The sequence below is a fragment of the Desulfosporosinus youngiae DSM 17734 genome (genome assembly GCF_000244895.1).
Classification (GTDB): domain Bacteria; phylum Bacillota; class Desulfitobacteriia; order Desulfitobacteriales; family Desulfitobacteriaceae; genus Desulfosporosinus; species Desulfosporosinus youngiae.
This window is the reverse complement of record NZ_CM001441.1, coordinates 1,978,105-2,439,477: the sequence shown is the minus strand read 5'-3', so window position 1 is coordinate 2,439,477 and position 461,373 is coordinate 1,978,105. Positions and strand designations below refer to the sequence as shown.

General features: G+C 43.2%; 424 protein-coding genes, 2 tRNA genes, 3 rRNA genes, 8 pseudogenes and 5 riboswitches (2 of these 442 cut by a window edge). Of the genes and pseudogenes, 79 read left to right on the top strand and 358 right to left on the bottom strand.

All coding sequences use genetic code 11. The annotated features are described in order from the left end of the window. The 16 genes from DESYODRAFT_RS11345 to DESYODRAFT_RS29540 form a co-directional block, all read right to left on the bottom strand. On the bottom strand, positions 1–204 hold the beginning of the coding sequence (locus tag DESYODRAFT_RS11345; protein ID WP_007783112.1) for an acyl-CoA dehydrogenase family protein. The gene continues 927 nt to the left of window position 1, outside the view; the window shows 204 of its 1,131 coding nt (coding positions 1–204); it begins with the start codon at positions 202–204; its stop codon lies beyond the left edge, outside the window. Positions 205–248: 44 nt separating this feature from the next. Further along, positions 249–1,556: a thiolase family protein gene (locus DESYODRAFT_RS11340; RefSeq protein ID WP_007783110.1), complete on the bottom strand. Its 1,308-nt coding sequence runs from the start codon at positions 1,554–1,556 to the stop codon at positions 249–251. A 43-nt stretch (positions 1,557–1,599) separates the two neighbouring features. Next, entirely contained in the window at positions 1,600–2,340 is a 741-nt protein-coding gene (gene fabG / locus DESYODRAFT_RS11335; protein ID WP_007783108.1) for a 3-oxoacyl-ACP reductase FabG, read from the bottom strand. A gap of 28 nt (positions 2,341–2,368) precedes the next feature. After that, a complete protein-coding gene (locus DESYODRAFT_RS11330; RefSeq protein ID WP_345788223.1) occupies positions 2,369–3,238 on the bottom strand; it encodes a 3-hydroxyacyl-CoA dehydrogenase family protein in 870 nt (289 codons plus the stop codon). Positions 3,239–3,309: 71 nt separating this feature from the next. Then, the gene (locus DESYODRAFT_RS11325) at positions 3,310–4,101 is read right to left on the bottom strand and encodes an enoyl-CoA hydratase/isomerase family protein (protein ID WP_007783104.1); all 792 of its coding nucleotides are present in this window, start codon (positions 4,099–4,101) and stop codon (positions 3,310–3,312) included. Between the two features lie 64 nt (positions 4,102–4,165). Next, complete coding sequence (locus tag DESYODRAFT_RS11320; RefSeq protein ID WP_007783102.1) at positions 4,166–5,221, bottom strand: alcohol dehydrogenase; 1,056 nt, start codon at positions 5,219–5,221, stop codon at positions 4,166–4,168. 71 nt (positions 5,222–5,292) lie between these two features. Continuing rightward, complete coding sequence (locus DESYODRAFT_RS11315; RefSeq protein WP_007783100.1) at positions 5,293–7,131, bottom strand: acyl-CoA dehydrogenase family protein; 1,839 nt, start codon at positions 7,129–7,131, stop codon at positions 5,293–5,295. 31 nt (positions 7,132–7,162) lie between these two features. Continuing rightward, positions 7,163–7,315 carry a hypothetical protein gene (locus tag DESYODRAFT_RS28160; RefSeq protein WP_169315920.1) on the bottom strand — a complete coding sequence of 51 codons (153 nt, stop codon included), beginning with the start codon at positions 7,313–7,315 and terminating at the stop codon, positions 7,163–7,165. 708 nt (positions 7,316–8,023) lie between these two features. Beyond that, the gene (locus tag DESYODRAFT_RS11310) at positions 8,024–9,220 is read right to left on the bottom strand and encodes a thiolase family protein (RefSeq protein ID WP_007783098.1); all 1,197 of its coding nucleotides are present in this window, start codon (positions 9,218–9,220) and stop codon (positions 8,024–8,026) included. Positions 9,221–9,306: 86 nt separating this feature from the next. Further along, positions 9,307–10,653: an acetyl-CoA hydrolase/transferase family protein gene (locus DESYODRAFT_RS11305; protein WP_042339629.1), complete on the bottom strand. Its 1,347-nt coding sequence runs from the start codon at positions 10,651–10,653 to the stop codon at positions 9,307–9,309. A 28-nt stretch (positions 10,654–10,681) separates the two neighbouring features. Further along, complete coding sequence (locus tag DESYODRAFT_RS11300; RefSeq protein WP_007783094.1) at positions 10,682–11,464, bottom strand: enoyl-CoA hydratase/isomerase family protein; 783 nt, start codon at positions 11,462–11,464, stop codon at positions 10,682–10,684. A gap of 12 nt (positions 11,465–11,476) precedes the next feature. Continuing rightward, a complete protein-coding gene (locus DESYODRAFT_RS11295; protein WP_007783092.1) occupies positions 11,477–12,331 on the bottom strand; it encodes a 3-hydroxyacyl-CoA dehydrogenase family protein in 855 nt (284 codons plus the stop codon). A gap of 136 nt (positions 12,332–12,467) precedes the next feature. Next, a complete protein-coding gene (locus DESYODRAFT_RS11290; protein ID WP_007783090.1) occupies positions 12,468–13,727 on the bottom strand; it encodes an MFS transporter in 1,260 nt (419 codons plus the stop codon). Positions 13,728–14,056: 329 nt separating this feature from the next. Next, positions 14,057–14,818, bottom strand: a complete 762-nt coding sequence (locus DESYODRAFT_RS11285; RefSeq protein WP_007783088.1) for an SDR family NAD(P)-dependent oxidoreductase — start codon at positions 14,816–14,818, stop codon at positions 14,057–14,059. A 19-nt stretch (positions 14,819–14,837) separates the two neighbouring features. After that, positions 14,838–15,617: an SDR family oxidoreductase gene (locus DESYODRAFT_RS11280; RefSeq protein ID WP_007783086.1), complete on the bottom strand. Its 780-nt coding sequence runs from the start codon at positions 15,615–15,617 to the stop codon at positions 14,838–14,840. A 411-nt stretch (positions 15,618–16,028) separates the two neighbouring features. Next, positions 16,029–16,856 (bottom strand): methyl-accepting chemotaxis protein, encoded by an 828-nt coding sequence (locus tag DESYODRAFT_RS29540; protein ID WP_007783084.1) that lies wholly within the window; start codon positions 16,854–16,856, stop codon positions 16,029–16,031. Positions 16,857–17,139: 283 nt separating this feature from the next. Between DESYODRAFT_RS29540 and DESYODRAFT_RS11270 the strand changes: the two genes are divergently transcribed. After that, the gene (locus tag DESYODRAFT_RS11270; protein ID WP_007783083.1) at positions 17,140–19,173 is read left to right on the top strand and encodes a sigma-54-dependent Fis family transcriptional regulator; all 2,034 of its coding nucleotides are present in this window, start codon (positions 17,140–17,142) and stop codon (positions 19,171–19,173) included. A gap of 206 nt (positions 19,174–19,379) precedes the next feature. Here the strand turns inward: DESYODRAFT_RS11270 and DESYODRAFT_RS11265 are convergent, their stop codons facing one another. From DESYODRAFT_RS11265 to DESYODRAFT_RS11250, 3 genes are all read right to left on the bottom strand, one after another. Next, a complete protein-coding gene (locus DESYODRAFT_RS11265) occupies positions 19,380–20,126 on the bottom strand; it encodes an SDR family NAD(P)-dependent oxidoreductase (RefSeq protein WP_007783082.1) in 747 nt (248 codons plus the stop codon). Between the two features lie 586 nt (positions 20,127–20,712). Beyond that, positions 20,713–21,474, bottom strand: coding sequence for an SDR family NAD(P)-dependent oxidoreductase (locus DESYODRAFT_RS11255; protein ID WP_007783078.1), 762 nt, complete (start codon positions 21,472–21,474; stop codon positions 20,713–20,715). Between the two features lie 28 nt (positions 21,475–21,502). Beyond that, complete coding sequence (locus tag DESYODRAFT_RS11250) at positions 21,503–22,807, bottom strand: MFS transporter (protein WP_007783077.1); 1,305 nt, start codon at positions 22,805–22,807, stop codon at positions 21,503–21,505. Between the two features lie 451 nt (positions 22,808–23,258). Between DESYODRAFT_RS11250 and DESYODRAFT_RS28155 the strand changes: the two genes are divergently transcribed. Then, on the top strand, positions 23,259–23,432 hold the full coding sequence (locus DESYODRAFT_RS28155) for a hypothetical protein (RefSeq protein WP_157137163.1): 174 nt from the start codon (positions 23,259–23,261) through the stop codon (positions 23,430–23,432). A gap of 234 nt (positions 23,433–23,666) precedes the next feature. Here DESYODRAFT_RS28155 and DESYODRAFT_RS26630 read toward each other — a convergent pair whose 3' ends face one another. From DESYODRAFT_RS26630 to DESYODRAFT_RS11205, 10 genes are all read right to left on the bottom strand, one after another. Then, on the bottom strand, positions 23,667–23,993 hold the full coding sequence (locus DESYODRAFT_RS26630) for an AAA-type ATPase lid domain-containing protein (RefSeq protein WP_157137162.1): 327 nt from the start codon (positions 23,991–23,993) through the stop codon (positions 23,667–23,669). Further along, positions 23,959–25,719, bottom strand: coding sequence for a sigma 54-interacting transcriptional regulator (locus tag DESYODRAFT_RS11245; protein ID WP_007783076.1), 1,761 nt, complete (start codon positions 25,717–25,719; stop codon positions 23,959–23,961). Before DESYODRAFT_RS11245 ends, DESYODRAFT_RS26630 begins: the two co-directional genes overlap by 35 nt. A 258-nt stretch (positions 25,720–25,977) precedes the next feature. Further along, entirely contained in the window at positions 25,978–26,520 is a 543-nt protein-coding gene (locus tag DESYODRAFT_RS11240; protein ID WP_007783075.1) for a hypothetical protein, read from the bottom strand. A gap of 441 nt (positions 26,521–26,961) precedes the next feature. Then, a complete protein-coding gene (locus tag DESYODRAFT_RS11235) occupies positions 26,962–28,251 on the bottom strand; it encodes an MFS transporter (protein WP_007783074.1) in 1,290 nt (429 codons plus the stop codon). A gap of 347 nt (positions 28,252–28,598) precedes the next feature. Then, on the bottom strand, positions 28,599–29,825 hold the full coding sequence (locus DESYODRAFT_RS11230) for a CaiB/BaiF CoA transferase family protein (protein ID WP_007783073.1): 1,227 nt from the start codon (positions 29,823–29,825) through the stop codon (positions 28,599–28,601). A gap of 144 nt (positions 29,826–29,969) precedes the next feature. Then, entirely contained in the window at positions 29,970–30,749 is a 780-nt protein-coding gene (locus DESYODRAFT_RS11225) for an SDR family oxidoreductase (RefSeq protein ID WP_007783072.1), read from the bottom strand. Positions 30,750–30,800: 51 nt separating this feature from the next. Then, positions 30,801–31,091 (bottom strand): putative quinol monooxygenase, encoded by a 291-nt coding sequence (locus tag DESYODRAFT_RS11220; RefSeq protein ID WP_007783071.1) that lies wholly within the window; start codon positions 31,089–31,091, stop codon positions 30,801–30,803. 753 nt (positions 31,092–31,844) lie between these two features. Beyond that, positions 31,845–32,483 (bottom strand): 3-oxoacid CoA-transferase subunit B, encoded by a 639-nt coding sequence (locus DESYODRAFT_RS11215; RefSeq protein WP_007783070.1) that lies wholly within the window; start codon positions 32,481–32,483, stop codon positions 31,845–31,847. Beyond that, the gene (locus DESYODRAFT_RS11210) at positions 32,476–33,150 is read right to left on the bottom strand and encodes a 3-oxoacid CoA-transferase subunit A (RefSeq protein WP_007783069.1); all 675 of its coding nucleotides are present in this window, start codon (positions 33,148–33,150) and stop codon (positions 32,476–32,478) included. The genes DESYODRAFT_RS11215 and DESYODRAFT_RS11210 overlap by 8 nt, the downstream gene beginning before the upstream one ends. Before the next feature lie 233 nt (positions 33,151–33,383). Beyond that, positions 33,384–34,799 (bottom strand): sigma-54 interaction domain-containing protein, encoded by a 1,416-nt coding sequence (locus DESYODRAFT_RS11205; RefSeq protein WP_007783068.1) that lies wholly within the window; start codon positions 34,797–34,799, stop codon positions 33,384–33,386. A gap of 318 nt (positions 34,800–35,117) precedes the next feature. Here DESYODRAFT_RS11205 and DESYODRAFT_RS11200 point away from each other — a divergent pair, with 318 nt between their 5' ends. The 7 genes from DESYODRAFT_RS11200 to DESYODRAFT_RS11165 all read left to right on the top strand — a co-directional run bounded on the left by DESYODRAFT_RS11200 (position 35,118) and on the right by DESYODRAFT_RS11165 (position 42,908). Beyond that, on the top strand, positions 35,118–35,960 hold the full coding sequence (locus tag DESYODRAFT_RS11200; protein WP_007783067.1) for a beta-keto acid cleavage family enzyme: 843 nt from the start codon (positions 35,118–35,120) through the stop codon (positions 35,958–35,960). Positions 35,961–35,982: 22 nt separating this feature from the next. Further along, entirely contained in the window at positions 35,983–37,002 is a 1,020-nt protein-coding gene (locus tag DESYODRAFT_RS11195) for a ketopantoate reductase family protein (RefSeq protein WP_242833623.1), read from the top strand. Positions 37,003–37,256: 254 nt separating this feature from the next. Further along, positions 37,257–38,486 carry an ABC transporter substrate-binding protein gene (locus DESYODRAFT_RS11190; protein ID WP_007783065.1) on the top strand — a complete coding sequence of 410 codons (1,230 nt, stop codon included), beginning with the start codon at positions 37,257–37,259 and terminating at the stop codon, positions 38,484–38,486. Positions 38,487–38,745: 259 nt separating this feature from the next. Further along, positions 38,746–39,630: a branched-chain amino acid ABC transporter permease gene (locus DESYODRAFT_RS11180; protein ID WP_007783063.1), complete on the top strand. Its 885-nt coding sequence runs from the start codon at positions 38,746–38,748 to the stop codon at positions 39,628–39,630. After that, positions 39,587–41,413, top strand: coding sequence for a branched-chain amino acid ABC transporter ATP-binding protein/permease (locus tag DESYODRAFT_RS29770; protein ID WP_007783062.1), 1,827 nt, complete (start codon positions 39,587–39,589; stop codon positions 41,411–41,413). The genes DESYODRAFT_RS11180 and DESYODRAFT_RS29770 overlap by 44 nt, the downstream gene beginning before the upstream one ends. Further along, positions 41,406–42,107, top strand: coding sequence for an ABC transporter ATP-binding protein (locus DESYODRAFT_RS11170; protein ID WP_007783060.1), 702 nt, complete (start codon positions 41,406–41,408; stop codon positions 42,105–42,107). Before DESYODRAFT_RS29770 ends, DESYODRAFT_RS11170 begins: the two co-directional genes overlap by 8 nt. 273 nt (positions 42,108–42,380) lie before the next feature. Continuing rightward, on the top strand, positions 42,381–42,908 hold the full coding sequence (locus DESYODRAFT_RS11165; RefSeq protein WP_427854325.1) for a Uma2 family endonuclease: 528 nt from the start codon (positions 42,381–42,383) through the stop codon (positions 42,906–42,908). A gap of 297 nt (positions 42,909–43,205) precedes the next feature. On the opposite strand, the gene DESYODRAFT_RS11160 is transcribed toward DESYODRAFT_RS11165, so the two are convergent. Beyond that, positions 43,206–44,102, bottom strand: coding sequence for a DUF3102 domain-containing protein (locus DESYODRAFT_RS11160; RefSeq protein WP_042338448.1), 897 nt, complete (start codon positions 44,100–44,102; stop codon positions 43,206–43,208). A 184-nt stretch (positions 44,103–44,286) separates the two neighbouring features. Between DESYODRAFT_RS11160 and DESYODRAFT_RS11155 the strand changes: the two genes are divergently transcribed. From DESYODRAFT_RS11155 to DESYODRAFT_RS11145, 3 genes are all read left to right on the top strand, one after another. Continuing rightward, complete coding sequence (locus DESYODRAFT_RS11155; protein WP_007783054.1) at positions 44,287–44,511, top strand: DUF1659 domain-containing protein; 225 nt, start codon at positions 44,287–44,289, stop codon at positions 44,509–44,511. Between the two features lie 35 nt (positions 44,512–44,546). Then, positions 44,547–44,786, top strand: a complete 240-nt coding sequence (locus tag DESYODRAFT_RS11150; protein ID WP_007783052.1) for a DUF2922 domain-containing protein — start codon at positions 44,547–44,549, stop codon at positions 44,784–44,786. A gap of 230 nt (positions 44,787–45,016) precedes the next feature. After that, on the top strand, positions 45,017–45,994 hold the full coding sequence (locus tag DESYODRAFT_RS11145; protein ID WP_007783051.1) for a hypothetical protein: 978 nt from the start codon (positions 45,017–45,019) through the stop codon (positions 45,992–45,994). A 165-nt stretch (positions 45,995–46,159) separates the two neighbouring features. Here the strand turns inward: DESYODRAFT_RS11145 and DESYODRAFT_RS11140 are convergent, their stop codons facing one another. Next, a complete protein-coding gene (locus DESYODRAFT_RS11140) occupies positions 46,160–46,963 on the bottom strand; it encodes a hypothetical protein (protein ID WP_007783049.1) in 804 nt (267 codons plus the stop codon). A gap of 77 nt (positions 46,964–47,040) precedes the next feature. Here DESYODRAFT_RS11140 and DESYODRAFT_RS11135 point away from each other — a divergent pair, with 77 nt between their 5' ends. Next, positions 47,041–48,282 (top strand): hypothetical protein, encoded by a 1,242-nt coding sequence (locus DESYODRAFT_RS11135; RefSeq protein ID WP_007783048.1) that lies wholly within the window; start codon positions 47,041–47,043, stop codon positions 48,280–48,282. Positions 48,283–48,372: 90 nt separating this feature from the next. Here the strand turns inward: DESYODRAFT_RS11135 and DESYODRAFT_RS11130 are convergent, their stop codons facing one another. The 5 genes from DESYODRAFT_RS11130 to DESYODRAFT_RS11110 form a co-directional block, all read right to left on the bottom strand. Further along, on the bottom strand, positions 48,373–49,065 hold the full coding sequence (locus tag DESYODRAFT_RS11130) for an LrgB family protein (RefSeq protein ID WP_007783046.1): 693 nt from the start codon (positions 49,063–49,065) through the stop codon (positions 48,373–48,375). After that, positions 49,066–49,440, bottom strand: coding sequence for a CidA/LrgA family protein (locus tag DESYODRAFT_RS11125; RefSeq protein ID WP_007783045.1), 375 nt, complete (start codon positions 49,438–49,440; stop codon positions 49,066–49,068). A gap of 206 nt (positions 49,441–49,646) precedes the next feature. Then, on the bottom strand, positions 49,647–50,534 hold the full coding sequence (locus DESYODRAFT_RS11120; RefSeq protein ID WP_007783042.1) for a LysR family transcriptional regulator: 888 nt from the start codon (positions 50,532–50,534) through the stop codon (positions 49,647–49,649). A gap of 398 nt (positions 50,535–50,932) precedes the next feature. After that, positions 50,933–51,814 (bottom strand): UTP--glucose-1-phosphate uridylyltransferase GalU, encoded by an 882-nt coding sequence (gene galU / locus DESYODRAFT_RS11115; protein WP_007783041.1) that lies wholly within the window; start codon positions 51,812–51,814, stop codon positions 50,933–50,935. Between the two features lie 90 nt (positions 51,815–51,904). Next, positions 51,905–52,264 (bottom strand): hypothetical protein, encoded by a 360-nt coding sequence (locus DESYODRAFT_RS11110; RefSeq protein WP_007783039.1) that lies wholly within the window; start codon positions 52,262–52,264, stop codon positions 51,905–51,907. Between the two features lie 419 nt (positions 52,265–52,683). Between DESYODRAFT_RS11110 and DESYODRAFT_RS11105 the strand changes: the two genes are divergently transcribed. After that, positions 52,684–54,384, top strand: coding sequence for an ABC transporter ATP-binding protein (locus DESYODRAFT_RS11105; protein WP_042338444.1), 1,701 nt, complete (start codon positions 52,684–52,686; stop codon positions 54,382–54,384). A 49-nt stretch (positions 54,385–54,433) separates the two neighbouring features. On the opposite strand, the gene DESYODRAFT_RS28150 is transcribed toward DESYODRAFT_RS11105, so the two are convergent. From DESYODRAFT_RS28150 to DESYODRAFT_RS10985, 25 genes are all read right to left on the bottom strand, one after another. Continuing rightward, positions 54,434–54,592 (bottom strand): hypothetical protein, encoded by a 159-nt coding sequence (locus DESYODRAFT_RS28150; protein ID WP_157137161.1) that lies wholly within the window; start codon positions 54,590–54,592, stop codon positions 54,434–54,436. Between the two features lie 14 nt (positions 54,593–54,606). Further along, a complete protein-coding gene (locus DESYODRAFT_RS11100; protein ID WP_007783034.1) occupies positions 54,607–56,556 on the bottom strand; it encodes an asparagine synthase-related protein in 1,950 nt (649 codons plus the stop codon). Then, complete coding sequence (locus DESYODRAFT_RS11095; protein WP_007783032.1) at positions 56,553–56,873, bottom strand: lasso peptide biosynthesis PqqD family chaperone; 321 nt, start codon at positions 56,871–56,873, stop codon at positions 56,553–56,555. The genes DESYODRAFT_RS11100 and DESYODRAFT_RS11095 overlap by 4 nt, the downstream gene beginning before the upstream one ends. Positions 56,874–56,912: 39 nt before the next feature. After that, positions 56,913–57,851, bottom strand: a complete 939-nt coding sequence (locus tag DESYODRAFT_RS11090) for a phosphoenolpyruvate carboxykinase (ATP) (protein ID WP_157137160.1) — start codon at positions 57,849–57,851, stop codon at positions 56,913–56,915. Then, positions 57,848–58,327, bottom strand: coding sequence for a lasso peptide biosynthesis B2 protein (locus tag DESYODRAFT_RS11085; protein WP_427854315.1), 480 nt, complete (start codon positions 58,325–58,327; stop codon positions 57,848–57,850). The genes DESYODRAFT_RS11090 and DESYODRAFT_RS11085 overlap by 4 nt, the downstream gene beginning before the upstream one ends. A gap of 40 nt (positions 58,328–58,367) precedes the next feature. Then, the gene (locus tag DESYODRAFT_RS11080; RefSeq protein ID WP_007783026.1) at positions 58,368–59,114 is read right to left on the bottom strand and encodes a CpsD/CapB family tyrosine-protein kinase; all 747 of its coding nucleotides are present in this window, start codon (positions 59,112–59,114) and stop codon (positions 58,368–58,370) included. Between the two features lie 15 nt (positions 59,115–59,129). Continuing rightward, complete coding sequence (locus DESYODRAFT_RS11075) at positions 59,130–59,795, bottom strand: YveK family protein (protein WP_007783024.1); 666 nt, start codon at positions 59,793–59,795, stop codon at positions 59,130–59,132. A 100-nt stretch (positions 59,796–59,895) separates the two neighbouring features. After that, on the bottom strand, positions 59,896–61,107 hold the full coding sequence (locus DESYODRAFT_RS11070; protein ID WP_007783022.1) for a nucleotidyltransferase domain-containing protein: 1,212 nt from the start codon (positions 61,105–61,107) through the stop codon (positions 59,896–59,898). A gap of 97 nt (positions 61,108–61,204) precedes the next feature. Continuing rightward, positions 61,205–62,251 (bottom strand): SDR family NAD(P)-dependent oxidoreductase, encoded by a 1,047-nt coding sequence (locus DESYODRAFT_RS11065; protein ID WP_007783020.1) that lies wholly within the window; start codon positions 62,249–62,251, stop codon positions 61,205–61,207. A gap of 52 nt (positions 62,252–62,303) precedes the next feature. Then, entirely contained in the window at positions 62,304–63,743 is a 1,440-nt protein-coding gene (locus tag DESYODRAFT_RS11060) for a UDP-glucose dehydrogenase family protein (protein WP_007783018.1), read from the bottom strand. Positions 63,744–63,756: 13 nt separating this feature from the next. Further along, positions 63,757–65,208 carry a lipopolysaccharide biosynthesis protein gene (locus DESYODRAFT_RS11055; protein WP_007783016.1) on the bottom strand — a complete coding sequence of 484 codons (1,452 nt, stop codon included), beginning with the start codon at positions 65,206–65,208 and terminating at the stop codon, positions 63,757–63,759. Positions 65,209–65,270: 62 nt separating this feature from the next. Beyond that, entirely contained in the window at positions 65,271–66,509 is a 1,239-nt protein-coding gene (locus DESYODRAFT_RS11050; RefSeq protein WP_007783015.1) for an O-antigen ligase family protein, read from the bottom strand. Next, a complete protein-coding gene (locus tag DESYODRAFT_RS11045; RefSeq protein WP_007783014.1) occupies positions 66,490–67,695 on the bottom strand; it encodes a glycosyltransferase in 1,206 nt (401 codons plus the stop codon). The genes DESYODRAFT_RS11050 and DESYODRAFT_RS11045 overlap by 20 nt, the downstream gene beginning before the upstream one ends. A 17-nt stretch (positions 67,696–67,712) precedes the next feature. Beyond that, on the bottom strand, positions 67,713–68,762 hold the full coding sequence (locus DESYODRAFT_RS11040) for a glycosyltransferase family 4 protein (protein WP_007783013.1): 1,050 nt from the start codon (positions 68,760–68,762) through the stop codon (positions 67,713–67,715). A 54-nt stretch (positions 68,763–68,816) separates the two neighbouring features. After that, the gene (locus DESYODRAFT_RS11035) at positions 68,817–70,172 is read right to left on the bottom strand and encodes a phenylacetate--CoA ligase family protein (RefSeq protein ID WP_007783011.1); all 1,356 of its coding nucleotides are present in this window, start codon (positions 70,170–70,172) and stop codon (positions 68,817–68,819) included. A 111-nt stretch (positions 70,173–70,283) separates the two neighbouring features. Continuing rightward, the gene (locus DESYODRAFT_RS11030) at positions 70,284–71,450 is read right to left on the bottom strand and encodes a glycosyltransferase family 2 protein (RefSeq protein ID WP_007783010.1); all 1,167 of its coding nucleotides are present in this window, start codon (positions 71,448–71,450) and stop codon (positions 70,284–70,286) included. A 526-nt stretch (positions 71,451–71,976) separates the two neighbouring features. Then, the gene (locus DESYODRAFT_RS11025) at positions 71,977–72,624 is read right to left on the bottom strand and encodes an acetyltransferase (protein ID WP_007783008.1); all 648 of its coding nucleotides are present in this window, start codon (positions 72,622–72,624) and stop codon (positions 71,977–71,979) included. A gap of 10 nt (positions 72,625–72,634) precedes the next feature. After that, positions 72,635–73,255, bottom strand: a complete 621-nt coding sequence (locus DESYODRAFT_RS11020) for a sugar transferase (protein ID WP_007783006.1) — start codon at positions 73,253–73,255, stop codon at positions 72,635–72,637. A 15-nt stretch (positions 73,256–73,270) separates the two neighbouring features. Next, entirely contained in the window at positions 73,271–74,428 is a 1,158-nt protein-coding gene (locus DESYODRAFT_RS11015) for a DegT/DnrJ/EryC1/StrS family aminotransferase (protein ID WP_007783005.1), read from the bottom strand. Positions 74,429–74,461: 33 nt separating this feature from the next. Beyond that, positions 74,462–76,333 carry a nucleoside-diphosphate sugar epimerase/dehydratase gene (locus DESYODRAFT_RS11010; protein WP_007783004.1) on the bottom strand — a complete coding sequence of 624 codons (1,872 nt, stop codon included), beginning with the start codon at positions 76,331–76,333 and terminating at the stop codon, positions 74,462–74,464. A gap of 39 nt (positions 76,334–76,372) precedes the next feature. After that, complete coding sequence (locus tag DESYODRAFT_RS11005) at positions 76,373–76,978, bottom strand: response regulator (RefSeq protein WP_007783003.1); 606 nt, start codon at positions 76,976–76,978, stop codon at positions 76,373–76,375. Between the two features lie 357 nt (positions 76,979–77,335). Then, positions 77,336–77,947 carry a response regulator gene (locus DESYODRAFT_RS11000; RefSeq protein ID WP_007783001.1) on the bottom strand — a complete coding sequence of 204 codons (612 nt, stop codon included), beginning with the start codon at positions 77,945–77,947 and terminating at the stop codon, positions 77,336–77,338. A gap of 321 nt (positions 77,948–78,268) precedes the next feature. Beyond that, complete coding sequence (locus DESYODRAFT_RS10995; RefSeq protein WP_007782999.1) at positions 78,269–78,898, bottom strand: response regulator; 630 nt, start codon at positions 78,896–78,898, stop codon at positions 78,269–78,271. 194 nt (positions 78,899–79,092) lie between these two features. Next, positions 79,093–80,013, bottom strand: a complete 921-nt coding sequence (locus DESYODRAFT_RS10990) for an AraC family transcriptional regulator (RefSeq protein ID WP_007782996.1) — start codon at positions 80,011–80,013, stop codon at positions 79,093–79,095. Positions 80,014–80,026: 13 nt separating this feature from the next. Continuing rightward, positions 80,027–81,355: a sensor histidine kinase gene (locus DESYODRAFT_RS10985; RefSeq protein WP_007782994.1), complete on the bottom strand. Its 1,329-nt coding sequence runs from the start codon at positions 81,353–81,355 to the stop codon at positions 80,027–80,029. A 50-nt stretch (positions 81,356–81,405) separates the two neighbouring features. Next, a riboswitch (cyclic di-GMP riboswitch) is annotated at positions 81,406–81,490 on the bottom strand. Between the two features lie 463 nt (positions 81,491–81,953). Between DESYODRAFT_RS10985 and DESYODRAFT_RS10980 the strand changes: the two genes are divergently transcribed. Continuing rightward, complete coding sequence (locus DESYODRAFT_RS10980; RefSeq protein ID WP_007782992.1) at positions 81,954–82,268, top strand: DUF5658 family protein; 315 nt, start codon at positions 81,954–81,956, stop codon at positions 82,266–82,268. A 70-nt stretch (positions 82,269–82,338) separates the two neighbouring features. On the opposite strand, the gene DESYODRAFT_RS10975 is transcribed toward DESYODRAFT_RS10980, so the two are convergent. Together DESYODRAFT_RS10975 and DESYODRAFT_RS28145 are read right to left on the bottom strand one after the other, a co-directional pair. Next, positions 82,339–82,968, bottom strand: a complete 630-nt coding sequence (locus tag DESYODRAFT_RS10975) for a response regulator (protein ID WP_007782990.1) — start codon at positions 82,966–82,968, stop codon at positions 82,339–82,341. Between the two features lie 391 nt (positions 82,969–83,359). Continuing rightward, positions 83,360–83,500 (bottom strand): hypothetical protein, encoded by a 141-nt coding sequence (locus tag DESYODRAFT_RS28145; protein WP_007782988.1) that lies wholly within the window; start codon positions 83,498–83,500, stop codon positions 83,360–83,362. Positions 83,501–84,395: 895 nt separating this feature from the next. On the opposite strand from DESYODRAFT_RS28145, the gene DESYODRAFT_RS10970 reads away from it, so the two are divergent. Beyond that, positions 84,396–86,999: a winged helix-turn-helix domain-containing protein gene (locus DESYODRAFT_RS10970; protein ID WP_007782987.1), complete on the top strand. Its 2,604-nt coding sequence runs from the start codon at positions 84,396–84,398 to the stop codon at positions 86,997–86,999. 111 nt (positions 87,000–87,110) lie between these two features. Here DESYODRAFT_RS10970 and DESYODRAFT_RS10965 read toward each other — a convergent pair whose 3' ends face one another. Both DESYODRAFT_RS10965 and DESYODRAFT_RS29950 read right to left on the bottom strand, forming a co-directional pair. After that, complete coding sequence (locus DESYODRAFT_RS10965; protein WP_007782985.1) at positions 87,111–87,989, bottom strand: radical SAM protein; 879 nt, start codon at positions 87,987–87,989, stop codon at positions 87,111–87,113. Positions 87,990–88,312: 323 nt separating this feature from the next. Beyond that, positions 88,313–90,111, bottom strand: a pseudogene (locus DESYODRAFT_RS29950) (IS1634 family transposase). A 328-nt stretch (positions 90,112–90,439) separates the two neighbouring features. On the opposite strand from DESYODRAFT_RS29950, the gene DESYODRAFT_RS10955 reads away from it, so the two are divergent. Then, complete coding sequence (locus tag DESYODRAFT_RS10955) at positions 90,440–91,030, top strand: Uma2 family endonuclease (RefSeq protein ID WP_007782984.1); 591 nt, start codon at positions 90,440–90,442, stop codon at positions 91,028–91,030. A 124-nt stretch (positions 91,031–91,154) separates the two neighbouring features. Here the strand turns inward: DESYODRAFT_RS10955 and DESYODRAFT_RS10950 are convergent, their stop codons facing one another. From DESYODRAFT_RS10950 to DESYODRAFT_RS10930, 5 genes are read right to left on the bottom strand one after another with little or no spacing between them, the layout of a single operon-like run. Next, positions 91,155–91,793 carry an ABC transporter ATP-binding protein gene (locus DESYODRAFT_RS10950; protein WP_007782983.1) on the bottom strand — a complete coding sequence of 213 codons (639 nt, stop codon included), beginning with the start codon at positions 91,791–91,793 and terminating at the stop codon, positions 91,155–91,157. Further along, positions 91,777–92,652, bottom strand: coding sequence for an ATP-binding cassette domain-containing protein (locus DESYODRAFT_RS10945; RefSeq protein ID WP_007782981.1), 876 nt, complete (start codon positions 92,650–92,652; stop codon positions 91,777–91,779). The genes DESYODRAFT_RS10950 and DESYODRAFT_RS10945 overlap by 17 nt, the downstream gene beginning before the upstream one ends. Before the next feature lie 12 nt (positions 92,653–92,664). Further along, on the bottom strand, positions 92,665–93,525 hold the full coding sequence (locus tag DESYODRAFT_RS10940; RefSeq protein ID WP_007782979.1) for an ABC transporter permease: 861 nt from the start codon (positions 93,523–93,525) through the stop codon (positions 92,665–92,667). Then, positions 93,522–94,517: an ABC transporter permease gene (locus DESYODRAFT_RS10935; protein ID WP_042339612.1), complete on the bottom strand. Its 996-nt coding sequence runs from the start codon at positions 94,515–94,517 to the stop codon at positions 93,522–93,524. Before DESYODRAFT_RS10935 ends, DESYODRAFT_RS10940 begins: the two co-directional genes overlap by 4 nt. A gap of 4 nt (positions 94,518–94,521) precedes the next feature. Beyond that, a complete protein-coding gene (locus DESYODRAFT_RS10930) occupies positions 94,522–96,093 on the bottom strand; it encodes an ABC transporter substrate-binding protein (protein WP_007782977.1) in 1,572 nt (523 codons plus the stop codon). A 151-nt stretch (positions 96,094–96,244) separates the two neighbouring features. Then, a riboswitch (cobalamin riboswitch) is annotated at positions 96,245–96,438 on the bottom strand. 399 nt (positions 96,439–96,837) lie between these two features. On the opposite strand from DESYODRAFT_RS10930, the gene DESYODRAFT_RS10925 reads away from it, so the two are divergent. Beyond that, on the top strand, positions 96,838–99,489 hold the full coding sequence (locus tag DESYODRAFT_RS10925) for a heavy metal translocating P-type ATPase (RefSeq protein ID WP_007782975.1): 2,652 nt from the start codon (positions 96,838–96,840) through the stop codon (positions 99,487–99,489). Positions 99,490–99,522: 33 nt separating this feature from the next. Here DESYODRAFT_RS10925 and DESYODRAFT_RS10920 read toward each other — a convergent pair whose 3' ends face one another. Further along, complete coding sequence (locus tag DESYODRAFT_RS10920) at positions 99,523–99,825, bottom strand: ArsR/SmtB family transcription factor (RefSeq protein ID WP_083842250.1); 303 nt, start codon at positions 99,823–99,825, stop codon at positions 99,523–99,525. A 385-nt stretch (positions 99,826–100,210) separates the two neighbouring features. On the opposite strand from DESYODRAFT_RS10920, the gene DESYODRAFT_RS29945 reads away from it, so the two are divergent. Then, positions 100,211–100,462 (top strand): ABC transporter permease, encoded by a 252-nt coding sequence (locus DESYODRAFT_RS29945; RefSeq protein ID WP_042338443.1) that lies wholly within the window; start codon positions 100,211–100,213, stop codon positions 100,460–100,462. Positions 100,463–100,491: 29 nt separating this feature from the next. Here the strand turns inward: DESYODRAFT_RS29945 and DESYODRAFT_RS10910 are convergent, their stop codons facing one another. The 5 genes from DESYODRAFT_RS10910 to DESYODRAFT_RS10890 form a co-directional block, all read right to left on the bottom strand. Further along, on the bottom strand, positions 100,492–101,067 hold the full coding sequence (locus DESYODRAFT_RS10910; protein WP_042339608.1) for a Uma2 family endonuclease: 576 nt from the start codon (positions 101,065–101,067) through the stop codon (positions 100,492–100,494). Positions 101,068–101,446: 379 nt separating this feature from the next. After that, complete coding sequence (locus DESYODRAFT_RS10905; RefSeq protein WP_007782968.1) at positions 101,447–102,811, bottom strand: VWA domain-containing protein; 1,365 nt, start codon at positions 102,809–102,811, stop codon at positions 101,447–101,449. Next, on the bottom strand, positions 102,792–103,670 hold the full coding sequence (locus tag DESYODRAFT_RS10900; protein ID WP_007782967.1) for an AAA family ATPase: 879 nt from the start codon (positions 103,668–103,670) through the stop codon (positions 102,792–102,794). The genes DESYODRAFT_RS10905 and DESYODRAFT_RS10900 overlap by 20 nt, the downstream gene beginning before the upstream one ends. A 140-nt stretch (positions 103,671–103,810) precedes the next feature. Beyond that, complete coding sequence (locus DESYODRAFT_RS10895) at positions 103,811–104,728, bottom strand: ketopantoate reductase family protein (RefSeq protein WP_007782965.1); 918 nt, start codon at positions 104,726–104,728, stop codon at positions 103,811–103,813. Between the two features lie 253 nt (positions 104,729–104,981). Next, positions 104,982–105,335, bottom strand: coding sequence for a cupin domain-containing protein (locus DESYODRAFT_RS10890; protein ID WP_007782962.1), 354 nt, complete (start codon positions 105,333–105,335; stop codon positions 104,982–104,984). A 195-nt stretch (positions 105,336–105,530) separates the two neighbouring features. Between DESYODRAFT_RS10890 and DESYODRAFT_RS10885 the strand changes: the two genes are divergently transcribed. The 3 genes from DESYODRAFT_RS10885 to DESYODRAFT_RS10870 all read left to right on the top strand — a co-directional run bounded on the left by DESYODRAFT_RS10885 (position 105,531) and on the right by DESYODRAFT_RS10870 (position 108,183). Then, positions 105,531–106,757, top strand: coding sequence for an aminopeptidase (locus tag DESYODRAFT_RS10885; protein ID WP_007782961.1), 1,227 nt, complete (start codon positions 105,531–105,533; stop codon positions 106,755–106,757). A gap of 384 nt (positions 106,758–107,141) precedes the next feature. Continuing rightward, positions 107,142–107,795, top strand: coding sequence for a YidC/Oxa1 family membrane protein insertase (locus tag DESYODRAFT_RS10875; protein WP_007782958.1), 654 nt, complete (start codon positions 107,142–107,144; stop codon positions 107,793–107,795). A 178-nt stretch (positions 107,796–107,973) separates the two neighbouring features. Then, positions 107,974–108,183 carry a hypothetical protein gene (locus DESYODRAFT_RS10870; protein ID WP_007782956.1) on the top strand — a complete coding sequence of 70 codons (210 nt, stop codon included), beginning with the start codon at positions 107,974–107,976 and terminating at the stop codon, positions 108,181–108,183. A gap of 486 nt (positions 108,184–108,669) precedes the next feature. On the opposite strand, the gene DESYODRAFT_RS10865 is transcribed toward DESYODRAFT_RS10870, so the two are convergent. The 5 genes from DESYODRAFT_RS10865 to DESYODRAFT_RS10845 form a co-directional block, all read right to left on the bottom strand. Next, entirely contained in the window at positions 108,670–109,479 is an 810-nt protein-coding gene (locus DESYODRAFT_RS10865; RefSeq protein WP_007782955.1) for an energy-coupling factor transporter transmembrane component T family protein, read from the bottom strand. Further along, complete coding sequence (locus DESYODRAFT_RS10860; RefSeq protein ID WP_007782954.1) at positions 109,473–111,278, bottom strand: ABC transporter ATP-binding protein; 1,806 nt, start codon at positions 111,276–111,278, stop codon at positions 109,473–109,475. The genes DESYODRAFT_RS10865 and DESYODRAFT_RS10860 overlap by 7 nt, the downstream gene beginning before the upstream one ends. An 18-nt stretch (positions 111,279–111,296) precedes the next feature. After that, entirely contained in the window at positions 111,297–111,812 is a 516-nt protein-coding gene (locus tag DESYODRAFT_RS10855; protein WP_007782952.1) for an ECF transporter S component, read from the bottom strand. A 52-nt stretch (positions 111,813–111,864) separates the two neighbouring features. Continuing rightward, the gene (locus tag DESYODRAFT_RS10850) at positions 111,865–112,617 is read right to left on the bottom strand and encodes a hypothetical protein (RefSeq protein ID WP_007782950.1); all 753 of its coding nucleotides are present in this window, start codon (positions 112,615–112,617) and stop codon (positions 111,865–111,867) included. 101 nt (positions 112,618–112,718) lie between these two features. Continuing rightward, positions 112,719–112,893: riboswitch (cobalamin riboswitch) on the bottom strand. A 77-nt stretch (positions 112,894–112,970) separates the two neighbouring features. Further along, positions 112,971–113,402, bottom strand: a complete 432-nt coding sequence (locus DESYODRAFT_RS10845; protein WP_007782949.1) for a YkvA family protein — start codon at positions 113,400–113,402, stop codon at positions 112,971–112,973. 158 nt (positions 113,403–113,560) lie between these two features. Here DESYODRAFT_RS10845 and DESYODRAFT_RS27300 point away from each other — a divergent pair, with 158 nt between their 5' ends. Further along, positions 113,561–113,734, top strand: coding sequence for a DUF1540 domain-containing protein (locus DESYODRAFT_RS27300; protein WP_007782947.1), 174 nt, complete (start codon positions 113,561–113,563; stop codon positions 113,732–113,734). A gap of 140 nt (positions 113,735–113,874) precedes the next feature. Here the strand turns inward: DESYODRAFT_RS27300 and DESYODRAFT_RS10840 are convergent, their stop codons facing one another. The 8 genes from DESYODRAFT_RS10840 to glgB all read right to left on the bottom strand — a co-directional run bounded on the left by DESYODRAFT_RS10840 (position 113,875) and on the right by glgB (position 126,876). Beyond that, the gene (locus DESYODRAFT_RS10840) at positions 113,875–114,447 is read right to left on the bottom strand and encodes a DUF502 domain-containing protein (protein WP_007782946.1); all 573 of its coding nucleotides are present in this window, start codon (positions 114,445–114,447) and stop codon (positions 113,875–113,877) included. 181 nt (positions 114,448–114,628) lie between these two features. After that, positions 114,629–114,928 (bottom strand): hypothetical protein, encoded by a 300-nt coding sequence (locus tag DESYODRAFT_RS10835; RefSeq protein ID WP_007782945.1) that lies wholly within the window; start codon positions 114,926–114,928, stop codon positions 114,629–114,631. A 173-nt stretch (positions 114,929–115,101) separates the two neighbouring features. Then, entirely contained in the window at positions 115,102–118,638 is a 3,537-nt protein-coding gene (locus tag DESYODRAFT_RS10830) for a bifunctional glycogen debranching protein GlgX/4-alpha-glucanotransferase (RefSeq protein ID WP_007782944.1), read from the bottom strand. A 43-nt stretch (positions 118,639–118,681) separates the two neighbouring features. Next, on the bottom strand, positions 118,682–120,121 hold the full coding sequence (glgA, locus tag DESYODRAFT_RS10825) for a glycogen synthase GlgA (protein ID WP_007782942.1): 1,440 nt from the start codon (positions 120,119–120,121) through the stop codon (positions 118,682–118,684). Positions 120,122–120,134: 13 nt separating this feature from the next. Further along, on the bottom strand, positions 120,135–121,259 hold the full coding sequence (gene glgD, locus DESYODRAFT_RS10820) for a glucose-1-phosphate adenylyltransferase subunit GlgD (protein WP_007782940.1): 1,125 nt from the start codon (positions 121,257–121,259) through the stop codon (positions 120,135–120,137). 15 nt (positions 121,260–121,274) lie between these two features. Then, on the bottom strand, positions 121,275–122,474 hold the full coding sequence (locus DESYODRAFT_RS10815; protein ID WP_007782939.1) for a glucose-1-phosphate adenylyltransferase: 1,200 nt from the start codon (positions 122,472–122,474) through the stop codon (positions 121,275–121,277). 47 nt (positions 122,475–122,521) lie between these two features. Continuing rightward, positions 122,522–124,969, bottom strand: coding sequence for a glycogen/starch/alpha-glucan phosphorylase (locus DESYODRAFT_RS10810; protein ID WP_007782938.1), 2,448 nt, complete (start codon positions 124,967–124,969; stop codon positions 122,522–122,524). Further along, the gene (glgB, locus tag DESYODRAFT_RS10805) at positions 124,930–126,876 is read right to left on the bottom strand and encodes a 1,4-alpha-glucan branching protein GlgB (protein ID WP_007782936.1); all 1,947 of its coding nucleotides are present in this window, start codon (positions 126,874–126,876) and stop codon (positions 124,930–124,932) included. The genes DESYODRAFT_RS10810 and glgB overlap by 40 nt, the downstream gene beginning before the upstream one ends. A 338-nt stretch (positions 126,877–127,214) precedes the next feature. On the opposite strand from glgB, the gene DESYODRAFT_RS10800 reads away from it, so the two are divergent. Beyond that, a complete protein-coding gene (locus tag DESYODRAFT_RS10800; RefSeq protein WP_007782934.1) occupies positions 127,215–127,553 on the top strand; it encodes a DsrE family protein in 339 nt (112 codons plus the stop codon). A 279-nt stretch (positions 127,554–127,832) separates the two neighbouring features. Here the strand turns inward: DESYODRAFT_RS10800 and DESYODRAFT_RS10795 are convergent, their stop codons facing one another. From DESYODRAFT_RS10795 to DESYODRAFT_RS10735, 13 genes are all read right to left on the bottom strand, one after another. Next, on the bottom strand, positions 127,833–128,792 hold the full coding sequence (locus tag DESYODRAFT_RS10795) for an EamA family transporter (RefSeq protein ID WP_007782933.1): 960 nt from the start codon (positions 128,790–128,792) through the stop codon (positions 127,833–127,835). Positions 128,793–128,940: 148 nt separating this feature from the next. After that, a complete protein-coding gene (gene ytxJ, locus DESYODRAFT_RS10790; RefSeq protein WP_007782932.1) occupies positions 128,941–129,300 on the bottom strand; it encodes a bacillithiol system redox-active protein YtxJ in 360 nt (119 codons plus the stop codon). 67 nt (positions 129,301–129,367) lie between these two features. Beyond that, on the bottom strand, positions 129,368–130,138 hold the full coding sequence (locus DESYODRAFT_RS10785; RefSeq protein ID WP_007782930.1) for an ABC transporter permease: 771 nt from the start codon (positions 130,136–130,138) through the stop codon (positions 129,368–129,370). Continuing rightward, complete coding sequence (locus DESYODRAFT_RS10780; RefSeq protein ID WP_007782928.1) at positions 130,122–130,889, bottom strand: ABC transporter ATP-binding protein; 768 nt, start codon at positions 130,887–130,889, stop codon at positions 130,122–130,124. The genes DESYODRAFT_RS10785 and DESYODRAFT_RS10780 overlap by 17 nt, the downstream gene beginning before the upstream one ends. A gap of 100 nt (positions 130,890–130,989) precedes the next feature. Further along, positions 130,990–131,976, bottom strand: a complete 987-nt coding sequence (locus DESYODRAFT_RS10775) for an ABC transporter substrate-binding protein (RefSeq protein WP_007782924.1) — start codon at positions 131,974–131,976, stop codon at positions 130,990–130,992. Between the two features lie 108 nt (positions 131,977–132,084). Further along, entirely contained in the window at positions 132,085–134,214 is a 2,130-nt protein-coding gene (locus tag DESYODRAFT_RS10770) for a transglycosylase domain-containing protein (RefSeq protein ID WP_007782921.1), read from the bottom strand. Between the two features lie 237 nt (positions 134,215–134,451). Then, positions 134,452–135,360, bottom strand: a complete 909-nt coding sequence (locus DESYODRAFT_RS10765; RefSeq protein WP_042339602.1) for an EamA family transporter — start codon at positions 135,358–135,360, stop codon at positions 134,452–134,454. A gap of 270 nt (positions 135,361–135,630) precedes the next feature. Beyond that, complete coding sequence (locus tag DESYODRAFT_RS10760) at positions 135,631–136,638, bottom strand: ABC transporter substrate-binding protein (protein WP_007782915.1); 1,008 nt, start codon at positions 136,636–136,638, stop codon at positions 135,631–135,633. Positions 136,639–136,699: 61 nt separating this feature from the next. After that, positions 136,700–137,542, bottom strand: a complete 843-nt coding sequence (locus DESYODRAFT_RS10755) for an ABC transporter permease (RefSeq protein ID WP_007782913.1) — start codon at positions 137,540–137,542, stop codon at positions 136,700–136,702. Further along, complete coding sequence (locus DESYODRAFT_RS10750) at positions 137,535–138,302, bottom strand: ABC transporter ATP-binding protein (protein WP_007782910.1); 768 nt, start codon at positions 138,300–138,302, stop codon at positions 137,535–137,537. The genes DESYODRAFT_RS10755 and DESYODRAFT_RS10750 overlap by 8 nt, the downstream gene beginning before the upstream one ends. 185 nt (positions 138,303–138,487) lie before the next feature. Next, positions 138,488–139,663 carry a MalY/PatB family protein gene (locus tag DESYODRAFT_RS10745; RefSeq protein ID WP_007782908.1) on the bottom strand — a complete coding sequence of 392 codons (1,176 nt, stop codon included), beginning with the start codon at positions 139,661–139,663 and terminating at the stop codon, positions 138,488–138,490. 57 nt (positions 139,664–139,720) lie between these two features. Then, complete coding sequence (locus tag DESYODRAFT_RS10740; RefSeq protein WP_007782906.1) at positions 139,721–140,179, bottom strand: (2Fe-2S)-binding protein; 459 nt, start codon at positions 140,177–140,179, stop codon at positions 139,721–139,723. Positions 140,180–140,271: 92 nt separating this feature from the next. Continuing rightward, on the bottom strand, positions 140,272–142,545 hold the full coding sequence (locus DESYODRAFT_RS10735) for a xanthine dehydrogenase family protein molybdopterin-binding subunit (RefSeq protein WP_242833616.1): 2,274 nt from the start codon (positions 142,543–142,545) through the stop codon (positions 140,272–140,274). A 201-nt stretch (positions 142,546–142,746) separates the two neighbouring features. On the opposite strand from DESYODRAFT_RS10735, the gene DESYODRAFT_RS10730 reads away from it, so the two are divergent. Beyond that, positions 142,747–143,427 (top strand): AIM24 family protein, encoded by a 681-nt coding sequence (locus tag DESYODRAFT_RS10730; protein ID WP_007782901.1) that lies wholly within the window; start codon positions 142,747–142,749, stop codon positions 143,425–143,427. 255 nt (positions 143,428–143,682) lie between these two features. Here DESYODRAFT_RS10730 and DESYODRAFT_RS10725 read toward each other — a convergent pair whose 3' ends face one another. From DESYODRAFT_RS10725 to DESYODRAFT_RS10690, 6 genes are all read right to left on the bottom strand, one after another. After that, on the bottom strand, positions 143,683–144,324 hold the full coding sequence (locus tag DESYODRAFT_RS10725; RefSeq protein WP_007782897.1) for a lactate utilization protein: 642 nt from the start codon (positions 144,322–144,324) through the stop codon (positions 143,683–143,685). Positions 144,325–144,581: 257 nt separating this feature from the next. Then, positions 144,582–146,021 carry a glycine/sarcosine/betaine reductase complex component C subunit beta gene (gene grdC / locus DESYODRAFT_RS10720; protein ID WP_007782894.1) on the bottom strand — a complete coding sequence of 480 codons (1,440 nt, stop codon included), beginning with the start codon at positions 146,019–146,021 and terminating at the stop codon, positions 144,582–144,584. Between the two features lie 8 nt (positions 146,022–146,029). Beyond that, complete coding sequence (gene grdA / locus DESYODRAFT_RS10715; RefSeq protein WP_083842158.1) at positions 146,030–146,491, bottom strand: glycine/sarcosine/betaine reductase complex selenoprotein A; 462 nt, start codon at positions 146,489–146,491, stop codon at positions 146,030–146,032. 14 nt (positions 146,492–146,505) lie between these two features. Further along, positions 146,506–147,801: a glycine/sarcosine/betaine reductase component B subunit gene (locus tag DESYODRAFT_RS10705; protein WP_007782888.1), complete on the bottom strand. Its 1,296-nt coding sequence runs from the start codon at positions 147,799–147,801 to the stop codon at positions 146,506–146,508. A 29-nt stretch (positions 147,802–147,830) separates the two neighbouring features. Continuing rightward, positions 147,831–149,144 (bottom strand): glycine/betaine/sarcosine/D-proline family reductase selenoprotein B, encoded by a 1,314-nt coding sequence (locus DESYODRAFT_RS10695; protein WP_242833615.1) that lies wholly within the window; start codon positions 149,142–149,144, stop codon positions 147,831–147,833. 24 nt (positions 149,145–149,168) lie between these two features. Then, positions 149,169–150,611 (bottom strand): sodium:solute symporter family transporter, encoded by a 1,443-nt coding sequence (locus tag DESYODRAFT_RS10690; RefSeq protein ID WP_007782882.1) that lies wholly within the window; start codon positions 150,609–150,611, stop codon positions 149,169–149,171. Positions 150,612–150,832: 221 nt separating this feature from the next. Next, positions 150,833–151,028, bottom strand: a riboswitch (cobalamin riboswitch). A gap of 229 nt (positions 151,029–151,257) precedes the next feature. Here DESYODRAFT_RS10690 and fliB point away from each other — a divergent pair. Then, complete coding sequence (fliB, locus tag DESYODRAFT_RS10685) at positions 151,258–152,499, top strand: flagellin lysine-N-methylase (RefSeq protein WP_007782880.1); 1,242 nt, start codon at positions 151,258–151,260, stop codon at positions 152,497–152,499. A gap of 34 nt (positions 152,500–152,533) precedes the next feature. Here the strand turns inward: fliB and DESYODRAFT_RS28130 are convergent. The 14 genes and pseudogenes from DESYODRAFT_RS28130 to DESYODRAFT_RS10625 all read right to left on the bottom strand — a co-directional run. Continuing rightward, a pseudogene (locus tag DESYODRAFT_RS28130) lies at positions 152,534–152,659 on the bottom strand (DUF3102 domain-containing protein); the annotation flags it as partial. Positions 152,660–152,727: 68 nt separating this feature from the next. Beyond that, entirely contained in the window at positions 152,728–154,953 is a 2,226-nt protein-coding gene (locus tag DESYODRAFT_RS10680; protein WP_007782877.1) for an S-layer homology domain-containing protein, read from the bottom strand. A 312-nt stretch (positions 154,954–155,265) separates the two neighbouring features. Beyond that, positions 155,266–156,432, bottom strand: a complete 1,167-nt coding sequence (gene dinB, locus DESYODRAFT_RS10675) for a DNA polymerase IV (RefSeq protein ID WP_007782874.1) — start codon at positions 156,430–156,432, stop codon at positions 155,266–155,268. 30 nt (positions 156,433–156,462) lie between these two features. Beyond that, positions 156,463–156,780, bottom strand: a complete 318-nt coding sequence (locus tag DESYODRAFT_RS10670; RefSeq protein WP_427854314.1) for a hypothetical protein — start codon at positions 156,778–156,780, stop codon at positions 156,463–156,465. A 100-nt stretch (positions 156,781–156,880) separates the two neighbouring features. Beyond that, on the bottom strand, positions 156,881–160,708 hold the full coding sequence (locus DESYODRAFT_RS10665) for a phosphoribosylformylglycinamidine synthase (RefSeq protein ID WP_007782870.1): 3,828 nt from the start codon (positions 160,706–160,708) through the stop codon (positions 156,881–156,883). Between the two features lie 218 nt (positions 160,709–160,926). After that, positions 160,927–162,333: a S26 family signal peptidase gene (locus DESYODRAFT_RS10660; protein WP_007782868.1), complete on the bottom strand. Its 1,407-nt coding sequence runs from the start codon at positions 162,331–162,333 to the stop codon at positions 160,927–160,929. Beyond that, a complete protein-coding gene (locus DESYODRAFT_RS10655; protein ID WP_007782865.1) occupies positions 162,323–163,288 on the bottom strand; it encodes a P-loop NTPase family protein in 966 nt (321 codons plus the stop codon). Before DESYODRAFT_RS10655 ends, DESYODRAFT_RS10660 begins: the two co-directional genes overlap by 11 nt. Positions 163,289–163,339: 51 nt before the next feature. Then, complete coding sequence (locus DESYODRAFT_RS10650) at positions 163,340–163,879, bottom strand: signal peptidase I (RefSeq protein WP_007782861.1); 540 nt, start codon at positions 163,877–163,879, stop codon at positions 163,340–163,342. Between the two features lie 169 nt (positions 163,880–164,048). Further along, a complete protein-coding gene (locus DESYODRAFT_RS10645) occupies positions 164,049–164,579 on the bottom strand; it encodes a hypothetical protein (protein ID WP_007782857.1) in 531 nt (176 codons plus the stop codon). Positions 164,580–164,600: 21 nt separating this feature from the next. After that, the gene (locus DESYODRAFT_RS28705; protein WP_007782856.1) at positions 164,601–164,741 is read right to left on the bottom strand and encodes a hypothetical protein; all 141 of its coding nucleotides are present in this window, start codon (positions 164,739–164,741) and stop codon (positions 164,601–164,603) included. A gap of 43 nt (positions 164,742–164,784) precedes the next feature. After that, positions 164,785–165,747 (bottom strand): cellulose binding domain-containing protein, encoded by a 963-nt coding sequence (locus DESYODRAFT_RS10640; RefSeq protein WP_007782853.1) that lies wholly within the window; start codon positions 165,745–165,747, stop codon positions 164,785–164,787. 291 nt (positions 165,748–166,038) lie between these two features. Then, positions 166,039–166,797: an amino acid ABC transporter ATP-binding protein gene (locus DESYODRAFT_RS10635; RefSeq protein WP_007782852.1), complete on the bottom strand. Its 759-nt coding sequence runs from the start codon at positions 166,795–166,797 to the stop codon at positions 166,039–166,041. A 17-nt stretch (positions 166,798–166,814) separates the two neighbouring features. Then, the gene (locus tag DESYODRAFT_RS10630; RefSeq protein WP_007782850.1) at positions 166,815–167,465 is read right to left on the bottom strand and encodes an amino acid ABC transporter permease; all 651 of its coding nucleotides are present in this window, start codon (positions 167,463–167,465) and stop codon (positions 166,815–166,817) included. A 78-nt stretch (positions 167,466–167,543) separates the two neighbouring features. Further along, the gene (locus tag DESYODRAFT_RS10625) at positions 167,544–168,185 is read right to left on the bottom strand and encodes an amino acid ABC transporter permease (RefSeq protein WP_007782846.1); all 642 of its coding nucleotides are present in this window, start codon (positions 168,183–168,185) and stop codon (positions 167,544–167,546) included. A 199-nt stretch (positions 168,186–168,384) separates the two neighbouring features. On the opposite strand from DESYODRAFT_RS10625, the gene DESYODRAFT_RS27295 reads away from it, so the two are divergent. Further along, positions 168,385–168,591, top strand: a complete 207-nt coding sequence (locus DESYODRAFT_RS27295) for a hypothetical protein (RefSeq protein ID WP_083842157.1) — start codon at positions 168,385–168,387, stop codon at positions 168,589–168,591. 10 nt (positions 168,592–168,601) lie between these two features. Here DESYODRAFT_RS27295 and DESYODRAFT_RS10620 read toward each other — a convergent pair whose 3' ends face one another. The 7 genes from DESYODRAFT_RS10620 to DESYODRAFT_RS10590 all read right to left on the bottom strand — a co-directional run bounded on the left by DESYODRAFT_RS10620 (position 168,602) and on the right by DESYODRAFT_RS10590 (position 178,880). Further along, positions 168,602–169,429 (bottom strand): amino acid ABC transporter substrate-binding protein, encoded by an 828-nt coding sequence (locus DESYODRAFT_RS10620; RefSeq protein WP_007782844.1) that lies wholly within the window; start codon positions 169,427–169,429, stop codon positions 168,602–168,604. A 187-nt stretch (positions 169,430–169,616) separates the two neighbouring features. Next, positions 169,617–170,726 (bottom strand): HD domain-containing phosphohydrolase, encoded by a 1,110-nt coding sequence (locus DESYODRAFT_RS10615; RefSeq protein ID WP_007782841.1) that lies wholly within the window; start codon positions 170,724–170,726, stop codon positions 169,617–169,619. Further along, positions 170,723–173,089: a hybrid sensor histidine kinase/response regulator gene (locus DESYODRAFT_RS10610; protein ID WP_007782837.1), complete on the bottom strand. Its 2,367-nt coding sequence runs from the start codon at positions 173,087–173,089 to the stop codon at positions 170,723–170,725. The genes DESYODRAFT_RS10615 and DESYODRAFT_RS10610 overlap by 4 nt, the downstream gene beginning before the upstream one ends. Positions 173,090–173,150: 61 nt before the next feature. Then, a complete protein-coding gene (locus DESYODRAFT_RS26625; protein WP_007782835.1) occupies positions 173,151–176,033 on the bottom strand; it encodes a GAF domain-containing protein in 2,883 nt (960 codons plus the stop codon). Between the two features lie 422 nt (positions 176,034–176,455). After that, positions 176,456–177,241, bottom strand: coding sequence for a lysophospholipid acyltransferase family protein (locus DESYODRAFT_RS10600; protein WP_007782829.1), 786 nt, complete (start codon positions 177,239–177,241; stop codon positions 176,456–176,458). Positions 177,242–177,875: 634 nt separating this feature from the next. Next, complete coding sequence (locus DESYODRAFT_RS10595) at positions 177,876–178,247, bottom strand: DUF4180 domain-containing protein (RefSeq protein ID WP_007782826.1); 372 nt, start codon at positions 178,245–178,247, stop codon at positions 177,876–177,878. Between the two features lie 195 nt (positions 178,248–178,442). Then, positions 178,443–178,880 carry a DUF1285 domain-containing protein gene (locus DESYODRAFT_RS10590; RefSeq protein ID WP_007782825.1) on the bottom strand — a complete coding sequence of 146 codons (438 nt, stop codon included), beginning with the start codon at positions 178,878–178,880 and terminating at the stop codon, positions 178,443–178,445. Positions 178,881–179,250: 370 nt separating this feature from the next. Here DESYODRAFT_RS10590 and DESYODRAFT_RS10585 point away from each other — a divergent pair, with 370 nt between their 5' ends. Continuing rightward, positions 179,251–179,727 (top strand): hypothetical protein, encoded by a 477-nt coding sequence (locus tag DESYODRAFT_RS10585; protein WP_007782823.1) that lies wholly within the window; start codon positions 179,251–179,253, stop codon positions 179,725–179,727. Here DESYODRAFT_RS10585 and DESYODRAFT_RS10580 read toward each other — a convergent pair. The 14 genes from DESYODRAFT_RS10580 to DESYODRAFT_RS10515 form a co-directional block, all read right to left on the bottom strand. After that, positions 179,719–180,468: an N-acetylmuramoyl-L-alanine amidase gene (locus DESYODRAFT_RS10580; protein ID WP_007782820.1), complete on the bottom strand. Its 750-nt coding sequence runs from the start codon at positions 180,466–180,468 to the stop codon at positions 179,719–179,721. The two genes, DESYODRAFT_RS10585 and DESYODRAFT_RS10580, sit on opposite strands and share 9 nt — an antisense overlap. Before the next feature lie 46 nt (positions 180,469–180,514). Continuing rightward, on the bottom strand, positions 180,515–181,807 hold the full coding sequence (locus DESYODRAFT_RS10575; RefSeq protein WP_007782817.1) for a radical SAM/SPASM domain-containing protein: 1,293 nt from the start codon (positions 181,805–181,807) through the stop codon (positions 180,515–180,517). 37 nt (positions 181,808–181,844) lie between these two features. Beyond that, positions 181,845–182,882, bottom strand: coding sequence for an NAD-dependent epimerase/dehydratase family protein (locus DESYODRAFT_RS10570; RefSeq protein WP_007782814.1), 1,038 nt, complete (start codon positions 182,880–182,882; stop codon positions 181,845–181,847). Further along, positions 182,875–184,143, bottom strand: coding sequence for a beta-ketoacyl-[acyl-carrier-protein] synthase family protein (locus DESYODRAFT_RS10565; protein WP_007782811.1), 1,269 nt, complete (start codon positions 184,141–184,143; stop codon positions 182,875–182,877). Before DESYODRAFT_RS10565 ends, DESYODRAFT_RS10570 begins: the two co-directional genes overlap by 8 nt. Before the next feature lie 449 nt (positions 184,144–184,592). Next, positions 184,593–185,600, bottom strand: coding sequence for a thiamine-phosphate kinase (locus DESYODRAFT_RS10560; protein WP_007782809.1), 1,008 nt, complete (start codon positions 185,598–185,600; stop codon positions 184,593–184,595). Between the two features lie 8 nt (positions 185,601–185,608). Continuing rightward, on the bottom strand, positions 185,609–186,607 hold the full coding sequence (locus tag DESYODRAFT_RS10555) for a diacylglycerol/lipid kinase family protein (protein WP_007782806.1): 999 nt from the start codon (positions 186,605–186,607) through the stop codon (positions 185,609–185,611). Next, positions 186,604–187,779: an aminotransferase class I/II-fold pyridoxal phosphate-dependent enzyme gene (locus DESYODRAFT_RS10550; RefSeq protein ID WP_007782803.1), complete on the bottom strand. Its 1,176-nt coding sequence runs from the start codon at positions 187,777–187,779 to the stop codon at positions 186,604–186,606. Before DESYODRAFT_RS10550 ends, DESYODRAFT_RS10555 begins: the two co-directional genes overlap by 4 nt. Before the next feature lie 8 nt (positions 187,780–187,787). Next, positions 187,788–188,024, bottom strand: a complete 237-nt coding sequence (locus DESYODRAFT_RS10545; protein ID WP_007782800.1) for a phosphopantetheine-binding protein — start codon at positions 188,022–188,024, stop codon at positions 187,788–187,790. A 57-nt stretch (positions 188,025–188,081) separates the two neighbouring features. Further along, entirely contained in the window at positions 188,082–189,287 is a 1,206-nt protein-coding gene (locus DESYODRAFT_RS10540) for an NADH:flavin oxidoreductase (protein WP_007782797.1), read from the bottom strand. Between the two features lie 51 nt (positions 189,288–189,338). Further along, positions 189,339–190,319, bottom strand: coding sequence for a UbiA family prenyltransferase (locus DESYODRAFT_RS10535; protein WP_007782795.1), 981 nt, complete (start codon positions 190,317–190,319; stop codon positions 189,339–189,341). A gap of 3 nt (positions 190,320–190,322) precedes the next feature. Further along, on the bottom strand, positions 190,323–190,781 hold the full coding sequence (locus DESYODRAFT_RS10530; protein WP_007782793.1) for a helix-turn-helix transcriptional regulator: 459 nt from the start codon (positions 190,779–190,781) through the stop codon (positions 190,323–190,325). A 179-nt stretch (positions 190,782–190,960) separates the two neighbouring features. Next, entirely contained in the window at positions 190,961–191,377 is a 417-nt protein-coding gene (gene rnk / locus DESYODRAFT_RS10525; RefSeq protein ID WP_042339588.1) for a nucleoside diphosphate kinase regulator, read from the bottom strand. A gap of 238 nt (positions 191,378–191,615) precedes the next feature. Then, on the bottom strand, positions 191,616–192,257 hold the full coding sequence (locus DESYODRAFT_RS10520; RefSeq protein ID WP_007782790.1) for a DedA family protein: 642 nt from the start codon (positions 192,255–192,257) through the stop codon (positions 191,616–191,618). A gap of 264 nt (positions 192,258–192,521) precedes the next feature. Next, the gene (locus DESYODRAFT_RS10515; RefSeq protein ID WP_007782788.1) at positions 192,522–193,301 is read right to left on the bottom strand and encodes a carbonic anhydrase; all 780 of its coding nucleotides are present in this window, start codon (positions 193,299–193,301) and stop codon (positions 192,522–192,524) included. A gap of 220 nt (positions 193,302–193,521) precedes the next feature. Between DESYODRAFT_RS10515 and DESYODRAFT_RS10510 the strand changes: the two genes are divergently transcribed. Then, complete coding sequence (locus DESYODRAFT_RS10510; protein WP_007782787.1) at positions 193,522–194,001, top strand: NapC/NirT family cytochrome c; 480 nt, start codon at positions 193,522–193,524, stop codon at positions 193,999–194,001. A gap of 8 nt (positions 194,002–194,009) precedes the next feature. Here DESYODRAFT_RS10510 and DESYODRAFT_RS10505 read toward each other — a convergent pair whose 3' ends face one another. Together DESYODRAFT_RS10505 and DESYODRAFT_RS29535 are read right to left on the bottom strand one after the other, a co-directional pair. After that, the gene (locus DESYODRAFT_RS10505; protein WP_242833613.1) at positions 194,010–194,741 is read right to left on the bottom strand and encodes a nickel/cobalt transporter; all 732 of its coding nucleotides are present in this window, start codon (positions 194,739–194,741) and stop codon (positions 194,010–194,012) included. A 195-nt stretch (positions 194,742–194,936) separates the two neighbouring features. Continuing rightward, complete coding sequence (locus tag DESYODRAFT_RS29535; protein ID WP_282433054.1) at positions 194,937–195,068, bottom strand: hypothetical protein; 132 nt, start codon at positions 195,066–195,068, stop codon at positions 194,937–194,939. 250 nt (positions 195,069–195,318) lie between these two features. On the opposite strand from DESYODRAFT_RS29535, the gene DESYODRAFT_RS10495 reads away from it, so the two are divergent. Beyond that, complete coding sequence (locus tag DESYODRAFT_RS10495; RefSeq protein ID WP_007782781.1) at positions 195,319–195,792, top strand: NfeD family protein; 474 nt, start codon at positions 195,319–195,321, stop codon at positions 195,790–195,792. A gap of 172 nt (positions 195,793–195,964) precedes the next feature. Here DESYODRAFT_RS10495 and DESYODRAFT_RS10490 read toward each other — a convergent pair whose 3' ends face one another. The 4 genes from DESYODRAFT_RS10490 to DESYODRAFT_RS10475 all read right to left on the bottom strand — a co-directional run bounded on the left by DESYODRAFT_RS10490 (position 195,965) and on the right by DESYODRAFT_RS10475 (position 201,076). Beyond that, positions 195,965–196,435, bottom strand: coding sequence for a C-GCAxxG-C-C family (seleno)protein (locus DESYODRAFT_RS10490; RefSeq protein WP_007782778.1), 471 nt, complete (start codon positions 196,433–196,435; stop codon positions 195,965–195,967). A gap of 339 nt (positions 196,436–196,774) precedes the next feature. Beyond that, complete coding sequence (locus DESYODRAFT_RS10485; RefSeq protein WP_242833611.1) at positions 196,775–199,288, bottom strand: FtsX-like permease family protein; 2,514 nt, start codon at positions 199,286–199,288, stop codon at positions 196,775–196,777. Positions 199,289–199,325: 37 nt separating this feature from the next. Further along, positions 199,326–200,402: an HlyD family secretion protein gene (locus tag DESYODRAFT_RS10480; RefSeq protein ID WP_007782773.1), complete on the bottom strand. Its 1,077-nt coding sequence runs from the start codon at positions 200,400–200,402 to the stop codon at positions 199,326–199,328. Next, positions 200,399–201,076 carry an ABC transporter ATP-binding protein gene (locus DESYODRAFT_RS10475; protein WP_007782770.1) on the bottom strand — a complete coding sequence of 226 codons (678 nt, stop codon included), beginning with the start codon at positions 201,074–201,076 and terminating at the stop codon, positions 200,399–200,401. Before DESYODRAFT_RS10475 ends, DESYODRAFT_RS10480 begins: the two co-directional genes overlap by 4 nt. 635 nt (positions 201,077–201,711) lie before the next feature. Between DESYODRAFT_RS10475 and DESYODRAFT_RS10470 the strand changes: the two genes are divergently transcribed. Beyond that, a complete protein-coding gene (locus DESYODRAFT_RS10470) occupies positions 201,712–202,248 on the top strand; it encodes a flavodoxin family protein (protein ID WP_007782767.1) in 537 nt (178 codons plus the stop codon). 152 nt (positions 202,249–202,400) lie between these two features. Here DESYODRAFT_RS10470 and DESYODRAFT_RS10465 read toward each other — a convergent pair whose 3' ends face one another. Beyond that, positions 202,401–202,739, bottom strand: a complete 339-nt coding sequence (locus DESYODRAFT_RS10465) for a toprim domain-containing protein (protein WP_007782764.1) — start codon at positions 202,737–202,739, stop codon at positions 202,401–202,403. 281 nt (positions 202,740–203,020) lie between these two features. Between DESYODRAFT_RS10465 and DESYODRAFT_RS10460 the strand changes: the two genes are divergently transcribed. Then, positions 203,021–203,803 (top strand): enoyl-CoA hydratase/isomerase family protein, encoded by a 783-nt coding sequence (locus DESYODRAFT_RS10460; protein ID WP_007782761.1) that lies wholly within the window; start codon positions 203,021–203,023, stop codon positions 203,801–203,803. 166 nt (positions 203,804–203,969) lie between these two features. Here the strand turns inward: DESYODRAFT_RS10460 and DESYODRAFT_RS10455 are convergent, their stop codons facing one another. The 10 genes from DESYODRAFT_RS10455 to DESYODRAFT_RS10410 all read right to left on the bottom strand — a co-directional run bounded on the left by DESYODRAFT_RS10455 (position 203,970) and on the right by DESYODRAFT_RS10410 (position 216,804). Then, positions 203,970–204,713 (bottom strand): cytochrome b/b6 domain-containing protein, encoded by a 744-nt coding sequence (locus DESYODRAFT_RS10455; protein WP_007782759.1) that lies wholly within the window; start codon positions 204,711–204,713, stop codon positions 203,970–203,972. Further along, entirely contained in the window at positions 204,703–205,764 is a 1,062-nt protein-coding gene (locus DESYODRAFT_RS10450; protein WP_007782756.1) for a 4Fe-4S dicluster domain-containing protein, read from the bottom strand. The genes DESYODRAFT_RS10455 and DESYODRAFT_RS10450 overlap by 11 nt, the downstream gene beginning before the upstream one ends. A gap of 298 nt (positions 205,765–206,062) precedes the next feature. Further along, positions 206,063–206,860, bottom strand: a complete 798-nt coding sequence (gene ehuA, locus DESYODRAFT_RS10445; RefSeq protein ID WP_427854324.1) for an ectoine/hydroxyectoine ABC transporter ATP-binding protein EhuA — start codon at positions 206,858–206,860, stop codon at positions 206,063–206,065. 77 nt (positions 206,861–206,937) lie between these two features. Further along, positions 206,938–207,594, bottom strand: a complete 657-nt coding sequence (ehuD, locus tag DESYODRAFT_RS10440) for an ectoine/hydroxyectoine ABC transporter permease subunit EhuD (RefSeq protein ID WP_007782750.1) — start codon at positions 207,592–207,594, stop codon at positions 206,938–206,940. A 1-nt stretch (position 207,595) separates the two neighbouring features. After that, positions 207,596–208,237, bottom strand: a complete 642-nt coding sequence (ehuC, locus tag DESYODRAFT_RS10435) for an ectoine/hydroxyectoine ABC transporter permease subunit EhuC (protein WP_007782748.1) — start codon at positions 208,235–208,237, stop codon at positions 207,596–207,598. 78 nt (positions 208,238–208,315) lie between these two features. Beyond that, on the bottom strand, positions 208,316–209,191 hold the full coding sequence (gene ehuB, locus DESYODRAFT_RS10430; protein ID WP_007782745.1) for an ectoine/hydroxyectoine ABC transporter substrate-binding protein EhuB: 876 nt from the start codon (positions 209,189–209,191) through the stop codon (positions 208,316–208,318). Between the two features lie 1,336 nt (positions 209,192–210,527). Beyond that, positions 210,528–211,955, bottom strand: a complete 1,428-nt coding sequence (locus tag DESYODRAFT_RS10425) for a peptidoglycan DD-metalloendopeptidase family protein (protein ID WP_007782743.1) — start codon at positions 211,953–211,955, stop codon at positions 210,528–210,530. A gap of 173 nt (positions 211,956–212,128) precedes the next feature. Then, positions 212,129–214,570 (bottom strand): ATP-binding protein, encoded by a 2,442-nt coding sequence (locus DESYODRAFT_RS10420; RefSeq protein ID WP_007782739.1) that lies wholly within the window; start codon positions 214,568–214,570, stop codon positions 212,129–212,131. Then, the gene (locus DESYODRAFT_RS10415; protein WP_007782736.1) at positions 214,560–215,684 is read right to left on the bottom strand and encodes a metallophosphoesterase family protein; all 1,125 of its coding nucleotides are present in this window, start codon (positions 215,682–215,684) and stop codon (positions 214,560–214,562) included. Before DESYODRAFT_RS10415 ends, DESYODRAFT_RS10420 begins: the two co-directional genes overlap by 11 nt. 64 nt (positions 215,685–215,748) lie before the next feature. Next, positions 215,749–216,804, bottom strand: a complete 1,056-nt coding sequence (locus DESYODRAFT_RS10410; RefSeq protein WP_007782735.1) for a GerMN domain-containing protein — start codon at positions 216,802–216,804, stop codon at positions 215,749–215,751. 187 nt (positions 216,805–216,991) lie between these two features. Here DESYODRAFT_RS10410 and DESYODRAFT_RS10405 point away from each other — a divergent pair, with 187 nt between their 5' ends. Next, entirely contained in the window at positions 216,992–217,279 is a 288-nt protein-coding gene (locus DESYODRAFT_RS10405) for a LapA family protein (protein ID WP_007782733.1), read from the top strand. A 138-nt stretch (positions 217,280–217,417) separates the two neighbouring features. Here DESYODRAFT_RS10405 and DESYODRAFT_RS10400 read toward each other — a convergent pair whose 3' ends face one another. The 11 genes from DESYODRAFT_RS10400 to DESYODRAFT_RS10350 form a co-directional block, all read right to left on the bottom strand. Then, on the bottom strand, positions 217,418–218,329 hold the full coding sequence (locus tag DESYODRAFT_RS10400; protein ID WP_007782730.1) for an Fpg/Nei family DNA glycosylase: 912 nt from the start codon (positions 218,327–218,329) through the stop codon (positions 217,418–217,420). Between the two features lie 74 nt (positions 218,330–218,403). Beyond that, positions 218,404–218,979 carry a GDSL-type esterase/lipase family protein gene (locus DESYODRAFT_RS10395; protein ID WP_007782728.1) on the bottom strand — a complete coding sequence of 192 codons (576 nt, stop codon included), beginning with the start codon at positions 218,977–218,979 and terminating at the stop codon, positions 218,404–218,406. A 27-nt stretch (positions 218,980–219,006) separates the two neighbouring features. Then, positions 219,007–219,966: a metallophosphoesterase family protein gene (locus DESYODRAFT_RS10390; protein WP_007782725.1), complete on the bottom strand. Its 960-nt coding sequence runs from the start codon at positions 219,964–219,966 to the stop codon at positions 219,007–219,009. Positions 219,967–220,176: 210 nt separating this feature from the next. Further along, a complete protein-coding gene (locus DESYODRAFT_RS10385; protein ID WP_007782723.1) occupies positions 220,177–220,497 on the bottom strand; it encodes a heavy metal-binding domain-containing protein in 321 nt (106 codons plus the stop codon). A gap of 348 nt (positions 220,498–220,845) precedes the next feature. Beyond that, a complete protein-coding gene (locus DESYODRAFT_RS10380) occupies positions 220,846–221,025 on the bottom strand; it encodes a hypothetical protein (protein ID WP_007782720.1) in 180 nt (59 codons plus the stop codon). An 86-nt stretch (positions 221,026–221,111) separates the two neighbouring features. Further along, positions 221,112–221,768 (bottom strand): superoxide dismutase, encoded by a 657-nt coding sequence (locus DESYODRAFT_RS10375; protein WP_007782717.1) that lies wholly within the window; start codon positions 221,766–221,768, stop codon positions 221,112–221,114. Positions 221,769–221,873: 105 nt separating this feature from the next. After that, positions 221,874–223,127, bottom strand: a complete 1,254-nt coding sequence (gene nrfD / locus DESYODRAFT_RS10370) for an NrfD/PsrC family molybdoenzyme membrane anchor subunit (RefSeq protein ID WP_007782715.1) — start codon at positions 223,125–223,127, stop codon at positions 221,874–221,876. Between the two features lie 13 nt (positions 223,128–223,140). Then, on the bottom strand, positions 223,141–223,827 hold the full coding sequence (locus DESYODRAFT_RS10365; RefSeq protein WP_007782711.1) for a 4Fe-4S dicluster domain-containing protein: 687 nt from the start codon (positions 223,825–223,827) through the stop codon (positions 223,141–223,143). Beyond that, positions 223,824–226,394, bottom strand: coding sequence for a molybdopterin-dependent oxidoreductase (locus DESYODRAFT_RS10360; RefSeq protein WP_007782709.1), 2,571 nt, complete (start codon positions 226,392–226,394; stop codon positions 223,824–223,826). The genes DESYODRAFT_RS10365 and DESYODRAFT_RS10360 overlap by 4 nt, the downstream gene beginning before the upstream one ends. Positions 226,395–226,545: 151 nt before the next feature. Next, positions 226,546–228,189, bottom strand: coding sequence for a hydroxylamine reductase (gene hcp / locus DESYODRAFT_RS10355; protein WP_007782707.1), 1,644 nt, complete (start codon positions 228,187–228,189; stop codon positions 226,546–226,548). Positions 228,190–228,637: 448 nt separating this feature from the next. Continuing rightward, a complete protein-coding gene (locus DESYODRAFT_RS10350) occupies positions 228,638–229,849 on the bottom strand; it encodes an IS110 family RNA-guided transposase (protein WP_007782704.1) in 1,212 nt (403 codons plus the stop codon). Positions 229,850–230,176: 327 nt separating this feature from the next. Between DESYODRAFT_RS10350 and DESYODRAFT_RS29530 the strand changes: the two genes are divergently transcribed. Next, on the top strand, positions 230,177–230,308 hold the full coding sequence (locus DESYODRAFT_RS29530; RefSeq protein WP_282433053.1) for a hypothetical protein: 132 nt from the start codon (positions 230,177–230,179) through the stop codon (positions 230,306–230,308). A gap of 130 nt (positions 230,309–230,438) precedes the next feature. Here the strand turns inward: DESYODRAFT_RS29530 and DESYODRAFT_RS10345 are convergent, their stop codons facing one another. The 3 genes from DESYODRAFT_RS10345 to DESYODRAFT_RS10335 form a co-directional block, all read right to left on the bottom strand. After that, positions 230,439–231,566: an acyltransferase family protein gene (locus DESYODRAFT_RS10345; RefSeq protein ID WP_007782702.1), complete on the bottom strand. Its 1,128-nt coding sequence runs from the start codon at positions 231,564–231,566 to the stop codon at positions 230,439–230,441. A 195-nt stretch (positions 231,567–231,761) separates the two neighbouring features. Next, positions 231,762–232,280, bottom strand: coding sequence for a hypothetical protein (locus DESYODRAFT_RS10340; protein ID WP_157137153.1), 519 nt, complete (start codon positions 232,278–232,280; stop codon positions 231,762–231,764). 45 nt (positions 232,281–232,325) lie between these two features. Further along, positions 232,326–233,138, bottom strand: a complete 813-nt coding sequence (locus tag DESYODRAFT_RS10335; RefSeq protein WP_007782698.1) for a hypothetical protein — start codon at positions 233,136–233,138, stop codon at positions 232,326–232,328. Positions 233,139–234,042: 904 nt separating this feature from the next. Between DESYODRAFT_RS10335 and DESYODRAFT_RS10330 the strand changes: the two genes are divergently transcribed. Further along, positions 234,043–234,585, top strand: coding sequence for a hypothetical protein (locus tag DESYODRAFT_RS10330; RefSeq protein WP_042338432.1), 543 nt, complete (start codon positions 234,043–234,045; stop codon positions 234,583–234,585). A 56-nt stretch (positions 234,586–234,641) separates the two neighbouring features. Beyond that, positions 234,642–234,806: pseudogene (locus DESYODRAFT_RS10325) on the top strand (DUF3102 domain-containing protein); the annotation flags it as partial. A gap of 611 nt (positions 234,807–235,417) precedes the next feature. Here DESYODRAFT_RS10325 and DESYODRAFT_RS10320 read toward each other — a convergent pair. From DESYODRAFT_RS10320 to DESYODRAFT_RS10280, 9 genes are all read right to left on the bottom strand, one after another. Next, positions 235,418–235,786: a hypothetical protein gene (locus tag DESYODRAFT_RS10320; protein ID WP_007782696.1), complete on the bottom strand. Its 369-nt coding sequence runs from the start codon at positions 235,784–235,786 to the stop codon at positions 235,418–235,420. A 107-nt stretch (positions 235,787–235,893) separates the two neighbouring features. Beyond that, on the bottom strand, positions 235,894–237,264 hold the full coding sequence (locus DESYODRAFT_RS10315) for a hypothetical protein (RefSeq protein WP_007782694.1): 1,371 nt from the start codon (positions 237,262–237,264) through the stop codon (positions 235,894–235,896). Between the two features lie 62 nt (positions 237,265–237,326). Next, complete coding sequence (locus DESYODRAFT_RS10310) at positions 237,327–238,373, bottom strand: threonine aldolase family protein (RefSeq protein ID WP_007782691.1); 1,047 nt, start codon at positions 238,371–238,373, stop codon at positions 237,327–237,329. Positions 238,374–238,420: 47 nt separating this feature from the next. Beyond that, entirely contained in the window at positions 238,421–239,476 is a 1,056-nt protein-coding gene (rlmN, locus tag DESYODRAFT_RS10305) for a dual-specificity RNA methyltransferase RlmN (protein WP_007782687.1), read from the bottom strand. 325 nt (positions 239,477–239,801) lie between these two features. Further along, on the bottom strand, positions 239,802–241,538 hold the full coding sequence (gene pyk, locus DESYODRAFT_RS10300) for a pyruvate kinase (RefSeq protein ID WP_007782685.1): 1,737 nt from the start codon (positions 241,536–241,538) through the stop codon (positions 239,802–239,804). A gap of 19 nt (positions 241,539–241,557) precedes the next feature. Beyond that, positions 241,558–242,565 carry a type I glyceraldehyde-3-phosphate dehydrogenase gene (gap, locus tag DESYODRAFT_RS10295; RefSeq protein ID WP_007782683.1) on the bottom strand — a complete coding sequence of 336 codons (1,008 nt, stop codon included), beginning with the start codon at positions 242,563–242,565 and terminating at the stop codon, positions 241,558–241,560. A 344-nt stretch (positions 242,566–242,909) separates the two neighbouring features. Further along, positions 242,910–244,043 carry a carboxynorspermidine decarboxylase gene (gene nspC, locus DESYODRAFT_RS10290; RefSeq protein ID WP_486599015.1) on the bottom strand — a complete coding sequence of 378 codons (1,134 nt, stop codon included), beginning with the start codon at positions 244,041–244,043 and terminating at the stop codon, positions 242,910–242,912. A 16-nt stretch (positions 244,044–244,059) separates the two neighbouring features. After that, positions 244,060–245,259, bottom strand: coding sequence for a saccharopine dehydrogenase family protein (locus DESYODRAFT_RS10285; RefSeq protein ID WP_007782679.1), 1,200 nt, complete (start codon positions 245,257–245,259; stop codon positions 244,060–244,062). 224 nt (positions 245,260–245,483) lie between these two features. Further along, positions 245,484–246,326 carry an MBL fold metallo-hydrolase gene (locus tag DESYODRAFT_RS10280; protein ID WP_007782676.1) on the bottom strand — a complete coding sequence of 281 codons (843 nt, stop codon included), beginning with the start codon at positions 246,324–246,326 and terminating at the stop codon, positions 245,484–245,486. A 285-nt stretch (positions 246,327–246,611) separates the two neighbouring features. Here DESYODRAFT_RS10280 and DESYODRAFT_RS28700 point away from each other — a divergent pair, with 285 nt between their 5' ends. Both DESYODRAFT_RS28700 and DESYODRAFT_RS10275 read left to right on the top strand, forming a co-directional pair. After that, a complete protein-coding gene (locus tag DESYODRAFT_RS28700; RefSeq protein WP_007782675.1) occupies positions 246,612–246,785 on the top strand; it encodes a hypothetical protein in 174 nt (57 codons plus the stop codon). Between the two features lie 114 nt (positions 246,786–246,899). After that, positions 246,900–248,531, top strand: coding sequence for an N-acyl-D-amino-acid deacylase family protein (locus DESYODRAFT_RS10275; protein WP_007782673.1), 1,632 nt, complete (start codon positions 246,900–246,902; stop codon positions 248,529–248,531). Here DESYODRAFT_RS10275 and DESYODRAFT_RS10270 read toward each other — a convergent pair. Beyond that, the gene (locus DESYODRAFT_RS10270) at positions 248,528–248,719 is read right to left on the bottom strand and encodes a hypothetical protein (RefSeq protein ID WP_042338429.1); all 192 of its coding nucleotides are present in this window, start codon (positions 248,717–248,719) and stop codon (positions 248,528–248,530) included. The genes DESYODRAFT_RS10275 and DESYODRAFT_RS10270 overlap by 4 nt on opposite strands. 181 nt (positions 248,720–248,900) lie before the next feature. Here DESYODRAFT_RS10270 and DESYODRAFT_RS10265 point away from each other — a divergent pair, with 181 nt between their 5' ends. Further along, positions 248,901–249,245, top strand: coding sequence for a hypothetical protein (locus tag DESYODRAFT_RS10265; RefSeq protein WP_007782671.1), 345 nt, complete (start codon positions 248,901–248,903; stop codon positions 249,243–249,245). A gap of 103 nt (positions 249,246–249,348) precedes the next feature. On the opposite strand, the gene DESYODRAFT_RS10260 is transcribed toward DESYODRAFT_RS10265, so the two are convergent. The 4 genes from DESYODRAFT_RS10260 to DESYODRAFT_RS10245 all read right to left on the bottom strand — a co-directional run bounded on the left by DESYODRAFT_RS10260 (position 249,349) and on the right by DESYODRAFT_RS10245 (position 254,413). Next, positions 249,349–250,362, bottom strand: coding sequence for an AI-2E family transporter (locus DESYODRAFT_RS10260; protein WP_007782669.1), 1,014 nt, complete (start codon positions 250,360–250,362; stop codon positions 249,349–249,351). Between the two features lie 166 nt (positions 250,363–250,528). Beyond that, positions 250,529–251,266: an SDR family NAD(P)-dependent oxidoreductase gene (locus DESYODRAFT_RS10255; protein WP_007782667.1), complete on the bottom strand. Its 738-nt coding sequence runs from the start codon at positions 251,264–251,266 to the stop codon at positions 250,529–250,531. A gap of 162 nt (positions 251,267–251,428) precedes the next feature. Next, positions 251,429–251,629 carry an aspartyl-phosphate phosphatase Spo0E family protein gene (locus tag DESYODRAFT_RS10250; RefSeq protein ID WP_007782664.1) on the bottom strand — a complete coding sequence of 67 codons (201 nt, stop codon included), beginning with the start codon at positions 251,627–251,629 and terminating at the stop codon, positions 251,429–251,431. A gap of 135 nt (positions 251,630–251,764) precedes the next feature. Further along, positions 251,765–254,413, bottom strand: coding sequence for an HD domain-containing phosphohydrolase (locus tag DESYODRAFT_RS10245; RefSeq protein ID WP_007782660.1), 2,649 nt, complete (start codon positions 254,411–254,413; stop codon positions 251,765–251,767). A gap of 168 nt (positions 254,414–254,581) precedes the next feature. On the opposite strand from DESYODRAFT_RS10245, the gene DESYODRAFT_RS10240 reads away from it, so the two are divergent. After that, the gene (locus DESYODRAFT_RS10240) at positions 254,582–255,913 is read left to right on the top strand and encodes a DNA recombination protein RmuC (RefSeq protein ID WP_007782656.1); all 1,332 of its coding nucleotides are present in this window, start codon (positions 254,582–254,584) and stop codon (positions 255,911–255,913) included. Positions 255,914–256,006: 93 nt separating this feature from the next. On the opposite strand, the gene cydC is transcribed toward DESYODRAFT_RS10240, so the two are convergent. From cydC to DESYODRAFT_RS10165, 16 genes are all read right to left on the bottom strand, one after another. After that, complete coding sequence (gene cydC, locus DESYODRAFT_RS10235; RefSeq protein WP_007782654.1) at positions 256,007–257,749, bottom strand: thiol reductant ABC exporter subunit CydC; 1,743 nt, start codon at positions 257,747–257,749, stop codon at positions 256,007–256,009. Further along, positions 257,746–259,479, bottom strand: coding sequence for a thiol reductant ABC exporter subunit CydD (gene cydD, locus DESYODRAFT_RS10230; RefSeq protein ID WP_007782651.1), 1,734 nt, complete (start codon positions 259,477–259,479; stop codon positions 257,746–257,748). Before cydD ends, cydC begins: the two co-directional genes overlap by 4 nt. Before the next feature lie 107 nt (positions 259,480–259,586). Further along, entirely contained in the window at positions 259,587–259,748 is a 162-nt protein-coding gene (locus DESYODRAFT_RS28695; protein ID WP_169315919.1) for a hypothetical protein, read from the bottom strand. Between the two features lie 579 nt (positions 259,749–260,327). Further along, positions 260,328–261,332, bottom strand: coding sequence for a cytochrome d ubiquinol oxidase subunit II (gene cydB / locus DESYODRAFT_RS10225; protein WP_007782649.1), 1,005 nt, complete (start codon positions 261,330–261,332; stop codon positions 260,328–260,330). Further along, complete coding sequence (locus tag DESYODRAFT_RS10220; protein ID WP_007782647.1) at positions 261,323–262,711, bottom strand: cytochrome ubiquinol oxidase subunit I; 1,389 nt, start codon at positions 262,709–262,711, stop codon at positions 261,323–261,325. Before DESYODRAFT_RS10220 ends, cydB begins: the two co-directional genes overlap by 10 nt. A gap of 511 nt (positions 262,712–263,222) precedes the next feature. Beyond that, a complete protein-coding gene (locus tag DESYODRAFT_RS10215; protein ID WP_242833608.1) occupies positions 263,223–264,668 on the bottom strand; it encodes an LTA synthase family protein in 1,446 nt (481 codons plus the stop codon). A gap of 1,010 nt (positions 264,669–265,678) precedes the next feature. After that, positions 265,679–265,794, bottom strand: a 5S ribosomal RNA gene (gene rrf / locus DESYODRAFT_RS10210). Positions 265,795–265,970: 176 nt separating this feature from the next. After that, positions 265,971–268,879, bottom strand: a 23S ribosomal RNA gene (locus tag DESYODRAFT_RS10205). Between the two features lie 167 nt (positions 268,880–269,046). Beyond that, positions 269,047–269,122, bottom strand: a tRNA-Ala gene (locus DESYODRAFT_RS10200). Positions 269,123–269,124: 2 nt separating this feature from the next. Next, positions 269,125–269,201: transfer RNA gene (locus tag DESYODRAFT_RS10195), tRNA-Ile, on the bottom strand. Between the two features lie 358 nt (positions 269,202–269,559). After that, a 16S ribosomal RNA gene (locus DESYODRAFT_RS10190) occupies positions 269,560–271,127 on the bottom strand. Together the 16S, 23S and 5S rRNA genes with 2 tRNA genes alongside form the textbook arrangement of a ribosomal RNA operon. 435 nt (positions 271,128–271,562) lie before the next feature. Then, positions 271,563–273,983, bottom strand: coding sequence for a DNA gyrase subunit A (gene gyrA, locus DESYODRAFT_RS10185; RefSeq protein WP_007782641.1), 2,421 nt, complete (start codon positions 273,981–273,983; stop codon positions 271,563–271,565). A gap of 21 nt (positions 273,984–274,004) precedes the next feature. Next, positions 274,005–275,918, bottom strand: coding sequence for a DNA gyrase/topoisomerase IV subunit B (locus tag DESYODRAFT_RS10180; protein WP_007782638.1), 1,914 nt, complete (start codon positions 275,916–275,918; stop codon positions 274,005–274,007). 191 nt (positions 275,919–276,109) lie between these two features. After that, a complete protein-coding gene (locus DESYODRAFT_RS10175; RefSeq protein WP_007782637.1) occupies positions 276,110–276,535 on the bottom strand; it encodes a universal stress protein in 426 nt (141 codons plus the stop codon). Between the two features lie 121 nt (positions 276,536–276,656). Beyond that, a complete protein-coding gene (locus DESYODRAFT_RS10170; RefSeq protein WP_007782634.1) occupies positions 276,657–277,253 on the bottom strand; it encodes an HPP family protein in 597 nt (198 codons plus the stop codon). A 326-nt stretch (positions 277,254–277,579) separates the two neighbouring features. Then, positions 277,580–278,035, bottom strand: a complete 456-nt coding sequence (locus DESYODRAFT_RS10165) for a PaaI family thioesterase (protein WP_007782631.1) — start codon at positions 278,033–278,035, stop codon at positions 277,580–277,582. A gap of 248 nt (positions 278,036–278,283) precedes the next feature. On the opposite strand from DESYODRAFT_RS10165, the gene DESYODRAFT_RS10160 reads away from it, so the two are divergent. The 3 genes from DESYODRAFT_RS10160 to DESYODRAFT_RS27270 all read left to right on the top strand — a co-directional run bounded on the left by DESYODRAFT_RS10160 (position 278,284) and on the right by DESYODRAFT_RS27270 (position 280,046). After that, a complete protein-coding gene (locus tag DESYODRAFT_RS10160; RefSeq protein WP_007782628.1) occupies positions 278,284–278,880 on the top strand; it encodes a LysE family translocator in 597 nt (198 codons plus the stop codon). 6 nt (positions 278,881–278,886) lie between these two features. Continuing rightward, a complete protein-coding gene (locus DESYODRAFT_RS10155; RefSeq protein ID WP_007782624.1) occupies positions 278,887–279,696 on the top strand; it encodes a helix-turn-helix transcriptional regulator in 810 nt (269 codons plus the stop codon). Between the two features lie 161 nt (positions 279,697–279,857). Further along, on the top strand, positions 279,858–280,046 hold the full coding sequence (locus DESYODRAFT_RS27270) for a hypothetical protein (RefSeq protein ID WP_007782621.1): 189 nt from the start codon (positions 279,858–279,860) through the stop codon (positions 280,044–280,046). Positions 280,047–280,191: 145 nt separating this feature from the next. Here the strand turns inward: DESYODRAFT_RS27270 and DESYODRAFT_RS10150 are convergent, their stop codons facing one another. Beyond that, positions 280,192–282,420 (bottom strand): HelD family protein, encoded by a 2,229-nt coding sequence (locus DESYODRAFT_RS10150; protein WP_007782619.1) that lies wholly within the window; start codon positions 282,418–282,420, stop codon positions 280,192–280,194. A gap of 356 nt (positions 282,421–282,776) precedes the next feature. Beyond that, positions 282,777–283,748 (bottom strand): hypothetical protein, encoded by a 972-nt coding sequence (locus DESYODRAFT_RS10145; protein WP_007782617.1) that lies wholly within the window; start codon positions 283,746–283,748, stop codon positions 282,777–282,779. 411 nt (positions 283,749–284,159) lie between these two features. Between DESYODRAFT_RS10145 and DESYODRAFT_RS10135 the strand changes: the two genes are divergently transcribed. Continuing rightward, positions 284,160–284,498 (top strand): cupin domain-containing protein, encoded by a 339-nt coding sequence (locus DESYODRAFT_RS10135; RefSeq protein ID WP_007782615.1) that lies wholly within the window; start codon positions 284,160–284,162, stop codon positions 284,496–284,498. Positions 284,499–284,693: 195 nt separating this feature from the next. Here the strand turns inward: DESYODRAFT_RS10135 and DESYODRAFT_RS10130 are convergent, their stop codons facing one another. Both DESYODRAFT_RS10130 and DESYODRAFT_RS10125 read right to left on the bottom strand, forming a co-directional pair. Beyond that, entirely contained in the window at positions 284,694–285,188 is a 495-nt protein-coding gene (locus tag DESYODRAFT_RS10130; protein ID WP_085938774.1) for a YwgA family protein, read from the bottom strand. Then, entirely contained in the window at positions 285,188–286,516 is a 1,329-nt protein-coding gene (locus DESYODRAFT_RS10125; RefSeq protein WP_007782611.1) for an HD domain-containing protein, read from the bottom strand. The genes DESYODRAFT_RS10130 and DESYODRAFT_RS10125 overlap by 1 nt, the downstream gene beginning before the upstream one ends. A 482-nt stretch (positions 286,517–286,998) precedes the next feature. Here DESYODRAFT_RS10125 and DESYODRAFT_RS10120 point away from each other — a divergent pair, with 482 nt between their 5' ends. Continuing rightward, the gene (locus DESYODRAFT_RS10120) at positions 286,999–287,466 is read left to right on the top strand and encodes a hypothetical protein (RefSeq protein WP_007782609.1); all 468 of its coding nucleotides are present in this window, start codon (positions 286,999–287,001) and stop codon (positions 287,464–287,466) included. 125 nt (positions 287,467–287,591) lie between these two features. Here DESYODRAFT_RS10120 and corA read toward each other — a convergent pair whose 3' ends face one another. From corA to DESYODRAFT_RS10055, 14 genes are all read right to left on the bottom strand, one after another. Beyond that, positions 287,592–288,545, bottom strand: a complete 954-nt coding sequence (gene corA, locus DESYODRAFT_RS10115; protein ID WP_007782607.1) for a magnesium/cobalt transporter CorA — start codon at positions 288,543–288,545, stop codon at positions 287,592–287,594. 573 nt (positions 288,546–289,118) lie between these two features. Beyond that, positions 289,119–289,973 carry an ABC transporter permease gene (locus DESYODRAFT_RS10110; RefSeq protein ID WP_007782602.1) on the bottom strand — a complete coding sequence of 285 codons (855 nt, stop codon included), beginning with the start codon at positions 289,971–289,973 and terminating at the stop codon, positions 289,119–289,121. Beyond that, on the bottom strand, positions 289,970–290,896 hold the full coding sequence (locus DESYODRAFT_RS10105; protein ID WP_007782600.1) for an ABC transporter ATP-binding protein: 927 nt from the start codon (positions 290,894–290,896) through the stop codon (positions 289,970–289,972). Before DESYODRAFT_RS10105 ends, DESYODRAFT_RS10110 begins: the two co-directional genes overlap by 4 nt. A gap of 4 nt (positions 290,897–290,900) precedes the next feature. Continuing rightward, entirely contained in the window at positions 290,901–291,995 is a 1,095-nt protein-coding gene (locus DESYODRAFT_RS10100; protein ID WP_007782598.1) for a DUF4367 domain-containing protein, read from the bottom strand. Beyond that, complete coding sequence (locus DESYODRAFT_RS10095; RefSeq protein WP_282433065.1) at positions 291,992–292,522, bottom strand: RNA polymerase sigma factor SigX; 531 nt, start codon at positions 292,520–292,522, stop codon at positions 291,992–291,994. Before DESYODRAFT_RS10095 ends, DESYODRAFT_RS10100 begins: the two co-directional genes overlap by 4 nt. Positions 292,523–292,779: 257 nt before the next feature. Further along, positions 292,780–293,310: a hypothetical protein gene (locus tag DESYODRAFT_RS10090; protein WP_007782595.1), complete on the bottom strand. Its 531-nt coding sequence runs from the start codon at positions 293,308–293,310 to the stop codon at positions 292,780–292,782. A gap of 84 nt (positions 293,311–293,394) precedes the next feature. Beyond that, entirely contained in the window at positions 293,395–293,568 is a 174-nt protein-coding gene (locus tag DESYODRAFT_RS10085) for a hypothetical protein (RefSeq protein ID WP_169315918.1), read from the bottom strand. 19 nt (positions 293,569–293,587) lie between these two features. Beyond that, the gene (locus DESYODRAFT_RS10080; RefSeq protein ID WP_007782593.1) at positions 293,588–294,619 is read right to left on the bottom strand and encodes a peptidase U32 family protein; all 1,032 of its coding nucleotides are present in this window, start codon (positions 294,617–294,619) and stop codon (positions 293,588–293,590) included. A gap of 41 nt (positions 294,620–294,660) precedes the next feature. Beyond that, positions 294,661–295,569, bottom strand: coding sequence for a hypothetical protein (locus tag DESYODRAFT_RS10075; protein ID WP_007782590.1), 909 nt, complete (start codon positions 295,567–295,569; stop codon positions 294,661–294,663). A gap of 108 nt (positions 295,570–295,677) precedes the next feature. Continuing rightward, entirely contained in the window at positions 295,678–296,589 is a 912-nt protein-coding gene (locus DESYODRAFT_RS10070) for a DUF3102 domain-containing protein (RefSeq protein ID WP_007782588.1), read from the bottom strand. Then, positions 296,579–296,719, bottom strand: a complete 141-nt coding sequence (locus DESYODRAFT_RS28125) for a hypothetical protein (RefSeq protein ID WP_157137151.1) — start codon at positions 296,717–296,719, stop codon at positions 296,579–296,581. Before DESYODRAFT_RS28125 ends, DESYODRAFT_RS10070 begins: the two co-directional genes overlap by 11 nt. 62 nt (positions 296,720–296,781) lie before the next feature. After that, the gene (locus DESYODRAFT_RS10065) at positions 296,782–297,207 is read right to left on the bottom strand and encodes a hypothetical protein (protein ID WP_007782585.1); all 426 of its coding nucleotides are present in this window, start codon (positions 297,205–297,207) and stop codon (positions 296,782–296,784) included. A 108-nt stretch (positions 297,208–297,315) separates the two neighbouring features. Further along, positions 297,316–298,200, bottom strand: a complete 885-nt coding sequence (locus tag DESYODRAFT_RS10060; protein ID WP_007782582.1) for a nucleotidyltransferase domain-containing protein — start codon at positions 298,198–298,200, stop codon at positions 297,316–297,318. Between the two features lie 437 nt (positions 298,201–298,637). Continuing rightward, a complete protein-coding gene (locus DESYODRAFT_RS10055) occupies positions 298,638–299,429 on the bottom strand; it encodes a lipid II flippase Amj family protein (protein ID WP_007782578.1) in 792 nt (263 codons plus the stop codon). A 638-nt stretch (positions 299,430–300,067) separates the two neighbouring features. On the opposite strand from DESYODRAFT_RS10055, the gene DESYODRAFT_RS10045 reads away from it, so the two are divergent. Both DESYODRAFT_RS10045 and DESYODRAFT_RS10040 read left to right on the top strand, forming a co-directional pair. Further along, entirely contained in the window at positions 300,068–300,409 is a 342-nt protein-coding gene (locus DESYODRAFT_RS10045) for a PadR family transcriptional regulator (protein WP_007782572.1), read from the top strand. Beyond that, positions 300,399–301,214 carry a permease prefix domain 1-containing protein gene (locus DESYODRAFT_RS10040; RefSeq protein WP_007782569.1) on the top strand — a complete coding sequence of 272 codons (816 nt, stop codon included), beginning with the start codon at positions 300,399–300,401 and terminating at the stop codon, positions 301,212–301,214. The genes DESYODRAFT_RS10045 and DESYODRAFT_RS10040 overlap by 11 nt, the downstream gene beginning before the upstream one ends. Positions 301,215–301,495: 281 nt before the next feature. On the opposite strand, the gene DESYODRAFT_RS10035 is transcribed toward DESYODRAFT_RS10040, so the two are convergent. Beyond that, positions 301,496–302,485 carry a Fic family protein gene (locus DESYODRAFT_RS10035; protein WP_242833605.1) on the bottom strand — a complete coding sequence of 330 codons (990 nt, stop codon included), beginning with the start codon at positions 302,483–302,485 and terminating at the stop codon, positions 301,496–301,498. A gap of 216 nt (positions 302,486–302,701) precedes the next feature. On the opposite strand from DESYODRAFT_RS10035, the gene DESYODRAFT_RS10030 reads away from it, so the two are divergent. Then, positions 302,702–302,932: an HDOD domain-containing protein gene (locus DESYODRAFT_RS10030; RefSeq protein ID WP_007782564.1), complete on the top strand. Its 231-nt coding sequence runs from the start codon at positions 302,702–302,704 to the stop codon at positions 302,930–302,932. Between the two features lie 265 nt (positions 302,933–303,197). Here the strand turns inward: DESYODRAFT_RS10030 and DESYODRAFT_RS10025 are convergent, their stop codons facing one another. The 7 genes from DESYODRAFT_RS10025 to DESYODRAFT_RS09995 all read right to left on the bottom strand — a co-directional run bounded on the left by DESYODRAFT_RS10025 (position 303,198) and on the right by DESYODRAFT_RS09995 (position 309,401). Beyond that, a complete protein-coding gene (locus DESYODRAFT_RS10025) occupies positions 303,198–303,638 on the bottom strand; it encodes a hypothetical protein (RefSeq protein ID WP_007782562.1) in 441 nt (146 codons plus the stop codon). Positions 303,639–303,864: 226 nt separating this feature from the next. Beyond that, positions 303,865–304,851 carry a DUF3658 domain-containing protein gene (locus tag DESYODRAFT_RS10020; RefSeq protein ID WP_007782560.1) on the bottom strand — a complete coding sequence of 329 codons (987 nt, stop codon included), beginning with the start codon at positions 304,849–304,851 and terminating at the stop codon, positions 303,865–303,867. 28 nt (positions 304,852–304,879) lie between these two features. Continuing rightward, a complete protein-coding gene (locus DESYODRAFT_RS10015) occupies positions 304,880–305,758 on the bottom strand; it encodes a hypothetical protein (RefSeq protein WP_007782558.1) in 879 nt (292 codons plus the stop codon). A gap of 472 nt (positions 305,759–306,230) precedes the next feature. After that, a complete protein-coding gene (locus DESYODRAFT_RS29525; protein WP_007782555.1) occupies positions 306,231–306,353 on the bottom strand; it encodes a hypothetical protein in 123 nt (40 codons plus the stop codon). Between the two features lie 822 nt (positions 306,354–307,175). Next, the gene (locus DESYODRAFT_RS10005) at positions 307,176–307,514 is read right to left on the bottom strand and encodes a hypothetical protein (protein ID WP_007782552.1); all 339 of its coding nucleotides are present in this window, start codon (positions 307,512–307,514) and stop codon (positions 307,176–307,178) included. A 30-nt stretch (positions 307,515–307,544) separates the two neighbouring features. Next, entirely contained in the window at positions 307,545–308,849 is a 1,305-nt protein-coding gene (locus tag DESYODRAFT_RS10000) for a hypothetical protein (RefSeq protein WP_007782550.1), read from the bottom strand. A gap of 102 nt (positions 308,850–308,951) precedes the next feature. Next, on the bottom strand, positions 308,952–309,401 hold the full coding sequence (locus DESYODRAFT_RS09995) for a DMP19 family protein (protein ID WP_007782548.1): 450 nt from the start codon (positions 309,399–309,401) through the stop codon (positions 308,952–308,954). A gap of 389 nt (positions 309,402–309,790) precedes the next feature. Between DESYODRAFT_RS09995 and mntA the strand changes: the two genes are divergently transcribed. From mntA to DESYODRAFT_RS09980, 3 genes are read left to right on the top strand one after another with little or no spacing between them, the layout of a single operon-like run. Then, positions 309,791–310,240, top strand: coding sequence for a type VII toxin-antitoxin system MntA family adenylyltransferase antitoxin (gene mntA, locus DESYODRAFT_RS09990; protein WP_007782546.1), 450 nt, complete (start codon positions 309,791–309,793; stop codon positions 310,238–310,240). A gap of 9 nt (positions 310,241–310,249) precedes the next feature. Beyond that, positions 310,250–310,681, top strand: a complete 432-nt coding sequence (hepT, locus tag DESYODRAFT_RS09985; RefSeq protein ID WP_007782544.1) for a type VII toxin-antitoxin system HepT family RNase toxin — start codon at positions 310,250–310,252, stop codon at positions 310,679–310,681. Positions 310,682–310,705: 24 nt separating this feature from the next. Continuing rightward, the gene (locus DESYODRAFT_RS09980) at positions 310,706–310,897 is read left to right on the top strand and encodes a hypothetical protein (protein WP_042338418.1); all 192 of its coding nucleotides are present in this window, start codon (positions 310,706–310,708) and stop codon (positions 310,895–310,897) included. A 170-nt stretch (positions 310,898–311,067) separates the two neighbouring features. On the opposite strand, the gene DESYODRAFT_RS09975 is transcribed toward DESYODRAFT_RS09980, so the two are convergent. Then, entirely contained in the window at positions 311,068–311,268 is a 201-nt protein-coding gene (locus DESYODRAFT_RS09975; RefSeq protein ID WP_007782541.1) for a hypothetical protein, read from the bottom strand. A gap of 759 nt (positions 311,269–312,027) precedes the next feature. On the opposite strand from DESYODRAFT_RS09975, the gene DESYODRAFT_RS29140 reads away from it, so the two are divergent. Both DESYODRAFT_RS29140 and DESYODRAFT_RS29135 read left to right on the top strand, forming a co-directional pair. After that, entirely contained in the window at positions 312,028–312,195 is a 168-nt protein-coding gene (locus tag DESYODRAFT_RS29140; RefSeq protein ID WP_242833603.1) for a hypothetical protein, read from the top strand. A 38-nt stretch (positions 312,196–312,233) separates the two neighbouring features. Next, on the top strand, positions 312,234–312,488 hold the full coding sequence (locus DESYODRAFT_RS29135) for a hypothetical protein (protein ID WP_242833602.1): 255 nt from the start codon (positions 312,234–312,236) through the stop codon (positions 312,486–312,488). A 405-nt stretch (positions 312,489–312,893) separates the two neighbouring features. Here DESYODRAFT_RS29135 and DESYODRAFT_RS28690 read toward each other — a convergent pair whose 3' ends face one another. From DESYODRAFT_RS28690 to DESYODRAFT_RS09955, 4 genes are all read right to left on the bottom strand, one after another. After that, entirely contained in the window at positions 312,894–313,061 is a 168-nt protein-coding gene (locus tag DESYODRAFT_RS28690; protein WP_007782535.1) for a hypothetical protein, read from the bottom strand. A gap of 709 nt (positions 313,062–313,770) precedes the next feature. Next, positions 313,771–314,784, bottom strand: a complete 1,014-nt coding sequence (locus DESYODRAFT_RS09965) for a hypothetical protein (RefSeq protein ID WP_207636369.1) — start codon at positions 314,782–314,784, stop codon at positions 313,771–313,773. 343 nt (positions 314,785–315,127) lie between these two features. After that, positions 315,128–316,906: a group II intron reverse transcriptase/maturase gene (gene ltrA / locus DESYODRAFT_RS09960; RefSeq protein ID WP_007782531.1), complete on the bottom strand. Its 1,779-nt coding sequence runs from the start codon at positions 316,904–316,906 to the stop codon at positions 315,128–315,130. An 802-nt stretch (positions 316,907–317,708) separates the two neighbouring features. Next, complete coding sequence (locus DESYODRAFT_RS09955) at positions 317,709–318,227, bottom strand: DNA/RNA helicase domain-containing protein (protein WP_242833600.1); 519 nt, start codon at positions 318,225–318,227, stop codon at positions 317,709–317,711. 164 nt (positions 318,228–318,391) lie between these two features. On the opposite strand from DESYODRAFT_RS09955, the gene DESYODRAFT_RS09950 reads away from it, so the two are divergent. Then, positions 318,392–320,074, top strand: a complete 1,683-nt coding sequence (locus DESYODRAFT_RS09950) for an IS1634 family transposase (protein WP_007782527.1) — start codon at positions 318,392–318,394, stop codon at positions 320,072–320,074. Positions 320,075–320,112: 38 nt separating this feature from the next. Here DESYODRAFT_RS09950 and DESYODRAFT_RS09945 read toward each other — a convergent pair whose 3' ends face one another. From DESYODRAFT_RS09945 to DESYODRAFT_RS29130, 14 genes and pseudogenes are all read right to left on the bottom strand, one after another. Continuing rightward, on the bottom strand, positions 320,113–321,378 hold the full coding sequence (locus DESYODRAFT_RS09945; RefSeq protein ID WP_207636368.1) for a DUF2075 domain-containing protein: 1,266 nt from the start codon (positions 321,376–321,378) through the stop codon (positions 320,113–320,115). 3 nt (positions 321,379–321,381) lie between these two features. Next, positions 321,382–321,717: a nucleotide pyrophosphohydrolase gene (locus DESYODRAFT_RS09940; protein WP_007782524.1), complete on the bottom strand. Its 336-nt coding sequence runs from the start codon at positions 321,715–321,717 to the stop codon at positions 321,382–321,384. 631 nt (positions 321,718–322,348) lie between these two features. Further along, positions 322,349–322,483, bottom strand: coding sequence for a hypothetical protein (locus tag DESYODRAFT_RS29520; RefSeq protein ID WP_282433051.1), 135 nt, complete (start codon positions 322,481–322,483; stop codon positions 322,349–322,351). A 52-nt stretch (positions 322,484–322,535) separates the two neighbouring features. Beyond that, entirely contained in the window at positions 322,536–322,736 is a 201-nt protein-coding gene (locus DESYODRAFT_RS09935) for a YwbE family protein (protein WP_007782522.1), read from the bottom strand. Positions 322,737–322,901: 165 nt separating this feature from the next. Then, positions 322,902–323,489: a TlpA family protein disulfide reductase gene (locus DESYODRAFT_RS09930; protein ID WP_007782521.1), complete on the bottom strand. Its 588-nt coding sequence runs from the start codon at positions 323,487–323,489 to the stop codon at positions 322,902–322,904. 11 nt (positions 323,490–323,500) lie between these two features. Beyond that, the gene (locus DESYODRAFT_RS09925) at positions 323,501–324,166 is read right to left on the bottom strand and encodes a cytochrome c biogenesis CcdA family protein (RefSeq protein WP_007782519.1); all 666 of its coding nucleotides are present in this window, start codon (positions 324,164–324,166) and stop codon (positions 323,501–323,503) included. 1 nt (position 324,167) lies between these two features. After that, positions 324,168–324,704: a class I SAM-dependent methyltransferase gene (locus tag DESYODRAFT_RS09920; protein ID WP_042338415.1), complete on the bottom strand. Its 537-nt coding sequence runs from the start codon at positions 324,702–324,704 to the stop codon at positions 324,168–324,170. Beyond that, positions 324,694–325,002, bottom strand: coding sequence for an ArsR/SmtB family transcription factor (locus tag DESYODRAFT_RS09915; protein WP_007782515.1), 309 nt, complete (start codon positions 325,000–325,002; stop codon positions 324,694–324,696). Before DESYODRAFT_RS09915 ends, DESYODRAFT_RS09920 begins: the two co-directional genes overlap by 11 nt. 321 nt (positions 325,003–325,323) lie before the next feature. Further along, positions 325,324–326,274, bottom strand: a complete 951-nt coding sequence (locus DESYODRAFT_RS09910) for a hypothetical protein (protein ID WP_007782513.1) — start codon at positions 326,272–326,274, stop codon at positions 325,324–325,326. Positions 326,275–326,383: 109 nt separating this feature from the next. Beyond that, the gene (locus DESYODRAFT_RS09905; RefSeq protein ID WP_007782511.1) at positions 326,384–326,662 is read right to left on the bottom strand and encodes a hypothetical protein; all 279 of its coding nucleotides are present in this window, start codon (positions 326,660–326,662) and stop codon (positions 326,384–326,386) included. A 135-nt stretch (positions 326,663–326,797) separates the two neighbouring features. Then, a complete protein-coding gene (gene lepB, locus DESYODRAFT_RS09900) occupies positions 326,798–327,052 on the bottom strand; it encodes a signal peptidase I (RefSeq protein ID WP_282433064.1) in 255 nt (84 codons plus the stop codon). Positions 327,053–327,113: 61 nt separating this feature from the next. Next, positions 327,114–327,908: an aminoglycoside nucleotidyltransferase ANT(9) gene (gene ant(9) / locus DESYODRAFT_RS09895; RefSeq protein WP_007782509.1), complete on the bottom strand. Its 795-nt coding sequence runs from the start codon at positions 327,906–327,908 to the stop codon at positions 327,114–327,116. After that, positions 327,905–328,420 carry a nucleotidyltransferase domain-containing protein gene (locus DESYODRAFT_RS09890; protein WP_007782506.1) on the bottom strand — a complete coding sequence of 172 codons (516 nt, stop codon included), beginning with the start codon at positions 328,418–328,420 and terminating at the stop codon, positions 327,905–327,907. Before DESYODRAFT_RS09890 ends, ant(9) begins: the two co-directional genes overlap by 4 nt. A 76-nt stretch (positions 328,421–328,496) precedes the next feature. Continuing rightward, a pseudogene (locus tag DESYODRAFT_RS29130) lies at positions 328,497–328,625 on the bottom strand (type II toxin-antitoxin system RelE/ParE family toxin); the annotation flags it as partial. 58 nt (positions 328,626–328,683) lie between these two features. Here DESYODRAFT_RS29130 and DESYODRAFT_RS28685 point away from each other — a divergent pair. Continuing rightward, positions 328,684–328,824, top strand: a complete 141-nt coding sequence (locus DESYODRAFT_RS28685; RefSeq protein WP_169315917.1) for a hypothetical protein — start codon at positions 328,684–328,686, stop codon at positions 328,822–328,824. 143 nt (positions 328,825–328,967) lie between these two features. On the opposite strand, the gene DESYODRAFT_RS09885 is transcribed toward DESYODRAFT_RS28685, so the two are convergent. The 3 genes from DESYODRAFT_RS09885 to DESYODRAFT_RS09875 all read right to left on the bottom strand — a co-directional run bounded on the left by DESYODRAFT_RS09885 (position 328,968) and on the right by DESYODRAFT_RS09875 (position 334,162). Next, positions 328,968–332,036, bottom strand: a complete 3,069-nt coding sequence (locus tag DESYODRAFT_RS09885) for an efflux RND transporter permease subunit (RefSeq protein ID WP_007782503.1) — start codon at positions 332,034–332,036, stop codon at positions 328,968–328,970. 12 nt (positions 332,037–332,048) lie between these two features. Then, a complete protein-coding gene (locus tag DESYODRAFT_RS09880) occupies positions 332,049–333,263 on the bottom strand; it encodes an efflux RND transporter periplasmic adaptor subunit (RefSeq protein WP_007782501.1) in 1,215 nt (404 codons plus the stop codon). A gap of 296 nt (positions 333,264–333,559) precedes the next feature. Next, a complete protein-coding gene (locus DESYODRAFT_RS09875) occupies positions 333,560–334,162 on the bottom strand; it encodes a TetR/AcrR family transcriptional regulator (RefSeq protein ID WP_007782498.1) in 603 nt (200 codons plus the stop codon). Positions 334,163–334,545: 383 nt separating this feature from the next. On the opposite strand from DESYODRAFT_RS09875, the gene DESYODRAFT_RS09870 reads away from it, so the two are divergent. From DESYODRAFT_RS09870 to DESYODRAFT_RS09865, 3 genes are all read left to right on the top strand, one after another. Then, entirely contained in the window at positions 334,546–335,802 is a 1,257-nt protein-coding gene (locus tag DESYODRAFT_RS09870) for an IS110 family RNA-guided transposase (protein ID WP_007782496.1), read from the top strand. 416 nt (positions 335,803–336,218) lie between these two features. Further along, positions 336,219–336,365, top strand: coding sequence for a type II toxin-antitoxin system HicA family toxin (locus DESYODRAFT_RS29765; protein ID WP_345788212.1), 147 nt, complete (start codon positions 336,219–336,221; stop codon positions 336,363–336,365). 101 nt (positions 336,366–336,466) lie between these two features. Next, positions 336,467–336,871 carry a type II toxin-antitoxin system HicB family antitoxin gene (locus DESYODRAFT_RS09865; RefSeq protein ID WP_007782487.1) on the top strand — a complete coding sequence of 135 codons (405 nt, stop codon included), beginning with the start codon at positions 336,467–336,469 and terminating at the stop codon, positions 336,869–336,871. Positions 336,872–337,107: 236 nt separating this feature from the next. Here the strand turns inward: DESYODRAFT_RS09865 and DESYODRAFT_RS09860 are convergent, their stop codons facing one another. Genes DESYODRAFT_RS09860 through DESYODRAFT_RS09840 form a run of 6 tightly spaced genes read right to left on the bottom strand, consistent with a single transcriptional unit; the run spans position 337,108 to position 343,643 of the window. Next, the gene (locus DESYODRAFT_RS09860; protein ID WP_007782484.1) at positions 337,108–338,184 is read right to left on the bottom strand and encodes an ABC transporter ATP-binding protein; all 1,077 of its coding nucleotides are present in this window, start codon (positions 338,182–338,184) and stop codon (positions 337,108–337,110) included. After that, positions 338,144–339,166 carry an ABC transporter permease gene (locus DESYODRAFT_RS27250; RefSeq protein WP_007782482.1) on the bottom strand — a complete coding sequence of 341 codons (1,023 nt, stop codon included), beginning with the start codon at positions 339,164–339,166 and terminating at the stop codon, positions 338,144–338,146. Before DESYODRAFT_RS27250 ends, DESYODRAFT_RS09860 begins: the two co-directional genes overlap by 41 nt. After that, on the bottom strand, positions 339,153–340,400 hold the full coding sequence (locus tag DESYODRAFT_RS09855; protein WP_007782481.1) for an efflux RND transporter periplasmic adaptor subunit: 1,248 nt from the start codon (positions 340,398–340,400) through the stop codon (positions 339,153–339,155). The genes DESYODRAFT_RS27250 and DESYODRAFT_RS09855 overlap by 14 nt, the downstream gene beginning before the upstream one ends. Beyond that, positions 340,401–341,252, bottom strand: a complete 852-nt coding sequence (locus DESYODRAFT_RS09850) for a carbohydrate ABC transporter permease (RefSeq protein ID WP_007782478.1) — start codon at positions 341,250–341,252, stop codon at positions 340,401–340,403. Further along, positions 341,249–342,094: a carbohydrate ABC transporter permease gene (locus DESYODRAFT_RS09845; protein ID WP_007782477.1), complete on the bottom strand. Its 846-nt coding sequence runs from the start codon at positions 342,092–342,094 to the stop codon at positions 341,249–341,251. Before DESYODRAFT_RS09845 ends, DESYODRAFT_RS09850 begins: the two co-directional genes overlap by 4 nt. Before the next feature lie 16 nt (positions 342,095–342,110). Further along, the gene (locus tag DESYODRAFT_RS09840) at positions 342,111–343,643 is read right to left on the bottom strand and encodes an ABC transporter substrate-binding protein (RefSeq protein WP_007782476.1); all 1,533 of its coding nucleotides are present in this window, start codon (positions 343,641–343,643) and stop codon (positions 342,111–342,113) included. Positions 343,644–344,160: 517 nt separating this feature from the next. Here DESYODRAFT_RS09840 and DESYODRAFT_RS09835 point away from each other — a divergent pair. Both DESYODRAFT_RS09835 and DESYODRAFT_RS09830 read left to right on the top strand, forming a co-directional pair. Beyond that, positions 344,161–344,832, top strand: a complete 672-nt coding sequence (locus DESYODRAFT_RS09835; RefSeq protein ID WP_007782473.1) for a response regulator transcription factor — start codon at positions 344,161–344,163, stop codon at positions 344,830–344,832. Next, positions 344,822–346,273: a sensor histidine kinase gene (locus DESYODRAFT_RS09830; protein WP_007782470.1), complete on the top strand. Its 1,452-nt coding sequence runs from the start codon at positions 344,822–344,824 to the stop codon at positions 346,271–346,273. The genes DESYODRAFT_RS09835 and DESYODRAFT_RS09830 overlap by 11 nt, the downstream gene beginning before the upstream one ends. A 198-nt stretch (positions 346,274–346,471) precedes the next feature. Here DESYODRAFT_RS09830 and DESYODRAFT_RS09825 read toward each other — a convergent pair whose 3' ends face one another. From DESYODRAFT_RS09825 to DESYODRAFT_RS09745, 15 genes are all read right to left on the bottom strand, one after another. Continuing rightward, positions 346,472–346,702, bottom strand: a complete 231-nt coding sequence (locus DESYODRAFT_RS09825) for a hypothetical protein (RefSeq protein WP_007782467.1) — start codon at positions 346,700–346,702, stop codon at positions 346,472–346,474. Positions 346,703–346,788: 86 nt separating this feature from the next. Beyond that, the gene (locus DESYODRAFT_RS09820; RefSeq protein ID WP_007782464.1) at positions 346,789–347,220 is read right to left on the bottom strand and encodes a VOC family protein; all 432 of its coding nucleotides are present in this window, start codon (positions 347,218–347,220) and stop codon (positions 346,789–346,791) included. Positions 347,221–347,552: 332 nt separating this feature from the next. Continuing rightward, complete coding sequence (locus tag DESYODRAFT_RS09810; protein WP_007782461.1) at positions 347,553–347,744, bottom strand: hypothetical protein; 192 nt, start codon at positions 347,742–347,744, stop codon at positions 347,553–347,555. 597 nt (positions 347,745–348,341) lie between these two features. Beyond that, positions 348,342–349,433, bottom strand: a complete 1,092-nt coding sequence (locus DESYODRAFT_RS09800; protein ID WP_007782456.1) for an EFR1 family ferrodoxin — start codon at positions 349,431–349,433, stop codon at positions 348,342–348,344. A gap of 27 nt (positions 349,434–349,460) precedes the next feature. After that, positions 349,461–350,318, bottom strand: a complete 858-nt coding sequence (locus tag DESYODRAFT_RS09795) for an AAA family ATPase (RefSeq protein ID WP_007782454.1) — start codon at positions 350,316–350,318, stop codon at positions 349,461–349,463. Between the two features lie 284 nt (positions 350,319–350,602). Continuing rightward, positions 350,603–350,911 carry a hypothetical protein gene (locus DESYODRAFT_RS09790; protein ID WP_007782451.1) on the bottom strand — a complete coding sequence of 103 codons (309 nt, stop codon included), beginning with the start codon at positions 350,909–350,911 and terminating at the stop codon, positions 350,603–350,605. Between the two features lie 44 nt (positions 350,912–350,955). Then, entirely contained in the window at positions 350,956–351,363 is a 408-nt protein-coding gene (locus tag DESYODRAFT_RS09785) for a DUF2500 domain-containing protein (RefSeq protein ID WP_007782448.1), read from the bottom strand. Between the two features lie 433 nt (positions 351,364–351,796). Further along, the gene (locus tag DESYODRAFT_RS09780) at positions 351,797–353,173 is read right to left on the bottom strand and encodes an ABC transporter substrate-binding protein (protein ID WP_007782446.1); all 1,377 of its coding nucleotides are present in this window, start codon (positions 353,171–353,173) and stop codon (positions 351,797–351,799) included. Between the two features lie 395 nt (positions 353,174–353,568). Next, positions 353,569–354,684: an ABC transporter ATP-binding protein gene (locus tag DESYODRAFT_RS09775; protein WP_007782443.1), complete on the bottom strand. Its 1,116-nt coding sequence runs from the start codon at positions 354,682–354,684 to the stop codon at positions 353,569–353,571. 134 nt (positions 354,685–354,818) lie between these two features. After that, a complete protein-coding gene (locus DESYODRAFT_RS09770) occupies positions 354,819–356,231 on the bottom strand; it encodes an ABC transporter permease (protein ID WP_007782440.1) in 1,413 nt (470 codons plus the stop codon). Continuing rightward, entirely contained in the window at positions 356,228–357,478 is a 1,251-nt protein-coding gene (locus DESYODRAFT_RS09765) for an HlyD family secretion protein (protein WP_007782439.1), read from the bottom strand. Before DESYODRAFT_RS09765 ends, DESYODRAFT_RS09770 begins: the two co-directional genes overlap by 4 nt. A gap of 90 nt (positions 357,479–357,568) precedes the next feature. Then, positions 357,569–358,462, bottom strand: a complete 894-nt coding sequence (locus tag DESYODRAFT_RS09760; RefSeq protein WP_207636367.1) for a carbohydrate ABC transporter permease — start codon at positions 358,460–358,462, stop codon at positions 357,569–357,571. Positions 358,463–358,618: 156 nt separating this feature from the next. After that, positions 358,619–359,491 (bottom strand): carbohydrate ABC transporter permease, encoded by an 873-nt coding sequence (locus DESYODRAFT_RS09755; protein ID WP_007782435.1) that lies wholly within the window; start codon positions 359,489–359,491, stop codon positions 358,619–358,621. 234 nt (positions 359,492–359,725) lie between these two features. Next, a complete protein-coding gene (locus DESYODRAFT_RS09750) occupies positions 359,726–360,175 on the bottom strand; it encodes a zf-HC2 domain-containing protein (RefSeq protein WP_242833669.1) in 450 nt (149 codons plus the stop codon). 2 nt (positions 360,176–360,177) lie between these two features. Beyond that, on the bottom strand, positions 360,178–360,666 hold the full coding sequence (locus tag DESYODRAFT_RS09745) for an RNA polymerase sigma factor (RefSeq protein WP_007782430.1): 489 nt from the start codon (positions 360,664–360,666) through the stop codon (positions 360,178–360,180). 171 nt (positions 360,667–360,837) lie between these two features. Here DESYODRAFT_RS09745 and DESYODRAFT_RS09740 point away from each other — a divergent pair, with 171 nt between their 5' ends. After that, complete coding sequence (locus tag DESYODRAFT_RS09740; protein ID WP_007782427.1) at positions 360,838–361,383, top strand: MerR family transcriptional regulator; 546 nt, start codon at positions 360,838–360,840, stop codon at positions 361,381–361,383. Between the two features lie 54 nt (positions 361,384–361,437). Here the strand turns inward: DESYODRAFT_RS09740 and DESYODRAFT_RS09735 are convergent, their stop codons facing one another. The 8 genes from DESYODRAFT_RS09735 to pdxR all read right to left on the bottom strand — a co-directional run bounded on the left by DESYODRAFT_RS09735 (position 361,438) and on the right by pdxR (position 369,897). Beyond that, the gene (locus DESYODRAFT_RS09735) at positions 361,438–362,499 is read right to left on the bottom strand and encodes a D-alanyl-D-alanine carboxypeptidase family protein (protein ID WP_007782424.1); all 1,062 of its coding nucleotides are present in this window, start codon (positions 362,497–362,499) and stop codon (positions 361,438–361,440) included. Positions 362,500–362,592: 93 nt separating this feature from the next. Further along, on the bottom strand, positions 362,593–363,723 hold the full coding sequence (gene vanS / locus DESYODRAFT_RS09730) for a vancomycin resistance histidine kinase VanS (protein WP_427854313.1): 1,131 nt from the start codon (positions 363,721–363,723) through the stop codon (positions 362,593–362,595). After that, entirely contained in the window at positions 363,701–364,408 is a 708-nt protein-coding gene (gene vanR / locus DESYODRAFT_RS09725; RefSeq protein ID WP_007782421.1) for a VanR-ABDEGLN family response regulator transcription factor, read from the bottom strand. The genes vanS and vanR overlap by 23 nt, the downstream gene beginning before the upstream one ends. Positions 364,409–364,658: 250 nt before the next feature. Continuing rightward, on the bottom strand, positions 364,659–365,693 hold the full coding sequence (vanI, locus tag DESYODRAFT_RS09720; RefSeq protein WP_007782418.1) for a D-alanine--(R)-lactate ligase VanI: 1,035 nt from the start codon (positions 365,691–365,693) through the stop codon (positions 364,659–364,661). Between the two features lie 14 nt (positions 365,694–365,707). Beyond that, a complete protein-coding gene (gene vanW, locus DESYODRAFT_RS09715) occupies positions 365,708–366,547 on the bottom strand; it encodes a glycopeptide resistance accessory protein VanW (protein ID WP_007782414.1) in 840 nt (279 codons plus the stop codon). A gap of 95 nt (positions 366,548–366,642) precedes the next feature. Further along, positions 366,643–367,251 carry a D-Ala-D-Ala dipeptidase VanX gene (gene vanX / locus DESYODRAFT_RS09710; protein WP_007782412.1) on the bottom strand — a complete coding sequence of 203 codons (609 nt, stop codon included), beginning with the start codon at positions 367,249–367,251 and terminating at the stop codon, positions 366,643–366,645. A gap of 225 nt (positions 367,252–367,476) precedes the next feature. Continuing rightward, positions 367,477–368,412: a DUF1848 domain-containing protein gene (locus DESYODRAFT_RS09705; RefSeq protein ID WP_007782410.1), complete on the bottom strand. Its 936-nt coding sequence runs from the start codon at positions 368,410–368,412 to the stop codon at positions 367,477–367,479. A 63-nt stretch (positions 368,413–368,475) separates the two neighbouring features. Next, positions 368,476–369,897 (bottom strand): MocR-like pyridoxine biosynthesis transcription factor PdxR, encoded by a 1,422-nt coding sequence (gene pdxR, locus DESYODRAFT_RS09700; protein ID WP_007782407.1) that lies wholly within the window; start codon positions 369,895–369,897, stop codon positions 368,476–368,478. A 145-nt stretch (positions 369,898–370,042) separates the two neighbouring features. Here pdxR and DESYODRAFT_RS09695 point away from each other — a divergent pair, with 145 nt between their 5' ends. Continuing rightward, positions 370,043–370,513 (top strand): pyridoxamine 5'-phosphate oxidase family protein, encoded by a 471-nt coding sequence (locus DESYODRAFT_RS09695; protein ID WP_007782405.1) that lies wholly within the window; start codon positions 370,043–370,045, stop codon positions 370,511–370,513. Positions 370,514–370,584: 71 nt separating this feature from the next. On the opposite strand, the gene DESYODRAFT_RS09690 is transcribed toward DESYODRAFT_RS09695, so the two are convergent. Continuing rightward, complete coding sequence (locus tag DESYODRAFT_RS09690) at positions 370,585–371,973, bottom strand: DUF2812 domain-containing protein (RefSeq protein ID WP_007782402.1); 1,389 nt, start codon at positions 371,971–371,973, stop codon at positions 370,585–370,587. Next, positions 371,973–372,293, bottom strand: a complete 321-nt coding sequence (locus tag DESYODRAFT_RS09685; RefSeq protein ID WP_007782399.1) for a PadR family transcriptional regulator — start codon at positions 372,291–372,293, stop codon at positions 371,973–371,975. Before DESYODRAFT_RS09685 ends, DESYODRAFT_RS09690 begins: the two co-directional genes overlap by 1 nt. A 177-nt stretch (positions 372,294–372,470) precedes the next feature. Here DESYODRAFT_RS09685 and DESYODRAFT_RS29940 point away from each other — a divergent pair. Next, a pseudogene (locus DESYODRAFT_RS29940) lies at positions 372,471–372,590 on the top strand (AraC family transcriptional regulator); the annotation flags it as partial. 18 nt (positions 372,591–372,608) lie between these two features. Here DESYODRAFT_RS29940 and DESYODRAFT_RS09680 read toward each other — a convergent pair. The 5 genes from DESYODRAFT_RS09680 to DESYODRAFT_RS09660 all read right to left on the bottom strand — a co-directional run bounded on the left by DESYODRAFT_RS09680 (position 372,609) and on the right by DESYODRAFT_RS09660 (position 377,338). Further along, positions 372,609–373,151 carry a DUF4256 domain-containing protein gene (locus tag DESYODRAFT_RS09680; protein ID WP_007782396.1) on the bottom strand — a complete coding sequence of 181 codons (543 nt, stop codon included), beginning with the start codon at positions 373,149–373,151 and terminating at the stop codon, positions 372,609–372,611. A 203-nt stretch (positions 373,152–373,354) separates the two neighbouring features. Then, positions 373,355–374,224 (bottom strand): hypothetical protein, encoded by an 870-nt coding sequence (locus tag DESYODRAFT_RS09675; protein WP_007782395.1) that lies wholly within the window; start codon positions 374,222–374,224, stop codon positions 373,355–373,357. A 188-nt stretch (positions 374,225–374,412) separates the two neighbouring features. Beyond that, entirely contained in the window at positions 374,413–374,655 is a 243-nt protein-coding gene (locus tag DESYODRAFT_RS09670; protein WP_007782393.1) for a hypothetical protein, read from the bottom strand. 171 nt (positions 374,656–374,826) lie between these two features. Further along, complete coding sequence (locus DESYODRAFT_RS09665) at positions 374,827–376,434, bottom strand: ABC transporter permease (protein ID WP_007782390.1); 1,608 nt, start codon at positions 376,432–376,434, stop codon at positions 374,827–374,829. Beyond that, entirely contained in the window at positions 376,421–377,338 is a 918-nt protein-coding gene (locus DESYODRAFT_RS09660; RefSeq protein WP_007782386.1) for an ABC transporter ATP-binding protein, read from the bottom strand. The genes DESYODRAFT_RS09665 and DESYODRAFT_RS09660 overlap by 14 nt, the downstream gene beginning before the upstream one ends. A gap of 146 nt (positions 377,339–377,484) precedes the next feature. Between DESYODRAFT_RS09660 and DESYODRAFT_RS09655 the strand changes: the two genes are divergently transcribed. Further along, positions 377,485–378,087, top strand: coding sequence for a TetR/AcrR family transcriptional regulator (locus DESYODRAFT_RS09655; protein WP_007782383.1), 603 nt, complete (start codon positions 377,485–377,487; stop codon positions 378,085–378,087). 450 nt (positions 378,088–378,537) lie between these two features. Here the strand turns inward: DESYODRAFT_RS09655 and DESYODRAFT_RS09650 are convergent, their stop codons facing one another. The 5 genes from DESYODRAFT_RS09650 to DESYODRAFT_RS09630 form a co-directional block, all read right to left on the bottom strand. After that, positions 378,538–379,035 carry a GNAT family N-acetyltransferase gene (locus DESYODRAFT_RS09650; RefSeq protein ID WP_007782380.1) on the bottom strand — a complete coding sequence of 166 codons (498 nt, stop codon included), beginning with the start codon at positions 379,033–379,035 and terminating at the stop codon, positions 378,538–378,540. A 59-nt stretch (positions 379,036–379,094) separates the two neighbouring features. Further along, entirely contained in the window at positions 379,095–379,571 is a 477-nt protein-coding gene (locus DESYODRAFT_RS09645; RefSeq protein ID WP_007782377.1) for a VanZ family protein, read from the bottom strand. 47 nt (positions 379,572–379,618) lie between these two features. Continuing rightward, entirely contained in the window at positions 379,619–380,416 is a 798-nt protein-coding gene (locus tag DESYODRAFT_RS09640) for a class I SAM-dependent methyltransferase (RefSeq protein ID WP_083842150.1), read from the bottom strand. 103 nt (positions 380,417–380,519) lie between these two features. Beyond that, complete coding sequence (locus DESYODRAFT_RS09635) at positions 380,520–380,972, bottom strand: Hsp20/alpha crystallin family protein (RefSeq protein ID WP_007782371.1); 453 nt, start codon at positions 380,970–380,972, stop codon at positions 380,520–380,522. A gap of 318 nt (positions 380,973–381,290) precedes the next feature. Next, the gene (locus tag DESYODRAFT_RS09630) at positions 381,291–381,479 is read right to left on the bottom strand and encodes a hypothetical protein (protein WP_007782368.1); all 189 of its coding nucleotides are present in this window, start codon (positions 381,477–381,479) and stop codon (positions 381,291–381,293) included. Positions 381,480–381,629: 150 nt separating this feature from the next. Here DESYODRAFT_RS09630 and DESYODRAFT_RS09625 point away from each other — a divergent pair, with 150 nt between their 5' ends. Both DESYODRAFT_RS09625 and DESYODRAFT_RS09620 read left to right on the top strand, forming a co-directional pair. Beyond that, positions 381,630–381,872 carry a helix-turn-helix transcriptional regulator gene (locus tag DESYODRAFT_RS09625; RefSeq protein WP_007782367.1) on the top strand — a complete coding sequence of 81 codons (243 nt, stop codon included), beginning with the start codon at positions 381,630–381,632 and terminating at the stop codon, positions 381,870–381,872. 302 nt (positions 381,873–382,174) lie between these two features. Continuing rightward, complete coding sequence (locus DESYODRAFT_RS09620; RefSeq protein WP_007782365.1) at positions 382,175–383,584, top strand: PQQ-dependent sugar dehydrogenase; 1,410 nt, start codon at positions 382,175–382,177, stop codon at positions 383,582–383,584. Between the two features lie 378 nt (positions 383,585–383,962). Here the strand turns inward: DESYODRAFT_RS09620 and DESYODRAFT_RS09615 are convergent, their stop codons facing one another. The 17 genes from DESYODRAFT_RS09615 to DESYODRAFT_RS09535 form a co-directional block, all read right to left on the bottom strand. After that, complete coding sequence (locus DESYODRAFT_RS09615) at positions 383,963–384,208, bottom strand: hypothetical protein (protein ID WP_007782362.1); 246 nt, start codon at positions 384,206–384,208, stop codon at positions 383,963–383,965. 130 nt (positions 384,209–384,338) lie between these two features. Continuing rightward, positions 384,339–385,991 (bottom strand): hypothetical protein, encoded by a 1,653-nt coding sequence (locus tag DESYODRAFT_RS09610; protein WP_007782360.1) that lies wholly within the window; start codon positions 385,989–385,991, stop codon positions 384,339–384,341. Positions 385,992–385,994: 3 nt separating this feature from the next. Then, the gene (locus DESYODRAFT_RS09605; protein WP_007782359.1) at positions 385,995–386,777 is read right to left on the bottom strand and encodes an ABC transporter ATP-binding protein; all 783 of its coding nucleotides are present in this window, start codon (positions 386,775–386,777) and stop codon (positions 385,995–385,997) included. A gap of 261 nt (positions 386,778–387,038) precedes the next feature. Further along, positions 387,039–389,135 carry a sigma-54-dependent Fis family transcriptional regulator gene (locus DESYODRAFT_RS09600; protein ID WP_007782357.1) on the bottom strand — a complete coding sequence of 699 codons (2,097 nt, stop codon included), beginning with the start codon at positions 389,133–389,135 and terminating at the stop codon, positions 387,039–387,041. 297 nt (positions 389,136–389,432) lie between these two features. Next, the gene (locus tag DESYODRAFT_RS09595; RefSeq protein WP_007782354.1) at positions 389,433–389,630 is read right to left on the bottom strand and encodes a hypothetical protein; all 198 of its coding nucleotides are present in this window, start codon (positions 389,628–389,630) and stop codon (positions 389,433–389,435) included. Continuing rightward, on the bottom strand, positions 389,627–390,052 hold the full coding sequence (locus DESYODRAFT_RS09590; RefSeq protein ID WP_007782352.1) for a cobalamin-dependent protein: 426 nt from the start codon (positions 390,050–390,052) through the stop codon (positions 389,627–389,629). Before DESYODRAFT_RS09590 ends, DESYODRAFT_RS09595 begins: the two co-directional genes overlap by 4 nt. A 73-nt stretch (positions 390,053–390,125) precedes the next feature. Next, complete coding sequence (meaB, locus tag DESYODRAFT_RS09585; protein WP_007782350.1) at positions 390,126–391,088, bottom strand: methylmalonyl Co-A mutase-associated GTPase MeaB; 963 nt, start codon at positions 391,086–391,088, stop codon at positions 390,126–390,128. 5 nt (positions 391,089–391,093) lie between these two features. Next, positions 391,094–391,498 (bottom strand): cobalamin B12-binding domain-containing protein, encoded by a 405-nt coding sequence (locus DESYODRAFT_RS09580; RefSeq protein WP_007782348.1) that lies wholly within the window; start codon positions 391,496–391,498, stop codon positions 391,094–391,096. 32 nt (positions 391,499–391,530) lie between these two features. Next, positions 391,531–393,213 carry a methylmalonyl-CoA mutase family protein gene (locus tag DESYODRAFT_RS09575; RefSeq protein ID WP_007782346.1) on the bottom strand — a complete coding sequence of 561 codons (1,683 nt, stop codon included), beginning with the start codon at positions 393,211–393,213 and terminating at the stop codon, positions 391,531–391,533. 27 nt (positions 393,214–393,240) lie between these two features. Then, the gene (locus DESYODRAFT_RS09570) at positions 393,241–393,792 is read right to left on the bottom strand and encodes a cob(I)yrinic acid a,c-diamide adenosyltransferase (protein WP_007782343.1); all 552 of its coding nucleotides are present in this window, start codon (positions 393,790–393,792) and stop codon (positions 393,241–393,243) included. A 680-nt stretch (positions 393,793–394,472) separates the two neighbouring features. Beyond that, entirely contained in the window at positions 394,473–394,694 is a 222-nt protein-coding gene (locus DESYODRAFT_RS09565) for an AbrB/MazE/SpoVT family DNA-binding domain-containing protein (protein WP_007782340.1), read from the bottom strand. Between the two features lie 416 nt (positions 394,695–395,110). After that, positions 395,111–395,464 (bottom strand): DUF2200 domain-containing protein, encoded by a 354-nt coding sequence (locus DESYODRAFT_RS09560; RefSeq protein ID WP_007782337.1) that lies wholly within the window; start codon positions 395,462–395,464, stop codon positions 395,111–395,113. Positions 395,465–395,467: 3 nt separating this feature from the next. Beyond that, positions 395,468–395,893 (bottom strand): VOC family protein, encoded by a 426-nt coding sequence (locus DESYODRAFT_RS09555; protein WP_007782335.1) that lies wholly within the window; start codon positions 395,891–395,893, stop codon positions 395,468–395,470. A 164-nt stretch (positions 395,894–396,057) separates the two neighbouring features. Continuing rightward, on the bottom strand, positions 396,058–396,471 hold the full coding sequence (locus tag DESYODRAFT_RS09550) for a hypothetical protein (protein WP_007782333.1): 414 nt from the start codon (positions 396,469–396,471) through the stop codon (positions 396,058–396,060). Then, the gene (locus tag DESYODRAFT_RS09545) at positions 396,468–397,991 is read right to left on the bottom strand and encodes a Y-family DNA polymerase (protein WP_007782331.1); all 1,524 of its coding nucleotides are present in this window, start codon (positions 397,989–397,991) and stop codon (positions 396,468–396,470) included. Before DESYODRAFT_RS09545 ends, DESYODRAFT_RS09550 begins: the two co-directional genes overlap by 4 nt. Positions 397,992–398,187: 196 nt before the next feature. Continuing rightward, complete coding sequence (locus DESYODRAFT_RS30065; protein ID WP_007782329.1) at positions 398,188–398,571, bottom strand: 4Fe-4S binding protein; 384 nt, start codon at positions 398,569–398,571, stop codon at positions 398,188–398,190. A gap of 503 nt (positions 398,572–399,074) precedes the next feature. Beyond that, positions 399,075–400,202, bottom strand: coding sequence for an alpha/beta hydrolase (locus DESYODRAFT_RS09535; RefSeq protein WP_007782326.1), 1,128 nt, complete (start codon positions 400,200–400,202; stop codon positions 399,075–399,077). A 341-nt stretch (positions 400,203–400,543) separates the two neighbouring features. Between DESYODRAFT_RS09535 and DESYODRAFT_RS09530 the strand changes: the two genes are divergently transcribed. After that, a complete protein-coding gene (locus tag DESYODRAFT_RS09530; RefSeq protein WP_007782321.1) occupies positions 400,544–400,969 on the top strand; it encodes an EamA family transporter in 426 nt (141 codons plus the stop codon). A gap of 470 nt (positions 400,970–401,439) precedes the next feature. Here DESYODRAFT_RS09530 and DESYODRAFT_RS09525 read toward each other — a convergent pair whose 3' ends face one another. The 10 genes from DESYODRAFT_RS09525 to DESYODRAFT_RS09475 all read right to left on the bottom strand — a co-directional run bounded on the left by DESYODRAFT_RS09525 (position 401,440) and on the right by DESYODRAFT_RS09475 (position 414,212). Further along, entirely contained in the window at positions 401,440–403,437 is a 1,998-nt protein-coding gene (locus DESYODRAFT_RS09525) for an ABC transporter permease (protein WP_007782318.1), read from the bottom strand. Beyond that, positions 403,430–404,197, bottom strand: a complete 768-nt coding sequence (locus DESYODRAFT_RS09520) for an ABC transporter ATP-binding protein (protein WP_007782316.1) — start codon at positions 404,195–404,197, stop codon at positions 403,430–403,432. The genes DESYODRAFT_RS09525 and DESYODRAFT_RS09520 overlap by 8 nt, the downstream gene beginning before the upstream one ends. Before the next feature lie 307 nt (positions 404,198–404,504). After that, a complete protein-coding gene (locus DESYODRAFT_RS09515; protein WP_007782314.1) occupies positions 404,505–405,008 on the bottom strand; it encodes a hypothetical protein in 504 nt (167 codons plus the stop codon). A gap of 395 nt (positions 405,009–405,403) precedes the next feature. Then, a complete protein-coding gene (locus DESYODRAFT_RS29115) occupies positions 405,404–406,063 on the bottom strand; it encodes a TIGR03915 family putative DNA repair protein (RefSeq protein WP_242833594.1) in 660 nt (219 codons plus the stop codon). Positions 406,064–406,840: 777 nt separating this feature from the next. Further along, entirely contained in the window at positions 406,841–407,263 is a 423-nt protein-coding gene (locus DESYODRAFT_RS09500; RefSeq protein ID WP_007782308.1) for a cobalamin B12-binding domain-containing protein, read from the bottom strand. A gap of 9 nt (positions 407,264–407,272) precedes the next feature. Continuing rightward, positions 407,273–409,033 carry an acyl-CoA mutase large subunit family protein gene (locus DESYODRAFT_RS09495; RefSeq protein WP_007782306.1) on the bottom strand — a complete coding sequence of 587 codons (1,761 nt, stop codon included), beginning with the start codon at positions 409,031–409,033 and terminating at the stop codon, positions 407,273–407,275. Between the two features lie 6 nt (positions 409,034–409,039). Beyond that, the gene (gene meaB / locus DESYODRAFT_RS09490; RefSeq protein ID WP_007782303.1) at positions 409,040–409,996 is read right to left on the bottom strand and encodes a methylmalonyl Co-A mutase-associated GTPase MeaB; all 957 of its coding nucleotides are present in this window, start codon (positions 409,994–409,996) and stop codon (positions 409,040–409,042) included. A gap of 49 nt (positions 409,997–410,045) precedes the next feature. Next, entirely contained in the window at positions 410,046–410,792 is a 747-nt protein-coding gene (gene fabG / locus DESYODRAFT_RS09485; protein WP_007782301.1) for a 3-oxoacyl-ACP reductase FabG, read from the bottom strand. A 272-nt stretch (positions 410,793–411,064) separates the two neighbouring features. After that, entirely contained in the window at positions 411,065–412,828 is a 1,764-nt protein-coding gene (locus tag DESYODRAFT_RS09480) for a sigma-54 interaction domain-containing protein (protein WP_007782298.1), read from the bottom strand. Positions 412,829–413,306: 478 nt separating this feature from the next. Further along, positions 413,307–414,212 carry a helix-turn-helix domain-containing protein gene (locus tag DESYODRAFT_RS09475; RefSeq protein WP_007782295.1) on the bottom strand — a complete coding sequence of 302 codons (906 nt, stop codon included), beginning with the start codon at positions 414,210–414,212 and terminating at the stop codon, positions 413,307–413,309. Between the two features lie 427 nt (positions 414,213–414,639). Here DESYODRAFT_RS09475 and DESYODRAFT_RS09470 point away from each other — a divergent pair, with 427 nt between their 5' ends. Then, positions 414,640–414,819, top strand: a complete 180-nt coding sequence (locus DESYODRAFT_RS09470; RefSeq protein ID WP_242833593.1) for a DMT family transporter — start codon at positions 414,640–414,642, stop codon at positions 414,817–414,819. Between the two features lie 138 nt (positions 414,820–414,957). Here DESYODRAFT_RS09470 and DESYODRAFT_RS09465 read toward each other — a convergent pair whose 3' ends face one another. The 5 genes and pseudogenes from DESYODRAFT_RS09465 to DESYODRAFT_RS09450 all read right to left on the bottom strand — a co-directional run bounded on the left by DESYODRAFT_RS09465 (position 414,958) and on the right by DESYODRAFT_RS09450 (position 419,933). Further along, the gene (locus DESYODRAFT_RS09465) at positions 414,958–415,797 is read right to left on the bottom strand and encodes a pirin family protein (RefSeq protein ID WP_007782292.1); all 840 of its coding nucleotides are present in this window, start codon (positions 415,795–415,797) and stop codon (positions 414,958–414,960) included. 61 nt (positions 415,798–415,858) lie between these two features. Further along, positions 415,859–416,902 carry a sensor histidine kinase gene (locus DESYODRAFT_RS09460; RefSeq protein ID WP_007782290.1) on the bottom strand — a complete coding sequence of 348 codons (1,044 nt, stop codon included), beginning with the start codon at positions 416,900–416,902 and terminating at the stop codon, positions 415,859–415,861. 1 nt (position 416,903) lies between these two features. Continuing rightward, complete coding sequence (locus DESYODRAFT_RS09455; RefSeq protein WP_007782287.1) at positions 416,904–417,575, bottom strand: response regulator transcription factor; 672 nt, start codon at positions 417,573–417,575, stop codon at positions 416,904–416,906. Between the two features lie 312 nt (positions 417,576–417,887). Further along, a pseudogene (locus DESYODRAFT_RS29930) lies at positions 417,888–417,962 on the bottom strand (DUF3102 domain-containing protein); the annotation flags it as partial. 156 nt (positions 417,963–418,118) lie between these two features. Continuing rightward, a complete protein-coding gene (locus DESYODRAFT_RS09450) occupies positions 418,119–419,933 on the bottom strand; it encodes an ASKHA domain-containing protein (RefSeq protein ID WP_007782284.1) in 1,815 nt (604 codons plus the stop codon). Between the two features lie 250 nt (positions 419,934–420,183). Here DESYODRAFT_RS09450 and DESYODRAFT_RS09445 point away from each other — a divergent pair, with 250 nt between their 5' ends. From DESYODRAFT_RS09445 to DESYODRAFT_RS09430, 5 genes are read left to right on the top strand one after another with little or no spacing between them, the layout of a single operon-like run. Continuing rightward, positions 420,184–421,359 (top strand): uroporphyrinogen decarboxylase family protein, encoded by a 1,176-nt coding sequence (locus DESYODRAFT_RS09445; RefSeq protein WP_007782282.1) that lies wholly within the window; start codon positions 420,184–420,186, stop codon positions 421,357–421,359. A 17-nt stretch (positions 421,360–421,376) separates the two neighbouring features. Beyond that, positions 421,377–421,553: a hypothetical protein gene (locus tag DESYODRAFT_RS28675; RefSeq protein ID WP_007782279.1), complete on the top strand. Its 177-nt coding sequence runs from the start codon at positions 421,377–421,379 to the stop codon at positions 421,551–421,553. Positions 421,554–421,596: 43 nt separating this feature from the next. Beyond that, positions 421,597–422,226: a cobalamin B12-binding domain-containing protein gene (locus DESYODRAFT_RS09440; RefSeq protein WP_007782275.1), complete on the top strand. Its 630-nt coding sequence runs from the start codon at positions 421,597–421,599 to the stop codon at positions 422,224–422,226. 45 nt (positions 422,227–422,271) lie between these two features. After that, a complete protein-coding gene (locus tag DESYODRAFT_RS09435; protein WP_083842149.1) occupies positions 422,272–423,477 on the top strand; it encodes an MFS transporter in 1,206 nt (401 codons plus the stop codon). Between the two features lie 46 nt (positions 423,478–423,523). Continuing rightward, a complete protein-coding gene (locus DESYODRAFT_RS09430) occupies positions 423,524–424,318 on the top strand; it encodes a methyltetrahydrofolate--corrinoid methyltransferase (protein ID WP_007782269.1) in 795 nt (264 codons plus the stop codon). Positions 424,319–424,565: 247 nt separating this feature from the next. Here the strand turns inward: DESYODRAFT_RS09430 and DESYODRAFT_RS09425 are convergent, their stop codons facing one another. After that, on the bottom strand, positions 424,566–424,760 hold the full coding sequence (locus DESYODRAFT_RS09425; protein ID WP_007782267.1) for a DUF4177 domain-containing protein: 195 nt from the start codon (positions 424,758–424,760) through the stop codon (positions 424,566–424,568). Positions 424,761–425,053: 293 nt separating this feature from the next. Here DESYODRAFT_RS09425 and DESYODRAFT_RS09420 point away from each other — a divergent pair, with 293 nt between their 5' ends. Next, positions 425,054–425,620, top strand: a complete 567-nt coding sequence (locus DESYODRAFT_RS09420; protein WP_007782265.1) for a hypothetical protein — start codon at positions 425,054–425,056, stop codon at positions 425,618–425,620. A 34-nt stretch (positions 425,621–425,654) separates the two neighbouring features. Here DESYODRAFT_RS09420 and DESYODRAFT_RS09415 read toward each other — a convergent pair whose 3' ends face one another. The 4 genes from DESYODRAFT_RS09415 to DESYODRAFT_RS09400 all read right to left on the bottom strand — a co-directional run bounded on the left by DESYODRAFT_RS09415 (position 425,655) and on the right by DESYODRAFT_RS09400 (position 428,305). Then, the gene (locus DESYODRAFT_RS09415; protein ID WP_007782262.1) at positions 425,655–426,065 is read right to left on the bottom strand and encodes an iron chaperone; all 411 of its coding nucleotides are present in this window, start codon (positions 426,063–426,065) and stop codon (positions 425,655–425,657) included. A 119-nt stretch (positions 426,066–426,184) separates the two neighbouring features. Beyond that, entirely contained in the window at positions 426,185–427,453 is a 1,269-nt protein-coding gene (locus tag DESYODRAFT_RS09410) for an MFS transporter (RefSeq protein WP_242833591.1), read from the bottom strand. 7 nt (positions 427,454–427,460) lie between these two features. Beyond that, positions 427,461–427,781 carry a secondary thiamine-phosphate synthase enzyme YjbQ gene (locus tag DESYODRAFT_RS29110; protein ID WP_007782257.1) on the bottom strand — a complete coding sequence of 107 codons (321 nt, stop codon included), beginning with the start codon at positions 427,779–427,781 and terminating at the stop codon, positions 427,461–427,463. 116 nt (positions 427,782–427,897) lie between these two features. Next, a complete protein-coding gene (locus DESYODRAFT_RS09400; RefSeq protein WP_007782254.1) occupies positions 427,898–428,305 on the bottom strand; it encodes a GNAT family N-acetyltransferase in 408 nt (135 codons plus the stop codon). Positions 428,306–428,502: 197 nt separating this feature from the next. On the opposite strand from DESYODRAFT_RS09400, the gene DESYODRAFT_RS09395 reads away from it, so the two are divergent. Further along, the gene (locus tag DESYODRAFT_RS09395) at positions 428,503–428,862 is read left to right on the top strand and encodes a BlaI/MecI/CopY family transcriptional regulator (protein WP_007782253.1); all 360 of its coding nucleotides are present in this window, start codon (positions 428,503–428,505) and stop codon (positions 428,860–428,862) included. Next, entirely contained in the window at positions 428,859–431,363 is a 2,505-nt protein-coding gene (locus DESYODRAFT_RS09390) for a M56 family metallopeptidase (protein ID WP_007782251.1), read from the top strand. Before DESYODRAFT_RS09395 ends, DESYODRAFT_RS09390 begins: the two co-directional genes overlap by 4 nt. Positions 431,364–431,733: 370 nt before the next feature. On the opposite strand, the gene DESYODRAFT_RS09385 is transcribed toward DESYODRAFT_RS09390, so the two are convergent. From DESYODRAFT_RS09385 to DESYODRAFT_RS09355, 6 genes are all read right to left on the bottom strand, one after another. Next, positions 431,734–432,645, bottom strand: coding sequence for a sigma factor regulator N-terminal domain-containing protein (locus DESYODRAFT_RS09385; protein WP_007782249.1), 912 nt, complete (start codon positions 432,643–432,645; stop codon positions 431,734–431,736). After that, positions 432,608–433,138 carry an RNA polymerase sigma factor gene (locus DESYODRAFT_RS09380; protein ID WP_207636366.1) on the bottom strand — a complete coding sequence of 177 codons (531 nt, stop codon included), beginning with the start codon at positions 433,136–433,138 and terminating at the stop codon, positions 432,608–432,610. Before DESYODRAFT_RS09380 ends, DESYODRAFT_RS09385 begins: the two co-directional genes overlap by 38 nt. Before the next feature lie 642 nt (positions 433,139–433,780). Next, complete coding sequence (locus DESYODRAFT_RS09370) at positions 433,781–434,575, bottom strand: immunoglobulin-like domain-containing protein (RefSeq protein ID WP_007782244.1); 795 nt, start codon at positions 434,573–434,575, stop codon at positions 433,781–433,783. Positions 434,576–434,820: 245 nt separating this feature from the next. Continuing rightward, on the bottom strand, positions 434,821–435,639 hold the full coding sequence (gene nudC / locus DESYODRAFT_RS09365; RefSeq protein ID WP_007782242.1) for an NAD(+) diphosphatase: 819 nt from the start codon (positions 435,637–435,639) through the stop codon (positions 434,821–434,823). A gap of 147 nt (positions 435,640–435,786) precedes the next feature. Next, entirely contained in the window at positions 435,787–436,320 is a 534-nt protein-coding gene (rbr, locus tag DESYODRAFT_RS09360; protein ID WP_007782240.1) for a rubrerythrin, read from the bottom strand. A gap of 217 nt (positions 436,321–436,537) precedes the next feature. Then, positions 436,538–436,945 (bottom strand): nuclear transport factor 2 family protein, encoded by a 408-nt coding sequence (locus tag DESYODRAFT_RS09355; RefSeq protein ID WP_242833589.1) that lies wholly within the window; start codon positions 436,943–436,945, stop codon positions 436,538–436,540. Between the two features lie 148 nt (positions 436,946–437,093). Here DESYODRAFT_RS09355 and DESYODRAFT_RS09350 point away from each other — a divergent pair, with 148 nt between their 5' ends. Beyond that, positions 437,094–437,801: a VanZ family protein gene (locus DESYODRAFT_RS09350; protein WP_042339545.1), complete on the top strand. Its 708-nt coding sequence runs from the start codon at positions 437,094–437,096 to the stop codon at positions 437,799–437,801. A 26-nt stretch (positions 437,802–437,827) separates the two neighbouring features. Here the strand turns inward: DESYODRAFT_RS09350 and DESYODRAFT_RS09345 are convergent, their stop codons facing one another. The 12 genes and pseudogenes from DESYODRAFT_RS09345 to DESYODRAFT_RS09295 form a co-directional block, all read right to left on the bottom strand. Next, positions 437,828–439,702, bottom strand: a complete 1,875-nt coding sequence (locus DESYODRAFT_RS09345) for an MDR family MFS transporter (protein ID WP_007782230.1) — start codon at positions 439,700–439,702, stop codon at positions 437,828–437,830. Positions 439,703–439,758: 56 nt separating this feature from the next. Next, complete coding sequence (locus DESYODRAFT_RS09340) at positions 439,759–440,196, bottom strand: MarR family winged helix-turn-helix transcriptional regulator (RefSeq protein WP_007782228.1); 438 nt, start codon at positions 440,194–440,196, stop codon at positions 439,759–439,761. Positions 440,197–440,386: 190 nt separating this feature from the next. Then, positions 440,387–440,605, bottom strand: a pseudogene (locus DESYODRAFT_RS29755) (effector binding domain-containing protein); the annotation flags it as partial. Between the two features lie 21 nt (positions 440,606–440,626). Continuing rightward, the gene (locus DESYODRAFT_RS29750) at positions 440,627–440,827 is read right to left on the bottom strand and encodes a GyrI-like domain-containing protein (protein ID WP_345788211.1); all 201 of its coding nucleotides are present in this window, start codon (positions 440,825–440,827) and stop codon (positions 440,627–440,629) included. 67 nt (positions 440,828–440,894) lie between these two features. Beyond that, a complete protein-coding gene (locus DESYODRAFT_RS09330) occupies positions 440,895–441,791 on the bottom strand; it encodes a helix-turn-helix transcriptional regulator (protein WP_007782226.1) in 897 nt (298 codons plus the stop codon). Between the two features lie 637 nt (positions 441,792–442,428). Continuing rightward, positions 442,429–443,487: an ABC transporter substrate-binding protein gene (locus tag DESYODRAFT_RS09325; RefSeq protein ID WP_007782224.1), complete on the bottom strand. Its 1,059-nt coding sequence runs from the start codon at positions 443,485–443,487 to the stop codon at positions 442,429–442,431. A 36-nt stretch (positions 443,488–443,523) separates the two neighbouring features. Then, positions 443,524–444,309: an ABC transporter ATP-binding protein gene (locus DESYODRAFT_RS09320; RefSeq protein ID WP_042339542.1), complete on the bottom strand. Its 786-nt coding sequence runs from the start codon at positions 444,307–444,309 to the stop codon at positions 443,524–443,526. Further along, positions 444,306–445,343 (bottom strand): FecCD family ABC transporter permease, encoded by a 1,038-nt coding sequence (locus tag DESYODRAFT_RS09315; protein ID WP_007782216.1) that lies wholly within the window; start codon positions 445,341–445,343, stop codon positions 444,306–444,308. Before DESYODRAFT_RS09315 ends, DESYODRAFT_RS09320 begins: the two co-directional genes overlap by 4 nt. Before the next feature lie 124 nt (positions 445,344–445,467). Continuing rightward, a complete protein-coding gene (locus DESYODRAFT_RS09310) occupies positions 445,468–446,763 on the bottom strand; it encodes a molybdopterin molybdotransferase MoeA (protein WP_007782213.1) in 1,296 nt (431 codons plus the stop codon). 90 nt (positions 446,764–446,853) lie between these two features. Continuing rightward, positions 446,854–446,990, bottom strand: a riboswitch (molybdenum cofactor riboswitch). A gap of 266 nt (positions 446,991–447,256) precedes the next feature. Further along, positions 447,257–448,648: a dihydropyrimidinase gene (gene hydA / locus DESYODRAFT_RS09305; protein WP_007782210.1), complete on the bottom strand. Its 1,392-nt coding sequence runs from the start codon at positions 448,646–448,648 to the stop codon at positions 447,257–447,259. A 260-nt stretch (positions 448,649–448,908) separates the two neighbouring features. After that, a complete protein-coding gene (locus tag DESYODRAFT_RS09300) occupies positions 448,909–449,118 on the bottom strand; it encodes a hypothetical protein (RefSeq protein ID WP_042338395.1) in 210 nt (69 codons plus the stop codon). Between the two features lie 5 nt (positions 449,119–449,123). Beyond that, positions 449,124–449,339, bottom strand: coding sequence for a sporulation initiation factor Spo0A C-terminal domain-containing protein (locus DESYODRAFT_RS09295; RefSeq protein WP_007782207.1), 216 nt, complete (start codon positions 449,337–449,339; stop codon positions 449,124–449,126). Positions 449,340–449,490: 151 nt separating this feature from the next. Between DESYODRAFT_RS09295 and DESYODRAFT_RS09290 the strand changes: the two genes are divergently transcribed. Continuing rightward, positions 449,491–449,799, top strand: a complete 309-nt coding sequence (locus tag DESYODRAFT_RS09290) for a helix-turn-helix domain-containing protein (RefSeq protein ID WP_007782204.1) — start codon at positions 449,491–449,493, stop codon at positions 449,797–449,799. Between the two features lie 680 nt (positions 449,800–450,479). Here DESYODRAFT_RS09290 and DESYODRAFT_RS09285 read toward each other — a convergent pair. From DESYODRAFT_RS09285 to DESYODRAFT_RS09250, 9 genes are all read right to left on the bottom strand, one after another. After that, positions 450,480–451,073: a hypothetical protein gene (locus DESYODRAFT_RS09285; RefSeq protein ID WP_007782202.1), complete on the bottom strand. Its 594-nt coding sequence runs from the start codon at positions 451,071–451,073 to the stop codon at positions 450,480–450,482. A 206-nt stretch (positions 451,074–451,279) separates the two neighbouring features. Further along, a complete protein-coding gene (locus DESYODRAFT_RS28100) occupies positions 451,280–451,573 on the bottom strand; it encodes a hypothetical protein (RefSeq protein ID WP_157137146.1) in 294 nt (97 codons plus the stop codon). After that, the gene (locus tag DESYODRAFT_RS09280; protein WP_042338393.1) at positions 451,551–451,904 is read right to left on the bottom strand and encodes a hypothetical protein; all 354 of its coding nucleotides are present in this window, start codon (positions 451,902–451,904) and stop codon (positions 451,551–451,553) included. Before DESYODRAFT_RS09280 ends, DESYODRAFT_RS28100 begins: the two co-directional genes overlap by 23 nt. A 290-nt stretch (positions 451,905–452,194) precedes the next feature. After that, a complete protein-coding gene (locus tag DESYODRAFT_RS09275; RefSeq protein ID WP_007782200.1) occupies positions 452,195–453,694 on the bottom strand; it encodes an IS5 family transposase in 1,500 nt (499 codons plus the stop codon). Positions 453,695–453,828: 134 nt separating this feature from the next. Continuing rightward, positions 453,829–456,000, bottom strand: coding sequence for a S8 family peptidase (locus tag DESYODRAFT_RS09270; RefSeq protein WP_242833588.1), 2,172 nt, complete (start codon positions 455,998–456,000; stop codon positions 453,829–453,831). Positions 456,001–456,417: 417 nt separating this feature from the next. Further along, positions 456,418–457,428 (bottom strand): AAA family ATPase, encoded by a 1,011-nt coding sequence (locus tag DESYODRAFT_RS09265; protein ID WP_007782195.1) that lies wholly within the window; start codon positions 457,426–457,428, stop codon positions 456,418–456,420. A 91-nt stretch (positions 457,429–457,519) separates the two neighbouring features. Then, positions 457,520–458,293 carry a radical SAM protein gene (locus tag DESYODRAFT_RS09260; protein ID WP_007782194.1) on the bottom strand — a complete coding sequence of 258 codons (774 nt, stop codon included), beginning with the start codon at positions 458,291–458,293 and terminating at the stop codon, positions 457,520–457,522. Further along, positions 458,290–459,537 (bottom strand): three-Cys-motif partner protein TcmP, encoded by a 1,248-nt coding sequence (gene tcmP / locus DESYODRAFT_RS09255; RefSeq protein ID WP_007782193.1) that lies wholly within the window; start codon positions 459,535–459,537, stop codon positions 458,290–458,292. The genes DESYODRAFT_RS09260 and tcmP overlap by 4 nt, the downstream gene beginning before the upstream one ends. Before the next feature lie 410 nt (positions 459,538–459,947). Then, positions 459,948–460,160, bottom strand: coding sequence for a helix-turn-helix domain-containing protein (locus tag DESYODRAFT_RS09250; RefSeq protein WP_207636364.1), 213 nt, complete (start codon positions 460,158–460,160; stop codon positions 459,948–459,950). Positions 460,161–460,263: 103 nt separating this feature from the next. Here DESYODRAFT_RS09250 and DESYODRAFT_RS27230 point away from each other — a divergent pair. After that, positions 460,264–460,581, top strand: a pseudogene (locus DESYODRAFT_RS27230) (LytR/AlgR family response regulator transcription factor); the annotation flags it as partial. An 8-nt stretch (positions 460,582–460,589) separates the two neighbouring features. Here DESYODRAFT_RS27230 and DESYODRAFT_RS09245 read toward each other — a convergent pair. Next, positions 460,590–461,373, bottom strand: partial view of a DUF3102 domain-containing protein gene (locus DESYODRAFT_RS09245; RefSeq protein ID WP_007782186.1) — the 3' portion only. The gene runs 38 nt beyond the window's last position; 784 of the gene's 822 nt are visible here — the last part of the coding sequence; its start codon lies beyond the right edge, outside the window; the stop codon is at positions 460,590–460,592.

Below are 461,373 nucleotides of genomic sequence, written 5' to 3'. Positions count from 1 at the left end.
TACATGGTCCAGTTCCAAGCCATTGTATTTTTGGGGCAGATTAAAATTCCACAAGCCAATCTCAAACCCTTTTTGAATAATGGGCCACGGCATTTCATTTTTTTGGTCGTATTCTGCTGCAACAGGAATAATCTCATTTTTAGTAAATTTTCGAACCATAGCCTGCAACTCTTTTTGTTCGTCGGTAAGTTCAAAGCTTATCATAAATACACCTCCAAAAACTAGCCATAATCCTGCTCAGGGGGGCTTTATTCAACCCAGATTATTGCTCCCGCACCCTGGGTTAAACCGCCGCAGATAGCACAGGCCGCAAAACCTCCGCCATTCTCTCTTAAATTGTAGGCTGCCGTCATCATGATTCGAGCTCCGGTTGCAGTGTTGGGATGACCGGTAGCAATGGCACTGCCGTTAACATTTAGCTTATTCTTTAAATCCTGATATTTCCGGGCGTCATTATCCAAAATCGGTTTTTCAGATGCCTCTTTAACCATATCCTTATAATCACCGCTTAAGAATCTGCCGTTGGATAGAAGTTTGCAGGAAACCAGCGGCACACAGGCAAAAGCTTCATTAATCTCCAGATATTTCAGATCATCCATTGTCAGCTTTGCTTCATCTAAGCATTTCTTAATGGCGAAGGCGGGGGAGACAGGCATGATTCTTGGCTGCAAAGCAATGGCCGCAACAGATACTAAGGTATAAATTATTTCCAGCCCCAGTTCCTCGGCGTATTCTCTGGTGGTGAAAATTTGGGCGGCAGCACCGTCGTTCATTCCCGGGGCGTTACCCGCAGTACAGGTGGGATTGCCAAAAATCGGCTTTAACCTGGCCAGGGCTTCCGGAGTAATATCTGAGCGATATTGTTCGTCTTTATCCAGCATTAAATTAGAAATAACCTTGCCCTTTTTATCTGTTTTGATTATTTCCAGAGGGGTCATTTCCTTTTGAAAGAAACCCCGCTCCCAAGCCGCACCATAGTTCTTGTGGCTTTTATAGGCTAATTCATCCTGCTCTTCCCGTGATACTCCATATTCGATGGCCACGTTGCCGGAGTCAACGGCGACGGGGGCATAGTCTTTGTATCCCAAGGGAATGATGGGGTCTTCAGCCATAAAGGAGCTGTGCTTCTTCCCCTCCCAGCGAAGATCCCGCAGTAAAAAGGGCACGGTGCTGAAACTAGTGGAGCCGCCCGTCATGACCACTTTAGCCTCACCTAATTTAATGCTTCTGGCTCCGTATTTCACCGTGGTCAAGGCTGAAGTGCAAGCCTGGTCGAAAGTTATGGACGGTGTTTCCGGGGAAATTCCGGCCTTGAGCATGGTTTGCCGGGCCACCACGGGCGTAAAGGGGTCTTTACAGTTGGTAGTGTCCCCGTTCCCCCACCAGACCTCATCAATTAAGTTGGGATCCAACTTGATTTTCTCCATGGCATTCTTCATGGCAATGGCGCCCAAATCGTAAATATCCAGATCTTTCATGCTCCCGCCGAAACGACCGAAGGGCGTCCGGACGGCGCTTACGCAAACAATGTCGTCGTTACTTTTCTTAAAACTCATCTTCTTCACTCCCCTGGTTTTGTTTTAAAGCTCATCCGCCGCGTCAGACTACCAGTCCGCCGTCAACCCCCAGCACCTGACCTGTTATATAGGAAGCGTAATCCGAGGCCAGGAACAGGTAGGTATGAGCTATGTCCTGCACTTCACCCAGCCGGTTCAGCGCTGTTTTTTCCTTCATGACTCCCAGTAACTTCTCCGGAACCTTGGCGGTCATGTCGGAGATAATAAAGCCCGGGGCCACAGCATTAACCCGTATACCCTTTCTGCCCAGTTCTTTGGCCCAGGACTTGGTCATCCCGATAACTCCCGATTTGGTCGCGGCATAGTTGGTCTGTCCGATATTGCCATACAGGCCAACCACAGAAGAGGCGTTAAGAATAACTCCCCCTCCCTGTTCAACCATGGCCGGAACGACAAGCTGGGTACAATTAAAGACACCCTTTAAGTTAACTCCGATAACCCTATCCCATTGAGCCTCCGTCATTTTAAGCAGCATGGCATCGGCGGTAATTCCCGCATTGTTGACCAAAATATCGATTTGACCGAAGCGCTCCTTGGTTTCATCGACCATGGCCTGAACATTATCCCTGTCCGTCACGTCCACTTGCCTAAAAATGGCTTGGCCGCCCGATGTGTTAATGTCGCCGGCGGTTTTTTCTCCCGCTTCCTTATCGAAATCGGCCACCACCACTTTGGCCCCTGCGCGGGCAAAGACCAGAGCAGTTTCCCTGCCGATTCCTCTTGCCCCACCGGTAACAATGGCTACCTTGTCTTTTAAGAGCATACGATTTTCCTCCTTGATTTTCTCAATTTTAATACTTATAGAAACCTCTGCCCGTTTTTCGGCCTAAGTCACCGCCTCTGACCATCTGTTGGAGCAGCGGCGCGGGAGTGTATTTATCCCCGAAGTCTCCTTTCATGGTTTCCAGGCCCTTAAGGACTATATCCGCACCTACCAGATCAATTAAGGCCAGCGGTCCGATGGGGAAATTGCAGCAGAGCTTCATGGCCTTATCAATTTCCTCAGGATCGTTGCCATCCATCACGCACTTCACCGCCTCATTAAGCATGGCGTCCAGAATCCGACTGACGATAAACCCAGCGTAGTCCGCGGCTACAGCCGTTTCTTTGCCTAAAGACTTAACATAATCCAAGCTGATCTGCAGAGTTTCGTCGGAAGTATGACGGCCGCGAATCAACTCCACTCCCTTCATCAAGGGAACCGGATTCATAAAGTGGATTCCCACGAATTTGTCCAGCCGTCCTGTGCCGCCGGCTATGGCCGCGATGGGAAGGGTGGATGTGTTGGAGCCAAAAATAGCATGCGGAGGAGCTATTTGATCGATCCTCTTGAAAATATCCTGTTTCAGGGCAAGGTTTTCAAAAACTGCCTCAACTACCAGGTCGGCATCCCGGACAGCTCCGGCCAAATCAGTGGTGGTTTTGATCCGGCCCAGAATCTCATCTCTGGACTCAGCCGTCAGCTTACCCTTTTCCACGCTCTTATCCAGCGACTTGGTAATGGCTTTCATGGCCTTTTCCAAGCTATTCTCGGATATATCATTTAAACTGACCTGATAACCCGCCTGAGCCGACACTTGGGCAATCCCTAGGCCCATGGCACCGGCACCGATAACTGCCACATTTTTAATTTCCATGTTGCTTAACACCCCTTTTTCAATCGTCTTTTTTCCGGAGTCTTTTAGTCTCAATCATTGTTTAGAAGTTATTAAAGGTCTATCGGACATAACGTTTATCTGCCCATAAATTTCGGTTTCCTTTTTTCCGCAAAGGCAGCCATGCCTTCTTTTTGATCATAGGTTGAGAAGCAAGCCGCGAAACACTCGATTTCATAATCCAACCCGCTTTCAAGATCCAAACTGACACTCTGGTTCAGGGCCACTTTAGCCATATTCAAGGCAAAGCCGCTCTTCTCAGCGAGACTATAAGCCAGTTTTTTAGCTTCACTGATCAGTAACTCCGCCGCTACGACCTTGTTGACCAAGCCTATGTTCAGGGCTTCCTGGGCATCAATGATTCTTCCGGTTAAGACCAGATCTTTAGCTCTGGCCAAACCCACCAGATTAGTCAGACGCTGAGTTCCTCCGCCGCCGGGTATGATACCCAGGTTGATTTCCGGTTGACCGAACCTGGCATTCTCAGCGGCAATCCGGAAGTCACAGCACATAGCCACCTCGCAGCCGCCACCCAGAGCAAATCCGTTAACCGCCGCTATCACCGGTTTGCTCAGAGAGGCTATCTTATCCTGGGCTGCTTTGACAGCCAGGGCCAGTTTACGCCCTTCAAGAGTGGTCATCTTCTGCATTTGGCTGATGTCTGCCCCGGCAGCAAAGGCTTTTTTACCGCTGCCGGTTAAAATCACCGCCTGAACTGTATCGTCTGCCTCCAGTTCGGCAAAGATTCTGCCAAGTTCATTAAAAACTTGGCCGTTAAGGGCATTCATAACCTCAGCCCGGTTAATTACTACAATGGCCACGCCTTCCTCCTGCTCACAGAGAAGGGACGTGTATTCCTGATTTTCCATGACATCACCACCTGCTCCTTTATAGTCTTGGCGAGCTGGACCAGCTCCTTGAACCGGACGGGTATTAACCCTTTAAAACGACTTTCAGAGCGTTATCCACCCGGTTTTCAAAAAGTTCATATCCTTTCATGATTTCAGTGAAGGGTAAAACATGAGATATGAGAAAGTTAGTGTTTATTTGGCCATCTTTAATCAGCTCAATGAGTAAATTCATATGGGTAACCTCTACCAGTCCCATCTTCACCGACAGGTTCCTGCGCCAGTGTTGATTAATGGGGAAATCCACCCCCATGGTATATACCCCCAGAAGGGAGACTGTTCCTCCCGGCCGTATATAGCGGAAAGCAGCTTCAAAGCTTGTTTTGCTGCCCACTGCTTCGATGACCACATCAGCCCCCCGGTTATCCGTCAGATCTTTGATGACTTTAAGGGGCTCTTCTGATTGAGGGTTAATGGCCTTATCAGCTATTCCCTGGTTTAAAGCAATACCTAAGCGGTGATTGTCCAAATCAACAGCAATGATCTGCTCAGCTCCAAACAAACGGGCAGAGATCATGGCACACATACCCACCGGTCCGGAGCCAATCACCACAACTGTGTCGCCGGCTTTTATTTCACCGCGCTCGGCCCCGTAATAACCGGTGGACAGTATATCTCCCACGAAGAGAACATCCTCATCAGACAAAGTATCCGGTATTTTATGCATGACCCTGGAGGCGAAAGGAACTCTCACATACTCCGCATGGGCTCCTCTGTTATCGAGTTTTCCCGAGCCGCCGAAGACACTGCCCTGGGGGCATTGGGAGTGAATGCCTTTTTGACAATAAAAGCACTCCCCGCAGCTGAAGACACAGGCCACCGCAACCCTATCCCCGGTCTTGAAGTTGCTGACCTGCCCGCCAACCTGCTCAACGATACCCACAAATTCATGCCCGATGATATTGCCGGGTTTAACTCCCATGGTTTCGCCGTGATGCTTGATATGGATATCCGAACCACAGATTGTGGAGGTCGTTACCCGCACCAGGGCATCACCGGGGTTAATGATCTGTGGGCGGGGAACCGACTCAAACCTGAGATCATCATTGCCGTGAAAGACGACGGCCTTCATATAATCCATCTTTGTTCACCCCTTTTACCTTTAGCAACTCAATTAAACGGTCATTTTCCGATTATGGTTTTTCCATATTATTAATAATCAAAGGCTTCAACGGGAATGTCGATTGCCGAAGTATCACCATTCTTAATAATGTTGGCCATGGTCATCACATTGGGAACCACATTACCCAAATAGTACTTGGCCGCTGCTACTTTACCGGCATAGAAAGCATAGTCATAATGATCCCGACCCAATTCTTTAATCCTTTTTTCGGCCAGGAGAGCCTGGTCGAGAATCAGACTGCCGGCATATAACTGGGCCGTAGCTGTCAGGATTCTGCGGGAGTAAAGGGGAATCATTTCCGGCCGGTTCTCACTCTTATATGCTTGCATGGCCGCTTGGATCTCTCCATAGGCCTCAAGGGCCTGACGGAGAATTTCAAACTCTCCCCGGAAGTCCTGATTGCTCTGGTTGCTGACGCAGAATTCTCTGATGCTTTGTAAAAACCGGGCAAAGACCTCCCCTTTCTCCAGTGACCATTTGCGTCCCACCAGATCCATAGACTGGATAAAGTTCGTTCCTTCCCAAATAGAATAGATCTTGACATCCCTGGCTATCTGGCTGATGGGATATTCGTTCATGTAACCATATCCGCCATAGGTCTGCAGGGCTTCCCCGATTAACCACCATGCTTCATCACTGGTATAGGCTTTACAAAGGGGAGTAGCCACCTCAATGAGCTCAGAGGCTTTTTTGCGGATTTCCGGATCCGGATCACGATGGCGTACATCAAACGCAAAAAATGTCTTGTACATCATGGCCCGGATGGCCTCCATATGCGCCTTGCCCATGAGAAGGGTTCTTTTGATATCCTCATGTCTGATAATCGCCACCCGGTCGCCCTTGGGATCCGCAGCCAGCCGGCCCTGAATTCTTTCCTGGCAATAGTCCCTGGCATTGTAAAAGGCATTACACAGACTGGAGAGGGCGGAGAGTCCTGTTTCCAAACGGGCTAAATTCATCATTTGGAACATTTGGGCCATGCCGTTTCCTTTGCCTTCATTCTCCAGAGGATTGACACCCAGCAGCCAGCCCCGGCAACCATTATTTTCACCGAAGGTCAGGGAAGCGGTAATAGAGCCCAGCAGGCCCATTTTATGTTCTATGCCGGTGGTCTGAACATCATTATCTTCGAGACTGCCATCCTCGTTAACCCAGTACTTGGGGACAATAAACAGAGAAATCCCAGCAGTTCCGGGTCTGGCTCCTTCCACCCTGCCCAGAAACAGATGAATTATATTCTCTGTGAAGTCATTGTCACCGCCGGTAATAAAAATCTTGCTGCCCTTAATTTTAAAGATTCCGGGGTCAGCGGTGGCATAAGCTTTGGAGGTGATATCCCCCACATCCGACCCGGCACCGGGCTCAGTCAGACACATGGTCCCGGACCAGCTGCCATCCATCATCTTCGCTAAAAACATCTTTTTAAGTTTCTCATCCCCAAAGGTCTGAATTAAATTGGCAGATCCATCCGTAAGCTCAATATAAGGTGTCAGGGACGGATTGGCCGCTCCGATCAGCTCCCAGATCATAGCGTACAAAATATGAGGCAGGACCATGGCGTCCTCGTCCTCACTGATGTTGCTGGTTCCCCAGCCTTCCTGCTGCAAACGTTTAAACAGCTCCCCCATCCCGGTCGGGGAAATGACCTTGCCATTCTCAAACTTAGCCGGATTTTTGATAACTTCTTCCGCTACCGGTTCCACCACTTGTTTGCATAATTTGAGGATGGGATCCAAAATTAACCCTATCTCTTCCTTGGCATAGTAGTCTTTGAATTGGTCATAATTAAAGATTTCTTCGCTGGGAAGCCATTCTTGCAAAATGAACTGCAGATCCCTGGTATTTTTATAAGCGAAATTTGCTCCCATTTTTCCTTACACCTTCTTATTATGTTAATATTTACACTAATACCTTTTTCCTGGCACTGATCTTGTATCCACCGCCCACACCGGCGATTGGGCAAGCCCCGGAATGCTGCGGTGACGAAGACACTGTCTTCGCACGAATTAGCTTTTCTTGCAGGATGTGGAGAATCTGCCCGACCCGGAGCACTCTCTTTTTCACCCTCTGCCGGTGCGCTTCAGCGGCATGAAGGGCTATCCTGAAAAAAGCCTCCTGGGGTTAGAAAGGAGGTCGTTCTACTGTCTGGCTCTGGGGCGGAGCGCTTATCTGCACGCGTCTGCGAGTTCTGCCGCTGGCTCGCTGGACGGTTCGCGAGCGCGTCCGAACCTCTGGGTATTTCTGCATGTGAACCTGCGGCGCGCTACGGGGACGCGAACCGTCTGCGCTCGCCTTAGCGCGGCTCCACTGACGCATCCGCTTAGCAGACAAGCGCTCCTTCAGCCAGTTTGTTGGGAATGTAAGCAGAACTTTAGGGGGAGGCTGGTAAGGCTTCGTGGAATCTTTTTCATCTTCTGATGGTGCTGCGTCAGCAGCATAGGCATCTATCCTGAAAAATTTTACAAACCCAAAAACATTACCCTAACAAGCCCAGAACCATGCAGCAAGCGAACCCCAGTCCCGAAAGCCAGGGCAGCTTCGTCCACAGAAGCGAACCCATCGCATGGAGAGGCGGTAAAGGCCCACAAGACAGTGCGGGGACACGGAGCCACGGGTTCACATCAGGTATTACCCTGAGGTTTGGCGGAGTCCCGCACCGGCGAGTGGGCGAGCCTCGGAGTGCTGGGCGAGCGGATGTGGGCGAAGCTGCCCGACCCGGATACGGCCCCTTATCCACTGGCGTCACGGCGGCGTGAGCCTCTAATCACATAACTCAACGATCACTGCTCCCGCCGGCCCCCCGCCGGAGCACAAAGAAGCACACCCATACTGAACCCCACGTCTTCTCATTTCATAAACCAGCGACACGACCAGTCTTACTCCCGTACACCCGGTGGGATGTCCCAGACCAATCCCGGAACCATTAGCGTTTACCATATCCATATCTATCTTCAGTTCGCGATTGCAGGCCAGCCACTGGGCCGCAAAAGCCTCATTGATTTCGTAATATCCAATTTGCTCTTGAGTTAAGCCGGCATATTTAAGCGCCCGGGGGATAGCATAAACCGGACCGATCCCCATAATGCTGGCATCAACCCCATAATTGGCAGTAGCTGCTACCTTGGCTAGAGGTTTCAAACCCAGCTCGGCTGCCTTTTCCTTGGTCATGATGATCAGGGCAGCGCCTCCGTCATTCAGACCTGAAGCATTTCCCGCCGTAACCGTGCCATCCTTTAAAAAAACAGGCGACATTCTAGCCAGTGATTCCTTACTTATGTCGGCGCGGGGATGCTCATCCGTATCAACTATTTTGGTTCCCTTTTTGGAGCTGATCTCAATAGGAATAATCTCTTCTTTAAACTTGCCTGCCTGAGTGGCCTGAACCGCACGAGTGTGGCTGATAAAGGCCAGTTCATCCTGTTCCTCACGGGAAATGTTATACTTTTTCTGGAGGTTTTCGGCAGTAATGCCCATATGATATCCCATGATGCCGCATTGCAGACCGTCGTAAATCATGGAATCCCAAGGGCCATCGTTGCCGTGAAACATCCGGTATCCCTCTCTGGCTTTGAATAGGTAGTAGGGAGCATTACTGAAACTCTCGATCCCCCCTACAAAAGCCGCCTCACTTTTACCCAGAAGGATATCGTGGTAGGCTATCTCCAGGGCGCGAATCCCTGAGGCGCACTGCTGGTTAACAGTTACGGCGTGGGCCCCTTGATCCATAGGGATGCCGCAATTATTCTGAACCTGACGAGCGGGGTTCCCTTTAGCGCCCCCCTGCAAAGTATGAGCTACAACCACTTCATCAATCACACCGGGATCAATCTTGAACTTCTCTAAGGCCCCTTTACCGCTGATTGTGCCTAACTCAACGGCTGTCAGCTTTTTTAAGCTTCCCTGGAAATCACCGATAGCAGTACGAGCTGCCGCGACAATGACTACTTCCCGATTCAAAATAACTCCCCCTCTAAATTCAATCAATCTTCTTTTTTGCCAACATTGCTGGGTCAAGGGAATTTGGATTATCATTTTAGTAATAGTTAAACGATTTTATTGGACCTTCTCCAGATCTTGTTTTTCTGGGCTTCTTTAATAAGTTCATCCCTAAAGTCTGGATGGGCTACCTTAATTAATTCTTCTGCTCTTTCCCAGGTACTGAGCCCTTTGAGTATTTTGGTTATGCCATACTCGGTGACTACATAGCTGATTAAACTTCTGGGAACTGTGGCTATTCCGCCCGGAGTTAAAATGGGTTTTATTCTGGATATCAGCTCGCCATTCTTATTGGTCGTAGTTGAACTCAGACAGATGAACCCTTTGCCGCCTTTTGATTTGTAGGCTCCGAAATGAAAATCCAATTGCCCCCCAGTACCTGATATCTGCCTGATTCCTGAGGATTCCGAACAGATTTGCCCGTAAAGATCGATCTCCAAGGAGTTGTTAATGGAGACTACTTTGTCATTTTGGGCAATGATATAGGGATTGTTGGTATAATCAGCGGGAAAACTGGCACAAGCAGGGTTGTCATCCATGAAATCATAAAGCCGCTGGGTGCCCATAGCGAAGGTATAGACTATTTTCCCCTGATCCAAGGTTTTTCTGGCCCCGGTGATTTTTCCTGCTTCATACATATCCACCATGGATTCCACCAGCATTTCCGTGTGGATCCCTATGTCCTTGAGATCGGATTCGGCGATCAGTTTGCCAATGGTATTGGGCATTCCGCCGATCCCTAACTGGAGGCAGGCGCCGTCTTCAATCTTTTCCATAATCAGGGCGGCAATTGCCTTGTCTGCTTCACTTACCCGGGCAGGAGGAATCTCAATCAGCGGCTTATTGTCCCCTTCCACGATGAAATCAACTTTGGAAATGTGGACAGCCTCTTTAACTCCCCCCAAACACCTGGGTATAGAGGTATTCACTTCCACAATGACCTTTTTCGCGACGGCTAAAACATTGGGAGTTACTGAATTGGACACACCCAGATTAAAGTAACCATGTTTATCCATAGGTGCTACCTTTAACAGAGCAACGTCCACGGGTATGGTGCCCAAGCCGTAGTAACTGCCGCATTCATGGTAGGTAATCGGCAGGTGGTAGCCCATATCCTGGTCATGTAATTTGCGGGTCGCCCCGCTCATAAAGGATTCATGCAGGATAAAGTGCTCTTTTTCTGGATCTGACAGCACCGTTTTCGGGGGAAATAAATTGGATACGGTTCTGATCACTACGTCATACAGTTCATCCTTTCTCTGGGCCAATGCTTCGTCTAAAACGTGAGAAGCCATGGCAAACTCACCATAGTGAACAGTGTCTCCCGACTTGACGACCTTTACCGCCTCTGCGGCTGATCTAAGTTTGCTCCGGTATTCCTGCAGATAGCTCATATTTACCTCACTCCAATCTAAAGAAACCTTATTTGCCTTTAAATTCCGGTTTTCTTTTTTCCAGGAAGGCATTCATTCCTTCCTTTTGATCCTCAGTAGCAAACAATAAAGCCCATACCTTTTGCTCATAGAGCAGGCCTGAGGATAAACTGCTGTTTGCTCCGTTATTGATACAGCTCTTGGCCAATCTCATCGCCACGGGGGATTTGGCGGCTAATTCCAAGGCTAATTCCCTGGCCCTGGTCATCAGTTGCCCGGCAGGAAGGATTTCTGTGACCAGACCGATCTTCAGGGCTAAATCCGCCTTGATAATCCTCCCGGTCATAATCAAATAGTTGGCCCACCCTGGGCCGACGACCCGGCTAAGCCTCTGAGTACCGCCTGCACCAGGGATGATACCCAGGTTAATTTCCGGTTGACCGAACTTGGCATTATCTGCGGCTATGCGGATATCGCAGGCCAAGGCCAGCTCACATCCCCCACCCAGAGCCATTCCGAATATGGCGGCAATGACTGGTTTGTTGAAATTAGCGATCCTGTCATAGACTTTGTGTCCCAGGGCAATAAACTTCTCCATTTCCAGGGGTGCTGCCTGAGACATGAACTGAATATCCCCACCGGCAACAAAAACTTTCTCTCCCCCGGTAAGAATTAGTGCTCTTACCTTATCATCTCCTGAAATCTCATCCAGCAGTTCCGCCAATTCCTTTAATAACTCGCTGTTTGTGGCATTTAAAACCTTAGGGCGATTCAAGGTTATTATCCCTATGTTATCCTCGTTTTGATAAATTAAGTTTTTAAATTCACGCATAACTTTCCCTCATTACTTCTTGTAATCATAGAACCCTTTGCCGGTTTTTACACCCAAATGCCCCGCTCGAACTTTCTGCTTGAGAACCAGGGCCGGGCGGTATTTTGATTCGCCAAATTCTTTAAACAAATATTCCGTGACCTTTAGGACCACATCTAAACCCACTAAGTCGGCCAGAGCCAGCGGTCCCATGGGCAGGCCCGCTCCCAGCTTCATCGCCTTGTCGATTTCTTCCGCACTGGCCATACCCTCCTGGTAAACCAGGGCCGCCTCATTCACTAAGGGATTTAGAATGCGGTTAACTAAAAACCCCGGTGCCTCTTTGGTAATCACAGGTTCTTTACCGATTCTCTTGACCAGTTCCACAACAGCCTCTGTGGTACTCATACTGGTTTCCAGGCCGGGAATAACCTCAACCAGTTTCATGACGGTCACCGGATTGAAAAAATGCATACCCAGGATGCGGTCAGCCCTTTGGGTTGCAGCGGCTATTTCCGTGATGCTGAGAGCCGAAGTATTGGTTGCCAAAATTGCCTGTTCCTGGCAAATATCGGCCATGGCCTGAAAGACCTTTTGTTTGACCCCGATTTCTTCGACGATGGCTTCGACGACCAGGTCACAGTCCTTAAACCCGGACATATCCCCGCTGCATTCAAGCAAGGCTTCCCTGGCAGCCTTGACAGCATCATCGATCTTGCCTTTTTCTACTGCTTTCTGCCAGGACTTCTTAATTTTCCCCAAAGCAGCCTGCAGCATATTGCTGTCAATGTCAACCAACATTACTTTCAGCCCTGCTTCAGCAAAAACCTGGGCAATACCGGCTCCCATAGTTCCGGCACCTAAGACGCCTACTTGCTTAATTTCCATATAGTCTACCTCCAAACGATTAAAGGAAAATCTTTAGTTTTTCAGATATCACACTGATGGGGCTAAGCCCAAAAGGAATGACCTTCCGGGCCAAGCCCTCAACCCATGTCATAATTAATTGCAGCACCGAACTGAGCTAGTCAACTATAATGATATCTTTCGTTTCTTTCATAAAGTATCCGAAGATTGCACCTGCCGCATAGATCACGGATACTAATCCCAAGGCAAAACCCAGGCTGTATTTGCTGGCAATGCCACCCATCAAAAAAGGAGCTAAGGCGGACATCATTCTGCCGCTGGCATAGGCAAAAGCTGTTCCGATCCCGCGCACATTGGTGGGAAATTGTTCAGAAACAAAGGCTGCCAGTGGTCCCCAATAGCCGTAGGTTATAAAACCAAATACCCCTGCCATCCACAAGATAGCTGTTGGGCTGCTGAGGTTGATCCAGATCAGCATAACTGCCGCCGAGGCCAGTGATCCAAAAATAAAGTTTGCCCGACGTCCGACTTTATCCGCAAAATATCCATAAACATAATAACCGATAAAGCCCCCCACATTTAAAATCATCAAATAACCGCTCATGTCTTTTACATTCAGGCCCCGTTCTGCCGAAAGGTAGGCCGGAATCCACGATCCCGCTCCCCAGTAAGAGACCAGACAGCTTGCGCAAAGTCCGAAAGCCAATAAGGTGGTTTTCAGGTTGGCTCCTTTGAGCAGATCAGTCCAGGTTGCCGCCTTAACCTCCGCTTTGGAGACAGATTCTTTGCCTTGACTTTTGTTGATTTGGGCTTTTAACCAGGCTGGTGACTCCGGAACAAATACAGCGATATAGACTGCTGCAATCAAAGAAAGAATTCCTGAAAAGAAAAGGATCTGCCAACCATAGGTTGGAACCAAATAGGCATTTACGCCAAGAGCCAGAGCATAGCCCAGGGGCCAGCCGCTCTGCACTGCCGAAGTAGCCCGAGCCCTTTGTTCAGGAGGGAAGAATTCACTGATTAAAGCCGCACCAATAACCCATTCTCCCCCCAGCCCTATACCGGCTATAAATCTTAATAAGATTAATTGCGTATAATTTGTCGCGAATCCACACAAGAAGGTGAAAATACCAAACCAGGCCAGACACAGGATCAGCATCTTCTTGCGTCCAAATTTATCGATCATTGGTCCCCAAAGATAGCCGCTTAAGGCCGCGCCAAAGATAGTCGCTGTACTTATTAACCCGGCACTGGCTAAACTAATGCCCCAGGTTTTTACCAGCAAAGGAATAACCAGGGCCAGAACCATAAAGTCTTGAGCATCGAACATATAACCCAATATGGCACCGGTTAAGGCCTTATACTTATACTTAAGAGGATCAGCTATTATTTTTTGGTTATAGGATAATTCCGCCATCTCATTTCCTCCCAAAAAGTTCTTTTTAAACTCTCTTGAATCGCCCCACCACAAATTTCTTCACAACGAAATAAAGCCCAAGGTATAAGGCGAGGATCAGTATCTGTTTCCATCCTTCCATAGATTCCCTTCATCCTCCTTAAAAATCATGACGAGAGTATCTCTTCTCTGAGAACATGATAAGGTAACTCTATTTACAGACCATAACCCCTAAGCTTTCCCCCGCCAAAGCCCGCTGCTGTCTCCGGCAGACAATACCGACTTTTCAGAAAATTAAACCCATTCCTCCTTATTTCTTTTTTTGAGTTCTTAATCTGCATAAAGACGCTTTACCAGGCATTCCATCCTCCATCAACCAGCATCGTGTGTCCTACCATGAAGTTGGCCAGATCAGAGGCTAAAAACACTACCGGACCAACAATTTCCTCTATAGTTCCTAACCGCTTTATGGGAGTCCTGGCCATTATGTCATTAAAGCGTTCCTTATCCTTTCTCATATTAGCGGTAAGTTCTGTGGCGATATAGGCCGGTGCTACAGCATTAACGTTAATGTTGTGTTCGATTAACTCCAAGGCGAGTGCCTTTGTCAATTGATTGACTCCGCCCTTGCTGGCGGCATAGGCAGACAATCCCGGCATAGCAGTAAAGCCAAACATGGAACACATATTGATGATCTTTCCTGATTTTTGTTGGATCATGACCGGAGCTACGGCTCTGCAGCCTAGCCAGGATCCGGTGAGATTGATGTCAATAATTCGTTTCCAGTCCGCTACCTGCATATCTATACAATGGCTTTTTGCTGCGACGCCCGCATTATTTACTAAAATATCAATCCGGTTAAATTGCTTAACTACCTGCTCAACAAAGTCTTGAAACTGCTCAGCGTTGGTTACATCAACTGCCCTAAACTGAACGTTGCCGCCGTCAGCCATAATTTCCTGCGCGGTTTGCTGACCGATTTGTTCATTTATATCAGCGATTACCACTCCGGCTCCCAGGGAAGCCAGTCCGGCGGCAATCCCTTTCCCCAGGCCCATGGCTCCACCGGTTACGATGGCTACCTTACCGTCCAACCTCAGATCAAACTTCATTTTCTCAAGGCCTCCTAGATTAAACAGCCAATAATCCCCCGTCAATACTTAGGGTAATTCCGGTGCAATAACTTGATCCCGGGGAAGCAAGGAATAAGACTCCGGTCTTCAATTCATCTTCACTGCCCAAACGGTGCATAGGAATTAAGTGTTGAGAAATTTCTTCATGGTGCTCTTTGTTTCCGTCGCTTAATTGCGAGGGGAACCAGCCCGGAGCTATGGCATTGACGGTGATGTTGTATTTAGCCCACTTAACCGCTAAATCTCTGGTTAAACCTATGAGAGCAGCCTTACTCACCGGATAAGGCACGGCATCCATAATTTCAGTGAAGGTTCCCACAAAGGCTAAGTAGGAAGCTATGTTGATAATCCGCCCGTAGTTCTGTTTGGCCATGATCTGGCCGGCTTTTTGGGCCATTAGCCAAGCACCGGTCAAATTAGTTTCAATAACCTTATTCCATCCTTTTAGCGGAAGTTCTAAAGTTGGAGCACCCCAGGTCGTTCCCGAGTTGTTAATAAGAATATCAACTCTGCCGAACTCCTTCATGACCAAATCATATAGATCATCGATCATTTGAGTCTTTCTTAAATCCAGGGCAACGGCCAGCACACGCACTCCCAGTTCCTCTGCCATCTGGCTGGCAGCCTCCTGGCAACGCTCTAAATTTCGAGCTGCAATAACTAAATTAGCACCCGCTTCTCCCAGTGCATAAGCCATTTGCCTGCCGATTCCTGTTGCTCCTCCAGTTACGATGGCCACCTGGCCGGTTAAGTCCAATAATTCCCTGATATGTCTCACGTAGCTTCTCCCTCTTTCTGTAATTTCAGTTAAGCTATGGACTTGTACAGACTTGAATCACGCTCCTTTCCGGATAATTTGATCGGAATATTCGTACACTTTTTACTTTTTGCAATTCTTATGCCAAATTTAATTTATACATAGGCACTTAAAGAGTTTTATCAGAAACTAGTGATTAAAATTTGAAGATAACAAAAGTGAAGCATCAAAAACTATAAATATTTCCATAAACTGTTTATTATAGAAAAATGTCAAAACACAATATACAATTGATTCATGAATAATTATGGTACAATGTTTAATAGTGTCCTATTATGCTACAACCATAGGTCAGACTATTGTAGCATCTTGGTACAATGATAGTGCTTCATCGCCGCTCCCGCTTCAGTTAAATACATCAGCCCAAAGATTTTAAGTTCTATTACGCTTACCCATAGTCACCAACTCTTCTGCCATAGTGGCGATATGGCTTAACGCTTTCGTCAATTCCAGTACCCCTTGGGACTGGTTCTCACTTACAAGAGCTAATTGATTGACAGATTCGATGAGTAATGAGACTGAATTATAAACTCTGTCAATGTCTGCTTCAATCCCTGTTGCAGAAGTTTTCGTAGTATCAGATAATTTTCGAACTTCCTCGGCAACCACGGCAAACCCACGTCCATGCTCCCCTACGCGGGCAGCTTCAATGGAGGCATTAATGCCCAGGATATTGCTTTGTTGGGAAATCCTTTTAATAGTTGTCGTAATTTCAGTTACATTGTTTAATTTCTCGTTGACATTCACCGTCTCAGTTTCCATGTATCTTGCCGTCGCAGCCAGTTCTTCACCTTGGGCCGACAGCTCTTCTGAAGAAGCGTAAAGTTCCTCGACAGCCGACATTATTTCTTCCCCAACTTCAACTAACGAATCAACTTGCTTGGTTGAACGCATAATCGTCATAGCACCTTGTAATATATCCCCGTCCATAATTGGACAGGATATGGCAACATAGGGCACTCCAAATTGTGATTGGTCTTTATTGACATAACCAATTTGGCGTTTTCGGGTTTGGATTGCCTTATAACTTACGGTGTTTTTATACATTTCCAAGGGATCCCCTGTCTTGATTCCAAAATCCAGGCTCGGATGCGGAAAGTAACCCCGACAAGCTGTGTCATCCATAACCGATATAGAAATATCTTCTTCAAACCAATTCTGTAACTCCGCTGCTATGTCAAGTACGCTTTTCAATTTCATCGATTACACTCCTCAAACGTGTTCTATAGTCCGCGCCACTAATTGACACTCTTTCAATTGCACTAAAAATCATTTGACAAATGGCGCTTCAAATGATATGCAATGATTAATTGCATATCATTTGAAACAAATCCACACAAAATCAATATCTTCTTGCGTCCATACTTATCCGTCATTGGAATATTCCGATACCTTTTATTTATTGCAATTTTTATGCCAAGGTTAATTAATACATTTAACTTAAAGAGGCCAATAAAAACGTTTATTGAAGGATTCTTGCCTTATGAAAAATTCAGATTTATTGTACAATAACAATAATCCACAGATTATTCAGAATTGTCGGATTGGAGGAAGTGTTTTGCAGAATAAAACAAACCGCTTCGAAATGTTACGGCTCTGGGAGAAATTGAATAAAGGCCAATTTGATCCCGCTATTTCTATTCATAAATACATTTATCAATCCTGGGAACGAAGTAAACAATACAAGGTGGACCCTTTTAAATCTACAAACACGGATATTCTCCATAAAGAAGCTTTTAACCAATTGCTTAGTTCCAATCATTTCTTATTAAATTTAGCTGCCCCTTCCATGGAAGACATCTACAATTACACAAAAGGATCAAGTTTTTGTGTCGCCTTAAGTGACAAAGATGGTACACTTCTCAAAGTAATTGGCGACACTGAAGAACTGGCCTTTACAAATTACAGTAATTTCAGCGAAGGTTCAAATTGGTCTGAAAAGGTAATGGGCACAAATTCAATAGGACTGGCCCTGGCTCTCGATCAGCCTGTTCAAGTTTATGGGTATGAGCATTATTGCAAATGTGCGGCTCTTTCAACTTGTTCGGCGGCTCCGATTCACAACGAGTACGGAGATATTATTGGTGTGCTGGATCTCACAGGTCCTTACAAGCATGTTAATATTCATACATTGGGAATAGTTGTTGCTGCCACAAGTGCTATTGAACGAAAAATTCTTCTTGAAAAAGCCTATAATGAAGTAAACCTTGCCAATTCATTAAAACAAACTGTTATGGAATCAATATCCGAAGGTATTATAGTCATCGATGAAAATAAACGAGTTATTCATATCAATAAACGTGCCGGTCATCTTTTAGGTATCGATACTAAAGAGAATTTAGGCCTGGACATAGAGCGTATGCTGCCAAATAATTCATATTTCATAAATCTAATTACTTCCTGCAAGCACATTTATGGAGAATCCGTACTTATCAAAACTCAAAAAGGCAAAAAGAAATTCATGATCAACTGTACCCCTCTTGTCAATGAAATAAATAATCAGAAAATAGGTTCCGTCTGTGTGTTCCACGAATTGCACAGCGTCGTCAGTAAAATCATGAGGCCCAGATCCACCATAACCTTTGATAGTCTGATTGGCAAAAGCAGCACCTTCCAATTAGCGTTAGAGCAAGCAAAAATGGCCTCTGAAACAGATTCAAATGTGCTTTTGCTCGGTGAAAGCGGTGTTGGCAAAGAATTATTTGCCCATGCCATTCACAATGCCAGTAAACGAACTAAGGAAACATTCATTACCGTTAATTGTGGGGCTATTCCCAGAGAACTGATTTCCAGTGAACTATTTGGCTATGAGGAAGGGGCTTTTACCGGAGCCCGCAAAGGAGGGCATCCGGGAAAATTCGAATTGGCTGATCAAGGTACTTTATTTCTGGATGAAATCGGAGAAATGCCTATCGATCTTCAAACGTCGCTTCTCAGAGTTTTAGAGGATAAAACTATAACACGAGTAGGCGGTCATCTGAGCATTCCGACTAATATACGCCTGATTAGTGCTACCAATAAAAATTTATTAGAGGAAATCAAACATCACAATTTTCGCAATGACTTATACTTCAGGCTTAATGTAATATCAATTACTATTCCATCCCTTCGAAACAGAAAAGGTGATATTCCCATTCTGGCAGACCATTTTATGAGAACCATTTCCGCCAGGGTTGGAAAGAAGATTGATAAAATTGAACCGAACTTAATTGATATTCTCTTAGAGTATGATTGGCCCGGAAATATCCGGGAATTGAGTAATGTCATTGAACGCGCAATCAACTTATCGCGCAATAATACGTTAACTATTGACTTACTGCCGCCTGAGATATACCAGAGATCATCAGGCAGCCATCTTTCCTTGTGGAGAAATACCCCTACCAAAGAAGATGTGGAAGAACAACTTATCAGAAACTACTTGTCAAAATTTGAAGATAACAAAAGTGAAGTGGCAAAGGCTTTAAACATTTCAAGAAGTTGTTTATATAGGAAAATGTCTAAATACAATATAAAATAACTTCACAAATAACCATGGGACAAATGTTTAATCGTGTCCTATTATGCTACAACCATTGGGCGAACAACTATAATCTTGCGAAAGTCAGACTTAAACCATCCCTCCCAGAGGATAAAACCCAAAGTAGTCCACTTGAGCGTTGATTACTTTGGGCTTTTGCTTTCTACTTCAATCCCTGTTGCAGAAGTTTTCGTAGTATCAGACATTTAGCGCAGATACATACCGCCGTTTATATCGAGAGTAAATCCGGTTATGAAATCCGCATATTCGGAACACAGGAACATAATTCCATTTGCAACATCTTTAGGTTGTCCAAAGCGTCCGAGTGGAATGGTTTTCAACCAAGCGTCACCGCGTTCTTGTAGAATTTCCGCACTGAATATGGGAGTCATTATTATTCCAGGTGCGATGCAATTAACGGTAATATTATAGGGTGCCAGTTCTAATGCTACACTACGGCTAAAGCCTTCAATTCCTCTTTTAGTTGTCGTATAGTGGCTGTTGGCAATTGATCCTCGTTCTCCGGCAATAGAGCCCATATTTATTATCTTTCCGTATTTTTTCTTCTTCATCTCACGTGCCACTGCTCTGGTGCAGTTAAATGATCCGTACAAATTAACCTTTATAGTTCTGTCCCAGAGTTCATCGCTCATTTCAGTTAACATTTCTTGCACATACAATCCTGCTGAATTGATAAGGATATCAATTTGGCCTGACCACTTCATGACCGCATCTACTGCCTCATCAACTTCTTGAGTATTCACAATGTTTGTGGGGATGGTTAGTAGTCTATCAACTTTGTCAACATTATCAGCGGCGAAGGCTGCGAGACCCGCCTGATTAATATCAATAGCAGCTACCTTAGCTCCTTTATCCATAAAGGACTGTGCTGTTCCTTTACCTATACCAGAAGCGGCACCAGTAATAAATACAGTTTTCCCTTCGAAGTTCATGTGTATCGCTCCTTGACAATTAATTTCCATGATGAGCAGAATTCGTTCGATTGGCTCTAATACTCTGCAATACAAATTGCATTTATTAGTATCTATAACTTCACTAAGGTGATGCGCTCAATTAATCCCTAGGTATAATCTCTTTGAGCAACTATTAGAAGAGGGTAATATCCCCAATAACCAAAGGATAAGATAGTATTTCCTTGGAGAGATTATTATTAAAATTTCTCCAAGGAAAATTGACTTTTTTTGAAATTCTGGAAATACCTGAGAACTAGAGAATTCATAGAGTAGTCGCCCATGCCGATGTCGCGGCACCATCAGAGGATGAAAAGGGAGTGCTCGGGTCGGGCAGCTTCGCCACATCCGCTCACCGCAGCATTCCGAGGCTCGCCCACTCGCCGGTGCGGGACTCCGCCAAACCTCAGGGTAATACCTGATGTGAACCCGTGGCTCCGTATCCCCGCACCGTCTTGTGGGCTTTTACCGCCTCTCCATGCAATGGGTTCGCTTCTGTGGACGAAGCTGCCCTGCTTGCGGGTCTGGGAATTCTTCGGCATGTCTTTAGGGTCTTTTTTCAGAGCAGCTACCAACACAACCAACCGCCATCCACAGGCATCGTATGCCCTGTCATATAGTTTGATAAATCTGAACACAAGAAGACAACTGGCCCCGCAACCTCCTCAAGTGTCCCAAATCTCTTCATCGGGGTTCTTCTGATCAGGTCTTCATATATTACTGCATTAGCTTTAAGCTTAAGCGTCATTTCTGTAGTTATATAAGCTGGCGCTACGGCATTTACCTGAATATTATGATCTACCAATTCTAAGGCTAGGTTCCTGGTTAATTGCAGTACCCCTCCCTTAGAAGCTGAATAGGCTGAGAGTTCAGGCAATGAAGCATAGCCCATAACCGAACAAGTGTTAACAATCTTACCACTTTTTTGAGCAATCATTGCTGGTGCTACAGCCTTACAACCTATCCAAACACCAGTTAGGTTGATATTAATAATCTTTTTGAAGTCTTCTTCGGGCATATTAATGCACAGATTCCGTTTGTTAATTCCCGCATTGTTTACGAGAATGTCTATCCTTCCGTATTGCTTCATTAAATATTCAACTAGGGTGTTAAATTGAGCGCTATCGGTTGTATCCAGTCGGTAACTTTCAGCCTTACCGCCCTTATCAACAATTTCGCCGGCAGTCTTCTGAGCAGCTTCTTCGGCGATATCAGCGATAATAACATGTGCTCCTACAGAAGCTAATCCTTGTGCTATTCCTTGGCCTACTCCCATTGCCGAGCCAGTTACTATAGCTATTTTTCCATCCAGCCTAATACTTAGATCCATATTGTACCTCCTCTTTTCCAAGCTCATCTTATGCCAATTTAGGCGATAAACGAGTATAGTCACTGATCATAAAGAGCACTGCTCCAATTACGGCTAATATACAACATACTGTAAATCCACCATTGTAACCATATTTGGATGCAATGAAAAAACCTGTCACCATTGGAGAAAATAATGCTCCGAAATTACCTACGAAGTTGTATACGCCCCCTACGCCGCCTGCTTGTCCGTAGGGTGCAATATCCCCAGGAATAGCCCAAACATTTGAAGCTCCGAATGCAAAGATTCCCATAAAGAGACTGAGGTACATGATAGCTCCTGTTGCTGTAGAAGCCAGCATCGTCAGCCAAATGAATACCGCGGAACCCAGCATTGCCAGACCCATACCTGTTCTTCTCAACTGGGTTACAGTAGCTCCTTTTGCTTTCCATTTGTCAAATACTACACCACCCAATAATTCGCAAACAACTGCTACAATATAAGGGACCATTGCTGCGAAACCCATTTGTTTCAGATTTAATCCCCTTGCTTGCATTAAATAAGCCGGCATCCAGGAATTAAAGGTAGTCCAAACGTATAAATACAGAGCATAAGCGATTGAAATCTTTAGAACCGTCGGATATAAGAATAACTTCAACATAGGAATGGGTTTACTTTCGACAGCGCCTTCTGAAGTAACGATCTCATCCTGCCTAATATAAGCTAGTTCCTCCTTGGTAATAGTTGGATGTGCATCCGGTTCATGATAGGTAAAATGCCAAAAAAATGCATACACTACCGCGATTGCGCCGGTAATTACAAATGATGCTCTCCAACCATAACTCAGGATTAACCAAGCAACCAAAGGAGGTGCAAACGCAGAGCCTACTCTGGCACAGCAATCAAAACATGCTGAGCAAAAAGTCCTTTCTTTTATCGGAGTCCATACTGAAACCACACGTGCACTAGCGGGAAAGCCGGGTGCTTCTGTTACTCCTAATAAGATACGAACCCAAAAAAAATGTGTAAAACTAGATGCCAAACCTGTAAGCATGGTCACTAAGCCCCACCCGGCTGCTGCCCCTGTTATCGCGTGTTTGGGACCGAATTTATTTAGAATACCACCGATGGGCAACATTGTGAGGGTATATGACCAAAAGAAAGCAGACATTAAAATTCCCATTTGCCCGGCATCCAGTCCAAATTCTTGCATAATTGTTGGAGTAGCGACACTAAAATTCACTCGATCCAAGTAGTTTATTCCAACCATCAAGGCAACCATAAATACTGCAAAATAACGTTTATTTCCAGCTGGTTTCATTATTTCAACGTTTAAATCCAATTTTGTACCCAAACTAATTCCTCCTTTAGATATTCAGATTTCACCGAAAGGTATTCCCGTTTGGCACCTTTCACCCCCTTAAATATTTAAATTTATTTAATGTTCTGAATATAGTAAAGTTATTGCAATAGTCATGCCATGTATTAGAAAATATCAACATTAATGGCCTCTGTCTTCAGACGCCAGCTCTGACAAGGTTCGTGATGTTGCAGACCCCACCAAGAATGATCATCTGATTGACGTTTCCTCCCCAAAGCAAAGCAAATTTGAAGCGTACGATTCAAATATGAAGCGTTGACTAAGAATAGAGTTGCACAAAAAAATTCCCCCCGATTTTCGACTATTGAAAATCGGGGGGAATTTCACATTAAAATTTGATGCTTTACTAATACGTCTTTTGGCATAAATTTTGCTGCTTGATTTAGAAAGGAGGGATCTTCGAGATTCAGGGGAGGTGGGACTATTGGATACTGAAACAGTTTATACATGTAGTAGTTGTGGAAAAGAAATATATGACTCTGGGCTTTGCCCTGAATGTCTTAAGCGTCATGATAGAGTCGTTAAATCAGGTGTGACAGTTATTTGGATATTAGCAGTTATTAGTTTCGGCTATTATTATGCTATATTTATTCACTAACCTTTCTTCAACACATTGCCGGAAGGCACTAGTCTTGGCATAGTACTTGAAGTTGCGGAACCTGCCAAGAACAATCATCTGATTGACGTTTTCATCCCCAAACATGGCACATTTGATGCCTTTGATGCTTTCGATTCAAATTTGAAGCGTAGGGGAATATCTGCGATCAGAAGCGTATCGTCACCGTAAATTTCCTGACCCTCAGATACAGCAAGCTCACTGACCAGTTTAGGATTATTCCTGATGATTTTTCTTGATTCTGCGCAAAACAGATGCTTGACTTATTCCTAATACTGAGGCAGCCTTTCGAGAAGTACCATATTGCTTCATAGCGTTTTCGACAATTTTGCTTTCGAATTCTCCCACCATTTGCTTCAGAGTTTTACAGTCATCCACGATAATTTCCTCAAATGTTTCTTGTCTATAAACAGATCCCAAAAACTCGGTTGGCAAATCGGTTAATCCAATTAAATCACCCTGTGAAGTAATCACCAATCTTTCTACAATATTGATAAGTTGTCTTACATTACCAGGCCACAAATACTTGCCAAACAGATCCATGACCGCTGGAGAAAAAATACTTAGCAGTCTTAAATTTTTTATTAAAAATATCCAGATAGTATAGTAAAAGTCCCGAAATATCCTCGGTCCTTTCTCTGAGAGGAGGTATCGTTATAGGAACAATATTGAGTCGGTAAAATAAGTCCTCACGAAAAAGATGCTGCTGAGTCATTTCATGTAGATCCCGATTTGTACAAGCAATAATTCGCAAGTCCAATTCTTTCTCATTTGTTCCTCCCAATCGCACTATCTTGCGTTCTTGAAGAACCCGCAAGAGTTTTACTTGCATATCCATAGGCAATTCTCCTATTTCATCAAGCAAGAGTGTCCCATTATGCGCTTGTTCCATTAGTCCCAGTTTGCCTTCTTTGATCGCGCCAGTGAAAGCACCTTTTTCGTAGCCAAATAATTCCGATTCAAGAAGAGTGCTAGGTATGGCTCCGCAATTAATGGAAACATATCTTCCATTTTTCGATCTGGGACTTAAATTATGTAATAGTTTGGCGATGACTTCTTTTCCAACTCCTGATTCACCATTAATCAACACTGTAGAGTCTAAGGGCGCAATTTTTTCCACCAAGTCAAGTATTTTTCTCATTTGTTTGCTTTTAGTTATTATCTCTTTCTCTTCATAACGTTTTAATTTTGTCTTTAAATTTTCAAGCTCTGCCTTTAAAATTTGAGATTTTTGGTAATTCTCCCTTAAAGCCGTCAATTCAGTAATGTCTCTGTTATTAACAACAACAAATGATATTTCATGATTCTCACTATAGATTGGAGTACCCGTCACGAGAGTTTTTTTCCCGGATGGAGTTGCTTGTAATATTGTAACGATATCCTTTTCCTTCATTACTTTCATAGCAACCGACTCGCTAAGAATCCCTTCCCTCTCAAGATCTTGCGAATATCTTCCGATGCATTCATTTTTTCTTAAGCCGGTAATGCGTTCAATAGCATCATTGATATAGATGGCTTTTCCATTATTATCTGTAATCCATATACCGTCGTAAGATGAATTAAGGGCAATTTCCATGACTTGATGAGATTTCTTAAGCACTTCATCGATTTCATCGATACTATTAAAGAATGCTATAGCGCCAATAACCTCATCATTTTCATAAAGCGGATGAAAATCAGCCAAAACTTGTGTACCATTGGGTAATTTCATAGTTATTGAGAACAACGAATTTCCGGATTTGATGATATTATGAAGCATCGTCTGAGGGTTAACTTCAGTGATCAATTTTCCTTTTATATTGTTTAACCCATACAATTTCTCTGCAGTACGATTTACAAACGTAATGCGGTTGCTCTGATCAATGGCGACAATCCCGGTGATGTCTTGATCTCTAATAGTTTTTAGCAGAATCTTCTGATAATTATGGATAAAGTTGGTTGCATCTTCTTCAACAACATACCCTTGATACATACCGTCAGCAGCTATAACAGGGAGATAGGTTTCTTTTTTCCAATCTATACTTTCAATTGAATCATTCAAATATATAGTAGAATACTTTGAATCCAGGTATTCCTTCGCCTTGCCGCCATTATTTAGTATTTTAAACAAAATATCTTTGTTGAGTCTAATTACACCGCAAAATTTTCTTGTATTATCTACAACAGGTATTCTTAGCAGCCCCATGTCCAAGTATAAACCCAAGACAGATTCAACCTTTGTTTCGAGTGTGACAGGTAATGGATCAGTTTTTATCAATTTATCGATCATCTTATCACCCCATTAAACTCATGTTTCCATCGTTTCTTTATGTATGGTTGAACCCCAACCGAACTTGCTTAAATTGTACCATATATTAAATGACGCACCTACTGAAGTTGGTGAATATTTTGGTAAGTAAATCTAAGATCTCAATCGTGTCAAATGGATGGCACTTTTAAGTCCAATAAACTATTTGGCTGCCTATTTCAGGCAGCCAAAATAGTTTATTAAAAAATATTATAACCTCAAATCCAATAATAAGAATATCTACCACGTTGCCCAAGCACCTATTCGCGGATTGGGTTCGTTTTTTGCTTTATTGTAATACCCATAAATCTTGTCATATAGATCTTTATGACCTTTGAGGTCACATTCAAATAGAATATTATTATTTTGATTATTGGAATCAAGATACTCAATAATAATGAAGTACCTTAACTTTACCTGTAAAAACAGCCCTACAAATGGTCCCCATAATACAATACTTTTACCCTTTAAATTCGGCCCTTTTCTTGTGGTAAGTTTATCAATCTTACGAAAACTTCTAAAATATATTTTCTCATTATCTCCCTTGTCATTGAATAACAGGATGTATTGGTTAGCTATGGCAATATTCAACTTCTGGGGTTTGGGTATCGCAGGTACACCGCCATGATATGATAAATAATAGATATCTTTAGCGTTAATGTTTCCTACCCTGGTGATTTCACATATAAGACTTTCCCGAGACTTGATCATATTATTTCCTCGGTACCATGTCCACCCTATAACAATTATTGCTATCCCACCGATTATCCACCAATTAACCATTTGAATACCTCATTTCACCATAACCTATGCTCTAATCCGATATCTGTTTTTTAGCATTTACGTAAATTACATATTGCAGAAATAAAGATATCATTAGGTATGTCAACCAATTTTATCGATAATATTAGTTTGCGAATCAATTGAAAGGAATTCTTTAATATACCATACGGTTACCCCTAAAAAAATAATAATCGAAGGAATTAAAAACGTAGCCGTTTTAATAACTATTTTTATCTTTCTCTTTCACATTGTGTTTCACTCCTAATCACTAATTCAGTACTATTCCTCAGACTTTTAATACGGGTAAGCATTGAGTTGTTTGTATAGTCTCATTATATCTTTATAATTGCTTTACTTAATACTAAAACTACAAATAAGCATGCGACAGCGCATATAAGCCTATCCTCTGCCGCATGTGTAGTAATAGTATTAATTGTTGTTTTACACGTCAATTGCAGTGCCAGTTCTGCTTACTGCCTTTTTAATGGTCTCAGGCAAGAATATGAGCGGTACAATCGCGCATAGATACAAGAATGCACTCGCCCCGATGGCAAAGGAAAAAGACGTTAATGCAGCAATCGCACCCAACATCGCGGGTCCCCAGAAACTCATCATTCGGGCGAGGTTGTATATTGTGTTTACGCCCGTACCCCTGATATCAGTAGGGAATAATTCAGCCATATATCCGCCAAATAATCCAAATATGGGATAAGTAATAAATGCATAAACAGGGGCAAACATTAGCAAAGTGTTATTATCCCCAATCCTTACAAAGATCAATACAGCAATAAAGGAAGCTGACAGTGCTACATACGCAGGCTTCTTTCTTCCCCAGCGATCAGCTATGAATGCAAATAATACATACCCTAGGACACCTCCAATGTTTAGAAACATCATATAATTCATAGATTTAACAATATCCATATGCTTATCAGTTGCTAACCAACTAGGAATCCAACTCATGGCACTCCAGTAAGCCAATAACGAAAAGACAACTAGAAAGAAAGCTCCAATGGTATTTCTTCTAATGGTTGTTCCAGTAAAATCGTATATTTCTGTGCTAAAGAGTCTCTTTAAACTACCCATCTTAAGCCCACTTGCTGTTGCATGTTCTTTTGAGCGCACCCATGCTTCAGGTTCAGCAATGAAGATTTTGGCCGCTATAGCTACAACTATTCCGATAGCGCCAAACCAAAATAGGGACCTCCATCCATAAGTAGGCATGACGGTTTTCGCTAGAAAAGCCGCCAGCATCGGTCCAAAGGCAAAACCAGTCTGTATTACAGCTGAACACATAATTCTCATTCTTGAAGGAAGGCATTCTGCAACCAGAGTATTCCCAACTCCCCACTGTGCTCCTAAACCAATACCAACTAAAAATCTAAGGGCCAACATCATTTCAATACTATTAGCATATGCAAATGCTATGGTAAATAACGAGTACCAGATCAGGCACCAGAACATAACACGTACTCTTCCTAACTTATCAGATAAAACTCCAGAGATAAGGCCACCCAGGCCTGCTCCTAGCAATGGCGCTCCCAAAACAAACCCCATCATTGATGCCGGTATGTTGAATTCAGTACTAATAGCCTTAGCCGAAACTGAAACTAACTGCCAATCCATTACATCCAACACTAAAGCAAGCCAAGCAAAAATCCATATTACGATCATTGACCCATTCAGTGGCGCATTCCTATCCGGTATGGGCGTGACACGTTGATTATTCATTTGATTCCCCCCCAAATTCTTTAATATTAACGTAAGAATCTTTCATACAGACGAACTTGTTTCTCATCCTTCCTTTGAACCTCCCTAAAGCACCTATAATATAATTTCAATGGTACCTTCCCTTATTACATTTGGAGAACCCTCCTTCCTGTTTTGTCTGTCTGCTATGCTTATCCATTAAATTTGCAATTTCTAAGCAAATATCGGTGGTAAGCAGCTAATATTCATAATATTCTGAACATAATTCTGATAATATGATAAGGTCTAGTTTGAAAATATCTCCATCAAGCCTCAGAATGGAGATTTCAAAAATGAAGCGTGAGCAACAGGCTCTGAGGTCTCTAAGATTACTTCTTTGCTCTTACAATATGCCCATTTCCAACAATACCGGACTCAATCATATCCTCAATTGTTTGGGAATCTAAGCCTAATCGAGTGAGTATTTCGATATTATGCTGGCCCTTAAAAGGTGGTGGCGACTCTGCTTTGGCATTATAAGCCCCAAATTTCATGGGATTTCCCGGAACTTTGATTGTTCCGGCTGTTGTATGGTCATATTCAATTAACATTTCCCGAAATTTAGTATTCTCACTTTCTACAATCTGAGGTATTTCCAAGATTGGAGCGACGGGTACACGACCCTCACGGAACGCTTTAATGACCTGCGCAACGGTATAATCTTTCATCCATTGATTTATGATATCAGTCATTTCTTCAATATTCGCAATACGCGCTTGATTGCTGTTAAACTTAGGGTCAGTAGCCAGTTCGGAACAACCCATGATTTTACACATATTTCCCCATAGCTTTTCATTAGAAGCTACAATGCAGACATATCCATCCTTACAAGTATATACATCATACGGGCCTCCATCTGGATGCCTGCTGCCACGTCTCTGAGGAAGCTGATTACATATGGTATACGCCGGTACAAAATTCTCCAGGCAAGTAAATATACAATCAACTAGAGCTATATCAATATGCTGCCCTTCGCCAGTTTTATTTCTATAGTTCAAAGCTCCGAGAATACTGATCACACCATAGAGTCCTGCAATTATGTCTCCCATAGAAGACCCCACCCTTATGGGTGTATCCGGAAGTCCTGTAATACTCAGTAATCCACCCATAGCCTGGGCTAACATATCATAACCTGGCAATTTGCTTAAGGGGCCCGTTTGTCCAAAGGATGATATAGAAAGATAAATAATATCGGACTTTAAGCTTTTAATGGTTTCATATCCAACACCTAATTTGCCCGCAACACCGGGGGCGAAGTTCTCAACAACTATATCTGCCTCAGCAACTAATTTATGAACGATTTCCTTAGCTTTCTGTTCTTTCAGATTTAACTCGATGCTTTTTTTGCCTCTATTAATTCCCAAAAAATAAGTGCTTTCCTCAGTCCCCGGAGCATAAGGCGGCCAACTTCTTTCATTGGCATTTGGCCCTATATCTTCTATCTTGTCGATTTGTGCTCCCATATCAGCAAGAACTTGAGTACAATATGGTCCCGTTAAAATTCTTGTTAGATCCACAACCTTCATACCTTCAAGAATTTTTATCTGCTTATTCAATCTTTTCTTCCCCCTATTTAACCCAGATGATCGCTCCTGTACCCTGTGTCGAAGCGGCCATAAGGTGTTCTAACTGCGCTAACGCAGACAATATCATCGTTTCTTTTCTTAAAGTTCATCTTCTTCATCCCAAATATATAATCCTTATTGAGCAACCCATCCACCATCGACACTTAAGATGACGCCAGTAACATAACTGGCACCAGGCGAAGCCAGAAATAAGGTAGCTGCTTTTAGTTCATCATCGGAGCCAAAACGTCGCACAGGGATATTCTTTAACATTAGTTCTCCACTCTTGTCTAACGTTCCATTAGTCATTCTACTTGGAAACCAACCTGGTGCTAAGGCATTTACTGTAATGTTATGCTCTGCCCACTTTACTGCCAAATCCTTGGTTAAACCAGCAATAGCTGCTTTACTCGCTTGGTAAGGTACTGCATCCATAATTTCAGCAGGTGCGCCAACGAACGCCGCCAGAGAAGCCAAGTTAATAACTCTTCCATACTTTTGTTTTGCCATTATTTGACCTGCCTTCTGAGCCATGAGCCACGAACCGGTAAGATTGGTGTTGATTACTTTTCTCCATCCATCAAGGGGAAATTCCAGAGAAGGTGCGCCCCATGAAGCTCCAGAATTATTGATTAGGATATCTACACGACCATATTCTTTCATTACTAAATCATATAAATCGTCAATTTCTTCAGGTATACTTACGTCTACTCTGGCTGGTAATACTTTCACCCCAAGATCGTCTTCCATTTTGACTGCAGCCTCCATACACCTTTCGATCTTTCTTGCTGCAATAACCAGATTTGCACCCGCTTCCCCCAGAGCATATGCCATTTGAACACCAATACCTGAAGCTCCGCCAGTTACAATAGCCACTTGTCCGGTTAAATCAAAGAGTTCTCGATTGCGCCTCACCTAACATCCCTCCATAAATAAGCATTTTTTCATAAAAAATAACATCAATAGTTACTCAAGTTCATTTAAGAATTTTAATTGGAGTGGAACAGCAAGTAGAGTTTGGAACTTAACCTTAGCTTCTTTTAAATAGGCTGTATTCCGGTGAATCTCTAAAGCCTGCTCGTCCTCATATTTCTCTACAAGAATAAATTCAGAGGGGTCAGCAGCAGCAACGTGAACTTTGTACATAAAGTTACCTTTTTCGTTAACCTTCACCTCATTTGCCAGTAGGGCACATACTTCAGCTAACTCGTTTTCCTTGCCAGGTAGAGCTTTCATAAAAGCTAAAATTGTTATCATAAAATATCCCCTCTCTTTTACAATCTAATAATCATAATCAAAGCACTTAATTCTCAAAATCCTTCATTCCCCTCCTTCCTTCTTGGCATCAGTCACAAACAAGTCTGTGTATGGTCGCCCGCGACCCGTAAAAAGAACACAGTTTCTAAAGTACCTGCCAAGGCCGAACTCAGCAAAAAGCAATGGATAAACTCACTGGAAACTATTTAGTCTGGTTCAAGTTCTTGGCAGGACCGCCTAAAGAACTTCATTATTATCTTAGGCAAAGTCTATACTAAAGCTTAATCAAACTTTAAATTGACTAAATGTTCGGAATAAACCGTCATATGCTATGATTGCAATAATCGTGCCATGAACAAAAAAAGTCAAACATAATTGGCCTTATGCCTTCAAACTGAGTCTTTATGCGGCATCTTGATAGTCTGGAATTCGCCAAAAAGAGATTTGGTTGAATCTTTCATCCACATAACGATTCAAATTTGAAGCTAACGATCCAAATTTGAATCGTTAGCTTTAAATTAAGCTTCTCCAATATCTAATTTATTGAACTAATCACACTAGTTGAAATAGAGTTGCTACAGGTCACCTTAAAATAAAAAACCCTAAGCAAAACAAGATGAAAGGAAAAAACTTCTTTCATCTTGTCTTATTTAGAGGAACTGGCTTTTCATTTCATTGTCCAAACTGTTGAATGGTGTTCTTTGGAAATTCATAGCTATTCATTTATTTTGTCACTATCCCTTTGTTTGTAAATCACCGAATGCTCAAAGAGGCTTCCGTACTGGCTTGAACTTCCTCGAAGGTTAAGCCAGGGGCCAGCTCTTTAAGGATCAAACCTATGGGAGTTACTTCGATAACTCCCATATCAGTAACGATCAGATTGACTTGTTTGACTGCTGTCAAAGGCAAGGTGCACTTTTTCAGGATTTTGAAACTGCCATTTTTGGCGGTATGCTCCATGGCAACGATAACCCGTTGTGCTCCAACCACTAAGTCCATTGCCCCACCCATTCCCGCAACTAATTTGCCCGGTATCATCCAATTGGCCAAATTCCCCTCTTCATCCACTTGCAGGGCCCCCAGCACTGTGACATCTACATGCCCGCCACGGATGATGGCAAAGGATGTGGCACTATCAAAGCTGCAGCCGCCTGGCAAGATCGTCGTATATTGCCCTCCGGCATTTACCGTATTGGGATCTTCTTTTCCCTTTTCCGGTGCCGGACCGCCTCCCAAATAACCGTTTTCAGATTGAAGGATTATCTTTATTCCTTCCGGTAATGCCCCGGCAACCTTCGTCGGAATTCCGATTCCTAAATTGACCACATCCCCGGTTTTGAATTCTTGGGCCACTCGTCTAACTAACCAATCCATTCTTGCTTCCTTATCCAACGTTAGGAACCTCCCTCGGTTGTTTCTGAACCAAATAATCGACAAAGATACCGGGAGTCATGACTTCATCCGGATCGATCTCTCCATCCTCAACGATATGATCCACTTGGGCAATAATAATATCCGCTGCCATGGCAATGATGGGATTAAAGTTACGGGCTGAACGGCGATAGACCAGGTTTCCGGTCTTATCTCCTTTATAGGCATTTAATAAGGCTATATCAGCACGGATGGGGAGTTCAAGTAGATATTCAGTGCTGTTTACAACAAGTTTTTGCTTACCTTTTTCGATAACCGTTCCGATCCCCGTTGGGGTTAAGATTCCTCCTAAACCTGATCCTGCCGCCCGAATTTGCTCGATTAACGTTCCTTGGGGCACGAGCTTTACCTCAAGTTCACCCGCGGTCATTTGCCTCCCGGTCTCTTTGTTGGTTCCTATATGGGTTGCGACAACTTTACTCGCACAGCGCTTGATTATGAGCTGGGACATTGCATCCCCGAGAATACCTGTGTCATTGGCTATGATAGTTAACTCCCTGGCTTCCTTATGACAAACAGCTTCCAGAAGTTGGTCCGGGACTCCACACCCGAGAAATCCTCCGACCATGATAGTCATTCCATTCCGAATCTTGCCAATTGCTTCTTCAAGTGTCACTAATTGTGCCATCCTCAATCAACCTTTCCTAAAAATATAGAAGTTCTTAGCTTGAAACTCCACTGCGCTGTTCATTGCAGAAATCCCGGTTTGCCAAATGCAAGTCCAGGGGCTCTTCCCCAGTCTTTTGCGTCACATGCTATTGCAATAAGTATGCCAAATAAAAACAACAGCCTCAGTCCCATGGAAATTCGAACTAAGGCTGCTAAAAGCATTTTATTTTATTGTCTGCCTGACACGGCAAATCAGATATTATACTTTTTCTTTTTTCGATAGACATTGGACAGGTCCAGTTTTAAGATTTCCGCCACTTTGGCGGGAGTTTTGAAGTGCGCGAAAGCATTGCGCAGCAACTGCTCCTCGCACTGGTTCATGTAGGACTGATAGGAAAATTGGCTCTCATCAATGCTTGAGGTCGTATTTTCAGCCACGGGAGACAGCAAGGGACGAACCGGATTCTGCTCCCTTTGCGTTGCTGTCTGCAAAAGGCCGGCGGGAATGCCTTCAACCAGCAAATCGCTTTCCGGTGAGGTGGCGATGAGACGTTCGATGAAATTGCGCAGTTCGCGGACATTACCGGGCCAATCATAAGAAAGCATGAAATCCATGACCTGTTCCGAGAGCACCTTCATACAAGAATACTTTTTACAGAAATGCTGAAGAAAGTACAGGGCCAGCGGGATGATGTCCTCCTTTCGCTCCAGAAGGGGCAGGATACGGACGGGTACAACGCTGATGCGATAGAACAAGTCTGAACGAAACCGCTTCTCCCTGATTAGCGCTTCCAGTTCCTCGTTGGATGCGGTCAGAAGGCGGAAATCAATGGCTTTGGACGCCAGAGAACCGACCCGTTTAACCTGCCGTGTTTCCAGAACGCGCAGCAATTTTGCCTGCAGGCTGAGAGGTATGGAGTTGATTTCGTCCAGAAACAGAGTTCCGCCGTCCGCCATCTCGATGAGGCCCCTTTTTCCCAGGGAGGAGGCACCGGTGAAGGAACCTTTTTCATAGCCGAAGAGCTCCGATTCCAAGAGATTTTCCGGTATGGCGGCGCAATTCACCACGATAAAGGGGCCGTTGCCGCGGGCACTCATCCGATGGATATATTCCGCCACCACCTCCTTGCCGGAACCGGTGGGACCGATGATCAGGACTGCGGCATCGGTTTTGGCCACGATGGAAAGCTGGCTCAAAAGCAGCTTCATGCCGGGGCTTTCGGCAATGATGTCAATACTTTTTGGGAGTTTGGGCATGGTGGAATTCGTGCCGAAGCACTTGTTCAATATGCCGGTCTGGATACGAATGTTCAGTTTTTCAACGGATTCCGCCAGACAAATGACATGATTGATGCTGCCGTCGCCGGTGAAAGAGGGCGTACCGGAGACAAATACTTGATAGGAATTGTCATTATCTTCATCTGTGACGGTGAGCTGTACCGTAGCCTGACGCTTTTCCCGCATGACTTTTTCCCAGGCCCCGCTTGTAATGATGCCAAGTTCTTTCATTTTAGGAACCGAAGTATTTTTATAAAATGACGGCGGTTTATAATTCATCTTACAATAGGCGTCGTTAAAATAGAGGTAGTTGCCTTCTGCATCCAGCACAAAGATGCCAATATTAATGTTATCCAGAATTTCAGCGTAAAATGAGCCCTCGTGTTCCATGCAATATTACCTCCTCTAGTACACGTCTGTAGACACTTTAAGTATAACAGAATTTTGCAACATTGCGAGAATATTCTGCAATGTTGCAAAATTCTGCAATATCGCAGAACTCTCGGAGGATAACCTGTCCAACTTGGAAAGAGCTCTTCCCTGTTCAATCAGATTGCCCCTCAGTCTGGAATAGGCAGAAACCGGCAGAGTTCACCTGTTTCAATCCTCCCCTGCATAGTATCAAGGTTTAAGATGCTTAAACCACAATTAAGTTGGCACCAATATTGCTTTTATTAATAACCAGGAAAATAGAAAGGAAGAGAACTCATGCCTGACAAGATTATCCTGACAGCGGCCCTAACCGGCGCAGTTACCCCCAAGGAGATTAATGAAAATATTCCCCTGACTCCGGAGCAAATCGCGGAAGACGCCTATAACTGCTGGAAGGCCGGTGCGGCTATAGTGCATTTGCATATGCGGGACGATAAGGGCAACGGTTCTATGGAAACGGCTCGTTTCCAAAAGACTGTGGAGTTGCTGCGTGCTCATGAGGACTGCGATGTGGTGATCTGCTGCACCTCCTCCGGGGCAATGAATCCAAAACCCGGGGAAAGAATGGCTCATTTCCAAACTATCCCGGCCATCGAGATGGGTTCCTACGATGCGGGATCCATGAACTGGGGCTGCTCTTTTGTCTTCGATAATAGCCCCGATTTCCTGGTAGAGCTGGGCAAGTGCTATCAAGACTATGATGTAAAACCCGAGGTGGAGATTTTTGATATGGGGATGCTGGGCAACGCCAAGCATTATGTCAAGCAGGGGGTCCTCAAAGCTCCGCTGTACTGCCAGCTGGTACTGGGCGTTCTGGGCGGTATGGAGGCCAGCGTCGAAAACCTGCAGCATTTGGTCCGCCATTTGCCGGAGGGCAGCAAGTGGTCTGCCTTTGGGATCGGAAAGGACCATATGCCCATCATGTATGCTGCCCTGGCCCTGGGCGCAAACGCTATCCGGGTCGGCCTGGAGGACAATGTGATGTACGCCAAGGGCGTCAAAGCTTCCAATGTTATGCTGGTGGAGCGGGCCGTAAGGGTGGTTAAGGAGTTTGGCAAAGACATTGCTGCTCCTGCCGAGGCCCGGGAAATTTTGGGCATCAAGCCTCTGGTGCGCTGAGACATTTGAAAGAGAGGAATAAATGATGAGAACTGCGATCCTGGGCTGCGGGGCAATGGGTATGATCCTGGGGGCCTATCTAACCAAAAGCGGGTTGGAAATTCATTTAATCGACGCCTACACGGATCACGTCAAAGCACTTAATGAAAAGGGTGCCAGACTAATCCGCTGTGCAAATTTTACCGTGCCGGTCAAGGCTATCACCCCCGACCAGATGGAAGGCTGCTATGATCTGGTGTTTCTGCTTACCAAGCAGACGGCTAATGAGGAAGTCCTGAATCATCTGCTGCCCTTTCTGAAGGCGGATAGTACAGTATGTACCCTGCAAAATGGAGTTCCTGAACCAAGCGTGGCCAGGATCATCGGCAAAGAGAGAACTGTGGGAGGAACACTTCTTTGGGGGGCAACCTTTATTGAGCCCGGTGTTTCTGAGTTAACTTCGGACGTTACCAAACTGGATACCTTATTTGAAATAGGTGAGCTGGATGGTGTTATCGGGAACCGTATCCGGATGGTAGCAGGCACCCTGGAAAAAATGGGGCCGGTCAGCATTACGAGCAATCTGATGGGGGCTCGCTGGCTGAAAGTAATGTTTAACAGCTGCTGGAGCGGAATGTCGGCAGCCCTGGGCTGTGTTTTTGGAGATCTTATTGATAATCCCAAGGCCAGTGCTTGTCTCAGCTATATCGCCCATGAGGGGGTTGCAGTCTGCCAAGCCTTGGGTTATGAGATGCCTCACTTAGGCGGTAAGGACATGACTCTTTTGGGAAGCATTGGTACAGAAGAAGAGTTCCAGAGGTCACAGCTGATGTTCTATGATATCCTGAATAATCTGCGGCCGGCCAAAGCCAGTATGCTGCAGGACCTGGAAAAGGGCAAATTGACAGAAATAGGCATGATAAACGGCTATATCAGTGCCGAAGGCAAGAAAGTAGGTATTCCTACGCCCTTCAATGATACAGTTGTAAAAGTCGTCAGAGGCATTGAGGCAGGGACGTTCCCGCTCAGTATGGATAATCTGCAATATTTTCACTTGAAGTGAAGTAATCTAACCTTACCTTTAGACCTGAATCACAAAGTTAAATGATTGAAAAGTCAGATTATTGGCACATTTCTTGCAGTAATATGGTTCTGTACAGAAACCCATCCCCGGAAAAATGGAGTTTTGTGTGGGAACTATTAACGAGAAACAACAGATCACATTTTAGTTGTAGGGAGGTGAATTGCTCTTTTTAGGTCAAAAGCTCAGAGAATTATTTTTATCCGACTAAAATGGAGATATTGGAGGATGATAACGTGAAAAAACGTAATTGGCTGGTTTGCTCTTTCATATTAACCGCTGGTTTGGCCCTGTTATTAACCGCATGCAACAAACCCGCTGCCCAGGAAAGTAAACAGGAAAGCAAAAAAGAAATTGTTATCGGCGCAGTAGGCGCTATGTCCGGGCCTTCAGCTACCTTGGGAAATGGTACAAAAAACGGCATGGAACTGGCCATTAAAGAAATCAACGCTAACGGCGGCATTATGGGCATGACCGTGCGGGCAGTATATAGGGACGACGAGGCTGATCCCACGAAAGCCAAGTCTTACATTGAAGAGGAACTATTAAAAGAACATGCAGACTTTATAATCGGTCCCTCTAATTCTACAAGTGTTGCCGCAACAGAGGCATTTATTAATCAAAATAAGAAAGTTCAAATCCTCAATATCGCAACCGCTTCGGCCCTTATTGACGCTAATCAATATCCCTATACTTTCCGGATAATGCTTCCTAATAATATGCAGGCTGAAGCCCTGGTAAAGCTTGCCCTGGCCAAAGGCTACCAAAAGATAGCATTGGTTCAGGATACCTCGGCCCTGGGTGCAGGAGGTCTGGCCGATATGAAAAAGTATTTGACGGAAGCAGGTAAACAAAGTGTAGCGGAGGTATCCTATACACCCAATGCTACGGATATGACCCCTGTCGCTCAAAAAATTAAAGATTCGGGCGCAGACTGCGCCTTGTTCTGGACACTGGGAGCAGATGGTGCCAAGATCGTGAAGGCCCTTGAACGTGTGAATTATATTGACAATTTGGAGATACTTGGTTATACCGGCATTTCATTGCCAAACTTCCAGGAACTTGCCGGACCCGGAGCAACCAAGTGCAGCACCATAGGAATCGCTGCCTGGGCACCCCCTCGTTCCGATGCCAAATTTGATGATACCCGTCAGAAGTTATACGAGAAAATTGTTGCCGAGTATGGGCCCTACGGACCGGGCAAGAGAGACATCAACCCTTCAACCATTGCCACCGGGTATGATGCTGTGATGCTCCTTAAAGCTGCCATAGAAAAAGCCCAGTCCGTGGATAGTGATAAGGTTAAGGAAGCTTTGGAGTCCGGAGATCAATTTAAAGGGTACTATGCCAATAATTACGCCTTTTCTAAAACGAACCACGATGGAGTGAATGTGGACGAAATTGTTCAGCTGGAAATCTCCACGGATAAATTCATGGGAGAGTTGGCCTATCGTTTGGATAAATAAGTAAGCAGAGGATGAAAATGGGGTCTCTCGGGTCAACTGCCCTGCTTGCGAGTCATTTTTCAGAGTCGTTAAATGTCATTGAGTACGTTCGGGTTCTCTGGTTGTCCCAAATTGGCCCGCGCGGGCCAATTTGGGAGGACAGGGGGATTCGGCTGAGTCTTTTCCCAAGGCAGCCGCTCATTCCCCTGGCGCAGCACCAGCAAGAAGACACCTGCGGTGCGCGTCACCTTGAGTATACTTTTTTGAAGGAGATAATTATATGCAGGATATATTATTTGGACTGACAACAGGGAGCATTTATGCTCTGATGGCTCTGGCGATCGGGATAGTATACTCAACAACCGGAATTATTAACTTCGCCAACGGATCTGTTGTTATGACAGGAGCCATCATCGGGTTTTGGCTTGTTAATATGATCGGACTTCCCCTTTGGTTGGCAATCTTGCTTTCTATTGTCATTACCGCAGCAGTGAACATCATTTTATATGAAACTTGTGTCAAAATTCTCGGTAATCTCCATGTCAATATTGGTTGGATAACCACCCTGCTGGGGGCAAGCATCATCCTTGACAATCTGGCACGGGTTATCTTCGGGTCGGAGCCTCAGCCTTTCCCCTATCTTTTTGGAGGAATTGAGATCACCTTGCTGGGCCATAGAATCCTGCTCCACGAGATTGCCATGGTTGTCATAACCTTAGTGATCGCTATTTCCTACCAGGCCATGATTAAAAAGACAACCTTGGGCAATGCCATCCGGGCAGTTTCATCCCTTCCCGACTCAGCTAAGATTATGGGCATTAAGAGTGAGGTTATTATCGTGCTCTGTTTTGGTTTTGCCGGCGGAGTCGCTGCTGTCTGCGGTATTCTCATGGCACCCATAACCTTTGTCAGTTATACCATGACCATGACTGTGGGACTGAAGGGATTTGCCGCAGCACTTATTGGAGGATTGGGCAATACCAAAGGAGCCTTTGTGGGCGGCTGGAGTTTAGGGATTTTAGAAGCACTCTTGTCAAGATATATTCCCTTAGGGTTAAAGGATGCAGTTTCCTTTGTCATCATGATCTTAATTATTCTGTTAATGCCGGGAGGTGTCTTAAGTGGAATTAAGCTCCGCAAAAAAGCCGCAGCCGTTAAATTATAAGAACCTCTCTTATCTCCTCTATGCCCTGATCCTGGTTCTGGCAGTTGCTTTCCCCATGTTTGCCGGCCAGTATTATGCCAGGTATGTGATTGTCATGTTTATTACCATCATTATAAGCATTGGTTACAATATCTCTTCCGGTTACTGCGGACTTGTTCATTTTGCTTCAGCCGCCATGTATGCCGCCGGCGCCTATGGCGCTGCTGTGATGATGACCAGGTTTGATATGCCCTTTATTGTCGGATTATTATTTGGAATACTTGTGGCATGTTTTGTAAGTTTATTCGTATCCATACCGGCTTTCCGGGTTTCCGGCCACTATCTGGCCCTGATCAGTCTTGGCCTGATCGTCATAGTTCAGGAAATTCTGGTGGAATGGAACACTGTGACAGGCGGTCCCGCCGGAATGTATAATCAAGGCATCTCCTTTTTTGGGGAGCCGTTAACTTGGCTGGGACAATATTACTTAATCTTAGCTTTGATGTTAATAGGTCTGATTGTCCAGTGGGGTATTTCCAAAAGCTACCTGGGACGTGCCTTCCGCTCCATTAAAAATGATGCCATAGCGGCTACCGGTGCCGGGGTCAATGTAAGATTATTTATGGTTATCGCTATTTTAATCAGCGGCATCTATGCAGGTACTGCCGGAGCTTTATATGCAGGCTACAGCGGCTATATAAGCCCTGATACCTTTGGTTTTAACTATACTGTCTATATTTTGCTGGTTGTGGTTATTGGGGGAGCCGGTACCTTGGCCGGACCCATCGTCGGGACTGTGATTATTACGGTGCTGCCTGAATTTTTTAGCGCCTCACCCGATATCAAGCTGTTTTTCTATGGTTTATTGCTGATCGTTATCACGATTACCATGCCTGATGGTATCATCGGCAAACTTAAAAAATTCGTTATGGCCTATGGCAATGAGAAAATTCCCGATGCTAATGAAGTTAAAAAGCATTTTGATTTGGATAACTACAATCTTGATGAAGATAACACCCCTGATAAATCTGAATATATCCTGGACCTTAAAAATTTAACGAAATATTTTGGTGGTCTTGCCGCCGTTTCAGACCTCAGTTTTCAAATTGAAAGAGGTGCCATTTATTCTTTAATAGGACCCAACGGGGCCGGCAAAAGTACTACCATTAATCTGATAACCGGGATGGACCGGGCCAGTACCGGCGAAGTAATTTTTCGCGACCGGAAATTGAATTCCATTGAGCCCTATATAATTTCCGGTATGGGGATATCCAGAACGTTTCAGCATGTTCGCTTATTCGGCAGGATGACGGTTCTGGAAAATGTGCTGGTTGGCAAGCACCTGGCTTTTCAATACGGCATATTCGGCACATTATTGCGCACGCCTAAGATGCGCAGGCAGGAAAGGTTAAACAAGGAAAGAGCCCTCGCATACCTGGATACCATAGGATTGTTGGACAAGGCCAACGAAGAGGCTGCCAGTCTTTCTTACGGGCAGCAGAAACTTCTGGACCTGGCCAGGGCCTTATCCATGGAACCCAAGCTCTTACTTCTGGACGAACCCTGCGCAGGGCTCAATGAAACGGAGATCAACTACTTTGCCAACTTGATCAAGCGTATCCGTAATTCGGGTATCACAATCCTTCTGATTGAACACCACATGAAGTTGGTCATGGATATATCGGACAGAATCATCGTTCTTGAATACGGCAAGAAAATCGCGGAGGGCAATCCTAAGGAAATTCAGGAAAATAGTGCTGTACGTGAAGCTTACCTGGGAACGGCGGTGGCGGAATATGCTTAATGTAGAGAATTTGAATGTATTTTATGGTAAGGTTCAAGCGATTCATGATGTGTCTTTTCAGGTGAATAAAGGGGAAATTGTTACAATTATCGGCAGCAACGGCGCCGGTAAAAGTACCATTCTTAAAACCATTGTTGGCCTGGTACGCAGCACATCAGGCAGGATCATCTTTGACGGTGAAGATATTACGAAAAAATCATCCGATGCTCTTGTCCGTTTGGGTGTGCGGCTTGTGCCGGAAGGCAGGCAGATCTTCCCCGAACATACCGTTTATGAAAACCTGCTGCTGGGCGGATATGCAGAGCGCGATAAAAAACTAGTCTATAAACGTATTCAAGAGATGTATGAGCTGTTTCCTATCTTAAGTGACAGGAAACATCAGTCAGGCGGAACCTTAAGCGGTGGTGAGCAGCAGATGCTCGCTATAGCCCGGGCCCTGATTACCACACCCAAGCTCTTGATTCTGGATGAGCCCTCCCTGGGTCTGGCTCCCATCATTGTCCAGGGTATTTTTGATCTGTTGAAAAAGCTCTGCGCCGAAGGCATCACGATTTTGCTTGTTGAACAAATGGCGGCTATGGCCCTGGAAATCTCCAACCGGGCTTATGTTCTGGAGATAGGTAAGATTATTATGGAGGGTACCGGAAAAGAGATCGGCTCCAGCGAAGAGATTCTCAAAGCCTATCTTGGTTAAATAAAGTTCAGCTCTCTCCCCCGCCGCCGGCAAACTCTTCGCGCACAAGGCCTAGGCGGAATTGGGACCGGCGGTGGTATAAGCTTTAAATTCGCTGACCGCCTCCAGCCAGCGGAGAAGATTTTCCGCAAAAAGCCTTGGGCGACATGATCACGCTGCGGAAATGGCCGGATTATGCATCACATTCCCATGGCTGAGCATATCCCCCTTGGGGATACTGGTGGACCCCGCCTTTTAAAACCTAATGAACCATGGTATAATTTTACAAGGGGGGTGCTTTATTTGGAAGAAAAACCATTGGAATTCGGATTTGAACGTTGGGAACGTATTGATAGTGTAATTTACGATATGACGCCGCCTCCTTCATCTCAACACCAAGCTATTGTCGGAAATTTATATGGTGAGTTTTATACTTATCTGAAGGGTAAACAGTGCAGGGCCTTTCCAGCACCTTTTGGTGTATGGTTGGATGATGAGAATGATAACTATGTTGAACCTGATATAACGGTGATATGCGATCATTCGAAGATACACCCGAAAGGCTGTGTCGGTGTTCCAGACCTTGTGGTTGAGGTCTTGAGTCCGTCAACAGCGTTAAAAGACAAACGAGTCAAATTAAGACGCTATCGGTTGTCAGGAGTTCGTGAATACTGGATAGTTGATCCATTGAATAAGATTGTGGAAGTTTATAAATTTTCCGAGAATGTATTTACTGAACCAGCAGTGTATGGGAAAGACGAAACAATAAACGATGGGATATTGAATGACTTGGCAATTGACTTACGCAACATATTTGACTAGAACGAAGACTGTCAAAAGGCTGGAAGCATATTTTTTGCTTCAGCCTTTTGCATTAAGCCCCTTTAGCCTGGTACGCCAAAGACCGCCTGACATTTATAAAATTAATCTTAGATCAGGAAAACCTGGATCACGGTGAAATACGCCTTGGCTCACGAGCTGACATCGGATATCTCTCCCAAGACAGTGCACCGCTCAAGTCCGACCAAACCGTCTTTCAATATTTCCGTATAGAACTGGATATTACATTCAAGTATATTGAGCAGATACATGAGGTCATGACAAGGTAGCTGCTGAATTTTAACCCCTCTCGGACTGAGTCGTATTAATCGACAAATTTGTCCTGATAACGGGGGGCCATACTTTTAGCCTCTTCGCCATGTTTTCAACAATCATACTCGCCGTCTCCCTGTATTTTTCCTTCGCCTCCGGATCCGTTCTGTCTAATGCAGTGAGCATTTTCAGCAGCTCATCGTAGGCTTTAATCATGTTATCGCGGTGAATGCTGAATTGTGCTTCGGCGGTCATAAGAGAGGATTTGGTTTCCACGGTTTTGAGCTTTTTCTCCAGTTCGGCAATTCTTCTGGCGGACGGGACCTCTTTTTTGGCCGCCTCCAGCTCCCTTTGCTTTAAGGTGACTTTTTCCTGCTCGGCGGAGTATTTCAACTTATAGTCGTTCACCTGTTGCTCCAGGCTTTGGGTCTGAGTGGCTAATTGGGCAAGTTTGCTGCTTTTTAAGATCAGGTCATTTTCGAGGTCTTTTTTCTCCTGAATAGCCTGGTCTCTGTCCTTGACAGCCTGTTGCAATTCCACTCTGGTCATGCTCTCAACATCGTGCTCGGCAATAAACTCTTCCCGCTCCTCTTCCGGGATTCCCAAGAGAATGAGTGCCTGGGTATAGGTCAGATTCGTCACCGGTGACGAATCTGACAAGCCATCACTGTCAGGGGAAGCAAGCAGTTTCGTCCCGTACTCTTCACAAACCTGCATTAGCCTATCGGCCGTTCGCTGAGAGTAACTGACCGATTCTTTCAACCACTTGCCCCATTCTCCATAGGGAATCAAATCCTTAGCCTCCTTCAGGCGACGGCCAATCTCAATGGCACCGGCAAGGAGGATCTTCCCGGTCTGGTGTCTAATCGTGTTTATTTCAGCCGCGATCACAAGCGGCGTGCGATCTGTCATCAAATCCTTCATAAGGTTATCTGCCCTTTCTGTTACTTTATTCACAGAATATGGGGCGAGGCTTATGCGTGTGACAAACCTTACTTTTTTATAGGTCGGCCGCAGACTGTAACCCTCGGACGGACAAGATCATAAAATGAACGGACAGGCTGATTTCAAAGCGGCCGGTCAATAGGTAGGAAAGGATGTGAGGACGATGGCAGTAAGTACAACGTCTTTAAATTCAACGCTGATTGTAAAATACCAGACCGGGACCACGCCCACAGGCAGCCCGGAACTCAAACAGAAAAGCGTGAATTACCTGAAGGCTGACGCCTCCGATCAGGATGTTTATGATGTGGCGGCAGCTTTACTCAGTCTGGGACAGCATCCGATAACGAACGTGATCCTGAGGAAAAATTTTGAGCTACTCGATGAGTAACCCTTCGAAAAATTTATAAAAAAAGGAGGTGCACTATGGCTGTAACAACAAATAAAGTGGTAAGGTTAACGTTTACAACTGCCGGCGGCAAAACGTTTGCCATCACCATCCCCGATCCGAAGGAAAACCTGGATAAGGCTGAAGCCGAAGCCGTTATGGACACGATCATTCAGAAGAATGTATTCCTTACGCCTAGCGGCGAACTGATTGGAAAGCGGGATATTAAGGTTGTTGGAACCACGATCAACGACTTATACGACCCGCCGCAAGCTTAGGTGGAGAAAAAAGGACTGACGTGCTGCAAGCACGCCAGCCCAGCCGATTGTCTAAACAAAGGGTTAGCCCGAATTAGACGTTATAAGAAATAACCGCAATCCTAGCCAGGGGCGGTTATTTCTGCTTATGATCAAAGGTGCCATTCCCGAAAAACACAATCATTTGTCGAAAAGAAGGAAGAAACTAATTCCTATTGAACATAACTTAAAAAGCTATTAAGGAGGTCCATATGAAAAAAATATTAATATTTGTCCTGACCATATTCATTGCATCATCTCTATTAGGGTGCTCTAAAACCAATTCTGCAGCTGGGCAACCTGAGGAGAAACAAGTCGTCGAAAAGGAACTGTTCGATGTAAAAGTGAATCTTCCCGCTTCGCTTTTTAAAGGAAAAGATTTCGAAACAATTAGGAAAGAAGCTCTTGATAAAGGCGTTCATGATGTCGTTCAAAACAGTGATGGAACTATTACCTATGTTATGAGCAAAACACAGCACCGCGAAATGATGGACGATCTGGCCAAATCCATAAATGATATTACAACAGAATTTTTAGCAGCTGAGGAAAATAAAACGATATTTAAGCAGATCGAATTCAATAAGGATTACACTGAAATAAATGTAAAAGTAGATCCAGCTCAGTTTACCGAGTGGAGCCAAATTGGCTTAATAGGTTTTACGTTCTCAGGCCTGATGTACCAAAGCTTTAACGGTGTTGAGCCAGGTAAAATCACGATCAAGACAAATATTATTGACAACTCAACCGGATCCGTTATTAAGACATCCACTTATCCAGACCCAGTTGCAGCCCAAGACGCCAAAGCCGACATACCTGCTGCTAGTCCAGCCCCTCAACCTGCAGCCGCCGAGACCACTCCTTCAACCCCAAAGCCTGCTCCCGCTAAGTCTCAGGCTTTTAATCCTAAGGCAAACGGATGGGCTCCATATAATCCTGGTGATTTATCTATATTACAAAACGCTATGGCTGCAGGAAATGTTGTTCAATATAATGGTCAATACTGGGCATCTCCAGCATATATCGAGAGTATTGCCAATCCCACCGTTCATGTTATTGAGATCCCCCATAATCAACCCTATTCGGGGGGGGCGACCGGCAACACAGCCCTGGATGCTGAATTAGCGGAAAGAGCGGCCATAGAAAAGTTCGTGCAGGAAAATAGCAACATTACAGTTGATAAAGGACCTTAAGAATTATATCTGATGGTTTAATGTAGTGCATAGCAATTAAGTTGAATTGAGACAGAGAGGGCGCTTTTGTTGGTCATACGCTCAACAAAACGCCCTCTTCACTGTCTTCAGCCGTCGAACTTCAGATAGTTTCTTTATAAATAATAGCATATAAACTGTTTTATGTTATTGAATGAAATTCTCACGTTGTTTTTCGGATATCTCCCGATAGATCTCCAGCACGGCTTTATTAATAACTGCTCCGAAATAAGCCGTGATAATTGCTCCCAGGACAATACCCTGAAAGCCCATGGCTGCTAAAGGGTAAATACCTATCCCCACAAGGGAAAAGGAAACACCAAAGGAAAAGGCCATCTTGATGGTTAAGCCTAGGTTATTAAATAAGAAGCTAATTCCAAGTTTAAAATTATCGATTAGACTTACTTCATCTACCACGATTGAGTACTTCACGTAAACCAAAGGCAGATATATTAAACTTAAATAAGCATAACCTAATTCCTTTTTGATTAAGACCAAGAGAATGGGGATAACCCCTAAGAGAGTAAGGCTAAAAAACTTAAACCATACTTTATTGCCATCTCTGAGAAAGTCTTTGAACGTTACCCTTTTATGCCCTGCTTGGCTGATAACGGATAAATAACCACTGCCCAAAAAACTTGTGACAAGAAGAACGGATAAAAGAAGTAACATGTTGGTCAGGTTGATTTGATTTATAACTCCGCGAAAAGCGCTTGAATTATATTGAAAGATCAGAGACGGAAAATCTTCCAGGATATACCTGATACTCGGCGGGGCTGAAATAAACCCTATCTTTAAGTTGAATAGTTTGGAGATCGGCTCGTATTCAGTCTTGAAAATTCTTTCAAAAAGACTAAGTTCACCAATATCTAAAATTATGGGCAGCAAAATGATCCATATAACCTTATGAATAGCTTTAAACTGTTCCATTAACCACTCAGTGATAGCCATGACCCTGCTCCTTCATACCTGATTTGTGATATAATTAATTATTATACCATATTATGGAGGGGGATATCGGCTAACGGATGAAGAAATACTTGATGTTCTTATTGACACTTGTCGTATTATTGGCGACTGTTATAACTCAAATTTCTGCCAACAAAGCGCTTCCTAAACCCAGCTTTCGGGAACCCTTTCTGGAATTGACATCTCCCAAGTTCGGCCAAATTAAAGCTATTGTTTGGCTGGATAATTTCATCTTAGCTGAAAACGCTGTCTTAGTTTTAGCGACCAATCTCAAGGGTAATCTTAACTACTCTTATTTAACCTATTTGGATGTTGTTACCGGTGAGAGTACACTCTTAGCAGAATTTCCGACTCACCAATACCTTGATAAGGTTATTTTATCCAATACCCCCTTCTCAGGTAACAGTATAATTACCGCTTATATTGAAGGGATTTTCAAAACAACGCTTACCAGGGATGCTGACCGGAATTTACATACCCAACAGGAATTCATACCTATCAATGGTTTTGACGAAGCTAATAGTCTGGATTTCAAAGGTAACCTCTATTACTCTAAAGCCAATGATAATTTACTATATGTAAAGAATCTTGAGCAACCGGCCTTTCCTTTTTTTGAAACAAATAACCCACCCAACCGGGATATGACCTTCTTACGAAAACCCTATCAAATAATCAATGCCAACAACCTGGACCATACCCTTACCTATACCTCACTTACCAGAGACGGGATTGACCTCTACTCCATGAATTTTGCCGGTCTGCCCTTAACCCCCAATAATAAACCGCTGATCAACCAGGTTGTTCAGGCACAAGCTATTGAGGATGGATACGGCTTTATAGGTATGAAGTTTAGTGATGACCCTTCTAAGTCTTCTGATAATCAAACCCTGGATATTTTTATGGTCAGAAGAAATAGATCTGATTATCATGACATACTTAAATTGAATACCATTCCGTTCAACACTGATCCTCTGGGTGCGGTGCCTGCTCTGTCCTCAACGACCTACAATGAAGATTATAGCTTAGTCCATACCAGTTATGATGAGGGTCATAGGGGTAAGTTAATTATCTGTAATTATGAACAAGAACCTAAAGTTATCCTCGAAGCAGAAAATCTCTTTGGGCCGGTTAGCATTGCCAGAAAAAGTATACCCGATCCCACAGGTCCTTTAGTTAATGGTGATCCCAGAAGCAAATATATTCTTTATTTCACGTTAGAAGAGGATATGGTCAGAGTAAAGATCTGTGACGACCAAGGGAAGTTAGTTAAAGATCTTACGAATATGCTCATGGGGATTTAAAGATAAGGGTCTTCCAGCCGCACCACAAGCCTCAGCTCCTCCTGGGCCATTTCGTTTCCCGGGACTTCCGGTCAGTCAGACCCCATCCTCTTATAGACTTAATAAATGATGAACTAAAAACGGAGCAGCGACGGACATATAAATTGCGGCAATTCCCATGGCCACCCCTGACATGGAGCCCTGAAGTGTTCCCTCAGCCAAGGCCGATGCCGTACCCTGGCCATGGGCAGTTGTTCCATAGGCTAATCCGCGCACCAGGGGATTGGTCACTTTGAACAGATTTAATAAGACGGGGGTCAGAAAGGACCCGATGATACCGGTAGCAATGACGAAAACAGAAGTGAGGGTTGGATCACCGTTTAAGATGCCGGAAACGCTGACAGCAATGGGCACAGTCACCGATTTAGGCACTAAGGAGGTCACTATGAGCTTATCCAACCCTAACCATTCAGCCACTAAAACCGTCGTGACGATATTAACCGTGGTTCCTACCACGATCCCACCCACCACCGGAAGGATATTTTTTCTTAATATCTCCCGGTTCCGGTAGAGCGGGACGGCCAAAGCCACTGTGGCCGGCCCCAGAAGGTAAGTCAAAATAGTCTTGGTCTCCTGGTACTGGCTCACCGTGACGCCGGAAATCCAAAAAACGGCGATGATTAAGGCGGTACTCAGGAAGACCACATTGACCCATGGACTCGGATAACGCTTATTTAAAAAACGGCTAAAGGCATAGGCGCCTACTGTAATTGCCATCATCATCAATACATATAACAGGTTCATTTAAACTCCTCCTTTAGGTGAACGAAACCGGACCAGCAAGGTGGTCACTGAGTTCATAACCATAACACATACTGCTGTGCCAAGAATAATTGACACTAAAAGCTGGACTCCGCTTAATTGGAATAGACCAATCCATTGCATTAATCCTACGGCAATGGGAATAAAGAAAAAAGCAAGATGTTTAAGCAGAAAATCTGCTCCTTTTTCAATCCATTCGATCCGAATAATTCCCGCCAGCAATAACAAAAATAGGATAATCATTCCCAGAACATTTCCCGGAATGGGAAGATGGCTTTTTTCCGCTACCCAATTTCCCAATTGATAGATTACCCAAAGCAAAGCAATCTGCACGATAAAACGCAACCCCTGAGTCATGAGCTCTCATCTCCTTCTCTTTCTATGCTCGATTATATAGCCATTCTTTTTATTAGTAAAATAGATAGTTGTCATCTTATCTATCGATTCAATAGATAGTTCCACTCCTAAGTTCGCACTATTATTCAGAACAAAATAAAAAAGACTTTTCCTTCCTAAAGATAGGTAAAAGCCTTTAAACTGTATTTATTTTCCCCCATGGCAGATCAATTTTTGGCAAAGAACCTGGCGGCAAACTGCAACCATAAATTAGCCGCATGGGACATTGAACGACCTCGTTTCCAGATGATGAACATCTGGTGAATAATCTGCGGGTTGGTCACCGGTATAACCGCAAAACGCCGCGGGTCCAGTTCCCGGCAAGCGGCCCCCGGCAGAAAAGCGATTCCTAAATCAGCGGCAACCATCTGGGTCATCAGCTCAAACTGGGACGTCTCAAAAATAATGTTGGGTGAAAAGCCTTCATTTTTACATTTGCCGATGATCTCGTCATGCAGGCTGAATTCGCTGGAGTATAAAACGAAAGGTTCATCTGCCAATGACTTGAGATCGATGGATGCTGATTTGCTGATTGGATTCTGGGCGGAAACGATAACATATAAGGGATCTTCGGCAAAAGCAAAAGAGTCAAAATACTGACTGTCCGGCACACTGCAGACTACTCCGGCATCTAAGGTTCCGTCTAAAATATCCATGATAACTTTTTTCGATCCGTGCTCAGAAAGGCTAATTTCTATTTGCGGGTACTTCTTTTTAAATTCTCCCAGCAATTCGGCAAAAAGGGTGGTTCCGGTAATGGGCAGCAAGCCAATGGAAATTTTTCCTTGTTCAAGCTTAATTCGGTTTTGAAATTCATTAATTAAATTTTCGAACATGGTTACGATCTCTAAAGCCTGATCAAGAAATATAGCCCCTGTATCCGTCAATTGCACGTATTTAGATGTCCGGTTAAACAGCGAAGTGCCCAGTTCCACTTCCAGATCTTTGATCAATTTACTGATGGTTGATTGAGTAACGTGACATTTTTCCGCAGCTTTACTGAAACTCTTCTGACGTGCCACTTCAACAAAATACTCCAAATGTCTGATTTCCATGTTCAAACCTCCGAAAACTACCTTCATGAACATAAATTTCTTCATCAACGGGATATTATACCACTTTCTAACTCTGTTATCATCCTTTTTGCTTGTAAACTTATAAGATTCAAGGTCATGAGATATGCCCGTCATCAATTCGTTGCTGGCAGCTTTTACCCGGCTGGCATATTAATCCGGAGCGGATATATCCCCCAAGTTAACCACGTGCGGCAGCCGGCTTCACACTACTAACAAGATTCATAGCACACTCTGACTGCAACACACGATCGCGTTTCTCAGTAACTACCTGAATGATCAGACCAAAAGACCGATCACGCGATCGGTCTTCGTACATACTGAACTCACAATAAGTTGATTAGTTGATGTCAGGTGGCATTGTGTGGGGGTCTGACCCTTTAAGTCTCTGCTTTCTGAACCAGCTTTCGCAAGAAAACCATAAGATCATCTGAAAGATCTCCCCGACGCAAGGAATATTCGATCGTAGCTTCCACAAAGCCTAACTTGTCCCCAACGTCATACCTGCGCCCTTCGAATTCATAAGCATGGATATCCTGATACCGTCCAAGCTCCTTAATCCCATCCGTGAGCTGAATCTCCCCACCCTTACCAACCGGAAGGTCGCTTAAAATATTAAAAATTTCCGGATTCAAAATATATCTTCCCATGATGGCTAAATGAGTTTCTGGGGCTTCTTCCGGACGAGGCTTCTCTACCATATTCTTAGACCGGTAAAGCCGATCTGCAAACTTCTCACCATCCACGATCCCATATTTGGACGTATCCTGTATTGGGACCTCTTGAACCCCTACTATGCTTGCACCATAGCGCTCATATTGTTCTATCATTTGACGTAATACAGGCACTTCAGAATAAATAACATCATCCCCTAAAAGGACTGCAAAGGGCTCATTACCAATAAACTTTCGAGCACTATAAATTGCATGTCCCAATCCTAACGCTTCTTTTTGCCGAACATAATAAATATCCGCCATTTGAGCGATACCTTGAACCAAATCTAACAGATCCTCTTTTGACTTCTTCTCTAAAAAGCCCTCAAGCTCCATAGAGCGATCAAAGTGATCTTCTATGGCTCGCTTATTCCGTCCTGTTACTATAATAATATCTTTAATTCCAGCTTCAATAGCCTCTTCCACAATATATTGTATCGTCGGCTTATCCACAATAGGCAACATCTCTTTTGGTTGGGCCTTTGTTGCTGGCAAAAAACGGGTCCCCAGTCCCGCTGCCGGAATTATTGCTTTTCGAATTTTACGCATCACTTTCGCTCCCCTTTAAAAATGACTAGACGACTTTAGCATTTATGTAAGCATGTATTAATTAGCAACTTCAATAATAGATTTTAGTTCTTATCCGCTAATATCAGTGTTCATCTTACAGTTTGGATCTGTGATAGCTGTGAAGATTACTTTTCCGGTTTTATCATACGTAAAATATCGTTGGTAAGATCTTTTTTCTGACTTTCTTGGAATCACGTTATAATTTCGATACCCTTGAATTAACATGGCAAGCTTTGTAAGCTCCACTATAATGTCGACTCTAACTTGCGGAGCAAGTACATAGTTATCAATGGTTTTTTGACTCTTCAACACTCTATACGCAGTTATATCAAGGATTTCCTCACGATATTCTTCACACATCGGATAGTCGTGAACGAAGTCCGAAAACACCTCATTAATTTGTAGGATGATTTGGGACTTAGTCAGCATTGCTATCATCTCCCCCGCTTAACATGAAATGAATTACTCATAACTAAGGGGTTATCTAAAGAACTATGACTAAAGACAGGATATTTTGTATCAACAATGTATCTATTGTTATTATCTTCTATTTTCCATGTCATTTCTTCACTCTAAGGTCTACCCTTTATACCCAATAGGAGTACTTCTTCTACTCCCGTAAGTGCTACTACGCACTATACAATAGCCAATATACCAATCCATGGACTTATGTAACTCATCTCACTACTAATGTTACTTAGAAAATCAGTTATCCTTCTCCTCAAAAAACAAATATAATAATTAAAAAATTAATGCTGATAGAATATGGCAATCTGTGTTATATTTGATATATATAAACAGGAAAGGCCTTTTACCTGAGGTAATTAAGATGTAGGGGAATCGAATATATGCTTAAACAAGGAAAATTAATTAATTTAAATGCATATTTTTGGCTTGCAAAATACATTAGACAATATAGGAACTCTCTTCTAATGATTATTTTATTGAATTCCTTTATTCCATTAGCTACCGTTGCCACAGCAATTAGTACAAAACACATAATTGATTTTTCGGTTCAGAAGGATATCCGACAAGCAGGCATCTACATCGTAGTTTTTGCCCTCTTGATACTTATGCAAGTACTTCTTTCTTCCTTAGTTAATATAAAGTCCACTTATCTAAGAGAGAAATTAAACAATGATATACAAAAAGAATTTCTTAGTTTATTATATAAGATTAAATGGAATAGCTTAAATAAATACCACAGCGGTGATGTATTAACCCGCTTAACTAGTGATGTCTCTATTATTGTTAATGGAATCGTGACTCTGCTTCCAAGTTTAATATCTCTCAGCGTTCAATTAATTGCGGCATTTTTAACACTTTTATATTATGATAAAACAATGGCAATTTTCGCTTTTATTTTAGGCCCAATTTCAGTTTGTCTTGGTTGGCTTGTTGGTCGGAGACTTAAAAAAATGCAACATGCTATTCAGTCCTCAGAAAGCCGTTATCGTTCATATATCCATGAATCGATTCAAAATTCCCTAATTATTAAGATTTTTGAGATTAGCAAGTGGAACTTACAGCGTATCAAGGAGTTACAGAAAACCAAATTAGATTTAACAATGAAGCGTGCAAAGTATGGAATTGCAACTAGCTTAGTTATAGGACTGGGATATCGGCTTGGATTCTTTATGGCATTCGTGTTAGGCGCAATCAATCTTTCTCGAGGTATTTCCAGCTTTGGCACTTTTACGGCCTTTTTGCAGCTTGTGGGTCAAGTACAAGGCCCATTTGAAGGTCTGGCTCGTAGTTTGCCTCAAGTTGTTTCTACAATTGCTTCAGCGGAACGTTTAATGGAATTTGAAGAATTACAGTTGGAAAAATCGAATGATTCTGTACTATCGACCATTAACGAACCTATGGGCCTATTCATAGACCACACTTCATTTGCCTATGATAATCGTAACATGATTCTTTCTGATATCTCATTAACCATTCATCCTGGTGAAATTGTTGCTTTAATTGGGCCCTCCGGTGAAGGAAAAACGACACTCGTTCGAATGCTGCTGGGGCTTCTCCCCCCACTGAATGGAGCCATCTATTTACTTCATAAGAACTACGGTAAAGTATTAGTATCCGATAATACAAAAAAACATTTCTCTTACGTTCCACAAGGAAATACATTATTCTCAAGTAGCATTGCTGAAAACTTACGTATTGGAAACCCTTCAGCATCAGACAATGAATTAATAGTTGCAGCAAAGACAGCCTGCGCCTGGCAGTTTATTAAAAATTTCCCTGATGGCATGAATACTTTAATAGGTGAGCATGGTGTAGGCCTATCTGAGGGCCAATCGCAACGTCTTTCCATTGCCCGGGCATTATTAAGACAATCATCAATTTTACTATTGGATGAGGCAACCTCATCCTTAGATATAGAAACAGAATGTACTATTTTTGAGAACATCCGAAGGCTAACCCCACCAAGGACTTGTATTGCTATTACGCATCGTCAATCTGTATTTGATAAATGCGATCGTATCATCCGCCTCTCGGAAGGTACCTTATATGAAGAAAAAAATACTACTAGTTATAAAAATTAAACCTAGTAGTAAAATGTCTCTTATTTTTTTTGATTACTTTCTCACAGGTTTAACTACCAAAAACATTAGGTGGTGGTGGACTAGGCGGATTTACTGCACTAATCCATAGACCGTCAACCCCTGAACCTTGCCAGACAAAGTTAGTCTTATCTAGATTTAGATCTAATAATTGAGGTTCATTCCACCGTTTTTTTACCTGATCATCCATTTTTTCACCTCCCTTCATGGGAAAGCCTCATTATTCATAAATACCCCGAAAATCAAGCAAACTAAAAGCATTCGAATATCTATGTCCCTTGTTTCATTGTCTATCAGGACTTTATTTTTATTTATTACCCTTTCAACTTCTGCCGTATCTATATAGGGCTGAATAGTTTCATTCTGTATAACATCTTCGATATCTTGTTTTATTACATCCCAATTAGGAGTGATTCTTTGAAGCCAGTCAGCACTCTGAAGCCCTCTAACTGTAGTATTCAATCTTACTTTATCGGGTAAAATACCTTCCATTGCCCTGCGTATTAAACGTCTTTCCTGTCCCTGTTTTACAAATTGTTCTCCTGGGATTCGACAACAGAAGTCTATTACTCTTTTATCCCTAGTCGGATCTCTTTTAACTATTCCATGAACAAGAGACATTTTAGTTTCTATAGTAGCAATATGAGTAAATGCAGTTGACTCCATAGCAAATTTTCGTAGTTCCGATAAAGTATAATTTCTCATATTATCTAAACTGTAACCTTTTTTTTCTATACGTTCACTTATATTATAATACGACGATAAGGCAGGGTTAATTAGAGAGAACTCCTTCTCTACATTATTACTGCTCGTCTTTAGAATATGCTTACGTAACATAGCCGGCAAAAAATTAATGAATAAAGACTTACAAAACTTTTTCCGACTAATTCTATGAAGTCTACAGTAATCCGTAATCTCTTTAACTAATGAAATAAGTCTCATTTGCCTTAATAACGAATATGCTTGGATATTGAAATTTCCATACGAAATTGTTCCGTTGCCAAACTGCCCGTCCAGTAGTACCTTGCAATTTTTTCGGGCAGCCATTTCGGTAATGCAATCCATCCAAAACAAGTTTTCGACAATTTTATAAGGCTGTTCTAATAATTCCAGGTATTTATCAATGTCTGTATACGAATTTCTTCCTTCTGAACGACAGTACGTCACCTTTATATTAGAATATTGATCTTTGATTGCCTCAATATAGGGACTTTCATCTGAAATTAAGTGGACAGGCAGCCATTCTTTATACCCCTTCATCGGCAGGGCACTGAAAGCCTGGAGATCCTTACCTTTTTCTTCAAGCTTTCTTGCCGCAACACATGCCACAGAGCCTGAGTCTAGCCCCCCGCTTAATGATACTCCAACTGATCCAATACTGCGTGTACGACAGTGTACTGCTTCAAAAAATACATCCTGAAAAGCATGATCATATTCTGCATCGGTTCTAAATTTGATTATTGGTGACTTAAGAGGGTCCCAATATTTTAGTTTTTTGGTTCCATCTCGGTTAACCGTCATTGAATGTGCCGGTGGCAACTGCTGAATATCCCGGTAAACTGTATGGTTAGAATCAATTTCGTGGACAACAGAATTCAACGCCAAAAAGTCGGCAATCCATAAATCATTTAGCTTCTTCTCAACTCCGGGAATCACAAATAGCGGCTTCATTAATGTGCAAAAAGCAAACATGTCAGAATTCATTGTAAAGTAAAACGTTCTTTTCCCTACGTGATCTCTGGCACAAAATAGCTCCTGCTTATTTTGATCAAATATCACAAAGGCATAATCTCCTATTAAATAACAAGGACATTTATTGCCCCATTTCTTATAAGCCAATAATACCAACTGGCTATCAGTTACCCTCGCCCTATCGGTGGAATGGATACCAAAAACATCCATAAGCTCTGAGCGGTTATCAATAATTGCATCCGCCGTAATAATCAACCCTGCCTCATAATCATGATAGGGCAGTTTTTCTAACTTTGATTCAGGGGTTATTACCTGAAATAAACAACCGAAGAAAAATTCTTTTCCATAGAAACCATCGGAGTAGTCAGCATGATATTTAGCCAGTTTTTCCATCATGGCCGAACCGATTTCACCGGAAACGGGTTTATCATTCATCTGGAAAAATCCACAAATAGCACTCATAATAATCTGCAGCCCTCATTTAGATCCGTGATAACGATTAACTCTTCATCCTTGAGCTTATTAATAAACTCAAGGACTTGTTGTTCACAAGTCATTGTATCCACGTCATATTCCTCAAGCAATGTCTTAACTATAGAACTTACTATTTGGGGATTTTCCATCAAACCCCATATACGGCTACCGACAGGATCTAAGCCGTAGTATTTACCCTTTTCAATATGCATCATGACGATTTCATCATCTATGACAGCAGAAGGGATATCATTAATTCTTTTGACGACAGCATTAAGTAAACAATTGTTATTATTGAATGGCATATATACTCATCCTTCCTTAACTTATAACTAGTACGAAGATTACTTCACGTTAGTTAATTCTTTTAGTTCTTGTAATATTAATTTGATCTGTTTCTCAAGGGTAAATGTATTTTTAGGTCTTATCACTCGATATACATATATTTTTCCTGCTATAGAAACATGCTTTCTGAAATTAGCAACTTCCATACTTAATAAGCTAAGAAAACTCCCACGAAAAGTATGATTAAATAAGACTGACAATTTCTGCATTCCATCAAGCCTTGTCATACTGACCTGATTACATGTTTCAGACCTCAGTTCCAAAAGCGCAAACAGCTGTACCGGCGCTTTCTGATAACCATATTTAACTCTCATTACACATTTATCTTGATTATTCAAATATATCTGAGAAATTGATTGCATATTAATTCCAATAGTTTCTACACTATCTCTACGAAGTTTATGAACAGGAAAGCCTGGACAAACCCAAATTGTATCGTCATCCGATAGTGACAAAAAAGCAACATCATCTGTTAAAAAGGGATAACCCATTTCTCTTAAAGCCAAAGCAAGAGTGGATTTACCGGCACCGGATACACCTGAGATAATGATACATTTACCATCAATAACCACTGCGCTCCCATGTAGAGCCAGCATGCCACGCTGTATAAGCAAAACTTCAAAACAGGTTCCATAAATATAACTATTCAGCTTTAAATTATCCGCTTCCGGACAAGGTTCAATAACAATACGTTTGCCCTCGGATACAAGGAATTTAGCGACACCGTCAATCTTCAATAAGAATTCTCTTTTAGATAGTTGAAAGAAGTCGTTTTTTTTCAATGGTTCCCTAATTTCATCAGGAACCTTTCCCCTGACTATTTCAATCTCTGCCGCTTCTTCACCTGGTAAAAAATCATCTAATACAAAATCAGAAATAACACTTAGCCCAAACGCCCTGTATTTTCTTCTCGCCTTTTCGTAAAGTTTGCTCATCAATACTTTACCTTTCCTTTATCATCCTCTTTACTAAATTTCGAAAATTTAGCAACAGCAACAAACCTGTCTTTTTCTCTAGCTCCTGTTAAGATTAATCCACCACATCTTAACCATGCATGAGCAACTAATTTATTCGACTCGTCTTTAGCTAACCCTAAATATAGAGTATAGGGTATTTTGATTAGTCTAAGTAAAATTTGGGCTGTAATTGATTGTACTAAACACTTACTCTCCCACGGCGTGAATTGACTTATCTTACTGACTGCCCAACCTACTTTTGCCGCTTTCATATAAGTAGAATAATTCACCTCTATAGGGGATTCCGCCATTCTTTCGCCAATACTTCGACTAATAAAACGAAATGGAATAATTAAAACTGCTAAACGTACAATCCCCATCAAAAAAAACGCAATAGTTAGCAAGAGGTTTATCTTAATCTTTTTTTTAAATTGACTAATATATATCTCCAAATGCACCAAACCTTTACTGTGAAATGCTTGATTTATTAAAACTTCGCTACATTTGAGATGTGTGCACATCCACGGGGAAATTAGTATTCTTAACTTTTTTATTATTGAAAAATCGTTTGGAAGCGAAGAAATAGTTGTAAGATCCAAAGTACCGTTTATAGTCACGCTTCTTGACTTTATTTAATACAACTCCTAAAATATTGGCATTTAACCCCTCAAGCTGTTCCTTAACGCGCTTTAGACTTGTCAGCGTAGTTAAACCCATCTTCACAGTCAATAGAGTCGCATCAACTTTTGAGGCAACAATGCCTCCATCCCCAACGCTAGCTAGCGCTGGGGTATCGAAAAGCACGATATCATAGTCATTTCTCACTTTACTCACTAGCTCTTCGAACCGGACAGAGCATAAAAGCCCTACTGGGTTATGATGGTCATTCCCGCAAGCACAATAGGTAAAGCGTGGAATATTAGTCTCACTTAGTGCCTGATCAAGTTCAATTTTTCCCTCCAGATAATCAGCCAGACCCAATTGTGATCCTTCATTCAACCTCTTTGCAGCAGTCTTACGCATATCGGCATCTATAAGGAGTACTTGCCAACCTAAGTGCGCCATAGTAATTGACAGGCTAATAGCAAGGGACGTTTTCCCCTCATTTGGATTGCAACTTGTCAGAGCAAAGGTCTTGAACATATTTTTATTATTGCCAACGTATATGTTCGCAGTAAGCATTGCATAGGCCTCTTGAACAACTTGATTTTCGTGATCATACAAATTAAATAATTTCATCTGCATTCCTATTGCCCTCCCTTATCGGATATCATGTTCGGGAATGATTCCAATCACGCGAAGATTCAGACCTTTTACGATGTCTTCTGCCGAACGTACTGTTGTGTCATAGTATTCAATACTATATATAATACCTAAAGCAACCGTTAACCCTAGCAATATTCCCAAAAGGACCTTTTGCCTTCCCATACTATTGACTGGATTACTTGGGACCAGCGCTGCATCCAGAATTCCAACATTATCGCTGTTGGAGAGTTGATTAAGCTGAGTTATAAATTCACGTCCCGTTGCATTTGCTACAGCAGCAACAATAGTTGGATCAGGCCCCCTGGCACTAATTGTGAAAATATTAGTATCTTCTTTGCTAGCTATATTGACCATAGATAAGATTTCATTTTCTGAAAGGTTATACTCCTTAACCGCCTGCGATACCGCTGAAGTCATCGATCTGCTATAAATAATGTCATAATACTGACGTACCAGTTCCTGCCGAAGTGCTATTTCCGAAGAATTCAATGCCTTTCCATTTGCTTCTGCCCTATTCGATATATATAATTTTGTTTCCGCCTGATATACTGGCTCCGTATAGTGCTCACTCAAATAGCTTATTCCACCGCCTAGTACCGCTAAAAGTACGATTAACCACCACTTACGAATTAGAGAATAAAACAATCGCCTAATTTCCACTTCATTCTTCCTTTCCTGCTGTATTTTAATCTTGTGTTCAATGTTGTAGTAGCTTTTTTCGTACACATATCGACGAAATATGTAACTGTATTCCATACTATCATTTTATAATAAAGAAACGTCTCCATACCCAATTAAATGGTCTTATTAAGTAATAGAACCAATTTAAATTACTTGGAAGCGGGAACAGTTGGAGATCCTTCTCTCCAGGATGAATCTTGGCAGAGATATAGGTAAATATATATAATAGTTTCCTTTTCCAACCCGTACGCAAACTTACATAATATTGAGGTTGCTTAAATACTAACTTTTTTAAATATGAAGATCTAGAATAAGATACTTCATCTGGGTTATCACGTAATTCATCTATTACGATCTGCGCCAGTTTCCATGCTTTTCGATCCTTAGCCACATCTTGAGACAAAGGACCAGGAATGGGTACAGCCAAAAGCTCATTTACTAAAATTAGAGTCAGGTGCACTATGACTTTTAATTCATTACTATCCGCTAATAACATTAATCTATCCCAATCAATAGTCATTTGCATAAATTTCTTTATATCAATCAACCATCGCAATCGAGACCACATATGATTACACCCATGTACCATTAGATACATTAACCACTCCTCATCAGCCATAGTACTTACAAAACATCCTCCAAAATCTATGGTTTGAGTCTTTAGACCGGATGCGGTAGGAATACCTTTCACGCCAAAATTGTAAGTTCTCCAGTGGAGTTCTACACAAATAGCCCGTTCAAAATGGAAATACGAGAAATGCTGAAATTTATTATAGTATTTTTCTTTCTGCCGTTGAGTCTGAATCATCGAGGAACCAGGCTTTAACCTTTTATACCCTAGCATATCCATGAGTTTCTCGGCCTTTGTGAAATCTAGAGGCTTAACCATAATATCTATATCTACTGACGGCCTTAAGGCAATGTCTTGATATAGTTTTAAAGCGAGCGGTGCACCTTTTAAAATCAGCGGCCGAATTCCGTTCTCTTCCATAATCCTAATAACTCTGATCATTTCACCAGCCATTCCAACAGCTCTCAGTGCGTTGTTTCTGCACTCCTGCTGCAATGCTTTCATTACATATTCAGGAACCTCCGGGCTATTAGGATTGCTCAATTTTTTGTATACCAAAGGCAATACTCTATGGTTCATCGCCAATTGTAAAAAAGAATCCCAATTCAGACTTTGATCCAACGTGTGCATCTGTTCTTCTTCCGCTTGTACGTATTTAAGACAATTGAGCATAAACAACAGTTCCGTAGATATTTTGGGGACTATATTACTATATGACATGCGAAAACTATCCTTCCTGTATTTGTATCCACTGTTGCTGAGTCTATTGTTTTCGCCTTGACTTACTCATGAACAGGGAGTCTATAACGATCTATATTCAACTTACTCTGTAGTAATCAACATACCAATCAGCGAACTTCTGTAACCCTTCTTCTATGCTCGTGCTAGGTTTGAAATCAAAATCTCTCTCTAAAGGCGAACTGTTGCTATAAGTGACCTTGACATCGCCCAGCTGCATGGGAAGGAACTCTTTCTTTGCAACAATCTCTCTCCCGACTGCCTTGCTTAAAGCTTTTTCTAATGCAGCGATATAATCCATCAACTTCTCAGGCTGATTGTTGCCGATATTATAGACTGCATACTGTATACCGTTTAAGATACTATCCTTTTCCACTCTCTTAACCGGTGGATTGCACAATATCCGCGCCACAGATTCTACAATATCGTCAATATAGGTAAAGTCTCTATAACAGTCCCCATAGTTAAACACGCTGATGGCCTCGCCGTTAAAAATCTTCTCAGCGAAACCAAAATAAGCCATATCCGGTCGCCCCATTGGGCCATAAACCGTGAAGAATCTTAAGCCCGTGCAAGGTATGTCGTACAACTGACTATAGGTATGGGCCATTAACTCATTTGATTTCTTAGTGGCCGCATAAAGAGAAACGGGATTGTCAACCTGGTCTTCCGTTGAGAACGGCACATTTATATTGGCACCGTAGACGGAACTGGAGGACGCATAGACTAAGTGATCTACTTGGTTATGCCGACAGGCCTCCAAAATATTATAAAATCCGATGATATTGCTCTGAATATAAGAATCAGGATTCTCAATACTGTAACGCACTCCAGCCTGAGCTGCCAGATTCACGATGATATTTGGCTTGTACTCCTTAAAGACCTGCTTAACATTGTCCTTGTCAGAAATGTCCCTTTTAATGAAGGTATAGCGGGCATATCCTTCCAACTTCTTCAGCCTGCTCTCCTTTAAATTCACATCATAGTAGTTGTTCATATTATCCAATCCAACGACTCTACATCCTTGCTCCAATAGTCTCTTAGACAGGAAAAATCCAATGAACCCTGCGCCCCCGGTAATTAAATAGGTTTTACTGAAGTCTAACTCTCGATATCCTTCAATCATATTAATTGGTCTCCTTTTACTTAAGAATGAAAATACTCTATGATTAATCTATCTATCGAGTGACAGATTGCTTCCTGCCAATAGAGTAATATTCCACGCCTACTTTCTTCATATCTTCCACACAATAAATATTCCTTCCATCGTAAACCAGTGGTGTGCGCATTAGTCTCACATATTCTTCCGGTTTCACATCTTTGACTTCACCCCATTCAGTAAAGATAAAGCATACGTTAGCGCCTTCTAGTGCTTCTTCAGGGCTCTCCACATATCTAATACTGCCTTTCCCATGCCTCCCTAAACTCTCTGTCATAGTCTCAGGAAATCTCTTTTTAAAATTATCTACCCCGACAGGATCATACGCATAGACATCTGCCCCCTGCTCTAACAACAAAGGTACATTTTCTAACGATGGAGCCTCTCTCAGATCATCGGTTCCCGGTTTAAATGCCAACCCAAGCACTGCTACTTTTAAGCCATTAAATGTAATGAGTCTCTTACGTGCCTTCTTATATAAAACTATTTTCTGGTCTTTATTCACATCAATCGCAGCCTTAACAGTCCTTAGTTCGTAACCATTTTGCTTTGCCAAATATTCCAGGGCTTTCGTATCCTTAGGAAAGCAGCTGCCACCATAACCAATACCAGCATTTAAGAACTTACTACCTATTCTGCTATCAAATCCCATACCCACAGACACGTCCTGAATATCTGCCCCCACTAATTCACAAAGGTTAGCGATATCGTTCATATAAGATATTTTTAAAGCCAGGAAGTCATTGGAAGCATACTTAACCATCTCTGCAGACCTTCTTGACACAGATACAATAGGCAGGCCAAACGGTTCATAAATCTTCTTCAAGGTTTCCTCGGCTGTTTTACTGTTTGTACCAATGATAATTCTCGGCGCCTCTAAAGTATCACGTACCGCTGTGCCTTGGGCTAAGAATTCCGGGTTACTTGCCACTTCGATTTTTATCTGCTTATGCTTACCAAGAATATCATTCTCACCGTCTCTGGGCAGAAAGTCCTTTATAAATTGCTCCACCTTGTCATTGGTACCTACAGGGACTGTGGATTTTACCACAACAAGGCAGTCCTTTTCCACTGTTTCAGCAATCTGTCTGGCGACTGTTGCTATGTAAGACAAGTCGGCAGAACCGTCGGGCTGTTCCGGGGTTCCAACGCCGATAAATATTGCCTCAGCATTCTTGTAGGCTGACTTGTAGTCGGTAGTGTAAGTTATTCTTTCTTTATTAAGATACATTAGTTCCTCTAAGTCCTGTTCGTAAATGGGAGAAATACCTTGTTGCATCATTGTAACTTTCTTCACATCAACATCAACACAGGTCACATGATGACCTCTATGTGCCATGCATACTCCTGAGACTAAACCAACATAGCCTGTCCCTGCTACTGCTATGTTGAGTGGATGGGGTATAGTTTTGGGGAGGCACGTTTGTAAGGATAGTGTTCTAAATGTTACATTGTTCATTGCTGTACTCCTTTCAGTGAGCTGTCCGTTTTATCCATTCAACTATCCCTTTTCTGGTATTTTGAAAACAAAGCGATAAACCGAAATATAGGATAATGCATATTATTATCGATATACCCCTCCATATCGCTCCTTCCGATACTTGTTGTAAATAATACCCACCTAATCCCATAGCAATTGCCGAAGCAGCTGCCGGATATACATTCTTTATAATTTTGAATGTCGAAATCCCAATAGCAAAATTCATAACCAGGAGATGAACTAGAGCAAATTCTATTACCGTTGCTGAACGTGCATATATAAATGGCTCAAAACCGTATTTGGAGCTAATTATACAAGTAGGTATCAGCACTAGCGCGTAAAGTACTTGAACTAAAAATGATAGCTTTGGCCTTCCCCTTGCTCTATAAACTTCGCTACAGTAGTAACAAAATACAACCCTTACAATTTGCGCTAATGCCCAAATACCTATAATACCGGTAGCTTCCTTCCATTGACTACCTAAAAAAAACTGTACTGCTAAATCACTATACAGAAATACGCCAACTCCTAGGGGAAAAATTATAATTGAGACGATTCGCTGTATCTTTAAAAAAGTGCGGTTAAATTCCCTGTCGTCATCTTGTAATCGGGATAGTGTAGAAAAGAGTACTGAAGTAGTAGCGGCAGTAATAATCCCCATCAGCGAATTTACCATATTTGTGGAAGTTCTATATAATCCTAAGTAATAAGAGCTAAATGCGCTTGCAATAATAATCGAATCTGCCCATGTCGTTAACCATATAGAAATCGCCTCTATGAGTGACCAAATGCAAAATGACAACATTTCTTTCAGGATCGTAAATCTATAAAAAAATGTTGGTTTCCAATTAGAATTAACTGTTAATATAATTGCATTGGATAGTTGCCCACATATTGATCCAATAATAAGTGCCCAATGGCTAAACCCTAAAATAGCAAGAGGAATTGTTACCGTAAATGGCAATCCAATCGATATTATCCGAACTAAAAACAAGGTTTTATAATTAAAATCTCTTTTGTACAGAGCAATTTGTATACTAGAAAATGAGGTTAGAGGCAATTGAATACAAGCTATTGTTATTACATTACCTAGTCCTGGATTGCCAACTATTGTTGCGATCGGCTCACAAAATAATGCGATGACACTCCAGAGAAATAATGATATACCAAGATTTGTCCAAAAGGCTACTGCAGCCTTTTGGTCTTTTTCTTCTTTGCTTTTAAATTCATGCTGTACCAAATATTTTTGAAAACCTGCATCAGCGAACATATCTGTAAAGCTGATAATCATAGTCACAATTGCTACTATACCAAATGCCTCCGGTGTCAGAAGTCTTGCTAGAATCATATTTGTAACCGGAATAACCAGTTTAGCAACTATTTCAGTTAAAGCCGACCATTTTGTGGCTTTAATCATCTTTTCCTTCAATTCAGCGTCTTTCAATCCATTCTACTCCTACTGCAGATTCGGTAGCATTCAATCTATTCTCTAGTCCTTTTATATTCTCAAGCTTTTCGCCTGGAATGTTTTGTTATTTCTTGGTTATTGCTTAGCCTTATATATGAGATGCAAATTCCTATTAGGACATACGTCATTTTACTTGTATAGTTCACTGCACCAATTTCTGAACAAATCCACATGATTAAAACAATAAATAATATAGTGGCTGTTGGATCTTTCCTCTTCATCAATTGATTTAGATGATAAAATATATATGCGTATACAGCATAATACAACGAAAATCCTATTATCCCCACACCAACTAACAACTCAATAAAGTTATTATGTGCATAGGTGTCCCAACCAATTTTATTTACTAGGAGTTCTCCATAATTTCCTACACCATAACCCCAGATGGGACTTTCCTTAAACCACTCTAGGCCCCATTTCACCATATTAATGCGCATATTTCCGTCACCCTCGCCAGTAGTAACTGCTGAGTATAGAGAAAAATATCTTAATTTTATTGAATCGAATATACTTAACTGCAATATAAAGTAGAGCAAAACGCCAACTATAGGTATTCTTACTAAAAGCTTATAACTCTTTTTAAATCCTATTTTTGCGATTATGGCAATAAGTATGCCTATTAGAGCTATCGCAGCTGAAGTTCTTGAGCCACTTGCTAACACCATCACAAAGGGCATAAGCCAAGCAGCAAAGTAAAGGTAGTTCTTTTTTTGTACTCCATAACAAAACCACACTATTGATGCAATACTTGCCAAACGACCCATTGTATTTTCTTGGCTTATTTCCTTTCCTAAACGCTCGCCAGTTAAAACCGCATAATATATATGCTCCAAACCGTATATAATAACGCCATAAATGAAAAGTGCTACTCCTGCAATAGCTATTCCAAAAACCACAATATCTATCTGTCTTTTCGAAGACAGAGCTTGGCAGATTAAAAACAATAAAATTAACATCTGTACTAGTAGAACCACTTTCCTTACTGCGTCGTCATAACTAAGTGCCCAAAAACATGATGCCAGACAGAACACAAAGAAACAGTAAAGATATATCATCGCTTTCTCTACATAAACTTCTTGGCGAGATATTATCACCAAAGTTGTAACTCCAGCGAAGAATAAAAATAATACTCTTGATACATTTACAAATTGTGGATTGTCTACAAAAATAAAGAGGGAAGTGATATATAGAATCAAAGCCGGAACGCACAATTTTTCTACATATATTTCACCTCTATAACAAGAACGCTTTAACTCAATATTTTGATCGAGCATTTTCTATCCCCTTTATATAGCGTTCCAAACATACTTGATAATTAAATAGTCTTGCACGTTTTTGTCCCTTTTTCCCTAACTCATTTCTTAGAGCCTCATTGTCTATCATCATTTTCATAGCCTTTGACAATAATCTATCACTATCATTCTCTAGTTCTTCGCTCCAATTATCTTCCATTGAAAGCTTCGGCACTAGGATCCCATAGTCAGCGCACTCTATCTGTTTTATCTCCTTATTTAAATCACCCCCCTCAAATAGAATTTCACGCGGTCCTGATTTACAATCTGCCGCGATAACTGGACATTGACACGCCATTGCTTCAACCATGGCATTAGGGAATCCTTCAAATAGTGATGTAAGCACATACGCGTAGCATTTTGAAATATACTGAAACGGATTCTTTTGATATCCTGCTAATAATACCTTCCCTTCTATATTAAGCGTCTTAATTAATCGCTCAATTTTTGATTGATTTTCACCAGTTCCAATAATCAGCAGTTTAGCCTGGCAATCATCCGGGAGCATCGAGAAAGCCTTTAATAAATGCCAATGCCCCTTTTGGTAGGTTAGCCTTCCTACGGTTATGAAAACTTTTCCAGTGTTTAAGAAATGTTTATGTTCAATACTCTCAATAGTAGTTTTTGACAGTGCATTTATTTCATCAATATCATATGGGTTATAAATTGTTTTGATTTTATGGCGAGGAATATTGTAATTCTCAATTAAGCTCTTTTCTAAAGCTAATGATACAGGTACCACACAATCTGCCCTTTGATAAAGTAATTTCATAATAATGTCTTTAACTTTGCTTAAATTCGATTGATTCTTCTCCAACTCAGAAAAATTTCGCACAGATAATATTGTTGATGTATTTTGTGTTATAGATAATACATTGACAATATTTGCATTGGTTAAAAAGCTTATTACGCTTTCCATTTTATGGGTTTGTTTAATTTTTTTTAACTTTTTTGCTCTGCGAAAAGGCAAGAAAACTTTTTTAAAAAGATTTGATTGAGCCGGTATATCGATATTGATTATCTTACAGAAGACATCGTAATTGACTACGTCTTCATTCAAAATAATAAATACCTCATAGTAATTACTAAGGATATAAGATAGGCGTGAAACTACTCTTTCAGCGCCGCCATTGCTAAGGTTAGGTACGTATAGCCCTATTTTTTTCACTTAAAATTCTCCATATCTTAAGATTTTCCATCTCTTAATTTATCTATAAACGGCTTCAAAGCCTGTTTTGGCGTGTACTTATATGCTTCTTCTATACAATGCTTTTTCATTTCCATAACTTCTGCCGGATGCTCAGCGTAATAAAATAGAATTTCACTTAATGCCGCTACATCTTTAACAGGAATTATCCGTCCTGTTTTGCCATCTTCTATAATCTCAGCATTACAATTCCATTCAGAGGCGATTACTGGCAACCCCGAAGCAAATGCATCAATCAATGTGCCTGGAAATCCCTCTCCATTGTGATAAGTTGGGAAAAGTAACAGGTAGTAATGTTTTAAGACTTCAGTACTTTTACGATAATCAACCAATCCCTTATAATGAATATATGGAGGAAACTGGGTCTTTAATTTGTCAAATCGTTCTATGTAAGCTTTATCCGGTATTCCGAATATATCCAACTCATATACCACTTTTCCAAGTTTCTTATTTAATAATTTGACTGCCTCAATTGCATTTTCGATACCTTTCTCTTTGCATATTCTAGAAAATGTACATAGTTTAAAAGGTTTTTCTAACCTATGATTTATTTCTTTATCTGAAGTTAAATTTAGTGTTTTAAAATTAGGTAAATAAACACAGTTTTCGATTTTTAAGGCTTTATATTCATTAACTAACCCATGCGATTCCAAATAAATCATCTTACATCGCTTTGAAAACAAACGCAAAATCCAACTTTTTTTTAGGTGGTTTTGCCTAAACCCTCCTATAACAAAATCGAAAATATCCCGATTATAAATTTGATTTAATAAAACAAGCATGGGCAACAGAACTTTATAACCCCTTGATGAAACAATTAATACTACTTTTTCACTATTTCTTAAGGTATTATTTATCATTCTTATAAGCTTAAAAATATTTCTTGTTATTTTAAAGGTATCTAAAACACAAAGATTTGATGTATATTCGCGGATAATAAAGTTGTACAATTCCTTTGTTTTTACAGTCTGTCCATCCGAAAAGTCCCTATCGCCACCAAAATGACCTATCATAGCAACCTTATGCATAATTCCTCCAAATTCTTAAAGTATAAGCATCAATTCAGGAAATAAATTTTAGTTTCAAATCCTCTTTATCAAGAACTTCAATTTTCCGCTAGGCATTCTTTCAAGTCTTTCTACAGTTTTCCAAGTTACTATCATATCCCCCACAAACTCTTTAGCCGTTTCTAGAACAAGCCTCATAGACTCTTCGACGAAGTTGAAATCCGGAACCACATTTATAACAATTTCATCTCTCGAAACTTGAATTATCTGGCTTTCTTTAATTCCGACAGCTGGTTTGACAATCATCGTCAACCTCGTGATTTTCCTACCATTCTTAGTAAGAATATAATCCTCCACTCTGCCAATAATCTTAGATAAGTACGGGGTTTTTATTCCACAACCACAATCATTATGATGCATAATGCCTAAATCCCCAGTAGCATATCTAATAAATGGATAATTAGCGCTATTAAGATCCGTAACAACAATCTCTCCATCTTCCCCGTCAATAACTTTTTCACCATTACTATTAATAATTTCCACATAATGGGTCGACAATATATGGAAATTACCTTTTTGGCACTGAACAGCACACATACCCACTTCGCCTAGTCCGTAGGTTTGATAGACTGGACAATTAAACGCTTTCATTATCGTTCTCTGCTGTTCCATAGATAGGCCCTCACTATCGGTCACAATAGCTTTAAATTTATCAAACGTTACCTTATGTTCTACCATCAATTCAGCTAATGCGAACCACCCCGATGGAAATCCTGTAGCAAAATCTGCATTTACTCTATTAAACGCTAGTAAATAATCCGTATAACTTTTTTCAGAGATATGGTAGGTGCTGCATTGAAGTTGCTTATATTTATCAATATACAACCAATATGGTGGCTTTTTTCGATCGAAGTGAGCTACTTTGACACCAGAAATTCGGACACGCTTTTTGTTTAAATCACATCCGCAATATTTATAGTAACTATCATAACTCAATCGTTCACTAGAAATGCTGTTTTTATCTCTGTAATACTTTAATGGGGTTCCGGTTGATCCACTTGATGAACCATTCCAAAGTTCTTTTTTATTTCTAATCTTTTTTGATATTAGCACTTCTCGATTTAATGAAATTATTCTCTTGGTTAATAAAGGTATTTTTTCAAAGTCTTCAACAGAGTTAACTTCATGCTCCTTTAGAAAGCTATAGTATTTAACATTACATGATGCCTGTTTAAGTAAAGTGTTGATTTTATTAATATCAAAATTGAATTTTTCATTGACCAAACTTTTACCATAATCAACTTCAGCTGAACCATTACTAGAATCCTCAAATCTACGATAGCGATCTCTTCTTACTGCTTCGATATTTGCAAAAACTCTTTTTAAAATGAAAGGAGAGTTAAGGTAGATCCTAAGCAAGGAGTTATTCAAAAAACCACCTCACCAAAATATTATTGTAATATTGTGTAAATCATTTTAATAATTCAGTATAGATTTCACGCAATATTCTTTTGCAATTCTACTGTTCACACTTTAGTTTATCTATCTAGTACTTTCTGCTTTTTCCCAGAATGGCTTAGTCCTTTCAGTCAAAGTGTTATACACACCTACCCATTGGGCTGCTATCGTCATACAGTAGTAGTAAATCATGGTCAGCTGTTTATTATTGGCTTTTGTAACCCCTCTAATAATCCCTAAAAGGTAGAACAGTACTTGTGCGGTAAAAGTTACAGCATATAACCAGGACTCTTTAATTAAGAATACATTCGTCACGAATACTATCAAGTGGGAAAGCCATAATAGATACCTACATGTTCTGTGGCCGAAGTAAAAATACGAAAACCATCTATACTTAAAAATATTAAGGATGTTTATATCCGGCAATATGTGTTTAAGTATGATTCGACTCATTCTGACCTTTCGGTTAAATTCATCCTTGATTACCTCACCGGCTTTTTCATAGGCTATAGCATCATGGTTACAAATCGCTCGTTTACCTTGTAACGCGTAAAACAACGGCATAGCACTGTCATGGCACTGAATTGGATTAAAGTCATAATAATCACTTGTCCTGCATGCATAGATTGCACCATTTCCTGCTGTGATGGTCTGTATTCTTCCTTCAATTTCCCGGGCTGCAAGATCGTTATCCCAATACCTCGACTCTGAAATGCTGACCTCATTTACATATTGATTAACAATTGATAATCTCCCTGTCACATAGGCGATATTATTTGAAGTGAATGCTGCCATTAATTCCTTAATTGAATTCTTGTCCATCATTGCGTTAGCGTCTGTCATAACCAGATACTCGGTAGTAACTGTCTTTTGGGCTTCATTCTGAGCATTTGTTTTACCTTTACGTAATATAACTTCAAATAATCTGATTCTCCTTTCGTTATGTTCTTTTATAAACTTCGTTACAATTTCATTTGTCCTATCAGTGCTATTATCGGAAGAAACCAAAAACTCAATTTTTTCCTGCGGGTAATCTAGTTCTAGAATGTTGTTCATCTTTTCCAGAATAACTTTCTCTTCATTATGGGCTACAACCATAACCGTTACGGTCGGCTGAATTGAATAATCTTTTTTCAGTTGCTCCCCTTTATATAATCTATCAATCAGCTTCAGTGATAATGGGTATCCTACCATTGCCCACACTATAATAAAGCCGCTTGAGTAAAAAAGAGTTTTTAATAGTAGACCCATTATCTTCTCTCCTAAACATCTTTGTCTTATCTTCTCCGTTGGGACCTATACAGCTCTGCATAGACATCTCAAATTATTTTTGCTGCTTTGCTACATTAGCTAAACCCTATGTTAAAATCCTAGGCTAACAACCACTGTGACATTCAACGATAATTCAAGTGAATATAAAGCTCTAACTCAATTATTCCCTCACAGGCATCCTCCCTACAAGCAAATTAGCGCTAGCATTTATAATCACGCTGCCTAGCTTGTCCCTCCTAACTACGCCCCCGATGACAAGTTATACATGCAAGAAAAAACCTCAGTAAACCGATGATCTACTCCTTAAACTTAGTCATTTTTTAATGCCTTTGCAGGAACCCTACAACAACCGTATTCTCATCAACACATATTATGGAACGCACCCCAATCTCAACATATTTTGACAGCCTTACAGTAGGGTGTATTATGCTAAAATATTTAACCCTTAAGATTGTTAACTGTCGGATAACTGTTGTATCCTCGTATTCCCAATTGTGCTGATCAACTATCTCTTTAGGTCGGTCTTTTTCAATTCCCTAGCAGGCACCTTCGCAACAAGCAAATTATCACCAACATCTCTAATCACAGTAGCCCCTGCTGCAGCAACGCTTCCTTTCCCTACATGAACATTATTCACAACATTAGCGCCCATACAAATCCAAGTATAGTCCCCAACAGTCACAGTCCCACCTAACCGCGCTCCAGGTGATAAGTGAACACCTACACCGAGCACGCAGTCGTGATCAACAGACGCACCCGTGTTAATGATTCCACCCACCCCAATATGTGCATCTGCATTAACAACAGCTCCCGCCATTATGACCGTCCCAATTTCAATATGAGCAGATTTGCTAACATACGCAGCAGGGTGAATTAAACAGGGTATCTTATAACCTATCTCCCTAAGATAGGTTATAAGCCTAACTCTTGACCGATTGTTCCCAAGAGCCACAAATGCTTCAGAAAACTTATGAACAAAACTACCAGCATCACTAAATGTTCCAATAACTGGACATGACCCTAGGATGGATTCCTCAATAACTTTTTCATCATCATCTAAAAATGCAATTGTCGTATATATTCCTAATGACAAGGCACACTCTGCAACTACCTTGCCATGTCCACCAGCACCCAAAATAAGAAGTTTGCCCAAGGTACACTCACTAGCCTTTCAGACTTTTTGTTGCCACGCCAAACTCTTCCATCGTCTGACTCTTAGATTGATTTACACCTCGTGTGCCCAGAATCACCGCCAATGTGCCTAGGAAAATCTTCAAATCAGTCAAAAACGAAATGTTTTTTACATACCACAAGTCATATTCAAACCGCGTTTCCCAATCTATTCCATTGCGCCCATTGATCTGGGCCCAACCAGATATTCCCGGTGTTACATCATGACGGCGCATTTGTTCCGGAGTATAACGCTCAAGATATTGAATTAACAAAGGTCGAGGACCAATGAAACTCATATTTCCTCTTAATATATTTAATAACTGAGGTAGTTCGTCGATACTGAGCTTTCTTAACATCATACCGACTCGAGTCATACGTTCCATATCGGATAGGGGGTGACCATCTTTCTCCGTTTCCAAACGCATAGTCCGAAACTTATAGATTGTAAAGATAACTCCATCTTTACCTGGACGCTCTTGCTTAAAGAGCACTGGACCTTGCCCCCCACATTTTATAGCAACAGCTGCACAGAGCATGATGGGAGATATTACAATCAACAAAATCAACGAAAAGATAAAGTCCATAACCCGCTTAATCTTAATGTATTTCATAGCGTCGCTACACTCCTAGATCACATCTTCCCACAATTTCTTCAGCCGCGTTTCACGATCCGCAATAGATGCATATCGAATAGCTCGCTTTACCTCATCCACGACGATATCGACTTGTTCCTCGGTAATACTATTAAAGAATGGAATAGCTAAAGTGCCGCTCGCAACGCGTTCTGTAATCGGAAAATCCCCCTCCTTATAGCCAAACATTTCCCGATAAAAAGGCTGAAGATGAATCTCCGTAAAATAAGGCCTGCATCCAATTCCCCGACCTAAGAGTGTTTCCATAACGACATTCCGATCAATCCATGATTCAAATCGTATTACGAACACAAACCAACTCATTTTTACTCTCTCGTCAACTGTCGGAAGAATAACCCCTTCAACCTCTTTAAATCTTTCCATATATGCGTCTGCAACGCGTTGACGAGCAGCGAGAATCTCATCAATACGCTCTAATTGTGCAATACCAAGTGCGCAACTAATATCATTCATTCGATAGTTGTAGCCTAACCGAACATGATTAAGCCACTGAGTATCAATTCCACGTCCTTGATTCCGTAGACTATAACATAACTTCGCAAGGTTTTTGTTGTTTGTAACAACGATTCCACCCTCACCTGTAGTCATTTGCTTATTCGGATAAAAGGCAAAGACACCGGCCTCAGACATTGTTCCAGCTTTCTTACCATTCCACTCAGCCCCAATCGCCTCACAGGAATCTTCGATAATATGCAAGCCATATTTTAGAGATATCTGTCTGATGTCAGTCATGTTCACAGGTTGTCCAAAAATATGGACCGGCAAAATCGCTTTTGTTTTCTCCGTGATCTTTGATTCGATTTGGGATGTATCCATGTTATAGGTATTTTCATCAATATCGATAAACACTGGTTTCGCACGTTCAAACAACATGCAATTACTTGAGGAAATAAAACTGAATGGTGTAGTAATAACTTCATCGCCATCTTTTATTCCTAACCCAGCTATAATCATATGTAAACCACTAGTCCCACTATTGCATGCTATGGCATACTCCGTTCCTGAATAAGCCGCCATTTTCTCCTCAAATTCTCTTAATTTAGGCCCTAAGCTCAAGAAATTTGAATCTAAGACAGCTAGTACTGCTTGCTTTTCTCTCTCTGTGATATCCGGTCTTGACAACGGAATCATCTAAAAATCCCTTCCTCCCTTTAAATTTGTTAATTAAACTATATTGAAAATTGAGTTTTGTTTATTGTGTTTTTTCCCTTGAAGCTGTTGAAACCCAGACACAACCCCACTCAACTCCTGCTCAATCTCCTCCCTCGTTAAAAACGAACCCCTCTCCCTAATCAACTGAACTAATAATTCAACTCCCGCAATATCTACCGCGCTCGGCTTTGCCACAAAAATCCTTTGATGCTTCGTACTTGTCCTCCCCTCCTCTGCTGTGAGTAACTCTTCGTACAACTTCTCTCCAGGACGTATCCCTGTGAATTCAATCCTAATATCCACATCCGCCTCAAGCCCTGACAACCTAATTAGATCCCTTGCCAAATCAATAATTCTAACTGGCTTTCCCATATCAAGAATGAAGATCTCCCCGCCTTCGGCCATTGCTCCAGCTTGAATAACGAGTTGAGCCGCCTCCGGAATCGTCATAAAGTAACGAACCATCTCTGGATGAGTCACTGTCACTGGGCCGCCTTTGGCAATCTGCTTCTTAAACGTAGGTATGACACTTCCTCGGCTTCCCAAGACATTACCAAATCGCACAGCAACAAAACGTGTCTGAGATTGCAGATCTAAGCTTTGAATAATCATCTCTGCCACTCGTTTTGTAGCCCCCATAACACTCGTTGGATTGATGGCTTTATCTGTAGAAATAAGTACAAACGTTTTTACTCTGGTCAAATCCGAGATTTCTGCAACATTATAGGTACCTAAAATATTGTTCTTCAAAGCTTCCTCTGGATTTCGTTCCATCAGCGGGACATGCTTATGGGCAGCCGCATGAAAGACTACGCCGGGTCTATATTTCCAGAAAACCAGTTCAACTTTTTCACGATCTTTAACATCTAAAATTTCCGTTATTACATTTATATCTGAAAATTCCGAACCCAATTCTTGTTCGATATCAAAAATACTATTCTCCCCTCGCCCAACAAGAATGAGTTTTTCAGGGTTAAACCTGCATATTTGCCGACATAGCTCTGATCCAATGGATCCGCCGGCCCCCGTAACCATGACTGTTTCTCCTGCCAGATAACCTGCTACTTCATCGATATCCAGGTTAAGTTGATCTCTTCCTAACAAATCTTCAATCTCCACCTGACGAATTTGCAAAGTATCGATCTGCCCGCTAAAAAAGTTATAAATACCAGGCACAATCTTGATAACGGCACCACTTTTTTCGCAAATCTTTGCAATATCTCTTATAACAGCACCTGGAGCTGAAGGCATTGCTATAATTACTTCTTCTACCTTATGTGATTTAACAACGTGTGGGATATCCTTCCTCGTTCCCAGAATAGGAATACCCATTAGTTTAAGTTTCTGTTTTTGCAGAGAATCATCGATGATCCCAATGGGATACCCTTCTCTATAATTGCTATTTTTAAGTTCCCGAATAGCCAATGCCCCCGCATCTCCTGCACCTATGATCAGAACTCTCTTAGGTATACCTGGAATCGGAATAGTTAAAACAGCATCATCTATTATCCTCAAGATTAAACGTGACCCACTTATCATAAAAGTGGTTGTCAGCCAAAATAATACTGCTACTGTATTTGGATACCGCATTGGCGCTAAGAAATATACCACCAGTACCACACTACTTGTTCCAACAAAAACCGCAAATATAACTGAAAGGAGTTCGCTTATACTTGCATACTGCCAAAGCCGATTATACAAGCCAAAGAATGAAAAGATTAATAGATATATAAGCGTACCTGCCCAAGCGGTATGATAATAAGTCCAGTAATATTCCCTCGGGATATTACCTTCAAAGCGTAGATAAAAACTACCTATTGCAGCCAGGTTAATAAGGGCCGCATCAAGTAAGATTAAAACTAAGGAACTCCGGCTAAATTTCATTGTGGGACCTTCCTTTATAATCTAAGTAACTATTCCGGTTTAATGGGTTTTTGCATAAAGAGCTGCTTGCGTACGCCGACTAAAACCGAGTTTAGCCAGCACCTGGCTAACATGTTTTTTGACTGTACTCTCAGAAATAAATAATTGCTGAGCGATGTCCTTATTCGTTAATCCAACTCCGAGTGCTCTAAGTACCTCTCGTTCTCTTGGCGTTAACATATTCGAATCATTCATTTTCGATTGATTCACAACGAGGTCCATTATCGCAGGATCGTAATACTTCCGACCTTTACTTACTAAGCGAAGAGCAGAAATAATTTCCTCGGGCATTGCATCCTTTAAAATATATCCGTCAATGCCCAGTTCACTAGCACGTCGAAAATCCTCCGGATCGAATGAAGCGGTTAACACTACACATTTACATCTTGAGCCTAGCCTTTTGATCTCTAACAAGATTTCTAAGCCGCATTCATCTTTAAGTTTTAAATCCAAAATGATGATATCCGGATCCGATCGTCTAATCAGATCTAAAGCTTCCTTCACAGAAGAAGCTTGACCTACGAATTCGAACCCTTCTTCCAGCCCCAAGATTGCCATTAATCCTTGTCTTGATAATGGAAAACCATCTATAGCTATAACCGTCAAAAAACTAACCCTCCCATGAAACAAGTATCCTCTAAGATAATCTAATCGACATAGTTACGGGTCCCTTTTATACGATACCTTTGTGTTAATTATTGTTTATTTTTTAACCTTTTTCCTCACTCAAACGAACTCCTTTTAACTACTCGAAAGCATAGATACGTCTTATACAAAAGGAGTATTCTTAACATCATAATGAGGTATATGGATTACACTTAAGTACCATTTATCACTTCAATATCATCCCAATCAAACAATAAGGGCCCCTATATACGGAACTACGCGTGCTAATTGAATTAATATCACTCATCAATTAGTACCCTTCATGGCACAAAGAATATTGTAACTTTGCAAATTAGCTTAACTATTCTTATGCGGCCTTGCATAAAGTGCAGCCTGAGTTCTACGATGGAGACCAAGTTTAGCTAAAATCCGGCTCACATGCTTCCTAACCGTATATTCCGTAATGAATAACCGTTCTGAAATATCTTTATTACTTAAACCTGCTCCGATTGCCGTTAGAACCTCCTGCTCTCTTGAGGTTAGTTGCTCAACATACTGATTTTGTATTTTAAGAACCCATTCAATAACTTCCGGGTCATAGTATTTTCTTCCTCGCGCCACTGAACGAACAGCGTTTAGAATTTCCTCTGGCATTGCATCTTTTAGAATATATCCATCTATGCCTAACTCATTAGCTCGTATAAAGTCCTCAGGCTCATGTGACGATGTCAAAACCATATACTTACAGCTAGTATTTAATTTCCTCATTTCCATTAAGATATCTAAACCGGATTCGTCCTTAAGCCTCAAATCGAAAATCACTATATCTGGACATAGCTTTACAATGACATCCCTTGCTTCGTTAACTGAAGCAGCCTCACCTACAAATTCTAATCCGTCTTCTGACTTCAAAATTCTTATAAGTCCCTGTCTCGATAATGGAAAGTTATCAACACATACAAACCTCACAATTCATCGTCCCTCCTAAGGACTATTTGCCTTTATTAACAATCTCGCACGTTCCACCTTAAATTACGAAAGCATAAGAATTGAAATTTGACTCTACGTCTATTATTAATTATTTCTGTCTTTTAATCGTCATACGTTTGCATAACTTCAAATGACCAATTAGGTACTGTTTTCGGTATACAGACGTAGATTATCTCCGCCAGTTATTAGAACAGAAACTATACTTTAGTAGTACCATTACAATGCCCAATGCCTTGAATAATTGGATAACACAAAAAAGCCAATGCTCAGGCAGTGGCTTTTTTACTCATCAATATCAGATTACACTAATAAACTTCCAAGTTTATGTTTATTTGCATAAAGCGCTGCCTGTGTACGACAGCTTAGTCCAAGTTTACCGAAAATTTGGCTAACGTGTTTTTTAACGGTATATTCGGAAATGAATAGCTGCTCAGCTATGTCTCTATTACTTAAACCTTTACCCAACGCTGCCAGAACCTCTAGTTCCCTAGACGTTAACTCTTCAATATTATGCTGCAGGTTTTCTTTCTTCATTACAATTTCCATAATAGACGGATCGTAATACTTTCTCCCCTTACTGACCAGCCGAACAGCATTAACTATTTCCTCTGGCATAGCGTCTTTTAGAATATACCCATCAACACCAAACTCAGACGCACGTTTAAAGTCATCCGGATCTAATGAAGAAGTTAATATAACAACTTTGCAATCACTATCTAACTCTTTGACTTCAGAGATAATATCAAAACCGCTCTCATCCTTTAGCTTTAGGTCTATAATAATAATCTCTGGTTTTAATCTGAAAATAACTTCACGTGCTTCCTTAACACTGGAAGCTTCCCCCGCAAACTCAAACTCACTTTCTAACCCAAGAACTGCCATAAGACCCTGTCTTGATAATGGATAATCATCAATTGACACTACGTTCATAATGCTTCCTCACCATACGTTTTTTACAATATACATTCCGATGAACAATCTACATTTGGACGCATAGTCTATCCACTGCCACAAAGTATTCCAAACGTCTAATTGTTCAGCCATTTTATAACACCTCTAGTTTGCATTTATTTTATTTCATTTTAAGAAATCACGTCATGACGAAATTAAGATGGAGAATATTTTTATTCTAAAATATTTCTCTGGCTCAATGCATGAGAGAGAGGATATTCGCGGTATTCCACCTGGGATGAAAGGGTCTGGATATCCGTCCGGTGCACTTTACGAAACGCCGAAGGATAGGTATGAAAGTATTGTCTAAAATATTTAACTAAATATTTTGTATCAGAAAATCCGCACGCCATAGCAATATCGATTATCCGTGCATCCGTACTTAACAGAAGCTTTGCGGCATATGCGCATCTACTGTAATATAATAATTCCAGAAAGGTTAATCCGAATTTATCCTTTATATCATGACTTAAATGCTGCAAGCTGACGCCTACCTCAACGGCCAGTTCTTTCAGCCTCAACTGTACATCAAGATCGCTGATTGCATATTTAGCTATTTGCTTGAGCCTATTTACAAGCTTTTCAGTAAAGGGTGTAGTTCCATAACCCCAGCGCAGAAAATCAAAATTATAGGTAAGATAGTCCAGCATGTCCACCAGAATACTTTCGATATTTTGTTTATGCTCTCCACGGGGATTATCCATTAACGCCGATGTCAGCAGGGCAGTATATCTCCTAAGTTTTTTATATTTTTGTGGTGCTTCCGTTTCATGGTAAGCGGAGCAGCAGTAAAAAAACAGATATTCGTCATCCGGCAGGACGCTGCTGCAGAAACATCCATCAATTTGTATAAACAGAATTTTATTATCCTCATGAGTTTTTGTGATACGGTGAAGCTCGCCCATGTTTACGATTGCAATATCATTTTCATGCAGCGTAAGGTTGTGATCGCCAACATCGATATTGATTGACCCCTTCAGCACCTGAATAATTTCCAGCGTATCATGCCAGTGGTAGGGATATTGACATCCTCTGACATATGCTTTGACTGATATTCCATTTTCAAATTCAATTTTTTCGGGACGCACAGCCATAACCACCTCAGTTTTATCCGCTTTTCAACATAGTGATCCCCGCACTTTCATTTGGCAAAACGATTCTTATCAGGGTACCTTGCCCCAAGTGAGTTTCAATAGATAAGATTGCATTAATGGAATGAGCTAAACTAGTCATATTGATTAACCCTAAACCCTGGTGCTCATCGGCGCTATTTATCGGTTCAAAACCTTTCCCATCATCTGTAATCGTTAAATGTAATTCCTCTCCTATATTCATGAATTCAACCGTTAAATTTTTACATCGGCCATGTTTCAAGGCATTATTTGCTGCTTCGTGAATAATCCGATACAACGCTCGAGCCTGTTGTCCTCCAAGGTCTACATCCATTTCACTAATTACTAAAGAGACGGAAACCCCATGAAGTCTTTCGACCTCATAGAGGTAGCGTTTTATCTGCTGGAGCCAATCTTTATCAGAAGTAACTTTGAGTGAGTAGATTATTGAACGAAGCTCGCTGAGCGCTTGATTAACTGTACTTGTGATAAGCTTAAGTTGTTCACGATCTTTTATATCTACTTTTTCGGACTTTGCTAAAGCAGACGTGGCACAAACAGCGCTAAAAAGACGTCCAGAACTAAGGTCGTGAATTTCCTCACCTATGCGTTTTCGTTCCGCTTCAATCATCGATTTTACTGCCCTGTTATCTGTGTCCACCCGCTCATAGATAATTGCACTCCATTCCGCAAGGAGTCTGACGTTTTGGTGGAGTCTTTCCTTGAACTTGGCACTAGTGGCCTCATCCCAAAATACTCCTATAAATCCATAAAAACATGTTGCCGTTTTAACTGGGGCTAAATAATACCATGTATCTCCGAATTGAACTAATGCAGCTTCTTCTTCATTTCGAAGATTATCCCAAACTTGTCCTGATTCATTTGCAATAACGACTTCTTGGCGTTTGTTTTCAGGTGTTAGCAGGATTGAGTTTTTATCTCCATTTTGTGAATAGAGCCATACAAAAGCCGAATCAACTCCCGATATTTTGATTATATACTCGCACAATTCACGTGTAATATCAGATGTACTATTCGAACTTTTCTGAAAATCAATTGAATGATAAAACTGTATAAGTTCATTAACTGCCGACTCGAATTTAACGTTTGATTGACGAAGAGCTAAGGTATGTTCACGCATGTTGTTAAGTTCAATCAACATACCAGTTATAATTTCTGCCAGCACATAAATGAGGATTATCTTAAGTATTTTGTTAGTTAAGGAAATCGATTCATCCACCCATAGGTAATTAACTGTAAGAACAAGCCAACAGAGATTACCTATCATACGGATCTCATTATTCGTTATCTTTCTCACCCCCATTCTACCTTCCCATTTCATTCATGGACCCGAATCGTAAACGGCACACTCAAATATGAGTGTGCCGGTTTCACGTTTGACTCCTTGCAATTCTTCGTGACCAATTATAAACTGCAATTCATTGTCTCACACGTACATGCCATTAAAATCCCATAACCCTTCTGAATGTGTAAAAATACACCCATCTTAAACACGACGTATTTCTCGCAATCTTCTAATAATACTATTATAATTTACGAAACTTCTTTGTCAACCATTTATTTCCACCAGCATTTTTCTCTATTCGCTTTTTTCGGAGGTTTTCTGCTTTCTCTTTCGCTTAAATCACAAATTTTGTTTTTGTTTTTGTTTCATTATTCTTATATCTACATTTTCCGACCCGGATATAGCTTCTGATTATACCTGGCTCTATGTATCAGGGCCTCACGCGGTATAGTACTGAAGTATACTTTTCTACCCAAAAGTAGACTCAATATTTCACCTCAATAATACCGCTAAAAGCGCCTATTTGGCTATCTCTAGTTAACCCTATGTAGGACGATTAATACGAAAAACTAACAGATAATAGACATAAAGTTAAATCTTTTTCTAGGAGCAATTTATGAAAGTGTATGAAAGAAGAATTATTTTTGCTTCGGGTATTCTTTTTATTTTGAATGCACTCGATGGACTATTAACTTTTTGGGGGCTGAATCTAAAGGTTATTGAAGAGGCTAATCCATTAATGCGGGGTCTTATCACTATGAACCCTAGTAGTGTCATTTGTGCTAAGTTATTACTCCCCCTATTTATGGGAGTTATTTGTTGGATAGCACGAGAACAATCGCAACGATTAGTTAAATATTCACTTAGTCTGGTCTTAGTGATTTATTTATTGACAAATCTGCTGCATCTTTATTGGTGGTTAAATTTGTAGCGAAAACCAGATCTGATAACACAAAAAAGCCAATGCTCAGGCAGTGGCTTTTTTACTCATCAATATTAGATTACACTAATAAACTTCCAAGTTTATGTTTATTTGCATAAAGCGCTGCCTGTGTACGACAGCTTAGTCCAAGTTTACCGAAAATTTGGCTAACATGTTTTTTAACGGTATACTCGGAAATGAATAGCTGCTCAGCTATATCTTTATTACTTAAACCTTTACCCAACGCTGCCAGAACCTCTAGTTCTCTAGACGTTAACTCTTCAACATTATGCTGCAGGTTTTCTTTCTTCATTACAATTTCCATAATAGACGGATCGTAATACTTTCTCCCCTTACTGACCAGCCGAACAGCATTAACTATTTCCTCTGGCATAGCGTCTTTTAGAATATACCCATCAACACCAAACTCAGACGCACGTTTAAAGTCATCCGGGTCTAATGAAGAAGTTAATATAACAACTTTACAATCACTATCTAACTCTTTGACTTCAGAGATAATATCAAAACCGCTTTCATCCTTTAGCTTTAGGTCTATAATAATAATCTCTGGTTTTAATCTGAAAATAACTTCACGTGCTTCCTTAACACTGGAAGCTTCCCCCGCAAACTCAAACTCACTTTCTAACCCAAGAACTGCCATAAGGCCCTGTCTTGATAATGGATAATCATCAATTGACACTACGTTCATGATGCTCCTCCCCCATACTTTTTTACTAGTGATCTTCGCGCTTTTATTTAACCCGACTTTCGCCAGACCTAGGTCTAAATCGCCTGGGTTTTCCTTTGTATTAATTAACTATGATTGTACGAGAATACGTTACAACCAACAAAAAAACTCAAACTAAATATGTGACGCATTGTCTAGTAGCGTCTTACCGAGTTACCGAAGTCTCTTGGTCTAAACTGGCAAAGGTTAAGAGACTTCATTAGCGGGTCAAGCTTCCCTATTCAAGCAAAATAGATTGGTTTCCCAGGCGACTTAGCAAGCTATGAAGCATTAAAGATTGATTAAACCTGAGCCCCGATAACAGAAAAAACAAACCGTACCATTAAACCAATAGAGGATAACATAGAAATCATTATTTCCGAAAGACAGTGGCTGACCAATCCAATTCCGTACAATATCTTTCACCGGCATCTAAAATCAAACTATCCCCACCAATTTCATTGAGGATTGCGCATAGCTCTTTTTTCAACAATCGTTTGAGGTTCACTAGCATTTACATCAATCCTTTAATCATTCAGTTTACCTTAAATTCTCTAAAGTAAGCTGTGACCCGGTATAACTGTACCAATTCTAATCTCTTTATTTTACGACCTTTTTGCGAAAGATACATCGGCCAAAGGTATGAGATACCGATCCCTACATTAAATAAAGCTTTGTCAACACGTTCACTTTGGTGAAACTCAAGGTCGGGGCAGAGTAAATTGATATTGTATACTATAAACGAGCAAAATTGCTTCCAATCTTTTACCAAAAATAAATAGAGACCAACGGCTTCCTTCTGTGGTATAAAATAAGTCTACCACAACAAATCCATCTCAAGGAGGAAGCAGATGTCTCTGGACCTTATCTTACCAAATAACGAAGCGATGTTCAATTTCTTTAAAAGCTAAACTATGTTTATCCTGAGAAACAAAGACTAAAATCTTTCATTAAGACACAGACCTATGAAGTCATGAGGAAAAAAGCTTTATATAACAATAAGAGTGTGAAATCAGGAATACTCCCTTAAGATTTCACGCTCTGGCTTATTTTTCCCCAAAGATTGAAAAGGGGCTACCTTTTCGTATAGAATCATACCAAAAATTCTTCCACAGCACATCATACCTAGGTACAGTAAAGGACGTTTTGTGCTAATCAGTTATCTTTGTTGTGTTTCGGCGTGCTCTTGGAAAGGGATAAGGCTTTCTAATTCCTAATTCCATAAAAGCTCTCCTGATGTTCTCGTGGACGCGTGCTCCAGAGAAAGGTTTCTTACTTTTACCGAATCTTTCGTTTATTTTTTGTAACTCTTGGAAGGAACTATAGGAGATACGGGGAATTTAGATCATAGACTAATAGCTTCTTTGTAGAAAGCTTACTCATATTTATGATGAGGTGATTAACCAATAATGGAAGAAGCAGCATACAGCCCCGTATTGATAAGAACGAAATACAGCAAGCCTGGGGGCGGCTCTTATCTGATTCCGCGTCGGCGCTTACATCGGAGATTGGGTAATTCACTTAACCATAAGGTTACCACAGTGACGGCACCTGCCGGCTATGGCAAAACCTCTGCCGTCCTCGAATGGCTGGCACAGGCTGGGCTGCCGGCAGCCTGGCTGTCGGTCGATGCTGAAGACAATAACCCCAGGGTATTCTGGCGTTATATCTGTGCAGCTCTCGATGAAATTGCCCTGGGGATAGGCAAAGAAACAGAATATGTCTTCTCATCCTATGAACTGCTCAAAGCCAATATTCATTTGAGTATCCTGATCAACAAACTCTTGGAGCAGGAATCCGACTTCCTGCTCGTGCTCGATGACGTTCATTGGCTGACAGATCCTGCAATTTTGCAGGGGTTATCCTATTTAATCAGCTATCTTCCGCCCAAAATGCATCTGATCCTCATCAGCAGGATCGAGCCCAAGCTGAATCTCACCAAGCAGGGGATAAAATCCCAACTGGTCAGAATCACTTCCGAAGATTTGCGCTTTCGGAACGAAGAGTTTTTTCAGTTCTATCAGACAAGAGGTTTTATGATGGATCAGGCGGCTCTGCAAAAGGTCGAAAGTTATACCGAAGGCTGGGCGGCAGCTTTGGTGGCTATCGCCATGTCCATGGAGAAGGATATGGTAAACCATAAAACCATGGAGGGGCTGACCCACTGCAGGCGGGATATCGGTCAATATCTCCAAACTGAAGTTATCGACTCCTGGCCGGAAGAAATGAAGTCCTTTGCTTTGCAAACCTCCATTTTGGACATACTCAGCGAATCCTTATGCAACGCTGTCACAGGGGACAATACGGGCAGCCGGATGCTGCGGGATATGTATGAGAAGAATGGCTTCCTGATTGCGCTGGATGATGAGAAACATGAGTATCGCTGGCATAAACTATTTAAAGACATCTTGTCTAAACAACTGATAAAGTCTGATCCGGGCATAGTTTCAGAGTTGCATATCAGGGCTGCAACCTGGTACAAAGAGTATGGTTTTAATGTCAAGGCCTTTGAACACTATCTGCAGGGTACTTCCTATGAAGAGGCCGTTAGCCTTTTTGAACAAAAAGTAAAGGTACCCTTCATAACTAACAATGAATTTGTCTGGGCATTCTCCTGGATAGAGAAACTGCCTGAAGCTTATAAGGATAAAAGCTTTAAGATTGCCGGCATGTATGTCATGTATTATGCGCAAATAGAACTTTTCGCCTTATCCAGACAATGGTTAGCCAAAATGGAAGGATTATTGGCTGCCCAACCTTACGCTTCTAATCAAGAACTGAGCAACTTTGCCAGGACATTATTCACGTTATGCGAAGCAAATCTTCTCATCAGAGAAGGTAAGATCGCAGAGCTTTTTGCGAAAGTGAAGTTGGCCGCTGAAGTCAACGCTGGGCAGACTTATAAAGTGCTTGACTACTTGGACTTAAATTTGATGGACATCTACTTTTGCCGCTGCCCGTTTCATTCATTGTCACAGTTGTTTAAGGAAAATCAGAATAGATTTCGGGAAATGATTGGAAATTACCGAACCATGATTGCCCGAAATCCCGGGTATGCTCACCTGTTAGTCGGGGAATACCTTTATGAAAGCAACCGGCTGGAAGAAGCCCTCCCCTATCTGGTGCAAGCACTGGACGAGGCGCAGTCTGCCAATTGCCCGGGTGCCCTTGTGCCAACCATGGTCTGTCTGGCCCGTATGAAAAAAGTCAAGGGGGATATGACAAGTGCCCATGAAGTCCTGGAGGCTTGTGAAAAAAAACTTGAGCACAGCGGTAAAGTACACTGGAATTATCTTCTTCAAGCCTTCCGAACTCGTCTGTATCTTGATTCCGGGGATATGGAAAAAGCGGAGGAGTGGTTTAACAGCGCCAGACTTGACAGCTACATGGAGATAAGCAAAACCCGGGAATTTGAACTGATTGTCTATGCCCGGGTATTAATGGCCATGGGTCGGATCTATGACGCCGAGCTGCTGCTGACAAGGCTTCTCGCCTTTACAAAACTTAAGGCAAGGCGGCACAGTATGGTAGAGATATTGAACCTGCTGGCGATGCTGTACTATCAAACTAATAAAATGCCCCAAGCCGTAAATTATCTGGAAAAATCCCTAAGCATAGGGAGGGAAGCCGGGTATGTCAGGAGTTATCTTGACGAGTCTGATCTCATGATGAACCTGTTGCGATACTGCATAATAAAATGGGGAGACGGGGAAAATTACGATACTCCTGAAGCACTGATCGTCTACGCCAAAGAGATTTTCCGGCAAACTCAGAAAAATTTGCCCATGAAGCCGGCTATCTCCAGTGAGGCAACGGCAAAAATGCTGTTAACGAATAAAGAGAAAACGGTGCTGAAACTTCTGCTGGAGGCCTATAGCAATAAAGAGATTGCCCACAAGATGGGAATTACCTTGCGGACTGTCAAATCTCACACCAGCAATATTTATTGCAAACTGGGTGTAACAAGCAGGGCCCAGTGTGTCAAGTTAGCCCGGGAATTGCGGCTTGAGTAAGGCGCGGATGATTATAACTATCCTCCGATAACTATATATAAGTGTTGCAAATCCATAAAAACGATCCTTTCTTGCCTTCAAGAAAGGATCGTTTTTAAACACTTGAGCTGCTTACAACTGTTTTAACTGCTCTCGATATTGCCTTAATTCGTTTTCATCAAAATCGTCAATAGTATCTTGCAATACTTTAAGCATCTTAGATCGATCTTCAGGAATTTTACCAATTACGGGAGTCGCTATTGATACATGATTAGCAAAAACTTTGGTGTTTGTTTCCAGATGTTCGATAAAGCATTTTAATTCTTGAACACGTTCGAATTCGTTGGCTTCAACAAATTCGCCCTTAAGTTTTTGTTCATATAACTCTGTACCCGGTATTAGAGTTAAAGAGGTTATCCCTATACTTCTTGGTTTGAGTTGATTAAAAAATTTGGCCGTTGCCAGAGCACTGATTTCCCCTTTAGTATGACCAGCTAATCCATTTAAATAGATTCCATGATACTCGATTCTGGCTTCCTCTAATCGTTTGCATTGTACCACAGCTTCTTCGGCGGTATTTCCTTTATGGATTCGAGTTAATATCTCATTATGACCGGTTTCAATTCCGATATACAGCTGATTAATTCCCAGAGAACTCAGTATCTTAAGTTCCTCGGTTGTTTTTGATTTGATATTGGTTATCCGAGCATACATGGAAATAGTTTTACAGTGCGGCAGGTATTCTTTAATTTTTCCGGCAATTAGTTTCAGCTGTTCAAAGCTTAAAACAAAGGGATCACCACCGACAAGGTATACCCTTTCAGCATTTGGCCGCAGGTCAAGAACCTCTTTTAAATCTTCCTCTATTTGCTCGATCGGTTCGATACGAAATGGGACATCCTTGTACATGCTGCAAAATGTGCAGCAGTCATGTGAACATCCGACTGTGACTTGCAATAGTATGGTTTTAGCCTCGGCAGGCGGTCTATAGATCGTACCTGTGTAATGCATTTTACCCCCCCCTTTTACCCTCAATGATCATCTTCAACTATATCAAACTTCATTTCACAGAGCAGCAAAAACCGGATTAAGATCAACTATTCGATTATTCAAGATTATTATTAATCTTTACCATATTATAACACATTATCGGTGGGGCCATAAAGTATAGGGATGTCGTTTTCTGCCACGTGTGCCTATCTGAACCTACTTTCCTTGCCGCTAGGCCGCCTCTATGTTATGATAAACCCGACTTTTACAGTTTGAAGAATGCAAAAAGCCCGTAGTTGTTGAAACTGTGGGCTTTTTCTTGATATGAGTGTATCTAAATTTTGTTATGCTAAGGCAATAGTTTTCAAAAACTTATTAAACGCCTCTTGCCGAAAATAGATGTTGTAGCAATCTGTACCATAGGTATCCTGAATTAACTTGTAATCTAGCGCGATTTCATCTTCGTCTGAAAAGGCCAGCGCATCCACAAGGTTGCCTTTCTTGTTACGGATCGTTTGAAACGCGATCGCACCGCCGACATCGTCAAGGTGAATGATGCCGCCCTTCAAAACCCGACATGTTGCGGCATCCAGCGCTCTTGCTATGCGCTCGGCTGACAATGCCTTTTCTCCCATACGGTGCTGAATGATTCGGAGGACGAGGAGTGCGACGAAACAGATCAGGAAATGGGCACGGATATGCTCATTCTTACGGACGAACACAGGTCTGGCATCAAAATCCGTTTTCATCATCCTAAACGACTGCTCTATCCGCCAAAGACCGCCATACACCTGACGCATTTTTCGCTCATCATAGTCAAGTTCGCTGGTAATGATACAAAAATAGCCGTCATATCTCGCATCGTTCTCCGCCTTTTCCAAATCCACGCCGCGCAGCTTTTTCGTAGTTTCCAGAACCTCACCGGTCTTCTTGTCAACGAGGGTTTCTTTGGTATATTCGTCGACGCCCTTTTAATGCCATAGGCATTGTTCTTGACGGAGCGCGCGGCCTTTTCAAGCTTTTCCTCCCGCTTGCGCCTCGCCCTGTCAGCTTCGGCCTTGCGCCAATACAGAAGCACGTTCCTCGTCCGGCGTTCTTTTTTCCGTCCTTGTCTTTTCCCTCATAGTCTTCCGTGAACAGCTTATATCGGTAGGTACCGCTCTCGTTCGACGTCCACCCGTTTTTATCAAACAGTTTTTCATTGTAGCGCTGTCCCTTTTTCCCTTTTAGTATCTGTGAGAAAACGAAACCGTCGCCCTGGTTTAGGATCACGTCAATATTCTTCGACGAATTGAGCCCTTTGTCGGCGACCACAACCAGCCTGCCAAGCCCGTAGGATTCCTTGACGTCCTTCATGGTCGGCTGAAGCGTGAGGGAATCGCTTGTGTTGCCAGGGAAAATCGACATGCTGACCGGAAGTCCGTTCGAATCCATGAAAAGACCCATCGCGACAATCGGGTCGGTGCGGTGCTCTTTCGATACACCCCTTTTCCGCAGGTCGTCCTCGCCATCGGGACAGTCTATTTCGAAGAAATAGTTGGTCACGTCATAGAATGCGTAGGAAAGGTCACGACCAATGGTTTCCTTGACACGCTTATTCAAATGTCGCTGCAACTCTACCCCGAACTCTTCGAAATAGTCAAGCGATCGGTAGACATCCGGCAGCGTGAAGTCCGTACGCATTCCATAGAAACCGTTCTTCATCTGGCAGGAGGCGCGCTTGGAATCCGGGCGGAGAATTCTTAACAACACCAGAAATTTAAAAATGTCGCTGGGCGAATACTCCCCTCGGAACTTGTGGGATGGCCTCATAGCCCTTGATAAATGACTTGATTTCAAGCAGATCATAGACGGCCTCCAGAAATTTATATCCGTAGTTCTGCCGTCGGTTTTCCTCGCAGTACATCCTTGCAGTTCCAGGTGCCTCTATTCGAAGCGGAACGTTTTCTGCTCTGTAATTGGCGTTAAATTCCTTGACTTTGGCCATGAAAACTTCGGGGTCACTTTGGTCTTCAAGGTAACCGAAGTCTCGGATCGTTCGTTGTTTGGTTGGCATTCCTGGGCCGGGACGATACCCCTCGACCACTCGCACCTGTGTCCGAGGTGTTCCATCCGCCGTCGTTCTTTTGTCTATTTTGACCATGTTACAATCACCCTACACATATAGTAGCACATCGTTAGCATAACATCAATTATGTCTGCAAAAAAACGCGGAAATCTGCGTCAATGGGGAACTTTTTTAGTTGTTCCTTACTAATTTACTATGTTAACTGTAAAAGTCGGGTTATAACACATTATCGGTGGGGCCATAAAGTATAGGGATGTCGTTTTCTGCCACGTGTGCCTATCTGAACCTACTTTCCTTGCCGCTAGGCCGCCTCTATGTTATGATAAATCAAGGAAAAATGTGGAACTTGATAAGAAAAGACATAGAAATCCTTAATCAGCTTTGCGTTAGGAGATGATCATTAATGAGCCAACCCGAACAGAATCCTGACCGTAAATTCACTTATCAAGACTATCTGACTTGGTCGGAAGAAGAACAATGGGAGCTCATTAACGGAATTCCTTATAACATGACTCCCGCTCCATCGACACAACACCAGAAAATTGTTACTGTGCTCATAGCCCAATTCTACAACGCCCTTAAAGACAGTCCATGCCAAGTTTTTGCCGCCCCTTTTGATGTAAGATTACCCGAACAACAAGGGAAAAGCAGTGACGATATCTTCACTGTTGTACAACCTGATCTAGCTATTATCTGCGATCGAAATAAGCTGGATAACCGCGGATGTGTTGGCAGCCCTGATCTCATTATTGAGGTAACATCCCCATCAAGTCTGCGTAAAGACATTAAGGATAAATTTTATCTATATGAAAAGGCTGGGGTGAATCAATATTGGATAATCTACCCTGAGCAAAAGACGGTCGTAGTTTTTGCATTAGACAAAAAAGAAGGGAGATTCGGCCGCCCCGACATCTATTGTGAAACTGATATCCTACGAACTGAGACAGATAAATCTATACATATAGATTTATCTGAAGTATTCCAAGAGTATTGACCTGCATTGACCATACCTCAAAGCCAGTAAGACTTAGGTGCATACAGTTGCCTCTCTGTCCATTCGAGCATTAAAAAACCGCATGTCGCAATGACAATGCGGTTTTTTCAATAAACGGCTTATTTTATAAATCATCAGTTCTCACGCTAATATTATTAATAGAAGGAACATCAATGATTCTAGTTGCCACCTGCTTCGCTAAATACATATTATGGGTAATCAAAATTATTCCCATCTTTTTTTTGTCTGCGTGACTAAGCAGGAACTGCCAGATATGAGCCTGGTTAACCGCATCCAACATTGTGGTCATTTCATCGGCTATTAAAATACGAGTCTGCTCCCCTAAAGCCCGTACCAAGCAAAACCGCTGCAGTTCACCGCCCGAAAGCTCATTGGGCCAACGCTCCAGCCACTTTTCCCGGATGCCCACCTCCCGAATAATCTCAGGGTCTTGTACGCCGGCCTCCGCCAGGGAATGCTTCATTTTCCAGCGGGAATTCAAGGCTTTTTCCGGATGCTGATAAACCAGTTGAACCGGGCGATACTCATCCTTGGGCAAAGCCTTCCCTCCCCAAAGAACAGTGCCTTTTACCGGCTTAAGATAACCTGCCATGATTTTGGCCAATGTACTTTTTCCATAGCCGCTAGGTCCAACTAAGGCTACCCTTTCCCCATCCTCAATAGTCAGGCTCACATTATTTAGAACCCAAGGCCCATTTGCGTAACGAAAACTCACGTCTTTCACTTCAAGCGTGGTAGCCACAAGCACACCTCAATTCATCGCCGTCAATTTCCCAAACCGCGCAGCTTAAACCACATTTTGGGCAGCGAGCTATTTGAAAGCCATTTTGCGGCAAAGCTCTGAAAAGGGCCCGGCTGTAAAGATGTTTTAAGCCTTCGCCATCTCCGGAAAAATCTTCCTTCCTTGCTGTCTCAACTACTGTACCGCTGTGGAAAATAGAAATGCGATCAGCCACATTTAAGGCTAAATCAATGTCGTGAGTAATCAGCAAAACTCCCTTACCCAGATCGGCAAATTCCCTTAAGTCCTTTAGCGCCTGAATCGCCAGGTTTAAATCCAAACCTGGCGTAGGTTCATCAGCAATAATCAGCTCCGCGTTCGCCACTACCGCGGTAGAAATCAATATCCTGCGGGCCATACCTCCCGAAAGTTGAAATGGATAAAGTTTTTCTGCTTTCTCATCTAAACGATATTTCTTAAAAGCCTTCCGTTGGGCCTCCCGCAGCCTTTCGCCTCCGGTGCCCCGCACCTGTTCGCCAACACGCATCAACGGGTCAAGATACGCCACGGATTGGGGAATAAACGCAATTTCTTTTCCTTGCAGTTTTTCCTGATATTCACGGGTCAACTCTTTGCCTTTATAGGTCATTTTCCCGCCAACTCTGGCATTGTACGGCAGAATACCCATTATGGCGTGAGCAAGCAAGCTTTTTCCTGAACCGCTGGAGCCGACTACCGCCAGAATTTCCCCGGTATGAATTTGAATACTCAAATCGGCAATCGTCAGATTTGTTGATTTTTTTAACGAGGCATCATAACTATCAAAGGCTACCGAAAGCCCCTGAACATCTAAGATAACTGTCCGCTTACTTTCAGCCACTCTCTCAACCTCCTACTCATGAGCGGTATTGGGATCAATTAAAATCTTTATATAGTCCCCTATTAAATCAAAGAGCATTACAACCAACAACAGGGCTAAGCCAGGGAAAAAGGCCAACCACCACATCCCGGTAGCCAGATGCTTCATTGATTCTGATAAAATGACCCCTACTGCCGGAACTTCTAAAGGTAACCCATAACCTAGAAAGGTAATTCCCGCCTCATGCAAAATAGCATGAGGAAAAAGTAAAATTAAGCCTACCACATATTGCGGGATAACATGAGGAATGATATGACTGCTCGCTACATACCAGGGACTTTTTCCCAAAGCACGGGCAACCTGAACATAGTGAGCTGATCTTACCTGCATGACCTCGGCCCGAATTACCCTTGTCAAACTTGGCCAATGTGTTACCGCAACCCCGGTAATAACACCAACCGCTCCGCCGCCAAGCGCAATGGAAATCAAAATCAGCAGAATCATGTGGGGAATCCCCATGCAAAGATCAACCAGCCAATTAACAAATGTGTCTACTTTGCCTCCAAAGACAGCAGATAACGTACCAAGAGTAAGGGCAATAACCGAGCTGACTGTCGCTGCAAGCAATCCTACGCGTATACTCAATGAAAGCCCGGCAACCGTCCGGAAAAACATATCACGCCCCAAATAATCCGTACCAAATGGATGCTCCCAGGAAGGCGCCTGACTTCTGAATTCATAATTCGGCGCATACAAAGCGGGGTCCATCAGAATCCCACCGATGGTGATGGCAGTCAGAATCAACAGACCACTCCCAATAATCAGCATAATTTTTTGACGGCGATTCAAACTCCATTTGTTTGAAGCTGCCACAACTACCGTATCAGGATTCATGACCGGCCTCCTTCCCGGATTTGAGGATCTACAATCCCATAGATCACATTTGCCATAAGATTTCCTGTAAATACAAAAAGAACACTAAACAGGGCGATACCCAGCAGTAAAGGGACATCGCCCTTCAAACCGGCATGGGTGGCCGCGTTTCCCAGGCCAGGATAAGAAAAAACCTTCTCCGCTAACACCGAGCCGCCAAACAGCTCGCTAACCGAAGCGAACTGCAAGGTTATGCCGGGCAAGGCGATATTGCGCAAGCCATGACGCCAAATAATCTCCCTGGTTTTTTCCCCGCGCGCTTTAGCAAAAAGGATATATTCACTCTTAAGCACGTCAATGAGTTTCTGACGGGTATGAAGCGCAACGCCGGCCACACCGGTAATGCTCAAAGTTACCGCAGGTAAAATCAGGTGATAAATTTTGTCACCTAAAGTAACCTCATGGGCCAATTTATCGATTGGCGCTGCCAGTCCTAAGGGAAACCACTGCAGATAGATAGCAAAAACCATCAAGAACAACAATCCCATCCAAAAAAGCGGCGTGGACGCCAATATCATGCAAAAGCTCTTAATAAATCGATCCAGCCATTTATCCTTATTTACAGCAGCGATAATACCCAAAATAAATCCCAACACCCCGGACAGCACCCAGGCAACTCCCATCAAGGCCAGAGACGCCCGAAAGCGCTCGCCGATAACCTTCGCTACAGGCTGACGATAAGTAATGGAATCGCCCATATCACCCTGAAGAACATGGCCTATCCAGATGCCATAACGCTCTACAGGGGATTTGTTAAGACCCCAATATTCAGCGATATTAACCCTTTGCTCTTCGGAAACGCTGGCGTCGCCCAAATAAGCGTCTATGGGATCAATCGGCGACAGAACAATAAGCGTAAAACTGATTAGACTGACAGCCACAAGAAGAGTCAGCATCCGCAATAAAGTACTGCTGAAATAGCGGGCAAATACTTTATACACTGAAGTCCCCATGCAACTACCACGACCAATCATTCATATTTTCTACAATAGATATCCCCTGCCCGCGTGTCGGCAATTTCTTCAAGGAGGGAATTTCAAGCCCTTCTCTGACAAGATAAGTAACTTCCGGTCGAACGATCCACAAATACGGAACATCCCTTTGAGCAAGAGCCTGTCCTTCCTGCCAATATTTATTGGCCTCGTCAGAGTTCGTTGCAGCAAGGGCTTTTTTGATAACGCCATCAACTTCCGGATTGGTATAGGAAGCCGGATTACCTATAACCGCTACTCCGATTTGCGAAGAATCATAATAACGATAGAATTCTATCGGATTAGGCTGACCAAAAACCCAGCAAGTCGGTAAGTTTCTTGCATCCCGGCATTCTGACCAAGGAGCAGATTTTGGGATAATCTGTATACCAAGCTTTTTCACATCTTCCGCCAGGGCAACTACCGTATTATAACGCGCCAGGTCATTGCTTCGGCCTGTAATCAGGATTTCCGCCTTGACATTATTTTTCTCCCGGATGCCGTCACCGTCAGTATCCTTCCAGCCTGCATCTTCCAATATCTTTTTGGCTTCTTCAACCCGGTTGTCTTCAAACTTGTCGCCATTGCTCCAAGGAAGTTCCGCTGCCGCTCCATAGGTAACTTGTCCAAATCCGTTCAAAGCATTTTGTGTAATGAGCTGCCGGTTTATCCCTATGTTTAAAGCTTGGCGAATCGCAAGATCACTTGTCACATTATTGCCTGCTTTTTTCCCTGAAGAGTCGATCGTTTCCGGAATCGTTGGCAAGTTAATTACAAAAGCGTCCATGGCAGACATCTTATAAAGTTTCATTCCTTCAACCTGCGTGTTGGCAAACTCAGATTCAACAAGTACCAAATCCAGCTGTCCTGATTTTGCCGCCGCCAGAGCTGCATCTTCATCCAGTTTTAAGATTGTTACTTTTTTAAACTTCGGCATTGCACCGTAATAATGTTCATTAGGTACAAGAATCAACTTCTGATCAATGGCAAATTCTGCGACTTGCCAGGCTCCGGAGCCCATGGGATGATCGCCATAGGTTTCATTATACGCATGCTTTGGTACAATTCCGACCTCGCTTAGATTAAATACAAAGGGGGACCATGGGTATTTTAACTGAAAAACAACCGTACTTGCGTCTAACGCTTCAACTGAATCCAGCATTGTCAGGTCCGCAGCAGAAGCTTTACTTTTCGTTGTTTCAAACGTAAAGACCACATCTTCCGAAGTTAAGGGATGACCATCAGCAAATTTTGCATCATCCCGTATCTTAAACGTGTATGTTAATCCATCTGTACTGATATCATAAGATGCGGCCAAATCATTTGCCAATTGATTATTTTCTTTTACTTGCAATAAATGGCTGTGAAATATATCCGGCGCCCATACGCCATAGCCTGCAGTCGGATCAAAACCGCCGGCCACCAAATTGACACCCGCGGAAATAACAATCTCATCTTTTACTACTGCTTCTTTTTCTGCATTTATTACATTTTTAGAAGGTGAACACCCCACAGCCAGAAACATCATGACTAACAAAAACGCTGCAATCTTTCTCATAATTTTCTCCTCCTTCACAACCTTCACTCGCCGTAAAGGCCTAAAAATAAAAAACCTTTTACCCTATCTAAGGTAAAAGGTTTAGCTGGTATTTGACGATAAACGTACTCTCAAATACACACAAACACCCCCCCTAATATTCCCGTAGGCAGCTCAGACTTGGAAATAAGCAGGTCTCCTGGCTAAAGTTCATCATCAACTCACGTCTTCCCGGGAGATAGTTTCCCCAGTGACAATATGTAAGTTGACTCCCTCTTACAGTGGCGGGCACCGCGTCAGCTTCAACTGACTTCCCTTTTCAATTCTTCCCCTCAGGGAAAAATCACTTATTCCTAACTATTCACTTACTTGAATAATACTAAGCAAATTACATTTTATCTCATTTTATTTAATTTACTTGCATTTTTTACAGGGTATCATAACCTTTTTCCTTTTTCAATAGCCATTCCCCAAATTTTTGCTCTTTTCATCAAACCTAAAAAGCTTATACTAACTTAAACTATCTTCCTCCAAGGCAATAGCAGCTATAATACTATAATACGGAGATTCATAAGACATTTTAATTATAATTTTTAATCCTTTGAAATTGGCTTCTCCCGTTTAAACTAAACTGAATCAGTTGTACTCTAAATAAATATTTATTTTTTTGCCGGATAAAACATTGACCTTTTCCAAGAAGTATGCTTATATTTACACATGAGCACCTGTTCACGTATCATCAAATAAGTTTTTGCGAGGTAGAAAATGAGTAATTTATTAAATTCATCAAACGAAGAACATAGTCATACTCATCACCAATGCGACAGCGATCATAACCATTCTCATCACGAATGCGGCTGTGGTCATGACCATTCTCATCAAAACGAACATCTACATAGTTCAGGACATCCTCAAGCCGGTCAAAATGAACTTTTTCACATTCATGTCAATCACGCTGATGTATGTGAAAAAACTCTCACAAGAGATCCTGGCGACCTGACTGATACCAAGTCGGAAAAACGGGTTTATCTATTAGAAAATCTAGGCTGCGCCAACTGTGCATCAAAAATGGAGCAGAAGATACTAGCTCTCCCGGAAATAGACTATGCATCCATTTCTTTTACCACAAAACAATTGCACGTAGCTGCCAATGATCCAGAAAAACTACTTCCGGTTTTTCAGGAAATCTGTTCCTCCATCGAGCCGGACGTTAAAGTTGTACCGAGAACGAAATCTCCTGGTATCGTTAAAACTAAAACGTTTATATTAGAAAATTTAGGCTGTGCCAACTGTGCTTCTAAAATGGAAAAACGTATTAATGAATTGACTGGAATAAATAATGCGACTATTACATTTGCAACAAAACAATTGAAAGTAAGTGGGCTTTCACCAGAAAGCATGCTCCCGGAAATACAAAAAATCTGTTCCTCCATCGAGTCGGACGTTAAAGTCGTGCCAAAAGAAACGACTGTTCATACGGCACCGGAAACAACCGGAAACAAGCATAAGTTATCGGATAACCTTAAGTCTGGTATTTTTATTGGAATCGGTTCTGCTGTTTTTATTGCCGGGGAGATTCTAAAGCATGTTCTCCCAGGCAGCTCTATGATTGTCAATATACTTTTTGTTCTGGCCTATATCATATTAGGTTACAGAATTGTGTGGACAGCCATTAACAATTTGTTTAAGGGCCGTATCTTTGACGAAAACTTTTTAATGAGTATCGCCACCTTGGGAGCTTTTTGCATCGGCGAGTTTGCCGAAGCTGTAGGTGTTATGCTCTTTTATCGTATCGGTGAATTATTTGAACACGTTGCAGTCGAAAAAAGCCGTGGTCAGATTATGAGTGCAGTGGATATGCGTCCAGAAGTTGTTAATCTGTTAGTCGGTGAAGATGTTCGCATCATTCCTTCAGGCGATGCCCAAGTTGACGATATCTTAGTGGTTCGTCCCGGGGATAGAATTCCTTTAGATGGGGTCGTCGTTGAAGGAGACAGCCGCCTTGATACTTCCCCTTTGACCGGCGAACCAGTACCTGTTAAGGTTGCATCAGGTGATAAGGTAACCTCCGGCTGCATTAATACTTCAGGTGTGATTAAGATTCGTGTGGAAAAGGTTCTGGAAGAATCTATGGTAACTCGTATTTTGGATTCCGTGGAAAATGCTGCTGCCAGCAAGCCCAAAATTGATCGTTTTATTACTAGATTTTCACGTGCCTATACACCCTTTGTGGTTATCTTAGCTCTATTTACCGCTATAGTTCCTTCTCTTATAACCGGCGATTGGACAAAATGGGTTTACACTGCCTTAACCTTCCTGGTTATCAGTTGTCCTTGTGCTCTGGTCTTAAGTGTACCTCTGGCATTTTTCTCAGGTATCGGAGCAGGTTCCAAACGAGGTATTCTGTTCAAGGGTGGAGCTGCTTTAGAGGCCATTAAAGATATCAAAGTTGTAGCCATGGATAAAACCGGGACTATTACTGAAGGAAACTTTGTTGTTCAAAACAGCGTTCCCACAGGTAATATTGAAGCAGATTATTTATTGGCTCTGGCCGCCGGCTGCGAACGAACGTCTACCCATCCTATTGCCAACAGCATCGTGAATGCTGCTTGCGCCAAGGGTTTATCTTTAGAAAGGCCAACGGCAGTAAACGAATTTTCAGGGAGAGGGGTTCAAGCTACCCTTTCGGACGGTGAAGTGCTTTGTGGAAATTTCGATTTTTTGGAATCATTTCAGATTGATCTTTCTGATTATAAAAATGAGCAGTATGGCACAGAAGTGCTGGTGGCTCTAAATCGTAGATTCATTGGTCATATTATTATCTCAGATACCATTAAAGAAGATGCCGCTGCCGCCATCTCCGCTATCAAAGGATTAGATATTTTAACAGTCATGCTAACAGGTGATGGCAAAAGCAGTGCTGAGGCAGTAGCTGCTCAAACGGGCATTGACGACATTCGTGCCAAATTGCTGCCCCATGAAAAATTAACAGAATTGCGCAAGATTCAAGATTCCTATGGGCAAGTCATGTTTGTAGGAGACGGCATCAATGATGCTCCTGTGTTGGCCGGTGCGGATGTAGGGGCTGCTATGGGAAGCGGTGCAGATGCCGCTATTGAAGCGGCGGACGTCGTCTTCATGACATCCGCTATGGAGGCGATTCCACAATCGATTTCTATCGCTCGTATCACAAATAAAATTGCGGTTCAAAATATTGTCTTTGCCTTAGCAATTAAAGCACTTGTTATGGTACTGGGTTTAGCCGGGTTTGCAAATATGTGGATGGCTGTATTTGCCGATACGGGAGTAGCTATAATTTGTGTCTTAAATTCTATCAGAATTCTATATAGAGGCAATTCCTCCTATACCGACCCTGCAAGACAGCATATCACCCCTAAAATTTCATATTCTGATTAAATTCACAAGCTAATTTACACAACTGTCATTATATTACCTGTGGTTAACATGAAGCAATCCGTAGTCAAATATTTGTTTCACATGTTCGTCATCCAGGGAATAGTAGACCACTTTACCCTCTTTTCTGAATTTAACTAACCGGGTTTGTTTTAATATCCTAAGTTGATGGGAAATGGCTGATTGGTTCATACCTAGAAGGGCCGAAATATCACAAACACACATTTCAGCCGTCAATAAAGCACAAATAATTTTTATTCGAGTATTATCGCCAAAAACTTTAAAAAGTTCAGCCATATCAAATAATTTTTCTTTCGAGGGCATTGTAGATTTTACCATGGCAATAACATCCTCATGGATAATATTACAGCTGCAGCTTTCAAACTTTATATCTTCAGCCAATTTATACCACTTCCCTCAAACTTAATGTCACTATATATAAGAAAAGAAGCCTTGAGACTATATCAAACTTTGATGTACCTCAAGGCTTTCGTTTGCCGGTTAAGTTTTAAGTATTTAAATCTGTTACGTACCGCTCCTGAGCGAACCCTATCAGTCCATACTAATGTGTTCAGTTGTCACTACCTCTTAGTCTACCTTAAAAAATGATAGATAGCAAACATTCGGGTTCAACTAACTTGTCTCCGTTAAAAGTTTTAGAAATGGGAATTTTTAAGACAAATTCAATGGCTTTGGTAAAATAAATCGCCTTAATCGTCCCTCCATGCAGCTCAAGGATTCTTTTGCAATAGCAAGTCCCAGTCCTGAGCTATTTTCCTCGGTTCTTGAAGGGACCCCTTTTAAAAATCTCTCAAACAGTTTTTTGCAAATCAAACTGTACCTGCTTTTCCCCATCTTATTTGGTGCTCTGACCGCCTATGTTTTTGTTCAGGAATATCAAGATCGAACCATCATCCATCTGTTTACCCTCCCGGAAAGCCGAACCAAGATCCTGCTGACCAAAATAACTCCTTAACGAATTAGGGGTAAGTGCCGGTAAACCCATTAAAATGCAAAAACTTTACTCAAATCTATGATTAAGTCTGGAAATATTGATACCATTATTTCATCATCCTCAGTATATAACTCAGTTCTGCCGTATCTTTGATTACCTTGCAAAACGAAGACACTAACGAGTTTTTGATCAGGTTCTACAATCCAATACTCCTGAACACCGGCTTTTTCATATTTATTGAACTTTATTACCCTGTCCATTTTTACGGATGAAGGAGAAATGATTTCTATAATCATTTCTGGTGCTCCATTGCAACCGTTATTATCTAGTTTCGATTTATCACACACAATGGATATATCAGGTTCGACAATGTTCTTAACTTCCTTCTCATTCTTTTCATTTCCTAATGGTAATCTAACGCAAAAAGGCGCAGGATAAACTTTGCAGAGTTTGTCTGATAAATAGTTAGCGATTTGTCTTACTAATTCTGTCAGTGCTTCCTGGTGTGCAGGTGCTGGAGCTGCTTGCATATACGGTACTCCGTCAATAATTTCCCATCGTTCATCGTCTGGATACTTCAAATAGTCTGCATATGTATATTCGTTTTTATCATGCAATAATGGAATAGTAAACACTCTCCTTTACTAAGATTTATCCAATTAATGGTATTATTATCATAGCACGCTAGCTTATCATTCTCAATCGTATATCTTAGCCAACGTAATATTTAGTTCAAAATACTAAAAACCGGCGATAATACGCCAATAAACCTCTATATTCAACATAAAAACCTTATAATTAGATAGAGTAGGAGGAGTTCTCCCCCCCAAATCCAACTCTAACGAAAACTAAAATTCAGGACAAGAATACCACGGAATCTAGATTTTTTCAATTGTTAGAACCCATTTTATCTTATTCCTTTATTTCTCGTGATTTCTCTATAATAAAAGCCCCGGCATCTTTTGCATTAAGACGCCGGGGTCTCTGATTTCCCATTGACTAGTTCTAAAAAACATCCGCAATGAACCGTTCTAATTGTTCCAAATTTGAACAGTGATAGACCGCGCTGCAGCCTTTGATATAGTTCTCCATAACACAATCATCACTATACCATAAATCCTCACTTATTGGATTAAGCCAATATAAAGCCGCAGCACTTTCTTTGATTTGAGACAAAACGTCGCTCCCATCAATTCGGTTCCGGTTGTTTTTAGCATCACCCAAAATCAAAACGGTTGTTTTGCGGTTAAGGCAAGTGCGGTAAGTGTCGTTAAATTGGTGCAATACATTTCCGTAATGGGAGTACCCGGTAAGATTAAATCCTTTGAGAGTGCTAAGAGAGTTCAGAGCCTTATCCCATTCCTGCTCCTTAAAAAAATCGGTCACTTCCAGCAACATGTCAACAAATATGAAGGTACGAATATTAGTAAAACGCTTTTGTATGGTGTAAATAAACATTAACATGAAATAACTGAACCTTTTTACAGAATTGGACATATCACATACAAGCCAAAGATCAGGTTTAGAGGGTTTGGTCTGCATTTTAACCAGCTCCATCAGAATTCCGCCGGTCTGGATTGCTTTCTTAAGGCTCCTGTTCAGACTAATTGTCCCATTTTTGCCGGGCTTCCGGCGCCTGCCTTTTTTCACAGCAAGCTTTCTCCCCAGCTTTTCAACTTCTCGGGAGATCTGAGCTTGCTGCCTGCTGTCCGCCTCCGTGAATTTAAGGTATTTGGGATTGTTTTTTTTCATAATTTCCGTCAAATGCTCACGGCTCATATTTTTGACCAGTTGGGCTTCGATCGTTTCCTGCAGTAATATACTCCATTCGTTGAGAGATTCCTGAGCGGAAGCGTACTCCTCCTCAGAAATCCGCCCCTCTCTAAAGGAATTCTCAACCATCTGGTTTACTTCCAGCCATCCGCTTCTCTGCTTAAAATCATTGAGGGCTTCCTGCCGGTTTTCCAGAAGAAGGCTAAGCTCCAAATTCAGGCTTTTGACCATGGCATAAATCAGAGCCAGATCATTTTTCAGCACGGCATTAATCATTAAATCTACCGGAAGACCCTGGCCGGAACTTCCCAGGCCCTCTCCGCTAACTGAAGAAACCCGCCGGGAAAGCTCTAATAAACGGTTGCCGGTTATTTCTTCATCGGGTTCAAAGTAAAGCTCCACTAGCCATTGAATATAGTTCGTACCCCACTCTGTTTTAATCATGGTGGCATTAACAATGTTGTAAAAATGATAGTTATCAAGGTCCTTTTTATCTATCAGGTTAAGGAGGTGCAGACAGTCGGAAACTTCCTGCGTGCCGACACTTATTCCCGAATCCCTCAGAATTCTGGCTAGATTAAGGATTAAATATTCCACTAAACCAGTCCTTTTGGTTTAATTGATCCATAATTTTTTCACAATCATCTTTGAATTTTAAAAGAATATTGAGGGTATCCCTGATCCTATCAGCCGAAAGCTCTTCAATATACATATGATCTAAAATCCGGACCCAATCGATAACCTCACTGATACTTGGGTGCTTTTTCAGCTTTTCGAGCCTTAAACCTCTGACAAAGGTTACGACTTGCTTTCCCAATAAAGCCTTAAGGTCAGGAAAATGAAGTCTCAGAATTTCCAGCTCCCTTTGCTCATTGGGGTAATCCAAGTATAAATAGAGACATCGTCTCCGCAAGGCATTGCTTAAATTCCGCGTATTGTTGCTGGTCAGGATTACTGAGGGTATGCTTGCTGCGGCAATGGTCCCGGTTTCAGGAATGGATATTTGCCAGTCCGAAAGTATTTCCAGCAGAAAGCTTTCAAATTCCTCATCACTTTTATCAATCTCATCAATCAACAGTACCGAAGGGTTCTCACTATTGATGGCTTTCAACAAAGGTCTCTCCAAAAGGAATTCCCGGGAATAAATACGATGACTTGCATCGGACCAGGTCCTTAGATCTGAACTTTGGGTTTGCAGGTAGAGCAATTGCTTATGATAATTCCATTCATAAAGGGCTTTGCTTTCGTCAATACCTTCATAACATTGCAGGCGGATCAGATTTCTGTCAAGATATTGACTCCATACTTTAGCCAGCTCTGTTTTGCCGGCTCCGGCAGGACCTTCAATCAGCAATGGTTTGTTCAGTAATAAGGAATATTGCAATATCAGTGCTGCAGTGTCATCCGCTATATAACCATTTTGTTTTAATCCTTGCTTCAATTGTTCCGACTTCATGAATCCCCTTAAATCCCCTTTGTCAATTTTCGGCTAATGCCCTTATTCTACGCTTTTCCACTAAACCCTGCCAGTAAACTCTTTGCTTTAAACATGGTAATCTTATCTTGTTTGTTACGCGGATTGATCTAAAAGATACTTTAGTACCGCCCTTCAAGCTCTTTAATCCGCCGATAAAGCTCTTCATTGACAGGGGTCGAAACATGGTGTTTTTTCCCCAGTTCCAATACCGCCCCCGAAAATAATTCCACCTCGCTGAATCGTTTAGCTTCCAGATCCTGCCGCATGGAGGGCTTGCCTTCCGGACTAAGATGATCTAAAACATTAAGCCAATACTCTAAGTCCGTCTCTATCAAAGAAATGCCTTCCTTTTCGGACAGAACCATGACCTCTTTCATGGCTGAGATCATAGTATCTCTAGCCGCACCCATTTTTTGAATCTCACCATAGTTGCTCTCATAGACCGCAACCGTTTGATTCACGCCTACATTAAGCATGAATTTCCCCCAGATTCGCTTATTCATATCGGTAACTGCTTCAAAGGGAACAGCCTTGCTTTCCAAAAAATGAGCAACCCTTTTGACTCGTTCCGAAATCACCCCCGGTTCCCTTTCTCCGAAAACCAGCATCCCCATGTGATCATAGGTTAAGCGATTGTCAACTTTAACCGCATCCATTCCCTGGGCGATACAGTAAAGGATTCTGTCCATCCCATAGGTCTGCCCAATGATGGTTTCACTGGTAATTCCATTCAGAGCGGATAAGATGATTGTATGTTCTCCTACCTGATTCTTAACAGCTTGGACGGCATCCTTCAAGCCATTGTACTTCACCGCAAAAACAACCAGATCGGCAGGTTCTCCCGCTTCTTCCGGTTCTATATAGCTGAATTCGCAGCGTTCACCATTGCAATAGACGGAATCCTTTTCATACTTTCGAATTCGTTCCTGATCGGCAATAATTCTTAAATCTCCTTGGGGCATTCTCTTGGCCAAATGATGTCCAAATAAAATTCCTAAGGCCCCTAAACCAATAATCGATACCGTTTTTATCTCCATAGCATTTTAACCCTTTCCTGAATTGCTTCCTGTCCCATTATATCATGCTAAATATGTCCTAAGAAGAACTATGGGAAGACATTCCCAAACCAGAAATAATCTTCAATCTAACTAATGATTAACCAGGGACATGAAAAGCGAATAATCCTATAGGCACTTTTCAGTGCCTATAGGATTATTCTTTCCTCGTCCGTATAATGGTCATGTCTGTGTACATAGACATAGCAAGTCAAGTTATTTCTATGTAAGTTCGTTAATCAAATAGGATTAAGGCAATTACTTCCAAATCGACAGTCCCTGTGTTTTCAAGGGAATGCTTTTCGCCATTGTTAGTGACAATGACATCACCGGGTTTAACGGGCGTTAAGTCTCCGTTATCATTGATCAGACCTTCACCGCTTAAAACAACATAAGTCTCGAAATCCCCAACATGTTCGTGAAGTCCAATGGAGCTGCCAGGTTTCAGGACGTTTTTGCAGAATAACCGCCCTTTGCCCTTAAATTCGTCCTTTTCTGTTTCAAGAAAATGGGTCATTTGAAGTTCGCCTTGGCCTCCCCGGAAATTGGAAACTGAATCTGTTCTCAAATCGCCTGAACGTTTAATCATGTCAGTGCTCCTTCATTGTGAATTTAATAAAGATTATAGCACATATCGTCAACAATTATCTTAATTTTTTAGGGTATTCCTTACATGTATGTACCATTTAGAGAGGCTGACTTGTATTAAGGGAAAACTTTATGTTATAATTTCTTCCAAGTTTTAGGATCTGTAAATCAATTAATTTTAAGTAAAGGAGTCTTTATGAATAATTATTTAGAGAAATACGCACATCTGATTGTAAAGACAGGCATCAACCTCCAAGACAAGCAAACTCTTGTTATTTCTGCTCCTCTTGAATCCGCCCCTTTTACCCGCTTGGTTGCTGAAAAAGCTTATCTGGAAGGCGCGCGGGATGTTGTCATTCAATGGCGTGATGAATTATTTTCCAAAATCCGCTATCTCCATGGTCCGGAGGAAATTTTTGATGAATTTCCAGAGTGGCAAAAGGAATTTTATTTATCCTATGTCCATCAAGGAGCCGCATTCTTGAGTATAGCTGCCTCAGATCCTGAGCTAATGAAGGATGTGAATCCCCTGCGGATCACTAAGGCCCAAAAAGCAAGCAATACGGCTCTTAAAGATTATCGGGAACGACTTATGAGCAACAAAAATACCTGGTGCGTTGTCTCCATACCGACAGCGGCCTGGTCTAAAAAAGTTTTTCCGGACCTTTCTGAGGACGAATCAATCCAAAAGCTCTGGGAGACCATTTTCAAGACGGTCCGTGTTGATACTGATAATCCTGTTGCTTCCTGGGAAGAGCATAAAGGGAATCTGAAAAGACGCAGTGACCTTTTGAATTCCCTGGGCTTAACATCCCTCCATTACAAAAATTCCTTAGGCACCGATTTAACCATAGAGCTTCCTGAAAATCATATTTGGCTGGGCGGTTCCGAATATACTCCTGAGGGAATCGAGTTTATTGCCAATATGCCGACTGAAGAGGTATTTACACTGCCTAAAAAAACAGGCGTCAAGGGCAAAGTCGTTAGTTCAATGCCTCTAAACTATAACGGAAACCTGATAGAAAACCTTTCCCTGACGTTTGAGGAAGGCAGGATTGTCGACTTTCAGGCGGAAAAAGGATTCGAAACCCTTAAGACACTCATTGAGACGGATGAGGGCTCCCATTATCTCGGAGAGGTGGCTTTGGTTCCCTATGATTCACCTATCTCCAATTCCAAACTATTATTCTACAACACTCTCTTCGATGAAAACGCCTCCTGCCATTTGGCCTTAGGAAAAGCCTACCCTGTCTGTCTGAAAAACAGTGAATCACTGACTCAGGAGGACTTATCAAGACAAGGAGCTAACGAATCTCTGGTCCATGTTGACTTCATGATCGGAACAAGCGACCTTGAAATCATTGGGAAAACCTCTGAGGGCAACTCAATTCCAATCTTTAAAAACGGCAATTTCGCTCTGTAACCACGTTCATCCTTTTGCATTAATATCCATATAGCCCAAAATCTTTTCTGCCGTCTCACTTGCCAGTGATTATTGCCGGTTATATAATTAGATCATCTGGAGGGGGTGAGCAAGTGCAGCTTGACAGCTGGATTTTTCTATTTCTAAACCTAACATTCCTGCTGGCGGTTTCAGGATTAACGATTATAATCTTGAAGAGCAGTTTCAAAAATTATAACGTTGAGAATCTTGCAGGCGGAAGAAGTCAAGTCACTTTACGCTCTCTTAACCTGGTAACCTTTAAAAAATATCTTGTTATAAGAAGATTACTTAAACAGAAAAACGACGATGATTCACCCTTTCCAGCCTCTTTAGTCTAATACAAAAACTAAGGAGGAAAATTAAATGCACATTTTCAGTTCAACTTTCTCATCAATATTAAGCTTTTTAATTAACTTCACAAACGATTGGTTTTTTGCCATAGCTCTATTGACTATTGGAATTAAGATATTTCTTTTTCCATTTTCCTTGAAACAACAACGTGCTCAGTTATTGACATCAAACTTCAATAAAGCGAAATCCATATTAACTAATAAGTTTAAAAATAAAACAGAAAAGGCAAATGCAGAAATATTAAAGATGGCTTCTAAATATAAGGTTAATTCCATTACTATGTTTATTCCCCTTTTAATTCAAGCACCCATCTTCTTCTCTTTATACTTTTCTGTTCTTAATTTAAACTCATCCGTCGGAAGCCATGTCCTGCCCTGGATCTCCGGCGTCCACTCTATAGACAATCTTCACATCCTGCCATTGCTTGCCGGTTTATCCCAAGGGTTAAGCGGATTTACCATGGACGGCAAAAATTTATTCGTTTATATTGTTCCAGTTGTTATCGGATTAGTTTTTCTATGGAAAGCCCCCGCTGCCCTCAGTGCTTACTGGATTGTCAACTCTGTCTCGAAATTCCTTGAGATGAAGATCTTTTCTTTGAGCATTGTCCAACGTAAGTTCCTCAATATCCCTACTCCTGAACAAATGGCAGAAAAAACGGCGTAATTCTCCAGCCCGGTTATTCCGGGCTTTTTTGCAGTTACTTTCATTTGCCGCTTGACCCACAAGCCCTTCGGAAAATCCACATATTCATAGAATAATACAATACCAAAATTATATTCTTTTATATCGCTTTTGAATATGATGCTATTAAAGATATTAATAGCGAAGGAGGCCGTTGGTTATGAGTGAATGTTATGTTCTTGATAAAAAATGTCCAAAGTGTTTTGGCATTGGCAGAATCGTGAACCTGACACATAAAAAATTAACGATTGTTGAAAAGCCGGCCCCGGAGAAACTCGATGATCCCCTCCCCGTTTGTACCGAATGCAATGGCACGGGAATAATACTCCCCAAAGAAGTAAAAGAACTCTTAGAATATATCCTTTCCTGATTAACTAGCTGTACGATGAACCTTGTATTTTCCTCATATCTAAAACCTTATCAATGCCTTGATGATGCCGCGGCGACGGCATGAGCGGCTACACTGAAAAACCCCCCAAAGACATGCAGAAAAGTCCCCAGACCCGCAAGCAGGGCAGCTTCGTCCACAGAAGCGAACCCATTGCATGGAGAGGCGTTAAAAGCCCACAAGACGGTGCGGGAAGACGTAGCCACGGGTTCACATCAGGTATTACCCTGAGGTTTGGCGAAGTCCCGCACCGGCGAGTGGGCCAGCCTCGGAATGCTGCGGTACGAAGACACTGTCTTCGCACGAATTAACTAATCTTGCACGGATGTGGCGAAACTGCCCGACCCAAGCGCACTCCCGTTTTCACCATCTGATGGTGCTGTAACAACGGCATGAAAGTCTGATTATTAACAAAAACGGCCGAATTGACATCGGCCGTTTTTGCAAAGCTAATCCGGATTTTCCAACTTATAATACTCCCAAATGCAGTCCGAATCGGACAAAAACCGCCAGCATCAATAACAAAACTATGAACGTAATCGCCCGGTAATCCCTCGAGGCAAACTTAATTTCGCCCATAGATGTCCAAGTTCGTGTCAAGCCATACCCCCGATTCAGCATTGCCATGGATAATGAATTAGCCATCATAATTGAATTGATAAACAAAGGAATCATAATCGTAAGGTAGGATCGGATAGAACCGGCGATCCCCTTTTCGTTGAATTTAGTACCACGCGCCTTTTGTGCTTCTAAGATCAGCCGGCGTTTTTTATCCAGGGTCGGAATAAATCGTATAGCCATCGTCAGCATCATGGAAACCTCAACAGGAACTCTCATTTTATGAAAAAATTCAGTAAAATCATCCATAGACGTGGTCAACGTCAACACCGAGGAAGCAATCATCATACCCAAAAGACGAAGGATAAAGGTAGTGCCCATCAGGAATCCCCCTAAGGTTGCTCCTAATCGGTCTCCCGGCAGAGCATAAAAGAGGATCGCCTGGCTGGAAGTCCGATCAAAGCGTTCAGGCGCAAAGGTAAATCCTGTGATTAGAATAATCGATAGGATGATAGGAAGCAAAGGAAGCAGCATTCTCCCGATCTTTTGCAGGGGAATTTTTATCCAGCAGGCCAGCAGTCCTGTAGAGAAAAGGATTAAGAGCTGATACTTTGGATCTTGAAAAAGAAATGAACTAATTATAAGCCCTAAGAAACCCAGCATCTTAGTGCGTACATCTAAGCGGTGGATCAGGGTATCCCCCGGCAAATACTCTAACATCCTATCTTCTCCAGTCTTTCGAACATCGCCGTAAAATCCCTTGATTCGACAAAAATTTCATTTCCTAAAATGTCTTTCAATCGCGAGGAAAGCCTGCAGAGCTGCGGCGGAATAATGGCAGAGTCACGGAGAATTTGTTCTTTAGCAAAAACATCTTGAGGGGTGCTGTCTAACAAAATCCTGCCATCGTTTATGACAATAACCCTCTTAGCATATTGGGCAACCAGGTCCATATCATGGCTAATCATTATAATTGTCGTCCCTGCACTGTGGAGTTTACGAATCAAAGCCATCATCGACCGGACTCCTGCCCAGTCTGAGCCGGTGGTCGGTTCGTCAATGATCAATAGTTTAGGCTTTAGGACAAGAATTGAGGCTACGGCAATCATTTGCCGTTCTCCTTTCCCCAAACTAAAGGGGTGAACACTCCGGTACCTTTCCAACCCAGTATAGCGAAGAACCTGATCGACTCGTTCTTTGATTTCCTGGCCTTTGAAGCCCGCATTTTTAAGGCCGAACTCTAATTCTTTCTCAACCGTAGCGGAGAATATTTGATGATCCGGATTTTGAAAAACGAATCCGATGGTTTTTGACAAATCAGACGTATCATACTGTAAGGTATTCATGCCTTCAACAATAACCTCTCCCTGGGTTGGTTTTAAAAGTCCATTAAAATGCTTCGCTAAGGTTGTTTTTCCAGCACCGTTTTGGCCGATTAAAGCCACGAACTCACCCGGTTCAATCGTCAGATTAATTCCCCGCAAGGCGGGCTGTCCGGAGTTGTAGTGGTAAATCAGATCATTGACTTTAACTGAGCTTACTTTCCCAGGCAGGGACAGCTCCCGGTTTAGAAGGTATCCCTCACCCTGTCCTTGTCTTGGCTCAGGCCCGGGCCGGTGTCCCTGTCCATATTTGGGAAACAGCGCTCTGATCAAGTCTTCCGCAGACGGGATATCTAAAGGGATTTCATCAAAGGCAATCCAGCCCTTTTCGTAGAAATACCATCCGATCTGACTGACCGGCAGCGGTTTTATTCCCCACTGATGCATGAGGGGAATATTGCGGAAAAGTTCAGTTGGAAGCCCCCTCCAGGCGATTTCCCCTTGCTTAAGTACAACAACCTCATCCGCCTTATGAATCAGTTCTTCACAGAAGTGCTCGACTAACAGAATGGTTAAGTCCTTTTTCTTTCGCAAATCATCCAGCATTTCATAGATTTCTGCTCGTCCGGTCGGATCAAGCTCTGAAGTCGGTTCGTCCAGCACTAAGATTTCAGGTTCCATCACCAGGACACCCGCAATCGCCAAGCGTTGTTTTTCTCCTCCTGAGAGTTCCTCCGTTAAGCGTTGATTGTACCCTTTGAGACGAACCTTCTCTAAGGTCTGATTGACCTTATGTTTAATCTCGTCGAAAGGAACCAGGAAATTGCGGGGACCAAAAGCAGTATCCTCCTCAACCGTCCGGCCAATAATTTGGGCCTCCGGGTCCTGTAAGACAAGCCCAAGAACCTTGGACAAGGACTGTACCGCTGTTTTCCCGACATTCTTTTCAGCTACGCTCACCTGTCCTGTTAATTCCCCCTCCAGAAGCTGTGGAATCAAGCCGTTTAGGCATAAGCTCAAGGTTGTCTTCCCCGCTCCTGTAGACCCCATTAAGAGAATAAACTTGCCCTTTTCCACAGTTAGGCTGATGTTTTTTAAGCTTGCTTCCGCTGAGTTGGGATAACGGTAGGAGATATTATGGAGTTCGATGGCATTTTCAGAGCGTTTTATGACGTTGATGGTTTCCAAGGTCTTCAACGGTTTTCACCTCATCACTTAAATGAGCCGGCTACCCTTAATTGCTTTGTAGGCTACTGCAGAAATAATTACGTTTAGAGCTGCTCCGACAATGAGAAAAGGCATCAGTCCCATTACCCCTCCCATGCCCATGAACGGCAGCATGGCAAAGGATGAGACAACCCCATTAAGAATAATTCCGACGATAACAGCAGGAATCAAGCCGAGTTTCTCATTCACCCAGCGATAAACTATAGCCCACAAAGCCATTTGTACAGCAACATAAAGATGAATCGGAATGGTCATGGGAAATCCGGCAACTGCTGCTGTCAGCAAATGCCCGGAAGCTATGATGATGGCTCCCGTTAGCCCGCCAAAGGCCAGGGCACTGAAAAATCCAGGTGCCGAGTCCATACCAATGGTTCCAACGGGACTTGGGATCTTTATAAGTGCTCCTACAGCACTTAGGGCAATAAAAATAGCTATAATCGACAACCGTTTGACATTCCAAGGAGAGAGTTTTGATTCCTGATATTTAGTTCCTAAATTATTCATAAAAAGTGTCATTCCTTTCGCAGTGTTCAAAGCACAAAATTAAATCTCCATTTCAGTACAGTTTACCGATTCTCGTCAGGGGCAAATCCGGAAAACTCGAAAAGGCCTGCTCTAAGACTCCGGAGGATAAGGATCGCGATGAAAAAATAAGGCATGAAGACGGCCCTGCCGATTTATCCAAATCAAGAGCGCGAGCCGGATCAAGGCGCAAACGACTGTTTACAGCAGCGGCAAGTCCGTCCGCTTCCACACGTATCCCTTTTGACCCAATAGGAAGGATGTCATGAATACTTGAGATTCCTAAGAGAACCTGCACGGCTTTGACTTGTACAATTTCCGGGTCCTCCGGATTATCCAGTTCAGAACCCACCTTAGGAAATCCTAAACAATAAATGTCGTCACCTGGCTGAGCCGTTCCAATACGCAGCTTATCTTTTTCGGCCACACCAATCACACTGATCCCAAGACCGGTTTGCTGCGTGGGTATGTTTTTCTCTGTGCTTATCGACATAGGCAACGTTGTTAATCCGGCAGATTTGAGTTCATCATTCACCCCTTTTAATAGTTCATCTCCTGTCGGGTACGGCTCATTAGAAATCGCTACGGTCAGCATTTGCGGCACAGCACCTGTGGAAATAACCTCCAGCAAGGCCACTCGTGTGGTCAGCTTTCCTGTAACAAACCAAGAGATCTGATAGGCATCCAATTCTTTCATACCAATCCCACCGCAGGAATCACAGGAAGCCACCAGATATTGTGCTTGATTTATGGAAACAACCTCAACATCCCGACCAAGATATCCCAAGCGTTCCTCCCCCTTTCTATGAACAAAAATAAAAAGTCCACAGTCCATTTTCTTGTCACAAAAGAATCAGAAAATGGACCATGAACTTTACCTTTGTTCATGACTCACAAACATCACAGGCAGGTCTCCTGACTAAGAATCATCGACACTATGCGCCTTCCCAGTTTCCCAGTGGACAATGCATAAGTCTCCTCTTTACAGTGGTGGGTCCGTCCGGGATTCTCACCCAGTTCCCTATTCACCCTATCTAAGGGCACCTGTAACTAATAAATATTGAATTAATCGTAGTTTAATACAAGAAGAAGCAGAATACAAGCTTAATTTTTGCACTGCAGCGAACAAGAAGGGGAATCTCAAGGCGGGGCTCCTACTTCTTGTTCATCCAATCCTTTTTCAGATTCGACTTTCCAGAGCTTATATCGTTCAAGATCAACACTTATTTGGGATATAACAAAGCCGGCCACTGCCGCGTCATCGACTAACCCCGCAAAGGGAATATAATCGAACACCCCATCTATGGGGGACACAAAGTAGATGATGCCCAGAACAATCATAAGCAGCGAGCGGGCAGGCATTTCCGTATAGCTGCCATTAATCCAGTCTTTAAATACTCCGAATAAAAGCTGAAATTTCTCCCATGCCTCGCCCAGCAAACTTCGCTTGGCGTCAGCCTTTCGCAAAGCATTATTGAGAAGATTTAAGGATTTTTTCTTATCGTTCATATACTCTTTGGCTTTCTCTTGATAAGGTTTTAAGCGTTTATTATTGAGGATATCTAAATCCATTCTTCCACCCCTTTACCAGAACTATAGCCTGAAATGCTTGTCCGCTTAAACTTAAATCTTTAACAGCTTGCCCTTTATGAAAGTTTCTAAATCACACACATAAAAACATACTTTTTGGAGATATTAGACTAGGAATTTACTTTAAGGAGGAATACTGAATGTCAAAGCAAGTTACTAAAATGTCTCAGCCAAACAGCGGGATCAAATGTCTAGTTAATACTTGCCATTATTACGGTTCAGGAGATCACTGTCATGCTGAGAAAATCGAAGTGCAGTCTCCTAATGCAAGTACCAGCGAAATGACAGACTGTGCAACCTTCCTTCCAGAATAAACAGTATCGTTCTTATCCCGAACTGTAAATGAAGTTTAAAGGCTTGTCTGATCCAGACAAGCCTTTAAACTTTGATTCAACGCAATTATCCTATAAATACCGAATTTTCATACATGAAAAATAAATCGTTCATCCCGGCTTTAGTCTATACCCGCTTTCTTGCTTAAAAGTCCTGCCGAAGCGATAAACTTCAAGGCTTCTTCGGAGGAGACTTCGAGAAGCTGGACTTGATCCTTGGGTACAACAATCAGGTTCCCGGCCCATTGCATTGACTGCATTAAGTAGACCGCTACATAGTCTTTAGGAATAAAAGCGCTTTCTTCATCATTGGTAAGGAATCCCAAAAGCTTAAGTTCATTAGACATATGAACCATGACTAACCGGGAAAAGCCTTTTTTATTTGCTGAGAAGGAGTTCACAGTGTCTTTAATAATTCCATAGATATTGCCCAGCAGGGGAACTTTAATCAGAACTTTGTCCAAGTAATCTAACACCCGATTTGTAAGCCAGTTCGAGGCTAATAAACCCACCAGAAATATTGCAGCAAGTGTTACGATCACTCCAAGTCCGGGAAAATATAATCCGGCACTCTCCAGCACTCCCTTAAATAACCCATCCATGACTGAGAACATTTTATAGAGAATATAGAAGGTAAGTACGATCGGAGCTAAGACAAGCAGACCCTTTAGAAAGATTCCGATAAAATGTTTCAAATTTTCCTCTCTCCATTTTTCCCATACTCGAAAAGAACCTTGCCGGCATCAGATCTCCAGCAAATTCCAATATAATAATTATGCTCTGAAATAATCCCAATGTCAAATTCTCGAACAATTCTTTTCGGCCTCAGCATTCCTTTTAGCACATAATTTCAATAACAAGTCAATGGTATAACTATTAATCCAATGTCTTGATAGTAAATGTATCATCCGCATTGAATATTAATCGATACCTTTCATTAAGGTCGTAAAAAATAATCAGAGGACTATAAGGCCCTACAGGCTCACACGTACTTCTGTGAAAAAACTCCTTTTTCAAACAAATAATTGCGTCGTCATTTTCAGACGTTGAATGAATTCTTACATCAAAATTATCCAATTCAACTGCAAATGTATCGTTGTTCTCATTAAGGTTTAACAAATGCTCATAAATGAGTTTTTCCCTAGTTTCTTTCAGGTCGTTTTTAATAATCTTCATTTAAAATTACCCTCCTTGAGTTTTTATTAATTTTACCCAAAGAAGTAAAAATTAATTATACTGCACAGTAAAAAGTTCTACAACTTTAAGAAGCCAGAGAATTCTGCTGAGTTCAGCAGGAATTTTAAGGTGAGTACATTTTAGGAAATCAAATCTCCCGCCTATTTAATAGCCTATCCTCTTCTGCTTCCTCCCTCTAATCTCTTGGCTTTTTCCGCCAAAGTACGGAGCCAGCCCTTGAGTTCATCACTGTTATAATCCTTATCCAGCTGCCACTTCCAATTACCGTGGATTGTTCCCGGGACATTCATACGAGCTTCCTCACCCAGCCCCAAAATATCCTGCATGGGCAAGATAACCCACACCGCCTGGCTTAAATAGACTTCCTCGATAGACTCTCTGCAGGCTTGCAGCAAGATATCTTGTTGATCGATCCTTCCATTCTGCAAAGAAGTGCTGTCCGGGCTGTCTTCTCCGGATGAATCCTTCTTCTTGTACCAGCCTAACAATGTATTATTATCGTGGGTACCCGTATAGTAAACAAAATTAGTCTCCGTTTTTGCTACTTCTTTTAGAGGCGTAAATTGATGCACCTTAATTCCCGGAAAGCCAAACATCTCTTTTAAAGTATTGACCTCGGTTGTTATCACTCCCAAGTCTTCAACAATAAAAGGACATTTCCCAAACGCGGCCAGGATACTTTCAAAAAAACGTTTCCCTGGTCCTTTAATCCAGCGTCCCTTTTCTGCTGTCTTTTCATTGGCATCCACCGCCCAAAAGGCTTCAAAGCCACGAAAATGGTCCAGGCGAATGTATTCAAACTGTTCCAGACCGAACTCCAGGCGCATTTTCCACCAAGCATACTCCGTTGCTGCATGAGCATCCCAATTATAAACCGGATTCCCCCATAATTGTCCTGTCTTACTGAAATAGTCGGGAGGCACCCCTGCTATTTGAGCCGCTCTCCCCCGCTCATCAAGTTTAAACAAATTGCGGTTAACCCAAACATCGCAGCTGTCGGCAGCCACAAAATGAGGTAAATCCCCCATCATTTTAATTCCCTTACTCATAGCGTAAATTTTAAGCTTATCCCACTGATAAAAGAACGTATACTGTAAAAACTCTGCAAAACCGACCTCTTCACGGAGCAGGTAAGAATACTTAGCTAAGGCCTCCGGCTTACGCAAAGCAATCTCCGTGTCCCATGCAAACCAAGGAGCATCACCGAAGTGATCTTTGAGGGCACGAAAGAGGGCATAATCCTCAAGCCACTTCTTATGTTTCTTTTTAAACTTCGCGTAGTTTTCCTGAGATAAGTAGTCAGAGTCTTTAAATGATCGGTTATCTGATTTAATCTGCTCCCCAAACAATTGATAAGCCTCGTAAAGCAAATCCCGCTTTAATTCTTTAAACCCTTCCTTTAATAAACTTTCCCTAAGTCCAATCCTGATTAACTGGTCGTATTTAGCCCGAGTCTCCGTCAGATCCAGGAGACCCTCATAGATCAAATGATCAAGACTGATAAACAGCGGGTTTCCTGCCAACACTGACTCGCTTTGATAAGGACAATCTCCTGCTCCCGCAGGATTGAGCGGTAAAACCTGCCAGATTGAATGCCCTGATTCTGCTAAAAAATCCACAAAGTCATAGGCTTCCTGTCCTAAATCTCCCAGCCCCCAAGCAGAAGGCAAGGAACTTATATGCAGTAAAACTCCGCACGAAGGCTGAAGCTGCAAAGCGGGAGGCCGATTCTTTTTAATAAGAAGTGCTCTTCCGCTTAAAGCATTGACGGATAAAGCACTAAGGGTTTCTGTAAAGAGCTTTTCGCCATTGATTAAGTCAATAACAAACGACGAGGACTCGAGTTTAAGTCTTTCCTTAAGATCAACCGTTTTTGCTTCCTCTCCATGACGATTAATAAGAACACAGATTTCTTCATCATCCCCAACCCGCCTAAAACCGTAAACATCTGCTTCCAAAGACAGTGAGCTAAAATCACCGGTTTGAAGCACCTCAAATTCAGCATGCATGCGCACTAATCGTCGATACCAGGCCAGGATTTCTTTATCTTCCCTGCCCCATGGATAAGTCCCGCGGTTGTAAGGGTCGGCATAACCTTCTACCCCTGCTTCATCTCCATAATATATACTGGGGACTCCGGGAAAGATCATTTGGACTAAGCTTAAGAGTTTCAGCCTCTGTACAGCTAACTTCCGCGCGGCGGCTGAAAGCCGAAAAGTCCTCTGCTGTGACTTTGTCAGACTCTGTTCCGGCGGAGCCTCTCCTAAAAGGGTCAAAATCCGTATTGTATCATGGCTGCCCATCAAATTCATGGCGGCATAGAAATTTTCCCGGGGATAATTCTCGAACAAGCTCATCACTTCATTATGAAGATCTCCGGCATCACTCCGACCGAGAATAAAACGCAGGAAGCTGTCCCGGAAAGGATAGTTCATCGTCCCATCCAGTTCATCCCCCAGCAAATACCGGCGGGGCTTATCATAGCTGATTTTGTTTGAAGCATCTTCCCACACTTCCCCGATCAGCACTGCATCAGGGTTAAGGCTTTTAATCCTTTGCCGAAGCTCCTGAATAAATTCATCGGGAAGTTCATCCGCGACATCTAACCTCCACCCGGCGACCCCCAGGCTTTGCCACTTTTGAATAACACTGTTTTCCGGACCATAGATAAATTGTCTGTAGGAAGAGTCCATTTCATTCACTTCCGGCAGGTCATCAACCCCCCACCAGGATTCATACTCTTCGCGGTTCCCTTTGAATTTGTACCAAGTATAATAGGGGGAATCCGCGGATTGATAGGCTCCGGCTCCCGGATAGCTGCCATATTTGTTGAAATAGATACTGTCACTGCCTGTATGGCTGAACACCCCATCGAGAATAATTGAAATTCCATATTGTTTGGCTGTGCTGATCAAGTCTGCGAAGACTAAATCATCTCCATACATGGGATCGATTTTGAGATAATTGGCTGTGTCATATTTATGATTGCTGGCGGCTTCAAAAATAGGATTAAAGTAAAGAATGCTGATCCCTAATTCTTGAAAGTAGGGCAGCTTTTCCATAATCCCCTGCAGGGTGCCGCCAAAAAAGTCCCAATCAGTTACTCTGCCCTGCTCGTCCTTAATATAGACCGGCTGATCTGACCAATTGGCATGCAGCAGAGCGTTTTTCTTTGGGCAGCAGCTGAACCTGTTATGAAGAGGATTGAAAAACCGATCGACAAAAACTTGATAGATTACCCCTCGCTTATACCACTCAGGGACTGCCGTCGGTTTATGAACTGTAATTTGATAGGCCGGCGGCTCTTGTTCCCAGAGACAGCCTTCACCGCCCAGTCTATGGGAATTATTCCCATAATAATAAGTTTGAGATCCTGCCTTAATTATAAAGTAATACCAGATTAGTCCCGGGATGCCGGGCACTTGATATTCGACCTCATAGGATTCATCCTGCCCGGATTCTTCACCTGGCATCTTCTTGGAAGCAGAATCATAACTCCTCTTCCCGACAGTTTTTTGCATAAGACTCGTTGTTTCATGGTCTGTTTCCCATAAGCGAAGAAGGCAGGCTTCGATAGGCTCCGAAGAAACAGTGCTTAAGCGGAAAATGATTCGCTGTCCGCAGTTAACGGCACCAAACGGGTTACGGTAAAACACATCGTGAGAATTATGATACGCTTCAAATTTCATACATACTCTCCTATACCCTTTTCATGCAAACCTAACCCAATTTTCAGGATATGTGCAATAGGGACTTATAAATTTCGATATAAGCAGCGGCAGATCGGTTCCAGCTGAAATCACACTCCATGCCCCTGAGACGTATCTGATTCCAGATTGGTTTGTTTTCTTGGTAGATTCTCAAGGCTCGCTGTACCGTAAATAATAATTCATGGGCATTGTAATTCATAAAGCTGAATCCATTTCCGGTCCCGGTAATATCGTTATAGGCAAACACGGTATCCTTCAATCCTCCGGTTTCACGAACGATCGGAACAGATCCATAGCGCATAGCGATCATTTGAGCAATACCGCAGGGTTCAAAACGTGAGGGCATGAGAAACATGTCGGTTCCGGCATAAATTTGATGGGCCAGCTGATCTGAGAACTCTAACCGTACAGCGAGTTTCTCCGGATATTTGGCAGCAAAAAATCTCAGCATTTCTTCATATTTATAGTCTCCCGTACCAAGGACTGCCATTTGGATATCCAGTTCCAAAATTTCTTCGAGAACATGCGCCAAAAGATCCAAACCTTTTTGGTCAACGAGCCGGGTTACCATTCCCAGCAGGGCAGTGTCTCCTCTGACCGGAAGTCCCAAAACCCTTTGCAGGTGCTTTTTGTTTTCTTCTTTAGCAAGAGCTATGTCGTGATAGGGCATAACCAGATTAGGATCGTTGAAAGGATCATAGATCTCATTGTCTATACCGTTCAGAATTCCCGTCAGAACTTCCCTTCGTTTTCTTAACATGCCGTCAAGGCTTTCCCCGTAAAAAGGATGCTGAATTTCCTCAGCATAGGTCGGACTCACCGTCGTAATCTGATCTGCATAGAGCAGAGCACCCTTCATAAAATTGATCGCGCCGTGAAATTCCAGGCCATTTTCCTGGAAAAATTCCATACCCAGACCCAAGATATCACCCAGGACTTCCCTGGCAAAAATCCCTTGATATTTCAAGTTATGAATCGTAAAGACGGTTTTTATGGGATAGTAGAGCGGCTCCCGGCTATAAAACTCCTTCAGCATAAGGGGAATTAAAGCCGTATGCCAATCATGACAATGCAGGATATCCGGTTTAAACCCCGGGATGTGTATTAAACTCTCCAGCGCGGCTCGGGAGAAAAACGCGAATCGCTCTGCGTCGTCGTATTCTCCATAAACCTGGGAGCGCGTAAAATAGTACTCGTTGTCAATGAAATAATAAGGCACCCCCTGGTAAACCAGTTCATCTAAGCCGCAATATTGTTTACGCCAAGCAACCTGGACATCGAAATGGGCTAAATGTTTAAACTCTCTCTGAAATTCCTCAGAGATGCTGCTGTACTTGGGCATAATGACGCGCACATCAATACCCTGTTTATGCAGGAAGGCCGGTAATGAACCCGCAACTTCCCCTAACCCGCCGGTTTTAGCAAAAGGATCTGCTTCAGCTGTCACAAAAACCAGTTTCATACTTTCCCACCTTTCAGATTACAGCCTTTTTAAGAACGACTAAAGGTTGATTCGGATTTCCTTTTAGGACATTTTCTCCGTGAACTATGACTGATTTGTCGAGAATGGCATAGTTGGTCTGAGCATTGGCATGAATATAGCATTTCGGCATGATGATACTATTTTGGATTCTGCACCCTTCCTCAATTTTCACTCCCCGAAAAACAATGGAGTTTATGACCTCCCCCGCTATTGAGCATCCGCTGGCAATTAAGGAATTGTTGATTTTGGCCCGGGAAGTGTATTTAGTCGGCGGATTGTCCACCACTTTTGTATGTGTGCGATCAACTCCCAACCATAGTTGTTCACGAACGTTTAAGTCCAGCAAATCCATGGTTCGATCAAAATAATCCTTTATGGTGCGAATCGTTCCCACAAACGACCGTGTAGGACTGCCGTAAATCTTCAGAACTTCAAGATTTGCGGCTAAAATTGTGATTAAATCAAGACAGCCATAGGAACTATAGTTTTCAATAATATTCATTAAAAGCTCCCGGCGGATTAGCAAAATATTCACAAATCGGGAATGTCCAAGCCCATCCTCTTGAAGAGGGCTATTTTCTTTGATATTACACACTTTATGATTTTCGTCAAGCTCAAGCAGTGCCGCACTATTTGAGTCAGCCCCGGCTTCAGTGATTACTTTATATATTAAGGTAACATCGGCATGCTTGTCCTTATGAAATTCCAGAGCATCTTTAAAATTAATATTGAATATTTGATCGCCGCTGCTGATGACCACGTTTTCCACAAAATCTTTTTCCAGATATTCCAGGTTATTTTTCAAATCTTTAATACAAAAGGTATGATTCTTTCCTGCCAAGCCATGCATAACTCCGGGTAAAATAAATAACCCACCGTCTTTCCGTTCTAAAAACCAATCTTTTCCGGCCCCCAAGTGATCCAGCAGCGGCCGATATTGGTGAGGGGTCACTATGCCAATGGTCCTGATCCCGGAATTAACCATGCTCGATAACGCAAAATCGAGGATTCGATATCTGCCTCCGAAGGGAACGGCAGCTATGGGTCTTTCTAAAGCCAGCCCCTGCAAGTTATCTGATTCGCTATTAGCAAAAATAATTCCTATCGCATTTGACATCGATTTTCCCCTCCTTTAAATCGCCCGGCTCCTGTAAATATTCATACCGGCATTAATAACAGTACCTTCAGCAATCAGATGATTATCCTCGATAACCGTTATACCATCTTGCGGAGGATCTCCCAGCCCATCTGCACCAATAACACAGTGACTCATGATTTCTGCATTTTCTCCAATAATTGTCCGGCGAACGACCGATCCTTTGTGTACTTTTACATATGGCAAAACAATAGAATCTCTTATTTCTACCCCTTCTCCCACATAGACCCCCGGTGCCAAAATTGAATTAATGACCTTGCCATGCACGATGCACCCATTACAAATCAAACTATTCTCCAGTTCCGCTGTTGACCCTATGAAGTGTGGAGGAAAGATATCTTCATTGGAAAAGATCCGAAACTTCGGATCAAAAAAATTAAGAAAGTGCCCATCTCTTAAAGACTCCATATTCGCTTGATAATAGCTTTCAATAGTACCCACATCCCGCCAGTATCCGTCAAACTTATAGGCATAAACTCGTTTTCCCTGATTCAATTGATGAGGAATAATATTTTTCCCGAAATCATTTTGGGACAAATAATCTCCCTTATCGGCAATTAAAGCTTGCTTAAGGGTGGAACCGTTAAAGATATAGACCCCCATCGAGGCAAGATTACTATCCGGCTGGGTTGGTTTTTCAGTGAATTTCGTAATTCTGGAGTCTTCATCAATGGTTAGAATCCCAAACCGGGAAGCCTCCTCCCACGGTACTTGAATTGTAGCTATGGTAATCTCAGATTTTTTTTCTTTGTGAAACTTGAGCATAAGAGTATAGTCCATTTTATAGACATGGTCTCCAGAAAGAATGATCACGTATTCCGGATCGTAATAATCGATGAACTCATAATTTTGGTACACGGCATTTGCCGTTCCGTTATACCAACTTCCTTCTGTTTCCCCGAGAAAGGGCGGAAGAATATGAACTCCGCCAAAAGGATTATCTAAATCCCACGCAGAACCCAGACCGATATATGAATTCAGGAGAAACGGCTTATATTGAATAAGAACACCGACCGTATTAATGTTTGAATTGGTGCAGTTACTCAACGTAAAGTCAATAATTCGATACTTACCGCAGAAAGAGACTGCTGGTTTAGCACGATTTCTGGTTAAACCGCCTAATCGGCTTCCTTGTCCGCCGGCTAAGAGCATTGCAATACATTCCCGCCTTTTCATATATTATCCCCTTTCTCTTAGTCTCTGTTGACTGCCTGATGGATGGCTTAAATTGAGGAAATACTATTCACCGTACGATATCGGACCTTCCATATCCAATCTGCATATTCCCTGATGGTTCTGTCACTTGAGAAGATCCCTGAACCCGCAATATTGAGCAGCGAATGTTTGTTCCACTCCTTGGGATTCAAGTAAAGGGATTGAAGCTTTTCATGGGTTTGAATATAGGATGGGAAATCCTTCAATATAAAGAATTCGTCATTATAAATCATCAGAGAATCGTATAACGTTCTGAATTCTTCTCCCATATTATCGAAAAATCCGCCATTTAATTGGTCCACACAGGTTCTCAGTTCGGGATGATTGTGGTATTCATCCCATGGCTTATATCCTCCATGCCGGGTGTAATCCAGTACTTGCTCAGCAGTCAGCCCAAAGATGAAAACATTATCCTCTCCCACAGCCTCTCTGATTTCTACATTAGCTCCATCCAGAGTCCCTAAGGTAAGAGCCCCGTTCATCATGAATTTCATATTTCCGGTACCTGAAGCTTCTTTGCTGGCCGTTGATATTTGTTCACTGATGTCAGCCGCCGGATAAATCAATTCTCCTTGGGATACATTGAAATTCTCGATAAAGACAATTTTAAGTTTCTCCCGAACTCTCGGATCCTGTTCTATCTTTTTACTTAAGCAATTAATGAGCTTAATAACGGTTTTGGCATAATGATAGCCGGGAGCTGCTTTTCCGCCGAAGATGAAAGTTTGTGAACCTGTTAACCTATCCGGTTCATTCAGGCACTTATTGTACAAGTGCATAATCTTTAAGACATTAAGCAATTGCCGTTTATAGGCATGAATTCGTTTTACCTGGACATCAAATATGGACTGTGGGTCAAGGACAATCCCATATCCGGAAGTGACCCTCTCAGCCAAGCGGCATTTGTTTTCATACTTTACTTTAGCCAGCTGTTCTAAAAAACTCTGATCATCCTTAAAAGCCTGAAGTTTCTTTAGTTCTCCGGCATCTTCCTTCCAGTTTGGCCCGACCGCCTCTGTGATCAGGTGAGATAACTTGGGATTTGCGGCTAAAAGAAAACGCCTGTGATTCACTCCATTGGTCTTATTATTAAATTTATACCCGAAAACACGGAAGTAGTCTTTAAACACTTCATTTTTTAGAATTTTTGTGTGTAATTGGGCGACCCCATTTACGGAAGAACTGCCGACAATGGCCAGATTAGCCATCCAAACATATCCATCTTTCAAAATATGGGTGTTCTGCACCACTTCCTCATGATCCATAAAACGAGCTGCCAGATCTTCTTTAAACCTTCGGTCGATCTCTTCAATAATCATATAGATCCTGGGCAAAAGAGTTTTGACCATGTCAATCGGCCACTTTTCCATGGCTTCAGGCATAATGGTATGATTGGTAAAGGACATAGTGTTAACCGTGATATTCCAGGCTTCATCCCATCCCATTCCTTCTTCATCAATCAGGATGCGCATCAGTTCAGGGATACACAATACCGGATGAGTATCATTAATATGAACTGAAACACGTCTTGAGAAGTTATGCAGGGAACTTAACCCATTCTTTTTCTTATAACTCCTCACAATGGTTCCTAAACCAGCGGCAACAAAGAAATATTCCTGTCTGAGCCTTAACTCTCTGCCGGCCCGGCTGCTATCGTCCGGATAGAGAATATACGAAATAGCCTCTACTTCTGACCTAAAGCTTGTCGCCTGATTAAACTCTCCCCGATTAAAACAGGCCAAATCCAGTTCACTGCAGGTGGTTTCCGCGCTCCATAACCTTAAGTTGTTAATATAGCTTGGATTGTCGTAGCTCATAATCGGGACATCATAGGGCACAGCCAGGACCGGCTCATAGTTTTCATGGACAAACACGACCCGGCCATCTTTAAGTTCATGCCTCACTGTCCCTTTAAATTTGACGATAACTGCTTTATCCATCTTTCTCATTTCCCAAGGATAACCATTTTTCAGCCAGTTGTCTGCTATCTCAACTTGATTCCCGGATACAATTTTTTGCTCAAACAACCCATACTTATAGCGAATACCATTGCCATGCCCATCAATTCCCAGGAAAGCCATCGAATCGAGAAAACAAGCGGCCAGTCTTCCTAAACCTCCATTACCCAACCCCGGATCTGCTTCCTGCTCCAAGAGATCCTCAAGCTTAATATCCAAGTCTGCCAAACCTTCTCTTACCAGATCCTCTATTTTGAAGTTGACTAAATAATTATGCAGAAGTTTGCCAATTAGAAACTCCATGGAAAAATAGTAGATTTGTTTTCCCTGAGAAATAGAGTTTTTATTGATAGCCCGGTAATAGCTCATTTTTTCTTTGAGCAGCATAACTAAGGCCACAAATTTATCCCAAGGGGTCGCTTCATCGGCTGTAATTCCTTCCCCTGCAATCAGCTTCATTAGATAGGCTTGCTTAAAGCTTTCTTTATCGGTGAACATACCTTTTGTCCCTCCAATTCTTTCCTCTCAAACGTTGGTTTTAAGATTATGATTGCTAAGGGAGCAACCTTGATGGTTAATGAGAACATTTGACCGTGCCAGGCAACCTTTTCGGCTTTGATTAATGATGGATTAATGTGATTGTTCCCCCCGTAAATCCCCTGATCAGAATTAAATAGTTCTTGATAGAGCCCTTTTTGGGGTACTCCCAAACGAAAGTTCTCATAACGATTGGTCTGGAAATTGATCAATATAACAAGGAAATCATCCTTTTCCTGCGCTTTTCGGCAAAATACCAGAATACTTTGCTGATGATTATGGACATCAATCCATTCAAAGCCTGACCAATCCTCTTCGTTTTCCCAAAGGGCTTTTTCTTGACGGTATAATTTATTTAAATCCCGCACAAAGGTTTGAAGCTTCCTGTGCATTTCATACTCTAAAAGAAACCAATCCAGTTCAGCAGACTCATTCCACTCGATAAATTGGGCAAACTCCCCGCCCATAAATAGTAACTTTTTACCCGGGTGGCACATCCAATATCCATAGAGACTTCTCAATCCTGCAAATTTCTGCCAATAATCACCCGGCATTCTATTGATCAATGACCTCTTGCCATGGACCACCTCATCATGGGATAGGGGTAAAATAAAATTTTCCGAAAAAGCGTAGGTCATTGAGAAGGTCAACAATTGATGGTTAGCTTTACGCAAAGGAAAATCCAGGCTCATATAGCGCAAAGTATCGTTCATCCAACCCATATTCCATTTAAAATTATAGCCCAGGCCATTCACGTCCGTCGGATAAGAGACAAGCGGCCATTCCGTCGATTCCTCAGCAATCATAAGTACCTCAGGAAAATAGTCAGAAACGACTTCATTTAGCCTCTGCATAAATGCAACAGCCTGAAGATTCTCCCGGCCTCCATAAATGTTGCGTCTCCAGGAATCGCCTGGCTTTCCGTAGTCAAAATAGAGCATACTGCTTACTCCATCCACCCTTAACCCATCGACGTGAAATATATCCAGCCAAAAAACTGCGTTGGAAATCAGATAGCTCCAAACCTCAGATTTCTCAAAATTAAAATTATAGGTTCCCCATTGTTCATTTCTATCATTTTCATAGAGCGGCGAGCCGTTAAATTCGCCTAAGCCATGAGCATCTTTACAAAAATGACCTGGAACCCAATCTAAAATAACCCCTATACCTGCTTGGTGGCACTGGTCTATAAAAAACATAAAATCCTCTGGAGTCCCGAATCGACTGGTGCATGAGTAATACCCTGTTATTTGATAGCCCCAGGAACCATCGAAGGGGTGTTCGGCAATAGGCATCAATTCAATATGGGTATACCCCATTTTCAGAACATAATCCAGCAGTTCAATTGCCAGCGTTCTCCAATTATAAAAGGTTCCATCCTTTTGCTTTCTCCAGGAGCCGGGATGAACTTCATAGATCAGAAGTGGAGCTTGCTTAACCTTGATTTCTTTTCTGGATTCCATCCACCCTTGATCCTGCCATTGATAACCTGGCAGGTGCCAAACGATCGAGGCAGTAGCCGGCCTTAATTCTGAAAAGAAGGCAAAAGGGTCAGCTTTTAACAACACTTGACCATTCCTGGTATGGATTTCATATTTATAGAACTGCCCTTGGAGATCCTTGGGCACAAAGATGGACCAAACCCCAGTGTTGCCGATTTCAATCATCGAACCAGCGGAGGAACACCAGTTATTAAACTCTCCCACAAGGCAAACCTTAAGCGCTTCAGGTACCCAAACAGCAAAATTTGTCCCGCGGACTGCGCCGCACTCTATAATATGGGCACCCAATATTAAGTAACTGTGATACAGTTCACCCCTGTTAAAAAGGTAAACTTCATCTGGTTCAAGAAAACTCTTTGTGTTCATAGTTTGTTTGCTGCACCTACTTTACCATCCCACTCCTTTACTATTTATTCTCTTAGGCAACTATATTTCCTTTCAAAGTATGGTAAATATTTACTGACAAGTTTCGTTAAAATTCATCATTCTTAGTGTGTATTGATAGCATATGCTGGAGCTGAATAAATGCTCCAAACATTCACTGGGATTATCAACAAAGGGTTTGATCTTTGGGTTTATCTCCTTTAAAGTTTATGAAGGAGATTAAGAATAAGTTGTCGAATATAGTCTTCATATGCGAGTATTCCCAGAGTTATTGCCTTTATAGTTAGCGCAGTAAGGTATTTTTGATAGGGGGTTACTTAGTGTCAAACTTTGTATATTTTATTTCCACAGATAAGATAGGTCATCAGGATCCGGACCTTGGACAAGTATTAATGCGGGACTTTTTTCGTAAGCTTGCTGAAGCCAGCTTAAAACCCACTCATATTTTGTTTATGGAAAGGGGAGTAAAACTACTGCTGCCGGAATTTGAGGCACATGACGCTTTGAAACGGCTCCATGAGGAAGGAATCAAGCTCTTAGCCTGCAAAACCTGTCTTGAGTTTTACGATATCGGGCAAAGGATTGCCTTAGGAGAAGTGACAGACATGCCTTTGCTAATTAAAGCGATGCATGATGCGGATAGAGTTATATCCCTTTAACGCTTATCACCCAGGGGCTGTGATAAAACTTGCTGATGTTTTATCACAGCCCCTTTTTTCGTCTGAATAATCAGGAAAGAAAGGCGTTCTTATCCCACGTTTATGGTGAGAGAAGAACGCCTCTTATTACCCGTACCCACTTTGAATTTTAAGAATTATGTTTCACACAGTCTTTTTACTAATCGAACCTTTCAAGGTTTTATGGATTATCCGGATTATTAAGACCTACTTCTACGAATGGGTATCCATCATCTGCTTCTGTGACAATAGCCGTGAACCTTAGATTCCATCTTCACGAAGGGCGTTCTCCGGTCGATCATAGCCCTCATCACGACTTTGCTTTAAAGCGTTCATTTGGAGCAAGGCCACTGCCAGTAAAATCAAACTACTGCCAAAAATTTGAGTCAGGGATAGTAATTCACCCAGAAAGAAAAAAGCCGATATGGCGCCGACGACAGGTTCGAGCATGCCAATCATCCCCGCGCGAAAAGCGCTCAGATTTTGCAGCCCTCTAATATAAAGTCCAAAAGGCAATACTGTGGCAAACACCGCAATGTAAAGAAATTGAAGCCATTCCAATCCTCCATAGCGCAGGGCAAGAGTCCAGGGAGATTGGTAAAAACACCAGACAAAAGACCCGAAGCCCATCCCCCAGGCCAAAAGTGTCCATGAGTTATAGGTTTTCAGGCCGCGTTTCCCATACATTGAATAGAAAGCAAATGTACAGGCTGCTGCCAGCCCGTATACGACCCCCAGAGGATTCAGACCAAAGCCCGAAGCCGTACCGGCAACAATTAAATACCCGCCGACAATTGAGGCACCCAACGCCGCCAATTTTATCCCTGTGAGGACTTCTGTCCGCAATAATAGCCCAACGATAAGAATGATGATCGGTGCCGTATACTGTAAAAAAAGAGCAGTTGCCACATTCGTTAAACTAAGGGCAAAGAGATAGGTAAATTGAAGCAAACCTAAACCGACGATGCCAAAAATCGCGAGATAGCCCAGGTCGGACCTTCGGACACGCAATAACTCCGGTTTACAGACGGAGAGCACTAAAAATAATAGTACAAAGGATAGTGTCAGCCTCATTTGAGCTACATCAAATGCCGAAACAGCACTATTGAATAAATGTTTAGCTAAGGTTGCGGAAGTCCCCCAAAGTATGGCTGCTCCAGTAACTTGAATTACGCCCAACCAGTGTTTAGGGAGCCGGGCGATTTTAGTTTTTATTAACACAAATTACACTTCCTTAGGTCTTATTGCACGCTTCATAATTAAATATCCGCAACTATTCTTAGTTCAACAAATAAAGGAGCATTCGTCAATACGAAAGGCTCCTTTAGCGGCTATGTCTACTATATTGAAAAATAACTCAACTTAACGGTTAAAGCAAGTTGATAATCTCACCTTGCAGCGCTTTTTCAATATTAGCTTTAGTCACAGTCTGATGTGAGGCATGCCACAAAACCTTCTGCTTACTTATAAGCAACGCCTGAGGAGATTGATGTTTAACCCCTAAATTATCTGCGGCCTGGTTAGAAACCGGTCGGGATTCAATCACTTTAATCATGGCCACGAGAATCTCATCCGTGCTTTCCCGGATAAAATCCTCCACCTCCTGCCAGGCTCGTGCACTGACAGGACAGGCAGTACTATGCTTAAAGATGATAATTTTGCGCCGATGGGATTCCTCCAGAATTTCTTCTAAATCTTGGATAACATAAAGTTCCTTGAACTCTGCCATGATTAGCACATCCTTTCAATTAATCCAAGTTTACTGCACCCATTGCTTGTCAGCAGGCGCTGTTCCACTAGTTCCTTTTTAAATGCTGCCAGCGGCAAAGTATATTATCGAAAAAATCTACGACGATAAATAGTCCGACTCCAAGTAAGGCCATCATAATAATTCCGGCAAACATCTCATCAGGTGCCGCCCGGCTCCAAGAATCCATAATAAAATATCCTAAACCTTCGGTGGTGGCAAATGACTCGGCAAAGAACAGAACTGCAATGGCTGTTCCCATGCTCAAGCGCAGAGAGGTTAAGACATCCGGCAAACTCGCTGGTAAGAGGACGTATCGATAGACTTGCAGCCGATTTCCGCCTAAAGAACGCAGGGAGGAAATTGTTTCCGACTGAACCTTACGAGCGGCATCCCGGGTTGTAACTAATATCTGAAAAAAGACAATAAAGGTGATCAGGAAAATCTTGGAACCATCTCCTAAACCCAGAAACAAGAGGATCAAAGGAAGAAAGACAATCTTGGGGATAGGATAGGTTATATAAACTAAAGGGGCAAGAAAGCGATCTATTCTCCGTTCATAACCCATGATTAATCCCAGAGGGAGTCCAATCAGCAACGCTGCGAAGGTAGAAATGACAACACGATAAGTGCTGACCCAAAAATGTCTCCCGAGATCCGCTTCAAATAAACGAAGGGTGGCCAATATAGCGGCCTTCGGTGTCGGTAAAAGGGGATTCTTAAGGCTCCAGGCAGCATAGTGCCAAAGGGCCAGTAAAAACAACATAGCCCCTAAGTAGCCCCAGAACTTGCCCCGGGATAATCTACTTCGCTGATTCATCAAGTCCGCCCCTTTCTAGAAGTGAACGGACATAGCTGGTTTTCTGAAAGAATTCTTCTGTCTGGCGATATCCTTTTTCCCCAACCATGGGATTATGGATTTCACCTACAACACGAGTCGGTCTGCCGTCCAGAAGCACCAAAATACGGCTGCCAAGAAAAACAGCCTCTTCTATACTATGGGTTACCAGAACCGTCGTCAAGTTCCGTTCCTGCCAAATTTCCAACAGCAGTTTCTGCAGCCGTTCACGAGTCAAGGCATCCAAGGCTGACAAAGGCTCATCCATTAAGAGTAAATCCGGCTGTAAGGTCAGAGCCCTGGCCAAGGCCACTCTCTGTCTTTGTCCTCCGCTCAGCTGACTGGGAAAGTTATACTTTACTTCCCCTAATCTCATTTTCTGAATCATTTCTTCAGCTGCCGACTTGCACTTTGCCCTGCTCATATGCCTGACCCGCAAGCCCAAACTAACATTTTGCTCAACATTCAGCCAAGGAAAGAGTCCATATTCTTGCAGGATAATGGCTGATTTCTGGCGAGTCCCCTTGACCGGCTCACCCCAAATCTTAACCTGTCCTCCTGTAGGCTGCAATAAACCGGCTAAAAGATAGAGCAGAGTGCTCTTGCCACAGCCTGAAGGGCCTATTAAAACTAAACTTTCGCCTTGTTCTATCTTTAAACTAAAATCGTCATAGACCTTGACCTGTGACGTTCCTTGCTTATAGGACAGATTACAGTGGGAAACTTCAATCACAGGTTATTCTCTCCTTTTTACAGATATCCCTCCCGGATATCAACATTTCATGTTAAGGCTGACAATCACCCGACCCGATTTGCAGACTTCGAAGATCGGACTAGGATTCCGGCAGAAGATCAGGATCTACTAACTCTTGGTAGTCATAAGCTTGGGGAATAAGGTTTTTTTCAACCATCCATTTCATGACACTCTTAACATCTTCTTCGGCTGGAAGCTGTAGTTTAGAAAAGGTCGGAGTTTCGTAGCTTTCCTTTAAATCCGGAGGAATTTGTGCCTTTTCCAAGAACAGGTCCCGATATTGATCAGGCTTATTGGTCAGTGCTTGTCCGGCTGTGCCATAGGCCCGGACGACCGCTTTAATTCCCTCCGGGTTCTCTTTAATGCTTTCGGCACGGAATAAGAAAACCGTTTGGGAAATATTCTTGTAAGTATCATCCACAAGTACATGAGCACCTTTTGCTTCTGCAAGGGAAGCTAAAGGATCTGGCAGGCAAGCCGTATTGATCTGATCCGAAAGCAACATATCTAAACGCACCGGCATTTTAGGAATCGATATCTTCGTCACATCTTCCAGCTTTAACCCTTTATCAAGGAGCATTTGATCACTAACGTAATCAATAATTGAATTCTGAGATATCCCCAGTGATCCTCCTTTTAAACCTGCCATATCGCTGATACCCGACTTAGGGGAGGACAAAACAGCAAAACGCCCCTCTTTTGGGGTTGCTCCCAATCCGATCGAAGCAATCTTGACATCCGTACCGATTTTCTTTAACAAGGCTACTGCTACTAAATCCGCAACTTGTCCGTCAATTTGTCCTGCTTGCAGTGCCGCATCCCGTTCCATGGCACTGGCGAAACTGATCAGCTCGACTTTGACCCCTTCTTTAGCATAGATTTCATCCTTTTCCGCAACATAGAACGGCAAATTATCTTCAATCGGCAAGACTCCGATCTTGACTGCTTTACCCTCTGTCTTTGTTGGTTGACTATCCGAAGTTTTTTGTGACCCGCAGCCAGACATAAAGATTACCAAACTAAGTACAAGAAACACCATACTTAATCCCAGATATTTTTTCCTCATTTACATTCGACACTCCTATCCTGCACTTTCCTATTTTATGATGTAATTTCAGTTATTCGACAAAGAATTTAGTTATCCCTTTTTCTAATTAGCTTGAAGACCTAGTTTTTAATCCCGGCCCTGGTCTTTGTCGTTTCCTTTATTATTCTTCTTATCGTTTCCGTTGCCCCCGCCCTCATCATCGTCCTCATACTCATACCGATCAGTATCAATTCCCTTAGGATAAAAATTCTCTTGATACCACTTGTACAATTTATTGGACAGCTTATTCTGTTCGATGTATTCCTGAGGAATCTCAAAGGGGACTACAGGAGCGGATTTAAGAGCGCGGGCTAAGATCTCATGAAAGACCACGGCCGGCTCAGATCCCCCCGCTGTTGTAAGATAGTGATCACGGTCAGTGTTATCATAACCCATCCACACAGCAGCCGTGAGTTCAGGGGTATAGCCGACAAACCAAACGTCTTTGACCCCTTTGCTTATTCCGGCAAACTCCTGGACGGGAGGAAGCTCTACAGAACCGGTCTTGCCTGCTGTAGGCCGGGTAAGACTGGCATTCTTCCCGGTTCCATTAGTGACAACATCCTGCAGCATGAGAGTCATCATATAGGCTACACTTGGAGTAGTCACTTGAACCGCCTCCGGCTGGGCTTGAAATAATACACGCCCATCTTTCGCAGTAATCTTACTAATGGCATAGGCCTTATTCATAACTCCAAGATTGGCAAACACTCCATAGGCTTGCGCCATTTGCAGCGGTGTAGCCCCTTTAGACAGACCCCCTAAGGCCAGACTAAGGGTATGATCCTCTTTTTCCAAGGGGATTCCACTCCGTTCAGTAAAATCAACACCGCTTTCGACGCCTATTTCATGAAGCAGCCAAACTGCAGGAACATTCCAGGATTGACGGACGGCCTCTTGCATGGTGATATATCCGCGGTATTGATTGTCATAATTTTGGGGAGCGTAACCATTGATATTTAAGGGATGGTCGCTGACCATGGAATTCGGGGTATAACCTTTTTCTAAGGCTGGAGCATAAACTGACAAGGGTTTCAAGGAAGAACCCGGCTGGCGTTCAAGTTGGGCTGATGTCGCATGGTTTAATCCACGGTATACTCTTTCTCCGCGGTATCCTACTAATCCCCTGATACCTCCTGTCTTGTGATCAAGGATCACAACTCCGCTTTGGACAATTTGGTCGGCTGTTCCCTTAGGAAAATAATGGCTTTCTGCGTAGACATCTTCAGCCGCTTCTTGTACCAATGGGTCCATTTGGGTATAAATTTGCAGTCCGCCGTTTAAAATTTGTTCTTCGGTAAAGCCGATACGATCGATTGCCTCTTCTATGACATAATCCACATAGGGAGCATATTGACCCGTCAGATTGTTTTGAGATTCTTTTTTTAAAACAATCGGTTCAAGTATGGCTTTTTGATACTCGGCAGAAGTAATGTAATTCTGTTCTTCCATCAACCCAAGGACAAGATTTCGCCTCTCTAAGGATTTTTCCTTATTGCTCAGCGGGGAATAAATCGTCGGAGCTTTGAGCAAACCGGCAAGCAAAGCGGATTCTTCTAAGGTTAGATTCTCAGCCTCTTTATCAAAATAGAGTCTCGCCGCATTTTGCAGTCCCCAGCGTCCTTCACCAAAGTAGATTCGATTAAGATAGGCTGCCAGAATTTCATCCTTGTCAAGAACCGCCTCGATCTTTAAGGCATAGGCAGCTTCTTTTAGTTTGCGGGCCAGAGTTTTATCCGAAGCTAAGAAAAGATTTTTGGCCAACTGCTGGGTGATCGTGCTCCCCCCTTCGGAATAGTCGCCCGATATCACATCCCGGTAGAGAGCACGCAGGATAGAGCGCAGATCGACCCCTTTATGCTCGTAATACCGGCGGTCTTCGACCGCAATAATGGCATTTTTCATAATAAGGGGGATTTGCTGTCCGGAAACAGGTTCAATTTTTGAGGATGACAGTTGGGAAATCCGGTTGCCGTTTTGGTCGTAAAGATAAGAGGGCTGAGCCAGAGGCGTCTGTAATTTGCTGATATCTAAGGAGGAAATGTAAATCGTAACTCCGCCGCTGGTAATAATGATCAATATTAGAACGATAATACCTAGCCGGCTCCAAAACTTAGGCTTTTTCCAAGGTTTGAAGTTCTTCAATAAGCGAAGAATTTTAGATAAAAACCCTCTCAGTTTCGATTGTGCCAGTTGAGTGGTGTTTGTTTTTTCCACTGCGCTTCCCCCCTTCTATTTCGTTTTCTAAACAGCAATTTTCATTATTATTGTACCACAGGAAAACAACTCCCACAGCAGAAAATCCTCCAGATTTTCCCTTTAGGTCCACGGCAAAGCCCTCCCTAAGCAGAAGTTTCTGCCGAAGGAGGGCTCTGGATGGGGGGCGCATTTCATTGGAAGGTGACTGAAGGCTTTTCCGGATTGAGACAAGGAGCTGAGTGTCGGAGAGGACATTTAATGAACTGAGGAATTTACCGGCCGGATGATTTTCGAAGCGGGAGATATGACAGCCAAAATCCCTCCTGCAATAACAAAAATCCCTCCTACTACCTGCCAAAGAGTAAGGTGTTCTTGAAATATAATTACAGCTAAAATTACGGTCATTACGGGTTCTGTAGTGCTGATAATTGATGCGGATGTTGCGCCGACACGCTTAATACCTTCGAAAAACGTCAGCATTGCAATAATGGTTGAAACAGCAATCCCAACGATCCCCATCCAAGTGCCCCAGGAAAGATTCCAAGTCATCCCGCTGACTTGGAAACCAATCACTCCATATGTAAGTGCGGCAGACGTAGAAATAGCAGCGGTACTTACTAAAGGTGAAATTGTCTTTAACACTTTATTTCCTGCGAGAATATAGATTGCATAGACAAAGGCAGCCCCAAGGGCCAGCAGAACCCCCAGAATATTGATCCCCTGAAAGGCTACTCCCAAAACCAAAACTAATCCAAACGTTGCGATGATTAATCCTGCAAATTTAAACCTCGAAAACATTTCTTGTTTGGTTAATACGGCCAGTACAGTAACAATAATGGGATAAGCATAAAGAAGCAAAGCAGCTAAAGAGGCGGGAATATATAACACTGAAGATATGTACAGACCAGCCATCATAGAATATGCCACCCCGCCCATAAGCCACAATGAAAGCCAGGATTTCAAGGATAAGCGTGGAAATCCTTCTCTCCATATGGTTATCGCCCATAGCGTAAGGGCTGAAATGCCGAATCTAAATAATAAAACCGTAGATAGACCCGCCCCCCCGGCAAAGACCACTTTTCCCAGAATTGGGTAGACACTAAACCAAAAGGCCGAGATTAGGATTAATAGTACGGCAACGGAATTATCTTGTTTGTTACTCATTATTCTTTCCTCTGCAGTTTTTTTCAAATGTAAATACTCACAAATCATTCCTCTATTATCATGGAAACCCATGTTTCTGTCAATCAATTCTTGTGTAAGAAAACCTGACTTCCAGCCACCGTATACAACGAGAAGGGACCAGGCTTTACTTAGCGGCCTAATCCCTAATTCACTTTGACCTGAAACCAGACCAAGAATCACTTTTTGGAGTGAAGTTCGCCTTATATCCTTGGGGGAAGAATCTTAAGTCTCGGCTTTTGCTGAAGGGGTTTACTTAATGCTGCTTATGGCGTTTTCTGCAAATTTTGTTGTTACTACGTTTTCATAAGGAGCAATCTTGTTTAGTTCTCCCGCATCCTTCATAATTTGCTGCAGAAGATAAAAATCGTTTTGAGTCAGGACAGGATCTTTCTTCCAGGAATCCTGCTCTTTATAACGTTTAACTGCACTTACAAGAATCTGATCGTTTTCATCCGGGAATTGGAGCTTTATAGCCATGGCAATTTCCTCAGGTGTGTGACTGGCTACCCATTGCTGACCTTTATAGACAGCATTGGTAAACTTCTGAATGAGCTCCGGATTATTCTCAATCATGCTCTTTTTAGCAAAATAGGCTGTATAAGGGATCTCACCGCTATTCTCACCTAAGGATGCTACGATATAAGCCTTACCCTCTTTTTCCATACTTGATGCGGTAGGTTCAAAGATAATCACATAATCCCCTTGTCCGCCGATAAAGGCACCCGGCATAGCAGCAAATTGCATTGTGGTATCGATGGAGACATCTTTGCCAACCGTAAGACCGTTTTTACTCAAAACATACTGAAGAACAATAGCGGGCATTCCTCCCTTTCGTCCGCCAATAATATTCAAACCTTTCAGATCGCTCCATTGAAAATCAGGATCAGGGGCTCTGCCCATCAAAAAGGTTCCATCTCCGTTGGTCAGCTGAGCAAAGACGACAGCGTTATCCTCTTTACCTTCATTGTAGACATAAACACTTGCCTCAGGTCCGGCAAAACCAATGTCAGCCTGCCCCGAAAGCACGGCAGTCATAACTTTGTCTGCGCCTTGCCCATTAGAAAGCTCAACGTCAAGTCCTTCTTCTTTAAAAAAGCCTTTACTTAAGGCTACATACTGCGGTGCGTAAAAGATAGAATGGGTAACCTCTGACAGTTTAACCTTTGTAAGCTCAGGTTGTTGACTGCTGCAGCCTGACAGCACTAAAGAAGCAGCCAGAATCAGCGCAATAAGTACGGGCATAAACCTTTTCTTCATCATGAGTATCCTCCTTCAATTCTTACTAATTTTACATGTGGATATAAGTAACACGGCTTGCTCAAAGCTTATTTTTCACGAGCACTTTTTCAAGGCAAACCACCCCCTGATACATCACTGTAGCCGCTATGCCCAGAATAATGACACTGGTCATGACCAGGTCCAATTTAAAGACTTGCCCCCCATAAACAATGAGGTAGCCTAAGCCTGCCTTAGATACTAAGAACTCTCCTACAATAACCCCTACCCATGACAATCCGACATTGATTTTAAGGGCACTAATAATTGTCGGGTATGAGGCGGGAAGCAGAACCTTTGTAAGAACTTGAAGTTTTGTGCCGCCAAAGGTTCGGACGAGTTTGATTTTTTCTTGGTCCGTGGTTAAGAATCCGTTTAAAACTTCTAATACCGTAACAATCAGAGAAATAGCTAAGGTCATAACAATGATGGCCGCAGGGCCTGCACCAATCCACACAATAAAAACAGGTCCAAGGGCAATTTTAGGCAAACTGTTAAGAACCACTAAATAGGGCTCCAGAACTTTACATAAAAACTCAGACCACCATAGCATTATCGCAATAATTGTTCCTACTATTGTCCCTAAGACAAAACCAACGAAAGCTTCGAGACAAGTAATTCCAATGTGGTAAAACAGCATTCCATCTTGATATAAATTAAGCATGGTTGCCAAAACTCTGGAGGGCTGGCTTGTGATAAAAGGATCGACGATTTTTGCATTGGCACATAGTTCCCAAAGGAAGAAAGCAATGCCAAAAATTAATATTTGAATGACCTTAACAGATATTTTTTCCATCCTGACCCTATGCAAATAATCTTTATGTTCTTGAGAAATCTCCGGGTTCTGAGCCATGTGAGAACTATGATCGTATTTTTGCTTAGACATGGACATCAAGCCCCTTCCATATCTCTTGAAAATAAGGCATGAACTCTGGTGTCTCCCGAGAAGATATAGGAGTCCTTTTATCACAGCTCAGTTTAATATCGTAGATATTTTTGACTGTTCCAGGCCGCTTCGATAATAAAATAACTCGGTCCGCCATGCTGATACTCTCAGCAATATCATGGGTAACCAATAGTGCCGTCTTATTTTCTTTTTTGATAATGCCGTAGATATCATCATTGACGACCAGCCTGGTTTGGTAATCCAAGGCCGAAAAGGCCTCATCTAATAAAAGAATCTGAGGGTCCGTTACAAGGGTCCTGATCAGGGCGGCTCTTTGTCTCATTCCGCCCGAAAGCTGATTGGGATATTTATCTTTAAACTCGTACAGACCATATGTTTTAAGAAGATGAGCAGCACGTTCCTTGGACTCTTTTGTGACACTTTTTCGTATTTCTAAACCGAGCATGACATTTTGATAAATAGTCCTCCAGCCAAAGAGATGATCCTTTTGCAGCATATATCCTATTTTCGGAGATGTCCCCGTAACCTTTTCTCCGGATAATAAAACCGTACCGGAGGTTGAAAAAATAAGCCCGGATATAATCGATAATAGGGTGGATTTGCCACACCCGCTTGGACCGACTATACTGACAAACTCTCCATCGTGCACTGTAAAGTTAATATCTTCGAGGGCGATTATTTCTCCGTTAAGGGACTGATATTTCATTCCTACATTTTGAACTTCGACGACAGGTTTCAATGGCATCCCCCCCAAACACATCTCAATTTCTAATAGTGTATTGGGCAGGATCTTAATCGGTGAGCAATTCGTAAATTTTCCAAACCGGCAGTGATTTGCAGGAAACGAAAAAAACTCCTGAGTTTAGGAATTCGGTAATTCCGAAACTCAGGAGTTTCTAAGATCTAATTTAACACAATACAAACCTAGCTCAATTCACAAACAGCAGTTCTAAGGCGTTCCAAACCTTCTCTAAGTACTGAGCGAGCACAGCCAATATTTAGCCGTGCAAAACCTTCTCCGCCAGAACCGAACTGATAGCCTGGGTTTAACCCAACCCCTGCCTTATGCACCAAAAACTTTTGTAATTCCTCGGGCTTCATTCCAAGTTCCCTAAAATCCAACCATACTAAATAGGTTCCCTCAGGCTGAGTCAGCTTAATCTGTGGGAGTTCTTGGGCAAGGGATGACTTAAGGAATTCCACACTCTCCTTCAAGTAGTGCATTAGCTGATTCAGCCAGTCTTCCCCCTCTCGATAAGCTGCTTCTAAAGCAGTTATGCCAAATACATTGGGATTATGAATACCGGTTAAGTCACGTGACGCTTCATAGGCTTTTCGATACTCGGGGTTTGGAATGATGAGGTTTGAAGTCTGTAAACCTGCTAAATTAAATGTCTTACTGGGCGCCGTGCAAACAATGGATTGCATGGCTAACTCAGGGGAAAGTGAAGCGAGGGGAATATGGCGATGTCCTTCATAGATAAGATCACCGTGAATTTCATCTGAGATGACGATAACATTATATGCCAGACAGAGCCGGCCTAAGCGATCAAGTTCTTCACGCTCCCAGACCCGCCCCACAGGATTGTGGGGGCTGCATAAAATCATCATCTTAACACCGCCGGAAAACTTTTCTTCTAAATCCTCAAAGTCCATGACATACCGGCCATGTTCGACTCTTAGCTGACTATTAACTACCTCTCGGCCATTGTTTTTGACCGCTTTGAAGAAAGGCGGATATACCGGAGATTGAATAAGGATCTTATCCCCAGGCTTTGTCAAACTGCGTACCAATTCATATAATGCAAAGACAACTCCCGGGCTGAAGGAAATCCAGTCTTGCTGAATCTCCCAATTATGACGATCACCCAACCAGGCAATAAGGGCCTCGTAATAACCGTCCATTCCATTAGAATAGCCAAATATCCCATGCCTGGCACGGTTGACCAGAGCTTCAACAACAGCATCCGGAGCTTGAAAATCCATGTCCGCAACCCACAAGGGCAAAATATCCTCACACCCAAATATCTGTTGATTAAAATCCCATTTTACTGAACAAGTCTGGCGGCGATCGATAACCTGATCAAAATTGTATTTCATAGCTCAGAGTTCTCCTTTTAATTAAGACATGAAGTTGGATTATGAATCACTTTGAAGTTATATCTGCGCCGCGGCCTCTTTGATGGCCTGCACTATTTTATTGTATCCAGTACATCTGCATAAATTTCCGGCAATTGCCGTTTTGATGTCTTCTTCAGTGGGATGAGGATTGGTCATCAATAGAGCCTTAGCCGACATCAGCATTCCCGGTGTACAGTAGCCGCATTGGACTGCGCTGTTATTAATGAAGGATTCTTGCAGTTTGTCCAATTGTCCATCCTGTTCCAAAGCTTCGATAGTGAGGATCTCCTGGCCCCTGATTTGAGGTACAAGAACCAGACAGGAATTAACAGCCTTCCCGTTCATAAGCACTGTACAGGATCCGCACTCCCCTTCACCACACCCCTCTTTAGTCCCTGTTAATCCCAGTTCCTCTCTTAACAAATCAACTAACCTCATGGTTGGCTGGACATTCATAGTATGTTCTTTGCCATTGACCTTAAACTCAATTTGCATAGTTTCCACCCTCATCTTATAAATTAAAGGTCCTGTCCTCTTAAGCTGCTCTTGCAGTCTTATATTTACTCTTGATAAACAAATAAAGTCTCTTAAACATTTACCTTAAGAAATTTCCAGGCTTTTAAAATCTTCTCCGGCGTGAGAGGCAAATCGGACATGGAGGTTCCCAGAGCATTATTAACGGCATTAACTACCGCTGCAGCCACAGGAACAAAGGCAATTTCTCCTATGCTCTTCGCACCGTAAGGTCCTTCATCTCCGCCTTCTTCTATCAAAAGAGTTCTGACCAAAGGCATGTCCGGCGCATTAAGCACATGATAATTTTTAAAGCTGCTATTCAGAATACTGCCATCGTTAAAAACTTTTATTTCTTCATACAAGGCGTAGCCTATTCCCATTTGAACGCCGCCTTGAATCTGTCCTTCAACCATCCCGGGATTTATGGCTTTACCAATATCATGCGCCGCCAAATAATCCAAGACCTGAACTCTTCCCGTGGCGGTATCAACCTCCACCTCAGTAAAATGCACCGCATAGGCACCTGGATTAGAGGTTCCATGATAAGTATGTGTAATGACAATGTCCATATTATTCTTAACTTTGGCAGTTGTCGCGATGTCACGATAACTTATTGGGTGCCGCTCATCCCCAACGACCCACACTCTGCCATTTTTAGTTTCTAAAGACTCTTTAGGTTTTTGAAAAATATCAGATGCGCATTCCATTAACATCTCTTTTACTCGCTTGGCCGCTTCAAAGGCACAAGCACCACATATGTAGGTTACTCTGCTGCCATACGAGCCAAAATCATACGGACCGTATTCAGTATCTGCTTCTAATACGGTAATCTTGCCGGGATCAACATCTAAGACCTCTGCAGCGATTTGCTTAATCGAAGTAATCGTTCCGCACCCCATCTCGTGAAGACCCGTAACAAGAATAAAACTGCCATCCTCATTCACCTTCAGAGTCATGGTACTATGCTCAGGAAATCCCCCGTACATGCCGTTCTTATGGGCAGCGCAGGCTAATCCCACCCCTCTGCGAAATCTGCCTTGGTCCGGCTCCCTATTGTACCGTTCATGCCAACCAAAGACTTCTGCACCTTTCTCCAGGCACTCTATCACACGAGCATTGCCCAAGGAAATCTGAGAGGATTTATCCAGGTCATAGGGATGAACAAGATTCTTAAGCCTGAATTCTACAAGATCCATAGCTTGCTTTTTGGCTGCCGCATCCATATGAATTTCCAGGGCTGTTATGATTTCCGGCGCTCCCCATCCCCGGGCCCCTCCGGCAATAGGTGTGTTTGTATAAACTGTCTTGCCTGAATGTTCATAGTAAGGGATTCTATATAATTTACAAATCTTTTTGGACATAACATAGGTATTGTCGATTGAACTGGTCGCATAGGCACCGGCATCTACAATGGTATCCACACTGCATTCCGCCAGCATTCCATCATCAGCAGCTTTAGTTCTTATTCTTGAGGTGGTAGCCGGTCTGGTCATCGTCGAAATAATGGTTTCTTCCCTTGTTAAGATCAATTTGACAGGACCCTTGACTTCCTTAGCTAAAAAAGCTGTAATCGGTTCCAAAATAGTTTCCTGTCTTCCGCCAAAAGAACCACCCATGGGAACTTTAATGACTCTGACATTGTTATAGCTTAGTTCTAATAAATCGGCCACAATCGTTCTGACCCCAAAAACCCCTTGACAAGCGGCCCACAAAGTAAGCTTTCCTGATCTGTCAAAATCCGCCAGACAGACATGAGTTTCCATTGCCGCGTGATGCACTTTTTGAGTCTTTGTGACAGTTTCGACAATGATATCATCATCAGAAGATGAAACCTGCTCCCCTAATTTGTGCTGATATTCATGGAGCAGGTTTCCCCCGGGATGAATTTTTGTCTCTTGGTCCAGAAGGGCTTGCTCAGGTGTGCTCAAAACAGGCAATGGCTCATATTCCACTTGAATTAGCCCAATAGCCTGCTTGGCAATTCCTTTACTGATTGCCACAACTGCAGCCACCCGATCCCCGACAAACCTTACCTTGTCAGTTAAGAGCCGCTCATCCTCTAAGCAAAATTCTTGATCCGGCACAATTCGGTAGCGGCTGTAAGTTTTACTGGGAGTATTTAAATGAGTAAAAACCCGGATAACCCCCGGCAAAGCTTCTGCTCTGCTCGTATCAATTTTAGTAATTAACCCATGAGCTATAGGACTCAAAAGCAGTTTGGCATATAACATCTTAGGGAGTTTCATATCACTTAAGTATTCTAAATCTCCCCTTACTTTTTGCGATGCATCATGAATAGGAAACGTGTGCCCAACATAGTTTAAATCCTTCTCCAATACTCTCACTCCTCAGCTTTGTTGAGACTTATGCAGTTCACTTTAACTAACCTTAAACTAACATACATACCCTAACATCAATTTCTCTAACATCGCCTACTCTTATCATGTGTTTAGCTCGTTGTATTGATATATTTTTGATATAATTAAAACCACCAATAGAACTAAAAGAATATTGACTAATAATTCAGAGGCAGGGAGGAAACCGTAGTGTTTAAGTTTAATGTAGAAGAAGAACTAAGCTGTAAAATAGAGGGTACGGGTAAGTTTATTGCTAGAAAAGGAGCAATGATCGCCTTTAAAGGAAACTTTAAGTTTGACAAGATGCTGCTGGGACCGGACAACGGCGGAGGAATTATGGGCTCTCTCTTAGGCTTTGCCAAAAGATCCTTAACCGGCGAAAATATTGAACTGATGACAGTCGAAGGCTCAGGCACCATATATTTAGCAAGAAATGCCTATCATGTCTCAGTCTTTGAATTAGAGCACGGTGATTGCTTATCGGTTGAGAGTGAAAATCTGCTGGCATTTCCCACAGACCTTAAATACGATGTTCGCTTTATAGGGAGCGGTGTATTATCTCAAAAAGGCTTAGCAACAACCGTCCTAAGCAATTTCTCTAACCGCCCCCAACAAGTTGCCGTGATAACCGATGGCAACCCCCTCATGCTGGAGGCACCTTGTGTTGTTGATCCTGACGCTGTCGTAGCATGGACAAGCAGCCAAAACGGCGGCGGAGATCCAAGTGTGGCCATGAATAACTTCAGTTGGAAAACAGCGATTGGACAAACCTCTGGAGAATCCTATCAGTTTCAGTTTAATCAAACAGGCCAAATGGTTCTTGTTCAGCCGTCGGAACGATTATCCGGATTAAAAATAAGTGTAGATTAATTATAGCATTAATGTTGGTTCAAAGTTTACAGATACTACTCAGAAAATTCATTTTTCATACATCTGCCGTGGGGCATAGTTTAATCCATATTTAAGACACCCACTTCTAATGAGTGGGTGTTCCTTATGCTTCGGTGATCATAGCCTCCTGTGATAAAAACCTTAGAGACAACAACAAGGCATATCCGTTCACGGGAAATGCCCTGTTGTTTATTCTTATTAACTGCGATGTCTGCAAAAATCAAGTAATTCATATCAGTAGCCCAACGACTCTCCCACCAAAAGAATCTTGATGCGTCCTGCCGGCCGGCTGATCCGAGTAGTCACAAGATCCGCACAGATACAATCAGGTGCAATACAATCACCGCAGGAACCATTAATGGCACAGGGTGTCGTTATACCGATACGTTGAGCATTAATGGGCGCAGCCACATTCCTTGCTCTTGAAAAGGCTTCTTCCACTGTGGGTCTCACTTTATTAATTCCAGCTACCACGATCACACTTTTGGGGCCGAAAGCCATGGCCGCCACTCGATTGCCATTGCCATCGATATTGACCAGCTGACCATCTTCACTCATGGCATTTATACTCGAAAGAAACGTATCACACGTAAGAGCTTGACGCATGAGTTCCATTCTTTGCTCAGGATTTGTCGCGGTATCCCGATCGATTACCGAATAATTACCGTTTTTGACTGAATCCAGAAGACCCACTTCCTGAATTGTCACTGAACCGCCCCAGGACACTACACTGCCTTCCGGAATCAGTTCCAAAGCCTTCTCCAACGCTTCTTGTTTCGTTCTCACGTAATAGGCTTCAAAATGCCGTCTGTTAAGCGCTTTTACGACCTTTTCCCCTAATTTGTCGTTACGGATTTCTAAAGGCGTTTTCTCCATAGTCTTTCTTCCACCTTTTCACGTTTTCTGATTGATAACACCATGCGTGGCGCACTGCAAAGATTAGGCGAGTTTTGGAACTGACTTTCCTAACATAATTTATTATACACATAAAAAACTATTTACAGAAATTATTACTCAGTTTTCGGAACAGATTTACAGCTTTTCCGGCTCTTCACTTCCGCTAACTCTTTAACTTTCTTAAATGTCGTAACAGACTTCTCCTTTATTATTTAGCCCTCTTAACTCCTATGGAACTAAGAAAGCGAAAACAAATCGCCCGGATTTTTTTGAATAATCAGTGAAACGGCATCGTATAAATGCGTCAGTTTTCCCAAGAATAAGCTTCCTTTTCCTATGATCATGACTTGAGATATTTTTTCTTGAAGTATAAGCTCACATGCCGGTCCGATATAGGTCACTCCGGAGGGTATATGCCCCTGATTGGGGGCAAAGCCCGGTACTCCGAAACGCTTAATCTGGGCCTCGATCTGTGTACGTTCGAACTCACCTTGCAAAACTCCAAGAGAAGCAATCATCTTATAGTTCATTTTAGCCACATCCCCACATCCGATTGGCTCAATTAGTTCAGGATTGACCAGTTCACCGGCGTAACGATCGATATCGGTGATCTTGTACCCGCCCTTAGCTAAAGGGTCAGCAACGAGAGCACGATAAACTACCGGCGGGGAATCACCGCAGCCGACATTCATTCTGCCTATAAGATCCGTGCGGATTATCGGATTTATCCCGTCATTCTCACTGATATAGAAAGCAAATGCTCCCAGCATATCTTCCAACAAAGGCATTTTCTGTTCAATATGCACACTGGCATTAAGGCCCAGCTTGGCACTGCATCCCCCGGCGACAACCACAACATTTTTAAAAATCCCGGACTGAACCAGGGCAGCCCCTTGCATAAGCGCATGCACAGGGGCCGCGCAAAATGCCCGAATATCTGCCCCACTGGCCTTAAGGCAGGAACATGCTTCGGCGATCGACTTTGCAAAACCCCCGCCGCCCTTTTGCCGCAAGTCGCCGCACGCTTCTTCAGATGCTTCGATGACATAATCCACATCCGATGGTTCAAGCCCTGTCTTCAGAAAAAGAGTTTGGAGAGCGATGACAGCCGAAGCTTTGGTTATGATATTTTCGGCCACCCTGGACGCAGAATGCTCAGGATCAGTTGTACTCCCCCTCCGCACACAGCCTTTAGTCATTCCCGCGCAAGAAAGCGGCAGGGCATCCTCCTTTTGGATCATCTCTTGTATTTCCCAAAGAGAGTAGCCCTTTGCTGAGGGTTCACAAACTCCTTTGAGGGCGCGCACAGCAGAGTTGGTCCGCAGTCTTTCCAGGATAGCCTTCTGAAAGCTATCTTCCAAGCATACCAGCTCAAACTCATCAACAACCTTCATTAAACCAAGAAACTCATCCTCAGGGACTATTTCACCCCGCTGTCCCTGACGTGTCGTGTCAGACAAAAGGTTTTTATACCAGGGCCGGGAGACAGTTGGTAAATCTTCCGGCAGAATATTGCCGATAAACGCCTGATGAGGCGGATAACCCACCGCACTGGCGAAGGTCCGAAGATGCTCCGTGAGCGTACATAACTCCGGGTTTCTCCCCTGAATTTGCTGCATCATCAGACCGGGTGTGTGAATTAAATCATAGCTCGCTCCTTTGATAACAGGGTACATCACTTTAATCACTCCTCAGCAAAAACTTGTTCCCGCACGGATGAGACTTCGGAGACGATTCCCGGAATATCAAGGATCATTTCCATCATCTCCAGATGACGGGAATAAACCTCCGGAGCAATGAATTCTTTTAGTTCCAGAACATGATACGCTTTGAGTCCGAACCGGACTTCAGCGGATGGACCAATATAAGTCAGGTTCCTGCCTGCCGCCGTTTCTGCGGCGATAGCGGCCATTTCCGGATCTGCACTGCCCAGCACAATCATTAATTCTTCCCTGCTGTACTTTTGAGCAAGTGCTCTGATTTGCACCTGATTCTCTTGATCCATGGCACCCGCCGATGTTCAGACATAACAATGCGTCATGGCGAATATCACGTTCCCTCCCGCACTGCGCACACAATCTTCAAGGGCTTGAGATGGAATACCATCACGATCACCAATGACAATGACCTTTTTTCCCTTTATCATTTGGAACCTCCTTCCTAAAATTCATCACAACTCGTATTGACCATGCCAATGTTGTTGCAGGCGCACCATGCTTCCAGACGATAATCTAAATCCAAGGCTTCACTAGCCGGCAGGTGAACTCCTCCTTTCTCAGGATAGAGACGGATACTATCTCCTCCGACCACACGGTCTACCTTGGGGTAATGTATCGTACGATCCAGACTTCCTGTACTGACTATGGCTTTAACTTCCGGCTCCCAGTAGAATAGAGGATTATCTGTGCCGTCCGCTCCTCCATGTTCATAGGTCACCAGCACAGTTTTAATCCCTGTTCTTTCACATTCTTTCAGATAAAGCATCGTTTCCATGAATGTATTGCCCCCGCATTCCCAGGTGGCGATAACGCCATCTGCCCTCAGCATCTGAGCCATTCCGGCAACCAAATTGGCACAGCGCTGTTTGCTGTCAATATCTTCGAAATGTCCCCGACAAAGAATGACGCCGCAGAAATTCCAACTTATTCCGTGCTTCTTATACAGCTCTTCCACGATTGGATTATTGGTCTGATAATAGGTCGGAGTCTGGGTCGCAGTATGAGAGTGCAAGGCATTCACTACAGCACCATCCATCAGTTCGTTGGGATGAATCAGTGTGGGCAGTAAATCATCGAAGCTCATTCCATATAAATAATTTCTTCCATAGAGTCCGCAAGACTCTAATTGATCAATGTAGACTACATTGGGCAAATCAGGACTTTTTTCTTCTATTGAATATTGCTTCGTCTCATCCGGTTCTAACTCCCGGGTGACTTCCCCCAAATAGCGGGCAGTGATAATCCCGGCATTACGGATTGCTTTTTCATAGACTTCTTCATCAAGCCCCTCCTTTACAGTAAGTACAGGAACCACATTCCAGGTTTTACTGAAGGGAGTCAAGGCGGCGTTTGGTCCGGCCATATCCATGATCCCTTCCCTGGCAATATACAGTCCGCCAGCTTTACGCAAAGGAATCAGACAGGATGTTATTACAGCCGCCCCATCGAGCCGGTAGGTCGTCCCGCTCCCTCCGCGACAGACAGGGGCTTCGATGCCCGGATAGGTATTATCCCTGCCGCTCTTTTTAATTCTGGGTTCTACGGCATCCATGATGTGAATAATTCGTGTATTCTCGCCCGGTGCAGCTATTTCAATGTTTACCTCGGCGAAGGTACTGTCCCTAAGTAAGATTTCCTGAAGTTCTTCTTTATTGATAACCAGCATCTTCTGCCGCAATGCGGTCTGAGGGCCAAACTCAACATTCTCGATATAAAACGTACCGACTTCAAGTTTCATAGTCGTTTCTCCTTTCACAGGATGTTATTTCAGATGGGTTGAGCGATCGTTGGTCCCGTCACCTCTTTTTGGAACAAATCAAGGGCTGCCTCAAATAGTTTTGCTTCTATTTCCCTATTTTTTGCCGCACTTGCCCTGGGATCACCCCAGGGATGAGGTATCTTCACTGCCTTAACGATCCGGTTCGTACCTACTTGTTTGGCTAAGGGAGTCATGGCGGTGACCAGCACCACGGGAATCCCGGATTTTTCGATTTCTTTGGCGAGCACAGCACCGCTGCGCGTGTCCGTACCTCATGTGCTGGTAAGAATTACTGCATCGATATGGTTTTCTTTTAAGGCGGCAGCCATTTCTCTCCCCATTCTTTGAAACGTCTTGATGACCCCGCCGCATCCTGCTGAAACAAAGTAGTTATTAAAGATCGAGCCGATAACTCCCCGTTCCCGAAACTTATCAGCAGTGTGCAGGGGCACAACATATTCCGCCCGCGCGTTTAAATGGTCCGGATTAATTCCGCCATGAATGCATTCATAATCCCCTCCGCTGAGCAGCTCCAAGGGATAAAGCGCCCAATTGTCCGTATTTAAGGCTTTCATCTTGTCGGGGTTTCCTTTAGGGACAACCCCCGCCGTGGTTATAAAAGCAAGTTTAGCACTTGCCAGCTCCGTTACAGGTTTGGGCGGCCTAACCTGTTCGAAAACCGGGAGAACCAGTTCACTAGTGTAACTCCTGCCTTGCAAACGGGCTTCAAGCATCTCTATGGCTCTTTGGGCGCCCGATTTCTCACGTGAAATGACTTTGCGAATTCCCCGAGGTAGATAGCCTTCGACTTGAGCGGCTCCCAGCTCTTTTTGGCTCACTACCTTATGAGCAAAAGCAGCCATCCGGACTAAGGCATCTTGCATCCCTCGCACGGTTTTAGTCGTGGGCAGAATATAGATGGTTTGATTCCGGCGATACATCTCTGCTGCGGGATTATCCGGCGAGAAAGCAGTAAGCGCCGGTATTCCCAACAAGTCAGATAAATACTGACAAACTGCTCCGCCGGCAACACCATAGCGTCCGGCACCAAAGGCAGGTCCGGCAAGGATGAGGTCCACTTTTTCCTGCTGTAATTTTTGAGCAATTCTTTTTAGCACATCATCCTGGTTTTCTTGAAAATAGTTATCTCCGCAAATTGCCGTTGTCGATATAACAAAGGATTCACCGAGCAAACGCCCTAATTCCTTTCCCGGCCCTACTGCTTTTTGCTGAAATTCCAGAGGGGTGTCCGCTTTATCCTCAGCGCCAATTTCTCCAAAAAATTGATTTAAGTAATGAAAAACTTTAATCCTTTTCTCCATCGAGATTCATCCTCTCTTCTGATATTACACCTTTGGGGTCTGACCTAAGCTAAATATTTCCTCCATTTGCGGGGTAGGCTTCTTACCAATGATCGTAGTTATGAGGATGATCAGAATGGTCACGAGCAAGGCACCGACCATTTCATGAATTCCGGTTAGTTTGACTAAAAACAGCTTCCAGATAATATAAACCAATGGACTAATACCGACCACGGCCAGCGCGCCGCTGAGATTGGCCTTTTTCCAGAGGACGCCAAGTATCAGCGGAATACCAAAAATCAAAGCAAACCCACCGAAAGCGAAAGCATTGATTTCCAGGATTAAGGCCGGAGGTTTTAAGGCCAGCACAAAGGAAATGATTCCTATCACCAGAACTGCCCCTTTTATCACTAATAACTTGGTGCCTTCCTTTACGTCTTTAGAGAAGCGCGGCAGAATATCATTGCCTACCGTACCTGAAACGGCAAGCAAGAGGGAATTAGCGGTTGTCATCATTGCCGCAATTAATGTAAAAAACAAAAGTGCCGCATAAATTGAGGGCAGACCACTGATCACGCTCGGCATAGCCATATCGGATTTGGCCAGACCGGGATGAATGACCCGGGCAGTTAAGCCGACCAAGCCAGCACCAAATGACCACAGTGCTCCAAGTGCCATAGAAATGGGAAACGCTCTGCGCATCGCCAGGGAATCCTTAAGCCCCCATACTCGCGCGGTCAGATGCGGCTGACCCCAAAAGGCGATAAGGTAAGATATAATTAGACCTATTTGTAAAGTTAGGGGCATGGAACCCCTAAATTCTATGAGCTTCGGATCGATGACCGCCAGCTGAGCATTGAGACCGGAGAACCCGCCCACGAGCTTCATGGAGATGTATACCATAACAATCGTCCCAATCGTCATGATCGTTCCTTGCAGAGTGTCCAGCCAGGCAACCCCTAGATAGCCGCTAAACTGAGTAGAAATGACAATCGTCAGACCCAAAATAATCATTCCCCAAAAATAGCTGATGCCTAAGGTTGACTCAATAAGGTAACCGGCTCCCATGAGCTGGATAATAATCATAGGGATAATAAAAATCAGCGTCCAAAGTCCTGTAATTGGTTTCAGATTTTCTTTGCCGAAACGCAGAGCCAAATAATCTGCCGTCGTCAAAATGGATGCCTTGACAGCGACACGACGTAATCTTGGAATGACCAGGACCCAACTGATAAACATGCTCCCAAATACACCCAAAAGATACATCAAACCGGCCCAGCCAAACTGATAAGCCAACCCCGCTGCCCCTAAAAAAAGTCCTGCACTGGCTGCCGAAGCCGACCAGGTAAAGGCCGATACTACTCCGCCCACATTGTTATCCCCAGTTAAATAACCCCTGACACTTCCTGTATGTTTATGGGCAAGAAGCACAACTACAATAATGCTGGCAAAGAATAATATCGACCCGATGATCATTTCCATACTCATATAAACCACCTCTTAACATTTTTTCACTGGTATACTACTTTTACAGTTTAAATAAGTTCTTGCTTAATACCGAGATTGCCAGCGAAGCAACAACAAAAACGATGATTGTTGAGAATAGGAACGTCCCCGCTGTAGAAGCAAACATAAAATCACCCCTTTCCCAAATAAAAAAGTCCTACGCCAAATTTAAAATTTGACGTAGGACTTTACCTTCATCCTTAACAATCTACAATACCAAGGCAGGTCTCCTGGCTTACGGGTCATTGCTGTTCTTCAGGACCTTCCCGGCTTATGCCAGTGGCCTCTGATCGCTCGCCGATTACAGTGGTGGGTCCGCTCCGTTTATTGTCACCTTTGAAGACAATTCCGGATTCCCTATTCTCCCTCTTTCAGGGCACCTCGATACCGTATCAGTTATTTACTTAGCTACATATTATTTTAATTATTTGAATACGTCAACCCCACTCCTTACTTTTTGCCACAAACGATTCGTTTTCTTCATAAATTTTATTGAGGCCTGACACTTAATATTTTTATATACAAGTTTTAAAATTATCAGGGAAAAAGGCCCATATTTGGGTGTAAAATTATAATAATTGTGCCTTAATTAATATTAACACTCTTAAATGGATTTGAGGGAAAATACATGACTAAAACAACGAGAGAGATACAAATGCCTCTCTACCTGAAGTCTTTCAATTGCATAGGTTCCGCCTGCGAGGACAGCTGCTGCTTTGGCTGGAGCAGTATCACGGTGGACAGCGGAACCTTCAAAAAATACAGCAGTATCCATGACCCGGCATTGAAAGAAATAATCGATAATAAGGTCGAACTCAACCAAACCGAACAAAGTGCGGAAACCTACGCCCATGTGATACTAAACAATGATTCAACCTGCCCTTTTTTAACTAAAAAAAGACTTTGCCTAATGCAGTTAAAACAAGGCGAAAACTATTTACCCCAGATTTGTTTTGCTTTTCCCCGGGTAACTAATGTTATCAACGGTATCCTGGAAAAATCCGCTGTCATGTCCTGTCCCGAGGCTGTACGCGTGGCACTGTTAAACTCTAAAGGAATTGACTTTATTTCAGTACAAGAACCTCTGGATGTGCGCAACAAAATTTCAATTTCACTTAATACCAATGATCCGGCCTTCACTGATACACCCAACAAGTATTTTCAGGATTTACGAAATTTTACACTTCATCTATTAAAGAACAGGGATTATAAGCTCGAGGAACGGCTTATTATCCTGGGATTGTTTTTTCAAAAGCTTGCGAAAGTATGTAATGAAAAAAAGGTTGATACTATACCTGAGTTCATTGCTTCCTTTGCCCAATTATTAAAGGAAGAGTCTTTAACAGCGCTTCTCGCGAAAACCCCCACATCCCCGGTAGTTCAGTTTAAACTGTTGATGCAAAGCGCTCTCACAAGGCTTGTACAGGGAATAACCAATCAACGCTACGCTGAATGTTTCATTGAGTTTTTGCAAGGCATAAAGCATTCACCTGACATAAGCTTAGATATTTCGGCTGAAAACTATCGTCTGGCCTTTGAAAATTACTACGCTCCTTTTGCTTTTAAGCACGAATATATTTTTGAGAATTATCTGGTGAATTACGTCTACAATAATCTTTTTCCACTGAGTAACGGAGATATTTTTGACGAATATATAAAGCTCGTGTTTCATTACTCATTGATCAAAATGCTTCTTACCGGTATTGCCGGATTCCACCAAGGACTTAGTTTAGAGTTGTCAGTTAAGCTGATTCAGTCCTTTGCCAAAACAATTGAACACAATCCTCAATACATAAATGAAACGAAAGATTGGTTCAAAAGAAAAGGTTTAAACTCAATGAAGTACTTATCAATACTCATTAAAAACTAAGCACAAGGGTTAGTCAGCCGAGCACTTCCGGCAGTTTGACATCATGCTGCAGGATAAATTTCTCACGCTCATTTTCCGGAATTCCCAAAAGGAGAAGGGGGCAGGTCAAATTCGTCTGCGCAGACGAATTTGACCTGCCCCCTTCATCGCTGGAAGCGAAACGCGACACAATAAAAACAAGTCCCCTCAATACAATGATATGAGGGGACTTGTTTTTGTTGACCAATATTAATTGCGCCAACCCAAAGCCCTGAACAGGGCAACAGCAGCTTCAGCACGGTTTACTGTTTCACGCGGGGCCAAAGTTTGCCCCTCGACCTTGACAATCCCGGTACTGCTGGCGATAGCAACATAGCCGAGAGCTTCCGGGCTGATCTGATCGGAATCCTGGAAACTAACTTGATAGATATCCTTAAGTTCTGCTATCTTGTTAAGCTGAATATAGCGCAGTAAGACTTTGGTCAGGAGTTCACGATTCACAGGATCTCCAGGCTTAAGATCTTCCTTCAGCCAGCCGAGATCTTTCGCTTTACTAATAACCTCTTTCTCTGTAAGGCCGGTATTTCCCCATATTCCAAAGCGGCTGAGATACATAGCGCGTAATAATGAGTCAACACTCATCTTCTCAAGAGGTTTAAAGCTATTCCCATAATCACCGAACAATCCCGCTTGACCAAGGGCCGCAATCTCTGCGGCACCCTTAACCTCACCCAGATCCGTAAACTTAAATGGTTTTGGTCCCTTTTCTATTGGCTGGCCCTGGTAATCCAGCATTTCTCCGCTTTTGGCATCCACGGTGTTGGATACCGGAACACTGCGGTCTGCAGCAATTGGAAGATATACTAAGCGCAAATCCCCGGGAATGCCGTTGGAATAGATACGAACATAGCTGAGGGTTAAAGGACGCGCCTTAAGAAATGACTCCACAGCTTTATCCTTGCTGATAATCCCGGATACGCCGGGAAAATCATAGTCAAACCAATTAAGTTCATAATTCGTCACTTTGCCGCTCACAGGATCGACATTGACAATCATCCCATTTTCGGGGAAATTAATCCCATTAACGACCCTTCGATAGGAGAAGGCTTGATTATTCCAGGGTTCAGGGTTCATCTTAGCCATTAAATCCGACTCGGGGTCTAACACCACTTGACTAAATCTCTCCGGCTGAACTTTTTTCAAAAATTCCTCGGCCAGATTTTGGGCGGCTGCCCGGTCCAGCTTGACCTCTGTCTTATCGTTTGGCTGTGTGGAGACAACAAACCCAAGCAGTTCACCGGTTGCGGCACTAACCCTGGCACTGAGGTATTGAGGTTTACCTGATTCTCTATCGTTGGATACACTGCCCCAATCAAAACTCCAAATACGCTTATCGGGACTGCGCCAGTCCTGACCCAGATTTGCGCTGCGTAATGTCAAATTAGCTGGAATCTCAATCCAGCCCTTCACCGCGGCAATTGCTTCATCCTGCTTAAGGAGCTTAGCTGTACGTTCCACTTCTTTTAGTTCCTCGGGTGTTAGAACATGGAGCGCATCATTAGCCGCTCCAGACCTAGCCTCCTTGGCAGCACCCATACCCCCGCCACCGTAGGAATCATTCTCCAGCCATTCTCCCGGATTTAACTGAAGCGGTTTGCCCGTGAAAGCATCAATTGCTCCGCCATTATTTTCCCCTCTTAATTGATATACCAGCTTAGCTTCCTGCTTTTGCCCTGTCAGCAGAGGTCTGAAGGATGACGGAACCCAGTACTCAAGTTTGAAAAATGGTGCCTCGCTGAAGGCCTGCCGCGCTTGTTCGGCACTAATCACGCCCTCTGCTCCCGGCGCTTGCGCATCATTCCAGTTCAGCCGGTAGGAAGTAACTTGACCGTCCTTACTTGAAACTTGCACATTAACTCCATTGCCGAGAAAAGGCACTCCATTTGTGAGCCGTTGATATTGAAGAGAATAGTTGAAAGGGCCGTAGTTTAACGGAATAATCTCTTGTTCACTGGGAATTAAACGCAATTCTTCAGTCCGTTTACCTAATAGACGGCTCAGCAATTTATCGCTGATCTCTTGGGCATCCGCCTTACTAATGGCTGGAACTGATGGATTGGCTGACTGATCTTCATTTTTCCAATAATTCATGCTCACAATATCCCCGTTAAGGGCATTAACCTCTGCTGCGAACTCTCCCGGTCGTTCTGATGTACCATTCCAACGCAAAGCCCATGCCTGACGACCATCATAAGTATTGTATGAAGAGCTGAAATCCGTATAGTCTTTGGGAACGTCGAAGTTGGTCTTAACGATCTGAATCGCTTTTTCCAGGCTTATTGTTGGGATTGCCAAAGCCCCGGCCGCCGGCAGGGTATTAATTTCTCCTGCCAGAGCTAAGGGAGCAGACGTCGCCGGAACCAGTAAAAAAGCAACAACAATCCCTGCCAGGAGAGAACGCCAATTATTTTTCATTGTCTTATCTACCTCCCAATTCGTGGTTCGTGGTTCGATATTCGATCCAGCTATAGCTGAACTTCCGGATTGATGTTATTACTCGAAGTTCCCTCCTTCTACCATTTATTTTTATACCTTACGAAATTACCTACTAAATATATAGACGCGGTTTGGAGCTATTTCTGACAGTTAAATTATAGAAATTATTATGTACTTGCCCGTCATTTAATGACCATAAAGTTAGGAGATGATACATACTCTTAATCACTATAAAATGAATAAGCCATCTGCCTGAAAAATGCAAATGGCCATTACTTATTGGCTGCTTGGTTACAAAAGTCTGGCCCTGGTAATACTTTTCTCGCCGTACTTCTCTTTCACTAAATCAAAAACCTTAGTCAGCTTCTCCCGTTCGAGCTCAGGCTCTTCAAATAAGGATAATTGATGTTGTTCCTGATCCGTCAGATTGGACAAGGTAACACCAATTAATCTTAGCGGCTGCTTAATGGCTAACTCCCGCAGCAAGCTGCAAGCTTCCCGATAAATCACATCATCAAGATCCGTGGCCCGGGCCAGTGTATGGGAACGGGTTAACGTTCGGAAATCAGCATACCTGACTTTTAAGGTCACGGTTTTGCCTTTCAGCGACTCTTTGCGCGTTCTCCGCCCCACATCCAGGGCCAGCTTCAATAAGGTCGTCTCCAATACCTCATAATCCAGAATATCCGTTGCAAAGGTAGTCTCACGGCCAATGGATTTAACGGCCCGGTCGCTTTCCACAGGTCGGTCGTCAATTCCCTGTGCCAACTGAAACAGTTGGGTGCCTAGAGCTCCAAAGAGCTCAGTTAAAAACTTCAAATCCAGTCTGCGCAAGTCCCTGATGGTTTTAACCTTATGAATATGCAGGCGCTCGGCAGTTTTTTCTCCAACTCCCCAGAGTCTTTCCACAGGCAATGGATCAAGAAACTCCTGAATTCTATGAGGCTGCACAACCACGAAGCCATCCGGCTTTTTCAGATCTGAAGCGAGCTTTGCTAAAAACTTGTTGCAGGCTAAGCCCACGGATGCCGTTAAGTTCAATTCCTGTCGGATGCGCTGTTTTATAGTTAGAGCAATAGTCTGTGCAGAACCAAATAAGCTCGTCGAACCTGTAACATCCAGAAAGGCCTCATCCAAAGACAGTGGCTCGACCATAGGAGTATAGGTCAAAAAAACAGCCTGAATTTGACGAGATACCTCTTGATATTTTCGTGAATTAACCGGCAAAAAAATGGCAGAAGGACAGCGTCTAGCGGCTTCTGCAATAGGCATTGCCGAGCGTATTCCATATTTGCGCGCTTCATAAGAGGCCGTCGAAACGACACCTCTGCTATTAAGGCTGCCTCCTACCACAACAGGTTTACCCAGCAAAGAAGGATCGTCGCGCTGCTCAACAGAGGCATAGAAAGCATCCATATCCAAATGTATTATCTTACGATAGTTCGCCCAAACATCCATAGTTTCCTCTGCGAAATGTTCTAAAATGTATTACCCTTCATCATCTTTCATAGGACAAGAATTCGTCAAGTCAACGGCTGCTGTTACCTCTTTCCAATCAGCCTCTTTAATGTTGATGGTTTCTAGCAGAAGGATAAGGTCTGATCTGCCAAAGTAGGCAGGATTCCCTTGAGGATCCAGCGTCATGAGAACCAATGGCATTCCCTTAAACACAGGGAGCAATCCTTTAATAACTGTCGTAGCATTAAACGAGTTCTGAAATACAGTTGGTTTGACAGAAACTACGGCAATTGTTTTGTCTTGTACAGTTACAACAGCACTTTCAAATGTCGTGTTCAAAAACTTCATCTCCTATTGTTTTAATCATTGCAGCATAATAATTAGAATTCGACAAACCTCTCAAAAACCCTTCAACCCAATCTTAACCTCCGGCAGCAACCGGGATAGGTTATCCTCTGAAATAATTAACCCCGCCGGCAAAAATCGGCTGATATTTATTGCCCGGAATATTTTTGGCTATTTCCGGACCCGTTCTTTCGGAATGGGCCATTTTACCCAGAATACGTCCATCCGGACTGGTAATTCCTTCAATCGCTTCAAAGGAACCATTGGGAGTATAGAGAACATCGTTGCTCGGGTTCCCATTAAGATCCACATATTGAGTAGCAACCTGGCCATTATGGATTAAGGTTTGAATCATATCCGGATCCGCGACAAACCGGCCTTCTCCATGGGAGATAGGCACTGAATGAATGTCTCCTAAATTTACCCCGCTAAACCAGGGGGATAAGACGGAGACCACTTTCGTTTGGACCATACTCGAAACGTGACGTCCAATTTTATTATAGGTAAGGGTTGGGGAATCTTCCATCAGATCAATGATTTCGCCATAGGGTACAAGACCCAATTTGATTAATGCTTGAAATCCATTGCAAATTCCGAGCATTAAACCATCTCTTTGATTCATAAGTCCGGCTATTGCTTCACTTATCCGGGGATTTCTGAACATAGTAGCGATGAACTTACCTGAACCATCCGGTTCGTCTCCGGCACTAAAACCCCCTGGAAGCATGACAATTTGGGCTTGATTAATCTTTTTAACCATTTCCTGGATTGACTGCTCCACATCCGCCGCACTCAGATTTCGAATAACCAAGGTTTCCACGATCCCTCCGGCTTTCTCAAAAGCCGCAGCTGAATCGTATTCACAATTCGTACCCGGGAAAACCGGAATAAAGACCCTTGGCTTAGCTACTTTAATCGATGGAGTTAGAGTATTTCGCAGTCTGAAGCTCACGGTCTGCGGTTGAGCAACTTTTTCCGTTTGAGTCGGGAAGATTTTTTCCAGAGGCTTTTCCCAAGCAGCTAAAGCAGTCTCCAGCTCGATAGTTGCTCCATTAACCGTGATCACCGGGTTTTCCTGAGTCACCCCAAGGAACTGATAAGCTGCCCCGCCAAAGACTTCCGCCAGATCCACTGATTCCTCTATCTCTAAAAGGATTGAACCATAATCCGCCCTAAATAAGCTCTGAAGATCAAGGGAATTTTCTAAGGCAACCCCAATCCTATTGCCAAATGCCATTTTGCTGAGTGCCGCCGCCAGTCCGCCGATCCTGACAGTATGAGATGCCAGGACATATCCTGAATCAATCAACTGGTTGACCTTTAAATAGTTTTTACTGAGTTGTTCAAAATCAGGGACTTCATGTACATCCCGCTCAGCTTTCACCAGTACAACCTGACTGCCGGGCTTCTTAAACTCTTGGGAAACAACCTTATCCGCTTTGATCACATTCACTGCAAAAGCAACTAAAGTGGGCGGGACGTTCAAATCCATAAACGTTCCCGACATACTGTCTTTACCGCCGATCGCCGGAATCCCCAGGTTTTTCTGAGCATAAAAGGCACCCAGCAAAGCACTGAAGGGTTTGCCCCATTTTTCCGGATCGGTTCCTAAGCGCTCGAAATACTCCTGAAGGGTAAGCCGAACCTGGCTGTAATCCCCGCCTAGGGCTACGGTTTTAGTTACCGCATCAATAACAGCATATAAGGCGCCGTGAAAGGGGCTCCACTTCGCCAATTGAGGATTATAGCCGTAAGTCATCATCGTTGCCGTATTGGTTTCCCCTGATAATACGGGAAGCTTAGCGGCCATGCCTTCAGCCGGAGTAGCCTGGTATTTGCCGCCTAAGGGCATCAAGACGGACGACATGCCGATCGTACTATCAAATCTTTCCACTAAACCCTTTTGGCTGCAAACATTCAAGTCGGATAGATTAGCCAGCCAAGCTTCTTTCAGTAAGGAACCCCGGTTTTCCGGATTATTCTCCGAATTATAGGAAGTGATTTTTTCCGCAACGAGTTCAGGAAGCTTACTGAAATAGTTTTGCTTAGCTTCAGGCTGACTAACCCGAACCCTGGTCTTCTGCTTGACTCCATTGGTATCCAGAAACTCCCGGCTGAGATCAACAATTGCCTGCCTCCGCCAATGCATTATTAGTCTGGGATTGGAACTAACCTTAGCCACTAAGGTTGCTTCCAGGTTTTCCTGATGAGCATAGTCAGCAAAGGTTTCAAAATCCTCGGCACGAATCACGACTGCCATACGCTCTTGTGATTCGGAGATCGCCAGCTCCGTCCCATCAAGCCCTTCATATTTTTTGGGAACGGCATCCAAGTTGATTTCTAAGCCATCCGTTAATTCTCCGATAGCTACGGATACTCCGCCTGCTCCGAAATCGTTGCAGCGTTTAATAAGGGTGCTTACCTTTGGATTACGGAAAAGCCGTTGAATTTTTCGCTCCGTGGGAGGATTTCCTTTTTGCACTTCGGCGCCGCAGGTCAGCAAGGATTCAGTGGTGTGCTCTTTAGAAGAACCTGTGGCTCCGCCACATCCGTCCCGGCCTGTTCTCCCTCCGACAAGCACCACAACATCTCCGGCTTGAGGAGCTTCACGCACGACATTTTCCCGGGGAGCGGCTGCAATCACAGCCCCTATTTCCATGCGTTTGGCAACAAAACCTTCATCATATACTTCGGTCACCTGCCCGGTGGCAAGTCCGATTTGGTTTCCGTAGGAGCTATAACCGGCAGCTGCGCCTGTTGTAATCTTTCTCTGAGGCAGTTTTCCGGGCAGGGTATCTTCCAGTCTTGCCCTCGGATCTCCGCTTCCCGTTACACGCATAGCTTGGTAGACGTAGGTACGTCCGGACAAAGGATCCCGAATCGCTCCCCCCAGACAAGTGGCAGCTCCCCCGAAAGGTTCAATTTCTGTAGGATGGTTATGGGTCTCGTTCTTAAACATCACCAGCCACTCTTCTGTTTGACCGTTGATATCGGCATTTACCACGATACTGCAGGCATTGATCTCATCCGACAGATCAAGGTCCGGTAATTTCCCTTGCTTTTTCAGTTCTTTCATCCCCAGGACAGCAATGTCCATGAGACAGACATCCCGATGAGCAGAATTTTCGCCATAAACATAATCCCTTGAAGTGAGATACTCCTGATAAGCCGTATTTATGGGAAAGGAGAATTCCCCTTCGGAAAAAGAAACTTCCTCGATCTTAGTATTAAAGGTCGTATGCCGGCAGTGATCTGACCAGTAAGTATCGATCACTCGAATCTCAGTAATCGTAGGATTCCGTTTCTCCGTGTCCCGGAAATAGGTTTGACAAAATGCTAAATCCTCATAGCTCATTGCTAAGCCTGTTTCCTTAAAAAACTCTCTCAGTTCTGCCGGCGATTTTTCCATAAAGCGGTCAAGAATTTCGACATCCGGAGGAATAACGGCTTCAAACTCTAAGCTTTCAGGCTTTTCTAAAGCAGCTTCCCTTGATTCTACAGGGTTAATACAGTATTCTTTAATCCTTTGGAAATCGTCTTCAGAAATTTCCCCTTTTAAGACGATCAGCTTAGCTGAAGCAATCGCCGGACGCTCTTTTTGGGTCAGGATCTGTACACACTGAGCTGCCGAATCTGCCCGCTGGTCATATTGACCGGGCAGATATTCCATAGCAAAAACCCGGTCCTGTGCGGGGATATCCAGTTCTTCATCATACACTAAATCTAAGGGAGGCTCAGCAAAGATAATCGGGCGGGACTTGGCATACTCCTCATCTGTAATTCCGGAAATATCATAGCGGTTAATGACTCTCAATCCTTGTAACCCCAGGATACCTAAATTTTCGATCAGATCGGTATAGAGGCCCTGAGCTTCAATATCATAGCCCGGTTTTTTTTCTACGTAAATACGTTTTACAGCTTGTGACTCCATAACATCCTCCATTAATTACTTTTTTCTTGACTTAATATTGATTAACCATAAGCTCGCGTCCCAAAATATGTATAAGGCCATAGCACTTTGTCTATGGCCTTTCGCGCAATCAGTCGTCGATGCCGTAATTCTCTTAGATTGCATGATACCATGATTTTGATCGAAATAAAAGACGTAAGGAAGCAACCATAATGCCAAGGTTTAACTTTAATACCTTCTTAAGCTTGGTTATTGCTTTTTTTAAAATACTTATAAATCTGGGCCTGATAAAAGAGCAGAACGGCCGGAACAAGCAAAAACAGCAGCCTGCCCACTATGGTATTGGCAAAAAGAATCAACGCTCCGAGCCAGCGGCTTCTGCCGGTATACACGCCGTGTACATTGTCCCGTGTCACTATTTTCTGCATAGCTCCAGTCTGCGACATAGGAGGGTAATTGTCAATATCAACGGTCAATTGTTTATCTGACTCAGCGATAACTCGTTCTACATAAAGTACATTATTCTCCTCAAATAAAATGATATCTCCTTCCTCAACCGGGTACTGATGGTCCACCTTTTGAAAATAAGTCAGATCGTTAATCATAATTTCCGGTTCCATGGTATTGGACCTAAATACAAAAGGGATCACTCCGCGTATTGTAACCTCTTGACCGGGAGTCGAAGCATTGATCAGAATAATGAAGAGATTGAACACCAGAGCGGCACAAATAAATACAATCAAGGCTATGGTGGTAAGTGTATCAACAATGGTACTGCCCCATCCCTTCTTGGCCTTGCTGCCAAGCAAATGGTCCCTGCCCGTCCCTGATCCGATTTCTATAAGATCTGTTTTCTCCGGGATGACGGTACTGTTGAGGGACAGATTATAATACATGGCCAGACTTTTGCTCCGAAACAGACCTATCAGACAGCAGGCAAACATGATCCCTAGCGCAGCCGGCCAATACAGTGAAATCCCCAAATTGAATAGTGTGTCAAGGTTCTGCATGGCGACACGATTAGAAATGATCTCGTACTGACCCATCAGAATTTTTAGGACAAACCCCAAGATTGCCGTAAAGAAAGTCCAATACCGGCCATTGATGACTGTCTTGGCGTAGAGGGAAAAGGTCATAGAAAGGATCGTGATCAAGAGCAGGTCTGCCATTCCTGCAATATAAAGAGCAGGAAGATAGGCTGCAATAAAGTTATACTTTAAAAGAAAGGTGAGGATTATTATGGTCCCAAAGCCAACTGTGTATGTCAGCAAAACAGAATAGATAAGGGCCAACAACTTTAAAAAAAACATGATCACCGGACTATAACCCATTTGGATCAAAAGGTACCAAGCATTTTTTCTTATTTCTGTGAAAAATAAATAGTCGTAATAGATTATAAAATAACTGATGTTAAAAATAACGGCAATATGAATATAAATGTATATGGTGGAAAAGAAACTTGGCTGCATAATTTCGGGAATAACATCAGAAAGCACACTTTCCTGCAGAGTCTGAAACACAAAGTAAAGGGCAAAGGAAAATAGGCCGAGAAAAAGAGCCGAAGCCATTTTTCGCTTAGTGCTGATTTTGTTTTCCGTATAAGCTTGGCGCAGTTCTTTTCTAAAATAGCTATTTCTATAAATCATGCTGCCTCATAAGCTCCTCATAGGCATTTTGCACAGTTTTAGGATTAATCTCCATGGAGTCTGGTGTAAACCCGGATTCTAAAATGTTCTTATAAATTGTACCGGGGTCACTTCCTTGTAAGCCTTTGTTACTGATCAGCAAACTATCGCCTTTGATACCCAACTCATAGGCCGGGAGAAGCTCAACAAGTTTTTCAGCCATCAACCGGGCAGATTTATCCCGAATAATAACTTCCACTTTGTCAAACTTCAAACGAAAATCCTCCACCGTACCATCATAAATTAGTTTTCCATCCTTAATTATTGCCGTATGGGAACAAGCTTTCTCAATTAAACCACAGTTTTGAGTTGCAAGGATGATGCTTTTTCCCCGCTCCCTGATAAACCTGCATAATTCGGCGACTGCCTCAACGAGCACTTCATCCCATTGGTATTCGGGAAGGTTGAATACAATTATCAAACTATTCGAGTATGCTGCTGCGATCAACGTAATCACAGCCTTTTCCTCTTTGGTCAGCCTATGGTTAGGGGTCAGGGAAAGGTGTCCCAGCCCGATATCTATAATCAATTCAAAAATTTCTTCCTGCAGCAATACCTTATTCATCTTATACTTAGCAGTGGCGAACATCAGGAATTCTAACACATTCATATTGTTGTAAAGCATATCTGAGTTTCCGATATAAAAAACATGCTTAAGGATTACCCTTTTACGCCTCATCATGCCCCGCTCAACCAGTACGCATTTTCCCTTGTCATAGGGTCTAATGTTTGCCATAATTTCTAACAATAACTTAAGCTCCAACAATGACTTTCCGGTAATCCCCCATGCTTCCGCCCTTTTGACCACCAGAGTGATCTCATCTAATACTCTCCGGGATATTTCTTTAGGGAGCAGAAAGCGTTCGGCTGATGAGACTCCTTCCATTAATACAACCTGCTCAGGATTATGTTCCATATCATTTCTCCCCTATAGCTTGGAGTGGCCTGTTGTAAATTATCGGCAAACTCAGGTTAAAGGTATTCTGGCAACAAATACTCCAATTACTCTGTCCCTGGTCAGCAGTTCCTGATCTGCTGAATTTTTGGGATTGTCTCCCTTGGTACGGTATGCTGTAGTATCGTCGCCCTCCCTCACCACTTCGATAATTCGATGCGTGACGACAGCACCCGATAAGGTTCTGAAGGTTATGATGTCATTTACATCAAGAGGTTCTGCTTCTTTTGGTATCCTGCTGACAATCACGGCTCCAATTTTTAAGGTAGGCTCCATACTGCCGGATTCTATGGCAAAAAGCTGAAACCCTAAGATGTTGGGAATATCTCCCCTGCCCCTTGTTAGCTGGATCGAGATAATAGACCACACAAGCAGTACAATCATAGCAGACAATAGAACTTGACCGGTTATTCCCAATATTCTCCTTCTCCGGGACAAGCGGCCGGATAAACTTTTATCAGTAGCTATGCCCATCATTTTCTGTTTTTCACGCAAGATTTCTTCCCGCATTGCTTCAATTTGCTCCTGGGTCGTATACTTTCTCTGTGTCATAGCTCAACCTTCTCTTTAAGGAATCAAGTATGCAGCATAAAGGATTGTCTCTATTATGTCCTATGGATATGTAAAAAATCAGCGGACTACCCGTTAAAATGATAAATAGGGCACAAGTACCAGGTTGATACTTGTGCCCTATTTGATTAATATGCCCTATCTGATTGGCTTACTTTTGAGATCCTGTCACAGATACCTTAAGGGCGGTTCCATAACCTGCGCCTGCATAGTCAATATCTACGTTGTCATTGCTGGGCCAGTTTACTGATACAGTATAGATTTTCTCCTGACCACTGGCACTCAGCTCAAATTCGTCGCTGAATTCTATTTTTCCGTTTGAGTTTACTGAGCCAACAGTATCACCATTAGGATTTTTAACACTTACTTCCAAGGGCGCAATGACACTTTTACCATTCTCTGCTATAACATCCACAACAAAATTGAGATCCATCTCAGTTTCGCTGATAACTGTACCATCATAGTTTTTCACGCTAAACTGCCAATCCATTGTTTCAGCCGGCGCGATTTTTACATTCTTAATAAACGTATCCGTGCCGCCTTCAGTGAGGATAAATTCTTTGGCAACGACACTACCCTCTGCAAGATTATCAATGGTTGTAGTATAGCTGGCCAAGGTTCCGGCGATCAGAGACGTTGATAAAATCAAGACAAGTGCGACAATCGAAAGTACTTTTTTCATTATTATTCCTCCAATTTTAAATCAATTTCGGTTTTTCTCCAAATCAGGGTAAACGCTTGTACCGAAACTCGAAACACTCGTATAATTAGAAAGGGTGCTAACGGTTAGGGAGACAAATAGTACCGCACTTAAGGCCAGAATCAAAATAACCTTCCTCCTCATCTTCCCCCCTCCTCATTCTCCTCTATCATCCAGCAGAGATCCCTTAATTCAGAGATGCTTTGCCAAATTCACATTTCAAGTCCAAATCGACGATATTGCTGATATTACTGCCGCCGACAGTCACATTTTGGATTGCCGCAGTGCCCATCCCCCGTGCAGGACCACGGAATGATACGCTTTGTCCGGGCAATATATTATCCGTTGCCTGATTGTTGTAACCAGGATTAAGGAATTCGTAGTATCCGTCGGAAGAATTGGATACCAGCTTGGCATTGCTCCATGAGCTAATCAACTGGTCGGTATGAAGGAAGAACCCGATTCTCCAGTTATTGATAGCTTCTGAAGAATTATTAGTAATCGTAATCTTATATTCATATTGATAATTACCGCTTTGTCCATTCTGCCAGGGAGTTGTTGTCTCATAACGCACACTGACCTGGCTGCTTGGGGAAGGGTTCTCAGGCTGGGTACTGAAAGGAATCTGAGAAGCAACAGCATCCACATTAATCATAGTTCCATAATTGCCGCCGGCATAATCAATATCGGTGGTTCCGTCACTTGGCCAGTAGATCTCGACCGTGTAATCCTCTTCCTGTCCATTGGCCGCCAGAGGAAATGATCCCAACACATCAAAGGTCCCTACTCCGGTCACACGATTGAGCACATGGCCTTTCGAGTCCTTAACCGTGACTGTTAATGGCTCTATGGCACTTTTACCTGACAAAGCGTCTACATTAAAGGTAAGTTTATAATACATATCTGTTTCTGAGACAATGTGATTCTGATAATTTTTAACTTTAAACTGCCACTGCACAGTCTCTGCCGGCGCTATCTTAAGTCCCTGCTGAAAATTATCCGCACCTTCCCCGACAAAGATAAACTCTTTGGCAACAACACTGCCTTCAGCCAAATTATCAATGGAAACAGTATACATTGCTAACGTACCTGCCGTAATCGAACTTACCATAACCAAAATCAATGTTAATAGCAATAATACTCTTTTCATATATTCCTCCTGCTAAAAAAGGATAATTGATATTATTATAATAATTATTTTTTACTGAATATCATTACTTTTGTCACTGCTATAGTAGCACGACCAAAAATCCTGCGTCAATTTGTAGATTCAACCAGTATTAGTAACGAATTACCAATTATCCTGTCTGTTTGAAATCATCCATTATAGTTTTGTACCACAATTGTGGAGTTTCTGCCTGCTATTCAGCGCTTCTCCATAAAAAAAACGATTGGCTAAACCAATCGCTAGTGATGTCCGCTTATTAATAAAACCAAAACTTTACAGCATCTTCTCTAAAAACGTTTTAATCCTGGGGTGACGGGGATTATCAAAAAATTCCTTAGGGCTGCTGTCTTCAAGAATTTTTCCATCATCCATGAAAATCACCCGGTCGGAAATTTCCTTGGCAAATCCCATTTCATGAGTCACTATTAACATTGTCATATGCTCTTGAGCCAGGTTCTTGATGACACTCAGCACTTCTCCGATTAACTCCGGATCTAAAGCTGAGGTTGGTTCATCAAAAAGCATAATATCAGGGTTCATGGCCAAGGCCCGGGCAATGGCCACCCGCTGCTTTTGTCCGCCGGATAGTTTTGAAGGATAGGCATCTTTTTTCTCCAATAAACCCACCTTTGCCAATTGCTTCTCGGCAATTTGTACTGCATCATCTTTGGCCATTTTATTGACAAGCATCGGTGCTTCTATGACATTGCCTAAAGCAGTCATATGCGGAAAAAGATTAAAGCCCTGGAACACCATACCCATTTTCCGGTAAGTAGCCCGCACCTCCGGATGAGATGCAGTCACCTTTACTCCTGTATCTCCTGCCGCCTCTACTATTACCCCTTCAATCTCAATACTCCCCTGATCAATTCGTTCCAATTGATTCATACAGCGAAGCAACGTGCTTTTTCCGGAACCGCTCGGCCCGATAATCGAAATAATCTCCCCTTTATTAACCTCTAATGATACTCCCTTCAGAACATGGAGCCGGCCAAAATATTTATGAATATTACTCATACGTATCATTGTCATTGCTTCTTCACACTCTCCTATTCATATATCGAATATTTCTTCTCTAATGTGCCAAAAAGTTTGACAAGAACAGAAGAGATAATTAGGTACAGAACAAAGGCCACAATAAATGGAGTAATATTAAAATCCCTGGTGAAAATTTGGGTTGCAATACGCAATAAGTCTGGCATCCCTATAACTGCCAGAAGAGCAGTTTCCTTAACTAAATTAATAGCCTCACTGCAAGAAGGAGGCAAAACCCGTCTCACGGTTTGAGGAATGACGATCCGGCGCATGGTTTGAGGGTATGTCATCCCCAAAACTTTGGCAGCTTCATATTGACCCTTGTCGATGGATTCTATCCCGCCCCGGAAGATTTCCGTCAAATATGCCCCGGAATTTAAAGCATAGGTAACGGTCGCCGCTGCCAAAGGGGAGAGCCTGATACCTATTATGGGCAAGCCATAAAACACAAAAAACAACTGGAGAAGCAGAGGCGTGCCTCTCCAGATCCATGTGTACAGATATAGGATCTTCTGTAAAGGCTTTGGTCCTTTTACTTTTCCAATAGCAGCTAAAAGCCCCAGAGGCAGCGCGAATACTAAGGTAAGTACATAAACCTTAGCCGTCAGCTTTAATCCGGATAAAATAAACGGTAGTATACTCAGAACATACTCCATATGATCCATTATCTCTTGTCCCTTCGTTTGCCTTAATCAGACCGTTAATTTTCATTTATATCATAGCTGTCTATTCGGCACAGCTCCTTATTCGTAAATCGAATATTTCTTCTCTAACCGGGTAAACACTTGAAGCAAAATAGAAGAAATGATCAGGTAGAAAACAAAAGCGACAAAAAAGGCAGTAATCTTGAAATCACTAGTTACTACTTCTTTAGCTGAGCGCAGTAAATCACCCATACCGATAGCCGCAACCAGCGCGGTATCCTTAAAGGTAAGAATGGCTTCATTGCAGGTAGCCGGCAAGACCCGTCTGATCGTTTGAGGAATAATAATCCGACGCATTGTCTGAACATAAGTCATCCCTAACGCCTTAGCAGCTTCATACTGCCCTTTATCAATAGATTCAATTCCTGCCCGAATAATCTCTGTTTCATAAGCTGCTACATTTAAGGTAAAAGCGATAATTACTGCAGCCAAAGGCGGTAAATTGATGCCAAAGTAAGGCAAACCAAAGTATATGAAAAACAATTGGAGTAAAAGTGGAGTACCTCGCCAGATCCAAGTGTATAAATCCAAAATCCTTTTGATAATCAAGGGGCCTGAAACTTTACCAACAGCGGCCAAAATTGCTAAAGGGAAGATTAAAATAATGACAATACCATAAACCGTCAGGGAAAGCTTAAGCCCCTTTAATAGAATGGGTAATATCGATAGAACATAATCCATGGTTTTCTCTTGTCCCCTTATGATTGTCTTTTATTGACCGTAACTAAAGAATAGGGAGGAGTAAGTTCTTGCATTGGGGTGGGTAAAATAAGGAATAGGAAGAATTTCTCAGCTTCCTATTCCTTTACACTCTGAAAAATATCCCAAAAGCATTCTGAACAATTGTAGACCTCAAAGGAAGGCAGCATCGCCCACAGAAGTGAACTCATGGCATGGAGAGGCGGTAAAGCCCACAAAGCTGACGCGGGGAAGCGGAGCCACGGGTTCACCTCAGGTATTACCCAGAGGTTTGGCGGAGCCCCGCGCCAGCGAGTGGGCTAGCCTCGGAGTGCTGAGTGAGCGGATGTGGGCGATGCTGCCCGACCAAAGGGACCTGTTTTCATCATCTGATGGTGCACATCAGTAGCATGAATGGGCTACTTAATAATATCTGATCCAAACCACTGATTACTGATTTTAGCAGACGTTCCATCGGCTTTCATTTCATCAAGAACACGGTTAAGTTCGGCAAGGAAAGCTTTATCTTCTTTGCGTACACCAACACCATAAGGTTCTTTACCAAAATCCCCTTCTTCTGCTGATAAAATATAGAACTTATCGGAAGTTTTTTCTGTGGTAATCAAGTAACGGCCATTCATTTCGTTAGTTACGACAGCATCAATACGGCCAGCTTCTAAATCCATCAAGGCAACCGTTGGACTTTCAAACTTTCTGACTTCCTTAATCTTAGAGGAAACCTCATCTTTAGCAACCGCTTCTTCCGCAGTGCTGCCTAATTGAAGTCCAATGGTTTTTCCAGCTAAATCCGCCTTGGTCTTGATTGGTGAACCGGATTTAACCACGATAATATTCCGATCCTCCATATAAACATCCGTAAAGCCAATTTCCTGCTGCCTTTCAGGAGTAACACCCAGGGCATTCCAGATCAGGTCAATTTCACCGTTTTTCAAATTCAACAGAACTCCATCCCATTGAACAGGCTTGAATACAGCTTTTACGCCCAGACGTTTAGCAGCCTCTTTCGCTAAGTCAATATCAACGCCAACCAGCTCTCCAGCTTTATCACGAAAACCTGCGGGCGGGTAATTATCGTCTAAACCAACGATGAATTCTCCACTTTCTTTGATCTTATTCCAGGATTGATCCCCTGTTTGTGCAGTGTCCGGAGCTTTCTGACCGCATCCTGTACCTAGCAGAGCAACTGCACAGATCGTTACTAATAATACCAACCATCTTCTTTTCATTTCTATCCTTCCCTTCGCCGTCAATTATCCCAATAAACTCAATTAACCATTTATGACTCCCATCAATCACTATTTAGCTTAAGTACAAAGTACGCACCTATAGCATCCCCCCTATTGTACTACTATACACGAATCCCCCCCATTTTGGCTAGGTCTTAGGAGAGCTGAATACTGTGTACAGACCTTATCACGCTGATTGCTCCTTTATCACTCGGAATTTATCCTCTAAGACCAAAAAAGCATCCACAACATCAGGATCAAAATGTACCCCCCGGCCTTCTAAAATAATGTCCAGACTTTTTTTATGAGAAAAAGCGGGCTTATAACGACGCACAGAGGTCAGGGCATCATACACATCGGCTAAAGCCATAATCCGTGCGCTCAGGGGAATTGCCTGACCCTTCAGATTTTGTGGATAACCTGAACCATCCCACTTTTCATGATGGCTTTGCGAAATATCCACTGCCATCCTTATTAACCTATTCTCCGGGTAATGCTCCAGCATTGTTTGTAAAGTAGTTGCTCCAATAACGGTATGGGTTTTCATTATTTCAAACTCCTGTGCCGTTAATTTACCTGGTTTAAGCAGAATATCATCAGGAATAGCAACTTTACCGATGTCATGCAGCGAAGAAGCATAGTAAATATTCTCCACAAAGATGTTATCGAGATTCGAATCACCTGCACCTTGGTCACGGAGCTGCTCCGTAAGCATACGGCAGAACACTCGGGTGCGTTCGATATGCTGTCCTGTTTCGTCATCTCTTACTTCAGCCAATTTGGAAAAGGCTAAAATAGTTGCCAGCTGTGTTTTATATAAAGCTTCTTTCGTGGCGAATATTTCCTTGAGCTGCTCATTCAGCAATCCCTGCAGATTATTATTATGTAGGGCTAAGGATTTCTGAAGTTCGCGTATTTGAATATGGGTTTTAACCCTGGCGTGAATTTCTTCAATCTGAAAGGGCTTCGTAATATAATCAACCCCTCCAAACTGGAAAGCTTTGATCTTATCAGAGACTTCATTTAAGGCACTCAGGAATATTATGGGAATGGATTCGAGAGTTTTATCAGCTTTAAACCGGGCACACACTTCAAATCCGTTCAGTCCCGGCATGTTTATGTCTAAAAGAACCAAGTCAGGCGGCTTCACTGCCGCCGCTTTCAAAGCTATTGCTCCATCGAGAAACGCTGAGATCAGATACCCCTTTGCCCCCAGCAATTTTTCTAAGAGCTTTAAATTATGCGGGGTATCATCAATAATCATAATTCGCGGAGTATTGTAAGCGAAAAGACTCATTTTATACCCCCTCGTATTAATATCTCCGTAATTCTCTTATAATCGTAGTCGTTGGCATAATTAAGCAGGGTTTGACCAAGTACAGGGTTATAAGGCACAACCTTGCGGCTGATCAACTCCTTAAGAAGGATACTCTCTCCTAACTCAGCGGCTTCGACAATACGAGAGACCCATTGAGCAGGTATCAGAGCAACTGCAAGAGCGGATTCCCCTAAAGCCTCGTTTGTAAAGCTTCTCCGAACTTCATCGGCATATCGATAGTCAACAGATAAAATATGTTGTAGTTCTTTAAAAATCTCCCCTTCTTTAAATGGTTTACGAATAAATCCATCAGCTCCTGATTCGAGAGCCTCCAATCGATCATTTTCCAAGACACTCGCCGTGATGATAATGACCCCTACACGTTGACCTTCGGGAGTAGATTTTATTAAGCGAGTTGCTTCAAATCCATCCATCTTCGGCATACGGGCATCCATTAAGATGACATCAGGCTTCCATTGCCTGAATAAAGAAAGGGCCTCTTTACCATCGCCGGCTTCCTGCACAGAAAACCCAACTTTCCCAAGAATCAGCCTCAGCAATGTGCGATTTGTAACAATATCATCCACCACCAGTATTTTAGGGGAATTGGCAGACACAAGGCCAATCACCCCTCGCTGCGAAGAAATCTCTTCCATCAATAGTGTTTCGGAACTGGTTCTATGGATAATAAGGGTAAACGTAAATTTACTCCCTTCGCCCAATTTGCTGGTGACTGTCAAATCTCCTCCCATCAAGCGTGCATAGTGCCGGCTTATAGGCATACCAAGCCCTGTACTGCTGCCCACATGTTTTCCGCTTTGAGTTTGTTCAAACACCTCAAAAACTTTAGCAATCTCTTCCGGTGCTATTCCACAGCCCGTATCTTCAACCTCAATAGTCAAGATAAGTTCGTCCTCTATTTGACCGTCCGTACATAATACTCGTATAGTGATACTGCCATTATCCGTAAACTTAATAGAGTTACCAATGATGTTGATAAGTACTTGCCGTATTTTTTTACCATCGGCACGAATAAAGTTGGGTATTTGACTAAGAAGATCAATCTTAAATATTAAAGCCTTCTGCTGGATCTGTATTCTAAACATCTTGGCACACTCATCAAGCAGATCAATTAGGGAGAAGTCCTCCGAATTGATTAACACTCTTCCCGACTCGATCTTAGACATTTCTAAAACATCATTAATCAAAGCCAGCAGGTGTTCCCCGCTCTGATTAATGATTTGTAAATATTCCTTTTGATCTGAGCTCAAGGACACATCCCTCTGCAGTAATTGGGTATAGCCTAAAATAGCATTCATCGGCGTGCGGATTTCATGACTCATATTGGCCAGGAAGGTGCTTTTAGCCCGATTTGCAGCCTCTGCAGCCGATTTTGCGACTTCCATCTCTTGGATCATCTGCTTTCGCTTAGTGATATCCTCTTTGACTGCAATGTAATTGGTTAGAATCCCCTTAGTGTTGAAAACCGGAGAAATAGTTGAAGATTCCCAGAATATTGCACCATTTTTCTTTTTGTTGCAGAATTCACCCGACCACTGTAAACCCTTATCTAAAGTGGCCCATATGTTTGCATAGAACTCCTCTGAATGATGACCTGATTTAAAGATACGGGGGTTCTGTCCCAAAAGTTCATCGATTGAATACCCCGTGACATTGGCAACTTGTGAATTAGCATAGACAATATTTTTATGCTTATTTGTCATGACTACACTAATGGAGCTGTTGTCAATCGCTTGGGAAAGCATACCCAAACGCCGGGTCGACTCCTCTAATTTCTTTGAATGGGCAAGTAAGTCCCTATTTGCCTGTTCCAGTTCCATCGTTCTTTTATTGACACGTTGTTCCAGCTCTTCATTAAGCGCTCTGATCTGTGCCTCACTTTCCCGCAAAGCCTCTTCTACACGCTTGATTTCAGTGAGATCGGTTATCGTTGAAAGCATGCAAAGTTCTTCTAACAATATTAGTTCTGTGGAAATTCGACAGAGCAATAGTTTATTTCCTTTAGCATTAAAACGAAAATCGTAATTAACAATCCTACCCTCATTTAAGGTCGTCCTGATGATGAGTTCGCGGTCCCAGGCATCAGGATAAATCCCCAGATCGGTTGCTCGATGCCCGATAACCTCCGCCTGGCTGAAACCACTTAACATAACAAATGCCTGATTAATTTCAATAATTCGTTTATCGCTTAAACGGGTTATGTGCATGGCAGCAGGACTTGATTGGAATACCTTAGAAAATTTATCTTCAGACTTTTTGAGGATTTCTTCAGCCTCTTCACATTTCCTTAAGTCAGCTTTGGTTTTCTTATCGTCCTTCATGATATATCACCACTCATTAAAGGATTTTAAACTCTTCAAACATTTCTGACCTAGCCGTTGCCTAAAAAGCGAATGGTTTTAGTTCAACCGCAGGCATAGCCTGCTCAAATTGCTTGAGGCGAATATAAAACGTCGTCCCATTTCTTCCGGTTTCTATTTCAATTTTGGCATTATGACGCTCCGCAATACTATAACACACAGCCAAACCCAGGCCGGTTCCATTATCCTTCGTTGTAAAGAATGGGGTTCCTATTTTCTCCAGGACATCCGGATTGATCCCTTTGCCATTATCCTTTATGGCTAATATTACATCATTATCAACCGTGAAGGTTTTGATCATCAAATCACTGCCAGCCGGCGATGCCTCAAGTCCATTACGAACTAAATTCAATATTACCTGGCGGATTTCTTTTTCGTCCATCAATAAATCAGGAATCTCTGCAAGTTCCAGCACTATATTTTTATCACTTTTCGTTGCATCGGACTGTATTAAGGGAAATAAAGTTTTTATTTCATCATTTAAGTTAAATAACCTTTTTTCCACCGTTTTATTTCTCGCTAGTTTAAGAAACTCGGTAATTATGGAGTTAGCCCTATCCAACTCTTCAATCATCAGGTCAAAATAGTCTTTATATTTAACGCATTCCTCTTTAGTGCCAAGTATCTGCAGAAAACCACGCACTGCGGTCATTGGGTTCCTGATTTCGTGGCCGATGCCGGCAGCCATTTCTCCTATTAAGTTGAGTCGGTCCAGGCGAGCCATTTCTTTTTCAATCTCTTTTCGTTGGGTTATATCCCGGATAATATATTGATAGGCTGCTTCTTTCTCAAATATAATAGGGATCACTATACCTTCCACAGTAATAGATAAACCTGATTCTCTAACGATTGTAATCTCACCCAGATGAACTGGGTTTTGAGAACCCTTTAAACTTTCCAGTTCCTTGAATTTATCTGACCTAATTAAGTTCTTGAGAATCGTAATATCTATTTCTCTGGTCTTATTAAATCCAAATAGATGCAGGGCAGCCGGGTTAGCATAAATGATTTTATTGTTGCCAAATATGAAATACGCGTCCGGAGATGCTTCAATGATTTGCCTATGCTGGGCCTCACTATGGCGCAGCCGTATATTTATATCACTGATCTCTTGGGTTCTTTCCCGGATGGTCTTTTCCAGGTTTTTTCGGTGCTCTGCCAATTCCTCAGCCCGTTTTTTCTCAGCTTCATAAAGCCTCGTATTTTCCATCGCCTGGCATGCGATATGGGCGATGGAATTGAATAGTGCCAGCTCCCCTTGAGTAAAATCACGCCTGCCTTTAAAGACCAGAAATATGACACCAATAGTCTTGGCACGATATTTGATGGGAATTCCCACATAGCGATTGCCCCATGCTCCTAATTTCTTTAAAATCGCCACTCGTTCCGGGCTCAGAGTATCATCATTATGTGTCAGTATCTTGTTAGCTTGGACTACTTTAGGACTAAAAAACTCTTCGCTTGTAATCGAAAACTCTTTAATTTTCGCTATGGGGGTTTCATCAAAATTCAATGTAGAGAGTACCTTGAAAACAAGCTCTTTTTGATTAAATCGGTAAAAAACACCTGATTTAAGATTAATATACTTTTTCAAGGCTTGAAGTATCCCATTACTTATTGTCTGGAGATCAGGTCTTGTGGTTGCAGCTATAGCGACGTCTTGGAGCAGCTGTGTACGGGCGAGTTCCCGTTCGGTTTGAGTATGAAGACGTGCGTTCTCTAATCCTACCGCTATTTCATGAGCGATGGAGATAAAGAATTCCACATCTTCCGGGCTGAACATACGTGCTTCTGACCAGGAAAAAGCAATAACTCCAATTGTCCTCCGATAGGTTGTAAGCGGTAAGGCTATGGAGGAGCTAAGTTGCCGGCCTATTAAGAGCTCAGCTTTCTCCATAGATTCTTGAGCAAATTTTGGCGTGGTGACATTATATCTATTGGCAATAAATATAGGTTCTCCCGATTTGAATGCACCAACCACCATATCGTCTGAGTCGAGAGATTGCGGTGAGATAGGGTTGGAAGGCTCACAAGGATATCCATAAGAGGCTGTTGGTACTAGTTCTTTATGTTGATCATCCCACAAATAGACTACCGACTGAGTTAAATCAAAACTCTTTACTAAACTTTCGAGCACTTGCTCCGATACCTTAACAATATCTAAGGAACTCGTCGAGATTTTAGTTATGTTGTACATGAGCTCAAGGTTAGCGGTTCTCTCGCGGACCCTTGCCTCCAGCTCATCCCGGGCTCTGCGCAACTCTTCTGTTGCTTGTAACCGCTGTCTTTCGATATCTGCGGATTCGATGGCAAACGAGACATCATCAGCCAGGGACTTAAGCAGTTGAATTTCTTCATCATCAAAGTAGTTCACCTTTTTGGCATATAGAGTCATTGCACCTATTGTCTGATTCTCGATCAGCAAAGGAAAGCTCGCTGAAGCCTTATAGCCCCGGATTAGCTGTTCGTTTCGCCACGGCTTCATTGCCGGATTATTTTCCGTATCGTTATTTACATGGACCCGGCCTTCTCGCAAGGCGATACCGGTCGGGCCCTGGCCTTCGGGTGTATCTTTATCCAAGGAAATATGGATGCTATCTAAATATCCTTCATCATCACCATATTTAGCCACTGCCTTTATGCGCTTCGTGTCATGATCAGCCAGACCAATCCAAGCCATCTCGAACTGTCCATCTTCGACTGCAACTCTGCACACTTTCTCGAAGAGCTTCTGAGGCTCTCGAATGCGAACAATTGCCTCATTTATTTTACTAAGCACACCATAGAGCCTACTGAGCCTTGTACTTTTTTCGGTTTGCTTGCGCTCAGTGATGTCATTAAAAGTCGCAACGGGTGCAGTATTATTGCCCATTTCGTTGCCTGAAGGTTCAGAGTCCAAGCTCATTGAAACACTCTCCATTCAATACATTACAAAAACTGTTATATAACGTTAACGTCTGTTTCGTCTAAAATGCACATTTATTATCTTATAATTTCACAATCATGTCCTCAAAATAATGTCGATGGTGTGTCACAATTGTCCTAGTATGCTATTCAGCAGATAATTGGAAAATCCTCCACTGATAACCCCAAATATAAAGAAAACCCGGCTTCGCCGAGCCTTAAACGCATACTCACAAATGAGGCGAAACCGTTGGTTGCCCTTATGCTTGGAAAGTATAATAACGTAAGTTTTATACTTTCTGATAGTATAACAAAAAGCCGCCGCATCTCTGCGACAGCCTTCTATCTGTTTTTTCCTTCAGCCTGCCTCCCTCGGATAGAATCAGCTTTTCTCAAACGAAGCATGTTTTGAGATAGGGAGGCTTAAAGATTCCATTCCTTTAAATGAGAACGAATGAATTCAATAATTGCTTGATTTTCCTCTTTTCCTGCACCGTTAATGGATAACGGCTCTCCAAAAGCCATATGAATTGGTTCACGACGATTGATTGGTCCCAGATCCTTCAGGTATTTTCCGTTTCCCCAAAAATCGGTTTTTATGGCAATGGGAACAACCTGAACCTTCGCTTTGTTTGCCAGTTTTACTCCTAAACTGTTAAATTCCTTTGGTACAAATTCTACAGTCCTTGTGTTTTGCGGAAATACAATGATTGATACCCCATTAGACAATAATTCCTGGCCTTGTTTCATGACTATTTGAAAATCTGCCCGGGAATCCTTTCTGCTAACGACAATTGGATTTTGAGCACGCATAATGGGTCCAAAAAATGGATGCTCAACAAGACTATCTTTAACGATAAAGGTTACATTCATAATCGGAGCAATCAGACAGGGAAAAACCATTGTCTCAAGTGTGCTCATGTGGTTGCTTATAAAAACGACAGGTCCCTGGCACTTATGCAGATTCTCAAGTCCCGTAATATGAAACCTTCCTCCGCAGCCTTCAATTAATTTGAAAACTTCATAGGAAGATAATACCCAAGCCTCTTTATCATATTGACCTTTTAGCGCGGCACTCCGGGATTTCAGCACGATCCTGCAGAATTGAGACATAAAAAATAATCGAGTATTGATCACTAATCTATCCAGAAAAAAACGAGGTGTATTATCCTTAGTATGATACGAATCCTTTAAAAATAACTCCTCCACAAAGCATCCTCCTGTTCGCAAGGTCGCCTTAGCCAATGCGACTAACTCCCGTCCCCTGCCACCCTATATAATACAACCTTTGAGCTGAATTATCCATAAAAGACGTATCGATTCTTTTCAGCAATTCCTTCATGCTGAAAAGAAAGAAAATGAGTAAGCCTCCAATTCCTGCAAAGAATCAGCTTACTCATTCCTTTGAGGTGTACTGCAATTGAGTACGTCCTCCTTTTCATTTTTTACCCCTCATCCAATAAGCGATATAGCTATCGTCTTTGGCTTCATCGGTCCTTTCTGAAGATTTAGCTCCAAACTCTATTAAAGTTCAGCCTTCAATCCCAGATTTTTCGCATTAGGCTTTCTTACTGCTTAATCCAAATAGCCATTTAAAGAGAGCGAGGTAAGGGAGAGGAAACCCATTTACCGAAGTTCAGAGAACCAACATAACCCTCAGTAAATAAACTATTTTAACTTCAGCAGATTATTTATAACCATTTGCTGCCGATTCTATGGGGTAACCTTCCTACTCAGGCGAAACCTTTTCTTAAGGTAAGTTAAGAATACCTTAAATCATACAGTCTGTCAATAAATTTATCAAACTATTCAAATTATTTTATCTTTTCAGTTTTGGGGCGGCTCAACCTTTAGCGGCGGCCAATTTTTCGATTGCCTCATCTTCAGAAACAACAAAAAAGACATGGTTTCCATGATTACACTCATAAATGAAGTCTTTCAAAGGTTTACTTGTATAACCGGAAAAATCGCCGACAATGGCTAACTTTACCCTATAATTTACAAACTTTTGCAGTATTTCACCGGCAAGACCTGTACTTAGCTTGAAGAAGTCTTCTGTAATAGCTTCTTTATTTATAACGATCCGATTACATCCGGATTCATAATTTACAGTTGCTATAAAATCCAAGGCCGATTGAATATCCATGATCAGCAGCTCATCACTTTGCACAAGTGCGATTATATTATTATTCTTCTCTTTGGTGATAACACGCATAGTTTATACTTCCCTTCAATCTAGTCAACTCTTGTACAAAAGTTTCTGTTGTTTCAGTAAGAAGATAACCAATTTTAAGAAATTGTCATAACTAATTGACCTGTGGATTCATCATCCTTGTCTATTATATACCAAAAGCTGCATTTTCTTGCGAAGAACAAGCAAATGCAGCTTTAACACTTCGTACTCAATAATTTATGCCATCTCTTCAACGAGCCATTCGTTATCGCCGTACTTGATAAAATATTGACCATCCCGCTCGATGACGTTTTTACATAACTCAGCATAGGAAGGACGGGACAGTTTCGTATCACACTGCCAGAACAGAGAGATGTAGGGGATATTGTTTTTGATAATGATATTGCCCGGAGTCAGGGGAAATTCTCGGCCGTCATAAAGCTGGATCATAAGCTGACCAACCTGCACGGTTAAGGATTGAACAAAAAAAGGAGCGTCCTCTACCTCTACAGGGTACAAATAATTCTGCCAATCTAAATGATATTTATCATGACCATCTTTTGTTAAATGGGAAGCAAATAACTTAATAATCTCTTTATTAATCATTAGCAGACCGTCAGCGTACCATAATCCATCCTTATCAATAAAAAGTTCGGGAGCGCGCAAATTATCCATGATATTACCCAGTTTTCAATACTGGACAACTCTATACATCCAGCCTTTTCACTCTGCCGACCAGACAAAGTGGCAGAAATTAAACCAGGCGTATTCACTTCCTTTCTTAGAGACATGGGCCGGTGCCGTTATCATTATTGTAGCAGGTGTTATTTATACTTCAATAGCGATTTTACAAAATCTTCATAAAATCGCCCGACCTCTTTCATTGCGATCATCATCCTGCTCTTTTCAAGCTTTCATTTAGACCTTCTATATGAAATTCAGCATAGTTCTCCTCATCTCTTTACCGGCAACCCGCAGAGCATATATTTTTACAATTTTGGAAAACTACATTCAAGCTAAAAGATACTATTTTAAGGAGTAATTCATGCTTATTACGTATTTTTATCCATCGTATATTGTCATTATGGTTATTTTTGTACTGATAACTATCCCTAAAAATGACTTTAGGGAATATTACATTTATGGTATCCTGCTCGGAGGATTAGGGGATATTGTTATTGTCGGTTTATATCAAAATCTCCTTAACATTATTTGGTTTAAGAATGCCGGTATCTTCAATGTATTAGGCCAGAATCTGCTATCGCCCCCCAGCTGGGCCCTTACAGTTATGATTTTTCTTCGATTTTTACCCCAGCGGAAAACATTCCAATACTTCTATGTTTTAACATTTGCTTTATTCAGTGTTGGGTTTGGCTATTTGGTTCATAATATTGGTCTGTTCGACTTTAAACCTTGGTTCTATCCGTTTTTCGCTTATCTTGCTTTTTTAGCATGGTGGTCGATAATTACGTTTGTATTTATTAAGACAAGTTCCTTTGTGAAGCGGAATTCTTTAACCTAGGTACTTGGCCACCGCAGCAGCCGTTTGATATTTGTCCTTCCCACTCAACAGCACTTCGTTAGGATGATTGGTCGTTAGTCCGCCGACAACGATCAATTTTTCTGCACTTAAGGCTTCAGAGGGGACTGAACCATCTGCTGGGCGTATAAAAACAGCACAATTACCATTCTTAACGGCAACATCATAACCGGCCCAGAAATCTTCCTTTGTATATAACAGCACAGCAGCTTTCAACACGTCCATTCCCCCTTGCAAATCCTTTAAAAGCCGGTCTAAAGGAAATCCGTTTCCCGGACACCTTGATTTATTAACTGAGTCAATCCGGTAATGTCCGATGATAGTATCCCTAGTCACCGGAATTCCCATGGTTTCAATTAACCACCGATGTAAGGCCAGGGTGGCTTGGTACTGAACTTCGGGCATGACATCTCCGCTTTGTCCTTCGTGTTCAATGCTTATTGTGTAATAATTCGGATTCGCCCCTGGAATGAGCAGCGGCCAGTCTGGCTTATTTACCGCCCCATTAGCCCAAGCATGGTTCTTGAGATCGACATACTGATGGATTTCACCATTCTTCCCGACTCCAAAATGAGAACTTACTTTACTTGCCGGGTTGGCAAACCAAGCGTCGGTGCCAGCTAATGTGCCCTCCATGATGTGATTAACAATGGCAATTATTTTATACCCTCTTGGGCTGCTGAAGTTTGGCGAACCCATCCACTTAATAGTTGGCTTATCCATTTCCACTCTCCTTTTCAGCCATACTATGAGCACAAGTGTTGAAGTGTTACCTCATCCTCTCCAAGCGCTCATACAAATCTGTTCTCTTCCCCCGCTCCCAGGAACTGTAAATTTTCTCCGAAAGCTCGGGAGGAAGGGGAAGGGACGTCAACCCATTCTCTTGATAAAGCCTATGTACCTCTGGCGAGCAGCTTTCGCATAAATAACACTCTCCACCCCATTCAAAACAGCCGCGCATTTTTTGATAAATATCCTCGAAATTATCCACTGTGATATTACCAAAGGAGATATTAAGGAATTCACAAGGCTGCAGATCTCCCTTGGCATTAATATAAAACCTGTCTGTTCCCCCGGCGGTGCAGCCAAATACCGACTTATCTTCTTCAATGATCTGAGCTGAGATGGCAGGATACTCGGCAAACTCTGCCTGCAAATTGTAGCGGTTAACCTTGGCTTTGATATATTCAATGTCCTGGAAAGTGAATTCGATATCCGTTTTTTCCAACCATCCTCCTGCCGGTTTGGGTTTAATAATCTGAACCAGGCAGGCCTTGAAGCCCTTGGCCGCATCCATAATTTGTTCAAACCTGCCATTATAAAAATCCTCTCGCATCAGACAGGTATTGAAAGCAACTGCCAAATCCGCATCATGGCACAGCTTAACCCCGGCAGCCATAGTATCCCAGGCAGACTTTTTACCCATAAATTCGTTAAAGACATCTGCATCAGGACTGTGCAGGGAAAACATGACCGCGGTCACATCCAGCCCCTTTAGTTCCGCAAGCCTCTCTTGCGTCATTCCGGCACCCGTGGAATTTATCCAGATTTCCGAGCGGGAATCAATGGCGGAACAAATCTGCTTCAGCCTCTCATAGGCTAAAAAAGGTTCCCCCCCTTCGATATTAAAGAAAGCAATCCCCCTATCCTGCAGCTTCCTAACCATCCTGATCAGAGTATCGATATGGACATCCTTACCCTTATCCAGTTTCTGATAACAATGCCTGCATTGATAGGGACAAGCAGAGGTGATCGATAACAAGACTGTGGTACAGGGCATTTTATCTTCAAATTGACTGAATTTCCGGCAGGCAGTATCAAACGCCGGAGAAGGAAAACCGGGGATATACAATCCCAACCTGGTCTTGCCGCCTATTTTAACCAATTTATTATGCCTCATCCTGGATACAAAAAGTAAAAGTCGTTTTAATAATAGTATAAACCGTTTTAGAGAAAGCTCCCCTTTCCAGAGCATGGGAAGAAAGTAACTGAAGATACTAAGTTTAAGCTTCAAGTTAAAAACGATTCTTTCCCAGCCTGTAACATTATTTACTGCTATCACACGAGTTTCCTCCATCTTGCCAAATGTATCTGTTACTTCAAATCAGACCTTGCTGTTTATACCATAAAACCGTTTTCTTAACCCCTTCTTCGAGGCTGAAAGAGTTTTTAAACCCCAGGATCTCCCTGGCTTTCTCCACGGAAAACTCAAGGTTGTCGTAGAACATATTGACTCTTCCCCGCGTTAAGAGCGGAGGACTCTGAGAATTAAAGAGCGTGAAGAAAAGTTCCATCAGGAATGCTGCCGGATAGATCAAAGCCTTGGGAAGATTGCCGGGCTTTTTTAAGCCCGCTTCAGCACAAAATAGCCTATAGATCCGATCCATATTTTCAGGCTGTTGATTGCCGACCAGAAGACAGTGTTGCCCTGTCAGCTGTTTTTTATAAGCCAAAAAATAGGCCCTGGCCAGGTCTCCGGCATAGATGACATGAAATTTATTCTGCCTTGCTCCCGGGACAAAAGGAATTCCAGCCTTGGCGGTCTTCAGGTATTCATAAAACCCCGTGTTTAACTCCCTCTCACCATACACCCAAACAGGCTCTAAAATAGTCAGGTTCAGATTATGGACAGCTGCAAAGGCCAGGGCCTTTTTCTTAGCAATGGCTTTGGTATCCCGATAATAATTTAACTTGCAAGGAAAAAGGCCGTCTCCAAAATACCGGTAATGAGAATTATAGGGAGAATCCTCATTCTTAACCTCCAAGCAGTTTTCCTCTCCATACACAGAATTGGACCCGGTTATCAGGATATTTTTTATTCCGGCCTGAACACATGCAGTCAGAACATTGACTGTGCCAACCACATTCGTCTGATAGAAATCTTCATAATCCCCCCAGTCCGCTACTTTAGCGGCATTATGAATAACCCAGTCATAGCCGCTGAACGCTTTCGTCAACTCCTCGGTATTCCTAAGATCACCGATCCTCAGCTCGATGGGTAATCCCTCAAGATTCGCAAGGCTGCTGCCTTCTCTGATCAGGCAGCCCACTGTGATCTGCTGTTTACAAAACTCTCCCGCAATATGACTGCCTATAAATCCTGTCGCACCTGTGATCATGACGCTGGACTTACCCATTTTCTTCAAACCTCTTGAACAGAATTAAGGCATTATGCCCTCCAAAACCGTAGGAAGCAGATAGAGCATATTTGATAGAAGCTTCAAGTGTCCCTAAGGGAAGATTTAAGTTATCCATGGGTTCAGAAATTAAGTTCCCATGGATTCTGGATTCTTGGATGGATAGCGCAGTGACTGCCGCTTCAAGAGCTCCGCTTGCTCCAATGCTGTGACCGAGGACTCCTTTGCTGGAATTTATGTAGGGCTGCTTGCTTTTATCCCCAAAAATCCTTTGTATTACTCCGGACTCGATATCATCATTCATCATTGTCCCTGTACCATGGGCATTCAGATAGTCAACCTTAATTCCCCCGCAAATCCTCTCAAATAGACCGGCGATCTTATCCCCGCCGGGGTCCATCTGGACAATGCTGTAATGATCACTGCCCGCTTCATATCCGACAATCTCCGCATAGATCTCGGCCCCCCTGGTCTGAGCTCTTGCCAGTTCCTCTAAAACAAGAACACATCCCGCCCCTTCATTAAATAGAAATCCGCTTCTTTGGGGAGAGAAGGGCTGCGGTCTGCCGTCCTTGGCCCTGGTAAGAGTTGAGAGCATATCAAACCCTCTCATGATAGCCCCCTTCCTTTCCGCCAGGGCCTCGACCCCTCCTGCCAGCATCACATCACATCTGCCCTCTGAGATGTTCCGGTAAGCCTCACCAAGAGCATAACTCCCTGAAGCACAGGACGCATTAATAGTGTAACTCAACCCTTTAAGCCCGAAGAGGATGGATATCCAGGCAGCAGGAGAATTGGTCATCAGCATGGGAATAACCATCCTATTAAACCTGGGCTTAGGATTAGAACCTTCTTCAGTCTCCGCGATATGGGCCGTATAGGAATCAAAAGCGGTCTGCAAGCTGCTCATCCCGATACCGATAATAGTGCCGCAGTTTTCCATTCCCTCAACTTGCTTATAGTTTTCTCCGCTGCCTATTTGAAATCCCGCATCCTCTAAGGCGAGCTTGGTACATAATACGGAGAGCCTTGACGCCTCCTCCATCATCCCTTCAACCGACTTATGGAATCCTATATCGGTCAGGGAAAACTTTGGTCTGGGAACAAAATAGCGGGATTTAAATTTGTAAGTCTGTTCATAGCTCTTGGGAATCTCGGCCAGACAGGTTTTCAGCCCGTAAACACCTTCTGAAAAATCCTTCTTGCCGATTCCCAGAGCCGCAGCCGGTCCCAAACCTGTAATAACCACTCTTCGTTTCATTGTAAGCCGACCCTCCTTCTCAAAAATTAAGGTTCGAGGACGAAATCCAAGTGCAGTATATGCTTCGAGCTTCAAGGTTTGATAAACTTATCTTTTATATCTTGGTGCTGCCTAGCGGCATAGAGGTCTACTCAGAAAAAGAACCCTAAAGATAACCAGAAGAATCCCCAGACCCGCAAGCAGGGCAGCTTCGTCCACAGAAGCGAACCCATTGCATGGAGAGGCGTTACAAGCCCACAAGACGGTGCGGGGAAACGTAGCCACGGGTTCACATCAGGTACTACCCTGAGGTTTGGCGGAGTCCCGCACCGGCGAGTGGACCAGCCTCGGAATGCTGAGGTGAGCGGATGTGGGGGAAGCTGCCCTACCCAAGCGCACTCCCGTTTTCATCCTCTGCCGGTGCCACGTCAGCGGCATGAGAGTCTACTCTCAGTACCGCTAAGGCAAGACTAGACTTTGGCCAGAAAATCCGCAACATTTCGCAAATAGTCCATGGGATCTGCATAATCCCTGGCCCGTAATGTGTAAGTGCTCAAATCGAACGTTCGATCTTTTTGGCAAAGGGATTTAATCCCTTGTTCTTTTACCTGACCAAGTTTATGAAACCTCAGCTTCTTGTCCCCGGCTTCTCTTGCGAACTCATCTTCAACCTCTTCCCCGAGGGTGAAAAGCAATTCGTATTCCCCGCATTCCCCTAAGAAAAGCATTTCTTTGGGCAGGTTCAGAACCTTCGCCAATAATAACCCGCTTTTTACATAGGGTAAACTGCTGACAGCAAAACCTGTTCCGCTCATTTCTGAAATTATACCTAAGGCATTAAAGACTCCATCGCTGGTATCAATACAGCAATGACTGTAGCGCTTAATGAGCTCGGCCTCTTTGATTCTCAAGGGAAAAAAGGTTTTCCATGGCCCGGTTAACTGTTTGACCAACAAATTTTGCCCATATAGTTTGAGAGCGGCTTCCACATTTCCTCCGCCGATTGGGCCGGTAAGATATATTCCGTCCCTAACCTTTGCTCCGCTCCTCAGCATGGCTTGACCGTTCATATCTCCTATGACTGAACCTGTATATCTCCAGGTTGGAGAGATTCCGAAATCTCCGCCGATGAAAGCTGCCCCTGCTTCTTTAAGCACTCCGGCAATTCCCTGAGCCAGTTTTTCGACAAAGTCCATGGTCCAGGAATCCCGGACAACCATACTGTGCGCATAAAATTTAGGCCTGCCCCCTGAGGCCAGAATGTCACTAATACTGCCTGCCGCCATATTCCAGCCAAGGGCGTAAGGGTCATCTTCCCGCAATAAATCGGTTTCCGAAAACTCATCAATATTATAAACAAGCCCTTTCCCCTGGAACATGAGGATTTCAGAGTCTGACTCAAAAATAGTATTAAGTTGGCTCGAACTTCTAGGCATATGTTTATTAATTAGTTCGATTAGTTCTCTTTCTCTATTCATAGGTTTCCTTATTCCCGCCTGTCTAACTTATTCCCACCTGCCCAGCTTATTACGTCTAAAGGATCGCGGGCTGATTCAATCATACAAGGCAGAAAGCCCCTTGGATCACCGTCAAATTCCAATTCATTATTTTTGCAGTTTCCGTATACTTCGATTTTCTGAACGTACTGCAGGGACATTATCTTGTTATTAACAAACTCTTCCGCCCTATATAATTTTCTTAAAACCCTGAGCCAATTTGTGGGGCTAATGTTTTTTATGACTAAGGTATAAAACCGGTCATCATTTAGTAATAGTTTGTTTTTGATCTTAATCCCCGAGGCTATATAGGTGGTTTTGCCGATAAAGATATTGTAAACCTGCTCATAAACCTGTTTTTTTCCGTCAATACAAACTGAAACGTCAACAGGTTGATAGGCAAACAAATTCTTAATCAGGGAAACAAATGTCCCTGCCAGATCTCCGATAGAATCTCTGATTCCACTGTTGGCCCCCCTGGCTACTGAGGCACCCAGTCCGATATTAGCACAGCAGGCGAAATAACTCGTTTGCAGATGCACATGATCCAGGCTGAGCGGACGACCGTCCAGCCTCTTGTCATACTCGCCCATATGCATAATCTTGCCCACCGGTATCTTTATACTGTTTCCCTCAAGAACTGCCCTAAGAGCTTGAGGGATTTCCAGGGGTAAACCATAGCTTTTGCAAAAATCAGGGCTGGTACCCGTATGAATGACTGCCAGCTTAGCCTTGGAAATCCTGTTGCCCTTGCTATCATAAAAGCCATTCAACACCCTATTAATCGTTCCGTCTCCCCCCACAGCAACGATAACATCATAACCCTTTTTATTACCTTCTGCCGAGAAGGTATAAGCATCTTCCGGGGTTTTGGTCAGCTTATAGTCAAACTCTGCCCTATGAGCCTGCAGAAACGAAAAAATTCGTTCAAAGTTTGCCTGGCTTTTTCCCCCTCGGGACCCGGGGTTTAAAATCAACAAATATCTCATGAGAACCCTATCCTTTTGATGATTTCCACAGCTTCAGAGATGGTATCCGAGCTAAGGCCGGCACCGGCGATCAGCCTTACCCGTCCTTCATTGATGGGAACGGCGGGTTCAATAAAAGGTGTGGAAAGAATCCCCTTGGCATAGAGTTTTTTGGCAAGGATAAAGGTCTCTTCTTTACTGCCGGTTTGAATAGAATTGATGGGAGCCTCGCCGGAAACCACCTTAAATCCCCCCTCCATAAGGGCTTCATAGATCCGGCGTTGATGGGATACAAGACGTTTCTTAATCCCGGGAAATTCAGAATGAATGATATCCAGAACTGCACTTATCCCTGCCAGGGCGGCTGGGGTAAGCGCTGTAGAGTAAACAAGATGAGAGCAATAGTACCTGAGATAGTTTATCAGGCTTTTTGCGCCGCTGATCATCCCGCCCGAATTAGAGATTGCCTTTCCTAAAGAAGCGGTGTAAATTCCCTTATATCCTTCAATCTTCTGCTCTTCAAGAATTCCTTGTCCCGATTTGCCTAACACTCCAAGGCCATGGGAATCATCGATTATGGGTATAGCCTGGTACTTCTCACACAATTGAACGATCTCTTTACAGGGGGCAATACTGCCCTCTGTCGAAAAGACAGATTCTGTCACTACAAAAACTTGCCTGTAATCCCGGGATCGCTGCAGGATATCGTCCAAATGTTCCAGATTATTATGTAGAAAAGGTCTGATTTTACTTCCTGACGCTTTAATTCCTTGAATTAAGGATGAATGGGCTAACCGATCCACGACTATCAAATCCTGGCTGCCGGCAATGCAATTGAAAAGTCCATTATTAGCTTGGTAGCAAGAAGGCAGAATAATCGTCTCTTCCAACCCAACAAAGCTCGATAGCTCCCTTTCTAACTTTTGGTATAAATCGATATACCCGGTAGCGATGGGAGTCCCGCAAAGAGAGGTCCCATATTCATAAATAGCATCCACTGCAGCTTGTTTGACGCGAATATCGTCTGCCAAGCCCAAATAGTTATTGGAGGCTAGGTCAATCATTTCACATCCGTTGACATAAATCTTTTCAGACAGACCAGAGTTTAAGGTCAGGTAATAAGGGTTGAAGTCCGTATCTTTGGCAAGACTCTCATCCACTCTCAGTCTCTCATAAAAATCTCTTAGAGCCATAATTCCTCCTAATCTCCAAAACCTTGTGCCTCAAGTTTCTCGACTGTATCCCTGACAGTAACCACCTCAGTAAAATCCTCTTCAGCAATAGCTATTGAAAATTCATCCTCCAAAGCAGAAAGAATCATCAGCTTGTCTAAAGAGTCCACCTGGAGATCCTCGACCAAACGACTCTTCAGGGTTATTTCGGGACGTTTATCCAGTACGCTTTGTATGGTCTTAATAATCCTATCCTCCAGTTTCATTTCAAATCCTCCCTTTCCTTCCTGAGCTGCTCTCTAATTTGAACGTTAACCGAAAACTTATCTACTGTAACACCTGGTTGACTGATTAGAATCACACATAACAGCACAGATATTGCAATTGCTGCATTGGGAGGTATAATTCCTGTCTTGCCGGAGTTTATGCACAAAGTCCGGTTCACAAATCAGCGGTCTGCTCAAACTGACGAAGTCCGCCAAGCCGTCTTCCAGGCAGCTGCGCATTTCTGCTCCCTTTCTGAACCCGCCGACGCTGATAATTGGGATGTCCGTTAAGGCTTTGGCAATTTTAGCATAACCAAGATTGTACGTCGGCGTAAAAGGTTTTAGCTTTACCCTCATCCCGCAGTACAGAAGGGTGTTATACAGAAGTCTGGGGATAGCATGCTTGTCTTTACTGATTTTAAAGACAGGATTATGCATTAAAATGACTGTAAGCGGGATATCGCCGCGAAAGATATTCAGAGCATTATCCATGGTCCCATAACTAATCTCTATCCCATCAACTTTCTGAGCATCGAGAAATCTGATGAGGTTCGAAAACTGCTCATTTGAAAACCTTGTAAAATAATCATCGCCGCCGCTTACCTTAACTAAGAGAGCAAAATCCTGACCACACTCTCTTCTGATTTCTTCAAGAACCAACTCCAGAAATTTTGTTCCTATCTTGCTTTTGTCACTAATCCCAAATTCATCCTTGCGATGATTAACGGAGGGCAAAATAAACTGGTGGATCAGGTAGCCATGGGCCGCATGGACCTGTACACCGTCGAATCCGGCAGCCTTAGCATATCCGGCCGCTTTTCCGAATTGCTTAGCCAGTGAATACACTTGTTCAGTATTTAACTTCCGGGGAGATCCGCCAAAATACAGGGATGGTTTATGAGACACCCCCCAAACCTCTTGTCGGGTTTCCTTTTTCCTCGTCTGCCTGCCCGTGTGAGCTAACTGCATGAAGATTTTGCAGTCATGCTGGTGTACCCCCTCTGTAACGGACAAAAAATAGTTTACTATTTCCTCACAGTGCATGCCGGCCTGACCTGGCTGCATTGCTTTTCCTTCAGAGGAGATATAGGCAAAGCCTGTAATGATCCCCCCTACCCCTCCGGAAGCTAGTTGTTTATAGAGCAGGTGGTATTCGGGGGACGGGTGGCCCTGGGAGTCACACATTCCTTCAAAGGTCGCTGAACGAATGATCCTGTTTTTTAAACTGCATGGACCTATTTCAGCCGGTTCGAACAACTTCATGATAACCTCCGCTAAATCAGCAAAATTCCTTTAGACTAAGCCTGGGGCATTCTAGGATTTTGGATCTTTGTGCAAGTCAAATAAAAAACCGACAAACATATAAGATACTAAAAACAAAAGCATAGCCAGCTCCGTATTAAATAACGCAATCAGAGTTGCCTGGCCGCAGATACATGCCCGAAAATTTGCGACCAGAGAATAATAAGTTCTCTCCCCGCGGGGATTTCTAAAGTAGAGATAACCTGTCCGCAGTTCCAGAAAAAGTGTCAATCCTGCCAGAATGAGAAAACTATTATCGACCCTGGCTTCGATAAAATTATTAAGATAGATCAGCAAAAAGAATGCTGCAGGCAGCAAGGAGGTGACAGCTGCCAGATATCTGGATTTTTCTACTCCTAAGCGAACGATGATTGTCCGTTTACCGGCAGCTTTATCCCCCTCATAGTCTTTGAAATAGGTGTAAAAGGTCATTAAACCATTCATAACAGCCACCAGAATCAGCACTGAGACACGGCTATAAGTAAAATAGGGAGACTCTGTGGGACCGGCTGCCAGAAACCCAAAGGCGGTACAGGTGGAAATCATCAGCCCGAAGATGATATTACCGAAAATACCATGTCCCTTAGCGTATTCATAGAGAACATTTAAAAGGATTCCCAAAATTGCAGGTACCAGAGCAATGGGCTCCAGATAGAAATAAGTAACCATTAGAGTGATAATCAGGAGTATCCCCGTTAAGATTAAGGCTTTTTGGGGATTTAGCTCACCCGTAACCATAGGGCGGTGCGGGGCATTAACCCGGTCCTCCGGCAAGCCCAGATAGTCATTGATAATCTGGTTGATACCCCAACTGAGAAAAAGCAGGATCAGTATCACTGCCTTTTTTTCAGTGCCGGGAACCAGTTCCGTCGTCTGAAAAGGAGACTCGGCGATATATTCATAAAACGACATCCCAATCCAACCCGCGATCCCCGTTACAAAAGCGTAATAGAGCCTCATAGATTTTATATAGGCCTTTATAAAATACAACACATCCTATGCCCCGCCCTCTCCTGAAAGCTCCCGAAACCTTTTCCAAATATATTTATCATCAAAGGAAGAGCAAATCCTTCGGTCCTGACTATCAAGGATTCGAAAGTGCCTGGAAATAATATTTTGCTGGATTCGATAGTACTCCGTACATTCAATATTATTCCACCACACTTTTCCACCCATGGTTTTTTCATTACGTTCATAATCAGTAAAGGCTAACGAAAGAATGATATCTTGAGGATTCCCGCCAAATGTCATCTCCAGGACTTCGCTGTCTCTGAAAATTGTGCACAAGGTTACAGCACCTGCCCAGCTAAGAACAGATCGGCCTTTTTCAATCTGAACTAACGTTTTCTTGGATATTCCCAGTACTTCGGCCATCTTATCTTGAGTATAATCCCTTTCAATCCGGATTAGTTTCAGTTTATCTGAGACTTTTAGGATGAACTCTGTTCTTGTCATCGGCTCTCACACCTCTTTAGTGTAATATTACACTATTTGTGTCCGTTTTGGTATAGCATAATCCTTATAATAAAAAAATAGTTGTTAAGGAAAAAGATGCCCGTAGCATCCTCTTTAACAACTATTTTTCTTAGAACATTACCAAATAGTTTGTCCCAACCGATTGGACCTAAAGTTATTTAAAGATGATAATCGCCGGCAGCTTCCGGCTGGTATAGAATCTTTTCAACCTTCAGATTAATGATACCGTCAGGCACCTTCCATTCAATGATGTCTCCCTCCCGGTACCCTAAGATAGCTGTTCCCACCGGAGCAAGGACAGAAATTTTATCCTCTGCCAAATTTGCCTCCGCAGGGTAAACTAACGTATAAACCATTTCCTCGTTCGCATCCATATCCCGCAGAAGAATTTTGGAGTTCATTGTAATAACATCCTTAGGGATCTCTTCAGAGGTTAAAATTTGCGCATTGGTCAGTTCTTCCTCCAGATTTTTCAAATACTGCTTACTAATAACGCTATTAAACTCTCTTTCTTTTCCTATCAGCTTTAATAAGCGGTCTCTGTCTACAGATGTGATATGAATCTTTCTCGACATTTCTCTTCTTAACCTTCCTTCCATTTTCTATTAGCCCCTTCATTAGCAAAAAAAGTAAACTACTTCATAACCCTGGCTATCAATGATTTTCCCGCCTATTTAATTTTAGAATGGAGTAATGGATATCCTCTGATTTTTTGCAAAGTTTTCAAACATTAGTCTAAAGCTCAACATAGTCACTATCAGTGATATGTTGAGCTTTCTAAACAAGATTATATTAAAAATCCAGATTATTAACCTATCTCCTACTCCGTTTACTTTTAATGTAAGGGACAATTGTGGGCAGCAAAGAAACAAAGATTATGGCAAATATTACATAGGTAAAATTATGTTTGACCGCGGGAATATTACCAAAGAAAAATCCGGCAAACATAAACAACAAGACCCAGGAAACACCGCCGATAACATTATATATACTATATCTCATAAAGCTCATCTTGCCAAGACCAGCCACAAAAGGAGCAAACGTACGGATGATTGGAATAAATCTAGAGAATATTATAGCCTTACCTCCATGTTTTTGATAAAAGGCATGGGTCTTATCCAGATACTCTTTCTTAATAATGCGGGAATTTTTCATTGCCAGTAATTTATGCCCAATCATTTTGCCGATAAAGTAGTTTAATGTGTTGCCTCCAATCGCGGCCAAAAAGAGAAGCATGAGAGCCATGTTGAAATCTAAGCTACCCTTAGCTCCTAAAGCCCCAATGACAAATAACAGGGAGTCTCCCGGAAGAAAAGGGGTAACAACAAAGCCCGTTTCACTAAAGATAATCATGAAAAGAATCAAATAGGTCCAAGTTCCATAGTTCTTAATAATTTCAACTAAGTATAGATCAATATGGAGAATAAAATCGATGAGTCCGGTGATTAATTCCATAATAACTCCTTTAAATAAAATTTTTCATTTCACTCAGATGCATATCTGCAAAAGATTCTTATTCGACAACCTTCCTTGAAAGTCCTTTATTGAGATCATAATTTATCTAATCTCAAACCTCTCTTTTTTTCTAATAGTTGTATCTTTTATTCTCTGATACAGGAAAAGACCCCTTAATATATGATACAAGGAGCCTTCCATACTAACATTTTAAGTTCTGCCCATTTGACAAAGGTCGTTGCACTCTTCGTCAATATTCGCGTCTCAGTTGGCTTCTAAATTAATGAACTCTAAAACACCCTCATCCAGATCATATTTAATACCTGTGATATCCACTTTTTTCGTTGCTGCACCCTCTTCGATAATTGGGCTCTTTAAGATTTCTTTGATGGTGTTTTGGATATTTAGTTCAGTGCTTTTATCGATTAAATCTTTATTCGTTGTTATGCCGAAGCTCAGCGCCTTGGCTCCGTCAACTGCAGGCTTAATCTTTTCAATGATTGAGCTAATACTCCCGTGTGTTTCTCCGCCCTGGACAGCGGCCGTAACCGCTCCACATGCCTCATGACCAAGCACCACAACTAAGGGGGTTTTCAAGTGATCCACTGCATACTCTATGCTTCCTAATTCAACCGGACTAACTACATTTCCAGCGACACGGACTACAAATAAATCTCCAAGGGCTTGATCAAACAAAAGTTCGGGAGGAACTCTCGAATCCGAGCAACTCACAATGACTGCAAAGGGATGTTGACCATTTTCCATCAACTCCCTTCGTCTTGCGGAACTCAAATCCTTACTCAACAGTTTACCCGTGGCAAAACGTTGGTTTCCTTCAATTAAGAGTTGTTTTGCTTCCTCAGGAGAGGAGATTATTTCTATTCGTTGATAGACTGGAGAAGCAGCTAACGCCTCCTGTACAGCAGGATTCTCCGCCTCAGTATTTTGGTCACCGGCAATACGTGAAATATCACTTCCACAGCCATTGAGTAAGATAGCTAATGTAAGGAATAGGCAGCTAAGATAAGTAAATCGTCTTCTCACAAAATTTCTCCCTTCTATATTCTGTCGAGATAGAATTATATCTACATTTTACCAATATGTGGGGCATCTTAGACCTATCCAAACTAAAAAATGTAAAAACTAAAGACCTGACTCCAATGGAATTTAGGAATCAGGTCTTAGTTGTAAACTAATTTATGAAAGCATTAGTTAAAATTTACAGAAATGCATATACTATTTTTCATATTTATAAGGCTTCATTATGTGGAAGAAGTCAATCATTGGAAGCTTGACCGTAATTATTGTTTTATACATTCTGTTTCAAATAGGGTATACAGCCACCTCCGGGCCTGATTTTTGCGCCAAGTGCCATGAGGTTGAAAAATACGTTACATCCTGGCAAACTTCTGCACATAAGGATATTAACTGTCTGGAGTGCCATCAGCCAAGAGGGGAGCTAGGTAAAATTCATGCTAAAGCCAGAGGGTTAAACTACGTATTCCAACATTATAGCGGTGACTATACCATTCCTACCCAAGCCATTGTTTATGATCAGAATTGTCTCATATGCCATTTAAAGGACAGAAAGCACTATCCGGAAACTGTACGGCTAAAGAACACATCTAAGGTAAACCACTTCGCGACTATAAAGCAATCCCAATCATGTTTAGACTGTCATAGAGCTACCGGACATGACGTTGATATTTACTTAACTCCTGATTTAAAGGGCGCTAAATCTTAACCTGGCGTCTAAAACCCGGAAGATATCCCAATTCGGCCTAATGATTGAAAAATCACTGCTCCACCCAAAAATATGATCAAACAAGAAGAAACCAGTGCTAAACGGTTTACTACCTGCCATCGTTCTAATTTCTTTATTGTGTGGCCGGCCCGAACAACAACTACAGCAATTGCCACCATCGTGATAGCCCCTCCAATAGAAAATGCTCCCACCAGCCCTAATCCTAAAGGAATCTGATCCGCCGATACTGCCGCCAGCAGGATCGCCAGGGCACTTGGACAGGGAACTATTCCAGTAAAAAAGCCTGTCAGAAACAAATTGAAACGGTTAGTCGGATGAGACATTGGCTTAGTATGGTTATGACTGCAATGACCGCCGCAACTATGGCCATGAGCACTATGGCGAGGTTTTTGTTTTTCTTCATAATAATCAAAAATTCTCTGTGTAATTATACTTAGGCCGATATAAATAACCACAATTCCTGAAACAAGCTGAAGCCAATGGATCAGATTTTCCGGAACAAGTACTTTAATAGCGGTCGAAGTTGAAATCGCCAGTAAGGTAATCGAAAGCGTATGAGCTAATGCCGAGATTAGGCCAATCATAATTGCATCTTTAATTTTGGCACCTGAAGAGATTAAATAAGCTGTGATAACTCCTTTACCATGCCCCGGTTCTAAAGAATGAAGTGCTCCTAAGCCGATAACTGCTGGAAACGTATACATTAATTCCAAAATCATTCCTCCCCACTAAAGCTTATTAAATATATGCGGGCCTGTCTCATAACTTTCCACCCTGAAAATATAAATAGCCCCTTCTTTGGGGGCTTTATATTTTTCGGGTCTTTGATTTTCAGAGTAATCGTCCATGCCGCTGCACCAGCAGAGGATGAAAACGAGAGTACTCCCGGGTCGGGCAGCTTCGTCCACATCCGCTCACCGCAGCACTCCGAGGCTGGCCCACTCGCCAGTGCGGGACTCCGCCAAACCTCCGGGTAATACCTGAGGTGAACCCGTGGCTCCGTATCCCCGCACCGTCTTGTGGGCTTGTAACGCCTCTCCATGCAATGGGTTCGCTTCTGTGGACGAAGCTGCCCTGCTTGCGGGTCTGGGGATTCAATAGTTTGTAATATGGTTGTCCCAAATTGGCCTGCGCAGGACAATTTGGACAACCAGAGGATTCTGACGAGTCTTCTTTCAGTGTAGACCCCCATGCCGCTAAAGCGGCACCAGCGGGGGATGAAAAATGCAGAAAGGATTGCTTAGGGAAGCGGAACGTGTTATATCTATGTAAAGGTTCTTTAAAGGTGGGAGAAACGTGGGGACAGGATTTATCGTTGCCTTATTTATACTCGGAATCGCTCTCTTGTTTTTAGAGATTTTTGTTCCCGGAGGAATACTTGGCTTATTTGGCGTCGCTGCCCTCATCACTGGGATCGTTTTAAGTGTTGATTCCTTTGCCCAAAGGGTTTTTTTCATAAGTTTATTACTATTGACTCTAACCGGGTTATTCGCCTTAAGTTTTCGCTTGCCCCAAACCCGTTTTATTTGGGAACGATTCTCTTTAAAAACCTGCCAAACTCCAAAAGAGGGTTATCTAACCCCTGGTCGCAACTACGAGATTTATTTGAATAAACAAGGGATCGCGCTCTGTCAGTTGCGCCCGGCTGGAACGGCTGATTTTAGCGGTGAACGACTTGATGTTGTAACAGAAGGGGCATTCGTAATGAGTGGCGCAAAGATCAAAGTAATCGCTGTGGAAGGTTCGCGTGTTGTAGTTCGTCAAATTTAAAAAAAGGGGGTGCAGAACCACTTTAAAATGTAGTTGGAATACCCTTTTCGCTTTTTTGTGACCCTAAGAGGGTTCTTATGTCCGCAGCTATTTTTTATGTAATAAGGGGCTGATGCTTTACGACTCTATTCGTAAAGCATCAGCCCCTTTATTGCTTCAATAATTTGAAGTCTCACTGAGCCATATCAGGCCATGTGAATTCATCATCCACTAATTTCTTTTCTTGAAGGAACTCCATTAGCAACTTAGCTGTCCCCCCAGTTAATTTCAGACATCGGCGTAAATGGTCTTGAGAATCAAACTCATGAGGGTTTAACACCCGGCAGCAAGTTGCTTCGTATTGATTAAGAAAACGATCATGAAAGTCATGAGCCAGATTATAGGCAGGTTCTCTGGATTCTGCGGGATCAAAGCGGCCCTTAAAAAGTCCTAACGCCATGACCGACCCGGTTAATGCTCCACACATACAACCGGCATGCCCTAATCCGCCTCCAAAGCCAGTCGCCATTTTTAAGGCATCTGAGTTCAAAGGGTTATTCAACATTTCATTAAAGGTCTGCACAATTGCTTCAGAACAATTCAGACCCATCTTAAATTTATTACCCGCACGATTACGGGCCTCCAGAGCTAGTTCTTCATTCATAAGATTTCCCCCTCCTTAATAGTTCATTAAGTAGTAGTTCTACGTAAATAATCATATTCCTACTATTCAGAATAATAATTATTATTCGCAAACTCCTGATTTAGACTGGGGGAAATTCTGCTCATAGTCGATTAATCCATCAAATTCTAAGACTGATTACATTTTATCAGTCTATAGGTGATTAGTAATACCTATTGGAAAAAAGGCGGCAATTCATCTCCCGCCCTATGCACTCACTATCGTGAGCAAGGTAGCTTAGCGGCTGGAGGCTTCTTGCCGACGTTGTTAAAATCCACTATGCGTAATCATCCGTTTGCTATTTTTATCCTTACTACCCCTTTATTCAAGCTTTATGGATGAAACTATATCAAGTTTTGAGGATTTTAGGGCCGGAATTATTGATGCTATAAGCATTAGGAGAACACCTGCGACAACATAGAGTAAATAAGAGCTTATGGGGAAGTGTATATCCTTTGAATTGCTCGTTCCCGCCAAAATAACGATCATTAAGGTTCCTGCCATAACGCCTAATAACCCGCCTATCGCTCCTCCAGTGAGGGCTTCAATGAAAATCATCTTAACTGTCTGAACCTTGCTCATACCTATCGACTTGAAAACGGCGAGGGCACGCTTACGAACCAGGAAGCTTATTAAGAGATTGTTTAACACTCCAAAAACTCCGATAATGATCGCCAGAATTGAAAAACCTGACATGAGCAGTGTTACTTGTTGATTAGAATTCATATACTCTTCTTGCAGCTTACTCTTGGTCTGTAAGTAGGGTTTTAGCCTTATAAATTCTGCTTCGATTTTCTTAAGTACATTTTCAGGATTTTGGGATGTCTTTATATAAATGGTTGAATAATACTTAGATTGGGTATCTGCTTTAAAGAAGCGTTGTGATATAAGGCCAATATTTTTGTTCTTAGCAAAATCCTCAAAAAATCCAATCACCTTATATTCCTTTTCACCACTTTTTAATTTTAGCTTTAGCAAATCCCCTTCTTTTAGATTCAGCTTTTCCTTTAAAGTATTAGTTATTAAAATATTTCGTCCTTCATCAAGCCGTTCAAACATATCTTGACTATCTTTATTCATCTCGATATTCCAGAAATTTAAGATCTTGCTTTTATCAATCCCTTTAATCCGAGATATCCTGTCATTTCTATCTGCCAATTCCACTCCATAAGTCTCATAATCTCCATACACTTCTTGCACGCCCTCAATACTAAGCAACCGCTTCTCGATATTCCGATCGCCCTTCTGGGTATACATTTCTATATCATATAAGGAATTTCTGAACTGATCTGTTATGCTTATGACATTATCATAGCTGGCTGTATTGATCAGAAGCAAGCAGGCTATCCCTATGGCCAGCATCGAGATATTATTAATAATGTTTTGATTCTCTCTCAAATTCTTAGCAGCCAGAATACCTATGTTCCCAAAGATAAAAACATACAACGTTTCAAAGATCTTTACGAAAATTGAAGTGATATTGGGCACAAGCATTACGATGGCTGTAAGAGTAAGAAGCATCCCCGCGCTTCCTAAGATAGGCCTTAAATCATTCGAAGTTATAAAAGAGGAAGCAAAAGCGATGACCAGGAAAACGATGCCTAGGATCATCCATAACTTTCTGCGTTTAGTATTCTTTGGCCCGGAGTTTAAAACGATGTCCTTGATCGGAATTTTAGATACCTTTAATATGGGGATGATTGAACTGACAAAACAAAGAATGACTGCCATCAAGAAAGCCAAAACAAAATTTGCTCCTGAAAATTGAATTACGGCTTTGAATTCCATTCCATCAGAACCATTTACCATTTTGCTTAAGGCCTGAGACATTAGATATAAGATTCCTACTCCTACTCCACACCCTAAAATGCCTCCGACAATTCCATATAAAATACTCTCTCCTAATAGTAAATAGTTTGTCATTCTTTTAGTGGCCCCAATACTTCTAAAGGTCCCTATGATCGGAAGTTTTTCTGTCGTAATCACCTTAAAGGAGGAGTAAATAATGAAGATGCTCATAAAAAAAACGATGGATGACAACATCAGAAATATTGCGGAGATCATTAAGGTTTCCTGCTTAATTTCCTCAAGAGGAAAAAGCTCAAACACCCTATAGTCCTTATACTCATCTGACAACAACTGAATCATTTCCTGTTTCTCTTCCGGCTGAATCAGCTTTATGTAGACAGCCCCCACCTTACCGCGTGCATTATTCATATTACTTAAAAAATCCCTGGGTACTACTGCCGCGATTGATTTGGAAGCCCCTTTAAATAATCCTGTTGAAGATCCTATTCCACAGATCGTAAACTTTTGTCTGGAGATTTCCTGGCCTTCTCCTAATTCTAGTTCCAGGCTGTCGCCTACTTTCAACTGATACTTTTCTGCAGCGGATTTACCAATGACGATTTTTCTGCCCTCAAAAGGATACAAATTATGCTGCTGCTCAATCGTAAACGGATTCATTGTTTGAACGTCTTCAATAGCCGCACCGGTCAGGTTAATGCTGACTTCTTCATTCCCGCTGGGTTTATATACCGCATTTTTCTGAATCTCACCTATGATATATTCCGTACGGTCTTTATAAAGTTCCGCTTTATTCATATAAAAGTACGGAGAAGATGATTTTTCCGTGGGTGTGATTACAATATCCGCATCCCCAATGGAATCTCTGATTCCTTTGATAATCATTTCCTCCAGACTCCCGGAAATAGCGATCGAAGCAAAAAATACGCCCGAAGATAAAACAATAGCTAAAATGATCAGAAATGTTCGTAACTTCTTTTCAAGAATACTTTTGACTATAAACTTGGTAATGATGCCCAATCTTATCACTCCTAAAGTAACTCCCAAGTCCAAGATCAGAAACTGCTTATTCTGCTTTATCCTGCTTTTCAGTTTCAAAATCGATCTTAACATCGACATTAAATTCCGGAAGTAAAAAGCTATCAAGATTTTCAATGGATATTCGAACCGGAATAATTGTCTCATTGTTCTTCAGGACTGCTTTTTCAGCAATGAATAAGACCTTCCCTTTGTACGTCCGTGATTTATCCGCTTGAGGATTTATGATAACCTCCGCTCCCGGCTTAACATCTTTAATAAATTCTTCCGCCACGTTTGCTTCTATTTCCACACTGTCCTTATTAAGGACACTTAAAAGTTTTTTCCCTTCAGATGATATGATATCCCCCTGGACACAGCTAAGGTCAGTGACTACTCCATTGGGAACATCAACGATAATGTCATCGCCTTGTATGTAACTTTTGTTCATCTTTTCCTGCATAGCTTTGAGCTCAAACTCCTTGGCGGCAACCTGGGGGCTTTTCTGATCAATAGAGGATTGCAGCTGGTCCAGCTCTTGCTGAATTTTTTTCCGGGTGTTTTCTTCGGAAAAGACCGCATCCGCAACGGCCTTTTCCTTTTCATTGACTGTTTTCTTGAACTCATTAAGTTCACTTAAGGATAACGCACCCGCTTTATACAATGTTTCTCTGTCCTTTAAATCCTCCAGAGCTTGATTAAATAAAGCTTCCGCATGTTTCTTATCATTGATATATCTCATAATCTCGGGGTCACTGTTATTGTTGAGACTAGTCTGTTTCGTCTTGTAATCCCTATCTAAACCGGATAATTCACTTTGCAAAGTCTTTAATTCAAATTCCTTGTTTCGGATTTGTGTCCGATAGATTTGAGAGTCTAAGCTGACTAACACATCTCCCTTCGATGCTTTCTGCCCTTCAACCACGTTTATTTTGGAGATGACTGCCGGGAAATCGAGGATTATGGTTTTCACCTCTGTAGACTTAACTGTCCCGAAGGCCTCTATGACCTGCTTAGTTTCTACCTTAGCCACGCTTTCCTCTTCACTTTTTACAGGTTCTTTACCACACCCTGCTATCGTTAAAATCAATAGCCCCATAAGCCCTATTCTCAACATCTTTTTCATAGCTGACATACCTTCCCGTCTTTTAAGTTAATGATTCGTTGTCCATAATCTGCCGCTTCCTTCGAGTGGGTAACCTGTACAATCGTTCTTCCTCTTTGTGTATTGATGGTCTTTAGCAATTCCATGACCTCTGTTCCCGTTTTGGAATCGAGATTTCCGATAGGCTCATCTGCTAAAATAATTTCCGGCTCATTTATAAGTGCCCTGGCAATGGCTACCCTCTGCTGCTGACCGCCTGATAATTCCTTGGGAGTATGGTTCCGTCTATCGGAAAGACCTACAATCGTTAAAATTTCATTAAGCTTGTCCTTATAGCTATTAATTTTCTTTCCGTCTAATAAAATCGGCAGCAAAATATTTTCTTCTACACTCAAATTGGGGATGAGATTATAAAATTGAAAGACAAACCCTATTTCTTTTCTGCGCATGGCACTTTCGTCTTTATCCTTCATCTTTGAAATCTCTTTGCCATTGACTTTAATGCAGCCGGAGGTTGGCTTGTCAAGCCCGCCTATCAAATATAAAAGTGTACTTTTCCCAGAACCTGAGGGTCCCATAATTGAAACAAACTCTTCCTTGTGAATATGTACATTAACATCCTTTAAAACTTCCACATCGACAGTTCCCAGCTTATATGCCTTCCATAAATCCACTGTTTCGATAACTGGCTCCACTTTAACACCTCAACTATTCTAAAATTGGCCATAACAAACAGACTCTTATCGTTGCCAAAAGCAATTATTAAGAGCTGCAACCAAATTAATTCTACTATATTAGACGTAAACTATTGATCTCACACTTCATAACCTGGTCAAATTTTGTAGTTTTTGTATTAACGATTTACCGATATACTTCGACAAAATTCTCTAGAGCTTCCTAACCTATATTCTAGACTATGGCTATTGCTTTTTCATAAACAGTTTATTAACAAAGTATTAACTATTCCGTCTCTTGACTCTCCCGTAAGGGGAGCACTATATTGAGAGCATCAACCATAATGTCTGAGGAAAAGATTATTGTGAAGATAGGAAGTTGCCAAGGCGAACCAGGAGATCAGTGTGCTGTTCCAAAGTATTCTTTTGTCATGACGGCAAGTATAAAGGAATCCCAACAATAAAATTATATAGTTCTTCAGAAAAACTTTGCTAAAAAATAGGCAATTTAACATGTTAAAAATATGCTAAACTATTGCTATAAAAATTGGTAATTTCATCTTGAATCAGTTTAGAACCGGAAGATTTAACTTTGGCTATAACTTACACCTTTAAAGGATATTTGCGAACTAAAAACATAATTAGGAGGCTTAATAATGAAGGTATTAATTCTTACTGGAAGCCCCCATTCGCGGGGAACCACGGCCTTGCTGGCAGATGAGGTATGTGTAGGCGCGAAAGATACTGGTCACGAAGTTATTCGAATTGAAACTGCAAAATTAAATGTACACCCATGTCTCGGTTGCTATCATTGTCGTGATAACGATGGGCGATGTGTCTACGATGATGATATGACGCAAATATACCCACATATCTTGACGGCGGATGCGGTAGTGTTAGTAACACCACTCTATTATTTTGGCATGACAGCACAACTGAAACGTGTCATTGACCGTTTTTTCGCTATTAATCCGCTGCTGCGCAAAACCCCCAAACGACTTTATTTAATTGCTGCCTGTGGTGATAAGGATGACTGGGCTATGGATGCCTTAGTAATTCATTATCAAACCTTATGCCGTTACCTGAATTGGCAAGAAGGAGGAAAGGTTCTCGCTATCGGTGCATACACCAGAGAAGACCTGAAGGACAGTGATTACCCTAAGCTGGCAAGAGACTTGGGCATGGAACTATAAACACTAAGAATTCTGATATTACGTTATAAACATTTTTAAAACCATCTCTGGTTGTTATTTAATTTTTTAAAATAGCCGATTTAGCAATGCTAAAATCGGCTATTTTTGTGTTAATATTGGGATTTTTAATTTTCCACTCCAAGACTGTACCTCTATAAGTCTTCACTATCTGGTACCTTCACCGCAAAGTAGGCCCCTTCGAGGATTCTTGCCAAAACATTCAGCGGTGTGGTAGCCACTTCACGGTACATACGGTGTGTATATAAGTGACGAACGTTAGGAAACTCTTGCTTAAAGAGGCGCCGGGCCTTATCGCCGGCTTCATCGGCATCCAAGAGAACGCATACTTCATCCTCACTGTAAGCTGCTATTAACTCATCCAGCTTCTCTAATCCCAAGGTGCCATTCGTGCAAACAATCTCTACAGGTTCATCCAAAAGCTGGAGCAGCCGCTCTTTATCCGTTTTTCCTTCTACAATAATTACTCTCATATTCCACCCATACTTTCATACGTTTCTATCAGCGCTGCTTATCAATCTGGCGTCGTTTGTTGATGTTTATATTCGTAACTAGACTCTACTCTTTAGCATTGAAATATACAAGCGAACTAATTATTTATAGACCACTAAATCAAGAAGCCTAATTATGCTATTTAATTATAATGAATTTTAATTCATTTTTTTAGAGTTTACGGTGTAACTAGTATAGATTTTCCAATAGAAATATATTACATTACAAGTATACACCAATGAAGTTGATTGGAGGAACTAAAATGAGCTATGGAAAACACCTGGCCTATAGCAAGGATGGTAAGATCGGTATCATAACTCTGGATAATCCTAAAGGATTTAATTTAGTTGGCACTGAGTTTCTTAAGGAGTTGGAAGAGATCCAAAAGGAGATCAATGCTGACCAGGATTTAGGCGGAGTCCTGATAAACGCCAATGGAGATCATTTCTCAGCCGGAATTGACCTGAAATTTTTAAAGGGAGTCAGTTCTCAGTTTATAATGGATAACCTTGTCTGGCTGCAAAACCTCTACTCTTTCTGGCAAAAACTGCCCATCCCCGTAATTGCAGCCATAAACGGCTTTTGTTATGGTTCCGCTACAGAACTGATTCTAGGCTGTGATATTCGAATCGCGGCAGATAACGCTAGGTTTTCTATTCCTGAGGTGCGGTTTGGTTTAGCACCCGATATGGGAGGAACCACCCGCTTAACTCATCTGGTCGGTATTGGGCAGGCAAAGCGGCTGATTCTGGGGTGCGAAGAAATTGATGCAGAAGAAGCATTGCGGATTGGTTTGGTTGAAATAATGGTTAAAAAAGAAGAACTTAATGAACGCGCCATGAAACTTGCCAATAAAATGGCCGGTTTCCCACCGGCAGGAATACGCTTTGCCAAGAAAGGGATAAATTTAGCGAACGAAAGCAGTGTGGAAGCAGGCTTGCTATTTGAACAGGCACAATCAACCTATTGCTGCGGTACTGAAGATTTACGTGAAGCGGTTACCGCCTTTCTCGAAAAAAGAAGACCTGTTTTCAACGGGAGATAACTAATATACTCAAAGCCATCTCCCTGCATGGCTCCGACATAAAAGTACTCCCTACACAAGACATAGGAATGCTCCCCCTCAATAGGACAGATTTTATGATTTAATCTGTCCTATTGAGGGGGAGCATTCCATTTTTCAGTACGAGCTCTTTCTGCCTAACTAAAGGCTATACAACTGTCGATTTACCTATATCGGCTTGCTTTTGGGGATTAGATGCATTGGAATTTTTTTCGTCGATATCGCCATTGCGGACAAGTTTGGCGTACCAAAGACTGTGGCGATGTCTGACATACTCCCGGTCAATTAATCCAGTAAACATCCCGGGAATAAGCGGACGGTTTTCTTTGAGCAAAAAGGCCGCCAGGTGTCCGACAACTCCAAAAAATATCAAAACTGTACCAATATTATGCAAGGCAGTATTCCAATATAAAAGTGAGCTTGGCAGGTCAACGCCAGGAACATTCTTCAGGGTCTTAATCAAACCGGTGATAATCAATAGCAGGATACTAAACCCAATAAACAGATACGCAACCCGTTGTTCAGCCAGGTATTTATCCGAAGCAGGCTCTTTCCCCTTAGTAAACATAGCTTTAATGATCTGGTAAGATTCTTTCATATCTCCCTTACGCGGAAAAATATCAAACTCCCTGCGGACAAAGGCATTGACAATATGAAATGAAACGGCAAATAAGAGCGCAAGCGCAGCCAGATAATGAAGGTCAATCGTGATAAAGTAATTGCCGAGCCATTCCGCACCGGGTAATTTGGTCACATTATACCGGGTATACAGAGGAAGCTGGCCCAAACCCGTGATAATAAGCAACAAAACCGAGAGAGCTGTTGTCCAGTGAACAAACCGATTAGCAAGGTTTTGTCTCAATAGTTTACTTTGCTTTGGATTATTTGCCATCGTTATTCTCCCCTCCCTGTTCGTTCCCGTCATTCTGTACTTGTTTAGCTTTTTTACCTTTCATTGTTCTGTAAGCCGTCAAACCGGCAACTGCTGCTCCCGCAAACGGAGCCATAACCGCACTCAGGAACATTCCTTTTCCTGTAGAAAGGTAATTTTCGATATTTACAGGCATACCTGGCCGACCTGGAGCGGTATCCTTTTTACTCGTTTTATCCATTTTGATTCCTTCATCAATTATCTCAAACGGAACTGCAGACACATAGATGGTGGCAGTTCCTCCATTTTCTTTATCCCCATAGACATAGCCCTTGATCTCTTCCGCCTTTTGATAGGCCAGGGTTCTCACCTCTTCTCTTGGGCCAATCGAGATAGCCCCCTTGGGGCAAGCACTTACACAAGCGGGTTTTTTTCCCTCTGCCAACAGATCAACGCACAAATCACACTTATACATAACTCCGCCGCCGGCTAAATCCGGGGCAACATCCAGATAAAGTCCAACTCCGGCTTGGCGCTGAGGAATACCCCAAGGGCAGACATCACGACATTTTGCCCCGCCAAAGCATATTTCATCATCAATAGACACAGCTCCCGATGGGTCCTTGGTAATCGCACTGAAAGGACATAGTTTTGCACAAGTCGGATTATCACAATGCATACAGCGCCTTGGAACATAGACCTCTTGTTCCGTTCCATTATGCTGAACTTTTACATGATCAACAAACATCCAATTATAAGGTGTCAGCCGGCTTTTCAGACCTCGTTTGTCAGACCAATCTTCCACTTTATCCTGGGGCCAATACTTTTTTAAGGGCTTTTCCGGTTCAGGAAAACGCTCCTGATTATGCATCCGGCATGCTCCAACACAATATGGTGTTTCAAAATCTTTACAACCGTCACATTTTGTCAAATCAATCAAAGTACCTAACTTTCCACTACTCAGCCCCGCAGCCTGAACCGGCTTGTCGAGACCAGTTGCTGCCAATGCCCCAAGTAAGCCTGCTACAGTCGTTCGTTTAAAAAATGTCCTGCGAGATATATTATCATTCATTTTCATACCCCCTATACCCCCCGTGTGTATATGCTAGTTATATACATATCACAGATTATTGATATTTGCAAGAGTCAATTTCTGGAGAGGTGATAAGGGGAACGGTCCTTTTGTCACAAAGCAAAGAGGCACCCTATGGTACCCCCAAAACTTACTTTCTATTCTGAATAAAGAAAACTTGGCTGGAGCCAAGCCGCAGGCGCGGCGGCGGCCTTAGTTGCGCTTATGCTTAGAAAGTATAATAACGAAGTTTTATACTTTCTGGTAGTACGAAAAAGCGGGCCTATGGCCCGCCTTTTTAATGCTTATTAAAACGGCTTAAGAAGGTTTGTAACCGTTCACTTTCAGGATTTATAAAAATCTTCTTTGGCGGGCCTTGCTCAATAATCCGTCCCTGATCAAAGAACAAAACCCGGTCTGCTACATCTCTGGCAAAGTCCATTTCATGAGTAATTAGCAGCATAGCCATTTCCCCTTCTGCCGCAATAGCTTTTATTACTTCCAGAACTTCACCAACTAACTCAGGGTCCAGGGCTGAGGTGGGTTCATCAAAAAGCATCACCTTGGGGCGCATAACCAAAGCACGGGCAATGGCTACACGTTGTTTCTGCCCTCCGGACAACTGTGCGGGGTAAGCATCAATTTTCTCTGCGAGTCCGACTCGTTCCAACATGGTTATGGCCCGTTCTTTAGCCTCTTCCTTACTTAATCCCAGTACATTTCGCGGTGCTTCCATGACATTACGTAAAATTGTCATATGGGGAAAAAGATTGAAGTGTTGAAAGACCATACCGATATTCCCGCGTACTTGATGCAAGTGCTTCTCATTGGCTTTAACCAGTTTATTATTTACTCTTTGATGCCACAACAATTCCCCATTAACTTCGATTGTACCATCAGTTGGTTCTTCCAAGGTCATGAGCAAACGGGCCAAGGTGGTTTTTCCTGAGCCGCTGGGGCCAATAAGGGCGACTTTTTCACCAGGAGCAATATTAAGATCAATATTCTTCAACACGTGAAGATCGCCGTATGATTTGCAAACATTATTATAGGTAACAATTGGTTTTACAGTTGCCTTATGAACATCTTTATTCACTGTTTTAGTTGGCCCCTCATTATAGATTAATTTTAACGGTACACTCACACGATCAATCCCTTCATTATTTATTTAATCTAAGCCGATTTGAGATTCAGACGAACTTCTAAGCGCCTCACCATAAGCGAGGATGAATAACTTAGTATCAAGAACATCACTCCAACTATCGTAAACGCTTCTAAATAGCGGAATGAGTGGGAACCAAGCATCTTAGCTGTTTGCATTATCTCAACAAGTGTGATCGCTGAGAGTACTGGAGTTTCTTTGAACATAGTTATTAGATAGTTTCCCAATACTGGTATGACTGGCGGAATTGATTGAGGCAGAATAATTTTCCGCCAAGTATCAAGGGGTGAAAAATTCAGTGCTTTAGCAGCTTCCCACTGCCCTGGCGGAATTGACTCAATCCCGCCCCGGTATACCTCTGACAGATAGGTACTGTAGTGCAGCCCTAAACCAATAACTCCAGCAACAAATGGAGACAGAGATAAACCGTGCTCAGGCAGAACATAAAAAATAAAATACAATTGGACTAAAAGAGGTGTGTTTCTAACAAACTCCACGAATCCTTGGGCAAATAGAGATAGGGGTTTAAAGTTTGATCTGCGGGCGAGAGTTAAAATCAAGCCTACTACTAATGCTACAGCAAAAGCTACAAATGTAGCTGAGACAGTAATTTTTAAGGCAGAGAGAATCTCTGGCAAAATCATGAACGTATAATCCCAGCTCCACATATTAATACCTCCCCGCGGATAACCTATGCTCAATCCACCGTATCCCTCGGGTAAAGGGCAGGGAGATGACGAAATAGATTATTAATAACACAGAAAAAATTTCTGTGGGACGCATAATTGAGGAATTGAGAACCGTCGCTACAAATGTCAAATCAGAAAGTGTTACCAAGGAAACGAGTGCAGTGCCTTTCAACATCTCGATAATTAGATTCCCAAAGGCTGGAAGCATCATCACTAAGGCCTGGGGCAAGATAACAAGACGAGTTCTTTGCCAAGGGGTCATATTAAGGGCAATTGCGGCTTCGGTTTGTCCTTTAGGCACCGAGATAATTGTACTGCGGACTATTTCAGAGCCATAGGCCCCGGCATTGAGTGACAAAGCCAGTACGCCTGCAACCATTTTGGGCAGCATAATACCGAACAAGGGCAAGGCAAAGTAGATCCAAAAGAGTTGTACAAACAATGATGTCCCTCTAAAAACCTCGACATAGGTAGTAGCCAGGAACCGGATTGCACTATATTTGGATAGCCGGCCAAACCCCGCCGTAAAGGCAAGGAAAAAAGCGATAATAGCTGAAAACAGGGTTAATTCAATCGTAATTTTGGCCCCCTCCCAGAAAGAAGGGAGAATATCAAACCACATAGGTTTACATCGACTCCTTTCGGAAAGGTATTATATTTTTAATCACCGGAACTTGCTGATAAATTTAAATTTAGCTTACTACTTACTTAATTCTTCGGCTGTTTTATCCCCTGGAAGCTCTTGTTCTGTAAATCCAAAGGGAGCGATGATCTTCAGCAGCTCACCGGACTCCTTGAGTTTTTGGAGTTCAGTGTTAAAGGCCTCGCGGAAATCCTTATCTTCTTTACGGAAAGCTGTTGCACCATAACCAACAGCTTCTTTGCCGTCGATCATCGGTTGCGCAAAATCCATGACTCGTTCCAAATCCGGGTTGTTGGCTGTTTCGAGAGTGGCCTGGACAGAAGGACCGGTGGCCGTGAGGGCATCCGCCCGTCCGGATTGGAGAGCTGACAAAGCAGCAGGCATATCAGGTACAGTCATGATTTGCTTCAGCGGAACTCCGGATTTCAGAAGATAATCATACTCAATTGCTCCTCCGGGGACTGCAATTGTTGCTTCCGGATTAGCCGCAATATCTTTGTAGCTATGGAGATTCAAAGGATTTCCCTTTTTAACAGCAATACTTTCTCCAATGCGGTACTCAGGATTAGCAAAATCGACTTCTTTAGCCCGCTCAGGATTAATAAACATACCCGCGGTAATCATGTCAAAGCGCTTAGCTTTAAGTCCGGGAATCAGAGAAGCAAATTCTGTTAATTCCCCTTTCATTTCGTTGATACCCATATTTTTCAGGACCGTTCTGGCAACCTCTACCGCCTCTCCGGTAAGCTGTCCGTCCGGGGTTTGATAAGCATAGGGCTTTTCATTGGCAAATCCGACAACGACATACCCTCTTTCTTTAGCAGTTGCCAAAGTGGATTTAGTCTCACTGTTCGTCTCTGCTGCACCGCACCCGGCTAATCCTAAAATGGACAATGTCACCAGCACAGCCAAAAATCCTTTAAATCGTTTCATCATAATCTCCTTCCAAAATAAATGTTTTTTCTGCTCTTTCCAAGAGCACAGTATGGCAAAAGGGTAAAACAAAAGAGAACCTTTAGGGTTCCCAAAAGAAAAAACGAATGTAACGATGATGTTTCAAACCTCTTGCGAAGTTTACGATATGCCTAAGTTGGGAGACACGCCCAAGGATTACCAACACTGCATAGGCCACAGGTAAGCGGGTCCCTCGTTTTCCTTTTGGGAAATTCAGCCTTAAGCCAAACAATATTTTACTGACAACCCAATGATAACAGATAAGTTGTCTGGCTGTCAAGGTAAATCCTTCTGGGATAACCTCTATACCAAGGCCCGCAACATGATGTTTGTTCCTTTTCAGCTAAGAACTTACATGGTTTAAAAGCATGAAAAGTAGACGCCCATGCTGCTGACGCGGCACCAGCGGAGGATGAAAATGGGGTCGCTCCCGGGTCGGGCAGATTCGCCCACATCCGCTCACCGCAGCATTCCGAGGCTCGCCCACTCACCGGTGCGGGACTCCGCCAAACCTCCGGGTAATACCTGATGTGAACCCGTGGCTCCGTCTCCCCGCACCGTCTTGTGGGCTTTAACCACCTCTTCATGCCATGGGTTCGCTTCTGTGGGCGAATCTGCCCTGCTTACGGGTCTGGGGATTCTTCTGCATGTCTTTAGGGTCTTTAATTTTTCAGGGTAGACGCCTATGCTGCTGCCGCAGCACCATCAGAAGATGAAAAAGATTCCACGAAGCCTTACCAGCCTCCCCCCAAAGTTCTGCTTGCATTCCCAACAAACTGGCTGAAGGAGCGCTTATCTGCTAAGCGGATGCGTCAGTGGAGCCGCGCTAAGGCGAGCGCAGACGGTTCGCGTCCCCGTAGCGCGCCGCAGGTTCACATGCGACGGAACACGATGTTCCTAGTGCCGCATGCGCCACGGATGGCATAGCATGCGGCCAGAAATACCCAGAGGTTCGGACGCGCTCGCGAACCGTCCAGCGAGCCAGCGGCGGAACTCGCAGACGCGTGCAGACCGAAGACACTGTCTTCGCACGGGTTAACACAGCAGACAAGCGCTCCGCCCCAGAGCCAGGCAGTAGAACCGACCTCCTGTCTAACCCAGGAGGCTTTTTTCAGGGTAGTAGCCCTTCATGCCTCTGCTGCGGCACCATCAGGTGATGAAAACGAGAGTCTTCTTTTTCAGAATAGATTGTTCTCATGCGGCTTGCTGCACCAATCGCGATAATTAGCCACAGATCGAAAATTATCCCAAAGAAAAAAAGTCTTAGGCATTCTTCAATGAAAATGCCTAAGACTTTTTAATTTAGACGGGGTTTTTATCTTAGTGAATTGAGAGGATTTACAGTTTCCCCATTGATAATCACTTCAAAGTGCAGATGTGACCCGGTCGAGCGACCCGTCGATCCCACTAAGCCAATCGTCTGGCCTTTGGACACACTTTGTCCGCCGGAAACCAGAAGTTTACTGGAATGAGCATAGCGGGTCATGATTCCATTGCCATGATCGATGAGAATTGCGTATCCATAGTTACCGTTATAGCCGGCACTTACAACTTTACCGGAAGCTGCGGCTACGTATGGATCACCCTTATCACCATCAATATCAATTCCTGTATGGAATTCTGAACCGCGATAACCATAATAAGAATTTATTCTTCCGCTTAATGGCCAGGACAGCCCGGAAGCAATTCTGCCGCTTCCGCGGGAATAGGCAACTGTAACCTTGGCCTGCGGTCCTTTGGCAATTACTTGGTCAACAGCCTTTTTTAAAATTTTTTCATCCTTAACAGTTTGAGACAATATCTTATCATTCTTTTGGACGTATGAATATTGAACTTCTTTTTGTCCGTCATTTCCCGCTTGTTTAACTTTCGATTGTCCGCTGGGAAGACTTGTGTCGGTTTCCGTGACTACATCAAAAGGAATCGTTTCAGTTTCTGTGCGAACACCTTCACTTACCACCGTTATATAGGGCTCTAGCTTTTCTAAGATAATTTTTTCACCAGGTTTAAGAATTGTATCTTCATTTGTCCCCGGATTGCCGGCTAGGACTTCTTTTGTCTTCATATCGTTTTTCCGCGCTATGAGCCACCAAGAATCGTTTTCCTGAATGGTATATTCTATTTTATGCAAATTACCCTGTTTTAGCTTTTCTAAAGCCTGCTCATAGGAAAGAGCTTGTTCCAGCGGGACTTCCACCGGCTGAGTTTCTACCTCATCTTCAAATCTAACCGATGTTACTTGATTTTTATCACTAGGCTGGGCATAAAACTCTTGAAAATCCTTGAGTAATTTCTCCCCATCCTCTGCTTTAGCCAAAACAAAGATCGGCTCTTTATTAACCGTTAACATGACCCCATCAGCATAGTAAGAAATATCCTCTGCTAACTCTTCCTTAGAAAGGGGCTGATACTCTGAGTTCTTAATTCGGATGGAGGAGTATGTAATACCATCATGGGTCTTAGCTGCAATACCCCATGGAGCCCCTTTTTCAGCAAGGATCTGATCGATCATCTCCACTGCTTGGTTTTTACTGGCGACTAGTCCGATCTTTTCTCCGTTTACGACAACATAGACAGCTGAGGTTGTCGAATTAAGATAAACTATTCCACTCCCCATCAAGAGCATAAGTGCGATCGATCCACCTATGACTTTTGGAGATTTCCATGACATAGTCTTGTTTGTGAATATCTTAGCTTTTAGAATTTCGAGATATTCCTTCATGAGTAGACCAACCTTTTTCATAGAACCCCCCTTAAATTTAATCTCTTTCATAAACCAGTTTTGTTTGAACCAAACCAAAAAGAAGTGTTTTTTTGCGCTTATCCTCTATCATTTTCTATTATTCTGCTATTGTTGTCAACCTTATGAAGAAATCTAAACATAATTTCGTTATCATAGGCAGTGTTAAGCATTCTTTAAGATTCTACAGCTAAAAGAGACCAGCCGTTTTTATAAAGCTTCTCACTTAGCTTAGAATCCGTGATGCTGAAGACGACTTGTCTGGAAAGTGACAATTTCTGAAGATAGCCGGCCACTTCTAACCAAAACCTTTGATCCTCTTCCTTTATTTTTCCCACTGAGAAAAGCAAGGGCACCTCCGTGTTGACATGAAGTGCTAATTGCGCTACGGCCATACGATAGGAAAAATAGGCCCTTCTCGAGATCGTCTCTCTGTCTGTAGTTAGGGCTGGCACCAAGAAACACTGCTCGTAAATCCACTGTTTTTCTTCGCTAAGTCTCTTTGCGTGTTTTGTTTGCCATTCCTGCCAGGATAATTCTAAGATAACCTGAACATCCTCTAAGGCATGGCGTAAATCTTCATAGGATAACCACTGACGTTTCATATCCTCTATTTCTTTTTCGAGAACAGACAAGGAGGTACCTTTCCGGTTGTTCTGAAGACGTTGTTTCAAAACAACTAAGTTTTGCCGGATTTCCGCTTGTTCTTTATCCCATGCCGACATTTCAGCCAGCCTTTCTTCGTCCGTAAGGCGTTTTTCACGTTCCAATTCCGCTAATGGTTCTAAAGAATTGCTGAGTTGTACCATATCCCGATCACCGAGCAAACTATAAAACCTCTCTGTAAACTCTGAGATTTCCTTTTTCGCCTCATCTCTTTCTTGAAGTTGATGGGCAATTTTAAGAACGGCTTCCAACGCTTCCTCTCTGACTTCGGCCAGTACCCCCCAACTCTTTAATTTATCACGCAATACTTCCGAGCAGGCGGCAAGCTTTTCTTCCAGAATCGATTGTTGTTTCAGTTCAGCATTTAACTCATTAAGCTCCGCGGTCAGCTGCTGTTTTTTTCGTTGATAATCTTGCCATCCGTTTAGCCATTCCGATAAATCTGCCGCCTGAACTGCACTAAAAGCATGTTTTAAGCGTTCATTACGCGAATTTACAATCCGGATTAAATGACTCTCTTGACTCACTTCTTTTTGCAGTTTTTCTAGCTTATCCTTCATTCTTTCCAGGCTCTCTTTTTGGTCAGCATATTGCTTAAGCTGACTCGTAAACTCCTGGTAGTTCCTCACCTGGTACTGCTCATAGTAATTAAGCAGATAAGAGGATAATCTCTCTGCGATACTTTTAACCCCTAACCGCTTACGCAGCGTCCGGTCTAAAGTGCCGCCGACTTTAGAGTCCCGCCACATTTCCAATTGCTTTTCTTTCTGAGCAATCCTGATCATATCGGCCTCTGTTACGCCAGCCATCACAGCCAGATTTTCAAAACGGGATTGTTCTTGATTGTATAAATTTCTGAGTTTGTCAAGTTCTCCTTTTTCAACGAGAAGCTTATTCAGCTTCTCCTGAGCCTTGTCTCTTTCTTCTTCCGCTCTCTTCAGCAGCACATCCTCGTTATCTGATAATCCCTCGTATCCCGATGCTTGGAGCAGGTTTTGAGTGTTAAGTATTTGGCTTGAGCACGCTTGAATTTTAGCCGCCGAGGAGCTTAAGTTTTTCTGAAAGCACCCCCACTCCAGGCACTCTTCACGTAACCCCTCAATGACCGCATTATCCAAAACCGTATCTGAGGAAATCTCCGTTAAACTAGCTTCTAAGCTTTGTAAACGTTCTTCCAGACAGGTTATCTCGTCTTGAAGCTGGCGCAGCTCCCGGTAATCAGGATTTTGCGAAAGCAGCTCTAAACGTTTCTGCAGGCTGGCAGCTGAAGCTATCTTTTCGGATAGAATTAGTTCCTGTTCTTTTAAGTTTTTTAGTTCAATCTGAAGTAAACGTTCATCATCCTGATGCCGGTGAGCTGTCTCCCAATTAAGCCTTAGAGTATCATACTCGGCCTTCACCAGAGCCATTTTCTCCTTTTGGTCCTGGAGTTTCATTTGTGCCCCGGCAATAGAAGCCTGGACTTTTTTAAAAGAAAGTCCCTCATCCCCTCCTTGGGACAAATTATGGATGCGCCGGACAAGAGAATCATAATGATCAATTTCAGGCCATTCCACAAGCCCTCCTTGCTGAAAAGCCTGAAGCTGAGCTTTATATAAATAATCTCCAATCTTCATCCTTTCCGGCAGACCAACAATCTGGCCTGTTTCATCGATTAGGGTAGTAAACTGCTCTAATTCGTGATTCCTTTTCCTGATTTCATGACGGATATGATAACCTGTGTCAAAAGGACCGTCCCCCCGGCAGGTTAGCCACACTTCGGCTGCAGCCTTTGGAATCTGTTCCTTCGGTAATGGCAATTCCTGATCATAAAATAGGGTCAGCAGTACATCCCCAAACAACCTCTGATCGCTTTTGTTCTGGAATAAAAGCAACACAGGGCCTGAGGGAAATATCCAGTCGACATCCCCCAGACCCCATAAATTATTGATTCTGATGCGTTCAATCCTCATCGAATACCCGTCCCTGCTCCAGCGCTGTCAGTCCGATTTTTTGCACAAACTCCCAGTATTTCTTACTCTCAGAATCATCGGCATTCACTAAGCGCTCTTGTAATTTATCCATAAATATCTGAGCTTGAGTAGGATAGCCCAAATCTTTTTTTGCCGTTACTCCCGGTGATCTTAATAGTGAGTGAGTTTTCTCATCCAGGGTGAGAACTTCCAGGAAACGAAACTCAGTCTTTAAACGTTTTTGTAAAAATTGAGCATTCTCTTGCAGGTTTAATAAGGTTCCTGTCAGATTGACTCTGAACAGATCCTTCTGACGTCCTTCCGGGCTGGTTTCGGCCAGTAATTTTTCGAGAATCCCCTCCATAGTATCCTCAGGCTGGACCGCTAAATCGATTTCAATATAAGACCGTTGTCCCAATTCCCGAAATTCAAATTGAGAAGAATCTTTGTTAACTTCCCCTATTATCACACCATGGGAACCGCCATGATGAAAACTTCTGGCTTCAACCGCACCGCAATCCGCCCAGTAGGTTTCCCCGCTCTTTTGAATGCCGCTCCAAGTATCACCATGTCCCAAAGCTAAGTAATCCAAGCCGCTGAACGCAATATTCTTCTCAGTATCTGCTTCAGCATGGAGAAGCAACAGCTGAAGAGCACCATCATCCGGCGCCCGAAAATCATCCAAAAAAGGAGTTGCCTGATGATAGGCTGTCCATGCCGCACCGGAAACAGTGGCATTAAGGTCAGGTATGCCGACACTTTTAACCCCACTGGAGAATATGTGCACATTGCCCGGCCAAGCCGTCAGGCGGTAAGCAGACGTCATAACCAGCGGATCCCGCTTACCCGGAGTAATAAAAATCCGGATACCTTCCAATTGGCCTAATGACTGCGCTACCCGCTCGACAGTTTCTCTGCGTACATAGTCTTGTTCAAATAGATCACCGGTTATAAAGAGAACATCAATCCTTTCCGTTCGGCAGAGCGAGAGGACGGTTTGGAAGGTCTGCCACAAATCTTGATTTCGGATTGATGTCCACTCCGCCGGTCCATCCCACACAGGACTATCAAAGAGAAAGCCGGCACATTGTAAGAAACGTACACACGAAGCCACTTTTTCACCTCATCCGCAACTCTCAGCAAAGCTGAATCCCCAGCCTTCGCTATCACACATAGACTCAACGCAGCTCGGCACTGTTGTTTAAGTCTACTTTGAAGTACTCACCTTTTTTCATCATATAATGCCCGGAGGCGTATGGCTCCCCTTCGATAGTTATATAAACCTTGTCAACCCCATAATAGTTTCCCAGGGTATTAGTGATGCTCTGCAAAATCATGGTCTCATAACCGGAGCCGGCGTTCATTTCGCTTACAAAGTCTTTGGTAAAATCTACATAGACCATGTTGTCCTTATTCAAATATAAACTTTTAATCTTAACATCAGGACCCAGCACCTTCGATATGTCTCCTTTAGGCAATTCCTTAAATGCTTTCTCAACGACAGCTTTGGTCAGATCATTCGTCCCCATAGAGAGGGTCTTATCGACATAATAGAGCTTATCCTCATTGACATTGGGATAAAAGAATTTTACGGTTTGAGTTAAGGGAACATTGTTCTCAACTTTGCTTAAAGAAGAGGTAACAACCATTCCGTTTGAAGTAAAAATAGATTTTACGAGACCAATATTTGGGGCATAATAATCCTGAGTTTTATCGTCTTTTCCTTCAGTGGTAACCTCCAATGCTTTATACGTGCCTGAAGGAGTTTTTACGTCTGCCTCAACATTGGTAATTGACCGTTTTCTGCCATCTGTCAGTGTCCAGGAAGTTCCTACCGTAAGTGGTTCCTTCAATAAAATTTCGTTTTTATTAGCCGGGCTTTGGATCAGATTCTCGCGAAAATAGGTTTCCTCCCTTGAAAATAACAGGGTCAGCTCCCCATCCTTGTTTTCCAGCACCTTCACCATTTCAGTTCCGCCGTTATTCGATCGTATCTGAACACGATTATTTTCGCTGTAATCAACGTAAAGGTTGTAAGAAGCATATTCATTCCCTTCCCCTGCAAACACATAGTTTGTGTTCTCTTTAAAGGAATAATCCTGAATGCTGAGTGGCTGCGCTGTTTCTTGTGGTTTTAAATCCTCAACCGGTGGTTTATTATCCTTCTTATTAGCACAACCATTTAAAAGAATCAGTGTAAATAATAAGGTTATAACAAAAAGTATCTTTTTCAACGCTACCCCTCCTTATGGTTATTAGCCTTAGTATAGCACTTCTTAGATTAATTACCCAGTCAATAAAACCTTAAAAAAAACAACTTATGTTTAATTATGAGAATAAAGTAAAGTCTGTGAAGGTTAGGCAGGAATCCTGCAGATGATAGTCGAATAGATTTTGAAATGAGCGAAGGAGGAATGCAAGGTGGTTGTACTCATCTTGTCACTGATATGTTCCCTTCTTATTGCAGTCTTTGCTGTACAAAATGCAACTTTAGTTACGATCCAGCTTCTTTGGATTACCAAAGAAGTTCCTTTAGTCCTGGTAATCTTAGGATCTGCCTTTGCCGGAGCTTTAATCATGCTTCTCTTGGCCATCTGGCGGGAACTAAGACTAAAACTCAGGTCTAAGCAGCACCCGAAGGATGAACCTTTGACAAAGGATCTTACTGCCCAATCCAACGTTTCAGCCTCAAATCAATCAGACGATTAATCCGGAATATCAATATTGACAAACTAAACGAGACAGCGCCCTATTAACAAAGGGTTCTGTCTCGCTTATTTGTCCCTTGCTCATACTTCTATCGAATAAGCGGCGGATGGATTAGGCTTTGCCTCCCTTATTGATTTATCACTGTTGACAGTGCGGACAAAAAAATGCGTTTCTACCCCCCACTTCAGTCTTTTGAATGGTCTCTTGGCAAACCAAACAGGGTTTCCCGGCCCGATCATATACTTTGAAATAGGCATTATATCCCCCTGTGAAATCGTCCCAGGCCGCAAAGGGTTCTTCCATGTCCCCGCCCAGGCGGATTGAATCTTTAATAATGCTCACTAAGGAATTAAAGAGCGTTACTTTTTCATTAGAACTTAGTTGAGAAATCAAGCGCGTCGGCAAAACGCCCGCGCTAAATAATGCTTCATTAGAGTAGGCATTTCCCACTCCGGAGATATTTTTAGGATTCATCAGCCACGGTTTGATCATTCCCCGTTTTCTCTCAAGTAATTGAGAAAAATCCTGGGCACTAACCTTTGAATCTAATGGATCTTTGCCTAATTCCCGTAATTTCCTCTCAAGCTGCTCCTGTCCAAGGTAGTGCAAATAGCCAAGTGTAAGACTGCAGAAAAAGAGCACCGAACCATCTGATAAACCGAAAACCACGCTTGCCCTTCCCGGCAGCATTTTTAATTTCTGTTTTAAATCCTCGGCACTGCTTTCTAAAATCTCAGACTGTAATGTCATGGGCTGGCTTACGTCACTCTCTTGTTCCAACATAGTTTCTGAATCAGTTGTCAAGAGAAAGAGTCTGCCATCCAGCATCATATGGGTCAGGAGAAAGTGACCGTCATTGAGATGAAAGACGAGGTATTTACCTCGCCGTGAAATGCCGTCGATTTTTTTACCCATCACTGCCCGGCAAAATTCCGAACTTTCCAGGTTAACACTTTTAGCCCGCAAAACATTAACCTTATTGATATGTTTATCCTTAACCCACTGGTTCAAATAGTTCTTATAGATCTCCATTTCAGGAACTTCAGGCATAAAGTCCTCAATCCCCTTTCACCTCTGGTGCTTATTATAATTCCCCGGGTTATGAGGATTAATTCACTTAACGCTTAATCCTGTTCAAAGGGTATTTTTAGGAAGATCCTTAAATCATGCAGGGCCGTCTGAGCCATTAATTTATACCCTTCAAGACTGGGGTGTGCTTCATCCGCAAAAAATCTGGCCTCCTCACCGGCTTCAATGGACTCCAGAAACGGAGTATAGAAATCTATGGTTAATAGGTTTTTCAGTTTCCCATAGTCTATTAACCAATTTCGATATTGCGAAAGATACATTTCTTCTTCCGGCTCCAGGAGAGGAATGGGCAAGCCCAAGATGGGGGTAATCCCCTCGTCCCGGCATATTTTTACCATCACTTCGAAATTATGGCTGACACTTTGTAATGGATAGTTTGCATAGGCATCATTGGTTCCTCCCAGGATAATAGCATGACTTGGATTGAAGGAAACTACATCCCGTCGGAAGCGATCACGTATGTTCTGTGTTAAATCCCCGTTTATCCCTTTATTAATGACCTGAAAGGGAAATTCCTGAGAGATATAGGTCACCCAGGACTCCTTTTTTGTATAGGGAAATCCCTCCGTGATAGAATCCCCGATGGCCACTAGTTTAGTCGTCCTTTTCATAGTCCGGATCATTGACTCCTTCCAGCCCTATGCTGATGATTGGGCACTCACACCATTAATCTCTTGGGTAAAGATCCATGACTGATCTTTCATATTTCTTCCTTTTATAATAACTTTGTTTCCCATAACTTCAACATATAAGCCTTTTATAAAAGGCTCTCTCGTTCTGCTCTGCTCTTGAGCGTGCCGTACAATGGTGTAATGTATGGCACCTGTATGAACCTTGGTAAAAGGCTGGTTTAAGACAACACTTTTCTCTGTCAAATCAGCATGGGTATGGGATGAGAATAGTATAACCTCCGGATATTGAGCTAAGATTTTTCTAATCTCTTCACTCTGATCAGATCCAACCCACCCGCTGCTAGGATTACTATTCAGAGGCTGATGAAGAAAGACAAAGATTGGCTTGCCCGGTACATAGTTCTCAGCCAGTTTTCCGGTCAGCCACTTCCGCTGTTCATCAGAAATATAGGCTCTTATCGAATCAAGGGTTTGAGAATTTCCATCTTCTGACCCTAAAGATATGAAATGGTATCCATTGACCCAAGTGTCATGATAGACCTTATCCACATCAGCAAATTCCAGATAACGGTTTATAAAGTCCCTGACATCCTGAGGACTGTTTATTTCTATATCATAGTTGAAAAACTCATGATTTCCTATGTTTTTGATGATCGTTTTCGGCAGCATGGAATTAGTTTTAAGCAGCGTCTTTTCCAGGGCATCATATTGCTTCTTAATCCCTTGATCGACAGTATCTCCATTGAATATCAGGGCATTCAACTCCGGGTTGATAGTATGGAGATCTCTAATCGCTTTCTCAAGACTGTCCGTATTGGCATGAACATCTCCTATAACTGCAAAAACGAGACTATAGGAAGATGCTTGTGAGTTGGCGGCCTTGTCAGGGGGTACGAACGTTTCATTATTAAATAGAGACAGCCCGGATACAATCATAATACAAAGCAACAATAAAAGTCTTCTCATTATCCATCTCCATTCTTAACAACCTGCAGCGAACGCAGTGCATTTGCCGGAACATTTAAGAGCCTGGGCAGCTGATCCGATCCTTTAACCCTACAGAGCTCGCAAAACCAGCTGTGTGAACTCTGTAAAGCCGGTTAAGATGATCATTGACCTTAACCGGCACTGGAGTTAGTTATCAAGCCACGCTTAAAAACCTATTGAACATACGTACTATTCTATGCGCACTGCTGTACCTGAAGCACTGACCATTAACATACTGCCGCTTTGGCCGACTACCTCATAATCCAGATCAATTCCTACGACCGCGTTAGCCCCTAAGCGTAGGGCTCGTTCCTCTAATTCCTGCAAAGCTACTTGCCGGGCTTGTTGTAATTTTTCTTCATACGCACCGGAACGCCCGCCAATAATATCCGTAATACTGGCAAAAATATCCCGCATAATGTTAGCGCCCATAATAGCTTCCCCGGTAATGACACCGAAATAGGATGTGATTTTTCGACCCTCGATTGACGGCGTGGTTGTTAGGATCATGTTTTTTACCCCCTATTTTTTCAATACTCTTTTTGATTATAGTCGATATTCCATCTATTAACAATCAATAGGCTTCCCCATTTAGCTTGTAAAAATTATAGATATTAACCGCAAAAACCATAAAGCAACTGGAATATTGTAAACTGCGCGGAAGTGAATAATGAACCTATTAAGAGCAGTCGAAATAAATTAATCGGCAAAACTATTCCATTCTGAAGAGTGCTATGGGGATCATAATACAATATGGAAGGAGTGTCCCTGAGTAAGACACTCCTTCCATATTTGATGGGTTGACATTATTAATAAAGTTGCCTAGATACTTTAAAAACTGAGTCTGTAAGTTTAGATTTAATGAACCAAAAACTCCCTTACATCATCGAGGGCTTTTCTTAAACCTTCGATTGCTTCCGGACTCATTCTTCCGGAGCTGCGCATCCGTTCAATTAGCTCATCAGGACTGATCCCCTGCATTTTCATAGTTGTAATGATTTCTTGCTCATCCTTGGTCAAATCTTCCCATTTTCTCACAAGTCAACACCTCCGCTAATTTAAAACAGCTCACTGTTTAGTCTATAGCATTTGACTTGCGGCATTTTTTATGTATAAGCAAGCACCTAACTCTGACTAATTACCAGGGGCATCTGTCCTGACACAGCAAGGGCCAGCCTTCTTTCTACTGCACTCCAATTAACAATCTGCCACCAGGACCATACATAATCTTTACGTTTCCATAGATAATCCAGATAATAAGCATGCTCCCAGACATCCATGACCAGCAGCGGGATACCGCCTGCCTGAAAGCAATTCTGATGTTTCTCAACAGCCAGGATTTCTAGGCGTCCCCAGCCGGGCTGCCAAACTAATACACTCCAGCCCGACCCTTCCACATTTATAGCAGCCTCACTGAACTGTTCCTGAAAGGAAATAAAGCTGCCGAACGAATCAAGGATAAACTTATGAGTCTGAGACCCCGGAGTTTCCCAGCGATTCCCCATGGGAGCCATTGAGGTCCAATAAATGCTGTGCAGAATATGACCGGAACCATGAAAAGCAATTTCCCGCTCCCAATGCTTGATCAGGCTGTAATCTCTTTTATGCCGTGCTTCAGCGAGCTTAAGCTCCGCTTTATTCAGACCTTCTACATAGGATTTATGATGCTGATTATGGTGAATTTCCAGCAATCCGGCACTGATAACAGGCTGAAGCGCCTGGTATGAATAAGGTAATCCCGGTAATCTGTGCTGTCCGATAGGAACCCTTAAGTACTGCATAATACAACCCCCTCCAATTCATAGAATCTGTAATAAACTATCTTATTCCAGCTAAGGTCATAGGTGAAAATTCTTTGAAAAGAAGGGGGTAAAGGTTCCCGGAGTTTACATAACCCGTTTTTGCGGTAAAAAATTATACATCCTCAGGGCTGCTGTGACGACAAAAAGTACTAAACCGAAGGGTAAAAGGGCGACGGCATATTCAATTAATGTTGGAGTGTAGTTCCATGAACTTACAAAGACCGGCATGCCTTCCCGAAGCTGACCAACTGCCACGGGATATGCCCAACTTTCTATCCCCGCTCCCGGAATAGCTAAAGAAAGGGGAATAGCATTAAAAGCCGGGAACATCAGCATCAAGCGGTGGGCAAATACTCCGATAAACAGGAGCAGACTTCCCATGATCAGGGACCGGTAACTATACTTATCCTTCTTGATAAAAAAGAACATCATGGTGAAGGCCGGCAGCAGTAATTCTGTGGCGTAGAGAAATCCGTAGTGCCCGAAAAGAAGAGACAGGATTTCCCTTCCCTCAGGGTTCCCCCACCAGCCATGGGTGATTAAATCCATAGAAACGAAGAAAAAATGCACCACTAAGGACCCTGAGATAATTAATGCCATGGTTTGAAACGCTCCCTTATACTCTTCAAACTGTTCTTTTCCTACGGCCAGCAGAGCAATTACCAGAACCAGGGCCGTACCGGAGGCAACCGCCACTGAAACAAAGTCCGGAGGCAGCACCGCTGTGTTCCACCACCCACGGGATGCCTGGGTTGCAAAGATCAGCGCTGTTACTGTGTGAATTAAAATGGCCACGGGTAAGCCGACCAGCGCTACGCGCTTTGACCATTTTTTGGAGAACTGGTTGACATAGTCTTGGGAGTGTGTTTTAGTCCACCCATTGAGAAGCCCTCGTCCCTCCTCTTTCCAATCCGGCAAAAGCTGAACATAGACGCTTAAGAACGTAATAAGAAGGTAAGCTGAGATAACAATAACATCCCAAACCAAAGGGGATTTAAAATTCGGGTAAACAAAGATATTCCAAACCCGATCCACCCGGCCCATATCCGGCAGAATCATGGCCCCGGCACCCAGAATACTGGCAAAGGCTGAGAGAGATGCGATGCGGGTAAATGGTTTAAGCTTTTCAATATTAAAGAGATAAACCGAAGAGGATATAATTAGTCCCCCGGCCGCTACCCCTACAAAAAAGGCAAAGGTTGCAATATATAAACCCCAGCTGAATGAATTTCGTAAATTTGTGACGATTAAACCGTTATTCACTTGATAAATCCAAGCCGAAAGACTCACCAGAATGATGGCTGCGGCCAGGCCCAATAGTAAACTGCTCTTTTTCATCGACTCCACCTCCTTAGCGTATCGGTTTCGCGGGGGCCAGATAGAATACTTTGGGCGAAGTGCCCAATTCCTCTTTCAAGCGAAAGGTTGGCCGTTTTTTGATCAGTTGACTGACCTCTGAGGCTGGATCATCAAGATCTCCAAAAATCCGAACCTTCCCCGGACAACCCTGAACACAGGCCGGTTCTTCCCCTCTGGAAGTGTATTGGGCACAGAAGGTACATTTTTCTGCAACTCCGACCGGCCGATTCGGGGTGAATACCAGCCTGCCGTCTTTATCCCGGAAATCAGCGGGGTAGCCATATTCATAGTCCTTTTTATATCCCACCCTGTTTTTGGCCTTTTTCGGATCTTCCCAGTTATATTGGCGGACTCCATAGGGACAGGCTGCAATACAGTACCGGCACCCTATACAGCGCTCATAATCGATCAGCACCACACCCCGTTCATCCGTATAGGTAGCCCCTGATGGACAAACTTTTTGGCAGGCGGGATTATCGCACATCTGACAAGAAACAGGCAGATAGTCCATTTGCATGGCTCCGTTTTTTCCGACGGCGGCTTGATGAAATGAAGCCCCAGGCGTGAAAACCCTATTCCACCAAGTCCCGGGCGGCTGAGCATTGTGGGATTTGCAGGCCACCGCACAGGACCGGCAGCCGATACAGCGGTCTAAGTCAATCACCATTCCTAATCTCATTGACTATCCCCCACCTTTCTTACATCACAAAGGCATTCATTCCAAGCCGTGTTTGGCGACCACATTCCCGGAACAAAATATAGTTCATGAGTGGATTTAATAAAGGGATAGGTTAAGGAGTTGTAGGATGCCCCGGTTAAATAACGGCTCCACCATCCTTGCTCAAAGACTGCTTGTTTTCTGCCGACCCCCGGATCGATAATCGCATAAGCCGTAACTGTCCCGCGGTCATTATAGATTTCGACCTGATCCCCTTCTTGAATCCCCTTTTCCCGGCCATCTTCGGGATTAAGCCAAACTCTCGGCTTTCCCTCTTGAAGTTCATTCAGCCAAACATTATTAGAATGTGTGGAATGCACCCGGTAAATGGCATTCCGGGTAACGTAGCAGAATTGATACTTTGCCCGGACTTCAGGATTTAAAGCATACTCACTCTCCTCAAAGGGAGGTTTATGCACGGGTAAGGCCTCACCCGCCTGAAGCATGAGATCTTCGTCTTTGTAGAATTCTATCCTCCCGCTCTTCACGAATTGTGCGGTTTGCTCAAGTTTAGCGGGCAGACTGACCGGCGGAAACGGCTTTTTATGCTGGACCTGTTCGTAGAAGGGTATCTGCCGTCCTCCGGGGACTTCGGACTTCAAGCGTACCGGACCTTTTTTAAGTTGTTCCAGAGTAATACCGGCGACCTCAGGTCCCCCTGTATGGAGTAAAAGCTCAATAACCTTTTCCGCCGCCTGATTAGGCTCCAGGTCCGGGTAAAAGTATTTTTCAAAATCCGGATTGAGACGTCTGGCCAGTTCCCGTACAATCCAAAACTCTGGTTTTCCCTCATAAAGGGGGGCGACCGCCGGCTGCTGGAGTTGAAGGTAGGGGTGAACCGGAGTAGCCACCAGATCCGTTTTTTCATACCAAGACACCGCAGGTAAAACCACATGGCTATACTGACAGGTCGTAGTCATTTGAAAATCTGTGGTCACAACCAATTCCAAATCCTCATTTTCTACCATTTCACGCAGCTTATTAGACATGTTGTGCTGATCAATGGGATTTCCCCACCCTATTACCAGGGCTTTAATACCATTAGCAGGCCACTTGGCTTGCATGGTTTTGGTGGGACCGTGCAGAACATAGAGAAATGGCAGCCAATTTTGCTTTTTGCCTTCCGGAACCCACCATTCTGCAACCTTGAAGCGGATTCTGTACTGACCTGCATATGTAGAAATTCCCGCACCGGGCTGTCCGATATTTCCAGTGAGAACCGGCAGCAAAGCTAAAGCTCTCCCCTTTAGATCCCCATGATACCACTGATAATTACCTGCTCCATAGATGACATGAAGCGGTTTCGTTCCCGCCATTTCACGAGCGATACGGACCAGATCATCTTTGGGGATCTCTGTTAATTTTTCAATCTCTTCCGGAGTGTATTGGGCGAGACTTTCTCTTAGTAATTGGAAGGCAGGTTTGACTTTTACCACTTCTCCTGTTTTAAGAGCAACATCCAGTTCACCCTCAATTCTTATATCTGCGGGCAGGTCAAGTCTTTCCGGATGTACTGCCATAAACTGTCCGTTATAAGCAACATAAGCTTCCCGGTAAACCGGAATATCAGATGGTTTAACAAGACCTTTGACCTCATCAGCCTTTAAACGTTTGCCATTATCGACGCGTACAAGAAGCGGAAGATCTGTGAAGGTTTTAATGAAGTCAGAATCGTATAGAGTCTCTTCGATCAGCACCCGGGCCAACCCTAAGGCAACCGCAGCGTCACTGCTGGGTTTAATCTTAATCCATTCATCCGCTTTTGCTGCTGTAGGGCTGAAGTTAGGATCAAAAACCGAGATCTTGGCACCGCGATTCCTCCCTTCAAGGAGAAAGTGGGCATCAGGTATCCGGGTTGCTAAGATATTCGAGCCAAAAATCATGACATAGCGGGAGTTATGCCATTCCCGAGGCTCAAGTTCTTCACTTTGGACCCCAAAGGTCATTGGCCAAAACATGGGCAAGTCTCCGTTTTGATCGTAGGCATGATGCAAGGTCCAGCCGGCTAAGGTCGCTAAGCGGCTGACTGCCCCTTTTTGCACATACCCGGTCCCCCCCACCTGAAAAAGCACACCGATGGATTCCGGACCATACTTGCCGGCAATTTCCTTCAATCTTCCGGCAGTATAATCCAAGGCTTCAGGCCAGGAAGTCTCCTTAAAATCACCTGAACCGGGTTTTCCATTTAGTATAAGGGGCTTCTGCAGCCGGTCCGGACCATAGATCAGGTTCGTCATGGAAAGCCCTTTCAGACACCCCCGCGGATTATAGTCAGCCTCAGGATAATCGGCGGCTTGAATAATTGACTTAACCTGACCGTCTTCGACAAGGGCATTCATTCCACAGGCCCCGGTACAGTTGGGAGAACAGGTGGTGCGCACATAGTTTATCTGAGGGCCGCTTTGCTTGGGCGCAGCCCCTGCTCGTTGAATCAGGGAAGCAGTGCCGATCGTCCCTGCGAAAGCTCCGGCAGCCGCTGTCCCTTTAAGAAATTGCCGGCGGGAAAGCTTCGGAATCCTGATTTCCATTTTCGAACACCTCCTACTTATTTCCGACACGCCACAGCGATTAACTTCGCTGGAGAACTCGACTAACTGAATATCAAAACTTATAGTAAAGTGACTGCCTTCGGAATGGAAGGCAGTCTCTTATGCCGGCTTACCTTCGTAAGCGTTCTACTTATGCCATGAACATTTTGAGATCATCTTCAACATTGGAGATGCCTCCGATGCCGAAGTTTTCGACTAAGACTTTGACCACATTCGGGGATAAGAAGCCCGGAAGAGTTGGTCCAAGATGAATATTTTTTACGCCTAAGTGAAGCAGGGCCAGCAGCACGATAACCGCTTTTTGCTCATACCAGGCAATGTTATAGGAAATGGGAAGCTTGTTAACATCATCGAGTCCGAAGACTTCTTTGAGTTTCAAGGCGATTACAGCTAAGGAGTAGGAGTCGTTGCATTGTCCCGCGTCAAGCACTCTGGGGATGCCGCCGATGTCGCCCAGGTTTAGTTTATTGTATTTGTATTTGGCACATCCGGCTGTCAGGATCACCGTGTCCTGAGGAAGGGCTTTGGCAAAATCCGTGTAATAGTCTCTGCTCTTCATGCGGCCGTCACACCCTGCCATAACGAAGAAACGCTTAATGGCTCCAGATTTTACGGCATCCACCACTTTGTCGGCAAGGGCCAGGACTTGATTGTGGGCAAATCCGCCGATGATTTCGCCGGTTTCAATTTCCGTTGGGGCCGGGCAGCTCTTGGCGTGGGCAATCAGGGCGGAGAAATCTTTGGCCTTGCCGTCTGCACGGTCCGGGATGTGTTTCACTCCTTCAAATCCCACTACTCCGGTGGTGTAGACACGGTCTTTATAGGAATCTTTAGGAGGAACAAGGCAGTTGGTGGTTAAGAAAATAGGTCCGTTAAAGGAGTCGAATTCTTTGTCTTGTTTATACCAGGCATTTCCGTAGTTGCCGACAAAATGATCGTACTTCTTAAAGGCCGGGTAGTAATGGGCCGGGAGCATTTCGCCGTGGGTATAAACATCCACGCCGGTTCCCGCGGTTTGAATGAGCAATTCTTCGAGATCCTTCAGGTCGTGACCGCTGATCAAGATAGCCGGATTACTTCTGACCCCGATGTTAACTTTAGTGAGTTCCGGGTTTCCGTAAGTTGTGGTGTTGGCTTGATCCAGAAGGGCCATGACATCCACACCGTATTTCCCGGCTTCCAGGACTAAAGCTACCAGATCACCGACTTCAAGTGAATCATCCAGAGTCGCGGCCAAAGCTTTTTCGATGAAAGCGAAGATACCGCTGGCTTGGTACTCAAGGGTATAGGCGTGTTCCGCATAGGCGGCCATACCTTTCAGACCGTAGGTGAGCAACTCTCTGAGAGACCGGATATCTTCATTTTCCGTGGCTAAAATGCCGATGGCAGCAGCTTTCTTTTCAAACCCAGAGGCAGGTTCCACCCATGTAGCGGCATCGGGTAAGTTTTCTGGAATTATACCTCCCACCCTAATGAGAGCTTGCTTAAGATCTTCACGAAGCAGGAGTCCTTCCTTGATACGCTGTTCAAAACGGTTTTTATCAAAGTTGGCATTGGTAATTGTACTAAAGAGGCTTTCCATGATGAATTTTTCAACATCTTTACGAATGAGATAGCGTTGCCGTGCCTGAACTGCATAAACGGCGATTCCCTTTAATGTGTAGATCAGAAGATCTTGCAAATTAGCGACATTTTCGGTTTTTCCACAGACTCCTTTGATTGTGCAACCGGTTCCTTTGGCAGTTTCCTGACACTGATAACAAAACATACTCATTTGGCAACCCCTTTTCTTCCATTTATTCCAGACGCTTGATGACTTCCGCGTCCGTTTTTCTTATGCGTTTATACTATCAGAGTAAGCGACGCTGATATGTGATTCAGGTCACGGTTCAAAGGTGATAATAGGTAATAGAAAATCGGACGTTCGCTTCTCATAAAAGAAAACCGCGTGACGTTTTAATCACACGGTTACGAAATATTTTGCATATGGTTCTTATTAGCCATCCTTTTGTTATGAAGCGTTGAGTATAGTTATCGTTCACTTACCCATTCCTTTTCTAACCTTTCGAGTTTTTGTTCCCCTTTCGTATGTCGCGCCCACGCTTGTCAATTACTACCCTGAAAAATTAAAGACCCGAAAGCATTACCCTGACAGACAAAAAAACGCCCTCCCAAAGCCCCAAAAATATACTTTTGGAACCTGGTTATATTCTTAACTCTTTTTAAGAAACGATTTGAACATTCACCCCTAAACTTTCTAGTGATTTAAGATGTCTCCTAATGGTTGCTTGCTTTTTAGAATAATCGATATAGTTGGCACCTAAATCTTTATACATTTGGTGTGTTTTCAGTAAATAGTAAATGGTAACCAGAATAGAATGTCCAACAGCTACGGCAGCACGTTTCTTGCCTCTTCGGGCAGCAAGGCGGTGATATTTAGCGGATAAATAGGTATCTTTGGTATGCGATGCAGCATTCGCGGCTTCTACTAAGGCAGTTCGTAACGCTTTATTCCCTTTATTTGTTCTTCCCGACTTTCGTTTTCCTGCACTTTCGTGATTACCTGGAGACATTCCAGCCCACGAGGATAAATGGGCCGCCGATGGGAATCGGCTCATATCGGTACCAATTTCCGCAAGGATTTCTTCGGCACCTCGTCGAGCAATTCCGGGAATTGAATCCAATATCTCCAGGTCTTCCTCAAAAGGGAGCATTCGTTGACCAATCTCCCGATTAAGACTTTCAATCTGTTGGGTTAAAAAGTCGATATGCTTGAGCTGTGTGGAAATGAGCAATCGCTGATGGTTGCCGATGATTCCTTTAAGAGCCCGCTCAAGATCTTTAATCTTACTTTTAAGCTTTCCCTTGGCTAAGCCCGCGAGGACTTTAGTGTCTTCCTCATCATTAAGCATTGCTTCAAGCATAGCTCTTCCGGAAACGCCCATGATATCGGTAGCTACGGAAGAAAGCTTGATGTTAGCACCTTGAAGGACCTTATCCAGTCGATTGACTTCACGGGATCGCTCATTAACCAAACTCTTGCGATAACGAACTAACTCGCGTAGTTCACGCTGATCTTTGTCAGGAATATAGCTGCCCTGTAAAAGTCCATGCCTTAATAAATCCGCAATCCACTCTGCATCCTTAACATCGGTCTTACGCCCTGGAACCGCCTTAATATGTGCCGCATTGACCACTAACGTTTGAATCTCTTCTAATTCCATAACATTGTAAATGGGTTTCCAATACACGCCGGTGCTTTCCATAGCTGCTTGGGTACAGCCTTTACTCTTTACCCATTGAGCTAGTTCTAAAATATCTTCTGTCATGGTGCCAAAGGTTCGAATCTCTTTGCCGTTAGGAGTGATGCAACATGCGGTTATTGACTTCTTATGAATGTCCATACCGCAACATCTTGGATGAATGATTTGCAACTCGATAACCCTTTCTGTGGCTAATTATCGCGACTGGTGCAGCAACTCGCATTAGAGCAATCTACCCTGCGTGCTTCCCAAAGGGAGCAACAATCTGTGGTGCACCGAGATACTGAGGTCAGACTACTCTTCGGACTCTTAGTACCAAGAACCCTCGACCCATCTTCGCCAGCCACAAGAATATCCTTGCCACAATCTAACATTTTTCATCATCTGATGGTGCTGCGACAGCGGCATGGCAGGCTACTCTGAAAAAAGACCCTAAAGACATGCAGAGGAATCCCCAGACCCTTAAGCAGGGCAGCTTCGTCCACAGAAGCGAACCCATTGCATGAAGAGGCGGTAAAAGCCCACAAGACGGTGCGGGGATACGGAGCCACGGGTTCACCTCAGGTATTACCCGGAGGTTTGGCGGAGTCCCGCACCGGCGAGTGGGCGAGCCTCGGAGTGCTGCGGTGAGCGGATGTGGACGAAGCCGCCCGACCCAAAGGATCTATTTCATCATCTGATGGTGCCGTAGGCGGCATGGGCGGCTACTCTTTAAATACATAAGATTATGCGACGAGTAATTTCGCCCCGGCGTTGTTATCTATAGGCGAATATGTATCTTCTTATGATAAAGAAAACCCATAATCGCCATCCACACCAGCGCATATGAAACAGAAAAGTATACTGAATCTAATCCATGCGCCCAAGGACTTATAAACCTTTCCGTTATCCAGAATTTAAAGGTCATAATGTTACCTGAGATAGAATCCTTTATAGGAATTTGCCATAACGATCTTCCAATTATTTCGGAAATAAAGTAAACGAAAATTGGACTTGCCCCAATAGCTTTGAACGGTGTTAGTGTTCTACCAATTTTCAAAATATCAGTTAGCAAATAGAAAATAGTTAATACCAGGATACCGAATCCCGACGTTAGTAAGACAAATGAACTTGACCAAAGTTGTTTATTATATGGAAAGTAAGCATTAAACCATTCGGCAAAGATTATCAATAAAATACCGCTACATACGAAGATAGTCATTTTTACAAAGCGACTATCCCGTCTTAAAAAGATCATACCAACAACAACCCCGATAATCCCCGAACTTAACGCCGGGATTGTACTTAAAATACCTTCCGGGTCGAATGTTGGCGTGTATAGATGCCCTTTAAGGTATTTCAGGTCGATATAGGAAACAAGCCCGCCTTTAAGCCCTTCTATTCCGGGAACCTGAAGGCCTTTTAATAACCAATAGTATATGGCAAGCAATAGAACCGCTATAAGCGTTAGAATACCGATTTGCACCAGGTCTTTTTTAACGATTGACTTGAATAGTAAGTAAATAAGCGCCGAACAAAAATATACGATTGCTATTCGTTGAAGAACGCCCGGAACCCTAATAATAGCAAGGTCAAAGGTCGGGAACCCGTTTAAAATTAAACCTAATAGAAACATAACAATACTACGATTTAGCACATTGATAATAATGCGCATTTGACTTATCCCCTTTTCCAATCTCCTATTAATGGCAATAGGAACGACAATGCCCATGCTAAATATAAAAAACGGGAAAACAAAATCGCCTATCGTTGCACCGTTCCAATCCGCGTGCCTTAACTGTGCAGGAATATTTGTGATGTTCCCCGGATTACTACATATAAGCATTAATGATATAGTAAGTCCCCTAAATATATCAATACAGTCGAAACGTAATTTACCTTTTTCCATGATAACCTTCTGCCTTTCAGTTAGGCAGGTTATTACGCCCGCCGTTTTACTGTTACTTAGTATGTTAGCATACTCCTATCTTTATCACGTTTAAACAATTTTCACGAATTATACGTCTAATTTATTCATCTTCAATAAGACGACAAAAAGACGCTTTGGTCATTGACCGGAGCGCCTTTGTACTGCGTATTTAATTTAGATTCCCCAAAAAATTGTTTCCGTGATAATCTCCCCGTCAACTATACGGGTGGACTTCCCTTCGCCCGCCGGACTATTATTCATAAAATTCCCCGTCCAAGTGCCGCCCGTCTTTCTTGACGTCATAGTTCCGTGACCATTCGCTTTGCCGTCCTTAGTTTCACCAACATAGTCATACACAAGGTTTTGATCGCCGCCTAGATATAATACCAACTTACCTTTTGTTACGGCGTTTGGGTCAGGTGTGGTAGTCTTAGCGGGTGCCTGTGTCTCAACTTTTTTGACAGGCGCTTTGGCGATCGGTTCGGTTTTTGTTTCAACTGGTTTTGCTTCAACTTGCTTTTCTTCAACCGGCGCTTGGGGTTCAACTTTCGGTTCTACAACGGGCGCTTGTGTTGCGTCAGCTTGCACTACGGTAGCGGGTTCGGTTGGCTTATTAGCGTACACAACCCCAATACCCCCGCCAATTAATAAAGCCGCGCCCAGTATGCCTGTGACGATAGTTCTTTTTTGCATGAACACATACATCCCTTCTCGTATCCCTTAATTGTTGAGTTTCTCTTATCTATGTGTCGTATCATATTTGGTATTTTCGTCGGGCTTGACGGTTATCAACTGACCGTCCCGGCGTACTACAATCGAAGTGATACCCTTTTCATTCACGCTTACATCTTGATACTGCGTAATCTCTTGTTCTTGGTAATTTTCCCAAGCCGCGTTTGTGTTGATGCCTGTTCGCTTGGTTCCTGTCATATCGTAAACCTTCCCGGTCGTTCCGGTAATGCTAACGATTTCGTCGCGTCCTTGAATTAATTCGTTTTCACTATTGTTGCTTCTTGCCATAATGTGAATATCGACCGCCTTCATTCCCGGCGTCCTAAAACCTTCGTGGAACGTAATCTTATGAATGTATATCCCGGTTGGTCGATCTGGCTTCGGATAATAAGCGCCTTCGGGTGGTGGTACTCTGTGACTTGCGTCTTCTGATTTAGGCGCGGCTGTCGGGACGGGATACGTCAATTCTACCGAACCGATTGTCCCGCTTCCCGTGAATATACCCGTACCACTTTCTTGATTGAAAAGAAAATCGCCTTTCCAAGTGTCGCCATTATTGTACGTTATGATTCCCTTACCCGACGCCATGCCGTCCTTAGTTTCGCCTACATATTCGCCCCTTAGAAACGTCAACTTCCCGGTTGTGTCATTCGGTACTGTGTCGATCGCTTTGACGCTTGGGTTTTCAACGATCACGTCTTCCACTGACACTTGCGTTTGTGTGGCGGGATTACTATATGTGTTCGCTAATGCGACGCCGCCGCTAATTAATAGGGTCGCCGATAACGCGCCCATGATGATCTTCACTTTTTTCTGCATTAAGATGACCTTCCCTTCGTTGCCTTTCATCCTACTATACGGTTGGCGCTATTCATCCCGTCGATCGTTTACGGTGTGTTGACATTGCATAAGCGTTAGTCCGTATGTTTACCGTCTTTGCATCATTTTTAATTTTCTGTATTTCCGAGTATGTATTTATGAAATTACCCATGGTATACGTAATGTTCCGTAGTCAATCAATACCGTAAAAAGCCGAAAAAGACGCTTGTTTCGAATCTTGTATCGTGGTAACTCGAATCCATGCGTCTTTTCACTATTTTACGTGGTTGTTCATGTTTGACTTTTTTCGCTTGCGGCGATCTCATTCGGGTGTCGATCCATCTAGTAGTTATACAACTTCGGATTAACGTTTCTTTCAAGAATTTCAAATAATCAATTCGGTCTGTGACTTATCGGCAATAGCCCCTTGATTCTTAGAACGTTGTCGAGAATACGATCGTCTTTTTAACGGTATCCCTTTCGGTCATTGGTATCTCTTATCGCCCTTCAACATAATCCATAATCACATTTTACACGTTTAAAAGCATTATTCAACCTATGTAGGAGTTGTCGCGTTATGGATACGGAAAAACGGCTGACAAGGTTTTGCTTGCTAAGATAATCAAAGGTGTTAACTGTACTGTGATCGGCACGTTCCCGATCTTCCAATTGTTGACGGTTCCACACGGCGCCAAAAGTGTGCTGTATTAATGTGAATAATAACCGTCAGAAAATAAGCCTTTGATACGTTATTAGTATTAAAGTTTGGACTCTTAACCCAGCACTAAATTGGGCAGAACAATCCCCAGTTGGTGTCCTATATAAAGATAGTTATATTGTTGGCAACCCAAATGCGTCGTTTAATTATTGGGATACCCGAAACTAATTTAAGGAGGTTCTAAACATGATAAAGTTCATTAAAGTTAGTATCGTTATTGTGATTACCCTATCCCTATTAGGGACTATTAGTTTAATTAAACCAAGAAATAGCAGTGCCACTACCACTTATTTAGTTGGCGTTGAGCCAATAACAAGCCAAAATCTAGCTGCTTTAAGTAAAATAGGTTATCAATTTAATGTACCTGCCCAACCAGCGATAATATCGCCCAATGTGGCTATAAGAAACGCAAGCGTAACTTATCCAGGGTTAAATGGCAAAACTGATTACACTGTAGAATATCAAGTGTTAACAGTCCCTAAGTTTAACGCATTTTCTCAGGAAGCTCTGGAGAAGAATCCAGTTTTAAAGACAAAAAAATTGATTGACCATTTACCTGTTTATATTATTTCCTACGAAAATATGCTCATCCCTGTTCATAGTCTCATTGGCACAAAACCCCCTGAAACACAAGATAGTTCTGTACCTGCAGGGTATCAAAAAGGTGAATATAATGTAGTAGTTGACGCTACATCAGGAGTACCATTAATGGTGTTTTCATACCGATAGGATTATTGGATTGCTAGTTTGTTTACATCCCTAAAAGCAGGAAATTAACAAAATGAAGGCTGACGGAGGCCAAGACCCTGCTCAAGCATGGAGAATGGGGCAAGTGGCTGGAGGAGTCCGTGGATTTCTCCCAGAGCAGGGCCCAAAAACTGATGCGTATCTTCATAGAGTACGGAGCCGTACCGCTTACTTCCTCAAATTCGGATTCGAATCCGAATTTGAGGAAGTAAGCGGTACTTCTTTTAGGTATAACGGCCAAGCAACTGAAGGATTCCCTGGAATCGCACGATCGCCTGGAGTTAAGTAAGCATTTAATTTTTGCAATAAAATTTATCTATTATTACCATTTCGTCTTCATTTGTAATTGACAAAAATTCTGTGCGGGGATATTATGAAGTAACGGAATAATTATCAAATATTTTGTACCCAACCCTTTTATTACCTATAGAGAGGAGCTAAATATATGCGTGCTATAAGGTTTTTTTGGGGATTCCTGGTTTACTTTGGTTCTTGGCTTTGGCCCTATGATGAACACACAACACTAGCGGACGTTAAATAGACGTCCGTTTTTAATTAAGTAATTTAATTACTAAAAACAAGCTTTTGCATCTCCATTAAACTAAATCAATTAGTTTAATGGAGATGTCTTACATAATGAAGCACAACTCGTTCAGCAAAGCTGAACTTCGGGAATTTGGGATGAATACCCCATAGCAAAAGGCATGGACACAATCTTGTCCATGCCTTTTATAAAGAGAAGAATCAAACCTATCCTTTCATCACTTATCAGCTTCTTGATATCATTCTATTCCAGAAACTCTGATCAAGGTGGTTATCGTTTGTTCTGTAAACAATTATTCAAGTATCCTAAGAGTTCAATAAAGGAAGTATGGGTTACTTTTGAAGCTAAGATAACATCGAAATAGATAATTCGTTCCGATACATTGATATCGGATGTAACATTTTCAATAACTCCATTGCGAAAAAGTGACGTGTTTTTAAGCTTAGAAATGGTTGATTGAGCTTCCCTCTCCAGATATGAGATAAATTCGCTATTTACTTCCATGTTGAAGTCCCGGTAAAACTTGACCTTATTTAAAGACGCAAAGGTCACATGGTAAGGGACTAAGCAAATATCTCTTGTTTCTTGGTGATCGCTCATCATAGCTGCATATGTATTACTGGTAAGTGAACCTATCATTTTTTCTCCCTCCGCACTAAGCCGACAGCTGCCGTTTAGAACCTTTCATAGTTCCTTTTTACAAATTAATACGCAGCTCAACGACTATTTGTGGGGGGGCAATTCATTTATAACCATCCTATTATCCGGGCAAAGGTCAAGATGGTAAGCATTACCGCAGAGGCGATTAAGACGTATAAGGCATTCCAACGAGGTCCTACATGAATAGGAGACAGTCCTGTCAATCCGGATAAAGCAATAACTGTAGCGGAAGAAGGGGATATAGATATTCCCATTGACCAGCTAATGGCCAAAATAAGGGCCAGATAAGTCGGAGTCACTCCATAAGCAGCGGCTTTTAAGGTTCCGCCAATAATAGTCACCGGAATAATCGGGTGAATCCCTAAAGCCGACAGTATTAAAATACTAAGGATAATCAGAACAGCAAGCAATAAAGCATTTTGTCCAACTAAGAAGGATAAAATCAATGCTATATAATTTCCCAGGTGGGAGTAGTTGATACTTGTGGCCAACAATCCCGCGCCCATAAAAAGAATAATTTCATTTTTTAGTTTGGGGAGACCGTTGAAATAACCTGTCAACTCTCTGATCAGAATCTGCAAGCGTCCAATGAACCCCAGCCAAATCACAGGGAAGATTAAGGATGCTAAAGAAACAACGATAACCGTAGGAATTCCGGTTATGAATGAAACGCCGGCAATAGCAGCAATCAGGCTAATACTGAAAACACTTAACTCGATTACCTTTTGCATATCAAACTCCTCATCAGGTTCCTGATCAGGGGAAGCAAACGGATTTCCGGCTCTTTTTTCTTCATTCATTGTGATAAAATACCCGACCAGGCCGGAAATGATACCGCATAAAATCGCATAAGGAAAAAACAAAGGCCAACTTGCTCCGCTTAATTGTACGATTAAAGCAATGGCAGCGGTTGTAGGGGCCCAAATAGTACAGGTCGCAAACCCCCGGACGATTGCAGAGCTTAAAAGCTTTTTATTTGAACTTATAGTACTGGCCCGGCTGATTTGCAGAACAAGGGGAACGACTGCCAAATTGACCAATACACCCACAAAGGCTGAAACAAAGCTCACCAGCAGATAAAAACGGCTGTCATTATAAACATAACGCTTAAAGAGACCTTGCAGCGCCTCAAAATAGCCGCCATGCTGAATAGGAATACCTAAAAGCGGCACTAAGGTAAACATTACAACTAAGTATATGTTTTCTTGAAAAGCCTGCTGCCAAACACTCAGAGGAGCATGATAATAGAGGAAAAGAATGATGCTCAGGCCAAATGACATAGAACCAATAAGCAAGGTAGTACCTGCAGCTGCTATAAAACTAAACACGATCACCATAAGCAGGATTATCAGATTGAGATTCTGGATCAGATTCGACTTAATAAACAGGTTGCCTAAGAAAATAATCGCTATGCAAAAGGTGAGTAAACTGCGCAGCTTAGAAATAAGATCCGGCATAACTAAACTCCTCAATCCAAGGTTATCAATGCTTCCCATTATACCACTTTTTGCACAAACAGTTAGGAACCTGTCCCCTCGTCCCTGCTCGTTCCTCTTAAATCATTAATAAAAGCAGAGACAGCCTCCTCCTTTGTCGCCCAGGAGGTTACAATGCGGATAGCCGAATGATCGGCATCGATTTTTGCCCAAACATAAAACAAGTATTTTTCCTGCAGCCTTGCAATCAGCCTATTAGGTAAAATCGGGAAGATCTGGTTGGAGGCCGAGTGCGTCAAAAATGAATATCCGGCCCGGCTGATTTCATTTCTCAGCAAACCGGCCATAGCATTAGCGTGTCTTGCCAGATCGAAATAGAGGTCGTCTTTGAAAAGCTCCAGGAATTGCAGGCCTAAAACTCTTCCTTTAGCAAGCAGGCCTCCTTTTTGCTTAATGTAATACCGAAAATCCGCTTTAAGTGAATCAGTACAGATCACAAGCGCTTCACCCAGCAGAGCACCGTTTTTAGTTCCGCCAATATAGAACGCATCAACCAATCCACCTAAATCAGAGAGCTGAAGGTCATTCTCTTCCGAACATAGAGCTGAACCCAACCGGGCTCCATCAAGATAGAGCAGCAGGTTGTTTTCCCGGCAGAACCGGCTGAGCTGCTGGAGTTCAGGTTTTGTATAAATCGAGCCTATTTCAGTAGGATTGGAGATGTAAACCAATTTTGGTTTTACCATATGTTCGTCCGTGTGTGCCTCAAGGACAGGTTTAATATGCTCTGGGGCAAGCTTGCCATCGCTTACTTCGCAAGAGAGGATTTTGTGTCCCGTAGCTTCGATGGCTCCTGTCTCATGACCAAGTATATGACCCGTGTTGGCTGCAATCGCTGCTTCATGAGGCCTTAAAAAAGACGAAATAACTGTCAGATTTGTTTGTGTCCCTCCGGAGAGCAGATGGATATCAAGGTCATTGCGCTTCATTCTTTGTTTAATTAATTCTATTGCCTGGAGTGTATATTTATCCTCTCCGTACCCGTCCAATGGTTCGAGGTTTGATTCTACTAAAGCGTTTAAGATCCTGGGGTGTGCTCCCTCACTGTAATCATCCTTAAAACTATACATCTTATTGCTGATTCTCCTTTAATAATGTTCTTATCAGGTGTTTCTGGTTATGCTTTGAGCTGCTTACTTCTTAATTGTCCGCAAGCTGCATCGATATCCCTTCCATGTTCAAGACGAATACTGCATTTCATGCCCTGCTTTTTCAGAACATCATAAAAGGCCAGCATTGTTTCATGATCACTTCTTTGATATTGCTGATGCTCATCGACGGGATTATAGGGGATTAAATTAACATTGATGAGCTGCCGCATATTCGCTGTCAATTGACATAGTTGAAGGGCATGCTCCCTCTGATCATTCAGGTCCTTAATTAGAATATATTCTAAGGTTACTCTGCGCTTGGTTTTATTCAGATAATACTCAAGAGCCCGGATCAATTTTTCTATGGGAAAGACCCGGTTAATTTTCATTATCTGCCCACGCAGTTGGTTAGTTGGTGCATGTAAAGAGATCGCCAGGTTTACCTTTAAATCACTATCGGCAAACTCATAAATTTTGTCGGCCAAGCCGCTGGTTGATACTGTGATGTGCCTGCCGGGTATAGCCAGTCCTTTGTGATCTGTTATAATTCGCAAAGCATCAGTCACATTAGCATAATTATCAAAAGGCTCGCCAATTCCCATGACTACCACGTGGCTTACTTTTTCACCTTTATGGCCCTTATCCATATCCAACTGAACTTTCATGATTTGCTCTACGATTTCGCCGCTGGATAAGTCACGTTGTTTGCTTAATAAGCCACTCGCACAAAAGCTGCAACCGATGTTACAGCCTACTTGAGTCGTGACACAAACGGATAAGCCGAATTTATGTCTCATTAAGACGGTTTCAATCAGATTATCATCCTGTAATTTGAACAAGTATTTAATGGTTCCGTCGGCCGATTCTTGCTTAATGTGTTCAGTTAATGATTGGGTGACAAAATGACCGGCTAATAATTCCCGGCACTCTTGCCTGACATCCGTCATTTCCGAGAAATTTGTTACCCGTTTTCTATAAAGCCAATCCCAGACTTGCAAAGCCCGGGATTTCTTATGCCCCTGCTCCTGCAGCCATTCTATCAGTTGTTCTAAGGTCAATCCATAAATGGACTCTTTTTTCATTCTTAACCTCTCTTAAACCATTGTATAATAATGCCAGAGTCCTTAACCTTCTGGTTAAGACTCTGGCCTGTTTGGTTCAGATCTTGTCTTAGCTTGAACTCCGGTTTTATCTATGCTAAGCAATGTATAAAACCAGGTTAATTATACCATAAATCTTCAATCCTATGCTACTTATAGGCCATCTGAATATAGGCGGGGCAAATTGGATTACGCGACTATTACGCGACTAAAGTAAAGAAAAACAATAGAAGGATAGCACTGCCACCCTTCTATACTAAAATACTAACTATCGTTTTGAGTCTTTGTCTCTCATGTCCCTGCATCTTTAGAGAATACTGACCGAACCCTCATACATCAAGCCCGTCAGGGCATCGACCGTCAAAGACTGACCGTCTGATACCTTGGCAAAGGCGTCGATAGCGCCGACAATCGTTGGGATGCCAAATTGTAAGGCTACAATAGCCGCATGTGATGTCAGACCGGCTTCTTCAACCACTAACGCCCCTGCCCGAGCAATTAAGGGTACGAAACTGGCATCGGTTGACTGGGCGATTAGAATATCTCCGGTGTTGAAATCCTCTTGGCTTGGTGTTTGGACTCTGCGGGCAAGGCCGGAATAGGATTTGCGGCCGATACCCATACCTCTGGCCAAAATATTGCCCATGACTTGAACTTTGATCATGTTCGTAGAGCCAACCTTACCGATTGGAACCCCCGCAGTGATAACCACAACATCACCGGACTGAATATAACCTTCACTTAAGGAGGTATTTACGGCAACAGAAACCATTTCATCCGTGCCTGAACTTTTATGAACAACGATTGATTGCACACCCCATTGCAAAGCCAGTTTTCTGGCGGTTGAAGCAAATGGAGTCGCTGCAACAATCAAGGCAATAGGCCGGTACTTGGAGATCATCTGCGCAGTTAAACCCGAATGGGTGGGGGTAAGAATGGCCGCGGCTTGAAGGTCCTTTGCTATGGTAAAACTTGCAAAGCTAATCGCCTCTGCAACATTGACATGAGGATGGCGGGAAGCTTGATTGTCCAGACAATTCATTTCAGTACGATTGGCTATTCTATCCATCATCCGGACAGCATCAATTGGATATAGCCCCGCAGCCGTTTCGCCGGACAACATAATCGCATCCGTACCATCTAAAATTGCATTGGCGACATCACTGGCCTCTGCTCTGGTAGGTCTGGGCTGACGCATCATGGAGTCGAGCATCTGAGTCGCTACAATGACAGGCTTGCCTAATAAATTACACTTACGAATCATTTCCTTCTGGCGAATAGGAACTTCTTCAACGGGAATCTCTACCCCTAAGTCACCCCGGGCGACCATCAGGCCATCGGCAACTTCAAGAATAGAATCTAAATTATCCAGCCCTTCCCGGCTTTCGATCTTGGCAATAATATGAACATCTGCTCCCATTTCTTCCACAACCCTGCGTACGTCTAAAATATTCAGGGCCTTGCGGGTAAAAGAAGCGGCGATAAAATCAATTCCCTGGGAAATACCAAAGCGAATATCCTCTATATCTCTTTCAGTAACTGCGGGTAAGTCAATCAGCGCGCTGGGAATATTAACCCCTTTTTGAGATTTAAGAACCCCGCCGTTTCTGACTATCGTCCGGATTATTTCAGGATCTACGTCCGTTACTTCCAATTCGATTTGACCATCATCAATCAGTATACGGCTGCCCGGCTTAACTTTACGCCACAAGTCAGTATAGGTAATACCAACCCGCCCTTGATCACCAAGACTGCCAAGATCTATATCGAGGACAAAGTCCGACCCATTTTCAAGGGGAATCCCTTGTTCCGGAACTTTTCCAGTACGTATTTCCGGCCCTTTGGTATCGAGAAGAATACCCAGATGTTTTCCTGCTTTGGACGCTTCTTCTCTTAAGATTGCTATTCTGCGTCCATGTTCTTCATGGGTTCCGTGAGAAAAATTAAGTCGTGCAACATCCATACCTGCCGCTAAAAGAGCTTGAACCTGTTCCTTGGACTCACTTGACGGACCAATAGTGCAGACAATTTTAGTCCTCCTCATGGTGTACCCTCCTTCTAAACTACAGCCCTTTCGTTGCAATCAGCTTTACTAAATCTAAAACCCGGCAGGAGTAACCCCATTCGTTATCATACCAGACTAATACTTTTACCATACGATCTCCTATCATCATGGTAGACAGCCCATCCAGAATAGAACTAGCAGGATTGCCATTATAATCCAGGGAAACAAGAGGCATTTCCGTATATTCGAGATAGCCTTTCATGCGGCCATCTGCCGCCTCGCGAAAAGCGTTATTCACTTCTTCTTTGGTGGCAGGTCTTGTTAAATTAGCGACAAAATCAACTAAGGAGACATTTGGAGTAGGAACCCGGACAGCCAGCCCGGTCATTTTTCCTTCTAATTCCGGTATAACAAGGGTAACCGCTTTAGCCGCACCCGTCGTTGTCGGAATCATTGATTGATAGGCGGCTCTGGACCTGCGCCAGTCTTTATGTTTTACGTCCACAGTACGCTGGTCATTGGTGACTGAATGGATGGTTGTCATCATCCCTTGTTCAATCCCAAAGGAATCTACTAAAACTTTGGCAACGGGTGCCAGGCAGTTAGTCGTGCAGGAAGCGTTGGAAATCACATGATGCTTGAGGGGATCATATTGCTCGTCATTTACCCCCATCACAATCGTGATATCTTCTTCTTTGGCTGGAGCCGTGATAACAACCTTTTTAGCTCCTGCGGTAATGTGCTGGGCTGCTTCATCACGTTTCCTGAATTTACCGGTGCACTCCAGCACTATGTCTACTCCGAGTTCTCTCCAAGGTAAATTTAGCGGGTTTCTGTCAGCCACAATTTCAATACGTTTTCCATCGATAACCAATGCCCGGCCATCAACTTCTACTTTATTAGGAAGGGTTCCGTGGACCGAATCGTACTTAAGCAAATGGGCTAGCTGATCGGGATTTCCCATATCATTAATGGCCACCACTTCGAAAGGCAGGGATTGACTTAGGGCGGCACGCAGTGTAAGACGACCGATTCTACCGAAACCAGTAATTGCTACGCGGATCATGGTTTACCTCCTCTTAATACCAATAGGCAAAAAAATTTGTATACAACATACATATATTTCTGTGCGGATAGACAAATTCCTGCTTTTTGAACAGTGATCGCAGAAATTCAAGCCATCCTTTTTATGGATAGGATTTACTCAAAGATTTGTGATTTCTAAGCTAAAAAAGGAACAAACGTCATGCCAACCAGTTGGGCAATATTTTTTGATGTTAAACGCCAGCAGTATACTCCAGGATAATCCATCTTGATGACAACTAAATCCCTTAACGGAAATCCTGGAGTTACCTTTTAGTTTTGCCTCTGCACTGCCTCACGACAGAACGCAGATTGTCCGGCAATCCTTTAAGAAAGACGGGTTTTAAAATCCTCATAACCGAACTGTTTGATGAGCTTAATCCCTTCCTCTTCATTAAAACGTGCAATCGAAGGGAGATTGACACCATTGAACGTATTATTTTTTACCATAGTATAGTGGGCCATATCACAAAAAACAAGCCTGTCCCCCGGTTTTAAGGGCTGTCTGAAAGAGTAGTCCCCAATAATATCCCCGGCAAGACAAGTAAGTCCGCCTAGTCTGTAGGTAAAAGGATATTCACCCGGCTGTCCGGCATCGATGATGTTGGGTCTGTAGGGCATTTCAAGGACGTCCGGCATGTGGCAAGCCGCCGAAGTATCCAGGATGGCAATTTTCATATCATTATCGACGATATCAAGAACTTTGGCCACAAGATACCCGGTGTTTAAGGCCACTGCCTCACCAGGTTCCAGGTAAATATCTACTCCATATTTATCCTGAAAGAAGTTTATACAGCGCACCAAGGTTTCAATATCATAATCAGGTCTGGTAATATGATGCCCTCCGCCAAGATTGAGCCATTTCATAGAACCAATGAATTTCCCAAACTTTTGATCAACAACTTGAATTGTTCGTTCAAGGGTATCAGAGTTCTGCTCACACATGGTATGAAAATGAAGTCCCTCAATCCCTTCCAGCTCTTCAGGCCGAAAATTGTTCAAGGTCACACCCAGTCTTGAAAACTGGTAACAGGGATCATAAATCGGCGTCTCTATTTCCGAATATTCCGGATTAATACGTATGCCGCAGCTAATCTTTTTGATCTTAGTATTTTTGACCTTGTCTTTAAACCGATTCCATTGGTCAAAGGAATTAAAGGTGATATGGTCACAATGAGCAAGGATCTCCTCAAATTCCTCATCAATGTAAGCTGGGGCATAGATATGAACTTCTTTTCCCATTTCTTCATGACCCAGCCTGGCTTCGAACAACGAGCTGGAGGTTACACCTTTAAGATAGCTGCCTACCAGGGGAAATACCGAATACATTGAAAACCCTTTTAAGGCAAGAAGAATTCTGCATCCCGTACGTTGTTGTACGGAATGCAGGATTTCAAGATTCCTTAAAATAAGTCGTTCATCGACCAGATAACAGGGTGTCGGCAGGGCTCTGATATCAATGTCCAAATTATACACCTCAATCAAGGAGAGTAGGCGAGAAACTTTCCTGCCACGGTAAACCACATTTATTTAAAGCTTCCATGAACGGATCAGGATCAAATTCCTCAACATTGAAGACACCAGGTTTTTTCCAAATACCTTTGAGCATTAACATGGCCCCGATCATCGCCGGTACCCCTGTTGTATAAGAAATTGCCTGGGAACCTACTTCGGCATAACATTCCTGATGATCACACACATTGTAAACATAATAGGTTTGAGGTTTTCCGTCTTTAATCCCTTGAATAATGCAGCCGATATTTGTTTTTCCTTTAGTTCTCGGGCCGAGAGATGCCGGATCGGGAAGAACAGCTTTCAGAAATTGCAAAGGAATAATCTGCTGCCCCTCAAATTCAATGGGCTCAATCGATGTCATACCAACATTTTCAAGGACACGCAAATGATTCAGATAATTGTCAGAGAAGGTCATCCAAAATCTGATCCGCTTAACTCCCTTGATATTAATAGCCAGGGACTCCAATTCCTCATGGTACATCAGATAAATACTTTTTGGTCCTATCTCCGGAAGGTCGTATATCTGCTTCATGGCCAGAGGCTCGGTTTCAACCCATGAACCATTTTCATAGTACCTTCCGTTGGCAGTGATTTCACGAATATTAATTTCCGGATTAAAGTTTGTGGCAAAGGGATATCCGTGATCACCGGCATTGGCATCAACGATGTCAATAGAATGAATCTCATCAAAATAATGCTTTTGAGCATAAGCACAGAAGACACCCGTAACCCCAGGGTCAAAACCGCTTCCTAACAAGGCGGTTATGCCTGCCTGTGCGAATTTCTCCCGATATGCCCACTGCCATTTATATTCGAACTTAGCAACATCCGGCGGTTCATAATTCGCAGTATCTAAGTAATCCACTCCCGTTGCCAAGCAAGCATCCATGATTGTCAGATCCTGATAAGGGAGGGCAAGGTTGATAACAATATCTGGCTTAAAGCTCTTAATTAAGTCAATAACCCTATCGGTATTATCGGCATCAAGCTGAGCCGTTTGAATTTTGGTGCGGCTTCCTGCCAATTGGTTTTTGATTGCCTCACATTTTTCGACAGTTCTGCTCGCTATACAAATCTCTTCAAATACATCCGGATTTTGGCAGCATTTATGAATAGCAACACTAGCAACTCCACCAGCGCCGATAATCAAAGCTTTTCCCATTTAACACCCTCCTATCACTTTACAACAATGCAAATTATACATAAACTACCCTAAATAATCAATTAAAACCCATAAAATGAGCTTTAACAATTTATTATGCTATAAATCACTCACCGCGGTAATTCGGTTCTGAAAATTAGCTTCATGTAATTATGCTCAAATTAAGGAATTTTCATTAGACAACAGACAAATAGTCTAAATTCTTGTCTCTGAATTCTACAAGCTTAAATAAACTCTAACCTGCTGCCGGTCATCGCCCAAGTGAAAGCTTTGGGGAATTCCGAAGCTAACTGAGTCAGCATACCCATTCCTGTACAGTGATTCGGTGCCAGACATTCTAAATCAAGTTCTCTCAGGTAGTCTATGGTTTGATGCACTTGATGGGGTGCAGCTGGGCCAAGATGAGTTCCGCCGATAATTGCTCTTACTTTTTGCTGACCGGTCACCCTTTTAGCATGTTCCACGATGTTTACCAGTCCCGAATGTGCGCACCCGAGTAGAATAATCAACCCTTGATCTGTCACATAGAAAAGGCTTAAATCATCCCGTATACTATCCTGAACAATCATCCCTTCTTGATGCTCAACCAATCCATCGTCAAGTTGTTCAAAGGATGTTTCCCGCGGGATTTCACCACTTAGCCAAAATCCGGGACTTAATTCCAAAGGTTCACTGTGCCAATGAAACTCAGCGCCGACACTCTCCAACTGCTTCTGACAGTGGGGCACACCGAGATATCTGTCTGCTTGTCCTTTTACTCCCCGCCCATAATGCCCTTTAAATAAATCCGGATGTGCATAGACCGGAACCCTCCCCCGATACTGAAGGAACTTAAAAAGCCCCCCGGTGTGATCATAATGGCCGTGACTCAAGATGACGCGATCAATTGAGCGCAGATCATACCCCAATACTTGCGCATTACTTACTAAATTACCTTGCTCCCCTGCATCAAATAAAATCCGCTCATCGCCAAAATCCAAGAGCATTGACAATCCCCACTCGGCTAAGAGATTTAAGGGAACTCCTACGGTGTTTTCTATTAAGATCGTTACTTTTAATTTACTCATTGACTGATCTCCTTTACAGTTTAGTCACCTTTCATTTTCAGAGCTTTACTGTTCTTAATGTCTTAACAAATTCGATAGTTAAACTCTTCATTCTGCAAGAAAATTTTAAATACCTTTATTAAATTGAAAATTTTCTCATTCCCCTCAAGAAGCCTTACCTATAATCTCCTGAGAAACACCGGTCCCCCCGTTTCACTTTAGATGGTTCACTTGAAAGGTATTTCCTGCTATAATAAGCTTGTCTCTAAAACATAGAAACTACATTACATTAACGGAGGAATACCAATGAAATTTGTTACTCAGTTAAAAGGCGAGGATACTTGGGAGGAAATAACCTTAGAAGAGTGCTTATTCAAAACAGAGACCGCTGGATTCTATATCCCTGGAACTGTGCAGAAAATGTTAGAAGATGGTTTAGCCGTAGATACCCCTTGGTCTATTTTTAAGAAGGCAGAATAGTTGTGCTTATTCTATCCGATGACCTTAATTTGAGCCCGTCTTCACATAAGACGGACTCTTTTTATGTGCCGAAGCTTGGATCAGCTATTTAATATTAGGGAAAGGTCTGTTAACATGTTTGATACACTAATCACTGGCGGCTTAATTGTGGATGGAACCGGGAACACACCTCGTCAGAGTGACGTTGGAATTAAAGATGGCATAATTGCGGAAATAGGAAAAGATCTGTCTACAGAAGCCCATATTGTCATAGATGCGGCCAAAAAACTGGTAACTCCTGGGTTTATCGATGTCCACAGTCATTGTGACTTGGTACCGTTTATGTCTGGTCCGGTCCGTGAAAGCAGGATTAAACAAGGAGTCACCACCGAAATAATCGGGCAATGCGGTTTGGGCTCAGCTCCGCACCTGGAGAGGATGGAAGATTGGCGCAGCTATCTTACCCCTATCTTAGGTCCAGGGCCGCTAACCTGGAATTGGCCGGATTTTTCGAGGTTTTTAAATGAGTTAAATCAAGCGGAGAAGCCTAACAACTTAGGTGTTTTAATTGGCCATGGAGCTGTTCGGGCTCAGGTTTTAGGCTTAAATAATGTTCTCCCTTCAGCAAAGGAAATCACTGCCATGAGTAGAATTGTTGAGGAGGCTATGTCTAACGGGGCTTTAGGAATATCCTACGGCTTGGCCTACTTACCGGGGATGTTTGCCCCGCAACAGGAACTCGTCGCTTTAAGTAAAGTGGTCGCTGATTATCAAGGCCTTATGATGATCCATATCCGCAGCCATTCACGCCAAGTTCGTGAGGGAATGGCCGAGGCTCTGGCCGTCGCTAAAGAATCCGGGGTCAAATTACAGATTTCTCATATGCGTTCCTACGCCAATCGGGATTTTGGTATTACAGCTGAAGAATTACTGGAGATGGTTGAACAAGCTAGAAACGAGGGTGTCGATGTAACCTTTGACGAACACCCTTATCAGGCGGGCAGTACACTGCTGTCTCAAATTCTTCCCCCTTGGGCCAAAGAGGGCGGCAGTACGGAAATCATTGCCAGATTAAAAGACCCGCAGCTCCGGGCTAAACTAAAAGAGGATCTGAGTGATCCCGGACCGAATTATCCCGGTTGGGATAACTTTGTAGGTATGGTTGGCTGGTCCAATATCATGATCAGCTCGGTTATGAAGCCCCAAAACAAATGGGCGGAAGGTCAGACAGCAACTCAGATAAGCTCGAAAACCGGCTCTGAGCAGGCTGACCTTAGCGATATCATCGATTCAATGGCCGAACTGCTGATTAGTGAGGATTGTCGTTGTTCTATGGTTATACAGAATCTTTTTGCTGAAGAAGATATTATTACCTTGCTTAAGCACCCCCTATGTCAAATTGGTTCGGATGGTATTCCGACCGGCAAGCCCCATCCCCGTTTATACGGCACCTATCCTAAGTTCTTGGGGGAATATGTCCGTGCTAAGAATGCTTTGACCTGGTCAGAAGGTATTAAACGAATTACCGGAGATCCGGCCCAAAGGTTAAACTTAGCCAAGCGGGGATATCTGAAAAATGGCTATCTGGCCGATTTAGTGATATTTGATCCTGAAAAAATCGCTGCCCCGGAAGATTACAATAATCCTGCCCAGGCCCCCTTGGGAATCGATTATACTTTGGTCAACGGTCAAATCGCCGTTGCCGGCGGCAAGGTTCTCCAAACGAATGCCGGTCGGCTTTATGCTCCTCCCCTTTACCGGGCTTAAAAATCATCGATTAGTAATCGATAGTGGCATCTGGACTCACAATTCGAAGTTGAGGAGTTGCATTCGTAATCCACTATTTCTCCTGCTTGGGAAGAGCCATCCTCTGCTGCTCTGCGGTAAATCTTCAGCCTTACAATTTTACTGACAATTGAACAAGTTTCTTGCCTTTCTTCGACATTCAGTTCCAAGATTATGCCCCCCATTAAGTTCAAAGGATTAGAGTTTCCCTTATTATACTTGAGTATTGCATTAAAGTACCATTTGCTTGAATAACTCATATAATACACAAAAATCTCTAATCTGACAGAATTAATTAGGTAAAGATGTATTGTCATGAGAAAAAATTTGTTTGAGGAAGGGTGCTAAATTATGCACAAGGAAGACTATCCGGAGTCACTTCATGATGCACTGGCTGGTGAAGATGACATTGAAGAAATTTTAGTTTTTTATAAAGATGAAGAAGAATTAGAACTTAAGTCATCCGAAGACGCAGGGGACGACAAAAATTATGTCGTCGAAGATGATGACCAGGAGGCTAATGCCATTTCAATTGAAACAGCCGTTAATACCGACGACAACAACAATATTGACACCGTTTCCATTATCACCAAAGAGACTGGCGTATTTGTAAGAAAAGTAAAAGAAACCAGTACTATATCTCAGATGCTGCATTTCCCGTCGGGACGAAAAATTAATATCATTAATCCAAAATAATGTACCAATTCAATTTATAATGCACGGGTCAATAATTAAGAGGATATCTCATATTCAGAGACATCCTCTCCTTGTTTTTAGAGCGTGCTGCAGGCAAGTTTATCTAGCTATAGTCGGGGTCTTCTACCGCAAGTATATCTAATAGGAAAAGAAACAGTGGTATTCCAAACAATAAGCCCCATACCCCCATAAAATGCTCCGCAAATAGCAAAACTACAAATGTAAAAAACACAGGTAATTTCGTTTTAATGGACATAAGCTTGGGGTTTAAAAAATAGGCTTCAATTGCGTGCAATACAGCAATCATTCCCAAAACATATAGTATCTTCATGACTCCGCCTAACTTAAATGCTATGATTGATAAGGGGATTAACGAGATCATAACACCGGCTACTGGGATTAAGCCAAGAATGAAAATCATAAATCCTAACCCTATAACCTGGTGAAACCCCATCAAGCTTAAAAATAGGGCTGATAAAATAGAATTAATAAATGAAATTAAAATTTGGGTTTCCATAACCTTAGCAAAGGAGTTAACGAAATCTTTCCCGAGTTTTTTGTAGTAAATATAAATAAAACTAACCTTACTATGTTCAAACTTATTTAGAAACTTCACGGTCTTATCTTTTTCTAAAATAAGGAATAGACTTAGTATCAAAGCTATAAATATATTTAAACTAAACTTCCAGATATTCGTAACTGAATGGATCAGATAAGTACCACCTTCAACAACATAGGATTGAATGCTTGTACTGATAGCTTCTCTGATTTGCGGGTTAATTGCATCTTCATAATTATTAATATCGAAATTACTTAGTTGAGTCCCAATAAACATTAACTGCTTTGTTAAGACAGGAATGTATTTATATAGAAAAAATACAATACCCGAGGCTAGGAAGGTAAATATTACGATAGTTATTCCACTTCGGTTGATAGGAATTAACTTAACAATTTGTAAAAAGATATAATTTTGAATGCCATATAAGATAAACGAAAACATAAACGTAAGCAGCAGTAAATTCATCATAGGTTTAATGCCTATTATTATCCCCATTAAGAGTAATAACGAAAGGCCCTTCTTAAACAAACTGCTTTCAAAGAAATGTTTTAACTTCATTAGAGCTTAATGCCTCCTGAATTGTCCTAAAAAATCACTTTATATACTATTATCTTACATAATACCATGTTACATCAACAGTATAAAGGGCAACTCCCTCTAGACCTATTCTTTCCAAAATAATAGGCCACTGCATTGAGTGGCCAATGGATAATTCTGAGATAGGCTAAATGAAGTTTCCTCCGTCAACCACTATGGTTTGTCCAGTCACAAACCCTGCATGATTTATGATTGAATAGACTACTTCCGCGATATCCTCAGGCCGGGCAATCCTTCCTAAGGGTGTGCCGGCAGCAAGATGGGCGATATGGTCTTCCTTCCCCTCAACCCAGCGGGTTTGCACAATTCCCGGGGCAACGGCATTAACTCTCACCTCAGGAGCCAAAACCCGGGCCAGGGATTTAGTAACACTGGTAGCCGCCGCTTTAGAAGCAGAGTACGCAATTGAACTGCCTAACCCAGTAAGCCCTGCTATGGATGTGATATTAACGATGCACCCTCTGCTTTTCCTAAGCTCAGAAGAAGCCGCCCGGCAACAGAAAAACATTCCCTTAACATTAACTCCGAAAATATCATCCCAATACTCATCTTTCATGCCCTCAAGATCTGAATGCTCCACAAAATGAGTCATCCCTGCATTGTTGACCAGGATATCCAGGGTTTCAAAATCGGCCGTTACTTGACTAACCATTGCTTTAACCTCAGCATCCTTAGATACATCTGCTTTATAGGTCAAACAACGGACCCCTAAGTTCTTGACCTCTTGGCAGGTCTGTAAGGCGTCTTCTTCTGAACGGGAAAAATTAAGAGCAATATTAACTCCCGACTTAGCCAGTAATAAGGCTATAGCTTTTCCGATACCGGTCCCTCCCCCGGTAATCAATGCCGTTTTATTGTTCAACATTTAAATATCCTCCTCATCTAAACATTGTCACTTGACCTTAATGCTTTCTAGTATAACTCACAGGATAATCCGGGACAATACTTGCCCAAGTTCACCAGCAGATTCTGAATTATGTAAACATCCAAGAGCAGATTCAGGCAATTGGATAACGATTAAATCACGTTAAGAATAAGGCCAATCGAAATCTCTATAATTTGCCTCTATTACTAGCAATAACTCTTGATATTTATCCAATACTTCATCTAATGCTTGACTTGCAGCTATGACTTCAGGATCTGTGTAAGCCCGTCCTTCTTTCACTTTGATCAATTTTGAGCGCAATTCTTCAATTTGCTTGATTAAGTCCTCGATCGTCTCAGACACTTTTTTCCTCCATTTAAGTTCTTTTCCACAAGTTAATATTATACACTAAACAATATGTGGAAATCTATTAAATCGAAAAATATTTGGGACTATTTAGTATATCCCAAATAGTCCCAAATAAATCAAGTATAAAATTTAGTTAAAGCCCTCCATTTGAATTGCAAATTGATCACACCTGATTACTTCAATAAATATGGGGACGAGCTGGGGATCAAATTGAACCCCTTTATTTTTGTTTAATTCCTGAAAGGCTTGCTCTTGAGTCATGGCTTTCCGGTAGGGGCGATTGCTGGTCATTGCATCGTAAGCATCAGCTATGGCTAATATACGGCACTCTAAAGGGATTTTATCTGCTTTGAGTCCCAAGGGATAGCCCTGGCCGTTCCACCATTCATGATGCCTCAGGATAAAATCAGCGATAGGTATCAGGTCGGGGGCGGACTGAGCAATTCTATGTCCGATCTCACTATGCCGCTGCATTTCTTTAAATTCTTCCTCATTAAGACGTCCCGGTTTGAAAAGAATGCGATCAGGGATGCCTACTTTTCCAATGTCATGGAATTGGGCCAGAAGTCTTAAATCTGAGAGAGTCCGCTCCGACAACGCCAACGCTTGACCTAAAGAGATGACCAGATCCTGCAGCCGGTCTGCATGTCCTTCTGTAATAAAATCTCTGGCCTCAAGGGCTTTCATCATGGCCTGAACTAAAGCGCTGCGGGTACTTTTACTGCGATGTAATTTTTCACGGTACATACCATCATCCGCTTCTCTGAACACCTCTCCCACATCCACATTCATCCTCCCACTCACGGCAAAACCCATGGATAAGCTGAGAGGAAACTCCTCGTTTTCGGAGTTATACCTTTCAACAGCCATTCGAATTCTATGGCAGGCCTGTTCAACGACCGTTAATTCACTATTCGGCAAAATGATGGCAAACTCATCTCCGCCTATTCTAAAAACAAGGTCCTCTTCCCGAAAACACTTCTTAATAAGACCTGCCGTCAGCCAAAGCAATTTGTCGCCGGTGGTATGTCCCAGTGTATCATTGACCAGTTTCAGTCCGTCGACGTCACAAACAATCATCCCAACCGGAGCGAAATCATCCCCTTTGAGGAAACGCATTTTTTCTTCAAAATAAGTGCGGTTATACAGCTCAGTTAAGACATCATGGAAACTAAGATGGACGAGCTTCTCCTGAAATTGTTTACGCTCGGTAATATCTTCGCCAATGCTGGCAATACCAGAGACATTACCCTCAGCATCAAATAAGAGGGTATGATTCCAATGAACAAACCGACTGTTTCCATCTTTCGTTCGAACAGGGTAGATATTATGGACAGCAATCTTTTTACTGTTTAATACCTCCTTAAACCAAGCATAGGCCTCTAAGCGATATTTCGGCGGAACGAAAACCTCAAAAAAGTCATGTCCAACCACTTCGTCCCTTTGCAAGCCGGTTAACCCCAATATGAAGTCATTACAAAAACTGATCCGTCCATCCTTATCTATTATCCCTGTGATAAGTTTTACGTTCTCGAGCATGGAGCGCAACCGACGTTCCGATTCTCTAAGCAGTGCTTCCTTAGATTGCAGTTTCTCATAATTAGCCCTTAGTTCTTCCTCAACTGCCGCAAGTTCTTCGTAACTGCTTTCTAAATCTTCCTGAATCATCATTTTCCTAATGATTTCTTCTTTTAGATTAGTTTTAGAACGTTCTAAGTCCCGGAAACTATCTTTAAGTGCAGCTGCCATCCTCTGGAAATTATCGGCAAGCGAATTAATTTCGATAACCGGACTTTCCAGTTGATAGGTATCCACCCGTTCATTGATGTTATCATTAAGTTCCGTAGTAAACTTCGCTAATTTAGTAAGTGGAACTACAAGCCAACGCTTGACTAAAACCACTAAAATAAGAGCAAAAAAGATTGTGATAGCAATAAAGTAAATAGGGAGGTAGTACAACTGATTCATGACGTAAGTTGCCGGAACAGTTACTCCCAATGACCATTCCAGGCCTGGCACCGGAGCATAGGCCAGATATTTATCTCCATCTTGAAATGTATTCCGGGTAACTCCGGTTTCTCCGCTGATCATTTTTTTAATGGTTTCTATATAGTCCGATGAATCCCGATTATGCATCAGCCCATTGTAACTCATGATATAATCCTCTTTGGGGTGAATAATCATCAATCCATCTCTCTGAACAATAAACGCGTTGCCTATCTCTCCAACTCCTTTGGTTGAAACGAGATGGATCAAGTCAGACAAATCAATGCTCCCGCCAAAAAGGCCAACGACTTTATTATCCTTCTTAACAGGAGCAGCTATTACAATGCTGTATTTGCCGGTTCCATAGGAAAATAAGGGATCAGAGATCACTGAAACGCCGGCAGCCATAACCTCTTGAAAATATTCACGCTTACTGATACTGCCTTTTTGACCGGAGTTCAGTAAGTAATTGCCCTCACTGTCGGCATAGAAAAATTCTTGAAAAGAGCTTTTACGCTGCTGCAGTTCCTCATTCATATAGGAAAGGATCAAGTCTGTGTCTTCCGTTTCCATTAAGGGTGTATTAGCCATAATCTCAACGCTTGTTTTATGAGCATCCAACCACAAGCCCACTTCAGAACTTGAAGAGAGGGTCAGCGAGGAAATATGCGCTTCCAGATTAGTTATCAGGAGCTCTCTTGTCTGAAAAAAGGCCAGAAAGGCTAACCCTCCTAAACCGAAGGTCAAAGCTAATATCATTAGAGCTGTTATATGTATCTTAAACTGCTTCATTTTTCCTCCATGGCATCTTAATTCAACTATAAATTAGTAAAATTCTCTGCCCAAATCAAATCTCCTCTTTAAAAACAATCTAACCAAGGATAATTTTTTATTGTATCTGTTTGTTTACAAAATATGATAAAGTGTTAGTTGAAGAAACACTAACTCAGGAGGCAATTCATGACAGAACCAGTATTAATCGACCTTATCCAAACCATCCTTTTAGTCATTGGGATTATCCTGCTTATCATCTTAATGATCCGCTCATTCCGCAATCCTTATTTCAAGTTCGAAAGTAAGTTCGATTCCTTAGAAAAGAGTCTGGAACGCAACGAACGGCGTGTTAATGGAGAAATCGCTAAAAACCGGGAGGAAGCAAGTACTAACTCAAGACAAGTCCGCGAGGAATTAAATCAATCAGTCTGTTCCTTTAACGATTCTGTGCTGGCACGTATGACAGAAATCGCCGGCCTTCAACGCAACCAATTAGACATTTTCGCTGTTCAGTTAAGCTCCCTTACCAAAACCAATGATCTAAAATTAGAACATATGCGCAAGACGGTAGAAGAACGTCTTCTCCTGCTCCAACAGGATAACGGCCGGAAATTAGACCAGATGCGGGCAACCGTAGATGAGAAACTCAGCTCCACTCTTGAACAACGTTTAGGAGAATCCTTTAAACTGGTCAGTGAGCGGTTAGAGGCGGTACACAAAGGGCTGGGGGAAATGCAAACCCTGGCTTCCGGTGTCGGAGACCTGAAGAAGGTTCTGACCAATGTTAAAACCCGTGGGATATGGGGCGAAATTCAGCTTGGCAGCCTGCTTGAGCAGATTCTTACTCCTGACCAGTATTCCTCTAATGTTGTGACTAAAGCAGGGAGTAATGACCGGGTGGAATACGCCATCAGGCTCCCGGCCCGGGATGGCCGGGACAATATTATCTGGCTTCCGATTGATGCCAAATTCCCCATTGAAGATTATGAACGGTTAATCGCGGCACAAGATCAAGCTGATCTCTTACTCATTGAAGAGCTCGGTAAATCTCTGGAAAACCGGATAAAGTCCGAGGGAAAAACTATCAGAGACAAATATATTGATCCCCCGCATACCACAGATTTTGGTATCTTATTTTTACCTGTTGAAGGTTTGTATGCCGAGGTGCTGCGCAGACCAGGCCTTTGTGAACGTCTCCAGCGTGAATGTAAAGTTATCATTACAGGTCCCACCACATTGGCCGCCCTCTTAAACAGCTTGCAAATGGGCTTCAAAACATTGGCTATAGAGAAACGCTCCAGCGAAGTATGGAACTTACTGGGGGCCGTAAAAACCGAATTCGGCAAATTTGTAGAGATTCTGGAAAAAACTCAGAAGAAACTTCAAGAAGCAAGCAACACCATTGATACAGCCACAAAAAAGAGCCGAACCATTGCCCGCAAGCTTAAGGATGTGCAGACCCTCCCCGCTAACGAAGCGGAATTAATGCTTGAGCAGGAGGCAGATTTTCAGAAATAACCAATAAGCAAGCCTGGATACTTCAAGGAGCTGATCTCTTCTCTTACCAGGAAGAAATCAGCTCCTTGTCCTGTTCGTTTAGCCAATCGTGAATCACACGTCTTCAAGTGGCGGCCTTTGTACTGTATTATCCCACAGTTTGCGATAGAATCCTTCTAGTTGAAGCAGTTCATTATGCTTTCCGCGTTCCACAACCTGACCTTGATCGAGCACCAGAATTTCATTCATTTTCTCCATTCCGGAAAGCCGGTGAGTTATGATCAGCGTGGTGCGCCCTTCCATGAGTTGATAAACCTCTTCCATAACCGCTCGTTCTGTGATGGGATCAAGTCCTTCCACAGCTTCATCCAAAATCAGGACAGGAGCATTTTTTAACAGGACTCTGGCAATGGCTAACCGCTGTCTCTGCCCTCCGGATAGCTTAAACCCTCCTTCCCCAACGAAGCTATCATATCCTTTAGGCAGGGACAGGATAAAATCATGAAGATTAGCCTTTTGGGCGGCCTGGATCAGTTCCTCTTCCCTGGCTTCGGGGTTTGCCAAAAGAAGATTCTCCCGGATGGTTGCGTTAAATATATGGGTTCTCTGAGTCACAACTCCTATACTGTCCCTAATCCTCTGTTGGGGATAATCCCGCAGGGAATACCCTCCCCAGTCAATCTTTCCCTCATCATACTCCCAAAAACGAAGAAGCAGATTGACGACACTGGTTTTGCCCGAGCCGCTTGCTCCTACAATCGCTAAATTGCCTTGTTCAGGAATTCGAAATGACACCCGCTGCAAAGCCCAGGGTTCCCCTTCACCATACCTAAAACTGACCTCCTGAAAGGCGAGACTCATTTCCTTCGGTTCAGGAGACACGCTTTCCTGATCTGTTACGGCTGGCTGGGCCTTGATTAACTCAAGCAAGCGATCCGCGGCAGCCCGGTTTTGTTCAAGATGATGTGGAACAAGCGCTAAAGGAAACAGTGCCTCGAAGCTGCTAAAGGCTCCAAGAGCCAGCATTCCTAAATTAACTCCACTCAATTTTCCCTGTTCTACGAGTACTATCCCTAAAACAAGAATTAGCCACATGCTGAGATTGGCAAGCATACCCGTCAAAGAGGAGGACAGCGCCGATAGCCGGGCGATTCGTCGCTGCTGATGGGCTAGCTTCTCATTCGTCCGCTCGATTTTATTCAACTGAGTACGAGCCTGACCATAGGCTAACAGCTCTGTAATTCCCAAAAGGCTATCAGCAATCTGAGTATTCAGCTCTGCTTTTAGAGAGACTAACCGACGCCCTGCCCCTTGGCTCAAAGATCGAATGATCCAGGGTATCCCCAACCCTGCCAATAAAAAACCGGCAGCCAGAATTACGGAAAATCTCAGATCATAATTAGCCAGAAACAGCCCATAACCACAAAGAACCAATAGAGCAGCCATGGGAGGCATTATAACTCTTAAGAAGAAGTTCTGCTGAATTTCCACATCCGCTACAATCCGGCTAAACAGATCCCCACTTTGTAAGTTAAATAAACGGGCCGGGGCCAGAGGCTCTAACCCTTCATAAAATTTCACGCGGATTTGGCTTAAAACCCGAAAGGTTACATCATGGGACACATAGCGCTCAAAGTAACGAAAGACTGCCCGGGAGAGTCCAAAGAAACGGACTCCAACGATGGTTACCATTAAGTCAAGGATTGGCGGGTGCAGGGCAGCACGAGCTAAAAGATAGGCTGACGCAGTCATCAGGCCGATATGACTTGTAATTGTCAGAGTACTTAGGATTAAAGCCAGTAGAATGCGCCGCCAGTATGGCCGCATCAAGTGAATTAACCATGTCATACTCTTCATTGTGATTCCCCTCGATAATTGTTCAGCAGTTGATAATAGAGCCCCTGCATTTTCAGCAATTCCTCATGACTGCCCTCTTCCGCAATCTGCCCTTGATCTATTACCAGGATGCGGTCTGCCTGATAAATTGTTTCCAGACGGTGGGCAATAATTATGGCGGTCCTCTCCTGCAGAAGGCGCTTCAAAGCCTTTTGCACTAAGTACTCACTTTCTAAGTCCAAATTTGAAGTCGCTTCATCTAGAATAAGCAGTGGGGCATCTTTCAAAAAAGCTCTGGCCAGCGCAATCCTTTGGGCCTGTCCGCCGCTTAAGCGGGCACCCCCTTCTCCAAGGAAGGTTCGGTAGGCGTCGGGAAGTGTCAAAATAAACTCGTTTGCCAAAGCGTCTTGGGCAGCTCTTACCACCTCTTCAAACCTTGCGGCAGGCCGGCCGATGAGAATGTTTTCCGCTATGCTGCCCGTAAAAAGATGTGGATTCTGAGGGACGTAGGCGATCTGCTCCCTCCATTTTTCTGCGGAAATCGTGTTGAGCGAAGCTCCATTAACCAATACCTGCCCTGCGGAAGGTTTCATAAAACGAAGTAATAGTTGGGCAATCGATGTTTTACCCCCTCCGCTGGGACCAACGAGAGCAATTTTTTCTCCTCTGTTTATGGATAGATTAATCTCTTTTAAGGCGGGAAGCTCTCCCTCCCGGTAAGTCAAGCTAACTTGCTGGAAACAGATCTGAAAATCTGAGGATAACACTTTATTGTGATCATTGCCGTCCAGCTCGTTGACCAGCGGCAAGTCTAAAATTACAAAAATACGAGCGGCGGCATTTACCCCCGACAAACCGGCGTGAAAATTCAAACCCAGAGTCCTTAAGGGAGTATAGAATTCAGGGGCAAGAAGTAACAGGAACAATCCCGTGTCGTAGGTGATGGTTCCGTTGACCAGTCTAAGTCCTATAGCAACGGCAACTAGGGCAGTACTGATCGTCGCCAGAAACTCTAACATCAGAGCCGATAAAAAGGCTATCCGCAGCACACTTAGGGTTGATTTTCGAAACGAATCGCTGACTCTCTCTATCACCTGTGCCTGAGCTTTTGACTTGCCGAACACTTTAAGGGTCGTCAATCCTTGTAAAACATCTAAGAAATGGGCACTCATCCAGCTTAACTGCCGCCACTGCTGAAGGGATTTCTTTTCCGCCAGCTTTCCTATCAGAATCATGAATATGGGAATCAGCGGACCTGTTAGAAGAAGAATTAATCCGGATTCCCAGTCCCGGGGAAACACAAATCCTAAGATTAATAGAGGTATCCCTGTGGCCAGTACCAGCTGGGGAAGGTACTTGGAAAAGTAATTCTCCAGGGATTCTATTCCTTCCACAGCGGTTGTGATTAATTCCCCCGCTCTTTCTGCGCGGGCATACAACGGTCCTAAAGCAAGGATATGGTTCATTAAGCGTTTCCGTAAATTCGTTTTGATGTAAGAAGCTGATTCATGGGCACATATCTCACTGAACCATTGCAAGACGGCACGTAGGCCGATAATACCGAGAATCATGAACAGGGGACTCCAGACTGCTTTAAGGGTACTCCCCTCTAAGAAGACCATGGCAACGACACGAGAGAAAAACCAGGCTTGAGCGACTGCTAATAAAGCGATCCCTATGCCGAGCCCAACTGTGAGGAATAGAAGTCTCCGAACAGGTCTCCCCTCACGAACTAAACGCTTATTAAACATATTGCCATCTCCTGGTTCAAGTTGGGGGCGGTTCTGGGTAGAGGGCCGTTTTAAGAATGAAAATGGGGTCGCCCGGGTCGGGCAGCTTCGCCCACATCCGTGCAAGATTAGTTAATTCGTGCGAAGACAGTGTCTTCGTACCGCAGCATTCCGAGGCTGGCCCACTCGCCGGTGCGGGACTTCGCCAAACCTCTGGGTAATACCTGATGTGAACCCGTGGCTCCGTATCCCCGCATCGTCTTGTGGGCTTTTACCGCCTCTCCATGCAATGGGTTCGCTTCTGTGGACGAATCTGCCCTGCTTGCGGGTCTGGGGATTCTTCTGCGTGTCTTTAGGGGCTATAATTTTTCAGAATAGCCTCCCATGCTGCTGCCGCAGCACCATCAGAAGATGAAAAAGATTCCACGAAGCCTTACCAGCCTCCCCCCAAAGTTCTGCTTATATTCCCAACAAACTGGCTGAAGGAGCGCTTGTCTGCTAAGCGGATGCGTCAGTGGAGCCGCGCTAAGGCGAGCGCAGACGGTTCGCGTCCCCGTAGCGCGCCGCAGGTTCACATGCGACGGAACACGATGTTCCTAGTGCCGCATGCGCCATGGATGGCATAGCATGCGGCCAGAAATACCCAGAGGTTCGGACGCGCTCGCGAACCGTCCAGCGAGCCAGCGGCGGAACTCGCAGACGCGTGCAGACCGAAGACACCGTCTTCGCACGGGTTAACACGGCTGAAAAGCGCTCCGCCCCAGAGCCAGACAGTAGAACCGACCTCCTGTCTAACCCCAGGAGGCTTTTTTCATAGTAACCTAAAGGGCAAGAAAATCTTGCCCTTCTTAATTCTATATAAGATCGTCTTAATAGTGAAGGTTTTTTTCAGTGATGCGTTTGCGAAAGACCCAGTACGTCCAGCCTTGATACAGGAGCACAATGGGGACCATGATCAGCGCAATAATCGTCATAATCTTTAAGGTGTACGGGCTGGATGAGGCGTTATATATGGTTAGACTCCAGTTTATATTCAGACTTGAAACTATTACGCGAGGGAAAAGCCCCCAGAATACGGATACTGTAAACAGCAGAATGGTTAAACCATTCATTACGAATGCCCAGCCGGCTTTGCGTGAACGGATCAAAAATAAGGCCAGGATAAGGGCTGCTCCGGAGCTCACTAAAGTGATACTCGCTCCAAGGCTAGAGAAGAGATCCGTCTGAAAATAGGTTAGAACTGCTAATAATAAGACGACTGGAATAGCGATTAAGCCAATGCCTTGCGCTGCTTTAGACGCACGCTCAGCCATTTCACCTGTGGTCTTTAGGCTGAGGAATAAGGAGCCATGAAACATGAAAACAAACAGTGTGGTTAGACCACCCACAAGTGTATATGGGGAAAGGAGGTCAAAAAAGGTTCCCGCATATTGCATATTTGCATCAATCGGTACTCCTCTGATTAAATTTGTCACAGCAACTCCCCAGAGCAGAGCTGAAACGAAGCTTCCTATGAAGATTGCACGATCCCAATTTTTTCGCCAGAGAGGACTGGAATCACTGCTGCGAAATTCAAACGCAACCCCACGAATAATTAATGATACTAACACCAAAAACAAGGCTAGAAAAAACCCGCTGAACAAGGTGGAGTACCAATTGGGAAAGGCCGCAAACATAGCTCCGCCGGCTGTAAGCAGCCAAACTTCATTACCATCCCAATGGGGTCCGATTGTATTAATAATAATACGACGTTCTTGATCGTTCTTGCCTAGAAAAGGAAGCAATATGCCTACCCCAAAATCAAACCCTTCTAAGAAAAAGAACCCAATAAACAAGACTGTAATGAGTATGAACCAGAGGATGTTTAAGTCCATAATGACGCCCCCTTAACTTCGCTATTCAGGTGTTCATCCCTGTCAGCCTCTTCCGGACCCTTCTTAATATACTTAGCCATGAGGTAAATATCCACGACCGCTAAGCAAGCATAAACCAGCAGGAATCCAAGAAAAGCGATGAGCATATAAAGGGCCGGAACAGAGGTTGATACACCGGCCTCTACTGTTTGTAACCCGTAGACAATCCAAGGCTGGCGTCCTACTTCTGCCAAAAACCACCCTGCAATATTGGCAATATAGGGCACCGGAATCGTCCAGAGCATAAGTTTCAGGAACCAAGTCTTTTGTTCTAAGTTTTTGGATTTAAAGAAGTAAAGTCCCAGCATAGCCATCAGAACCAACCAAATTCCTGCCGTCAGCATAATCCTAAAACTCCAGAACAAAGAAGTTACCGGCGGAACATAGTTGCCCGGTCCATAATCCTGAACTGCTTTATTCTGAAGTTCATGAATTCCTTTAACTTCCCCTGTAAAACTATTGTAGGAAAGGAAGCTTAGCAAGGCTGGAATTTTGATCTCAAAGTTGTTTTTCTGTCCTTGCTCATCAATGGAAGCAAATAAGGATAATCCGGCCGGATTTTCCGTCTCCCAATGTGCCTCGGCAGCGGCCATCTTCATGGGTTGTGATCCAACAAGGTGCATTCCTTGCAAATGCCCTACTCCAGTGACTCCTAAAATACTGATTAATCCAAAAATCAAGGCGATATGAAAGGAACGCTTGAAAAGATCCAGATGGTTCTTTTTCACCAGATGATAAGCACTAACCCCCATAACAAAAAAGCCAGCAGTCACAAAACCGCTAAGAACCGTATGGGGAAATTGATATAATACATGAGGATTGGTAATCAAAGCGAGAAAATCGGTCATCTCAGCGCGGCCATTACGCAAAATATATCCAACCGGTTCTTGCATAAACGAATTAGCAACTAAAATAAAGAACGCAGATAAGTTTGAAGCAATTGCCACAATCCAAATAGTGATTAAATGAACTTTCTTAGATAATTTATCCCATCCAAAAACCCACAGTCCTAAAAAAGTAGACTCTAAGAAGAACGCTAATAGAGCTTCAATTGCTAAGGGTGCTCCAAAGATATCCCCTACAAAACGGGAATATTCAGACCAGTTCATCCCAAATTGAAACTCTTGGACTATTCCGGTAACAACCCCCATGGCAAAATTAATAAGGAATAGCTTCCCCCAAAACTTAGTCATTTTCTTGTACATTTCATTTCCAGTCTTAACATAAAAGGTCTCCATCATAGCAACGAGGACCCCTAGTCCAAGGGTCAGCGGCACGAACAAGAAATGATAAGACGTGATCACTGCAAATTGTAATCTGGACAAAATCAGTTCAGTCATTGTTACACCTCCAATTAGTTTAATATAAGTCCCTAAACTATAAGTTCATCGATTATTTGGTACAGGCTTAATCCCCTCCTTCTCAGATATTGTTCTTTTTTGGGTGAATCACTATAGTTATATGTATTAAACTCATCTAATTTTATTTATCATTATACTAATTATAAATAAAACCGTCAATTGTAATTTCCAAAATTTTGGATAGCCTTAAATGTCTTCTCAGTTCGAACTAGTAAGATCTTTCGAAAGATAGGTATAAAAAAGCTTAGCGGGGAAGCCTCGCGAAGGCAGCCGCCTTAGTTGCATTTATGCTTAGCAAGCATATAACGCAAGTTTATACCTTATTGATAGTACGAGAAAGGGTGTCTTTCATAGAAATTTCATTTCCATAAAAGACACCCTTATCACTGCCTCATTCCAAAAAATAGTCATAATCCAAATAAAAACCAGCACAATCCGTAAGATCACTCATGAGTATCTTTAAGAACCTATCGGAATTTGTGTAAGGCTCTTATTTATATCCCGCTTCTTTAAAATAATTTTTCCGAATAACGAGATCTGCCATATCAATCCCTTTAATATGGTTCTCATATTCAGTACTATTCTCTGCCTCTCCCATGTATACTCGATTGGCTAAAACAGCAAAATCTTTCTTTGTATTGAGCAAATTTCGGCCAAACACAGTATTCGCATAACGTTCCTCATTGATTCCCATCAGATAGAGGATCGTAGGCATGGTATCAATTTGTCCCCCTATAGTCGGGATCTCTCGTCCGTTCATTCCCTTATGATAGATAATAAGCGGGATTCGTTTACTGTCATCGAGCCACCAGCTTTCTTGGGGCTGAATCGCTTTGACTTCATCATTATAGTATTTATGCACCCCTGTATGATCTCCATAGATAACAACCACCGTATTATCCAATACCCCGCTTTTATCCAGCGTATCCAAGAAACTGCCAATTTGTTCATCGGTATAACGAATACTTTGGAAGTATCCTCCAAGCTTCGTCTTATTAAAGTCTTCACTAAGCATAAGTGATCGATATCGCTCTGGCAAATCAAAGGGATTGTGGCTTGTTAAAGTCACCATAAAATCATAGAAGGGCTGCTCTTGTTCCCGGATTAGGGGCGCGATTTGTTTAAAATAGCTTCCATCACAGAGCCCCAGGCCAATCTTCTCATCCGTATTAAAACAGGAGTCGTCCATGGTCTTTTCAAAACCAATGGCCGTCAGGGCTGGCACCCAATTCCAATAAGATCCTTTATCAGGATGAATGGCTAAAGTACTATACCCATCCTCCTTCAAAAGCTTCGGCAGTGAATTATAAGTGTTGTTTGGAAATCGAAAAAAGGTAGCACCGGTACGAACAGGATAAACCGAAGTGTTGGCCATTAAATCAGCATCTGAGCTTGAGCCATTATACACTTGTTCATAAAAATTTGAAAAGTAAAAACTGTTAGCTAACAATTTATTAAGATTTGGAGTGATTTCCTGACCGTTAACTTTTTGATTTATAACAGATGTCTCGAGGGACTCGACTTGAATCATAATTAAATTCTTACCCTTGAAAATCCCTTTATACTCATTGGCCGGCAATTTCTCTTGATTTTGAGCAAGCCAATTTTTAATTTCTTCATTTTCCTCTGGAGTTAACTTCGCATCCTTACTGTCTTTAACATAGTTATAAATGTCAAAGCCATGATACCCTAGCGGAGATAGATTAGACATGGTCTGATTCGGAGACCAAGCGACTCTAAACAGCATCTCATCTCCATTACCTTTTAGGTCTATTTGAACATGCTGGTAATAAACATGCACAACTGACAGTACAAAAAGGATTAACAGAGTATAAATACTCCTTTGCGTTTTAATATAAAACTTTTTAAACTTTAAACCGATACCCAGCAACAGGATAAGATCAAGAACAAATAAAAGGTCAACCTGACGTAACATTGATATTATACTACTGAAAAGATTGTCCAGGTTGGTGGTTTGACTTAACAAATATGGAGTTACAAAGCTGCTATAACCTCGATAATACATTAGATCCACAATGAGAAGGGTGGAAAACAAACTGTTACAACTTAGCAGAAACCAAAAACGAAACCGACCCTTAAACAGAAAAGCAAAACTTAATATTATTACAATGAAAGAGACGTAAACCGCCAGAGGGGGCGAAGAACTAAAACTATAAAAAGCTTTCATGTGATTATATTGGGTCGCGTTATCGTTATTGATAAGCCCAATAAATAATATAGACTTAACTAGCATTGCCGCAACAGTGAATACAAACAGGCTGTCTTTAATCCCTAGTCCGGATAAGATTACGTGTAAACCCCGATACAAATTACGCCTGATACTGGCAAAATTACTTAACTTTCTATCAACATTTGCAAATTCATCTTCTAAGCGAGCCAAAAAACACCATTCCTTCATGTGTAATTTATTAACCATAGATTATTCGACAAAAGTTTTTCCTTTCCTTTAATTACGTGGGTTCTTCCAATAGTATTTATTGCCATTTTTCTTCCCGACGCTGTTACTTATATTAGCCAGTCGTTTGCCTTTAATAGTTTAGTTATAAAGCAAATAAAAATTAGGCACCTTTCATTGAAGGATGCCTGATTTTTCAATTGCCCTCTAAGCAGCTCCTATAACGTTTCCTTGTTTCAGATGATCTATTATGCACTATGCAAGCCGATAAGCCAAAAAAGCTAACAACGAACTCCCGTATTCGGTATACGAAAAGCACGATAGTGTCCAGTGGACAGTATCACCGAGCCACCCACCTAAAAGGTGGACTTCGTGGCGAAGGAATGAGCTTTTCGCCACACTGCGACTCATAACGCACGCTCCTGCAGTGTGGATCGAACGGGTGGAACCCCGGACCTCGATGCTTTCATTATAGTCTATCACTGATACACAGAAAGACCATCTCGTTAGAGATGATCTTTCGCTTGTTTACCTGGCGATGACCTGCTTTCCCAGGAGCTATGCTCCAAGTATCCTTGGCCCTGGAGGTCTTAACTTCCGTGTTCGGTATGGGAACGGGTGGAACCCCTCCGGCATAATCACCAGATGTCTGAGATAGCCGCTTTCTTTCGAACGCTGTTCTCTCAAAACTGCACAGAGTCGTTTATCTAGTATTGTCTTAGAATTTGAGCCACTCACCTAGTCATTCGCAATCCAGAAACCTTCCATCGTTGCCATCGTCATTTCTGACCTCTGGCTTCTGACTTCCGACCTCTGTGACTTTAGGTCAAGCCCTCGACCGATTAGTACCAGTCAGCTCCACACGTCACCGTGCTTCCACACCTGGCCTATCTACCTGATCATCCTTCAGGGGTCTTACCAGCTTTTGCTGTGGGAAATCTCATCTTGAGGCCGGTTTCGCGCTTAGATGCTTTCAGCGCTTATCCGCTCCGAATATAGCTACCCAGCTGTGCCTCTGGCGAGACAACTGGTACACCAGGGATTCGTCCATCCCGGTCCTCTCGTACTAGGGACAGATCCTCTCAAATTTCCTGCGCCTGCGACGGATAGGGACCGAACTGTCTCACGACGTTCTGAACCCAGCTCACGTACCGCTTTAATGGGCGAACAGCCCAACCCTTGGGACCTACTACAGCCCCAGGATGCGATGAGCCGACATCGAGGTGCCAAACCTCCCCGTCGATATGGACTCTTGGGGGAGATAAGCCTGTTATCCCCAGGGTAGCTTTTATCCGTTGAGCGATGGCCCTTCCACTCGGTACCACCGGATCACTAAGCCCTACTTTCGTACCTGCCCGACTTGTTGGTCTCGCAGTCAAGCTCCCTTTTGCCTTTACACTCTTCGCGCGATTTCCAACCGCGCTGAGGGAACCTTTGGGCGCCTCCGTTACTCTTTAGGAGGCGACCGCCCCAGTCAAACTGCCCACCTGATACTGTCCCCAACCCCGCTTCAGGGGCCTAGGTTAGAACTTCAGTACAAAAAGAGTGGTATCCCACCGTTGACTCCACCAAGGCTGGCGCCCTAGCTTCTCCGTCTCCCACCTATCCTGTACATTTTATACCAAAATCCAATGTCAAGCTGCAGTAAAGCTCCATGGGGTCTTTCTGTCCTGTCGCAGGTAACCCGCATCTTCACGGGTATTACAATTTCGCCGAGTCCCTCGTTGAGACAGTGTCCAGATCGTTACACCTTTCGTGCGGGTCAGAACTTACCTGACAAGGAATTTCGCTACCTTAGGACCGTTATAGTTACGGCCGCCGTTTACTGGGGCTTCAATTCAAAGCTTCGGGTTGCCCCTAACCTCTCCTCTTAACCTTCCAGCACCGGGCAGGTGTCAGCCCCTATACTTCTCCTTTCGGATTCGCAGGGACCTGTGTTTTTGTTAAACAGTCGCCTGGACCATTTCTCTGCGGCTCACTCTTCAGTGAGCGCCCCTTCTCCCGAAGTTACGGGGCTATTTTGCCGAGTTCCTTAACGAGGGTTTTCTCGCGCGCCTTAGGATTCTCACCCCATCTACCTGTGTCGGTTTACGGTACGGGCACCTGGTCACTCACTAGAGGTTTTTCTTGACAGCCTGGAGTCGGTTACTTCGCTACTTATGTTCGCTCCCCATCACGTCTCAGAGTCTCGCAGGGCGGATTTGCCTACCCTACCTCCTACTCGCTTGGGCGTGCTCGACCAACGGCACGCTTAACCTATCCTTCTGTGTCACCCCATTGCTCAGACATTTCCAGGTGGTACTGGAATTTCAGCCAGTTGTCCATCACCTACGCCTTTCGGCCTCGGCTTAGGTCCCGACTTACCCTGGGCGGACGAGCCTTCCCCAGGAAACCTTAGATTTTCGGCGGGAAGGATTCTCACCTTCCTTTTCGCATACTCATACCGGCATTCTCACTTCTATCCACTCCACCATTCCTTACAGAATGACTTCTCTGCTGATAGAACGCTCCCCTACCCCTGCGCATCAAGCGCAAGCCATAGCTTCGGTGATACACTTGAGCCCCGTTACATTTTCGGCGCAGAACCACTCGACCAGTGAGCTATTACGCACTCTTTAAATGGTGGCTGCTTCTGAGCCAACATCCTGGTTGTCTGTGCAATTCCACATCCTTTCCCACTTAGTGTATACTTTGGGACCTTAGCTGATGGTCTGGGCTGTTTCCCTTTCGACTATGAAGCTTATCCCCCACAGTCTGACTCCCAATCTAAATCCAATGGCATTCGGAGTTTGATAAGGTTCGGTAACCTGGTAAGGCCCCTAGCCTATTCAGTGCTCTACCGCCATCGCTCATCAATTGAGGCTAGCCCTAAAGCTATTTCGGGGAGAACCAGCTATCTCCGTGTTCGATTGGCATTTCACCCCTACCCACAGCTCATCCCCTGCCTTTTCAACGACAGTGAGTTCGGGCCTCCAGTGGGTTTTACCCCACCTTCACCCTGGCCATGGGTAGATCACACGGTTTCGGGTCTACAGCATGCAACTTTCGCCCTCTTCAGACTCGCTTTCGCTTCGGCTCCGGCTTCCCGCCTTAACCTCGCTGCATACCGTAACTCGCCGGTTCATTCTACAAAAGGCACGCCACTACACCAACGTGCTGTGACTGCTTGTAAGCGCACGGTTTCAGGTTCTTTTTCACTCCTCTTCCGAGGTGCTTTTCACCTTTCCCTCACGGTACTGGTTCGCTATCGGTCGCTAAGTAGTATTTAGCCTTGGGAGGTGGTCCTCCCTGCTTCCCACGGGGTTTCACGTGTCCCGCGGTACTCAGGATTCCCTCACAGTTTGGTTCCTTTTCGTTTACAGGGGTCTTACCTTCTCTGCCCGGACGTTCCAGTCCTGTTCAGCTAAGGAACCATTCTTAAAAGAGGGTCCTACAACCCCGAATCCCGAAGGATTCGGTTTGGGCTCTTCCCGTTTCGCTCGCCGCTACTCAGGGAATCGATGATTCTTTCTTTTCCTCCGGGTACTTAGATGTTTCAGTTCCCCGGGTTGTCTTCATCAACCTATGTATTCAGTTGAGGATAACCGGACATGACTCCGGTTGGGTTGCCCCATTCGGGTATCCACGGATCAAAACCTGCTTACGATTCCCCGTGGCATTTCGCTGTTAACCGCGCCCTTCTTCGACTCTTAGCGCCTAGGCATCCACCGTACGCCCTTAGTAGCTTGACCTAGTTGATCGCTACGTCTAGGTTTACTCAAAACTTGCGTTTTGATGTGAATTCTTTGACTTTACTAGTTTCTTTCTCTATGCAGTTTTCAAAGAACATGGCCGAAATTCTTTGCACCAGAGTCTAAGTTCTTTCGAACATCGGACTTCGTGCCTCGAACCTCGATAATGGTGGAGGTAAGCGGGATCGAACCGCTGACCCCCTGCTTGCAAGGCAGGTGCTCTCCCAGCTGAGCTATACCCCCATTGGTGGGCCTAGATGGATTCGAACCATCGACCTCACGATTATCAGTCGTGCGCTCTAACCAACTGAGCTACAGGCCCATTTCGATATTCGAAGTTTAGTAGATCAATTTTCGATTTTGATATGCCTTGCGGCATTTGGAATCTCTGTCTTACTACTATATTCGAACTTAATTAATTTGTGAGTTTCCATTTCACCGATCATCTCAATTCACCATCCGCGGAGCGAATTTCCATTCGAACCTCGAATATTGAGCCTCGATTACCTGGTCTCTCAAAACTAAACAACAGCTCTCTCCAATGAGTTGCCGATCCCTCGTCTTGAGTCTTTCGACTCGTATTGATCTCTCATCAAACTCAGCTTCTCAACCTTGCTCTCCGAAAGAACCGACCAATAGGATGTTCGTCTAAAGCCTAAGCTCTAAACCGTTCTCCTTAGAAAGGAGGTGATCCAGCCGCACCTTCCGATACGGCTACCTTGTTACGACTTCACCCCAATCATCGGCCCCACCTTCGACGGCTAGCTCCCTTTCGGGTTACCTCACCGGCTTCGGGTGTTGCAGACTTTCGTGGTGTGACGGGCGGTGTGTACAAGGCCCGGGAACGTATTCACCGCAGTATGCTGACCTGCGATTACTAGCGATTCCGACTTCATGCAGGCGAGTTGCAGCCTGCAATCCGAACTGAGACCGGCTTTCTCGGATTGGCTTCACCTCACGGCTTCGCTTCCGTCTGTACCGGCCATTGTAGCACGTGTGTAGCCCAAGACATAAGGGGCATGATGATTTGACGTCATCCCCACCTTCCTCCGGTTTATCACCGGCAGTCTATCTAGAGTGCTCAACCTCACTTGTTAGCAACTAAATACAGGGGTTGCGCTCGTTGCGGGACTTAACCCAACATCTCACGACACGAGCTGACGACAACCATGCACCACCTGTCTCTCTGCTCCCCGAAGGGCACCCCCATGTTTCCACGGGGTTCAGAGGATGTCAAGCCTTGGTAAGGTTCTTCGCGTTGCGTCGAATTAAACCACATGCTCCACCGCTTGTGCGGGCCCCCGTCAATTCCTTTGAGTTTCAACCTTGCGGCCGTACTCCCCAGGCGGAGTGCTTATTGTGTTAACTGCGGCACAGAAGGGGTCGATACCCTCTACACCTAGCACTCATCGTTTACGGCGTGGACTACCAGGGTATCTAATCCTGTTTGCTCCCCACGCTTTCGCGCCTCAGCGTCAGTTACAGTCCAGAAAGTCGCCTTCGCCACTGGTGTTCCTCCACATATCTACGCATTTCACCGCTACACGTGGAATTCCACTTTCCTCTCCTGTCCTCAAGATCTCCAGTTTCCGATGCACTCTCAGGGTTGAGCCCTGATCTTTCACACCAGACTTAAAAATCCGCCTACGCGCCCTTTACGCCCAATAATTCCGGACAACGCTTGCCCCCTACGTATTACCGCGGCTGCTGGCACGTAGTTAGCCGGGGCTTCCTCCTTGGGTACCGTCATGTGAAATCAATATTTTCAACCTCACCGTTCTTCCCCAAAGACAGTACTTTACAATCCGAAGACCTTCATCATACACGCGGCGTTGCTCCGTCAGACTTTCGTCCATTGCGGAAGATTCCCCACTGCTGCCTCCCGTAGGAGTCTGGGCCGTGTCTCAGTCCCAGTGTGGCCGTTCACCCTCTCAGGCCGGCTACTGATCGTCGCCTTGGTAGGCCTTTACCCCACCAACCAGCTAATCAGACGCGGGTCCATCCATAATCGATAGCATATACAGAGGCCATCTTTCCTTAAGTCGCGATGCCACGTCTTAAGATTATCCGGTATTAGCCCTCGTTTCCAAGGGTTGTCCCGGCTTTATGGGTAGGTTACCCACGCGTTACTCACCCGTCCGCCACTAAGAATTTCTCTAAGCAAGCTTATCAAAATTCTCCGTTCGACTTGCATGTGTTAGGCACGCCGCCAGCGTTCGTCCTGAGCCAGGATCAAACTCTCCAAAAAAAGTTATTTCACTTCTCACTTGAAGAAGATGATTGACTCATGATTTGTTTTGAAACTCTTGCGAGTTTCTCTCATTGGCTGTCCTTGTTGTTTAGTTTTCAAAGACCATTCATCATCCTTGCCCTCAGGGCCGGAATTACATATTAGCATTTTCAACTATCGTTGTCAATCACTAATTTATTTTCCTTTGCAGGTGACAAGTTAAACGATTTAGCTCGCTGCTCGTCAATCACTGTGTATCCCTGCGACACTCAGTTATATTACCATTTTCATTCTTAACTGTCAACTATTTTTATTTCAATTAGTTTAATAAATTTAATAGACTTAAATTTAATAGACTTAAATTTAATGGTGTCTGTATTATATCGGGGGTATCAGGGGGACAGGGTTATTGACCTTAAATTGTTGTCGATACCCCCGTCCCACCTGACGGCCTTATACTATCCCGACCGGGTAATCATTCTGCAGAACAGGGACCCATTGCTTCCCTGGTTTCATCCGCGGTTCCGCTTTAACCTTACGCATTTCAAGTTTTGTTACGGTTCCGCTGAGTTGTATGATGTTTAATATATCATCATCTTGTACATGGCTAACCCCAACAATATAACCCGTACCAACCGAATCTATCTTGCTGATGGCAATTCCTTTTCCCGCCCGGCCTTGAGGTTTGTATTCTTCGAAAGAAGTCCGTTTTATGAATCCCCGTTCGGTCACTGTCACTAAATCTCCAGGAAGATTCCCTTCCGGACCGCTTAACATCAAGGCATCCACAATCCAATCGTTTTTGCCTAATGTCATTCCCTTGACTCCATGTGATTTTCGTCCCATGGGGTTAATGTCCGTCTCCGGGAATCGAATAGATTGTCCTTTATAGGTAGCGAGAAATAATTCTCCCTGACCATCGCTAAGGAAGACTTTAACAATAACATCCTCACCCTTAAGCCCCATAGCTTCGGAAGAGCGGGCATTTGCAAAATCACTCACCGGACTCCGCATAACTTGTCCATCCTTAGTAACAAATACAAAGAAAAGCTCTTCTGTAACATCTTTTACAGGAAGGGTAGAAACTACCTTTTCCTCTGCTGGCAATGTGAATAGATTGGTCAGAGGCCCTCCTTTATCTTTATTCTTTGCTTCCGGAACTGTTTTGGCGTTAATGGTGTAGAAATCCCCTGATTGAGTGAAAAAATAAAGCGTATCCTTGTTCGTACAATTTATCCTTTCCTTTAAGGTATCTCCATCCTTAAAAGCACAAACCGGCGCGCTGTCTTTCTTCTGCTTGGTTTGGCCTGAGATCCGTTTTATAAAACCATTGGCAGTAATCATGACTTGATATAAACTTTCAGGTTCTTCAAAGGAACTTAGATCGACCTGCTCTCTCATTTCCTCGGGTAAGATGAACGTACGCCGGTCATCTCCATGCTTATCACCAATCTCCTTGAGTTCCTTTTTAATAATATCGTAAACCTTGTTCACATCTGCCAGGATACTTTCCAGATGGGCAATAAGTTTTAAGACCTCTTGATGTTCTTTTTTAATACCGTCCAATTCAAAGTTGGTTAAATTCTGCAGTTTCATATCCAAAATAGCTTGTGCTTGAATCTCAGACAGTTCAAAGCGTGTAATAAGTGAGGCCTTAGCTATTGATGGTGTTTTACTGGCACGAATTAAGGCAATCACTTCGTCGAGGTTATTAATGGCAATAACTAAACCTTCGAGGATGTGAGCTTTTAAACGGGCCTTCTCCAAATCGTATTCTGTACGTTTTGTGACAACGATTTTTCTATGTTCAATAAACGCTGCATTGATTTCTTTCAGACCAAGAACCTTCGGGGTCCCCTCAGCCGTAATCACCAGGTTAATGATACCAAAGGTTTCTTCCAATTGAGTATGCTTATACAGCAGCCGCAGAACCTGCAGCGGGTCAGCCTCTTTTCGGCAATCAACAACAAGCCTTATTCCTTCCCGGTCGGATTCATCCCTAACCTCACTGATTCCCTCGATTTTACCTGAATCAGACAGTGTATCAATCTTGGCAGCCAAGGTGGATTTATTAACTTGATAAGGAATCTCGGTAATTATGATTGAGCTTTTACCATTTTTACCTTGCTCAATCAGGGCTTTACCACGCATCGTCACTTTTCCGCGTCCTGTTTTATAAGCATTGGCAATACCCTCCGTGCCGATAATCAGTCCCCCTGTCGGGAAGTCCGGACCGCTCACCTTTTCCATGAGTTCATCGACTGTAACTTGCGGGTTATCTATTTGAAGTATTACGCCGGCTATAACTTCCCGCAAATTATGGGGCGGGATATTCGACATCATCCCCACCGCAATCCCGGACCCACCGTTCACCAAAAGGTTGGGGAACGGACTCGGAAGCACGACCGGCTCTTTAAGTCTCTGATCATAGTTTTCTTTGAAAGGAATCGTATTTTTTTCAATATCCTGAGTCATAAGCTCAGATAGATGGGTCATTCTCATTTCCGTGTAACGCATGGCGGCAGCGCTATCTCCATCAATTGAGCCAAAATTCCCCTGGCCGTCTATCATAGGATATCGTGTTGCCCAAGGCTGGGCCATACGAACTGCGGATTCATAAATTGACGAGTCTCCATGGGGATGATATTTCCCCATGCAATCCCCTACAAGCCGTGCCGACTTGCTATACGGCTTATCTGCGTGCATCCCGATTTCATCCATGGAAAATAAAATTCTGCGATGAACCGGTTTAAGCCCGTCCCTAACGTCCGGAACAGCCCTCTGTAAGATAACGTGTTTGGAATATCCTAAAAATGCCTCCGGTAAAACGTCTTCAAGCGGACGCTGAATAATGTTGTCCTCTGTCATACTCATTGGGCAGATCTCCCCCTAAAACTACATATCATCGTCCGTAAAGACGATATTCTCCATCATGAATTCCCGCCTTGGCTCAACTTGCTCACTCATCAGAATTCTCAGCTTACGCTCCGCTTCTAAAGTATCGTCGATCGTTACCTGAATCATCCGCCTATTGACCGGATTGAGAGTTGTTTCCCAAAGCTGTTCCGGGTTCATTTCACCAAGCCCTTTGTAACGCGAAACCTTAGCGGTTTTCCCCAGTTCTTTAAGTTCTTTTTTAAGCTCATCGTCATCAAAGGCATAGCGTATTATTTTGCCCCGTTCCTTCTCCACTTTATATAGAGGGGATTGGGCGATATAGACCCTTCCGTTTAAAATTAAGGGCTTCATGTATCGATAGAAAAACGTCAGCAGTAAACAGCGAATATGCGCTCCGTCAATATCTGCATCCGTCATAATACACACACGGGCATAATTGCCTTTTTCTATGTCAAATTCCTTGCCAATTCCCGAGCCAACCGCGGTGATGATGCTTCTGATTTCCTCGTTTTCCAAGACCTTGTCTATCTTAGCACGATAAGTATTGATGACCTTTCCCCGCAGAGGAAGAATGGCCTGAAAGCGCCGGTCACGTCCCATTTTAGCAGACCCACCGGCACTGTCTCCCTCGACAAGGAAAAGTTCATTACGGGATTTATCTTTCCCGCTGCAAGCCGCAAGTTTGCCGCTGAGTGCTTTGACCTCCGCATCCCGGGCTTTCTTCTTCAGTTCCTTAGCTTTTTTAGCCGCCATTCTTATCAGGCAGGTTGTTAACGCACGATTGATAACTTCTTTAGCCGTCGAAGAATTTTTCTCAAAGAATTGAGTAATCCCCTCATTGGTCAGGGACTGGACAATTCCCTCTATTTCCATGTTCGAAAGTTTTGTCTTAGTCTGACCCTCAAATTGGGGATCTTTGACTTTTAAGGCCAGCACACAGGTCAGGCCATCTTTAAGATCATCCCCAATCAGATTTTCTTCTTTCTTAAAGAGATTGTTTTTACGTCCATAATTATTGAAAACCTTGGTTAAAGCCGTACGGAAGCCAGACTCATGAGTTCCTCCCTCATCCGTAGGGATATTGTTAACATACGAATGCAGGGATTCATCATCCCCGTTATTATACTGGATAGCACATTCCACGATCACATCGTCTTTTTCCCCATAAAAATAGATAGGTTTTTTATGTACGGGTAAATAGCTGGATTCTTGGATTAAATGTTCCACAAAGCCTACAATTCCATTTTTTGAAGAAAAGGTTTCCGATTTCGGTTCCCCGCGCTGATCCGTTAAACTAATTGTCAGACCGCTGTTGAGAAAAGAGAGTTCCTTTAAACGGCTTTTAAGTGAGTCATATTTGAAAACCGTCGTTTCTTTGAAAACATGGGGATCCGGCTTAAACGTAACCGTTGTTCCTGTGCCGTTAACTTTTTTACCGACGATATGTAAATCCGACTTAAGTTTGCCTCCATCGACATACTCCACACGATAACGTTTTCCATTCCGTTTTATATCAACGGTTACATAGAGGCACAAAGCATTAACCACACTTGCGCCGACGCCATGTAATCCTCCGGAGGTTTTGTAAGTTTCTCCGCTGAATTTGCCTCCGGCATGCAAGGTTTCAAAGGCCAGCCGTACAGCGGAAATTTTCTTATCAGGATGAATATCAACGGGAATTCCACGTCCATTATCCTCGATGGTTATCGATCCATCTTTATTAAGCGTAACTGAGATGAGATCACAAAATCCTGCCCCGGCCTCATCAATGGCATTATCAATAATTTCATAGGCTAAATGATGAAGCCCCCGGCTTCCGGTTGAACCGATATACATGCCAGGACGTTTGCGGACTGCCTCCAGCCCCTCTAAAACCTGGATAGACTCTGCGTTATATTGCTTTGCTGACAAAGAACAGTTCACTCCTAACACTTTTTAACAATAAATTGACAATACGTACAATATCATCTACTTAACCCTTTTGTCTACCTAATTAGGCTTTAGCAGTATTGAAGAAAGAATCATTGCTCAGTTATGATAGTATCATAACCAAAAAAATAAGAGAACGTTTAGCCATCAATTTCTAAAACGTTCTCCTCTATCTATTTCACAATCATAACCGAACATTCCGCTTTACTTAAAATACGCTGGCTGACACTTCCCAGCATTGATCCCGCAATCGGCCCGTAACCACGATTCCCCATAACCACAAGATCAAATCCCCCGTTTTTGATCTCTTCCAAGATAGCCGCCGCCGGATGTCCTGGTTTTTGTTTCTTCTCAAGCTGAACTGTTCCGGTGTCAATCCCTGCTAAAGTCGCCGCCAGAGCCTCTCTCCCGTAAATACCGATTTCCTCCTGGGGTACGGTTACACCACTGGAAAGCGTATAGCCCAAGGCCTCGGGTGTATAGACCACATGAAGAAGGAGCATCCGGGCATCATAGTTCCCGGCTAATTCCAAGGCTATAGCAAAAGCACGTCGTGCGGCTTCGGAAGCATCGGTTGGAACTAAAATTCGTTTAAACATTAGTTACCCCCTTTTTGGTTTTTTACTCACTTATTGCAGATAAATCCTTCAACACTCCTTTCCGCCGTTTTCCGGCATTCTCCCTGGAATCCGCTCTGGATTCTTCTGTTCCTTCTCTCGATTAAAGCCAATACCTTGGATAGCGTCGGTTAGGGGACAGGTTATTGATAAGAAGCCCGATGATTACCAGTATTACGGTACCTGCCAACATGGGAGTCAAAATATAGCCTGGCTGAACCTGGGTCATGACCCCAAAAAGAGCCGTCGCCCCTCCCGGCGGGTGAGTCGTTTTGGTAAGCAGCATAATGAGAAGCGCTAGAGCCGTTCCCACAGCCGGCGACCACCATGTCAAACCGAACATCATCACTGTGATTACCGCCGCTGCTGCTGAAAGCGTGTGGCCGAGAATCACATTGCGCGGCTGGGCCATAGGGGCATCCGGAGCACCAAACACCAGTACCGCAGATGCGCCGAAGGATGCCACAACCCCTATGTCAAACTTGTTGGATAATAAAACGATGACGGTTATCCCCAATAATGTTCCGCCGATAGAAAGGAGCACATCTAAGGGCACAGGCGCCACTAGCGGTGTCGTCCTCCTGGCACCCTTCATTTTAGTTATGTACTTAAATAATAAAGATGATTCCTTAAGGCCATCGTTTGGATTTTCTAAATTCGAAGGATTCCTGACTTCCTCTGTTTCGGTCACTGCCTGCACCTCAAATTCACTCCCAACCCACTTTCATTACTTAATTATAACTCTAATCACGCTTAGAAACTGTTATCAACGTCACACTTTTTATAAGATGCCGGTGGAACGCATGGTTTTCTCCGGGGATGGCAACAAGGTTTTGTTCTTCATCTTTATTGCAACAAAAAAGAGAGAATGCCTCTCTCTCCGTAAATTCCCGTCAATATCCTCCGCCTTTGACCCAGGGGGTTGAGGGGCGCGCCGACGCGGTTAGCAAATGAGCTGTTAATCACATCTCTGTTTACTGCACCATATTTACTCTTCCGATAATAATTGAGGTTAAACTGTGTAAATTATGAGCGATCTTTAAGCATTATCATTGTTGCCGACATAGTAGCAACTAGTTTTTGCTCATCTCCAATTATAGAAAAAACCTCTCCTGAACAAAAGTTAATTGTTCTGCCTGGTTTAACTACTTTTCCCCTAGCCAGGAACATTTCTCCCTTAGCCGGAGACAGAAGATTCACCTTGAATTCGATTGATAGTACTGAAGAATCAGCCGGCATTAAACTAAACGCCGCATAGCCGCAGGCAGAATCTACAATGGTAGTGACTATTCCTGCATGAAGAAAACCATTCTGTTGGGTCAGATCATTTCTAAAGGGCATGAGAATTTCAACTTCCCCAGGAAGGACCTTTGTAAGCTCAGCGCCAATTAAGTTCATTACGGATTGTTGAGAAAAACTTGTGCGAACATTATCCTCAAAATCCGGGTTCTGTGGAATAAAGTTAGTTTTGGATTCAATCACAAAATCTCTCCTTTGCCTTTGAATTCTGATGTATGCCCCCCTCTTATAACTAAGTATATTCTATATGTTTATTATTTAAAGAGCTACTCATATCTCCGCTATGTTGATTTCAGATAACGTTCCAGCGTATATAATGGGATAAAGAGGAAATGAGAAAAAGCTATCTATAATCCTGCAATAACATACTATCTTCCCTTTGATTTAAGGATGTATAATTCATGAAACGCTTTTTCAAAGGAGTTTGCTTCATGAGTATTACATCGTTTTTAATATACTGTTTTATTGTTACATTTACACCAGGTCCTACAAATATCGTTATATTATCCACCGCACATAACTTTGGGACAAAAAAGGCAATGGAATATGCCTATGGAGCAACTATTGCTTTTGGTTTATTACTTGGTATTTCCGCTGTGTTGAATACTGTTCTTATAGCAGTAATACCAAAGATTTTAAGTATTATGCAGATAATCGGAAGCTGCTATATACTCTATCTTGCTTATCAAATATACAAAATGGATGTATCGGAGTCGGCTGAGATACAAACCGCTACTTTTCTTTCCGGTTTCCTTATGCAGTTTGTAAACCCAAAAGTCGTACTGTTCACTATGACAGTTATTCCAAGCTTTGTTATGCCGTACTATGCTGCTCCGGCCGCACTGGCAGTATTTGCTGTTGCTATAACAATTATTGGATTTTGCGCATTTGTTACATGGGTTCTCTTTGGTGTAGTGTTCAAAGAATTTTTGAAGAACTATCAAAAGACGGTTAATATGGTTATGGCATTATTTTTAGTTTATTCTGCGCTAATGGCATCTGGGGTAGTTGAGCTAATTAAGAGGTGATTTATTGTGGATAGATTTATATATAAAAAATCAACGGATGTTACTGCGTTGTCAGCAAGCTTTGCTGATTTTAAATATAAGAAGCACTCTCACAGGGAGTATGCCTTAGGTGTAACACTGCGGGGCATTCAGCAGTATATCTTAGATGGCAGTCAACAATCATCCTATCAAAATGGTGTTATGCTTTTTAATCCGGAACAGCCGCATGACGGTATGGCACACGATAAGACAGGTATTGATTATGTTATGGTATATATTGAGCCGAAACTGTTTTTAGAGATTCTTGAAAAGAAGGAGATAGTCCGCTTCTCTTCCCCGATTGTCTATAATTACAGGCTTCAGCAAAAAATATTAAACCTTTCTTGTGCAATATTAGGCGGAAAAGCTGAAGCATTGTGCAGCGAATTGCTTTTATCTCTTGCCGATAGCTTTACACAGTCCAATCTTTTGATGAGTTACAGAAAGGATAATGATCTAACCAGAAAAGCAAAGGATATGATTCATTCCAGCCTGGAAAATGTCCTAAGACTTGATGACATTTGCCGAGAACTTGATATTTCAAAATTTAAGTTTATCAGAATGTTTAAAGCCGGTACTGGAATTTCGCCATATCAATATTTTCTAAACTGCAGGGTAGAACTTGCAAAGCAGTTAATAGAAAAAAACAAAGATGTTTATTCAGCAATAGCAGAATGTGGTTTTGTTGATTTAACACATTTAAATAAGCATTTTAAAAGCATCTATGGAATAACAGCATTTGAATATATGTCCTCCCTAAGTCAGGGAGGACTAGTGTCAAGCCGGGACGGACGATAACTGTTTGCTCAGGCGAAGTTTTTGCTCTAGGTCCAGAAGAACCCAAATTGGTTGCCACAATGACGGCAACGATGATGACGCTTCAATGTCGTCCCGGAGTCGCCAAGGGCTAAGAACTTTGAAACCCTATGTGATAATTAGATGAGAGAGGGAATAAAAGGATGAATAGTGAGACTAGAACTGAATTAGCTGTTTGTGGATTGGATTGTACAAGATGCGCGGACTATGAAAATTGCGGCAAACAATTTGAAGGCGAGACCAGAGAAAGATGGCTGGAGCGAAACAATCGAATAAACGAAGTTGGCGTTGGGAATTATTATCTGGAACAAAGCAAATTACCTAGATATTAACAGCAAGTCTATTGGCAGATGTCTTTATGTCCATACTTTTAGATTAAATACTATAAATGACCGGACACCGCAGATTTTTGCCGCCGAGATCAACAGTATTAAAGACCAGGCTGAAAAAATGCTGCTTTCTAATTAATTCGATTCCTTAAATCAATGGACTCCTAGCTCCTTGGTAATAAATAATAAGCCGATGGAGCGCCCGCGTACAAGCAATGTACAGTAATTTTTTATCAAAATCACTCGCATAGTTTTCCTTATTAACATCATAAACAATCACAACATCGAATTCTAAACCTTTCGCCATATAAGATGGTATGACCACTGCACCTTTAATAACTTCCCCGCCCTGTGGTTTAATTTGGGTAATTTGCACCGATTTTTGCAACCGGCAATACACCTTTTCTGCTTCAGCTTGAGTTTTGCAGATTACAGCGATAGATTCATACCCTTGCTCTGTATACTTTGCAATTTCCTCTATGATAGCCTTATCCATCGACTCACGTGTTTCCTGGTAAAGAACCAAGGGTTCTTCGCCATGCCGTTCAATAGAACAATAATTCTGTTTGCCGCCTTCACTCAGAAGCTTCTGCGTGAAGGTGTTTATTTCATAGGTTGACCTATACCCTTTATCTAAAGACAGCTTAGCCGATTTAGGCTTATTGAATATCTCACAAATATCATCATAGACTGAACGATCCATTGTCTTTTCCATCGTCTGATGAATGTCTCCCAAGACTGTATAAGCCGCATTTTTGTACAATAGCTTAAAAACCTCATATTGCAGGGGAAAATAGTCCTGGGCTTCATCAATGACCACATGCTTGATCTCGGAAAACAGATCATTCCCTTCGATTTTTAACTTAAGATAAAGAAGCGGCGTATAATCCTCATAGTGTACTTGCCCGCTGCGAAGATTCTGTCGGGTTGAAGAAACAATTTCTTCAATATTCTCCGGCAGTTCCAGGCCATGCGCTAGTTTAACCAACAACCCAGGGCTATTGAAAAGCAGTTCATACAACTGTCCATAATCAACCAGCATAAATTTCTGAATCCGTTCCCGAAAAGCCTTGGCTTGTTTAATCGCTAATAACCGGCTGAAGGACTTTATTTCGAGTTCATGCTCCTTATGGTTTTCTACGATCTTTTCCAGGCGCTGAAGCCTCTTTTTCTGTAAGGGATGAAACGTTTCCAAGAGCTTGGATTCAATTCTTTTGAGCTGTTTTGCCATGGGAATACCCATTTCATTGTTTAGAAAACGAGTCTTTAGCTCTTGCCTGGTCGCAAGAATCTCTCCGTTATAATATATATCGTCAAAGACAATGATTCGATGGGCATAATACCATAGTAATCGGTCAAGAATTTGCTTAAATATTTTCGAGCCTTTGAAAGCAATGCTTTGATGCCTTAGATCTCCACCCGTCTTTGTCCGGGAATGTATCAAGGTTTCCAGCTGCATATCCCGGGTTTCTTCTCCAAACCTGCCTTTAAAAGCATCAAATACCAGCTCATCAAAAATGCATTGTCTCACGTTTTCTTCTCCGAGTTCAGGGAGAACACTAGAAATATACCGGCTAAAAACAGTGTTCGGAGAAATTATGATGACATCATTGGACTGCAGCTTGGAATCAAGGCCCTCATATAAGAGAAAAGCAATCCTATGCAGGGCAATGGATGTTTTGCCGCCGCCCGCTACTCCTTGGACGATTAAGAGCTCATGATCCTTATCCCTGATAATGACATCTTGTTCCTTCTGAATAGTTTCAATAATATGTTTCATTTTAGCTGAAGTATTGCGGCTTAACACTTCCTGCAGAATGTCGTCGGTAATTCTGACACTGCAATCAAAATAATATTTGAGCTCAGAATTTCGGATTAGATACTGCCTTTTCAAGGAAACATCTCCCTGACTAATTCCCGTTGGCGTGTCATACGTAGCTTTGCCTGGTTCAAATCGGTAAAACACGCTGGAAATAGGCGCACGCCAGTCATAAACGTATGCTTCCCCTGTGTTTTTATCCATTAAATTATGAAGGCCAATGTAAATTCTTTCTTTTTCACTGTAACCCTGTTCTATAAAGTCAAACCGGCCAAAGTAAGGCGAGTTTTTCATTTTGTTGAGTTTTTTAAGATGCAGCGGATTGAAGGTTGAAATTTGATTATGAACTTGGGAAAGATACAGGTTTACATCAATAAGACTCTCAAAGTCAGTTGAAACATGAACTGTATTTTCATACATTTCCTTTCTGGCGGCGATTAAATCACTCTTCTTTTCTGCTAAGCTGCACTCTTCTTTTTCTATTTCGTGGTTAATAAAAGCCAGCGTTTTCTTAAGATACTCCATTTCCTCTTGATGACTTTTTTGTTTGCTGTCCATTTGGATCACGCTCCTAAACAAATTTTAGAAAACACTTGACGTTCATATAGCCTTTATGCTATAATAAAAATAGGGATTACTAAGTTATAATGTTTGGATTATGTCTATTTTTTATTATACAATAAGGGTATTCCCGTGTAAAGTAAACTTCCTTATCTTTTAATCCATTCTTCAATAAAAACAAAATGCGTTGGTGTGAGAATTTCTATCTTCTCAACCAACGCATTCATTATTTACTCTCAAACACTTACGGTCTGAAGCGTGTTAGGGTATGCATTATTCAACGTACTCTTCCCTGGTATGATTCTAGGATAACAATATACCTTATTGTCAACCACTGTTCACCTGACGTATAGTCACTTTATTTTAAAGCTACTTCGAGTAGTTTGACTTATACCATTAAATGTTAACATCAATCTAATCTTGTAGGCCTCTCCTGAAACCAAATGTGATTTTGGTATAGTGTAGGAATAATTTTTTCCCTCATTATTAACCCAAGACTCAAGAATTACACGTTGGCCTTCTGAGTCTTCAATTTCTAATTCCATATAAGGCCTTCCACGAACATCGTTCCATTCAAACTGCCACTTTAAAGTTAGATCAGCCAACGAAAGTTCGGCATTCTTATCGGGAAAAGTAATTATTGGCTCACGCAAAATGTCATTATCCACTTTAATGATGGCCTGGGTGGCCGATAGATTAACCGGTCTAACAGTCAGCCAATGCGGATACATTCTTTCGACTCCCAGTGGAGGAGTTGCGCTCAATGCAAATGAATATTCAGCCCCACCAAGAAACTTTGAAGCAGGAATCGTGTAACTACGGACATCTCCAAGGTATGCATCTACTATTGTTTCAGAGGCTCTGGAATAACCGTCTCCTAGTCTTGTTAATTTTAAGAGATAACCTTTAGCAGTTCCTTCCCAGCGAACTGTTAGACTTTGCCTAAGGGGCAGCTGAATATTACCCACTGGGTAGAGAAGTAGGGGTCTTTCAATCGTGTAAAGCCCATCGGGTGTTTTAAAGGTTTCCCTCGTGTAGATTGGCTCGCTGTTTTCGGGCTTTGTTGCTTGAGGAACACTCGCCGCCACAGTAGCTACTTCTGAGATGGATGTAATTTGTTCCGGTTTATTGTTTTCCACTTCACTAGGATTGTTAATATTATTAGAATCAGGTTCCCCTACTGTTTTCACCATATCTCCAACTATTTCTGCTGGCTGCTCCTCAGTCTTATTATCAACTTGATTACTTTTTGCAGGTAAACAACCTGCTATCAGCAACAATAGCAAAAGGATTAACCCTGATAACTTAATTCGTTGTGTAAGCAAAACTATCTTGCTCCTTTCATACTACATTTCGCTAGCAAGAAGGCTTTTCCTTTTACTAATATATCCCAGCATGGACTTTTTTGGGGGAGCAAGCTTGCTTAAGCCTTGCTTCTGCATAAGCTCTCCATCTCTCCATTTCATCAACAGAGATCGAGTCGGCATCTTCCGATTGCTGCCGTTAATCCCATCCCTGAAGACATTCAACGTAGCCCCTTATGGTCATCAACAAAGCCAACCCGTTAGAAGTTTATTCTTTTAGCGAGCGGCGCTGATTCGCATAAAATTTGAGATTGCCTAAATAATATCTCCTGTGCAACAAAAGGTGATTTCAATCACAGATAAGTTTTTCAGGTAATATTAAACTAAAAATAACAATCGTAAGAAGAAAGAATTTACAAGGAGGTAATTAAATTGGTTAATGTAGTAAAAAACATTGAGTTTTCTAAAGCACTGAAGTTAGATGAGTTAATAAGTTACCAACCAGGGCAGGTGGTTAGCAAGACTCTGGCACAGATTCCCACAGCAAATGTAACATTGTTTTCACTTGATAAAGGCGAAGGCATCAGCACTCATACCACTTCAGGAGACGCAATTGTTCAAGTTTTAGATGGTGAGGCAGAAATTATGATTGGAAATGATCTTATAATTGTTAAAGCGGGGGAGACCGTTATTATGCCTTCCGGTATACCTCACGGACTAGAGGCCCGAAAGCGTTTTAAGATGCTCTTGACTGTTATAAAAGGACAATAGACCAACATTTTCTTTCCAAATCCTGGAATGGAAATGCTTCACGTTCTTCGAAAAACTCATCGAAATTGGCTAAATAGTTTCATATATCTATAATAAGCAACCACACAATTGCTTGTCCAGTAAAAGCAACTGTGTGGTTGCGTGTCCGGCTTTTCTGTGAAAGCCTTCTAGCTTTGCCAAACTTCCGGGTAAATCCTAGAAGTTCATCATTTGATGATAATATTTCATGGCTTCATCAATACACCCCGCAAGATGAGGTTTAAGTTCAAGCGCCTTCTTTTTTGCCCCTTCCGAATCATAGTTAGAATCAAGTAAAAAAGCATAAGTACTAACCATTTCTAAGAACTGTGAGCTTTGCAGATTGAGAGACGCGACTAAATCCTGATTTATATTTTCCTTATACTGGCAGTTTAGCTGGTTCATAAATTCTTTCCCGCGGTCAGTAATTTGATAGGTATAACCATAGCTTGATCTTATTTCATCCAGCATCCCATAGCTCACCATAAAATCTATTTCTTGCTGTAACTCAGCCGAATAAGGCCCATAGTGATGGTACTGATACTTAAACGGAAAATTAGACCCAGCGATTGAAAGCAAATGAACCATTTTCTGCAATTTTTTTCTTCCATGTATTAAATCGGCCTGATTAAAAAGCTTTAATAATAAATAAGCAGAATCAAACAACGCCATCAGCCTCCCAATAATTTCGTTTTATGTTCATCCGGCAAAAAGACACGTTCAATTAAAATATTCTTATTTCTAATCTGACTAATAATTCCTGAAATATTAGATAACTCTTTAACATTTCCCTTCTCATCAAATAAAAAAATCTGTTCTGAAGCTTCCCTTTCGGATTCTTCTTCTTTTCCTTCGCTCTTAGTTTTCTGCAGAATATAATGATCTTTATATGAACTGCTGGATGCTTGATCTCGCAATAGATAATATTTATCAGGGATCCCTAATTCTCTATAATAATTCATTGCTGTTATGTAGAAACCCAGGATATCATCTACGCTCACAGTTTTAAAGAAGTTTCTATAAATAAGTCGAGCACACAAGTCAGATAAAATTTGATCCGAATGTTTAGACCACATCCAAATATAATGCCACATTGTGTTATCAGTCAAGTTAAGATAATTATTAACGGTATCCTTAAGCGAAATGTTAGTAGGATCTTTTTCTAACTCCTTCAATATTACATGTAAATCCTCAGGTAATTCTGTTTTTTCCTCTTTCGCTAATTCAGAAGCTCTTTCAAAAATTTTATCGATAATGAGTTCGGCACTTCTGGTTGCTTTATGAAAGTAAACATTGACATACATATAGTAGCGAGCCATGACAAAATCTTCAGCAATACTAAATCCTTTGTTAAGGTCCAGCCCGACTTCAATATCATCATTAACCTCGCCAAGTCGTAAACAGTTGATCATCCATTCAAGATCAAAGCTGCCGTATCCTGCCCCAGTAAGCTTGGAATCCCTAAGTAAATAATCAATACGATCTGTATCTAATTGGCTTGAAAGTAACTTTACTACAGCCTTGGATGAATGAGTTCTTTGAATTACATCGGCAACTTCCCTTGCAAAACCGGGTTTATAATCCTCAAGGATCGAATTTATCTCCGTAGAACCTAGAATTATCTCAACAGTCCATTTCTCATGTTTAATTTTAGTGGTTTTTTCAAGGGCATGCGAAAAAGGACCGTGACCAATGTCATGTAACAACGCAGCGGTTTCTGCTAAAATTCTATTATCACTTAAATCTTCAATATATTTTTGATCGATGTCACCTTTTAAAGAAATAATCTTATCTAAAAATCTTTTCATTAAATGAGTTACACCCAAAGAATGTGTAAATCGAGAATGCTCTGCACCTGGATAAGTAAATGAAGATAATCCCAATTGCTTAATATGTCTAAGCCTTTGAAATTCCCTTGTATCAATTAGCTTCAGTAAAATTTTCTCAGAATTCTTATCAAAAAGAATAATATTATGTATTGGATCTCTAAAAGCTTTCACATAATCACCCCCACAACCTAGAAATCACTATTCCATTTCTATATTCAATTATTATTTCCTTCCGGGATATTTGTAAAATCAGCTAAAATTTGTCTTATTTTGCAAGCCAATGGTTACTCTCACCTTTACCATCGATGAAACGCCCTCTTCAACATTTTACAATCAACGCAAACATCATTCATTTACTTGTTTCGCAATACGCATATTTGTCAATACCGAACCTATGTTCTTATTATATCCTTCATCCCGTAGTTCTTCAATGATTTGTTTTTAATCCCCTCCCGCCTTAAAGTTTTAAATCCGTTTTATCACCTTTAAAATATCATCCATGTTCTTATATACCATTGGACATTCATTCAGGGTTTCTGCCATCAACACACCCTGTTACGTCCTCTATTTCGCCTGGCATTTATTATCTTTTCATAAATCAAATTAGCTAAGGGAATAATAATATTTAATTTCTGGTATCAGGAGGGGATATATTGATTAAGGATAAAATTCTAACAGGGGCACTGATTGGTTTACTAGCAGATGTACTAAAACTAATTACCAACTATATTCTTTATTCACTTGGTTATACTAAGGTTGTTTTTTGGCAAATTGTTGCTACCCTTTTTCTTCACAAGGACTACCTCTATGATACGTCCGCTTATTTCATAGGAGGGGTCGCAGATATTATCTTTACGTCTATGTTAGGAGTGATTTTTGTACATGTAATTTACCTTTGGGGTTCAAAGTACTTATGGATAAAAGGGTTAGCCTATGGGTTGGTGGTTTGGGTTAGCGTCTTTGGTCTATTAATCAGTCGGATAGCTGAAGAAAAGCTACCCCAAGATCCCAATGGTGTGGTTGTTACAATTATTGCCCATATTGTCTTTGGCCTATCTTTGGCCTACTTTACCCGGGCTTTTAAACAAGATAGAGCAATACCGGTCATAAAGTATAAGTAAAAAACCATTCAACAGGTTCATTTCATAATTCAGTTCCTTGAAGGCTTTCTCCAGGCGCTCTAGGCTTAATATACCCCCCTTTTACAAGGGGGGTCTTGAACGAAACAGTATGTGGAGCCGACATTTTATATTTCGAACCATCCCTTACGTTTAAACCAGAAGAACATGGAAAAAGCAATTAATGCCATCATTCCGAGAACTAGGAAATATCCATATTTCCATTTCAGTTCCGGCATAAAATCAAAATTCATTCCATAAATTCCAGCTATAAATGTTAAGGGAATGAAAATTGTAGTTATGACCGTCAATACCATCATATGTTTATTCATCCGGTTTGAATTTACCGATAGATAACTGTCACGCATATCAGACGTCATTTCTCTACTGGACTCAACCATATCCGAAAGTTTTAGTAAATGGTCATAAATGTCTGAAAAGTACAGCTTATGCTCTTTAAAGTCCGGGAGTCGTTCAGAATTTAGGATTCTATACAATAAGTCTCTCATGGAATAAATAATTCTTCTTAGTTTCAGCGAATCCCCTCTAATTTGAAATACTTCTTCCATTAACTTATGGACAGATTTCCTGTCCGAATTTTGATCTAACGCTTCCAGTTTATCCTCTATTATATTTACAGCAGGAAAGAACTCGTCCACTATTTGATCTAAAATTTGATAAGCCACAAACGTCGGCCCCTTATCCCAATTACACCGGTCTTTTGTAATTCGTTCCCATGCCTGATCCACTTCACTCAATTTTTCCATACTGATGGACACAATATAGTTTTGTCCAACAAATAACGATATTTCAGTCGGGCCTATAGATTCTTTTCTTAACGCATTGAGGATAAAAAAACTATACTCTTCATAGTAATCTAATTTCGGTTTGTTTAGCGAAGAAATGCAATCCTCTATGGCTAACGTGTGAAAATTAAAGTAACTGGATAGAAACGCTATTTCAGATTCAGTAGGATTGCAAAAATCAATCCAGTACCATATATAATCATGCTTGCTTAGATTATCCAGATCAAAGCATATATGTGACTCCAAGTCCTTCTCTAATCCAAACGTTCGAATCAAAATAACTCATTCCCTTTTCTTGATCTTTTGACATCGGCTACCCTCTGCTATTCTTTGGAATTTCCGCACCAGGGTCTTCAGAAGAAAGACTGCCGGTCCCTATTTTTAAAAAGACACACCTTTAATTATAAAGGATGGTTCTAATAAAGGGAGATCCGATTGTAGATCAATTTGAATATAATTGGACACATTCAAGGTTTTATCTATAAATATTTTTATTCCCCGATGTTGATACTCATTATAGAACTTTGCACTTTTAGATTTGTTACCAGCCTCTGACCTGAGACTGTTGATGAATCCCTTTCATTTGTAGTCGATTTCTTTCCTAATAATCAAATTCCCACCATTTTTTATAATAATATTTCTTGCTTTGTCCTCAACATTGAATTCCATACACTTCACCTCTTAATTCTTTACTTTGTATATTTCTTTAGAAACTTAAAAATCGCCGGCATCCCAGGTGATTCTATCCAGAACCGTTCCGCTTCCTTACTTGCCCATTCTGAATTGAGAATGATGCTCTAAATTGAATATCGGATGGAATATTTGAATCCATGAGCAACGGCCTTCAAATCAGGAAATATCTTTCAACCTGAACTTTCTTATTGCCAGGATAACCAACCCGGGGATATAGGCAAATGTATAGATCAGCATCCAGATACTTGGCGCTGTACTTGTCATTTCGCTTGCTGCCTGAAAAGGATTGGTAACCCCAATATTGGATAATGTGGATGAAAGCATTTGCCTGTAGATCAAATCAAAGGGGGAAATCAGGCTTGAAATAATTCCCCAGCTTATAAGACTTTGATTTTCCAGCATTGAGCCGAATTGCTCCACAACTCCGCCGATAAGACCCAGCATATATATTGAAACAACAACTATTCCGTTGCTCAGTGTTTTGAATGCAGCACTCCCGAAAATAGCCAGGGATAGGATTGCTAAGGGTTCCAGCGTAAAGAACAGAAGTCCTTTCAGCACATTGAGAGGTTCGAGTGTTCTGACTACCGGCAGCTGGAATAGTGCACAGATTATAATTATGGCTGCGAAGAGAAACATTGCGTAGGATACGGATAGAACTCCCAGCCCAAGATATTTCCCAAGTACATAACTGGAGCGTTTAAGAGGGCGGGTTATGATGGAATGGATCACGCCGCTTTCAATTTCTGAAGAGATGGAACCGACAGAGACCATAATGGTGAGGAAGGCCACCAGCATGCTTGAAAAGTAAAAACCATGAAAGGATACAATGGTTGAAGCTACTTCAATGGCGTTTACAGTGTTCGGTCCCCCCTGGGTGCTGAATTCATTGACGACAGAATAGGTGATTGCTCCAAAAATAATGAGATATATCAGAGTGAGGATCGCAACGAGTATGAACAATTTTTTTCTTAAAGCTTCCTTGAAGGTTGCTGCTGCTATGGCAATCACTTCTGATCACCGCCTTCGACCAGATTTATAAACACGTTTTCAAGTGAAACCTTCTTGGGCGAAAGCTCAAATAGCTTTCCGCCCCCGTTGACAATGATTGAAGCGATATGGTGTATGACAGTCCTGTCCTTAATCTCCAAATAGATCCTGTTGTTTGAGCAGGTAAGGCCGCTGTCAAAGTCTCTAAGTTTATTTAAGACATCATTGTTTACGTCTTCGGCCTGGATTTCAAGCACTAACTTGCTTTCCAGCAGCTCATCCATTTTTCCGTACTTAATTACCGACCCTTTTTTGATGATTGCCGCACTGTCACATACAGCCTCCACCTCACTGAGCAGGTGGCTGTTAAGTAAGACTGTTTTACCCCTTGACCTTAGTCCGGTCATAATCTCTCTCACTTCTTTCCTGCCTACAGGATCAAGGGCGGAAGTGGGTTCATCTAAAAAAAGCAGCTCGGGGTCGGGAAGAAGGGCACAGGCTAAACCTATACGCTGCTGCATGCCCTTGCTGTAGGTGCCTATGCGATAGGTCTCATGGCCTTTAAGCTTGACGATGTCAAGCACCTCTTCTATCTTTGCGGCAGCATTCTTTTTGTCCAATTTGTACAAGGAAGCATGAAACGACAGGAGGTCTTGTCCTGTCATCCAATCCTGGTATTTGAAGTTTTCCGGCAGGTATCCTATTTTCTTTCTTACCTCGACATCGCCCAGTGGCTTGCCAAGTACGAATGCCCCGCCGCTGGTAGGGAACAAGAGCCCTACCAGCATTTTAATAAAGGTACTTTTACCGGCCCCATTAGGACCGAGGAATCCGAAAATCTCACCTTCGCCTACGGATATTGTTATATCCCGGCAGCCGGTTTTAGTTCCATAATACTTGGTCAGGTTTTCTGTCTCTATGACCATTCTGTTACTCATTGTCATGATATTACCTCATCGACCTTGCAATAGTTAGGATTTCTTCACTGTCTGTATTTCCGGATATAGTATAGATAACACCCTTATTATACCAGATAACCGCTGAGTGAAGCTTATCTGCTGAAGTACGCTTGTAGCCTTTGGCACCGTTTATATCAACCTCTGTATTTTTTGCATCCACATCCGGGATGTAAAGGGTGGTTTTCCAGTCCTTTATAGACTTTAACTGTGCTTGCAGGTTTTGCGGAAGTATGGGCATCTCGATAACAGCATTATAGATATCATCAACATTCACACCGTCAGGAACGGTTATCTGAGGCGCCTTTGTCTGGGTAATCTCGATTGACTTGTTATCGACACGGTAATCAAAGGTTACCTGTGAAGCAAAATCTACCCTGAAGGTTTTGCCGTCAATATTGTCCGGAAGAAGCTTTGTCGCTCCATAGGACTTCATTATCTGGTTTACATTCTTCGCATTCAACGTAAAGTCGATGGATTCAGGTTCAACAATATCAACGTCTGGTATTACACGGTCAAGGGCGGATGGGAAAGCGACGATATCGGGAAGGTTCTTTACCTCTTCCGGTGAAGAAGTCCTTTTCTGTCCGCCCTGCCTCTTTATACTTCCCATTTTGTCAAGGCTTATTTCGCCCTGGCCGCTTGAAAGCTTATTCTCGATCTGCTGCAGATCTTTAAGAGATAACGTTATTCCTTTTACATTCTGAACCCTGAAAATAGATAGTGCGCTTGCAATGGCTGATTTTACGGGCTGAACAGTTACACATACGGTGACCAACGCGACTGCACACGCCGCGGCGACAAACTTCCTATACTTAATCATAGGGTTCAACACTCCTTTATTGTCCGTATTTATAGTCTGGTGGTTTAGCCCAGGTAGTGCACTGCCTGGCACCTTGCACTCTTCAAAGTGCTGCCGGTAGTTTTTGAGCTTGGTGAAAACAAAATCATCGTTTTCCTTGAGGACTGCCAGCAGGCTTTGGCATTGGTCGCAGTCAGCAAGATGAGTTTCTATTTTTTTTCGGATACCTATTTCAAGCTCACCGTCGATATAAGCTTGAAGCAGGCCATTTCCCGGACATTTCATAAGGTTTCGCCCTCCTTTAAATACAATTCCTTGAATTTTTCCTGAGCCCTTGCCAGGATCTTCCCGACAGAGGCCTTCTCTATTTTGGCTATTTCTGCAATTTCGTTGTACTTATAGCCTGAAAATTTAAGCAGAAGACAAAGCCGGTCGCGGTGATTGAGGTTGTTCAATAGTTTCCTTACCAACCTAACCTCCGAGTTCTTAATGGCTATTTCCTCGATTGATATCACATTGCTTACCATATGTCCCTCAATTACCGGCTCTTTACTCCGCCTTGTCTTCTGGTCTCTGATATAATTATAAGCAAGGTTGGTGGCCACTTTTGACAGCCAGGCTCCTGTATTGTCATGGGCCGGAGGAGAATTATAAAGCTTGATAAAGGTTTCCTGGGCTATATCCTCTGCTGCCTTAACATCGCCGGTAAGGTACGCACAATGCCTGAAAATAACCGGATAATACTTCTCATAGGAGGTATTGAAATCATCGGGAACACGTTCCTGCTCCTTTTTGAAAAATGAACTAAACAGTTTTATATTTCTCCCTCCCTTGTTGTTTACTTATTTCTTAACCGCGGTTACATGGATAATCAAACCTGCAGATTTAGTTATCTGTAGTTTAAACACATGATAACTATGTTTTGTGACATCTTTACAAAAAAATTTTATGGTTTTACCTTAAAAACTTACGCAAAAAGCTGCTAGGTAACTCCTAGCAGCTTAATGCCTCGACCTTGTATCCTTTACTGAGAAAGTTTGGCAAATTCCTTTTTCAGCGGGGTTTAAACTCACTCAGCTTGATTGCTGTCGGTATCTTCCCGTTTCACCCCTGCCCTTCTCAGGCCGGCTAAGAAATTGACCAGCCCCTCCGAACCGAGGAATATTCCCAGCCCTATGATCAATCTGGCCAACATTCCTACTGAGCCAAAGAGTATTTGAGACATGTGCATAGGTTGTTCACGGATCAGACTTGTGACTACCCCTAATAAATTCGGCAATGAACTCCCCATAAAATAAAGCCCCAGCACCGAAAAGGCGACTCTCTGAATATCCTTTGCCCCTAAACCGGAGCCTTCCGGAAGTTGGCTTTCTCCCCTAACCATTATTGCCGACAATTTATCCGAAAAAATCCATAATAAAACCCCAAAAAGAATATAGACCAAGGAGAAAATAGTATTAAGGAAAACTCCGGAAGCCATTTCTGCCGAAGGAGTAATAACAATAAACATAATGATATTGGAGAATACATTAATCCCTTGAATAATAACGCAGATACCAAGAATCTTACAGGCCAGGCTTGCTAATTCCTGCTTATTCATCCGTACACCTCCTTTTACTCCAACCAATTATCCCTCAAGACGGGAGACTTATCCTTTGTTCGAATAGTATCCCTTCTTCGAATATTACATCTTTCTCCAATCAACCGTCATTTTCCTGCAACTGGTACCGACTCCTGTGTTTTCCACTTCATTCGTACCGGCTCCTTGGTTTTCCACTCCCTTAGGCCCGGCTTTAGAGCAGCCTTGCCGGCAAACCGGCCAAATGCCGGTCCAGGCGCAAGCTACCCCTCCCGCCAAGACATAACGCCCTAACACTTCAAGAGTAGTAACACATATAGCCGCTTTTACACAAACCCTTCGCTCCCTTGAGCGACTTAGCCTCTATCCTTACCTCTTCGGAGGTGTGACCGGCTTGGCTGAAATCCAGCATTTTCTTAAGGAGCCTGACACTGGCCGCCTTTTTCTGCAAAGAGGCCTCCCGTCCGACAATTTTCAGAGACCCCACACCGATTTTCTGTAATTCAGGCAAGGCGCATAGCCCGCACATTCCCAAAGGATAACCCTTGGAACCGGACATCCCGCCAAAATTCTTGATCCCGATCCAAAGCCAGCGGCGATACTCGTCCAGGTGCTCCCCAAAGCTTTCCTGATTAACCCGGAACAGCCTCTCCCTTGGCCGCTTTGGGGCAGTGTTTTCCTCTTCCCTGATTTTAAGCGGTTTATAGACCCAAGCCGGATTGTGGCAGAAGGCCCCGCCAAAGGCATGACTGGCATGACAGTAGCCCTCTTCAAAAACACAGCCGTCATTAAGGATAAAGGCTTCATACTCCAGCTGCTCTCCGCCCTGCTCAATCATTGATTTCATGGTTTCCGGCTCAACATAGCGGGGAAAAATAATCCGTTTCACACCCAACCGGCTGAAAAAAGAGACCGCCGCGCTGTTTAAAACCGCCGCCAGGCTGCTCACATGAATGATTGATTCCGGCCGGTCCTCTTTCAACAGACGAATCAGCCCCGGATCTGCCACAATCAAGGCATCCACACCGCAATAATCCTGGGCCTGCCGGACTGTCGCAAGGATATCTGCGTAAAGTTCCGGGGCATAGCCCGGCTGATTCAGGGTAAGAAACACCTGAGCACCCGCCCCATGGGCGACGCCTGCTAACTTTCTCAATTCTTCCAGACTCTCCAGATTAGCTTTTCCCGGTTCCCGCCGGTTCAGCCAGAGCTCCTGTCCCCGGCCCTTGCGCCAGGCTCCGGGATTTAAACCACAATAGAGCTCCTCCGCCCCCAGGTTCACCAGGGTCTCCGCCTCGTATACCGAATTAACCGGGGCCAAAATCTTCATTGCACCCTCCTTTGCCGCTTTCGCCGCCTTCTGTTCTCTGCCTAGATCGGTTCCCGCTGGATTACCAGGCGCTTGATCCCTAGTTTGGCCGCCCTGTCCAAGGCTTTTTTCAGGAACTCCTTTTGCTGCCGGTAGAAAATGGTATTGCCCTTTTGCAGGATTACCCAACTCCTGCTTTTTCTCACCTGGCGGCTGGGATCGGACATCTCCAGCCAGTAATGGCGACACTTGCGGTCACAGCCCCCCGCCAAGGGCTTAAACTTCCGGTCTTCCCCGAGCCCCCAGGACTGAAGCAGACAAATCCGGCCTGTCATAATCACACCGTAGGGCAGATAAAGAGTCGTCTCATATCCCCAATCTCCCAAATCATCAGCCAGCCCTTGGGGGGGGAAGTCCAACTCGATGCTCCTGACTTTATACTGATGGAGCAACCCCCGCAGGGGGGCCCCAGCCAGACTGCAGCTGCGAAAACGGGCCAGCGCCCCCCCTTCCGGCTTGCGGCGATGGGTCAGCATTCTGGGGTCTCTCAGCAGCTTATTAAGTAAACGACCCAGGACAGGGGTTAAGGTGGGGAAATCCTCGGCCATGATCTGAAGTACGCCCCAGTCATTAACCACAACCTCTCCTTGTGGCTGCACCCGCATCAGCTGTCGGAGTAAACTCTTCACTGATTCAAGTCCCGCTTCGGTCACATAAGGCGTAACTAAGGTAAAGTTCATTCCCTGCTGCCCAGCCAAAATCAGAGCCTGATCTAATTCCTTTGCGCTGGGAAGGGCTTTTTCACAAAACTCCTGACCGAAATACATCCGGCTGAACTTAATTGGCCCAAACTCCCCTTCACAGACTTCCCTAACCTCCGCCAGAGAATCCGGGCCACTCTCCTTCATCCCCCATGGCTCCGCCAGCCACCCTAAAGCCTGCCCCCAGGGAATTGCCAGCGCCCATTCCATAATCCTCACCTCCGGTTTTCCCGGATCTCTCCGGAGCAATAATAGTCTATGCCGTGGCCGGATAGGCGTTCCAGTATACCGGGCGCAGAGCTTTGAGCTACTTTCCCATCAGAACTTCTCCCGCAACGCCTTGTGGAGAAAATCATCGATCTTCTCCTTGTAAAGGTTATGCAGCTCCGGGTTTGTTCCGGCAAACCGGGTCATTTCATAGGCTAATTCCTTAAAGGTCTTGAAGAGACTATCATATAAATAGGCGATTTTATTGGCCTCGGCCCTGCCATAGGCTTCATTCAGAGTCGCCTCCATTTGTTTAATGGCCTTATAGCCCGTTCGCTCCTTCAGCTTGTCGTAGGAGGCTTGTTTGTTTTCGATCGCCTGCTCCAACCTATTTTTCTCCAGCCTTAACTCACGGGTTTCGGCTTTCAGTCTATCCCGTTCGCCGGCCAACCGGGCGTTCTGATCCTTTTCCCTGTCCAGATCCTCACGGAGAACTGTGCTCTCCTGTTTTGCCTGATCCCGCTCGGCCACGGCCTGCTCCCTTACCTTCTGCGCCTCTTGCCGCTGCTCAACGGCCTGTTTCAGCTCCCGGGCGCTCATACTTTCCACATCCGCCTCCATCAGGAACTGAACCCGCTCTTCCTTGGGAAGTCCTAAAAGAATCATAGCTTGCGCCGTCGTCAGCTTCGGCAGCATCCGGCCCGCTTCTTCAATCCGAATCCCCTCCCCGCCTTGAGTCACCGCCTGATCCTGGGGGGACTGACCGGCTGCGGGCAGGAGAAAGTGTTCTCCGTAAGCGTCAAAGAGCTGCATGAAACGCTGGGCCGTTCTTGGGGAGTAATTGACCGATGCTTCCAGCCACTGCCCCCACTGTCCAGTGGGAAGTACGGATCGGACCTCTTTCAGCCTGCGCCCGATTTCGACGGCATGGACAAGGAAAATCTTCTCCATCTGCCGCTTTAGGGTGTTAATCTCCGAGGCAATCACCACGGGGGTCCGGTTGGCTGTCAATTCATCCATCAATCAATCCATCCTCTCCTGCGCCTGGCAAATCTTCTGTCGGTTCTACCCATAGCATATGATTCGCCCGCTGAAGGTGACAACCAGCACGGGCATGTCCCAGAACGCGACATCGTGTCGCTTTCTGGGACATGCCCGCTTTCCCCTGTTTTTTAATCAGGTGTAACCTGCTCTTTGAGCAAGGGAATAACTTTCTTAGAAAGTCTTTCTTCGAGACCAAGACTTGCTTTTAACCCCTTGAGAGAAGACCGGCCCTTGTTTATACAAGATGGCCGCGCATATTAAAAAAATAAGTATATGCGGTATACTATATCCCCAATGAGCGGTAAAACCGCTTGGAGGGCTGCCATCAGAAATTCCCTGTCCATGAAAAAGGAACCAGAGAATAATTGGCGGAATCTGTACTAAGGCAACCGTAGAAAACCCTATGTATGCAACTATTTTTCCAAAGCTGAAAAGGGATAAAAGCAGAAGGATAATACCCCAGGCTAATGAAAACATTCCCCAGGCCGCCACCTCTGCTTCTGTTGGTCCATAAGCATGAGCAACGTAAGGTATCGCTACCATAATTACGCCTATTGCTCCAATCATCTTCCAACACCTTAAACTGCTGTATTGCATTGCACTTTCCCCCTCATAATCATCCGCCTCAGGTCAACAAATATCACGGCAAAGAGATTTTTGTTAACGATAGACTTAAAGAGACACAACATGGTTGTTGGTAAGCTATCATCTATCTTTACTACTTGACAAACTATCGATTGTTTCTGTAACATGCTTCGTTTGTTCCGCCGTAAGAAGTTCTTTAACTTCACTCAGCAAATGCCTGAGTTGTAAGCAGGCATTTTTACTATCAGTTCCAACAACTGCAAATATATCGTCTATTTTGCTTTTATAGTTAGCGGGGCGGATGTCATATTTACCCATCATTTTAACTGCCTTTTTTTCATTCAGACAGTACTCTTTATTCAAAGCAAAGAGAACCTGATTGAGTGATGATACCGATCGTACAACATGGGCAGTCAAATAATAAATATCGTCTTTATCAACGCTGCTTTCTGCCAGCCATAGAGAGAATTCGGCTTCAAAGGAAAACCGGTGAATAAGCTCTTTTTGCAGTTCGTTTGGATACTGTTCGGCTAATCGCTTCATTGCAGATATATTGCTGCCTTTTTCCCATAGCACTTTACAGACAGCCAATTCACCCATGTACATGATATTGATATATGCATGAGGATGCCCGGTCTGGTAATGAGCGGTAACCATCCCCTTCCGGCCTTCCTCAATAACCCTTTCCACTCTGGCTGCATCACGCAGGATAAAATCTACGGGACAGCCATCAATGGTAAGCCAGCCACCGCCGTTAACCCATTTACCCCATCCTCCGGGCGGCGCAATAAGATTCTGACGGTGTTCATCGTCAATCAACTGCGCTGCTTTGTTCAGAGCATGGATATCTATCATCCCATTATCGTAATAGATGCCGATGTCAATATCCGAAGCCGGGGAATGCGTGCCCCTGGCTCGCGAACCGCCCAGTACAATTGCCTGAATGCCCGGTATGGTTGATAGAACAGTTACTATTTTATCCAAAATAGTTTTGATTTCGTTCATACAACTCACCTCAACTATTCTTTACATAGTGTTTTCGAAAATTCAAAAGGCATTCGATTTTCACTATCACCGGCAATGGCGATTTTTCACCTGGCAAATCTTCTGTCAGCTCTATCTATAGCCTATGATTCGCCCGCTAAACATGACAACCGGCACGGACATGTCCCAGAACGCGACAACGTGTCGCTTTCTGGGACATGCCCGCTTTCTCCTGTTTTTTAATCAAGTGTAACCTCCTACGGGCTTGATGGCAGTCCATACACCAAACGCGGGATCATACGTTCCTTTTTGAGCAAAGATTCCACCTCTCCCAGACAGGCGGCCCCCAACCTGGTATAAAACTCTTGGGCCTAGGGACTTGTAACGATCTCAAACTCCTTAATCCCTGACAGTTGGCAGGTAAACTCAAGCAAATTCAGGAGTCCCCCAACCGTTGTCTAGATAATATTAGCAATGATCACAATCAGATATGAAAAGGGAACGAGTAAAAGAACTGCCGCAAAGGTTCCCAGAGTTTTGCTCCCCACTAAGCCAATGACACATAACCTAAATTCTTCCTCCGTACATTTCCCGTCAATAACATCGTCCGTCATAATGGATAATTTGGGATCAATCAAAATCGTCATTAAAATGGTGGCAATCCCGTTCACAATCGAGGATAAGGTAACGCAGGTCATTCTCAAATCCGGTTCGATGGCACCCGCATAAATAGGAGCCAGGGACCCTACGGTAATCAGCGCAACCGCCACCACATTGGCCGCAATGATTCGCTTGGGCAGTCTGCCATAACTCAGTTGTCTGACATATTCCTTCCCCGGCACGGAAACACATTCTTTCATGTAGCGAATCCCGGCCTTAGAGAAGCTGTGTAAAATCAGTTTTGACAATGACCTGTCGGCAGAGAAAGACTCTACTCCCTTGCAGAGAATTTTTTGAAAGGTGGGAATCAGCAGGGCTCCCAAAATCGTCGCTACACCGGAAATCAGAATGATGGCATTGAAAAGGGCCAGTAAATCACCGCTTCCCGAAGTCCTTTCCACATGTTTAGTGAGAATGGGAACCTGAAACGTAACCGCAATCCTTGAGACCAGCATCAGGATATTGAAAAGAGCAAAGGATACGGCGATCTTGCCCGTCCGAATCCCCACTAAGCGGACAGAGTAAGCCAGGGTTCCTATCAGGGAGATAATAAAATTAAGTACAAAGACCAGGATAATTTGAATACTCATAACGTCTCCTTTGCCTCCAATTCTTTCTCAAGCAAAAAACAAACCTTTTCCGTCCGGGTAAATTTCATCCCACTGCTGAATCTTTTGGCCGTTCATTCCTGCGTAACATTCCTGCGTAATTCTATGCCGATACTTTCAGTCAGTAGAAACCCTTCCTCCAACACTTCCTTAAAAATAAAAGACCAACATTCTTGTCCGTTTCATGTTGATCCAAAAACCAGCTTCGTTTAGTTCCCTGTACCCTAACTCGCTTCACTGACCGGCGTTTCTCCTTCCCGGAACTTTTGCTAATTATACCCCAAATTACACTTAAATGTAAATCGCCGGCCATTGTCATCGCGAAGGTCCGGCCAACTGCCGGCGGTTCTATCCCCTGGCATCTGATCCGCCCCCTAAGTGTGACAGCCGCCACAAACATGTCCCAGAACCCGCCAACGTGTCGCATTCTGGGACATACCTTCTTTCCCCATATTTTTAAGCAAGCTGTAACCTCCGGAAAAATAAAAACCATAAATACATAGACAGGCCGAATATCCGATCTGCCAAAAAAAGGAGTTAAATTGAATGGCTATTATTGACATATATAGATTATCTATATTACTATAATATATAGATAATCTATATATGGAGGCCCGAATATGGTAATCAATAAAAGTCTTTTAACTGGAAGTACCACCATACTTATCTTAAAGCTACTTGACGAAAAAAATATGTACGGATATCAGATGATTGAAGAACTCAGAAAAAAATCAAACAATGCTTTTGAGTTAAAAGCAGGAACATTATATCCATTGCTCCACACCTTAGAGCAAAAGGATATGCTCACTTCTTACGAAGAGACCGTTGATAATGGGAGGGTACGAAAGTATTACAGTATCACAAAAAAAGGTCGTAAGCATTTGAACGAGAAAAAAGAAGAATGGGAAACATTTACTTCTGCTGTAAATGCTGTTTTGGGAGGTGCGGGTTTTGAAACCTAGTAAAATAACCGAGTATTTGGAAGTTGTGTGCCGACAGATACGTTGGAAAAAGGCTCAGGCTTCTGTTTTAGAGGAAATCGAAAACCATATAATTGATCAAAAGAACGCTTTCATTAGTGATGGACTTAATGAAGAAGAGGCAACAGACAAAGCAATTGCCGAGATGGGCGATCCCATTGTTGTCGGGGAGCAGCTTGACCGTGTACATAGGCCTGGGCTTATTGGCATGAGTATCGGCATACTTTTAGTTCTAGTTATTTTGGGAACAGCGGATATGGGCAACGGTCTATTACGAATTCTTGGGGTGGGAGACCAAATAGTGCTTGGGGTAACTATCCCCATGCTAGCAGAACTAATTTACCTAATTGGAGTGTCTGTAACCATATCTTCACTTGCAGCTATTTTTGTTCCAAAGACTATAACTAGAGTCATAATTTGGTGTCAAGGTTTTATCCTGACAGCTATTTACTTTATGGAGGTGTTTCCTCGTATTAGGTTTGCTCTGCTCTTGGTTGTTGTCAATATCATTAGCTTCCTTGTCGTATACCGAATCAGTAGAAGTGTTAAAACTGGTCTAGTATCTACTATAACGAGTTTTGTTGGACTTTTTCTATTCGTGGTAGGCACCCAAATTAATTGTTATATGTACAACAACGGAGTGAATGGCAGCTATGGAGGGTTTGAGAATGTTCCTAAAGCCTTAGCAATCATTTGTATTATGTGCTTGGTTCCTCAACTATCGATGGCAGCTTTTATATCGGCAAAAAATTCCCCCCAACCTCCAATGAGACAAATGCTTCCCTGAGAGAAATTAATCTCAGGGAAGCATTTGTTGTTATATGCCAGTTGCCGCTTCCTATCCACAGCCTATGATCCGCCCCCTAAGTGTGACAGCCGCCACAAACATGTCTCAGAACCCGCCAACGTGTCGCGTTTGGGGACATGCCGATTTCCCTATTTTTTTGACCAGGCTGTAACCTCCGGGAAAATAAAACCATAAGCTAAATGGACAGGCCGAATATCCGGTCTGTCAATAAAACAGAGGAGTTGGATTAAAAGCCGGCTTCACTACCCTTTTAGGCTATGTTATTGCTTAATCCGGTATTTCTGCCTGCTGCTATTTGGCTTATCCGGTACAGTCATTTCGATTAACCCAAGTTCCAAGGCCGGACGCAAATAGTTATTGCTAAACGTAGGACGGTGTTTGAGTCTGAGCCGATCTAAAAGCTCTTTTGCCGAAAGCGTTTCATTCCCCAAGGCCATCAACAGGCGTTCGACTTGTTCGGTGACTTGCTCGCGCACTTGTTCGGTTTGAATAAGCTCCCGCAAAGCAGCGCGAATTATCCTAAGCATAAATTCAATGAATCCGGTGGAATCTGCGGCTTTATCCGCGGCAGCCAGTACTTCATAATATTCCTTTTGCCGTTCATGAATCAGGGTTTCGACGGGAAGCCAATGACACACCGGCTTCCAGCGGCTTAACAGCAAAGTCTGCCACATTCGCCCCATGTGCCCGTTGCCATCGGCAAAGGGATGGATAAACTCAAACTCATAATGAAAAATGCAGCTTTTAATGAGCGGATGGGTGTCGGCATGGTTTAACCAATGAAGTAAATCTCCCATCAATTTTGGTACAAGATCAGCCGGCGGAGCCATATGTACCAACCTTTCCCCAGCAAAAATACCTACCCCACCGGAACGGAATCGACCAGATTCATTGCTCAATTTCTGTATTAATATTTTATGCGCTTTTAAAAGATCGTCAATACTGCATGGATCAAAGGACGGCAGAAGATTATACGCCTCATAAGCATTTTTTACTTCACAAATTTCTTTTGGTGCGCCAAGAACACGCTTGCCATTTATCACATCCGTCATTTGCTCCAGGGACAGAGTATTGTTTTCAATCGCCAACGAGGAATGAATCGTCCGTATTTGATTGTCTCTGCGCAAATGAGGGTTAATAACGCTCCCATTTTTTACTGTGACAACACCCACTTGTTCGCTGATTTCAGCAACTAAGTGAATAATGGCATCCGTAATGCTATATGGCGGAACATACGGTTTTTCCGGCACAAGTTCACCCCCCAGCTTCATCTTATACGTTATTATACCGTACAAGTCCTGTTGATACAAGACAGCATTCCCTCCAACCTCCCAATGACACAAATGCTTTCTTGAGAGAAATTAATCTCAGGGAAGCATTCGTTGTTATATGCCAGTTGCTGCCGGTTCTATCCACGGCATATGATCCCCCGCAAGGGTACAGCCGACTTTATTGGAGTGTTGTTTATGTATAATAAATATCCTGATAAAGACAAAGCTTTAATGGTTCTTGAACAGGCAGAAAATTCAAATCCGGGATTGTGGAAACAACATTCAGAATTCGTAGCTTTAGCTTGTAAAAATATTGCAGAACTTTGTCCAAATCTCGATAGTAATAAAGCCTATATTCTAGGGTTGTTGCATGATATAGGTAGACGGATAGGGATAGTTCAAGAAAGGCATACGATTGCAGGTTAGCTGACATACTATGGAAAGCACATTTTTTATCTTTTTTGCCGGCATAGTGCTAATCACGCTGTTTGGAGCCTTTAACTCAAGCCGGCGGAAATCAGGCTCACACTCCAATATAGCAAACACACCGGATACATCAGATACGTTCCAGCAGCATCTCCATCATTTTCATCACCATGAACATGTTGATCATGGCAGATTTTCAGATTTCTCTCATGGGGATTTCGGTGTAAAACATTTAGCTTATCAAGGCACCTATCCTCAGATAAATTCAGATCGCCTGCTTAGTTTGCGTCTTAATCTTTACCGGTTGATCCGTAGAAATATCAAATTCCGCAAGGGAAATTGTACCATCCCCGTGCTTGATCCCGATTAGAAGCCTGTCCTCTCCTTTAAGAAAAAAGAAGGCTTTGAAATCCCCGGTCTTTACCTCATTATCTAGCATAGTATAGGCGGAAATAATCCTCTTATGGACCTCACTGCTTAATTCCTTCACCTTCTTGCCAAATACCTCATCCATAGAATAAGATTTTATTTTTTTGCTATCATTCAAAGCAAAGGTCTTACGAATCGACGCTTCTACATTAATTTCTTTTTCCTGATACGACAGACCGCCAGAAAATACATCGTCGGAAATTGCATAAATCAACAGCCCCGCTAATAAACCGAGAGATAAAGCAATGGCCACCAGAGAGAATTTCATTCTTTTCATAGTGACTTGACCACCTTTCAATAACTTAATACGACAAAAGACGGCTTCTGGCACTGTCAGTCTATAGACCAATCAAACTCCAGGCTATGTTTCCGCTTTCAGCTTTCAGCTATCAGCGGAAGCTGACCCACCTCAAACCAATTGCTAAACACCAGGCATCCTCTTTTCTTAGGAAAGCTAACCTTGATAAGGGTTGTCCACTCAGAACATCACTCAACGTTGCTTTTCAATCTCCAGCGTACTCATAATGGTAAGAACACTTTTTCAACACCCGATGATAAACCGGCATATCTTCGGCAACTGCAGACACAACCTTTAGTTTTCCTTCACGAATCATTGCTTCGATGCGGTATGCGGCCCAGGAATCACTAATTCCAACTTGATATTTACCAAGCACCTGCCCGATAATCTTTGCCTCCTGAAATTCCTCACCTTCTGCTGCGATTTCACGAAGGATAAAGTCATCATAGAGGGTTTCAGGTGCACTGACCAACCGTCCGTTCAGCGTGGCCCGCAAAGGCGCGTTCTCCTTTTGGAGCTCTTGCCAATGAAACGCACAGTTTTGTACAAATACCGGCAACACAGGTTTTTCCAAGGCAAGATACCGGTGCCATTCTTTGGGAGCAACTTCACCCCAGCCGCTTTTCCGGAGGATATTTCCCTTTTCGTCAGCTTCCCATTCCGGAAGCTTGACAATAGCAAGCTGTTTGCTAGGCACCTTCCACTGATTCGACTGCTCCATGAACCAATAGAGTCCACACATTTCATCAGGGTGATTGCTGTACCAGATTCGCAGGGATTCCCCCCTGGCTGCCCGTTCCTGAACCCTTTTCAGACCTTCTTTTACCCTTTTGAATATTTCCTGAGCCGCCTGACGCCCCACGTCACTGGGATAAACACTGTATAAGTGTTCCAAAGTCTGCTGCCGTTTGATACCGGGCTGATGCTCCGAAATATCTCCGACGCTCAGCATCAAGTTGAAGCCATAGATTTCCGCTGTATTTCCACCCAAGGGGACAGCACCCTCCCATGCTAAGCGTGCCTTTTCCTCTGCTTCCCGCCGGGCAGCTTCGACTTCCTCTCCGGTTGGCTTGCTTCCATCCGCGTGACTAACGACAACACCAATACATCCACCTTGATATTTCCCCTTGCCATAGTGCTGTGCCACTTTAAGACTTCCACAAGCACTGTCGCTGAATACTATTTCAATCATATTATCCTCCTCTCAAATCCATAGCTGCTCATATGGAGTTATTCCAACTAGCCAATGAAAAGGGATTTTTTTGGCACTCCGCCAGGAATTTCTTAAAGGATTCTTCTTCTTGCCTTTTTTCCTCTTCATCAATTGACACGATCATTTTTAGATTCTTACATGAGATGATGCCATGATTCTGATATTCTTCAATCACCCATAAATGCTCAATAGTATTAATATCAAATTCCGGATCGTTAAAAACCGAATCATCAAAACCTTCGGGTAACCTCTTGGTCTTATAGTCATTAAACAGCAAAACTTCCATGTGAGTTTCAGCTTTTCTAAATTCAAGGCCGGTTAATTCTGCAAAGCTTTCCAGGCAATTCTGATCATAACTTTGAGAAATAATTTCCTCTATAAACAGTCGTACGACTCTATGGGACAGGAAACCTCCATAAAATTCCAGAACCATGGCTTTCGGAGACTTTTCAATAATCCGAATCCTTGCTTCATGAAAACTTGGCCAGCTTCCCTTGAAACCTTTTACTAATTCATCCGAGCCTTCTATCATTTCAGGCGCTAAAATTAAATTCAATTCCGCCCTACCACAGGGAATACGGGGACGTTCCTCCTTATTATGCAAGTACATAAAAGCGTTACTATTGAGAAAAAGAAGATAGTGACCATATTCATCCTTGCCTTTTTCAAGGACAAAACCTTCCTGACCTGGCTGATTCGCAAAGTTTAGCTTATACTTATATGCCATCCCGTAATTACCTGAAAATTCCTCATCCAGCCAAACTCTGTCTGCTGCCGCATGGATATTTCTGCGCACTGTTCCGGTACCGTCTTTATTGTCAGTAACTATTGTATGGCTTTTGTTTTGGATAAAGGTTAGGTTGTCCTCAGCTCTTGTTACCTGCATAGCTCTTATTCCCCCTCAAGTTTAGCAAAGGCCATCATCATAAAAACAAGTATCATTAACTTATTTCCACATCCCTCCTCTACATCCTCCTTGATTTATGCTGAAAAAATAACAGGTTTAACTTAAACAAGCTTCTATAATACGAACTTCAAGGGACCCGTTTTTTTAACACAATCCCAATACTTGATCATTTAGAACACCTCTAACAATTGAAAAAGTGTGGATTTCGTGATATTCATTTTAATCTTCTTTATGGTTAGATTTGGACGAGAACTAATCCATCTCTAATTATAAGGCCTTTTTACTAAAACGCAGGGATCTTGGTATATTACCTTACAATTTTACCTTCTTACGCGATATATCGCAGCGAGGTCTTTCTTGACAATTTAACAATATTTTTATGCAAGGCTAATAAACCTTAACTCATTTGAAAATCAAAGAAGCGAATACCCATTTTACTGAGTATCCACTTCTAAAGCAATGTGTTAAACCTGGTTACAGCTTTAGGTTTCAATTCTTGATCTTTGGCCCCAGTGTGTAAAGGTTCTAAGCCAACATCAGCCAGAATAGTTTCAATAATCTCCTGTGCTATCATAACTTCTCCCTTTCGAAATTTAACAATCATTTTTTTACAGGAATGGAGACCGAAACATTTAATCTGAGGACTCCTCAACAGTTAACAACTTTCTTGATATAGAGGGGATCATTCCAATTAATATTAAGACGTTAATCAATTTCATTCCATATGGACCTCTTTCCTAAAATTTTACGGTGGTTATCTATCCATAATCATCATAGTACCCACATTAAGCTCAATGACTACATTGAAGACTCATTAATTGATTCTGAGGGTAACGATGAATCAACCGGGTACCATTTTAACTCATCAGTACTCAAAAAATTAATTTTCTGCGGATACCGATACTCATATAAAGGAACACATTATTTGTCAGTGCTTTGGGCTTAAGGTCAGTAGTCTGAATAGACTTGTCCCAGGAAAAGATGATTGCAGTACCAACCTTTGCTAATCATAAAATATTAAGTTCCTACCTTAGAGCAAACTTTTATAATAGTTGTTTGCAAAAACAAAAGTCAAATATTTATGAAAATTGCCGGTCGAAAGTTTCCAAAGACCCCGACCGGCTCCAATTTCATATACCATTTTTAATAATGGAAAAAGTCCCCAAAATCAGAGCGAGAGGAATGGTTTTTCCTTATCTTCTGTGAGTGGGGTGTTTGGTTTGAAGCCTATTCTTACGCCTCATAAAGTGTATCAAGATTTTCTCATATATCCGTCAACCTGTATCCCGTTTTGCCCTCCGTTAAATGATAGCTGGAATACAACCTTTGAAGGGGGGTACATTTAAAATCAACGATTTTCCGAGCTTTCTGTCGTACAAGGGTATGTCAATAGGCTTTAGGTTCGATCCATTGAATACCCGCCTTCTCCGGCGACATCTGCGCCATAATATTCGGATTCATATGGACACTCCGCGTCTTCGCTAAAGAATATCACCTCAAAGCATTCGCCTGTTTCTTGTTCTGCCAATTCCGCGAGTTCTTTTAGTTCGGCAAGTGTGAGCTCTGTGGTTATTCCAATATGAGTGGACGAATCGCAAAATTCACAATACCGGTGCCACAGTGATATGAATCTTTTGTTTGTATCTGATTCGGGACATGGATGCCCACGATCGAGCCCCTTGTATTTCGCAGTACCATAAAACATTGGTGTTGATAATAATTCGAAATAACCCATATGCTCATCTCCAAATCACCAATACGCTTGTTAGCCGCGGCTTTCTTCATTTATTTCTTTTATGACCATTTTGTTATTTATGACATCATACTCGTACTCGCCGAAAACAACCTTATCGTTATTTGTTCTCAATTCAAACTGGATGCTGACCGTAGACGGGTTCAACCAGCCGGTAGCCTTGAATACGGTTATATAATAACCATCATTCGGTTTTGAAATATCGGGAGCGGTTTTCAGAATATCATCCACAATAGGTATCTTTATTACCGAATAATCTTTTGTATCGACTATATCCGTTTGTCTCCACAGTCTGCCGGCGTATCCGGCTGTAACGAAACGGCTGTCCTCAGACCATAAAAATTCATTGGTTAAATTGCTGTCTCTGCTCCACAGCACGTCGCAGGTCGAAGTATTGATGATCCTCATTTCCTTAAGAGCGTGCAGCCCGCTCGGTCCGTCCATATACATTCCGACGCTTTCAATCCGCAGTTTTCCATCCGGCGAGGTTTTGCACGCGAACGTCGGGATAGTTTGAAATTTTTCGTATGTATCCGTTTCTTTATTAAGTAAATATCGCTTATCACCATTTAAATTAACGGCGAACGTATCAATAGGATATGTTTGGCTTGACGCTAATTTCCCGCTGACAACGATTTTATAGCAATCTTCGCCTTCTATTTGCACCGGAAAAGATATATCAAAAACGCGATTGCCGGTTTCCTCAAAATAAGATTTAACTTCATTTATAATTGAAAAAATGTCCGTAGGCGCCTCCTGCCCGAATTCGACCAGGGTAATCTCCTGAGCGTCTCCGCCGGCGATTCCCGCTATTGAATAGACATTATCATAAGCATACTTTACTCTCATCTCCATATAGCGGCGCCATATGCCCTTGCCTTGAGTGTTCAGTACACGATCTAAATAATTGTCATTGTCGGTCGTGAAGTCGTAATTCACTTCCATGTAAAATTCGTTGATATCGCCGGACAAAACAGAGATGTCATTGAGTTTATATGAAGCTATGCGCTCTTCAACCGGCGTCTTCCTGCTCAAACAATAATCCATGTAAGTATCAAAGGCAAGCGTTCCGAGCTTTATAAGGTCGGTATCGTCCGATGAGAATATCAGAACTTCAGCTTGAGCAACATTATCTGAGCCCTCGCTTATAACTGAAAACGGCTCAGTTTCGCCTTTCGTATTTGTTTTTTCTTGTGAGTTGCTTGCTGTACATGCTGTAAGAGTAATAATCAAAATCAAGGCAAACATGAGGCAACTATATTTTTTTATGGCGACACCCCGTATTTTTTTTAGGCAATCTGAAAACATAAACAACACGCCAATCCTCTCCTTCAATACTGCCGGGGTTTAGCATATTCAGCTCCGTTAATACAGCGCGGAAACTCATCGCATCATCAAACACTGACGAGCAATTTATCCTTATTTTATAAACAAATCGATATGCTCTTCTATGTAGTTTAGCTGCAGTTGACTTAAATCTTCAGGATACTTGTAAAATAAGTTATCAAGTTCACTTAGCTGTTCGGCCTGTTCATCTGTTTCCGCGCCTGTTTTAGATTCTCCCACAATGTTCATTGCCGAATCAATGAATTCGGCATTTTTATTTGCTTTAATTTTGAGCAGCGCTTCTTTTGTAAGTTTTACAAATTCGCCATCAAAAAGATTTGTATTGTATCCATTGAAGAGGAATTGGTCAAACCCGCCGTTATTTATTTCCCCTTCGTAATTGCATATTAGGTAGACGTCACGCTCAATTTCATTTAGAGAAATGTTATCGCTTTGTTTGTCTATCAGCACCTCATATATCCCGTAGACTGCATTTTGCGGGATTTTCGTATTTTCCAATATCGGTTTCGCGTAATTCTCCATAACGTCCTCCGGTTTGCTTATTTTATCTATAGATACCGTTTCTTCGGGTGGGCCAGCATATGGATGCTTGGTATACTCATCGAAAAGAAGAACTGAAAGGGCTAAACCAACCCATTTTCCCTAAGGTTGATTAGTCACTACTCACCAAGATGTTCATCCTAAAGGCCTCTTTTAAAAAGGAGAGTGCAGTTAGGCCTTTTTGGTATGCCCATTTTTAAGAATAGGTTCTCTAAACGACTCACTATTTATTTCCACATCCTTCCTCTACATCCTCCTTGATTTATGTTGAAAAAATAACAGGTTTAACTTAAACAAGGAATTTCCATCTAAAGGACATCTGTTATATAAAGGAAATTACTGGTATAATATTTATAGGATGGTGATTATATATGATTTTTCAAAGTAAACCTTTCGATTTTCAGTTCATTCGCGAAAGACTGAAGAATTTACCTCAGTCATTAGTAGGTTTAGAGCAACAAATAAGTGCTGTGATACTCTTTGGCTCATTAGCTGCGAACAAAGAGACACCTTTAAGCGATGTTGATCTGGCCATTTTGTATCATAAAAATCTTAGTCCAAATCAACTCAACGAGCTCCACATCCGCGTCATGGGAATAATAACCGATTTACTTCAATCGGATGATATTGATGTAATTAACCTGAACACCGCCCCTCTAACTATTCAGTATGGAGCAATAAAACAATCGAAAATACTTTTACTTAATAACCGGGATGAATACATCGATTATTGGGAACAAACGGTAAAGTATTATCTGGATTTCAAACCATTACTAGATGAATGCAATGAAACATTATTAAAAACTCTTTCCGGGAGGTAGCAACTTTTTATGGATGAAAAACTTGCTTTTCAAATTCGTCAAATCTCCAAGTACTACGAACGATTGAAGGGAATCGCTCAAACATCCCGCGAAGATTATGTGAATAATTCTATACTACAAGGTGCCACTGAGCGTTATCTGCAGTTATGCATTGAATCCTGTATCAATGTTGGAAATCGTCTTATTTCCATGCTTCAAGTGGATCAGCAATTCGAGGCTCCTAAAACTTATGCCGACGTTTTTCGAGAATTAGAAAAACATCGAATAACTCAGGACTTGGAACCTGCCATGATCGAGATCGCTAAATTTCGCAACCGATTAGTCCATGTTTATTGGGATATATCTCCTGAGGTAGTCTATAACATAATTCATAACAATCTCGAGGACATTAACCGCTATCTCAAGCAAATTGCCCTCTATGTAACAGATAATAATCTCTAGAAGAGTTTGGACAAAAAGCTATATATGGAATATAGCACACACAGGATACATCAGATTTTACGTTCCAGCAGCAGCATCTCCATCATTTTCATCACCATGGACATGTTGATCATGGCGGGTTTTCAGATTTCTCTCATGGAGATTCCGGCTCATGTGATTCCGGAGGCTGCAATGGCGGCGGGGGCGGATGCTACTAAAATTATATCTCCGATTTAAAAATTCGGCGGTTTTGAGGAGACTAATCTAGATTAGTGACTTCAAAAACTGCCGAATTTTACATTTAATTTCCCGAAAGTTTTAGTCAAACATCGACAAAGGACGAGTGGTTGCCAAAGCTGCCCCCGAAGGGTTGAAACGCTCCGTGGACAGCAGTTTTCTGCGCATACCTACGTCTTGGGGTTTAAGCCGTCCGAACCAAAGCGCTTACGTAAACCCGTTATCAGTTTTCTTAAAACCTTTGTCCGAAATCCGTTCATCCTTTCCGCATTCCGATGCTCACTAAGCAGATACAGATAATCCAACCCCTCATCCTTGCAATATCTGCACAGTACTTCATCTTTCTCTTGGTAACGGTAATGCTTGATCATTTAGAACACCTCACTAAAATAATGTTAAATTTCCGGGCTGAACTCTCTTTTTATGTAAAAAGAGAGTGGTTAAATCCTTTCATCGGACTTAACCACTCTCCTGATAAATGCTCTTAATTATAGTCCTTATACCGGACACAATTGTTTCCCGCATTTAAGCAATAGAGAATTAAGCCAATGTATGCAGTGACCCATACTTGGTTTTGTTTCAATTTGATGGTTGTTTAATTTTATGGAGCCAAGCGTTTCTAACCGGATCATTTGTTAATCCTCCCTTCATAGTTTGAACTGTGTGCCATACGAAAAAGTCCAAAAAATAAAGGCGGTTAAGTCCCAGCTTTTGTGACTTAACTGCCTTTATTTTTATAAAATGCTAAATAATAATCATTAACTTCTACATTTCATAAATAGAGGATTAAGACCATGTAAGCTGACTTCTCTGCTTGATTCCTGTGGTTTCACCACGGTATTAACTTGATTGAGATGATAGCTTTTCAGACGATACATGGTAATCCTCCTTTCATGTGACTATTTTCTTTATGTAAAGCATGGTAACACAGGTAATCTCGTACTGTCAAGGAATTTATTGTATACTGCATTTTTTATACAAATAACTTGGGCAGTTAATTGCTATTCCGCTGGCCCTTCATACCGCTATCCGGCGATCCGGTTTTGAACCATATAGAGCCATCTCAGCAAAGCCCACCCTTACCCTGAAACAACCTGATTCAACTTTCCTGACATAAATGGAAGGGGCAAATGGCTGGCGATGCCTACTGTAATCCGTTGACATCAAGACAATATATGACACTTTTGGCGATTCTCCATTTGCCGGACGATGAGACCACCTTTGTCAAGATTGCCAACAAACTCGGCACCTCAATGTCACCCAGATTATTAACAGCCTGCAGAAAAAAGAATTCGTAACCATCCTTCCCAGTCTAAAAGACAAGCGCGCCATCAACGTGCGCCTGACCCAAGCGGGACTTGACACTATAGTCAAATGCGCCAAAAACACCACCATTGATTACAGGGCAGATATATTCAGAGGCTTTAGCCAACAAGAATTGGATGTTTTCTGGCAATTGCTGCTGAAACTCTATCAGTTTGACGGTGTCAAAATGGACGGATTCGAAGAGCAGATCCAGATCCCCAATACCTATACTGAAGAAGAACTTCGTGAGGAGCTGGAACGGTTTGCAAAGAGACTACGCGGTTAACCCTGAATTTGGATTAACCGCGTAGTTTTGTTTTATTAGGCCATTTTATTATCCTTGTATTGGTCGCAGCAGCTCTTTATCAACAGCCGAAGTCTTTCCCTTTGCAAAGCTGCTAACCGTCAGGAAAGTGACTTGACCCTATAACTTTTTGACCGGAAACAAAGGTTAAGTCGCAGGCCTTCGATTTGAAGTATCCGGGAATTCCGGATAGTAGCTTCATTGATAATTGGTTTCCTTTAGCCCGGGCTTGTACCAAGAATCTTACGCGCGTAAGATTCTTGGTACAAGCAGTGGTCTTTATGCCCCTCTCCAGGGGCTAATCTTATGCGGCACCTTGGCGTTACTCGTCGTATTCAATTCCGCTGACACTTATTGCGTATAAGCGCAAAGAGTGATCCTCTTTCCCTATTCAGAATCACAGTTTTCATCTTTAATGGCAACGACTTTGAACCCGGGAAACGGCTCTGCGTCCATGAAATCCGCCTCTCCCTCCTGCAGTGCTTTTAAAAGGATATCCATGGCATCAGCTACTTTAGCCGCCAGCTGAAAATACATTTTTCGATAATCCAACATTTTAATCTACTCCCCCTATTTCAAGCAGCGGCAAGGCTCCGGGGCATGACCCGGTCCTAACCTCTGCTTTTATAGGGGAAATTAAAAAGCGCATGCGAGGTTTTGTTTTTTCACCCTACACATGCGCCATGCTTCGTTATTTGCTGAATCCTAAATACCTGAGCCCCATCGACCGGAAATAAACCGGCCGTGAACAGAAAAGCGGTCCGCATAACCGATACACGAACAGTTCCTTTCCGCTGCCTGGGTCAGGAATAGGCTGAATCTCCTGCTGCGTGAAGCCGCACAGTCTGCTCCCTGCCGACGTCCCATTACACTCGCTTCACCCGCAGCACAGGTAGCTTGCTTGTGCATAAACGGGCAGCATTGTATAATAAAAATGTCGTCGTGGACAGTCTGTTACGTGTAGGTGCTCATACCACCTGCTCGTGCCTGGAAGTGCGCTAACACTTTCAGGTCACGGCGACTTTTTAATTTCCACCTATTTCTAATTATAGCTTTTTTGACGGGGATTGCAAGGTATGGGAGAGGGGTTAGGGGGGAAAAACTGACTTGTCTGCTTCTGGCGTAAAGGTATATAAGAACGGGATGTTCAACCTAAATTTCTGGTGATACTTGACATCTTCTTCCCAATGATTTTTAATCACCTGTAAATTTATAATTCAGCATAGGACAAGTGCTTCTCTTATAGATTTTCTCTTAACACTTTTTATGGCTTATAGGCTTCGATCTTCTCGCTGACAAGCCTCAGCCGGCCACCTTTTACTGACCAGACCGATTCAGCCCAGGCAACTGTATTGGCATGGGTAATAAATGAAATACGTTGTTTGCCATGAAGCTCCTGAATACCATCACCGTCATCGTCAGCCGGATTCAGACTGACAAATACATCATCCATAACCTCATCATCTACATACGCCTGGTCTTTAAGGAATACCCCTGCTTTGTTATAGACCCCCATGCCAATATACAACTGAGCAGCTTCCCCATCGTGAAAATCAACACTGGAATTAACCCCTGTGTTTTTATCGATAATCTTCATCTCAAACCCGGGAAGGCATACTACTTTCAGATCCAAGCCTTTGTTCAGCTCTGCCTGAGATACCACTGAAACTACCTTTTTATTCTCATATGCCATCAGGGCATAAAGAACAATTCCGCCACTGCCACCGGTTTCAACCGATACTAGGATCTCGTTTTTCTTTGCGGCCGTGAAACTCCCAGTAGTTAATCGCGGCAACATGACCCCAAAGTCTTCGGGCAGTAAAAAAGAAGCGAACTTCCCTGTAACCCCATCCCTGACAACCACCGCCAAATTACGGGTTTGATTGCCAAAAGCAGCACTTCCAACCAATAGCACATCGTCAGCGGCACCGTCTCCATCGGCATCAATTCTGGTGCTGTCATATACATATCTAGTCTTTCCGATTTTCGGATCATCCAGTGAGAACTTACTGCCGGGAATAAAATCCTGAGAATACTCATGTGTTGTATGTGCCACATTTCTTTCCGAAACAGCAGGACTTCCACCGGAGGATGTATTGTCGGCGAATGAGTTATTCTCGTTGGGTGTTGAACTAATGCCGTCGAGGGTATTAAGATTAGCGTCTGTTTCAACGATTCTATGATAATTAAAAACAACGATTATCCCGGCTGTGAAGATAATCATCACTACGATGATCATAACAACAGGTAACCTGTTGAAAATATTTCTGGTTTCCATTGGTTGCAATTCTCGGCTTCACAGTTATTGCCCTGGCAATATGTGATGGCCAACTCCTTTCTCATTTGTAATTCTTGAAACTCCCACTTGTTAATTCTATAGTACCAACCTACTTGTCATGACTTTATCCAATTACCCTAGATAATAACCTTAATTTAGTATACTTTTTTATTTCATGCCAGTCATTACGGTTATAGTTATGAAAAAGAGAGGAAGAACCAGTTTTACCTATATTTTTACAAATGTCGGTTAAGTCGGAGGGATTGCTCCCTCCTTCTCGCCTAAGAACTGTACGTGTCCCTTTCAAGACATACAGCTCAAGCTCTCATTTATCCGTCTGTCTTTATGATATCTCCGCCAATCTCAGTTGTCTTATGGTTTTGCAGCCTTCCTGCTTTTGTTGTTCCTTTGGAGGCTCACCTTTTAGCGGGAACATTTTTCTATAATGTCCATTACAGTATCCATGTACCAGTTGTAAATTACTGTATTTCCTTGTCCCGCCGTGTATCACTGGTACTTTTTCTTTTACTACCAGTTTCTCACTGAAATCCGTAATACTCATTCTGCATATAGGGCATTTATATTTCTGTATTTTAGCCAGTTTCTGTTTGCTTTTAATACAGTTTCTGTCAAACTCCTTTTCGTCCCTATTCTCGAAGTATTCTTTAAGGCAAGCGTCATATGGCGTTGCTCTGAATTTGATAAGTGAATGTCTGACTATTGGTATCCAGGACATTTTTGTGAGTTGCTTGTGTTCTTTCGGGTCGGTCAGTATCCATCGATTTTTACTTTGTCCCGTTATATCCGGTTTATAGTATCTATCGATTATCCAAGGTTTGCTTTTCCTTGGATGTAGATATTTCAAAAATATAAACGTACATCCCCAGACATGGTGGTCCATATATGAATACGTCTGTTTTGCGACCGAAGGCGACCAATAGTTACCTATACCTCTAATAATGGGATTGAGTTTGTCAATTATTGCATTAACGTTATTGCCTTTCAGTTTCTGTACTTCTTTTGAGATGGTTTCCTTACTTTTCTTGATAGATTCCTTAGATGGCTTTATCAACAGTTTTTCTCCTTGACACGTTGGGTATAATCTAACGTTAAAACTCAGAAAGTTAAAGCCTTCCTCTATTGGCACTACTCTTGTTTTTTCTTTTGATAATTCCAGGCCCCTTGTTTCTAAATATGGCTTTAATAGTCCATAGACATCTTCGGCATCCTTTTGTGTATTACACATTACCACAAAATCGTCTGCATAAAACACCAGGGTATATTTGCTCTCATTTGCATAACTTACATTTCTGCCCTTGCTCTTCACAGGTTTGTATTTTATTCCAAGTAATTCTTCCATACCCATTAGTGCAATATTTGCAAGAAGCGGTGATACAATATTCCCTTGCCCAGAACCGAGTTCGGTTTCGTTAAATACACCGTTGTCAACGTATCCTGCTTTTAACCATTTTTCTATCAGCTTAGTAAAGGGGAATTCCTTTATCTGCTCCATGATGTAGTCGTGTTTCAGATTGTCAAAACAGCCTTTAAAATCCCCTTCAAAAATCCATCGTTTATTTCCTCTGCAGCAGGACAGAAAGATCCTCGCAATAGCGTCGTGACACCCTCTTTTAGGTCTGAAACCGTATGATATTGGTTCAAACCTTGCCTCCCATTGTGGTTCCAATGCTCCTTTAATGATAGTTTGATAGATTCTGTCTCGCAATGTAGGTATACTGAGTGGTCTTAATTTTCCGTTTTTCTTTTTGATATAGGTTCTACGTGACGGTTTAGGATTATGTTTTTCTATATCCAATTTGGATAAATCATAAAATAATTTTATTCTATCTTTATTGGATAATGCTGTTTCGCCGTCAACACCTGCGGTCTTTTTGCCCTTGTTTGTTTGAGTAACTCTTTTTATGGATACCAGTAGCATTGCCTTACTTCTTACTAAGAGTCTTTGCAGATTTCTTACTTTGCGTTGATCACCAAGACATTCGGCACGGTATATCCGCTGTTGCAATTTTTCTACATACCCGTTCAAATGAATCCAGTCGATTTGTTTCCATCGGGTATCGGGAGGTAATGTGGACTTCCTATAATTTGAAGTATTTCGCATCTGTTATCTCACTTTTGAAATTTTGCTTTTCGTTTTATTCCGTGTTGATTACCAGTTGGAAGTCAGCACCCTTTCAAGTATGTAATTATTAGATACGGATGGGTTAGGTTCATTCAATACACCGGCAGATATGTAGGTAGTAACATACGCATATGAGAAGCTGCGTTTTCCAATCTGCAATACAGTGGTTAACATATCCCAGCCACTGCTGCTAATGACGATGCTTAATCATGAACCATACCATTCTTTCCCTCGCCTCTGGTTGCCATGGATACTAGGCAACCAGTTGGGCTTTTCCTCATGCAACCCACCCCAGAGTTACCCCCGACGCAGTTTCGGACGGGAATGTCCCTACTACTGGGACATCAAACTGTAGTCGTCTGCACTAATCATTTAAGAAGAAGCCACTTCTTGTCGCACTACCATTATTAGCCTAATTGGAATATGGATAATTAGAATCTTTTTAAATATACATCCCTAAGGTCAACTTTTCTACACAATCTTCATCCGCCGCCGGTATAATCGGATATAAGACTTTTTCAAGATTATCAAGTGTATACTTATCTTTAAGAGAAGCCCTGTTACAGCTTTCAATTGTTTTCATTCTGCATTCCTTAGGAAACTAATTGGACTGAACATGTTTAGGAATATTCCTCTTGTTTAGCAAAAATTACACAAATAAACCGAAAAAGACCACACTGCTTCGTGGGTGTATGCGGCATAATTTTTACGTCTTGGCCATTTTGCTACACCAAATCACTACTCCGGCGGGATTCGAGGTAAGTTGCAATGTTTCACGTACCTATTTAATCTCCAATATTTCCTTCATATACTTTTTAAATGCATCATTTTTCCAGAATCCCAGCCGAATCCCGTCAATTCCTCTAGTCATCAAAATATAGTAAATATTCAACACAAATAAGGTGAACTCTTGTGCATTTTCCGGGCTTTCATCGTCTTTGGAGAACTTGCCGTTAACGTTATGGAAATTCTCTGGATTGCCGAATAACCGGCCCTTTGCATCGACTTGAAGATCATTGCCGACTAAAACGCCGACTTTATTCAAATCAATTCCCTGAACTGCAAAGACGGAGCCAATCTGCTCTTCAGCATCGGCATCCTCTGAATAAATCCAATTTTCTTGTGTGGAATTCCATCTTCGTTTGATATTTCCTTCATGCCAATGAGTGATTGACGGATCTTTGCCATCAGCCTGCTTCCAAGGTTCAACTAATCCACCTAGCACGCGGTTTATATGTTCAGGATTGAAATTTCTGTCTTCTTCTACCCAGTCAATCAAATTCTTTAAACTGGACTTCAACCATAAGTACCCCCAAAATTCCACAAACCCAGTAATCAAGCCATATCCAACACGCGTTGTAGTATAGACTTTTACAATATTTATCCTTGAAAGTGGTCGGAATAGATTGATTTTTAAGGATGACCCCTTATAATTGTAGTGTAGACCTATGAGGAGGGATCACCTTGTTTGTAAAAGTTACGCCACGTACCAAGGGCGGGAAAACTTATTATTTTGCCGAATTAGTTGAGGCTTACCGCGAAGGCGGCAAGGTAAAACATAAACGAATTTTATACTTTGGTAGTGTAGACCTAGAGATTGCTGAAAAACTTAAAATTGTATTCTCTAAGGATTTTGATTCGTTTACCAACATTAATAAAGTGGATTTTTTGAGTGCAGTACCCTATGGTTCCTTTTTCTTGATTCACTCTATCTTTGAAAGACTTAAGATGTTCCCTCTTTTTAAGAAACACTTTGTTTCAAAGGATAAACATATTACGATTGACACGGCATTAACCTGCCTGATGACCATGATTTTTCAGCGTATTATTCAACCCGATAGTAAATTGGCTTTGACGGAGTGGCTCGATGCTACTCCCGTTCGCCATTTTCTTCTCGATGGTGAGAAGGTCCCTGATCTACAAACGATTTACCGTTCTCTTGAGGTTTTAAACGATAATTATCCTGTCGTAGAGCAGTGTCTTTATGATTTTGCCAAATTAGTTTTCCACCAGAACATGCAGGAGCTTTACTACGATATTACCAGTTCTTATTTTGAAGGTCATCAATGTATCATCTCAGACTACGGGTATTCTCGTGACCACAGAGGTGATCGGGAACAACTTGTTATCGGCCTAGTTACTACCCCGGACGGGTTTCCAATTAAATGTAACATCTACTCGGGTAATACTTCCGATAAAACGACTGTGCCAAGAATTGTGGAGGAACTAAAGAATACCTACCAGATCAAAGAATTCATTTTTGTCGGGGATAGAGGAATGTTAAGCGACAAAAATATTAAAGCGATTATCGGCCTGGAACAGAAATACGTTATGGCGATTCCGAGGGCCTGGAGCAAGAAATACCTCATAGATATTGCTATCGATGAAACTCAGATGCAGGAGATTCAGGACAATCTCTTTGTTCGGTTTTTGCCTCCCATTGATGGTCAAAGGTTCCTGTTATGTCTAAATACTCAGAAGAGAACTGATGATACAGAGTACCGAAATCATTGTATAGAGGCTATTAAAGAAGGGCTCAATACCTTAAACAAGACCTTAATTGAGGATAAAAAAAGCCGTATTAAGACACGCGATGAAGCGATGAAAAAGGTCGGCGCGATCTTAAAGCAAAACAAAACAGGCAAATATTTTGATGTTCAAGGCAAAGAAGACACTAACAGCCCCTTAGGATTTGTTTTGGAGTACAGTCTAAAATCGGATAAAGTAGAATCGGATCAACGTCTGGACGGTACGTTTGTCATTCAAACGAATGAACAGGGTTACGAGGGCGAGAAGCTTGTCAAAATATACAAAAACCTAAATAAGGTTGAGACGGCTTTTCGCATCATTAAGAATGACTTAGATATTCGACCGATGTATCATAGGAAAGAAGCGAGGGTCAAAGGACATATCTATGTCTGTGTATTAGCTTATTTTACAATTATTGCGCTTGAAACCATTGCCCATCGGAAGAATGTGAAGAAATCGGCACGTAAGATCTTAAGCGAATTAAATAAGATTGGCTTGATAGAAATTCTTCTTCCCACTGGAGAAAAAAGATATTCCTTGACGACGATTGGTAAAGACCAACGACGATTACTTAATACCTATGACATTAAAAAGATCGGACTGCCAGATGTAGTCTAGAAATTTTTTCGGAAATCCGCATCGTGTGGGCTTTTAGCTTAATTTATGGTTGAATCCCAGTTTAAAGGTTCTGTTTCGAAATATCCAAAATAAGCATCAGCATCACTATCTTGGAACACCGTTCTATCAAATTTTGAGTTAAAGTTCGTTTGTCCTAGCAGACCTGTATCCTTATACAAAAGATATTTTATGCCATTTACAAAATCTTCTGATGTATAGTTCTTTCCCGCTGGAGCTTGTATTCTAAATTGCGTTGTTAAGTATCTCTTTTCAAAGTCTTTGGTTGCTTCATGGAATTGCACACGTGTTATATTGGCAGGGCGAATAGCTTGTAATATGTCATACATTAACACGATTTGACTGCCTAATTTTTTTAAAGCATCCAAGTGGTTCTCATCCTGGGCAAATCTTCCTTTATACACTTCGTTAAAAGATGCCATTTGCTTGGGAAATTTTCTAGAAAGCTTATGAGATTCGTCAACAATTACAACATCATAATTTTCATCGGCATTAATCAGCTGTGTCGAGGTAGCAAGTGTCAGGTTACTGTTGTTCATTCCATATACTCTAAAGATATCTTTTGCCGTTTTAATCCAATTAGGCTGCAAAACGACCGCTATTCGCTGATTAGGTTTTTCTTTCAACAGCTTAGCAACCATATGAGTCAGCAATACGGTTTTGCCAGTCCCTGCATCGCCATTAATCACAAAGCTCTTATCAGGATTCGATTCAATCTCCTTAAGAAGGTCCATTTGCTGGATTGTTAATTCTTTGATGGGGCTATATTTGACCAGTGCTTTATTGCGCAGCTCCTCTAAAGTCGGTGTGCCTACCCATCCATTAGGGTATAGCTCTTTTTCCCAAAAAGGCAAAATGACTTCTGAAGCAACCTTTTCTCGGTCTCGGTAATCATTCACACTGTTGCCATTGGTCCGATTAATAATCTCATCATTATCATATTGAACCAGCTGCTTTTTAGATTTTGGATTGTCGGCCATAAAGTAGGTAATTAGCTGGCTTTCGACATCATCTAAGGCTGAACCGTTGAAATAGGTTGAAATAAGAATAATTACCTGGTCGAAATCTGCTATATTAAATTTTTTCTCTTGACCATTGTAGTGCTGCTTATTCCGCTCAGTAAAGTGTTTCGTTTGTCCAATGTAAATCTTATTCGACTTCGTTCCTTTGTAGATATAAACGACATTGCCATTTCTAAGATTAATTTGTTCAGGTTGGCGAAGTTTATTGAAACCTTCCAATTCTCCATTTTTCACTTTCAATGTTATACAGTTGTACTTAGCCATTGCTTAATCCTCATCCAATTCATTATATTTCTTTTTTTGACCAAAGCTTTTGGGAATTGGATACTTTCGGGTATTTTTAATCAGTTTTTCAGTGATGATTTCATCAATATCAAATCCTAGGTTATCGGCCATCATATAAGAATAAATCAGCACATCTGCCAGTTCTTCTTTGAGTCGCTCGGGATTTTCCTTGGCTTCCTCTGGTGTTTTCCATTGAAATAATTCCAATAATTCATTTGCTTCTAAAGAGATGGAAATGGCCAGATCTTTTTCATTATGAAATTGCCGCCAGTTGCGCTCATCTCTAAATTGATTAATCCGCCGCATTGATTCACTCATATTAATTTCCTTTCATACCTTCCAGAAAATGTTTCATTGTCTCTTGATTACTAAACCAGATATAGGTTTCTTTTCTAGCTCGTGAGTGCATAATACTGATTTAAGACAATGGTCAATATTTCTTGCCGCCTTGTTCATTTGTTATTTTGCCGCAGATATTCTTTGGCTTGTTTAACAAAGGTATAATCCTTCATCTTTTATAACGAATATAATCTATTATATCAAAGCCTAAATTCTTTTTGATATATGAAACATTAATACTATCGTCATCACACTAACTCTAATAAAAATACCCCCATCAGAATTTGACAGGAGTATTTGCTTTCACGCCCCACCGATTTTCTGGCGGGTAGTTTGGTGGGTAACCAATTAATTTTAAGCAAAATTAACCTTCCTATTAACTCGTAAATCCATATTAAATCAGCGTAAAACCTTCATATCTATTTTATAGTTTATTCCCACTCAATTCTTTTTAGGGGTATCCCTGTGAATGGTAAACTAAACCATACAACTTAAATCAAATACAGCGATCGGACTTTGTTAGAATAGGGGCTAGCAAAGAGGTCAGGAGCTGTTAGAATGAAAGGATTTAAGATGTATAAACAGATACAGTAACTTAAAGAGATTGAATTCACTCGGTCTCATTGATAAGTGCAGTGACCAGGGTCAGATGACATTCCCGGGCGCGCCGGAATTTGTTTTGCAGTTTTTCCCGGCTGATGATCCTTTGATTCATAACCGGTGCCTGAAGTTTGGCTTTCAGCAATGCCCCGTCCCCTTTCCGCCCCTGACTTCATTCGGCAGATGCTTTCATGCTTTTAAATGGTCCTGATAATTTCCTGAACTCTGCCGATTTGCCCATCCTCAAGTCTTACTTTAATTCCTCGGGGATGTTTCTGGGAGTTGGTCATGATATCTTTGACAATACCACGCGTCCTTTTTCCGGTTCTTTGGTCTGCTTTTAAAACAATATCCACTGTAATTCCAGCCTGAATATTACTTCTTACTTGGCCGTCCAATTTTATGAGTCCTCCTTGCTAATTTCAGTCCTTGCAGTATGTTTAGCACTAAACCTGCCTGTAATTCATCAATTTTCAGTTTCTGCAACCGATCGAACATCAGTTGCCGTCCCCGTTATTAATCTGACAAAGCAATCTGCGCCATCCGCCGCTGATTTAAAAAATTCATTTTATTAAATCAATGCCTTTTTGTAAGGTTTTTTCATCAATAGCCCTTTCTGCCCCTGTCACAATATAGCCGTCCTTGTCAATAAAGATGGTTGTCGGTATAGACCCAATCCCGTATTTGCGGGCTGCATCTTGTTCGGTATCAAAATAAACAGGAAAGGTAAAACCCTGGCCCTTGACATACTGGGCACCTTTTTCCTTGGTTTCACGCTGCCCGTCCACAAGATCGACCATCATAAAGGTGATATCCCGGCCAACTTCCTCATAGACCTTATTAAAATCGGGCATTTCACCTTTACAGGGAGGACACCAGCTGGCCCAAAAGTTCAGAACAATCGGTTTACCGAAGAGCTCTGACAGTTTCACCGCATTGCCCTCTGCATCCAAAACCGTAAAATCAGGTGCTTTTATTTTTTCTCTTTCCTGCTCTTGACTGTCTTGGGGCGCCTGACCCTTGTTCTGAGTCAGGTCAATATTGTCTTGGGGCGCTACCTTTTGGCTAAGCAGGTTGTAGCCCAAAACAGCCGTGACGATAAACAAAACGAAGGCTGCTGTCCAGATGCTTGTTTTTGTTTTCTTATTCATAAATATGCCCCCTAAAACGTTAAAAGTGACAGGAAATAACCCATATATCCCGTTGCCATCAGCAGACCGACGACAATGAGCAATCCGCCGGACAGGAAATTGATGATCCGGTAATTCCTCTTAATAAAATCGAAGGCACCTTTTAGCTGGTCAATTAAGAGCGCACTTGCGACAAAGGGAATCCCCAGCCCTAACGAAAAGGTAAGCAGCATAAAAATTCCTTGCAGCGATGATCCTTCCAGCGACGCCATTAACAAAGCAGAACCCAGAAACGCACCTACACAGGGTGTCCAGCTAATCGAAAACACCAGCCCTAAGACCATGGCTGAAAAAAAACCAAGATTTTTTACAGCCGCATTTTTAGGGCTTATACGGTTTAGAAATCCTATTTTTAAAATCCCTAAAAAATTCAGGCCAAATACAATGACAATCAGGCCTGTGCCAATATTGAGAATGGTTGTGTAATCACGTATCAGTCTTCCCATACTCCCTGCAAAAGCACCCATTATCGTAAAAACGATGGTAAACCCTAAAACGAAGCCAATTGCATTGGTGAGTGTTTTTCTGCCATTGACTTCACCTGCTGCAAAATACGATACATAGATAGGCAGCATGGGCAAAAGACAAGGTGATATGAAGGTAATAATACCTTCTAAAAATAACAGAATAAATTGCATACTAATACACCTTTGCCTGTTTAAAAACCAAACAATAAAAATTTCCGCCTAATTTATGCCCCTTAATTTTTACAAATTCATTGATACTTAAGGTTTCAACTGTCTCCCTTTCAGAAATTCTGCGCTCCACAGGCGGCCCCATAGGCGTTACTTCTTTATGAAATTCAATGATTGCCAATACCCCGTTATGTTTCATAATGCGTTTTATTTCCTGCATCATAGCAGGGATGTTGTCCAATTCATGCAAAACTGTGCATAGCAGCACAACATCACAAGAGTCTGTTGGAACTTTCTGAACGGAATCTTCTATCCTGACATTTGGGATATTGTTTTTTAAGTGTAATATCTCACGCATTGCCTCTGATATTTCAATGGCATAAATAGTGTCTGCCGTAATTCCGGCAGCAGCATAAGTAAATATACCTGTTCCGGCACCTATGTCACACAACACGTCATGCCCTGACAGCCCTATTTTGATTAGGGTTTCCTTAGGATTTAATTCTGTAACCCGCTCCGGGTTTTCAAGCTTATTCAGCATAGTTTTTATCCTCCCTAAAATCACAATAATGTTTTTTCAGTATTTGGATAATTTCCTCGACCCTGTGGTCAGCGATGGAATAGGTAATGTTTTGACCATTTTTAGTAAAATCCAGTATCCTATGGGCTTTCAAAAGCGCCAAGTGCTGTGATAATGCCGACTGTGTAATATTAGGGACTTTCTCAGCGATTTTGCCGACAGTTTGGGGCTCTTTCATCAACACACACAAAATCAGCAAACGGTTTTCATTAGCTAATACTTTCAAAAGCTCTGCGATCTGTTTTGCTTTTTTTTCCATACTTATCTCCTCGTTTTTACTGCGCATATGCTTATGTAACTGTTTCCAGGGGGCATGTCCAAAAATATCCTACCTCCGTGATTTTATATGGAAATAATGTATCAATAATTAAGTAATTTCTAATATTCTACTATACAAGCAAAAATCAATCAAGTGTCCGCACATCATGGCCACGATGAAATCGGCGAGCACCGATAATAACAGTTGATGCCAGGGACAAAAACGCGGGAAAAACAAACAGCTATGCTTACCTCTTTAATCTCCAATCATAGAAACCATTGCTTAGTTTAAGAGCTAATTCCCTTTATAATCCAATAAATTTTATCTTTTTGTATCCGTATCACTAAGCTCTACGACTAATTCAGCATTATATAAACGATCCTGGATCTCTTCCAAAACCTCCGGGGAGGGCGGAGGTATATCAACATTATTGCCTTCCGGGTCAATGGATCCGATTGTGTAGGTAAGGGTTATTTCCTTCTCCTTACCGCTGCCGGAAAGCCCATGGCCATCCGGTTGCTTAAAAATATCCTCTGAAAATAAGCTGCGTAATTCTTCTTGAGGTTCAACCTTTATCTGGAGCTCCTCACCCAGTTGCCTGATAGATCGGACCGGCATATTCTCGAACTTCAACCGGTAATTAATCTCTGTGCGTATAAAGTAAACTTTATCCTTTCCATCGTTGGCTAAATATCCGGTTTGGTCATCATTTGTTACAATTTCCGCTTGAACATCCACAAGCTTCATAGGATGAAGGAATCCGCTCAAAGCAACATAAAGTAAAGAAGATCCTAAGATAAGCAGGACAGCGATTTTGGCAATGCGAGACTTAACAACCGGGACAATGTCCTGTTCGCTCTCTTTTTTGACAATCGAGTTTAGTAAGGTGTATCCGCAAGCTACTCCAATTAAAATGGTTCCCGTCATATTATACTTGAGATATACCCATCTGATTAATGAATTAAGCTGCGATGAAACGGAATAATAAAACAGGATACCTGAAGCACTGATTAACAACATCGGTATTCCGAGAATCAAGATCTTTAACCAGTTAACAGATAACGTTCCTTTCAGGGTCATTCTCCTTATAAATCCAGGCAAAGCAATATACATACCAATCACCAGGGAATAAACATAACTAAACTGCATTAATGGAAACGGGTCATAGTTTCTGCCTGCTTCAATATGCAGTGCTTCCTGATAATCCAAGCCATAATACACAAGCAGCATCAGACCTAATCCATAGCCTAGATAGGCCATCGTTTTCCTCATCCAATCCCCCCTCTTAACTTATATGCAACAACCCAAGTTTTTTTAGCTTGACTGCTTTTGTTCAATTTCCGTATAGGCCAACAGCAGCAAGTCTTGTTCAGACTAACATTTAATCTTGGCTTTTCTGAATTTTCTCCAGTTGGATGATAAACCACTGGATAAGACCGCAATTTGTACATACTAAAAGAGAAGCTGATTTATTCAGCCAATCTAAACCTAAAAAAGTAGCCCCCTGTGTATTCAGTTGGGCTTCACCTTTTTCGAATAAAACATTGCTGCAATGTGGACAGACAATTTGCTTTCCCCCTGCCCGAAACTCCCCTCTTTTATCCATTGCCTGTTGGATGGCCTTTTTACCACGTTTCAGTCTGTCAATGAAATCACTCACACACCATTACCTCCTTACCACCCTTATTGACTGTTACAACCAATAAGGCAAGCGTTAAATCACGTCTATTCATAAATATTAATCCCGACTCTATTCTGATTAATTAAACAACACACCTGGCTGAATCAGGTGGATTTAACGTTGCGAGGCTGGAATTGCTTCATATTCCCGGGAGTCGTTGCTGTAATTGCGATTATCGCCCATTACAAAGACGTTCCCTTCCGGAACCACCACCGGTTCCATAGTTTTAATCTGAGGTTCCGCCACATAAGGCTCATCAATAACCTGCCTGTTAATATAGGTCTTATGATCGCGGATTTCCACCGTATCTCCGGGCAAAGCGATCAGGCGCTTGATAAAATCATCGGAAGAATGAGCTGCGCTTGACAGATGGCCAGGCCAAGCCCTGCTCCCCCCGGAACCCCCGAGCGGATTTGAAATTGAAATGTTCTCAGATATTAAGACAAGACTCTATTGACTTTTTCAGATCATTAACCAGTGAAGCCACCTCGGACTCCAGCCCTTCCCACTTATCAAGATACTCTCCTCGATAGGCTTTGCCGGCTAAGTTGAGTAAAGCTGCCTGCTCAGGAGGCAATTGAGGTATTACCCATTCTGCCGCCCGATCTTTTGAGCGAATTTCACCGGTAGAGGCTGTCAGCAGCATTCTGGCTAACGTTAAAATCACATTGCGTTCGTCACCTTTAATATCCGCTATCAACCCAGGTAAAGATTCTTTAATAGCTCTTCGAATATCTCTTATTGGTACAGGCTCAAGTACTTCCGTTGCTTTGGGTCCGAAAAGATTAACGCTATGTTTTCTTACTTGAGCCAGAAGAATTGCTAAATCCGGATCATACGTTGGTTGAGGAATTTCTCCCTTTTCAAACTGCTCTCTTAGCCACTCGCCATACATGAATTCATATCTGGGGGGGAAATGCCAAGGAACAACCTCTTTTTGATTAATAACTACAACTTCAAGTGGTCTCATAGCATTTGTGTTGCCGATTTTCCCGGATATAAGCATCAGCCTATCGGTAAGCTCTCTGCGAGTTCTTTCCGATAAACTATGATTCATTACCACCAAAATATCTACATCGCTATTAATGCGTAAACCTTCCGTTACAGCAGAACCGTATAAATATACCCCCACTAATACACTGTCACTATCAAGCAGTTCCTCGATGATTTCTAATGCTCCAATCGCTTCTTTAGGTATTTCTTTGTTATTCAAACCTATTCTCAACTGCGATCTCCTTCATCTAAAGCTGTATTAATAGATTCAAGATTTTTAATATCAATATGGTCAACTTCCCTCAGTTCATATCCGCTGTGAAATAACTTTTGAGCTTCTGCGGAAATACAAGGTATAACCCTACCCTCAAATAATGCCCTGGAGAACCATTTTGCTTCAAACTGATACCAGCCACCGTATGGATCAGCCTGCTTAGCACTTCCGTCTTCGTTGATTATCAAGGGATGTATATCTAAATAGCCTAACTCAGGGTGGTGTAGTTCAATACGAGAAGGACTCCAATCAGTCGTGATTTTATATCCCTTATCTTTTAGTGCATCTAATAGAACTTCCTCAAAATCACTATCGAAATCAATGTCAATATCCCTGTGCTCCCTGTTTTGTTTTCCAGTCAGGATATCAACACCCCATCCTCCATCAACCCAGTATTTTATGTTTAAATCTTCTAATAAATTTAGAACAGCAATTAGGCTTTCTTTGCTTGTTATTTCCTTGTTATTCATAAAAACTCCCTTGTTTAAATTCCTGTTTGTCTGCATGTTAGTATAAATAATTTTACTTTACCAGCCATTCATAATGCTACCTGCAATCCACGATATAGTCAACATACACCGTCTGATCCTTAAGCTGATAGAGAATCAAATACCATTTCTCAACAAACATCTTGTGATACTTGTTTAGCGGTATAAATTCAGTATGGAGAAAAGGAGTGCTAAAAATGGGAGATACATCGAGCCTGTGAGCATCCACAGGCAAAATTTATGGAATGTTTAAGGTCGAAGGTGCAGCAGCTTTGTATTTTCAATTCGACCTGAAGGAAGGGCAATCCCTGACGGATATTAAACCGGAAAATAAGGTCGTCCGAATGGTCCTGACTTATCCTGAAATATTAGATGATTCCTTCTGAGAATTTTTTGCAGGAGCATTTTATGTTTGACATTATTACTAAGAGCACCGAACCGTTCGGTGCTCTTTCTGTCACATTGGTTTTGCCCATAAAACAAGATGACAGGGTTTTACAAATTGCATCAAGTGTTGAAAAACTAATCGCTAGTGAAACAGACCCGTAAACTCTTTCTTGCGAAAAAAGCCTTTAGCATCATCCAACAACGTATAAATTACAGGTACAACTATGAGTGTTAAAAAAGTTGATGTAATTAACCCACCAATAATGGCATAAGCCATGGGTGAGCGTCCTTCAGATCCTAATCCTGTGGAGAGTGCTGTAGGAAGCATACCGAAAATCATCGCTAAAGTCGTCATAATAATAGGCCTAAGTCGTGTAGATGCCGCCAGAAGTAATGCGGCGCTTAGTTCTTCTCCGTCGCCTAGCTTTTGCTTAGCATAGTCAACCAGCAAAATCGCATTTTTAGTGACCAGTCCCATTAACATGATAATGCCAATAAATGTCATCATACTTAAACTGCTGCCGGTCAGAAACAGGGCTAACAGGGCTCCAATAATACCGAAGGGCAAAGCGAAGACAATCGCCAAGGGATCAATAAAACTTTCAAACAGGGCGGCAAGGATCAAGTATATGAACAGAATTCCTAAAAATAGTGCTTTCATTAAGCCAGGGATAGCTTCCTCCATCGCTTCCTGTTCTCCTCCGCTAACCAGACTGACTCCAGCAGGCATTTTTGTTTCATTTTCCAACGCTGCTTTAATTTGAGTGTTAAAGTCACCCGCTGCAACTCCAAAGACATTGGCCGTCACTTGAATTTCTCTGGCCTTATCATACCTATTGATGGTCGTAGAGCCCGTGGCAAAAACCTGCTTTGTGACCTGATCAAGAGGAACCATACTGTTATTTGAACCAGGCACATAAATCCCTTTTAAGCTGTCAAAGTCCTTTCTTTGATCATTTTGGAGCAATAGTTTAACATCATAGCGATCTTTTTCTGTTTCATATTGGGTTACAAGAGAACCATTAAAGAGGGTCTCCAACGTATTGGCTACGACCAGTGGACTCACACCGAGATCAGCCGCCCGATCACGATCCACTTCAAGGGTTGCTTCTGCTTTGCCAGTCTTATAGCTCATGCTTACATCAACTGCCCCAGGAATTCTCTTTATGGTGCTCACCGCTTGTTGCGAGTAGTTTAAAAGTTGCTCAAAGTCATCGCCGGTAAAATGGTACTCAGCGTCCTTCGCTTCTCCACCCAGAGTTGAACCAGTCGCCATAGAAAGGGTAATCCCCGGAATCTGCTTTAAACTCTCCCGCATTTTATGGGCAGTTTCACTTAAGGTCTCTTTTCTGGCATTCTTATCGATAAGCTGTACGCTAATGTTGATGTTGCTGGGTGTAACCGTCGAGTACAGGTGCACTACCTCAGGATATTTATTAAGAATACTTTCCATTTTTTTAGTTGTTTCTGCAGCGCTCGTCAGTGTTGTCCCTCCATCTGTTGCCGCTGCTATTGTGATCTTTCCGTTGTCTGAGGATTCTAGAAAACTAGGATTAATGAAGTTAAGAAGGAGCAAACTGCCGAAGAACATTGCAGTTGCAATAGCTATGGTTTTAATCCTATGCTTCAGTGCTACACTGAGAAGGGTTGTATAGACTCCGGCAAGTTTAACAAACAAGTGATTGAACCATATTAAAAATTTACCCAGGGGACCGTGTTTTTTATTTTTATCATCATTTTCACTTTTTATATATTTAGACGCCATCAACGGCACTAAGGTAAAGGATATAAATAACGAAATCAAGACGCTGAAAGCGACCGTTAGACCAAATTCCGCGAAGTAGACCCCGATCGATCCCTCAACCATGGTAATAGGAAAAAAGACAGCAACTATGGTAAAGGTTGTAGCCGTCACCGCCAGTCCAATCTCGCTCGCACCGTCTTTCGCTGCTTGCATTGGATATTTTCCCATATTGATGTGACGTACAATGTTCTCAACGACAACTATTGCATCATCAATGAGCAATCCAACCGCTAAGGAAAGGCCCATTAGTGACACGCTGTTGAGTGAAAAGTTCATCAGTTTCATAGCGGCAAAGGTCGTGATAATCGAGGTGGGCAGTGAAATTGCACTGATAGCCGTGCTTGCCCCATTCCGCAGGAAGACGAAAACCACGAGAACCGCCAGAATACAACCTTCCAGCAACGTTTTCTGAACTTCACTCACGGACTCTCGTATGACCAGCGAATTGTCATCGACAATATCCAGTTTTACATCTTTAGGCAGTGACGCTTGAATCTCTGCAAGTTTCACTTTAAGAGCATCCACGACTTGGGTGGTATTTTCACCGGATTGTTTGACAATATCAATACCAATCGATTCTTCACCTTTATAATAGGATAAACTGTCCCGCTCCTTAACAGTATCTTCCACTTGGGCAATATCTTTGATTCTAAGTTCAGTACCGTTACGATTGGCGACTAAAATATTCAAGAAATCATTAACTTCTTTGACCGTACCATTCGTTCTGAGGGAAACTTCTTTATTACCGTTGGAAACGTTTCCACTGGCTCTGTCTATGTTGTCACTTTGCAGGCTCTGGGTGATTTCCGCAGTTGTCACATTCAGAGCCGCCATTTTTTCTTTATCGAGTTTGATATGTATCTCCCTGATTTGCGCACCATAGGTGGTAACCGATCCAACACCTTTAACCGTATTTAGTTTTTTGGTGATCTGATCTTCGACCACTTGAGATAAGTCCTTGTTGGAAAGAGGGCCAGTGACCACGAAAGATATAATGGGTACGGCAGCTAAGTCAAACTTTTGAACAATGGGTTCATTAATGTCCTGTGGTAAAGCATCCCGTATACTGCTTATTTTATCTTTAACTTCTTGCGCAGCCACATTGACTTGTGTATCAAAACTAAACTGAATCATTGTCTGGGAGAACGATTCCGTAATAGTGGAGGAAATGTGTTTCACTCCTGAAATTTGTCCGACAGCTTCCTCAACTTTTTTTGTCACTTTTGATTCCAGCTGTTCTGCTGCAGTTCCAGGCAGGGAAATGGTAACGGTTATCATAGGAACATCGACCTCAGGATTTTCGTTGATGGGCAGACCTATATAACTTAAAGCACCCAGGGCAAGCAAAGCGATAACTATTACCGTGGCAAATACAGGCCGTTTCAGGCTGATATCTGTTAAAAACATAATCGTGTCCTCCTATTCCGTTACAACTGAAACCGCATCGCCATCCTGCAGTGTATTCACATTAGTAATAATGACACTGTCACCATTTTTTACGCCGTCTTTAATCTCCACTAAGCCTTTTGAAATTTTCCCGATACTGACAATACGGTTACGGGCAACCCCCTGATCAATCACAAACACTGTATAATTTCCCGGATTTCCACTCAAAGCATCCGTTGGCACTGCAATCACTTCTGATGTCTGGTCACTTACAATATCCACCTTAGCATAAATACCCGGTTTCAGTGCTTGATCAGGATTAGCCACCTCAACGTTACATTTAAAAACTCTTGAAGCAGCATCTGCAGAGGCTTCAAGACTTTTAATTATGCCGTCATAGTCTTTAACGGCGTTACTGCCCACGGTCACCTTGGCACTCTGTCCTACTTGCAAAGAACTTATATGGTTTTGGTCTACTTCTATCACAGCATAGATTGGCGATATAGCTTTAACTTTTGCCAGAACAACTCCCATGTTGGCATATTGTCCCAAACTCACGCTTTTCTCATCTAAAATACCTGTAATAGGAGCAGTGATTGTCGTATTCGCCAGTGAATCAGTAAGATTATTCAAATCTACCTGTGCTGTAGCAAGATTAGCTTTTGCTGTTTCAATATTGGCTTTTGCCGTTTCCAGATCAATTTTAGCGTTACTTAACGTTGTTTCCGCGCTTTCCAGTTCAACCTTGGAAATGGCTCCCCCGTCAAAAAGTTCTTTTGTTCTATCATAGGTACGGACTGCATTTTCCACGGTCAGTTGCATTTTCTGCAACCCGGTTTGTGCAGACACTAATTGACTTTCTGAAGCGTTCAGCTGAGCTTGAGAAGAAGCTATGTTGTTTCTGATTTCCTGATCATCTAATTTGATTAGCGGGTCTCCTTGGGTTACATATTGACCATTTTCAAACATCACTTGAACTACCTTACCACTGACCTTGCCACTTACAATACCCTCTTCAGAGGCTTCTAATGATGCCTTATACGAAATGACGGCTTGCTCATTAACATTCCCGGCCACAGTGGCTTTGACATAAACTTTATTTGGAGTAGTTTCGGCAATGGTATTTTCCGTCTTTCCCATGAAACTTCTAACTCCTGTACCAGCCAAAACAAGTACCATAACAATCGTCAGAACTTTCTTTTTCGTAATTTTAAAGTCCCTAATAGCTAAACCGTTTTTTTCTAACACGATAAAGCCCCCTCATATACTTCATTTGTACTTCCGTAATAGGTCACCTATTTTTATCTGAGAGCGAATATCCTCCAAGGTCGTTTCGTTCACCCACATTACCATAAGTGCCTATGCAGTCTTTTAAAAATGTTCTATCGGAGTCGCAGCGGCGTACCTATCCTAATGATGCCTATATCAGCCGCGATACACAATTCTTCATATTACTTGCCCCCTTATTCACATTTGTACAATAAGTTAAATAAATTCCAATCGTTATATAAACCGACCGTTCGGTATGTCTAATAGAAAAAAATTTACCCTTTTAGTCCCCTATAAAAACTATCCCATAACTCTAACAAGGTATCACTGACATCCTCACTGCGGTCTTTTATTAAACTAATACGGAGTGCAATTCCATCATTTGTATATATAAATACCTTAGCAATTTGTTCATCGTTCATGAATGACCGGATCTCTCCGTTTTTTCTAGCTGTAGAGATAACCCCTTTCCATGCTTTCAGTTCATCTTGTTCGTGTTCGAGCAATTTTTCCCGGAAGCTTGGAAAAATCTTCAAGGCATCAAAAACAAGTGAGTAATAGTTCACCGTTAAACCACGGTCCAGATCATCTCCATCTAATTGAAGTGAATTGAGTACTCTATTTTGATAAACTGCATACTGGTGATAAAACTCATATAGAGAATTCTTGTCCAATATACTAAAATCAGGTGTTATGGAAGACATACAGTTTTTAATTGCTTCCAGAAATAACTGCTCTTTGCTTCTAAAATAATGATAAAAAGCGCCTTTTGACATTCCTGTTTTTTCTACCAGCTCAGCCATGGTTACTTCCTTATAGCTCTTGACTAAAAAAAGGTTGAAGGCAACTTTCAAAATATGTTCTCTTGTGTCATTCATGAATTTATCTCCTTTTTCAAACCGACCATTCGGTATGTATTGATGTTAACATTAAAACCGGGTCACGTCAATTTTATTATCTGCTATTCTCATTTTAAGTTCCATTCCTTTCGCTGTGCTCAAGGCACAAAAATTTATGAAAGTGTCTCCTAGTGGATATAATCCAATTGGATAAGCAGATACACTACAGAGCACGGGGAGGTGAGTGGTCCAGGGTTTAGCACCCTGCCCGCATTTTAAGATGTGCCGTTTGCTATTTTCAAGTACAAATAAGTGTGCCATAGAGCACGTAAACTAATCCTTGTATAAACAATTCCCGTTTATTATGTAGCAAACAGTCAATGTCTGCTTTATCCACTATAAACTTATGCGGGGATGTGTTTATGCTCAAAATTGTTTTTCCTATTTGCTGTGGAATTGATGTCCACAAGAAGTTTGTTGTTGCAACGGTTGGTACTACTAACAAATCGGGGGTTACGGATTACCAAACGAGGCAATTTTCAACCTTTACCCAGAGTTTGCTTCAACTTTTGGATTGGTTGAAAGCTCACTCTTGCGTTCATGTCTGTATGGAGTCTACAGGCAAGTACTGGCACCCTGTTTTTAACATTTTGGAAGATTACTGTGATGTTGTCGTTGCTAATCCAAAGTATGTTAAAGGTATTCGAGGCAAGAAAACCGATAAGAAAGATTCTATTTGGCTTTGCGATTTACATAAGCACGGTTTAGTTCCCAGTAGCTTTATACCACCCTTACCAATTCGTCAAATTCGTGATTTAATGCGGTATCGGTTTAAGCTCATCAATGTTAAGTCAAGCGAGAAAAACCGCATCCAAAACTCTCTAACTGTTTCAAATATTATGATTTCTAGTGTTGTTTCTGATACTTTTGGCGTAAGCTCGATGAGAATCATTAATCACATACTTGATAATCCGGATGATATGGATTTCGAGGTTTCATCAATGTTACACGGAAGAATGCAAGATAAAGCAGAAACAATTACAAAATCAATCAATGGGAATTTAACTAAGCCTCAAGCAGATAAAATGCGTGTTTGTCTGCATCATCTTGAGAACATCGAGAAACATATAACTGATATCGAACGGGTTGTTTTAGGCTTAGCTCAGCCCTATTTGCCACAAATAGAGATAATTTTATCATTGCCAAGTATCAAGGATGTTTTTACTGCCATCGCTATAATCGGTGAGATCGGTAGCGATATGGCAGTTTTTAATTCCTCCAAGCATCTATGCTCATGGGCTGGAGTTACTCCTCAAAACAATGAAAGTGCTGGCAAGAAGAAATCTGTTCGTATTTCACGAGCTGGTGTATATATCAAGCCATTACTAGTTCAATGTGCAAATGCTGCAATTAAGAGTAAAAAGTGTCCGTATTTCAAAAACCGATATGACCAGATTAAGAAACGTCGAGGTCACAAAAAGGCCATTATTGCTATTGCACATACACTGCTAAAATGTATCTACCATATGCTAGATAAGGGTGAGACGTTTAATTTTGAACTATACAAAATCGACTCCAAACCAAAACAAACTTATGCATCGCAGATCACTGAGGAAATGGCTATTCGCTACCTGCAAACTTTAGGCTACCAAATACCCGATATGCCTAATACAACTTAAAACCTTACAAACAAATTTTTTTGAAAGCCGCTATTTAGCAGGCTTATTTTGTTATGACCTTTTTTAAATGCGATCATATTTCCGGGTTCTTTCAAACTAAGCTTTCCGGCAGGGCTAAGCCATTGTTTTGGCAATTGATCTTATTATTCCTGTTTCTGGTGGAAAGATATAGCCCCTTCCCCCACGCGACCACCACGTGTAGTCTCCCTATGCCGGGGGGCATTTCTCATTTCTGTACGAAACATTCATAATCACATACAAACCGTTCCTAAAGAAGCATTTACATTCACCGACATAAACCAAAATAAAAATGCCCCCCCAATCGGCTATGCAACCTTTCTTATCAAATACATAAATTACGTATAATTTTTATTGACATTACGTAAAATACGTAACATGATTATATCAGAAGGTAGGTGATACAAAGGAAACGACGGGACTTGGTTAAAAAACTTGAATCAAACGGCTTCAGTAAAATAAGAGACCACGGAGATCACACCATCTACAAAGCCCCTAATATGAGAGCCGTTCAAGTCCAAGTCATCGAGAAATCAACGAAGTGACAGCAAAGCAAATCCTAAAAGATGCGGGGCTGAAATAGACCCCACTCAAAGGATTCATAATCATAAATAGCTAAGAAAATAATAATAAAGGAGGCAAAATCATGATCTATGTTTTCCCTGCGATATTTACACCCGTCGAAAATGGATATGCCATACGATTCCCTGATTTACCTGGTACCAATAGCCAGGGCAACGATCTTGCAAACGCTATTTATATGGCGCGTGATGCTTTAGCAACATGGTTAGATTATCTTATAGACGAAAAGGAGGTCATCCCAACTCCATCGAGGGCAAAGGATATTCCTTTAGATGACGGACAATTTACGACAATGATTGACATCGATATGACAGCCTATCGCCGGCATAAGAGTTCAAAGGCTGTAAAAAAAACATTATCGATTCCCTCCTGGCTTAATGAAGAGGCGGAAGCTCAAAACGTGAATTTCTCAGCTATTCTTCAGGAGGCTTTAAAAGAACACTTGGGAATTCAAACCAATAGAATATAATAATTACAGCAGCCCTAACCCGGCTGCTTATTTTATGTGCACCCCGTGATTCTCTCGCATCAACCGGTCAATCGCTTTAAATTCCTTCGTATCCTCATACTTGGTCTTCAGCGGCAGCAAATTAGCCATGAGCTTAAGATTATCGTAACCGGATAGATAACCGTAAAAGGACGGCGCTTCCACAATAGCGCCAATATTGGCAATCGCCCGCCGAAAATCTCATTCATTAGTTATTTTTAAGTTTCTCCGCCTTTTGTTAAGCCCATGGCCTTTCCGCTTTCTTTATCAAATAAATGGATTTTATCTATGTCTATAGAAACAGGCACTTGCCCGGCTATATTTTTTGCTCTTGAACTCTCCATTCGCGCAAGCAGGCTTTGTTGTCCGCAATTAAGCGAGACGAAAGAATCTGCGCCGTGCATTTCCACTGCCTCCACCGTTGCGTAATTACCGTTCAGGTTATTGGTAATCCGGACATCCTCGCTGCGCACGCCCATAACAGCAGTTCGTGCATTGACCTGCAAATCAGGCACAACAATCTCACAATCACCCCATTTTAGGGTATTCCCCTGGATTTCAACCTCAATAAAACTCATCGCCGGCGTGCCGATAAACCCGGCAACAAACCTATCGGCAGGGTTATTATACAAGTTCTCCGGCGTGTCCGCTTGCCTTATAACCCCATCTTTCATAACCACAATTCTGTCACCCAAGGTCATCGCTTCCGTTTGATCATGGGTAACATAGATGAAGGTTGCTTGCAGGCGCTGATGCAATTTGGCAATTTCAGCTCGCATTTGCACACGAAGTTTAGCATCCAGATTGGAAAGGGGTTCATCCATCAGAAAAACTTTAGGTTCGCGCACGATAGCCCGTCCCATGGCCACACGTTGTTTCTGCCCTCCCGAAAGTGCTTTGGGTTTGCGCTCCAAAAGCTCCTCCAGCTCTAAAATTCTACTGACTTCCAGGACTTTTTTTCGTATTTCCCCTTTAGGCACTTTGCGCACGTGCAAGCCAAAAGCAATGTTGTTGTAAACCGTCATATGGGGATATAAGGCGTAACTTTGAAAAACCATGGCGATGTCCCGCTCTGCAGAGGGTACATCGTTCATCTTTTCCCCACCGATATAAAGCTCACCTGCGCTTATGCCCTCCAACCCCGCTATCATACGGAGTGTTGTGGATTTTCCGCAGCCGGACGGCCCAACAAAAACAACGAACTCTTTGTCTTGGATTGCTAAATTAAAATCACGAACGGCAACAAACCCGTTATCATAGGTTTTGTTTAGGCCTGAAAGCTCCAATGATGCCAATGCCCACACCCCCCATAAAAAATGCCAAAGCTGAATTTGAATAGAGCGCAAGTTTCTGCAGGACGCTGATTTTTCCGCCGAATGCCAAGGTCGCTATGCCTGCCAGCCCATTGGCATACTGACTCCAATACAGCAATATTTGCGCTGCTTGCAGCAATGCATAAATTCCTATACTAATTGCCGTTAAAACAGCCATGGCCACTAGCATGATCCTCCGTACCTCACGGGATTTTATAACTTCCCTCAAATATTCGTCTTTGGCTAGTCTTTTGACCTTAGGCACTGATTTCCTGATAACTTTTACCCCTTGTACAGATAGAAAACTTGAGACTACTAAGGCTATCAGCCACCAGGCCAGGGCGAATTTTGCTTTAATAACTTTGGCGAACTCGCCTAAATTAGCTAAATAAAAACGATCCTCACTAACTCCTAAACTCTTCAGATTGGCCAGCGCCGCCTCTTCCGTTGCCATAACTTCTATAAAATTGGCTACACTGGTCTTGGTCAAAATCGACGGCACATAAACTGCGCTTTCCTCTTGATTGTCCTCGATAACCCCCAGAATGACATAACTTTCATCCTTCAGGCTTATTTGCATGCCAACGATATCAAAACTCCCAAAAGCTTCAAAGGCTAATCTTTCATTTAACACAGCTACTTTGCGTTTTTCCTGCTGGGCATTCAGGGTAAAAAAGCTGCCCGTCGTCATGGCGTAACCCATAATCTCCTGATAAAAATGGTTCGTTCCCACTTGTCTGGCCTCAAGGTTGACGGCAGACTTAACCCGAACCGTATCCACTATTTCATAGGTTAATTTCGCGTCTGTTTCATCCGCTTTTTCAAGGGCAACAGCCTCATTCACCTTCGGGCAGGCAAAAAACAAATTCTCGTTCCCTTGCGCACCCCTCCCTAAAACAAACAGGGCCAGCAGCGCTGCCCCGCAAATCGTTAAGGCGACGACAGCCAGGTTAATCCTTGGCAAAGAAATCACCACCGTTTTTAAGAACTACCGTCTCCCCCTCACTAAACGGTTTATTGCCCGACAGAACGACCGGCTCAAAAAAGCCTATATCATTCAAGATAACTGTGTTCGTGTTGTCTGAATCACCGATGTAGATGGGCAATCTTTCCGTATAATACTCATCGCCCAGCACACCTTCCCGGCGGCTGATTTTGTAAAGGAAGTACCCCGAGCTATCCTGCTGAATTGCTCCGTTAGGCACCAGTTTTTCTGTTTGTTCGCCCTCTTTGGAGAAGGTTATGGAAAAGCTCTCGTTGGGCGTGATCTTCCCATCCCTAACCGTGATACTAACCGTCTTGGCTTTTTCATCGGCAACAATTTTGTCAACGATCCCCTCAAAGGAGTGGGTGGAGTTGGTGAGTTGGCAAGTGTCGCCGCTGGCCACAAAACTGTTTTCAAGGGGTATACTGCATGTAATGGTGAATTTTTCACCGATACCTATGGTCATAACCGACTGGTTTGCCGTGACAAGATCGCCTTTGCTAATGGCAATTCCGCCTACTGTTCCGGCGGTTTCCGCTTTGATGCTCCCGTTGGCTGATAAAATGTCACTATAGCGCGCCAGCTGAAGGTCATTGTTTTTGAGGTCTAATTGCCTGCCTTTAATGTCTTGATCATAGGTCAGCATCAGGTTTTTCAAATCCGCAACTTGCTTGTCATACTTGCTTATGTTGGATTTCAGATTATAGTCCGCCGTTTCCCATTCCACCTGCGCTATTGCCCCTGCCCGATACAAACTGTTCAGGCGGTCGTAATTGTCCTGGGCTTTTTTTATCTCGTCTGCCTGCTCTGCTGCCAAGGCTGTCAGGTCCGCTTTGGCTTTTTCGATTTTCAGATTAATAGTTTCAATCTCCAGCTCCAGTTTGGCCCGGGCAGTCTTTAATTCTTCGATTTTAGTCATATCCTCGTTATTAAGGGATAGACGCATAAGCTCCTGCCCTTTGTCAACGGTTTCCCCTTCTTTAACGAACACTTCCTCAATTTTTCCCCCAACTTCACTGCTAACAGCCTCTTTTTCAGACCAATCTGCCATCCCATTAGCCGTTTCCGTTTTGCTCAGTTTCCCGTTAAAAGGGATCGTGGCCGTGATTTGCGGCATGTTAAAGGCATAGATTGTTTTGGACAAAAACAGACATAGCACTAAAATTGTCAAAATGGTCATTCCGATTGTTTTAAGGTTCAGATAGTTACTCATTTATTTTACTCCTGAAAGTTCTATGCCTTTTTCTAAATTCCGCTGCCCGATTGCTAAAAACCACAGGGGCAGAAACATAAACACGCAGCTTGCCGCAAAAATCAGTCCTATTTGTCCATCGGCAATTCTGGATAAAAACACCGAAAGGGGTTCTTTAAAATAGTCTTTGATAAAGACAATAACTTGTTCAACCAAATTCCAATATTCGATGAAGACCAGCATACTAAGTGCGGCGATACCCGATTTCATCTGGGGCAGGACGATGTGAAGGAATATATACCAATCGCTGGCTCCGTCAATTTTTGCCGCCTCGAAGTATTCTTTGGGTATCCCTTTCATGCTCTGCCTAAGCAGGAAAACTCCAAAGGGAGAAAAAATTCCGGGCAGGATGATCGCCAGGTAACTGGTTTTGATATGCAGCCAATCCGCAATGATGTAATTGGGGACTAAAACAGCCTGGAGGGGCATCAGCATCACAATGATATAAATAAAAAATAGTTTCTCTTTGTGTTTCCACTGCCAAATTGTGAAGGCATAGGCGCAAAGCAGGGATACCGCCGTATTGCCTAAGACAACGGGCAGAGTGATCTTCAGGGAATTCATGAGCAAAACAATAAAGGCAGGCTGCTTAAATAAAACGGCTGCATATTGGCTAAGGGTAACACTTTCGGGAATCAGCACAAATTGAACGAATTTTTGGGTGATGCCCTCTACCGCATCAAAAATTGATAACTTCGTGGTATAGTTCAGCCCGATTTCCGCTTCACTCATCAACGAGTTGGTCATGGTGATCAGCAGAGGCAGCATGAATATAAGGCTTAAAGCGATTAAAATTGCATAGCTCTTCCTCATTCGGCAACCCTCCGCTCGATCTTAAATAATCCCATGGTTATCAAGGTTATCCCTAGCACCAGCACTGTCGTTGCCGTGGTGAGCTTCTGATAATTCAGGGAGCTGAACATATTGTTCATAAAGTGCTGCAGCATATAAATGCTATGCTGGGGATAGTCGCCGGTAATTAAATAGATTTCCTTAAACACCTTAAAGGAGTTAATGACCGACATCAAGGTGGTCAGAACGAAGGTGGGCACGAGATAAGGAAGGGTAATGTACTTAAAACTCTGCCACTTGCCCGCGCCGTCCATGCTGGCCGCTTCGTAATAATCTTTAGGGATGGCACTGAGTCCGGCAAGCAATAACACAATATTATACCCCAGGTTCTTCCAGATAAAAATCAGAACGATCACGCCTAAGGCCCAGCCCGTTTCCAGCCAATGGATGGCCGGTCCGCCAAACTTCACGATGATCCCATTGATAAAGCCATCGTTGGCAAACATCATTTTCCAAAAGAACACCATAGATCCCGAGGGTATGACAAGGGGGATCAGGAACACCAGGGTGAATAACTGCTTAGACCGTTTCACAGTGTTGATCAGCATACTGATTGCCAGGGAACATAGTATGTTCAGCGGAACGCAGAGCCCCATGAAAATCGCCGTGTTCCGGAGTGCCTTTTGATAGGAAGAGTTTTGGCATAAGTCGATAAAATTTTTCAGCCCTACGAACTGCCCGCCTACCGGCTTATCCAAAAATGCATAGCCTAGTGAGATCATAAAAGGGAAGATGAAGAAGATGATAAAGCCTAGGGCGCTGGGAAGTATAAACCAGATTGCTTGCTCTTTGGCTTTCTTCATAAGCCCTTATGCACCTCTATTCGTTCAAATATAATTCCACTTTGCTTTGCAGTGCCTTGGCAACCTCTGCGGCAGTTTTTTCCCCCGTGAAGAAGTTTTTCACCTCTGTTGTTACCATATTGTCTATCTTTTCATCGTGCAGATCATAGTTGTTCAGCAATTTCGTCAATCTGTCCAGGGTTGCCAGGTAATTAGCCAGGGCCTGCTGCTGCTCAGGCGTCAATTCTTTCGCCGCTTCCTGCCCATTGCCTGCCGGTCCGTCGGACACGCCCATTGCTGCGGCACGATTTTGTATAACCTCGCCTGTTATCAGCATGGAGGCTGTTTTTTCTTTGGCCTGATTATTGATGGGGATACTATTGGGAGAACCCAAGCCACTTGACTGCATTTCCTCACTTGCTAAAAATTTTATAAACTCCCAGGCTGTGCGTTTGTTCTTTGAATTTGAATTTATGCCATAGCCTTGAGTGTATGAGAAATCAACCTCACCTTGATCATTGGCTACCAACCCAGCTATTTCATCATGTTCAGAACTGCCGCCGCTGCCGGCTTGCCGGATAACGTTGGTTTTTGTGCCTAAATTTCGTGTAAATTGATTAACCAGATTAAGACTGGAGTTAAACTTGGCATAGTATTTTTCGGCATTGTCCGCTGCGAATTTATCCAAACTAGTTTCACGGGACGTCTCCGCCGCTATCACATTTGCCGGGTTAATGGAACCGCTGTCGGCATAGTTTTTAACGGTTTCCAGCAATTCCGCAAACTCGCCGCCCGTGAAATCCACCTTTTTATTGCTAATGTCTACAAAGGTTGTATAGTCCAGTGCATATGCCTTTTCAAAGAAACTGGTTCCTTTTTGAACAGAGTAGGCACTTTGGCCGAAAATTTTGTTGCCCGTGCTTGCCGAGGCATCCTTTGCGGCCTTGATCACATCTTGATAGGTAAGTTTATCCTGAGCCGGGAAGTCAGCCATCAGCGAACTATCATAAGCGAAATAGTTAAAGGTATAGTCCATTGGGAAAATATACTGTCCGCCTTTGTAGGCCGTGGCAGCTATAATATTTTCCGTGTAAGCGGCTTTATTATAGCCGGGGTCGTTTTGGATGAAGTTGTTCAAATCTTCGAGTTGACCATTATCGGCATATTTATAATAGGGCAGTACATCCAGAGCAAGAATGTCGGCTCCGCCGCCGCTCATAATTTCTGTGTTTACCCTGCTGACATAATCGTCTTTCGCTTGTTGGTCATTGCCGCCGGCTGTTACAACCGCCAAAGTTTTACCGCCGTCTTGCTGGGTTTTCACTTGGGGCATAGCGCCTACGCTCTCCACATTAACCTTTGTACCCGGATATTTTTCCTCGAATAATTTTGCCCCTTGCTCTAAGTAACTTTTGTAGGTTGTGCTGTCATAACAAGAAACCGTTATTTCACCTGATACAGCGCTTGCCATAATTTTTTGGTAGTCTGTCGCCGTTTTAGTGCCGCAACCGGTAAGAGTGGTTAAGGCAAGGGCGGTGACCAACAGACTGCTGACAAGTTTTTTCCTCATAGTTATAACCTCCTAGGCCTGAATAGTAGCAACTTTTGTCTTGCGGCCTTATTCTAGCAGGCTAATCTAACTTCAATCTAACTTTTGAACGGGGAACTACCGATTGCCCATGAGAACTACAGATTACCCATGAAAAGAACGATAAGAGAAACCACAGATTAACACAGATTTCACAGATTAAGAAGGTAAGTATAAAAAATGGCGAAGATGGGCGTCAATGCAAAGGATAATTATTAATTATCTCAAAGCGACAGGATTAAATCGGCCTTTTATCAGCTTTGGCGACTATCAATTGCGTTACAAGGGATTGATAGTTTGGATCTAAAAATTTATTTCTTAAATCTGTGTTAATCTGTGTAATCTGTGGTTATATAATTTTAGAACAACAGGCAAAGGATAAAGGCGATGGAGAATGTGGAACGGGATTCACAGACCTACGCCATTATTGGTGCGGCAATGGAGTCAAATTAGATTAAAGTTAGATTGGCATATTACAATGGAGTCGGAGGTGATGACTGTGGGTATACAGATTCTTGTCGTTGAGGACGACGCCCGTTTGCAGGATATGGTCTGCAAGTTTCTCCGCAAAGAGGGCTGGCTTGTCGATGCCTGCAGTGATGGCGATTCGGCACTTGAACGTTTTTATGTCCAAAAATATGACCTCATCATACTCGACATTATGTTGCCTGGTATCAACGGACAGGAATTGCTTCGCGAACTGCGGAAAAATTACGACACCCCGGTGCTGATGATGACGGCGCTGTCGGACGATGACAATCAATTGCGGGCTTTCGAGGGACAAACAGACGATTATGTAACCAAGCCCTTTTCCATGCCGATTCTCGTTAAGCGGACGGAGGCCCTTTTGCGGCGCAGCGGCGTTCTGAAAAAGGAAATTCAAGCGGGCAAGGTGACTTTGTACCCGGAGACCTACGGCGCGGAATATGACGGCAAGAAAATCCCACTTACACCAAAAGAGTTTGAAATTTTGGAGCTGTTCGTCCGCAACGCCGGGAAAATCCTTGCCCACGAAACCCTTCTGACCCGCATTTGGGGATATGATTTCGAGGGTAACGAAGGCATTATTCACGCCAGTATGAAAAAACTGCGGGATAAATTGCCGGAGAAACTAATTCGCACAATCAAGGGCGTAGGTTATTATTTGGAGGCTGACGACAGTGAAGAGTAAAAAGAGGTTTTTCGGTATATTCGGCAAAGTGTTGCTTTACACTATGCTGATTCTGCTCATTGTCACCGGCGGTATGTTCGCGTTTTTTTCCAACCAGATCAAAGCCGCCGTCACCTTGACCCAGCAAAAGCAAGCCGCAGAGGACTTTCTGCCCCTGATGACGCAGTTGAAGGGGAAAACCAATGAGGAAATCACCGAGTTTGCGCAGAAGTTCCACGAAGAAAACCGCTCCTTTAAGTTTCGTTTTCAGAATGCGGACGGGGAGATTTTATTTGAAACAGAGGATTTTGAAATGCCGTCAGGTTTTGAGATACCGCCGGATTTTGACAAAAAATTTTCTGCCTTGGGAAAGGTCATTACCCGAAAAAACGACCTATTCGTCAATGGGTTTGCCACCGGCCCGACAGGCGGCATTCCGGAACGTGTAGTGTTTCTGTCGGCAGAGAACGGCCTAAAGCTATCCATTATCACGCCATTTACAGGCAGAACCGTTTACGATGGAATACTTGCTAAAGCGGCGTGGACCTTCGGGCTGATTCTCGTGTTGAGCTTCTTAACCGCTGCCTTATTCGCCTGGCTCATCGCCAGCCCGGTACGACGTATCGCGGCGGATGCGCGCAGTATGGCGCAATTACGCGACGTTGCCCCGCCCCTCCCGCGGGGTGACGAAATCGGGCAGCTTGCCGAAGATGTTTATTCGATGTACGAGGAGCTGAAATCCACTATTCGCAAACTCGAAGCTGAGATGGAACACGTTAAGGAGATTGAAGAAAAGCAACGCTATTTCTTTTCTGCCGCTTCCCACGAACTGAAAACACCAATAGCTGCAACAAGCGCAATTTTGGAGGGTTTGCTGGGAGATGTTATTGCTCCGGAGGAATATCCGGCGTATCTGCGCGAGTGTCTGAAACTGAATAAGGAGCAAACCCGGCTTGTGTCGGAGATACTTGAGATAGTAAAGCTGGGCAATATCGACAAACGGGAGCAAGCGGTGGTAAACCTTAGGGATTGCGTCAACCATGTCCTGCCTCCGCTAATTCCCATTATTGAGGCCAAAGGGCAACAACTGACTGTTGAAATCGCCAAGGACATCCCTTGTACACTTGATACCGGGCTGTTTGCCAAGACTCTGTCCAACGTAATCCTCAACGCGGCGCAAAACTCGCCTGAAAACTCGGAAATCCGGGTTTGGGCCACGGAGGGGGTGGGCAGTGTTCGGCTTTCCGTTTGGAACGGCAACGCGCACATTCCGAAAGCAGCACTCTCCCGTCTCTATGAGCCGTTTTACCGTGCCGACGAAGCGCGGACGGCGGGCTGCGGACGCAGTGGTTTGGGGCTGACGATTGTGCAAAAAGCTCTCCAGCTGCAAGGGTTCCCCTTCGCCATCGAGAACGCCGACGGTGGCGTACTGTTTTGGGTTGATATTGCTTCCCCGCGGTAAAACCTCTGAGCAACTGGCAGAGAGGCAGCCGCTAAAGATGCATCCTGCGGGGAGTCCGGAATCAGCATCCCTTTTCCCCTGGAATTTTCCCGGAAGGCAATCGAGGTCAGCTGGAGATAAGCTAGGGGGTGGGAAAACAAAACCCGAACCCCAAAAATCAAGGGTTCGGATTGACAGCTGTTTAGTAATTCTCTTTTTTTAATCCACATCCTCCTGTCCTTCCAACAGGATATCGTAATAAGTGTTCCCTTCGAGAACAAGATTTTGAATGTCTGTAATCTTAGCTGTTAATTCAAACTCTTCTCTAGGTTCTTGTGTCTCTTTCTCTGTTGTTGCGGTTCCTCTATTCGTGAACTTTTCAACCGTTTCTTCGATAGTAATACCCGTTGTAACTTTTTGATAATCTCCGGCATCTACTAAAGCATACATCTTAATAAGCCCTGCACGATAACTCTGCAAAGTCACGGAGAAGGCGAATGAGGAATAATCAATCTGTGTTTATTGGGATTTGCTTCTTAAAATACTAGCATACCCTTATCATCGAACTTAAAATCAGGGCCCCAAGCGACTTCCCAATAATAGCCGTCCAAGTCAGCAAAATATGCGTGATACCCGCCCCAGAAAACATCCTGTGGCTCTTTGACGATTTTTGCTCCGGCACTTCGAGCAAGTTCAATTATTTTTTTAACATCTTCTTTATGCTCAACATTATAGGCCAAAGTGATACCGCCAAAGCCGTTTGCTATTTTCGGCGGGTTCTCTTTGTTAATATCTTCTGCCAGTAAATCCAAGGGAAAAAGCTCAAACTTGGTGCCGGGCGTATTGAAGAATATCACCGGGGGATTATTGCCCTTTTCCTCTGTCTGAAACCCCAACTTATCTCGGTAAAACTTAATAGACTTTTCCATGCTTCTTACACCTAAACAAATACAGGTAATCTTATTCATGATGCTGCCTCCCATTATAAATAAACTACATTTTCTTGTGCGCTTTTCACAAGAAAATGTAGCTTTTAACTTGGTAGAGATAAGGGGATTCGAATCCCCGGCCTTTAAATGCGAAGCAAGCGCTCTCCCGGTCCATGCTCAACGCACCCTAAAAATACAGGATTGTGCCTGCTTCAATCATCTGCTTGTCGGTCACTTGAGAAAAGTCTACCCGATAGCCTGCATTTTCAGCCAAATATTCGCTAAAGAGTCTTTACACCCTGCCGTTACCTTCCCTAAAAGGGGTGCAGGGCATTAATCTCACTAAGGTAGAACGCCAAACGAAGTGGAACTCATAATTGTTGTTCATGGTCGTAGTCGTAGGCAGCTGTATGTTTTTTGACAAGCTCAGCTATTGTTTTCTCAACCAATTTATTATTTCCTGCGCAATATCTGATTCTATCCTTATCAGACTGCGTAAGTGGCATCCCTTCCATCGCCATAGAGCCGTTAACCTCATCAATTAGTTTTTCTAAATCTCTCACCGAAAACCACCTCATTTCATTATGCCCTAAATTGCATTTAATGCCCATCTCTCAAGTAATGATTCCTTGAAACCCGGAAAAAATAATTGAGCTATCATGCCATTCGAGAATTGATCTGCGTTCAGACAACAAACTATTCGAAGTATGACATAGTTTATAAAATTAATTTTCCTCTACGCTACTGACGACGATTTTACTTTCAATTTATTTTTACAGACAGATAGACGGCTGCCCCAAATTGAACTATAGCTAAAATTAGTACATAATAACCTATTGACCATAAGGTTATAAACGCCACTATTAGCGAAACTATACTACATAAAATAATAAACTTTACTCTTTTTTTAATAAAAAAAAATATAGACAGGATAAAGCTGATTCCCAAAAGAAATAATGAAATGGGACCTGCAATATCCCAAAATATAGGCTGCTGCATAATTAACCTCTCACAGAGTTATTAATAGCTTTCCGATACTTATGGAAACTTTTGTTTATGCAATTGAGAAATACCCAACAACTTGGTCATCAAGTTCAGCGACATATACATAATTGTCCTTTTTATCGCTACCTTTACCGTTTTACTCACTCCTTTCAAACCTAGAAGATTTGATCCTGATACTTTTTCCTTTCTGCCTTAATATCCTTCAGCCTTGTATCCGGCTCATGATACCGGCGATATAAGTGAGTCAAGGTTGTGTAGGTAAAGAGCTTGTTGAGCAGAGGAATCTTGATAAGCCAATAAAACAAAAAATAGACTGCAAAAATTATCAGCAGTGTGCCGCAATAATCAATCAGGCTATTTAAAAGAAAATGATCCTGTCCTACCGGCATAAGCTTGTTCAATTCATTCAGAACATAATATGAGACCGGCAGCATCGTAAGGAAATAGAAAAAAACCGCCAGTGAATGACTTGCTTCAACTGCTTTATTAGGGCAATAGCCCATACATCTCATACAGCTTTCACAAGAAAATGTCCAATAAGGGCGAGGCTTTTTGCTTCCTCTCATTTTGATGGCTTCAAGGGGACAAGATTCAGCGCATATGCCGCAGCCGGTACAGTTTTCAGAAGCAAAAAACAACTTTGCCAAGAAAAACCGGCCGATAACCAGATATGCTAAAGAAAAGGGGCTCAGAAGCAAACCTAAAAACACGGAAAAAATTCCCCTGAACACTCTGTTTCCTTCCCAAATACGTTCCACAAAAAAATCTGTTTTGATCTTTGCCCTCTCAATAATAAACCTGGAGTTTGCAGGATTTAAACCCCAGTGTAATGACATCCAGTTGGACGGCATATCCAGCCCCATGACTCCGCGGATTATGTAACCCTTCAGCATAAGCAGAAGTGCGACCAGGTAACCTGCCGTACCTTCCAAACCCGGAAAGGACAGAGAAGCAATTCTGGTGCCTGCTCTTGTCGCCACCACAAAAGCAGGCCTTCCCTTTCCCCGCGGTAAACGCAATGTATGCCTAATCACCTGCCAAGGTGCTGTGAAACCATGGGTTGGATAAACCAATCCCACTAAGTCCTTTCCATTTTCCCCATAATCAGCTTCCCCATAACATTTTGTAATCTGAAACAGCTTAGTGTTGATCCCTTTGTCTTTAAATGTTTCCGCCATCCACGTAGCCGCTCGATAAGAATTTCCTGTCCCAGTCAGGAAATATATAATACATGAGCTATACCCCATACTTCACCACCCGGCTCAATCCAGTATTTATATAAAGTCTTTTTCATATCGTTTGAAAAATTCATAGTATGTGCGTACATTATCCAATTTCGTCCATCGCTTGACATCTACGGGATTCTCATCCAAATCATATATTTTGGCTCCCCGCAAGGCCAGTAAAAAGGGAGAATGAGTCGAGATAATAAACTGGCAATTCCAAAACCGTGCGGCATCCTCAATAAATTTCATTAATTCCATCTGCCGTTTGGGAGCCAGGCTGTTTTCAGGCTCATCCAAAATATACACACCCTTTTCATCGATTTTCTCCGTGAAGTAAAGGAATGCACTTTCCCCATTGGAGTACTCCCGCACATTGGCCATCAATTTCTTTCTCACAAACCGGGACTGAGATTTGCTTCTGGCCAAATTGACTGTTTTAAGCTGCTCATAATCGGCCAGAGACTTCATCTGAAACTGTGAATACTTGGCATCCAGATATTCTTCGAACAGTTTATCCCGTTTCTGATCAATTCCTTCGTTAAGATTTCGGACATTTAATATATAGTCAAAGACATCATCACTGGTGATAATTCTGCTGTTTTCAGGGATGTCGGCCTCCAGGTGCATCCCGCACCGCTTAATATAGTCAGGATAGAAATTCGATTTATTGTAAATGGAATCCCGCTGTATACCTGTTTTTTCGGCAATCACATTTAAGGCCGTGGATTTTCCCGAACCGTTTCCCCCATATAGAATCGTCACCGGCTCAAAATCAATTCTCTCAAAACCGTGCCTGGATAAAACCCTGAATGGATAGAACACATCATAGCAAGTTCTCTTTAAATCCATGAAAAAGCTAGTTTCCCTCTCCGCATCCGGAAATGTAAAAATACTTAAATAAACCATTGTCGCCTTCCTTATTATACCAATATATAATTGCTGTTGTATCATCCGGTGAGGATTCAACCCTTACAATATAGACCGGTCCCGAACCGCCAAGATAGGTTCAGAACATATCCTTTGTTTCTCACGTATTCCATAGAAGTATTTTCCTTATCTTTTCATTCTTATTATTTTCACAGGCATATGTGTTCCGACAATCCTCAAGTCCCATCATTTGATTGACTTATACCCCTGAAGATTTAGGCACTTTCTATAAATATCAAAACGCAGCAAAACTTTCTTCTCTCTTAAAATTCTGATCTGCCAAAGATCTGCTTCAAGTGATGCTCCATGTGCCTCAGGTAATCCTGAATCAATTCCCAGAAAGTACAGAATTGATTATCACCTATATCACACACATACCCCAGTTTCTCTTCCGGTATCCTGCCGATACCTCTGAGGAGATGTCTATTAAATACCGTCCAGAGAGAAATAATCTCATCCAGAGGCATGCCTTGATAATCCTGAATCGCTACCCAATGGTTTTGATTATAAGGCACTACCACAAAAGGCTGCTTCTCAAACTGAATTTTAAATTCTACTAATTGCCCTGGCATGGTTCAAATTTCTCAAATGACAACTCTTTGCAATACTTTTTAGGCTATAAGGCGGAAGATTTGCTCCGGGTAAACCCTAAGAACCTTGTCCCTTGAAATCTAAGGATTCCCGTGTCATTATCGGCAATCAGCCCATATTCGCGGCCATTAACCGTAAATTCCAGGCGATCCCCGCTTTCAACCTCAAAAGTAACATAATAGGTCGTACTGGAATGACTATGATGCGCCCCGGATTCTCCCGTTCCGCCGTGAAAACTGCCCGTAGTATTCGTTCTCTTCCCTGTAACCTTGACCGTAACATCTAATATCGGCTGTGAGTTGTTGTATTTCCATTGTCCGATTCCCTTCATTATTCCAAATATAACAATGCCGGATACCAGGACAAAAAATATCATCATAAACCCCGGCATTACATTAAACATTAAACCCGATAGGCCATTATCAACCAACATTAAATCACCCCATTAATTTCATGCTTTTAAAGCATTCGCTTAGACAGCATTCCGCCATTATAGAAATATGTCTAATATCACCGGTACCAACTGTTTATAACACTGATACTTTGATCAGTTGGATAATAATTCTTGAACTCATCGTTTTTCCCAATGGCAAATGCAGAAAAACCTAAAATCCAGCTCTCCTTGGCAAAGACTTCTTTGTATGCTTGAAAACCATTGGCCTTACAGTTATTTCTAGATTGTTGTATTCAAATCCTTTTTAGAATTTGATAAATTCTGAACAGCGAAAAGCCGGTTTCTCTTCATTTAAATAGAGAAACCGGCTTTAGTATTTAATATTAACGCTCAACCATGAGAATTCACGGAGCGTTCCTTCTTTTTGTGTTCCAGTAAGCAATAAACAGCGGAGTCCAAAAAACCTTTGCGCTTATTCATTTAAGTATGTGCTCACCCTGTCCTGAATCAATTGGGCAGTCGCCTCCGCTGTCTTCTGTCCTGTAAAGAAGGCCGCGGTTTCCTCCTGAACAATGGCAAGAATCTTCTGGTCCGTTCCGATATAGACCTTCGCTTGACTGAGCAGGTTTTCCATATAATCCACATCCTCCCGGGTGGGGGGCTGCAGTGTTATCGTTTGATCTGGAATTCCGTCGTCCTTAATTCTCATTTTCCCGCCATTTTTTTGGATAGCCTGGCTGAAATTCCGGGCAATCTGGGGAAGTACACTTTTATTAACCGGCATTCCTCCCTGAGTCATCATTTCATCAGAGAGCATAAATTTTAAAAATTCCCAGGCCAGTTCTTGATGGGCTGATTTACTGCTGATCCCATACATAGAGTCCGTGGAAAAAAACAGGTTTCCGGGAGGCTTTAAAAGCTGAACACCCTCGCTGAAAATCGCCTTGGCCACTTGCAGGTCCCAAAACCCTCCAAGGGAAGTGAAATTAAAAACCAGGTTACCCCGGGAAGCCATATCCATCATGTTGGTCTGGTCGATATCCGTATTAACCAGTTTGTGGTCAAGCAGATATTTACTCAAATCCAGTAAATCAAGAAATTCCCGGCCGGTAAAATTGGCTGTTTTCTTCTCCTGATCCACTAAGCTGGCATAGTTTTCTTTAACCAGAGTCGCAATCAGTTTTTTTTCATCCATCCCGGCCAAGGCATACATCTCCTGGGTTCCCCCGTTTTGCTTGTCTTTAACGACCTTTTCCGCCGTCTTGACAAAATCCTGCCAATCCCAGCTGCTATCGTCGATTGGCGCCTGGGAATCAGCCAGTAAAGTTTTATCGGCGGCAATCATATCGATACTGATATTAACCGGCAGCCCATAGAGTTTATCTTTATATTCTAAAGCCTGGAAAATATTTTGGTAGTATTTGCTGTTGTCGAAGCTTTGATCCGCCTGCATCAGCCCGTCCAAGTCAACTAAAAGATTCTTATCCCCATAGGTCTGATAGGGCAGGTTGTTTAATAAAATGATATCGCTGCCCTGACCGGACATGAGCTGGGTATTCATGGTCGTGACATATTTTTCAATATCGCCGGGCTCCGTCCCTCTGACACCTTCCCCTTTTTCCGAGGTACTGGAGGTGTATTCTTTTACTTCCACACTGACGCCGGGATGAAGTTCCTCAAACTTTTTCACTGCCGCATCCAGGTACATGTCTTTGCTCACTACCGCAATGGTCAGAGAATTAGATTTATTAGCTTCCCCGACGGCCTGGGTATCGCAACCCGCGATTAATACTCCCAGGCCGAGGACCAGAGCCAGGCTTAGGACAACTCCGCATTTGTTCTTTCTCATCAAAGCACCCCTTTTTCTTTAAGTATTCGTGACTATTCAGGTACTCAGTTAATCAACCACAGATTACACAGATTAACACAGATTTAAAAAATACATTTTTAGTTCTAAACTACAAATCGCTTGTAACGCAATTGATATTCGCCAAAGTTGATAAAAGGCCGATTTAATCCTGTGGTTTTCAGATAATTGATAATTATCGTTCTTCATTGACTCCCATCTTCGCCATTTTTCTATACTTCATCCTTCTTAATCTGTGAAATCTGTGTTAATCTGTGGTTTCTCTTATCGTTTTTTTCATGGGTAATCTGTGGTTTCCCCGTTCAGAATTCCCCAAGACCCTGAATAGTCACAAGGATTCAGTAGGGATTTAAACCCTAAAAGATATTCTGACTTAACTACTGTCTAATGACGTTCACCCCACTTTCCTGATCGAAAAAATGGGCCTTGGCCATATTAAAACCCACCCTGACTTCCTGTCCTGTTTCGGCGCGCAGCTCCGGACTCACCCTGACAACCACCTCCCTGCCGGCTATCCTCACGTAATGGTAAGTTTCAGCCCCTCTCAATTCGCTGAACTCCAGCCTCCCGCACAAAGCACACCCGGGATGGCCATTCAAAAAATCTCCGCTGCCGCAGAGGTGCTCCGCTCTAATCCCCAGGACCACTTTCCGATCCAGATACCCCTGCTCTTTTAACCTTTGTCCCCCGGCAGCGGGAACAGGCAGCAGAGCGTCGGCCAGTTTGGCAAAAATACAGCCCTTTTCCTCGATAATTAAAACTTCCAGAAAGTTCATCCCCGGGCTGCCGAGAAAACCGGCCACAAACATATTGACCGGGTGGTCATAGATGGCTTGCGGGCTGTCGATTTGCTGGATCAGGCCATCCTTCATCACCACGATTCTGGTACCCATGGTCATGGCTTCGGTTTGATCATGGGTTACATAAACAAAGGTTGTCTGCAGATCTTTATGGAGCCTGGCAATTTCTATTCTCATCTGGGTTCTCAACTGGGCATCCAGGTTGGACAGAGGCTCATCCATCAGGAAAACCTTAGCTTTTCTGACAATGGCCCGACCCAGGGCCACCCTTTGCCTTTGCCCGCCGGAAAGTTCCTTGGGTTTGCGTTTGAGAAGATCTTCAAGTCCCAGAATCCTGGCCGCTTCCTGGACATTTTGCCTGATTTCAGCCTTGGGCAGCTTTCTCAACTTAAGTCCGAAAGCCATGTTGTCATAGACCGACAGATGGGGATAAAGGGCATAATTTTGAAAAACCATGGCGATATCCCGGTCTTTGGCAGCCATGCCATTAACCAGCCGGTCATCAATATATAATTCACCGGCTGAAATTTCCTCCAGGCCGGCAATCATCCTCAATACGGTTGTTTTGCCACAGCCGGAAGGACCTACCAGGATTAAGAATTCCTGATCCCTTATTTCCAGAGAGAAATCCCTGACCGCCGTAACTCCGCCTGGGTAGGTCTTAGCTAGATTTTTCAGATGTAAACTCGCCATCCGCTGCCCTCCTATTCGTTTGAGACATTCCTGCTAATTAGGGACATTCTTATTATTGGGGACATTCCTTTCTACAAAGAAATACTAAGGCTTTAGCAGGTGTGTCCCCTGACCTCTTTTGAAATACCAAGACTTCAGCAGGTGTGACCTCTGATCATTTGCCCTATTTTTGTCAGTGCGGTTAAAAATACAGAGCTGAATACCAGCAACGCCTCCCCGGTCCCGATGACAGGAGTCATTTTTATGATCCACAGCAAGGCGGTGCCCAGACTTAAGGCGGCCAGTAGGAAAACGCTGCAGAACACTTCAACTTTGAGCAGTTTTTCCCCCAACAGCCGGGTCTGATAAAGTCCCAGCCAGAACAGCGGCCAACCAAGAAAGATATTTAAAAACAAGTTCCAGTTCCGGATGGTATTAAGAACATTCAATTGAACTTCTCCCGGCGGTGCTGCATCGCCGGCGCTTTGCATCCTGGTTTGAATCCCCCTTTGAATGAGGTCAACCCAAAACGAAATATCAATCAGTTCATCGGGTATGTTTTCCGGCGGAATATATAAGCTGAATCTGATTAATTTCCACACTAAAAGCATCACTGCAACAAGCGCTAAGATTACCGCCATATCAAGCATCAGCCTGACGGCATCCTCCTTAATCATCTCCCGCCAATAGTTATCCCGGAGTCTCTGGCGGCAGAAATGATCAAGGCCCCTTATTTTTCCCCTGAGCAAAGCGAAAAGCATCACCATGGCTACTGCCCCCGCCAGGAAATTGCGGAGCAGGTTCCCTTGTTCCATCAGGAGGCCCGCCAGGTTATAATCGATGATTTTGTAGTTGGCGGGGTCCTGACCGATAGAGGTCAGGGCCGTTGTCAAAACAGCGGTATTGCGGCCCGTGGTGCCGGCATCCTTGGTTTCAACTGCCAAGAAGGTTATTCGGGAATCCGCTTCCAGTTCCAACAATATTTTCGCCGGTATGTACACTGTGCCGTAGCCCCTGTCCGTCAGTGTCCCAATCAGGGAATGGTCAGCTCCGGCCACCCCAACTATTCTGAATTTCCGGCCATATAGTTCTATCTCCAGGCCCACTACATTGCGGTTCTGAAAAAGAGCCTGCGCCAGGTCCTCATCGATGACGGCGACCTGCTGGTTTTCCTGTTCGACGGTTAAAAAACCGCCCGCTTTCAAGTTTATTTGCTGGAATTGATCATACCTGTCATTCACCCCCAGCACTTGGGCTGGGTTCTGGTTCTTTTGATAGGCGGCAGACGTTGAAGCCTCCACGGCGTAAGCCAGATCATAATCCCGGAGGTTGTATTGGCTTAGCTGCCTCATATCTTTCAGGGTAAAAGAGGCAGCCTCCGGCTGATGGAAATTGCCCAGCCAGGTGGCGGTGATTTTATCGGTTTTGTGCAGGCCGCCCAGATCCGCCAACTTAGCGGGCAGGGATGACCCCAGGAGGGTGCTCCAGGTTAAAACCAACAGGCCCAGGGCCAGAACAAGATAGGCCGGATAGGCTGATTTAGCCGGTTTCAAGTGGGCCGGTTTCAATTTGCCGCCTCCTTCAGAACTCTGTCCCCGTCCTCCAGCGGTTTATTGCTTTGCATCACCACTTCGCCCATCACCATATCTGTGAGCGCAGACTTATTATTATCGCTGTCTTCCACATTGACGTCCACCTTTTGCAAATAGTTCTCCGCACCTAAAGGCCCTTTTCTTGATTCCAGAACGAAGACATAGGAGCCGCTGCTGTCGTCATAAACGGCGCTGTTCGGTATGAGGGTAGCGTAAGGCTTGGTTTTTTTGCTTAAATATATTTCTCCCTTCTCGCCGCCGGTCAGGCCTTCCAAAGAGACGTCGATCCACAAATCCTTTTTATCCCCGTTGTGCCGGCTGTTTTCCACGATCTTGTCAATTTTCCCCTCGGTCCTTTTATCCCCCAGGGAGAGAATATTAACACTCACCGTATCTCCGGGTTTGACGTAATCAACCACATCATTGTCAATGGGCACGATCAGCCGGAACCCCTGCCCCAGATCGGCCAATTTATACAGGGGCAGGGAGTTATTGGTCATCGACCCCGCGGGGAAATTCAGCTCTGTGATCAGGCCGTCCACGGGCGCTGTATAGACGCCCTTGTTGGCCGCCTCTTTGGCCAGGGCATCCGCCTTTCTGATCGTGTTGGCCACCTGTTTAGCCAGGTTTTCCACCTTTCTGGCTTGTATTTCCAGATTAAGCCGGATAGTCTGACAGTTGCTTTCCTCCTCCGCCAAGTCCCTTTCAGCATTCTGCAGGTTTACTGCCGTTTCAGCACCCTTCTCAAACAGCGCTTTCAGGTTGTTGTAATCCCGTTGTTTTTGCTCCTGATCCTTCAAGGCCCCCACCAGGGAAAGCTGCAGCTGCTGGTAGCGGGCCTGTTCATCCAGATAATTGGACTGTTGGATGTCCGCCTCCAGTCTAAGGGTCTCTACCTCCAGGTTAAGGCTGTCTACGTCCAAGCTCAGGATGGGCTGGCCTTTACTGACCCTGTCCCCCTGCTCCACCATGACCTCCTTGACCCGCAAATTGGCAGCTGCGTATTCCTCCCGGGTTGATTTGACCTCCACCGTCCCTTCACCGAATATTTCTTTTATTAACGCCCCGCTCCCCGGCCGGACCGTTTGGACCCTGGGCAGAGCAAAGTTATTGATGGTATTGGAGAAGAAAGTTAACCCGATCATCGTCATCAGGAACAGCAGGCCCAACTTTCCGATCAACTTTTTTCTTTGCACATCACCTGCAATGGCTTCATTCCCCAATTTTCTGTCTCCCTTCCTGAACTAGTGCAGCGATACAATAGCCCTTGTAAAGTAGGTGGGCAAGAATTTATATAACAAGTCACCAGTTGCTCAGCCTTTGATTCCGGAAAGCCGGATCCCTTCCAGCAAGTATTTTTCGGCGTAAAGGAAGTTCAGCAACGCCGGCAGCATATATAGAACGGAGGCGGCAAAGGCCAAGCCTTTTTCACCGTCGATGATTCGGGAAAGATAGAGGGAAAGCGGCTGTTGGGCCGCGTCCTGTAAAAAAATCAACGGCTGTTCCACCATGTTCCAGTTATCGATAAACACAAGGATAGCCATGGCTGCTATGCCGGCCCTGGACATGGGCAGAATGATTTTGAGAAAAATCTGGAGCTGGTTGGCTCCGTCCACCCGGGCCGCTTCAAGATAGGAGTCCGGTATTTGCTCCATGTACTGTTTTAAAAGAAATACGCCAAAGGTGCTGAAGATGCCAGGCCAGATAATGGACCAGCGGCTACCCAGCAGGCCCAGCCAGCCGGCCATTAAATAATTGGGCACCAGAGTTACCTGGAAGGGCATCAGCATCACAATGATATACAAAAAAAACAAAAGGTTTCTGCCTCTGAACTTCAGCTTGGCAAAGGCATAGGCCGCCAGGGTTGCCACTATCGTTTGCCCAATGACGATAGGGCAGGTAATCAGCACGGAATTCCAGAACATGAAAAGAAACTGGGTCTTTTTAATGAGCACGTTGTAATACTGTTTAAGCACCACCACATCAGGGATCAGCTGGAACCGGGCAAAGTGATGTGCAGTATCTTCCTTATAGCTGCTTAAATTTTTGTCCGTCACCGGACCATAATTATCGGCGATTGCCTGTTCACTCATCAATGAATTGGTGATGGTTACAGCCAGAGGAAAAATGAAGCTGACAGCCAGTACCAGCAATACTGTCGTCTGAAGTACTTTTGTTATCAGACGGTTCCGATTCAATGCGCTCATTCCTCTCCCCGGTTCTCAATTTCTTACTACCCATAAAAAAGTTTTTAAGTTACTTGTATCCGGCGCTCCGGTGGTTTCCTCCGTGTGCTGTACAATTTTCTTTGTTCTTTACACTCCTGACGCCCGACTCCTGATCCCCGGCTTCTGACTGAGATTCTAATTAATCAGGTTGGTGATCTTTCTCTCCACGATAAAAAGCAGTAAAACGACGGTCACGATAAAGGCAGCCATAATGAAGGCCGCGGACGTCAGTTTTTGATAATCCAGAGCCATGAACATATTGTTCATGTAGTGCTGGAGCATATAGATGCTGTTATGGGGATAGTCTCCGGAGATAAGATAGGTCTCCCGGAACACTTTAAAGGAATTGATAATCGAGATAATAAACACAAAAAAAGTAGTGGGAGTCAGGTAAATCAGGGTTATCCGGAAAAACTCCTGCCAGCGGCCGGCCCCGTCGATCCTGGCCGCTTCGTAGTATTCAGCCGGTATATTCTGCAATCCGGCCAGAAACAGGATGACACTGTAACCCATGTTTTTCCACAGATAAACTGCCAGGACCACCATCCTGGACCAGTTGGTTTTCATCCAGTCCACCGGCGGGTAACCCAGAGCCTGGAGCAGGGAATTTAAAACGCCGTTTAAATCAAAGAAAGCCTGCCAGACCAAAACAACCGAGGCTACGGGTACTACCAAAGGAGTGATCATGATGGTGCGAAACAGGTTCCGGCCCGGTAACTTTTTATTCAATAACAAGGCCACTCCCAGGGAGAGAATCAGATTAAGAGGTACACAGATCAAAGTGAACTTGGCTGTATTCCCCAGAGCTAATAGAAAGCTCGGGTTTTTTAACAAAGCGCCGTAATTATGTAAGCCGACAAAGGTGCCGTGAAGGGGACTGTCTACCAGGGAATAGTAAAAGCCGGTGACAAAGGGGAGCAAATAAAAAAGAGCAAAACCCAGCAGGCTGGGCCCGAGGAAAAGCCAGGCCAGGCAGCCGTTATTCGTTGTTAATTTTCCGGTTCTCATCGTTACCACCCTAAGCGTGATGGGCCAAGCAACATGTCCGCGCCTCCTTTCGGCAATATAAAAGCCCGCCCGATTCGGTAATTTCATCTTACCGAAATCAGGCAGGCTAGGTTGTAATTTTAACTTAGCAAAATCTTAAGAAATTCTTATGAAGCACTGATTATTTTCTTATGCTGTCGTATACGGCGTGCTCTTGAATACGTCAGTTCAGCAAATGACATTTCAGCAAATTCTTTAAAAGAGATGAAGTCCGTATTTTAGCAAGAGGTAAATTCCCAATATTGCAAAGACAATCATTGTCCCAATCGCTTTTCCCAGAAAAAATCTGCTCACACCTTCATCCCCTTTCCAGTCGGATTTGAAGATTAGTATCCCCATAACAACAAGGCTTAGGACGATCATTATGACCGGCATAAAGTTTGGAGATGTGCTTTGGTTTACTGTCATGCCAATAATCGCTCCGAGGCATAATAGTGCTGAGGTGATAAGAAAAAGTTTCTTCTTAATTAAAGACAATACTTTTCTATCATCAACCTCTTTGGGGATTGGCAAGGCGTCCTTGCCAAACTCAAGCTTGCAGCTTGCACAGCTCTTCAAATGTTCCGAAACCAAGTTAATACTGCCTTCGCTGGCAACATTGTCCTTCACAAGGGGTATCAAATCCAGGATTATCTCACAAGGCACCTTCAAATCAATTCCTCCCTTTCCAAAACGGATCTAAGCCATTTTTTGGTCCTGAAATCTATGACTCTTGCGGAGTTTTCCGACACACCTATTTTCTCTGAGATTTCATAGTAACTTATCCCATTGACACGCATACTGATTATCTTTTGGGTGCGCTGATCTTTGGTTTTCAGCAGCTCACGGACCCTACCGGCTATTTGCTTGGCAATCACCCTATCCATGGTTCCGTCTGTCACATAGACATCTAAAAGATCGCTGTATTCCACCGTGGGTCTGACTTTACGCAGGTTTTGCAGCCATAGATGGCGGGCAATCCCCAACAGCCAGGTTTTGATTGAGGAATTGCCTTTAAAATTACGAAGAGAGAATATGGCCTTAACAAAGGTTTCTGAGAGCAAATCCTCCGAAAGGGCAGGATCATGAGTCAGGCTTAACAAATAATGATAGATATCCTGCTTATATTCAAAATACACTTTTTCAATTTCCTTCATTGATACCCCCCTCTCATATAATGAGTCACATTAAGTTAAAAAATATTACACCGGTTAATAAAATTTAAATATACCAATTTCATCCATATTTAAAAACCTCTTGCACCTGACGCAGCGTCAGGTTGTATAATTTACTCGTCGACAAAAATCCTGCGGAAACGAGGTGAAAGAATGCCAAAAACTATTTGGAAAATCGGTGAGCTTGCAAGCCAGTGTGGAATTACAGTCAGAACACTGCACCATTATCACCAAATAGGCCTATTAGTCCCCTCCGAAACTACCGAAGCCGGCCACCGGCTTTACACTAAGGCCGATGCCTTAAAACTTCAGCAGATATTATCTCTGAAACAACTGGGCTTTTCCTTAGAAGAAATCCATAACTTTATGGAAAATCCTGATTTCAATCCTCTCCTCGTCGTTCAAGCTCAACTGGAAATCGTCAAGGAACAGATAAAGATAAAGGAAAAGCTGCGCTCTGAGCTTGAACAACTGCAAACACTGCTGTCATTTAACCAAACTATAAGTTCAGACCAATTAATAAAAATAATGGAGTTGATCCGCATGAATGAACGTCATTATATAACACCCGAGCTGGCCGGAAAAATGAGAGCTTTCCTCAAAGACCTTCCGGAAGAAAAAAAGTCAAAGCTAAAAAAAATGCTGCCCCTCATTAATGAGGCACAAAAACAGGCGCTGCAGAAAATGATCTTAAAATAACACAACCGGTGAAATCAACAACGGGCCGAAAATGCGGCCCGTTGTTGATTGATTTTACTTGAACTTCAAAGGCGGATTGTTCAACCGCCTTTTATCGTGTTGAACATCTCCGGGTACCTTTGTTGAGTTAACGTTATAATCATCCTTTCCTATACTATTATATACAGCTAAGGCATCGCTAATATTATACTGTTCCGACTGATGATTTCCTTTGGCGCCGGCTGAAATCAGAATATATTCCTGGTTGCCCACTTTGGCGAGACTCGCCAGACATAGACCGGCTTCACGGGTATAGCCGGTCTTCCCTCCTAAGATTTTCCCGCCGGCAATGCTTTGATTGTTGAGTTCTTCAAACATGGTACTGTAAAAGGTTATCCCGCCAGGATGCTTATTCGTAGGTTGTATGGAATGACGGGATGAAGTAAAAATCTCCCGGAACGTATCATTTTGCAAAGCATAGCTGAGCAGAACAGCCAGATCTTTGACTGTTGTGTAATGGTTTTTATTCTGAAGTCCGGTTGAGTTCTCAAAATGTGTGGTGCGCATGCCCAGACCTGCCGCTTTTTGATTCATCATCCCGGCAAAGTCCTTCTCCGACCCTGCAATGTAATCAGCAAGCCCGACACAAGACTCTGCCCCGCTGGGAAGCAGAGCCCCATATAAAAGGTCAATCACCCTTACCTTCTCACCCGGCTGGAAACCCGACATAGATGCATCTGCTTCTGACAGGCCCTGAAACACAGAATTGGTAAGGGTGATTTCTTTCTTGAAATCAGGCAGGTTTTCTATGGCGACAATGACTGTCATCATCTTCGTTAAGGAAGCGGGATAGATTTTTTCTTCACTGTTTTTCTGCATCAGAATGTTATGATCTTTTAAATTGATCAGAATCGCATTAGAACTGTTCAGTTGATCGGAAGATATGGAAACAGAGGGTTCGGATTCTGGTTTCAACGCTGAAGCCGTCATGGTTTTATCCTCATATTCCTGGGCAAAGATGTGCTGGTATCCTGGCATAATGATGGATTTATAAACAAAAGCAGCCATTCCAACCTTCAAGAGAAGTACTGCAAATCTGAGTATGCCTGACTTTTTCCTTTTTACTTTTCGTACCATAACAAAACAACTCCTTATTCTGTACTGATATTATTCAAGCACAGAACAAAGAGCTATGTTGGAATTCCAGCTTATGAACTTCTTAAGATTTCCTTATAACGGAAGCTTTACTGTAAATGTCGTAGTTTCCGGGTTGCTTTCCACAGAGATTGTGCCGGCGTGAGTCGTGACAATTTCCCGGGCGATTGCCAAACCCAGCCCTGCTCCGCCGGTGTCTGTGGAACGTGACGAATCTAAGCGGTAAAACTTTTCAAAAATAGTTTCCAGCTTGGCCTGGGGGATGGGATTTCCCTGATTCGTAAAGGTTATAACGACATTTTTGTCCTGCTGACCGGCAGCAATGTCAATGACGCTGTTTTCATAGCTATAGGCCAGGGCATTTTTCAGAATGTTATTGAAGACACGGGCTAGTTTGTCCGCATCTCCCCACAGTGTTAAGCCGTCAGGCACATTGACGGCCACCTGCTTGGCCTGGGGAGCCAACATGGGATAGAATTCATCGGCCATCTGCTGGAGCATGAACTGTAAATTGATTTTTTCTTTATTCAAAACAATTCTTTGCAGATTAAATCTGGTAATCTCAAAAAACTCATTGATCAGCTGCTCTAAGCGATAAGCCTTTTCCAAGGTAATACCCACATATTTTGCCTTCTGTTCAGAAGGCATATCAGGGGCTTCATCGAGAAGACTTAAGTATCCTATAACAGAGGTCAGAGGGGTCTTGATATCATGAGCTAAGTAAACTACCAAATCATTCTTGCGCTGCTCGGCCGCAAGGGCGGCTTTCTTTTGTTTTTCCAAGTTGTTTTTTAGCTGATTCAGCTTATTTTCCATAAAATCCAATTCCGGTGCTAAGGTGATTTCAGCATCGGATTCCTCAGCAAGTTTATCCATTCCGGCGCTGATTTCATCAAAATATTTAGTGAACCAGGAAACTGAAAAAATAACTAAACATATTATAATAACACCAAAAAGGATCGTGGACATATTGTTGCGAATCACCAACTGATAGATCATCTGTGCGTCCGAATTTCTAAAATGATAAGCGTGGACTAAAAATTGAACGATACGATCTCCGATCTGTCCGCGCAGGATATTGCGCAACAGAAAAACAGTCACAGCGGCGGCAACTGTAATCAGAAACATTTGCCCAAGTACTTTCCTTTTTAATTTTGAATAATCATTCCTGCGTTTGTCCTTCTCACTTTTCAATTTTATAGCCAACCCCCCAGACCGTTTTGATATATTTAGGATGTTCGGCGCTGTCCTGCATTTTTTCCCTTAAATGCCGGATATGAACCATGACCGTATTATTACTGTTGGCGAAGTACTTATCTCCCCATACCTCATGGAACAATTCTTCCGAACTGACCACCCGGCCGCGATTGGAACAAAGGACCCAAAGAATGGAGAATTCCGTAGGCGTGAGCGACAGCTTTTTTTCATTCAAGGTACATTCATGAGTTTCTATGTCCAAGACCAGGCCGGAAAAGGCTATTAAATGCTCTTCCTGATTGGGCTCCGCAGAATTATATTTGGTAAATCTCCGCAGCTGCGCCTTGACACGGGCAATCAGCTCCAGGGGACGGAAGGGCTTGGTGATATAGTCGTCCGCACCTAAGGTCAGCCCGGTGATCTTATCGATTTCTTCTTCTTTGGCTGTCAGCATGATCACCGGAAAATTATGCTTTTCCCGGATTTGCCGGCAGATTGAAAAACCGTCTACATCAGGAAGCATGACATCCAAAATGGCGAGGTCCAGTTTTTCATTTTCAATACAACGAAGGGCATCCTGGCCGTTATAAAATTTGAAGATATGATAGTTTTCATTGTTCAGATAAACTTCAACCAAATCGGCAATCGCTTGTTCATCATCAACGATTAAAATATTGGCAGCCAAAAGCGTCATCTTCTTTCTCTAAAGCATATACTCCCCTGATTATTATACCGCGGAGCAATAATTTCATTTTATGGCTTTTTACTTATGGAAACCTTAAGACTTTCTGAATATCGCACTACCGATAGTCTTTCACACACTAATATAAATATCAAGTTTGTCAATAGCAAGAGTTTTAAGCATCAATTCCCTGATTTTTTAGAGACTTCAAGGGACAGTCTGCCCTATCGGCAAACTGTCCCTTAACCTTAAACCTGAAGCATTATTTTCCTTGCAATGTCAACGCCACAATCCGATCGATCACTTCGGCAAAGCTTAACCCTGCGGCCGCCACCATTCTCGGATAACGGCTGTATGAGGTCATGCCGGGCAAGGTATTAACCTCGTTAAGGATTACTTTTCCATCTTCCTTCAGGAACATATCCACCCGCGCCAGTCCCCTGCATCCCAAGGCGCGATAGACGGCTTTTGCTGTCTCCTGAACCTGCAGGCGCGCCTCTGCCGAAATGTCGGCGGGAACGATAAATGTTGAGTTTTCAGAACCCTTTTCAGGCTCATTCTCCTGATGGATTCTGAAAAAACCATAGGACAGAGAAATTTGATCGACCTCGCCTGCCATTAAATCCGGATCGTTCCCTAATATGGCACATCCCACCTCGCTGCCGGCGACAGCCTCTTCAATCAACACCTTGGAGTCATATTGTCTTGCGATTGCCACCGCACTCAGCAATTCTTCTTTTCGGCATACCTTACTGACGCCGAAGGATGAACCGGAACGGGCCGGCTTGACAAAAACAGGATAAGTAAGCCCGTCGGCATCAATAGTCCCCTTGGCCGTGACAGTCCGGAAATTTGGCGTAGCAATTCCCGCCTTGCCAGCGACGATATAAGCAAGGGATTTGTCCATACACAGAGCAGAACTTTGGACATCGCAGCCTGCATAGGGGATGCCGGAAAGCTCCAACAAACCTTGCATTGCACCATCCTCCCCAAGTTTGCCATGCAGAACGGGAAACACCATATCCAAAGGGATCGTTTTGTATTGTCCCTGCTCCAGAACAAGCAAGCCGTGGACGCTTCTGTCCGGTGACAGCATAACCGAACGGCAGCTGCCCTTTTCCCAATTGGCCTCAGGGCGGGGACAAAGCTTCCAAACACCATTTTTCGTAATCCCGATATAGAAAGGTTCATACTTTTCCAGATCAAGGTTTTTAGCGACCTCTTGCGCAGATTTAACGGAGATGGGATGTTCTTCGGAACAGCCTCCGAAGATAATTGCGATTTTCAACTTATCCATGCCGCTTTCCCCTTTCAAAGTTCGAATAATTCCTTTTCTTCCGTGATGGCCGTTCCTTCCGGAAGCAAATAGCCAATTTCACATACATCTGTATAAAGAATGTTTTCTGAGACAACTTGTTTAGATTTGCTGTCTATCCTCTGCCGGCAGACAGAAACCCGCTCAAAGGTTTTCCCTTCTTTTCGGAAATAGCTCTTATCGCGATTAATAATCTCGTAACGATGCCCTATGGCCTGATCGATAAAAATAGAGCCATAAATGTAAGGTTCATTGAAGGCTATTTTAATCTGGAAGGTAAGATTGGTGTTGTTTTTGACCTTTAAATCCAGCCACCCTTCGCTGACCGTAGCGTCCACACCATCAGGTTCGTCCTCATCAGGCGAAGGAAAATCCTTAAGCTGATGAGGATGCCGTTCTACAATGGTGAGGGGAGTATGCAGAAACAGCCAGAACAGCAAATTGCTGAGATGACACGAACCGCCTCCCGGTACCGTGACCAATTCGCCGTTCACCACGCACAAACCGTCCTTATACCGCTGATTTTTCTCGGCGTATCTCACACGCTGCCAAAATGAAAATGTTTCACCAGGGCGTATGATCAGGCCATTGACAGTCTCTGCGGCAAGGCGCAGATTAAACACCTTGTTTTCCTGATATTTCAGATCAAAGCCCGTATTTTCATTGACAAGCTTCGACTTGGTTTCATAGAGGCAAAAAGGCAAAAACTCCGGAGCCTTTGCCTTTGCATAGCGGTTCCGGTCAAAGTACATTTCGGCATAGAAGAATAATCTTCTTTGTGTCCTGCGCAACGGCAATAAGAGTGGAAACAACTGAGTCATTCTTTTTCGTTTCATGTCTGAGACCCCTTTTCAGGAATATGGTTTCACCGCCCCAGCGGCCGTTTTAAGGATTTCAACTCCGCTGCGGCCTGAGCGTTATTTCAGCTCAGCTAGGCGATGAGAAAATCAAAATAAGTGTTGGGATAAGGTTCGTGTTTCAATGTGTAATGCCACCACTCACAAGCATAGGCAACAAAACCGCTGGCCTCCATAATAGAACAAAGGTATTGACGGTTCCTCCCTTCCGCTTGGGTGATTCCCTTTGCTCCGTGATGTGAAACTGAATCCATTAAATCAAAGCCGCCGCCCATAGGCACAAGTGTACCGTCAGCTAAATAATAAAGGGTTAAATCAATGGCGCTGCCCCGGGTGTGGCCCGACTTAGCGGCCACATATCCTTTTGCTACTATCTCAGATCTGTCAATATTCGGATAGTGTTTCAGTTTCGTCCGGCCGTCTTCCGGCTGTTTTGACCAGCGCAGAAAACAATCTACGGCGCTTTGAGGGCGATAACCATCCCAAAGAAGCAAGCCAAAGCCAAAGGATGCGGCGTTTTCCCGTGCTTTTTCTAGGCTTAAGCACAAAGCTCTGGTACCGACAATTCGATTGGCTGCATATCCGTCCACCGGTTTGCCGGTAAAATTATCCCAGGTGGCGTATTTAGCATCCCAGCGTATTCCGGATACAAACTCGTCTACAAAGACAAAATCATTTTTCATCGTCTTTCTCCTTTCAGTGTCAACGACTTATCCTCTCAAACTGCATTCTGCTTTGCTTTTAGCGCATAAAAGCCTGTCTGATTCGACAATGTCATCTTAGCGAAATCAGACAGGCGATGTTGAAATTTTAACTTAGCAAAACCTTAAGAAGTGCTTTCGAAGCACTTATTCTTTTCTTAAACCGTTATACTAGATGAGATTAATCTGATCCTGGTCTCCTAAACATCAAAATTCCTCCTGAAACATACTTATTTGCTTTATTTTTTTTGATGATGCAGTGCGGTCGGTAACAATTTCGTTGCCCTTAGGATAGCCGTTAATCATAGGGGCGCGGGTATCATGCGCCCTCAAGCGCCCGAGCGCTGTCTTTCGGTCGGACGTAGCATAACAATAAAGGCAGCCGTGTGTGCAGGTGTCATATACACCAATATCCACACTTTCGATACAGCCACATGCCGCGCGTTGGTTTGCGTCCTTTTTCGCTGTAATGCGGCACCCGATAATCTCTTCTACCCATTTCCGATCGATGCAAGCAGCATGACCAATGCCGTATTCAGCAAGCTCTATTTCTTCCGCACAGGTGTAAAGTGCCATATCGTATTTTTGAGCCGCCTCAGAGAAGCCGGAAGCAATCGCCAGCATTTCATCCCGGGTCATTGCTCTGAATTTATCGCTGATACTTTTATACGGATCGATGAAACTTAAAATACAACGTTTTGTGTAAGGATGCAGCTCTCCGCACATCCTGGTGAACTGCTCAATATGCCAGGATATTGAGTGGTCGGCATCGACAATAATTGGATCATATCGCCACACGACACGCTGAGAGCTTGTCTGTTTGGACAATTTTATAAATGCCTGCAGAAGCTTGGGTTTTGGAGGCAGGCAGCTCTCCATCTCTTGGCCGTAAGGAGTTAAGGTAAAGTGAGTATAGAAGGCATACCCCATTGCCTCAAGTTGTTCCAGTTTGTCCAGCATGGGTATAGAATTTTTGGTCCAAAATACAATGCAGTCCACATGATCGGCGGAAAGCTCCACTCGTCCCAAACGGCCTGGATTGCGGGGATTGGGGATTAGGGCATAGCCCTCTTTCAGCCTGTTCATGAACCACTGTGAATAAAATGCCGGAATATCCGTTCTCCGGCTCGCACTAATAATCATGTTCCACCACCTGAGTTCATTTGTCAGCCCTTCCTGCAATTTAACCTCCAAAAATGTGAGAAATTAGGTGTTACAGAGTACTGGAGCCCACGCTTGTCTCAAAAGGCGGATGCCCTCTTGTATCTGCTCCTCATTCAGCAGGCTGTACCCTGCAAAAAGCAGATTGGGAGGACAGGCTTCTGAAACACTCCAGAACGGGGTTACCGGGTATACCCTGACTCCTGCTTTCTCGGCGATCTGAATCAACCGCTCGGCACGCACTCCCTCCGAAAACTCCCACAAAAAATGCAGCCCCGCTCCTTGCCCGTGCAGCAGGATTTTGGACCCGAATTGTTTCGACACCTGCTGGACAAAAGCGTCATGCCGTTTTCGATAAGCCGCACACATCCGGCGCACATGCCGGGTATAGTCTCCGGAACGAAGCAAGTCGGCCAGCACTTCCTGGGTCAGCCAAGCAACGGGGCTGCTGTAAGAAGAAAACATCTGATGGTAGGCCGGAAGCAATGGCTGGGGAAGTACCATGTAATTGACGCGCAATGATGGGGAAAGAGATTTGGAAAAGGTGCCGATATAGATAACACGCTCATGGCCGTCGATGGACTGCAGGGACGGCACCGGATTGGCATCATACCTGTATTCACTGTCATAATCGTCTTCAATGATGTAAGCCTTTTCTTCCGCCGCCCATTCCAGCAACTCCCGTCGTTTGGAAATCGGCAGGACGGTTCCATAAGGAAACTGATGGGACGGTGTTACATAAACAGCAGGAACATCCAATGCTTTTAGCTGTGAGAAGTCAAGTCCGTATTCTGTCGATGGAATGTGGCGTATCAAAAACCCGTTGTTTTGAAATACCTCTTTGGCTCCGTTATATCCCGGTTCCTCCATGGCAATCCGCTTATGGCTTGCAAACAGCTTGCATAAACTATCCAGCGAATAATGCAGACCACAGCCAATGAGGATCTGAGCTTCCGTACACACCACCCCGCGGGTCCGGTACAAATAGTTTCGAAGTTCACAGCGCAGGGAGAGGTTCCCCTGTTTATCCTGATACCGGGTCATATGAGCCGACGAATAGGGTGACGCCAACACCTCCAGCAGATGCTTTTTCCAGGCAGATTTAGGAAAACACTCGTCAGGAAAGCTTCCGTATTGAAAATCATAGGGAAGCTTTTGCTCTTCTTTCCTGCCCGGATTAGCAGACACCCTACAAGACAAACTTTGAAATTCACCGCTCCTTTTAGAATCTCTGATGCTCTCTACGGCAAAACCCGCACCTTTGCGAGGGCAAATATATCCCTCCACCGCCAGTTGTGTATAGGCCTTGTCCACCGTATTACGCGCGACACCCAACGTCTTTGCTAAAGTCCGGATTCCGGGCAGCAGCGTTCCCGGCGCAAGATTTCCGGAAATAATGTCCTCCTGTATTTGCCTGTAAATCTGTTCATATAAAGGTGTGTCAACTTCTTTATCAATATAAATCATTATTCATCCCTCATCCAGTGTACCCATAATTATATGCTGAAAGTGCATCTTTTAACAGGTACACCCTCAGCATATAATAAAAGCACATGGTTAGCAATCGGAAAAATCCGAGACATCTTATGATGAAACTTAGGAGGAATGATCTATGCAAAACAGGATGAAACACTTTCAATTAACAAAAGAGGAGATTGACGCCCTCCTGGAAAGAGCGGATATTGGACGATTCGGAACAGTTCGCGAGGACGGATATCCTTATGCCATCCCCATGCATTTTGTCTACTATAATGGAACAATTTATATGCACGGGCTGCCCAAGGGTTTAAAGATTGACAATGTAAAGGGGAATCCGAGAGCTTGCTTTGAAGTGGATGAGTTGTTGGGATTGCAGCCGGGTGAAGCGGCGGCCTGTGATACAGAGGCTATTTACAACAGCGTGGTTGTGCTGGGAAGGGCACATATTCTGGAAGACATCCCCTCAAAACGTGAGGTTCTGAACAGATTGGTTGAAAAATATACACCGCAGTTTGCCGGTAAGGAGCTTCCGGAAAATATGGTGAAAGGCACTGCCGTGATTGAACTGCAGGTTAAGGAATGTACCGGGAAGTATCATAAATAGGTCTTGGTTGTGTGAAAAACCACAAGGTTTTGGGCCTTGTGGTTCATTATGTTGAGTTATATGGCAAAACGTTAAACTCTTAATTTTTCTTTAATGATGGAAATTTGTTTCCTGGATGGTGGTTCTTCCATAGTTAGTTCAATCATCTTATTCTCAAAAAGCAAAATGTATTTCCCTGTTGGTGTATCATCATAATACCGCTGATAAGCTTCAACCGTGCCGAAAATTTTATTGTCGATAGACTCAAAGCTTACATTATCTCGCCACTGGGGTATCTCAAGCAGATGCTTCTTGGCGAGATGATAAACAAACTTAAATTGCGGTTCTAAGATATCGTATTCGAGCCGCGGAGGTGCGTCTTTTGCAGGCAATGAATCTTGCCGGTAATTGCTTTTGGTAAGGAACAATGTGCTATTTATCTTTTTTTCATACGAATAATAGTCATAATCAATGTCACCGTATAAATCTTCACAGGTGAGGGGGATATCATCCCTATATAGCCTGTACTCATGACTGGTTGTTGCGGTAACCGGCCAAGCAACGGTGCGATAATCCGAGTCAGCACCTACATTAAAGCCAAATTTAATGGTGAACCATACAATGAAGGCCAGATATGCAAAAGCAGCAAGGATAAGCACAGTAAAGGATATTACTTTATTTATCGCAGCCGATGCTTTTTTCTTTTTCAAATACTTGATTGACAACCAAAATACTGTCAGCAGAATGGGCATTTGTATGATGCATAGAAATGCACCGAACCAGCTTATTTTAAAAACGAGATAGTTCAGTAAGTAACCAAAGCCAGCAAAAATAAAACTCATAAAGATGATATGGACAATTCTGCGCACCATGCTGATATTTTCAGCACATTCCCCGCCACCGGCAATCGAGCGCTCTGAGCGTTTACACCAAATGAAGTAATCAAGCAAGGAATACACTTCATAAATGACAACCGCCAAAATCATGGCAACAGAAAACAATCGACTGGGATCCGACAGAAAATCGATTGGATCCAATTGAAATGAATTGAACTGCACAACCAAATTAAGCATTAAAACCAGAATCATAACTATTATAGATGGAAGAAAGCTCTTTCTCATACATCTTTTGATATTCTCAAATTTCTCTTTTTCATCCGTCTCAAATGGTATGGGGTTGTCAGCTTCGCTGCAAAAAATCTGCATTTGGTTGAATTGTGTTACGAAATCCCAACCGGCAGCCTTGGCATAATCGAAATAGGTTTGCTGATTATCCGTAATATCGGGATTAAATACTGACCCCTCGGAAAAATATGTAACTGTGTATTTTAACTTCTTCGGCTCTCCTTTTCGAAATGTCCATAAAAAGGCGTCGCACTCCTCAAGAAATAATCCCTTTGCCGCCAGTTTCTCCAATTTGACTTCTATATCCTTATAACGGTCAAATCTAAAATTTATCACCTTTTTAACTTTATGGTTCATCACTGCCCACCACCTTTTACCAGTGCTTCGTAATCATTTTTCTGCTTTGTTAGCCGGTGATATTCTTTTTCAAGCATTTCATCACCAAGCTTTGTAATAATATAGCTTTTTTTTCGATTTTCCGTTTTAGTCTCTATAATCATTTTTTCCTTGACAAAGTTATCCAATAAGCTGTATAGGGTTCCAGGGCCAATGAGCACTCTGCCATCGGTAAGCTCTGCTACCATTTTCATAATATCAACACCACAGGCCTCATTTCTTAGGCAAATAAGGATGTAAAACATTTGCTCTGTTAATGTTTGATATTTTTCTCTGGCCATGTAATCATTCCTTCGCGAATATCGAATATCGATATAATTTGTTTGCATAATAACATCGAATATCGATATTGTCAAGATATTAAAAATAGCTTGAACCCCCAATTTCAAAAACCCCGTTGCCTTCTGGAGCAAACCAGGAGGCAACGGGGCAGGCCGCAAGTCATTTTTAACATTCCAACAATGGCAAAAATATATTACGAAGTAATCAATACCCCCGCTTTCTCTTTTACTAAAATGAATGAACACAAAAAAGATTACGCTTATAGTGAAGTTTGGATCCCAGTTCGAAAAAAATAAGAACACTAAATGAACAATTCATACCCTCAAGGAACCACGGAACGCCCTGCTGCTATAGAACGAAGGGGCACTGTTATGATAAATGAATACTTGGCCGTAGCGACGGTCCGCAAAAATAGCTCCGCCGAGTTTTCTGATGTCGGAAGGTGTCTTCAGCCAGCTTGAGGTCTTCAGATCGAAATTTCCCAGTTTCTGCAGTTCTCTGTATTGCTCTTCTGTCAGAAGCTCGATACCCATGGCCGCCGCCATATCCACTGCATTGCCCTGCGGAAATATTCCTTTCTTGTTTCTCTCCTCCTGGCCTTTACCGTCATAACAACTATTTCTGCGCCCTAGCGGAGTTTCTGCTGAACAATCATAAAAAATATACTCACCCGTCGCCTCATCCCAAGCAACCACATCAGGTTCGCCGCCGGTTCTTTCCATTTCATTAAGTGAGGAAAGTTTCTCCGCCCGATCTTCCAGCCTGGCTTGCACTTTAGCCCATTCAAGACCGTTATGCCGGTGCATGTTTTCCTCAAAACGTTTCTTTAATATTCCCATCAATTCACTGTTTGTCATTCAATCGCCCTCCCCAGGCCGTAATCCTTTGCGGATTACGGCCGCAGTACTTTTACTGTCCAGTACCAAATAATTGATCCCGCATACTTCTATACTTTCCAAGTCGTCTTATCATTATCGGGAGGATTTTACTTTTTTGATAGCATCCCATATTAAAGAAGTACATATTACTAAAAACACGCTGTTATGTGAAATAGCTGACCCTAGTTCTGTATAATATCAAAAAGATAATCCTTATATCCTCGACCCTCGCATGTAACTTCATTCAATCTATACATTCCATATAAGGATATATAATAACCTTTAAGAGGCAACTGCCCGCTATCCACGGCCACTATATCACCTTTGCTGCCAAGAATGAAATTATCTCTATCTCTCATACCGTATGAACCAAGCTCCCCGCGACTGGCTATGCAATACCAAACATACTCCTCTTCCGGTTTAAGTTTGTTGATATCTAATTCAGAAACTACTTCAAAAAACCTCTGAGCAGTTACCAAGCGATCGTATTGTAACCATTGATCGATCTTAATCCTGCGAATTATATACTCCATACGTTGCTTTTGGAAATTGACATTGTAATGAACCAGGTCTCCATCCTTTCGGCTGATTAGTTGATAACGCAGTTCCCTGATTTCACCATCAGCTTCAAAATCTGCTTGGAAATCCTCTATCTTAGCTTGATCTGGAAGCTCAAGTTTTTGGCACATGGATTCCCAATCATTCAAATAGTCAAAATCGTACAGGTTTACCGATTCTGCTTTCACCTTTATGGGAAGCTGATACAGATAGTTCTCAACTGCGGGTTGGGCTAAGCCCACAATGAAGATCACTAATCCTAAAAGTGCAGCCCATCGTTTATTTCTTATGTTCATTTTGGGATGTAGAAATAGTAAATAGATGAGAAATCCTAATGGAATGGCAATCTTATTAAAATTGAATCGGAAACTCCCTAATATGTAATATCCAAACAATTTCAATAAAAGAAAATCCTCAGACCTATCACTTCGCGTGTAGATATAAATGAGTCCCAAAATAAGAATTGCCGTAACAATGATCTGGACTATATTCAAGGCTCTCCTCCTACTCCAGAGTGGTCCTATTCTTCCCAAAACAATAACAAGTTCTTGGCGGGCACAGTACTTTTGCTGTGCCCGCCAAATCACTGCCGTAAAGCTAAAGCTTTGTTGGAAGAAGAACGCTGCAGTGCCTAAGACATTATGTAGGAACCCACTATTTTGCGGGAACCCCGGCGGCTCAATCACCCATTTCCCAGCGGCCTGCCAAACAGAATAGCGGAGATGATTAGCAGGCGCAGCGCTTCCCAGTATGTAATTTCCCTGATGTTAAAAATCCGGGTTATTGTTATATTCCACAGCCACATTAGAACACCGCTAACTATAAACAGGAAGACAATCCCCAAAAGCAGCATTGAGAACACACTGCTCATTAATCCAAGGCCCAAACTCATTACACCAGGTTCTCCAAAATGAATATCATTCATAATACAGCTCACCCCCTTAATCCAATCTTGCCCCTCCGCAGTTCTCAGTTCCATCAGATCGGAGCTTTTAGCCGAAAACTCCGATCTTAATTCTAATTCTGTATTTCTTTGGAATATTCCTCTAAATTAGTAAAATCTAATTTTGAGTTTGAGCAAGCTGGAAGCAGAGAATTATGCTTTTGTCAGAACATCTCTATTTCTAAAGCCAAACAATCCGGCCCCTGTCAGTATAACCGAAAGGCAAAGCAGCCCGAACAACGGAAGCAGCGGCAAATTATTAATATCAATGGTATAGTGACTATAAGAGAATGGAGAAATACGCATCATTGACCAATCAATGATCCGGGCTTCCCAGGCAAGCTCCAGCATACTGAAGGACAGCCAGATTCCCCACCCCAGTGCAGTTATCCGAGGACATAAGCCATACAATAAAGCTGTTATTGCCAACAATAGCCATACAGGCGGTATTTTAGAAACACTCATGACAAAAATATACCAAAACTCATTGCTTAAATTACCGGCTGCACCCCCATAAACCAATCCCCCGACAATGCCTATAACCACCAGCAGTGCAGCAGAGCCCAAAGATGCTATGATTAAATGACTGCTCATCCAGCGAATCCTGCTGACCTGCTTATCTACCAGCATCTCTGCTCTCCCTTCACTTTCTTCTTTTTTAAGGCGCAGTACAGCAGTCATGGCATAGACAGCTACAAAAAGAGAAATCAAATAGAAACTGATACTGATAAAGACATTACCCAAACCCACCTCATCAGACCAGCTTGTCCCGCCCAGATTTGACAGCCAGTCACTCATTCCGCCGGCTGCGGATAGACCGGGAGAAATAGCTGCAAATACCGCAATATACAACACTGTCCCCAACAGCCAACCGTAAAAACTTCTCCTTTGCAGCCTCCAGGCCAACGCTAAGGGACCGGAAAAATAGGGAGCTGCTTCCGGCGGGCCGGAACGGGCTAAAAAAACACCTGCCCCCAGATCTCTGCGAGCAGAAAGTACATAGGCAATTACGGCAGGTACAGCTGCCAAGGCCGCACAATAGAGCAGACCCCAGCTGGAATTCCCGGCAAAGGGCTGAGTTATCCGCTGCCAGGCCATAGGTGTAAGCCATTTTAATAAAGTATCGCCACCGCCAAAGTTATTCAAAATCCCCATCACCAGTCCCGCTCCCAAAGCTGCCAGCCCGATCCCCCGGGCAGTCCCGCTGTTTTCCCTGAGTTGAACCCCTAAGGCCCCGATTCCGGCAAAGAAGCATCCACTTATCGCCATAGTCCCTCCAAACAGAAAAGAGCCTCCTGCCGGACCGCCAAGAAAAATAATACTCAAGGCAATCAGCAATCCCGCTGCCAGGTTTCCCATACCGGTCAGCATCAGCACAGCAGTCAGGTTGGCATGGCGGCCTATTACATAGGAACGAAACAGCTCGCTGCGACCCGTTTCTTCATCCCCACGGGTGTGCCGGACCACTGTAAGCAGACTGCCGACACCCAGGACCAGAGTGATTTGGGAAACCCCCCGCCACACAATGGCACCCGGAAGGTCAAAGGACATGACGGGACCAAGTAGTGCCGAAATTAACGAATCCTTATCAAAATCATACAATACCTTTTCTAATCCCTGGCCGGACATGGCACTGAACGTAGCTGCCACGATTAAACCCAGAATCACCGGCAAGAAGATCCAGAGAGGCAGCAGAAAACGGTCCCGGCGCAGAAATAATCTGAAAAGTGTACCGGTACCCGTAAAATCAATTTTTTTCAAACCAGGCTCCTCCTTTTTCATGAAGATCATCGCCATAATGGCGCATGAACAGTTCCTCCAAACTGGGCGGTTCAACCGTCAACGATTTTATCCCCAGCGGCAGCAGCGCCCCCATCACCTCTGTCATGGCCTTAGAATCCACAGAAAAACGGTACTTTAGCCCTTCTCGCGACACATCATGAACTCCTGACAATTTCTCCAATTCCACGGCACTGCGGCCCGTCTCAACATTGACGGTTGTGCGGGTAAGATGTCTAAGCTGGGACAATGTTCCCGATTCGACAATTTGCCCTTGCCGGATAATGCTCACCCGGTTACAAAGAGCCTCAACTTCCGATAGGATATGGCTGGACAGAAGCACGGTTTTTCCGGCTTTTTTTACGTCTGCCACACATTCTTGAAAAACCGCTTCCATCAAAGGATCAAGCCCCGAAGTAGGCTCATCCAAAAGATACAATTCCGCTTCACAGGAAAAGGCAGATACCAAAGCCACCTTCTGCCGGTTTCCTTTAGAATAGGTTCCGCTCTTTTTAGTTGGGTCAAGCTGAAAGCGTTCCAGCAATTGTCTTTTCCGAGAAAGGTTAAGCCCTCCGTGCAGCCGGCCCAGAAAATCAATAATCTCCCCTCCGGATAGGTCAGGCCATAGGGTAACATCTCCGGGGACGTAAACTAAACGTCGATGTAATTCCACGGCATCCCGCCAGGGATCTCCGCCAAGCAATCGGATTTCTCCTGAACTTTTTTTCAAAATTCCCAGCAGGATGCGGATAGTCGTAGACTTCCCGGCACCGTTAGGGCCAATAAATCCATGTATTTCCCCTTGCTCCACTGTGAGATCAATTCCCTTTAAAGCCTGGGTCTTGCCAAAGGATTTGCTCAGCTTTTGAATATGAATGACATTCATATTCAACCCTCCTCTTTATATGTTTTATAATAACATGTTATATTATCTCCATAATATTCGCCGTTACAATTCTTGTCAATAAGTTTTATATATTTTATATTGACTCATTATAAAACTTTTAGTACCATTATGGTGAGGTGACAAACTTGAATGGATACGAGCGCAGAACAGAACTAAAAAAAGATAAAATACGCACTGCCGCCTTAGGGCTTTTTTGCATGTATGGAACAGATAAAACCAGTATCAATGAGATCGCTCAAAAGGCAGGAGTCGCACCGGCCAGTATTTACAATTATTTTGGAAGCAAAGAAGGCCTAATGAAGGATACGATTATAAACCTACTGAAAAGCGGCTGGAAAGCGAGAAAAGAGTTGTGGGAAACTGACCTGCCTTTTCCTGAATTATTAAAACGTGCCATATCTATGAAAGACGATTTCATTGATCAGATTAACCTAGAGACTCTGAAAGCATTGCTTAATGCCGATCCGGAGATAAAGAAGCTGGCAGATGATTTTGATACACACGAATACCCCTACATCGTTGGTCAATTTCTGGAGAAGGGTCGAAGAGAAGGCTATATCCACAGGGAAATCTCGATTGAAGCGGCCATGGTTTATCTCAAAATGTATCAAGAGGTAGTTCAAAAACCTGAAATGTTAAGGAACAGCAACAAAGATTTGCTGAAAGAATTATATGATTTAATGCTATATGGTCTGGCGGGGAACCCTGTCACTGACAAGTCGGAATAAGTTCCGGTCTGCTTCTATGAATTTTCAAAGGGGCTGTGCGAAAACTATTAATAGTTTCGCACAGCCCCTGTAAATGAGAGTGCTCTCGGGTCTGGCAGCTTCGCCACATCCGTGCAAGATTAGTTAATTCGTGCGAAGACAGTGTCTGCGTGTACCGCAGCATTCCGAGGCTCGCACCGTCTTGTGGGCTTTTACCGCCTCTCCATGCAATGGGTTCGCTTCTGTGGACGAAGCTGCCCTGCTTGCGGGCCTAGGAATTCTTCTGCATGTTTTTTGTGGGTGTTTGATTTTTCAGAGTAGAGTAGTAGCCGCCCATGCCGCTATTACAGGTCCGGACGTGTGAATTTCCCTCATCCGGTTCCTCTCTATGGTTTTGCTAAATGTGGGATTGCATTAGTATGCAAACTTGTTCATCCAACATCGTTTGTAACTGCAAACCATACAAGTCTTTCAGATTTTTAATTCAAATAATGAGACGGTTCTTCCTTTAATGTTGGATAGTATTTCATTCCTATATTTTGCGCCCACTTTTTTATAGAATCCTGTTGCATAAGGATCGGACAATATGGATAAGCAGTGGATATTCTCCTTAACGCAGATGTTTTTTGCCGCACCAATTAACTGGGTTCCAATTCCCAGACCAATAAACTCCGGCAGGATAAAAATATGCTCCAGCCAAAAACCCTTTCTGAGCAGTATCTCCCCGACCAGGAAATCCTCTTGAACTTCCACCATGGAGAAATATCCAACTATTTGACCTGCAACCTCCGCCACATAAACATAATTGTCCTTTATGTAATTAGACGTAATGGTTAACTCTGTTTTCCAGATATCGAAATATGCTTCGGGATAATTCCAGTATCTCTTTGCCGCAAATGAGAGATTGGTTAAAATATCATTTTCACAGTCTTCAGCAGGCCTTACCGCAATTTTTACCGTTTTGCCCACTCCTCTCAAAACTATGCTGGAATAAAACTCAAAATGGATAGAACGCCGAGAACAGGAGCCTAACCCTTTTCCAAACGCACTGCTTTTGCAAGCAGCCTCAGGACTATAATCAGCGCAAGGTAGCCCAAAAACCCGCCTAAAGTATTTAAAATAACATCGTCGATATCCGCTATCCCCAGTTTGGCGACGAGCTGTATTATTTCCAGAACAGAACTCGTTATCAAGACAGCAAGTACAATAGCTCCGGGACTTTTGAGCTTTTTAAAAACAAGGGGCAGCAGAAAGCCCATGGGCATAAAAGCCAATACATTCCCAAACAAGTTGAAAAACCAAACATCAATATTCTCATCACCGATCCAGCTCAGATAAGCAGTGATCGTTTTGAATGGGATCAAGTTAAAGCTCAGAACGTCCCCGGAAAACCTAAAATACTGACTGTAAGCAAAAAAGAAAAGCCGATAGAGCAAATAGGCAAAATATATAAGAAAGAGTACTCCTGCGCTTGTTCGCACCAACTTATTTAAACCAGAAGGCATGAACGATTCCCTCACCTTCTCCCTTGTAATTCATCTTCTTTAAAGGTTCATTCCGCCGGATACTTTAAGGCGTTGCCCAATAAAAACACCGCCCCCACAAGACGGCTTTCCAGATCGGCAAGTTCGTCTTGCTGATTCCGCACATATTGGGCAAACAACTCTCTCTTGGCCGGATAAGCCTTGCTTAGTTCTTCCGCGCGGCGCTTGATATTGCTGAAGTCCTCTGCATAGCTGGGCTTTTCTTCGTCTAAAGCGTGGATGGCGGCAAGCTTCAGCCCCGCTTCCCCGATAAGGGATTTCCATTCAGGAAGCCTAAGATACTCACCGTAGAAAAGCAGCGTGCTCTCGTTCCCCTCCGCCAAATAAGCATCGTCCAGGAGAATATGTCCTCCAGACCTGACCGTACCTGCCAGCGCCTTTAAAATTTCATATTGACTGCCCAGGACATTGCCAACCGCTCCATAGATCACCAGATCATAACCGCGTTCCGCTTGGACAGTCTCGGTAATATCTCCTACCGTAAATTCGCAAAGACCCTCGACACCGTATTCTGCTGCCTTTTCCCTTGCATACTGAACAAAGTCCGGAAGCAGGTCAATGCCTTTGCAACGGCAGCCAAGCTCCCTGGCAAGGCGGATGGATACCGCACCCTTTCCGCAGCCTAAATCCAAAACCCGGGCATCTTCCTTCAGCAGGATATGGTTCTTTATCATGCTGAGCATTTCTTCGGGAGAGCTTCCCAGCTCCCATAAATCCTGCAGCAAGTAGGGAAGAAACGGGATAATGTCGGTACTATCACCTGTAAGTGACTGCGCCAGTTTTTCCAGAGTCTGATCCTTCATCATGATACCTCCCAATCACTCTTATTGTACATTAGATCAAGTTAAATGTAGGGTTTTTCTTCATGAATATAGAAGAAAAGAGCACCTTTCGATGCTCTTAAAAAATTTAATCTATTTCAATTTGTTTTCCTTTAATAGCTTTTTCCTGTTTTTTGGGCAGTGTTATGAAAAGCAGTCCATTTTCAAATTTGGCATTCACATTATCGGTTTCAACATTAGGAATTACAAACGATCTGGTCATAGAACTATAGTTTCTCTCTCTACGTATATAATTGTCCTTTTCCTCTTCCGTTTGCTCATTTTTCTGGACAGATATTGTGAGTCTGTCATCATCAATTTGAAGATTAACATCTTCTTTCTTGATCCCAGGGAGTTCAGCCTCAAGAATAAATTCATTCTCGTTTTCCTTTACATCAACCTTCATTTGAGCACTATTTTTGTAAAGGGAGGGAAAATGTCTATCATTAAAGAAACCTTCGAAAATTCCCTCAAGATCAAACAAATTATTGTATTTTTGAATTCCGGAACTTCTTCTTGCAAATGGTACTATATCAAACATTAACAAACACCTCCGCTGTTGTTCTTGTTTAGTAACACTTCAATAGGTTCAATATGCCGAGTCCACTAAATAACTTATTACATCAAGAGCACCCCCTACTTTTTGTTTTCTGACCATCACTGACCTTTAATATATTTATACACTATGTAAACTGAAGTTTCAAATATCATCTTTGACCTTTTCTGACCATTAGAATTGCTAATTTCCTATGGTATTAAAATATCATATTATTGCTTTAAATTCCTCTCATTATCTCCATTTTGTGCTAATGAAAGATTCGAGTATGGGATTTGATTATTTCCCCTTAAAACAAATATCTCATTTCCTTCTCATATAATGCCCCAGTTCCTTTTGTATTTTGACCACCAAGTCATCAACTTTGCGGTTCTGTGTCATAACTGCCTCATCCTGTATGATCGGAATCCCATTTTTTATGGCTTCTTCAACAAGTCTATGCAGCTTTTCCTTTTCTCTTTTCAGCCTTTCATCGAGAGATATTTTTCCCATGCTGAAATCTCCTTCTGCCCCACCCATTAATTTATTTAAAGCATGTACAGTATAAATCATCTCTATTTTATTTTCAACGGTATTCCGTTAATTATTTTTAATGCATACTGCTATCTTAGATTTAACGGAATAACGGTTAGAGGTGATCAAATGAATATTTCTCAAGCAGTAGTCAAACGTATTAAAATGCTGTGCAAAGAACATAAGCTGACAGTCAATGCACTTTGCAATGCTTCAGGCGTAACTCAGTCAACGGTGAATGATATCGTGAACGGCATAACCTACAATGCGGGAATTGTAACTATCAAGAAACTGTGCGATGGATTCGGAATCAGTGTACGGGAATTTTTTGACTCCGATTTGTTTTCTGACCTGGAGCAGGAAATAAAATAGCCGTCATACAACTGAATTAACCCGGCAAGAGTGACAACCTTCTCTCGGGCTTTCACCAAGAATCTTACGCAAGTAAGATTCTTGGTGCTAAGACTACAAATGCCAAATCGTGTTATAAATTGCATCTGAATGATAACGTGAAGAATCGAATTCCCAGGCCCTCAGCTTGGGAATTCGATTCTTCCTATCCTCGTCAATTCAATGTAGTTATAGGCCATAATACCCTGGTTCTAATTAAGTACTAACGGAATACCTCCAATCATATCTTATGAAAAATAACACTAAGGAGGAGTATTAGTTAGTTGATAAAAGTTAGTTTACGGCCCATCCTCACCAAGATAAATTTACCCACCGTTTTAAAAACAACGATCCTTCCGGGCGACTCAATTGAACGATTATTTGTCGCAACTCAGACAGGAGAGATCTTTTACCTTGGCAATGGAGTTATCAGGACTTTTTTAGATATTCGCCCGCAAATCATAAAACTAGGCGTTGCTGGCCGCGGATATGATGAACGGGGATTGCTGGGTCTGGCGTTTCATCCCGAATTTTATTATAACGGCCTGTTTTATCTTCATTATTCCATGGCCGGAACACAAGGTCCGGGCGCTCTTCCTGAATCTTTCCAGCCTAACCCATGTGTCCCCGGCACCTTAAACTTAAGGTGGATAAATCGGGAAATTCAATATGATCATATTGATACAGTTGAAGAATGGATTTTACAAGCGAATGGTCAGCCCCGCAAACGACGAACATTGCTTAACTTAAGAAGGCCTTTTTTTAATCATAATGGAGTCAACAGTTTAAACTTTTCACCTGAAACCGGAAACCTTGTTTTAACAACCGGGGACGGCGGATCAGGGTATGATCCCTTTAATTTAAGCCAGAATGATCTGGAAATCGCCGGTAAAATAATTGAAATCGATGTACTTAAGAATACCTTTGTCAATAATCCGCCTGCAGTCACACGTTTTAATGAACTTCCTGCCTCTATTCAGGAAACCCTGACGGTCATTGCTAAAGGGGTTCGCAATATATCAGGCATTTCATTTCAATGGTTCTATAACCAGTGTATCAAATATATTGGCAATGTCGGACAGGATCTGGTAGAGTCAATTTTTTCATTTGTTGATTATAAACCAATACCGGTTACAGAGCTAATTCAAGCTGCTATGCTGAGATCCGAACCTGACCAGGAAGGATTTATTAACCTTGGCTGGCGGGGGTGGGAGGGTGCTTTTCCTACTTCGATAATAAGAGCCTGCTCTGGTAATCCAACCTTAAACGAAAAAACCATTGCTTATTACAATGAAGCAATCAAAACTTCAGCGCGGCGTCTGCAGCCTCTAATTAGTTATTTCCATAAAGACCCCCGCCCCGCTAAGTTTGGAGGAACCGCGCTTACCGGAGTTCAGCCCTATATGGGGAATGAAATTCCCGCTTTAACGGGAAGCGTTGTCTTTACCGACCTGGCTCGGGATGATAAATCCCTGCCGCCAGTCAGAGGGGTCTTAGCTTATACTCGGGTAAGAACAGATTGTAATCCAACTGATTTCAGGGTTATCGAAATCGGTTATAATTTTGGCCCTCAATCAGCCTTTTATGTTAGTTTGGGAACGAATCTGGATCAGAGCAGATTATATTTAGGGGTTTATGGCTCTATGAAAGTGACTGATTTTAACCAAGGCACTGTTTTTGAAATTGTTAAATAGACATCTCTATACTGATTTTATCTAGGTTGATAGTGCTTTTAATGAGAACCAGTACCCTAATCTCTCGTCATCTAAACATCTGTCTCAATGCCATAGCTCTGGTTCTTTTTGTGACCCTAGTTCCGCGGGCTTGTACCAAGAATCTTACGCGCGTAAGATTCTTGGTACAAGCCCGGCCGGTTACGAGTCAGCTATGAGCAATCCCAAAGGCAAATGATCAACTGAAAAACCGACTGTCGGCAGTCTCCTCTTCACCAAACCGTTAAACCAGAAGCCGCCATGAACGGCGGCTCCTCAAATATCTCCTTAGCTATATGCATCTAATGTTAGATATTTGGATAGAGGTAAACAAAAGCCCATCCTGAAACTTCATATTCATTAGATTGCTCCTCTAAATCCAAATATTTGTTTAATCTGAACCTCAAGCTTTTCTTTTCCAGTGTGATAAACTAGTTCATCGTCTTTTGTGCGTACTAACTCTCTTGTTGCTTCCCTTTCGTCATCAAAAGCCTTCACTACTGCCAGATCATCAATGTATCGTACATTATCTTCAATATGAGCCTTTAGTATCTGAATTTTTACAAATCTGTCAGGATATATTCTTCTAACTTCCTCCCATTTCATTAAATAGATCACCTCATTAATTCAATATAATCCCATTATACAATGTTGCGATAATTGTCAGCCCTTGATGTACGCAAAACTTATCCCCGGATTCCGGCATTAAGAATGCCACAAGAGACTCGCTGCTCCCCTAGAGATCTTTCCAAGTAATCTTAGCACTGGTTTTCCATAAATAAGCAGACACAAGAAGCACTGCAATACCATATATAAATAATCCAACCTGAATATCTTGCAAGGCATAATGCAGAAAAGCAGAAATACCGCAGAATGCAAGGGAACCCAGTGCTGACTGCACGTTATTTTCCCCGCCTTGAAACTTTTTGCCGAAGGGCAGCTCATTGGGTGACAGCTTGAAAAGCAATATAATTAACAACAGCATGTTTAAGAATATTATGATCAGATGGGGTATGATCCGGACTCCGTAAGGTACAGCAAAGATCAGACTTACAAACAAGTATGCCGGGATAACATACTTCAAGATGAAACCTTTTAACGCTCCTATGAGAATTACACCCGGCAGCTCAATTGGCAAAGCCTTGTAGATCCATGCGCCTTTGTAATTTTCGCTTGAATTTATTGTGACAGCCGTTGATGAAAGCATAGAGACCGAAAGATATATAAACAGGTAATAAGCTCCTTGTGAAATATCTGTCATCGCTTCCTGCAGTGAGTTATTTCCTATTAGCGGATTAACCATAATCAAAACAGGCAGAAATATGGCCAATCCCAGATTAGGATACAGACGCAGCCTTATACTCCTTTCGCTGGAAATCATGTTTTGAGAAAACCTGCAAACACTATTTTCAAGGTTGTTCGGAATAAGAGCTGAACTGATTTTTCTATAGATTATTGCTCTTTTTTCCACAGTTATACGCTTCTTTGCTCTAACCGTATCGAGTTTATATAGGCTTCTCTCAAAATATTTAATAACTACTCCGAAATATAACATTAAAAGTAACGATGGAACTATTACTCCTATAACGCTTAAATAGACAAAATGATTCTCCACGCTGTTCTCCGATATCCAACTGAACGGTGCCGCAAACCACGCCGAAGGAAGCAGATACATCCACCATTTGAAATTAAAAACCATATCATGGCCGATATATCTGAAGACGTGACCCGTAAACTGATATCCAATCATCATCATTAAGGATAAGATGATTTGAAAGTAATTAATAACATCCTTAAGCTTATCCCCGTCAAAAAACAGAAGCATCAGGAAATAAAGCACTGAGGTCAAAAAAAGAATCAGTCCCGAGATAAGTAACAAATCAAAAAAATAGATGCTCATAAACAGCAAGCCATATTTATAGCCTCCTGCTATTAACGACGGTCCAGCCATGACAAACGTGACCGTCAACAAATTGATTAAGATATGGGTTATTTTTGCCGCGTTTACAGTCTGAGACTTTATAGGTTTTGATAACAGGATATCCTTGTCTCTTGTCTCCAGCAATATCGATGAAAAGTCTGACACCATAGTCATCATAACCATAACTATCAGTATTCCAATGATTAGGTTCATTTTTAAGAAAAGGGGTAAGGGGGGCAGGAGAATCAGGACAAGAATGACGCCCATAAATCCATACATTATTAGTGACTTCTTGAAAGTGTTTTCTTGATCTTTATGTTTAGAACCGATCAGTATCGAAGGTGCCCGTCTCTGGTCCATGATCAGCTTAATTTGCAATATTTTTCTCATTACCCCATAATCGATTCCCATGACTCTGTAGAAAAAACTAAAAAAATCCAGGACCTTTAAAATCCAAAAATCCTTCATCAGTTAAACTCCCTGTAATTCTTTGATGAATTCATAGGCAATCTCCTTATGCCTATTAAAGCCGGTCAATTGGTTAAATATCTGTTCAAGCGAGCCTTGACTGCTCTGTTCTTTAAGTTCGTCAAAGCTTCCGTCCGCAACTATTTGTCCCTCATTGATTAAGATTATTCTGCTGCTAATCTTCTCCACAACGTCCATAATATGTGAAGAATAGAATATAGTTTTACCCAAAGCCGCCAGTTCGGCCAGAATCTCTTTTACAATCATCACACTATTTGCATCCAGCCCGCTTAATGGTTCATCCAGAAACAAAATATCCGGATTATGAATAATACTGGAGATAATCAGAAGCTTTTGCTTCATACCTTTTGAGTACGCCGATATTCTTGTATGATAGACTTCTTCTATACCAAGTAAAGCCATGAGCTTTTTGGCCTTATTATTTACCTGTTCCAAACCAAGCCCGTAAACCTCTCCAATAAATGTAAGGTATTCATAGGCTGTCAGGTTTTCGAAGATCTCCACCGTCTCAGGCACGTAACCTATTTTTCGTTTATATTCCACCTTACCCTCAGAGATATTCTCTCCAAAAATTCTTATTTCACCGTCGTACCCATCTGCCAAACCCATCAGGATTTTAACAGTGGTGCTCTTTCCCGCCCCATTCGGCCCAATATATCCGATAATCTGGCCCCTGAATACCTCCAGGTTAATCCCCTTTAGTACTTCTTTCGAACCAAATCGCATTTTAAGATCTCTTATGGTGATTACCGGCTCAATGTTCATTGACAAACCTCTTTCTCTTCACTTTAATTAATTTCCATTATAAACCATCTGCCCGCCATACTCAAACTACAGAGCAAGCACCGGCCTTTTTCTGCCGGTGCCTGCTCTGCTGAAATAGATTCCACATGCCTTGAGTGTACAAAAAAGATGTTGCACCCCTCCGGTATCCCCTTGGCAGCAGATCGTGACAATATAAAGCGGTTTAACCCAGCCTCATTTTTAAATCCCTCGATTTCCATAAAATTAAGATCCGCATCATAGTCAGGAATCCCTGATAATACAATACTTTGCTGCCTTTCTGACCACAGTAGAGGCATCAACTTTTAATTCCTTAGCCATCTGCCTGGTCGTTCGATAGTTGGCATAAACTCTTTCCAACAGCTGCTTCTCCACACTTTCTACAGCATCCCTTAAGGGCACTATCCCCGAAACAATAATATATGAGGAACTGCTCCCAACTTTATCCCGCAGGAAGGAAGGCAAATCCTCGCCGGTGATGTTATCATCTATGGTCGTAACAACCATTCTCTCAATCAGGTTTTCCAATTCTCTGATATTGCCGGGCCAGTCATACTGCATCAGAATATCAACCACACTCTGTGATATCTTTTTATTCTTTTTATATTTGTAGTTAAATACCTCTACGAAATGTGCCGCCAGCGGGGGGATATCATCTTTGCGGCCGCGCAGGGGCGGGACACACACAGGCACTACATTTAACCGGTAATAAAGATCCTCGCGAAACTGCTTATGCTGCACCATTTCCAACAGATCCCTGTTTGTAGCGGCGACAATGCGCACATCCACATTAATAACACTTGATCCCCCGACCCGGATAATTTCTTTGTTTTGCAAGAACCGCAGCACCTTAACCTGTAAATTCAGCGGCATTTCACCAATTTCATCCAGGAATAAAGTCCCTCCGGAAGCCAGTTCAATATATCCTGATTTACCTTCCCGTTTGGCCCCGGTAAAGGCCCCGCCATCATAGCCGAATAATTCCGATTCCAATAAATTTTCAGGGATAGCACCGCAGTTCACCTTAATAAACGGTTTATCCCGGCGTGAGCTGTTGCTGTGAATTGTCTCGGCTATCAGTTCCTTACCGGTACCTGATTCACCCATGATTAAAATAGTAGAATCAACTGAGGCCAGCCTGATCACCATATCCAACAGCTGCCTCATCTTAGCCGAGCTAACCACCAGGCTTTCGGTATTATCATAGCGCAGCCTCAAGGTGCGAAGCTGGTTTTCATAGTGCTGGCTTAGCCCCTGGGCTTTTTTCAGCTGGTGTTTCAAGAGATTTAATTCAGTGATATCTCTGACATTGCAGACAACCCTGATTATTTCGCCGCTTGCATCTATGACCGGGTTTCCCGTAGTCAGCGTAAGTTTGCCGGTTTTACTTGTCTGCATAATCGTGATGGATTTCTTCTTCTCCAAGACATGGCAGGTTACAGGTTCAGAAATAATGCCGTCTCTTCTGATGTCCTCCACACTTAGTCCCAGGTATTCATGGGCATTGATGCCCGTCAGCTGTTCAAAAGCCTTATTATAGCGCAGGATTTTTCCTTTGCCGTCAGTTATAAATAACCCGTCAAAGGATGATTCCACTATGGCATCCAACTCCTCATTTAATTCCTTCACATAGAACAGTTCCTTGGACATCTTATCCAGCTCGGAGATATCCTGGAGCACCGCAACGGCACCGATAATCTTGCCGTCCTTTTTAATCGGAGAACGATTGGACATAAAGTAACGGTCATTGAGTTTTACTTTCTTAAGAGTTTCGACTTTTCCGGTCTGAATTACATCCATCAGTTTAGCGGTAGGAAGTACCTCCCGTATACTTTTCCCGGCAGCATCCTCTGCCTCAATACCCAGCAGCTTGGCGGCCGACAAATTCCAGACATTAATTATGCCTTTTTCATCCACGGAAATAATTGCATTATGAGTTGAATTTATAATCGTATCAAGTTCAAGGGACATATTGCGATAAGAATTAAAGAAAGCTTTGGCAATATCGCCGCGGGTAATGATCCCCACTACCTGCCCGTTTTCATTCACAACGGGCAGCCGGGGCACCGTAGCATTAAGTACGTCCCCAAACTCATCCTCAGGATGACCCGTAAGAATCTTCCGGGTCATTAAGTCTTCCACCTTCGTATTCATATCCAGGCCCCTGCTTATGGCGCGGTAAATATGACTCTTGGTAAAAAGGCCTACCAATTTACCCTTTTCGTCTAACACCGGGGCACCGTCTATCTTATTGGCTATAAAAATATTGACGACCTCGCAAACCTTATGATTGGGACTTATGGTTAAAGGATCAGGGGTCATAATTTCCCGAACTTTCAATTAATTTCACTTCCTATCTGATTATATTTGTCCATTGTCCTTCAACTATTATTTCGCTGTTTAATAATTCGATATCATTTGAATTTATCCTTCAGTTCAATCTCTCAACTGCCGCTCAAACTTAAGAGTCAAAAGCTCTGTCCCGGATAGTGAACCTTTGACTCTTAAGTCTAATCCAAAACCAATCATAAAAGAACCCCCGGCATACATAACCTTTATCCGGTCACCTTAGAACCTAACAGGTAACGGTAACCAACACAGGGATGCCAGGGGTCAGGAGTAATCATCCTATCATCTTTAATCTTTAATTTTTATAGTAACCTTAATACTCTTGCAGCAGTCGTCATTATGCACGGCAATACAGTCGGGCTTATCAATGACTCTGTATTTGCCGGCTGTTTCAAAGATTAAATCCTCCGCTTTCAGGCCGTCTTCTTTAGGGATAAAATACATGCGGCCCAGCGGAATGATAACATCTTCTTTTAATATTCTCATACTGTTTCTCCTTCCTCACCGGCAGCCGGCACCTGATTAATCCAGGCAATTATACTGCGGGTGGAGGTGCCTGGCCCGAATATCTCAGCTGCCATCCCTTGAGCTTTAAGCTCCTGCCGGTGCCGCTCGGGTATCAAGCCCCCTCCGAAAACCGGAACATGCCCGGTATTTTGGGCAGCCAGCAGATCATGCAAGCGCGGGTATAAATCCAGGTGGGAACCGTTATGCACAAATAACCCCACCAGATCAACAGCCTCCCGCAGTACTGTTTCAGCTATTTCCTCAAGTGAACAATACAAACCTGTATAAATAACATCCATGCCGCCCTGTTCTCTTAAACCACGAGCCAGAACGCGGATTTCCTTATTCTGATTATCCATCCCGGCCTTAGCCAGCAGAACCTTTATTGTTCGCTTATTCATGCTCTAACATCCTTCAAAGCCAGTGTTAATAAACGCTAAAGATAAGAAAGCACCGCCCTTCTGATCTGTACCTTTAAACCCTGTTTTTATACCTGACGGCTACTTCCTCTGCCAGAGTATAGGGATCTGTTTCTTTTTTCAATAACGTATCAATCATTTTTTCCATTTCTCCGCCTTCATCCAGGTCATCTAATACCGGCTGCAGGATTGCTCCCCACAAAGCTTCATTAAATTCGGCAGCAGTCTTACGGCGCAAACGCTCAGACAAAAGGTTATTGTCCACCAGGAAGCGGTAATGATCTTCTATCTTATCGCATACAACCGACACACTCTCGGCGAATTTTTTAGGTTCCTGTACGCTTTCCACCAGTAATACAGGTATTTCCCAACCACCTTTGGCAACAGACATATGAATCATGTTCGAGACTTCCTTATACAAGTTCGCGGCACCGTCACGGTCTGCCTTATTAATGATAAAGATATCCGCTATCTCCATTAAGCCGGCTTTAAGAGCCTGTATTTCATCCCCCATACCGGGCACCAGAACAACGATTACAGTATGAGCATGATTAATGATTTCTACCTCTTGCTGCCCCACCCCGACAGTTTCGATTATTATGGAGTCTTTGCCCATAGCATCCATAACATGGATGGCTTCTCCCACAGCCTTGGATATGCCGCCCATAGAACCCCTGGTAGCCAGGCTGCGCAAGAATACCCCTTTATCCTCAGCATGCCGCAGCATACGGATTCTGTCTCCCAAAAGCGCTCCCCCGGTAAAGGGACTGGTGGGGTCTACTGCCAGAACACCGACCGTCTTGTTTCTCTGACGCCAGGAAAAAACCAGTTCATCTGTCAAGGTACTTTTACCGGCCCCCGGGGCACCGGTAATGCCTATGACATGGGCATTACCGGTTTTAGTAAAAATTTGCTGCATAGCAACATGGGTGCCGGGTATTTGATCTTCCAGGTTTCTGATGAGGCGAGAGGCTGAACGCACATCTCCCGCCAATACTTTTTGTCCTAATTCTTTCATCGCACTCACGCCCTTGGAGTTACATTTGTATTAATCCACTCCACCAGTGAATCAAGTTTGGCTCCCGGAGTAAATAATGCTTTCAGTCCCGCGTCATAAAGAGGCTGCATATCCTGCTCGGGAATAATCCCCCCGCCGATAACGCAGATATCATCGGCACCTTCCTCCTTCAAAAGATTAACGACTTGCGGGAACAAGTACTTGTGCGCACCTGATAAACAGCTTAAGCCCACAAGATCAACATCTTCCTGAATAGCGGCGGCAGCTATTTGCTCCGGAGTCTGGTGACATCCGGTATAAATCACCTCAAAACCGGCATCCCTGAAGCACCTGGCTAACACCTTAGCCCCGCGATCATGGCCGTCTAAGCCGGGTTTAGACAACAGTATACGAATTCTTCTTTCTGCCATCACACTTGCCTCCTTTAATTCTGAACTCAATCTTAGTAAATGCCGGGGTCGCGGTACTCACCATAAACTCCCCTGTAAACATCGCAGATTTCCTGAACAGTGGCATAGCTCTTAACCGCCTCAATACAATAAGGCATCACATTTTCGCCTTTCTTACAAGCAGCCTCGATATCTTTAAGGGTTTCCGCCACTTTACGTCCGTCGCGCTTTCTCTTAACTTCAGCCAGACGATTGAGCTGTTCCGCTTCCACAGAGTCATCTATTTCTACGATCGGAATGTCAACCTGTTCATCTTCCTGAACATACTTGTTCACACCGATCATGACTTTTTCCTGAGCATCAATTTGCTTTTGGAATTTATAAGAAGCATCGGAAATTTCCAGCTGCGGGAAGCCCTTCTCGATAGCGGCAATCATACCTCCCATATCGTCGATCTTATGAATATAATCCCAAGTTTTTTCTTCCATTTCATTGGTCAGCGCTTCCACAAAATATGAACCGGCCAGCGGGTCAATCGTGCTGGCCACACCGGTTTCTTCAGCGATAATCTGCTGAGTCCGCAGGGCAATTTGCACGGCATGGTCTGAAGGCAGGCACAGAACTTCGTCCAGTGAGTTGGTGTGCAGGGACTGGGTGCCGCCGAGAACACCGGCCAGAGCTTCAATAGCCGTCCGCACCACGTTATTGTAGGGCTGCTGGGCAGTAAGCGAGCATCCGGCAGTCTGGGTATGGAATCTCATCCATAAGGAACGCGGGTCCTTGGCGCCATAACGCTCACGCATTGCTTTAGCCCAGATCCGGCGGGCGGCTCTTAATTTAGCAATTTCTTCAAAGAAATCGATATGCGCGTTAAAGAAGAAGGATAATCTGGGAGCAAATTCATCAACCTGTAACCCTTTACGTTTGATCACGTCTTCTACATATTCCATACCGTCTCTTAAAGTGAAGGCCAGTTCCTGTACAGCGGTTGAGCCGGCTTCTCTGATGTGATAACCGCTGATACTGACGGTATTCCACTTGGGTACATATTTGGTCCCAAACTCTATGGTATCACTGACTAATTTTACGGACGGCTCGGGCGGGCACATAAAGGTTTTCTGGGCAATAAATTCTTTTAACATATCATTCTGAATGGTACCGCCGATTTTGTTCAGAGGAATTCCCTGTTCCTGGGCACAGGCAATATACATAGCCCATAAGATAGTTGCCGGCGGGTTAATGGTCATAGAGGTGGTTATCTTATCCAGTGGAATCCCTGCGATCAGGTCTCTGAAATCTGCGATGCTATCAATCGCCACCCCTACTTTTCCACACTCACCCCTGGCTTTGGGGGAATCAGTATCATAACCCATCAGGGTCGGGAAATCAAAGGCCGTACTCAGGCCGGTCTGGCCGGTGGCTAACAGGTATTTCCAGCGCTTGTTGGTTTCAACAGCCGTACCCATACCAGAGAACATTCTGAAGGTCCAGTATTTTCCGCGGTAACCGGACGGCTGGCAGCCTCTCAAATAGGGATATTGTCCCGGATAAGCTATATCCCGCTCAAAATCCATATCTTTAATGTCCTCAGGGCCGTATATTCTCTTAATATCCAAATCAGAAACCGTGGTCCAGCTTTCTTTTTGGTCAGGGTGTTTGGCCACTATTTTTTTAACTTCATCTTCCCATTTTTGCCTTAATGCGCTTGACTTATTGGCTAATTCTTCAGTAATCAAACGTTATTCCCCCCTAATGCTTATGGTTTAGTACTCAATCCCTGCCCTATCTTTAATACCCGCGTTATAGTGATGTTTTATCTCGGTAACTTCACTTACCAAATCAGCTATTTCTCTCAACTTATCGGAAGCATACCGGCCGCTTAACAATAAATCCAATTCCGCCGGCTTATTTTTAATCATCTCCAGCACGTCTTCCTCCGGAATGAGCTTAAAGTCAACAGCCACATTAATCTCATCCAGGATGACCATGTCAAATTTACCACCGGCAATAATCTCTTTAGCTTTTTCCAGACCTTGCCGGGCCATCTCCACGTCTACCGGCGCAGGATTGTTGCGCATGACAAAACTATCCAGTCCGAATTGATAGATTTGCAAGTCCGGAAGGTACTTTTCCGCGGCAATCACCTCTCCGTATTTACGTCCCTTCATAAACTGAATAACACATACCTTGTAGCCCTGGCCAATAGCCCGTAAGGCCTGACCAAAGAAGGACGTTGTCTTACCCTTGCCGTTACCCGTAATCACCATCACCAAACCACGCTTGGCTATGCTCGCCGTGGACTGCATCACACTCAATGTATTCACCTCTTTCTTCACTCTTCCCCGTCAAGTAAAGGGCACCTTAAGGTAGGGGAGGTCCACTTATCATTAATTTCGCATCTCTTACTCAATTTATAAGCAAGAATAATGCCAATATCAAATAATTCTGAATTATGGCTAAATGCCTATGTTTGAATGTTTCATAAATAAAAAAATTTCTAACAATTGTTGCGCTGCCGCAACGCAAAAACTGCTATTGCCCGTTGCAACCGCCATAGTTTACCCCGCCACCCCGTTGCAATAGCGCTGCAGACTTGTTTTAAGCTCTGTGTTGCATATTTGAGTGGTCCGTTGCTGTATTGCAACGGATTATGAACGTATCAACCGAAACTCCTTCCGGGTCAACTTCAGCGGCTTCTTGAAGTGTAATTTTATTTATCTTACCGATTTATGGAACACCCCCTTTTGACTATTTCTTCAAAACAACCTGTTACTTAAGCCGAAAATCAGCCATCCCTAAGCTTTTGAATTCGATGCGTAAGCTATTGCAGTCACAAATACTAAACTCCTCAATCATTTAATATTTAAAATATTCAGTAAATTTTAAGCCCTCTACTCCCTCTGGCAATAGCTGCTATTACTGCAAACGTTAAAGTTTTGAACAAAATTATCGGCAGGCTGCCAGCGTACTACTTTATAACCATTATTCCGACAAGCTATTCGACGTCTATTAAGATACCTTCATGAAGAAGAGCCTTAAGCAATCCCTCATTCAACTCCTCATCAAACCAGGATTTAAAAGGGGCTATTACTATCTGATTTGATTGAATACTTACTTTAAGATAATCGCCATTGGTTAAATTAAGTTGTTTGTTAACCTCCAGGGGGAGCAGGATTTGACCAAAATCATCAATTGTAACACTTATTGTCGTTGCCATTTTATCAACTCCATTCTAAATTTTAATAAGATGGTTGACCAACGATTTTTACATATTTCCTCCCTTCTTCATTATTTTTCCATTAAGCAATTATCCTATATCACATGCAAAATTTGTGCCATTACTTTATTTATTGTTAACAACTATGCTTAAACAGCTATATACCTGGATATTCTTTTATTAAGAATTACGACTCTTTTTAAGTCAATGTTGTATTACTGCAGCACTATTGGTCAGTTATGGTTGTTGCAGCTTTGCCGTAAGCCCGGTAGTTTTCACATACAGAGGGGCCTGGTTCGATGAACCAGGCCCCTCTGTGTGACTAAAACCCTGTTGCAGGATGCCAGCACTTGGGTTCATTTTCTATGTTGCGCATTTGAGTTACCCATTGTTATATTGCAGCAATTTTATTGCTTTCATTTGCTTCTCAACACCTTCTCCATCGGTTTACCTTTTGCCAGTTCGTCCACCAACTTGTCTAACCAGCGTATCTTCTGGATAAGCGGGTCTTCAATTTGCTCGACGCGAACTCCGCAGATTACTCCGGTGATTTGGGAAGCCTTCGGATTGATTTGAGGGGCTTCGGCAAAGAACGTCTCAAAGTTCACTTCCCGATTAATTTGAGACTGCAATCCCTGTTCATCATAGCCTGTCAGCCACTCTATGACGGTATCCAGCTCCGCTTTCGTGCGTCCTTTACGCTCAACCTTTTGAATATACAGAGGGTAGACGCCGGAGATTTTCATTTTGTATACACGTTCGTTACTCACGCTTTATCCCTCCACTTGCTGCGGCGCTTCTTCAGCGACGACATTCCAGTTCACACCGAACTTGTCTCTTACTGCGGCGTGGAACACACTGTAGAAGGTCTCCGTCGGCGGGAGCGTCACCTCGCCACCTGCGCAAAGCGCGTCAAAGATAGCCGTCGCTTCCCCGCCCGTAGGTACCGTGGCAGTTAGTTTGATGTTGTCGCCGTTCTGGGGCGGCGCAGCTTCATCGGCAAACCAGACGTTTGTACCAGAGATGACCATCTCGGCGTGCATAACCCAAGTCCGCAGCAGCTCAGGCGGCGTCTTTGACCCCTCCGGCATATAGTCACCGTAGGGCAGGACGTTTGGCTCGCCGCAATGGAAGACGGTGCGGTAGAAGTTCAGCGCGTCTTTGCAGTTCCCGTTGAATGTAAGGTAAGGTGTAATCATAGCTTCCTCTCCTTTGTTCTGGGTTTTGGCAACTTGTTTGACCTGAAATAATAGAATAATTATAAAATACAGCCTAATAAAATGGATACAGCCAATGCAATAGCAAGAGCAAGAGCAAGAGTAAACCATAATTCTTTTGTTTGTTATACTCTCCATAATGCTATTCAGGCAAACATCTGCCCATCTATGCTGATGATTTCATCGATGGGAATTGCCGTGCCATCGTCCATAATCACAACCCTTTCATATTCGTCTATCTTTTTAACCGTACTGATAATGGTAACATAAGCGCCACCATTCTTCTTTTCATCCGGCTGAAAGCAGGTGATTGCGATTTCGGGATGCTCTTTAATCCGGCCTGCTATGATTTGCAGCCTATGGCTTAAAACCTCCTTCATGTATTCATCCAATTCTATTCTCTCATCAGTCAGCCTTGCGGTTTCTTTGACGGCGGCATCATAGCCGGTCAGCGCCGCGAAGGGGGAAAACTGAGCCGCCCGGTCAATCGCTGTCATATGAGGGCGTGTTGCAGAGATATGGTGCGGTAGATTGATGATGTCGTCATATGCCCTCGTCATGCCTTATGCCCCCCAATCTGCCTATTCCGGTCTACTGTGGTGGCGCCTTCCTCCAGGTTCATACCTTTTAGAATGGCGTTCTTGCCGTGTTTCTTTTTTATATCCAGTATTGCTTTCTGCATCCTTTTTTCCCGTGCGAGCTCAGCTTCTTCGGCCTCTTTCTTTGCCCGCTCAGCCGCGTAATCCGTAAAGAGATCAAGTTGTTCAAGGTTGTCCGTCTTTTGAACGGTTGCCTCATCAACAACATGATTAGCTGTGATGCCGATTCTTCTGACCAGGAGGTTTTCGTCAACGATGCGCTCGAACAGCCCTGTGACGGCATCCAGAATCAGCTTTGTAGAGGAGGTCTGCCTGCCAAGATTTATCGAGCCATGCGTCGACTTCGGAAGGTTGCGCCCGTAGTGGTCAATGGTGATCGCCCCGTGATATAATTTCTTTATCTCCGGGTTTGCCAGATTTTCAATATCATATCCGACCGTTAAAACAAGCTGATCCGTCACAAGCCTTTTATCTACCAGATCAAGTACCAGCAGATCGGTCATTTCCCGCACGATCAGCTTCGCTTTGTCAAAGGTATAAGCGTATTGCAGCACCTGCCCCGATCCAAGACTGTTTGTGGTTGGCTTATACGCTTTAATATCGGCAATCGTACACGGCTCCCAGCCCCACGCATGGTCGATCAGCAGCTCTGCGTTGACGCCGAACAGCTTATATAGTAAATCCTCGTTATAGTAATCGGCAGGTTTACCGAGAGAGCATCTTGCAATATCACCCATAGTGAAGAGCCCATGTTCCTCCAGCTTCTTGGCATAACCTCTGCCAACGCGCCAAAAGTCAGTTAGAGGCCGGTGTGACCACAGCAGGCACCGGTAGCTCATTTCGTCCAATTCAGCAATCTTCACGCCATTTTGGTCTGCCGGGATATGCTTTGCCTGAATATCCATAGCGATCTTGCAAAGGTACAGGTTTGTGCCGATTCCCGCAGTTGCCGTAACGCCGGTCGTTTTAAGAACATCCAGAATTATTTCGGCCGCAAGCTCACGGGCTGTGAGACTGTAGGCTTTTAAATAGTCGGTGGCGTCGATGAATACCTCGTCGATTGAGTAGACATGAATATCTTCGGGCGCGATATACTTCAAATAGATATTGTAAATCCGCGTGCTATACTCCATATAATGCGCCATTCGCGGTGGGGCAACAATATAGTCCAGTGAGAGACTCGCTGAGGATTTTAATTCAGTATCGCTGAAGGAAGCGCCCGTAAAGGCTCGTCCCGGTGTTTTGCTTAGCCGTGCCCCATTCACTTCCTTGACCTTCTGCACGACCTCAAACAACCTTGCTCTGCCGGGAATGCCGTATTCTTTAAGGGAGGGAGAGACGGCGAGACAGATGGTTTTTTCGGTGCGGCTTGCATCAGCGACAACAAGGTTAGTGGTCAGCGGATCAAGCCCTCGTTCCATACACTCGACCGAAGCGTAAAAGGATTTCAAATCGATTGCGATATAGGTTCTATTCTTCATAGTCTCCGGTCGCCTCCTTAAAAATTATCTGCTCGACAAATTTTCCTGTTTATTGGATTCCACAGTCAATTGGTATTGTACCACAATATTGACCTTATGCAGGCATAGCGTTAAACTAAAATCGCAAAGATAAAAACACAGTTCCGGTTGGTAGCAGCTCCAGAACACAGGGGTTGGAACGAAAACACAGCAAGCGTTAAAACTTCAGCAGGAGCAAGGAAAACGGGAGAACAAAGATCGTCAATTTCAATTGCAACAAGAAAAACGTAAGGAAAAGCACAGAGGGCATTAAGTCCACTGTGCTTTTCTGCACAGACGGTGCAGCCAAAATGGTGATTTTGCGTCCTTGCCTGATATCTCTGAAAAGTACTTCCGTATCGTCGATATAGGACCTGGCCGCGTGGTCACAGACCGCAATACATCGACCACACTCAATACATCGCTCGTTATTGATTCTCACTTTAACTTCACCGTCGAGAAGGTAGGCTGAATTAGCCCCCACCGGGCAAGCCCTTATGCATTTATTGCATCCCTGGCACTTATTATTATCTGTCAAAATATGTGATTGAAGCACAGACATCACGCCCTCCCCAGCTTAAACAATGATGACTTCAGCCCGTCAGAATAGCCTTTACCATCGTAACGTTCATAATGAAACTTTACGCCCGGGATAATATCTTTAAAATACTCAATGTAATGCTCTCCAGGGCCTCCTGACCGTTTTCGGTGATAATCAAGCCGACTCCGTCATCTTCCAGTTCCTCCAGCGTCTGCTCCAAAAGAAGTCTGATATGAGTTTCGCAGGGTTATTTCTGAATTATAACAAGAGTGAGTAAATTTGGATATTGTACTTTAGTCCAATACCCTTCCAGCATCAAACTCCAGACGTTGATAGTCTGGAGTTCTCAATAAACCCATATAATAACCAATATTCAGAAAGTTCCAAAACTACTCTGGCAATGCCGCTTATATCTGCCGTTCGCCGTAGTTTATTGCCTAATAATTGTTCTTGTATATTAATTGATGCGGCTCCGGTTGGCTGTTAGTACCGCAGCAAGTACATTCAAACATAAAAAAGTGCGTTTAATCAGATAATGTATTTCTTCCCGTTACAATATCCTCCAACAAGATAGAAAGTGCTTTTTTAGGTTCTTCGAACAACGGACTATGCGCGGAGTTTTCAAAGGTGTAAAACCCTTTTAACGGTGCTTGAATCTGCTCGCAGTATTCTTTTTGCAAAGAATAGTTGCAAGTATAATCATAAATTCCTGCCAGAAAGTAAATGGGAATATCGAGAGCGGGAACGTCCTTAAAAGCATTAAATTGTGCGCTGTCTGTTACAACAGAAGTCGCCTGTGCCAATGCTTTGCCTCGCCAAATATTTATGCGTTCTGCCGGTGTGTAAACGGTACAACGTAAACTCGGAAAGAAAATGCCGCTTATAACAGAGTTCATATGGTGCATTGTACCAACCCCAAGTTCATGCATTGCGGTATCGCGCAGGGAAGATGTAAAATACTGCTCGTATGCTTTATCAGAGGTTAAAATCGAATAGCCCTCAAATTTTTTCACCATTTTCAAGTTTTCAGCAGACCGATATTGTTCCAACATATAGTTATAGGCTATTTTTTCAGATTTGTTTTGATTGGTAATTTGTGCAATTGCGATGTAGGCCTGATATAATTCTGGATTTTGCGATGCAGCCCGGATACCAATATATGTGCCAAAAGAATGACCGATCAAATAGATTTTATTTTGATTAAATCGATTGAGCAGGTAATTTGTCACGCCGATAACATCTGCGATATATTGCTCTGATGTCATGGTTTCTATTGAAATAGCAGGATTGTAGGAAAGAGCTGTTCCACGGTAATCCATGTAACAAACGACAAATTCATTTTCAAGCCCGGTGGGATAATTCTGTTCCAAAAAATACTCCGGTATGCCGGGACCTCCACCAAGAAAGAGCAGGACAGGTTTGCTGTCGTCTTTTGCCATGATAAACATTCCAAGTGATGTGCCATTGATATCCACATGTATTTTTTCTGAGATGCTTCCGTCAATGGTATTTCCCTTATCATCAATGAATGGTTTTGTTTTCCCCAAACTAGGGGGCAATATGATACAAACCAAAAATGCGATACACAATAACACTGTAAGGATAGCAATACACATTCTTTTCTTTCCTTTATGCCTTAATTCTCTATTCATTCTATAAATCCTCAATAAACAGCTATAACAACTAGTTTAAAGATGATCATATCATATCTTCAACATCTTAAAAATAATAACAGGCTGATATATAGACATTGTACTCTGGGTTCGTTCTTACCTAGGTAACGTAACCGCTGTTCTTAATCCACAGAGTTTCCCCGTTATAGGAGGCGAGGCGACTGCCTGTCGCTTTACTTGCTTTCCGGGAATTGTTGTTGCAATCCACAGTCTTTTAATGTATCATGATTTACATGATGTTATATATCATCGGATGAGCACCTGCCGTATGCGAGGCTAACTTGCATACGGCTTTTTATTTTCTTCGGGAGGTCTATGTTATGTGGAATATGCTATGGCCAATTCTGATTGTTGTTGCTGCAAATACAATTTACAACATCAGTGCAAAATCAACACCGGCAAATATTAATTCATTTGCTTCCCTTTCTGTTACTTACCTAATAGCTATGATTTGTTCAGTAATTATGTATTTCGTTACCAGTGAAAACAAAAACCTTTTACAAGAATTATCAAAAACGAATTGGACGACCTATGCCCTCGGAGTAGCAATCGTTGGCTTGGAATTTGGGTTTATATGTGTTTATCGTGCTGGATGGAAAATAAGCACAGCATATTTATTTGCCAGTATAACCTTGGCTTGTGTTTTGTTAATCGTTGGATTTCTCTTATACAAGGAAGTGCTTAGCTTGCATCAAATACTGGGAATGGGAGTATGTGTAGTCGGTCTGATTCTGCTTGCCAAATAAGCTGCCTATAAGTAACCGACAATTCCAATTTACTGGTTTGATTATGACTCATAATGCGAAGCTTTATCCTGTCTGAAATAGTATACGCCAGCCGAGGCAATTCCCGGCCGGCGTTTTTTTGTCAATGATATTCACCCTAAAAGACCTGTTCAATGCGCATTTCTACAATAACGAGCTTATACGCCCGGTGATCACCGTATCCCCGGAGGACGAGAAATACCGCGGGATTAACCTTTGTGCAGAATACCCTGACCGGCCTTTTCACGAGGTAACACTGCTCTATGAAATGGCCCACAAGCTATGCCATTAAAATCTCATTCGTTTTAACATAATCACACAAGTAAGAAACATCACTTGCTTCAAGCATCTGCTTGTCGGCCACCATACTCCCCTGCTTTCCGCAGCCGGGCCTGCTCTGAGCAATCCCCAAGGCATAGCCGCTGACCTGAGGCTCCCGCTCAGGCAGCCGCTTATACAGACGTCCCCCAACTGACGATCCGGTAATACACTTTGGCCGTCAGCCCGTAGACAAGGGCATAAAACAGGGCAAAAACCAAGATAGTACCCACTGTGCACCAGGCAAACAAACCCACATTGGTGAGATTCAGTACGGCCAGCAATTTAGTAATGATGGGAAAAGCGAAGGCAATATGAATCCCGGCGGCAACCAGGGGCAGGAAAAATACGGTCAGGACCTGACTGCGGATCGAGCCTCTGACCTCCTCACGGCTCATTCCCACCTTCTGCATGATTGCAAAGCGGGCCTTATCGTCATACCCCTCGGAGACCTGCTTGTAATAGATGATCAGCACGGTAGCCATGATAAACAGGGCCCCCAGGAAAATGCCCAGGAAGAACAAGCCTCCATAAACAGCGAAAAAGGATTCCTTGGCTGCCACCGGGGATTCGATGCTGCTGCCGGGATAATCGCTGCCCACGGCAGTGCGGATGTCCTGGTAAACAGCCGAGATGTCAGCCTCAGCGGCCTCCAGGTCAAAGCCCAGATAATATCGATACCCTGACGGATCATCCCCGTTTTCTTCAGCCCGGGCCTCCTCTAGGGCTTTGATCGCATCCATATCTTTGACCACGATATAATAGCTGCCCGAGATCGATACCCTATTCAGGCTATTTTCAAAAAACGAGTCCAGCCTTTCCTTAACTGTCAATGTCCGGTTTAATACCGTCAGGGCATCTTCTTCATACTTACTGCGGCTGGAATAAATCAGAATCTCATCATCCCCCAAGCTGGCTGTTTTCTTGGCCAGCCGGTTATAATCCTCCAGAGGAATCAGATAGAATTCCCTGACCGAAGAAGAGGCGTTGGACATGTTGCTCATATCTGTGATCAACCTGTCACCCTCTTGATTGCCGACAAAGGCCACATACCTGTAGTCCAGCCTATCCTTCCCCTCCAGCCTGTGCTTCGCCAAGACTTCCTTAACCGACGTCTGCAACCCCTCGACGGATTGACCGGCAGGCACGGGGGCGGAAATCATAATATTTTGGGGAAACCGGGTGCGCAACACGTCCTCCATCCCAATGTACAAGGACACGGTGGTGGACACCATCACCAGCACGGCAGTGGCCATGATGCAAATATTGGCCAGCCCCGCGGCGTTTTGCTTCATCCGGTACATCATCCCCGCTACAGCGGTGAAATGCCGGGTCTGATAATAATACTCCTTGTTCCGGCGCAGCAGTTTGAGCACTGCAATGCTGCCCGCCGTAAATAAACAATAGGTGCCGGTCATCACCAGAAGGACGGCAAAGAAAAATTGGGTCAGGGCGTCCAGAGGAGATTGAGTGGTGAGGGAGATATAATACCCCCCGCCCAGGCTCAGCGTCCCGATGACTACCAAAGGCCATTTTGTTTTCGGCTCCTTCTCCCCGGTCTGACCGCCCTGCAGGAGTTCTACCGGCTTAGCCAGATGGATTTGGCGCAAGGTATTGAGCAGGGTCAGCAGGAAAATTCCGGCGAAGAGGAACAGCACAGCAGCCAGAGCGGGTCCGGACACGTTGAAGCCCAGGGGCACCGCAAAGTTGAGGATTTTCAGCAGGACCATAAAGATCAGCTTGGAGAAAAGTATCCCGCCCAGCAGGCCCGCCCCCAGGCTGATCACCGCCACATACAGGGTTTCGAAGGCCAGGACTTTGGCGATATGCTTCTTCTCCATACCCAGGATATTAAAAAGGCCGAATTCCTTTTTGCGCCGTTTAATCAGAAAACTGTGGGTATAGAAGAGAAAAATTGCCGCGAAAATAGCAATCACATAGGAGCCCAGGGAGAGGATCATTTGCACTTGGGAACCGCCGGCCATTTTTCCCAAGCCCTCATTTTCAGCCAGAAAAAACATGATGTAATACATCATCACCGTGCCGATGCAGGTCAGGATGTAGGGCAGATAGGTTTGGGCATTCTTTTTCAGATTGGTGGCGGCCAGCTTGGCATAAAAAAATCTACTCATGGCGCGCACCGCCTGTGGCCATGGTGGTCAGGGTAGCGGAGATCTTCTGGTACATGGCTTCATCTGTCATTCCGGCTTTATACAGCTGGTGGAAGACCTCCCCATCCTTAATAAACAGTACCCGTTTGGCATGGCTGGCCGCTTTCACGCTGTGGGTCACCAGCAGCAGGGTCTGACCGTCACGGTTGATTTCTTTAAACAGGCGGAGCAAACCCTCAGCGGACTGAGAGTCCAGAGAGCCGGTGGGTTCGTCCGCCAGAATCAGCTGGGGTTTGGTAATCAGAGCGCGGGCTACGGCACAGCGCTGCTTCTGCCCTCCCGACACTTCATAAGGATAGTTGGCCAGGATATCGCTGATTCCCAGCTTGCGGGCAATGGGCTCCAAGCGCCGGCTCATCTCCTCATAGGACTTGCCGGACAGCACCAGGGGCAGGAAAATGTTATCCTGCAAGGAGAAGGTATCCAGCAAATTAAAATCCTGAAACACAAAGCCGAGATTTTCCCGGCGGAAGGCGGAAATCTCCTTTTCCTTAATGGTGCCGAGCGCTTTCCCCTTGAGCAGAACCTCACCGCTGGTGGGTTTGTCCAGAGAGGCCAGAATATTGAGCAGGGTCGTTTTGCCTGATCCCGATTCACCCATGATCGCCACATATTCACCCTCTTCCACGGAGAAGGACACATTGGCTAAGGCCTGAACAGGGCTGCCGCCGAAGCGGGTGGTATAGACTTTTTTAAGATTATTCACCTCTAAAATGGTCATCAAGAAGAACCTCCTTTGCTGAGTAGGTTCAGTATAGCAAAACTGGAAAATGCCCTGCCATAACTTTGGCTTACATTTTCCAGTTTAAGCTTACCCTTTTGTAAGGTAGATTATAGTGTCCAAAATGTCAGATCCCGCCTTACGGCAAGCACTCTGGTCCTATTCTTTTTCTTTGCTCCCATGCTGGAGCATAAACATCTTATAATATAACCCTTCTTGAGCCAAAAGTTCGGCATGAGTTCCCTTCGCCACAATAGTTCAGCTCAAATTCGACAGTCTGGAAGCATGGAAAGCAGCTTAACTCAGCTCAGGATTTTATGAGCTCAAGGTCTCCCGTAAAGATATACCTTGTATCAAGCGAGTATATATCTAAAATGTATTTATCCTCTTTTATTTCTTTTTGAATACATACAGATCCACCGGCCGCACTGGTACCGCTCAGCTTCAGCTTATAGGACGCGAACTTGGCATCCTGATTATAGCCACATACGACCTGAAGTACTTCATATTGTTGAAATTGGTATACATCCACGGAATACTGTGTATCCTTCACAATAGTCTTGCCGCCAAAATATTCACCATCTCGAAACAGTTCCATATAAACTTTTTCTTGATCTTCCCCAAGTATTGCTTCATACGACCCATTCTTCGTATGTAAAACATTGCTGTATTCTGAGTTATCCGAGTATTTTTCTTTGACATATTGCTCCGGCTCTACCTTTGGCATAGGTTTCATAAAAACGGCTAAGCTTATCAATGCGACAGCAAGCACACCCAAAGCAATGAGTTTGAAAGTAAAACGATTCTTCATGTTAAAGACCATTCCTTTCTACGAAAGACACCAACATGCGAATCCTTGTATTATCACCAATATATTGATTTAGCCATACGTGGACTACATAATGCAGCCCACGTATGGCATATCATTCGGTTATTTTAGTAAACAACAGCACTAGCAATCTTCCACGAAATTGTATCATTCGTTAAGTATACCCCTATATCCCCAGTAGTAATAGCAAACGTAGGAACAGTCTCTCCCCAAGTATGCACATAATTGCTAATCCACTTGCGAGTACCTGTAAAGCCATCATTTCGACCGTTACTTGAAAGTGTGATACGAGTAAAACGAATGGAATAGACCTTTTTTGCTCTTCATACAATCTCTCCTTTAATCTTCTTTTAATCCCATATTACGGTATTATTTCGTTATAACTTCTCCAATTCCTCCCTTAAATTAATAATTTGACCCTCGGGCTGACGATGGCCGGGGAGCATTATCTGTGCTCTATGGCTGGGGGTTGTCCCTTTCTGCTCAGGATAAAACCTCGTCAGGTGCTTCCAAAAACGTTTCGGCATAAAATTCATACGGCAGCGGGGATTATCCCTGCTGGCAATGGCAATGGTTTTGTAGAATTGCTGCCAGAGGCGACGATATTCCATCTCTTCCTCCTCCGGCTCCGGCAGTTCCCACCCTACCACATCCACGATGTCCAACCGGCCTGCCTGGTGAATGAGGGCCGACTTATGGGTTTTGTCAAAAATCATCAAGCCTTCGTCGGGGTAACGGTTTGAGAAATGATAGGCCAGCAAGGGCAAGACGAAATTTTCCGGTTCAATTACAGCCACCAGGGCCCGCATCACATTGCGGGGGATTACCTTAAGCCCCGCCAAGGCTTTTCCTTTGCAAAGAATAAAATATTGAGCACGTTTAAACTCCACACCAAGATGGTAGAGCTTTGTATAGGTTCCGGCCTCTACGCTTTCGTACAGGCGGTCAAGGGCTGCCAGTCCAGAGCTTGATTCAGGTAGCCGTTGGCGCCCAACTCCACCAACTTCAGATGTTCGGGAGAAAGATTTGCCAAACAACAGCTAACGACCATTAAGGGAGTCCCCAGTGTGGCTGACGGGATTGCTGTAAAAACTCCCGGAGATGGATGTTGCCCATGTTCAAGCCATTCAAGCCTTACTTGAAGAAAATTACTATAGAGTTGGTGTACAGTGAATTCAACACCGATTTTGACAATTGTGCCGGTGCCAATCCTTTCAGACGAAGGCAGCCACATTACTTACATCTCTGCCCCGGCACTATCCCAATAACAGTTAACGCAAAAACTCCAAGTAATTTTTCTCAGAGTTTTTGCGTTATTTCTTTAACACTTAAGACTTGCCAGCCAATTAAAATTTACTCCCCGCCAAATACTGATTGGCATTCTTTTCCTTATAATTATGACGTAAAAAAAGCTGCCGACCTGACGCATAAAAAAAGTCAGGCCGGTGAGAACCGAACATTATTATAACAGGATTTGCGGAAAACTGCGTCCCCTGCAATTTCCAAATCGGGGAACCAACTGGCCTTTACTATTGATTCCATTTGCCGGTCCGCAGGGAAACCCCGGGATTTGAGATACGAAGGTTAAAAGTGATTGGCTGCGCTACCCGTCAAGGAGAGCTGCCCATAGCCTTCAGACTAATCTAGATTAGTCTGCCTCAAAACGCCCGATTTTTAAAGCGCTTCATTTAACAGACTTCAATCCAGAACACACTATTTCAATTCTGCGGCTTTTCCGGCGCTCCTTTCCCCGAATATCTTATGCTATATCTGTAGGGGAGGAGTTCACAAAACTCCTCCCTTTATTCTCTAAATCAGTAAACCTTACTAACCGTATGAGCGGCACTTTTTACTACAGTTACTAAGTCATCCCTTTTCGTGCCGCTAACGCAAACATCATAAAAACCCATGTCCTTGAGAATTTTAACATCCTGGGGCGGAATGACTCCACCAATGACAAAGGCCATACTTTGCTCAAGGCCTTTTTGTCTGGCTAATTCCAAAAGATGTTTGCCTGTCCGCAGATGAGCTCCCGATAGTGAGCTGACCCCAATAATTTGGGCATCTTCTTCCAGGGCTGCTTTCAGGGCATTTTCTGCAGTGGTGTTGCCCATATAGACAACTTCCATACCTTCTTCTTTTAAAATGGTACTCACCACAATGATGCCGCGATTATGTGTCTCGGGTCCGAGACAACACATTAAAACCTTAATTCTTGTATCTTCCAAGCTGTCCACCCCTTTCCTTTAAAATACACCGGGCCGTTTCCAAAGGCCAAAAACTTCTTTAAAAATCTTCCATTGTTCACCAACCGTACAACCTGCCCGGGCACAATTCACCGTATATTCCATGACGTTCTTACCCTCTCTGCAGGCTATCTTTAAGTCATGAAGGGCTTTTTCAACCCCGGCACTATTTCTCTTCTTTCTGTGAGCCTCAAGGCGCTGTAATTGTCTGGCCTCACATTCCTCAGGATAACGGAAGGCTTCAAAGTCTTCCCCCGCACTGCTTTTTTGGTAATTATGACCGACAATTTTAATCTCACCCTTTTCAATCCGCATTTGTTCTTTATACATATAATGGTATATTTTCCGGCTGAGATAGCCGTTGGCAATAGCTTCCACATAGCCCCCCTGGTTCTCAATCTCTGTGATCTCGGCTAAGATCTTCTCTTCCATCTGATTAGTCAGAGCCTCTACGTAATAAGAACCTCCCAAGGGATCAACGACAGCGGTAACTCCTGTTTCATGTTCAATAATTTGCTGGGTCCGTAACGAAAGCAGGGACGCTTCCTCAGAAGGAACGGAAATTGCCTCGTCATAGGAATCGACATGCAAAGACTGGACCCCGCCAAGAACGGCAGCCAAGGCCTCAAAAGCCGAGCGAATGGCATTGTTATAGGGCTCTTCCCTGACCAAGCTGATCCCGGAAGTCTGGAGATGACATCTCATCCAGGTTGACCGGTCCTTCTTCGCCTGATACTTATACTTAAGGATTCTGTACCAAAGTCTCCTCATGGCCCGCAGTCTGGCGACCTCCTCGAAAATATCCATCCCTCCGGACCAGAAGAAGGCTAATCTCTCAGCTACCCAATCCACTTCGTAACCGCGGCGGATCATTTCATCCAGGATGGCCATCCCGTGAGTTGCCGCTACCGCCATCTCCGTAACGCCGGATGTCCCGAATTCCCGGAAATTATAGCCATTAAGAGTAATGAAATTCCACTTCGGCACATTCCGGCGGATGAATTCAATATTGTCACACTCAATCCGGAAACAATCTTTAGGTGGGATGTATTCAGAAGAATTGCGCACCAGTTCTTCAAGGGTCATATCATTTTGGGAACTGCCTTGCAGCTGCTCCCAAGGCACCCCTCTTCTTTCGGCCATGACCAGATACATAGGGAATAGGCAGGCCGTATTGGAAGGGTAGTGGGTAACGATGGAGGAGGTTTCTTTAGCAATATCAATCCCTTCATAAAGCAATTCCCAGTCCTGAACATGGTTGACACTGACTCCGCAGGACCCCACGGAACCTTGGGCCATTGGGTCGTCACAGTCATACATTTGAATCGTCGGCATATCAAAAAGGAGATTAATTCCTGTCGCTCCGTGATTCAGCAAATACTTTATGCGCAGGTTCGTGTCCTCCGGACCGCCAAAACCGACCAATTGACGCTGGGTAAAGGTACGGCCGCGATACATATTACTATGAATTCCCCGGGTGAAGGGGGCTTCGCCCGGATTTCCCAGTTGAGCACAGTAATCCGTACCGGCAGTATTCAAGGGAGTATAGATCAGTTCCCGGGGAATTTCAGAACCCAGAACGGTTAGAGGAATACTTTCCCAATTGGCGAGATCCTGGGCTTTAACCTTTTCTTTTTTCCATTCCTTCAGACCATCCTGAACTTTGGCCAGATACGCCGGGTCATAGACCTGACAATTTTCAGTTTTCTTACCGGTCTCTTCAAGTATCTCTGCCGTTGTTTTCGGCTGTTCACTTGGCATAATTATTCACCTTCCTCTACATGTCTTGCTAAAAAGCAATTGCAGAATTTCAGCGGCGGCCTGATAGGGATTTAAGCCTTCCTCCTGAACTCTCCTGAAAATATCTTTAACTTCCTCAGCTTCTAAAAAGCTTTCACGCAGGTAGTTTTTTAATCCTTCTTCTACAGCCCTATAGCAGGCATGTTCACGCTGCAGACGGGTCTGTCGTTCTTTTAATCCCGATTGCCCTAAAAATGTTCTGTGTCTTTCCAGGGCTGCATCCAGGTCTGAGATCCCCCGGTCATGGAGGGCTTCCGTCAGGATAATTTCCGGGGTCCAGTCACTGTCTTTCCTCAAATAGAGCATCATTTGCAGGTCGTCGACCACATCCCGGGCACCGGGGAGATCCGCTTTATTGACAACTAAGACATCGGCAATTTCTAAGATTCCGGCCTTTAAGGCCTGCATCTGATCGCCCAGTCCCGGAACGGAAACAACAATCTTGGTGTCGGCATAACGAAGGATATCGGCTTCCATTTGACCCACTCCTACGGTTTCGACAATGATAACCTCTTTCCCAAAGGCGTCCATCAGTTTAATAATTTCACTTACCCGGGGAGCCAAACCGCCCAGAGCACCACGGGTGGCCAGACTCCGCAAGTAGACACCGTCATCTTGGTAAGCCCACTCCATTCGCACCCGGTCACCAAGAAAAGCCCCCCCGCCGAAAATACTGCTGGGGTCTATACAGAGCACACCGACACCATCAGCCTTACTTCTGAAATTACGAATTAACTTATCAACTAAGGTACTTTTTCCAGCGCCGGGAGGACCGGTAACCCCGAGAACATACGCTTTACCTGTCAGGGGATAGATTGCCTTCATAATATCCAGGGATTCAGGGCTATCGTTCTCGACCAGCGTGATCAGCTTACTAAGAGCCATTCGGTCTTTTTGGATGAAGCCTTCAATAAGTTTTTCCATCTCCGCATCTCCCATAGCAAACTTTGTCAATAGGCGTTTTGAGTGATCTCTAAATAAAATACCCTCCATTGATATCGATCACCGCACCTGTCATGTAGGCTGCAGAATCAGCCGCGACAAAGGCAACCACATCGGCGATTTCAGCCGGTTCCGCTAAACGGCCGGCTGGAATCCTGGCAATGAGTGCCTGAAGTTGTTCTTCAGGATAGTTCATCATCATATCCGTTTTAATATAACCGGGGGCCAGGGCATTACAGGTAATTCCTTTGGACATATTCTCAGCAGCCGTAACTTTAGTTAAGGCGATTAACCCCGATTTTGTTGACGCATAATACCCCGTCCCCGGGATACCCAGTCTGGCCGTAAGAGATGAGATATTGACAATCCGGCCATAATTATTTTGTCTCATACCAGGCAAGACGGCTTTTGTACAGATAAAAGGCCCGGTAAGATTGACATCCATTACGGCCTGCCAATTCTGTAAATTGCCTTTATGGATCAAACCGTCACGATTAATACCGGCATTATTAACCAGGATATCGATACGTCCGAAACGGGCTATGATTTCCTCAACCATCTGCTGGACTTCACGTTCCTGAGTCACGTCCGCGAGAAAAACCTCAGCGTCGGTTCCTATTTTACGAAGTTCCCAAACGGTCTCCCGGGCTTTTACTTCATTCAGGGAGATATCGTTAATTGCCAGGTCAGCCCCTTCATTGGCTAAGGCGAAAGCAATTGCTTTTCCTAATCCCTGACCGCTGCCTGTTACCAGGGCAACTCTGTCTTTAATTTTCATGGCTTACCATCCTTTCGTCCTGATCTTTAAATTATCTCTGCCCGCGGATTTTCAACGGCCGCTTGCTGGTACGAACCTGCCTGTTCCTTTAACCCTTTAGGGCGCGCTCATCTAAATGTAATGCAAAAAATATGCCATCATATTTTCAATATTCAGGCAACGCATCGCCAGCCTTTTGTTCGAATTTTCAGACACAGAAATTAAGCAAAAAAATACGCGATGCTCTATTGCATCGCTTCAGGTCATTTTACCGGCAATCTCTGATGCGCCAGCTAATCAGTGATGTTTCCCGGCATCACCAAACTTTCTTTTCTATAAAGCTTCAGCTTGCGTACTACGGTAGATTGATTAATGCCTAACATTGCAGCGGCTTTCCTGGTACTTTTGCTCAAATGATAGGCTTGTAAGATCATTTTCTTCTCGGTTTCGGCTAAGGCATCTTTCAAAAGACTGAGGGGAAGCGGATCTGCGGCAGTTATTTCTTTAGAGCCATTAAATAAAGAAGGATCGATCCCTTCATCAGGGCTTAAAATTACCATTCGTTCAATGGTATTTTCAAGTTCACGAATGTTTCCCGGCCAATCATGTTCCGTAAAAGCCTGCATGAGTTCCGGAGAAATCTTGCGGTTAAGATTATATTGCTTCGAGAATTTACGCATAAAGTATTCCGCCAACATAGGAATATCGGTTACGCGTTCGCGGAGAGGCGGGACATAAATATTGACAACATTTAAGCGATAATAAAGATCCTGGCGGAACGTCCCCTCTTTAACCATTTGCTCTAAATTGCGGTTTGTCGCTGTAATCAAGCGCACGTCAACAGGAATACTTTGGGTCCCGCCCAGGCGGGTAATCTCCTTTTCCTGAATCACTCTCAGTAACTTGACTTGAAGGTCAAGGGGAAGTTCACCCACTTCATCGAGGAATAAGGTTCCATTGAAAGCAAGCTCAAAGATTCCGGGTTTGCCCTTCTTGGAGGCCCCTGTAAAGGCTCCTTCCTCATAACCGAACAGTTCCGACTCGATCAGACCTGGGGAGAGAGCTCCGCAATTAATTTTAATAAAAGGTCCGGCGGATCGCTTGCTTGCTTCCCGAATCATCCGGGTTATAATTTCCTTGCCTACGCCGGATTCCCCGGTGATCAGCACATTGGTATCCACCGGCGCCACACGAATGGATAATTCCACAATTTTTCGGATTTCAGGGCTATTAAAGATAAAGCCCTCCTCAAAGGCTTTTATCTTTAAGCGGGATAGTTCAGAGCGATAGCTATCCATCTCTTGAGAAAATTTATGAAGATTCCGCCGCAGGGAATTTAGTTCAGTGAGGTCCCGTATATTGGCAATGACACGTACTACCTCGCCCTTGGTATTGAAAACAGGGGTCCCTGTAAAGAGAATTTCCCTACCCTTAATTTCCTGAATCATCGTAGCGGAGTTAAGGGTTTGGAGTACTTTAGCTGTGACAAGTTCTGATAAGTAACCTCTTGTGACAAGTTCTGTGACAGGTTGTCCTGTAAAATTCTCCTCAAGGGGGATGCCAAGCATTAAGCGGTAGGCCTTGTTCATGCGGATTATGCAGCCTTTACCATCTGAAATGACTAAACCGTCAGCCGAAGAATCGATCAAGGCGCTGAGTTCGCTATTCAGTTCCTGAACAGAATGGATTTGGTGAGAGACCAATTCCAGGTCGGTAATATCTATAAAAGAACTTACCGCTCCGGTTATTTGCCCATTAATTATTATGGGCGTGCGATTGGTTAATACGGTTCTATCCCCAATCTGCAGCTTAACTCCATATTGGGGCTCTGCACTATGTAAAACATCCTTGATCTCAGACAAAGGAATAAGTTCATTGACATCACGCCCGATAATTTCTTCTCCGCCTTCCATAAACTTCCTGGCAGTTTCGTTGATATAGGTTATTTTGCCATTGATATCAACAGCGATAATTCCATTGTAGACTGAGTCAAGCACAGCTCGAAGTTCATTGCTAAGCATTCCTGGCTTCTCGCTCTCTGTACTTTCATAGCCCATTAAAGGTTCCCCCAATCGTAAAGTCTGGAATCCCTGTTCAATTCTAAAACAGCTCAATTTTAAACTGAAATTTAAATATTCATAACATTCCTTCTGCAAAGAAGTTCTTAAACCCTGCCAAACCTGAAGACATCATGGCACTGACAGCCGGGCGAATTGTTGGTTTTCAGTATTGGGAACGATCCTTTCTTCTCGCCAAAACAATCTCTTTCTCTTCTTTGCGTATAGCTAACATAGAGTTTTAGAAAAACAGTTACTTAACTTGACTTTAGTACTCCTCTATATTCGCTAAAATTCCAGAAAAAACCTACTTAGGATAAAAAAAATCAACCAGCAGCTGAACCGTCCCCGGCGGCAGAGACAACTGCTGATTGATTTTTCACTCGGCTGCCCCCCACTTTTTACATACAAATCATCATAGGCTAAGATTTCGGAAAAAACCCCGGCACTCTAAACGATTGCCGGGGTTTTGGGGGAGTTAATTCACAGCAACAACAGGCCGGGCCTCAATATACCCTCTATACCCCATCGGGGCAAGCTGAAATCTCGGTGCTGCTTCAGGTTCCCAGTTAAATCCGTAAATTTTGGGGTCGAATTTTTCAATGTGCTGCCATATTTCGCCGATTTCGTCCATAAAGTCATCATCGTTATAAGGTTCTCCCTGAAATACCATCATCTGGCATGGCGGCAGCTCAATCAGATCATATCCGTCCGGAACAGCATTGTTGTAGGCAAGGGGCACCTCCACTCCCTGTACATATTGGGAAGTACCATCTTTGATCAGGCTTTCCGGCAGCCACATTCCAATGGGTTCATAAATTGCTTCTTTAACACTTGAAAGCATTGACCACACATCACAGCCGACTTCCTCGCAATAGCCAAAATAATCCCTTGCTTTGATTCCCCGCTTTAGAAGTACCTTTCTGGACGGACGTTCAATAATTTGCACAAATACGGTTTTGGTTGTTTTCTTCTCACTCATAGTCATTCCTCCTTTATGCAATGCTCGGAAGGTATCGAAAACTTTTTCAGGCATAAAAAGCTGAATGGGCGGAGTGTTTTGACTATATCTTTTAGGGGGTAAGCCAAATTCTTTGGCAAAAGCACGGGTAAAGCCTTCGTGAGAGTCAAAAACAAAATCCAAGGCAACATCGATTACTTTTCGTTCCTCATCACGAAGAACCAGAGCTGCTCCGGTTAATCTTAATGCACGAATATAGTCAAAGGGGGTTCTCCCAGTTATCTCTTTAAAAATTCTCCCTGAGTGCCAGGGAGAATAACCGGCAGCATTGGCGAGTTGCTTAAGGGTAATCTCTTCGGATATATGGTCCTCAATATAATCCTGCATTCTTTGCACTGCCCTGATTCCTTCAACCTGATTCATTTTCTCACCTCCCGAGCTATAGCATAAACCAAAAGGAGAAGTAATTCTTGACCTGGATTGCTGGCTCAAACAAACTCTTTAGCAGAGGTATCTGCCATTGCGGATACTTTTCTGATCTCTGCCTACCTTCGTATATATGTATTCCCTGCGTCTTTTTTCAAGCGAAAAACAGCAAAGACGAAAGCAAAATAGTTCATAATTCTTCATCATAAAAATGAGAGCCTCCTCCCGGGCTTGTACCAAGAATCTTACGCGCGTAAGATTCTTGGTACAAGCCCTTATTGTTTGGCCGGACCTAGTTAAGTCCATGGCCAGGGATTTGAGAGTACTTCAAAATTATATTGAAAATGACCAGATTGAATCTAAGGGAAGATGTACGTGATCAAGTTTTAAACTACTTACTTTCGTTAACTGAGGAGGAAAAATAGTGAACGGCTACGTGCTTTTGAGTATAGCTTACGCGATTTGGGCAGGCGTAGGAACTGCGTTAACGGCAGTGATTGGAATTCTATATTGGAAAGAACAACTCAATATATATAATGGCGTAGGTATAGTATTAATTATTATCGGTGTTGCACTGCTTAATTTAAAGAGTACGGCACATTAATTTCCTTCCCTTTTGTATAAGACAACAAAGCAGGTACGGCCCAGCGTTAGCCTCAGCATTTCCGTCAACAGACCTTTTTACACAGCTTTCAGTTTATAAATCCGGCTTCTTTGAACTAGCTAAGACTATTTGACACTCTCAGTAAGAGATTTTATTTTGTATAAATGTGCCTTTTTGTAATTCATCAAACGCTGTATTCAATTCTTCTTTTGTGTTCATTACGATAGGACCGCCCCAAGCCACCGGTTCAGCCAGTCGCTTTGAACTTATGAATAAAACTTGGGCTTTTTCATCGGTAGCCCTTATCTCTGCCTCGTCTCCAGAGGTAAGTTTTACTGCCGTCTTTTCCTTTACCAGATTACCCCCGATATACGCGTCCCCCAAAAGGGTAAACACCATGACAGAGCGCTCATTTTCTGTATTCAAAACAATCGAGGCCTTGGAGTTGAGGTGCAAATCGTAATAGTTAAGCGGAAGATATTTGCTCATATATCCTTTTCTTCCCTCAAATTCGCCCGCCAACAGTCTAAGTTTGCCCCCATCAAACTTTATTTCCTCAATTTCCGAGTTTTTGATACTGTGATAGGCCGGAGGAGCCATTTTGTCCTTTGCGGGAAGGTTCAGCCAAAGCTGCACACCAAGCATCCGCTTGGCAGCCGGCAATTTTTCTTCATGCATAATACCAGAACCCGCTGTCATCCATTGTACTTCTCCATCACCTATTGTATCCTCATTTCCTAAGCTGTCCCTATGAGTCATAAATCCACGATACACATAACTAATTGTTTCAATACCTCTGTGGGGATGCATTGGAAATCCCGCAGTGTAGTCATCCGGATTTGTGCTATCAAAGGAATCGAGCATCAAAATCGGATCATATTCCTGAACCGTTCCGTTTCCCAATACCCTGACCAAACTCACTCCGGCTCCGTCCTTTGTTCTATAGCCTCTAACCTGTTGACTGATTTTTCTTTCCATTTGTTTTTCTCCTTTACATACGTAGGCTAAAGGTAATTATCTGATAATGCACTTTGGGCGTTCACTCCAGCACTGTATCCACCGTATCCAGGCCGAGCTTGACTTTCGTGCCTTTGCCCGGCTCCCCTTCAATCACAATGGTATGGGACAGCTTGGTCAGAATCCGCTTACACAGATAGAGACCGATCCCTGTAGACTTTTTATCCCTTCTGCCGTTATAACCGGTAAAGCCTTTTTCAAAGACCCGGGGCAGGTCTTCCCCGGCAATGCCTATCCCTGTATCGGCGATCACCAGGGTTTTGGTGCCGTCTCTTGCCATATAAATGGAGATCTTCCCCTCCTGGGTGTACTTCAAAGCATTGGACAAGATCTGCTCAATCACAAACACCAGCCACTTTTCATCGGTCAGTACGTCACAGTTCAACTGGGAGAAATCCAGGATGATTTTCTTGCGGATAAACATCTTGGCATATTTGCGCACCGCCTGCCGGACGATATCGTCCAGAGCATAGCGTTTCAGCACAAAATCGGAGGAAGGACTCTCCAGCCGCAGGTATTGGAGCACCATTTCCACATACTGTTCAATTTTGAACAGCTCCATGGCCAGCTCGCTATTCTGCTCCATACTCTGAGCAGTACTCCGGTCCTCCGCCAAGGGGAGGGACTGGAGAAGGAGGCCCATGGCGGCGATAGGAGTTTTGATCTGATGGGCCCACAGGGTATAATAATCCACCAGATCGCTCCGCTCATTATCGGCCCGGGAAACCAGCCTGATTTTATCCCGGTATAGGGCGGCGATCAGTTCCTGATACTCCTCTTCCAATAAGCCCTTAGCCTCAGGAAGCCCTTCCAGGCTGAACATGATCTGTTTCCGCAAATCCCGGAGCACTCTGCAGCGCTGATAATAGCCGTGAAAATCCGCCGTCAGGACCAGGAGGCCCAGAACGGCACAGAGCAAAGCTGCATAGAGCACCGCTTCCGCCGGAAGCTGATACAGATAAAACACCAAGGCAAAGACACCGGCAAAGATACAGTACAAAAGGACGCCCTTGCTATGCCCCCGGAGGTACTGCCTCCCCGCTGCCCATAGACTGATTTCTTTCATATCACGTCACCATATACCCTATCCCTTTTTTGGTTACAATAAAGCCGGCCAGCCCTGCCCTCTCCAGTTTTTTGCGCAGCCGGGTCATGTTGACCGTCAGGGTGTTTTCGTCAATATAACTGTCCGTTTCCCACAGGCGGGCCATGATTGCTTCACGGCCGACTGCCTTCCCTTTATTCTCCAGCAGCATTTTCAGGATCTTATAATCGTTCTTGCTCAGCTCAACCTTGATGTCGTTATAGGTTAAGGATGCATCGCCGGTATTGAGGATGGCTCCCCGGTGCTCCAACAAATCGGTCTGTCCGGCAAAATCATAGGTCCGGCGCAGCATGGCCTGCACCTTGGCCGTCAGGACACTCAGGTTAAAAGGCTTGGCAATAAAATCGTCACCGCCCATATTAACCGCCATGACGATGTTCATATTATCGGCAGCGGAGGAGATAAAGATGATCGGTACCTTGGACACCTTGCGGATCTCGCTGCACCAGTGGTAGCCATTGTAAAAAGGCAGCGAGATGTCCAGGAGCACAAGCTGGGGATTGTAGGAGACAAACAGAGACATCACCCGCTCGAAGTCGGTCACACATTCCCCTTCCCACCCCCATGTCCCCATATGGTTTTTAATCGCTCTGGCAATGACGGAATCGTCTTCGACAATCAGGATCTTATGCATGAACAGTCCTCCCTTTTCACGATACTATTCTATCATGAAAGATGGGCGATAAAAAACCGGCCCATGGCTCCGGATGAATCCCTTGAGGAATGTTTTTCATAAGGCACTCAAATGATTTTAAGAAACACGATGACTGTTTTATGAACGATAAATGTTTGAAGTATGATTCTTGTCCATTGGCTCTGGTTAACTGAATTAGGGAAAAATATTATCCCAATACTTGAAATGATGCATAAATTCGGCGCCGAATATTTGGAGTTAGGTCTTAAGGAAGGCAATCATCAAGATTGAACGTATGTAGGTTACCTATCAATTTGACATGTTTCCGACATCGTTGTGGGCGATAAAGTCCTCACGCAGTTCTTCCGGGACATCGAGGAGGATGAGGGGTTGGCTTCAATGGCGCTAGCCAGCGGAGTTCTTCCGGTGTGATGTACATGAATAGTAACTTGTGACATTGTGACAATTATAGAATAAAAAACGTTTCCTCCGCACTTCCAAAAAGGAAGTGTTTTTATTTAATATCAGAATTTAGAAGAAAGGTCAAAATCCCAGCGACTTAATAAATTGATCCTGAAATTCCTTCTTATTGGAAAGCTCAATGTGTTCCGCCTGGAGGGCGATTTTTTTGGCTCTTTCTCTTTCTTCAACGGACAGTAAGGCCATCTTTGCCCCATCGCCGGCGGCATTACCGATTGCCGATATCCGCTCAGGGGGCAGTTTCGGCAGCAAGCCGATACCTAAAGCACTTTCCTTTTTAATAAAGTTGCCAAAGGCCCCGGCTAAGAGGACTTGCTGGATTTCGTTCATTTCAACATCCATTTCCTTTAACAAGATCCTGACTCCTGCCATAATCGCGGCCTTAGCTAACTGCAGTTCTCTTATATCCTTTTGAGTTAAAACAATGTCCTCACCCATTTCCGTTTCACCGGCCCAGACAAGGACAAATTCTTTTCCGCGTATTCGCGCTCGTAATTTGGGAGAGAGCTGTTCTAACACGGTTGGAGTTCCGGCCATGCGCCCGGATTTGTCTAAAATGCCAACCCGGGCCATCTCAGCTATGGCGTCAATAAGTCCCGAACCGCAAATTCCTCTAGGCCTGGCGTCCGCTATAATCTTAAGTTCTACATCTTCCCGGATCCTAACTCCTTCAATGGCTCCCTCGGCTGCACGCATGCCAAATTTAATCTCGGCACCTTCAAAGGCCGGACCGGCCGCAGTCGAGCAAGTAAATAGCTTACCCTTGCCCGCTAGAATCATTTCTCCGTTCGTGCCGATATCAATAACCAGGGTTATCCCCGATAACTGATCGATCTTTACGGCCAGAGCGGCCCCTATGGTATCCGAGCCCACATAACCGGCTACATTCGGTAAAACAAATACCTTGCCGGCAGCCAGAATCTTGAGCCCCAATTCTTTGGCCTTTATCTCAACCGGTTGACAGAAAACCGGAATAAAGGGTGCGGGGGCCAGATAAGTCGGATCTATGCCTAAAAACAGGTGGCTCATCGTGGTATTGCCCACCACCGTCGCCTGATAAATTTCTTCCGCTTTTACCCCATACTTTTGACATAGATCCCCAATTAGGTGGTTAAGGCCGCCGATTACTTTTTCCTGCAGTTGTAAAAGTCCATTGGGATTACTGGCGGCGTGAGTAATCCGTGAGATAACATCTGCCCCGAAAACGGCTTGCGGATTTGTCACAGCAGCATTCCCGAGTACGATACCTTGATTAAGATCCAGAAGGTAGGCTACTACTGTTGTCGTCCCAATATCGATTGCCAGGCCAAAAGAGCGGCTGCGGGTATCCCCCGGCTCGATGGAAACAATCTCCCGGTGATCAAGAACCACAGTTACACGAAAATTTTCCCGGCGCAATACGGAGGGCAGCGTCGCTGCCAGGGATCGATCAAATGGAATATCCCGGAATGGTAAAGCATTTGTAACCCGCTCCCAATCCGGGGTTTGGTCCTCAACACCGGGAGGTGTAAGCGAAAGAAAATGCTTGCTTAAACTTAGGGCTAAAGCGACTTTTTCCTTGGTTGATTTTAAATCCGTTTTTCTGCTTAAAACCTCTTTTTGTTCTTGCACCTTAACAACGGTATTCGTGTGTAGTTCACGTTGACAGGCTAACACAAAGCCCTCTTCCAGTTCCATTGCACTTAAAAACCTTGTTTCGACTTTGGAAATAGGTGAGAGATGTTTCATTGATAGTTGAACTTTACATTTGCCGCAGGTTCCTTTTCCGCCGCAGGTACTTTCTACGCGAACCCCGGCTTCAATAGCCGCCTGTAAAATTGTGCTTCCTTGCGGAACACTAACCTTTTGACTGGAGGGTAAAAAAGTAACGTCAACCATGGTTATTTTCCCCTTTCTATAGCCTTACGGCGGACAATTCGTCATTAGGAATCCTTTTATACTAACTTTTAATTCTAAACTGTTCATTAATTTATACATAAAATACCCGGAACAATCTTTGCTTACTCAAAGATAAGATAACGAATTCCTTTGCAGGCATTTTCCTTTCGAGTTTATAAATATGGCTTTTGCGCATAATAAACTTTGTTATGGTTCAACCATATTGACCTAATGACAGGAGGTTACATAAATGCCAGCGGAAAAAGACGGACAGCACCAAGCAAAGCTCAAACGATATACCACGGCTATGGACATGGGAAAACCGGATAAGGTTCCAATTCGGCTCAACCCCAGTGAATTTGTCGCTAAACATGTTGGTTTAAGCCCTCAGGAAATCTATTACGAATTGGACAAAAACATGGGATCTGTTAACAAGTTCCTGAAAGATTTTGATATTGATGCTATTCTCAGCCCTCCCAGCCTATGGTGGGCTTCGATGCATGATGCGGTGGGAGCGGTTTATTACCGCTTTGCCGGCAGACAATTGGAAGAAAACCGTCAATTCCAATATGTTGAAGGCGAGTACATGGAAGCCAATGACTATGACGATTTTATTGCTGACCCAACCAAATGGATTCTGAATAATTTTCTGCCGCGAATTCATGAGGAGTTCGCAGAACCCGGTTCCTACCGTGCCAATATTGCTTTAATCAAAGGCGCCATCGGTTTCATGCTGAATAATGGGGCTATGCAGCAGGGCGGAGCTTCCTGGGCCCAGGAATTTGGGGTCACTTCGGCTATATCCGGAATTGGCAAAGCACCCTTTGATACCTTAGGGGATACCCTGCGCGGTTTGACGGGAGTTATGCTGGACATGCGTAAACAGCCGGATAAAGTAACAGCAGCTATGGACATGTTAATTTCCCATAATGCTTATTTTGCAATGGCCACAGCAGGAGGAGATACGGTTTTACCAGCCTTCTTCCCCCTTCACCGCGGCAGTTATCCTTTCCTTAATCCTAAACAATGGGATACTTTCTATTGGCCGAGTCTCAAAGCAGTGATTGAGGAACTGTGGAACCAGGGAAAACGGGTGCTCTTTTATGCCGAAGGCAACTGGACGCCCTATCTGGAAAAAATCGCCGAGTTGCCGGATAAAAGCATTGTTTTTCATGTCGATACTACGGATATGGCTAAGGCCAAAGAAATCCTGGGCGGAAGATTCTGCCTGAGCGGCAATGTTCCCAACACCTTGATGGCTTACGGAAAACCGGAAGAGGTCAGTGAGTACTGTAAACGCTTAATTGACGAATACGCCCAGGACGGCGGCTTTATCATGGATACCGGCGGGGTTATGCAGATGGATGTAAAGGCCGAAAACATGGAAGCTTTAATAGAAGCGACTAGGAAGTACGGGGTGTACTAAAAGGGGAGGTAAGCTTGATGACAGACACGAATAAAGTTAATACCAAAGGCATGGGACCCGGCGTATGTGTCCCCTGGGATCAAAAGGCTAAAGAGTTCGGCGAGATTTTAGGCAATAAAGAGATAGTCAAAAAGGAATGGGAACAGCTTGATGCGATGGCTTACGCTTATCTTTGGTTTTGGGTACACCGCTAAAGCCAATAAGGTGGCAAGTAAATGCGATTGGAGGGTTTAATAAATGGCAAAATTATCGGAACCACTGGCAAGTGCTATTGCCGAATTAGAAGATGATAAAGCGATTGAATTAGTTAAACAGCGTTTGGACGGCGGAACCAAACCCTTGGAGATCGTAAGATCCTTACAGGAAGGCATGAGTGAGGTAGGAAGCCGCTTTGAAGCGGGCGACTATTTTTTAAGCGAACTTATTTTGGCCGGTGAAGCCATGAAAGGTGCCATGGACCTTTTAGAGCCGCACTTAGGCGGCGTGAATCAGGAACATCGCGGCGATGTTGTCATCGGGACGGTTCATGGGGATGTGCACGACCTGGGGAAAAACATTGTGGTTATGCTGCTCAAGGGAGCGGGCTATAATGTTATCGATCTCGGGGTAGACGTTCCTGCGGACAAGTTTGTCGACGCAATTAAGGAACACAATGCCCCTTTGGTAGGAATGAGCGTCCTTTTGACGGGTTGCCAGCCTGCCATGAAGGATACGATCACAGCGATTAGAAATGCCGGTTTGCAAACTAAAGTTATCATCGGTGGAAACTACGTGGACGAAATCGTTAAAAACAATGTCGGAGCCGATTTTATCGGGGTCGGAGCCAGCGATGCCGTCAAGTACGCCAATCAAGTTTTTGCGGGTTAGCGCCAAGGCAGGCATTTTAAAGTTGAATATGTCTGGTAAAGGAGTATGATGATGCGGAAGGCTTGGGCGGTTATGTGGGCGGTCTACTTAGCTAGTGTTGCAGTGGTAATCAATCAATTTAAAGTTCCCCCCGTCATGGATATGCTGCTTGATCAGTTGCAGATTGACTTGACTTTAGGGGGATGGCTAATGTCGGTTTTTGCCGTGGCAGGGGTGGTTCTCTCCCTGCCGGCAGCTCTTATTCTGGACCGGCTTGGACCAAAGAGCGGCGGAATGATCGCCTTGATTTGCACCATTATCGGTTCAACGCTGGGGGCGGTTGCCGAAAGCGCTGCCATGTTGCTATTGGGGAGGACCATCGAGGGGATTGGCTTAGGGCTCATCGCTGTTGTGGCCCCCGCTGTCATCGCCATGTGGTTTCCCCCGGCCCAAAGAGGTCTGCCTATGGGAATTTGGGCGTCATGGGTACCGCTTGGCAGTTTTCTAATCTTTAACCTGGCTAACCCGTTAAAATCAGCCTACAATTGGCAGGGGGTTTGGTGGTTTGGTTCTTTGGCGGCGCTGGTTGCTTTAGTTGTTTATTGGGGCGTAGTGACAAGTCCCGGGGATAGTAAGGCAGATACACAAAAGGCAGTGGAAGAAAACCCGCAGGTATCCTATGCGGCCGGGTTCAAAAGCCCCGCTATTTGGCTTTTGGCTCTTGGCTTTGGCGCTTTTGGTTTTGCCAATGCCGGATTTACGACTTGGGCTCCGCGTTTTTTTACGGATGTCCATGGAATCCCCCCCGGAACCGCCAATTTTTACACTAGTATAAGTCCTATGTGCAGCATCTTAACCACTGTACTGGCCGGCTGGGCCATTGACTATTTCAAAAAGCCTAAGGCTATTCTGCTGATCAGCGCGGTCTTTACTCTGATTTTTTATGGTTATGCCTTTTTGATAGGCTCAGCGAGTTTAATTTTACCCTGGATGATTCTCACAGGTTTGATAGTAGGATTTTACCCGACAGCTACCTTTACCCTAGCTCCGGAGGCTGTATGCTCACCCCGGTTAGCCGGTTTAGCTATGGCAATCTTGAATCTTCTATTCAATGCAGGTTTTATGCTTGGTCCCCCGGTTGTGGGGTTCGTTGTCAATAATGCCCAAGGCAATTGGGGAACTGCGTCCATCCCCATCGCTATTCTTCTAACCGCAGCGATTGCGGCTTCCTTAGGGTTTGCCGCGGTGAGCCGGAAAAAGGAGATGACATAGACCCTTAGGCCGGAGACAATATTTGATCCATTGGAGGTAAATTAGAATGTTAATCGTCGGTGAGAAACTCAATAGTACGATTCCGTCGGTGAGGGAAGCCATTAAGACCAGAAATGTGGAGTTTGTTCAGGACCTGGCCCGCCGTCAGGTTGCCGGGGGCGCCAGCTATTTGGATCTTAATACAGCCCAGGGAAACAACGAATTAGACGACATGGAATGGGCCGTGAAGGTTTTACAAGAGGTCGTGGATGTTCCTCTCTGCATTGATGCAACGGATCCCGAGGTCATTAGAGCAGGGTTAAAGCTGCACCGTGGCAAAGCAATGCTTAACTCTATTAGTATGGAAACCAGCCGTCTAAATGGAATGCTCCCGCTGATCAGTGAATTCAGCTGTGCAGTCGTGGGTTTGACTTTAAATGACAGCGGTATCCCTAAGACCGCGGAAGAGCGCATAGCAATTGCCGGGCAGCTCGTTGATGAATTAAGGCGGGCTAAGGTGAATATAGAGGAAGATGTCTATATCGATCCTTTAGTACTTCCCTTGGCGGTTAATAGTGAAAATGGCGTGATCTTTTTTCGCTGTCTTGAAGAAATCAAAAAAGTCTATAACGTCAAGACTATATCCGGCTTAAGTAATGTATCTCACGACTTACCAAAGCGCAAAATAATCAATCGCTATTTCTTAACGGCTTGTATGGTTAACGGAATGGACGCCGCAATTATGGACCCGACGGACTGCAAATTAACTACCGCGATAACGGCGGCAAATCTGCTTCTGGGCAAAGACCGTTTTGCCCGGGGTTATATAAAAGCCTTTCGAGGAGAGGCTTTGGAGGAGTAATGGTGTTCGTGTTCCCCGGGTCGGAACTTTGCCGCCCGGCTTCCTTCAGATGATAAAAGAGCAGAAAAACGGCCGGTCTTTTATCAGAGCAATGCGAGTCAGCTCTGATGAAAAACCGGCCGTTTTAATATCTTCCGCCTTTGGAACCACAATATGTCATCATTATTACGCACTCAACATGCCTTGAGGATACAAAAATAATGTCCGAAGAAGCTTATTCCAGAACCGTGTCGATACAGTACCCTACTTATTTTTTACGCTTAAAGGTAGCTACTAGTTTAACTGTATATCCACTAGCAGATATAGGGGTTACCATAGTTACAAGTTCCCAACCTTCGTTGCCGAGTTTACTCAACTCTACATCAAATTCATCAAATTCAAACTTTGATTTAAACAACCCCTTAGCATCAAAAGTAACAGTTTTGTATTCCCATCTATCCATTTTCAATTCCTCCAATTCGAAATATCTTCATCTAAAAATGTTGAATTATCACCTGATCCCATTTTACAGAAACCTTTAATAAGCAACAATATTTACGAAAACAGCGTATTTTAAATATAAATTTTTGTAAAATCAGTCTTGTCTTAGAGTATACAATAGCTATTCATCTCAGTTACAGAATCCCAGAATAAAGACTCAAGGCATCCCCTAATTGATGGATATAACGGAAAACATTTCATGTGAAAACAGAGAATTATTGAGCAGACTAACACGGAAAGGAGATGTCATAGACTATGAAGCTTCCTAAAACTAAAGACCGTATGTTATTAGGCATTTTAGCAGGTGGTATAACGTTTGTTATCCAATCTCTTTTTGATTACACATCTGCTCGTCAAGGTATTTCTAAACGCTCGTATTGGACAACTGCCGCAGGTGTTTGGGTAAATAGCCGCAGGCAGGCACAAAAATGGGATGGGCAATTATTAGGTGGTTGGATGACCTTTGGATTAAATGTATTAAACGGAATATTTATGGTTTGGATGTTTACTCAAGCTGGATTAAATAAATGGGCAATAAAAGGTATGGTTACTGCTTCTGCTTTTGGTTCAGCTGTAAATGCCTTATTAAGTGGTTTTGACAACAACAAGGTTTCACCTAAAGACGGCACCAGCAACCTATCCTATGCTTTAACACATATTATTTCTGGATTAGTTGCCTCTTGGAGCATAGTTACGTTTGGTGATAAATCACTTTTCAACGAAAGAATCCCTATTATTGCAAAGGAAGAATCGCCATCAGTTACACCTAGTTATATTGATGGTAGTGTGCCTAATGAAACCTACCCAACCTATATGCAATAAGCTTCAATGGGCCTTCCATCAATACCCTACCTCATTAGTGATAATTTCCGGTATCGTAACACCATTTCGCTATTTCAGCGATAAGCGGGAGTGGCAACGGCATGCGGTATGGAAACTGCACTGCGCCTTTGCTTGTCTTGTATTCCGTGAGCCTTTCAAGGAAATGCTCTACAGCCTTATCGCCGGGGTATAGTCCGATGTGCTTTTTGAATGCCGCAAAATGAACTATATTTTGTTTGCGCCAATAAGTCGGCATACTCCATGAGATACGCTCCTCCGCGTCTGGAAGCGCATCACGGAGCGTATCCCGCACTTGATTTAAGTACGGCCGAACGTCCTCCGGTTGGGCGGCAATATAGGAATCAATCGTTTTCGGCGGTTCGCCGCAGTAATGGTCTTGGTTTGTGTTCTTGAACTCCCGTCCGCATTTAGGACATTGCCACATAATGCATTCGCCTCGCTCTCTCAATAATGGTTGCCTTTATTATAAGTGTCTCCTAATAAATTCCCGTTATGCCCCAGGAAATGGCTCCGAAAAATGCTCTTTCAGGAATGCAATGTTTTTTAATTATCCGCCTTTTGCGGGAGGACGAGCAGGGCGCTGACCAGCGTAAGCAGCAGGAGTGCGATCCCGGAAACCAAAAACCACAACGATACTCCCCTGCTTTCAGCAACTGGGCCTGCTATGAGTAATCCCAAAGGCATAGTCGCTGAACTAAGGCTTCCGATCAGGGAAAAAGCACGCCCCATCCGCTCTGGGGCGATGGTTTCCTGCAAATAAGCGATATAGGGAATGTTATACAGGTTGCTGCTGGCTCCCAGCAGGGCGCACAATGCCGCGAACACCCAGAACCAGACCATCTCCGCAGGCAGCAGACCGCAGAGCAATGAAGATGTTCCCATGCCCAAAAGTCCCAGATGGATAACCGGAAACTTGTTTTTGATGGTGCCGAACTTTCCTAATAATACGGCGCAGAGCATCATGCCCGCCGCATAACCAAAGTTGACCATGCTGGCATGCCAAGCATCGGCTCGGAAATAGTCACTGGTCATGAGCGGATAATAAGTGGACAGAGGCGCGTAAAAAACCATGCCGAGCAGCGTGGCCGCCGTCACGATAAACAGCTTTCTGTCCTGGCAGATAGCCGCCGCGCCTTCCTTCATTTCATGGAAAAATCGCGGCCTTTGTTTTATCTGCCGCTCCGGGTCGGGTATTTTAACAACTGCCACCGTGGCGCTGGCCACAAGGGCACCCGCAAAATCGGACAGCAATATGATCCAAAGGGGCAGGGCGGCATACATAGCCGCACCCAATACGGGCCCCAACAGAAAGGCGCCCGACTGCATGAACTGGCTCCAGCCGTTGGCGCGCACCAGCTCCTGCTGCGGCACCAGCATGGGTACCGCGGCTTGAATGGCCGGAGTGTGAAACACATTGCCCAGCCCCCTGATGCCCAACACCAAGCAAACCGACCAATAGGGCGGATTGCCAAACAGGAAGAAAAAGGCGAAAACAAGGGCCGCCAGTCCTATAAAAAGGTCTGCCGCTATAATGACGGTTTTTCGCTTGAGGCGGTCGACCCACACCCCTGCAAAGGGGCCGAGAACCAACTGGGGTAAAAAGGCGAATAGGCCCGCGATTGACATCATGATAGGAGACCCCGTTTCAGTGGCCAGCCACCAGATCAGGGAAAACTGCACGGCGGCGCTGCCTATGAGCGATACCGTCTGTCCGCCGGCTATCGTAAGGAAATCACGCTTCCATTTATTCTCTTTGTTTATCTTCATATGCATTTTCTCCAGGTCTTCAGGATTTTTATAGTCTTTCTCCAAACAAATTTCACATAAGGATCTTTACATAACAAGTACGTTCTCGCGGACCGTCAAATTCACAAAAATAAATGCCCTGCCAACGGCCTAAGAGCAATGTTCCCTGATGAACAATGACCGTTTGGGATGCCCCTACAGTGCTTGTTTTCAAGTGCGCAGCGGAATTACCCTCAACTTCCAGGCCAACTTCTTCTCTGACTTCTCTTTGCACACACTCTTCAAATGTTTCCCCTGGTTCTACAAAACCGGCCAAAACGCTATAGAAGTCGCCTTGAAAGCCACTCCCTTTCGCTAATAATAGTTTGCGGTCTCTTGTAATCGCCACTATCATCTAGTTTGTTTTCTGTCCGAGCTCCGCACCAGCTGCAGTACTGATGGGTACGCTCCCAATGTAAATTATCCTTTGGAGACTATTATATTGGCATACACAACAAATTGGAATTCATCTCATTTCCATCCACTACCTTTAAATTGCAAAGGTGTTCCTTCATCCATTATTTCAAACCCATGCTTCTGATAGAAACTTACATTTTTCTTTTCATCAGGTACTACTTCAACGTAAAGAAAATCTTTGTAGTCCTGCAATAAAGAATTCACTAATGTTGAAGCAATTCCATAACCTTGATATTGTGGATTCACCAGTAAACAATCAATCGTTGCCTGCCATACACTATCGTCTAAACCTCGAATAAGCCCAACAAGCTTAATGTCATCCCATGCCGAAACAACTTTGCTGGAATTTTGAAATGCTATTCTCAATTTCGCAGGGAATTTTCCTGAAAACCAATCAACTGATAAGAACAAATCTTCAAGTTGTTCTTCTGTAAAGTCTTTTACACGTTTATATTCAATCATTTTCTTACCCTTTCATCGAATTTCTGTTTGTCTGAGCTAATATTGCAAAAAACTCAAGTAGCCGCATGAAGCCAGGACGTTTTCCGTGTTGACCTTTTCTTATTAGACTTCGATTGGAACAGGCTATTGACACACAAGGTCTATTGCAATAAACTCAAACAAGATCTATCGCGATAGACTCAAGGAGGTTGGCGTATATGGAAAAATTCAAGCTTTTTGATGCCGAGTATAAATTCACAAGTATTATCTGGGACAACGAACCCATCAATTCGACTGAACTTGTCCGACTGTGTGCAGACAAACTCGGATGGAAGAAATCCACCACCTACACAGTTTTGAAAAAGCTCTGCGATCGCGGAATCCTGCAAAATCAAGATGCGCTTGTAACCTCACTTGTCAAACGGGAAGATGTGCAAAAGTACGAGAGTAATGCAGTGGTCGAAAAATCCTTTGATGGCTCTCTTCCGAAATTTCTAACCGCTTTTCTTGGCGAGCGAAAGATTACCGAACAGGAGGCTAAGGAGCTGAAGCAGATTATTGAGGAGGCGGTCAAATGAGCAACATACAAGGAATGTTCACAACCGTTCTGAACATGAGCATCACCGCGTCCTATGTGGCTGGCGGCGTTATTCTTGTTCGAATGCTTTTAAGAAAAGCCCCCAAGATTTTCTCTTATGCCTTATGGGCAGTGGTGCTGTTTCGGCTCATTTTCCCTTTCTCCTTCACTACAGCCTTTAGTTTTTTAGGACTGCTGAATGTGAATTCACAGAACAAAGCGGGTGTGCTGGAATATGTGCCCCCTGATATTGGTTCTATGCCAGCACCTGCACTTCAATCCGATATAGGCAGCTTAGACAGCACAGTGAACTCATCCTTGCCCCAGACTGCACCAATCGCAAGCGTAAACCCTCTGCAGATGTGGATGGATGTTTTTAGCCTTATCTGGCTTGCAGGTATTATTGTGCTGCTTTCCTACAGTGTGCTCTCGTACATAAAAATAAAGAGACAGCTTCTGACCGCTACTCTGGTTAAAGACAATATTTATGAGTCTGATCAGATCGGTACAGCCTTTGTCTGCGGGTTTATTCATCCCAAAATATATGTGCCTGTAAGTGTTAGAGACGCTGACCTTTCCTACATACTGGAACACGAACGCACACACATCCAAAGACGGGACTATCTCATTAAACCCCTTGCTTTTCTCGCCCTTATTCTCCACTGGTTTAATCCGCTTATGTGGTTGTCCTTCGCATTCATGAGCCGGGATATGGAAATGTCTTGTGATGAAAGCGTTCTGCAAAAGATGAACCAGGATGCCAAGGGCGGTTACTCCAATTCCCTACTTTCACTTTCGGTAAAAAGAAACGGACTTTTTGCAGCCAATCCTCTAGCCTTTGGTGAAAGCCATGTAAAGGCAAGGATTAAGAATGTATTGAATTATAAAAAACCTGTATTTTGGGTGGTGATTGCTTCGACCATTGTCTTAATAGGTGCCGGTATAGCACTGCTATCAAATCCCTCTGACAATGAACCGGATTTATCCTTTCTTAATCCTAATAGTATGCTGTCCTGGATAGGCGAACATGAACAGATAAAAATTGAATCATCCGATTATGGCAATACTTTTGTTGCAGGCAGAGAGCTTGGAAAATGGCTGGATATTGCTGAAAATGACTGGAAAAGAAAAAATGTTTCCTCACCTTATGAGCTTTCGCCATCTATTACTATTCATGTGAAGGATGAAACAATCAATGAAATTCGTTTTTTCGAATCTGAGCCTACCCTTGCAATGATAGTATATCAAGATAAATTCAGATATTACATAATTCCAGAGGAGGATTATGTTTCTATGAAAGAGATAGCTGGATCAGGCTATCCCCAGATTCGAAGTATAATATTTACCGAGCATGAGAATGGCAATGATGCCGCATCAGTCACTATTACCGACAGCAAAGCGATCATGCGGATGGCCGTTCTTATGCAAAGCGGCGAGAAGTATAACCCATCCCTGTTTTTCGATTCAACTCAGAACGACATTCCTCCTGTACCTGATTATATTCGGATTAAAATGAGTGGGGATGAAACATACCATTCCTATTTTCTCTACACGGAGGATGAAAAAAATTACTACATAGATAGGCCCTATGACCATATCAACAAAATCGACTTTACCACTGTGCAAGAAATCATCACTATCTTTACAGATGCCGGAAACACTCCGCAACATCAGACCGGTTTTGATGTTGCAAGTAATTTGGCTATCATTATGTCGTCGCCAAAGACTTCTTCAAATCCCCAGGATTATATTAATGCTCATAAAAATGAGTATGAAAACTTCATGAAATATGGCGGAGAAGATACCCTGCAATACATGCTGACCCAGTTTGAAGCCGGCAATGCCGAAGGACTGCGCGGGCAGATTATGATGCAGCTGTGCAAGGAACTTTTGGGGAAGCAAAATAACGTTAGCGACAAATCCCTGTCTCCACAGGAATGGTACGATGCCCTGTCCATCCGCCAGGAGATCATGCTTCCAAATTATAAGTATGATGGTGAGAATCCAATTGAAAAACTTGTCTATGCTACGGAAATCGAGAAAAATTCAGATTCTAAAAGAGGAGGGTTCATGGTTGTCGCGCCGAAACTTTTTGGAAGCTATGAGGAAAAAGATCTGCTAAAGGTCTTTGTAACCACTTATAGTGCGAGGTATAAGCTTTTTGGCAACGCTTTATCAGAAGAAGGAGGCAGCATTATCCCGGCGGCAATCACCTACCGCAAAGATGATAGCGGCAAGTATATCCTGGAGAAATACGAGCAAGCAAGAGATGGCTCGGAATTTGGTCCATCCATCAGGAACTTTTGCACAATGCCGACGTCAGGTAAAGAAATTCCAGGTCTTGCGGACAATATCTTTAAGCATGACTATGAAGATATTCGCAGCCTGCTGTATGATAACCTGTTTAAGCATTTAAAGAACAATGATATTACCGAAGCCACACTTACCAATTCACAAGGTGTAATTAAATTCTCCATGAGCAATCCGCAATACAAACCGTGAATTCGAAAAAAAATTCTGTATGCCCAGACCCCGCAAATCAATACGGGAATCGAGGTCCTTGATCATGCAGTAAACACCACGCTGCCTGTTTCTGTCCTCGGGGCCAGTGTGAACCCGATGCCATATATGCACCTCCAATTAGCTTTCGGGACTAGGTTTTTGTTTAATGATGTCACAAAAATTTCCATATAGCTATGACTTTACCACTCAAAATCCTCAGGATAATTAACGTAAGATTATCCGCCATGCTTCCAAAGGTCAGTTTATAATAACGGGTGGTTATACTCCGAGAATATACACCGCTTTTATCTCCCCACATTTCGCCGTAAGGAAGCAAGGAGACCAAAAATTAATCCGGTCTCTTGTTTAATTATTTATCCGGCTTAATATAAGGGACAATTTGTGCAGTAGCACCTACAGAGGCCCCCCGAATAAACTCCTGATTTTCTAAGGCTTTAAAATTTTCGGTTTGGCCGGTGAGCATTGCTCCTAAAATTTTCACTTCATCAAACGGTTTATTTTTATTTAGATTTAAAAACTCCTGGATTGTTTCGTTATAACCATGTTCATCATATTTTTCAAGTGCCGCAATAAAACTGTCATATGCTTCTTTCGGTGAATCAGATGAGTCAAACCCATAAACTTGCATGCCAGTAGGTCCCTTACTTTCATCTACAACTGGTGATGCCATATACAACCATACGATGTTTAAATTATCGGGAATTCTTGCTTGAATTTCTTGCAATGTATAAGGCTGATCGAAAGAAATCGCCACTTCTGCAACGTGATTTTCCATTTGTGAAATTTCCCCTAGTTCATTTTGTACACCATTGTGGTACTCTTGAATAGATGGATGATAAAATGTTGCTACTTTATTCTTTGTTTGTTTATCATACTCATAGAACTCCGTATCAGACCAATAAGATCCCGGTATTAACTCGTTGTGATCAATACGGGTGCCAAGCCAATCATACGAACTTGTAAGTGTGCTCCATTGTACTAAATAGCCATTAATATTTTTAGAACGATTCGTCACAATGTTGCCGCCAAACATAGATGAATTACTTATTACTTGAGAATCAATTTGAATATTGGGTTCAGCAATAGCGTTGTGTAGAAACAACTGCTCATGAAGTCTTGTCGAACTTTTCGCTGCAAAGTAATTGCCAGTTTTATAAAGGATCGGTAAAAGAACAAGTACAACGATAATTGCAATAATAACGGTTTTTAGTAATTGTTTTAGTTTAGCTTTTTGCAAAGAATCTTTTAACGAAGTCTCCATTAACGTTTCCTCCTATTTTTGAATGAATAAACAAACGTGCACGATATAATTTTTGCTTTACACTGTTAACCTTAATCTCTAAAATAGACGCAATTTCTTCATGAGAAAAATCATAGTAGTACTTTAAAAAGAAAATTTCTTTGTATTCTTTTTTGATGTCTTTTAACAAGCAAAAAATCTCATCCTTATTTAAAATGGCCTCAAACTCGTGGTCTGACTGTTGCAGCTTAGAATAAATTTCCTCGGTTAAGTAGATGTTCTGCTGCTCTTTTTTCCTTTTCAAGTCAATGTATTCATTGAGTGCTACTCTAAAAAACCACGGGCGTATATTGTTCTCTGTTAGATCATCTAACAGAGTATACACTTTGTAAAAGGTGTTTTGAATTATATCTTCTGCGTCTTCCTTTTTGGCTCCTTTGGCCAGTAATAGCCGAAACACCTCCTCCCCCAAATTGATAAGGTAGGAGGCTAGGATATTTTCCTTTTTCATCATTTATCCTCCCTCTACTTATACAACGATTAAGTAATAGTAAATGTATACGCCTAAATGAACATGTACCTAAAATTTTAGCCAGTAAAGTTAGTCAATAATATCTATACTCTCTACAATACTCATGAACAAGGATAAGATGGTGATGACAGTTCTACCCCTGTTTCTTTTGAGATTAAGCCATGCTAAATGATGTTCAATACTTGTTATCTTTTTACTTTTGTTAATTTTTCTTGTCAAGGTTGCCGGTGGGTAAGCCTATCTTTTTTAAAAGTGACCTTATCCACCCTCGGTGCATTTACGTAAAGATCCTGTAAAATAGCTGTTTAACCACCATGAAGGCAGACAGCTATATCTGCTGTCTGCCTTTCTTTAAATATTATAGTCCAAATTTAGTCTTATAGACACAGGCTTTTATTTGAGTCTATTTGATATTTTTGATTCTTTTTATTAACCTTTGCTATTTGATAGCAATCATCCTCTTTTTTCGCCCGTTCAGCTGCGTAATCCGTAAAGAGATCAAGCTGTTCATAGTTGTCCGTCTTTTGAACGGTTAGCTCATAAACGACATAATTCGCTGTGATATTGATTCTTCTGATCAAAAGGTTTTTATCAACGATGGACCCTTTTAGTCTCTTTCAAATCCTAAATATTACCAAGCTCAAATCTAATCCATTTTTCATTCATATAGATATCAATACTACGTTCATCAACAAACTGGTATCCATACTCACTGCCAAAATTAGATTGATTATCTTGAGTAGGTTTTTCAAAAGGCTCTACTGTTGACGTTACTTTCCCATCCATGACCCCGCACCTTGCTTTGATATCACTTTCTTTGCCGGTATCTAAATATAGCTTCCCTTTAATCATTACCATTGGGACTAAGTCAGCTAATTCCGTCCGCTCATCAACTGAAAACTCCGCTGCCAAATAGTATTTTTCATAATCTCCCGTACCTCGAAAATCCAATATATCCTTTACTATGCGATATTCACCATGATCCGGCTTCCCATAGAGCCAGCTCCAATCAACTTTCCATTCCCCATTCCCACCTGCAGCCAAATCATAACCAATACTATGAAATCCGTAGTTATCAATAATGGCTGGAACCTGATACCATCTTTCGTTGACTTTCTTCTCCAGTAAGAAATAATCCCCGTAGATACACTGCTTGTCTGAACTATTCGCAAAGGTTAAAGTCAAGCCAGTAGAAAATTCGGTCCCTTCCTTTACTCTCATTGTTACACCATCTAAGTTGTTGACGATTTCATAGGCGGTAGTCTCCCAGTCAGTTGTTTCAAAAGATTGACCGGAATCAGTTTTGATTACAGTATTATTTGTCCCTTCGGTTAAGGTTCCATTAGAGCTTTCGCATCCTGACAAGAGGGTTAAGCCTATAGCCACTATGCATGATAACAAACAAGAATACTTCTTCATCTTAAAATCACCTCAACTTGTTAGACGCTAGTTAGTAGTCTGATCTTGCTCTATCACATAAGTTTAAAATAAATGAAAAAGTACTGAACAATTTTTCTATAGACTGATCTTTATTCCCAACAACAATTGGAGCACATTGTATTGACAAATGCCTGGTTATCAAATGGTATCAAAAAAGATCCTTATTTTTGTCCATAAAGTTTATATGAACAATAGTATGAGAGTATAGCCCCTACTTGTTTTTATCATATAGAGCTTGTCTCCTCACTTTTCACCCTTTCTATAAACCAATCGATTAAGCTCCGGGCTATGCTTCCGGTTCTAGGTATCAGCGGAAGCTGATCGGCGTCAAACCATCCGGCATTCAAGATTTCCTTTTCATCAATAGTTATGTCCCCACCGGCATATTCGGCTGTAAAACCAACCATCAGAGAATCTGGGAAGGGCCAAGGCTGGCTGCCAAAATATCCAATATTCTCAACTTCCAGGCCCACTTCTTCTCTGACTTCTCTTTGCACACACTCTTCAAATGTTTCCCCCGGTTCTACAAACCCAGCCAAGACGCTATAGAAGTCGGCTTGAAAGCCACTCCCCTTCGCTAATAATAGTTTGCGGTCTTTTGTAATCGCCACTATAATTGCCGGAGAAATCCTTGGATAGTTTACAAGCCCACATGCTGGACAAAGCTTAGCCCTTTCATCGATTTTATTTTCTGTCCGGGCTCCGCACCGGCTGCAGTACTGATGGGTACGATCCCAATGTAAAATTTGACAGGCTTTACCTGCTAAGAAAAACAAAGCATCCGGGATCTTGCCAAGTAAACGACGCAAGTCGCAAAATACCATAGTTTCCGGAGCAGCAATCTCCGGGGTAAGTTCCGCGGCATAATAAGAACGCCCCTCCACCTGGCCCAGGAATTGACTACGGACCAGCTTCTTGCTTAATTTATAAAAATCAATATCTGGTAACGTAAATTCCAGCACTTTATCTTCTGAAATGAGAATTTTATTTCCTTTAAACAACAACCAACGTGCCATTGAATCCCCATCAACTTTGCTCAACACTAGACATCCTCTTTTCTTATGAGCAGCTAACTTCACAGTTCTCTTTACCGCAATATTTGTTCCACCATAAATATTTCTTCTTAAGAATGAAAATTACCTTTATAGTTTAAAAAATAAAAAAACGCCCCTGTAGGGGCGTCACTCATCCTAATAGTTTTCTCCTCGAACCTCAAAATATGCTCTGAGATGTTCACAGACCGGACATATCTCAGGTGCTTCTCTTCCCTCGTGAATATGACCGCAGTTTCTGCATTTCCAATAAACCTTGCCATCTTTTTTAAAGACTTTGCCCTCTTCCAGGTTCTCTAAAAGCTGCTTATAACGTTCCTCGTGTTCTTTTTCGATTTTTGCCACGTGTTCAAATAACTTGGCAATATGCTCTAACCCTTCCTCCCGGGCTTCAGCAGCCATTCTCGGATACATCTCAGTCCATTCGCTGTTTTCTCCGGCTGCCGCCGCTTTCATATTTTCAATAGTATTTGAAATACCGCCAAGTTCTCTGAACCAAATTTTAGCATGTTCCTTCTCATTTTCAGCCGTTTCCAAGAAAAATGAACTAATTTGCTCATACCCTTCTTTTTTGGCTACGGATGCAAAGTAGGTATACTTATTGCGGGCTTGAGATTCTCCTATAAAAGCTTCCCATAAATTTTTTTCCGTTTTTGAACTAAACTCCTCCATAAGATATCCTCCCTCTTGTAATAGATTATTAAAAAAAGTGCTTTTAGATATTTTATAATTATTTCCAGTTTAAATCAATTAAAATTTATTTAATTCCTCAACAAATTTCACAACATTTGCTAACTGCGCTATGACCTCAATAAAAAACAGGCAATCACTTCCTCCGCGAATTTCCCGCCTTCGTTGATCCACGGGCTGTGAATCATTGAACCCTCCATTAAAGAAAGTTTTCGAAGCAATCATAATTTCGTTGCTCTACAATTTTACTATCTCTGAACTCAAAAAATTGGGCAAAATATGCTTTCATTTCATCACCGGCTTTCAGCTTTCCTAATGGAATTGCTAACCTGCCAGTCCAAATCGCTTCAATAACAACTGTATCTCCACAAGAATATGCTTTTATAATCTCGTAATTTTGAAATGAAATAACCTGCTGTCCTTTTATTGATGCATCTTTTATAGCATCCAGGTTTCTCTCAACAATCTTTTTTGTTAATAAATTAGGATACTCAATTTGATTTGCGGATTCATCATAAAAATTATTAAGTTCCTCTCCTGTTTTTCCTTCACTTACTGCCTTAATAAATTCGATTGCCAATTCAACATTTTTGTTTTCCACTTTCATCCCCCTTTTCTCAACCTTGGAATTCCATCATATTCCTTGAGACACTACTGCATCTTAACCATATCTTAAGGTTTAATTAAGACATTTCTTTTTTAAATATCCTATAATAAATAAGTTAATGACAACGGAGGTGAATTTAGTGATCATTATGATTTTAAGGTTTATTATAGTGACAATTACATGGTTTATTAGTGCTTTGCCATTCTTGATTCCCTACCATATACTACTGACCTCTCAAAGCAAAAAGATTGGCTATAAACTGTCAATTGAACATATTCTAGCCGTATATGTCTTTGTGTACTACCTTACCGGTGTGCTAAGTTTTACCGGCATTCCTTCCATAATGGATATTGTTCATAACAGCTTTGGAATAATAACACCAAAAGGGTTGAATTTTCCACCGGATGAGATTAATCTGATTCTATTTCGCTGGCTTACAGAGGGTGTTCGCCCCTATATAGAAAATATCCTGCTTTTTATCCCGCTTGGCTTTATGCTTCCATGTATTTGGAAAAGGTATGAAGGGTTATGGCAAACAGCATTATCCGGTATTACCTTCTCTCTTATCATAGAATTGAGTCAATTATTCAATCGAAGAATAACGGATATTGATGATTTACTGATGAATACTCTCGGAGCGTTAATGGGCTGGGTGATTTTCAGGCTGCTGAAAGACCATTTAGCAAAATTACAGGTCAAGGTTTCCGTCCAAAGTACCAAAATTGAAAAATTTCCCTTGCTCCTTCGTAAAGAGGCATGGTTTTATATGGTCATCGCATTCGCCGGTATGTTCTTTGTGTTTTACCCATTTTTAAGATCTTTGCTTTACCCACTTGTAAGATCTGTATTCATTTAACAAAAGGACAAATTAAAACAATCTCCTCAGCCTGTTTTGTGCTCAGTGTTAAATGGCAGCCGTTTCATCAAGTAACGCATGGTATCGCCCCTGCTGATTGTTCCCACAAGAACATCATTTTGCGTTACGGGTATTTTCCTCAGCTTGTGTTCGTAAAATAGCCGGCAGACCTCCGCTAAGGAGGTACTGAGTTCCACCGTTATCGTGTGCTTTGTTGCGATTTCCAGTACGTTTCTTTGCAAAAGCTCCCTGGCTTTGGACATAAACTCTTCATTGTCCGGTAACACAAGAGAAAATGATTCTCCGACAACATGCACATCTTGTTTTGCCATATAGCGCAGAACATCCCCATCCGACACATAGCCGATAATGTGCCTGCTATTGTCGATGACAGGCAACCCGCTTGTGCGGTATTCGATGAATTTTTCGATCACCCGTTCAATTGAATCGCCGGACGATAGCGTGTAAGGGTTCGAGTGCATCGCCGCATCAAGCTCTGATGCAGTTTCGCTTTCAGAAATAACCTGGGTCTTCTTGCGGTCTTTTACCTTAACAATAACCAGCACAAGACCGATAACAGCAATGGCAATGCTGAGATAAAACGCGGCATGAATTCCGATTAACTGCGACCTTGCAGAATTATCAACAGCGTACAAATTTGTGGCAAGTGACATGGTCGATACCATAAGGGCAACACCAAAAGTGGAAGCAACTTGACGCATAGCGCTTGACACCGCGTTTCCGTGATGCAGAATCTCATCCGGCAGATTGCTGATTGACCAAATGTTAATCGGCGTATTGGCAATCATCAACCCAAAAGAACGGGCACAGTAAACAATAATCATTATTATAATTGGAGTTTCCAGCCCCCACATTGCCATTCCCAGGGAACCGAGTGACAACAAGGCTACTCCTGCAATCGAAAGGTAGCGCGCCCCGAATTTATCGTGTAAATTACCCGCAAAATATCCCCCAATTGCGCCTAAGATTGAACCGGGAACCATAATCAATCCTGAAATTGTAGCCGAAAACCCACGTACAGTTTGAACATAGATAGGAAGGGTGAGGGACACTGCCGCAAGGGACGCTGATATTAGCATAGAAATCACAATTCCATAGAGGAACTGTTTGTCAAAAAGCACCCGAAGCTCTAAAAATGGCTCTGTAAGTTTAAGCTGACGGCGGGCAAAAACAAGAAGTATCCCGGCACCCAGGGCAATCAGCACGACTGCGGCAGGCAGTGTTTCAACCTTACCGAACATAGTAAAGCCGTAAAGCAGACAAAAAAGCCCTAATGACGACTCCGTGACTGATAGTTTATCAAGAGAAACCTGTTTTGTCTTGCCGAAATTTTTCATCGCAAATGCCGCAATAAGTATGATGATTGCCGCTAACACCGCCATAATTAGAAACATAACGTGCCAGCCTGCCATATCTGTAAGAATGCCCGAAATTGCGGGACCCATGGCGGGCGCGAACATTATCACAAAGTTATACATTCCCATTGCGCTGCCGCGCTTTCCGTGGGGAAAAATGAGGAGCAGCACAGTCATTGACATTGGCAGCATAACGCCCGCACATATGGCTTGCAATATCCGTCCGGCCAGCAGAACAGGAAAGTTGATCCCCCAAGCCGCAAGCAGGCTGCCGGCAAAAAATAAACCGAAAACGGCGATGAATAGTTTCCTTGTAGAAAATCTATCCATTAAAAACGCTGAAACAGCCACGACAATGGCGTTTACCAAAGTAAAGCCGGAAACGAGCCACTGCGCAGTGGTCGCGTTTATCTTCAGTTCAGCCATAACTGAGGGGATAGCCGGATTCATCAGCGTTTGGTTCAGCACCGATAAAAAAGCGCCACAGATCAAGACAATGACTGTGGCTTTTTGTTCTTTTTCCATATTGTATTGATTCCTTTCAGTTCCGAATTGGCAGTATTGCGATAGATTTATTAAAACTATTCCAATAAATAGCTGCGCAAACGCTCCACATATAATTTTGCAGCCGCAAGCATAGCTGTACTCTGGTTTTCATCCAAACTTTCCATTGCTTTGCTCTCGGCATTTTTAATCGTTTGAATCACTTCAAAGGCAAAGGCCCGGCCTTTGTCTGTAAAATGAATAACCTTTTGCCTCCTGTCGGAATCAAGCTCGACCATTCTAATTGCCCCGTGATGCAGCAAACCTGTCACGATAGCGTTGACCGTCTGTTTGGGAAGAAAGGTGTATTCACAAATGGTCCTTTGCGTACAATTCCCATCGTGTTCAAAGATAATTCGGAGTGCCGATAATGTACTGTAAGAAACTCCAAGACTTTTCGCATACGCTTCATATTGGGCATTGAGTTTAAAGTAAATGCGCAAATACTCATTCGCATCCGTTTCTGATTTAGTCATAGCTGTTCTCCTTATTTAGTCCCGTTTCAATATAGTCCTAAACGGGACTATTATAGAGTACTATGAAACTATTATGAAGTCAAGAAAGGAGAATAGCAGCAAAAATCTAATACGCGAAAAAGGGAAAAATGAAGGGGATTTTTATGAAAATTAAACAACAACACACCTGCTTCAGCAGGTGTGTTGTTGTTTAATTCAGAGCGATGTAAATATCAATGTCCGCATTCTCCCAGTCGCTGTTGAGGTATTCTTCAAAATCTGCGGCATAGCTTCTGTCCAGGTCCATTTTCCAAGTTTCTCCCCAAGCGTCGGCGACAGCCTTGACCATGTTCCCATGTACGGAAAATTTGGCATATCTTCCGGCCGGAATGATCTTTACGGCCAGCCCTTCGTTCTCTGCTTGGGATACCTCATGGCCTGCTGTTACGCACTATCCGTTGTTTGAATAATCGGAGTAGAGCCCAATGGCATACTCGTTGAGCTTATTTTTGATTGAGGCGCTCACGCCGCCTTGATAAAGTTTTTCCCAGAGCCCTCCTATAACTTCGTTCATTTTAGGGTCGTCGTTACCGGTGACTGCCTTGACCCCTACTACAATTTTTTGTGCTAAATGGACCATTGTATAATCCATCGGATAACCTCCCCATCCCTTAATGAGGCAATTATAGCTTAGATAATAAGACAACTGTATGTCATATTTAATAATAATTGTCCAAGGCTTTTTCAAGCTGCGCCTTGACTTGATTGCGAATATCCTCCGGTTCCAGAACCACGCAATGACTGCCGAAGGTAGCAATGTAATAAAAGATCCATTCGTTTTTGGGACAGGTGATTTCTGCCCTAAAGCTTCCGTCCGGCTGCCGCTCAAACTGATCAAACTCATCGTATACCCTGTAGGCAACTTGAGACGAAAGTTTGAGTTTTATGGTCACAGTTTCTTGGGGAAAGGGATTCTTTTCCTCAAAAACTCTGGCCGGAGAATGGCGCTGGAAATTTTCTTCCTCAATATGAAGCTTTTTTATCCGTTTTAATTTAAAAAAACGAACGTCGCGTTTTGTCCTGCAGTAGGCATACAAGTACCAGGCGCTGCCCCTAAAGCATAACTTTAAAGGCTCGGCCTCACGCGCCGATTCCTGTCCTTGGGCATTGGCATAAGTAAAGGAAACGATTTTTTTGGCTAATATGGCGAACTTTAAGGTATTGAAGGTTTGAGTTTCTTCCCTGGGGTTGGCCCAAGTAGAAAAATCCACCTCAATCCAATCGCTGCTCGATTCGCCGAACAAGCTGCCGAGTTTATTTAAGGCAGTGTTTGTTTCAGTTAAGCTTACGGCTTTTAAAGCTCTTAATGAAGACAAGATATCTTCTTTTTCCCGCTCGGTTAAAACCGTTTTATTGAGTATAAAACCGGGAAGCAAGAAAATTCCCCCGCCTTTCCCTTTGCGCATATAAACCGGAATACCTGCGGCGGACAGGATCTCGACATCGCGATAGATGGTTCTGGGCGAAACTTCAAAACGCTCTGCCAGTTCCTTAGACGTTGCCGTTTTTTTGTCAAGCAGGATATAGAGGATTTCAAATAAGCGATTAATCTGCACTTGCGTTCACCCAACAAAATGTTTAGTTTTTGGAAATTCAGATTTGTTACCCAATCAGTTCTCTTTCGAGGCTCTGAATTCCTCTCTAGAAGTGGCGTCCTTCTCAAGTTTTGCCTGTTTACGATGACAAATCTGGTCCTCAGTTCATTGCTCACCTATATCTGACCTTACTTGAAAACGCTATTTAGCTTCGTCATAGACGCTTTGTGACGCCAAACACGTCCTCGAAGCCAGTCGAACACGATCTGAGCCTTGAGGGCCGGATTATTCAGGCCGCAGTGGACATCGCCACCCTCTTCCGCAGTGATCATCCAGCTGGGCAGGCTTTTACCATCACCAATCTCGATTTCGAGATACTCGATTACTCTTTTTTTAGTTGGATGTCAAGAAATTGCGAATAACCGCCATGTAGGATTATCACTGATATGAAAAGAGGCCCTGTAATATCCAGAGTCTCTATAATCACTATAATAATTACCTGAGCAAGTGCGGCACATCAAGTGCCTATTCCGCCGGTTTGCTGTCTGTTCAATTTGCAGCATTATTCCTCGCTATCCAAGCCGCACCAGCAATAATTTTACCGTTCTTTAAAAGTTATACCGTCAAATCCCTTGGCACCTGACCTTACCGCCCGCCATTAGCCGTCAATAATATCCTTGATCTGCTCCTCGGTCAAATTCACATGGTAGAAGGTGCGATAAAAATCACCGAAACGCTGAACCAGATTAATGTCGGCAAACTCATCCGGATAGAACTTTTGGGCAGCCCACAAAATGAGCAGAGGCTGTTCGGAGGTCCAGTTGCCCATGAGATGGCAGCCGACCGGCGTGTTAAAGACCTGCTTGTTCTTTACCGCTTTCACATCAGCCCACAGCGGGTCAGCGTAGATCGCAGGTACGTTGGCAGCGAGCATTTCGATGATAACGTCGGGATTGGCCTTCCACACGGCCTCCATATCCATCCCCACCTGGGACAGGGTCGCCTGATCCGCCGTACAGCTGACACCGCCGGCAGCCGGAATCCACCACTCACTGACCGTATTGGGCCTCAGCATCCGCGCTTTGTCAAAGTACAGAACCCGGGTTCTTTTATCCTGTGGTATCGCGGCAACTCTGTCCTGAACCAGTTTAAGGGTGTCATCCAGGTAGTTCAGGTACTGCGCGGCCACATCCTTCTTGTCAAACACCTCGCCCATAATTCTGTAAATATCACGGAAAGAATTAAAATCGGTCAGCTTAATGCCGACCACGGTCAGCCCCTTATCGGCCAGAACCTTGGCCATATCCTCGGAATTGACAAAACACACATCCGGTTTCAAGGCCATTAACTGCTCCGCATTGACATCACCGCTGGCATTGCTCATCACTGTCGGGGCCTCTTTAACCTGCGGGGCAAACACAAAATCGAATTTATACGTTTCCGGGGCAAAACCGGCGGGCAAACCGTTACACACCTTGCTCTGTTCCCCGAAGGCCGAAACAAAGCTTAAATAAACCGGGAACGAACTGGTCAGGGCGACGCTTTTGATCTCAGCCGGCAATTTTACCTCGCGTCCGAAACTGTCCACCACCGTCCGCGTCGCCGCCGGGGCGTCCTGAGAAGTCGTCTTAGGGGTCTCGCCGCATCCGGCCAGGGACAGCAGCAGACACATACAGAGCACCAGGACGACGGTCAATTTTCTCTTGGTTGTTTTCATTTTCAATCTCCTCACTTTTTATTGTTTGCTCTCATTTTAGGCATTGGCCAAGGGGACGCAGTCTTTGACCGGATTACCCCGGTTATCCAAAACAGAAGTGATGCGCGAATCAACGCCGTAAGCATCCTTGATATTTTGTTCGGTAATAATTTCGTCGCTGCTGCCAATCCGGATTTCCCGGTTCCGTTGGATCAATAAGACTGTGGCCTGGCAAATAAAGGCATGATTGGGAAAATGGGTGGTCATCACAATACAAAGTCCTTGCCCGGCCAAGCGTTTGATCTCTTCCAGCACCTTGATTTGATTGCCGAAGTCCAGGTTGGAGGTGGGTTCATCCAAAACCATAATCTTGGGCTGCTGGGCCAGGGCGCGGGCAATCATCACCATTTGCCGCTCCCCGCCGCTGATCTGGGTATAGATCTGATCGGCCAGGTCAGTGATATGCAGCGCTTCCAGGGCCTGATCCACGATGGCCTCATCCCGTTTTCCCGGCGAGGAAAAGCGTCCGATATGCGCCGTCCTGCCCGTTGACACCACCTCCCGGACCGTGAAAGGAAACGGGGGCGTATGATACTGGGGAACATAGGCTACCAGCCGGGCAATCTCGCCGATGGACAGCTTATCCTGCGGCCGTCCGTCCAGCAATATCCGTCCGGACTGAAGCTTGATGATTCCTAAAATCGCCTTGAACAGCGTTGTTTTGCCGACCCCGTTCGGTCCGAGCAGGCATAAGATCTGGCCGCTGTCCGCCGAGAAGCTGACATTTTCCAGCACCTGCTTTTGGCCATAGCCGCAGGATAGGTTTTTTACTTCTAACATCATAGCCATCCTTTCCTCCCCCGCAGCAGAAGATAGAGAAAAAACGGAGCGCCAATGACCGAGGTCAAAATGCTCAGGGGAATTTCCGAGGTAATCAGGCTCCGGGCAATGTCGTCCACCACCAGCAGAAAGGCTCCCCCCAGCAGGCAGGATGCCGGAATCAGGCGCTTATAATTAGGGCCGACGATCATTCGCGCCAAATGGGGGATAACCAGGCCGACCCAGCTGATCATGCCGCCGGTGGCGACGCAGGCCGCCGTGATCATCGTGGCGCACAGGATGATAATAATCCGCAGGCGTTTCGGGTTGATCCCCAACATCCGGGCTTCCTCATCGCCAAAGGACAGGGTATTTATCCGCCAGCGCAGCAAAAACAGCGGAATCCCGCCAATGAGAATCGGCACTAAAAGCAGCGGGATTTTCGAAACAACCACGGAGGAAAGGCCGCCCATCAGCCAAAACGTAATGGCAGGCAAGGTATTATTGGGATCGGCCAGGTACTTAATCAGGGAAATAAAGGCCTGGAACAGGGAACTGACCACCATTCCCGTCAGGACCAGCGACAGAACGTTATTGCTGTCGCGGCTGATAACGGAAGAAATGCCGAAAGACAAAAACACTGCGATGATGCCGAAGAAAAATGAGGTGACTTGAATTTCAAAATAGCTGAAGGAAAACAGGATGGCAACCGCCGCGCCGAAACCCGCCCCGGCCGAGGCTCCCAGCAGATCCGGCGACACCATGGGGTTGCGGAAAATACCCTGATAGGCAGCGCCGGCTACAGACAGCCCGCTGCCGATCAGCACCGCTACCAGAATACGCGGCAGCCGCGCCTGAAAAACCACATTTTTTAAGGTCACATCCACCGTCGACCCGGTAATGGGAGAAAAAAAGGTGGTGATGACTTCTTGGAGGCTCAAGGTATACCGGCCTAAAGTAAAGGAAAACACAATAATAAGGAACAAGACGACGCCCATACCCAGCAAAATCAGCGGCTGCTTGGCCTGCTTTTTGGGCTCCACACGCTTACCTATCAATCTAACTTCTCCTTCAAACTCGTAATCCTATTTAATATTTCGTCAGTAACGATCTCATCATTATTTCTTACCTTTTCCAGAGGATCGGCAATTTTGGGAAAAAATCGTTTTCGGCGGCAAATCACTAAGTATTAGAAGGAATCGTCCGCTCATTGACAAGCAATTTAGCTTTGATCCTCCTGCCTTTCCGGTACTGATCCAGATCGCCTGTAACGGAGACCGAGGCATTGGCCCCGATAAAGTTTTCAACCGTCTCGTCCATACGTCCTACCAGCCCTGCGCTGTATCCGCCAGGGGTCCCGCGCACATGAACGCGCGGCTCCCAAATACTGGACCCGCCGCCCCGCGGGGGAAAATCATCCTCCAAAACCGCCTCTATCACCGGCCGTTCATACAAAAGGCAGCCCATGTACCATTCAATAACCGGCGGCAGGAAATATTCCGTCATAATGATAGCAGCGTGAGGCGGGCCGGGAATGCCCAGCAGCGGTTTCCCCTCAATTTGTGCCAAGAGCAGATTTTTGCCGCCGGGACTAAGCTGCACCCCATGACAGGCAATTTGTCCCATTTTCCGTACGGCCTCAAGAGTGTAGTCTTCGTAGTTGGCTTCCCCTTTACCAACGCCCCCGATTACCACTAAAATGTCGCAGCCCGGCAGCGCCTTTTGAATGGCCGCCTCGATAGCTTCTCCCCCATCGGCCACAATGGGGAAAACCGTGCTTTGGACGCCGCACTGGGCAGCGATGGCTTGGATATAGACGCTGTCACTCTCAATGCACTGACCCGCCGCAGGTACGGTGCCCGGCGGCACCAGATCATCCCCTATGGGAATAATGGAAATTTTAGGCCGGCATTTCACGGAAACCAAGGTGTGGCCGGTGTACTGCATGAGGGCCAGATGAGAGGGGGACAGCTTTTCGCCGGCACCGGCCAGTTGTTCCCCCTGCCCCACATAGGTACCCTTGATTTTGACACTTTGATACTGCACCGGAAGTTCCAGCAAGGTGGCCGTTCCGTCGGAGTTGATTTTGCACTGCTCTCCATGGACAATAGAGTCAAATTCCTCCGGTAGGGCGGACCCCATGGGGCAGTGGTGAAAATCCCCGGGCTGTAAAATTCGCCTTCCCGTCTCAAAGGCAGCTTTGCTCTTTTCAAAATGGATCGCAATACCATCATGCGCGGCGCAAGTGGCCACTGGTACACCCACTTTGGCGAAAACATCTTCGGCCAGCACCCGGCCCAATCCCTGCGCCAGAGGGATGCACTCCGCCTTCTCTCCGCGCAGGGGTATTTTCCCCAGCCAAAGTTCCAGTGCTTCGTCTACCGTAGGCACAGGAACGATCTTTTTTACGCAATGACAGGAGCAGTCGTTGCATACCTCTGTGCAGGGTTTGGGTGGTATGATTACACTTTTTTCCATGAAGAACCTAAAACTCCTTTCTGACGCAAAGTGATAATAAAAATAAAAAAAACTTCACTGAAAAGCAGTGAAGTTTTTTTTCATACGAAATAAACCCCCACGTTCACTCCTTTTCAAAGTCGGAAGGCATATTCGTTTCCAAACATACCCTGAGAACATTATCTGTTCTGGCCGGTGTCCATGGGCGAAACCTTTAGGACCATCCCGGCTTGGAGTAACTATGTTGTTTGTAACTACTATGTAACATAGACTTATAAACATCGTAACATAGACTTATAAACATCATGAAACATAGACCTATATAAATACTATATCATAAACTTTTGCACCATTCTATAACGTAAACTAACAAAACACAACAGGAACAAAAACACTTTTAATTTTTTCCTAACAACGCGATGGATTTGTAAATATCCGGATTGTGCCTTACAGTTAGCCAGCATAACGTCACATATATACCTGCATTCTTTAGGAAGTTGGGCTAATTGAATGTCTATCTTATATTTCTGAGTATAGGCAGGTTTCGTTTGATGAATTTTCCCGATCCTTTTTCCCCTAAAAAGCATCCTTCCTTGGCGACGATTTTTCCACGGGATATTGTCATATATGGATAGCCTCGTAGAGAGATACCCTCATAAGGGGTATAATCAACATTTTCATGCAGCATGCCGTGGGTAAGAGTCAGTTCGACTGAGGGATCAACAATCAAAATATCGCCGTCACTGCCTTTTTCCAAGGTTCCTTTACGGGGATATAACCCGAATAATTTCGCCGGATTTGTTGACGTGATCTCTACATAGCGCTGCGCATCAATTCTTCCCGCCGACACACCTTCCGAGAACAAAAGTGCCATGCGCGGCTCGACTCCAGGTGCCCCGTTAGGTGTCTTGGCAAAATTGTCCTTTCCTAATTGTTTTTCACCTTTCAGGAAAAATGGGCAGTGGTCCGTTGCAACGGTTTGAATGCTGCCATCCTGCAGACCCAGCCACAGAGCCTGGTTGTCCTTCGTCGTGCGGAGCGGGGGACTCATAATATATTTCAGACCGGCATCGCCGGGTTCGCGGTAGCGGCTTTCATCTAAGACTAGATATTGAGGGCAGGTTTCGGCAAAAAGGTTTTTCTGCCCCCTCTGCCGTGCCTGACGGATATAATCCAAGCCCATTTCACAAGACAAATGTACAATGTACAGCGGCGCGTCGTCCGCCACATGAGCAAAAAGAATCAGACGGTTTATTGCTTCCGCCTCACTTTCTACCGGATGGCTTACCGCATGGTAGATTGGTGAAGTTTTTCCCTGTTCGATTAATAACTCTTTCAGACAACCCACCATATCATGGTTTTCAGGATGAACCGTCAGCATAATTCCCAATTCTTTTGCTTTTCTCATGAGCAGGAAAAATTCCCGGTCCGTTAGTTTCTGCCCGTAGGTAAGGTAAAACTTGTGGCTGGTAATCCCTTCGCCAACAAGCTCCTCTACTTCCTTCAAAATAGCGTCATCCACATGTCCAATGACCCCATGGAATGAATAGTCAATGACCGCTTTACCTTCGGCAAGGGTGTGATAATGGTCCAATTGATGCCGGATACTGCAGCCTTCAGGGCCAAAGGCCAAGTGGTCAACAATGGTTGTGGTGCCGCCGCATGCGGCCGCCACTGTTCCGGTATAAAAATCATCGGTAGCCCGTGCGATTCCCACATCTAAATCCATGTGCGTGTGCACATCAATTCCGCCGGGCATGACCAGCATGCCCCCGGCGTTAACAATTTCCTCGTTGCTTTCCGGTATAAGATTGGCTGCTATTTCTGTAATAATGCCGTCCTTAATTCGCAAATCAGCTTTTATTGAAGATTTGTCTGTAATAATGGTTCCATTTTGGATTAGCAATTTTCAGTACCTCCGTATAATTGGATTTTAATTCTGCCTGCACAAGTTTAAGCAGAAGTTTGAATCTTAGCATATTCCTCTCTTCCTGATTTTTCATATTGTATATAGTAATTTTAGCGACACATGATGTCAAGTAAGCAGCTTAAGTCGGGCGGCCGCCGATTCATTGCTCCCCCTTTTGGCAGCTCTTCAATTTGAACTTTCCTAAATGCAGCGTACGCTCCGGTATCCGGCGAAGGCGAGAAGTCCCTCTATCCTGCTTATCCGAGAATCATACGCGCGTACAAATCTCGGACAGGCCGGGCTAGGCTCCCCGCAAAAGCTAAACGTATGTCACGGCCGCGGACCAAAACCTTCTCTGAAAAGGATTCGGCACTCCAGGATGGGAATTCCTGAGCACCGAACTCTGCATTGCCCGAGCCGGCCCACTCTTCCAATGCCATCTCATCACCAGTATGCCAGGTCTTCATAATACCTATCTTTTTATTTTATGGGCTAATGATTTTATAAACTCTTCTGTAGTAGGGATTCCAGCCTTACTCGATATACTTTCCTGAATAATCTTTTCACTCTCTGATTTATCAATTTTTTTGTAGACATGGTCAATAGCCGCTTGCATTTCTCTTTTAACTTCAGCAACAGTTACGCCATGCTCTTTGGCAATTTTTCGATATATATTTCTCATATTCATGTTAGCTTACCACCTTTCACACCATTTAACATTGTACTTCTTTTATTTTGCAACTTCATAAATTGTATGTCAACCAAAATAAGACTTTAGATGTTGCGAATAACAAGTTATTAAAATGTACAATATTGTATACAAGGCGGTGATCACCAATATGTATGAGAAATATTTATCCGAGCGAATTGCAAAACTGAGAACAATGAAAAAAGTTTCCGCTCGTGATATGAGTCTTTCCATTGGACAAAATGAGAATTATATTAATCATATTGAGAATGGGAAATCCATGCCCTCTATGCAAGTATTCTTTTATATCTGTGAGTACTTCAACATCTCCCCTAAGGAATTCTTTGATGAGGGGACAAGCAATCCTCCTTTAATAAAAGCGGTCATTGACGACTTAAATCGATTGGACGAAAAGCAAATAACGAACATTCACGAGCTAATCAAAGGGTTAAAAAAGTAGTCTTATAACATCGTTGGCCTCATTACTTTAGGTCAACAGACCTCTACACAGTCTCCAGTTTAAAAAATCGACGATTTTGAGATGACTAAAATATTAGTCAGACCTCAAAACCGCCGATTTTTTAATCAACTCATTTAAGCTGCTGGTGATTCCGGAAAAAATCCTGCTAAAGATCTGATTCTGGATGAATGGCTCATTCGCTGCCTCACCCCGCAGGAGTCCTATGATCTATTGGAAATTGTGGAGGCTACTCCATGATGATTTCCAGAGCTGATTTAGATAGCACTTATGCTGAGTAGTTCCGAGGCTCTCATCATGCAGAGCAGGCGAAACAGGAAATCCTGGCTTATTCTCTGAAGAACCGGATGAGCTGCATTGTTGGACAGACAGGACATCTATGAGCAGTCAAGAAAGATCATTGCACACTGGGCTAACGATCTGCTTATAAAACATTTACGGTCTGTCGGAGGGTGCTCCCATCTTCCGGCAGACTGAGTTCGGAGTACGGCTCGTCCTTGGAGGTGTGGCTCTTGCTCCGGCATGGTGGCTACTTTACCGTGCAGATGTGGCTCTCAGGCTTACGCTTGAATTACAAAATCAATTGGACAAAAAGCAAATAACAAACATTCACGAGCCTCCAGTTTAAAAATTGACTCATTTAGTGAATATACTCCGGGTTATTAATTCAAGCCCTTATCTTTTAAAATAACTGACTGCCCTTTATAATCCATCATTTTTCTTGCGCTTTTTCTGTATGATTGAAAAGTGGAATATAGAAAGGAATAATAAAATATTGGAACCCCAATACCTAAATACATTAGAACGTCTCCACATTGTAATTCAATTGAAAACATATTAATATTATTATTAATCGAAGAATTATTATTAACATAAACTCCTAAAATAAAAATAAGTAAAGGAATGGGAGAAAAATATTTTAATAAATCTAATTTTGTTTTTTGAATTTCAGTCAAGGTCTCTGCCCAAATAGCAAGTTGTTCCATTTTAGCATAAGATTGTTCTTCACTATAAATAAAATCAAAGTGATTTGAAAAATCTTTTAGCTCCCTATATCTTCTGTAGCCGAGATAAAGAACAATTAAAAAATAGATAGTCCAACAATAACTTGTAAAAATAATTTCACTTAATTTAGGAAAAAACTCTTTGCCAATAAAATAAACCATAATTATTAAAATAAAATTCGAAATTATATGATAAAATGCTTGTCTGATAAAATATTTGTTCTCCATTCTATCCAAATTAGGGTTTCGCATAAATCGATAATACTCCGTCCTTAATAATAATATAGAGCTCAAAATTTCTTAACTTCCCTAAACTATTCCACATTCTTTGAAATTTCCTGCAAAAATATAAAACCTTCCTCTATTACCCATAAGAAATCTTGGCGATTTAATAAAAGTTGTGCAAAATATAAAAACTATATAGATAAAGTACAAACCTATTCCTCAAATCCATAATTTTAAACCTTTAGCGTCCGGCAGTTCTCTGTAACAGTTCTAACCGTCGGGGTTGAAACACCGTCTTTAATTTCCGTATTAACCTCTAGCGTAATCTCAACCTTGCTTCCATTAATAGCAGTCAAATGGCTTATAACTTCGTCAACAAGCCTACTGACCTCACGATTAATCCGCGTATTATCAAGCGTTGCCGACATATAGAAGCGTTTGTTTTTGGGTCGGACCGGTGTGGGTTGCGTTCCCGAGGTAATCACTTGAGTCTCAGTACGGTACTCAGGGAGCTGTCTCTTTACCATCCGGTTGAACCGGCACGGTTGAGCTTCCATAGGTAGTCACTGGGATTGCACCGACTTGGATTTCTGCTTTAGTTCTTTCTTTTGCTTCCTGTTCAATCTGCGCTTCTGCAATTGCTACTTTGACCAATAAACAATTACGATCAATTACGCCAATATACTGATTGAATTTAAGGTCCAAATAGCGTCCCTCACTTACCCCTTCGGCTAGTGCAAAATATTCCATTGAGTTCAGTCCGCTGCGTACCGCTTCTTCCAAAACTGCATAGGAAGAAAGACGCGGGAGATAACAATAGGTACAAAGGTAATCCCTTAATGTCTTTCGTGCTGCCAACGGTTATTCTTTCAAGCGGGGCCACCCCATTCCCTCCCCATCTGAGTTTTATCTTTTTGAATTTTTTCCTGTTATCTTGACAAATAAACATCTACTTTTTATCCTAATATAAACTCTGTTATATCGTCTACCCAAACATGCAATAAGCTCAGACAAAATAATAGAATTACTCGAATTTATTCAACTAAACCTTCTTGACTGATTTCAACCTTCTTTTTTGCTTTTACCATTCTGATCCTTTCTTAACGCCTAATTAGGGCTTGCTAACCGAATCCTTTTTATTCGTTCGATTACGCAAATACACCAATATCTGTAATTTGAAAATACCTCTTCAAAATTTGGACAAAAAGAACTCTGAGCTTATGCTCCAAGTTCATGACAAAGAATTGCATGCTAATCATGCACTCTGCTGTTTCTTTCAACTTAGCATAAACACGATCAAGGCCATATTTCCTTTTACCTTCGCCAAACTTGCCTTCTACCGCATTACGCATCTTGGCATCCATCCGTTCAATGGCCTTCTCTACTTTTTTCAGGGCATCTCCTGAGGGCCTGCCTAGTTTGGGACCGCTGAGCCGGATGTTGTGGTTTTTGCAATACGCCAGATTTTTGCGGTTACGGTATATCTTGTCGGCCAGCACCGCCTCAGGATAGCATCCAGTACGGGCTCTGTAACGCTCTACGCTATCTATCAATGTTTCTGCTTCATTAAACGCGTCCCAAGACAATTTTTCGATGCGGCAGAATCCCTTCTCGATGCTTATGGCTACCTTAGCCCCGAATTCTACTTTGGCACTGGCTTTGCCGCGTACAATCGGTCGGACATGATCCTGATAGAGGTTGACGATTCGATCCGGTATCTGATGTTGTTTTGTCTTATACATTGTTTCCTGCTGCTCAATTACGGTTCGAATGGTTTCCAATAACTTGACTTGTCGGTTGCTTAAGGCTTCAAAGCCTGAGGGAATTTCTTTCAGCATTTGGTCAACGTGGCGAAGGTTTCTTTTACAATATTGCAATTGCTGCTTGATGCCTTTTCTAAGTTGCTTCTTTCTCGGACTCCGCTGTTTAGACACACTCAGATAAGCTTTTCTCGCTTTTTCACGGTAAGTTCTCGGCCGTTTGGTTGCTTTACCCTTCGCTTTATGAAGCGTATCAATGATCTCATCCAGTTTCTCGCGGGATTCGTTAAGCAGTCCGAGGTCTGTCGGATATTTTATATCGGCCGGTGTGCAGGTGGCATCAAGGATCAACATACCTTGATTCGGTTTGGATTCCTCCGAATCAGAGTCAGCAGGGGTTTTCTTCTCTTCCTTATCCGCATCCGGAAGATTAGGTCCTTGTTGATCATCATCGTTCTTCTCGGCTTCCTTTTCAGTTGTTTTTGCCGCCCGCTCAGCTAAAGCAATGCGCTCGTTGATTTTAGCCATGCGGTCTTTCTTAAAGCGCTTGCGAAATTTCACCAGGGCGACTGGAGTCAAAGGACGAGTCAATTGAAACTCCTTGAGGCCTATGAACCATTGGAGATAAGGATTCTCCGTAATCTGCTGAACCGTTTCACGGTCAGTATAACCGCAGCGAGCTTGGATGATTAACGTACCGAGTGCCATACGGACCGGTTTGGCCACATTGCCACGATCACTCGGAAACATATGGGCGTATTCTTTTTCATACTCATCCCAAGGAATTATATTAGCTAATTGAACCCAACGATTTTCGGGATCCAGTTTCCCCGAAAAAGGCAGGATGAAATCATCTATGGTTAGCTGGGGACTCGGTTTACGGTACATTTTCAACCTCCAAGTGCACGGTTTTTTTAATCTAAATTCATATTTCCTTGCACTAAAGATTCGACGTAAATGCCCAAAAACCCTTGTAAAATCAGGTTTTTCCCTGGCGTTTAGCACTCGTTAGCAAGCCCTAATTATAGAGTAATCTTTGGACTAATCCTTGTCGCAACCCGAGTATAAACATCAATATCAACAGCACTGTCAATTTCAAAGGAAACCATCAATCCATAGGGAACAGAACCTGCGAAATTATCATCAGCAACATTGGCGCAATTCACTTTAAGCTGAATTCCATCGTCATCGCCCCAAACAACGATCTGATTATTTTCAAAAATCTCATGCTGTAAACTTCCTCTTCTTACCGCTGTCCAATCAGCATTTATGCGTTTGTCAATCAAGTGCTTTTTTGCACCTTCTATTGAAAACCACAAATGGGCGGAGCGATAGGATTGACGCGCAGGCGTGATTGGACAAAAACTCGCCATTGTCGCCGTCAAGCGGCGCAATATTTTTTCGCGGCTGAATTCTTCGAATGGCAGCGGTAAATCGAAAAGGTGAGCCTGCCCATCCTTTAATTCGCCATAGCCGATTAAAGTGATACGATTCCTGGCACACTCAACTGCCTTTTCAATATTCGGTTTTCCGTACCCAAAAAATCTGTACATATAATCCGTAGCTCTGGGAGGGTTGCCGAGAGCCGGATTGAATTTCTCGAATAACTCCCCCCACTCCGCTCCATGCACCAACATGGCATTGATTAGCAATGCGGCATAATCATGAGGCAATGATTCGCCCGCTCCATCAAAAACATCCACTAATGTATCGTAACAGCGGGATGATTCATGAGAGGTCAGTGCGGCAGCATTGCTTGTCCCATAGGAATACATAATTTTTTCAGAGCCTCCTGCTATATTAAAGGGAGCTGCCGAAACAGTGCCCGGCGCTCTCGTTAACGAGACCCGCCAAGGCAGTTTTGTTCCGTCTAGCGGATGTTGCATCAAGGTATTTCTGCCCCCATCAAAAATGATGTCAGGCTTAATGGAATTATTCAAACCACGGCCTAGGGCGCTGATCGGACTGACCATCCCGGCTGAGCAAGGAAGAACTTGCCGCGCAAGCGGTGTGAAAGACGATTCATCAGAAAAGGCCGCTCCCACAGTTAAAGCATTGACGCTTTCTGCTGGTGCCAGCAAGCGGCGTATGCGAGCGTTGTCATTTAAATGCCGAACGATAACAACATCCCGCTCTTCCTCTGTAAGGCCGGAAAAATCAGCAAAGGACATTGCAACATCGATGTCCTCTAAATGATTTCCTGCGCTGACGATAAACAGGACTCTGTATTGATAGCTTAACCAGTCCAGCAGACGAGCTAAAGGGCTCATTAATCTGTCAAATATTTTGCTCGGAAAACCAATGGAAAGATTGATAACCCTCACGCTGGGAGCGACACGCCCTGCAAGTGGTTCAAAAAGCCTGCGTACGGCTTCATGAATTTTATCTACGATTAAAATATCGCCGGGGATTTCTTCCCAAATTCTGCCACCCACATTAACGGATTTCATAATGGGACGAACATAAATCTTATGGGTGACTTGATGCATTATATTATTCAGATCCCCATGGGCAATCAGAGAAGCCATAGAGGTTCCGTGTTTTCGGGCCGGTACAGTATAATGGACAGCAAAATTGTCAGGATCGTCAACGTTCAATAAGCCGTTCAGGTAAGGATGGTTTTCTTGAGGCAATCCGTCAAATAAGGCAATAATCGGTTCATCATTAATCGTGACAGGCATGTTAACCTGCAGAGTACTGTCCCCAATATTATCGTCTGAAATAATCACACTTTGTCCGACAGACTGAAAAAACATGATTTGTTCGGCGGCAGCAACCGCCACCTCACGCCTGGCAATAATGTCTTCAACGATTTGCCGCGGCAGTGATGCCAATAGTGCATGATAATGAATCTTGTCAATCACACTACGCCCCAATATACTGCCACCTGCTTCACGGATTAGTGCCGTTAAATTATCTTCGCGTTGTATCTGAATTTCCTTTGATTTTCGGTAAAACAGTTCAATTTCACATTTTACTGTGCTTAATTCAGGCTCTAACTGCAAATCATCTTGCCAGGCTTCTAAAATTCCGGTTTCTTCGATACGCTCTTTATAACCCCAAAAGTGGATATCGATCAGCTGCTTAAAAACATCCTTAAAACCAGTTTTACCTTTAGGGAAACTCATATTGGGATTTCTGGCAAATTGCTTCCATAATGATAAAATTTCCTCAAGGGCGCGGTTATTGGCCAATACACAATATACCTTGCCGGAAAACGCGGTTTTCCTTTCATCTCTGGAACTCTTCTTTGTCTTTTTATCTTCCTTATAGACAAAAAAATCATCCGAAACAGCTATATCCGCCGACGAATCAAATATCCACTCTACATCATCACCAAGATTTTTAACGGCTGTATAAAAAGACTTTAAATCGCCGGAAACTTCAAAGACAAGGGTCTTCTCCGGCTGAATTCCTGTGGGTGACTGCTGAATCAGGATTCTATTATGATCGATTGCATCTTGGAGAGCCGCCAGTTTGGGTTCAAGACGGACAACCTGTCTGGGAATGTGAGGGAAAGTTTATTTTAGGCGCACCGCCACCTTTGTTGTTTCTATTGGCTGGGTTGGGTGTTCCAAATAAAATAATCGGTCTTTCCGGTCTTCCGGTCATTATTCATCACCTTCTCCTCCCTGGCTATTATCTCTATTTTCCTGGAGTCCTGATAAATAAAGCTTTAGTTCAGCCCGAGTAATATCTTTGGCATTGCCATCCGGACTTCTGAGAATATACCTTCGGTAAACAGATAAAGCGAATTCCTCAGCTTCAGCATAACTTTTGCCCAGAAATTTTTTGGCTAAGGTAGAAGGTTCTAAGCCAAAATCAAAGCCGGTACGTTTTTTAAACTGGGCAAACCACATTTCCAGCTCCCGGCGGGAAGGCTTGGGCAGGGATAAGCGCAGTTGAAAACGCCTCCAAGCGGCTCTGTCCAGCAGCGCATCGTGATTCGTTGCCGCAATAACGATGACATAACTTGGCAAAGCGTCAATTTGCAGCAGTAAAGAACTAACGACCCTTTTTATTTCCCCGGTTTCATGGGTATCGCCACGCTCTTTGCCGAGAGTTTCAAACTCATCAAAGAACAAGACGCATTGTCTTGTCTTAGCGTAATCAAACAGCTTCCCAAGCCGTGAAGCCGTCTCTCCGAGATAAGCGCCAACAATGCTTTCATACTTTACCGTCAGGAAAGGAAGCATCAGCTCTTCGGCCAATGCTTCAGCCAATGATGTTTTCCCATTTCCGGGAGGCCCCACCAGGAGAATTTTATTGCGGGGCTCTAAGCCATACGAATGCAGCAAATCAGCTCTTGATTGCTCTTCGATTAAGTCCCGGCAGCTGACCAATACTGACTGTGGGAGCAGCAATTGATCCAATTTTCTTTCAGGGATTTTCTCTATGAAAAGATTCTGTCCCCCATTGCCATTTCTGACGAAAGGAACTGAACTATCCCGGGCCAAGGATCTATTTGACGTCTTAAGTATCTCTTCAATCTTATTGGCCAACACTCCATGTTGCTTTGCGCGTTCTTCCGCACAAATAGTCTCCGCTACTTTTCGAAAATTCAAGTTGTCGTTGCTAAGACCATATTTGATTAATTCATAGAGCAGATCTGCTCTTGCCATATTTAACACACCTTTTCTTGACCAGGATATTAGTTGATTTCATTGGCAGGTCAGTCAGGTTTTCCTTGCCATTACTTCTCGTTGTTTCTTTCTACTTTCTGATCGTTCCATCCTTAATATGGAACTGAATATTGCGTTCTTGACAAAAAGCGATGACTTTCTCAGCCTGTTCATTGTAGAAAGCACGGTGTGCCGTGTATGCGCTGATTTCCTTACTGTAGTTCGTGCGACCGAAGATTATTTTATCGGTGAAAGCAATCTCCTCTAAAATTCCGCTTAAATCCTGCTCCATCAGATTCGGTGTCGGGTACGGCTCAACACTGACCCAGGTTTTACAACCCTTGTCATGCAGGGCTCTTAGAGCGGCAAGGCGATCCTGGTAGGAAGCCGCTCCCGGTTCGATCCGTTCACGGTATGTCTCGTCAAGGGAAATAAATGTGATACCATACTCGTTCTCTTGGGAATAGTCGTCCAGGACAGCGGGTAATAGTCCCTTTGTAAGAACGGTACACTTAATGCCTGCTTCATTTAGTCTCTTGATTGCATCAAGGCTCATCTTTTCTATCTCATCGTACCCGTACATGAACGGATCAGTGGTGAAGCAAAGCTGTACGGACTTGATTTTGGATTTCAGCCGCGGGATTTCCCGGTCAAGGATTTCCAGCGTATTACTTACCAGATACGGCTCCAGCCATTCCTCGTATGAAGCCACCTGCCCGAAACGTTTCTTTTGTAAAAATGCATAGCAGGGATACTTACAGCCATGAGCGCAGCCAAGAACGTGGTTCATGGTGTAGTCTCCATATTCCACGCCGGTTACGTAGAGCATAGATTTGCGTTCTATGTATCCTTTTACCACTTTCATGGTTTGCGCCTCCTTATAATAATTTTTTTGTCTTTACTTTCCTCCCAAAACGCAGACGGTCTTCCCCTCTCAGTAAAAGCCGGAGTTCTCACAATGTCAATATCTCGGCTTACCTTTAATTCTTCCAGCATGGTGTATATCATTTTAAACTCACACAACATGCCATAGTCATTAACAAAAGCGGAAAGAAGTTTCGTAAGACCTATATCACCTGGAAGCCGGGACAGGTGTTCCTTTAACTTTACCTTGATTTGATCTACTGTCATGAGTTCATTTTCCACAGTAGACGATACTGTCGGGTCGATATCAAAAAGCGTCAATTGCCCATCCTGCTGTACATTGATGAACAATTCGTCTTTTCTCTTCTGCATATTCTGCGCCATAAGGAAGCAGCCATCCTCGTGGTCACAAACATGAATCATACGATACTTTGGACGCTGACCAGCTTTCAATCGAATTGGCATGTCGAGAACATACCCATATCTCTGCCGCAAACGCTGCTTGTATTCAGTCGATAGCCGTCTTTCAGCTTGATATCCGTTTATCTTTCCCGCCTGATAATCCAGCACGATGGCTCTCCAGTAATCTCCGCCGGCAATACTGGTCAGCAATTCCTCAGATTGCTTTGATGCGTTTACAGGGGTAGGCTCATATTCTACAAGGTCATCTAAATCGCGGACAGCCTCATCGCTCTGATAGTCAACACTCATTACCCGGCAGGCATCGCGGAAGAACCCAAACGAGTTGAAGTTAATCAACATCTCTAAAGTGCCAAGGCCGAGGATCTTGAACTTATCAAACAGAGCGGAGTCCAATGCCTTAATCCCATAGGGGTCTATGTATAAGAATACGTTGACCCCTCGCTTGTTTGATAGAAGTCCCTCAATCTTATCTTCGTATTTCCCTGAAACGATATTTGGATTCCCGTAGCGATTGTTAAAGCCGGCAATATTCGCTCTCAATTCTTGGGCGTGGTTGAGGTCTATAAAGCAAGTATCAATCTTGCCGCTTTGCACCTTTGTCCTGCTCAGGCAATCATCCCGCGCTTGCAAAGCAATAATAGGTGAACCAGGGTTGCCGTCCTCGAATTTTCCTTTTCCGGCAAAGCAGTCGACATAGAAGATAGGCTGACCTGTCTTTAGCACCTTCTGGAAATACGGTGTCAGATAACAGCCAAGAAGCTGGTCTTTAATTTCAGACCAGTGATTTTTTGTTTTGAAGAAATCCTTGTTATCCTTCGGCATGTTATCTTCCCCCGTTCTCTAATAGCGGCAGGGATATTGGATACATTTTCATGCTTGTTATATCTTGGTGAATTTCTCTATGGCTCCACAATAATCCTTTTTTGCTTTAATATTTTTAGTTTCCTCAACGTAGGAAATCTCATACTTTACGCTCCGACACAAGCCTGGTTTATCCACTCAGATCCTCATCACCAGCAACAATTAAACCTATCGAATTCGATAGGTTTAATTAAATATTATACACATTGTACCAAACATTTGTTCTCGTTTCAATGCATGTTGGAAATAATATCCTTATCATCTAAACAAAAGCACACTTTTATGCTGTGACTTGACAAACTGTATTATATTCCTTCACGAAGATAATAAGTAGGGTTGGAATTTCTACTATACTCATCAAAGGCGTACACTCAGCGATAAGGTTTCTTATTTTCAGTAAGCCCAACCAAATAGTCAATGTTGGTTTTATAAAACTGGGCGAGTTTAATCATGATATTCAGCGGAACATCACGCTCTCCTCGCTCATATTTAGAATACAAAGATTGATCACACATCAGGTATTGTGCAACTTGCTGCTGGGTTAGATCATGATCTTCTCGAACATCACGTATTTTTAAGCGCATTATCATCACCAAAGCAAGTATATCTTAGGACGCTTAGTCCTATTGACATATTGGACTATTTGTCCTAAAATGACTCAAAACCCCTGATGTTGGAGGAGATATTTTGTTTACCATCGGCATTTGCGATGACAGGCCTTTGTCCCGTCGCTTATTGGAAGCATTAATTCATCTATACGAAGAAGAAAAGGATGTTTTATTTAATATCTACGAATTCAGCAGCGGCGAGGAGCTTCTCGCAGAAATTGAAAAGCAGGGATTGGCTTTTGACCTCCTCTTTCTTAATAACAGCATGAAAAAGCTGAGCGGTCTTGAAACCGCCAGACAAATACGGCTATCTAAGTCAACGTCAGCCTGCAGTATAGTATTTGTGACATCCGCAGAGGATCACGCTCAATTCATGCCGGTCAAACCTTTACAACTCCCCCCCTTCTACTTCCCCATCCTCTCCTCCATGGTCTTAATCAAAAACCCATTCAGCATTTTCGCATACTCCCCATGCACCTGGGCATCAACCTTTGCCAGCAAATCCATCTCATAACTCAGTTCCTTGAACGCTTTCTCCAAGCTCTCGAAGCAAAAAGCGATTTTAGACGTGAGCAGCTTGATCTGGGCAGCCGCCAGCTGATTGCTCACCCTTTGGTAGCTCTTTAAATTCGAATTTTCCACCAGCTTCTTATTCTCCATGGTCTTTTTCTCAACATCCTGCTGTAGCTCTTCCTTAGACTTCCGCAATTCACCGGTTTCTTTTTTCAGGTTGTCCCGCTCCTGGGCCAGCCGGGTGTTTTTCTCCTTTTCCTCAGCCAGGGCTTCCTTGAGACCTGCCTTTTCCTTTTGGAACTGTTTCATCTCATTAACTGCCTGCTCCAGCTCACGGGTGGTCATACTTTCAATATCTATGTCACGGATAAATTGCGCCCGGTCCTCTTCCGGCACCCCCAGAAGAATAAGGGCGTGAGTATAGCTCAAATTAGGCAGTTCCCGGCCCAAGACTCCGGCGTCGCCTAAAGGGGACTGTTCTCTCCCAAACTCCTCGTAGAGGCGCATCAATTTTTCAGCCCGGTTCTGGGAAAAGCCGACTTCCTCTTTCAGCCACTTGCCCCATTCCCCATACTTGATCAGACCCTTAGCTTCTGCCAGCCGCCGGCCGATTTCGATAAAGTTGTTAAGCACCATTTTCTCGGTCTGGTGTTTGATGATATTAATTTCAGCCGCG

Coding starts and splice junctions, on each gene's coding strand:
- DESYODRAFT_RS11340 (WP_007783110.1), bottom strand. CDS start 1,556: ATGAGTTTTAAGAAAAGTAACGACGACATTGTTTGCGTAAGCGCCGTC.
- fabG (WP_007783108.1), bottom strand. CDS start 2,340: ATGCTCTTAAAAGACAAGGTAGCCATTGTTACCGGTGGGGCAAGAGGA.
- DESYODRAFT_RS11325 (WP_007783104.1), bottom strand. CDS start 4,101: ATGGAAAATCAGGAATACACGTCCCTTCTCTGTGAGCAGGAGGAAGGC.
- DESYODRAFT_RS11320 (WP_007783102.1), bottom strand. CDS start 5,221: ATGGATTATATGAAGGCCGTCGTCTTTCACGGCAATGATGATCTCAGG.
- DESYODRAFT_RS11315 (WP_007783100.1), bottom strand. CDS start 7,131: ATGGGAGCAAATTTCGCTTATAAAAATACCAGGGATCTGCAGTTCATT.
- DESYODRAFT_RS11305 (WP_042339629.1), bottom strand. CDS start 10,653: ATGAGCTATCTGCAGGAATACCGGAGCAAACTTAGATCAGCCGCAGAG.
- DESYODRAFT_RS11300 (WP_007783094.1), bottom strand. CDS start 11,464: ATGCGTGAATTTAAAAACTTAATTTATCAAAACGAGGATAACATAGGG.
- DESYODRAFT_RS11295 (WP_007783092.1), bottom strand. CDS start 12,331: ATGGAAATTAAGCAAGTAGGCGTCTTAGGTGCCGGAACTATGGGAGCC.
- DESYODRAFT_RS11290 (WP_007783090.1), bottom strand. CDS start 13,727: ATGGCGGAATTATCCTATAACCAAAAAATAATAGCTGATCCTCTTAAG.
- DESYODRAFT_RS11285 (WP_007783088.1), bottom strand. CDS start 14,818: ATGAAGTTTGATCTGAGGTTGGACGGTAAGGTAGCCATCGTAACCGGT.
- DESYODRAFT_RS29540 (WP_007783084.1), bottom strand. CDS start 16,856: ATGAAATTGAAAAGCGTACTTGACATAGCAGCGGAGTTACAGAATTGG.
- DESYODRAFT_RS11270 (WP_007783083.1), top strand. CDS start 17,140: ATGAAAAATTCAGATTTATTGTACAATAACAATAATCCACAGATTATT.
- DESYODRAFT_RS11265 (WP_007783082.1), bottom strand. CDS start 20,126: ATGAACTTCGAAGGGAAAACTGTATTTATTACTGGTGCCGCTTCTGGT.
- DESYODRAFT_RS11255 (WP_007783078.1), bottom strand. CDS start 21,474: ATGGATCTAAGTATTAGGCTGGATGGAAAAATAGCTATAGTAACTGGC.
- DESYODRAFT_RS26630 (WP_157137162.1), bottom strand. CDS start 23,993: ATGGATCTGTTTGGCAAGTATTTGTGGCCTGGTAATGTAAGACAACTT.
- DESYODRAFT_RS11245 (WP_007783076.1), bottom strand. CDS start 25,719: ATGATCGATAAATTGATAAAAACTGATCCATTACCTGTCACACTCGAA.
- DESYODRAFT_RS11240 (WP_007783075.1), bottom strand. CDS start 26,520: ATGGTTAATTGGTGGATAATCGGTGGGATAGCAATAATTGTTATAGGG.
- DESYODRAFT_RS11235 (WP_007783074.1), bottom strand. CDS start 28,251: ATGAATAATCAACGTGTCACGCCCATACCGGATAGGAATGCGCCACTG.
- DESYODRAFT_RS11220 (WP_007783071.1), bottom strand. CDS start 31,091: ATGATAACAATTTTAGCTTTTATGAAAGCTCTACCTGGCAAGGAAAAC.
- DESYODRAFT_RS11210 (WP_007783069.1), bottom strand. CDS start 33,150: ATGGCACAATTAGTGACACTTGAAGAAGCAATTGGCAAGATTCGGAAT.
- DESYODRAFT_RS11205 (WP_007783068.1), bottom strand. CDS start 34,799: ATGGAACACGAGGGCTCATTTTACGCTGAAATTCTGGATAACATTAAT.
- DESYODRAFT_RS11200 (WP_007783067.1), top strand. CDS start 35,118: ATGCCTGACAAGATTATCCTGACAGCGGCCCTAACCGGCGCAGTTACC.
- DESYODRAFT_RS11195 (WP_242833623.1), top strand. CDS start 35,983: ATGATGAGAACTGCGATCCTGGGCTGCGGGGCAATGGGTATGATCCTG.
- DESYODRAFT_RS11180 (WP_007783063.1), top strand. CDS start 38,746: ATGCAGGATATATTATTTGGACTGACAACAGGGAGCATTTATGCTCTG.
- DESYODRAFT_RS11170 (WP_007783060.1), top strand. CDS start 41,406: ATGCTTAATGTAGAGAATTTGAATGTATTTTATGGTAAGGTTCAAGCG.
- DESYODRAFT_RS11160 (WP_042338448.1), bottom strand. CDS start 44,102: ATGAAGGATTTGATGACAGATCGCACGCCGCTTGTGATCGCGGCTGAA.
- DESYODRAFT_RS11155 (WP_007783054.1), top strand. CDS start 44,287: ATGGCAGTAAGTACAACGTCTTTAAATTCAACGCTGATTGTAAAATAC.
- DESYODRAFT_RS11150 (WP_007783052.1), top strand. CDS start 44,547: ATGGCTGTAACAACAAATAAAGTGGTAAGGTTAACGTTTACAACTGCC.
- DESYODRAFT_RS11145 (WP_007783051.1), top strand. CDS start 45,017: ATGAAAAAAATATTAATATTTGTCCTGACCATATTCATTGCATCATCT.
- DESYODRAFT_RS11140 (WP_007783049.1), bottom strand. CDS start 46,963: ATGGCTATCACTGAGTGGTTAATGGAACAGTTTAAAGCTATTCATAAG.
- DESYODRAFT_RS11135 (WP_007783048.1), top strand. CDS start 47,041: ATGAAGAAATACTTGATGTTCTTATTGACACTTGTCGTATTATTGGCG.
- DESYODRAFT_RS11130 (WP_007783046.1), bottom strand. CDS start 49,065: ATGAACCTGTTATATGTATTGATGATGATGGCAATTACAGTAGGCGCC.
- DESYODRAFT_RS11125 (WP_007783045.1), bottom strand. CDS start 49,440: ATGACTCAGGGGTTGCGTTTTATCGTGCAGATTGCTTTGCTTTGGGTA.
- DESYODRAFT_RS11120 (WP_007783042.1), bottom strand. CDS start 50,534: ATGGAAATCAGACATTTGGAGTATTTTGTTGAAGTGGCACGTCAGAAG.
- galU (WP_007783041.1), bottom strand. CDS start 51,814: ATGCGTAAAATTCGAAAAGCAATAATTCCGGCAGCGGGACTGGGGACC.
- DESYODRAFT_RS11110 (WP_007783039.1), bottom strand. CDS start 52,264: ATGCTGACTAAGTCCCAAATCATCCTACAAATTAATGAGGTGTTTTCG.
- DESYODRAFT_RS11105 (WP_042338444.1), top strand. CDS start 52,684: ATGCTTAAACAAGGAAAATTAATTAATTTAAATGCATATTTTTGGCTT.
- DESYODRAFT_RS28150 (WP_157137161.1), bottom strand. CDS start 54,592: ATGGATGATCAGGTAAAAAAACGGTGGAATGAACCTCAATTATTAGAT.
- DESYODRAFT_RS11100 (WP_007783034.1), bottom strand. CDS start 56,556: ATGAGTGCTATTTGTGGATTTTTCCAGATGAATGATAAACCCGTTTCC.
- DESYODRAFT_RS11095 (WP_007783032.1), bottom strand. CDS start 56,873: ATGCCATTCAATAATAACAATTGTTTACTTAATGCTGTCGTCAAAAGA.
- DESYODRAFT_RS11080 (WP_007783026.1), bottom strand. CDS start 59,114: ATGCAGATGAAATTATTTAATTTGTATGATCACGAAAATCAAGTTGTT.
- DESYODRAFT_RS11070 (WP_007783022.1), bottom strand. CDS start 61,107: ATGTCATATAGTAATATAGTCCCCAAAATATCTACGGAACTGTTGTTT.
- DESYODRAFT_RS11065 (WP_007783020.1), bottom strand. CDS start 62,251: ATGATTGAAGGATATCGAGAGTTAGACTTCAGTAAAACCTATTTAATT.
- DESYODRAFT_RS11060 (WP_007783018.1), bottom strand. CDS start 63,743: ATGAACAATGTAACATTTAGAACACTATCCTTACAAACGTGCCTCCCC.
- DESYODRAFT_RS11050 (WP_007783015.1), bottom strand. CDS start 66,509: ATGCTCGATCAAAATATTGAGTTAAAGCGTTCTTGTTATAGAGGTGAA.
- DESYODRAFT_RS11040 (WP_007783013.1), bottom strand. CDS start 68,762: ATGCATAAGGTTGCTATGATAGGTCATTTTGGTGGCGATAGGGACTTT.
- DESYODRAFT_RS11030 (WP_007783010.1), bottom strand. CDS start 71,450: ATGGGTCTACTATTAAAAACTCTTTTTTACTCAAGCGGCTTTATTATA.
- DESYODRAFT_RS11020 (WP_007783006.1), bottom strand. CDS start 73,255: ATGAAATACATTAAGATTAAGCGGGTTATGGACTTTATCTTTTCGTTG.
- DESYODRAFT_RS11015 (WP_007783005.1), bottom strand. CDS start 74,428: ATGATTCCGTTGTCAAGACCGGATATCACAGAGAGAGAAAAGCAAGCA.
- DESYODRAFT_RS11010 (WP_007783004.1), bottom strand. CDS start 76,333: ATGAAATTTAGCCGGAGTTCCTTAGTTTTAATCTTACTTGATGCGGCC.
- DESYODRAFT_RS10995 (WP_007782999.1), bottom strand. CDS start 78,898: ATGAACGTAGTGTCAATTGATGATTATCCATTATCAAGACAGGGTCTT.
- DESYODRAFT_RS10990 (WP_007782996.1), bottom strand. CDS start 80,013: ATGGCTGTGCGTCCCGAAAAAATTGAATTTGAAAATGGAATATCAGTC.
- DESYODRAFT_RS10985 (WP_007782994.1), bottom strand. CDS start 81,355: ATGGGGGTGAGAAAGATAACGAATAATGAGATCCGTATGATAGGTAAT.
- DESYODRAFT_RS10980 (WP_007782992.1), top strand. CDS start 81,954: ATGAAAGTGTATGAAAGAAGAATTATTTTTGCTTCGGGTATTCTTTTT.
- DESYODRAFT_RS10975 (WP_007782990.1), bottom strand. CDS start 82,968: ATGAACGTAGTGTCAATTGATGATTATCCATTATCAAGACAGGGCCTT.
- DESYODRAFT_RS28145 (WP_007782988.1), bottom strand. CDS start 83,500: ATGCTAGTGAACCTCAAACGATTGTTGAAAAAAGAGCTATGCGCAATC.
- DESYODRAFT_RS10970 (WP_007782987.1), top strand. CDS start 84,396: ATGGAAGAAGCAGCATACAGCCCCGTATTGATAAGAACGAAATACAGC.
- DESYODRAFT_RS10965 (WP_007782985.1), bottom strand. CDS start 87,989: ATGCATTACACAGGTACGATCTATAGACCGCCTGCCGAGGCTAAAACC.
- DESYODRAFT_RS10955 (WP_007782984.1), top strand. CDS start 90,440: ATGAGCCAACCCGAACAGAATCCTGACCGTAAATTCACTTATCAAGAC.
- DESYODRAFT_RS10940 (WP_007782979.1), bottom strand. CDS start 93,525: ATGAATCCTGATACGGTAGTTGTGGCAGCTTCAAACAAATGGAGTTTG.
- DESYODRAFT_RS10935 (WP_042339612.1), bottom strand. CDS start 94,517: ATGGGGACTTCAGTGTATAAAGTATTTGCCCGCTATTTCAGCAGTACT.
- DESYODRAFT_RS10930 (WP_007782977.1), bottom strand. CDS start 96,093: ATGAGAAAGATTGCAGCGTTTTTGTTAGTCATGATGTTTCTGGCTGTG.
- DESYODRAFT_RS10925 (WP_007782975.1), top strand. CDS start 96,838: ATGAGTAATTTATTAAATTCATCAAACGAAGAACATAGTCATACTCAT.
- DESYODRAFT_RS10920 (WP_083842250.1), bottom strand. CDS start 99,825: ATGGTAAAATCTACAATGCCCTCGAAAGAAAAATTATTTGATATGGCT.
- DESYODRAFT_RS29945 (WP_042338443.1), top strand. CDS start 100,211: ATGCAGCTCAAGGATTCTTTTGCAATAGCAAGTCCCAGTCCTGAGCTA.
- DESYODRAFT_RS10900 (WP_007782967.1), bottom strand. CDS start 103,670: ATGAAGTCGGAACAATTGAAGCAAGGATTAAAACAAAATGGTTATATA.
- DESYODRAFT_RS10895 (WP_007782965.1), bottom strand. CDS start 104,728: ATGGAGATAAAAACGGTATCGATTATTGGTTTAGGGGCCTTAGGAATT.
- DESYODRAFT_RS10890 (WP_007782962.1), bottom strand. CDS start 105,335: ATGATTAAACGTTCAGGCGATTTGAGAACAGATTCAGTTTCCAATTTC.
- DESYODRAFT_RS10885 (WP_007782961.1), top strand. CDS start 105,531: ATGAATAATTATTTAGAGAAATACGCACATCTGATTGTAAAGACAGGC.
- DESYODRAFT_RS10875 (WP_007782958.1), top strand. CDS start 107,142: ATGCACATTTTCAGTTCAACTTTCTCATCAATATTAAGCTTTTTAATT.
- DESYODRAFT_RS10870 (WP_007782956.1), top strand. CDS start 107,974: ATGAGTGAATGTTATGTTCTTGATAAAAAATGTCCAAAGTGTTTTGGC.
- DESYODRAFT_RS10865 (WP_007782955.1), bottom strand. CDS start 109,479: ATGTTAGAGTATTTGCCGGGGGATACCCTGATCCACCGCTTAGATGTA.
- DESYODRAFT_RS10855 (WP_007782952.1), bottom strand. CDS start 111,812: ATGAATAATTTAGGAACTAAATATCAGGAATCAAAACTCTCTCCTTGG.
- DESYODRAFT_RS10845 (WP_007782949.1), bottom strand. CDS start 113,402: ATGGATTTAGATATCCTCAATAATAAACGCTTAAAACCTTATCAAGAG.
- DESYODRAFT_RS27300 (WP_007782947.1), top strand. CDS start 113,561: ATGTCAAAGCAAGTTACTAAAATGTCTCAGCCAAACAGCGGGATCAAA.
- DESYODRAFT_RS10835 (WP_007782945.1), bottom strand. CDS start 114,928: ATGAAGATTATTAAAAACGACCTGAAAGAAACTAGGGAAAAACTCATT.
- DESYODRAFT_RS10830 (WP_007782944.1), bottom strand. CDS start 118,638: ATGAAATTTGAAGCGTATCATAATTCTCACGATGTGTTTTACCGTAAC.
- glgA (WP_007782942.1), bottom strand. CDS start 120,121: ATGAAACTGGTTTTTGTGACAGCTGAAGCAGATCCTTTTGCTAAAACC.
- glgD (WP_007782940.1), bottom strand. CDS start 121,259: ATGTCAAATGCGATAGGAATTATTTTTGCTAATAGCGAATCAGATAAC.
- DESYODRAFT_RS10815 (WP_007782939.1), bottom strand. CDS start 122,474: ATGAAAAGGCGGGAATGTATTGCAATGCTCTTAGCCGGCGGACAAGGA.
- DESYODRAFT_RS10810 (WP_007782938.1), bottom strand. CDS start 124,969: ATGTTCACCGATAAAGAAAGCTTTAAGCAAGCCTATCTAATGAAGCTG.
- glgB (WP_007782936.1), bottom strand. CDS start 126,876: ATGAACACAAAGAGTTTTCTTGAACCAGATGAAGTTTACCTTTTTAAC.
- ytxJ (WP_007782932.1), bottom strand. CDS start 129,300: ATGGCAGAGTTCAAGGAACTTTATGTTATCCAAGATTTAGAAGAAATT.
- DESYODRAFT_RS10785 (WP_007782930.1), bottom strand. CDS start 130,138: ATGAATCAGCGAAGTAGATTATCCCGGGGCAAGTTCTGGGGCTACTTA.
- DESYODRAFT_RS10775 (WP_007782924.1), bottom strand. CDS start 131,976: ATGAGGAAAAAATATCTGGGATTAAGTATGGTGTTTCTTGTACTTAGT.
- DESYODRAFT_RS10765 (WP_042339602.1), bottom strand. CDS start 135,360: ATGAGTAACAAACAAGATAATTCCGTTGCCGTACTATTAATCCTAATC.
- DESYODRAFT_RS10760 (WP_007782915.1), bottom strand. CDS start 136,638: ATGAAGAAAAGGTTTATGCCCGTACTTATTGCGCTGATTCTGGCTGCT.
- DESYODRAFT_RS10755 (WP_007782913.1), bottom strand. CDS start 137,542: ATGTCTAAGCAAAAATACGATCATAGTTCTCACATGGCTCAGAACCCG.
- DESYODRAFT_RS10745 (WP_007782908.1), bottom strand. CDS start 139,663: ATGAAATACAATTTTGATCAGGTTATCGATCGCCGCCAGACTTGTTCA.
- DESYODRAFT_RS10740 (WP_007782906.1), bottom strand. CDS start 140,179: ATGCAAATTGAGTTTAAGGTCAATGGCAAAGAACATACTATGAATGTC.
- DESYODRAFT_RS10725 (WP_007782897.1), bottom strand. CDS start 144,324: ATGGAGAAAACGCCTTTAGAAATCCGTAACGACAAATTAGGGGAAAAG.
- grdC (WP_007782894.1), bottom strand. CDS start 146,021: ATGTACCCTGTTATCAAAGGAGCGAGCTATGATTTAATTCACACACCC.
- DESYODRAFT_RS10705 (WP_007782888.1), bottom strand. CDS start 147,801: ATGAAACTTGAAGTCGGTACGTTTTATATCGAGAATGTTGAGTTTGGC.
- DESYODRAFT_RS10690 (WP_007782882.1), bottom strand. CDS start 150,611: ATGAGTATGGAAATGATCATCGGGTCGATATTATTCTTTGCCAGCATT.
- fliB (WP_007782880.1), top strand. CDS start 151,258: ATGACTAAAACAACGAGAGAGATACAAATGCCTCTCTACCTGAAGTCT.
- DESYODRAFT_RS10680 (WP_007782877.1), bottom strand. CDS start 154,953: ATGAAAAATAATTGGCGTTCTCTCCTGGCAGGGATTGTTGTTGCTTTT.
- dinB (WP_007782874.1), bottom strand. CDS start 156,432: ATGGATGTTTGGGCGAACTATCGTAAGATAATACATTTGGATATGGAT.
- DESYODRAFT_RS10670 (WP_427854314.1), bottom strand. CDS start 156,780: ATGAAGTTTTTGAACACGACATTTGAAAGTGCTGTTGTAACTGTACAA.
- DESYODRAFT_RS10665 (WP_007782870.1), bottom strand. CDS start 160,708: ATGGAGTCACAAGCTGTAAAACGTATTTACGTAGAAAAAAAACCGGGC.
- DESYODRAFT_RS10660 (WP_007782868.1), bottom strand. CDS start 162,333: ATGATTTATAGAAATAGCTATTTTAGAAAAGAACTGCGCCAAGCTTAT.
- DESYODRAFT_RS10655 (WP_007782865.1), bottom strand. CDS start 163,288: ATGGAACATAATCCTGAGCAGGTTGTATTAATGGAAGGAGTCTCATCA.
- DESYODRAFT_RS10650 (WP_007782861.1), bottom strand. CDS start 163,879: ATGACACAGAGAAAGTATACGACCCAGGAGCAAATTGAAGCAATGCGG.
- DESYODRAFT_RS10645 (WP_007782857.1), bottom strand. CDS start 164,579: ATGAAAAAAGTACTTTCGATTGTCGCACTTGTCTTGATTTTATCAACG.
- DESYODRAFT_RS28705 (WP_007782856.1), bottom strand. CDS start 164,741: ATGAGGAGGAAGGTTATTTTGATTCTGGCCTTAAGTGCGGTACTATTT.
- DESYODRAFT_RS10640 (WP_007782853.1), bottom strand. CDS start 165,747: ATGAAAAGAGTATTATTGCTATTAACATTGATTTTGGTTATGGTAAGT.
- DESYODRAFT_RS10635 (WP_007782852.1), bottom strand. CDS start 166,797: ATGACAATGATACGTATGAGTAATATTCATAAATATTTTGGCCGGCTC.
- DESYODRAFT_RS10630 (WP_007782850.1), bottom strand. CDS start 167,465: ATGGATCATATGGAGTATGTTCTGAGTATACTACCGTTTATTTTATCC.
- DESYODRAFT_RS10625 (WP_007782846.1), bottom strand. CDS start 168,185: ATGGATTATGTTCTATCGATATTACCCATTCTATTAAAGGGGCTTAAG.
- DESYODRAFT_RS10620 (WP_007782844.1), bottom strand. CDS start 169,429: ATGAAAAGAAGATGGTTGGTATTATTAGTAACGATCTGTGCAGTTGCT.
- DESYODRAFT_RS10615 (WP_007782841.1), bottom strand. CDS start 170,726: ATGAGTCTTTTCGCTTACAATACTCCGCGAATTATGATTATTGATGAT.
- DESYODRAFT_RS10610 (WP_007782837.1), bottom strand. CDS start 173,089: ATGAAGGACGATAAGAAAACCAAAGCTGACTTAAGGAAATGTGAAGAG.
- DESYODRAFT_RS26625 (WP_007782835.1), bottom strand. CDS start 176,033: ATGAGCTTGGACTCTGAACCTTCAGGCAACGAAATGGGCAATAATACT.
- DESYODRAFT_RS10595 (WP_007782826.1), bottom strand. CDS start 178,247: ATGCGTGTTATCACCAAAGAGAAGAATAATAATATAATCGCACTTGTG.
- DESYODRAFT_RS10590 (WP_007782825.1), bottom strand. CDS start 178,880: ATGGATAATTTGCGCGCTCCCGAACTTTTTATTGATAAGGATGGATTA.
- DESYODRAFT_RS10585 (WP_007782823.1), top strand. CDS start 179,251: ATGCTTATTACGTATTTTTATCCATCGTATATTGTCATTATGGTTATT.
- DESYODRAFT_RS10580 (WP_007782820.1), bottom strand. CDS start 180,468: ATGGATAAGCCAACTATTAAGTGGATGGGTTCGCCAAACTTCAGCAGC.
- DESYODRAFT_RS10570 (WP_007782814.1), bottom strand. CDS start 182,882: ATGGGTAAGTCCAGCGTCATGATCACAGGTGCGACAGGATTTATAGGC.
- DESYODRAFT_RS10565 (WP_007782811.1), bottom strand. CDS start 184,143: ATGAAACGAAGAGTGGTTATTACAGGTTTGGGACCGGCTGCGGCTCTG.
- DESYODRAFT_RS10560 (WP_007782809.1), bottom strand. CDS start 185,600: ATGAATAGAGAAAGAGAACTAATCGAACTAATTAATAAACATATGCCT.
- DESYODRAFT_RS10555 (WP_007782806.1), bottom strand. CDS start 186,607: ATGAGATATTTGTTGATTTTAAACCCCGGGTCCCGAGGGGGAAAAAGC.
- DESYODRAFT_RS10550 (WP_007782803.1), bottom strand. CDS start 187,779: ATGGCTCTAAGAGATTTTTATGAGAGACTGAGAGTGGATGAGAGTCTT.
- DESYODRAFT_RS10545 (WP_007782800.1), bottom strand. CDS start 188,024: ATGAAACTGGAGGATAGGATTATTAAGACCATACAAAGCGTACTGGAT.
- DESYODRAFT_RS10540 (WP_007782797.1), bottom strand. CDS start 189,287: ATGAAGTTGTTCGAACCGGCTGAAATAGGTCCATGCAGTTTAAAAAAC.
- DESYODRAFT_RS10530 (WP_007782793.1), bottom strand. CDS start 190,781: ATGACAAGAACAGAGTTCATCCTAAAAGTCTCAGATAAACTGAAACTA.
- rnk (WP_042339588.1), bottom strand. CDS start 191,377: ATGTCGAGAAAGATTCATATCACATCTGTAGACAGAGACCGCTTATTA.
- DESYODRAFT_RS10520 (WP_007782790.1), bottom strand. CDS start 192,257: ATGGAATTAATCACCGGACTCATCGATTTTATTCTCCATATTGATCTA.
- DESYODRAFT_RS10510 (WP_007782787.1), top strand. CDS start 193,522: ATGTGGAAGAAGTCAATCATTGGAAGCTTGACCGTAATTATTGTTTTA.
- DESYODRAFT_RS10505 (WP_242833613.1), bottom strand. CDS start 194,741: ATGATTTTGGAATTAATGTATACGTTTCCAGCAGTTATCGGCTTAGGA.
- DESYODRAFT_RS10490 (WP_007782778.1), bottom strand. CDS start 196,435: ATGAATGAAGAACTAGCTCTGGAGGCCCGTAATCGTGCGGGTAATAAA.
- DESYODRAFT_RS10480 (WP_007782773.1), bottom strand. CDS start 200,402: ATGAAAAAGATGTTGAGAATAGGGCTTATGGGGCTATTGATTTTAACG.
- DESYODRAFT_RS10470 (WP_007782767.1), top strand. CDS start 201,712: ATGAAGGTATTAATTCTTACTGGAAGCCCCCATTCGCGGGGAACCACG.
- DESYODRAFT_RS10465 (WP_007782764.1), bottom strand. CDS start 202,739: ATGAGAGTAATTATTGTAGAAGGAAAAACGGATAAAGAGCGGCTGCTC.
- DESYODRAFT_RS10460 (WP_007782761.1), top strand. CDS start 203,021: ATGAGCTATGGAAAACACCTGGCCTATAGCAAGGATGGTAAGATCGGT.
- DESYODRAFT_RS10455 (WP_007782759.1), bottom strand. CDS start 204,713: ATGGCAAATAATCCAAAGCAAAGTAAACTATTGAGACAAAACCTTGCT.
- DESYODRAFT_RS10450 (WP_007782756.1), bottom strand. CDS start 205,764: ATGAATGATAATATATCTCGCAGGACATTTTTTAAACGAACGACTGTA.
- ehuD (WP_007782750.1), bottom strand. CDS start 207,594: ATGTGGAGCTGGGATTATACGTTCATGATTTTGCCAGAGATTCTCTCT.
- ehuC (WP_007782748.1), bottom strand. CDS start 208,237: ATGTGGTTTGATATTCTCCCTTCTTTCTGGGAGGGGGCCAAAATTACG.
- ehuB (WP_007782745.1), bottom strand. CDS start 209,191: ATGAAACGATTTAAAGGATTTTTGGCTGTGCTGGTGACATTGTCCATT.
- DESYODRAFT_RS10425 (WP_007782743.1), bottom strand. CDS start 211,955: ATGAAAAAGGTTGGTCTACTCATGAAGGAATATCTCGAAATTCTAAAA.
- DESYODRAFT_RS10420 (WP_007782739.1), bottom strand. CDS start 214,570: ATGAGGATTGAACGCATCAGAATCAATAATTTATGGGGTCTGGGGGAT.
- DESYODRAFT_RS10400 (WP_007782730.1), bottom strand. CDS start 218,329: ATGCCTGAAGTTCCTGAAATGGAGATCTATAAGAACTATTTGAACCAG.
- DESYODRAFT_RS10395 (WP_007782728.1), bottom strand. CDS start 218,979: ATGAAAAGGACGACTAAACTAGTGGCCATCGGGGATTCTATCACGGAG.
- DESYODRAFT_RS10390 (WP_007782725.1), bottom strand. CDS start 219,966: ATGAGAAGACTTTTATTGTTGCTTTGTATTATGATTGTATCCGGGCTG.
- DESYODRAFT_RS10385 (WP_007782723.1), bottom strand. CDS start 220,497: ATGATCCTAACAACCACGCCGTCAATCGAGGGTCGAAAAATCACATCC.
- DESYODRAFT_RS10375 (WP_007782717.1), bottom strand. CDS start 221,768: ATGCAGTACTTAAGGGTTCCTATCGGACAGCACAGATTACCGGGATTA.
- nrfD (WP_007782715.1), bottom strand. CDS start 223,127: ATGAAAAAGAGCAGTTTACTATTGGGCCTGGCCGCAGCCATCATTCTG.
- DESYODRAFT_RS10365 (WP_007782711.1), bottom strand. CDS start 223,827: ATGAGATTAGGAATGGTGATTGACTTAGACCGCTGTATCGGCTGCCGG.
- DESYODRAFT_RS10360 (WP_007782709.1), bottom strand. CDS start 226,394: ATGGAAATCAGGATTCCGAAGCTTTCCCGCCGGCAATTTCTTAAAGGG.
- hcp (WP_007782707.1), bottom strand. CDS start 228,189: ATGAGTATGTTTTGTTATCAGTGTCAGGAAACTGCCAAAGGAACCGGT.
- DESYODRAFT_RS10345 (WP_007782702.1), bottom strand. CDS start 231,566: ATGGAAAAAGGTAAATTACGTTTCGACTGTATTGATATATTTAGGGGA.
- DESYODRAFT_RS10340 (WP_157137153.1), bottom strand. CDS start 232,280: ATGCAAAAAAGAACTATCGTCACAGGCATACTGGGCGCGGCTTTATTA.
- DESYODRAFT_RS10335 (WP_007782698.1), bottom strand. CDS start 233,138: ATGCAGAAAAAAGTGAAGATCATCATGGGCGCGTTATCGGCGACCCTA.
- DESYODRAFT_RS10330 (WP_042338432.1), top strand. CDS start 234,043: ATGATAAAGTTCATTAAAGTTAGTATCGTTATTGTGATTACCCTATCC.
- DESYODRAFT_RS10320 (WP_007782696.1), bottom strand. CDS start 235,786: ATGATAGGTTCACTTACCAGTAATACATATGCAGCTATGATGAGCGAT.
- DESYODRAFT_RS10315 (WP_007782694.1), bottom strand. CDS start 237,264: ATGCCGGATCTTATTTCTAAGCTGCGCAGTTTACTCACCTTTTGCATA.
- DESYODRAFT_RS10310 (WP_007782691.1), bottom strand. CDS start 238,373: ATGTATAGTTTTAAGGATGATTACAGTGAGGGAGCACACCCCAGGATC.
- rlmN (WP_007782687.1), bottom strand. CDS start 239,476: ATGAAAAAAGAGTCCATTTATGGATTGACCTTAGAACAACTGATAGAA.
- pyk (WP_007782685.1), bottom strand. CDS start 241,538: ATGAGGAGGACTAAAATTGTCTGCACTATTGGTCCGTCAAGTGAGTCC.
- gap (WP_007782683.1), bottom strand. CDS start 242,565: ATGATCCGCGTAGCAATTACTGGTTTCGGTAGAATCGGTCGTCTTACA.
- DESYODRAFT_RS10285 (WP_007782679.1), bottom strand. CDS start 245,259: ATGGGAAAAGCTTTGATTATCGGCGCTGGTGGAGTTGCTAGTGTTGCT.
- DESYODRAFT_RS10280 (WP_007782676.1), bottom strand. CDS start 246,326: ATGAGTAAATTAAAAGTAACGATCTTAATAGAAAACACCGTAGGAGTT.
- DESYODRAFT_RS28700 (WP_007782675.1), top strand. CDS start 246,612: ATGAAATTTGTTACTCAGTTAAAAGGCGAGGATACTTGGGAGGAAATA.
- DESYODRAFT_RS10275 (WP_007782673.1), top strand. CDS start 246,900: ATGTTTGATACACTAATCACTGGCGGCTTAATTGTGGATGGAACCGGG.
- DESYODRAFT_RS10265 (WP_007782671.1), top strand. CDS start 248,901: ATGCACAAGGAAGACTATCCGGAGTCACTTCATGATGCACTGGCTGGT.
- DESYODRAFT_RS10260 (WP_007782669.1), bottom strand. CDS start 250,362: ATGAAGTTAAAACATTTCTTTGAAAGCAGTTTGTTTAAGAAGGGCCTT.
- DESYODRAFT_RS10255 (WP_007782667.1), bottom strand. CDS start 251,266: ATGTTGAACAATAAAACGGCATTGATTACCGGGGGAGGGACCGGTATC.
- DESYODRAFT_RS10245 (WP_007782660.1), bottom strand. CDS start 254,413: ATGAAGCAGTTTAAGATACATATAACAGCTCTAATGATATTAGCTTTG.
- DESYODRAFT_RS10240 (WP_007782656.1), top strand. CDS start 254,582: ATGACAGAACCAGTATTAATCGACCTTATCCAAACCATCCTTTTAGTC.
- cydC (WP_007782654.1), bottom strand. CDS start 257,749: ATGAAGAGTATGACATGGTTAATTCACTTGATGCGGCCATACTGGCGG.
- cydD (WP_007782651.1), bottom strand. CDS start 259,479: ATGTTTAATAAGCGTTTAGTTCGTGAGGGGAGACCTGTTCGGAGACTT.
- cydB (WP_007782649.1), bottom strand. CDS start 261,332: ATGGACTTAAACATCCTCTGGTTCATACTCATTACAGTCTTGTTTATT.
- DESYODRAFT_RS10220 (WP_007782647.1), bottom strand. CDS start 262,711: ATGACTGAACTGATTTTGTCCAGATTACAATTTGCAGTGATCACGTCT.
- DESYODRAFT_RS10215 (WP_242833608.1), bottom strand. CDS start 264,668: ATGTTACGTCAGGTTGACCTTTTATTTGTTCTTGATCTTATCCTGTTG.
- gyrA (WP_007782641.1), bottom strand. CDS start 273,983: ATGAGTATGACAGAGGACAACATTATTCAGCGTCCGCTTGAAGACGTT.
- DESYODRAFT_RS10175 (WP_007782637.1), bottom strand. CDS start 276,535: ATGTTTAAACGAATTTTAGTTCCAACCGATGCTTCCGAAGCCGCACGA.
- DESYODRAFT_RS10160 (WP_007782628.1), top strand. CDS start 278,284: ATGAGTATTACATCGTTTTTAATATACTGTTTTATTGTTACATTTACA.
- DESYODRAFT_RS27270 (WP_007782621.1), top strand. CDS start 279,858: ATGAATAGTGAGACTAGAACTGAATTAGCTGTTTGTGGATTGGATTGT.
- DESYODRAFT_RS10150 (WP_007782619.1), bottom strand. CDS start 282,420: ATGGACAGCAAACAAAAAAGTCATCAAGAGGAAATGGAGTATCTTAAG.
- DESYODRAFT_RS10130 (WP_085938774.1), bottom strand. CDS start 285,188: ATGGCGTTGTTTGATTCTGCTTATTTATTATTAAAGCTTTTTAATCAG.
- DESYODRAFT_RS10105 (WP_007782600.1), bottom strand. CDS start 290,896: ATGACAATGAGTAACAGAATGGTCATAGAGACAGAAAACCTGACCAAG.
- DESYODRAFT_RS10100 (WP_007782598.1), bottom strand. CDS start 291,995: ATGAAATGTCCGGGAAATGGCCTGCTTCAAGCTTATATCGACGGTGAG.
- DESYODRAFT_RS10090 (WP_007782595.1), bottom strand. CDS start 293,310: ATGAATAAGCAGGAATTAGCAAGCCTGGCCTGTAAGATTCTTGGTATC.
- DESYODRAFT_RS10080 (WP_007782593.1), bottom strand. CDS start 294,619: ATGAAGATTTTGGCCCCGGTTAATTCGGTATACGAGGCGGAGACCCTG.
- DESYODRAFT_RS10075 (WP_007782590.1), bottom strand. CDS start 295,569: ATGGAATGGGCGCTGGCAATTCCCTGGGGGCAGGCTTTAGGGTGGCTG.
- DESYODRAFT_RS28125 (WP_157137151.1), bottom strand. CDS start 296,719: ATGTCCCAGAAAGCGACACGATGTCGCGTTCTGGGACATGCCCGTGCT.
- DESYODRAFT_RS10065 (WP_007782585.1), bottom strand. CDS start 297,207: ATGCAATACAGCAGTTTAAGGTGTTGGAAGATGATTGGAGCAATAGGC.
- DESYODRAFT_RS10060 (WP_007782582.1), bottom strand. CDS start 298,200: ATGAACGAAATCAAAACTATTTTGGATAAAATAGTAACTGTTCTATCA.
- DESYODRAFT_RS10055 (WP_007782578.1), bottom strand. CDS start 299,429: ATGAGTATTCAAATTATCCTGGTCTTTGTACTTAATTTTATTATCTCC.
- DESYODRAFT_RS10045 (WP_007782572.1), top strand. CDS start 300,068: ATGGTAATCAATAAAAGTCTTTTAACTGGAAGTACCACCATACTTATC.
- DESYODRAFT_RS10030 (WP_007782564.1), top strand. CDS start 302,702: ATGTATAATAAATATCCTGATAAAGACAAAGCTTTAATGGTTCTTGAA.
- DESYODRAFT_RS10025 (WP_007782562.1), bottom strand. CDS start 303,638: ATGAAAAGAATGAAATTCTCTCTGGTGGCCATTGCTTTATCTCTCGGT.
- DESYODRAFT_RS10020 (WP_007782560.1), bottom strand. CDS start 304,851: ATGATTGAAATAGTATTCAGCGACAGTGCTTGTGGAAGTCTTAAAGTG.
- DESYODRAFT_RS10015 (WP_007782558.1), bottom strand. CDS start 305,758: ATGCAGGTAACAAGAGCTGAGGACAACCTAACCTTTATCCAAAACAAA.
- DESYODRAFT_RS29525 (WP_007782555.1), bottom strand. CDS start 306,353: ATGATAGCACAGGAGATTATTGAAACTATTCTGGCTGATGTTGGCTTA.
- DESYODRAFT_RS10005 (WP_007782552.1), bottom strand. CDS start 307,514: ATGGGTTATTTCGAATTATTATCAACACCAATGTTTTATGGTACTGCG.
- DESYODRAFT_RS09995 (WP_007782548.1), bottom strand. CDS start 309,401: ATGGAGAATTACGCGAAACCGATATTGGAAAATACGAAAATCCCGCAA.
- mntA (WP_007782546.1), top strand. CDS start 309,791: ATGATTTTTCAAAGTAAACCTTTCGATTTTCAGTTCATTCGCGAAAGA.
- hepT (WP_007782544.1), top strand. CDS start 310,250: ATGGATGAAAAACTTGCTTTTCAAATTCGTCAAATCTCCAAGTACTAC.
- DESYODRAFT_RS09980 (WP_042338418.1), top strand. CDS start 310,706: ATGGAATATAGCACACACAGGATACATCAGATTTTACGTTCCAGCAGC.
- DESYODRAFT_RS09975 (WP_007782541.1), bottom strand. CDS start 311,268: ATGATCAAGCATTACCGTTACCAAGAGAAAGATGAAGTACTGTGCAGA.
- DESYODRAFT_RS29140 (WP_242833603.1), top strand. CDS start 312,028: ATGGCTGGCGATGCCTACTGTAATCCGTTGACATCAAGACAATATATG.
- DESYODRAFT_RS28690 (WP_007782535.1), bottom strand. CDS start 313,061: ATGTTGGATTATCGAAAAATGTATTTTCAGCTGGCGGCTAAAGTAGCT.
- DESYODRAFT_RS09965 (WP_207636369.1), bottom strand. CDS start 314,784: ATGGAAACCAGAAATATTTTCAACAGGTTACCTGTTGTTATGATCATC.
- ltrA (WP_007782531.1), bottom strand. CDS start 316,906: ATGCGAAATACTTCAAATTATAGGAAGTCCACATTACCTCCCGATACC.
- DESYODRAFT_RS09945 (WP_207636368.1), bottom strand. CDS start 321,378: ATGGCTAAGTACAACTGTATAACATTGAAAGTGAAAAATGGAGAATTG.
- DESYODRAFT_RS09940 (WP_007782524.1), bottom strand. CDS start 321,717: ATGAGTGAATCAATGCGGCGGATTAATCAATTTAGAGATGAGCGCAAC.
- DESYODRAFT_RS09930 (WP_007782521.1), bottom strand. CDS start 323,489: ATGAATAAGAAAACAAAAACAAGCATCTGGACAGCAGCCTTCGTTTTG.
- DESYODRAFT_RS09925 (WP_007782519.1), bottom strand. CDS start 324,166: ATGCAATTTATTCTGTTATTTTTAGAAGGTATTATTACCTTCATATCA.
- DESYODRAFT_RS09920 (WP_042338415.1), bottom strand. CDS start 324,704: ATGCTGAATAAGCTTGAAAACCCGGAGCGGGTTACAGAATTAAATCCT.
- DESYODRAFT_RS09915 (WP_007782515.1), bottom strand. CDS start 325,002: ATGGAAAAAAAAGCAAAACAGATCGCAGAGCTTTTGAAAGTATTAGCT.
- DESYODRAFT_RS09910 (WP_007782513.1), bottom strand. CDS start 326,274: ATGAGGAAAACGATGGCCTATCTAGGCTATGGATTAGGTCTGATGCTG.
- DESYODRAFT_RS09890 (WP_007782506.1), bottom strand. CDS start 328,420: ATGAATAACAAGGAAATAACAAGCAAAGAAAGCCTAATTGCTGTTCTA.
- DESYODRAFT_RS28685 (WP_169315917.1), top strand. CDS start 328,684: ATGTTTAAGGTCGAAGGTGCAGCAGCTTTGTATTTTCAATTCGACCTG.
- DESYODRAFT_RS09885 (WP_007782503.1), bottom strand. CDS start 332,036: ATGTTTTTAACAGATATCAGCCTGAAACGGCCTGTATTTGCCACGGTA.
- DESYODRAFT_RS09875 (WP_007782498.1), bottom strand. CDS start 334,162: ATGAATGACACAAGAGAACATATTTTGAAAGTTGCCTTCAACCTTTTT.
- DESYODRAFT_RS09870 (WP_007782496.1), top strand. CDS start 334,546: ATGCTCAAAATTGTTTTTCCTATTTGCTGTGGAATTGATGTCCACAAG.
- DESYODRAFT_RS09865 (WP_007782487.1), top strand. CDS start 336,467: ATGATCTATGTTTTCCCTGCGATATTTACACCCGTCGAAAATGGATAT.
- DESYODRAFT_RS09855 (WP_007782481.1), bottom strand. CDS start 340,400: ATGAGTAACTATCTGAACCTTAAAACAATCGGAATGACCATTTTGACA.
- DESYODRAFT_RS09850 (WP_007782478.1), bottom strand. CDS start 341,252: ATGAGGAAGAGCTATGCAATTTTAATCGCTTTAAGCCTTATATTCATG.
- DESYODRAFT_RS09845 (WP_007782477.1), bottom strand. CDS start 342,094: ATGAAGAAAGCCAAAGAGCAAGCAATCTGGTTTATACTTCCCAGCGCC.
- DESYODRAFT_RS09840 (WP_007782476.1), bottom strand. CDS start 343,643: ATGAGGAAAAAACTTGTCAGCAGTCTGTTGGTCACCGCCCTTGCCTTA.
- DESYODRAFT_RS09825 (WP_007782467.1), bottom strand. CDS start 346,702: ATGTATGCTTTAGTAGATGCCGGAGATTATCAAAAAGTTACAACGGGT.
- DESYODRAFT_RS09820 (WP_007782464.1), bottom strand. CDS start 347,220: ATGAATAAGATTACCTGTATTTGTTTAGGTGTAAGAAGCATGGAAAAG.
- DESYODRAFT_RS09800 (WP_007782456.1), bottom strand. CDS start 349,433: ATGGGGTATAGCTCATGTATTATATATTTCCTGACTGGGACAGGAAAT.
- DESYODRAFT_RS09795 (WP_007782454.1), bottom strand. CDS start 350,318: ATGGTTTATTTAAGTATTTTTACATTTCCGGATGCGGAGAGGGAAACT.
- DESYODRAFT_RS09790 (WP_007782451.1), bottom strand. CDS start 350,911: ATGCCAGGGCAATTAGTAGAATTTAAAATTCAGTTTGAGAAGCAGCCT.
- DESYODRAFT_RS09785 (WP_007782448.1), bottom strand. CDS start 351,363: ATGTTGGTTGATAATGGCCTATCGGGTTTAATGTTTAATGTAATGCCG.
- DESYODRAFT_RS09780 (WP_007782446.1), bottom strand. CDS start 353,173: ATGAGAAAGAACAAATGCGGAGTTGTCCTAAGCCTGGCTCTGGTCCTC.
- DESYODRAFT_RS09775 (WP_007782443.1), bottom strand. CDS start 354,684: ATGGCGAGTTTACATCTGAAAAATCTAGCTAAGACCTACCCAGGCGGA.
- DESYODRAFT_RS09760 (WP_207636367.1), bottom strand. CDS start 358,462: ATGAGCGCATTGAATCGGAACCGTCTGATAACAAAAGTACTTCAGACG.
- DESYODRAFT_RS09755 (WP_007782435.1), bottom strand. CDS start 359,491: ATGAGAACCGGAAAATTAACAACGAATAACGGCTGCCTGGCCTGGCTT.
- DESYODRAFT_RS09745 (WP_007782430.1), bottom strand. CDS start 360,666: ATGAAGGAAATTGAAAAAGTGTATTTTGAATATAAGCAGGATATCTAT.
- DESYODRAFT_RS09740 (WP_007782427.1), top strand. CDS start 360,838: ATGCCAAAAACTATTTGGAAAATCGGTGAGCTTGCAAGCCAGTGTGGA.
- DESYODRAFT_RS09735 (WP_007782424.1), bottom strand. CDS start 362,499: ATGGTACGAAAAGTAAAAAGGAAAAAGTCAGGCATACTCAGATTTGCA.
- vanR (WP_007782421.1), bottom strand. CDS start 364,408: ATGACGCTTTTGGCTGCCAATATTTTAATCGTTGATGATGAACAAGCG.
- vanI (WP_007782418.1), bottom strand. CDS start 365,693: ATGGATAAGTTGAAAATCGCAATTATCTTCGGAGGCTGTTCCGAAGAA.
- vanW (WP_007782414.1), bottom strand. CDS start 366,547: ATGAAACGAAAAAGAATGACTCAGTTGTTTCCACTCTTATTGCCGTTG.
- vanX (WP_007782412.1), bottom strand. CDS start 367,251: ATGAAAAATGATTTTGTCTTTGTAGACGAGTTTGTATCCGGAATACGC.
- DESYODRAFT_RS09705 (WP_007782410.1), bottom strand. CDS start 368,412: ATGATTATTAGTGCGAGCCGGAGAACGGATATTCCGGCATTTTATTCA.
- pdxR (WP_007782407.1), bottom strand. CDS start 369,897: ATGATTTATATTGATAAAGAAGTTGACACACCTTTATATGAACAGATT.
- DESYODRAFT_RS09695 (WP_007782405.1), top strand. CDS start 370,043: ATGCAAAACAGGATGAAACACTTTCAATTAACAAAAGAGGAGATTGAC.
- DESYODRAFT_RS09690 (WP_007782402.1), bottom strand. CDS start 371,973: ATGAACCATAAAGTTAAAAAGGTGATAAATTTTAGATTTGACCGTTAT.
- DESYODRAFT_RS09685 (WP_007782399.1), bottom strand. CDS start 372,293: ATGGCCAGAGAAAAATATCAAACATTAACAGAGCAAATGTTTTACATC.
- DESYODRAFT_RS09680 (WP_007782396.1), bottom strand. CDS start 373,151: ATGACAAACAGTGAATTGATGGGAATATTAAAGAAACGTTTTGAGGAA.
- DESYODRAFT_RS09670 (WP_007782393.1), bottom strand. CDS start 374,655: ATGAATGATATTCATTTTGGAGAACCTGGTGTAATGAGTTTGGGCCTT.
- DESYODRAFT_RS09660 (WP_007782386.1), bottom strand. CDS start 377,338: ATGAATGTCATTCATATTCAAAAGCTGAGCAAATCCTTTGGCAAGACC.
- DESYODRAFT_RS09645 (WP_007782377.1), bottom strand. CDS start 379,571: ATGCCTTCTGGTTTAAATAAGTTGGTGCGAACAAGCGCAGGAGTACTC.
- DESYODRAFT_RS09640 (WP_083842150.1), bottom strand. CDS start 380,416: ATGATGAAGGATCAGACTCTGGAAAAACTGGCGCAGTCACTTACAGGT.
- DESYODRAFT_RS09635 (WP_007782371.1), bottom strand. CDS start 380,972: ATGTTTGATATAGTACCATTTGCAAGAAGAAGTTCCGGAATTCAAAAA.
- DESYODRAFT_RS09630 (WP_007782368.1), bottom strand. CDS start 381,479: ATGGGAAAAATATCTCTCGATGAAAGGCTGAAAAGAGAAAAGGAAAAG.
- DESYODRAFT_RS09625 (WP_007782367.1), top strand. CDS start 381,630: ATGAATATTTCTCAAGCAGTAGTCAAACGTATTAAAATGCTGTGCAAA.
- DESYODRAFT_RS09615 (WP_007782362.1), bottom strand. CDS start 384,208: ATGAAATGGGAGGAAGTTAGAAGAATATATCCTGACAGATTTGTAAAA.
- DESYODRAFT_RS09610 (WP_007782360.1), bottom strand. CDS start 385,991: ATGAAGGATTTTTGGATTTTAAAGGTCCTGGATTTTTTTAGTTTTTTC.
- DESYODRAFT_RS09605 (WP_007782359.1), bottom strand. CDS start 386,777: ATGAACATTGAGCCGGTAATCACCATAAGAGATCTTAAAATGCGATTT.
- DESYODRAFT_RS09595 (WP_007782354.1), bottom strand. CDS start 389,630: ATGAGAATATTAAAAGAAGATGTTATCATTCCGCTGGGCCGCATGTAT.
- DESYODRAFT_RS09590 (WP_007782352.1), bottom strand. CDS start 390,052: ATGAATAAGCGAACAATAAAGGTTCTGCTGGCTAAGGCCGGGATGGAT.
- meaB (WP_007782350.1), bottom strand. CDS start 391,088: ATGAAAGAATTAGGACAAAAAGTATTGGCGGGAGATGTGCGTTCAGCC.
- DESYODRAFT_RS09580 (WP_007782348.1), bottom strand. CDS start 391,498: ATGGCAGAAAGAAGAATTCGTATACTGTTGTCTAAACCCGGCTTAGAC.
- DESYODRAFT_RS09565 (WP_007782340.1), bottom strand. CDS start 394,694: ATGGCAACGACAATAAGTGTTACAATTGATGATTTTGGTCAAATCCTG.
- DESYODRAFT_RS09555 (WP_007782335.1), bottom strand. CDS start 395,893: ATGATTACACCTTACCTTACATTCAACGGGAACTGCAAAGACGCGCTG.
- DESYODRAFT_RS09550 (WP_007782333.1), bottom strand. CDS start 396,471: ATGACGAGGGCATATGACGACATCATCAATCTACCGCACCATATCTCT.
- DESYODRAFT_RS09545 (WP_007782331.1), bottom strand. CDS start 397,991: ATGAAGAATAGAACCTATATCGCAATCGATTTGAAATCCTTTTACGCT.
- DESYODRAFT_RS30065 (WP_007782329.1), bottom strand. CDS start 398,571: ATGTCTGTGCTTCAATCACATATTTTGACAGATAATAATAAGTGCCAG.
- DESYODRAFT_RS09535 (WP_007782326.1), bottom strand. CDS start 400,202: ATGAATAGAGAATTAAGGCATAAAGGAAAGAAAAGAATGTGTATTGCT.
- DESYODRAFT_RS09530 (WP_007782321.1), top strand. CDS start 400,544: ATGTGGAATATGCTATGGCCAATTCTGATTGTTGTTGCTGCAAATACA.
- DESYODRAFT_RS09525 (WP_007782318.1), bottom strand. CDS start 403,437: ATGAGTAGATTTTTTTATGCCAAGCTGGCCGCCACCAATCTGAAAAAG.
- DESYODRAFT_RS09520 (WP_007782316.1), bottom strand. CDS start 404,197: ATGACCATTTTAGAGGTGAATAATCTTAAAAAAGTCTATACCACCCGC.
- DESYODRAFT_RS09515 (WP_007782314.1), bottom strand. CDS start 405,008: ATGAAGAATCGTTTTACTTTCAAACTCATTGCTTTGGGTGTGCTTGCT.
- DESYODRAFT_RS09495 (WP_007782306.1), bottom strand. CDS start 409,033: ATGCCAAGTGAACAGCCGAAAACAACGGCAGAGATACTTGAAGAGACC.
- meaB (WP_007782303.1), bottom strand. CDS start 409,996: ATGGAAAAACTTATTGAAGGCTTCATCCAAAAAGACCGAATGGCTCTT.
- fabG (WP_007782301.1), bottom strand. CDS start 410,792: ATGAAAATTAAAGACAGAGTTGCCCTGGTAACAGGCAGCGGTCAGGGA.
- DESYODRAFT_RS09480 (WP_007782298.1), bottom strand. CDS start 412,828: ATGGGCTATGAAAGTACAGAGAGCGAGAAGCCAGGAATGCTTAGCAAT.
- DESYODRAFT_RS09475 (WP_007782295.1), bottom strand. CDS start 414,212: ATGAATCAGGTTGAAGGAATCAGGGCAGTGCAAAGAATGCAGGATTAT.
- DESYODRAFT_RS09465 (WP_007782292.1), bottom strand. CDS start 415,797: ATGGAAAGAAAAATCAGTCAACAGGTTAGAGGCTATAGAACAAAGGAC.
- DESYODRAFT_RS09460 (WP_007782290.1), bottom strand. CDS start 416,902: ATGAAAGAAATCAGTCTATGGGCAGCGGGGAGGCAGTACCTCCGGGGG.
- DESYODRAFT_RS09455 (WP_007782287.1), bottom strand. CDS start 417,575: ATGCATAAGATCCTGATTGTCGAAGACGATTCCGTCATTGCCAGAGCG.
- DESYODRAFT_RS09450 (WP_007782284.1), bottom strand. CDS start 419,933: ATGGTTGACGTTACTTTTTTACCCTCCAGTCAAAAGGTTAGTGTTCCG.
- DESYODRAFT_RS09445 (WP_007782282.1), top strand. CDS start 420,184: ATGCCAGCGGAAAAAGACGGACAGCACCAAGCAAAGCTCAAACGATAT.
- DESYODRAFT_RS28675 (WP_007782279.1), top strand. CDS start 421,377: ATGACAGACACGAATAAAGTTAATACCAAAGGCATGGGACCCGGCGTA.
- DESYODRAFT_RS09440 (WP_007782275.1), top strand. CDS start 421,597: ATGGCAAAATTATCGGAACCACTGGCAAGTGCTATTGCCGAATTAGAA.
- DESYODRAFT_RS09435 (WP_083842149.1), top strand. CDS start 422,272: ATGATGATGCGGAAGGCTTGGGCGGTTATGTGGGCGGTCTACTTAGCT.
- DESYODRAFT_RS09430 (WP_007782269.1), top strand. CDS start 423,524: ATGTTAATCGTCGGTGAGAAACTCAATAGTACGATTCCGTCGGTGAGG.
- DESYODRAFT_RS09425 (WP_007782267.1), bottom strand. CDS start 424,760: ATGGATAGATGGGAATACAAAACTGTTACTTTTGATGCTAAGGGGTTG.
- DESYODRAFT_RS09420 (WP_007782265.1), top strand. CDS start 425,054: ATGAAGCTTCCTAAAACTAAAGACCGTATGTTATTAGGCATTTTAGCA.
- DESYODRAFT_RS09415 (WP_007782262.1), bottom strand. CDS start 426,065: ATGTGGCAATGTCCTAAATGCGGACGGGAGTTCAAGAACACAAACCAA.
- DESYODRAFT_RS29110 (WP_007782257.1), bottom strand. CDS start 427,781: ATGATAGTGGCGATTACAAGAGACCGCAAACTATTATTAGCGAAAGGG.
- DESYODRAFT_RS09400 (WP_007782254.1), bottom strand. CDS start 428,305: ATGATTGAATATAAACGTGTAAAAGACTTTACAGAAGAACAACTTGAA.
- DESYODRAFT_RS09395 (WP_007782253.1), top strand. CDS start 428,503: ATGGAAAAATTCAAGCTTTTTGATGCCGAGTATAAATTCACAAGTATT.
- DESYODRAFT_RS09390 (WP_007782251.1), top strand. CDS start 428,859: ATGAGCAACATACAAGGAATGTTCACAACCGTTCTGAACATGAGCATC.
- DESYODRAFT_RS09385 (WP_007782249.1), bottom strand. CDS start 432,645: ATGGAGACTTCGTTAAAAGATTCTTTGCAAAAAGCTAAACTAAAACAA.
- DESYODRAFT_RS09380 (WP_207636366.1), bottom strand. CDS start 433,138: ATGATGAAAAAGGAAAATATCCTAGCCTCCTACCTTATCAATTTGGGG.
- DESYODRAFT_RS09370 (WP_007782244.1), bottom strand. CDS start 434,575: ATGAAGAAGTATTCTTGTTTGTTATCATGCATAGTGGCTATAGGCTTA.
- rbr (WP_007782240.1), bottom strand. CDS start 436,320: ATGGAGGAGTTTAGTTCAAAAACGGAAAAAAATTTATGGGAAGCTTTT.
- DESYODRAFT_RS09355 (WP_242833589.1), bottom strand. CDS start 436,945: ATGAAAGTGGAAAACAAAAATGTTGAATTGGCAATCGAATTTATTAAG.
- DESYODRAFT_RS09350 (WP_042339545.1), top strand. CDS start 437,094: ATGATTTTAAGGTTTATTATAGTGACAATTACATGGTTTATTAGTGCT.
- DESYODRAFT_RS09345 (WP_007782230.1), bottom strand. CDS start 439,702: ATGGAAAAAGAACAAAAAGCCACAGTCATTGTCTTGATCTGTGGCGCT.
- DESYODRAFT_RS09340 (WP_007782228.1), bottom strand. CDS start 440,196: ATGACTAAATCAGAAACGGATGCGAATGAGTATTTGCGCATTTACTTT.
- DESYODRAFT_RS29750 (WP_345788211.1), bottom strand. CDS start 440,827: ATGGATTATACAATGGTCCATTTAGCACAAAAAATTGTAGTAGGGGTC.
- DESYODRAFT_RS09325 (WP_007782224.1), bottom strand. CDS start 443,487: ATGAAAACAACCAAGAGAAAATTGACCGTCGTCCTGGTGCTCTGTATG.
- DESYODRAFT_RS09320 (WP_042339542.1), bottom strand. CDS start 444,309: ATGATGTTAGAAGTAAAAAACCTATCCTGCGGCTATGGCCAAAAGCAG.
- DESYODRAFT_RS09310 (WP_007782213.1), bottom strand. CDS start 446,763: ATGGAAAAAAGTGTAATCATACCACCCAAACCCTGCACAGAGGTATGC.
- DESYODRAFT_RS09300 (WP_042338395.1), bottom strand. CDS start 449,118: ATGAAGACCTGGCATACTGGTGATGAGATGGCATTGGAAGAGTGGGCC.
- DESYODRAFT_RS09295 (WP_007782207.1), bottom strand. CDS start 449,339: ATGAATATGAGAAATATATATCGAAAAATTGCCAAAGAGCATGGCGTA.
- DESYODRAFT_RS09290 (WP_007782204.1), top strand. CDS start 449,491: ATGTATGAGAAATATTTATCCGAGCGAATTGCAAAACTGAGAACAATG.
- DESYODRAFT_RS09285 (WP_007782202.1), bottom strand. CDS start 451,073: ATGCGAAACCCTAATTTGGATAGAATGGAGAACAAATATTTTATCAGA.
- DESYODRAFT_RS28100 (WP_157137146.1), bottom strand. CDS start 451,573: ATGGTAAAGAGACAGCTCCCTGAGTACCGTACTGAGACTCAAGTGATT.
- DESYODRAFT_RS09275 (WP_007782200.1), bottom strand. CDS start 453,694: ATGTACCGTAAACCGAGTCCCCAGCTAACCATAGATGATTTCATCCTG.
- DESYODRAFT_RS09265 (WP_007782195.1), bottom strand. CDS start 457,428: ATGGCAAGAGCAGATCTGCTCTATGAATTAATCAAATATGGTCTTAGC.
- DESYODRAFT_RS09260 (WP_007782194.1), bottom strand. CDS start 458,293: ATGAAAGTGGTAAAAGGATACATAGAACGCAAATCTATGCTCTACGTA.
- tcmP (WP_007782193.1), bottom strand. CDS start 459,537: ATGCCGAAGGATAACAAGGATTTCTTCAAAACAAAAAATCACTGGTCT.
- DESYODRAFT_RS09250 (WP_207636364.1), bottom strand. CDS start 460,160: ATGCGCTTAAAAATACGTGATGTTCGAGAAGATCATGATCTAACCCAG.